Here is a 454,087-nt window from a genome sequence, read left to right on the forward strand (position 1 = left end):
CGGCATGGACCTGGTGGCGGAGTGGCGAGCCGCGGCGGCGCGGTTGTTCGCGGGGCCGTGAGGGCGGTGAGGGCCATGCCGGTTGTGAGCGGTGGGCCGCCGGGGGTGGCGGCCCACCGAACCGGTCAGCCCACCGCCACGGGCGTCTCCGCCGTCGCGCGGGCTGCGGCTTCGCGCTCGGCGCGGCCCCACGTCTCGCGCGTCAGCAGCGCCGACACCAGGCCCAGCGCGGAGTAGGCGAGGAACAGCAGCGCCGGCCCGAGCCAGCCCAGCCACAGGAACAGCAGCGTCGTCACGAACGGCGTGACCCCGGAGATCATCGCCGAGATCTGGTACGCCAGCGACGCCCCCGAAGAGCGCGTCTTCGCCTGGAACAGCTCCGGGAACCACGCGCCCTGGGCCCCGGCGAGCGCGTTCTGGCACACCGCGTACGACACGACCACCGTGACCACGATCGCGATGATCGACGCCGTGTTGACCAGCAGGAACATCGGGATCGCCCACAGCGCGCCGAACAGCGTGACCCACAGGTAGACCGGGCGTCGCCCGATGCGGTCGGTCAGCCCGCCCCACGCGACCGTCGCGCCGATGCCCACCGCCGAGGCGATGCACAACGCCATGATCGTCTCGCCGCTGGAGGCCAGCTCCGCCGACTTCAGGTACGAGATCATGTACGTGATGGCCACCGCGTAACCGGCCGTCTCGGCGATCCGCAGCCCGATGCCGCGCAGCACGTTGCGCCAGTCCTCCCGCAGCACCTGCACGATCGGCGCCTTCACGATGTCGCCGCTGTCGCGCACGTCCTCGAACACCGGCGACTCCGGCACCTTGGCCCGCACGATCAGGCCGACGATCACCAGGATCAGGCTGGCCAGGAACGGCACCCGCCACGCCCAGTCGCCGGAGAGGTTCACCGACACCAGGAACACCAGGTTCGCCAGCAGCAGCCCGATCGGGAACCCGGCCTGCACGATGCCGGTGAACGCGCCCTTGCGGCGCCACGGCGCGTGCTCGTAGGTCATCAGGATCGCGCCGCCCCACTCGGCGCCGTAGGCCACCCCCTGGATGATCCGCACGGTCACCAGCAGCGCCGGGGCGAGCACGCCGGCCGTCTCGTACGTCGGCAGCAGGCCGATCGCGAACGTGGCCAGTCCCATCACGATCAGGGACGCCACCAGCACCGGCTTCCGGCCGATCTTGTCGCCGAGGTGCCCGCCGATGATGCCGCCGATCGGCCGCGCGACGAACCCGACACCGAGCGTGGCGAACGCCGACAGCGTGCCGATCACGGGCGAGGCGTTGGGGAAGAACGCCGGTCCGAAGTAGAGGGCCGCGGCGGTGCCGAAGCCGATGAAGTCGTAGCTCTCGATCACGGCCCCGGCGGTGGAGCCCCAGGCGACGCGGCGCGCATCGGGCGTGCCGTGCACCGGGCCGCGCATGGTGAGCGCTTCGCTGCGCATTGTCGATTGCCTTCCTGTCAGGGGCCACCACGACCCTACGTCGTCGTGCCCGCCTGTTAACAATGCAGGACATCGTGCGTTGCTGAGGCAGGTATGTCAACAGTGCGCTTCGGCATCTACCTGCATGTCACCGGCGAATTCTGCGGAAACCTTGCCTGTTGACACTTCTCTGTTAACATTCCCGCTCATGAAACGAACCGGATGGCCGGGCTGCTCGACGATCAGCTTCCGGCACCTGCCACTGCCGTCGGCGCTGGCGGTCATCGCGGAGTGCGGGTTCGGCGAGATCGACCTCGGCGCGCTGCCGGGGGTCTGCGACCACGTGCCCTACGACCTGACCGACGACGCGGTGCGCGCCGTCGCCGCCGAGGTGGCGGCCTCCGGGCTGCGGGTCCGGTCGGTCAACGGCGACATCGGTGACCTGAACCGGCCGCACGACGAGGCCGAGCGGGCGGCCCACCTGCGCCGCCTGCTCGACCTCACCGCGGCCTGCGGGGCGGACGCGCTCGTGCTGCCCTGCGGCGCCCAGTCCCACGACCCGGTCGCGACCCTGGACGAGGACCTCGACCTGATCGCCGCCCAGCTGCACGGGGCGGCCGAAGCCGCGGCCGGGCACGGCGTCGCCATCTGGGTGGAGGCCCCGCACTTCCACCGCCTGTGCTGGAACACCGGCCTGGCCGGGCTGCTGGCGGACCGGCTCGACCCGGCCGTGGGCCTGGTGCTCGACACCAGCCACATCGTGGCCTCCGGCGGTGACCCCGCCGCCTACGCCGAGCGGTTCGCCGGGCGCATCGCCCACGTGCACCTGCGCGACGCCACCCCGGGCCACATCAACCACAGCATCGGCAACGGGGTGGTCGACTTCGCGGCCACCTTCGCCGCGCTGCGCGCCACGGGCTACCAGGGCGCCAGCTCCCTGGAACTGGAGACCCGGGACGTCACCGACGACGAACGGCCGGCGGCCGCGGTCAAGGCCGCGGCCTACATCGCCGGCCTGTGAACCCCACGCGAGGAGAAACCGACATGCCTGACACGCAGCGCACCGCCGTGATCACCGGGGCCGGCGCGCCCCGCGGGATCGGCAAGGCCACCGCCGCCCGCCTCGCCCGCGACGGCTGGGCCGTGGCCGTGCTGGACCTGGACGAGCCGGCCGCCAAGACGGTCGCCGACGAAATCGCCGCCGAGACCGGCGCGCCGGTGTTCGCCCACCGGGTCGACGTGGCCGACGAGCCGTCCGTGCTCGCCGCCTACCAGGCCGTGCGCGCCGAGGTCGGCGCCGGACGGTTGCCCGCGGTCGGCGCGGTGGTCAACATCGCCGGCATCACCTCGCCGGTGCCGTTCCTGGAGACCACGCTCGAGCTGTGGAACAAGGTGATGGCGGTCAACGCGACCGGCACCTACCTGGTCACCAAGGCGTTCCTGCCGGACCTGATCGAGGCCGGCTGGGGCCGGATCGTGAACATGTCCTCGGTGTCGGCCCAGCAGGGCGGCGGCGTGTTCGGCCGCACCCCGTACAGCTCGGCGAAGGCCGCGATCCTCGGCTTCACCAAGGCGCTGGCCCGCGAGCTGGGTGACGCCGGGGTCACCGTCAACGCGGTCGCCCCGGGCGCGGTGGACACCGACATCCGCGTCGGCACCACCGACGAGCTGGAGGCCGCCATCGTCAAGGGCATCCCGCTCGGCCGTCAGGCCACTGTGGACGATGTCGCCGCGGTGATCGCGTGGCTCACCAGCGAGGACGCCGGTTACCTGCAGGGCACGACCATCGACATCAACGGCGGCTCGTTCCTCCACTGAGGACGGAGAACGCGATGACCTACCTGAGCAACGATCCGGCGAGCTTCGCCGAAGACGCCCTGGCCGGGTTCTGCGAGCTGCACGCCGGCACCGTGCGGCGCGTGCCCGGCGGGGCGGTGCGCCGCGCCCGTCCGGCGCGGCCCAAGGTGGCCGTGCTGCCCGGCGGCGGGTCCGGCCACTACCCGGCCTTCTACGGCATCATCGGGCCCGGCCTGGCCGACGGCGCGGTGAGCGGCAACCTGTTCACCTCGCCGTCGTCCCAGGACGCGATCTCGGTGGCGCGGGCGGCGCACTCCGGCGCCGGTGTCGTCTTCGCCTACGGCAACTACGCCGGGGACGTGATGAACTTCGGCCTGGCCACCGAACGCCTGCGGGCCGAGGGCATCCGGGCGGAGAACGTCGTCGTCACCGACGACATCGCCAGCGCGCAGCGGCCGGGTGAACGCCGCGGCATCGCCGGGGACTTCACCGTCTTCAAGGTGATGGGCGCGGCCGCCGAGGAGGGCCTGGACCTCGGCGAGGTGGTCCGCGTGGGCCGCAAGGCCAACGACGCGACCCGCACGATCGGCACCGCGTTCGCCGGCTGCACGTTCCCCGGCGTGGACGCCCCGCTGTTCACCGTGCCGGACGGGCACATGGGCCTCGGGCTGGGCATCCACGGCGAACCCGGCCTGCGCGACGTGCCGCGGCCGTCCGCGCGGGAGCTGGCCGGGGACTTCGTGCGGCGGATCCTCGCCGAGAAACCGGCCGGGGCGGGGGAGCGGATCGCGGTCCTGCTCAACGGACTCGGCTCGGTCAAGCACGAGGAGCTGTTCGTGCTGTGGACCGACGTGAGCCGGCTGCTGCGCGACTCCGGCCACACGCTGGTGCAGCCCGAGGTCGGCGAGCTCGTCACCAGCCTCGACATGGCCGGGGTGTCGCTGACCGTGACCTGGCTGGACGACGAGCTGGAGCGGCTGTGGACCGCGCCCGCGTGGACACCCGCCTTCCGCCGCGGCGCCATCACCGTGGACACCGGTGAGGAGGCCGTCGCGGAGGTGACCGACGACGCCCCGCGCTTCGCCGAGGCCTCCGCCGAGTCCCGGGAACTGGCCGCGTCCGTGCTCGACGGGCTGCGCGCGGTCCGGAAAGCCCTGCACGAAGCCGAATCCGAGCTGGGCGCCATCGACGCGGTGGCCGGCGACGGTGACCACGGCCGCGGCATGGTCCGCGGCATCGACGCCGCCGTCACCGCCGCGGAGGCCGCCTGGCACGCGGGCGCCGGGGCCGGTGACGTGCTCGCCGCTGCCGGGGACGAGTGGGCCGCCCGCGCGGGAGGCACCTCCGGGGTCCTGTGGGGCGCCGGGCTGCGCGCGGCGGGCGAGGAAATCGGCGGCGGCGCGATCGACGCCCGCGCCGCCGTGACCGCGTTCGCCGAGCGCGTGATGTCCCTCGGCGGCGCCGAACCCGGCGACAAGACCCTGGTCGACGCGCTGGTGCCGTTCCGGGACCGGCTCGAATCCGGCACCTGGGCCCAGGCCGCGGCGGCGGCCGAGGAAGCCGCGCGCGCCACCGCGGACCTGGTGCCGCGCAAGGGACGGGCCCGCCCGCTCGCCGAACGCAGCGTCGGCACCCCCGATCCGGGAGCCGTGTCGCTGGCCCTGATCGCGCGGACAGTTTCGGACTACCTGGCAGGAGGGACGCGGTGAACTACCGCATCGTGGTCGGCTGCGACGACGCCGGCCTGGACTACAAGGAACAGCTCGCCGCGGACCTGCGGGCCGATCCGCGGGTGGCCGAGGTGATCGACCTCGGCGTGCACCGCGGCGCCGACGACGTGCACCGGCCCTACCCGGAGATCGGGCTCGCCGCGGGCGAGGCCATCCGTGACGGCGAGGCCGACCGGGCCGTGCTGGTGTGCGGCACCGGCATCGGCATGGCGCTGTCGGCCAACAAGGTGCCCGGCGTGCGGGCCACCACCGCGCACGACTCGTTCTCCGTCGAACGCTCGATCCTGTCCAACAACTGCCAGGTGCTCACGCTCGGGCAGCGGGTGATCGGGCTGGAGCTGGCGCGGCGCCTCGTGGCAGAGTGGCTGGGATACACCTTCGACGAGCGGTCCGCCAGCGCGGCGAAGGTATCGTTGATCAGCGAGTACGAACGGTGTTGACGACCAGCCCGGGGAGGGCGCGCGTGGTGAAGGAGCCGAACCGCAACCTGCGGCAGATGGCTGTCGACACGCTGCGCCAGGCCATCACGACCGGCGAGTTCCCGCCCGGCAGCCACCTCGGCGAGGTGCAGGTCTCCGAGCAGCTCGGCATCAGCCGCGGCACCCTGCGCGAGGCGTTCCGCCAGCTTCAGCAGGAGGGGCTCGTCGAGTACGGCGAGCGCGGCCGCGTCACCGTCCGCTCGATCAGCGAGAAGGACATCATCAACACCTTCACCGTCCGGGCCGCGCTGGAGGCGCTGGCCGGCGAGACGCTGGCGTCGAGCTACTACCGCGAGGAGCACTGCCGCCGCCTGCGGGCCGCGGTCGACCGGATGGCGCGCGCCACCCGGGTGTCGCTGGAGGCCCAGATCGAGGCCGACCTCGCCTTCCACGAACTGCTGGTCGAGCTCACCGACAACGACGCGCTGGTGCGCTCGTGGAAGCTGCTCGAAGGACCCATCCGCATGTGCATCATGTACCGCGGCCTGGAACGCGCCCTGTCCAACATGAGCCCGGGCCGTCACCTGGAGATCGTCACGGCGATCGAGTCCGGCGACCCGGTCAAGACGCAGAGCGTGATCTCCGAGCACATGGTCGCCACCGCGCAGGCCCTGCTGTTCGGCACCGTGCGCACCCGCCCGCGCATCGAGATCACCGGCGAGAACTGACTCCTCTTCCCGGGCGGTCGTCCCGCCCGCATCACGGAAGCGATCACTCATGACTGCATCGATCGCGCCGTCGGCCACCCGTGCCGAGCGCGTCGCCGCGGCGGCCCACCGCATGCGGCACCACATCCTGAACATGGGCCAGGCCCAGGGGCAGGGCTACGTCGGGCAGGCGCTCGGCGCCGCCGACCTGCTCGCCACCGTCTACACCGATCAGCTGCGGCTGCGGCCGGAGGATCCGGAGTGGCCGGAGCGGGACCGGTTCCTGCTGTCCACCGGGCACTACGCGATCGGACTGTACGCGGCGCTGGCCGAAGCCGGGGTGGTGCCGGTCGAGGAGCTGGAGACCTACGGCTCGGACGACTCGCGCCTGCCCATGTCCGGCATGGCGACCTACACGCCGGGCATGGAGATCTCCGGTGGCTCGCTCGGCCACGGGCTCACCGTCGCCGTCGGCATGGCGCTCGGCCTGCGGTTGCAGGGGTCCGCCGCGCGGGTGTTCAACTTCCTCTCCGACGGCGAGCTGGACGAGGGCTCCACGTGGGAGGCCGCGATGGGCGCCGCGCACCACCGGCTCGGCCTGCTCACCGCGATGGTCGACATCAACGCGCTGCAGGCCGACGGCCCGACCGCCGGGGTGCTGCGCACCGAGCCGGTCGTGGACAAGTGGGCGGCCGCGGGCTGGTTCGTCCGCCGCGTGGACGGCAACGACATCCCCGCCCTGCTCGCCGCCTTCGACGAGATCGCCGAGCGGGCGCGGCCGGACGGGCAGCCGTCGGTGCTGCTGTGCGACACCCGCATCGGCCGGGGCGTGCCGCTGCTGGAGACCCGGGAGAAGGCGCACTTCATGCGCATCGACGAGCACGAGTGGGACATCTGCCGCGGGCAGCTGGACGAAGGAGCGCGGGCGTGACCACCACCAAGCGGCTGACCACGTCGGCGATGATCGCCTCGTTCGCCGACCCCGGCCAGAAGACGACCAGCGCGCCGTTCGGGCACGCACTGGCCGCGCTCGCCGAGCGGGACAGCCGGGTCGTCGGGCTGACCGCCGACCTCGGCAAGTACACCGACATGCACGTCTTCGCCCAGGCCCACCCGGACCGGTTCTTCCAGGTGGGCATGGCCGAGCAGCTGCTGCTCGGCGCCGCCGCCGGGATGGCCGAGGTCGGGCTGGTGCCGTTCGCGTCGACCTACTCGGTGTTCGCGGCGCGGCGGGCCTACGACTTCCTGTGCCTGGACATCGCCGAGCCGAACCTCAACGTCAACGTCGTCGGCGGATTGCCCGGCCTGACCACCGGCTACGGGCCGAGCCACCAGGCCACCGAGGACATCGCGATCTTCCGCGGCATGCCGAACCTGACGATCGTGGACCCGTGCGACTCGGTCGACATCGAGCAGGCCGTGCCGCAGCTGGCCGCGTGCGAAGGCCCGACGTACCTGCGGCTGCTGCGCGGCAAGGTGCCGACGGTGCTGGACGAGTACGACTACCGGTTCGAGCTCGGCAAGGCCGCCGTGCTGCGCGGCGGGAACGACGTCGTGTTCGTCTCCAGTGGACTGATGACGATGCGGGCCCTGCAGGCGGCGGAGAAGCTGGCCGCGCACCGGGTCGACGTGGCGGTCGTGCACGCGCCGACCATCAAGCCGTTCGACTCGGAGACCGTGCTGCGGGAGATCGCCGGGGACCGGCTGGTGGTGACGCTGGAGAACCACACCGTGGTGGGCGGCCTGTTCGAGACGGTCGCCTCGGCGGCGGTGCGGGCCGGGGTGGCCGGCCGGATCGTGCCGGTCGCGCTCCCGGACGAGTTCCTGGCCGCCGGCGCGCTACCGACGCTGCACGACCGGTACGGGCTGGCCACGGACCGCGTGGTGAAGCGGGTGCTGTCCGAGCTGGGCTGAGTCCGCCCCGGTGCGTCGGGTGAGCGGGGCGCGGCCGGTGGGTCGGTTCCGGGGTGGGGTCGGCTCGTCTGGTGGGCTCGGGCGGCGGTCGGGTGTGGGTGTCCACCGTGGCCGGTTCCGGGTCGGGCCCTCCGGCCGGGCTGGGCTGAGTCTGCGCCCCGGTGCGGTGGGGTGGTCGGGGTGCGGCCAGCGGCGTCAGCCCCCGCCGGCCCGGGACATCCCTTGAACGCCGTGCGCTACCCCCGGACGGGGGTAGCGGCCACGCCGGGGAGTCGACTTGCCCTGGTCGCGCGGGTACCGTGGGGCGACCGACGATGGTGTGGTGCGAGGAGGACGGACGCCGATGTCTGACGCCCGCTCGGTGCTGCATGAGGAGTTGGCGGGAGCCGCCCGCGCGGCCGGGTTGCCCGTGGTGTTCGGCGGCGAGGTGATCGACGGGCGGCTGCGGTTGTCCGGCTTCGTCGGGACCCGCACGACCGCGCTGCACAACCTGGACGTCCTGCCGGGCGCCGGACTGGGCGGCCGCGTGCTGATGCAGGGCCACCCGATCTCCGTGAGCGACTACGGCAGCGCCCGCACCATCACCCACGACTACGACCGCCCGGTGCTCGCCGAGGGGCTGGCGTCGATCATCGCCGTGCCCGTGCGCAGCGGTGGCCGCTGCCGCGGCGTGCTGTACGGGGCGGTGCGGCGGCCGGTGACGTTCGGCGACCGCGTCCGGGACGCCCTCATGGAGTCCGGCAGGCGGCTGGCCCGCGAGCTGAGCGAACGCGACGAGCTGACCGCCCGCCTGGACTCGCTGTCCCCGGGAGCCACCCGCGAGGAGCTGCGCTCGGTGCACTCCGAGCTGCGGGCCATCGCCGGGGCCCTGCCCGACCCGGAAGCACGCCGCCGGATCTACGCGGCCGCGCAACGGCTCGTCGACCTCGGCGAGGGCAGGCCCGCCCCGGGACCGAAGGTGCGGTTGTCCACCCGGGAGACCGACGTGCTCGCCCAGGTCGCCCTGGGCTTCACCAACGGCGAGGTCGCCGAGCGGCTGTCGCTGTCGCGGGAGACGGTGAAGGCCTACCTGGGTTCGGTCATGCGCAAGCTGGACGCCCACACCCGGCACGAGGCCGTCGTCAAGGCGCGCCGGCTGATGCTGCTGCCGTGAGCGAGCCGGTGGCGCCACGCGGCGCCACCGGCTTCCTCAGGCCTAGACCGCGGTCGGTTCGCCGGCCTGCTCGGCGGTCATCACGGTGCCGCGGGTCTCCTTGAGCGCCAGCGTGGACACCAGCGAGATCAGCCCGGTCACCGCGAGCATCACGCCGACGGCGATGCTGCCGAAGCTCGCGGTCAGGTTGGGCGCCACCAGCGGCGGGATCGCGCCGCCCAGCACACCCGCCAGGTTGTAGCCCAGCCCCGCGCCGGTGTAGCGGAAGCGGGTCTGGAACAGCTCCGGCAGGAACGAGCCGGCCGGCCCGTACGCCACCGCGAAGATCATCAACGTGCCCACCACGCCGATGCCGAACGCGACCGGGCTGCCGGTGTCCAGCAACGGGAACAGCACCAGCGACCACGCCACGCCCAGCGCCGAGGAGTACACGATGACCCGCCGCCTGCCGAGCCGGTCCGACAGCACCCCGGCCACCACGATGACGATCCCGAACACGACCGCCGCCGCGATGCCGATGCCCAGCACCACCGGACGGGTCAGCCCGGTCTTCGTGCCGTAACTGGTCAGGTACGTCGTGCCCATGTAGAAGAACGCGAACAGCATCGTCAGCGAACCGGCGGACAGCAGGATCTCCCGCGGCTGCTTGCGGATCGCCTCCAGGAACGGCAGCCGCTTCGGCCGGTCCAGGTCGGCGGTGCCACCGGCGGCGACGAAGGCCGGCGTCTCGGCGATGCTCATCCGCACGTAGAAACCGACGGCCACCAGCAGGATGCTGACCAGGAACGGCACCCGCCACCCGTAGTCCAGGAACGCGGCGTCCGCGTCGCCCATCACCAGGTTGGTCACCAGGAACGTGCCGCTGGACAGCGCGAACGCGATCGCCGGGCCGAGCTGCGGGAACACCGCGTACAGGCCCCGTTTGGCCGGCGGCGCGTACTCCGCCGTCAGCAGGGTCGCCCCGGCCCATTCGCCGCCGACCGCGAGCCCCTGCGCGAACCGCAGCACGACCAGGATGATCGGCGCGGCCACCCCGATCGTCGCCGCGCCGGGCAGCAGTCCGATGAGGACCGTGGCGATGCCCATCAGCAGCAGCGTGGAGATCAGCGTGCGCTTGCGGCCGATCCGGTCGCCGTAGTGTCCGAAGAGGATCGCGCCGACCGGCCGGGCGATGAACGCGACGGCGAACGTGGCGAACGAGGCCACGGTCCCGGCCGTGGCGCCCAGCGCGGGGAAGAACACCTTCGGGAACACCAGCGCGGCGGCGGTGCCGTAGATGAAGAAGTCGTAGTACTCGATGGTCGTCCCGACGCAACTGGCCACGGCCACCTTGCGCATCGGGACCGCCGGGGTCTGGCTCGACACGGGTTCTCCTCGTCGTTGAGGTCTGATGGGCAGGAATGGTCCGGTATGGACAAACCGGGCGCTACCCCCATCCGTGGGTATCGCCCCGGCGGGGGCCGGCGGCATGATGTCGGGCAGCCCGAGCGAAAGGACACCAAGCGGTGAACGCGACCGATGCCTACCGTGCGAGCAGGGACCAGTTGGTGGCGCTGCGTACCGACCACGCCCGCGCCGTGGCCGAGTTCCGCTGGCCCGAGCTGGGGGAGCGGTTCAACTGGGCGGTGGACTGGTTCGACGCGATCGCCCGGGACAACGACCGCCCCGCGCTGGTGATCGCCGAGGAGGACGGGTCCACCACGGAACGGTCCTTCGCGGAGATGTCGCGGGCCTCCGACCGGCTGGCCGCCTGGCTGCGGGAGCGGGGCGTGCGCCGCGGCGATCCGGTGCTGCTGATGCTCGGCAACCAGGTCGAGCTGTGGGAGTCGATGCTGGCGATCATGAAGCTGGGCGCGGTGATCCTGCCGACCACCAGCGCCGTCGGCCCCGCCGACCTGACCGACCGGATCGCCCGCAGCGGCGCGAAGTTCGTCATCGCCAACGCCGCCGACACCGGCAAGTTCGCCGACGTGCCCGGCGACTACACCCGGATCAGCGTGGGCGAGGCGGACGGCTGGGCCGATCTGCGCGCCGCCGCGGACCTGCCGCACACCCCGGCCGGGCACCCCGGGACCGCGCCGACCGACCCGCTGCTGCTGTACTTCACCTCGGGCACCACGTCCCGGCCGAAGCTGGTGGAGCACACCCAGGTGTCCTACCCGGTCGGTCATCTGTCCACGATGTACTTCCTCGGGCTGCGGCCGGGCGACGTGCACCTCAACATCTCCTCGCCCGGCTGGGCCAAGCACGCCTGGTCGTGCTTCTTCGCGCCGTGGATCGCCGAGGCGACGATCTTCGTCTACAACTACCGCCGCTTCGACGCGGTCGCGTTGCTGGAGCAGCTGCGGACGCGGCGGGTCAGCTCGTTCTGCGCGCCGCCGACGGTGTGGCGGATGCTGATCAACGCCGACCTCGGCGAGCGACCGGCCGCGCTGCGCGAGGTCATCGGGGCGGGTGAACCGCTCAACCCGGAGGTGATCGGGCAGGTCCAGCGCGCCTGGGGCCTGACGATCCGGGACGGGTTCGGGCAGACCGAGACCACCGCGCAGGTCGGCAACACGCCGGGGTCGGCGGTCAAGGCCGGGTCGATGGGCCGCGCCCTGCCCGGCGTGCCGGTCGTGCTGGTCGACCCGGCGAGCGGGCGGCCGCTGGACGGTCCCGGCGAGGGCGAGATCTGCCTGGACCTGTCACGCGAGCCGGTGAACCTGATGACCGGCTACCGGGGCGACCCCGAGCGCAACGCCGAGGCCATGGCCGGTGGCTTCTACCACACCGGTGACGTGGCCACGATCGACGACGAGGGCTACATCACCTACATCGGGCGCACCGACGACGTGTTCAAGGCCAGCGACTACAAGATCAGCCCGTTCGAGCTGGAGTCGGTCCTGATCGAGCACCCGGCCGTGGCCGAGGCCGCGGTGGTGCCCGCGCCGGACCCGGTGCGGCTGGCCGTGCCGAAGGCCTACATCGCGCTCGCGCCCGGCCACGAGCCGACGAAGGAGACGGCGCTGTCGATCCTGCGGCACGCCCGGGAGAACCTGGCGCCCTGGCAGCGGGTGCGGCGGATCGAGTTCTTCGAGCTGCCGAAGACGATCTCGGGCAAGATCCGGCGCGTCGAGCTGCGGTCCCGGGAGGACGAGCTGGGCACCGGCAGCCCCGCCGAGTGGCGCGACGACCAGTTCCCGGACCTGCGGGCCTGAGGCCCGCCTCCCTCGCGCAGTAGGTTGGAGGTGAGCAACCAGTGAGGGAGGACGAACGTGGGTCTGAAAGTCGGCTACAAGGCCTCGGCGGAGCAGTTCGGTCCGCGGGATCTGGTCGAGTACGCCGTGCGGGCCGAGGAGCTGGGCCTGGACTCGGTGATGGTGTCCGACCACTTCCTGCCGTGGCGGCACGAGGGCGGGCACGCGCCGTTCGCGTTGTCGTGGATGTCGGCGGTGGCGGAGCGGACCAGCCGGGTGCAGATCGGGACGAGCGTGCTGACCCCGACGTTCCGGTACAACCCGGCGGTGATCGCGCAGGCGTTCGCGACGATGTCGTTGCTGTCCGGCGGCCGGGTCGTCCTCGGCGTGGGCACGGGCGAGGCGCTGAACGAGATCGCCGTGTCGGGCCGGGAGTGGCCGGAGTTCAAGGAGCGGTTCGCGCGGCTGCGTGAGGCGATCAAGCTGATGCGCGAGCTGTGGACGAGCGACAACGTGGCGTTCGAGGGCGAGTACTACACGCTGGTCGACGCCAAGATCTACGACCGGCCGGAGCAGCCGGTGCCGGTGTACGTGGCCGCGGGTGGCCCGGTGGTGGCGAAGTACGCGGGCCGCGCCGGGGACGGGTTCATCTGCACGTCGGGCAAGGGCATGGAGCTCTACACCGACAAGCTGATGCCCGCGGTGGCCGAGGGCGCCGCGGCGGCGGAGCGGGACGTCGCGGGCATCGACAAGATGATCGAGATCAAGATGTCCTACGACCGGGATCCGGAGAAGGCGCTGGAGAACACCCGGTTCTGGGCGCCGCTGTCGCTGACCCCGGAGCAGAAGCACTCGGTGTCCTCGGCGGAGGAGATGGAGCGGCTGGCCGACGAGCTGCCGATCGAGCAGGTCGCCAAGCGGTGGATCGTGGCGTCGGACCCGGACGAGGCGGTCGCGCAGATCAAGCCGTACCTGGACGCGGGCCTGAACCACCTCGTGTTCCACGGCCCGGGCCACGACCAGGAGCGGTTCCTGAGCCAGTTCGCGGAGGACGTGCTGCCGCGGCTGCGCGCCCTGGGCTGAGGCGTTCGCCGCTCACGGGCTACGTGTCCGTGAGCGGCGCCGCACTCGGGCGACCGGCCGGTCCTGCCGGGGCGGTTCTTGCCGCGGTTCGCCGCTGAGGCCGCGTGCTCTTGGGCTGGAGGCACCCGCCGCTCGCGGGCTGCCTGCTCGTGAGCGGCGCCGCGCACCCGGGACGCCCGCCTGGGCCATCCGCTGGTTGCCCGCCACCCCGTCGCCCGCGGGCCCCGTGTCCGTGAGCGGCGTCATGGTGCGGGCCCTCCTCCGGCGAGAGTAATTTCGGGAATTAGCGAAATGTCGAAGGACGGTGCGGGTGCTCCCTGAGTGCAAGGCCCTGGCGAACGAGACGCGGCTGCGCATCCTGGAGTGGCTCAAGGACCCGGCGGCGCACTTCCCGGCGGCCGGGGAACCGGCCGGGCCGGGGGTGTGCGTCGGGCTGATCCAGCAGAAGGCCGGGACCTCGGCGTCGACCGTCTCGGTGCACCTGGCCATCCTGCAGCGCGCCGGTTTCCTGCTGGCCACGCGGCAGGGCCAGTGGACGTACTACCGGCGCGACGAGGACCGCATCCGCGCCTTCACCGCGACCTGTGACCCGGAAAAGGTGAGCCCGTCATGTCCCCAGTCCTGTCCGTCCTGGACCTCGCGCCGATCGCGCCCGGCCAGACCGCGCGCGAGAGCTTCGCGGCCAGCGTGGCGCTGGCCCAGGCGGCCGAGCGCAGCGGCTACCGGCGGGTCTGGTACGCCGAGCACCACAACATGGCGTCCATCGCCTCCAGCGCGACCAGCGTGCTGATCGGGCACGTCGCCGAGCACACCTCGACGATCCGCCTCGGCGCGGGCGGCATCATGCTGCCCAACCACTCGCCGCTGGTGATCGCCGAGCAGTTCGGCACCCTGGGGACGCTGTTCCCCGACCGCATCGACCTCGGGCTCGGCCGCGCGCCGGGCAGCGACCAGCAGACGATGGTGGCGCTGCGGCGCGATCCGATGTCGGCCGATTCGTTCCCGCAGGACGTGCTGGAGCTGCAGGCCTACCTGAGCGGCAAGGCCGTGCAGGGCGTGCGGTCGGTGCCGCGGCCCGAGGGCGTCGTGCCGCTCTACATCCTGGGCTCGTCGCTGTTCGGGGCGCAGCTGGCCGCACAACTCGGGTTGCCGTACGCGTTCGCGTCGCACTTCGCGCCGGACTCGCTGCACCAGGCCGTCGCGCTGTACCGCGAGCGGTTCCAGCCGTCGGAGCAGCTGGCCGAGCCGTACGTGATCGCCGGGGCGAACGTGTTCGCGGCGGAGGACCACGACGAGGCCGAGGCCCAGCGGACGGTGGCCTACCGGGCGCGCACCCGCGCGATGCTGTCGCAGGGCCGCGCGGGCGCCAACTTCACCGACGCCGAGATCGACGCGTTCCTGGCCTCGCCGCGCGGCCGCGGCCTGGCGGGGATGACGCGCTACACCGCGGTCGGCACCCCGGCCGAGGTGCGGGCCTACCTGGCGGACTTCGCAACCGACGCCCAGGCCGACGAGCTGATCCTGGCGCACCACGCGCACGACGTCGCGGACCGGGTCCGCTCGATCGAACTGACGGCGAACGCCATGACCGCGGTCGCCTAGCGGCCCGCCCCTCCGGCCGCCGGGTAATATCGGCCGGGTTGTTGAGCAGACAGCGACCGGGTGCGGGCCCGGTGCTGTCATCACTGGTCGCTCGCCCCGTATCCGCAGGTGGTAGGGAAGGACGCGACCAGGATGAGCGACGGTGCGGCAGGCCAGCTCGAGCACCTCGACGAGGTGACCCGTGCTCTCGAGGAACTGGCCGGCACGGTCGGGAACACGGACGACTTCGACGCGCTGCTGCGTGTGGTCTGCGAGCAGGTCGTCCGTGTGGTGCCCGGGGCCGACATGGCTTCGATCACGGTGCTCGACGGGTCCGGCGCGCGGTCGGTCGCCGCGACCGACGACCGCGCCGCGCGGATCGACGAGGCCCAGTACGCCGAGGACGACGGCCCGTGCCTGCGCGCGGCGCGAACCGGCCAGGTGGTCCGGGTCGAGGTGAGCACGGCGCGGCAGTTGTGGCCGCGCTTCTCCGCGGTCGCCGCCGGGGACGGGGTGGCGAGCTACCTGGCTTCGCCGCTGCAGGTGCGCGACGAGGCGATGGGCGCGATCAACCTGTTCGGGTTCGGCGAGCACGGGTTCCGCGACGTCGACCAGAAGTACCTGGAGCTGTACGCGACGGTGGTCGACACGGTGCTGCGCCTGTCCCGGCGCGCGCTGCGCACCCAGGAGCAGGTGCGGCAGCTGCGCACGGCCATGCGCACGCGCGGGGTCATCGAGCAGGCCAAGGGCATCCTGATGGCGGCCAGGCGGATCAGCGCCGACGACGCCTTCCAGCTCCTGGTGGGTCAGTCGCAGCGGGAGAACGTCAAGCTGCACACCATTTCGGCGCGGTTCGTCGCCGAGCACTCCGGCCACGAGGTGGACCCGGACGACAGCCTGCCGAACTGAGCGCTCAGGCCGTCGGGGGAACCGCGCCGGTGATGGTGAAGACCCGGTCCAGGCCGGTCAGTTCCAGCGGCCGCAGCACCCCGCGGTTCGTGGCGACCAGGGTCAGGTCCTGCCCGGCGGCCGCGCACTCGCGGGACACCTCGACCAGCAGCGCGAGCCCGCCCGAGTCGAGGAAGCCGACCTGCTGGAGGTCGAGCACCACGGCGCGCGGCGGGGGCACCGGCGCGCCCGCCCGGGCCGCGTCCAGACCATCACGCAGATGGATGACGGTGCCGGCGTCGATTTCACCCGTCACGGTCACGACGAGGGCGTCCGGGCGGTAGGCCCACTCCACTTTCAGGTTCGTCACGGGACCTCCTGGCAAGCTCGTCGGCTCGCGAAGAACAGGGCGGGACGCGGACGACGCGCACCGCGGGCGGGACATGGCGAGCCACAGCTGCTTGTATAACCGTGACCTGGCCGACCTTACCCCATCGCCCGGCTAGGCTTGCCCGGCGCGGGCGGTGGGCCGCGCGGAGGAGACGAGGTTGTCATGAGCGAAACGGTCCTGTCCGCGCCCGAGGTGCTCTCGATCGCGCAGGAGCTGGCCGAGATCGGCAGGCTCGTCGATGACGACGACGTGAGCGCGACCCTGTCCCGCTACGTCGCCCGGGCCGTCGCGCTGCTGCCCGGCTGTGACCGCGCGACCATCACGGCGCGCACCGACGTGGGCACCGCCGAGGTGCTGGCGGCCGCCGGGAAGCCGTTGCCGGAGCCGCCGACCGACGGGTCCGGGCCGGACCCGGTCACCGAGGCGCTGACCTACCGCGAGCCCCGGCGCCTGGACGACACGGCGACCGACCGGCGCTGGCCCGCCTACGGCGCGCACCTGCGGCGGCACGGGTTCGGCAGCGCGCTGACGCTGCCGCTGCCCGGCACGGAGTCCGGGGCCGCGTTCAGCGTGCTGTCCACCGAGCCCGGCCGCTTCGGCGATGGCTCGCACGACCTCGCGCTGCTGTTCACCCTGCACGCGGGGGTGGCGTTCGACAACAGCGCGCTCTACCACGACAACATCCGCCTGCTGGGGCACGTGCAGACCGCCCTGCGCACCCGGACGGTGATCGCGCAGGCCCAGGGCCTCCTGATGCGCCACGACGACCAGTCCGCGGACGAGGCGCTGGCCGCGTTGAAGCGGATGTCGCAGCAGCGGAACGTGAAGTTGCGCGACGTGGCGGCCGCCCTCGTGGCGGCTCACCACGCCGGCCGGCTGGCCGACGTGCTGCACGCGCGCTGACGGCCCGCCGGCCTCCCTCCTCGTCCCAACACCTTGCGGGAGCCGGCGCCGCGGATCACCGCTCCGCGGCGCGCCCGCGGGCCAGGCCGGTCAGCAGAGCCCCGGCCAGCGTCGTGCCCAGCAGGACCACCGTGCCCGCCGCGGCCAGGAACACGTGCCCGCGGTCGGCGAGCGCGAAGATCCGCGTCGGCAGCGTCTGCCAGTCCGGTGGGTACAGCATCATCGTCGCGCCCAGCTCGCCCAGTGACATCGCCAGCGCCAGGCTCGCCGAGGCCACCATCGACGGCAGCAGCAACGGCAGGCGCACCCGCAGCAGGACCCGGACCGGGCCGGCGCCGAGGCTCTCCGCCACCAGCGCGAGCTGCGGATCCGCCCGGCGGCACGCGGCCGACACCGTGCTGTAGGTGAACGGCAGCACGATCAGCAGGTGCCCGAGCAGCACGATCCACCGCGTCCCGTTGAGCAGCACCGGCGGCCGGCTGAACGCGACCAGCAGCGCCAGCCCGAGCACCACCGACGGCACCGCGATCGGCAGGTGGAACAGCGTGTCGGCCAGCCGCCGCAGCCGGGGCGGCGCGGACGCGGCGGCCAGCGCGGCCCACGTGCCCAGCAGCACCGACCCGGCGGAGGCGATCAGCCCGGTCTGCACGCTCACCGACAGGCTCGCCAGGTTCTCCCCGGACAGCGCCTCGCCGAGGTGCGCCGCGGTGAACGCGCCCGGCAGTACCCCGGTCCACGAGCCCGCGACCGCCGCGAGCACGATCATCACCAGCGGCGCCGCCACCACGACGGTGAACAGCACCGCGAACACCACGCGCACGGCGATCCGGCTACCCCGCGTCCACAGCAGCACGGCGGTCTCCCTTCGACAGCGCCCACCGGTGAGCGCGGTAGAGCAGCAGCGAGAACACCACGTTCACCACCGCCACGACACACGCCGCCGGGTAGTCGAACGTCACGATCCCCTTGGTGTAGACGAGAACGGGCAGCGTGGTCACGTCCTTGGCGCCGATGAACAGCACGATGCCGAACTCGTTCATCGCCAGCAGCATCGTCAGGCACGCGCCGGACGCGAGCCCGGGCAGCGCCCCGGGCAGCACGACCTGCCGCAGCACCCGCCACGGGCCGGCGCCCAGGCTCGCCGCCACGTTCAGCTGCGCCGCCGGGATCTGCCCGAACGCCGCGAGCGCCGGCCGCAGCACGAACGGCGTGTAGAACGTGATCTCGGCCAGCAGCACGCCCCACGGCGAGTACAGGAACCCGGCGCCGGGGAAGATCCCCGCGCTGCCGTAGAGGAACGTCAGCGACAACGCGATGAGGAACGACGGGAACGCCAGCATGGTGTCGGCGAGCCGGGACAGCGCCCGGGCGCCCGGGAACGGCACGAACGCGATCACCAGCGCCAGGAACGTGCCCAGCAGCACGCAGCCGGCCGTGGTGCCCAGCGCGATCGCCACCGTCCGCCACGCGGCGCGGAGGAACTCGGCCGACCCGAGCACCTCCAGCCACACCGCGAACCCGGCACCGCCGTCCTCGGCGGTCAGCGACTGGCGGACCACCAGGGCCAGCGGATAACCGAAGAACGCCACCACCACGAGCAGCGGCGGCACCAGCCAGGCCGCTACCCGAGCGGGACGACCGGGCAACCGTCCGGAATGGACACCCCGACCCGCTGCCCGACGCCGGGCAGCCCGTCCACCGTCGCGACCTCCGCGCGGACCGGACAGGACCCCGACGTCAGCTCCAGGTCGAGATCGAGCCGGAAGCCACTGCCACGCCATTGCACACCCTTCAAGGTCGCGGGGAACAGTTCGCGGCCCGGCGCGTGCACGCCGAGCCGGTGCGGCCGCACCCCGAGCGCGACCGCACCGCCGGGGACACCGGTGACCGGTCCGGCGGGCAGCTCGCGCCCGCCGAGCCGCACGGTGACCAGGTCGTCGCCGTCGTGGCGCACGAGTTCGACCGGGATCAGGTTGGCCGCGCCGAGGAAGCTCGCGGTGAACTCGCGCGACGGCCGGTGGTAGAGCCGGCCCGACGGCCCGGCCTCGACCAGCTTCGCGTCCCGCATCACGGCGATCCGGTCGGCCAGCGCGAGCGCCTCACCCTGGTCGTGCGTGACGTGGATCAGCGTGGTGTCCGGCAGCTCCGCCCGCAGCCGCAGCAGCTCGGCGACCATGTCCTCGCGCAGCGCCGCGTCGAGCGCGGACAGCGGCTCGTCCAGCAGCAGCACCGGCGGCCGGATCGCGAGCGCGCGGGCGATCGCCACCCGCTGCTGCTGGCCGCCGGACAGCTCCCGCGGGTAGCGCCGGGCGTAACCGGCCATGCCGACCAGCTCCAGCGTCTCCCGCACCCGCTCGCGGACCTCGGCGCGGGGCAGGCGCCGCGCCCGCAGTCCGAACGCGACGTTGTCGGCCACCCGCAGGTGCGGGAACAGGGCGTAGTTCTGCACCACGACACCGAGGCCGCGGCGCGACGGGGGCAGATCGGTGATGTCCGCGCCGTCGAGCAGCACCCGGCCCGCGCTCGGCCGGACGAACCCGGCGATCGCCTTCAGCGCGGTGGACTTGCCCGAGCCGGACGGGCCCAGCAACGCCAGCGTCTCGCCCCGCCCGACCGTCAGGTCCACTTCGGACAGCGCGCAGGTGCGTCCGTAGTGGACGGACACCCCGCGCAGCTCGATCGCCGGTGTCACCGCCCGACGGCCTTCCGGTAGGCGTCCAGGTCGGCGTCCAGGCCGGCCAGCACCGCGTTCCAGTCCGGCTGCCAGATCTCCACGCCCTGCAGCACCGCCTTGATCCGGTCGGCCTTGGGCCCGCTCACCGCGACGTCCGCCCGGCCGGGCAGCCCGTAGGCGTCCACGGCGGTCGCCTGCACCTGGGGCGAGAACAGGAAGTCCACCAGCTTGCGCGCGTTGTCCGGGTGCGGCCCGCCCGCGACCTGGCCGGCGTAGTAGGGCAGCGCGAACGTGGACCGGGTGCCGGTCGCGTCGGCCGGGAAGAACACCTCGAACCCGCCGCTCGCCTCGATCTCGGCGAGGTTCATCTGCACGTCGCCGTTGGCCACCAGCAGCTCGCCCTTGGCGACCTTGGGCTGCAGCTTCCCGGTCGACGACGACGGGCCGACGTTGTTGGCCTGCAACCTCGCCAGGTAGTCCAGCGCGCCCTGCTTGCCGAAGACGTGCTGCAGCTGGAGCAGCACCGCGGTGCCGTCGCCCGCCTCGCCGGGGGTGGAGTACTGCAGCTTGCCCCGGTACTTCGGGTCGAGCAGGTCGTCCCAGGTCCGCGGCGCCGGCTGCCCCGTGGTGGCGATGAAGCACAGGTAGTTGTTGATCATCGGCGCGTAGCCGGAGCCGGTCAGCAGGTTCTGCGACGCGGCCCGCTGGATGAACGGCGGCAGCGTCACCAGGACGTCGGCCTGCGGGTTGGCCCGCTCCTTCTCCACGCGCGAGGTGACCTCGCCGGAGCCGGCGGTGACGACCTGGACGGTGATGCCCGTCCGGGCCGTGAACTCGCCGAACCGCTGGGCGTACCAGTCCTCCAGGCCGTCGGCGGTGTAGAGGGTGACGACGTCGGTGCCGTTGCCGCCCGCCGTGCCGCCACAGGCGGACAGCACGGCCATCAGCACGGCGGCGAGCGCGACGCTCAGTTTCCTTCGCACGGGAGCACTCCTAACGCGGTGGGGAGATCGGAGACGGAGTCCAGGACGTGGGTGGCGCCGGCCGCGCGCAGGTCGGCGGCGGTCCCGGCACCGGTCAGCACCCCGGCGGCCACCGGCGCGCCGGAGCGCAGCGCGGTGCGGATGTCGGACGGGGTGTCGCCCGCGACGGCCACCGCGCGCATGTCGGTGACCTCCAGGCGCAGTGCGGCGGTCAGCACGAGATCGGGGAACGGGCGGCCACGCACGCCGGGGCCCGGGGCGAGCGCGAGGTCGGCGAGGTCCTGCCAGCCCAGCGCGTCCAGGATCGCGTGCTGGGTGCCGGCGGCGAACCCGGTGGTGAGCGCGACCTTGACCCCGGCCGCCCGCAGCACGCGGATCGTGTCCGCCGCGCCGGGCAGCGGCACGCAGTGTCCGGTGTGGACGAGTCCTTCGTAGACGCGGCGGAACTCGTCGTTCGCCCGCTGGGCGAGGGTTTCCTCCCCGAGCAGGGCGCGGAACACGGTGATCTTCGACTGGCCCATGGTGCGCCGGACGTGGTCCAGCATCGGCGGGTGCCGGTCCGCGGGCACGCCGACGGCGGTGATCGCCGCGGTGAAGGCCCGCTCGACGAGCCCGTCGTCGGCGACCGTGGTGCCGGCCATGTCCAGCACGACCAGCTCGGGGGTCACAGCCCGGCCTCCTTCGCGGTGTCCTCGGCGATCGCGGGCGCGCACGTCATCCCGCGGCCGCCCGGCCCGGTGACCAGCCAGGCGTTGTCGGCGACGCGGGCGCGGTGGACGACCACCGACGGGTCGGCGGACTGCGCGTAGACACCTGCCCAGCGGCGCACGATCCGGGGGAGCGGCCTGCCCAGCAACGCCCCGGCGACCGCGCTCAGGTGGTCGTAGGGCGCCTCCTCGACGTCGAACGGGAACGGCTCGTCGTAGCCGTGCGTGTCGCCGATGGTGAGCCCGCCGTCGCGGCGCTGCACCATGAGCAGCTGCATCGCGTGCGCCGCGGCGACCTCGTTCTGCGGCTGCTCGCGGTTGAGGGCGGTGAGCGCGTCGCCGCGGTAGGCCGGGTAGTAGCGGAAGCTGTCCCCGTCGGCAACCGACGTGGTGAGCGGCTCACCCAGCGGTTCGGTCTGCGCCATCTGCAACCGCACGCGGCGCACGGGCAGATCCGCGGCCAGCTCGCGGACCAGGCCACCGAGCCGGGCGCCGGTGCACAGCAGGACCAGGTCGCCCTCGTGCCGGTCGCCGTGGTCGTCGAGCACGCCGAGCCGGGTCAGCGCGCGGACCTCGCGGCCGGGCAGCCAGGTGTAGCGGCCGCTGGTCGCGAGCGCGGCGCGCAGCGCGGGCTGTGCCGTGCGCGGTTCGACCGCCGCGTCCTGCGGGCACCACAACGCGCCCAGGAAGTCGCCGCGCAGCGCGGGGTTCAGCGCTCGCGTCTCCGTCGCGTCGAGCAGTTTGAACTCGCGGTCGGCCGGCGCCGCGGCGGCGACGGCGTACTCGGCCTCGGTCCGCAGCACGGTGAGGGAGCCGTTCGCACGGAACCCGAGCCCGGGTGTCCGCGCGCCGACCTCCTCCCACAGCCGGCGCGCCCGCAGCGCCGTCTCCAGCTCCATCCCCGGGGCGCGGCCGCTGACCCACACCAGCCCGAAGTTGCGCACGGACGCGCCCCGCGCCTCGCGTTCCCGTTCGATCTGGACCACGTCGTGGCCGCGCCGGACGGCCTGCCAGGCGTGCAGGGTGCCGAGCACCCCGCCACCCACGATGAGAATTCGCACGACGCAACCTTCGCCGCCGGTCGTGAACGGTCCGTGGCTTCGGAGCCAACGCGCGATGAAGATTGGACTGGATGAGTTATCGTTTCGTGATCTAGCTGTCCGGGCCCAGGCGGGTGACGAAGCTGAGCCGGTCACCGCGGAACAGCGACCGCACCCGCTCGAACGGCGTGCCGTCCGGTTCCCAGGACACGCGGTGCAGCAACAGCATCGGCAGGCCGGGCGGGGTGCCGACCAGCAGCGCCTCCCGCGGGGTGGCGAGCACGGTCTCCACGCGTTCCTCCGCGCCGGCGAAGACGACGCCGAGTTCGTCCCGCAGGCACGCGTACAGCGAGCCGGCCGGCTCGAAGACGTCCAGCAGGTCCGGGAAGCGGGCCGAGACCAGGAACGTGGACTCCAGGCCGACGCGTTCCCCGTCGGCGAGCAGCACCCGTTCCAGGTGGACGACCTCCGCGCCCGGCTCGATGTGCAGCTCGCGGGCCAGGTTCTCGTCCGCGGGCAGGTGTTCCAGCGTGATCAGCGCGCGGCCGGGGTCGACGCCCTGCTGTCGCAGGCCTTCGGTGTAGCTGACCAGGGCGAGGCGTTGCACCAGCTTGGGGCCCGCGACGAAGGTGCCGCTGCCCTGGCGGCGGCGCAACCTGCCGTCCAGCACCAGATCGGCGACGGCCTGCCGCACGCTGGCGCGCGAGACGTCGTACCGTTCGGACAGTTCGCGCTCGGTGGGGAGCGCGGCGCCTTCGCCCAGCTCGGCGATCAGCTCGAGCAGCCGGACCTTGAGCGCGTAGTACCGCGGGACGCGGCCGTGCTCCGGGATGCCCGCACGCACGGGCCGATCGGCGGACGCGGGCTCACCTGACACGGAACGCGAGCATACGGCAGCGTTGTGGCGGGCACCCGTGCCGCGTGCTGCGGCATACCGAGAGGTGCGGCCTGGCCACCCGCCACGACAAGCTTGCCTTCGACCGAGGCGCGCTGGTGATCAGTGCCGCACCAGTAGCCGGCTCATCAGCGGCAGGTGGTCCGACGCCGCCGGGTTCCCGTCGAGCACCCGCGTCACCAGCGGCGACACCGAGCGCGACGCGTAGACGTAGTCGATCCGCCGGTCCGGCGCCTCCGCCGGGTAGGTCGCCCCGCCGCCCTTGCCGGACACCGGCCAGGCGTCGGTGAAAGCCGCGTTCAGCGTGGCGATCTCCGGGGCCTCCGGGAGCGCGTTCAGATCACCCACGAGCACCGCCGGGGCGGTGTCGCCGATCAGGTCCGCGATCTGCCGCGTCTGCTCCAGGCGGTCGGTCTGCGCGCTGGCCGCCAGGTGCGTGTCGTACACGTGCACCGTCACCCCGCGCACGTCCACCACCGCGTGCAGCAGCCCGCGCTGCTCCTGGCCCGGCGAACGGAACAGGTACGTGTTCTCCCACGCGGTGATCGGGTAGCGGGACAGGATCGCGGTGCCGTACTGGATCCGCGGGCTGCCCGCGGCCGGCGGATCGCGGTCGATGTTCGCGCCGAAGACCACGTGGTAGCCGAGCATCCGGGCCAGCTCGCTCGCCTGGTCGGCCCAGTCGCTGCGCGCCGAGTAGTGCCGGTCCACCTCCTGCAGCCCGACCACGTCGGCGCCGCTGTCCCGGATCACCCCGGCCACGCGCGCGAGGTCGAGCACGTCGTCGGTGCCCTGCGCGTGGTGGATGTTGAAACTCAGCACGGACAGCACCCGCTGCCGCGGCTCGCTCGCGTTCGCGGGCAGCGCCGCCGCCAGGACTGCCGTCAGCATCAGCACGATCGTCACGATTCTGCGCACCCGGCGATCTTCGACCGGGCACATGAGGACGCGGTGAACGAGCGGCGAACGTTTCAGCGCTGGCCGGCGTCGGGTGCCGTAGGACTTCCCGAACCGAGCCACCCCGCCGTCCAGCCGGCCGACCTGGTCCTGGCTGTCGCGTTCCCGTCCGAAGTGGACCCGGCCGGGGTCGGTGGTGATCGGGACGACGCTGCGGCTCACCGAAACCCGCGGCTCGCGGAGGTGGCCGTGCCGCGCCCACTCCGCGCGGAAGATCGCGGTCTGCTCGGCCTGCAGCTCGTCGAACGGCACCCCGGTGTCCTCGGTGAGCAGCGTCGAACTCATCAGGTTCAGTCCCTGCCCGGCGGCCAGTTCGCGGGAGGTTCCTGCCGCGGCACGGAACTCCCGCGGCTGAGTACGACTCGCGCGCGTGAACGTGGAACTCGCGCGCGCGAGCGGGGGACTCGCGGCGCAGAGCGGGGGACTCGCGGCGCAGAGCGTGGGACTCGCGGCGCCGAACGTGGGACTCGCGGCGCCGAACGTGGGACTCGCGCCACCGAGCGGGGGACTCGCGCCACGGAGCGGGGGACTCGCGGCGCCGAGTGTGGGACTCGCGTCCCCACCCATCTCCGCCCGGTCCGGCCAGGGCTGATGCAGCCTCCGAAACCCCGGTGTTGACACCTCGCCAAGCGGGTGTCACTATTCCCGGCAGCCCCTTGGAATCGTTTCCACCACGGAGCGTAACGAACTGGAAACGTTTCCAAGGCAACGGACGACGACGGAGCGACAATGACGTCTACACGGGCCACGCTGCTGCAGGTGGCCGAACGAGCCGGGGTGTCCCTGGCCTCGACCTCCCGTGCCCTGCACGGCACCGGCGCGAGCCCGGCCATGATCGAGCGCGTCCGGGCCGCCGCGGAGGAGCTGGGCTACAGCCCGGACGCCATCGGCCGGTCGCTGCGGATGAAGAAGACCTTCCAGATCGCCTTCGCGGTCGCCGACATCGGCAACCCGGTCTACGTCGAGATGATGCGGGCCATCCACGAGGTCCTCGCCCCGCACGGGTACCGCGTCGTGGTCATGACCACCGGCGACACCTCCACCTCGACCACCGACCTGGTCCGCAGCCTGAACAGCGGCTTCGTCGACGGCATGGTCATCAGCCCGCTGCGCACCGACGACCGCCTGATCGAGGCGATCCAGCAGGCCGCCGTCCCGGTCGTGGTCATCGGCCGCGCCCTGGACGCCCACGGCATCAGCTCGGTCTCCACCGACTCCGCGGGCGGCATCGGCCAGGCGGTCCGCCACCTGCAGGACCTGGGCCGCCGCCGGATCGGCTTCCTCAACGGCCCCCTCGACACCACCCCCGGCCAAGCCCGCCAGCGCGGCTTCCAGGAAGCCATCCGGGCCGACAGCCCCACCGAGATCGCCGAGGACTTCACCGTCGCCGCCGGCCTCACCGCCGCGCGCCGCCTCCTCACGAACGCCCCGGAACGCCTCGACGCCATCGTCGCGGCCAACGACCTGCTCGCCATCGGCGCCATCCACGCCATCCGCGAACTCGGGCTGTCCGTTCCCGGCGACATCGCGGTGACCGGCATGGACGACACCGAGATCGGCCGCGTCTTCCACCCGACCCTGACCAGCGTCTCGCTCGGCAGCACCGAGCGCGGCCGCGCCGCCGCGCAGCTCATGCTCCGCCTCGCCGACGACGACGGCCAGGACGCGCAGCAGGTCACGGTCGGCCCGGAGCTGATCGTGCGTGGTTCCACCGTTCCCGCCGCCGGCGGGCTCACCGAGGGAGGCCGGCGATGACCCTGGCCGCGGACACCCGCGCCCCCGCACCAGCCCCGGCGCCCCGCAAGCGCGGCAAGGGCACGATGGCCCGCTCCCGCCGCCGCGAGGCGATCGCGCTGGTGATGCCGTCGCTGATCCCGATCCTCGTGCTCAGCGTCGCGCCCCTGGTGATGGGCCTGGCCCTGGCGTTCACCGACGCCCGCCTGGTGCGCGACCCGGACTACGACTTCACCGGCATCGACAACTTCACCAAGCTCGCCGGCAACGCGTTCTTCTGGGACAGCCTGCGCATCGGTCTCATTTGGACCGTCGGCGTCACCCTGCTGCAGCTGGCCGCGTCGATGGGCCTGGCGCTGCTGCTCAACTCCGGACTGAAACTGCAGGGCCTGACCCGCGTCCTCGCGCTCATCCCGTGGGCCATGCCGCCGGTCGTCGTCGCGATCATGTGGCAGATGATCTACTCGGCCAACGGCGGCCCGCTCAACGCCTTCCTCGGCAGCGTCGGCCTGCCCGCCGACACCAACTGGCTCGGCGACTTCTCCACCGCCCTGCCCGCGGTGATCGTCGTCGGCGTGTGGGTCGGCATGCCGCAGACCACCGTCACGCTGCTGGCCGGCCTGCAGCAGATCCCCCAGGACCTGCACGAGGCCGCGGCGGTGGACGGCGCGGGCGCGTGGCGGCGGTTCACCGCGGTCACCTGGCCCAGCCTGCGGCCGATCGTCACCTCGATCACGTCGCTGAACTTCATCTGGAACTTCAACTCGTTCTCGCTGGTCTACGTCCTCACCGAGGGCGGGCCGGGCGGAAAGACGATGGTGCCGGTGCTCTTCATCTACCTCGAGGCGTTCAAGAACCGCAACATCGGCTACGCGGCGGCGATGGGCCTGGTGCTCGTGATCATCGTCGTGCTGCTGCTGGCGATCTACCTGCGGTCGCAGTTCCGCGACGACCGCGCCGAGCGGGGGCGGTGACGAGATGCGCGTCCTGCTCCGTCCCGCCCAGTACCTGGCGCTGGCGGCCTACATCCTGTTCCTCGGCTTCCCGCTGCTGTGGCTGATCTCGGCGTCGGTGAAGTCCTCCGGCGAGCTCAACTCGCTCTCCGTGAGCCTGCTGCCGCAGCAGTGGCACTGGGACAACTACTCCGACGCCCTGGACCGCCAGGGCCTGGTGCACTCGGCGGGCAACAGCCTGGTCGTGGCGCTGGTGTCCACCGCGCTGGTGATCCTCATCGCGCTGCCGGCGTCCTACGTGCTGGCCCGGCTCAAGGGCAAGATCCGCGCCGCCGGCGTCGGCTGGATCCTGGTGTCCCAGGTGTTCCCGGTGGTGCTGGTGATCCTGCCGCTGTTCCTGATCCTGCGCACCATCGGGCTGGCCGACAGCCTGGCCGGGCTGACGCTCGTGCACACCACCTACACGCTGCCGTTCGCGTTGTGGATGCTGCAGGGCTACGTCGCCGCCATCCCGGTCGACCTGGAGGAGGCCGGCGCGATGGACGGCGCCGGCCGGTGGACCGTGCTGCGCCGGATCGTCTTCCCGCTGCTGATGCCCGGCATCGTCGCCACGGCGATGTTCAGCTTCGTCTCCTCCTGGAACGAGTTCTTCTTCGCGCTGGTGCTGTTGCAGTCGCCGGAGAACTACACCCTGCCGATCACGCTGAACATGTTCATCGGCGGTGAGGGCAAGGTGTCCCTCGGACCGCTCGCCGCGGGCGCCGTGCTCGCCGCGATCCCCAGCATCGTCTTCTTCACCATCCTGCGCCGGAGGCTCACCAGCGGGCTGATGGCGGGGGCGGTGAAGGGATGAACCCTGAGAAAACGAAAGGTCGGTCAATGAAGTCTCGACGTGTGGTGGTGGCCGCGCTCGCGGCAGCCGCGAGCCTGCTGTTCACCGCGTGCTCCAGTGGCGGTGACAGCGCCGGCGGCCCGGTGACGCTGAAGTTCCAGTCCCTGTCCGACCAGCCCGCGGCCATCGCGGCGACGAACAAGATCGTCGACGACTGGAACAAGGCGCACCCCGACGTCAAGGTCGAGGTCGTGCAGGCCGGCTGGGACGGGGTCTACGACAAGCTGATCACCCAGTTCAACGCGGGCAGCGCGCCGGACGTCATCCACTACGAGGCGGCCGGGGTCGTCCCGTTCGCCAGGGACGGCTACCTCGCCGACCTCACGCCCTACCTGTCGGAGCAGAAGAAGACCGACATCCCCAAGGGCGTGCTGGACTCGGTGACCGTGGACAACCAGGTGATCGCCTACCCGACCGAGCTGCAGTCCTACGTGGTCTTCGCCAACCGCGCCCTGCTGCAGAAGGCCGGGGTCACCATCCCCACCGGCGACACGATGACCTGGGACCAGTTGCGCGAAATCGCCAGGGCGACCACCCGCGACGGCGCCTTCGGTCTCGGCTGGGGCCTGTCCAGCCCGACCGCCGCGATGGTCGCGCTCGCGCCCGGGTTCGGCGGCAAGTACTTCGACGGCACCGGCACCGACGCGAAGATCAGCGTCGGCCAGGGTGAGATGGCGCTGCCGCAGCTGGTGGACGCCATGGCCCACCAGGACAACTCGATCCTGCCGGTCACGCTGACCCAGTCCGGTTCCAAGGCGCTGGCGCCGTTCTACGCCGGGCAGACCGCGATGACGATCCAGGGTTCGTTCCAGGCCGCCAACATCGCCAAGGACGCGCCCGCCGGATTCGACTGGATCGTGCTGCCGCCGCTGGCCGGCCCCGCCGGTCCCGCGCAGGCCGCCAACCCGCAGACGCTGTCGGTGAACAAGGACTCCGCGCACGTCAAGGAGGCCGCCGAGTTCATCGAGTTCTTCACCAGCACCGAGAACCTGGCCGCGCTCAACGAGGCCGACGCGCTGATCCCGGCGACCACCTCGGCCCGCGAGGCGCTGACCACCAAGCTCGGCGCGCAGAACGGCTGGAAGGAGATCCTGTCCTCGGGCCAGTACCTCACCTCCGCGCCGTACCTGTTCGTCGACAAGTACGCGCAGTGGAAGGACACCGTCGCGACCCCGGCCTACCAGAAGTTCCTGGCCAAGCAGATCGACGCGGCCGGCCTGTCGAAGGAACTCACCGACGGCTGGAACAGCATCAACCGGTGACCGACCGGTCCTCGACCATCGAGAAGGGAAACGTGAAGCCGGTGACCTGGCTGGAAGACCGAGCGGTGGCGGTGCTCACCGGCGCGGCCGTGGGGGACGCGCTGGGTGGCGCCACCGAGGGGTGGACCCCGGAACAGATCGAGGAACGCCACGGCGGCCGGGTGACCGGCATCGTCGGTCCGTGGTTCCCGAACTGGCGGGACGCGCGCCCGATCGCGCCGTACCACAAGGGGGACGGGCACGTCACCGACGACACCCTGATGACCCGCGCGCTCGTCGAGGTGTACGCGAAGCGCCGCGCGCACCTCGACGCGTACGCGATGGCCGAGGACCTGGTGCCGCTGATGATCGGCGAGCCGCGGTGGGTTCCCGAGCTGGAGTCCACCGCGCTGCTGCTGCAGCGGGTGTTCCTGGCGGAGAAGTGGATCGTCGCCCGGCTCCACTACGGGCACGTCGACCCGCGGGAGGCCGGGGTCGGCAACGTGGTCAACTGCGGCGCGGCGATGTACGTGGCGCCGGTCGGGCTCGCCAACGCCGGGGACCCGCGCGGTGCCTACGCGGAGGCGATCGACCTGACCGGCGCCCACCAGTCCAGCTACGGCCGGGAGGCGGCGGGCGTGTTCGCGGCGATGGTCGCGGCGTCGGTCGCCCCCGGCGCCACGCTGGACGACGTCGTCGCGGCCGCGCTCGACGTGGCGCACGACGGCACCGCCGCCGCGCTGCGGGCGGTGGTGGACGCCTTCGACGGCTGGACTTCCGCGCCGTCGGACGACGAGGAGGAGCGGGAGCTGGCCCGGCTGATCCGGGACACGGTCGCGCCGTACGACTCGGTGGGGCCGGAGTACCGGCAGATGTCGATGGACGCGCGGCGCCCGTCGCGCACCAAGTCGATCGAAGAGCTGCCGGCCGCGCTCGGGTTCGTGCTCGGCCACCGCGGCGACTACCGCGGCGCGGTGCTGGGCGCGGTGAACTACGGCCGGGACGCCGACTCGATCGCCGTGATGGCCGGCGCGGTGTGCGCCGGTCTCGGCGGCACCGCGGCGGTGCCGGCGGAGTGGATCGACGCGATCGGCGAGGCGAGCCGCATGGACCTGCGGGAGACCGGCCGGCTGATGGCCTCGGCCGCGGCGGACATCCTGAAGGCCGACCGGGAACGCGCCCTGGCCCGGCTGTGGGCCCTGGACGAGCTCGACCAGGCGGGAGCCGGGTCGTGAGGCTGACCTGGGCCCAGCCCGAGGACCTGCTCGCGCACGAGCTGGTGCAGTCCGCTGTGGAGGGACGTGACGTCACCGCGATCCGCGACCGCTGGGTCGCGGCCGGTGGCGACCCGGTGCCCGCCGCCAGCGGAGCGGGGCCGAACCCGGCGCCGCCGGAACTGCGGGCCCTGGCGCGGAACCTGCTCGACGAGCTGGCCGCGCTGCCCACGCCACCGGCGCCGCACGAACCGGACGACTGGGACGCGATCGTCGCGGTGCTGCCGCCCGCGCCGGAGCTGCCCGGCGGCAGCGGGCGCGTGCTGGACGCGTGGACCGGCCGCGCCGCTGGCTGCCTGCTCGGCAAGCCGGTCGAGAAGATCCCCCGCGAGGGCATCGAGGAGATCCTGCGCGCCACCGGCCGCTGGCCGCTCGACCGGTGGTTCACCGCGGTGGGCCTGCCGGACGAGGTCGCGCGGCGGTGGCCGTGGAACCGCCGCTCCGCCCCGACCTCGCTGGAGGAGAACATCGACGGGATGCCGGAGGACGACGACCTCAACTACCCGATGCTCGCGCTCACGCTCCTGGAGCAGCGCGGCCGCGGGTTCACCACCGACGACGTCGCCCAGCTGTGGCTGGACAACCTGCCCGCCGGGCGGGTGTTCACGGCCGAGCGGGCCGCCTACCGCAACATCCTCGACGCCCGCCCGGTGCCCGAGATCGCCACGCACCACAACCCGTTCCGCGAGTGGATCGGCGCGCTCATCCGGACCGACGTGTTCGGCTGGGTCTCGCCCGGCGACGTGCGGGCCGCGGCCCGGCTGGCCTGGACCGACGCGCGCCTGAGCCACACCCGCAACGGCGTCTACGGCGCGATGTGGGCCGCCGCGCTCGCGTCGGCGTCGATGGTGTGCGACACCGTCGACGAGGTCCTCGACGCCGCGGAAACCGTGGTTCCGCCGGACAGCCGGCTGGCGCGGGCCGTCCGGTTCGGACGGTCGCTGGCCGGTCTGGGCACCAGCGCGGGACTGGACCGCCTGCACGCCGAATACGGTCACCTGCACTGGGTCCACGTCCTCAACAACGCCGCCGTGATCGCCTTCGCCCTCGCCGGGGGTGGCGGCGAGTTCGGGCCGAGCGTGTCCACCGCCGTCACCGCGGGCTGGGACACCGACTCCGCGGCCGCCACCGTCGGCGGGGTCGTCGGCGCCCTGCACGGCGTGCCCGAGCAGTGGGCGAAACCGCTGGACAACCGCATCGCGACGTCCCTGCCCGGCGGGGAGCGGCGCATCACCGACCTGGCGGCCCGCACGGCCGCCCTGACCGTGGAACGAGGTGCCGCATGACCGGGCAGGTCGTGGTCGTCGGCTCGGCCAACGTCGACCTCGTCGTCGACGTGCCACGCCATCCCGGCGGCGGGGAGACCATCCTCGGCGGCGACCTGCGCCGCACTCCCGGCGGCAAGGGCGCCAACCAGGCCGTCGCCGCCGCGCGCGCCGGGGGAGCGGAGACCACGTTCGCCGGCGCGCTGGGCACCGACGAGTCCGCGGAGCTGCTGCTGACCTCGTTGGAGCGGGCCGGGGTCCGGACCGATCTGGTGTCGCGTGTGGACGCTCCCACCGGCACCGCGCTGATCACCGTTTCGCCTGATGGCGAGAACGCGATCGTCGTCGCGCCGGGTGCCAACGCGCGCCTGGAGCTGACCGCCGCCCAGGTCGAGCGGATCGCGCACGCCGACGTCGTGCTGGCCCAGCTGGAGATCCCGCTCGGCACCGTCCGCGCGGCCGCCGCCGCGCGACGCCCCGGCGCCGTGATGGCCCTCAACGCCGCGCCGTCCCGGGACCTGCCCGCGGACCTCTGGGACGCGCTGGACCTGCTCGTCGTCAACGAGCACGAGGCCGCCGACCTCGCGCACACCGACGGCACCCCGGAGGACCTCGCCAAGGTGCTCCTGGAGCGCGTGCTCGCCGTCGTCATCACCCTCGGCGCCGACGGTTCCCTGGTCGCCGAACGCGACCGGCCCACCGTGCGGGTGCCGGGGATTCGCGTGGAGGCCGTCGACACGACCGGCGCCGGGGACACCTTCTGCGGTGTGCTCGCCGCCGGGCTGGCCCGCGGCCTGGCCCTGCCCGAGGCGGCCCGGCTCGCCGGTGTCGCGGCCGCGCTCGCGGTCACCCGGCCCGGCGCGCAGGACGCCGTCCCCACCGCCGCGGAGGTCGAGGAGAGCTCGCGATGACCTACACCTTCGACCCGCTCGTGCCGCGCCCGATCGACCGGCCCACCGACGTCCCGCTCGGCCCGCTCACCGAGGAGCAGCTGATCGCGCTGGACGAGGCGAAGATCTTCGCCGGCCCGCCGGACCCGGCCGACCGCCCAGCGTGGCGGGAACGGCTGCGCGAGTGGCGCGAGGACGCCCGCCGCCGACACGGCTACACCGGCGCCGCCTACGAGCGGCCGGGCGCGGCGTGGGCGGCGCGGTGCCGCACCGTCGCGCAGGTGTGGCTGTGGGACGAGCTGCTGTACGACTTCGAGCAGGGCCGGTTCACGCCCGAGCGGTTCCTCGCCGACGCGCGGGAGCGGTTCGCCGGGCTGGACGCGGTCGTGCTGTGGCACGCCTACCCGGTGATCGGCCTGGACGACCGCAACCAGTGGGACTTCTACCGCGACGTGCCCGGGCTGACCGATCTCGTGCGGCAGTTCCACGACGCCGGCCTGCACGTGTTCGTCGACTACAACCCGTGGGACGTCGGCACCCGCCGCGGCGGCGACGACCTCACCGAGCTGGCCTCTCTGGTCGCCGACCTCGGCGCGGACGGTGTCTTCCTGGACACCCTGAAGAAGGCCGAACCGGAGTTCGTCGAGGCCCTGGAGCGGGCCAGGCCGGGGATCGTGCTGGAGGGCGAGTCGAAGCTGCCGGTCGAGCGCATCGAGGACCACGCGTCGTCGTGGGCGCAGTTCTTCGCCGACTCGCCGGTGCCCGGTGTGCTGCGCGCGCACTGGTACGAGCGGCGGCACATGCAGCACCACGTCCGCCGCTGGCACCGCGACCACACCGAGGAGCTGCAGTCGGCGTGGCTCAACGGCGTCGGCGTGATGGTGTGGGAGGTCGTCTTCGGCGTGTGGGTCGGCTGGTCGCGCCGGGACGCGGCGACCGTGCGGCGCATGGTCACCGTCCAGCGCGCGGCCGAGGAGCTGCTGCTGCACGGGGAGTGGACGCCGCTGGCGGAACTGGCGCCCGGCGCCGAGGAAGCCGGGGTGTACGGCTCCCGCTGGGACCTCGGTGACCAGACACTGTGGACGGTCGTCAACCGGAGCGACCAGGACTACACCGGACCGGTCGCTCCCGGAATTCCGTTGCTGGGTCCGGGTGTGCCGGCGCGGGGGATCGCGGCGTTCCTGCGTTCGGGGACGGAACCGGCGTGGGTGAAGGACCTGCCGGACGTGCCGCACGACCCCGACGCCCGGTTCCCGCACCGCCTCGCCGTGCGCAAACAGCCGGCTCGCAGCAGCGGCACGCCCGCCCCGGACGCGGTGGTCGTGCCGGCCGGGCCGTACGTGCTGACCGTCCGCTACCGCGCTCGCGAAACCGGGATGTATCAGGGCGCGCCGTACGTCGGCGAGTGGAAGCCGCTGCCGCCCCGGCTGCACGACGCGCGGACCCTGCAACGGGACGGCGTGCTCGCCAACCCGGTGGCCGTCGCCGCGACCGAGGTGACCAACGCCGAGTTCACCGAGTTCCTGGAGCGGACCGGCTACCGGCCCGCGCAGCCGCACCGGTTCCTGGCCTGGAACACCGACCCGGACGCGCCGGTGACCCATGTGGATCTCGACGACGCCCGCGCGTACTGCGCGTGGCGCGGCGGGCGGCTGCCCACCGAGGACGAATGGCAGCTCGCGGGCGAGACCGGCCGGCTGCGCCGCGGCGAACCGGCCGTGTGGAACTGGACCGAGAGCGAGCACTCCGACGGCCGCACCCGGTTCGTGATGCTCAAGGGCGGCTGCGACTACCACGCGGAAGGCTCCGACTGGTACGTCGAAGGCGGCCGCCGCGACCCGGACTACAGCGTGAAGCTGCTCCTGCCCGGGCTCGGCCTGGCGCGCAGCGCGTCGGTCGGGTTCCGGTGCGCGTGGGACCTGCCGGAGGTGACCGCGTGACCGTCTCCCGCGACCCCGCCGCCGGGGCACTCGCTGGGTTGCGCGTCGTCGACGCCGCCACCCTCTTCGCCGGGCCGATGGCCGCCATGCACCTGGGCGACATGGGCGCCGAGGTGATCAAGGTCGAGCACCCGGGGCGACCGGATCCGGCACGCAACCACGGCGTCGCCAAGGACGGCGTCAACCTGTGGTGGAAGACGCTCGGCCGCAACAAGCGCACGATCACCGCCGACCTCGGCAAACCCGGCGGCCGCGAGGTGTTCCTGAAGCTGGCCGAGCGGTCGGACGTGATCATCGAGAACTTCCGGCCCGGCACGCTGGAGCGCTGGGACCTGGGCTACGACGAGCTGTCGGCGCGCAACCCGCGGCTGGTGCTCGCCCGCGTCACCGGGTTCGGGCAGATCGGGCCGTACCGGCGGCGGCCCGGGTTCGGCACGCTCGCCGAGGCGATGAGCGGGTTCGCGGCCGCCACCGGGGAACCGGACGGGCCGCCGACGCTGCCGCCGTTCGGGCTCGCCGACGGCATCGCCTCGCTCGCCACCGCCTACGCGATCATGGTGGCGCTCTCGGCGCGGGAACGGACCGGGCGCGGGCAGGTGGTCGACACCGCGATCGTCGAGCCGATCCTGGCGATGCTCGGGCCGCAGATCACGCGGTGGGACCAGCTGCGTTCGGTGCAGCCGCGCACCGGCAACCGGTCGGTGAACAACGCGCCGCGCAACACCTACCGCACCGGCGACGGGCAGTGGGTCGCGGTGTCCACGTCGGCGCAGTCGATCGCCGAGCGCGTGATGCGGCTGGTGGGACGGCCGGACCTGATCGACGAGCCGTGGTTCGCCAGCGGCGCCGAGCGCGCGAAGCACGCCGACGAGCTGGACGAGGCGGTGGGCGCGTGGATCGGGCGGCACACGCGCGACGAGGTGATCGCCGAGTTCGAGGCGGCGCAGGCCGCGGTGGCGCCGATCTACGACGCCGCGGACATCGTCGAGGACCCGCAGTTCCGCGCGCTGGGCACCATCCACGAGATCGAGGATCCGGAGCTGGGGCCGACGCTGATGCAGGGGCCGATCTTCCGGCTGTCCGGCCACGACGGGGTCGTCGCGCACACCGGGCGGGCGCACGGCGCCGACACCGACGAGGTGCTGGGGGAGCTGGGTTTCCCGGCGGACGAGGTGGCGCGGATGCGTGCGGAGGGGGCGGTATGAGCGCGCCGGCGTTGACCCTGCTGTACGTGCCCGCCGACCGGCCGGACCGGGTGGCGAAGGCGCTGGATTCGGCCGCGGACGTCGTGCTCGTCGACCTGGAGGACGCCGTCGCGCCGTCGCGCAAGGACGAGGCGCGGGCCCACGCCGTGCGGTTGCTGTCGGAGCCGCTCGGGCGGCGGGTGCAGGTGCGGATCAACCACGCGAGCACCCCCTGGCACGCGGCGGACCTGGCGGCACTGGCGGGCCTGCCGGCCGAGGTGGGCGCGCGGATCCCGAAGGTCGAGTCACCGGAGGAGATCCGCGCGCTGGCCGGCGCGTTGCCCGGTCGCGAGCTGCACCCGCTCATCGAATCCGCGCTCGGCGTCGAGCGGGCGCTGGAGATCGCGACGGCGTCGCCGCAGGTCGCCTCGATCGGCCTCGGCGAGGCTGATCTGCGGTCCGACCTGGGCGTGACCGACGAGGCGGGGCTGGCCTGGGCGCGCAGCCGGGTCGTGGTCGCCGCACGGGCGGCGCGCCTGGTCCCACCGGTCATGTCGGCGTACACCAACGTGCGCGACCTCGACGGGCTGGCGGCGTCCTGCCGGGCCGGGCGGGCGCTGGGATTCCGCGGCCGGACGGCCATCCACCCGGCCCAGCTGGACACGATCCGGGCCGCGTTCCTGCCCAGCGCCCAGGAAGTCTCCCGGGCCCGCGAGGTGCTGTCCCGTTTGGACGACGCCACCGCGGCCGGCGTGGGAGCGATCGCCCTGACCGACGGCACGTTCCTGGACGTCGCGATGCTGGAACAGGCCCGCACTGTGCTCGCGCTGGCGGGGGAACGGCCGGACGTCACGGCCTGATCCCCGGGTTTTCCGGGCACGGAGGAGCATCGAGGTCACCTCGACCGGGGCGTATCAGCAACGCATCCAGACGCACCTCCGTGCCTGACGCCATTGGCTCGAGCAGCTGGGACGGCTGTGACCGACCCGGCCACGGCTGCGCTGCCCGGCTGGGCACTGGAGCCGTGGCTGGGGGTGGTCTGCGTGCGCGGCGGTGGCCGCTGGGCTGTTCGCGCCGCGGCCGGGCGGCTGGGCTGGACGCTGGGGCTGGGCCGTCCGCGCGGATGAGCCCGCCCGGCCGTGGCCGGGCGGGCTGAGAAGCCTGCCGCCGAAACCGGCAGCGGCGTCTCGATCGCACCTGCTTCAACGGCCGATCACCTCCGCTCAGCTCTGCCCGGCCCCGCCGCCCTGCGTCGCCGCTTCACGACGGCGCAGGGCGGTTTCGTGGCGTGGCCGTGCCGTCCGCGGCGGTCCCGGGCCGCTTCGTGGCGCGGCCGTGCTCTCCCGCGGCGGTGCTGCGCCGCCCGACGGTGGTGCCGGGCCGCTTGGCTGGGCGGTGGTGGCTTCTCGCTCATACCCGGCCAGCCACCCGCCGCCGGGACACTCGCCGCCAGCAGCCCTGCCGGACTCCCCTCAGGCGCGGCGGCCCAGGAACGCCAGCATCCGCGTCTGCTCGTCCGCGTCCGGCGGTGCCGTCACCTCCGGGCCGAAGAACCCCGGCCGCCGCACCACGTGCTGCCGCGCCCAGTCCGCCGCCAGCGCCACCAGGTCCGCGTCGAGCCGGACGTCCAGCTTCAGCGCGTGCCCGATGTCCCACGTGTGCACCACCGTGTCGGTGATCATCAACGGCACCACCGCGGCCAGCGGCACCTCGCCGATCCCGGTGATCCGCGTGGTCCGCGCCAGCGCCTCCCCGGTCAGCGCGGGCACCGACGCCGCCCGCGCCTCGCGCCACCTCGCCACCGGGTCGTCGCCGGCCAGCGTGCCCGGCGCCGGCGCGCCCGGCGCGCCCGTCCGCTCCGGGTCCGGCTCGCCGGTCGCCCACGCCCGCATCTGCCGCTGACCCCAGATCACGTGCCCGGCGACGTCCCGCACCGTCCACTCCGCACACATCGACGGCGCGTCCCACCGCTCGTCCGGCACCGCCGCCAGCACCGCGTCCAGCCCGTCCTGCGCCCGCCGGTACCGTTCCATCAGCTCCATCGCCGACTCCTTTCCTCGATACCCCGAGGACGAACGGCGGCGGCCGGACTCGACACCCCACGGGCGCGAATTCTGGACCCTCCCGTCGCTGGAGGCCTTAGGTTGGCGGTCATGACGCCCTGCGCCGAGTGCGGAGCACCCGGGAAACCGTGTGCGGAGCTGTTCCACACCGTGCTGGCACTGGACCACTCCCGGCGCCCACCGTGGGGACCGCTGCACGGCGTCACCGTCGCCTGCTTCCTGCTCCAGCACCCCAGCCGGCTGCCGGAGCGGGACCGGGCCCGCGTCTGGCAGGTCCTGCGCACCTACCTCGACGAAGGCGCCACCGGCCTCGCGACGCTCACCGCCCGGGCGCGCCGCGCCAACTCGCACCGGAACCGGCGCGCCGCAGCTCCCGGTGCGCCGCCTCCGCCGCCCGGACCGGCGCCCACGTCGTTCAGCGTCACCATCGCCGATGTCGCCCAGGACGGCACGTTCCCCGCCGCCGGCTTCCCGGAACGCGTCCGCGCCTGGGCGCTGGCCACCGTCACCGCCTGGGGCAACGGCTGACACGCGACTACCGCAGCGCGTCCACCACCCGGGAAGCCGCCTCGGCGAGCAGCTTGTTGTCGTGCTCGGCATCCGGGGTGCCGCGGCTCGACATCAGCGCCAGCACGATCGGCGCGCCCGTCGGCGGCCAGATCACCCCGATGTCGTTGCGCGTGCCGTAGTCACCGGTGCCCGTCTTGTCCGCCACCGGCCACTCCGACGGCACCCCGGCGCGGATCAGCTCCGCCCCGGTCCGGTTCCGGCGCATGATCCCCACCAGCAGGTCGCGCTTGTCGGCGGGCAACGCGTCTCCCAGGAGGAACGCCCGCAGGCTGCCGGCCATCGCGCGCGGGGTGCTCGTGTCCCGGATGTCGCCGGGGATGGCCGAGTTCAGCTCGACCTCGAGCCGGTCCGGATGGGTCGTCGTGTCGCCGATCTCGCGCAGCACCGCCGCCAGGCCCGCCGGGCCGCCGACCTCGGCGAACAGCAGGTTCGCCGCCGTGTTGTCGCTCTGCAGCAGCGCCGCCTCGGCGGCCTCGCACACCGTCACGCTCCGCCGGTCCTTCGTGATCGGCGAGTTCGGCTGGATGTCCGCATCGGTGTAGGTCACCACCTTGTCCAGATCGACGTTGCGCCGCAGCACCGCGCCCGCCAGCAGCGACTTGATCGCCGACGCGTAGTTGAACCGCTCGTCGGCCCGGTGCGCGATCTCCCGCCCGGTCCCGGTGTCGATCGCGTACACCCCGAGGCGCGAGTCGAACCGCGACTCCAGATCGGCGAAGGACACCTGCGGCACCTGCGCCGCGGGCGAAGCGGGGGGTGGCGGCGGTGGCGCGGCAGCACACGCACCCACCAGGCCGAACACGAGCAGAACCACCACGGCACGAAGAGTTCGAACAACCATGGCCCCAGCCTTCCGCGTCCACTCGATACCGTCGAAGACCAAAACGAAGGTTTCCATGCGGATCCGGCATAAGATGCCCGGTGTGGATCTCGTCGGTGCCTGCCGGGCGTTCGTCAGCGTCAGCGAGCGGGGCAGCTTCACCCTCGGCGCGGCCGCCGCCGGCATCCCCCAGCCGGTCGCCAGCCGGCGCATCGCCGCGCTCGAACAGCACCTCGGCGACCGCCTCTTCGACCGCTCCACCCGGCGTGCCGTGCTGACCCCGTTCGGCCGCGACGTGCTCCCCGCCGCCGCGCGGCTGGTCCGCCTCGCCGACGCCTTCGAACACGACGCCCGCCGCGCACGCCGCCGCCCGTTGCGGCTCGCCGTCCCGGACTGGTGCTCCGCCCGCGACCTCGCGCACCTGGACGCCGAGGCCCGTGACCACGACCTCGTCCTCGACTTCCGTCCCGCCCCGCCCGCCGAACGCGCCGGTCTCGTCCGCACCCAGCAGGTCCGCGCCGCCCTCACCGCGGTCCCGGCCGACGAGGCCTGCTGGCAGGTGCCCCTCGGCGTGGCCGCCGCCGTGCCACCCGCCGCGCACACCGTCTACCTGGAAACGCTGCGCGTCGGCCGCGGCGAGGACGGCCCGGCGCGGCGCGTGTGGCTGCAGCCCGAGGACGACGTGCCGCACATCCGGGACCGGCTGCTCCACCTGCGCGACGCGCTCGGCCTGCGGCCCTCGCAGGTCGTCACCGCGGAGTCCCTGGTCACCGCGGTCGCCGACGTCCTCGGTTCCGCCGACCTGCTGCTCTGCTCGGCCGCGCAGGCCGCGGACCTGGACCTGCACTGGCGGCCGCTCGGCGAGCTGCGGCTGGTCCGCGGCTACGCCCTGGCCGTGACGTACAGTGACGACACCGAGCGCCTGCGGCCGCTGTCGCGGTCGATCGGCCGATGCCTGGGGGAGACGTGAGCACCGAAGCGCTGCTGCGCGAGCTGCGGGACCTGCTCGACGACGCGGGGCTGCGCGGCTCGTTCCTGGTGCGGGACCTGCGCGGCGGCGAGGAGATCGCGATCGAGCCGGACGCGCAGTGGCCGTCCGCGTCGCTGGTCAAGATCCCGCTCGCGGTCGCCACGCTGGAACGGATCCGGCTCGGCGAACTCGACGGCGCCGCCACGCTGGACATCGAGCCCGGCCGCATCACCACGCCCGGGCCGACCGGGCTGAGCCGGTTCCGCCACCCGGCGCGCATCGCCGTGGACGACCTCCTCTACCTCAGCACGGCGATCAGCGACGGCGTCGCGGCCGACGCCCTGTTCGGTCTCACCCCGCCGCCGGAGGTGGCGCGGATCCTCAAGGGGTTCGGCATCGAGGGCATCACCGTCCGGCACCCGATGCAGGAGCTGGCCGACACGCCCGCGGAGCGCTTCGACCGCGGCGAGGTGCACCTGGCCTACGCGCTGGCCGTCGACGCGGGCACCGCCGGGCGCGGGCACCGCATCCCGCAGCTGGACGTGACGCGGGCGAGTTCCGGTTCGGCCCGGGCGTTCGCGGACCTGCTGCAGGCGCTGTGGACGCCGTCGGCGATTCCGGCCGGAGTCGCCGCGCGGGTGCGGGAACTGATGCGGCACAACGTGGTCCGGCACCGGCTGGCGCCGGACTTCGTCTCCGACGCGACGGTCTGGTCGTCCAAGACCGGCACGCTGCTGACGCTGCGGCACGAGATCGGGGTGGTCGAACACGCCGACGGGCAGGCGTTCGCGGTGGTGGCACTGACCGAATCCCGCGTGGCGGCCGCGCAGCAGCCCGGCGCGGAGGCGGTGATGGCGCGGGTGGCGCGCCGGCTGCGGGACCAGCTGCGCCTCGGCCACTGACCAGCCACTACGCCAGGTGGATGCGACACGAGTGGCTGAGTGGCTCAGCCACTTGGCCAGTGGTGCCCGAGGTGGCATTGGTCGAGTGGCTTGACCACTGGGCCTGTCGAGTGAAGGAGGAATGGTCCAGTGGTTCAGCCACTTAGCCACTCGGCCACGCATCCAGTCGGCCCTCGGCTTCTGCGAAAGCGGCCGGGTGGTCCAGTGGCTCAGCCACTGGACCACCCGGGTAGCTGGACAGGCGCCCGGTTGCCCCGTCGGGCGGCGAGGCCGGGCGGGCGCTAGCCCAACGCCACGCGTAGCGCCCGTCCCATCGCGGCGGAGTCGTGGTTGGGCTCCACGCCGTCGACGATCAGTACCGTGCCCGGGAGGTGGTCGGCGCGCAACGGCACGATCTCCTGGTACGCGGGCGAGTCGTACCAGGCTCGGGCGTCCTCGACGGTCGGGAAGCCGAGCATCACCAGGTGGCCCGGCCACTCACCCTCGCGGACCTCGACCGGCGCGCCGTGCACCAGGAACCGCCCGCCGAACGGGTCCAGCGTCGCCTGGATGCGCTCCAGGTACTCGGCCACGTCGGGGTGCGGCTCGGCGGGCAGCAGGTGGGCCAGTGCGTAGGCGGTCATCGGATCCGTCCTTTCCGGAAGTGATGACCCCATCCTGCGGCAGCCCGCGCCGGGCGTCGATTACCTCGCAGGTAACGTCAGGACGTCGCGGCGCCTGCTGCGAGCCGCACGTCACGACGTGGCCGGCGCCTGCTGTGGGCCGGACGTCAGGACCTCGCCGGCGCCTGCTGCGCGCCGAACGTCACGATGCCCAGCGCCTCCGCGCCGGACGTCAGGACGTCGCCAGCGCTGCTGGGGAGCCGGACGTCACGACGTGGCCCGCGCCTGCTGCGGGCCGGACGTCGGGACGTCGCCGGCGCCTGCTGCGAGCCGCACGTCAGGACGTCGCCAGTGCCTGTTGCGCGCCCGGGTGCAGCGGCACCGGCTCGGTGCGCGTGGCGTTCTCCCGCGTGATCTCCTTCGCCGACGGGTGCACGCTCTCCAGGTCCGCCCGCTTGTCGAACATCAGCTTCGTGATCGCGCACGCGTCGCTCGCCGGGAAGTCCTCCCGCACCAGCAGCAGGTTCGGCACCACGATCGTCGGGACGTCCGCGGGCTGCCCGTACGTCGCCGCGGGGATCGTGCCCGTGTCGTACACCGTGTTGATCTGCTTGAGCGCCGCCAGCTGCGGGGTGATGTCGATGAACTTCACCTGCCCCTTCATCGTCGTGGTGATGTCGGTGATCTGCGCCGTCGGCAGCCCGCCGGACCACACCAGCCCGTCGATCGTGCCGGACTTGATCCCGTCCGCGGTCTTGGCCAGGTCCAGCCGCTGCGCCTGCACGTCGGTGTCCGGGTTCAGCCCGGCCGACTGCAGCAGCCGGTTCGCGATCACCTCGGTGCCCGACTTCGGCGAACCCGTCGAGATCCGCTTGCCGCGCATGTCGGCGATGCTGTTGATGCCCGAGTCGGTGCGCACCAGCACCTGCGTCGAGTTCGGGTAGAGCCGCGTCAGCGCCTGCACCTTCTGCGGCTTGCCCTCGAAGCTGCCCTTGCCCTGCACCGCGTCGGCCGCGGTGTCGGCCAGCGAGAACGCGATGTCGTAGGTGCCGTCGACCAGCTGCTGGATGTTCTGCACCGACGCGCCGGTCTCCGCCGCGGTCGCCTTCAGCCCGGTGTTGTTGCTGATCAGCTGCGCCAGCCCGCCGCCGAGCACGTAGTACACGCCGCCGCTGTTGCCGGTGGCGATGGTGAGCCTGCCGCTGCCGGCCTCACACGCCTGGCTCCCGCCCGCCGCCGGCTGGTTCGGTTGCTTCCCGCCGCAGCCCGTCGCGACCAGGGCCATCGCCACCAGCGCCGTCAGCAGTCGTTTCATGCCGCCTCCTTCGGATCACGAGATGCGCGGCCGTCGCGGCCACGCCGAAGGCCAGGCCCGCCACGATCGGCCCCGGCTCCAGGTAGAGCAGGCACACCGCGGCGGGCACGAAGAGCGCGCGCACCGCCGGGTGGACCGGGCCGAACAGCCACCCGCCGGTCACCACCCCCAGCGCGGCGACGGCGAGCGCGGACACCGCCAGCACCCACACCACCGTCACGCCATCCGACTGGAGCAGCAGCGCCGCCCCGTTGTCGGTGAGCACGAACGCGATCGGCACCAGGAACGCCGGCAGCGTGTACTTCCAGCACTGCCACATGGTCGCCATGACCCGGCCGCCGGTGATCGCCGCCGCCGCGACCGCCGCCAGCGCCGTCGGCGGGGTGACCTCCGACAGCACCGCGTAGTAGAAGATGAACATCGCGCGCTCGGCCGGGGCCACGCCCAGCGTCTCCAGCGCGGGCGCGATCACCACCCACGCGATGATGAACGACGCCGTCACCGGAACCGCCAGCCCGAGCACGCCGACCGCGACCGCGGACAGCAGCACCGTCAGCGCCAGCACGACCGTGGCGTTGTCGGTGACCGCCCGCGCCACGTCGACCAGCGCGTCGGCGAGTTCCAGGCCCAGCCCCGTCTTGGTGATCGTCGACGTGATCACCCCGGCCGCCGCGCACACCGCGATGACCGGCAGCGCGCCCCGCACACCGCGGGACAGCGCGCCCACCATGTCCACCGCCCAGCCGCGCAGGTCCCGCCGCCGCGCGATCAGGGCGAACAGCGCCGCCACCCCGGTCGCGTACACCACGGCCGCGAACGGCGGGATGTCCAGCGCCAGGAACACCACGATGATCGCCAGCGACAGGAAGTGGTAGCCGCCGCGCAGCAGCAGCCGCCACGGGTCGCCGCGCTCGACGTCCACCGGCTTGGCGTGGAAGCGGCGGGCGTCGGCCTCCATCGCGAACACGATGCCCAGGTAGTACAGCAGCGTCGGCACCGCCGCCCAGATCAGCACCGTCAGGTAGGAGGTCTGCAGGTACTCGGCGATGATGAACGCCGCGGCGCCCAGCGTCGGCGGCGACAGGATCGCCCCGATGCCGGACGCGGCGAGCAGGCCGCCGGCGTTCTCGCGCGGGTAGCCGGCGCGCTGGAGGATCGGCCAGGTGATCGAGCCCAGGCTGACCGCGGTCGCGGTGCCCGAGCCGGACACCGTGCCCAGCAGGAACCCGGACAGCACCGTCGTCCGGCCCGGCGCCGTGCGGGAGCGGCGGAACGCGGCGAAGGAGATGTCGACGAAGAACCGCCCCGCGCCGGAGGCCTCCAGCACCGCGCCGTAGATGGTGAACAGCACGATGTAGCTGGCGGCCACGTCCAGCGGGGTGCCGAAGAAACCGCTCGCGTCGTTGTAGAGGGCGTTGATGATCTGGCTGAAGTCCACGCCGGCGTGCGCGATGCCCCAGTTCGGCGGCAGGTAGCCGCCGTAGTAGGCGTAGGCGAGGAAGAGCAGGCAGACCAGCGGCAGCACCCAGCCGGTGGTGCGGCGGGTCGCCTCGAGGACGAGCAGGAGCAGCAGCGCGCCCGCCACGATGTCGAGCGTGGACAGCTGCCCCTGGCGGTCGAGGAAGTCGTCGTAGCCGATCAGCACCGGGTACAGGCCCACGACCAGCGCCACCACGGCCAGCGCCCAGTCCAGCAGCCACGGGTTGTCCGGGGTGCGCCGCGACCGGGCCAGCGGCCGGTAGCACAGGAACACCAGCGGCAGGGTGCAGCCGAGGAAGATCACCAGGTAGAACTGGTTGCCCTTGCTGTAGGGGAAGAAGACCTGTTTCAGCACGAGCAGGGCCACGCCGAGCGCGGCCAGGTACACCAGCAGGTCGGGCCCCCGCGACAAGCGCCGCGCGGGCCGCTCTTCGTCGTGCTCGGCGACGATGTCGCCGATCTCGTCGCCCTTGACGGCCTTGGTCATCACCGCTCCTTTGCGATGATCACACCTTAGGTCGCGCACCGGTCATACGGAAGGTTTCGCCGGTGCCCGGCCGCCTGCTACGGGACGTGCTCGCCGGTGACGTACCGCTACCGGCGCGCTCGCCGGGCCGGAGTGCTCCAGTGTGGACGGTCGTGGCGTCAGGCGTGGTCGCCGAGGTTCCACTCCCAGCCGTTGAACCCGTCGAGCCCGTACGGGGCCAGCACCAGGCGCCCGGTGGTGTTGCGGGAGTCCAGGACGATGGTGCCGTGGTAGTTCTGGCCCGGCGACAGGGCGAGGGGGAACAGCTTGCCCCGCGACAGGCAGCCGATCGCCGGTGCGCTGCTGAGGCTGCCGCCGGTCTCGGTGACGCCGTCGGGGCCGATGATGGCGAAGTTGTTCGGGTTGAGCACGCTGCCCGCGAAGTCCCCGCCCATGGACGGGGACGTGGTCACCGTCAGGTCGAGGAAGATGAAGCGCCCGTTCTCCGGTTCCTGCGCGTACGGCTCGGTGCAGCGGCCGCCGACGGTGACCTTCGTGAGGGTGAAGACGACCTCCGGCTGACCGGCGCGGCTGCCGTACCCGACGGCCTCGCCGATCTCGACCTCCACGTTCTGCCGCGGGTTGACCGGGACCGTCGGCGTCGGTGACGTCGAGGTCGACGGGCGCGGCCGGGAGGTGCCGGCGGGCGCGGCCTTCGTGGTGCCGCCGTCGCGCGTGACGGCGAGCGTGACCCCGACCGACACCCCGGCGACGACGAGCGCCCCGGCGATCGCGAGCGCGACGATGGCGCCGATGTTGCGCCGCGGCGCGGGCGGCTGCGGCCACTGCGGGTACTGGTAGGGGTCGAAGCCGGGGGGCTGACTGGTCACGAAGATCCTCCTGATCGCTGCCCGGCTTGTCGCGGCGTGGCGGATCTTCGTGACCAGTTCCCGGAATACCGGGTGGTTCGTCCGTTTCGGACGGCCTCGGCGCCGGCTACCGGTCGTCCGGCAGGTGCCGCCAGTGCTCGGCCGCCTGCGTCATGTCGCGGCGCAGGTGCTCGAAGAACCGTCCGGTGTCGCGCAGCCGGTCGCCCGCGGGCGAGGCGCCGAAAACCTCGGCACCGCGCCACGCGTAGTCCGCCCACAGCGCCATCGACCGGACACTGGCCAGCCACGCCTGGTACCAGACGTGCTCGTCGATGACGTACCGCTCGCGGCGGCCGTCGCGTTCGCGCCGGGCCAGTCCCCGCTCCGCGAGCCAGCGCACGGCCGTGGAGACCGACGCGGGGCTGACCCGCAGCCCGGCGACGAGTTCGGCGGCGGTGAGGCTGCCGGTGTCGCTGGTGAACAGGCGGACGAGGACCTTCGCCGCCATCGGCGGCACACCGGTCTGGACCATCATCGCGGCGAAGTCCTGCTCGAACCGCCGCGGGTCGCCGCCGCCCCGGGCCGCGGGCGGCTCCGGCAGCGGGGCCGGGCGGCGGCGGTGGGCACGCCAGGCGGTGGCCTGCTGGGCGCGGTCGGCGCGGTAGCCGTGGGCGCCGCCGTTGCGCGCGACCTCGCGGACGATCGTCGATCCGGGCCGCCCGAGCCTGCGGCCGATCTCGGCGTAGCTCAGCCCCATCGCCAGCCCGGCGGCGATGCGGCGGCGTTCGCCGAACGTCAGCCGGGCGCGGATCGGTGCATTCAGCTCCAGGCTCATTGCATCGATCGTAGTCGGCCTACCTGGAAAATCCTTGCCGCCCGGTTGCTTCGAGTGCGAATCCGCTCCTAGCGTTCGCGACGTGCTGAAGCGACTGACGTACCCCGACGGACACCGCGGGTGGCTCGCGACGAGCCACGAGCTCGTCCGGCAGGTGCTGGCCGATCCCCGGTTCAGCGCCCGCTCCGACCTGCGGCACATGCCGGTGCCCGGCGCGCCCGGCAACCAGGCGCCCGCGCCGCCCGGGATGTTCAACTCGATGGACCCGCCGGAGCACACGCGCTACCGCCGGCTGCTCGCCGGCCAGTTCACCGTCCGCCGCATGCGGCAGCTCGAACAGCGGGTGCGGGAGATCAGCGACGAGCACCTCGACGCGGTGGCGCGGCAGAGCGGCCCGGTGGACCTGGTGCGCGCGTGGGCGCAGCCGATCCCCGCCCAGGTCATCTGCGAACTGCTCGGCGTGCCCTACGCCGACCGCGCCCGGTTCCACGGGCACGCGCTGGACCTGTTCCGCCTGGACCGGACGCCGGAGCAGACCGCGGCGGCGTACTCGGCGGTGCACGAGTTCGTGCGCGACCTGGTGGCGGCCAAGCGCGCCGCGCCTGCCGACGACCTGCTCAGCGGGCTCACCGCCAGCGACCTCACCGACGAGGAGCTGGTCAACATCGGTTTCGCGCTGCTGGGCGCCGGCCTGGACACCACGGCCAACATGCTCGCGCTCGGCGCGTTCACCGCGCTCACCCACCCCGGCGCGTCCGAGGTGCTGCGTGCCGAGCCGGACCGCGCGATCGAGGAGCTGCTGCGCTACCACAGCGTGATCCCGTTCACCGTGCGCGCCGCGCTGGAGGACGTCGAGCTGCACGGTGAGCGGATCACGGCCGGCGAGTGCGTCACCCTGTCGCTGCCCGAGGCCAACCGCGACCCCGCGCACTTCGCCGACCCCGACGTGCTCGACCTGCTCCGCCACGCCGCCGGGCACGTCGCGTTCGGACACGGCGTGCACCAGTGCCTCGGCCAGCAGCTCGCGCGGGTGGAGTTGCGGGTCGCGCTGCCCGCGCTGCTCACCCGGTTCCCGGCGCTGCGGCTCGCGATCCCCGCCGCCGACGTGGTGATGCGCGCGGACAACCTGGTGCGCGGGGTGGTCGAACTACCCGTGGTCTGCGAGGACTGAGCGGTGACGGCTCACCGCGACGGGGGCGCCCCACCCGGCCCGCCACCGGCGGACGGCGTGGTCCGCGTGTCCACGCGCACCGCGAGGCTCACGGTGTAGCCGCTGCCGACGTCACCGGTCACCGTCGCCAGCTGGGACGCGCCGCCGTCGTCGCCGAAGACGTTGTCGCTGGACAGGCTCACTTTCTGCAGGTTGGCGACGGAATCCTCGTACCCGGGCTGCTGGTAGACGGCCTCGCACGCGTCCTGCGGCAGCGCGACCTGCGAGGTGGCGATCGCGTTCGAGGAGTCGGTGATGCTCGCCTGGTCCGGGTAGACCTCGAAGTGGATGTGCGGCCACCGGCCGTCGTAGCAGGCCGGGAAGATGCTGGTGAACGTCACGCGCCCGGCGCCGTCGGCGATCTGCACGCCGCGCAGGAAGTTCTCGTTCTCGATGCCGTCGGAGTACATCGAGTACCCGCCTTCCCGGGTGCAGTGCCACACGTACACCGCCACCCCGGTGAACGTGGCGCCGCCGTTGGCCAGATCGGCGATCGTCAGCTCCAGCGTCATCGGCACGCCCTCGGCCGTGCCGCTGGACTCGCCGAAGCTGGTACGGATGTCGCCGCGCACGATGCCGCTCTGCGTCAGCACGTCCGGGCCGTTGGAGCCGTCGCCGGGGTAGGGGCCGGCGGTCTCGTCCGGGATCTCCCCGGCTGCCGACGCCGGGGATGACGCCGCGGACGACGTCGTGGTCGGCGAGGAGCCGGTGGACCCGGCGCCGCACGCCGTCAGCGCGACGCCGGCCGCGCCGATGCCGAGGAAGCGCAGCGCCCGGCGGCGGTCGAACAGGGTGCCGAGGTCGAAGCCCAGCCCCTGGTCCACGACCTCTTCGTGCGGACGGGGGAGCGGGCGGCCCTGGTAGGCGGGTTCGTCGTGTCGCATGGGCACCATCGTCGGGTCTCGTGCTGTGCGCCGGGTTTGCCTAGTCTGTGAGCCCGCCGTGCGTCGTGGGAACACCGGCGCTCAGATGAGCGGCCGCCAGTGCCCGCGTGCCCTCGATCGCCGGGCCGTTCGGGCAGCGCCACGGGAAAACCCCTGGGACTGATCACCGCACCGGCCAGACTGGCCGGGCACGCCGCACGTCCCGGGGCCGGAACCCGAAAGGTGACACAAGCGTCGATGGTGTTTCGGTTCGGCTTCACGCTCGGCAGCGTGGAGGCCGTCGTCGCCGGGCGGGCGCTGGGCGTGGACGTCCGCGTGTTCCCGCTGCGGATCAGCCACACCACCGTGGACCCGCTGCGCTTCGCCCGGCTCGCGATCCGGGTGCACGACGACCTCGAGGGCCGCGGCCTGTCCACTCGCGGCGAACCATCCGCCAGGCGCCGGGCCAGGACCGGCTGGGGTTCTCCCTCTTCCCGGACGAGGACCTGGTGCCCCGCCTGGCCGGCGCGCTGCCCCCGGCCGGCCCCGCGCCCGGCGGCCCGCTGACGGTGTCCCGCCACGAGGACCGCCCGGACACCGAGGCCGGCCGGTGCCTGGTCCAGACCACCACGGACGCGGCGGGCACCGCCGCCGCGCGGTACGTGCCGGCCACGTTCGCCGGGGTGGCCGACGCCGTCCGGGACGTGATCGCGACCGTCTACTGAGGAAGGCGCGGGGATGACCGAGGACGCGCGCGAGGCCGACCAGGCGGTCGCGCTGAAGCGGCTCGCGTCGAACGGCGGGTTCGCCGTGGACGAGCGGACCGGCGAGAAGATGATCCAGGCGCTGCAGGACATCGTCGACGCGCTGGAGGCCCGCTGGCCGGCGCTGCAGCGGTTCGCCGGGTCGCCGCGGCTGAGCAGCACCGCCACCGCCCGGTGGGTGTCGGCCGTGATGGTGCGGACCGCCGGCGACGACCGCGGCCTGCTCACCCGGCTCCAGCAGGCCAGGGCCGAGCTGCCCACCTACATCGAGGCGATCCGGCTCGCCCAGGAGAACTACCGGCCCGCCGACGGCGACACCGCGGCCACGCTGCACCGCTACCGCGCCTGACCAGGAAAGGGAAACCATGGCGGAGCTGTCCGGCGCCGGAGCCGGCATCCAGGACGTCACCGCGGACCCGGGCTCGCCCTGCTACATCGGCCCCATCGGCCACGACCACACCTCGGGCGACGAGATCCGCGCGCAGGTCACCCGCGAGGTCGACGACGAGGGCGTGGAGATCCGCGACCACGGCGGCGCGCCCAGCTCGGTGTGGGACAACGCCTCGCACGAGGACATGCTGCGCGTCATCAACGACAACGCCGACTCCGCCGCGGTCACCGTCACCTCGCCGAAGTCGGCAAGTGGCTCGGCGCCACGGCCAAGGGTGCCACGCTCACCGGCCGCCAGCAGGAGATCCACTCCCAGGCGCTCAACGAGACCCAGATCACCGACCCGGTCGTCTACGCGCGGCAGGCGCAGCTCGACGAGCAGGCGCTGCGGCAGCAGGCCGCGCGGATCATGACCCAGTACGACGAGACCGTCGGCGCGGCCACCCTCACCCCGGCCTTCCCGGCGCCGCCCTCGCTCACCGGGCTCACCGCGCTGCAGTCGATGTTGCGGCCGGCCACGGCGATCCCGGACACCGCGGTCGGTACGGCGAGCCTGCGGTCGGCCACCGATGCGGCGGGGGCGGGTGCCACCGCGGACCTCGGCGGGACTGGCGCTGTCCCGCCTGCCCGCGGTGCCGGAGCGGTCGACATGCCGGCGGTGTCCGATGTGGACTTTCCCGCGGGCGCCGCCGAGTACCGGGCGAGCGTGCCGGACCTGCCGGACACCACGGTCGCGTCCTCGGCGGTGGATCCGGCCGCCCGGGTGTCGGCCATCGGGTACTCGGGCGGGGTCAACGGTGACAGCATCGCCAGCCGTCTCGGTGGTGTCCCACCGGCCGGGAACCCGTTGCGCGGGCTGGATTCCCTCGGTGGCACCCCTCCCGGTGGCACCGGCGCCAAGGGCAGTGGCGGTGCGGCCGCGCTCAAGGGGCTCGGTGGCGGCGCAGGTGCTGGGGGTCGGCGGAGCGGGCACGAGCGCCGGCCGTCTCGGCGCGGGGCGCGGGTCCGGCGCAGTGGCGATGGCCGGTGAGGAAGCCGCGGCGGCCCGCGGCACGGTGGGCGCCGCGGGCGCGGCCGGCCGCCCGGGCACTCCGGCCGCGGGCGGCATGGCCCCGCACGGCGCGAAGGGCAACGGCGACGACTGGACGAAGAACAAGGACGAGCAGGAGGAGCGGTCACCGGCCGCGCTCGGCCACTGCGGGCGCGGCCGTGGCCGGGCGCAGCCGCACCGCGCGCACGGCGGCGCCGCCGAGCAGCAGGAACACCGCGACCAGCAGGTACACCGCCCCGGGCGTCCAGGACGCGTCGAGCAGCCACCCCGCGACGACCGGCGACAGGATCGCGCCCATCCGGCCGATCCCGATGCCCCAGCCCACCCCGGTGGCGCGCACCGGCGCCGGGTAGATCGACGGGGTCAGCGCGTACAGCCCGGCCATGCACCCGTTGACGAACAGCCCGATCAGCAGGCCCACCCCGAACGCGAGCGCGAGGGTGCCGGTAGCCGGGACGAAGACGCTGAGCAGGACCGCGGTGACCACCGCGTAGCCGGTGAGGACGTGCTTGAGCGGGAACCGGGACGCCAGCAGGCCGAGCAGTGCGGTGCCGAAGATGCCGCCGAGGTTGAGCAGCACCCCGCCGGTGATGCCCTGCGTCGCGGACAGGCCCGCGTCGACCAGCAGTTTCGGTGTCCAGCTCGTCACGAAGTAGAACCCGAACATCACCAGGAAGAAGCTGAGCCAGCTGAGCAGCGTGTTGCGGCGCAGGGCCGGCGACAGCAGCTGCGCCACGCCCGCCGACGGGCGGACCGGCGCGGGCGCGTCGGGCAGGGTGTCCAGCGGCGGCTGCTTCATCGACGCCAGCAGCTTGTTCAGCCGCGCCAGCGCGCCGGGGGAGCGGCGGACGAGCAGGAAGTCCAGCGACTCCGGCAACCGCCACAGCACCGCCCCGATCAGCAGCGCGGTCGCGACCGCGCCGAACAGGAACACCGCCCGCCAGCCCGCCGTGCCCTGCAGGACGGCCGCGACGATCCCGCCCAGCGTGGCGCCCACCGCGTACCCGGTCGAGTTCAGGCTCACCGCCAGCCCGCGCCAGCGCGCGTTGGCGTACTCGGCGGCGATCACGTTGCTGGCGGCGAGGATGCCGCCGATGCCGATGCCGGTCAGCACCCGGGTCAGGCCGAGCTGCACCGCGCTCTGGCTCGCCGCGGACAGGAACATCCCGCCCGAGGACAGGGCGAGGCAGCCGAGGATCAGCGCGCGGCGGCCGAACCGGTCGGCGAGCGGGGCGAGGAACAGCGAGCCCGCCGCCATCCCGGCCAGCCCGGCGGACAGCAGCAGCCCGAGCGCGGCCGAGGACAGCTGCCACTCCCGGGACACGCCGCTCGCGGTGAACGACATGACGAGCACGTCGAAACCGTCGAGAACGTTGAGGAGAACGCAGATTCCGATGGCGGACCACTGGAACGACGACATGGGGCTCGCGTCGAGACGAGCCCGGATCATCTGACCACTCATGCTGGGCCTCACTGCCGGTCGAGTGCGGATTGTCAGCGTGGAGCTTGCGAATCCGGGCACTACGGGCACAACGGCGATCTCATTGAATGAGAACCCGCTGGACCGGCGGAGGCCGTGGTGGATCTCGAACCGGACGCCCCGGCGCCGGCCGTCACCGGGATCAGCAGGCACGGAGCTCACGCAGCGCGCGTCGCCCACGCTGGGGCCGTGGGAGCCGGCGCGACGGCAGGCTGATGCACAACTGGTTCGAGCGGGCGTCCGGGGGCCTGCACCAGCGGCTGACGGCCTGACGCACGCGGGTGCCCCGGAGCCCCGGGGCACCCGCCGCGGTGGTCAGCCCGGGAGCAGCTCGCTCAGCTCCTCGGCCGGGTGGTGCGGCGTGGCCGCCGGGTCCGCGGGCGCCGGCGCGACGGCAGGCTGGCCCACAACTGGGTCGAGCGGGCGTCCGGGGAGCTGCACCAGCGGCTGACGGCCTGACGGACGCGGGTGCCCCGGAGCCCCGGGGCACCCGCCGCGGTGGTCAGCCCGGGAGCAGCTCGCTCAGCTCTTCGGCCGGGTGCTTCGGCGTGGCGGCCGCCGGGTCCGCGGGCGCCTCGACGGTGCGCGGCGCGGGGTTGCGGTTGATCAGCAGGCGGAACACGTCGGGCCGGGAGTAGTGGCCCACCGGGTCCGCGGCGGACTTCGCGATCGCGATCAGCGCGGGGTCGAGATCGGCGTACAGGATGCCCTCCTCGGTCTCCGCGAGCGGCTCGGCCAGCGGCGTGCCCTCGGGGCCGAAGATCCGCGCGAAACCGCCGCCGCGCCGCAGTAGTTGCCGCTTGGCTTCGGTGTCGCAGAAGACTTCGTGCGCGGCCTCGCCGATCACCGAACACGCGGCGAGCACGAACGCCTGGCCCTCGACCGCGTACACCAGGCTGGCGGCGGTGTTGACCTCCGGGCCGAGGGCGGTCGCGGCGCCGCGGTAGACCGAAAAGCTCGGCCACGACGCGACGTGGATCTCCTCGCCCAGGCTGTACATCGTGTACTTGGTGAGCGGCTGGAAGTGCTCCCAGCAGTTCAGCCCGCCGAGCCGGCCCAGCGGGGTGTCGTGCACCTGCAGGTCGCTGCCGTCGCCCTCGCCGTACACCGAGCGCTCCACGTGCGTCGGCTTGAGCTTGCGGCGCACCGAGATCAGCTCCCCGGTGCCGGAGATGAAGGCCTGCGCCATGTAGAGGCTGCCACCGTCGCGTTCGCTGAAGCCGAGCACCACGTGCACGCCGTTGTCGGCGGCGGCCCGGCGGATCCGGCGCATCTCGTCGCCGTCGCGGGTCATCGAGCCGGCGGCGTAGCGGGGCACGAACGCCATGCCCGCGGCGGGGGAGTCGAGCCAGATCCACCACGGGTAGCCGGGCACGAACGTCTCGCCGAACGCCACCAGCTTCGCCCCGCCGCGCGCGGCCTCGCCGATCAACGCGATCGTCTTCTCGACGCTGCCGGCCAGGTCCAGCCACACCGGCTCCGCCTGCACCGCCGCGACCCGCACCGTGCTCTCCATGACGCCTCCTCCGCTCCGGGTTGCTGGAGGGCATTCTGCGGCGGCCGGGCGCCGGGGGAACCGACCGCGTGTGCCGGGGTCACTGACCGCGTGTGCCACCCGGGGTCGTGCCGAACTCGGCGCGGAAGGCGCGGTGGAACCCGGACTCGCTGTCGAAGCCGCAGCGCGCGGCGACGGTGGCGACCGGCCGGTCCGGGTGTTCGAGCAGCAGCGCGCGGGCGTGATCGAGGCGGATCCGGCGAATCTCGGCGGCCACGCTGTCCGGCGCGAAGACCCGGTACAGGGTGCGGCGGGAGACACGGCAGGCCCGCGCGACCCGGTCCACGTCCAGGCGGGGGTCGGCCAGGTTGCGGCGGATGAACGCGACGGCCCGTTCCCGGACGAGGGCGCGCGCCGGATCGGGCCCGGGCTCGGTGCGGGCCGCGAACGAGGCCGCCGCGGACAGCAGGCCGAGGGCGTGCGGCAGGAGCGGGGCGGAGGTGTGCGGGCTGTCCTTGGCGGCGCCGGCCAGGGAGGTGAAGAAGGCGGGAACCACCTGGCCCGGCCCGGGGCCGAGCGCGCGGGCGGTGAGGGCGCGGGTGTCGCGCAGGGCCAGTTCGTGTTTGGGCACCTGGACGACCAGCTGCCGGAAGTCGTCGTCGAAGCGCAGGGTGTAGGGGCGGGTGCTGTCGTAGAAGGCCATGTCGCCGCTGGTCAGTTCCGCGACGCGGCCGTCCTGCTCGACGCGCCCGCGGCCGTGGAGCTGGATGCTGGCGAGCAGGTACTCGTCGGCGCCGCGGGCGATCAGGCTGCGGGTGCGGCGGACCACCTGCCCGCCGGCGACCACAGTGGACAGTTCGAGCGTGCCGACGGGCACGTGCTCGATCCGCCCGGCGAACGCGCCACCGGCCACCGGAGCGGCGCTCAGCTGGACGAACGTCTCGCAGATCATCTCCCGCCAGTAGGCGAACGCCTCCGCCGCGGGCACCTGCGCGGTGCTCAGCTCCACCCGGGACTGCCGGTCCATCCCGGGATTGTCGCCCCGCGCGGGCCGTCTGTCGAGCCCGGCGCGCTTGACGCGAATTAGAACCTGTTCTACCTTCGCCAGGTCGGCGTCTGTAGAGGTGAAGGTGGGCAATGATGCGAACCCGTGCGGCCGCGCTGCTCGAACAGCCGGGCAAGTGGCAGATCGTGGACATCGACCTGGACGAGCCGAAGGAGCACGAGGTCCGGGTCCGTTTCGTGGCGGCCGGGCTGTGCCACTCCGACGACCACGCGACCACCGGCGACATGCCGACCCCGCATCTGCCCCTGATCGGCGGGCACGAGGGCGCGGGTGTGGTCGAGGCGGTCGGCCCCGGGGTGCGCAACCTCGCCGTCGGCGACCACGTCGTCGCGCAGTTCGTGCCCTCCTGCGGGCGCTGCGAGGCCTGCTCGTCCGGCCGCGGCAACCTCTGCGACCTCGGCATGTACGCGCTGAGCGGCTGCATGGCCGACGGCACCTACCGGGCGCACCTGGACGGCGCGGACGTCGCCCAGATGACCATGGTCGGCACGTTCGCCCAGCACGCGATCGTCCCGGAGTTCTCCCTGACGAAGATCGACCCGGAGATCCCGTTCCACGTCGCCGCCCTGCTGTCCTGCGGCGTGCCCACCGGCTGGGGCTCCGCCGAGTACGGCGCGGAGGTCTCCGCCGGTGACACCGTGATCGTGATGGGGGTCGGCGGTGTCGGCATGAACGCGGTGCAGGGTGCCCGCGCCCGGGGAGCCGCGCACGTGCTCGCGGTCGATCCGGTCGCGTTCAAACGCGACAAGGCGCTGGAGTTCGGTGCGACGAAGGCGTTCGCCGGCATCGACGAGGCCGCCGACTTCGCGCGGTCGGTCACCAACGGGCAGGGCGCGCACTCGGCCATCGTCACCGTCGGCGTCACCACCGGCGACCACGTGGCCCAGGCGGTCAACGCGATCGGCAAGTTCGGCACCGTCGTGGTCACCGGCATCGGCGACGTCAAGGACGAGGGCCTGCCGATCAACCTGTGGGCGCTGTCGATGATGCAGAAGCGCATCCAGGGCGTCATCTTCGGCATGGGCACGCCGGCCTTCGAGATCACCCGGCTGGCCCGGATGTACCAGGCGGGCACGCTCAAGCTCGACGAGCTGATCACCACCACGTACCGCCTGGACGAGGTGAACCAGGCCTACGCCGACATGCACGCCGGGCGCAACATCCGCGGCGTCATCCTGCACGAGAGCTGATCAGCCCTTCGGCGGGCGCAGGCACGCGGCGGCGACGACGCCGGCGGTGACGATGCCCGCCAGGGCCAGCAGGCTGAACCACATCCCGTCGGCGAACGCGGCCCGGGCGGCGTCGGCGATCGGCCGGCCCGCCGGGCCGGACTGTCCGGCCACCGCCAGCGCCCCGGCGAGCGAACCGTCCGCGGCCTCCCGCGCCGCCGCGGGCAGGGCCTCGGTCGCCGGGCGCACCGCCGGGGTGTAGGTCGCCGACAGCACGCTCCCGGCGAGCGCGATCCCCAGCGCCGCCCCGATTTCCCGCGTCGCGTCGTTGACCGCCGAGGCCACGCCGTACTTGTCCGGCGGGACGTTGTCCAGGATCGCGCTGGTGGCCGCGGGCGCGGTCAGCCCGAGCCCGCCGCCCAGCACGCACACCGCGACCGCCAGTTCCGGGTAGGAGCTGTCCGGCCCGAGCCGTCCCAGCAGCAGCACGCCGGCGACCACGACGAGCAGCCCGAGGCACGTCAGCGGGCCGAGCCCGAGCCGCCGCGCGATGGCGGCCGAGGCCATCGACAGCGGCAGCAGCGACACCGCGATCGGCCACAGCACCAGGCCCGACTCCAGCGGCCCGTACCCCTGCACCAGCTGCAGGTACTGCGCCAGCACGTACAGCGCGCCGAACGCGGCGGTGAACTGCACGGTCACCGACACCGACCCGGTCGCGAAGGCCCGGTTGCCGAACAACCGCACGTCCAGCAGCGGAGCCGCGTGCCGCGCCTCGACCCACGCGAAGACGCCGGCGAGCACCACCCCGGCGGCCAGCGCCACGATGACCTCGGCGTCGGCCCAGCCCACCTCCGCCGCCCGCAGGATGCCGAACACCAGCGCCCCGATGGACACCGCGCCGAGCACCGCGCCGGCCGTGTCGAACCGGTGGGGCACCCGCTCGCGCGAGGTCGGCACCGTGACGCAGGCCAGCGCCAGCAGCAGGGACAGCGCGGCCGGGCCGAGGAACACCGAATGCCACGAGAAGTGCTCCAGCAGCAGCCCGGCGACGATCAGCCCGCCGAGACCGCCCAGCCCCGCCACGGCCGCCCAGATGCCGATCGCGTGGCCGCGCCGCTCCGGGGGGAAGCTCGCGTTGATGATCGACAGCGTGGCCGGCATGATCATCGCCGCGCCCAGCCCGGTCAGCGCCCGCGCGGTGATCAGCCAGGCCGGCGATTCGGCGAGCAGGGGAGCGGCACAGCTGAGTGCGAACACCACCAGCCCGATGACCAGCACGCCCCGGCGGCCGTGGCGGTCGCCCAGCGCGCCCATCGGCAGCACCAGCGCGGCCAGCACCAGCGTGTAGACGTCCACGATCCAGGTCTGCTGCGCCTGCGTGACCCCGGTGTCGGCGGCCAGCGCGGGCAGGGCGGTGTTGACGATCGTGACCATGGCGATCACCAGGCCGACCGCCGAGCACATCACGGCCACGGTCCAGGCCCGGCGCGCGGCGGACGACGACGAGACCTCGGACCGTGCGACGACGCGCATGCCACCTCGCTCGGCAGGAAACGAAACTGTCGGTATCGTAGCAGTACTGGCAGTTCTGAAACCAGGTCTGGGAGGATCCGGGCGTGACGACGCAGCAGGTGCCGGGCCGGCGTGATCCGCGGCTGGACCGGTCGCGGTCGGCGATCCTGTCCGCGGCCGTCGCCCTGCTGGCCGAGGGCGGCGTCCGCGCGGTGACGATCGAGGCGGTCACCTCGCGCAGCGGCGTCGCGCGATCCACGCTGTACCGGCACTTCCCGAACAACACCGAACTCCTGGCGGCGGCCTTCCAGGAGCTGCTGCCGCCGCTGGACGCGCCCGCCGAGGGCACTCCGCGCGACCGGTTGCTCCGATTGGTGCTGGCTCAGGCCGCGCAGATCGAAGGGGCGCCGGCGATGGCGGCACTGGTCTGGATGGCGGCGATCGGCCTCGGTGGCCCGCCCGACGAGGGGGAACGCGGCCGCCTCGCCGCGCTGCGCGACCACGTCGTGGACACCTACCGCCGCCCGTTCGACGTCGTCCTCGCCGACTGCCTGCCCGGTGACCCCGACGTCGACTTCGCGGCCGCCCGGCTCGTCGGCCCGCTGCTGTTCAACGCCCTGATCCTCCGGCGGCCCAGCGACGAAGCCTTCTGCGCGCGCCTGGTGGACGACTTCCTCGCTCGTCCGTGATCACCGGAGCTGCTACTCTTAAATCACTCAGTTGATTTAAGAGGGGGCTCCGCATGGATTTCGACCCGGCCGCGCTGCGCGCCAAGTACCGCGCCGAACGCGACCGCCGCATCCGGCCCGACGGCGCCGCCCAGTACCGCAGCACCGAGGGCGCCTTCGGGTACTACGCCGACGATCCCTACGCCGACCCCGGATTCACCCGCGAGCCGCTGCACGACACGGTCGAGGCGGTGGTGATCGGCGGCGGCTTCGGCGGCCTGCTCGCCGGTGCCCGGCTGCGTGAGGCCGGGGTGGAGAGCATCCGGGTCGTCGAGAAGGCCGGCGACTTCGGCGGCACGTGGTACTGGAACCGCTATCCGGGCATCCACTGCGACATCGAGTCCTACGTCTACCTCCCGCTGCTGGACGAGCTGGGGTACGTGCCGGAATGGCGGTACGCCCCGGGCGCGGAGATCCTCCGGCACGCGCAGGCGATCGGACGGCACTACGACCTCTACCGCGACGCGTGTTTCCAGACCGGCGTCACGGAGCTGCGGTGGGACGATCCGGAGTGGATCGTGGCCACCGACCGCGGCGACCGGATCCGCGCCCGCTACGTGGTGGTGTCGGGCGGCACCCTGGACCGGCCGAAGCTGCCCGGCATCCCCGGGATCGAGACGTTCACCGGCCACACCTTCCACACCAGCCGGTGGGACTACGGCTACACCGGCGGCGACGCGGACGGTGGCCTGACCGGGCTGGCGGCCAAGCGGGTCGCGCTGATCGGCACGGGCGCGACCGCTCTGCAGGTCGTGCCGCACCTCGGCCGCGACGCCGCACACCTCTACGTCTTCCAGCGCACGCCGTCCTCAGTGGACGTCCGCGCCAACCGGCGGACCGACCCGGAGTGGGCCGCGTCCCTGGAGCCGGGCTGGGCGGCACGCCGCCGGGAGAACTTCCTCCGCGTGATCACCGGATATCCGGTGGCGGAGGACCTGGTGGCCGACTCGTGGACCAGCAGCGCCGGGCTGCTGGGCAACCTCACCCCCACCGCGATGCGCGCGATGACCCCCGAGGAAGAGGAGCTCGCCGACTTCCGCAAGATGACCGAGCTGCGCGCCCGTGTGGACGCGATCGTCGAGGACCCGGCCACGGCCGAAAAGCTCAAGCCCTGGTACCGCTACGCGTGCAAGCGGCCCGGGTTCAGCGACGAGTACCTGCAGACCTTCAACCGTCCCAACGTGACCCTCGTGGACACCGCCGACTTCGGCGGAGTGGAGCGGATCACCGGCAGCGCGCTGGTCGTCGGCGGCGAAGAGTACGAAGTGGACTGCATCATCTTCGCCACCGGGTTCGAGGTCGGCAAATCCGACGTCCTGACCGGGCGGCTGCCGGTCTTCGGCCGGGACGGCCGGTCGCTGCTGGGCAGCTGGCGCACCGGGCCGCGCACGCTGCACGGCTTCTACAGCCACGGGTTCCCGAACCTGTTCCACCTCGGCCCGCTGCACAACGCCAGCTCGGTCAACTTCGTGCACGTCCTGGACGAGCAGGCCACGCACGTCGGCGCGGTGGTCGCCGAGTCCCGCAAGCGCGGCGTGCCGGTCGAACCCACCGCGGCGGCCGAGGAGGCGTGGCTGCGCACGATCGAGCGGACCGCGCCGGACCTGGAGCGGTTCCTCGCCGACTGCACACCCGGTTACTACAACAACGAGGGCAAGCCGCGGAAACGGCAGTCCTTCGGTGAGGGGCCGGTCGCGTTCCACGAGCTGCTGCGCGCGTGGCGCCAGGGGCCGGGCATCGAAGAGGTCCTCGGTGGGTAGCCGGATCGTCCCGCCCGCCCCGATGCGCGGCTCGAACGGGGTCGCGTTCGGGCCGGACGGTCGGCTGTACGTCGCGCAGTTCCTCAGCGGACTGATCAGCGCGGTGGACCTCGCCTCGGGGGAGACCGAGGTGGTGGTGGGCCCCGGCAGCCCGGTGCGCTCGCCGGACGACCTCGCGTTCGGCGCCGACGGGTCGATGTACGTCACCGACCTGGTGCCGGGCCGGGTGTGGCGGCGCGCGCCGGACGGGCGGTACACGCTCGTGTCGGACGACGTGGCGCTGCCCAACGGCATCGCGTGCGCCGGGAACCGGTTGTTCGTCAACGAGATGCGGATGGGCGGCCGGGTGCTGGAGCTGTTCCCCGGCGGCGGGGAGCCGGTGGTGCTCGCGGACGGCCTGGCGATGGGCAACGCGATGCAGCTCGGACCGGACGGGTTCCTGTACTACCCGCACATGGCCACCGGCGAGGTGTTCCGCGTCTCGCCGGACGGCGGGCCGCCGGAGCTGGTGGCCTCCGGCGTGCACGAGCCGGTCGCGGTGCGGTTCGACCGGGGCGGGACCCTGCTGGTGCTGTCGCGGGGCGCGGCCGGGATCGTGACGCGCATCGGGGCGGATCGACGGTCCATTGTGGAGACCGGGATCGCCGGTCTGGACAACGCCGCGTTCGACGACGACAACCGGATGTTCGTGTCCAGCTTCGCCGGCGGCGGAATCGCCGAGGTGCACCCGGACGGCCGCACCCGCCAGATCGTGCCGCCCGGGCTGGCCGGCCCGTTCGGGGTGGCCGTGGATTCGGGCGGCACGGTGTTCACGGGCGACCACTACCGCGTCACGAGCGTGGCCGCGACCGGCGTGACGATGCGGGAGCTGCTGGTGTTCAGCCACGGCATCGTCGCGGACGGGTCACTGCTGCACGTGACGTCGCAGTACGGCGACGTGCGCACCTACGACCCGGCGCTGCGCACGGCGCGGACGCGGGCGGCGGGGCTCGCGCAGCCGATGGGCCTCGCGGCGGCGGACGGAATGCTCGTGGTGGCCGAATCCGCGGCGGGCCGCGTGGTGGCGATCGACGCGGACGACGAGCTGAGCGTGCTCGCCGAGGGCCTGGCACGCCCGGTGGACGTCGCGACGGCCGGCGGCGTGTGGTACGCCAGCGACGAGACGCGGGGCACGGTGGTGCGGCTGCCGGACGCGGTGCCGGTGGCGGAGGGACTCGACGCGCCCCAGGGGATCGCGGTGCGGGATCAGGAGCTGTTCGTGGTCGAGGCCGGCGCGCGACGGCTGACGGCCGTCGGTCTGGGCACGGGGGAGACCCGGGTGGCGGTGGCGGACCTGGCGGTCCTGCCTCCGGCGGGGGAGCCGTTGTTCGCGCACGGGATGCCGGGACTGCCGGGGCGCTTCGCGGGCGTCGCGGTCGCTCCCGATGGCGCGTTGTACGTGGCGGCCAACGGTGAGGGCACCGTCGTGCGGGTGCCGCCCGGTGGGTAGGTTGGGCCCGTGGGGACAGCGGAGGACGAGCCGGACTGGAGCAGGTGGCAGCGGCCCGGGCCGACCGCCCGCCAGCGGCGCCACGACGTCCTGCTGGCCCTGCTGGTCCTGCTGACCTCGGCGGGCATGCTCGTGCTGGTCAACAGTATGGGCGCCTACGTGTTCGAGTCCGCGCCCGCCCTGACCGAACAGCTGCTGTGGACCACGGCGCTCACCCTGCCCCTGGCGCTGCGCCGCCGGTTCCCGCTGGTCGTCCTCGCCGTGGTGGGTGTGGTGTTCATCGCCGCGCAGGTGCGCCGGATCGGCGACGGGTTCATGCCCTCGGTCGCGTTGTTCCTGGCGATCTACAGCGCGGGCGCGTGGTCGCGCAACCGCCGGTGGGCCCGATGGACGCGCATCGGCGTGATCGTCGCGATGTTCACCTGGCTCGCCGTGGGGCTGATCTGGTTCCTCGTCGAGCCCGCGCCGTTCCCCGACGCGCGCGGGCCGCTGGACCCGGTGCTGGCGACCGTGCTCTACCAGGTCGTGTTCAACCTGATGTTCTTCCTGGCGGCCTACTTCTTCGGCGACCTGGCGTGGCGGTCGGCGCGCGGCCGGGCCGAGCTGACCCGCCGCGCGGACCAGCTGCGGGCCTCCCAGGAGGAGAACGCCCGCGGCGCCATCGTCGCCGAACGCATCCGCATCGCCCGCGACCTGCACGACGTCGTGGCCCACCACGTGTCCGTCATGGGCATCCAGGCCTCCGCCGCCCGCCGGGTCCTCGGCACCGACCGGGAGCTGGCCGCCTCGGCCCTGCACACCGTCGAGGAGACCGCGCGCACCGCGATCAGCGAGCTGCGCGGGCTGCTCGGCGTGCTGCGCGCCGATCCCCAGGGCGAACCGGACCCCGCCGCGGACCACGAGGCCTCGCCGGGGCTGGCGGAGCTGCCGCGGCTGGCTGCCGCCACCAGGGCGGCCGGGATCGAGGTGCGCTACGGCGAATACGGGCAGCCGCGCCCGGTCCCGGAGAGCGTCGCGCTCACGGCGTACCGGGTCGTGCAGGAGGCACTGACCAATGTGGTCAAACACGCCCGCGCCCGCAGCGCCGAGGTGCGGGTGCGGTTCCTCGACGCCAGCCTGGAGATCGAGGTCACCGACGACGGGCGGGGCCGCGATGTCACGTCCGAAGGCGGGTTCGGCCTGCTCGGCATGCGGGAGCGGACCGCCGTGCACGGCGGCGAGTTCGAGGCCGGCCCGCGCCGCGACGGCGGGTTCCTGGTCCGCGCGAGCCTGCCCATCCCGGCCGCCGACCGTGAGGAGCTGACGCGACCGTGACCGACACGCTGCGGGTGGTGCTCGCCGACGACCAGGACCTGGTGCGGGCCGGCTTCCGGGTCATCCTCGGGACGGAGCCCGGCATCGAGGTCGTGGGCGAGGCGCGCGACGGCGCCGAGGCCGTCGCGGTCGTCGCGCGCACCGGCCCCGACGTGGTCCTGATGGACGTGCAGATGCCCGGCCTCGACGGGCTGGAAGCCACCCGCCGCATCCTCGGCGACCGGCCCGCCGACGCGGGCGTCAAGGTGGTCATCCTGACCACGTTCGACCGCGAGGACTACCTGTTCGAGGCGCTGCGCGCGGGAGCGAGCGGGTTCCTGCTCAAGAACGCCTCCCCGGAGGACCTCATCGAATCGGTCCGCGTGGTCGCCCGGGGCGACGCCCTGCTCTCCCCGGCCGTGACCCGGCGGGTGATCAGCCGGTTCACCACGCCCGCGCCGGCGACCGGGCACCGCCCGCCCGAGCTGACCGATCGCGAGTTCGAGGTCCTGGTGCTGATGGCGCGCGGCGCGAGCAACGGCGAGATCGCCGCCGAACTGGTCCTCGGCGAGACCACCGTCAAGACGCACGTGTCGCGGATCCTGCGCAAGCTCGGCCTGCGCGACCGCACGTCCGCGGTGGTGTTCGCCTACGAGCACGGCATCGTCGCGCCCGGCACCGCCTGAGCCGGGTCCTCCGCCAGGAGGACCCGCGAATTCGGCCGCCGGCCGGACGACCGGGACGCCGCGCTCGCCTAGCGTTTCCGGACATGTTGACCCTGACGTCCCTGTCCCGGAGCTTCGGCGGGCACCGCGTCCTCGACGACGTGTCCTTCGAGGTCCGCCCCGGGCGCATGACCGGCTTCCTCGGCGCGAACGGCTCGGGCAAGACCACGACCATGCGCATCGTGCTGGGGGTGCTGGCCGCGCACGGCGGCACCGTCGCCTGGTGCGGCCGCCCGATGACCGCCGCGCAGCGCCGGCGGTTCGGGTACATGCCCGAGGAACGCGGGCTCTACCCGAAGATGAAGGTCGCCGAGCAGATCGCCTGGCTCGGCCGCATGCACGGGCTCGGCGACACCGCGGCCCGCAACGCCACCGCCAAGCTGCTGGAGCAGCTGGAACTGGCCGACCGGGCCGGCGACCGGCTCGAGGAGCTGTCCCTGGGCAACCAGCAGCGGGCCCAGGTCGCGGCCGCCCTCGTGCACGAGCCGGACATGCTGATCCTGGACGAGCCGTTCTCCGGGCTGGACCCGCTCGCCGTCGACATCGTGCTGGGCGTGCTGCGGGAGCGGGCCGCCGCCGGGGTGCCGGTGTTGTTCTCCAGCCACCAGCTCGCGCTCGTCGAGCGCCTGTGCGACGACGTGGTGATCATCTCCGGCGGGGCGATCAAGGCGAGCGGAACCCGCGACGAGCTGTACGCCCGGTACGGGACGGCGCGGTTCGAACTCGTCGTCGCCGGGGACGCCGGATGGGTGCGCGACGAGCCGGGCATCGACGTCGTCGAGGTCGACGGCCCGCGGGCGGTGTTCGACCTGACCGGCGACGCCGGTGGGGAGCAGCGGGTGCTCGCCTCGGCGTTGCGGCGCGGGGAAGTGCGCGGTTTCGTGCCGGTCGTGCCCTCGCTCGAGGAGATCTTCAAGGAGGCCGTGTGATGACGTCCGTGACCGACCGCGCCTCGTTCTGGGTGCAGACCCGGCTGGTTGCCGAGCGCGAGATCGCCATGTTCCTGCGGTCCAAGGGGTTCTGGATCGGGCTCGTCGTGACCGTGGCCGGGCTGTTCGCGGCGGCCGTGCTGCCGTCGGTGTTCGCGGGCGGCCCGCCGTCCGTGGCGGCCGTGGGACCGGCCGCGGTGCAGTCGGTGTCCGGTGCCGGCCTGGACGTCCGGGAGGTCGCCGACGTCGCCGCCGCCCGCGACCTGGTGCGCACCGGGGACGTCGATGCCGCGATCCTGACCGACGCCGGCGGGATTCGCGTGCTCGGGCTGTCCAGTCCGCCGGACGACGTGGTGCAGGCGCTGAGCGCCGCGCCACCGGTGGAGCTGCTCGAACCCGGTGCCGTGGGGCAGGGCGCGCAGCAGCTCGTGATCCTGGTGTTCGCGCTGGTGTTCCTCATGATCGGCCTGGGCGGCATGGCGATCGCGCAGAGCACGGTCACCGAGAAGCAAACGCGGATCGTGGAGATCCTCGTGGTGACCGCGCCGGTGCGGGCGCTGCTGGCCGGGAAGGTCCTGGGGCACACCGCGCTCGCGGTGGGACAGCTCGTGGTGCTCGCCGTCGCCGCGCCGGCCGCGATGTCGCTGGGCGGTCAGACGGCGCTGCTCGGGGTCGTCGCGCCCGCGCTGGGCTGGTTCGTGCCGTTCGTGTGCGTGGGTTTCGTGTTGCTGGCGGGGATGTGGGCGGTCGCCGGGGCGGTGGTGAGCAGGCAGGAGGACCTCGGATCCAGCATCGGCCTGGTCATGCTGCTGGTCATGGGGCCCTACTTCATGGTGATGGTGTTCTCGGACAACGCCGCGGTGATGGCGGTCCTGTCCTACGTGCCGTTCTCCGCCGCCGTCGCGATGCCGGTCCGCATGTTCACCGGCGACGCGCACACCTGGCAGGCGCTGCTCTCCCTGGGGGTGCTGTGCGCGTCGGTGGTGCTGGTGGTGCTGCTGGCCGCCCGCCTGTACTCGGGCGCGCTGCTGCAGATGGGCGGCAAGGTGGCGCTGCGCCGGGCGTGGCGCAGCGCCACCTGACTCACTTCGACTGCGGCAGCGTGACCCTGCCCCGGCGGGCGCGGGGCGCCGACGGCGGCGGCACGACCGGGCCGATGTCGCCGTCGGGCGCCTCGTCCAGGTCGACGATCACCGGGGCGTGGTCGCTGGGACCGGTGCCCTTGCGCGCGTGGCGGTCCACCCACGCCGCCGCGACGCGCCCGGCGACCGGGGCCGAGGTCAGCACCAGGTCGATGCGCATGCCGAGGTCCTGGTGGAACATCCCGGCGCGGTAGTCCCAGTAGGTGAAGACCCGCTCGGAGGGCCAGCGGTCGCGGACGACGTCCCGCAGGCCGAGATCGGTCAGCGCGGCCAGCGCGGCGCGCTCGGGCTGCGTGACGTGCGTGTGGCCCTCGTAGGCGGCGGGGTCGAACACGTCGGCGTCGGTGGGGGCGATGTTCATGTCGCCGCAGAGCATGGTGGCGTCCGGGCCGCCCGCGACGACGTCGCGCAGCGCGGCGAGCCAGGCCAGCTTGTACTGGTAGTGGTCGGAGCCCGGGGTGCGGCCGTTGGGCACGTACAGCGAGTGGATCCGCACGCCGCCGCAGGTCGCGGCCACCGCGCGGGCCTCCGGGTGCGGGAAGCCCGGCGCGCCCGCCACGCCGGTGACGACGTCCGCCAGACCGACCTTGGACAGGATCGCCACACCGTTCCAGCGCGGTTCACCGGCCAGGGCGGTCTCGTAGCCGCGGGCGGCGAGCTCGTCGCCGAGCAGGTCGCGGAAGGCGTCGTCGGACAGCTTCGTCTCCTGCAGGCACACCACGTCCGGCTGCCGCTGGTCCAGCCACGGCAGCAGCCTCGGCACCCGCTGCTTCACGGAGTTCACGTTCCAGGTCGCCACACGCACGGTGTCCACGCTAGTGCGGATCGGCCCGCGCCGCGTCCCGCAAGAGAGGACGCGTCAGACGGTTTCCCGGCCGGGGCGGCCCGAGGCGGCCGCCCCGGTTCAGCCGTCCACGAGCAGGCCGCGCAGGGGGCCCTGCAGCCGTTCCGCGCGGCGGGACACCCCGGGGAGCAGCACGAGCCGGTGCGTGCGCGGTTCGCCACGGCGTTCCCGCTCGGCCTGGTCCTCGGCGATCGGGCGCCACAGGGTGTCGACGACGTGCGCCGGGTCGGTGTCCAGCTCCGGCGCGGGGCGTCTCAGGTGCTCGGCCCACAGGCGCAGGCGCGTGGCCCGGATCAGGTCGCGGTCGTCGGTCGCGACGTTGACCTCGGTGTCGTTGAACAGGGAGTGCTCGTTGAGGTTGGCCGAGCCGATCGTCATCCACTCGTCGTCGACGATGCCCAATTTGGCGTGCACGTACACCGGCGCGGCGGAGTCGCCGTCGTGGCTGCTGATCGTGGTGGCCAGCAGGCGGCGGTTGCCGTCGTCGGCGTCCAGCAGCCGGCCGAGCTGGCCGCGGGTGGTGTCCGCGCCGTTGCTCGGTTTGCGCGGCAGCAGCAGGACCACGCGGAAGTCGTCGTCCGGCGGGTGGCACAGCTTGTCGATCAGCACCTCGGCGATCTCCGGTGACCAGAGGAACTGGTTCTCCAGGTACACCAGCCGCCGGGCCGAGCGCAGGGCGCGCAGGTAGGCGTCGAGGATGGTGAACTCGCCCCGCGGGGCGAAGGCGTAGGTCTTGTCCGGCACCGTGCGCAGCAGTTGCACGTTGCTGGTGCCGGCCGGCTCCGGCACCGCGGGACGGGGCAGGTCCTCGCCCGCCACCTCGGTCCACCGCTGCCGGAAGTGCTCGGCCACGTCGGCGACGACCGGTCCGCGCAGGCGGGTCATCAGGTCGTGCCAGCCGATCGGCCGGTCCGGCGGGTGTTCGGGGCTGTCGTGGCGATCGCCCTCCAGCGCGGTGAAGTCCACCCCGCCGACGAAGGCGACCTCGTCGTCGACGACGACGAGTTTCTCGTGGTGGCAGTGCATCGTCCGTTCGCGCCCGTCGAGAACGCACCGGACGGCGGTGTTTTCGGTGAACTTGCGCCGCTCCGCGCGGACGAGCCCGCGGGTGGGCTGGAAGGCGGGCACCGGCGGACCGGCCCACACGAGCAGCCGCACGTCGACGCCGCGCTGGGCGGTCGAGGCGAGCAGGTCGCGCAGGGTCGGCGCGTCCGGTTCGCGGGTGAGGCGGAAGTCCGGGCTGGCGTGCCAGTTGGCGATGTGGACGTGGGACTTCGCGCCGCGGATCGCGGCGGCGATGGCGGGCAACGCTTCTTCCCCGTCGACCAGCACCTCCAGGCGGTTGCCGTGCCGGATGGCGGCGCGCCCGCCGAAGCGGTCCTCGGCGCCGGTGGGTTCGAGGACCTCCCCCAGCCGAGCCGGCGCAGGCGGCGTTCGTGGTGGGAGCAGAGCGCGTGTTCCAACCCGTCGCCGAGCCGTTCGTCCACCTTGTCCAGGAGCGAGCGGAACGTCTTCATTCCTCCCATGTCACTACAGATCGGGCCACTCCGCCGGGCAAGATGGGCGGATGACCGAGTGGCGGCGGCAACGCGAGGCGCTGCGCGGCTGGGAAGGACGGTGGTCCGCGGACTTCGCCGAGCGCGGCCACGCGGTGACGATCGAGGTCGAACCCGGTGCGGAGCCCCCCACCGGCGCGCGGTGGCAGCGCGCGGACACCGGTGCGATCCAGCAGGAGATCCGGTTCGTGCCACCCGGCCCGGCGAGCCCGGTCCTGGGAGCGGGACCGGCGGCAACGGCACTGGCTCTCGGAGGTGGACCTGGCCGACCACGCGATCGCCGTGCTGACCGCCCTTCTCCGTCGACCGCTGGCCTCCTGTCAAGCCCTCCGCGGCGACGAGATGAAGTTCACGCCCCATACCTAGCGCTCGTTCAGTCGCGTTATCGTCGCCCCTACCCAGGGACACCGGAAGGGGCTGACGCAATGGTGCGCACGCGGTTCTGCGACGTCTTCGGGGTCGAGTACCCGATCGTGCAGGGCGGGATGCAGTGGGTGGGCCGCGCGGAGCTGACCTCGGCCGTGGCGAACGCCGGCGGGCTCGGCTTCCTCACCGCGCTGACGCAGCCCACGCCCGAGGATCTGGCGAAGGAGATCGCCCGGTGCCGGGAGATGACCGACAAACCCTTCGGCGTCAACCTGACCATCCTGCCCGCCATCAACCCGCCACCGTACGCCGAGTACCGCGATGTCATCGTCGAGTCCGGGATACCGGTGGTGGAGACCGCGGGCTTCAACCCGGCCGAGCACCTGCCGGCCTTCCGCGCGGGCGGGGTCAAGGTGCTGCACAAGTGCACCAGCGTCCGGCACGCCGTGAAGGCCCAGGAACTCGGCGTGGACGGCATCTCCATCGACGGCTTCGAGTGCGCCGGGCACCCGGGCGAGGACGACATCCCCGGCCTGGTCCTGATCCCGGCCGCCGCGGAGAAGATCACCATCCCGATGATCGCCTCCGGCGGGTTCGGCGACGCCCGCGGGCTGGTCGCCGCGCTGGCGCTGGGCGCGGACGGCATCAACATGGGCACCCGTTTCCTCGCCACGGCCGAAGCCCCGGTGCACGACAACGTCAAGAAGCGGCTCGTCGCCAACAGCGAGCGGGACACCGAGCTGATCTTCCGCCCGCTGCGCAACACCGCCCGCGTCGCCCGCAACTCGATCTCCACCGAGGTCGTCTCGATCCTGAACCGGGGTGGGAAGTTCGAGGGCGTGCGCGATCTGGTCGCCGGCGCCCGCGGCCGCCGCGTGTTCGAAGACGGCGACCTCGAACTGGGCATCTGGTCGGCGGGCATGGTGCAGGGCATCATCGACGACGTGCCCACCGTGGCCGAGCTGATCGAGCGCATCGTCACCGAGGCCCGCGACCTCATCGGACGGCTCGCGAGCGTCCTGAACTGACCGTCGCCACCGGGCGACTGGTCGCGCCGCCGATCATGCCCGGGTGGGACGGGTTCAGCGTCCGGTCCTGGTTGCGCGACCACTACGACGCCCCGGTCTGGGGCGACAACGACGCGAACCTGATGGCGTTCGGCGAGTGGACCAAGGGCGAGCCGCGGGACGGCCGGGACCTGCTGTTCCTCAAGGTGGGCACGGGGGTCGGCGCCGGGCTGATCGTGCGCGGCCGGGTGCTGCGCGGCCGGCAGGGCGCGGCCGGCGACATCGGGCACATCCACGTCACCGACGACCCCGCCGCCGGGTGCCGGTGCGGCCGCACCGGGTGCCTGGAAGCCGTCGCCAGCGGGTGGGCCATCCTCCGCCGGGCCACGGAGCGCGCGGCGGACAGTCCGGTGTTGTCGGCGGTGCTGCGGGAACGCGGCGAGATCAAGGGCGGCGATCTCGGCGAGGCGGTGCGGGCGGGAGATCCGCTGGCGGTCCGGCTGGTCGACGAGGCGTCCGAGGTGATCGCCGGGGTGACCGCGAACCTGCTGAACTTCTGCAACCCCGCCGTGCTCGTGGTGGGCGGCGGCGTGCTGCGCACCGGGACGCGGTTCCTGGACCAGTTGTCGCGCACGGTGCTCCAGCGGTGCACCGATCTGGTGCGGCGTGACCTGACCATCCGGGCCGCGTCACCGGACCACCTCGAAGGCGTCACCGGCGCCGGTCTGCTGGCCGCGGAGAACCTGCTCGCCCCGCCCGCGCTCAGCCGGTGGATCGACCGGGGCACCCCGCTCGGGCAGGCCGCTCTGCTCCAGCGGTTCTCGGCCGACCTGGCCTGACCGCCCGTCCCGGCCCGGCGGCACGAGCGCGCGCCCGGCCTCGCCGAACACCTCGCGCATCCAGCGGTGCTCCGGGTCGTCCTCGTGCATCGGGTGCCACCACAGCGCCTCCACCAGCGGAACCGGTTCGAACGGGCACGGCAGCACCCGCACCCCGTCCACACCGGACAGCCGCGCGGCGAGGTGCCCCTGGATCAGGCCGATCCGCTCCGTGCCGGCGACCAGGTGGGGCAGCGCGAGGAAGCTCTCCACCACGGCGGTCACCCGCGGCTCGATCCCGAGCGCCTGCAGCTGCCGCGCGACCGTGGTGAACGCCGTCGCCGACAGGTAGGTGAACACCCACGGCAGCTTCCGCAGGTCGTCCATCGTCAGGACGTCGCCGACCCGCTCGTTGCCCGTCGCGACGACGCAGCACCACGTGTCGGAGAACAGGTCGGCGTGCGGGGTGCCGTGCAGGAACCCGTGCGGCAACAGCACCGCGTCGGCCCCGCGCAGGCTCTCCGGCGCCTGGTCCACAACGGACGGTGTGGTGGGCTCGAACCGCAACCGCATCCCCGGCGCGCGCTCGTCCAGGATCGCGCCGACCGCGCCGCCCAGGACGGCCATCACGTAGTCCGACGCCAGGATCCGGAACTCCCGTCCGGAGGTGGCCGGGTCGAAGCCCGGGTGACGGCTGAACGCCTGCCGGACCCCGGTCAGCGCGGCCTCGGCGCGCGGGCGCAGCTGCGCGGCCAGCGGAGTCAGCTCGTAGGCGTTGCCGTTGCGGACCAGCAGCTGGTCGCCGAAGTGCCGGCGCAGCCGGGCGAGCGAGGAGCTGAGCGCGGGCTGGCTGAGCCCCAGCCGCCCGGCGGCGCGCGTGACGCTCTTCTCGCGCAGCAGCGCGTCGAGCGGGACGAGGAGGTTCAGGTCCAGGTTCGTGAGGTTCACGGTCTCCCTCTCCGTTCGCCGTTGACTCGGGGACGCGGAGCAGTCTAACCTCAAATCAGAATCATCATGTTAAATTTATTTCTGATCGACCACTGGAGGTCGCCGTGCACTTCTCCGCGTTCCTGACCACCCGGTCCTCCGGTCCCGCCGACGACCGGCCCGTCATCAGGGCGATGGTCGACCACGCGGTGGAGGCCGAGCGGCTCGGTTTCGACGCCGTCTTCCTGCCCGACCACCACTTCACCGGCTACGCGCCGCCGGCCAGCGACCCGATGATGTTCGCGGCCTACCTCGCCGCGAAGCTGCCCCGGTTGCACTTCGGGTTCTCCGTGCAGACCATCCCGCTGCACCACCCGGTGCGCTTCGCCGAACGGCTCAACCTCATCGACCAGCTCACCGACGGCAAGGTCCTCGTCGGCACCGGCAGCGGGACCACGCCCGAGGAGATGATCGGCCTGGGGATCAACTACCGGGACACGGCCGGACTGTCGGTGTCCAATCTGGAGATCGTGGAACGCCTGTGGGCCAAGCAGATCTCCGATCCGCCGGTCGAGTTCGACAACGGGCACTACCGCGGCTCAATCGTCTCCCGGATCGTGCCCGCCCCCTGTTCCCCGGAGGGCCCGCGGCTGATGTCGGTCGCGGCCCGCCCGTCGAGCACGCAGCGCGCCGCGGACAAGGCGCAGCCCGCGTTCATCCTGGCCTTCACCCCGCCGACCATCGACGACGGACGGCCGCTGGAGCACCTGCGCCGCTACTTCCAGGCCTACCGCGAGGCGCTGGAGGCGGCCGGGCACGACGAGGCACGCGTGGCCCGTGCCCTGGACTGGACCACCCACACCTACCAGCACGTGCACGTCGCCGAGACCGACGAGCAGGCCGAGGAGGAGCTGCAGCTGCTCATGGAGCAGTACCAGGAGGCCATCGAGCGCGAGCACGTGGCGAACCTGGCCGCGGAGCGGATCACCGGCGTGACCATGCCTCCGCCGCCGGACGCCCGCAAACCCGGCTATCAGCGCACCTGGTGCCTGTGGGGCAGCCCGGAGACCGTCACCGAGCACCTGCGTGAGATCGCGGGCATCGGCATCGGCAACGTGCTCGGCGGGTTCCTCGGCGGCCCGCTGACCCCGGAGCGGGTCGCCCTCGGCCGCCGGTCGATGGAGCTGTTCGCCACCCGCGTCATGCCGCACTTCCGGACGGCGGCGTGACCGGCGCCCTGGATCCGGCGCGCCGGGCGGCCCTGACGGCGGGGGAGACCGGGTACCGCACCCCGGCCGAGCCCGCCGCCGGGCTGCGGCCGATGTACCTGGTGGACGGTCCGCTCGGCCTGGTCAGCCCCACTTTCGACGAGCGCGAGACGTCGCTGCTGCTGCCGAGCGGGATCGCGCTGGGCGCCACCTGGGACCCGGACGTCGTGCGGTCGGTCGCGGCCGCCGAGGGGGCGGAGGCCCGCCGCCGCGGCTTCGACGCGGTCTACGCCCCCAACCTCAACCTGGCCCGCACCGGGTTGTCCGGGCGGACGTTCGAGATGCTGTCGGAGGACCCGCTGCTCGCCGGGGTGCTGGGCGCGGCGTTCGTCGAGGGCCTGCAGGGGCAGGGCGTCGCCGCGGTGCCGAAGCACCTGGTGTGCAACGACACCGAGACCGAGCGGCAGCGGATGAGCGCCGATGTCGACGACACGGCCCTGCGCGAGGTGTACCTGCGGCCGTTCGAGCTCGCCGTGCGCGCGGGGGCCTGGGCGCTGATGACCGCCTACAACCGTCTCAACGGGACGCCGTGCGCGGCGCACACCGAGCTGCTGGCGATCGTCAAGGGCGAATGGGGGTTCGACGGGCTGGTGATCTCCGACTACTTCGCCCTGCACGAAACCCTCGGGCCCGCGCTCGCCGGGCTCGACCTCGAGATGCCCGGCCCGGCGATCCACTTCGGAGCCCGCTTGGCGGAGGCCGTCGAGCGTGGGGAAGTGCCGCAGGCGCGTGTCGACGACGCCGTGACCCGGTTGCTGCGGCTCGCCGGGCGGGTGGGCGCGCTCGAGGGCAGCGAGCGGCAGGTCAGCGCTCCGGCCGTGCCCGCGGGCCGCGCACATGAGGTGCTGGTGGAGGCGGCCGTGGCGGCGTTCGTCCTGTGCCGCAACGAGGACGTGCTCCCGCTGGACCCGGCGGTCCGGCGGCTCGCGGTGATCGGGCCGAACGCCGACCGGCCGTGCTTCCAGGGCGCGACGTTCGGCCGCATCCGTCCCGGCGGGGGTGTCACCACGCCGGTGGAGGCGGTGCGCAAGCGCTTTCCCGGCGAGGTGGTGCACGAGCGCGGGGTGGACGGGGTGCCACCCGCGCCGCTGGGCGGGTTCGCCGTGTCCACTCCGGACGGACGGCCGGGTGTGCTGCTGGAGCACTTCCGGGGTGGGGAGCTGGTGCTGTCCGAGGTGCGTGCGGACAGCACGTTCATCTGGTTCGGTGACGTGCCGGGCGCCGGGCCGACCACCGAACCGGGGACGCTGCGGCTGACCGCGGTGTTCACGCCTCCCGTCGAGGGGCGGTGGACCTTCGGGGCGGGTGGTTCCGGCGCCACCACGCTGTCGGTCGGCGGGACGGTGCTGGCGTCGCAGCCGGCCCCCGCCCCGGGTGATGTGATGGGGCAGGTCGCGCGCGCGGAGACCACCGGCGCCGGCATCGAGCTGCGGGCCGGGGAACCGGTGACCGTGGTCGCCGAGATGGTCTCGGCGGGCAGCCGGGTGCAGGCGCTGACAGTGTCCTGCACGCCGCCCTCGGCGCCCGGGGCGCTGGAGCGGGCGCGGCGGCTGGCGGCGGAGGCCGACGCGGTGGTCCTCGTGGTCGGGGACGAGCTGGAAACCTCGCGGGAGAGCCGGGATCTGGCCTCCTCGGCGCTGCCTGCCGCGCATCGGGAGCTGATCCGCGAGGTCGGCCGGGTCAACCCGCGGACCGTGGTGGTCGTGAACGCGGGCCGGCCGGTGGACGCGCCGTGGGCCGGGGACGTCGGCGCGGTGCTGCAGGGCTGGTTCGCCGGGCAGGGCTTCGGGGAAGCGCTCGCGCGGGTCCTCGCGGGCGACGACGAGCCCGGCGGGCGGATGCCGGTGACGGTCCCGCTGCGCGACGAGGACCGGTCCACGCACGGGGAGGTGCTGGACGCGGACCTGCGCCGGGACTACACCGCCGCCGAGCCGACGGGCTACCGGCACCTCGCGCGCAGCGGCACGCGGGCGCGGTTCGCGTTCGGCTCCGGGCTCGGTTACACGACGTTCCGCTTCGGTCCCGCGGCGGTGGACCGAGCCGGGGTGCGGGTGCCGGTGACCAACACGGGACCGCGGCGGGGGCGCGAGGTGGTGCAGGTCTACGTCCGGGCACCAGGAGAGGAGGATGCGCGACTGGCGGGATTCACCGGCGTGCGGCTGGACCCGGACGAGACGGCGGAGGTGACGGTCCCCCTGGACGAGCGAACGTGGCACCGCTGGCGCGAGGGCCGGTGGGTGGTGCCGCCCGGGGTGCACGAGGTGCTGGTGGCACGATCCGCAGAGGAGATCACCCAGGTCCTGCACCGCGAGTGGTGACCCGGTGGTGGCGGCGCGAGGGCCGGTGGGTGGTGCCGCCCGGGATGCACGAGGTGCTGGTGGCACGATCCGCAGAGGAGATCACCCAGGTGCTGCACCGCGAGTGGTGACGGTGGGGGGACCCCGCGTCCCCCCACCCACCGGTCAGCCGAAGCTCATCTTCACGTCGCTGACGTACCAGGTCGCGTCCAGTTGCCGCAGCGCGAGGCTGAGCCGGACCGACTCGGCCCCGGTGGCGCCGATCGACTGCAGGTCCCGCAGCGAGTGCCCGTTCACGAGCACGTCCGTGTCCGGCACGAGAGCGGTCGCGCCCTGCGGGGTGACCTCGGCGACCGTGACCTGCGCCGGCAGGGTCACGACGTCCTTCCGCCACGCCTCGCGCAGGCCGTCGAGCGTGGAGCCGGCTTGGGCGCACGTCTCCGGGCTCACCCGCTTCGGGGGCTCCGTGCCCTCGTCGACCATCAGCTCACACGCCGCGTCGTACCGGTTCTCCAGCACCGCGCTCACCCACGCCGCGGTCACCGCCGCCGGCGTCGTGGCAGCGGCGCCGGCCGCCGGGGACGAGGGCGCGGTGGCCGCCGGCGCCTGGCTGCCACAAGCCGTCACGACGAACACCGTCGCGACACCGAGGACCATGCGTACGCCCCGCACGCGGCCGGGGCTGTCATTCCTGGAAATGGGACTTCTCCGCTCGAACTCGGGTTGGGGAAGCGGACGATACTCCGCCCCCGATCGCGTCCTTAGTGGACCAGCGACCGCGCGGCAGGCGGCGTAAGCGGTGCGCCCGAACAGCTCAGCGCGTCAGAGCCCGGCCGCGATCTCGCCGATCGCCCGCAACGACGTCATCGAATCGGTCGTCGGCACGTACTCCAGCCCGAACGGTCCCGCGTAGCCCAGCTCCCGCAGCTCGCGCAGCCGCGCCGCCCAGTCGACCGTCCCGGTGCCCGGTTCGGTGCGATCGGGCAGGTCGGCGATCTGCACGTGCGACACCAGGTCCATCGCACCGGCCACCTCCCGCGCCGGCGTCTCGCCCATCTGCAGCGAGTGGTAGGCGTCGTAGAGCAGGGCGAGCCCGGGCGAGCCGACCTCGCGCACCGCGGCCAGGCACTCGGCCGTCGTGTCGAACAGGGTGCCCGGGTGGTCCACCTTCGTGTTCAGGTTCTCCAGCACGATCGTGACACCGCGCGCGGCGGCGATCTCGGCGCCGGCCTTCAGCGCCTCGACCACGATGCCGTGCTGCACGGCCCGCTTCAGGTACGGCAGGCCGACGCCGGAACCGGTCACGATCCGGGTGCAGCCCAGCCGGTTCGCCACCGCCACGGCCTCGCGCACGTGCGCGAGGAACCCCTCGTGCGTCTTCGCGTCCGCGAGCGTCAGCCGTCCCTCGATCAGCATCGTGTGCAGCGTCGAACCGGTGGACGCGAGGGCCTTTTCGAGGTGGTCGAGGTCCTTGTCGCTGTGCGACCAGATCTCCACGACGTCGAAACCGTGGTCGGCGGCCGCGCGGACGCGGTCCCCGGGGTCGTCCCCGGCTTCGCGGAACAGCAGCTCGATGTTGACGGACAGGGGAAGTGACACGGGATCTCCCAGTTTCAGTTGCGGCCGAACAGACGTTGCGCGTACCAGCCGTTGAGCATCGCGCTGCGGGCCGGGTTGGGCGTCTGCTCGCTTTCGAACACCGCCCAGCCGGACCAGTCGCGCAGCAGCGCGGCCACCGCGGGGAAGTCCACCAGGCCGCCGCGCGTGCCGCATTCGTAGAACCAGCGCTCGATCTCCCGGGCGCCGCCTTCGGACAGCATGCTCGCCTCGGCGTGCGGGGCGAACCGCTCACCGGTCTCGTCGACGTGACGGGTGTCCTTCAGGTGCAGGTGGTCCACGCGGTCGAGGTGGTCGCCGAGCACCCGTACCGGGTCGAGCCCGGCGACCGTCAGCTCGGCGGTGTCCACGGTGAGCCCGACCAGGGCCGGGTCGGTGCCCTCCAGTAGCCCGGCGAGCACCTTCTCGTCGGCCGCCGCGGACAGGCAGTCCACGTGCAGCGACACGCGCACCCCGGACTCCGCCGCCATCGCGCCGACCACGTTCCACCCGTCGGCCGCGTCGGAAAGGCGGCCGTCGGTCAGCGTGCCGTGCGCGGGCAGCGCCCGCACCACCAGCCGGTCGGCGCCGGCGTCGGCGAGGAACTCCGCGAACGGCCGCAGGGACTCCGCGATCGCGGCGTGCTGGGCGTGGTCCAGAATGGACCGTCCGCGGCTCAGCTCCTCGTCCACCGGCTCGCCCGGATCGACGTAGTAGGAGCACACCCGCAGCCCGATGTCCCGCACCAGGGCGAGGAAGGCGGCGGTGGACCCGTAGGTGGCCGCGATCGAGGAGGGCCGGCCGAGCGGGTCCCAGCGGCCGGTGCCCGCCCGCAGCTCGACGCCGGTGAAGCCGCACGCGGCGATCACCTTCAGCGCGCGCCGGTGCTGCTCGGGCCGGGTGAAGTCGTCGAAGTTCGGCTTCCACTGGTTGATGGCGTATCCCAGGCGGACGGTCATGCGGAGATCTCCGAGAGGACGGTGCGGGCGTACCACATGGACAGTGCGGTGGCCTCGGCGTAGTCGCCGCCGATGTTGGCCTTGTCGTGCTCCACGGTGATCCAGCCGGTGTAGCCGGTGTCCCGGATCGCGCGCATCAGCCGCGGGAAGTCGACCAGCCCGCCCTCGGTGCCCATCTCGTGGAACCAGCGGTCGGTCTGCGGAGCCATCAGCTCGGCGTCCGGGCTGTGCCGGTACGCCTGTGTGGTGTCCACCTGGCGGGTGTCCTTGAAGTGGAAGCCGGAGCAGCGCTCGTGCAGGTCGAGGAACAGCGCGACCGGGTCGATGCCGGCGATGCAGTGCTGGGCGGTGTCGCAGAAGAAGCTCACGTACCGCGGGTCGGACCAGTCGTAGAACTTGCGGATGTCGGCCTCGGTGCGGATGGCGCAGAAGAACTCGTGGTGGGCCGTGGTCCGCACCCCGAACTCGGTCAGCGTCATCTCGCCGACGCGGCTCCAGCACTCCGCCGCGGCCTTGATCTTGTCGTCGGTCACCGGCGCGGCCGCGGTGTAGAGGCTCGCCGGCATCACGATCAGGTTCTCGATGTCGAGCGCCTGCCACATCCCCAGCATCCGCCGCGTGCTCTCCACGATCTCGTCGTGCGTCTCGCGCACGTGCGGATCGGCCAGGCGCGGGTCGTACATGATGCCGCGGAACAGGTTGACGATCTTGTCGATGCCGTGGTCGCGCAGGTAGTCCTGGTAGTTCGCGACCGAGCCGAACATGCCGCTCAGCGCGAAGACCTGGAAGTCGAACATGTCCAGGCCCGCGAAGCCGACCGCGCTGATCTGCTTCACGAAGTCGTCCATGTGGCGGCGGGCCGAGTACTGCGTCACCGGGCCACGCGGGCTGTCCACCCGCCAGTGGTCCATGTAGCTCCAGCGGAGCGTGGTCATCGTCGATCAACTCCGAAACGTCGGGTGCACCAGTGAAACATAATTATTATTCTGATTCTAGTCTGCGGTCCGGCAGGGCCAGCGCGTACGCGAACCCGGCCGCGAAGCACATCGCGGCGGTCGCGAACACCGGCGCGTAGGACCCGCCCGCGGCCCGGGCGACCAGGGCGCCGAGCACGGCCGCGCCGACCGTGACCCCGGCCTCCCGCACGAACGCCAGTCCCGCGGTGACCGCCCCGGCCCGCCGGGCCCCGCCCGCGTCCTGCGCCACCACGACGACGATCTGCATGAACAGCCCGGTGCCGAGCCCGAGCAGCGCAAGCAGCGCCGCGACGACCGGCAGGGGCGCCTCGCCGATCGACGCCAGTGCCGCTGCCGCGCCGCCGGACAGCGCGCACCCCGCGACCGGGAAGGGCCGCCACGCGCCCCATCGGCGCACCGCGAACCCGGACGCGTTGACCCCGGCGACGATCCCGGCGGTCACCGGCAGCAGCAGGAGACCGCCGGTGGTCGCCGAGGTCCGGTACACCTCCTGCACCCAGGTCGGCACGTAGGCCAGCACCCCGAACAGGCCGATCCCGCCGGCCAGGGCCAGCAGGCAGCACAGCAGCACCGTGCGGTCCCGCGCCAGCGTCACCGGCAGGACCGGATCGGCAGCCCGGCGCTCCCAGGCCAGCGCGGCCGCGGCGACCACCGCCGTGCCCGCGGCCGCCGTCACCGTGGCCGCGTGCCAGCCGGTTTCGGCGACCGCGGTGGTGACCAGGACGAGCCCGCTGGCCGCTGCGGCGAGCAGTACGGCGCCGGTGGTGTCGAACCGCGCCGGCGCGTCCGGCCGCCGCCCGGCCGGGACCGCGACGAGCACGAGCGCCGCCGCGGCCGCGCCGAGCGGGAGGTTCAGCCAGAAGATCCAGCGCCATGAGGCCAGGTCGGTCAGCCAGCCGCCGAGCAGGGGCCCGGCCACGGTCGCCACGGCGTACACCGCGCCGAGCGGCCCCAGGAACGCGGTCCGCTCCCGGGCCGGCACCGCCCCGGCGACGACCGCCTGCGGGAGCACCAGCAGCCCGGCGCCGCCGAGCCCCTGCGCCAGCCGCGCGGCGGCCAGGAACTCGACGTTCCCGGCGAGCCCGCAGGCGCCGGAGGAGATCACGAAGACGCCGATCGACAGCGCCAGCACCCGGCGGTGCCCGAAGCGGTCGCCCAGCGCCCCGGCGGCCGGCATCGCGGCGGTCAGGGCCAGCGCGTACGCGGTGACGACCCACGAGACGCGCGACGGCGCGCCCAGTTCGGTCACGATCGCCGGCAGGGCGGTGGCGACGATGGTCTGGTCGAGCGCGCCGAGTGCGGTGACGAGGACGAGGCAGGCGAACAGGGCACGGCGCCCGGTGGCGGTCGTGGACACGGGAAGACTCCTGGAACCGACGGCGGCGACCGGGCGCGGGGAGGGGTCGGCTCCCCGGCGGGCGGCTCGGCGGCACACCCCGCCGTCACCGGGAGTATGCACCACGTGCGCACCGGTCCGGCGCGCTCGGCGACGCGTTTCCGCAGGTCAGTCCGGCGGCATCGCTGTCGTGGATAAGCAGAATCCGAACTACGAATTTCCTTTATGCTGTCGGCGTGCCGCATCGTGGTCGGTGTCTTCCCCGGCGCCACGACGGCGCCGTTGTGCGCAAAGGAGCGGCACTGTGGACATCACCAGCGACGTCACCGCCCGGGTGACGCCCGGGCGCGCGGTCCGGCTCGGATGGCGGGAGAAGCTCGGCTACGGAGCCGGCGACCTCGCCTCGAACCTCTCCTGGAACCTCGTCGGCGGGTTCCTGCTCTACTACTACACCGACGTGGCCGTGGTGCCGGTCGCCGCGCTCGGCACCCTGTTCCTGGTCGCCCGCCTGCTGGACGCGATCATCGATCCGGCGATCGGGGTCCTGGTCGACCGCACGCGGTCGCGCTGGGGCAAGGCCCGTCCCTACCTCGTCTTCGCGTCGATCCCGTTCGGCGTCCTCGGCGTGCTCACCTTCACCGTCCCCGACCTCGGCGACGCCGGGAAGCTGATCTACGCGTTCCTCACCTACCTCACGCTGGGCCTGCTGTTCTCGCTGGTCAACGTCCCGTACAGCTCGCTGCTGCCGATGATGACGCGGGATCCGCAGGAGCGGATGCAGATGGGCGGGCTGCGCGCGATCGGCAGCTCGGTCGGGTCGATCATCGTCACCGCGGGCACCACGCCGTTCGTGGCGCTGCTCGGCGGCGGCGACGAGCAGCGCGGCTGGACCATCGCCACGCTCATCTTCAGCGTGCTCAGCGTCGGCTTCTTCGTGTTCACCTTCCTGGTCTGCAAGGAGCGCTACGCCCTGCCGCCGGAGACCGACTCGCTGCGGCCGCGCGACGCGCTGCGCACCCTGTGGGGCAACCGCGTCTGGAAGATCACCTTCGTCTACGGGGTGCTCAACTTCGTGCGGCTGGGCATGGTGCTCGCGGTGACCGTCTACTTCGCACTCGCGGTGCTGCACGCGCCGTGGGCGATCTCGGTGCTGCTGCCGCTGGTGTCCGGCGCGATGATCGTCGGCGGTGTCGTGGCCCCGGCGTACTACCGCCGGTTCGGCAAGCGGCGCGGCAACATCCAGGCGCTGGGCGTCGGGTTCGTCTTCTGGGCCGCGATGATCCCGCTGGAGAGCAGCTTCCCGGCGTTCCTGACCTGCTACATCATCGCCACCCTGGCGATCAACCTGTCGATGGTCTCGATGTTCACCATGGTCGCCGACACCGTCGAGTACCAGCAGTGGCGGTTCGGCACCCGCAACGAGGGGCTGCTGTCCTCGGGCATCAGCTTCGCCACCAAGGTCGGCTCGGCGATCGGCGCGGCCGCCGTCGCCTACGGCCTGGGCGTCGCGGGATACACGCCGGGCGAGGCGAACGGCTCGGCGCTGACCGCGATCCGGGTGATGTTCTACGGCGCCCCGCTGCTGCTGATCGTGCTGCAGGCGCTGACGATGGCGTTCTGGGACCTCGACGGCAAGCACGAACGCATGGCCGAGGAGATCGACCGCGCGACCCGCGCGAAGGAGGAGGGCTGACGTGAACCCCTTCGACGGCGCCGAGTTCCGGCGCGCGTTGAGCCACTACCCGACCGGTGTCTGCGTCATCACCGCCGGCACCGGCGCCGGGATGGTGGTCGGCACGTTCACCTCGGTGTCGCTGGACCCGCCGCTGGTGGGGTTCCTGCCCGACCGGGCCAGCACGTCGTGGCCGCGGATCCGCGAGACCGGCCGCTTCTGCGCCAACGTCCTCGCCGCCGGCAGCGAACAGCTGTGCCGGGACTTCGTGCGCAAGGCGCCGGACCGGTTCGCCGTGCACGGCCTGCCCGGCCCGGCGCTGTTCGGGCCGCGGCTGTCCGGCACGGTCCTGCGGGTCGGCTGCGACATCGAAGCGGTGCGGCCGGCCGGTGACCACGAACTGGTGCTGGGCCGGGTGCGTGAGCTGGAGGTCGAGCCGGACGCGGGGGAGCCGATGGTGTTCCTGCGCGGCCGCTACGCCGCGGCGGCGGTGCCGGCGTGATCCCGGTGTCGCCCGCGGTGACCGCGGTGCCGTACGGTCGGCCCGTGGAGAGCGTCAACGCCCGGGTCCGGGAGCCCAAGCAGGAGCGCAGCCGGCTGTCGTTCGACAAGGCCCTCGACGCGGTGATCGCGTTGCTGGTCGAACGCCGCTCGGACTCCTTCACCCTCGCCGACGTCGCCCAGCGCGCCGGGGTGTCCACCGGATCGATCTACGGCCGGGTGAGCAGCAAGGACGACCTGATCCGCACCGCGCACGCCCGCGAGATGGAACGGATCGGCGACGAGCAGCGCGCGGCGTTCGCCGAGCCGGCCCCGGCGGGCGAGACGTTCGGCGAGGCGGTCGAGCGGGTCATCGGCACGGCGGCCGAGCTGCTGCGCCGCAACGCGCCGGTGCTCGGCCCGTTCATGCTGCTGGCCAACACCGACGCGCAGATCGCCGAGCTGGGCGGGGCCGCGCACGCGGAGCTGCGGGAGGCGTTCGTCGCCGCGCTGGCCGAGCGGGCGGACGAGATCAGCCACCCTGAGCCGCGCCGGGCGCTGGAGTGGAGCTTCACCGTCGTCTACAGCGTGCTCGCCCGCTGGCTCGCCCTGGGCAGCACGCAGCAGGCGTCCGGCGAGGGGGAGTGGTCCGGCATCCTGGCCGACCTCGCCCGGATGGTGCTGGCCTTCCTCACCCAGCCCGCGGCACCGCGGAAGAGCCGCCGGCGCTGACGCTTCCCGCGGGGAGACCCTGGCATTTCCCGGCGCTGGAAATTAGAATCATCATGCTGAATATGAAAGTAGAGGAGAACCCGTGAGCGCCCCTCCCGACCGCCCGCGCCGCGGCGTGAGCCTGTACTCCTTCCAGGAGGAGTACTTCCTGCGCACGATGTCCGTCGAGGACTGCGTGGCCGCCTGCGCGTCCCTGGGCGCACTGGGGATCGAGATCATCCCGGAGCAGTCGATCCCGGGCTACCCGGTGCTGACCGGCGAGTTCGTGGCGCGCTGGCACGACTGGATGGCGACCTACGGGACGACCCCGGTGGCCACCAACGCCTTCCTCGACACCAAGCTCCACGCCGGCCGCTGGCTCACCCTCGACGAGCAGGTGGCCTCGGTGCGGCGCGACATCGACATCGCCGTCCGGCTCGGGGCCGGCATCGTCAAGGCCACCATCAACTTCTCGCCCGAGGTGATGGCCGCCGCCGCGCCCTACGCCGAGGACCGCGGCGTGCGGCTGCTGCTCGAGGTGCACGCGCCGTTCCACTTCACCCACCCGTGGATCCTCGAACACCTCGCAGTGATGCACCGGTGCGGCCCGCACGTGCTCGGGCTGATGCCGGACATGGGCGTGCACGTCCGGCGGTTCCCCCGCGTGGTCAGCGAACGGGCGCTGCGCGACGGCGCCCGGCCGGATCTCGTCGACTACATCGTGCGGACCTACGACGACCACGGCGACACCCACGCGCTGATGGACATCGTCAACTACCGCGGCGGCGGGCCGGTCGAGTTCGGGCTGGCGCGCCAGGCCACCCACTACATCTGGACCGAACCGAAGGACATGCTGGAGCACCTGCCGTTCATCGGGCACGTGCAGGCGAAGTTCTACGAGATGACCGACGAGGGCACCGAGTACAGCATCCCCTACGAGGAGATCGTGCCGGTGCTCGCCGCCGGCGGGTTCACCGGCTACCTGTCCAGTGAGTACGAGGGCAACCGGCACATCCAGGACGCCTTCCCCGTCGACAGCGTCGAGCAGGTGCGCCGCCAGCAGGAGATGCTGGCGCGGCTGCTCGGCGAGACCCCCTGAGGAGATCGCAGTGTTCGACCAGTACATCGTGTGCGGGCTGCGCGCCCGTGGCCGGTCCGGCGGGGAGGTGGAGGTGCGGATGCCCTACTACCGCGGGCTCTTCCTGTCCATGGTGGAGGCTGTCGACCTCGTCCTGGACGGCACCCCGGTGCCGCCGGAGCGCACCACCTTCACCGTGCACGGCAACACCTACACCTTCGCCGAACTGCCCCGGATCACCGACGATCGGTGGGAGATGGGGGAGCGGGCGGTGCTCGGCTTCACCACCGGCGAGCCGCTGGCGCCGGGCGAGCACGACGTGGCCGTCTCCGTGCGGCTGCGGATCTCCTACATGCCGGTGCCCGGTGGCGGGCGCGACCGCAAGCGGCTGGTCCTGGCATGAGGACGTTTCCCTCCACAGTGGACGTGGCGATCGTCGGGAGTGGACCGTGCGGGGCTGCCTACGCGCGGATCCTGTCCGAGACGCGACCGCACCTGCGGCTCGCCACGTTCGAGGCCGGGCCGTTGCTCGCCGATCCGCCGGGCGTGCACGTGAAGAACATCGCCGACCCGGCCGCGCGGGAACGGGCGCAGCGGCGCTCGGAGGGGCCCGGCGGTCCGGGGCGAGGGCGCCCGGGGACCTTCGTGCTCGGGGGCGAGGAGCTGCCCGCCGCGGCCATGTCGAGCAACGTCGGCGGCATGGGCGCGCACTGGACGGCGGCCTGCCCGCGTCCCGGCGGCAGCGAGCGGATCGGGTTCCTGCCGGATCTGGACGACCTGCTCGACGAGGCCGAACGGCTGCTCGCGGTGTCCGCGCACGCCTTCGACGACGCGCCCTTCGCCGCCGAGGTCCGCAAACGGCTGGCCGCGGCCTTCGACCCGGGCCGGAGCGAGGAGCGGCGGGTGCGGCCGATGCCGCTGGCCGTGCGGTGCGCTCCGGACGGCTCGCTGACCTGGTCCGGGGCCGACGTCGTGTTCGGCGAGGCGACCCGGCGCAACGAGCGGCACACGCTGTTCCCGGAAGCACTGGTGACGCGCGTGCTCGTGGCGGACGGGCGGGCCGCCGGTGTGCTCGTCCGCGACCTGCGGGACGGTGGCGAGCACGAGGTCCGCGCCGCGCGGGTCGTGGTGGCCGCGGACGCGCTGCGGACCCCGCAGCTGCTGTGGGCGTCCGGGGTGCGGCCGCCCGCGCTCGGGCGGTACCTCAACGACCAGCCGCAGGTGGTGTTCGCGGTGCGGCTGCGCGATGCCGGATCCCTGGAGACCGATCCCCGGGGCCGGTCCCGGATCGTGCGGCAGAGCGGGGTGAGCTGGGTGCCGTTCACCGACGCCGAACCCTTCCACGGCCAGGTGATGCAGCTCGACGCGTCCCCGGTGCCGCTCGCGCCGGACGACGTGCCCGCGCCCGGATCGATCGTCGGGCTGGGCTGGTTCTGCGCCAAGGACGTGCGGGCCGCGGACCGCGTCGCGTTCGACGACACCGCACGCGACGGCTACGGCATGCCCGCGATGCGCATCCACTACCGGCTCACCTCGCGGGACGAGGCCGCGCTGGAGGCCGCCCGCACCGCCGTGCGCCGGGCCGCGTCCGCGCTCGGCGACCCGCTGGACGAGGAGCCGATCACGCTCCCGCCCGGATCTTCCCTGCACTACCAGGGGACTGTCCGGATGGGACGGTCCGATGACGGGACGTCCGTGTGCGACCCGTCGTCGCGGGTGTGGGGTGTCGACGGCCTGCACGTGGCCGGCAACGGCGTCATCCCCACCGCGACCGCCTGCAACCCGACGCTGACCTCGGTGGCGCTGGCCGTCGCCGGCGCCCGGCACATCGCCCGCACCCTACCGGCAGGAGCCTGACGTGGACATCAGCAAGATCGCGACGGTCGTCCCGGTGACCGACCTGCCCGGCGCGGTGGCCGTGTGGTCGCGGCTGCTGGGCGCGGAACCGGCGTTCGTCGACGGCGACCGGTGGGCCCAGTTCGACGTGGCCGGGGCGCGGGTCGCGCTGTCCGGGACCGACAGCGTGACGTCCCGGCCCGCGTTGCTGCTGCGGGTCCCCGACCTGGCCGCCGCCCGAGCCGAGGCCGCGGCAGCGGGCCTGAAGACCGGCGAGGTCGAGGAAGGCCCGCACGAGCTGCGGTGTCTGGTGTGGACGGCGGAGGGTACCGAGATCGTGCTGCACAGCGCGAAGGCGGGCTGACCCCACCCGTTCGTCGGCATGTGGGTCACCGCCGACGTCCGCGACGGCGTGCTCCACCACGAGCACCTCGTCCTCTGCCGGGAAGGGTGACCCGCTCGCCCGGGTTACCCTGGCCGTATGAAGAGGACGTCGTTCGCGAACTGGCCGTGCTCGATCGCCCGCACCGTCGACCTGCTGGGCGACGCGTGGACGCCCCTGGTGCTGCGCGAGGCCTTCTACGGCGTCCGCCGGTTCGACGACTTCCAGCAGTCGCTGGGCATCGCCCGCAACACGCTCACCGACCGGCTGCGCCGGCTCGTCGAGCAGGGGCTGCTGGAGCGGCGGCCCTACCAGGACGAGCCGCGCCGCCACGAGTACCTGCTCACCGAGAAGGGGCGGGACTTCTTCGGCGTGCTGGCCGCGTTGTCCCGGTGGGGCGACCGGTGGCTCGCCGGTGACGAGGGCGCGCCGATCACCTTCCACCACGAGCCGTGCGGCCACGACACCCACGCCGAGGTCGTCTGTGCGCGGTGCGGCGAGCCGCTGCGCGCCGACGACACCCGGATGCGGCTCGGCCCCGGGTTCCCGGAGCGGCTCCGGAGCAGGCCGGACGTGCGCGACAGGTTCTTGACAGGCTGAGTCTTATTACGCAACTCTAGTGGCCGGACCCCGCGACGAGGAGGACGGCCGCGATGGAGTGGACGGGCGCGCGCTACGCGGACACGCCGACGGTGGAGGTGCGCACCTGGATCGACGCGCCGCCCGAGCGGGTGTGGGCCCTGGTCTCCGACATCGGGCTGATGCCGGAGATGAGCGACGAGTTGCAGTCCGTCGACTGGCTCGACGGCGCCACCGGCCCCGCGCCCGGCGCCCGGTTCGTCGGGCGCAGCAAGCACGAAGCGTTCGGGGAGTGGGTGACCACGTCGGAGATCGTCGAATTCGAGCCGGGCCGGGTGTTCGCCTGGGCGGTCGGGGACCCGGACGAGCCCAGCGCGACCTGGCGGTTCCGGGTGGAACCGCGGGACGGCGGCACGGAGCTGTCGCAGTGGATGCGCCTGGGGCCGGGGCGGTCCGGGTTGTCCGTGGCGATCGACCGGATGCCGGACAAGGAACAGAAGATCGTCTTCGTGCGGCTGCGCGAGTTCGAGCGCAACATGACCGCGACGCTGGAGTGCCTGAAGAAGCGGGCGGAGGCCTGATGCGCACCGCGACGACCGTCGAAGCGTCGAGCGGCTTCGGCGAGGTCGCGGATTTCGTGGTGGAGGCGGAGAAACTCGGCCTCGACATCTGCTGGGTCGCCGAGGCGTGGGGCTCCGACGGCCCGTCCGCGCTCGGCTACTTCGCCGCGCGCACCGAACGGATGCTGCTCGGGTCCGGCGTCATGCAGGTCGGCACCCGGACGCCGGTGGCGGTGGCGCAGACCGCGATCACACTGTCCAATCTGTCCGGTGGACGGTTCGTGCTGGGGCTGGGCGCGTCCGGGCCGCAGGTGATCGAGGGCCTGCACGGGGTGCCGTTCGCGCGGCCGCTGGCCCGGGTGCGGGAGACCGTGGAGATCGTGCGCCGGGTGATCGAGGGCGGCAAGATCTCCTACTCCGGCACGGAGTTCCGGATTCCGCTGCCGGGCGGGGAGGCGGTGCCGATGCGGCTGTCGATGCGCGCCGAGCACGAGATCCCGGTCTACCTGGCGACCCTGTCCCCGGCGATGCTGCGGCTGACCGGCGAGATCGCCGACGGGTGGCTGGGCACCAGTTTCGTGCCCGAGGGTGCGGGTGAGGCGTATTTCGCGCACCTGGACGAGGGGCTGGCGCGGAGCGGGCGCACCCGCGCGGATCTGGACGTGTGCCAGGGCGCGGAGGTGGCGTTCGCGCCGGACGAGGATGCGCTGCGGGCGATGGTGGCCGGCCGGAAGAAGGAGCTGGCGTTCAGCCTGGGCGGGATGGGTTCGGCGTCGGCCAACTTCTACAACCGGGCCTACAGCAGGCAGGGCTGGGCCGAGGTGGCGGCCGAGGTGCGGCAGCGGTGGCAGGCCGGGGACCGCGACGGGGCGGCCGCACTGGTGACCGACGAGATGGTCCTCGCCACGACGCTCATCGGCACCGAACCGATGGTGCGCGACCGGTTGCGTGTCTGGCGGGACGCGGGCGTGGACACGGTGCGCCTGTACCCGGCGGGGGACACCCTGGAGGCGCGCCTGGCAACCCTGGCCCGGGCGATCGAGCTGGTGCGTTCGGTGTGAGGTTTCGCTTGCAGCGAAAGGGCTTTCTCCATCGTCGCCCCGGTGTCTAGGGTGGACGTTGGGGGTGGTCATGGAAACTCTGACCGGAAGTGCCGCTGGGGTCCCGTACACGGCGTTGCCGCCGGCCGTCGACGGTCCCGCGCCGTTGATCGTCACCTGGCACATGCTCGACGCGCCCCGCACGGACGCGGCGTTCGCGGCCGCGCTGCCGATGCGCGGGGTGCCGGCGTGGCGGGTGCACCTGGGCATGCCGATGTGCGGCGCGCGGATGGTCGACGGCCGGGTCGGCGCGGTCGTCGAACTCGCCCGGCGGGATGCGTTGCTGGCGTTCCTGGCGCCGTTCGCCCGGCAGGCGGCCGAGGAGTTCCCGGCCGCGTTGGAGGCGCTGCGCCGTCAGTTGCCGGTCGACGACGGTCCGGTGAGCGTGCTCGGCGCCTCACTGGGTGGGGCGGTGGCGCTGAACGTGCTTGCCACGCAAGCGTTTCCGGTCCGCGCGGCGGCGCTCGTCAACCCCGCGGTGCGGCTGCGATCGGTGGTCCCGCTGACCGACGGGCTCGCCGGACACCCGTACCACTGGACCGAGGAGGCGCACCGGGTGGCGGAGGAGTTCGACTTCGTCGCCCGCGCCGGAGAAATCGCGGCGGAACTGCCACTACTGGTCGTCAGCGGGGAGCTGGACCACCCCGTCCTGCGCGCGGACGCCACCGCGCTGGTCGGGGAGCTGCGCGCCCACTCTGGTGGGGCCGAGCTGGTCACGGTGCCGGAGCTGGCGCACCCGCTGGCCGAGGAACCGGGCCTGGACCCGGCACCGCAGCTACCCACGGCCAAGTCGGTGGACGAGATCCTGACGAGGTGGTTCTCCCGGCAGCTCACGAACTGAAAAGCCGCCCGACGGGATCCCGGCCGAGCAACGCACCACCCATGAAGCACGGTTCCCGCCGGCCCGGAAGGCGCCGGCCCGGAAGACGGTGGTCCGGAAGGCGCCGGCCCCCAGGAGCAACGGCGGGGCCGGCATCCCGCACCTCGGCTGCCCACGTCGTGGGGCCGAAACGGGCGCCCCCGACCGGCGGCGGCAGGTGAGCAGCGCGCGGTTCGGGCCCGCGGCGCGGGCCGCCCGGCAGGCGAGCAGCGTGCGCACCAGCGCTGGCTCGCTCCGGAGCAGCGGTTCCGCACCACCAGCCGCCCGCCAGCGGGCGCCCCAGGCGCACCGTCCGGCGATCACTGCTCCCAGGTCACCAGCAGCCGCTCCGGGCCGCGGGTCGACAGGCCCTCCTTCCAGTCCACTCCGGACTCGCCGTCGGCGAGGCGCAGGTCCGGCAGCCGGCGCAGCAGCGTGTCCAGCGCGACCTGCAGCTCCATCCGCGCCAGTGGCGCGCCCAGGCAATGGTGCACCCCGTGCCCGAAGCCGATGTGCGACGTGTCCTCCCGGCGCAGATCGAGCACGTCCGCATCGGGGAAAGCGCTTTCGTCCCGGTTCGCCGACGCCAGCGCGGGCAGCACGGCCTCCCCGGCGCGCACCAGCACCCCACCCAGCTCGATGTCCTCCGTCGCGTACCGGGCGATGCCCGCGCCGATCCCCAGCGGCACGAACCGCATCAGCTCCTCGACCGCCTTCGGCACCAGGCTCAGGTCCGCGCGCAGCATCGCGAGCTGGTCCGGGTGCGTCAGCAGCGTGTAGACGAAGTTGGGGATCTGCGACGCGGTCGTCTCGTGCCCGGCGATCAGCAGCGCCATCGCGAGCCGGACCAGTTCCTCTTCGGACAGACGATCCTCGTTGTCCCGCGCGGCGACCAGGCCGCTGAGCAGATCGTCGCGCGGCTCGGCGCGGCGCTGGGCGATCAGGCCCTCCAGGTAGGCGTGCATCTTCCCCGCGCAGTCGGCCACCTCCTCCGGCGGGAACCTCGTCGTGGACAGGAACGCGTCCGACCAGTACCGGAAATCCCCGCGGTCCGCGTACGGGACGCCCAGCAGCTCGCAGATCACGGTCACCGGCACGGGCAGCGCGAACGCCTCCACCAGATCGGCGGGCGGGCCGGCGGCCAGCATCCCGTCGACCAGCTCGTCGGCGATCTGCCGCACCCGCGGCCGCAGCTGCTCGATGCGCCGCACCGTGAACGCCTTCGTGACCAGGCGGCGCAGGCGGCTGTGGTCCGGCGGATCCATGCTCAGGATGCTGCCGGGCAGCGAGGGTTGTGGCCGCATCCGCGGCTCGTCGTGCTCCAGGCTCGCCGCGCGGCTGAACCGCGGGTCGCCGAGGACGACCTTCACGTCCTCGTAACGGGTGGCGAGCCAGCCCGGCTCGCCGTAGGGCAGCCGGACCCGGCTCAGCGGCTGGTTCGCACGCAGCTCGGCGAACATCGGCTCCACCTCCAGCCGTTCCGGCGTGCTGAACGGGTAGTTCCGGGGCTCCGCGGTGGTCATCACCAACTCCTCGGCAGTCAACTTCGCCCGAAATATTCCGACATGTGGTGTTTTTCCAACACCTGTTGGAGTCAATGAGACTGATCCGGTGTCCGCGCCGCAAGTACCCGATCGCCGCAGCCGCCGGTCACGCTCCGCGCTCGAGGCCGCGCTGCTGGAGCTGATCGCCGAGCGCGACCTCACCCAGATCTCGGTGTCCGACCTGACCAAACGCGCGGACGTGAACCGTTCCACGTTCTACGAGCACTACGCCGACGTGCACGACCTGGCGGCCGCCGCGTGCACGGACATGTTCGACGAGCTGGTCGCCGCGGCGCACGTGCTGCTGCCGAACGAGGACCCCGCGCCGATCGCGGCGCTGGCGCGGATCTTCGAGCACGTCGCCGCGCACGCCCGGCTGTACGGCGCGTTGCTCGCCGGCAGCGCCCGGGTGATCAACCACCTGCACCACCGCCTCGCCATCGCGATCCACGTGCGCCTGACCGGCACCGGAGCGCCCACCCACGCCGACGACCCGGCGGAGATCCCGCACGACCCGGCCGCGGCGCTGCTGGCGGGCGCGCTGCTGGGGACGGTGATGGACTGGCTGCGCCGGGGCTGCCCCGGCACAGCGGAGGGCATCGCGGCGGAGATCTGGCCGCACCTGGTGGCGGCGGGATCGGCCGGCCGCTGACTAACGGTCCACTGTGGATGCCTGGCGGCGGGGTGTGGCGCCGTGGGCGTTTCGCGGTCATGATGCTCGTTCACCGTTTTCACTGGGGGAGTGTGAAATGGGTGGATACGAGGTAGATCCCGGCGCGCTCGAATCGGGGATCGGCCAGGTCGTCGAACCGGCGATCGGCCTCGCGCGGGAGCTGATCGCGCGGCTGGAGCAGTTCGCCCAGCTCGACCGGAACCACCTGACGGGCCTGGGTGCCCTGTCCGGGCCGGCGCAGGTGCTCGGTGATCCCCACGCTCAGACCGGCCGCCTCCACCTGCTTGCTCACCTGCGCGAAGCCGTCGGCGCATGCGGTCATCAGATCCACGAGGCCGCGCCGCGCCTCTTCGATGATGGTGGAGTAGGCGACGAGCGCCTAGGCGAGCACGAGCAGGCTGTCCCGTTGCCCCTCGGAGTGCTCACCGCGATCACCGGCGCGGTCGTCACGGTGGCTACGGGCGGCGCGGCGCTGCCGGCGTTCGCCACGGCCGTGCTCGCGGCCGGCGACGAGGCCGGCAAACAGGCGGTCGCGCTCGACGGCGTCTCCTACGCTTCCGTGGCCGACACCCGCTCCAGGCGCGCCTGAACGGCTGAGCAACGCCCCGGCGGCACCGGTCGTGGGCCTGCCGCGGCGTGGCGACACCGCGACCGCGGCTAAGGTGGCCGGGTGAGTGCGACCCTCCAGGCGAAGGACCTGACCGCGGCACACGGGCACCGCACCCTTTTCGCCGGCCTCGACCTGGTCGTCGCGCCGGGGGAGGTCGTGGGGCTGGTCGGCGTCAACGGGGCCGGGAAGTCCACGCTGCTGCGGATCCTCGCCGGGGTGGACAAGCCCGAGGCCGGCGAGGTCCGGCTCACCCCGCCGGGCGCGACCGTCGGGTACCTGCCGCAGGAACCGGAACGCAGGCCGGGGGAGTCGGTGCGCGAGTTCCTCGCCCGGCGCACCTCCGTCGCCGCCGCGCAGGCCGAGCTGGACGCGGCGACCGAGGCCCTGACCGCGGGCGCCGACGGGGCCGACGACCGCTACGCCGCCGCGCTCGACCGGTGGCTGGTCCTGGGCGGCGCGGACCTCGACCACCGGGCCGAGGAGGTCGCCGTGGACCTGGGGCTCTCGGTCGGCCTCGACCAGCCGATGACGTCGCTGTCCGGCGGGCAGGCCGCCCGCGCCGGGCTGGCCTCGCTGCTGCTCAGCCGCTACGACGTGTTCCTCCTCGACGAGCCCACCAACGACCTCGACCTGGACGGCCTGGCCCGGCTGGAGCGGTTCGTCACCGGGCTGCGCGCGGCGACCGTGCTGGTCAGCCACGACCGGGAGTTCCTCGCCCGGACCGTCGACCAGGTGCTGGAGCTGGACCTGCCGCAACAGCAGGTGCGGCTCTACGGCGGCGGGTACGAGTCGTACCTGGAGGAGCGCGCCGTGGCGCGGCGGCACGCGCGGGAGAACTACGAGGAGTACGCGGCGACGCGCGCGGCGCTGGAGACGCGGGCGCGCACGCAGCGGGCGTGGATGGAGAAGGGCGTCCGCAACGCGCGGCGCAAGACCGGGGACAACGACAAGGCCGGCCGCAAGTTCCGCGCCGAGTCCACCGAGAAGCAGGCCGCGAAGGCCCGCCAGACCGACCGGATGATCGAGCGGCTGGAGGCCGTCGAGGAGCCGCGCAAGGAGTGGGAGCTGCGGATGGAGATCGCCGCGGCGCCGCGGGCGGGCGCGGTCGTGGCGGCGCTGCGGGGAGCCGTGGTGCGGCGCGGCGGGTTCACGCTCGGGCCGGTCGACCTGCAGATCGACTGGGCCGACCGGGTGGCGATCACCGGGGCGAACGGGGCCGGGAAGTCGACGCTGCTGGCGGCGCTGCTCGGCCGCGTCGAGCTGGACGCCGGGGCGGCGTCGCTGGGGTCCGGGGTGCAGGTCGGCGAGGTCGACCAGGCGCGGCGGCTGTTCCTCGGCGACCTGCCGCTGGCCGAGGCGTTCGCGCGGGAGGTCCCGGAGCTGGCCGACGCCGACGTCCGGACGCTGCTGGCGAAGTTCGGCCTGGCGGCGGCGCACGTGCTCCGGCCCGCGGCGACGCTGTCCCCGGGCGAGCGGACGCGGGCGGCGCTGGCGTTGCTGCAGGCGCGCGGGGTGAACCTGCTGGTGCTCGACGAGCCGACCAACCACCTCGACCTCCCGGCGATCGAGCAGCTGGAGTCCGCATTGGACGGTTACCCGGGCACCCTGCTGCTGGTGACGCACGACCGGCGCATGCTGGAGGCGGTCTCCGTGACCCGGCGGCTGGAGGTCACGGAGGGCAAGGTGACGGAGCTCTGAGCCGGTCGGGCTCGGGCTGAGGACCCGGCGCGCGCCCGGGGCAGGTGCACGTCGGCGGCCGGGTGGAGGGCGAGGCCGCCGAGGTGCCACCTGGTCTCGGTCGCATCTGGCGCGGGCTGGTCCCGCGCGGTTGGCCGTGTGCTCGGGGCAGGTGTGCGCGGCGGGTGGAGGACGGCACGGTCGCCGAGATCCGCGCCGATCGGGCTCGGGCGTGGCGGCCGGGTGCGGGGCTTGCCTGCTCGGGGCAGGTGCAGGCCGGTGACTGGAGGCTGGCCCGGTCGTCGAGGGCTGCGCCCGCTGGGCTCGGGCGTTGCGGCGCCCGCGGCCCGCCGCCTGGTCGGCGCACTGGCCGGCCGGGCCCGGTAGCCGGGCGAGCCCGCCTCACACCCACGGCCCGCCGCGCGCCCGCCGAGCCCGAGGTGCATCGCGGGCTGAAACATCCGCTTCGCGCTCTGTTCATCCGGATGACCGGCCCGCTCCACCGGCGGCGGTTAGACAGTGTCCGTGCCGATCACTCCATCAGGTGACTTCCACCGCCGCCGGTTCCTGGCTTCCGCGTCCGCCGTCGCCGGGGCTGCCGCGCTGTCCCAGCTGCCCGTCGGCCCCGCGGCCGCCGCGCCCCGGCCGGGCGGTGGCGAGTACCCCTTCAAACTGGGCGTCGCCAGCGGGGAACCGGCCCCGACCGGCGCCGTGCTGTGGACGCGGCTGGTGCCGGAGCCGTTCACGCCGGGCGGTGGCATGCCGCCCAAGGCCGCGCCGGTCGACTGGGAGGTCGCCGCCGACGAGCGGTTCACCCGCGTCGCCGCGCGGGGGAGCACCTGGGCGCTGCCGCAGCTGGCCCACTCGGTGCACGTCGAGGCACGCGGCCTCGCGCCCGACCGCGAGTACTTCTACCGGTTCCGCTACCGCCACGACATCTCCCCGGTCGGCCGCACCCGCACCACCCCCGCCCCGGGCTCCCCAGGCGGCACGCTCGGCTTCGCGTTCGCCTCCTGCCAGTCGTGGGACAGCGGCTACTACCCCTCCTACCGCCACATGGCGCAGGAGGACCTCGACCTCGTCCTGCACCTCGGCGACTACGTGTACGAGGGCGGCATCCCGGCCGACGGCGGCTACCGCAAGGTGACCACCCCGGACGTGCTGCGCACCGTGCCGCAGGACCTGGAGCGCTGGCGCATGCAGTACGCGCTCTACAAGAGCGACCCCGACCTGCAGCTCGCGCACGCGCGCTTCCCGTGGCTGGTGGTGTGGGACGACCACGAGGTCAAGAACGACTACGCCAGCACCCGGCAGGAACACGCCGGCGACATCGCCGCCCTGCGCGCCGCCGCCTACCAGGCCTGGTACGAACACCAGCCGGTGCGCCCGCCCGCGAACCCGGCGTCGGCGGGCGGCCCGCGGATCTACCGCCGCCTGCACTGGGGCGGGCTCGCGCAGATCGACATGCTCGACGGCAGGCAGTACCGCGACGTCCCGCCGTGCGGCTGGGGCGAGGCCGACGCGTGCCCGGCCGCCTACGACCCGTCGGTCACCATGCTCGGCGCGACCCAGGAACGGTGGCTCTACGAGGGTTTCGCCGCGTCCCGTGCGCGCTGGAACATCCTGGGCAACAACGTCATGCTCGCCCGCCTCGACCACGACGGCCCAGGCGGCTCCCGGCTGTGGCACGACGCGTGGGACGGCTTCCCCGCCGCCCGCAAGCGCCTGACCGACGCGTGGCAGCAGCACGACGTGCGCAACCCGGTCGTCGTCACGGGCGACTGGCACTCCACGTTCGTCAACGACATCCACGCCGACTTCGACCGTCCCGGCTCGCCGGTGATCGGCACCGAGATCGTCGGCACCTCGATCTCGTCCAATGGGGACGGTGCGGTGTACGGGCCGTACTACGGGCCGATGATCCAGTACAACCCGCACATCAAGTTCTTCGACGGCGACCGCCGCGGCTACGTGCGCTGCCGGGTCGGCAAGAAGGAGTTCCGCAGCGACCTGCGGATGGTCTCCACGGTGAGCCGCGCCGACGCGCCGGAATCCACAGTGGCCTCGTTCGTGGTCGAGGACGGCCGTCCCGGCGCGGTCCGGGTCTGAGGGAAGGAAACCGATGAAACGACTGCTGGTGCTGATCTTCGCCCTGGTGGTGGCCGGTGGCGCGCTGCCGGCCGCGGCGGCGTCGCGGGTGCAGCCGCTCGAGCACGCCCACGCCCACAACGACTACGAGCACGACCGCCCGCTGGCCGACGCCCTCGGCCACGGGTTCACCTCCGTCGAGGCGGACGTGTGGCTGGTGGACGGCGAGCTGCGGGTGGCGCACGACCTGGTCGACGCCCGGCCCGGCCGGACCCTGACCAGCCTGTACCTCGAACCGCTGGCCGAGCGGGTGCGCGCCCACGGCGGCCGGGTGTACCCGCGGTGGCGCGAGTCGTTCCAGCTGCTGATCGACATCAAGAGCGACGGCCCGTCGGCCTACCAGGCGGTGGACGCGGCGCTGCGTGAGTTCCGGTTCATGCTCACCCGGTGGACCGGCGGGCGCGAGCACGACGGCGCCGTCGAAGTGGTCATCAGCGGCAACCGGCCACGCGCGGAAATGCTGGCGCAGCGCACCCGTTTCGCGGGTTACGACGGGCGCTTGGGCGACCTCGGCACCGGGACGCCGGCCACGTTCATGCCGCTGGTGAGCGACAACTGGGCCAACGCCTTCACGTGGCGGGGCGTGGGCCCGATGCCGGCGGCCGAGCGCGCCAAGCTGCAGGGCATCGTCGCGCAGGCGCACGCCGCCGGGTACCGGGTCCGGTTCTGGGCCACCCCCGACACCCCGGGCGCCGCGCGGGAGGCCGTGTGGCGGGAACTGCTGGCCGCCGGGGTGGACCACATCAACACCGACGACCTGGCCGGCCTGCGGGACTTCCTGCTGACCCACGACCCGGCCGAGCGCCGGGCGGCGTGATCGCGCGCCGAGGGGCACGCGGCGGGTAGCGCTCTTGAGCCGCACGCCGGGGATGGCTACTCTCCAGTAGGTAGCCGCTTCCCACGGAGGAAGACCATGCGCGCTCCCGCCTTCCTGCTCGGCGCCGTCCTGCTGGCCGGTCTCCTCACCGGGCCGCCGGCCGCGACCGCGGCGCCCGCGCTGCGGGAGGTCCTGCTCGTCGGCAACAACTGGGAGGGCACGGCCGACGTCCTCGCCGCCACCGGGGACTTCCACCGCATCGGCCGCATCGACGTCATCCCGGACCGGGACGAGCGGCTCCGCGAGATCCACCTCGACCCGGTCCGGCTCGCGTTCTTCCTGGGCATCCGGCACACCGTCGGGGAGGGGCACGACCAGTTCGCCGACGACATGTACGCCACGCCCGACGGCTCGGCGATCGTGGTGTCCCGCCCCAGTTTCGCCGACGTCGTCTCGATCGACGCCGGCACCGGGGCGATCAACTGGCGCTTCCCCGTCTCCGGTTTCCGGGCCGACCACATGGCGGTCTCGCCGGACGGGCTGCGCGTGGCGGTGTCGGCGTCCACCAGCAACCGGGTGCACGTGCTCGACATCCGCACCGGCGCCGAACTCGGGTCGTTCGCCACCGGGGACAAGCCGCACGAAAACGTGTTCTCGGCGGACGGGCGGTACCTGTGGAACATGTCCATCGGGGAGGTCAACAACGACCTCGACGCGCCGATCCTCGACCCGCTGAAGGGCGACCGCCGCATCACCGTGGTCGACGCCGCGACCTTCCGGCAGGTGCGGATCATCGACATGCGGCCGCGGCTGGACGCGTTCGGCCGTGCCGACCACTCGGACGCGGTGCGGCCGGTCGCGTTCAGCCCGGACGAGTCCACTTTGTACTTCCAGGTTTCGTTCTTCAACGGGTTCTTCGAGTACGACGTGCGCGGTGACCGGATCACGCGCATGAAGACGCTGCCGGAGAACCCGGCGACGAGCGACGACCGCACGACCTTCGTCAACGACTCGCGCCACCACGGCCTGTCGATGAACCCCGCGGGCACGAAGCTCTGCGTGGCCGGCACGATGGACGACTACGCGACGATCGTCGACCGCGCGACGCTGCGGGAGGGCCCGCTGGTGACGGCGAGCAAGCCGTACTGGGCCACGGTCAGCGGGGACGGCGCCGCGTGCGTGATCTCGGAGAGCGGGACGGACCAGGTGACCGCGATCGACTTCGCGACCGGGCGGAAGATCACCTCGGTTCCGGTGGGCGATCACCCGCAGCGGGTGCGGCTGGCGCGCCTTCCCGCGAACTGGCCGGGCCGGTGATCGGTGCGGGCGTCTCGCCGCCGGTGACCACCCGCGGCTGGCGCGCCTTCCCGCGGGCTGGTCAGGCCTTCGGCTTGCGGCGTGAGGTCGCCGAGCGCGGCGGTGCCGCGCGCATCCGCTCGCGCACCCCGCTCAGGATGCCGCTCAGGGTGGTGAGGTCGCGCCGCGACAGCCCCTCGAACAGCATCGTCCGCACCACCTCGACGTGCCCGGGCAGGACGCGCGCCACCATGTCCCGGCCGGCGTCGGTGATCGTCACCGTCACGCTGCGCTCGTCGTCCTCGGACGGGCGGCGCGTGACCAGCCCGGCCTTGTCCAGCAGCCCCGCCTGGTAGGTCAGGCCGCTGCGGCTGTAGACCACCCCGTCGGCCAGGTCCGTCATCCGCTGGCCGCCGCCGGGGGAGTTCGCGAGCCGGGCGAGGATCTGGAACTGCACCCAGCTGAGCGGCCCGGCGGCACGCAACTGCTGTTCCACCGCGTGCTGCAGGAGGCTGCTGACCTCCATCAGCGCGAAGTAGGCGTCCAGCTGCTCGGCGTCCAGTGCGTCGTGGCTCACATCCGGATTCTACTTGCTTCGACTTCGAAGCGTGCTACGGTCTACATATGCTTCGAATTCGGAGCAAAAATCGAGGAGAGATCATGCGAGCAGTGCGGTACCACGAGTACGGCGGAGCCGAAGTCCTGCGTCCCGAGGAGGCCGAGCGCCCGGCGCCCGGGCCGGGCCAGGTCCTGGTGCGGGTCGCGGGCACCAGCTTCAACGGCGTCGACGCCCTGATCCGCGCCGGTGTGCTGCGGGAGGTCTTCCCGGTGCGCCTGCCCCACATCTCCGGCGTGGACGTGTCCGGCACCGTCGCGGAGACCGGGGACGGCGTGACCGGCTTCCGGGCCGGCGACCCGGTGATCGGGTTCCTGCCGATCATCGACGGCGGCGCGGCCGCCGAGTACGTCCTCGCCCCGGCCGAGGTGCTCACCGCCGCGCCGGAGTCCGTCCCCGCGGCCGACGCCGCGGCCCTCCCGGTGGTGGGGCTCACCGCCTGGCAGGCCCTGTTCGAGCTGGGCGAGGTGCGGGACGGGCAGCGCGTGCTGGTCAACGGCGCGGGCGGCGCCGTCGGCGGGTACGCGGTGCAGCTGGCCGCCCAGGCCGGGGCGACGGTCGTCGCCACGGCCCGCGAAGCCCATGCCGAGCGGCTGCGGTCCTACGGCGCGGCGCGGGTCGTCGGCCACGGTGACTGGGACGCGGTGCGCGAACCGGTCGACGTGGTGGTGAACCTGGCGCCGGCGACCCCGCCGGAGCTGACCGCGCTGGTGCGCGAGGGCGGCATCGTGGTGAGCAGCGCGACGCCGCCGGAGCCGGACGAGTCCCGCGGGGTGCGAGCCGCCCGCGTCTTCGTCCGCAGCGACGCCGGGCAGCTGCGCCACCTGGTGCGGGAGGTCGACGCCGGACGGCTGCGCATCCACGTCGCCGACCGCCGCCCGCTGCACGAACTGGCCGCGGTCCACGAGGAGGCCGCCGCCGGGAAACTCGCCGGCAAGACGGTGCTGCTGCCCTGACCGGCGCTGGAGGGGTGGCCGTGTCGTGACTCCTGGTCCGGCGCCGGACCAGGAATCACGAGTCCACATCGGACGATCACCGGCGCAGTTCGGCCACCTTGTCCAGCCAGCCCAGCTTGTGCGGGTTGTTGATCCCGTAGATGCGGGTGATCCGGCCGTTTTCGACCACCAGGCTCAGCGCGGCGGCCGAGCCCTCGACGTCGAGCCGGACGCCCGGCATCCCGTTGACCCAGGTGGCGCTCGCGGTGAACCCGGTGCGCTCGGCGGCGTGGGCGAGCAGCGTCGCGACCCGCTCGGCGCCGATGACCGGCTTGCGCGCCGCCGGCACCACGCCACCGCCGTCGGAGATCACCACCACGTCCGGGGCCAGCACGTCCACCAGAGCGCGCACGTCACCGTTGGACACGGCGGCCAGGAAGCGGTCCACGGCCGCCTGCTGCTGCGCCCGGTCCACCTGCATCCGCGGCCGCCGCGCGGCGACGTGCTCCCGGGCGCGGTGCGCGATCTGCCGCACCGCCGCGGTGCTCTTCCCGACCGCCTCGGCGACCTCCGCGTAGGACAGGTCGAACACGTCGTGCAGCACGAACGCCGCCCGCTCGGCCGGGCCGAGCGTCTCCAGCACGGTGAGCATCGCGATCGACACGTTCTCCGCCAGCTCCACGTCCTCGGCCACGTCCGGGGTGGTCAGCAGCGGTTCGGGCAGCCATTCGCCGATGTAGTCCTCGCGCCGCCGGGACACCGACCGCAGCCGGTTCAGCGCCTGCCGCGTCACCACCCGCACCAGGTACGCCCGCGGGTCCCGCACCTCCGCCTGGTCCACCTCGGCCCAGCGCAGCCAGGTCTCCTGCACCACGTCCTCGGCGTCGGCCGCGGAGCCGAGCATCTCGTAGGCCACGGTGAACAGCAGGCTGCGATGGGTGACGAACGGGTCGGTCACGGTTCCTCCTCGGGTCGCTCGGCATGCAGACACCGCCCGGCGCGCGGATGTGACACCCCGGTTCAGATCCGGTTCAGGTAAAGGAACAGCCGCCGCGCGATGGCCTGGTCGGACAGCCCCTCGGCCATCAGGGCGAGCACCGGGTGCTCGCGTTCGGTGAGCCGCTCCAGCCGCCGGTCCGGGCCGGCCAGCAGCTTGCGGGCGTAGAGCTGCTCGACGTGCTGGGAGAGCACCAGAACCGGCAGCCCGGGCACCTCCCGGCGCGCGGCGAGCGCGGCTTTGAGCCCCTCGTCGGACTGGGTGGGCGGCATGCGGACGTCCACGACGGCGGCGTCCGGCCGCCACTTCAGCAGCGCGTCGAGCGTCTCCGGTCCGGTGGCCGCCGTCGCCACCACCTCGTGCCCGTAGGCCTCGAGCAGGCGGACCAGCCCGTCCCGCAGCAGGTAGAGGTCCTCGGCTACCACGATTCGCACGGCACCATCATCCTCACCGTGGTCGGACCGCCCGCGGGGCTGGTGATCGCCAGCGCCCCGTCGAACACCGCGAGGCGGCGGCGCAGCCCGGCGAGACCGCCGCCGTCCGGCTCGCGCACGCCGCCCCGGCCGTCGTCGGAGACCTCGGCGACCAGCCCGGCCCCGTCGTGGGCGAGGCGGACGTGCGCGCCGGTCGCGTGGCCGTGCTTGACCGCGTTGGTCAGCAGCTCGGCGATGCCGAAGTACACCGCCGACTCGACCGGCGGGTCCAGACGCAGCTCGTCGGCCTCGACGGTCACGTCGAGCGGCGTGTCCAGCGTGAGCGCGCGCACCGCGTCGGCGAGGCCGCGCTCGGTCAGCACCGGCGGGCTGATGCCGCGGACCAGGTCGCGCAGTTCGGCCAGGGACGACACGGCCCCGGCGCGGGCTTCGCGCAGCAGCGCCCGAGCTCTGTCCGGATCGGACTCCATCAGTTTCTCCGCGGTGGCCAGCGAAAGCCCGAGCGCGACCAGCCGTGCCTGCGCGCCGTCGTGCAGGTCCCGTTCGATGCGGCGGATCTCCGCGGCCTGCGCGATCGTGGTGTCCGCGCGCTGGGCGGTCAGCTCGCCGACCCGGTCCGCGAGCGCCATCGCCGGGGTGGGGCGCAGGAAGCGGACGGCGACCGGTCCGGCGACGCGCCAGGCGAACGGTGCGGTGGCGAGGGCCACCGCCACCCCGAGAACCACCGCGGGCACCGAGAACCACCGGACCGCGGCGGCGATCCCGGCCGGCGGCACGGCCGCCGCCAGGCCCGCGGTCACCGGGGCGATCGCGGTGAAGCGCAGGTCGCGCCACCGCGCCGGATCCCGCCACCGGAGCCGCCACTGCTGGTCCAGGCGGGCGTCGCGCTCGGTGCGCTCGTAGGAGTGGCCGTTCCACCAGAAGCCGGTGGACAACCGCACCACCGGCGGCATCTCCCGGTAGCCGGCGGGGATGACGGTGCCCGTCCACTTCGCCACGAGCGACCGGAAGATCCGGCACACCGGCCGGGCGAGCAGCAGCGTCGCGACGGCCGCCCACAGCACCGGCGGTATCCACGTCCACGGACCGTCCCACCACAGGGCCAGCGCCACGGCGGCCGCCCACACGGCCGGGACCAGCATGCTGACGACCAGGACCACCACCGCTCGCCAGAATCCCACCACCACGTTTCGCACGGGTCCACTGTGCACCGCGGAACGCCGGGCCGGTACCGGATCGGCGCGGAAGTGGGGCTGGACCCACCCGGCTGGGCGCCCACCCGCACCCCCCGGGGGCGCGGTCACCGGCTCACGCGCCCTCCAGCAGCCGGCCCCCGTCCAGGTGCAGGCGGCGCTCGATGCCGATGCCGGCCAGGAAACGTTCGTCGTGGCTGACGACCACGAACGCGCCCCGGTAGGCGTTCAGCGCGGCCTCCAGCTGGCCGGTGCTCACCAGGTCCAGGTTGTTCGTCGGCTCGTCCAGCAGCAGCAGCTGCGGCGCGGGCTCGGCGAACAGGACGCACGCGAGCGTCGCGCGCAGGCGTTCGCCGCCGGAGAGGGCCCGCGCCGGCAGGTGCACCCGCGCGCCGCGGAACAGGAAGCGCGCCAGCAGGTTCATCCGATCGGCCGGGAGCATGCCGGGCGCGGCCGCGGCCAGGTTCTCCGCCACCGTGCGGTCGTCGTCGAGCAGGTCCAGCCGCTGCGACAGGTACGCGACCCGCCCACCGGCCCGCCGGATCGACCCGTGGTCGGGCTCCAGATCACCGCTGATCAGCCGCAGCAGCGTCGACTTGCCCGACCCGTTGGGCCCGGTCAGCGCGATGCGTTCCGGCCCGCGCACCGCCAGGTCCACGCCCGCGCCGAACAACTCCCGCTTGCGCAGGCCCTCACCGAGGAACAGCGTGCGCCCCGCGGGCACCGCGGTCCGGGGGAGTTCCAGGACGATCTTCTGGTCCTCCCGCAGCGACCGCTCCGCCTGGTCCAGCTTCGCCTTCGCCGCGTTGACCCGCGCGGCGTGCGTGCCGTCGGCCTTGCCCGCCGACTCCTGCGCGTTGCGCTTCAACGTCCCCGCGACGATCTTCGGCAACCCGGCGCTGGCGACGTTCCGCTGGGCGGTGCTCGCCCGCTTCGCGGCCCGCTCCCGGGCCTGCTGCATCTCGCGCTTCTCCCGCTTGACCTCCTGCTCGGCGTTGCGGATGTTCTTCTCGGCGACCTCGCGCGCGGCCTGGACGGCCTGCTCGTACTCGGTGAAGTTCCCGCCGTGGAAGGTGATCCCGCCGGCGTCCAGCTCCGCGATGCGGTCCATCCGGTCGAGCAGCGCCCGGTCGTGGCTCACCACGAGCAGGCAGCCGGGCCAGTCGTCGAGCACGGCGTGGAGGCGGCGGCGGGCGTCCAGGTCGAGGTTGTTGGTGGGCTCGTCGAGCAGCAGCAGGTCGGGCCGCTTGAGCAGCTGGGCGGCGAGCCCGAGCGACACGACCTGGCCGCCGGACAGGGTGTCCAGCCGCCGGTCGAGCGCGACGTGCCCGAGCCCGAGCCGGTCCAGTTGGACGCGCGTGCGTTCCTCGACGTCCCAGTCGGTGCCGATCGTGGTGAAGTGCTCCTCGGCGACGTCCCCGGCCTCGACCGCGGCGAGCGCCCGCAGCACCGGCGCGATGCCGAGCACCTCGGCGACGGTGAGGTCACCGGTCAGCGGCAGGTCCTGGGGCAGGTAGCCGAGCAGCCCGTCCACGGACACGCTGCCCGCCGACGGCCGCAGCTCACCGGCGACGAGCCGGAGCAGGGTGGACTTCCCGGCGCCGTTGGGCGCGACCAGACCGGTGCGCCCGTCCGGGAAGGTGACGGACAACCGGTCGAACACGGGGGTGTCGTCCGGCCAGGAGAAGGACAGGCCGGACACGACGATACGAGCATCGGACATGACGGAGAAACCTCGGAATGCGTGGCGGAACGGGTGGACGACGAGACGGCCACGACGGCAATATCCGCCGGTGGCCAGCTAGCTCCGGGGCTCACCCGGAGATGTCGTCTTCACCTGCCACGACGGGTCTCCTTCGCACGAGTCACTCCACCTTGATCGTAGCAGCTCCGGCGATCACCGCACGGCGTTAACGCGCGGCCCGGACCGCGCGACTCAGTGACATGGACGACGCCGACCTGTGGCGGGCCGTCGACACCCAGCGCGTGGCGATCGCGGACCTGCTGGACGGGCTGACCGGCGACGAATGGGCCCGCCCGTCGCTGTGCGAGGGGTGGACGGTGCGCGACGTCGCGGCCCACCTGGCCACCCAGTACCGGACCAGCCTCCGGGACGCGCTGGCCGCCGCGGTCCGGGCGCGCGGCGACATGAACCGGGCGATCCGCGACTCCGCGTGCACCTACCCCGGCACGGACGGGCTCGCCACGGAGATCCGCGCCCTCGCCGGGTACCGGCGGACCCCGCCGAGCATCGGCGTGCACGAGGTGCTGCTCGACATCCTCGTGCACGGCCTGGACATCGCGCTGCCGTTGGGCAAGCACCTCACCGTGCCGCCGGAAGCCGCCGCGCACGCCGCGCAGCGGCTGTGGGACAAGCCGCGGATGTTCCACGCCGCCGCCGTTTCGGCGGGCACCGCTACCGCACGACCGACAGCGGCTGGGCGGTGGGCGAGGGCCCCGAGGTGAGCGGCCCGGCGTGGGCGATCATGCTGCTGTTCGCGGGCCGCCCCGCCGCGCGGGCGCACCTCACCGGCTTGCGTTAGGCGGCGACGTCGAGCGCGGCGCGAGTTCGAGGGGACGTTCGTAGCTCGGCGAGAAGCGTTGCCCTGGCGGGGAGCCGGACGCGGGGCCGGCTCAGGCGAGTTCGGCCGAAACCACCGCGGGCAGCTCCCGCAGGCGGGCCAGCAGGTGGTCGATCTCCTCGCCCGGCAGCAGGACCGCGCAGACCATGCTGCTCTCCCGGACGCCCTCGCGGATGTCGACCGACAGTTCATGCACCGGGCGGCCCTGCTGCGACAGCGCGCCGATCAGGGCGGGGACCTGCGGGGCCCCGCCGGTGAAGTACGTGGCGATCCGGCGCCGGACGAGCAGAGCCGAACGCGGGGCCGGGGTGTCGAACGTGCTGACGGACATGGCGGATCTCCAGGAAGATCGAAAAGACCGGATGGATCCGGGCCAGGTCCCGAAGAAGAAGAGCGATCGCCGAACTGCGCGCCGGCGACCTGGGTTCAGCCGGCGCGCCGGGTTACGAGTCGCTGGGACGTCAGGCGCTGCACGGCGCAAGATTAACACGACCCCGCACCGATCGCCGAGACCCGTGATCGGGACGGGCCCGAGACCGGCCGGTTCCCGCTGGCCGTGCGCTATCCGGCCACCCGGTACCGCAGGTGTGTCACGCCGTGGCCGTCCAGCCGCCGGATCGGTTCGAGCTCGACCGGGGCGTCCTCGCGCGTGCCGAACAGCCGGCGGCCCGCGCCGAGCAGGACCGGGACGAGGTGGATCTCCATCTCGTCCAGCTCCCCGGCGGCGAGCAGCGCCTGCGCCGCGCCCGCGCCGTGCACCAGGATCGCGCCGTCGCCCGCCGCGGCCCGGGCGTCGGCGGCGCACGCGGCCACGTCGGTGTAGAACCGGGCGCTGCCGGGCGGCTCGTCGCCGGGGTCGACGTGGTGGGTGAGGACGTGGATCGGCACGCCGTCGTGGTGGTCGCCCTGCCACCGCCCGGCGAGCTCGAACGTGCGCCGCCCGGCGATCACGGCCCCGGTGGCCAGGGCCTCGCCGAACACCTGGCCGTCGGGCCCGGGGGAGTCGCGGTGGTCCAGCCAGTCGAACAACCGCCCGCCGCCGCGCCCCAGCTCCTGGCCGGGCCGGTCGTCGGGGCCGGCGATGTAGCCGTCGAGCGACATGGACATGTAGAGCCGGGTGGTCGCCATGGGACCGTCCTTCCGTTCGGGTGTCTCACCACCACGTCGGACGGCGGCGCCGCGGTTCGACAGGTTCCTAGGCCTCGTTTCCGGGGGAGAGGCCGCGCACCGCCTGGAACCCGAGCTGCGGGCCGAGACCGGTGGCGGTGGTGGCGGCGACCGGGCGCAGCAGCAGGCCGACGTGGTCGCCGGTGTCGTGCCGGGACAGGATGTCGCCCGCGAACCAGCCGGCGCAGTCGTCGAGCACCGGGGCGCCGCCCGGGCCGGGATGCCAGGCGCAGCGCGCGAACTTGTCGGTGTCGAACCCGGTGTGGCTGCCGAACAGCTCGGCCAGTTCGTGGGCCGAAGCGTCGAGCCGGTGCACGACGAGCGTGGCGGCGCGGGCGGCGACTTCGAAGGTGTGGTTGTTCTTCGACAGCCACACCATGAACCGCGGCGGGTCGATGCTGCACTGCGCGGCGAACCCGACGAGGCACCCGGCGTGCCGCCGCCCGTCGGTCGTCGTCACGACGAACATCGGGTAGTCCAGCGCGCCGACCACCGTCTCGAATCCGTCACCTGCCACCGCTCAGTTCTACCCCGTCGTGTCACACGGGGAGCGGTCGCGGTGTCTGGTGCGGACGCTCGGCGTGCTGGAGATCCTCGCCGCGATCGGGCTGATCCTGCCCGCGCTGACCGGGATCGCGCCGGTGCTGGTGCCGGTGACCGCGGTGTGCTGGATCGCGCTGATGATCGGCGCGATGGTCACGCACCTCCGCTACGCGGGCGGCGCCAGGTTCGCCCTGCTGAACCTGACCTACCTGGCGATCGCGGCGTTCCTCGCGCTCGGCCGCTTCGGGTTCGAGCCGTTCTGATCAGCGTCCCAGGATCATCTCGATGTTCTCCATGATCCCGGCCGTGTCGCCCAGCCCGCCCAGCACGATGACCTTCATCCGCGCCCGCTCCTCGTCGTAGGCGGTTTCCAGGCGCAGCGGCTGGTCCTCCGAGCTGCGGTTGGCCGTGGCGGCCATCAGCAGCGTCGCCAGGCGGCTCGCCGTCTCGGGGCTGATCGCGTCGATCTCCACGATGCTCGACACGTCCACGTGCCGCGCGCCCGGTTCGCGCGGCGCGGCGGTCGCGGTGCGGCCGGTGAAGGCATCCAGGTCCTTCTGCGCGATGCGGTACTGCTTGCCGATCCGGACCGCGTGCAGGCGCCCGTCGCGGACGTACCCGCGCACGGTCCGGACGTGCAGGCCGAGCATCGAGGCGACCTGGTCCACCGAGTACAGCTTTTCTTCCACAACCGGACCCTACACAGGAGGATGGGGAATGTTAGGGAGCGTCCTCACGGGTCCACGGTCAGCACGAGCTTGCCGAACTGGTCACCCGCCGCCAGTCCGGCCAGTGCGCGTGGGCCGTCGTCCAGGGGGAAGGTGCCGTGGACCACCGGCCGGATCCGGTGTTCGGTCACCAGGGCGAGCATCCGGTCGAACTCCCGCGCGCTGCCCATCGACGTGCCCAGCACGCTGATCTGGCGGAAGAACATCTCGCGCAGCGACAGACCGACCTCCGCGCCCGTCGTCGCCCCGAGCGACACCAGCCGCCCGCCCGGGCGCAGCACCGACAGGCACTTGCCGAACGTGGCCGAGCCGACGCTGTCCACGACGAGATCCACCGGCCCCAGCGCGGCACGCCAGTCCTCGGCGCTGCCGATCGCGTGATCGGCTCCCAGTTCCCGTGCCCGGCGGCACTTCCCCGGACTGCGCGAGGTCACGCTGACCGTCGCGCCGGCGGCCTTGGCCATCGCCAGCGCGAAGGTGGCCACCCCGCTGCCGATGCCGGGCAGCAGCACGTGCTCGCCCGCGCGGAGACCGCCGCGGGTGAAGAGCGCGCGGTAGGCCGTCAGCGCCGCCAGCGGCAGGGTGGCCGCCTCGGCCCAGCCGAGGTGCGCCGGCTTGGGCGCCACGTTCTTCGCCGGCACCACGACCTGCTCGGCGAACGTGCCGTCGGTGGGGACCCCGAGGATGGCGGGGACCTCCGGCACGTCACCGGGCTCGTCCCAGCCCAGCGACGGGTTGACGACGACCTCGGTGCCGGGAGCCACCGCGGCCCCGGGCCCCGCCGCGACGACCACGCCCGCGCCGTCGGAACCCAGCACGACCGGCGCGTCACCCGGACCACGGGCGTCGACGAGGAACAGGTCGCGGTGGTTGAGACCAGCCGCGCGGAGAGCGACCACGACCTCACCCGGCCCCGGCCGCGGCGCGGGCACCTCCGCCACCCGCACACCTTCCAGTCCCGCCGCGTTCCCGTGCACCACCGCCGTCATCGTTGTCACGCCGGCGAAACTAGCAGCGGCCCGGCGCCCGCCTCGACGCATCGCGAAGTGGGTCACAGCAGGGAATTTCCAGATGGTGAAGCGTGCGCGCGATGCCCGCACGGCGGTTCGGACAGTCGCATGCGGACGGTGGCGCCGTCAGACCGGCACGGCCGCCCGGCCCGGGGACAGCACCCCGGCGGCGATCGCGGCCACCGCGGCGGTCACGGCGAACACGACGAACCCGCCGCGGAACCCGGTCAACGTTTCCCCGACCAGGCTCGCCGCCGCGACGCTCGACACCACCGCCGCCCCCAGTGACGCGCCGAACTCGTGGAACGTGCTCACGATGCCCGACGCGATCCCGGCCTCGTGCGGCGCGACCTGTCCCAGCGCCGTCGCCGACGCCACCACGAACAGCACCCCGGTGCCGGCGCCCGCGACCGCGATGCCGATCGCCACGACCGCGGCGTTCATCACCAGCGCCGGGATCGCCAGGCCGATCGCGGCGACCAGCAACCCGGCCACGGCCAGCGGGCGCGCGCCGAAGCGGCCGATGACCCGCCCGGTGAGGTTGGCCGCGGCCATCGTCAGCAGCGCGACCGGCAGGAACAGCAACCCGGTCACCAGCGCGCCGAACCCGCGCTCCTGCTGGAAGTAGAAGGTGCCGAGGAAGAACACCGCGACCGTCAGCGCCGTCGCCATGAGGATGAGGAACGTGCCGGTCGCCACCGGACGACGGGCCAGCAGCCGCACGTCCATCAGCGGCGCCCGCGTCCGCCGCTGCCACGCCGCGAACACCACGTAGCCGACGGCGGCCGCCGGCACCAGCCAGCCCGTCGTCGCCGTCAGCCAGCCCTGGTCACCGGCGTTGATCAAGGCGTACACCAGCGCCCCGGACGAGGCGGTGACGAGCAGCGCGCCCAGCACGTCCAGCCGCCCGCCCGGGGCCGCGGCCGCGCCACGCGGCAGCATCCGCGCCAGGGCGGCGACGATGACGAGCCCGATCGGCACGTTGATCCAGAACACCCACGGCCAGCCCGGCCCGGCGGTGAGCAGCCCGCCCAGCAGCACGCCGAGGGCCGCGCCCCCGCCGCCCAGCGCCGACCACACACCGAGCGCCTTGTTCCGCTCGTCACCGTCGAACAACGTCACGACCAGCGACAACGCCGACGGCGACAACAACGCGGCGCCGACACCCTGCGCGACCCGCCCGCCCAGCAGCACGCCGGAGCTTTCGGCGAGCCCGGTCGTGAGCGAGGCCAGGGTGAAGATCAGCAGGCCGGCGAGCGCGATCCGCTTGGCGCCGGCGAGGTCGGCGAGGCGGCCGCCGAGCAGCATCAGGCCGCCGAAGGTCAGCGTGTACGCGCTGACCACCCAGGTCATCGCCGCGCGGCTCATGCCCAGGTCGGTCTCGATGTGCGGCAGCGCGATCGCCACCACGGTGACGTCGAGGATCAGCATCAGCTGGGCGACGCCGAGGAAGCCGAGGATGCGCCACCGCAACGGGTGCCCGCCAGGTGCCGCGAAGGAATCCGACATGATCAACTCCGAGTTAACTCGTACGACTCAGTACGACTTGCAACCGGAATGCTAACTCGTACATTCCAGTACGAGCTAGACTGTGGTGGTGAGCACTTCCGCACGACCGCGGCGGCGCGCCGACGCCGAACGCAGCATCGCCCGCATCGTCACCGCCGCCCGGGAGGTCCTCGGCCGGGATCCGGACGCGAGCATCGACGACATCGTGAAGGCCGCCGGGGTCGGCCGGATGACGCTGTACGGGCACTTCCCGAACCGGGCGGCGCTGGTCGAAGCCGCCCTCGCCGACGCGCTGCGGGCCGGGGAGGAGGTCCTGTCCACGGTTGACCTCGACGGCGACGCGCGTGACGCGCTGGCCCGGCTGATCGCCCCCAGCTGGGCGCTGGTGGCCGAGTCGACGAAGCTGCTGCAGGCCGCCGAGGGGCTCCTGCCGGCGGCCCGGATCCGCGAGCTGCACGGGGAAGCCGCCGACCGGGTCGAGGACCTGATCCGAAGGGGCAGCGGCAGGGCGTGTTCCGGACCGACCTGCCGATCACGTGGCTGGTCAACGTCGTGCACTACGTCCTCAACGGAGCGGCGGAGGAGACCCGCGCCGGGCGGCTGAGCGCCGACGACGCGCCGGGCGTCGTGGCCGCGACGGTCCGGTCGTTGCTGTCGGACTTGCCTTGACGTGCGCGTCAACCCGCAGAATGGCGCCGGTGTTCACACGAGCAGAACTGGATTACCTCGCCACGCAGCGCATCGGACGGCTCGCCACGGTGTCGCCCGGCGGGCAGGTGCAGAACAACCCGGTGAACTTCTTCGTCGACGACGGCACGATCGTCATCGGCGGGCACGCGCTGGGGGCGTCGAAGAAGTTCCGCAACATCCAGCGGGGCAGCACGGTCGCGTTCGTGGTGGACGACCTGGCGAGCGTGGACCCGTGGGTGCCGCGGGGCATCGAGGTGCGCGGCACGGCGGCGGCGCTGACCGGCCAGGAGCCGCCGGTGCCGTACTTCTCGCGGGAGACCATCCGGATCACCCCGGAGCGGATCATCGCCTGGGGACTGGACGGCCCCAGGGTGAGCCGCAGAGCGTGACCCGGCGCGGCACCTGCTGAGGAACCGAGGGCGATGGAGGGCCGCAACGGGCGCGTGCGCGCGCCGCATGGGGCTTTGTGGCGCTGCTGGGCGAGTGCACGCCGCGCGTGGGCTTTGTGGCGTGGCGCGGATGCGCGCCGCGCGACGCGGCACGGTGCGCGTGCCCGCGGGACCTTGTGGCGCTGCGGCGGCGTGCACATCCGGTGGGTTGCCGCGCGCGTGCGCATCCGGCGGGGCCTGGTGGCCCTGCCGCGCCGCAAGGCCCCGCGCCTTGACGGGCCCCTCGGTGTTCGGCTTCCGCGCCGTCGCGGTGCGTTCCTTACGCGGGTTGGGTTTCCGTGATCAGCTCCTCCAGTTCCAGCCGGGCGCCGGTCTCGTGTTCGGTGGTGTAGGTCTTCTCGCCGAGGGCTGTGCGGGCCGCGTGTTCGATGCGGTCCACGTCGCCGCGTTCGGCGGGGGGCAGGGGGGCTCCGACGGAGCGGCGGGCGGCGTCGGCGGCGCCCAGCAGCCGTGCGGCCAGTGCGTGATCCCCGGCCAGGGCGTGCGCGCCGGCCAGGCCCTCCAGCGCCAGCGCGACCGCCCGCGGGTCCGTGCCGCGCCGGGCGATCTCCAGCGCCCGCCGGTGCCAGGTGAACGCGCCGTCGGCGTCGCCGCGCAGCTCGGCCACGAAACCGAGCTCGTCGCACACCAGCGTGTTGCCCGGCTCGTGTTCGACGAGCCCGTGCCACTCCAGCAGCACCCGCAACTGCCGCTCCGCCTCGTCGAGCGCGCCCTCCCGGCGGGCCCCCAGCGCGAGACCCGTGCGCGCGTACATCTCGCCCGGCGTGAACCCGCTCTCCACCGCCACCCGCCGCGCCCGCTCGTGCAGGCGCCGCGCCTCCGCGAAATCCCCGGCGAGCAGCGCGGTGCGGCCCAGCCACGACAACTGGTAGGACACCTCCGGCCACAGCCCCAGCTGTTCGGCCCGCTCCAGGCTCTCGGTGTGCAACCGCTCCGCGTCGGCGTAACGGCCCTCGAACGACGCCAGCGTGCCCAGCACGAACGACGCCTGCACCTGCCCCCACCGGTCACCGACCTCGGCGAAGATCGCGGCGCTCTCCGCCGCGGCCGCGGACGCCCGGCCCAGCTCGCCGCGCGCGATCAGCTGGCTGGCCGACTCGGCGAGCCCGGCCGCCGTGCCCCAGCGGTCACCCAGCGCGGCGAACCCGTCGAGAGCCGCTCCGGTCAGCTTCGACGCCCCCGCCAGATCCGCGACCGTGCCCAGCACGTACCCGAGGAACCACAGCGCCCGCGACCGCACCGCCACGTCGGGAATCCCCGCGGCCTCCTCGGCCACCGCCGGGTAGACACGCCCGCCGGCCAGCACCTCGAGCCCCGCCAGCCACGCCCGCGCGGCGGCCCGCCGGCCGGGCGCCACCTCACCCGGCACCGCGAGCGCCGCCCGCAACGACCGCAGCGCCTCGCCCAGCCGCCCGCGCAGGAACCAGTACCACGCCAGGCTCGTCACCAGCCGCAACGCCTCGTCCGCAGCGCCCTGCCGGACGAGCGTGTCGAGCGCCGCGCGCAGGTTCGCGGCCTCCGCGTCCAGCCTCTCCAGCCAGTGGCACTGACCGCTGCCGCGCAGCAACGGATCGGCCCGTTCCGCGAGCGCCGCGTAGTACCGCGCGTGCCGCGACCGGACCGGCTCGGCCTCGTCCGCCTCGATCAGCCGCTCCAGGCTGTACGCGCGCACCGACTCCAGCAGCCGGTACCGCGGGCCCAGCTCCCCGTGCTCGGACACCACCAGCGACCGGTCGACCAGCCGCCCCAGCACGTCGACCACCGTGCCCGGCTCGTCCCCGCACACCTCCTCGGCGGCCTCCAGCCCGCACCCCTCGGCGTGCACCGCGAGCCGCCGCAGCACCCCGCGCTCCGAAGTGGACAGCAGCTCCCAGCTCCAGTCGATCATCGCGCGCAGCGTGCGCTGCCGGGCCGGCGCGCCCCGCGCCCCGGTGGCGAGCAACCGGAACCGATCACCCAGGCGCGCGAGCAGCTCGTGCACCCCCAGCGCCCGCACGCGCGTGGCCGCGAGCTCCAGTGCCAGTGGCAGCCCGTCCAGGGTGCGGCAGATCGCGGCGACCGCGTGCACATTGCCTTCGGTGAGCGCGAACCCGGGCGCCGTGGCCGCCGCCCGCGCGACGAACAGCCGCACCGCGCTGAACTCGCGCACCGACGGCAGCACCTCCGCGGCCGGCCGCTCCGGATCGGCGTGGCCCGCGGCGGGAATGCCCAGCGGCGGCACCGTCCACAGTGTCTCGCCGGTGAGGCCGAGCGGTTCCCGGCTGGTGGCGAGGATCCGCAGGTCCGGCGCCGCGGCGAGCAGCCGGGCCGCCAGCGCGGCGACGGGCTCGACGAGGTGCTCACAGTTGTCCAGCACCAGCAGCAGCCGCCGGCCCCGCACCGCGTCCGCCAGCCGCGCCGTCAGATCACCGGCGTCGTCCCGCACCCCGAGCACCGCGGCGACGGCTTCGGCGGGCCGCGCCGGACCGTGCTCGTCGAGCCCCGCGAGCTCCACCAGCCACACCCCGTCGGGCGCGGTCAGCCCCGCCGCGATCTCCAGCGCCAGCCGGGTCTTCCCGACCCCGCCCGGACCGGTCAGCGTCACCAGCCGCGACCGCTCCAGAACCTGCCGGACCTCCCGCACCGCCGTCTCCCGGCCGATCAGATCCGTCAGCGGCACCGGCAGGTTCGACCGCGCGGCCGCGGGCGGCGGGTCCAGGGCCGGGTCCTGCCGCAGGATCGCCTGCTGCAGCTCGCCCAGCTCCGGCCCCGGCTCCAGGCCCAGCTCGTCGGCCAGCCGCTCGCGCAGATCCGTGTAGGACGCGAGCGCCTCACTCTGCCGCCCCGACCGGTACAACGCCCGCATTTGCAGCGCCCGCAACCGCTCGCGCAGCGGGTGCTCCGCCACGAGATCACCCAGCTCGCCCGCCAGCTCCGCGTGCTCGCCGAGCGCCAGCCGCGCTTCGGCCAGCTCCTCGACCGCCGCCAGCCGCTCCTCCTCCAGCCGCTGCGCGTACCCGGCCGCGAACGGTTCCTCCGCGAAATCCGCCAGCGCCGGCCCCCGCCACAGCGCCAGCGCCTCCCGCAGCAACGCGGCCGTGCTCGCCGGATCCCGGCTCGCCTTGGCCCGCCCCACCAGCGCCCGGAACCGGCGGGCGTCCACGGCGTCCTCCGGCACCCGCAACGCGTAGCCCGGCGGCTGCCGCACCACCAGCTCGCGGGCGCCCGGCTCGGCCCGCTCCAGCGTGCGGCGCAGCTGCGAGATCTTCGTCTGCAACGTGTTGGCCGGGTTGCCCGGCAGCCGCTCGCCCCACAGGTCGTCGGCCAGGCGCGCCACCGAGACCGGCCTGCCCTCGTGCACGAGCAGGTCGGCCAGCAGCGCGCGCACCTTGGCCTCCGGCACCGCCACCGCGGCGCCGGAGGCCGCCTGCACGGCGAGCGGACCCAGCACTGAAAACCTCACGGAAGCGACAGTAGCGGGCACCACCGACAGAAAACCGTGCGTGAACCGTGCGAGGCCACCGGCACGGTGATCACATGACCACAGACAAGCCATCCGTCACGGTGCTCGGCCTCGGCGCCATGGGCACCGCACTCGCCGGAGCGCTGCTGTCCGCGGGCCACCCGGTGACCGTGTGGAACCGGACCGCGGCCAAGGCCGACGCCCTCGTCGAACGGGGCGCCGCGCGGGCCGCCAGCCCCGCGGAGGCCGTCGCCGCGAGCCAGATCGTCGTCGCGTGCCTGCTCGACTACGACTCCGTCCGCGAGGTGCTCGGCACCGAGTCCCTGCGCGGCCGCACCCTCGTCAACCTCACCAACGGCACGCCCGGCCAGGCGCGCCGGTTCGCCGAGTGGGCCGCCTGCCAGGGCGCCGACTACCTCGACGGCGGCATCATGGCCGTGCCGCCGATGATCGGCACCCCGGCCGCGTTCGTGCTCTACAGCGGATCGGCCGGCGCGTTCGACCGCGCCCGCCCCGCGCTGGACACCTTCGGCGAAAGCATCTTCCTCGGCGAGGCCGTCGGCCGCGCCGCGCTGACCGACATCGCGCTGCTCACCGGCATGTACGGGATGATCGCCGGCTCCCTGCAGGCCTTCGCGCTCGTCACCGCCGACGGGGTGCCCGCCACCGACTTCGCGCCACTGCTGACCCGCTGGCTGCAGGCCATGAGCGGCTGGGCCGACGGCGCCGCGAAGCAGCTCGACAGCGGCGACTACGCCACCGGCGTCGTCTCCAACCTCGGCATGCAGGCGGCCAGCTTCGACAACCTCCACCGCACCGCCGACGAGCAGGGCGTCCACTCCGGACTGTTCGCGCCGCTCGGCCGGCTCATGCAGCAGCGGGCCGCCGACGGCCACGGCCACGAGGACCTCACCGGAATCATCGAACTCCTCAGGAAGGACGACAACGCATGACCAGCACGACCCTGATCGGCCTGGGCCCGATGGGACAGGCCATGGTGCGGGTGCTGCTCGACCACGGCACCGAAGTCACCGTGTGGAACCGCACGAAGAGCCGCGCCGACGACGTCGTCGCCCGCGGCGCCGTGCTCGCCGCCACCCCCGCCGAGGCGGTGAAGGCGGCCGAGCTGGTGATCCTCAGCCTCACCGACTACCAGGCGATGTACGACGTGCTCGCCGACGCCGGCGAGGCACTGGCCGGACGCGTCGTGGTGAACCTCAGCTCGGACACCCCGCAGCGCACCCGGGAAGCGGCGGCGTGGCTCGCCGAACGCGGTGCGACCCTGGTGGCCGGCGGGATCATGGTCCCGGCGCCGCTCGTCGGAGCGGAGGCCTCCTACGTCTTCTACAGCGGGCCCCGCGACGTTTTCGAGGCGCACGAGCCGGTGCTGCGGCACATCGGCCGGCCGGAGTACCTGGGGGAGGACCACGGCCTGGCGCAGCTGTTCTACCAGGCCGCGCTCACGATCTTCCTCACCTCGCTGTCGTCCTACCTGCAGGCGTTCGCGCTGCTGGAGGCCGAGGGCGCCGAGCCGGAGCGGCTGGTGCCGTTCGCGAAGGAGGCCGCGGGGCTGGGGGCGACGTACCTGGACGAGACCGTGGCGCACCTCCGCGCGCGTACCTACCCCGGCGACCTGAGCACGGCCACCATGATGGGCGCGACCGCGGACCACATCGTGCAGGCCAGCCGGGACGCGGGCGTGGACCTCGCCCTGCCCGAGGCCGTCAAGTCCCACTACGACCGCGCGATCGCGGCGGGCCACGGCCGGGACAACTGGACCAGCCTGTGGGAGGTCGTCGCCAAGCGCCGGTGATCGGTGACGGATTTTTTCCGGCGGGCTGTCGAATCCGGTGGTGCTCGATCGATGCAGTGGTGACAGCACCGCCGGATCCACCGCGGCCGCCTACGAGATCAAGGGCCGCGAGCAGGGCGAGGCCACCGCGATGCTGCTGGGGCGGGTCAGCTACCAGGCGTTCTCCCCGGTCTGGCCGGGCATGACCGAGGAGTTCGCCGGCTACCACGCGATGCCGAAGTACGTCGTGTCGGCGACGCTGCCCGCCAGTCCTGCTCGAACGGGATCCAGAAGCTGGTCTACGACGTGGTCCGGTGATCCCGCCGGGGTTCTCCGGCGGACCGCTGGTGGGCGTGGCGCCCGTAGGGCACGGCGCTCACCAGCGTCACCCGCACCGTCGCGCCGCTGGGGACCGGGTACGTCCGGGACTCGCCCTGGCGGGCGCCGGTCAGGGCGCGGCCCAGCGGGGAGTCGGGGGAGTAGACCTCCAGGTCGTCGCCCGCCCCCTCGCGCACCCCGAGGAGGAAGGTTTCCGTCTCGGGGTCGTCGTCGAACCGGACGGTGAGCACCATGCCGGGTCCGGCGATGCCGTCGTCGGGCGGGGCCTGCCCGACGACGGCGCGGCGCAGCAGGTCCTCCAGCTCGCGGGTGCGCGCTTTCCGCCGCCGCAGCCCGGTTTCCCGGTCCTCCGGGTCGTGGTCGTGTGCGGCGCGCAGCGCGGTCAGCTCGGCACGCAGGCGCGCGTATGCTTCCTCGGTCAGCCACACGGTGTCCATCGGGTTTCCTCGTTCGTTCGGCCGGGCGGCGGTGCGCCGCCGGAGCAGGGTGGCGTTCGCGTCGCCGGCGAAACCGGCCGCGACGCGCAGCAGGATGTCTCGTTCCACGCGCAGCAACGCGTTCTCCGCGCGGAGGAACTCCAGGTCCTCTGTGGATCCCATCGGCCGGCTCACCGCAGCGGGTCGAACGGCCGCAGTGCTTCCGGCTGTTTGCCGGTGACGATGCGCTCGGCGAGCAGCTTCCCGGTGACCGGCCCCTGGGTGAAGCCCCACATGCCGTGCCCGCCCGCGACGAACACGCCCGGCTCGGCGGTGGCGCCGATGACCGGGAGCCCGTCGCTGGTGACCGGTCGCGGGCCCACCCAGGTGTCGCTGCGCTCGTCCCAGCGCACGCCCGCGAAGAACGGGGCCGCCGACCGGACGATCGCCTGCACGCGCCGCTCGTCGGGTGGATCGTCGGGACCGCGGAACTCCATCGTCCCGGCCACCCGCATCGCGTCCCGGTAGGGCGTGCACGCGACGCGGACGGTGGGCAGGTACACCGGCTGCCGCAGCGGTGTCTCCGTCGGGACCGTGAAGGAGTAGCCGCGCCCGGCCCGCACCGGTACGCGGACGCCGAGTTTCCCGGCCAGGCGGCTGATCCAGGCTCCCGTCGCGAGGACGGCGACGTTGGCCGAGAAGCTCACGTTGTCGCGGGAGACGACCGTGACCGCGTGCCGGTGGTGGCGGATCGACCGCACGTCGAACCCGGCGCGGATCGTGCCGCCGCGGTGGCGCACCGAGTCGGCCAGCGCCCGCACGAACCGCGCGGGGTCGACGTGACGCTGGCCGGACAGCTGGATTCCGGCTCCGGCGCGTTCGGACAGCTGCGGCAGGCGCGCGCGGACCTCGCTCGCGGTCAGGCTGGTGTGATCGGCCCGCGCTCCGGCCGCGGTGAAGCGCCGCAGCTCGGCGAGCAGTGTCGCGGCCTCGCCTGCCGAGCCGAACACCGCGGTGACCGGGGCCTCGACGGTCTCGGCCACCACGCCGCCGCGGGTGAGGGTGTCGAAGGCGTCGAGGCAGTCGTCGTTCAGCGCCACGCCGGCGGAGACCACCCGGCGCCACGCGGGCCAGGTGCAGTGGGCGGCGAAGCGCAGCAGGAACGACCACAGCGCCGGGTCGGCGGTCCGCGGCACGTGCAGCGGCGCGTCGCGCTGCAGGAGCGAGGCGAGCCCGGCCCGCCGCACGCCGGGTTCGTTGAGCGGGATCGCGAGCCCCGGCGAGAGCCAGCCGGCGTTGCCACACGACGCGCCCGCGGCGACGCCCTTGCGGTCCAGCACGGTCACCCGCACCCCGTGTTCCTGCAGGAACCAGGCCGTCGACAGCCCGACGATCCCGGCGCCGACCACGACGGCGGAGCGTGGTCCCGCACCTCGAGCGGCCTCGTTCACCGGCAACCTCCCTGACTCGGCGTTCCGACCCGAGCATCGCGCCGCCGAGCCGGGCACAGGGTGTCCCGAACGCACAATTTGCCGGATTCGGTTTGTAGGATCCGCACATGGTCAAGCTCGACCGTCTGATCACGATCCTCGGCACCTACGGCGCCCGCCTGCTCGGGACCGCCGACCGCGAGGTCGAGCTGCGCAGCGTCGCCCTGCACGACCCGGTGCGGCAGGAGTCCGGGGTGGGCGACATCTTCCTCGCCGTCGGCGTGCCCACGGTGTCCGAGGCGATCCGGCTCGCCCGGCAGGCCCGGGCGGTGGTGCTGGTCGTGCGCACCACCGAGGAGCCCGCGCCGGACCCGGACGGGATGGCCGTGCTGGTGGCCGACCCGAGCGTGTCCTGGAGCCAGGTCGCCGGCGTGGTGTACGGGCTGGTGCTGGAGGGGCGCGAGACCGAGTCCGGCCGCGGCCCGGCCGACCTGTCCGCCCTGGCCGACACCATCGCCGCGGCGGTCGGCGGACCGGTCACCATCGAGGACCAGCTGTCCCGCGTGATGGCCTACTCCAGCGAGCAGCGCGAAGCCGATCCGGCGCGGCACGACACCATCCTGGGCCGCCGCGTGCCGGACCGGGTGCGGGCCCTGTTCGAGCGGCAGGGCGTGTTCACGCACCTCGCCCGCTCCGACGAGCCGCTGTTCGTGCCGGCCTCACCCGAGCACGGGCTGCACGGCCGCTCGGTCGTCGCGGTCCGGGCGGGCCGGGAGCTGCTGGGATCGGTGTGGGTGTCGTGCACCGCGCCGCTGGACGCCGCGCGGGCGCGCATCCTCACCGACGGGGCGCGCACGGTGGCGCTGCACCTGCTGCGCTGGCGGGTCAGCGCGGACCTGGAGCGGCAGGTCGAGTCGGAGCTGGTCATCCAGCTCCTCGAAGGCGATCCGGACGCGGACGCGGTGATCCGGAAGCTGGGCCTGCCCGCGTCCGGGCTGCGGGTCGTCGCGGTGCAGGCGCACACCGAGGCCGAGCGCAACGCCGGTCTGCTGCTCGCGTTCGAGCGCGCCACGACCGGCTTCGGGTGGTCGCGCGTCGGGCGCAGCACCCTGTTCGGCAACACCGTCTACACCGTGCTGCCCGCCGCCGATCCCGCCCCGGCGTTCCACTGGGTGCGGCAACTCGTCACCGGCCTGCCCGCGCACCTGCGCGTCACGGCCGGGGTGTCCGGGGAGTGCGAGGTCGCGGAGCTGCCGGCCGGCCGCCGGGAGTCCGACGAGTGCCTGACGTTGCACGACCGCCTCGGCCACACCGAAGCCGTGTGCTACGACGATTCCTGGCACCAGGTGCTCCTGCAGCGCCTGCGTTCCGCCGCGGCGACCGGCCGGATCCCCGCCCGCGGCCCGGTGGCGCGGCTGGCCGGACACGACGCCGCGCACGGCACCGAGCTGCTCCCGACGCTGCGGGCCTGGCTGGAGGCCCAGGGCGACCTGGCCCGCGCCGCCGCCGCGCTGGACGTCCACCAGAACACGGTCCGCAACCGTTTGCGCCGCGTCACGGCGGCGGTCCCCGGCCTGGACCTCACCGACCCCGCCCGGCGGCTGGCGATGCTGATCGCGCTGGCCGTGCACGAGTAGGTCAGCAGCAGTGCTCGCCGCGCCAGGCTTCGCGGCCTTCCTTCACCGCCACCGCGGCGATGACCAGCGCGACGACCGGATCGGCCCAGGACCAGCCGAACAGCGAGTTGAGCAGCAGCCCGATCAGCAGCACGCCGGACAGGTAGGTGCAGAGCAGGGTCTGCTTGGAGTCGGCGACCGCGCTGGCCGAGCCGAGTTCCCGGCCGGCGCGCCGCTGGGCGTTGGACAGGAACGGCATGACCAGCAGCGACACCGCGGCCAGCGCGATCCCCACCGTGGAGTGCTCGGCCGCCTCGGCGCCGAGCAGGCCGCGCACGGACTCGACGGTGACGTAGGCGGCCAGCGCGAAGAACGACACCGCGATCACCTTCAGCGCCACCCGCTCGCGGGCCTCCGGATCGGCGCCGGAGAACTGCCAGGCGACCGCGGCGGCCGAGGCGACCTCGATCACCGAGTCCAGCCCGAACCCGATCAACGCCGTCGACGAGGCGACCGTGCCGGCCGAGATGGCGACCACGGCTTCGATGACGTTGTAGGTGATGGTGGCGGCGACCAGCAACCGGACGCGGCGCTCGAGGGTGGCTCGCCGCCCGGTGGGGGCGGCGGCAGGGGCGCAGCAGTCGTCTTGCGTGGTCGCGGGCGGGTTGCGTGGCTCGGTCATGCGGTCACGCTCGGGGCCGGCTCGTCCAGGCAGGGCTCGCCGGTGTCCACCGCCAGCACGACGTGCACCAGCTCGCTCAGCGCCTTCTCCAGGTGCGGGTCCGCCAGCTCGTACCGCACCTGCCGCCCCTCGTAGGAGGCCACCACCAGGCCGCACCCACGCAGGCAGGCCAGGTGGTTGGACACGTTCGAGCGGGACAGTCCCAGCTCCGCGGCCAGCCGTCCCGGGTAGCGCACGCCGTCCAGCAGCGCGACCAGGATCCGGCATCGCGTCGGGTCGGCGAGCGCGCGGCCCAGCCGGGCCAGCGCGGCGCCCCGCGTCTCACAGGTCAGCACACGGCGAACAGTACAGCGGACGCTGACATGACGGCAAGGGGCACGGGGCCGGCGGTGATCGGCGCGGGCGCGCTACCCGGGCCGCACCCCGGCGTGGGAACGTCACTCTCGTCCGGAAGTGCCGGGGGTCAGCGGCTGAGCGGGATGCGCATGAGGTCGTTGCCGACGATCACCTCGCCGTCGAAGCCCCGGCTCGCCTGAGCGTGCCAGGACGCGTCGGGGATCGCCTTGAGGCCGGGCGCCAGGTGAGACAGAACGAGGGTGCGGACGCCGGCCGGCTGGGCGATCTCGCCGCCGAGGCGGGTGACGTCGGAGTGGCTCTCCCGGTGGTGGCGCAGCTGTTCGGGGGTGAGGCCGCCGAACTGTTCGACGATCCGCAGGTCGATCGCCTCGTGCACGAGGATGTCGGCGCCCCGGGCGAGGGTGACCATGTTCGGGGTGATGGTGGTGTCGCCGCTGATCACGACCGAGCCGTAGGCGGTGTCGAAGCGGAAGGCGAACGACGGGAACACCGGCGGGTGCCGCACGAGGATCGCGCTGACCGACACGTGATCGTCGGCCACGACCGGGAACGGCCGCATCGGCGGGGCCATCTCGCCGAGCGGGCTCGCACCGACGTCGGGCACCGCGATCTCGTGCACCCGGTACAGATCGCGGATGTCGGGCCAGGCCTCGTCGCGCATGCGGAGGTTGACGTCGTAGGCGGTGGCGGCGAGCGAGTTCGCGAAGAAGCCCGCCAGCCCGGGCGTCGGGTTGCCCGGCTCGACGGTGCCGGCCGGCTTGCCGGACGAGGGCTCGGGCAGCGCGCCGGCCGGGCCGGGGCCGTAGAAGTCGATCGGGTGGGTCAGCCCGTTGACACCACCGAACCGCAGCCACAGCAGCGTGTACAGGTCCGCCAGGTGGTCGGAGTGCAGGTGGGTGACGAAGACCTTGCCGAGCGTGCCGATGTCCACACCGGACTGCTGGAGCCGGCCGAACGCGCCGTGCCCGAAGTCGACGAGGTAGGTGCGCCCGTCGACGACGAGCGCGGTGGCGATGCCGGAGCGGCCCGCCATCGGGACCGGGCCGGCGGCGGTGCCGAGCAGTACGAGATGGGCGCCGGTGCGGGGGACCGCGGTCTCGGCGGCGGCCTGCCCGGCGCCCAGGAAGGGGAGGGCGCCGGAGACCGCGGCGGCGGATTTGAGGACGCGGCGGCGGGAGATGATCACGAAGCCGACGATACCCGTGGGTATTGAATACCGGCAAGTATCGAAACTCAGCGGATCAGGCCGCGCAGCGTGGTCGTGAAGACGGCGGCCACGGCGGCCCGGTCGACCTGCTCCGGATCGGTGCCGTGCTCCAGCGCGAGCCCGAGCCGCAGCGACTGCAGCGTCAGCGCGATCTGCTCCGGGGGCACGGCGAGTTCGATGCCGTACTCCTCGCAGGTCCGGGCGACCTGGGCGGCCAGCTCGTCGCGCAGCGCCCGGCGCACCTCCACGTAAACCGCACGCACGGCGGGATCGTGACCGGCCTGCTGGCCGATCTCGACCAGCAGCCGCCCCCAGGTGTCCTGCTCGACGATCCCGCGGGCGACGACCTCCGCGATGTCCTCCACGGCCCGCTCCGGCGCCTTCCCGGCGCGCAGTTCGAGCGCGCTCGCCGCGAACCGGGTGCGCACGTGCTGGTCGATCAGCTCCGCGAGCAGAGCCTGCTTGCTGGCGAAGTTGGAGTACACCGCACCCTTGGTGAACCCGGCGGCGTGCGCGATCTCGTCCAGCCTCGCCGCCTGGTACCCCCGCTCGGCGAACACCTTCGCGGCGGCCTCGAGCAGGCGCCGCCGCACCTCCTCGCGCGGGACGCGGGGAACCGGGCCGCTCATGTCGTCCTCGTCCGGGGCGCTGTGCACATGCGCAGGACGATACTTCCGGTATGCGCGCCGCGGATTCGCCTGGCAGCCGCTACTTCGGGTGCGCACACCGCATCCGGGTGACCACTCTTTACAGTCATGTCCGCTTTGCCGGATACTGGATCGCGAGGGGAGTACTTCCCAAGGTCCTGACCGGTCAGTACGGACACCCGTGTGTCCCCGGCAGGGCGCCCGGTCTCACCGGGTGAAGGAGACCTCGGACGCTGACCGTGTTCGAGGAGGCCCCTCCATGCCGGACCATTCCGCTGTCGCCGCTGCCGCGCCCATGTCGTCGATCGGCACGCCCTGGCTGTGGGGGATCAGCATCGCGGTGCTGCTGGCCCTGCTGGTGACCGACTTCCTGGTCACCCGGCGGCCGCACGAGGTGTCACTGCGCGAGGCCGCTGGGTGGTCGGTGTTCTACCTGACCCTGCCACTGCTGTTCGCCTTCTGGCTGTGGAGCGCGTTCGGCGGGCCCCAGGCGCTGGAGTTCGCCACCGGGTTCGTCGTCGAGAAGTCGCTCTCGGTCGACAACCTCTTCGTCTTCATGCTGCTGCTCGCCGCGTTCGCCGTGCCCGTCGAGGTGCAGCAGCGGGTGCTGCTCTACGGCATCGTCGGCGCGCTCGTGCTGCGCGGCATCTTCATCGCCGCCGGTGCCGCCCTGCTGCAGGCCGGCACGTGGGCCTTCCTGGTGTTCGGTGCGATCCTGTTCGTCTCGGCGATCAAGATCCTGCACGAGGCCCTGCGCGGCCCGGAACTCGAGCGCGACGTGTCGCGGATGCGTTCGGTCCGGCTGCTGCGCAAGCTGATGCCGGTCACCGACGACTACCGCGGCACGCGCCTGGTGGTCCGGGAACGCGGACGCCGCGCCCTGACGCCGCTGACGCTGGTGGTGGTGGCCGTCTTCGCCACCGACGTGGTGTTCGCCGTCGACTCGGTGCCCGCGGTCTACGGCATCACCGAGGACCCCTACCTGGTCTTCACCACCAACGCCTTCGCGCTGCTCGGCCTGCGTGCGCTGTACTTCGTGCTGCACACCGCGCTGGCCAAGCTCGTCCACCTCAACCACGGCCTGGCCATCATCCTGGCCTTCATCGGGGTCAAGCTCGTGCTGCACTGGGCGCACGAGGTGTGGCCCGGGGTGCCGACCATCCCGACCCCCGTTTCGCTGCTGGTCATCGTGCTGATCCTCGCCACGGTCACGGTGACCAGCCTGCGCTCCCGCAACCGCAGCGAGGAACCCGCCACGCGGAGCCGATCATGATCGACACCCTCGTCGACGCCGGCCTCATCGCCCTGCTCGTCGTCGCCACCATCATCACGGCCGCGGTCCTGATCACCGCCCGGCCACCACGCTGACCGGGCGGCGCGATCAGGGTCAGTAGATGTTCGTGTCGGTGAACGAGCTCTCGTGGCTGTTGATCTGCGCCCGCAGCGCGATCTGGTCGAACACGCGGATCTCGCGGGTGATCCGGCCGCCCTGGACCAGGAACTGCGACACCCCGATCAGGTCGACCGGCTGCCCGGTCAGCGGGCCGAACTCCGGCACGCCCCGGTAGGAGCCCTTCATCACCCACAGCACGGCGATGCGCAGCCCCGCGTACCGCTCGGCGTAGTTGGTCTGGATGTCGCGCACCTCGAACCGCGCGTCCGGGAACGGGGCGACCTGGTTGAGCAGGTCGCGCTGGTAGCCGTCCGGGCGGAGGACCGTCCGGTCGCCGATCGTGTGCAGGAACAGGTCGCGCGGCATGAAGTCGGTGACCTTGTGCAGGCGCCGCGCGTTCCACACCTCCTCGATGAACTCCAGCACCATCTCGCACTCGGGCCGGTGGTCGTCCGGGCGCGGCCCGCTGTCGCCCGCGGTCAGCACGTCGGCCGGGGCCGGCTCGGTCATCGAGCCCTCGTACCCGCGGAACCGCAGGCCCCGCGCGACCTCCGCCGGGTCCAGCCCGAGCTGCAGGCAGTCGGCGAGGTCGTCGCGCACGACCCATTCCTCCACCATCCCCCCGCGGCGGTAGAGGCAGTTGGCGATGGTGCGCTTGCGGATCGGCGCCGGTACGCCGTTCACGATGTGCGTGTCGGCGGAGAAGACGAGGTGCGAGCTGAGGAAGGCGTCATCGCCGCGGGCTTCCCACACCACGTCCTCGGCCTGGCCCACGTGTTGCGGCACCTGCGCGATCCGCATCAGGCTGCCTTCGATCACCCCGTCCCGGCCGACGACGGTGCCGAGGCCACCGTGGACGATCGAGTCCGGCTCGTAGTTGTCCACGATGTAGGAGATGTCGCGCTGGACCCAGATCCGGTCGGTGACTTCGCGGATGAAGTCGTCCGGGTCCTCGTAGGGCTGGTAGGCGACCGGATCGAGGGGCATGGCTGGGTCCTTTCCGTGCAGCGGGCCGGGGCACGCTGACTGTATCCGTATGCATGATCGTCGGCAAGAGCGAACTCCCCGCTGTGATCTGCGTCTTGACCGCACCACGTCACACACCTATGTTGCTCTCCATACGTATGCAAACGGCTCAGCCGTTGTGGCACAATGGAGGTGTCATGTCCACCGTCGCGCCGACCACAGCCGCGCCCGCCGACGCGCCCGGACGCCGGAAGGTGATCCGCCGGACCATCGTCGCCGGCAGTATCGGCAACTTCGTCGAGCAGTTCGACTACGGGTTGTACGGCTACATGGCGCCCGTCCTCGCCGCCTCGTTCTTCCCGGCGAGCGACCACACCGCCAGCGTGCTCAGCGCCTACGCGGTGATCGCGATCGCGTGCCTCGTCCGCCCGCTCGGCGGGACCATCCTCGGCCGCTGGGGCGACCGGTTCGGCCGCAAGAAGGTTCTGCTGTGGACGGTCGTGTTCATGGGCATCTCGACGGCCGCGATCGGCGTCCTGCCCACCTACGACCAGATCGGCCTGGCCGCGCCGCTGATCCTGCTGGTGCTGCGGGTCGTGCAGGGCATGGTCGCGGGCGGTGAGTACGTCGGCGCCGTCGCGTTCGTGGTCGAGTGGGCCGAGCCGCGCCGCCGCGGGTTCTACACCTCCTTCGCGTCCAACAGCTGCTTCCTCGGCATCCTCGCCGGGGCCGGGGTGGCCGCGTTGATGAGCGCGGTGTTCACCGACGAGGCGCTGCGCAGCTGGGGCTGGCGGATCCCGTTCCTGGCGGTGCTGCCGCTGTGCCTGGTCGGGGTCTGGCTGCGGCGCCGGATCGAGGAGTCGCCGGAGTTCGTCGCCGCCACCGACCACGGCACCAACGTCGTCGCCGCGCCGTTCCGCGAGGCGCTGCGGTCCCAGTGGCGGCCCATCCTGGTGTTCTGCGGCGCCTCCATCATGCTGGCGATCCTGTCCTACACCTGGGTCACCTTCTACCCGGAGTACCTGTCCGAGACGCTCGGCCTGTCCAAGTCGGCGGCCTGGCTGTCCAACATGATCTCGGTCGCCGTGCTGATCCCGCTGCTGCCGCTGGCCGGCTCGATCTCCGACCGGATCGGGCGCAAGCCGATGCTCGTCATCGGCGCGCTGTGCTGCATCTTCCTGGTGCCGCTGGCGTTCTGGGTCGGCCAGTCGGGCACGTTCGGCGGCGCCGTGGCCAGCCAGCTGATCTACATCATCCCGGAGTTCTTCCTGACCGGCATCGTCACCGTGTGCGCGGCGGAGCTGTTCGCCACCCGCACCCGGTTCAGCGCCAGCTCGATCGCCTACAACAGCTCGTTCTCGATCTTCATGGGCATCACGCCGTTCGTCGCGACGCTGCTGGTGTCCACCTTCGGCACGATCTACGCCGTGTGGGTCTACCTCGCGGTGGCGGCCGTGCTGGCGCTGGTGGTGATCACCTTCTTCATGACGGAGACCTACCGCAGCGAGCTGTCGGCCGACAAGTTCGCCCGCTGAGTTCTCCCTCAGGGCACCGGCGGCTCCTCCCGCGCGGGGAGGGGCCGCCGGTGTTCGAGCATCTCGTTGCGCATCAACAGGTCCACGGCGAGCCGGGCGAGTTCGGCGGTGGCGGGGGAGAGCCTGCTGTGCCGCCGCCGGACGAGCGCGAACGTGTTGTGCAGCGGCGGGTCGAAGGTCGTGGTGTGCAGGCGCAGCCCTTCGGTGCGCAGGAGCCGTTCGGCCACCGCCCGGGACAGGAACGTGTCCCCGAGCCCGCGCGCGACCAGGTGCAGCGCCGCCTGGGCTTGCTCGACCTCGAGGAACGGCTCCAGCCGCACCCCGGCGATCTGCGCCCGCTCGGCCAGCTGCAGCCGGTCCGGGTCCGCCCAGCCCACGTGCGCGTCGTAGAGGACGAGCCGCCGCGCCGCCATGGTCGTGATGTCCACCGGCGTGGCCACGTGCGCCGGGTCCGCCGACACGTAGAGCACCTCGTCCCGCGCCAGCGGCGTGACCTCCAGCCCGGACGGGGTGACCGGCAGGACCACGATGCCCGCTTCCAGGTCCCCGGCCGCGACCGCTTCGGCCACGCGCGCGGCGTTGACCCCGACCAGCCGGACGCGCACGTCCGGGTGCGCGGTGGCGAACCGCTCGGCGAGCTCGGCCAGCAGGTAGAAGTCGGCGTTGCGGAACAGGCCGAACGAGGCCACCCCGCCGGTCAGCCCGCGCACCGCCCGCACCGTGTCCTCGGCGTTCTGCGCCGCGCTCACCGTCTGCTGCGCGTGCGGCAGCAGCTGCGCGCCCGCGGGGGTGAGCGTCAGCTTGCGCCCGCCGCGGTGGAACAGCTGCAGACCGCACTCCTCCTCCAGGCGGCGCACCAGTTCCGAGACCGCCGCCTGCGTGTAGCCGAGCGCGTTCCCGGCCGCGGTGAAGGAACCGAGTTCGGCGGCCGCCACCAGGGCACGCAGCTGTGTCAGTGTCACAAGGAAAGGTTATAGGTGTCCCAACGGAAGACAAGGTGGTCCTGTGGCCGGAGCGGAACTAGCTTTCCGGGCATGTACTTCACCGAAGCCACCCAGCGCCGCTTCGCCGGCCGGTTCACCGTCGTCAAGGAGCCCGCGGCCGGCGGCGCCCCCGCCCAGCGCGACCCGGGCGTCATCGACACCGTGACGCGCATGCTCGGCCGGATCCGCGCCGAGGGACTCGATGCCGTCACCCGCTACGCCGCCGAACTCGACGGCTACGACGGCAGGCCACTGGAGATCTCGCGCGAGGAGATGCGCCGCAGCGGCGAGGCGCTGCCGGACGACCTGCGCGCGGCCATCGAGCTCGGCGCCGCCCGCACCGCGGCGTTCGCCAAGGCGTCCCGGGACGCGCTCAAGGACCTGGAGATCGAACTCGAACCGGGCCTGGTCGCCGGATACCGCTACGTGCCGGTGCAGCGCGTCGGCGCCTACCTCCCGGCCGGCCGGTTCCCGCTGACCGCGAGCGCGTTCATGACCGTCGGCGTCGCCAAGGCCGCCGGGGTGCCGTCGGTGGTGGCGTGCACCCCGCCGCAGCCCGACGGCGGCCCGAACCCCGCCGTGCTCTACGCCGCGTACGTGTCCGGAGTGGACCGGGTCTTCCTGCTCGGCGGGGTGCAGGCGCTCGCGGCGATGGCCTACGGCCTGGTCGGCGACGCCCCGGTGGACATGCTCGTCGGCGCGGGCAACGCGTTCGTGGCCGAGGCCAAGCGGCAGCTGTTCGGCACCGTCGCGATCGACCTGCTCGCCGGACCGTCCGAAGTGGCCGTGATCGCCGACGAGACCGCCGATCCCGAACTCGTCGCCGCCGACCTGCTCGGCCAGGCCGAGCACGGCCCGGACTCGCCCGCGGCGCTCATCACCACCAGCGCCGAGCTGGCGGCGCAGGTGGCCGCGGAGGTCGACCGGCAGCTCGCGACGCTGTCCACGGCACCGATCGCCGGTCCCGCCTGGCGCGACCACGGCTCGATCACGGTGGCGGCCGACCGGGAGACCGCGGCCGCGCTCATGGACGACCTCGCGCCCGAGCACCTGGAGATCCAGACCGCCGACGACGACTGGTACCACACGCACCTGACCGCCTACGGGTCGCTGTTCCTCGGGCCGTGGAGCACCGTCGCCTACTCCGACAAGGGCATGGCCGGGACGAACCACGTGCTGCCCACCGCGGGCGGCGCGCGGCACAGCGCCGGGCTGTCGGTGTCCCGGTTCGTCCGGCCACTGACCTACCAGCGGGTCGCCCGCGAAGCCACGCCCGCCCTCGCCGACGCGGTCGAGGTCATCTCCGCCTCGGAAGGCATGGCGGCCCACCGCGCCACCGCCACCCTGCGCACGCAGCGGCTGGCGCTGCAGGAGGTCTGATGGGACGGCCGCTCACCCTCGCGCTCGCCCAGGTCCCCGCCTGCCGCGACGTCGACGGGTTCGCCGAGCACGTCACCGCCACGCTGCGCCGGTTCCCGGGCACCCGGCTGCTGGCCTACCCCGAGCTGCACGTGACCGGAGAGTCCGATATGGACGCCGAGCCGCTGACCGACGGGCCGCGGCACCGGTGTTTCGCCGAACTCGCCGGGGACCTGGGCGTGTGGCTGTGCCCGGGCACTGTCGCGGAGCTGGGCGCCGACGGCCACGTCTACAACACGGCCGTCGTGTACTCGCCCGGGGGTGAGCAGGCCGCCGCCTACCGGAAGGTCTTCCCCTGGCGCCCGCACGAGCCGTTCCGGCCGGGCCGTGAGTTCGTGGTGTTTCCCATCCCCGGGGTCGGCCGCGTCGGGCTGTCCGTCTGCTACGACGCCTGGTTCCCGGAGGTCACCCGCCACCTGGCGTGGCTGGGGGCCGAGCTGGTGCTCAACGTGGTCCGCACCGACACCGCCGACCGCGCCCAGGAGGTCGTGCTGGCCCGCGCCAACGCGACCGTCAACCAGCTGTTCGTGGCCAGCGTCAACGCGGCAGGCCCGACCGGCGCCGGGCACTCGGTGCTGGCCGGGCCCGAGGGGCAGGTCCTCGCCGAGCTGCCCGGCTCCGGCGCGGGCGTGCTCACGGCGGTGATCGACCTGGACACGGTGACCGCGGTGCGCCGGCACGGCAGCTTCGGCGTCACCCGGGTGTGGGAGCAGATGCGGGAGGACGACGAGCCGATCCCGATGCCGCTCTACGGCGGCGCGCTCACCCCGTGGGCCTGGGCCGCGGCGGAACGGCGGCGCACCGCGCCGTCGTGAGGCTCACCGCGCCGCGTGCGTGCCCCGCGGCACCAGCTCCGGGGCGAACGTGACGCGGCGCGGTGTCTCCTCCGCGCCGCCGGCGAGGCGCTCGACCAGCAGGTCCGCGGCGGCCTGGGCCATGCCGTGCAGGTCGTGGCGGACCGTGGTGAGGTCGAAGGTCTCCCAGGACGCCATCGGCAGGTCGTCGAACCCGATGAGCGTCAGGTCGCCCGGCACGTCGACGCCCAGCCGGCGCGCCGCGTTCATCGCGCCGATCGCGATCACGTCGTTGCCGCAGAACACCGCCGTGGGGCGAGGGTCCTCGGCCATCAGGTCGAGCAGGCCCTGGTAGCCGGTGCCGTAGTCGAACGGCCCGCGCCGCACGCGGTGCCGCGGCAGGCCGACCCCGGCCTCCGACAGGCCCACCCGGAACCCGAGTTCGCGGTCGCGGCCGGTGGTGGTCTCCGCCGGGCCGCCGATCAGGGCCACGTCGGCGTGGCCGAGGCGCACGAGTTCCTCGGCGACGAGCCGGCCGCCGGCCTCGTTGTCCACCACGGCGGCGTCGGCCTTGTCGTTGCCGGTCTCCCGGTTGAGGAACACGAACGGCAGGCCGCGGCGGTGCAGCTCGGCGGGCAGGGCGGACCCGATCACCGCGGTGGTGAGCACGACGCCGTCGATCGAGCGGTCGAGCAGCCGTTCGGTCTCCAGCGCGGTCTCGCTGCGCTCGGTGAACAGCATCATCCGGTACCCGTGCCGCTCGAGTGTGTCGTGCAGGGGGCCGATCAGGTGCGGGTAGAACGGGTTGGTCAGGTCGGTGACGACCACCCCGATGCGGCGGGTCGAGCGCGTGGACAGGCTCCGGCCCGCTTCGCTGGGCACGTACCCGAGCGCCTCGGCCGCCTCGCGCACCCGCGCGCGCGTGGCCTCGGACACCCGGTGGTCCCCGCGCAGCGCCCGGGAGACGGTCGGCTGCGAGACCCCGGCGAGCCGGGCCACGTCATGGCTCGTGATCGACATCGGCGCCCCTTCCCGTGGATCGGCCGTGCATACGCATCCTAGCCGAACTCCGGCCGCCTTGGGCTTGACACACGGGTGTCCCCGATGGTGTTCTGCATACGTATTAACAACGAGCTGCGGAGGGTGTCATGGTCAACGGTGAGGGGTGGGTCCCGGCGGCGGAGCTGGAGCGCCGGACGATCCGGCGGGCCGATTTCGTGTCCTGCAACCAGGCGTTCATCGACTGCCGGACGCCGGGTTCGGACCGCAAGGAGAACTACTCGATGATCGGCCCGGGGGTGACGCAGAACCCGAACCAGGTGGTGAACCTGCGTGAGCCGCACGGGTTCAACATCGGCGCGGCGGCGATGCCGCACGGCATCACCAACAACCTGCACCTGCACTTCACGGCCGAGGTGTTCCTGTGCTTCCGGGGCGAGTTCCTGCTCCGCTGGGGCGCCGACGGCGACGAGGGCGAGCTGGTGCTCCGCGAGGGCGACATCGCCTCGATCCCGACGTGGATCTTCCGCGGGTTCACCAACATCGGCCCGGACGACGGCTGGCTGTTCACCGTGCTCGGCCACGACGACACCGGCGGCATCATCTGGGGCCCGTCGGTGCTGCGCGAGGCCGAGCGGCACGGCCTGTACCTGAGCGCGGACAACCGGCTCATCGACACCGTCGCCGGGGACGAGGTGCCCGATCCGGCCGAGCTGGTCCGCCCGATGGCCGCGGCGGACATCGCCGCCCTGCCCTCCTACGACGTGGCCAAGCTGCGCCGCCGGGTGGCGACCACGGACGACCTCCGGTGGTCGTCGCGGGCTCTGCTGGGCAGCGCCCTGCCCGGCGGGCGCGCCGAGCTGGCCACGGTGATCGGCTTCGGCATGACCGAGGACCGCGACCAGGAACCGCGGATCCACCAGCCGCACGGGCACAACCTGGCCTGGCTGCGCGCCGAGCCGGGCGAGGGCCTGCTGCCGCACCGCCACGACGAGACCCAGGTCCTGATGGTCAAGGACGGCGAGTGGGAGGTCACGCTCAACCGGCACGACGAGGTGAGCGTGCGGCTGGGGCCGTGGGACATGGTGTCCGTGCCGCGCGGGGCGTGGCGCAGCGTCCGCAACGTCTCCGACGACACGGCGACCCTGCTCGTCGTCAACGGCGGTGACGGCCGGGTGCGCCTGGAGTGGGACGAGGAGGTCGTCAAGGCGGCCGCCGACGCCGGGGTGGGCGTGGACCACAACGGCTACCTCGCGCCCTACCACCTGCTGCCGAAGCCGGTCGGGCGATGACCGTGCCGCCGGTGGTGCTGGTCCCCGGGATGCTCTGCGACGCCGATCTGTGGGCCGATGTCGAGCTGCCCGGGCCGGTGGTCCACGCGGAGATCACCGCGCCGTCCATCGGCGGCATGGCCGAGCAGATCCTGGCCGCGGTCGACGGCCCGTTCGTGCTCGCCGGGCTGAGCCTCGGCGCGATCGCGGGCTTCGAGGCCGCCCGGCTGGCGCCCGGGCGGCTGGCCGGGTTCTGCGCGATCTCCACCAACGCCGGTGCGCCGCTGCCGCAGCAGCTCGGCGGCTGGGCCGAGTTCGGCCGCCGCACCGGCGAAGGCGGGTTCGCCGAGGTCGTCGAGCAGATCCTGCCCACCATGTTCGCCGATCCGGATCCCGCGCTGCGGCAACGGTTCCGGGAGATGGCCCACCGGGTGGGGCCGGAGACGTTCCGCGCCCAGCTCGCCGCCCAGGCCACCCGGCGGGACGGCGCCGCCGCCATCGCCGGGTTGTCCTGCCCGGTCCTGGTGCTGTGCGGCGAACGGGACGCGCTGTGCCCGCCCGCGTTCCACCACGCCATCGCCGCCCACGCGGCCGACGCCACCCTCCGGGTGCTCCCGGCGGCCGGTCACCTGCTGACGCTCGAGGAACCCGCCGCCGCGGCCACGGTGCTGCGCGACTGGCTCCAGTCAATCCGATGAAGGAGTTGCCATGCCCAAGGTCCTGAAGTCCGCCGTCCCCGTCGAGCAGGTCGCCGCCCAGCGCACCGACGTCGCCGAGCGGGTGCGCGCGATCATCGCCGACATCCGCGAGCGCGGGGACGCCGCGGTCGCCGAGTACTCGGCCAAGTTCGACTCGTGGTCGCCGGAGTCGTTCCGCCTGTCGCCCGAGCGGATCCAGGAAATCGTCGCCCGGGTGCCGGACCAGGTGCTGGAGGACATCCGGTTCGTGCAGGACCAGGTGCGCACCTTCGCCCGGCACCAGCGCGACTCGCTGCGCGAGTTCGAGGTGGAGACCCTGCCCGGTGTCCACTTGGGACAGAAGCATGTGCCGGTGGCCGCCGCCGGCGCGTACGTCCCCGGCGGGCGGTACCCGCTCACCGCGTCGGCGCACATGACGATCGTGACCGCGAAGGTCGCCGGGGTGCCCCGGGTGGCCGCGTGCACGCCGCCGATCCGCGGCGAGGTGCCCGAGGCCACCGTCGCCGCCATGCACCTGGCCGGTGCCGACGAGATCTACCTCCTCGGCGGGGTGCAGGCGGTGGCCGCCCTCGCCGTCGGCACGGAGACCATCGGGCGGGTCGACCTGATCGCCGGCCCGGGCAACGCCTACGTCGCCGAGGCCAAGCGGCAGCTGTTCGGCGAGGTCGGCATCGACCTGTTCGCCGGGCCGACCGAGGTGCTGATCGTCGCCGACCACACCGCCGACCCGTTCGTCGTCGCGGTGGACCTGTTGTCGCAGGCCGAGCACGGGCCGGACTCGCCCGCGGTGCTGATCACCACCTCCGCGGACCTCGCGCGGGAAGTGCTCGGCCACGTCGAGGCGCTGCTGCCCGGCATGCCGACCCGCGACTTCGCCGAGCCCGCGTGGCGCGACCACGGCGAGATCCACGTGGCCGACACGCTCGACGAGGCGTTCGCGCTGGCGGACACGTTCGCCTCCGAGCACGTCCAGGTGCTCACCGAGCAGCCGCGGCAGGCGCTGGAGAAGATGCGCGACTACGGTGCGCTGTTCCTCGGCCCGGGGACGTGCGTGTCCTTCGGCGACAAGGTGATCGGCACCAACCACGTCCTGCCCACGCGCGGCGCGGCCCGCCACACCGGTGGGCTGTGGGTCGGCAAGTACCTGAAGACCGTGACCTACCAGGAGGTCACCAGCAGCGAGTCGAGCGTGCGGCTGGGCGAGGTCTGCGGGCGCGCGGCGCGCGTGGAGCTGTTCGAGGGGCACGCCCGGTCCGGCGACGTGCGGGCGGCCGGGTTCCGGCGCGGGGAGCTGCCGTGGAACCCGGCGTGAGCGGGCGGACCGCGCTGGTCACCGGCGGCGGCAACGGACTGGGCCGCGCGATCGCCGTCGCGCTGTCGGAAGCCGGTGCGCGGGTCGTGGTGACCGGGCGGCGACGGTCCAGTTTGGACGAAACCGTCGCGGCCCTGCCGGGGCCGGGACGGGCCGCCGTGTGCGACGTGGCCGATCCGGAGTCGGTCGCCGCGCTGGCCGACGAGCTGGCCGGCGAGGAGATCTCGGTGCTCGTCAACAACGCCGGGGTGGCGGGGCCGGTCAAGCCGCTGGTGGAGGTCTCGCCGGAGGAGTGGGACGAGGTGTTCGCGGTCAACGTCCGCGGCGTGTACCTGATGTGCCAGGCGTTCCTGCCGCCGATGGTCGCGCGCGGGGCGGGTGATGTCGTCAACATCGCGTCGGTGAGCGGGAAACGGCCGTTGCTGCGGCGCACGCCGTACTGCGCGTCGAAGATGGCGGTCATCGGGTTGACGGCCACGCTCGCCGGGGAGGTCGGGCCGTACGGGGTGGCGGTGAACTCGCTGTCGCCCGGGCCGGTGGAGGGGCCGCGGATGGCGCGCAACTTCCGGCTGGAGGCCGAGCGCACCGGGGTGAGCTACGACAAGGCGGAACGGGCCTTCGTGGGACGCGCGGCGCTGGGCCGGATGGTGACGGAGTCCGAGGTGGCGGCCGCGGTGCTGGCGATGCTGCGGATGCCGGGGCTGTGCGCCGCGGATATCGACTTGTCGGCGGGAATGGTGGCGCGATGACGACGCTGAAACAGCGGCTCGCGGCGGGGGAGCGGCTGCTCGGTGGTCTGCTGCGGCTGCCGTCGGAGACGCTGGTCGAGATGGCGGGCGTGGCCGGGCTCGACTTCGTGGTGCTCGACTGCGAGCACGGGCCCGCCGATCTGGTGCCGCTGCAGCAGCACGTGGTGGCCGCGCAGGCACACGGCCTCGGGGTGCTGGTCCGGGTCGGGGCGGCCGAGCCCGCGCTCGTGCTGCGGGTGCTCGACCTGGGCGCGGACGGGGTGATCGTGCCGCACGTGGACACCCCGGAGCAGGCCCGCGCGGTCGTCGCGGCCGCGCACTACCCGCCGCTGGGCGAACGGGGTTTCGCGACGTACAGCAGGGCCGGCCGGTTCGGCGCCCGGGGCGTTGCCGAGCACCTCGAACGGTCCGCGGAGACGACGCTGGTCGTGCCGATGATCGAGACCCCGGAGGCGTGCGCCGCGGCGCCGGAGATCCTGGCGGTCCCCGGTGTGGACGCGGTCCTCGTGGGCCCCGCGGACCTGTCCGTCGCGATGGGACTGACCACCGGAGCCGCCGACCCCCGCGTCCGCGAGGCGATGGCCCAGGTCGTCGCCGCTGCCGGGCGCGCGGCCAAGCCGATGGTGAGCATCGTGGGCAGCGTCGAGCAGGCCGGGACCGCCCCGCCGGGCGCGGTGATCTACAACCTGGCCCACGTGCTGCTGCACACGCTGCGCGATCTGGCGTCGGCACGTTAGGTCAGCTTAAGGATCTTGTAAAAACGCTCACTTGTCCTTACGTGGCACCTCCGGCACCGTGGTGGCGGAGGTTCGAGTGAGCACAAGAACAACACGGGTGACCGCCCTCACCGCCGGCCGGCACTCCGACGTGGTGGTGATCGGGTTCGGGCGGGGAACCGCCGACGTCGCTCCGCTGATCGCGACCGCGACCGCGTGGGGAATGACCGGAGCGGTGGGCGAAACGCTCAGGCTGCCCGCGCCGCCGGGGTTCGACGCCGGGTCCGTCCTGCTCGTCGGCCTCGGCGAGCCGGACCCCGACGGCGGATACGGGCCGGACGCACTCCGGCAAGCCGCCGGTGTGGCGGCGCGTGCCCTGGCCGGCGTGCCGAGCGTGGTGCTGGCCCTGCCGGCCGCCACCCCGGAGGCGGTGGAAGCCGTGACGCTGGGCGCGGTGCTCGGCCAGTACTCGTTCGACGCCTACCGCAGCGCGCGACAGCCCGCGGCGACCGAATGGGGCGTGCTCACCGGCCTGGACCACGCGGAGGCCGATGCCGCGGTGCGGCGCGCGGTGGTTCTCGCGCACGAGGTGAACCGCGCGGGATCTGGTCAACACGCCCGCCAACGACCTGTACCCCGAGGTCTTCGCCGCGGAGGTCCAGGCGGTGGGCGCCGAACACGGGCTGGCGGTCGAGGTCCTCGACGAGAAAGCGCTTGCGGCGGCGGGGTTCGGCGGTCTGCTCGGCGTCGGGCAGGGCTCGGTCCGGCCGCCGCGGCTGGTGCGGATCTCCTACGCGCACCCGGACGCGGCGACCGGCATCGCCCTGATCGGCAAGGGCATCACCTACGACTCCGGCGGGCTGTCGCTCAAGCCCGTCGGGTCGAACGAGATCATGAAACGCGACATGGCGGGCGCCGCCGCGGTGTTCGCCGCCGTGGTCGCGGCCGCGCGGCTCGAGGTGCCCGTGCGGGTCAGCGGCTGGCTCGCCCTCGCGGAGAACATGCCGTCCGGTTCGGCCACCCGCCCCGGCGACGTGCTCCGCATGTACGACGGGCGCACGGTCGAGGTGCTCAACACCGACGCCGAGGGGCGGATCGTCCTCGCCGACGCGATCGCCTGCGCCGCGGAGGACGAGCCGGACGTGATCGTCGACGTCGCCACGCTGACGTTCGCGATGCGCATGGCGCTGGGCAACCGGATGTTCGGGGTGATGTCGCCCAGCGAGGAGTTCGGCGGCCGGGTGGCCGCGGCCGCCCGCCGCGCCGGTGAGCAGGCGTGGCCGCTGCCGTTGCCGGCGGATCTGCGCCCCAGCCTGAACTCGACGGTCGCCGACATCGCGAACGTGGGGGAGCGCCTGGGCGGTGCGCTGGTCGCGGGGTTGTTCCTGAAGGAGTTCGTGCCGGACGGCACGCCGTGGGCGCACCTCGACATCGCCGGCCCCGCCTTCCACGAGGGCGAGCCCCACGGCGACACCCCGCGGGGCGGCACCGGCGCGGCGGTGCGGACGCTGGTGCAGCTGATGCGCGAGCTCGCGGAGGCGGGGACATGACGTCCCGGCGCCCGGTGGTGACCCGGTCACTCCGCGCCGACGGTCGTCGCTGACGGCGGGACAGAGTGGCGATCGCCCGGGAGGCCGGCGGAAGTGCCGCCCGGGGACCCTGTTCCGGAGTGCTCACGTGCGGGCACGCGACGATCGTCACGCACGGTCGAGGGGCTGCGTCCGGCCTGGGAGGCGCTGGTGGCGCTGAGCCGCGAGACGGGGTGCAACGGGGGCACGGCGTTTTCGCGCCACGTTCCTCCGGTGAGAGCGGCGCCCCTCCCGCCCGGGGCGGCGGATCACCGCGTGGTCCTCGTGCTGCGGCGCAGCGCTTCCGGTGTGCTGATGACTTCCGCGTGCGCCTTGCGGACCTTCGTCAGCGCGGCCGCCATGACCTGTTTCTCCTCCTCGGTCAGGTACTGGGCGAAGTGCTGTTCGATGCCGCGCAGGTACCGCGGCGCGGTGCCGTGGAAGGCGCTCGCGCCCTCGTCGGTCATGGCCGCCCACACCACCCGGCGGTCCTCCTCGTCGCGGATCTTCGTCACCAGCCCGGCGGCCACCATCTCGTCGACCAGCCGGCTCACCCGGGTCCGGCTGAGCACGACCCGGTCGGCCAGGTCGTTCATGCGCAGCCGCCGCCGCGGGCCGGCGTTCAGCTCCAGCAGCACGTCGTACCAGGTGAGGGGGATGGTGCCGGCCCGGGTCAGGTCCGAGTCGATGGCCCGCAGCGCCGCGTTGTACGCCAGCAGCATCGCGCGCCAGGCCGCCACGCCCGTGTCGTCAGCAGTGTCCACGACTCCTAGGATAACCTATTGTGTGCGTGCGCACGCATCAATAGTGTGAGTGCCAGGGAAACCCGAGAGAAGGGGAAGAACATGACGGGATCAGTGATGCCCACCCGGCGGCTGGGCGACGTGGAGCTGCCGGCCGCCGGCACCTGGAAGATCGACCCGGGGCACGCCGAGGTCGGCTTCGTCGGCAGGCACTTCATGCTGACCAAGGTCCGCGGCCGGTTCACCGGCGTGGACGGCGCGGTGGAGGTCGCGGAGAACCCGGCGGACAGCAAGGTCTCGGTGACCATCGACATGGCGTCGGTGAACAGCGGCGACCAGGCCCGCGACGACCACCTCCGCTCGGCCGACTTCTTCGACGTGGACGGCAACCCCACCGCCGCCTTCACCTCCACCGAGGTGCGGTGGGAGGGCAGCGGCGGCTCGATGACCGGGGATCTGACGATCAAGGGCGTGACCAGGCCGGTCACCCTGAGCATCGACTACCTCGGCTACGCGCAGGACCCGTGGGACAACCACCGCGCGGTCTTCTCGGCCCGGAGCCGGATCAACCGCGAGGACTGGGGCCTGACCTGGAACATGCCGCTGGCCAAGGGCGGCCTGCTCGTGTCCAGGGAGATCGACCTGGAGTTCGAGGTCGAGCTGATCTACGCCGGCTGACCACGACCTGCCCGGCAGGGGCGGCGCGGCCCCCGCCGGGCAACCCCGGCAGCTTCCGGCCACCCGGGGCGACGCGCGCCCCGGAATCCCTACCGTGCAGAGCATGGAAGATCTCGGCCCACTCGTGCAGTCCTACCCGAGCGACAACGGCCGCCGGCTGCGGCAGGCCGTCGCGTGCCTGGTCGCCACCGCCGGCCTGGTCCCGCTCGGCCTGCTCATGGTGAAGCTGGACGAATACCTGTACGGCAACACCCCGGCCGAGACCTCGATGACCGCCCCCGTCTGGGCCGGGAGCGCGTGTTTCGGGCTCAGCGTGCTGTTGCTGCCCTACGGGCTGCGGCGGCTCGTCCAGGGCCTGCGGCACCGCGGCGAACGCATCAACCTGCACGCCGGCGGTTTCGTCCACCACCGCAACGCCGGAGCGCGCACGGAGTTCCGGTGGAATGACATCGCGGTGGTCGACGCGCGCGGGAACTGGCAGCCCGGGAAGCTCGGCCACCGCATCGGCATCGACTGGCGCTGCGTGGTCAAACGCGCCGACGGGCGGAAGGTGGTCGTGAACTCCTTCTTCCCCGGCGCGCGGGACCTGGCCGACCGCATCGCCCGTGCCGCCGCGCCCCGGCCGCACTGAGCGATGCACTGGCGCGACAGGGTCGCGGTCGGGGTCGCGGCGGCCCTGGGGCTGGGTGCCGTCGCCACGGGCGTGGCGATCATCTGGCTGACCGTCGCCGGCGTCGATCTCCTGGCCGCGCTGCACGGCGAGGACGAGCGCGGCGTGCGACGCGGGAACACCGTCTTCGAGTCGGTGTTCCTGATCACCCTCGGCGCGGGGGCCATCCTGTCGGTCCTGGTGCCCCTGGGGAAGATCGTGGCCCGCCGGCACCGGTCCGGGCCGGACGGCTGACCGCCCGGCCCGTCCACTCAGTACACCTCGGCGAGCAGGTCGAGCACCTCCGCCTCGGTGGGGGTGCGCGGGTTGTTGCGCGTCACCGGGTCCTGCACCGCGGCGCGCGCCAGCTCCGGCAGCATCTCCCGCGCCACGCCCAGCTGCCGCAGCGGCTTCCGGATCTCCAGCGGCCCCGACAGCTCCCGCACCGCGGCGATCGTCGCGGCCGTGCCGTCGCCGTCGACGGCACCCAGGGCACGCGCGGCCTGCGCGTGCGCCGCGGCCGCGGCCGGGGCGTTGAACGCGATCACCTCCTCCAGCACGGCGGCCAGCGCGACCCCGTGCGGGGTGCCGGTGTGCGCGGTGATCGCGTGCCCGATCCCGTGCACCAGCCCCAGACCGGAAATGGTCAGCGCCTGCCCGGCCAGATGAGCGCCGAACATGAGCTGGGCCCGGGCCTCCAGATCGCCGCCGTCCCGGTGGGCCACCGGCAGCCAGCGCCCGATCAGCGTCACCGCGTGCTGGGCGAACGCGGCCGACATCGGGTTCGCCCCGCGCGCGGCCAGCGACTCGATCCCGTGCACGAGCGCGTCGACGCCGGTCGCCGCGGTGACCCGCGACGGCAGCCCGAGCGTCAGTTCCGGGTCCAGGACCGCGATCCGCGGCCGCACCGACGGGTGTCCGATGTAGACCTTCCGGCGCGCGCAGGTGTCCTCGATGACGCCGAACCCGTTGGTCTCCGCGCCGGTGCCCGACGTGGTGGGCACCGCGATCACCGGCAGCCCGTCCGCGGCGTCCCACAGCGCGTCCGCGTCGGCCGCGGCGGCGCCCGGGTTCCCGGCCAGCAGCGCGATGCCCTTGGCCGCGTCCAGTGGCGAACCGCCGCCGAGCGCGATCACCACCGCCCGGCCGAACGCGCGGGCACGGGCGGCCCCGCGATCGATCTCGGCGGCCGAGGGGTTGGCGCTGATGTCGTCGTGGATCTCGTGCTCGATCCCGGCGGAGTGCAGGATCTTGCCGGCCCGCGGCGCGATCCCCGCCGCCTGCAGGCCCCGGTCCGTGACCACCAGCGCGCGCTGGTGCCCCAGCTCGGTGACGAACCGGGGGAGGTCCTCGACCGCACCGGCACCGAACTCGACGCGGCAGGTGGGCTCGATCGTCACGCGCCCGGCGGTCACAGCGCACCCGCCGGAGCCAGGCGGAACGGACGGCCGGCCAGCCCCTCGTACAGCCGCACCGGGCTCATCTCGCCGGCCAGGTCGCCGAACTGCGCCTTGGCCCGCCGGTAGATCTGCTCGACGAGCGCGGACACCTCGGTGGACACGCCCAGCTCGCGGCCGAGGTCGACGGCGAGGCCGAGATCCTTGCAGGCCAGCGCCATCGCGAACGAGTCGTCGTAGTCGCCATCGGCCAGCACCGACTCGATGTCGCGTTCGAGGAAGTTCGACGCGGCCGGGCTGGCCAGCAGCGAGGCGCGCAGCACGCCGAGGTCCACACCGGCCTTCACGCCCATCGCCAGCACCTCCGAGGTGGCCACGACGTGGCAGAACCACAGCAGGTTGATCATGAGCTTGGCGGTGTAGCCGGATCCGGCTGCGCCGATGTGCAGGATCCGGCCGGGGTCGCCCATCGCGGTGAACAGCGGCATGGCGCGCTGGAACTGGGTGGCGTCCCCGCCCACGAAGATCTGCAGGGTGCCCGCTTCCGCGCCGCGCGCCATCCCGCTGACCGGCGCGTCCAGCCGGTGCACGTCGCGGGAGTCGAGCACCTCCTGCGCGACGCGCTCGGCGGCCGCCGGGGTGGAGGTGGACATGTCGACCCACAGCGCGCCCGGGTCGAGCGCCGCGGCCGCGCCGCCCCGCAACAGGACGTCCTCGACGATGCGCGGGGTGGGCAGCATGGTGATCAGGACCTCGGCCCCCGCCGCGCACTCGGCGGGGCTGCCGGCCCAGGTCGCGCCCAGGGCCAGGTGCTCGGCCGCCGCCTCGGGGCGGGCGTCGTGCACGGTGACCTGGTGACCGGCGTGGATCAGGTGGCGGGCCATGTGCCTGCCCATGTTGCCCAGTCCGATGAATCCGATTCTCATGGTTGTCCTCGCAATCCGACCCGTCAGGACAGGTCGATCCAGGTGGTCTTGAGCGCGGAGTAGGCCTCCAGCGCGTGCAGGGACTTGTCCCGGCCCGCCCCGGTCGCCTTGAAGCCGCCGAAGGGGGTGATCACGTCGCTGGCGTCGAAGGTGTTGATCCAGACCGTGCCCGCCCGCAGGTGCCGCGCCACGCGGTGCGCGGTGGTCACGTCCCGGGTCCACACCGAGGCGACCAGGCCGAAGTCGGAGTCGTTCGCCAGCCGCGCGCCCTCCTCGGCGTCCCCGTCGAAGGTGATCACCGACAGCACCGGGCCGAACACCTCCTCGCGGGCGATGGTCATGTCGTTCGACACACCGTCCACAATGGTCGGCTCCAGGAAGGTGCCGCCCGTCCCGGTGCGGATCCGCTGCCCGCCGAGCACCGTCGCGGCGCCCTCGGCCCGTGCGATGTCCAGGTAGCCGAGGACGCGCCGCAGCTGGGTCTCGTCCACGATCGGGCCCATCACGGTGGCCGGATCCAGCGGATCGCCCACCCGGAACGTCTCCCGCGTGATCTTGACGATCTCCTCCAGCAGCCGGTCCTTCACCGCGCGGTGCACGATGAGACGGGACCCGGCGTTGCAGGTCTGGCCCGCGTTGTAGAAGATGCCCCACGCCACGGCGGACGCGGCGGCCGGGATGTCGGCGTCCGGCAGCACCAGCTGCGGCGACTTGCCGCCCGCTTCGACGGCGACCTGCTTGCCGTTGGACTCCCCGGCGTACACCTGGAAGCGCCGCGCGACCTCGGCCGAACCGGTGAAGGCGATCTTGTCCACGTCCGGGTGCCTGCCGAGCGCCTGGCCGGCGACTTCACCCCGTCCCGGCACGACGTTGAGCACCCCGGCGGGCAGGCCGGCCTCGTGCCCGAGCCGCGCCAGCAGCAGGGCGGCCAGCGACGTCTGCTCGGCCGGTTTGAGCACCACCGAGTTCCCGGTGGCCAGCGCGGGCCCGAGTTTCCAGGACGCGATCAGCAGGGCGTAGTTCCACGGCACGACCGCGCCGATCACGCCCAGCGGCTCCCGGGTGATGAAGGCCAGGGCGTCGCCGGGCGCGGGGGCGACCTCGCCGTAGGTCTTGTCGATCGTCTCGGCGTACCAGGCGATGGTCTCCGCGGTCTTGGCCACGTCCACCCGCAGCGCCTCGGTCACCGGCTTGCCCATTTCGAGCGTGTCGAGCAGGGCGAGCTCGTCGGCGTGCGCGGTGATGGCGTCCGCCCAGCGCAGCATGATCCGCTTGCGCTCCTTGGGCGGCAGGCCCCGCCACCGGGCGTCGTCGAAGGCGGCCCGCGCCGCGCGCACCGCGCGGTCGATGTCCGCCGCGCCCCCGGCCTGAACTTCGGTGAGCACCCTGCCGTCGCGCGGGGAGGTGGTGGCGAACACCTCGCCGGAGAGCGCGCCGGTGAAGGCGCCGTCGATGAACGGCCGGGTCTCGAAGGTGATCCGCTCGGCGGCGGCCAGCCACGCCGCGTGGTCCCGCTGCACCGTCATCGGATCCGCCACCGCCGCACCGCGTCCTCGTCGAGTTCGACGCCGAGGCCCGGCGCCTGCGGGACCTCCAGCTCACCGGCGGCGTTGATCATCACCGGTTCGGTGAGCATGAAGTCGCGCCGCTCCGGCGTCCAGCCCGGCGGGTCGAACGGGAACTCGAAGTACGGGCCGCCCCCGACCCCGGCGGCGACGTGCAGGTTCGCCAGCACGCCGATGCCGTTGGTCCAGCTGTGCGGCGTGAACTGCCGGTGCTTGAGCTGCGCCACCTCGGCGAGGGTCCGGGCGCGGTGCATGCCCACGGCCAGCACGACGTCCATCTGGTACACGTCCAGCACGTCGTGTTCCAGGTACCGCAGCAGTTCCGGGACCGAGTGGTGCATCTCGCCCGCGGCGATCCGCACGCCCGGGTTGTCCGCCCGCAGCACCCGGAAGCCCTCCAGATCGGCGTAGGGCAACGGTTCCTCGACCCAGAACACGTCCAGCTCGGCCAGCCTGCGCACGATCCGGCGGGTCTTCACCAGGTCCGAGGCGTCCGCGGTGTCCCCGGCCATGCGCCAGGACTGGTTGAGGTCGACCATGATCTCGAAGTCCGGGCCGAGCGCGGTGCGCACCGCCTCCACCGCGGCGATGCCGTCGGCCACCCGGTCCCGGTCGATGCGGATCTTGACCGCCCGGAAGCCGGCCGCACGCGCCTGGAGCGCGGTCTCCACCCGGTCCGCCGGGGATTTGAGTTCGGCGCTGGAGGCGTAGGCGGGCAGGGACCGGGCCGCGTTGCCGAACAGCGCGGCGACCGGCAGGCCCGCCGTCTTGCCGATGATGTCCCAGAGCGCGACCTCCAGCGGCCAGTAGTGGCCGCCGTGGAAGTTGGCGGTCTCGATCGCCTTGACGTGCCGCACGATGTCGAGCGGATCGGCACCCAGGAACAGGTCCCGGAACGCCTCGAACCCGTCCATGGTGTCGCCCGAGCCGATCCCGGTGATCCCCTCGTCGGTGTGCACCCGGACGATCGTGGCGTCGAAGTGCCGCCGCGGCTCGGGATCCCACGCGGCGCGCAGCGGCGGGTCCAGCTCCAGCCGCAGCCGGTCGAGCGTGATGTCGGTGATCTTCATCGGGCGGCCTCCGGCGCGGACTCGGCGAGCACGGCGGCACCCGGCTCGTAGAACGGGTTGGCCGCGCCGGCCCGCGCCGCCGCCTGGACCTCGTCGACGGTCGGCGTGCCCGCCACGGCGGCGCGGATCGCGCCGAACGCGGCCGCCCGCTGGTTGCGGAAGGACTCGTCGAGGTCGGCCACGCCGGGGTTGACCCAGACCGCGGCGATGATCAGCAGGTCGTCCGCCTCGGCGGCCGGGATCAGCCCGTGCTCGACCGCGTCGGCGACGCCGTGGGCCAGCCCGGCCTGGGCCGAGCCCCAGGTGGCCCGCTCGTGCAGGTCGCCGGAGGCGGCCGCCTTGGTGACGAACAACGTCAGCGGCTTGACCGGCACGCTGGGCCGCAGCACGGTCACGAACGGCACGTGCCCGGCGCTCGGGGTGGCCAGCGCGGTCGCCCAGGCGGTTTCCACGGGCCCGCCCTTGCGCCCCACCACGATGTTGGTGTGCGCGGCGTTGACCCCCGTGCCGACGAACGACTCGCCGGCCAGCGCTGCAGGCGCGAAAGTCATGGAAGCTCCAGAAGTGGCGGATGGTGTTGACGCAGCCGAACGGTAAGGAGCCGGGGGAGGGGCGGCAAGGAGTTCCGGGCGATCGCAACGTCGGTTGCGCTGGCGGCAACTCCAGGCGTGACCAGCGCCGTTACCCCTGGTTTACGCTACGGCGGTGAGTTCGGACGGGCAGGGCGCCGGCGCGCGCAACCAGGGCCACGGCCTGCGCCGGGACATCGACCTGCTGGAGGCGCTGGCGTCGGAGGAGGCCCAGCACGCCGGCGGCCTCGGCGTGGTCCGGCTGGCGCAGCTGGTCGGCCGGGAGAAGAGCCAGGTGTCGCGTGCGCTGAAGGCGCTCGCCGGGGAGGGCATCGTCGAGCGCGACCCGGACACCCTGGAGTACCGGCTGGGCTGGCGGTTGTTCTCCCTGGTGGCGCGCACGGTCGAGGACCGGCTGCTGCGGGCCGCGGAACCGGTCATGCGCTCGCTGTCCGGCGAGCTGGAGGAGACCGTCCACCTGTGCGTGCTGCGCGACAACCAGGTGCTCACCCTACTGTCGGTGTCCGGGCACTCCTTCCGCGTGCAGGGCTGGGAAGGCCGGGGCGTGCCCGCGCCCTGCACGTCCGCGGGCCGGGTCCTCCTGCAGGACGCCGCACCGGACGACCTGTACGTCCGGTTCGGACTGCGCGCCGATCTCGGGGCCGGCTGCCCGCGATCGGAGGTGCGCACGCTGCCCGACCTGTGGTCGCGGATCCAGCGGGGCAAACGCGACGGCTACGCCGCCGTCCGCGAGGAGTTCGAACCCGATCTCGTCGGGGTTTCCGCGCCGGTGCGCGACTTCCGCGGGCGCGTGGTCGCCGCGCTGAACGTCTCCGCGCCCAAGGACCGGTTCGGCGCGCGGCTGGACGACGCCGGCCGGGTCACGGCACGGGCCGCCGGGGCGGTCTCGGAACAGCTGGGCTGGCGGATGCGCGCCGTCCCGCCCGCGTCCCGGCGCTTCACCTGAGGCGGTTGTCCTCACCGCAACTCAGGTTGCGAAACACCGGGTTCTCTTGCCGCGCAACACGTGCGGCTCATACGTTGCCTCGCGCCAGGTCAGGGTGTGAGGAGAACAGAATGGACATCGACGCGATCGCGAAGGCCGCGGCGGGGGAGGGCGACCTGTTCGTCGGCGGGCGCTGGCTGCCCGCCGCCGACGGCCGGACCTTCCCGGTCTTCGACCCGGCCACCACCGAGCCGATCCGCGAGGTGTCCGCGGCCTCCGCCGAGGACGCCCGGGCGGCGCTCGATGTGGCGCAGGACGGGTTCGAGCAGTGGCGGGCGGTCGCGCCACGGCGCCGGTCCGAGGTGCTGCACGCCGCCTTCGCCGCGATGCACGAGCACGCGCCGGCCCTGGCCCGGCTGATCACCCTGGAGAACGGCAAGGCCTACCGCGACGCGCTCGCCGAGGTCTCCTACGCCGCGGAGTTCTTCCGCTGGTTCGCCGAGGAGGCCGTCCGCATCGGGTCCGGCTTCGCCGACGCGCCCGGCGGCGGCTACCGGCACGTGGTGCGCAAACAACCGGTCGGGGTCGCGGCGTTCGTCACCCCGTGGAACTTCCCGGCCGCGATGGCCACCCGCAAGATCGCGCCCGCCCTGGCCGCCGGCTGCGCGGTGGTGCTCAAGCCCGCGCCGGAGACGCCGCTGACCGCGCTGGCGATCGCCGGGCTGCTCGCCGAAGCCGGGCTGCCCGCCGGGGTGTGCACCGTGCTGCCCACCGACCGGGCCGCCGAGGTGGGCGGTGTCTGGCTGGGCGACGAGCGGGTGCGGAAGTTCTCCTTCACCGGATCCACCGCCACCGGCCGGGTCCTGCTCCGGCAGGCGGCGGACAACATCGTGAACGTGACCATGGAACTCGGCGGGAACGCCCCGTTCATCGTCTGCGCCGACGCCGATGTGGACGCCGCCGTGCGTGGCGCGATGGACGCCAAGATGCGCGGTGGTGGGGAGGTCTGCATCGCCGCCAACCGGTTCTACGTGCACGCCGGCGTCGCCGACGAGTTCACCGCCAAGCTCGGCGCGGCGATGGCCGCGGTCCCGATCGGACCCGGGTTCGGCGAGGGGGTCGGCCTCGGGCCGATGATCAACCAGGCCGCGGTGGACAAGATCGCCGGTCTGGTCGCCGACGCCGTCGCCCGCGGCGCCACGATCGCCGCCCAGGGGCCCCGGCCCGAGGGACCCGGCTGGTTCCACCCCGCGACCGTGCTGGCCGGGGTGCCGGACGACGCGGAGATCATGCACACCGAGGTGTTCGGCCCGGTCGCGCCGATCACCACCTTCACCGAGGAGGCCGATCTGCTCGCGCGCGCCAACGATTCCGTGCACGGTCTCGCGGCCTACGTTTACTCCGGCGACCTGGGCCGTGCCCTGCGCCTCGCCGACCGCCTGGAGACCGGGATGGCCGGCATCAACCGCGGCCTGATCTCCGACCCGGCCGCGCCGTTCGGCGGCGTGAAGCAGTCCGGGCTCGGCCGCGAGGGCGGCCGCGAAGGGATCGACGCCTTCCTGGAGACCAAGTACCTGGCCGTGGACTGGCCGGCCTAGCCCCGCGTTTCCCCATTCCCCTACGAGAACAGGACGGATCATGGCAGCGTTGCCCGATACCGACACCGGCGGCTCCGCCACCGACGAGCGCGGCCGCCGCCGGCTGCGCACCAAGCTGATGCTCGCCACCCAGGTGGGGCAGGGCATCGACGGCTACATCCTCGGCGGCATCGGCGCCGCGATGCCCGCGATCGTCGCCGACATGCGCATGTCGGACTGGACGGCCGGGCTGATCGGCGCGTCGGCGCTGGTCGGCATCTTCGTCGGCGGGCCGCTGTTCGGCTGGTTCGCCGACCGCTTCGGCAGGCGGATCGTGTTCCTCACCGACATGATGATCTTCCTGGTCGGGTCGATCGCTCAGTTCTTCGTGGACAACGCGTGGCAGCTGTTCGTCATCCGGCTGGTGATGGGCATCGCGATCGGCGGCGAGTACGCCATCGGCGCGCCGCTGCTGTCGGAGTACGCGCCCCGGCACAACCGCGGGCGGCTGCTGGCCAGTCTCGAGGTCAGCTGGTACGTCGGGTTCATGCTGGCGTTCGCGGTGGGCTACGCACTGTCCGATGTGGACGACGGATGGCGCTGGACGCTGGGCAGCAGCACGCTGATCGCGCTGGTGTGCGTGGCGCTGCGCGGCGGCATCCCGGAATCGGCCCGGTGGCTGCTCAGCAAGGGCAGGCGCGCCGAGGCCGAGGAGCTCATCCGCCGCTACGGCATGGACGTCGACGTGGACACCGAGCTGGCCGACGGCGAGCGGCGGAACAGCCTGCGCCTGCTGTTCACCCGCCGCCACCTGCGCAGCACCGTGTTCGCCAGCACGTTCTGGGCGGCGCTCGTGCTGCCGTACTTCGCCATCGGCACGTTCTCCCCGCAGGTGCTGGAGGCCCTCGGACTCGGCGACGCGCTCGCCGGTTCGCTGGCCAGCAACGCGCTCGCGGTGCTCGGGGTGGCCGCGGGCTGCCTGCTCGTCGAGCGCATCGGCCGCCGCAGGCTCTTGATCCCGCCGTTCTGGATCACCGCGGCGGCGCTGGCGCTGATCGGGTTCTGGCCCACCGCGCCGATCGCCGTGGTCGTCGCGTGCTTCCTCGTGTTCGCCTTCCTCAACGCGGCCTCCAGCGCGCTGACCGCGGTCTACCCGCTGGAGGTGTTCCCGACCGCGATCCGCACGACCGGGGTCGGGTTCGCGACGGCGATGAGCCGGGTCGGGGCCGCGATCGGCACCTTCCTGCTCCCGGTGACGCTCACCCACCTCGGCGTCGGACCGACGATGCTGATCGGGGCGGGCGTGCTCGCCGCGGGCGGGCTGCTGTCGCACTTCCTCGCCCCGGAGACCGCCGGACTGGAACTGAGCCACGCCGCACGAGCGGCGACCGAGGGGAGCAACCGGTAGCTCCCGCTTGCGCACGGCCCCGTCCCACGCCGGGACGGGGCCGCTTGCGTTGGCGGAGCGCCGAAACCCAGAGGCGCGGTGCCAGACGTAGGGGTGTCCGGCAAAGCTTTCATCCAGATGGTGACGTCGTGGATGGGGATGGCTGCGTCGTAGACCGCGGCGGGAGTAGGTGTTCGATGGCGTCGCGGTAGATGGGTCGCCGTGCGTCGCGGGAACCGCGGCGGTTCCGGTGTCCTGCTCGGTCGGCCGGCTCGGGGATGACCGCCCGGATTCCCGCCGGCGTACGTGTGCGGATCGCGCCGCCGGCACATCCCGCCAGACGATTCCGCACCGAAACCGGCGATGATGCCCGAGACCGTCGCCCGCGTATCCGGAAACGGCCGGCCAGGCTCGCCCGTGGGCACCGGCAGCACGTCAACGCCGCCACGGCACACTCGGCGGCCACCCACCAGCCGACTGCCACCAACCTGATGGCCAAGTACACCTAGCGCCGGCTCAGGAACTCGCCTCGTCGGTGCGGGCGCCGGCCAGGATGGCGTCCAGCAGGCCCGGGTAGCGCGCGTCCAGGTCGTCGCGGCGCAGGGTCAGCAGGTTCTCCCGGCCCGACGGCTCCTGGATGATCACGCCGCTGTCGCGCAGCACCCGCCAGTGGTGGGTCATCGTCGACTTGGCCGGGATGCCCAGCTCGGTCAGCACGCTGGTGCAGTTGTGCTCGCCGCCGCCGGCCAGCACACGGACGGCGGCCAGCCGCACCGGATGGCCCAGCGCCGACAGCACGCCGTCGATGCGGATCTGCTCACGCTCCGGATGACGGTACCTCACGGTACTACCGTACACGGAAAGTCGAACTATCACCTTGCGCTACGGTTCGACTGTACGTAATTATTCGTACAGTCGTACTCTGCTCTTGGAAGGTGTTCTCTCGCATGTCCGCTGTTCCCCGACAGCCCGCCGCCCGGCGGACGGGCTGGATCCTGGTCCTGCTGGCGCTCGCGCAGCTGATCTACGCCCTGGACCTCAACATCGTGTTCGTCGCCCTCCCCGAGATCGGCGCGGACCTGGGCTTCCCCGGTCAGACCCAGCAGCTGGTGGTCAGCGCCTACGTCGTGTTCGCCGGCGGGTTCCTGCTCTTCGGCGGCCGGGCCGCCGACCTGCTGGGCCGCCGCCGGGTGTTCGTGTTCGCCCTGGCCCTCTACGCGATCTCGTCGCTGGCCGGTGGCCTCGCGCCGAACCCGGCCACGATCATCATCGCTCGTGCGGTGCAGGGGATCGGTGGCGCACTGCTGCTGCCGTCGACCCTGTCGCTGATCAACACGTTGTTCCCGGAGGGACCGCAGCGCAACCGCGCGCTGGCCGTCTGGGGCGGCGCGGGCGCCAGCGGCCTGACCATCGGGGCGCTGCTCGGCGGTGTGCTCACCGAGAACTTCGGGTGGCCCGCCGTCTTCTACGTCAACGTCCCGCTGGCCGGCCTCGTGGCGCTGGCCGCGCTGGCGGTGATCCCGCGCGACCCGGCGGGCGGGCCGCGGCGCCGCTTCGACCTGCCCGGTTCGCTGACCGTCACCGGCGGCGCGACGCTGCTCGTGTTCGCCCTCGTCCAGGGCCCCGAGCAGGGCTGGGGCAGCTCGCTGGTGATCGGCGCGTTCGCGCTGGCCGCCGTGCTGCTGGTGGCGTTCGCGGTGATCGAAGCACGCAGCGCCGACCCGCTCATGCCGTTCCGGCTGTTCGGCAACCGCAGCCTGACCACGGGCATGATCGTCACGTTCATCTACATGGCCACGTTCGGCGTGCTGCCCTACTTCCTGACCGTGCTCATGCAGAGCGTGCACGGCTACAGCGCCCTGCAGACCGGACTCGCGTTCCTGGTGCCCTCGCTGGCGATCGCGACCGGGACCCAGCTCGGCGAGCGGCTGACCACGCGCATCGGCCTGCGCACCACGCTGATCCTCGGCTTCGTGGTCGGCGTCGTGGGCACCGCGGCCATGGCGATCGGGTTCGACGCCGGCGCCGGCTACGGCGTGCTGGTGCCCGGGCTCATCGTCTCCGGCGTCGGCCAGGGTGTGGTGTGGACCGCGATGTGGATCGCCGCCGCCACCGGCACCGCCGCCCACGAGCAGGGTGTCGCCAACGGCATCGCCTCCACGGCGCTGAACATCGGCAACGCGATCGGGCTGGCGGTGTTCACCGCGCTCGCCGACATCGGCACCGAAGGGAAGACGGGCGAGGCGCTGCGCACGGCCACCGCGGACGGCGAATTCCTCGTCGTGCTGCTGACCGCCGCCGGCATGGTCCTCGGGTTGCTGGTCAGCCTCGCCCTGCGGCGCACCCGTGCCGCGGCTCCCGCGGAACCGGTCGCCGCGGCGTGACCGGACCGGGCAGGGCGAGCCCGTCGCCCTGCCCGGTTTCCCGGCGGTTCAGGAACTCGTCCGCGCGTAGTGCCCGGCGATCTCGTCGCTGGTGGTGAGCCAGACGTCGTCGTGGCTCGCGATGTAGGCCAGCGCCTCGTCCAGGTAGCGGGCGCGGAACGGCTGGCCGATGACGAACGGGTGCAGCGGCAGCGCCATGACCCGGCCGCTGGTGGCGGAGTCGGCGTAGAGCTGGTCGAACTGGTCCTTGATGATCTGGAGCACCTCGGGGCCGGTGAACCCCTGGGTGATGAACATCAGCAGGTCGTTGACCTCCAGCGTGTACGGCACGCTCAGCATGCCCGGCACGTTGAGCCGGTAGGGCTGGTCGTCGTTGGTCCAGTCCAGCACGTAGCTCAGGCCGAGTTCGGACAGCAGCCGCGGCGTGTGGAACGTTTCGGTGAGACCGGGGCCCATCCAGCCCTTCGGCCGCTGCCCGGTCGCCTTCTCGATCGTGGTGACCGCGTCGGTGAGGATCGCCCGCTCCTCGTCGATCTCGAGGTTGGCGTGCAGCCGCGAGTTGGTCTGCCCGTGCACGAGCCAGGCCCAGTCCCGGGCCCGGCCCGCCTCGACCACCTGCGGGTAGTGCTCGGCGACCTCGGAGTTGAGCAACGCCGACGCGCGGATGCCGTGCCGGTCCAGGATGTCGATGACCCGCCAGATCCCGACGCGCAGGCCGTAGTCGCGCCAGCCGTAGTTGAGCGCGTCGGGCACCAGCGTGTTCGTGGACGCCCAGATGCTGGTGGACGGCTTGTCGACGTGGAAGTGCTCGATGTTGAGACCGACGTAGAACGCGAGACGGGCCCCGTTCGGCCAGACGACGGGCTCGCGCTCGGTGATCGGCTGGTAGTCGAAGAGTTCCAGACTCATGCGGCCAGCGTGCAACGTTGACACCAGTGTGAAGGTCAAGCGCGACGCCGATCACGACCACGTGATCAGCGCGTCCAGCGCCTCCACCCGGGAACCGGTCACCAGCAGCGGGTTGACCTCCAGCGCGGTCAGCCGCGGGCCCAGCTCCACGGCCAGCTCCCCGATGCGCGCGATCACCTCCGACAGCCGCCCGAGGTCGGCCGGCTCCGCGCCGCGGGCGCCGGTCAGCAGGCCGTACCCGCGCAGCTCGGCCAGCGCCGCACGCACGTCGTCCGGGGTGACCGGCAGCAGCCGCAGCGCGGTGTCCCGCAGCGCCTCCACCCACACCCCGCCCAGGCCGATCGCCATGGCCGGGCCCCACGCCGGATCCCGCACCACCCCCACCAGCAGTTCCACCCCGCCCCGCCGCTGCGGCTGGACCAGGGTGGCCGCGTCCGGGTGGCCGCGGTCGCGCAGCGCGGCGAGCACCTCGCGGTGCGCCGCCCGCACCTCGTCCGGCCCGGTCAGCCCCAGCCGCACGCCCCCGATGTCGCTCTTGTGCCCGAGCCCGTCCGCCGCCGCCTTGAGCACCACCGGGTACCCGAACCGCTCGGCCGCGGCGACCGCTTCCGCCTCGCCCGCGGCCAGTTCCGCGGGCACGACCGGGATGCCGTGCCCGGCGAGCAGCCCCGCCGCCCGGTGCTCGGCCCAGACCTCACCCGGCCCGGCCGCCGGGGGTTCCACAACTGCCGCCGGCGCCACGTCACGCACTTGCCGCACCGCCTCCGACCACCGCACGACGTTGCCGATCGCGGTCATGCCGTGCTCGATGCCGCCCGCCACGTACGGGAAGCCGGTCTGGGCCTGCACGTGGCGGCCGAACTCGGTGATGTCGGTGAGCACGTTGCTGACCACGACGACCGGCACCCGGGACCGGCGGATCCGCTCCGCGGTCGCCCCCGCGATCTGCAACGTCACCGACGGATCGGCGGGCGCGACCCGGGGCAGGTCGTTGAGCAGCAGCACCGCGTCGATCCCCGGGTCCTCGGCCACCACCTCCAGCGCCCGGCCCAGCAGGGTCCGGTCCACCACCACGTACCCGGTGACGTCCAGCGGGTTCTGCACGGTCGCGAACCCGGGCACGATCCCGGTCAGCCGCGCCACCGTGTCCGGCGCGAACGCGGGCAGCTCCAGGCCCTCCTGCTCGGCCCGGTCCGCGATGATCTCCGACGCCCCGCCGGACGGCGTCACCACGCCGAGCCGCCGCCCGTCGATCCGGCCCACCGAAGCCAGCAGCCCGGCGGTGATGATCAGGTCCTCCAGCGAGTGCACGCGCAGGACCCCGAACCGGCGGAACGCGGCGTCGATCACCCGGTCGTCGCCGACCAGCGCGCCGGTGTGCGCCTGCGCGGTGTGCGAGGCCAGCGCGCTGGTGCCGATCTTCAGCGCGACCACGGGTTTCCCGGCGCGGGCGGCGCGCAGGCAGACCCGGGCGAACTCGGCCGGGTGCCGCACCGACTCCAGGAACAACGCGATCACCCTGGTGCCGGGATCGTCCACCAGGTACGACATCACGTCGGTCACCGAGACCATCGCCTCGTTGCCCATCGACGTGAGCAGGCTCAGCCCGACGTTGCGCGCCTGGGCGAAGCTCAGCACCGAACTGGCCAGCGCGCCGCTCTGCAACACGACGCCCACCGGGCCGGGCAGCAGCGGCGCGGGGATGGGCAGGCCGTAGGGCGTGGTCCGGCCCGCGGCGTTGATGTAGCCGTTGCCGTTGGGACCGAGGACGGTCAGCCCGTGCTCGACCGCGAACGCCACGATCTCGTCCTCGAGCCGTTTGCCCGCCGGCCCGGTCTCGCCGAACCCCGCGGTGAGCACGACGTAGTTGCGGATGCCGAGCCCGGCGCCCTCCCGCAGCACGGACAGCACCGCGGTCGTGGGCACCATGACGAACGCCAGGTCGACCGGCTCGCCGATGCCGGACAGGCTGCGGTGGGCCGTCTCGCCGTGCACCACCTCGGTGCGCGGGTTGACCAGGTACACCTTGCCCGCGAACTCGTGGTCCCGCAGGTTCTGGAAGGCCGACAGCGACCACCCGGACTTGTCGGTGGCGCCGACGAGCGCGATGGAGCTGGGCCGGAACAGCTCACGCAGCGATCGCGTCATCCGGTCACTCCCCGATCCCGCCGAGGCGCGCGTGCCCCTTCAGCAGGTTGCGGGCGATGGTGCGGCGCTGGATCTCGTCGGTGCCCTCGAAGATGCGCAGCAGCCGCAGCTCGCGGTACCACCGTTCGATCGGCAGTTCCTTGGTGTAGCCCATGCCGCCGTGGATCTGCAGCACCCGGTCGACCACCTGGTTGGCCATCAGCGCGCCGTGGAGCTTGGCGATCGAGGAGGCGTGGCGGGCGTCCAGGCCGGTCTCGACCCGCCAGGCCGCGTACAGCGTGAGCCACTTGGTGGATTCGATCTCCACCTGGGAGTCCGCGATCTGCCACTGGATGGCCTGGTAGTCGGCGATCGGGCGGCCCATCGAGTGCCGGATCCTGGCGTAGTCGATCGCCATCCGCAGCATCCGCTCGGCCGAGCCGATCGCGCGGGCCGGGATGAGGTAGCGGCCCTGGCCGATCCAGCGCATCGCCAGCTCGAAGCCGCGGCCGACCTCGCCGAGGACGTTCGCGGCCGGGACGCGGACGTCGTCGAACACCAGCGACGCCGGGCCCCACTGCCCCATGGTGGGGATCGGCTCGGACTTCCAGCCCATGTCGCGGTCGGCCAGGAAGCAGGTGACGCCGCCGTTCGCGCCCTTGTCCGGGTCGGTCACGGCGAACACCATCACGAAGTCGGCTTCGTTGCCGCCGGTGATGAACACCTTCTCGCCGTTGATCACCCAGTCGCCGCCGTCGCGCACGGCCCGGGTCCGGATGTTGCGGGCGTCGGACCCGGCGCCGGGTTCGGTGATCGCGAAGCAGGACCGGCGCTCGCCCTCGATCGTCGGGATGAGGTAGCGCTGCTTCTGCTCCTCGTTGGCGAAGTAGAGGATGTTGTCCGCGGTGCCGCCGAAGCTGAACGGGACGAACGTGCGCCCGGTCTCCATGGCGACGATCGCGGCCATCACCGCGCCGAGGTTCATCCCGCCGTACTCCTCGGGCGTGTTGACGCCCCAGAAACCGGCCTTGCGGGCCTTGGCCCGCAGCTCGGTCAGCACCCCGGGGTCCAGCCCGGGACGCCCGGCGCGCTCGTTGCGCAGGACCTCCGGTTCGAGCGGGACGACCTCGCGGTCGACGAATGTCCGTACGGTGTCGCGGATCTGGCGTTCCTCGGTGCTGAGCGAGAAGTCGACCATCGACGCGGTCCTCTCTGCGATGTCCGGCGGCAAATTTCTAGAACCGAACTCTAGGAATATGTTCAGACTGCGTGCCGGACGCGATGCGTGTCAAGACCGTCACCCGATCCTGTCCGGTAACCTGTTCGGCGACAGCGAGGAGGCGGGGATGGCGCGCAAGGCGAGCGGCAACGCCTGGCAGTGGAGCCGGACCGCGGAAACCCGGCGGGTGATGCTCCACGCCGCCCGCGAGGTCTTCTGCGAGCAGGGCTTCGCCGACGCGAGCATCGCCGAGGTGGTGCGCCGCGCCGACTCCAGCGTCGGCAGCCTCTACCACCACTTCGGCGGCAAGACCGAGCTGTTCCTCGCGCTGTGGGAGGACCACCAGTCCGCGCACGAGCACGCGGCGGCGGCCGCGGTGGCCAAGGCGCGCGCGAACGGCGAAGAGGATCCGCTGGAGCTGTTCATCGTGGGCGCCCGCGCCTTCCTCGAGGGCTCGTGGCAGCGCCGCGACCTGTCCCGGCTGTTCATGGACGGCGGCGGCCCGCCCGGGTTCGAGCTGATCCGCCGCACCCGCGGCCGGGAATGGGTCCGGCAGAACGCGGTGCTGCTCGGCGCGGGCACCAGCTCGGTCGACCGGCTCACCGTAGCGGTGCTGACCAGCATCATCGGCGAGGCCGGGCGCGAGATCGCGACGTCGTCGTCCAAGCGCGAGGCCAACCGGATCGCCGAGGCCGCCATCGTGCTCATCCGGCGGCTCAACCCGCTCGACGTCTGAGTCCGGAGTGGACATTCCGGATCCGCCGGGGTGAACCGCCCTGCCGATCAACCCGTTTGCCGGGTGACGCGGCCCGGGGCCGCTGCCTAGTCTCGAATGAGATTCTAGGATTACCTCGGGAGGCGACCCGTGTCCGAGCCGGCCGAACGGGAGCGGCTCCGCTACGCCTGGCGGGCGCTGTCCGTGGTGAGCATGGCGAGCATCGTGACCGCGCTGGGCAGCAGTTCCCTCAACGTGGCGCTGCCCGAGGTGGTGCGGCACTTCCACGCCGGGGCCGCGGCCGCGAGCTGGATGCTGCTGTCGTTCATGCTCGCCAACACCGTGCTGATGGTCGTGTTCGGACGGCTGGCCGACCTGTTCGGGCGCCGGACGCTGTACCTGTGCGGGCTGGCCACCTACACCGGGGCGAGCCTGCTGCTGGGGTTCTCGCCGGGCGCGTGGTGGCTCGTCGGGCTGCGGGTGGTGCAGGCCGCGGGCGGGGCGATGCTGCTGACCAACAGCGCCGCGATCCTCACCGACGCGTTCCCGCGCCGCCACCTCGGCCGCGGCATGGGCGTCTACATCGCGTCGTTCTCCGTCGCCCAGCTGATCGGCCCCACGCTGGGCGGGTTCCTCACCCACCGGTTCGGGTGGCAGTGGGTGTTCTGGTTCAACGTCCCGCTCGGCGTGGCCTGCCTGGCCTGGGGAGCGGTGACGCTGCGCCGCACCGGTGGCGCCGGCCAGGACCGGGGCCTCGACGTGCCCGGCAACCTGCTGGTGCTGGTGTCGCTGGGCGGGCTGCTGTTCGGGCTGTCGCAGGCCGGTGAGCGGGGCTGGGCGGACCCGGTCGTGCTGGCCGGGGTGGTGCTGTTCGCCGTGCTCCTGCCGGTGTTCGCGGTGGTGGAACGGCGCAGCCCGCACCCGGTGGTCGACGTCCGGCTGTTCGCCGATCGCGTGTTCGCCCTGGGCCTGCTCGCCTCGTTCCTCAACACGGTGGCGAGGATGGCGGTGGTGCTGCTGGTCGCGTTGTTCTACCAGGCCGTGCACGGCGAGGACCCGGTGTCGGCCGGGCTGAGGGTGCTGCCGTTGCCGGTGGCGGCGATGATCGCCTCGGCCTGCGCCGGGCCGCTGCACGCGCGGATGAGCGCGCGGGCCGCGGCCGCGCTGGGCACCGTGACCGGCACCGCGGGGCTGGCGGTGCTGCTGGCCGTCGTCTCCGCGGACGGCTCCTACGCGCCGGTCTGCGTCGCGCTGGTCCTCATCGGCGCGGGGTCCGGGATGTTCATGCCCGCCAACACCACCGCCCTGCTGGACGAACTCCCGCCGCACCGCGTCGGCATCGTCAACGCCATGCGGCTGATGGTGCAGAACACCGGCGTGGTGATGAGCACCGCGCTCGCGCTGTCCCTGGTGACCAGCCCGCTCCCGGCGGCGCTGCGGCCGTCGGTCTTCGCGGGCACGCTGTCCCGGCTCCACCCGGCGGAGGTCGGCCTGCTGGTCACCGGCTACCGGCTCGCGCTGGGCGTGATGACCGCGATCTCGGTGGTGGCGGTGCTGACCTCCGCCGGGGGCCGCCGCGCGGAACCAGCCGGCCGCGACCTCGCGCGACCGGCCGGTCTCGGCTGAGCTGGACGAGTAATGCGCAACTCTGTCAGCGTCGAAGGCGGTCAGGGCCAGTGGCGTTGGGGATGTGGACGGCGAGGCCCTTGTTTGGTGCGTGGTGGTCGAGTTCTCGGGAGACGTCGCCCTTGTCGGCGATGATCAGCGCGGGTGCGAGCGGCAGTAGCCGTACTTTGGCCCAGCCGCCCGGTTCCGGGCGCTTCACGGTGGGCAGGGTGCGTCCGCGCGCGACCGAGGCGGTCGATGATCCAGGCGTCGTCGGTCCACAGGTCGGTGAGCTTCGGCGGCTCCGCCCATCCGACGCCGCCCAGGCAGCAGTCGTCGATCTTGAGACAGAGCGCGGTCAGAAGGGTGTTCAAGCCGGCCGTCACAAACCGATCTTGAACACCCTTCGTCCGTCTTCGGCTACCGCCTCGGCTGAGCTAGTTCGCGCTCCGCTCCAGTGGGGCGGCCGGCGCCACCGCGCGGCCCCGGTGCGCCCGCCACGGGCCGTGGAAGGCGAAGGCCGCCGGGATGAACAGCAGCAGGCAGAACGCCGCGATCCCCAGCCAGGTCCGCCAGCTCGCCGCCTCCACGAGGTGCGGGACGACGAACAGCACGATCACCGCCATCACCTTCGACAGCGCCCCGTAGAGACCCCAGGCGCTGCCCTGCAGGCGCGGGTCGACGTCCTCGGCGTCCTCCGAGTAGTTCGCCATCCACGGCCCGTACGCGACGCCGAGCGCCCCGCCGAGCAGGGCCCCGGTGATCATCAGGTGCACGTGGGACACGCCCGGGTCGCCCATGAGCAGGATCAGGTAGCCGGTGACGAGCACGGCCACCACCGAACCGGCGATGCAGATGGGTTTGCGCAGCTGCAACCGGTCCGACACCCGCCCGATCACCACGAGCGTGAGCAGGTTGAGCACCCAGAACGCGGACATGATCCCGGACGCGGTGGAGGCCGACAGGTCGAACGCGGCGGCCAGCATCGTCTGACCGAACAGCGACAGCGTCAGGTACATCACCAGCCACAGCGAGATGCCGACGACGTGCGCCCAGATGTTGCGGTGCCGGAACAGCTCCCTGGCCCGCGGCGGGCCGGCCCGTCCGACGTCGATGGCCTGCCGCTCGCTCTGCTGGATCCGCGCCCGCAGCTCGGGGGACAGGTCGGCGATGTTGAACATGATCACCACCGAGATCACCAGCGAGAACGCGCCCATGATCACGAACTGGGACCGCCAGTCGTCGTCGAACAGCGGCAGCGTCGCGCCGGCGACCGCGGCGGCCAGGAAGTTCGCCCCGACCGGGCCCCAGGTCCAGAACCCGAAGGCCTGCGCGCGGCCCATCCGCGGCGAGAAGTCCCGCACCAGCGGCGCGGTGCCCGCCATCGCCATACCGTCCACAATGGAGAGCACGACGCGGACCAGCAGCAGCTGGGTGGGGGAGTGCACCAGGACCATCAGGAAGCAGCACACCGCGGTGCAGAACATCAGCGGCACCAGCAGGCGCACCCGCCCCAGGTGGTCGGTCAGCCTGCCGCCGACCGCGGAGGCCAGCGCCCCGGCCAGCACTCCCGCCGCCGACACCAGCCCGTAGGTGGCCAGCGACATGTCCAGATCCTCGAGCAGCAGCGGGACGACGGGGGCGATCTGCGCCTCGTACGACCCGACGAGGATCGCGAGCACGGCCATGGTGAGGATCCGCATCCGGCGGGCGCCGGTGGGGTATTCGTCCAGCTCGCGTATCGGCAACAACCTCATGGGCTCGACCCTTCTGTGCGTACCTTGCCCGTCTGGATGCGGCCCGCCGGGGTCGGGTGCGGTGGGTGACGCGGTGGTCCGGCGGCCGTGCCGGTTCCGGCCGGTCCGTCACCGGACCACGCGGCCCGCCTTCGCCGCGGATGAAGACCGCGCTGCGCGAGGTGGCGAGGGTGTCCCCGGAATCCGGCTCCACCGCCCGGGCGTCGCTGACCACGAGCGCGCCGGAGTCGCCGGGGGCCCGCCGTCCGGGTGCCTGCGCGCCGCGGGCGGAGTTCTCCGTCGTGACGGCCGGCTGGTCCAGACCGGCGCCGAGTGGCGTCCGCGCTGCTCCGGCTCTCGTCCACCGGCCCGGGTCCGGCCACGTCGGGGTTGGATGACATGGGCCCGTTCTCCTCGCTGCGGCGACGTTGCCGCGCCGGGGTTGTCGCACGACCAGGTGGACCGGACACGAATACTAGAATTCAGTTCGTCTATTAGAGGCGCGCCCGGCGATCGGTGTCAAGCCCTTGACAAGCGCCTCCGCCGAGGCCGAAGGTCATTCCAGAACCCAGTTCTAAAACCTGGCATCGGAAGGCGGGACGGCATGGGACGCCTGGACGGACGGGTCGCGATCGTCACCGGAGCGGGCCGGGGAATCGGCGCGGCGGTGGCGCGGCTGCTGGCCCGCGAAGGGGCGCGGGTGGTGGTCAACGATCTCGGTACCGGGCTGGACGGGTCGGGCGCGGACACCGCGCTCGCGGCCGCGGTCGCCGAGGAGATCGCCGGCTCCGGCGGCACGGCCGTCGCCGACGCCTCCGACGTCGCCGACCACGCGGCGGCGGAAAAACTGGTCGGCACCGCGATCACCGAGTTCGGCCGGCTGGACGTGCTGGTGAACGTGGCCGGCATCCTGCGCGACCGGATGGTCTTCAACATGACCGAGCGCGAGTGGGACGACGTGATCCGGGTGCACCTCACGGGCACCTTCAACACCACCAAGTTCGCGGCGGCGCACTGGCGCGCGCTGGGGGAGAGCGGCGCGCACAACCGGATCATCAACTTCACCTCCGTCTCCGGGCTGCACGGCGCGCCCGGCCAGCCCAACTACGCCGCGGCCAAGATGGGCGTCGTCGGGCTGACCTATTCCAGCGCCCGCGCGCTGGCCCGCTACGGCGTCACGGTCAACGCGGTCTCGCCCGGCGCCGCCACCCGGATGACCGCCTCCATCCCCGGCGAGCGGCGCCGCGCGCCCGCCGGCGACGAGCATTCGCCGGACAACGTGGCTCCGCTGGTGGCCTACCTGGCCGGCGCCGCATCCGGCTGGATCACCGGGCGGATCCTGCACGCGGCCGGCTACCAGGTCGCGCTCTACAACAACCCGGAACCGGTGAGCCGGATCGCCGGCACCGGACCGTGGGACCCCGACGTCCTGGCCGCGCGGATCGAGCAGGCCTTCGGGCCGCTACTCGGCCGCTGAACCGTCCACAGAGGAGCGACATGCCCGGCCGAAAACCCGTTCCGGTGCCCACCCCGGAAACCCAGCCCTTCTTCGACGCCGCCGCCCGGGGCGAGCTGCGGATCCAGCGCTGCCTCGACTGCGGCGAACCGTTCTTCTACCCGCGCCCGTGCTGCCCGTTCTGCGCCTCGGCGTCGCTCGAGTGGTTCACCACCAGCGGCCGGGCCACGCTGTACTCCTACACCATCACCCACCGGCCGGCGCCCGGCTTCGAGCAGGACGTGCCCTACGCGATCGCGGTGGTGCAGCTGGCGGAGGGGCCGCGGATGATGGCGAACATCGTCGGCATCGACAGCACCCCGGACAACCTGGTGCTCGACATGGACCTGCGGGTCACCTTCGAAACCCGCGGTGACGTCACGATTCCCCAGTTCACCCCGGCCGGGACGGAGGCGCGGTGATGGACGTGGTGATCGCGGGCGCGGCCGAGACCGACGAGATCGGCGTGCTGCCCGGTCATTCCACCATGCGGCTGCACGTGGAGGGCGCGCGCAACGCGGTGGCCGACGCCGGGCTGCGGATGACGGACATCGACGGCATCGCGAGCGTGTCGGCGCCCGGCCCGATCCAGGTGGCGGACGCGCTGGGCGTCCGGCCCCGGTGGATCGACGGCACCGGCGTCGGCGGGACGTCGTTCCTGCTGCACGTGCGGCACGCGGTCGAGGCGATCCGGGCCGGGCACGCCGCGACCGTGCTGGTCACCCACGGCGAGTCGGGCAAGTCCCGGGTCGGGGCGGCGCGCGGCGCGTTCCCCGCGTCGAGCCCGAACGCCCAGTTCGAGGTGCCGTACGGGGTGACCGGGCCGCCGAGCATGTTCACCATCCCGCTGCTGCGGTACATGAAGGAGTTCGGGCTGACCGCCGAACAGCTGGCCTCGGTCGCCGTGGCGCAGCGGAAGTGGGCGGCGCGGAACCCGCGGGCCCGCTACCGCGACCCCATCACCGTCGAGGACGTGCTGGCGTCGCGGATGATCTCCTACCCGCTGCACCTGCTGGAGTGCTGCCTGGTCACCGATGGCGGCGGGGCGCTGGTGATCACCTCCGCCGAGCGGGCGCGGGACCTGCCGCGGCCGCCGGTGCACATCCTCGGCACGGGGGAGACGTTCGAGTCGCCGCTGATCTCGCAGATGGCCGACTTCACCACGTCGGCCGCGTTCCGCCGTTCCAGCGCCGAGGCGTTCGCCGAGGCCGGCATCACCCACGGCGACGTCGACCACCTGATGATCTACGACGCGTTCGCGCACGTCCCGATCTACGGCCTGGAGGACCTGGGTTTCCTCCCGCGCGGCGAGGCGGGCGCGTTCATCGCGGAGGGGCACACCGAGCCGGGCGGACGCCTGCCGATGAACACCAACGGGGGCGGCCTGTCGTACACCCACACGGGGATGTACGGGATGTTCCTGATCCAGGAATCGGTGCGGCAGCTGCGCGGCCAGGCCGCGGCGCAGGTGCCGGGCGCCGAGATCAGCGTGGTGCAGGGCAACGGCGGAATGTTCATGGCGGCGGGCACGCTGGTGCTGAGCAACCGGAGGGCCTGACGCCGCGCACTGGCCGCCGATCCCGCCGCCGCGGCCGAGATCGTCCACACGGCACTGGACGTCGTCGCCGCGTGACGACGGCAGCCGTCCCCACCGGGGGGCCCGGGGGGACGGCTCCGGTCAGCCGACGCGGTCCAGGTCCACGCCCTTCGTTTCGCGGCTGGTCGCCACGGCGACCACGGTGATCGCCATCGTGAGCACGAGGTAGCCGATGACCGTGCCGGCGCCGAAGCTGTCGATGAGCCACACCGCGATCAGCGGCGCCGGCGCCCCGGCGATGATCGAGGAGCCCTGGAACACCAGTGAGGAGCCGGCGTAGCGGTAGCGGGTCGGGAACAGCTCGGTGATCCACGCGGCCTCCGGCCCGGCGAGCATGCCGTGGAACAACGCGCCCACGCAGACACCCAGCCACAGCATCGGCACGCTGGAGGTCTGCACCATCCAGAAGAACACCGGCGCCCACACCACCAGCGCGACGGCGGGCACGAGCATCGCGGTCTTGCGGCCGACGCGGTCGGACCAGTGCCCGCCGCCGATCATGCCCGCGAACTGGCACACCGACGCGAACGTCACGGCCAGGACCACATCCCCGCGCGAGTAGCCGAAGTACCTGGTCGCGTAGGCGATCACGAACACGGTGTAGATGTAGAAGGCGATGTTCTCGCCGAGCCGCATGCCCAGGCCGTGCAGCACGGGACGGGGCCGGGACAGGGCTTCCAGCACGCTCGACTTCTTCTGCCGCGCGACGCGCTGCTCGGCCCCGGCCTGTGCGGCCTGGAACACCGGCGACTCTTCGACGCTGCGGCGGATCCAGAACCCGATCACCAGCAGCGGGACGGCGACCAGGAACGCCACCCGCCAGCCCCACTCGTCGAACGCGTCGCCGGGGAACAGCGCGGCGATCACGGTGACCACGACGGTCGCGAGCACCGTGCCCAGCGGCGCCCCCGCCTGCGGCCAGGACGCCCAGAACCCGCGCCGCTTCGGCTCGCCGTACTCGCTCACCATCAGGACCGCGGCGCCGAACTCGCCGCCGAGGGCGAATCCCTGCGTCATGCGCAGCACGACCAGGAGCACGGTCGCCCAGATGCCGATCTGGTGGTAGGTGGGCAGCACCCCGATGGCCGCGGTGGACGTGCCGAGCAGCAGGAAAGTGGTGACCAGCATGGGTTTGCGGCCGAACTTGTCACCGAGGTGGCCGAACACCACGCCGCCCAGCGGCCGCGCGACGAAACCGAGGCCCTGCGTAGCGAGCGCGAGCAGCAGTTGCACCACTCCGCTGCCGCCGGGGAAGAACAGCGGGCCGAGCACGGTCGCGGCGAGCACGCCGTAGATGGCGAAGTCGTACCACTCCAGCACCGCCCCGGCCATGCTGCCGGCGAGCACGCGCCGGAACCCGGTCGTGGACGGCCGCACGCCGTGGTCCACTGGTGACACCATTGTCAGTTCCTTTCCGAGGTCCGCGAAAGAGAGTCAGAGCCCGAGCGTGATCCGCCCGCCGCGGGCCCGTGAGCAGCAGGCCATCATCTTCGTGTGCGCCGCCCGCTCGGACTTGGTCAGGACCACGTCGCGGTGGTCCACCTCGCCGCCGAGGACCGGCACCTCACAGGTTCCGCAGAGCCCTTCCTCGCAGTCGCTCGGGACGTCGACGCCGGCCGCCCGCAACGCGGCGAGCACGGTCTGGTCCGCGGCGACCCGCACCGTGCGCCCCGAGCCGGCGAGCTCGACGTCGAAGGCGTGTTCGGTGCCCGGGTCCAGAACCCGTTGCGTGGTGGTGAAGTGCTCCACGTGCAGAGCGTCGCCGGGCCAGTGGGCGCTCGCGTCCTCCAGGGCGGCGAGCAGGCGGTCCGGCCCGCAGGCGTAGATCTGCGTGCCTTCGGCGGGTTCGGCGAGCAGCGCGGCGACGTCGAGCCGGGTTCCCTCGGTGCCGCAGTGGACGTGCAGCCGTTCGCCGTGGTCGCGCCGGCACCGGTCGAGCAGCGCCATCGCGGAGGCCCGGCGGCCGCAGTAGTGCAGCTCGTAGCTGCCGCCGGTGGCCTTGACGCGGTCGGCCATCGCGATGATCGGCGTGATGCCGATCCCGCCGGCCACGAAGACGTAGTGGCGCGCCGCCGGGTCGAGCCGGAAGTGGTTGCGCGGCCCGCGCAGCGACAGCGTGCTGCCCGGCCGCAGGTTCTCGTGCACGTACCGGGAACCGCCGCGGCTGTCCGGATCCTTCCGCACGGCGATGCGGTAGGTCGTGCGGTCGGCCGGGTCGCCGCACAGCGAGTACTGCCGGGACACGTCGCCGAGTTCCAGGTCCACGTGCGCGCCGGGGGACCACTTCGGCAGCGGTTTCCCGTCGGCGGCGGCCAGGGTCAGCTCGACGACGTCGTCCGCGGCGCGCTCGGCGGACAGCACGGTGACGCGGTGGCTGACCGTGCGGTTCGGACGGTCGCCGATGCGCACGGGTTGCCGGGCTTCGAGGATCGACGGGTCCGCCCGCTCGGGGTTCGCGGCGGGATCCCACTGCACCCACAGGTGTTCCGGGCCGCGGAAGGAGGTGTTGGGCACGTAGGTGAACTTCTGGCCGGGCACGAGTTCCAGGTGCGGGAGGCGGCGGGTCAGCTCCTCCAGGAACACCTGCAGCTCCATGCGGGCCAGGTTCCGGCCCAGGCACTGGTGGCTGCCGTAGCCGAAGGTCAGGTGGTCGGTGGCGTTGTCCCGGCGGATGTCCACCTCGTCGGTGTCGTCGAAGTGCCGCTCGTCGCGGTTGGCCGAGGAGTTGACGATGAGCAGCTTGGCGCCGCGCGGCACCGGGACGCCGCCGATCGTGGTGTCCCGGGTGACGAGCCGGCGCCAGGCGGCGACCGAACCCGAGTGGCGCAGGCATTCCTCGACGGCGCCGGGAATGAGGCCCGGGTCGGCGCAGATCTCCTCCCACACGACGCGGTTCTCCAGCAGGAGCTTGATCGCGTTGGCGGCGGCGTTGGCCGTCGTCTCGTGGGCGGCGACGATGCCGGCCATCATCATCGAGTGCAGGTAGGAGTCGGTGATGACGTCGGGGTGCTCGCGCTGGGCGCGGATGCTGTAGGGCATCCAGCCGTGCCCGGACGGGTCCTCGCGCAGCTTGTCCAGCACGGTTCCGGCGTACTGCCAGAACCGGCCGACGTTCTCGGCCACCTCGACCTGCTGTTCGGGTGAGGGGCGGCCCCACGTGTTGACCGTGTGGGCGATGGAGAACCGGCGCAGGGTCGCCATGTCCTCCTCGGGGACGCCGAGGAAGTGCAGCGCCACGGTGAGCGGAACCTCCCACAGCAGCTCGTCGACCAGGTCCGCCTTGCCGTTGTCGGCGAACCGGTCGACGTATTCGCGGACCAGGCGGCGCACCATCGGTTCGTGGTGGGCGAGCTGCTCCGGCGCGAACGGCTCCATCAGCAGGCGGCGGCGCGGCATGTGCTCCGGCTCGTCCTCGTTGACCAGCGTCCGGTTCATCGCGTAGCCGTACTTCGCCAGCGTCGCGGTGGCCTCCGCGGAGACCGGGGTGATCTTCTCCAGCGCGATCGACGGCGAGAACGTGACGTTGTCGCGGAACACCGCCTTGACGTCGGAGTAGCGCGTGACCACCCAGTAGCCCAGCGACGGGCTGTAGAACACCGGCTCTTCGTCGCGCGACCAGCGCAGGGAGGCGGGCGGGTCGGCCTGGTAGTCCTCGCCGAACGGATCGAACGCCGCCGCGTTCGCCGACACCGGGCACGTGCTCATGCTGCTACCTCTCGCCCTACCAGGAGTTTTACCAATAACGCACAGTGTGTCGCGTTGAGCGAACTGCGATGAGGGTAAGGGGAGGTGCGGGAGGCGTCAAGGTTCGTCAGGCGGAGAGCAGCTGCTCCAGCTGCCGGGCGGTGCGGAGCACGGCTTGCGCGGCGGTCTCGGTGTCCAGCCCTTCGATGGCGACCACGCCGACCGACCGCTCCACGGTGGTGGCGGTGCCCAGCCGGGCGGGCACGCGGATGCCCGCGGCCACGCCGACCGCGCCGCGTTCGAGTTCCCCGCGGGTGAGGCTGTAGCCGTCGCGCCGGGCGACGCGCACGGCCTCGGGCTCGCCCGGTTCCTCCGGTCGCAGGGCGAGGATCGCGAGGCCGGCCGCGCCCCGGGTGAGGGGATGCCTGCTGCCGACCCGGTAGCCGACGGTCAGCACCTGGTCGTCGGGCTCGGCGACCTGCTCGGCCACGCACGACTGCCCCTCCGCGGCGGAGATGAACGCGGTCGCGTGGGTTTCGTTGGCCAGCGCCTTGAGCAGCGGGCGGGCATCGAGGTGGAACTGCGGCGCGAACCGCGACGCCAGCACGGCCAGCCCGACCGCGAGCCGGACTCGCCCGTCCTCGGTGCGCGCGACGAGCAGGTGCTCCTCGAGCGTCGCGACGATGCGGTAGCAGATGGCCCGGTGGACGTCGAGTTCCTTCGCCAGCTCGGCGACGGAGATCCCGTTCGGCGACTGGGAGATCACCTCGAGCGCACGCAGGCCCCGGTCCAGAGTCTGCAACGTGCTCATGGCCGCCCTTCCGTCACCGTCCTGCGCCCCGAACCTTACTGGCCGGACGACCGCCCGTTCGTGTGGTGTGGCAGGGTGAGACGTGGCACGGATCCTGATCACCGGTTCCGCCGACGGCCTGGGGAACGCCTCACCGCCGTGCGGGCGCTGCTGGACCGGGGCGCCGCGGCGGTGGTGGGGGATCGGGCCGACGTGGAGCAGACGCGGGGCGTCGCCGAGCAGGTGAACGCGCTCGGCACGATGGACGCGGTGATCCACAACGCCGGGCGTGCGCGTCAACGCGGTCGACCCGGGCTGGGTGCCGACGAAGATGGGCGGCCCGGGCGCCCCGGCCGACCTCCGGCTCGGCCACCGCACCCAGGAATGGCTCGCCACCAGCGACGACGCCCGCACCACCGGTGGCTACTGGTACCACCAGCAGCCCCGCGAGCCGCACCCGGCGGCCCGGGACGAACGGTTCCAGGACGAGTTGCTGGCCGAGCTGGCGTCGTTCACCGGCACGCGCCTGTGACGCGCCGACGAGGACGTCACCGCAGGTAGTCGAAGGTGTAGATGCCCCGCCCGCCCACGATCGCCAGCCGGTCGGCGCTCAGCCACTTGCACGTGGCCGCCTCCCCGTCGAGGCGCAGTTCGGTGCGGCACGTGCCGTCCCGGCTGTGCTGGATCCGCACCAGCGCCTGATCGTCCGGCGACACCGTCGCGAGCAGCGAGCCGTCCGGCGACCAGTCCCCGCCCGCGGCGCCGACGATGTCCGGCGCGACCAGTTCGGACTCCTTCGTCCAGGACCGCGTGCTCCAGTAGCTGATCCGGTCCCCGGCAGCCACCACCAGCCAGTCCCCGTGCGAGGGCACCCGCATGCCCTCGGGCTCCTCGTCGAACGAGAGCGTCGCGGTGGACTGCCACGTGCGCGCGTCCACGACGTGGACGGCCGCCCCGACCGCCACCGCGATCCAGGCGGAGTCCGGCGCGATCACGAGCCGCACGAGCGGCGCGGGCGTGGCCAGCCGCCCGATCACCCGGCGGAAGGGGTGAATCCGCCGCCGGTACCGCCGCCGCAGCCGCTGGTCGAGGCGGTTGACCGCCCGCCGGGCCGGCGAGGCGCGGGGAGCACCGAGGTGGACACTCGCTTCGCGGGCGGTCAGCACGACCGGCGGTGCCCAGGTCCTGGTGTCCCACACCAGGATCTGCCCGTCGCCGTCGGTCGCCGCCACGAGCGCACCTCCCGTGGTGACCTCGCTGAGGTAACCGTCCGACGGGGGCCGGAGCGCGCGGCAGCTGCGCCAGTTCCCCGCGTCACGAACCAGGATCGAGTCGACCCGCTCCACGGCGAGCCGGTCGCTGCCGACGGCGGCGAGGCCGAAGACGCTCGATTCGGTCAGCTCGTCGACCACCTCTCCGGACTCGGGGTCGCGGATCGTGAGGGTGTTGCCGCTCGCGACCGCCAGCCACGACCCGTCCGCCGCGAAAGCGCACCGGTCGGCCACGGTCGCCGTGCCGTCGCCCGGACCGGCCGGGGTGCCCGCCGGGTCCCACAGCCGGACGGTGCCGTCGTCCCCGGCCGAGGCCAGGGCGGAGCTGTCCGGCGCGAAGGACAGATCGTTGATTTCGGACGCGTGCGCCTGGATGGCGCCACGGGGCCGGGCGCTCGCCAGGTCCCACAGGACGATCCGGCCGCTCACGCTCCCGGTGGCGAGCGTGCCGCCGTCGGGGGAGAACACGGCTGCCCGCAGCTCGCGGGCGTGACCGAGCAACCGCGGAGGCGCGACGGGGTTTCGCAGGTCGTAGAGCAGCACACCGTCGTCGCCGGTGACGGCGGCCCACCGGCCGTCTCCGCTGACGGCGAGACCGCGCGGGGACAGCGGATCCGTGGGCTGCAGCCGGGTCCGCCCGTCCTGCGTCGCCGGCCAGATCTCCAGCGTGGCCCCGTAGCGCACGAGCAGGTCGCCGCCGGGCAGCCCGACTGCGTCGTCCAGGACCTCCTCGGCCCTGACCAACCGCAGGTGACGTCCGGTGGCGATCTCGGTGACGTGGACGGTCCGGTCGCCGGTCTGGTGGACGATGTTCGTGCCCTCGCCGGAGAAGCACAGCGCGGTGATCTCGCCACCGCGCGCGGGCAGCCGCGCCCGCACTTCCCAGGTACGGGTGTCCCACACGAGGATCTCCGGCTCCGCGCCCGCACCCGCGAGCAGGCCGCCGTCCGGGGACAGGGCGAACGCGCTGCGAAAGCCCAGCTCGCGGTCTTCGATCAACCGGATCAGCTCGCCGGTCTCCGGGTTCCACACGCGAAAACCGTCGCCGGCGGCCGACACCAGCGCGCCGCCGTCGCCGGTGAAAGCGCATTCACGGACCCAGCCGTCGTGTCCGGTGAGGACCCGGATCAACGCGGGGTGGGGCAGGTCCGGCAGGTCGCCCTGGGGAACCAGGCGCGGGCGGCCCTCGACCTCGGCCAGCGTGGCCATCCGGAGTTCCCGCAGCTCGGCCACCGGTGGCAGACGGTGGGCGAGCGCGTTGACCACCGCGTGCTCCGGCTGCCCGGGGATGAGCAGGTGCGCCTGCTGGTCCAGGAACCTGCGCAGGGTCCGGGCCGGCGGCGTGTCCGCGAACGCGAGGTCTTCGGCCACCGCGACGGGCCCGAAGGCGACCAGCTTCCGGATGACCCACCGCGGTGTGGTGACGAGCGCGGTCAGCTCGGCGCTCCGCCCGGCGCCGTCGAGGTGGTAGGCCAGCGAGCGCCACAGGTACTCGGCGCCGGCGGGCAGGTTCCACCACGGGACGGGATCCGCGCCGTCCCGGGCGAGCGCGGCGGCCGCGTCGAGCAAGGCGGTGTGGAGTTTGCCGAGCCGGTCCGGGCCGCACTCGTGGCGCAGGTAGGTGCGGATGACGTCGTGCATCCGCAGCCCGGTCCCGCCGGGGATGATCAGCGACAGTTCGGCCAGCTCGTGGTAGAGCCGGTCGCACTCGGCGGGTGGCAGTCCGGCGGTCTGCTGCCAGTAGCGGACGAGGAGGTCCACCGGGATCTCGGTGTCCTCCGGGAAGATCGCGAGTTCCACGACGCGCTCGCGCTGGTCGCCGAGCACACCGAGCGACGATTCGAGCGTCGCCGCGACGGCGCGGTCGCGGCGGGCCGCGTCGGTCACGTCCAGCGCGGCCGGGCCGCGGTCGCGCAACCGCGCGAGCAGCCGTTCCGCTGTCGCGGTCACGTCTGCGCCGTCCCGCACCGCGCGGCGCAAGGCGCCGTTGGCGAGGCCCAGCGCGAGCGGCCACCGCCCGGTGATGTCGAGCAGCTGGTCGGCGATCGCCTCGGGAAGCCCGCCGACACCGCTGCTCAGCAGGAGCCGCGCCTGCTGCCGGCTCATCTGGTCGACCTCGACGGTTTCCGCGTCGCCGGGCAGCAGGTCGGGGATCCGCGTCGTCACCAGGAGCGTGCAGCCGCGTGCGGCGTTGAGGAACGGGCGGAGCTGCCCGGCCGTCCACACGTCGTCGACGACGAGCAGCGCCCGGCCTTTCTCCCGGAGCAGCTCACCGAGCCGGATGCCGGCCTGTTCCGGGCTGGTCAGGCCGGGCCGCTGCCCGTCGAGGCGCTCACTGATGTCGTTGATCGCGTCGGCGAGCGCGGCGCCCCGCACCTCCTGGCCGACCGTGACCCAGTCGATCCAGTCGAACGCGGCTCGCACGTCCGGCCGGGCGCACACGGCGGCGGCGAGCGTCGTCTTGCCGAAGCCGCCCGCGCCCGCAAGGCCGGTGGTGATCCCGACCTTGCGGCTGCGGCTGGTCAGCAGCGCACGCACGATCGGCCCGGCCAGCTCGGGGCGCGCGACGAAGATTCCCGGCCCAGGCGGCACCGGCGCGCCGGGCGAGCCGTCCTTCCGGCGGCGGGGCACCGCGCGCCAGGCCTCGATCGCGATCCAGCCGGCCGACAGCACCGCGAGCAGCACGAAGACCAGCCAGCTCCAGCCCGAGGTGAGCACGTTGACCGTGATCGCGACCGCGACGTTCAACGCGGTGACCGACATCGCCGCCGCGACCTGCGTGCGCCTCGACCTCAAACCCCGCCCCCACTGCCCCACGACCGACGAGTGACGGTACCTGACTAGCACGCCCAGGGGCGAACGTCAGCCGCTTCGCGGAGAACGCCCTGCCCGTGTCCGAGGCGGACCGGCCGGCAACGGCTGCCGGGATGCGGAAGGCCGGCGTCACGTCCTGCGGTTCAGTGGCGCTGGTTTCGCTCGGCCCAGTCGGGCAGCTCGCAACCGTCGCCGGGTCGCGCGTGCCTCGGCCGGGTTCTCACGGAAACTGTTCGCCGCGGGCCCCTGTCCTCCGGCGTACCTCCGGCACGGCCAGGAACACACCAGCGATCGTGGCGATCACGGCTCCCGAGAAGAACATCCAGGTGGCGTTTCCGGCCCCGGCGAGCCCGCCGACGAACGTGCCGACCCCGATGCCGATGTAGATGCCGGAGGAGTTCAGCGCGATCACGAGCGGTGCTTCGTCCGGCGCGGCGGCGATGAGGCGGTGCTGCTGCGGCGGGGTCTGGCACCAGCTGCTCGCGCCCCAGGTGAAGGCGAGCACGCCGACCAGAATCGGCAGCGTCACGTCTGCCAGCGTCAGCGAGCCGAACGCGACCAGGGTGCACGTCATCACGGCGTACCCGACGATCAGCACCTTGGTGCCGCCGAACTTGTCGGTCAGCCTGCCCGAGGACTGAGCACCCGCAACGGCTCCGGCCCCGTAGAGGAACAGCATCCACTGAGCCGCATCGGGCGAGATTCCGGCGGCATCGAACGCGGGGATCGCGTAGGCGTAGGCCGTGTATGCGGCAGCCATGCCGAGCACGGTCACGGGCAGGATCATCCGCACGCCCGAATTGCGCAGCACCGCCAGCCGCTCGGTCAGCGGCACCCGGTTTCCTCCCGCGAGTTTCGGCAGGAGGATCGCCAGACCAGCCCCGATCAGCAGGCACAGCATCGCGACCAGCCCCAGGGCGCTGCGCCACCCCAGGAAGCGGGAGGCGAGGTTGCCCAGCGGCACGCCGATCGCCGTCGCCACGGTCAGTCCGCTCACCACCAGCGCGAGCGCCCGCCCGCGTCGTTCCGCACTCACGAGCGACGACGCGACCGCGCCCGCGTTCGGGGTGTATGCCGCCGCCCCGAGCGCGGCAAGCACCCGAGAGGCCATGAGGAGCGCGAAGTTCGGGGCGAACGCGGTACCCAGGTTGGCGAGCCCGAGCACCACCAGCGCCGCGACCAGCAGGCGCCGGCGCGGCACCGTCGCGGTGATCGTCGCCAGCAGCGGTGAGAACACCGCGTAGCAGATCGCGAAGACCGTCACCGAGTAGCCCGCCGTCGCTTCGGTCACGCCGAGTTCGCCCGCCATCTCGGGCAGGAACCCGGCCACCACGAACGCGTCGGTGCCGACGGCGAACGTGCCGAGTGCCAAGAGGGAGACCTGGCCGCCCGAGTGCGGCGGGGCGGCCGAGGATCCGTCACGACGAGTTATCGAGATATTCAATGTCCCGATTCTCCTTCCAAGAAAAGCCCGGCACGCCGGGCGGTGCAGGCTCAGGCGGTGCGCTCGATGAAGCGGCGGGTGCGCCGCTCGGCCGTGGCCGGGGTGTTCGCGATGAGGTCGGCGAGCGTCTGGTTCGCCAGTTCGCGCCGCCAGGCCAGTTCGGCCCTGCGCATGGCCGTCGAGATGCCACAGGGGTGCGCGAACTCTTCGGGTGCTCCGGCTCTCCCGGCCCCGCGCTTGCGGATCTCGGTGCACTGGAACGGGTCGGTGCCGCCTTCGATCGCGGTCACGACATCCATGAGGCTGATGGTCTCGGGGGTGCGGTCGAGCCGGTAGCCGCCGCGTGCGCCTGCCTCGGAGCGGAGGATGCCCGCTTTGGCGAGGGGTTGCAGTTGCTTCTTCAGGTACTCGGGAGGCAGGTCGAATGCTTCCGCGAGCCGGCCGACGGGCAGCGGTGCCAGGTCGTCGAGCCAGGCGAGGACGAGGCAACAGTGCAAGCCCCATTCCACGCCTTCGCTCATCCGCATAATGGGGATACTACACATCCCGATTGATGCGCTCCAGCCGGCCTGAAGCCACCGAGCACCCCTGAGCCGGCCGGGTGTGCACCTGCTCGTTGGTGCATGTGCTCCCGGTACTCGCCGACCAGGGTGCGCCGGTCCAGGCCCGTCGTGTCGAACAAGCGGTGGAACGGTCGTTGCTGCCAGCTCGCGCCGGTCGTGCCGGTCAGGCAGCGCTGCTCGACGACGCCCAGCAGCCGGTCGCGTTCACCGGCGTCGACGTCCCACTTGAGCTCCTCGCGGCGGGTGTCGGTGGCCTGCTCGAACAGGGCGATGCGCGTCTCGGCCCACAGGTGCTTGCCGAGGAGGAACGGCGAGTTCGCGCCGACCGCGACCTGTACTCCGGCGATGGCCTGCGCGGCGTTCCAGTAGGCGGGGAACTGCGCGGGACTCACCTGCAGGTGGAACTGGGTGCTCGTGCACGCCGCCTCGGGCACGATCGTGTCGCAGGTGGCCCGCGGGCGTTCGACGCCGTCGATGGCAGCATGCGCGCGAACGCCTCCAGGCACTCGGCCGCGCTGGCATCCGCACGCCCCCGGACAGCACGGTGTCCGTGCGGGTGGCCGTCCACGACGGGTGCGGAGGTATCCCGACGACGAGCTGTTCCGGCTTTTCGACGTCGCCTTCCGCGATACGGCGGCCCGCACCCCGGACCCCTCCGGCGCGACCGGCGCGGGGCTCGGGCTGGCGATCGCCGCCGGTTCGAGGTCCGCCTCCCGCTCGTGGCGCACTGACCGATCAGGCGCGCGACGGCGCGGCGCCGAAGGACGCGATCCCCTCGGCGAACGGGATCTTCGCGGTGGACCCCAGTCCTAGTCCGGCAGCTTGACGGACATGGCGTGGTGGAACACGTCCCGCGGGTCCCAGCGCGCCTTGACCTGCTGGAGCCTCCGGTAGTTGTCCTTGTAGTACAGGGTGTGCCAGGGGACTCCGGACCTGTTCCAGTCCGGATCGGTGGTGTCGATGTCCGGGTAGTTGATGTAGGAGCCGTCGTTCACGCTGTTCGGCACCGGCACACCTCCGGTGTCCTGGTACATCGCGCGGTACCAGCGCCGGATCCAGTCCAGGTTCGCCTGCTCGCCGTCCGGGTCGGTCCAGGTGACTGTGTAGATCGCCTTCATGATGCTGTCCCGCTGCGCCAGCGCGGTCGCGTCCGGCGCGACGGTGTTGACCCGGCCGCCGTAGGGCACCAGCAGCAGCACTGCCCGCTCGTTGTGGTGGTCCGTGCTCGTCAGATAACGATAGGCGGTGCCGATCTGCGCGTCCGTGAACCGCTTGCGCAGGTAGGCGCCTTTCGCCTTGAACATCCCGGATTCGTCGGCCTGGCTGAGCGAGCCGGCCTTCACCGCCGCCAGCCACGGCAGCCGGTGCGGCGGCTCCACCGTGGTCGTGCCCGGGACTCCCGCGGTGATCTCCTGGAGGTAGTCGCGCAGCAGCCGGTCCGCGTCGGGCAGGCTGCCGTCCATTGTGGTCACCATGACGAACCCACCCGGGTCGGCGCCGGTGTTGCGCCGGGTGATCAGCATCGGGCTGAAGAGGCTGGCGTAGGGGGAGCCGGGTGCGCTGTTGAGCTCGTGCCATTCGCCGTAGTTGCGCAGCAGCCGGTGGAACGACTCCTCGGTGGTGTCCTGCCAGCGCCACCCGATCGTCGCGCCGAGTGTCACGGCGGGTGGTTTCGGCAGCAGGCGGGTGGGATCGTCACCGGTCGCGCCGGGCGCGCGCATCCAGTACCGGGTGACGCCGCCGAAGTTCCCGCCGCCGCCTCCGGTGTGCGCCCACCACAGGTCCCGGTTCTCGTCGTCCTGTTCGCGGGTCGCGACCACCGCGCGTGCCCGTCCGGACCGGTCCACCACGACGACTTCCACGGCGTACAGGTAGTCCACCACCGATCCGAGACTCCGGGACAGCGGGCCGTAACCGCCGCCCTGGATGTGGCCACCGGCGGCCACGCCGCCGCACTGGCCGCCGGGGATCGTGACCCCCCAGCCGAGGTAGAGCCGCTCGAACACCTCCCACAGGGTCGCGCCCGGCTCGATCAGGAACGCGTTGCGCTGCCGGTCGAACGTGACCTGCCGCATCGCGGACAGGTCGATGATCACCTCCGCGCCGTCGCCGACGAAGTTCTCGTAGCAGTGCCCGCCACTTCGCACGGTGATCCGTTTCCCCTCGCGCGTCGCGTTCGCCACCGCCCGCACGACCTGCTCGGTGGTGGTGGGCAGGCAGAAGGAACCGGGACGCGGGAAGAACCGCTCGCTCGTGCGGCGCAGCACGAGGTCTTCGTAGCGGGGGTCACCCGGCCTGATCGTGACCGGCGCCTGGCTGAGCGGAACCGCCTCCGCCTTTCCCGGACCCACCAGTGCCGCACCTCCCAGTGCTGCCGTGCCGGCGAGGAATCCACGACGTGTTGGCATTTCCGTTCTCCCCACTGTTTTCCGGTGTGCCGTGGGGAACGTTAGGACCGGCCGGCCCGGTGACACCACAGGTACGGACCAACCGTCCGGCAATCCTCAGCGAACCGTCAGGTTCGCGGCAGTCAGGCGGAACGTGGTGTGATGGGGGACGTGGACAGAATCCTGGTGGTGGACGACGACCCGGGCCTGCGGGAGCTGCTGTTGTCCGCGCTGCGGTTCGCGGGCTTCGAGGTCGAGGCGGCCGGTGACGTGCCGGCCGCGCTGGCCGCGATCGAGGCGCACGCACCGGACGCGATCGTGCTGGACGTGATGCTGCCCGGCACGGACGGGTTCGACCTGCTGCAGCTGCTGCGCGCGCGAGGCGTCGACGTGCCGGTGATGTTCCTGACCGCGCGCGACGAGCTGGACGACCGGGTGCGCGGGCTGCGCATGGGTGGCGACGACTACCTCACGAAGCCGTTCGACGTGGCGGAGGTCGCCGCGCGGCTGGAGGCGCTGCTGCGGCGGGCCCGTCGCGTGCCCTCCGCGGCGCCGGTGGGTGTGTTGGCGTGCGGCGACCTGGTGGTGGACGAACCGAGGCACGTGGTGACCAGGGGCGGGCGCCCGGTCGAGCTGTCGCCCACCGAGTTCCGGCTGCTGCGGTACCTGATGCTCAACTCCGGGCGGGTGGTGTCCAAGGCGCAGATCCTGGACCACGTCTGGCAGTACGACTTCGGCGGCGACGCGGGCGTGGTCGAGCGGTTCGTCTCCAACCTGCGCCGCAAGATCGACTTCGGCGGTCCGTCGCTGATCCGCACCGTGCGGGGCTTCGGGTACCGCCTGTGTCCGGAGCAGCGGTGAACTGGCGTTCGCGGTGGCGGCCCGCCCTCGTCGCGCTGGTCGCCGGCCCCCGTGCCGCCGTGCTCAGCGCCAGGCTGCAGAAGGCGTACGACGCCCAGCAGCGGGCCCAGGACCGGCTGCGCAGTTTCGTCGCGGACGCCGGACACGAACTGCGCACGCCGCTGGCGGCCCTGCACGGCTGGATCGACCTGTACGCCCAGGGCGGTCTGCGCGACCGCGAGCAGCTGGACCACGCCATGGCGCGGATGCAGGCCGAGGTGGGCCGGATGCGGCTGCTGGTCGACGAGCTGGCGCTGCTGGCCCGGCTCGACGCGGCCCAGCCGCTGGACCGCGCGCCGGTGGACGTGGTCACGCTGGCCGGCGAGGTGGTGGACGATGCCAGGATCGTCAGCGCCGACCGGAAGATCACTCTGGACGGGGCGGCGGAAGCGGTCGTCGAGGGTGACGGTCCCCGTATCCAGCAGGTGCTGCGCAACCTCGTCGGCAACGCGGCGCAGCACACCCGGCCCGGCACGCCGGTCACCGTCACGGTCAGCTCCCGCGAGCGGGACGTGCTGGTCGCGGTGCGGGACGAGGGCGAGGGAATCGCGCCGGAGCACCTGCAGCACGTGTTCGAGCGCTTCTACCGAGCCGACGCGAGCCGCGGCCGCGACGGCGGCGGCTCGTCGGGACTGGGCCTGGCCATCGTCGAGGGAATCGTGACCGCCCACGGCGGCACGGTGGACGTGACCTCGACGCTGGGGGAGGGCACCACGGTCCGGGTCACCTTCCCCGTGGGCAGCTCCGCGTGAGTTCCCGCGGCATCGGGGACGGTGGCATTCGGTCGGCGCTCGACTGGTGGGAATCGGGTGGCCGGCCCGGTCCGGACAAGGGGGTGAACCATTGGTCGGGTCTGGTGCAGACGCTATTGACGGAGTTCAGGGCCGAGCTGAACCGGTCGCTGTCCGCTGACCGGCGGTTCCTGGCGGGGGCCGAGTTGGACTGGTACCTCCGCAACCTGGACGGAATCCTCACGTACACGGAAGCGCACCGGCTCGCCGACCCCTTCGAGGTGCTCGTCAGGCGGGTCGCCCTGTCCGGGACGCTCGGCGGCTTCGGCATCGTGCCTGCGCCTGAGTCACCGTTCGGCGCGGACCGGCTGTTCCGGCTGATTTCGGCGGAGATCACCGACGAACGCCTCACCGAGGCGAAGCGGCTGGGGCCGGTGTGGCGCAATGTGGATCGCGTCACGGTGAGCCGATTGTTGCGGCTGAAGCATCTCTTCACGCTGGCCGCCATGGTGCAACCACGGTTGACAAACGACAGTGACGTGGAAAAAGTGGACAGCTGGCGTCCGGTGTACGAACTATTGCCGGTGGCCGGAAGTGAGAATGTCATGCCGGACCACCGATCGGCCTGCCCACCCCGGTCGGGGCCAAGCGAAGAAACGTGTGGCTCCGCGAGCAGGATGGTTTCGACAACTTGGTCAGGTGCGTCCCATGACCGGAGGGTGGGCATGGCTCATCAAGTAAGGCTTTACTGTGCGCTCGGGGAAAATGACGCTGCCGGAGGGCTTGACGCCTTGGTGGCAGCGGCTCGCGAGCAGGGGTCCGACCTTCGCCCGGGTGAACGTGAGTCTGGCGGTTCCTGGGTGTCGGCCATACTCGACCGGGCTGGCGAGCCCGTCGGTGCCAGCGGCTGCCACATCGAGATCCACGCGCAGTCCCCCTTGGCCTCGGCGATGATCGCCGAGGTGGCCGAAGCAGAACCATCCGGCCGAATCAGGTCGGCCAACGCGGTGGTGACTCTCACTTTGACCGGCTCCGACGTGGACTGGTCAGTGGTTCGAGCCGTGTGGAAAGCTGCCAAGTCGCTCTGGAACGCAGTCCCTTACGATGATGGCTCGGGCTTCGACATCGACTTGGATGAATTGTGAATTCCACCTGATACTGAGTCGCCTACTGTCGAGTGAAAGAGCGGCGGTGTCCGGCGATACGGTGGACGGGCCGATGGCGAGCAACGTGTCCGATCTCAAGACGGGAGGTACGGGACGGCCGTGGGGCAACCCGGTGACGTTCCACACGGGCGCACAACATCTACTACGGCCACGATTCACACCTGGTGGATGACAATCTTCCACCTACGCGCCGTGCGGACGCTCCGGGCGGGCGTCGTGCGGACGTTCCGAACCCGCGGCGAGGGTGCCGAATGGCGCCGTCGTGCGAGGCGCGACCAAAGCCGGAAAAGCGCTGAAATACGGGCGGGCTGCGGGGGCGGCCGTCGCGACCGGAGGCCGCGCCGGATCGGCGGCTGCGGCCGCAGCGGATGCCGCAGCCGTCCGCGCCGCCGCCGAGGCCGCCCGCCAGGCCATGGTGCGAGCCCGTGCACTGACTCCCGCGGCGCGGCCACCTCTCTCGCCGCCGCTGTCACCCAAGCGGGAGAGCCGGCCTCGTGGTCGCCATAACCAGCCCGTCATCAACCTGAAGGTGCTCGGCTCAGCCAAGCGCGCACAGGGCCGAGCGGCAGCCGATGTCGGCCAGGGTCAGTCCCGGACAACTTCATCGATCTCTACCGCGGGACGCGGACGACCATTGTGCGCGGAGTATCCGATCCGACGGCAGGGGCTCGCCAAACCGGCCTTCCGTCGCGGCTTCTACACTGTACGTGATCCGGAGCAAGCAGCGGCGCAAGCTTTGAGGGGTCCTGAGAAAAAGACGTGGAATTGCCCAAGTCGCGCATTTCAGGCTCTCTGCATCAGAATGGAGTCCTGGGGTATGCGGCTTTCCCGGCCACGGGGGGACTGTTCCAAGATCGGTGTTTCTGGCCCGACACGCCGGGCTGAGGTCCGGCGGGATGGGCACTGTGAGTGATGACATCGGACCTTGTGAGTCCACGCAAGCGTGACCAGAAGGCGGCGCAGCTGTCGCCGGAGCAGGCTGCCGCGGCGGCGATGGTGGCCGAGGCCAAGGCGCGAGGGTTGGCGTTGACCGGCCCGGACGGCCTGCTCAAGCTGTTCACCAAGAACGTGCTGGAAACGGCACTGAACGAGGAAATGACCGAGCACCTCGGCCATGAGAAGAATCAGGCGGAGGCGGATCGGGAATCGACCAATGTGCGGAACGGGACTCGGTCGAAGACCGTGATTTCGGACGCTGCCGGCGAGATACGGGTCGAGGTTCCGCGGGATCGGGAAAGCACGTTCGAGCCCCAGATCGTAAAGAAGCGGCAGCGTCGGCTCGCCGACGTGGACGAGATCGTGTTGTCGTTATATGCGAAAGGAATGACCACCGGCGAGATCTCCGCGCATTTCGGTGAGATCTATGGGGCGTCGGTGAGTAAGGAGACGATCTTGCGGATCACCGATAAGGTTGTCGCCGAGATGCAGGAATGGGCCAGCCGCCCATTCGACGCGATCTACGCGGCGGTGTTCATCGACGCTATCCACATCAAGGTTCGGGACGGGCAGGTCGCCAACCGGCCGGTCTACGCGGCCATCGGCGTGACCGTGGACGGGCATAAGGACGTCCTGGGCCTGTGGATGGGCGTCGGTGGCGAGGGCGCGAAATTCTGGATGAGCGTCCTGGTCGATCTGAAGAACCGCGGGATCCGCGACGTGTTCTTCCTCGTCTGCGACGGCCTCAAAGGTCTCCCGGAGACCGTCACGAACGTGTGGCCGCAGACCATTGTTCAGACGTGCATCGTTCATTTGATCCGCAATACGTTCCGGTTGGCAGCGCGGCAGCACGTATGCGAAAGGGCTGACGACGGGCGAGATTTCCGCGCATTTCGCGGAGATTTTTGGCGCGCGAGTTGTGCTCGACAAACGCCATTGAGTCCTTGAACGCGCGGTATCGTAAGGCCGTGCGGGCACGAGGTCACTTCCCCACAGAGTAAGCTGCGTTAAAGTGTCTCTACCTGGTCACCCGGTCGCTGGACCCGACCGGGAAGGGGCAGGCAAGGTGGGCGATGCGGTGGAAGCCCGCGTTGAACGCGTTCGCGAACACGTTCGGTGACCGCTGGCCGAGCGCCGAGAAGTACTAACCGCAAACGCCGAAAACACCGATGTCGTTACAGACCCGCAGCTGGCGCTCAGCGGCGTGCTGACGGAAGTGTCTCGGCGCAGGTATGGGTGTGTGGAGATAGCGGACGACAAGCGATAATCGCGCCCGGAAAGTATGACTACCTGTTTGGGGGAGCCGACCCAAGTAACAAGAAGAATTTCGAGCGGTCAAAGCAGAATGAGACCTTGTTTGGCAAGATCGGTATTTACGACACCCCCGTGAGCCGCGCCATGCTCAGAGATCACTTTAATGAGGTTGTGCAGAACGACGACAACATCTTGAGGCTGAAGGAGAACGAGTATGGCGTCACTCAAGTGCGCGAATCGCTCTTCATGGGACCGGGAGGTATCATCAAGTTGAAGTCGGCGTGGCTTGTGGCCAACGAGGGGCTGATGTTGACGACGGTGATCCCGAAGGGCAAGCAGTGATGGCAATTGGCGAGTTTGTGGTACCCGAAGAGCGAGACTTTCTCGACGTACTGAGGGTGGTTCCTGAGCCGGTCCCTGATGAGGTTGACACGTGGGGCTTGCGCTACTCCTGTGAGACGGGTGAAGATCTAGAGTTGTCGTACGACTATCTTGGCCGCTCGATATTTCTACGTATCTCTGCAGGTGGATGCGTGACATATGAGTGTTTCAGGGAAGGGGTGACTCGTTTGATGGTGGAATCCCGACCTGACTCCAGGAATATTGTTGCCGAATTTGCTTCAACTGGCATGTCGGGAACGCTGGACATTTCGGTATATCCGGCGGTGCAGATCGTGGACAAACTGTTCTATTCCTGATGATCATTATGTGAAAGCGCAGCATGGCGCTGCGGGATGCCTGAAGTCGTTTCCGCCACCGGACAGTTGGACGTGTTCGGCACTGCTGCTGTGGACGGTTTGAGCAGGCGCGCCACGCCGAAGGTTGCCACGGGGATGGTCGGAGCGCACTAGTACTCCAGCCGCACTTCGTGATCTTGCTCTGATAGGTTCTGGGTCTTGTGTGGGTGGATGAGGCCATCTCGGCGTGGGCGGCGGGCTTGGAGGAGTTGTTCGGGCGGGTCGCGGGCCGGTTCTTCCGGGCCGAGCCTCGCCGACGTGCCCGCGCCTACGTGCGAGGCTTGTTAGCGCCGTTGGCGGACAAGAACGGCTGGACCCTGGCCGAGGTTGCCGGAGAGACTACCCCGGATGGCATGCAGCGGCTGCTCAACGCCGCCGCCTGGGATGCTGACGGTGTCCGCGACGACGTGCGGGCCTTTGCCGTGGAACACCTCGGCGACCCGGACGGTGTCCTGGTCGTGGACGAGACCGGATTCCTCAAGAAAGGCACCAAATCCGCTGGGGTGCAGCGGCAGTACTCCGGGACCGCGGGCCGGATCGAGAACTGCCAACTCGGCGTGTTCCTCGCCTACACCACAACGAAAGGACGCACTCTCGTCGATCGCGAGCTGTATCTGCCGAAATCCTGGATCGCCGACCGTGAGCGTTGTCGCGACGCGGCGGTGCCGGACGAGGTCGAGTTCGCGACGAAGACCACCCTGGCCAAAGCGATGCTCGCCCGCTCGTTCGCGGCCGGTGTCCCCGCACGATGGGTGACCGCTGACGAAGCCTACGGCCAAGACAACAAGTTCCGATCCTGGCTGGAACAGCACAACATCGGCTACGTCGTCGCCGTCCCTCGCAGTCAGCCCTTACCCGCCGGCGGGTTCGCCACAGCACGAGCGGATCACCTCGTCGCCCAAGCGCCACCCGAGATCTGGAAACGCCGCTCAGCAGGTGACGGCGCCAAAGGACCACGGCTCTACGACTGGGCCACCGCCACCATCCCCACCATCGGCAAGCACACCCCCGACGGGTGGACTCGACGCCTACTCGTCCGTCGCCAGATCACCCCCACCCGAGTCGAACCCGAACTCGCCTACTATCTGTGCTGCGCCCCCGCGACGACGCCGGACGAGGAGCTCATCCGGGTCGCGGGTGCCCGCTGGGCCATCGAGGAATGCTTCCAGACCGCCAAGAACGAAGTCGGCCTTGACCACTACCAAGTCCGGCGTTACGACGCCTGGTATCGCCACATCACCCTGGCCATGCTCGCGCACACCTATCTCGCGGTCACGGCAGCGGTGTCCCCAAAAGTCCTGGCCGCGGCCTCATCCCGCTCACCCTCAGCGAAATCCGCCGTCTCCTGGCACATCTGATCCACACCAGGTCCCCGTGGCTCCGGACCAAGGCCTGGTCACGCTGGCGACGCCGGCACCAGCACCGCGCCAAGACCAGCCACCACCAGCGAAGACAGCACAAGCATCACGAAATGCGGCTGGAGTACTAGGGGTGCCGTTTTGGCATCCGGGAACCGAGGACCTCAGCGGCCTTGCGGTCGGCGGCGGCCACCCACGCGGCGTAGACGCGCAGGGTCGTGGCGCCGCCGCCGTGGCCGAGGCGGCCGACGACGGTTCGGAGGTCGACTCCGGCGGTGAGCAGTTCGGTGGCGGAGTAGTGCCGCAGTGCGTGGATGTGGGTGTCGATGCCGAGGCGGGTTGCCATCTTCTTGTAGCGGCTGGAGACGGCGTCGGGGGAGTAGGGCTCGTTCAGGTCGGCTCCGCGGGTGCTGGTGAAGACGAACGAGTTCTCCGACCACTTGGCGCCGAGTTCGTGGCAGCGTTGCTGCATGCGGGCCTTGTGCTCGCGCAGGAGCACGATCGTCTCGGTGTCCAGGGCGACGCGGCGCATCTGGTGGGTCTTGGTGTCCTTCTCCTGGCCCACGCCGCGGAGCTTTGTGTAGCTGCGGCGGATCTCGATGATTCCTTCGTCGAGGTCGACGCGGGACCATGACGAGCCAGACGAGGGTTCCCCAGTCTTCGTCGAGCGCGAACGCCTTCTCGACGAGGCGGGCGGCTTCGGCGGGTGAAGGCGGGTCGGGCTGTGGAGCTGTCTGGCGCGGGCGCTGGGCGATCTGGGCCGGGTTCGTGCTGATCCACTCCCAGCGGACGGCGGCGTTGAGGACGCCGCTGATGATCGAGTGGATCTGACGCACGCTGGAGTTGGCCATGCCGCTGCACTTGTGCGGCGTGCACTTGGCGACCTTGCAGTCATGGTCACCCTCGCGCTTGTGTTCGATGTAAGGGCGGCCGTCGCAGCGGACGCGGCATCGGCGGAGTTCGGCGTAGAAGGTTTCGAGGGCGCGGGCCGTGATTTTGTTGACCGCGATCTCGCCGAGGGCGGGGTTGATCGTGCGGTTGATGTAGCCCACGTACCCGTGCCGGGTGGTGGCCTCGATGTCCGCGGTCTTGAGCCACTCGTCGATCGCGTAGGACAGCGTGACCGAGGAGTCGGGGCGGCGCTGGCGGTCGACCTGAGCCTGCAAGCGCGTCATGACCTTCTGCGCGTGGTGGTGTGCGGCCTTGTCGGTGCCCTTGACCGTCTCGGTGAGGTAGCTCTGCCGCCCGGTCACCGGGTCGATGCCGGCGTAGACGCGGAGCTGAAGGGACTTGCCGCGCTGGCGGATGTTGCCGCGCTTGCGGTTGTCGCCCTTGGTTGTCGGCTCGCTCATGAACGCAAGCGTGGGTCGGAGTCGCGGAACGCGTCAATGGACAGAGTCATGGACAAGACGCAGCAAGATGATCAAGCAACGAGACATAACGCCTGGTCAGAACCGGTGGGCCGGGCGGGGCTCGAACCCGCGGCCAAGGGATTATGAGTCCCCTGCTCTAACCAGCTGAGCTACCGGCCCCAGGCGGGCACGCCACGTCCGCGCCCGCACCCCGTCAGGGGTGAACGACAACATATCGCACCTCCGGCGACCACCACCGCGGTGGGCGGCTCACTCGAACGGCCCAGTGGTGGTGCAGCTGCGGTGTCGAAACGGTCAATTGACCCGCCGCAGCGCCTAGGATGGACCCATGGCGGGCGGCGCGGTGCTCTGGTGGGGGTGCGGCGCCGGCCGGGCCCTCGTGCACGTGCACGCCCGGAGGTAACGACGCCGGGAGGGTACGTGAGAGGTCGGTTCGCGGAGCAGCTGTCCGAGCGGGTTCTGGTGTTCGACGGGGCCATGGGCACCGTCCTGCACGTGGCCGGCAATTCGCTCGATCGGGCCCTACCCGAACTCAACCTCTCGAATCCCGAGCTGGTCAGCACGATCCACGAGAGCTACGTCGCGGCGGGGGCGGACGTCCTGCTCACCAACACCTTCGGCGCGAACCGGCTGCGGCTGGCCGAGCACGGGTGCTCGGTGAGCCCCCGGGACATCAACCTCGCCGCCGTCCGCCTGGCGCGGCAGGCCCGGCGCGGCGTGCACCGGACGATCTTCGTCGCCGGGGCGGTGTCGCCCGCGATCTCCTCCAGCCACCGGGCCGGGGTGCGCGCCGACGAGCGGGCCGAGGTCGTGCGCGAGCAGGTCCAGGCCCTCGTCGACGGCGGGGTCGACCTGCTGGTGCTGGAGACGTTCGGCTACCTCGACGAGCTGGTCGAGGCCATCACGGTGACCACCGAGGTCACCGACCTGCCGATCGTCGCCCAGGCGACCTTCACCAGCGGCGGTCTCACGCCGGGCGGCGAAACCCCGCGCGAGGTGGTCAAGGCGCTCGCCGCCCTGCCGGTCACCGCGGTCGGCGCCAACTGCACCGTCGGCCCCCAGCACATGCTCGCGATCCTCGGCGAACTCAAGGACGCCACCGACCTGCCGGTGGGCGTGCACCCGAACGCGGGCATGCCCCGGCGCACCGGGCGCCGCTTCAGCTACCCGGTCACCCGCGCGCACTTCGGCCGCTACGCCCGCCGCTACGCCGAGCACGGCGCCGCGATGATCGGTGGATGCTGCGGCACCACGCCCAGCCACATCCGCGAGGTCGTCGCGCGCCTGGCCGACCTGCGTCCCCGCCAGGCCAACCCCGTGACGGCGGTGCCCAAGCCGCGTCCGGCGCCGCCCCAGAGCCCGCTCGCCCGGCGGCTGGCGCGACCCGGGTTCGTCCTCGCCGCGCAGGTCACCCCGCACGGCGAGCCGGAGGACGTCGAGCGCGTCCGCGGCGCCGATCTCGCGCTGGTGCGCGGCAACTTCGGCGAGGCCCTCCGCCTGGAGCGCGAGGCGGGCGTGGACACCATCACCACGGTCACCGCCTGGGACCGGTCGCTCGCCGCGCTGCAGGCGGACCTGCTGGGCGCGCACGCGTTCGGCCTGCGCACGGTGGTGTGCGAGACCGGCACGCCCGCGCCGCTGGGCGACTACCCGGGCGCCGACGGCGTGTGGGAGGTCGACTCGGTGGGCCTGATCGGGCTGCTCGCCGGCCTCAACGCCGGCCGCGACCACACCGGTCTCACCCTGGCGACCCGCACCGCGTTCCACATCGGCGCGCGCGTCAACCCCGGCGCGGAGGACGCGGACGCCGAGCTGGCCCGCACCAAGGCGAAGATCGCCGCGGGCGCGCAGTTCCTCATCACACGGCCGGTCTACGAGCTGGAAGGCCTGTCCCGGATCGCGACCGAACTGTCCGGTGTGGACATCCCGGTGCTGGTGGCGATCGCGCCGCTGACCGGGTTCGCCGAGGCCGAGTACCTCGCCTACGAGGTCCCGGACGTGATGATCCCGCCGCGCGCGCTGTCCGAGCTGGAGGCGGCGGGGGAGCGGGAGGCCGAGGTCGGGCTGGCGCTGGCCGCGGAACTGCTCGACGGGGCGCGCGAGCTGGTCCGGGGTGCCGTGGTGGTCGCGGACGAACACCCCGGGAACGTCGCCTCGCTGCTGCGCCAGGAGAACCCGGCGATCCGGCTCTGAGCGTCCGGGTCAGACCAGTGCGAGGTCGTGCGCGACCACGCGCCCGGCGTGGATCACCGTGCGGTGTGGCAGCCGGTCCTGCACCGCGGCCGCGGGCGCCTCGCCGTCGAGCAGCACCAGGTCGGCCGGGTCGCCCACCGCGACGCCGGGGCGGTCGGCCACACCCCGCAGCGGCGGCAGCGACGGGTCGATCACCGTCGCGCCGCCCCAGGTGCCGACGGCCAGCGCGTGCTCCACCAGGTCGTCGTTGCGGAACCCGTTGGTGAACGCCAGCTGCCAGGTGCGGTCGAGCAGGTCCGCGTTGCCGTAGGGGACCAGTAGTCGCGCTGCCCGTCGTCGCCCAGGCCGACCCGGATCCCGGCTTCGGTGAGCCGCCGCAGCGGCAGCGTGTTGCGGCCCGGTGGCGCGACGGTGGCGACCGAGATGTCCAGCTCGGCCATCTCGGCCAGCACCTCGTCCAGCCGCGGCGACGGGGTGTGGGCGAGCGTGAAGGCGTGCGAGATCGTGACCCTGCCACGCAGGTCCAGCGCCCGCGTCCGCTCGATGATCAGCTCCAGGCTGAACAGGCCCAGCTCGCCGGGTTCGTGCAGGTGGACGTCCACGGCGGCCCCGAACCGCTCGGCCAGGCCGAACACGATGTCCAGGTGCCGCACCGGATCCCGGTCCAGGCCGCACGGGTCGATGCCGCCCACCACGTCGGCGCCGTTGCGCAGCGCGGCCTCCATCAGCTCCGGCACGCCGGGTTCGCGCAGCAGCCCGGCCTGGGGGAAGGCGATGATCTCGACGTCGGCGCGCTCGGCGTGGGTTTCGCGGGCGGCGACGACGGCTTCGAGGCGGTCCAGCTTGCAGTCGGCGTCGACCTGCGCGTAGCCGCGCACCCGGGTGACGCCGTGCGCGATGAGCCGGCCGAGCATGTGGGTGGAGCGCTCGGTCATCGGCGCCTCGGCCTCGCGCCAGTGCGCCCGGTCGTGCAGCATGTTCGCCCATACGCCGCCGGGGGAGTCGTTGGGGCGCCACGGCAGCCCCAGCCGCGTGGAGTCCAGGTGGACGTGCACGTCGGAGAACGACGGCACGAGCAGCCGCCCCTCGCCGTCGAGACGGGTCACCCCCGCGGGCGCGGCGGCACCGGCCGCGGTCACCGCCGCGATGCGGCCGTCGCGGATCTCCACATCGGACAGGGGACCGCCCCACGGGCGCACGCCGGTCACGTACAGGTCGTTCACCGGTCCAGGATCGCACGACGTGCGCCGGTGCCCCGCTTGATCCATCCTGGGCGGGTGGCGGTGGACACCGAGGAGGCCCGGCGGACGGCCGGTGTTCCGGCGCGGCGGTGGCTGGTGATCGCGGGCGTGGCGGCCGCGGTGGCGGTGGCGGTCTACCTGCTCGCCGTGTGCACGGCGACCGGGCAGGCGCTGGAGAACGCCGCGCTGCGGGGAGCGGACCAGGCGGACGCGGCCGAGTCCGCGCAGGCGTGGCGGGCCCTGGACGAGATCACGGTCTACTCGCTGGCCGCGGCGACGCTGGTCATCGCCCTGACCGGGGCGCTGCGCCGCCGCTGGGACCTGGCGGTCGCGGCGGTCGGGGTGATCGTGCTCGGCCAGGTGGTCGTGCAGGTGCTGAAGCGGTTCGTGCTGGTCCGGCCCGCGCTGGTGCCGGTGACGGGCGACTTCGCCGGCAACAGCCTGCCCAGCGGCCACACCACGGTCGCCATGACCGTGCTGTTCGCCGCGGTGATCGTCGCGCCGTACCGGTGGCGCGGGGCGGTGATGCTGGTCGTGCTGCCGTGGGCGGTGGGGATCGGGCAGTACACGCTCACCGCGAAGTGGCACCGGCTGTCCGACACCCTCGCCGCCGACGCGATCGCCCTCGCGCTGGCGGCGCTCGCGTCGTGGTGGCTGGCGCGGCGGGGCGCGGTGCGCCCGTACGAGGGAAAGCGGCGGGTCGGCCGGGTGGTGATCGGCTCCCTCGCCGTGGTCGCCGCCCTGGCCGGCCTGACCCTCGGCGGCATCCTCTGGGGAGTCCCGCTGGCGCGCGAGGGCCTGCCCGGGGCGGACGAGTGGGTGATCCACCTGGGTGCCGGATCGTTCGCCTCCGCCGGGTCGATCGTCGCGGCGCTGGTGTTCCTGCTGTCCTGGCGGCGGCTGGCGACCTAGTGCTTGCCGTGCGGGTCGGCGGCGTTGAGGGTCGCCACGACCTGCTCGTAGTCGCCGCGGGCCTCGCCGTAGCGGAGAAACTTCACGCGCTCCACCTGGATCTCCTTCGCGTCCGGCTGGGACTCGAACAGCTTGATCACCTCGTCGGCGAACTCGTCCAGCGGCATCGCGAAGCCGCTGTCCTCCTGGCCGGGCAGCAGCGCCGTCCGCACCGACGGCGGCTCCAGCTCGCCCACCCGCACGGTCGTGTCCGCCAGCTGCAGCCGCAGCGACTCGCTGAGCATGTGGATGGCCGCCTTGCTCGCGTTGTAGCTCGGCGTGGCCGCCAGCGGCGCGAATGCCAGGCCCGAGGACACCGTCACGATCGTCGCGTCCGGCCGGGCCCGCAGGTGCTCGATGAACGCGGCGATCAGCCGGATCGGGCCGAGCAGGTTCGTGGTCACGGTCTCCTCGGCCGAGGCCAGGAACCCGTCCGGGTGGTGCCAGTCCTCCACACGCATGATGCCGGCCATCGCGACGACCACGTTGAGGTCCGGGTGCCTGGTGATCACCTCGTTGGCCGCGGCGCGGATGCTCCCGGCGTCGGCGGTGTCGATCCGCACGGTGTCGAACCCGTCGGCGGCGAGCTCGTCGAGCAGTTCGGTGCGGCGGCCGCCGATGATGACCGTGTTGCCCTTGGCCCGCAGCCGCCGCGCGAGCGCGAGGCCGATACCGCTGGTCGATCCGGGGATGAAGACGGTGTTTCCGCTGATGTCCATGCCCCGAGTCTGTCCAGCCGGGCGGACGCGAAGAAGAGATCGCTCATCGGGGGATCGGCGATCCCTGGTTCGCGCCGGGCGGGTGCGGATACTGGGGGCATGGATCGTGTGGAGCTGGCGGCGTTCCTGCGCCGACGCCGGGAGCAGCTGCGGCCCGAGGACGTCGGGCTGCCCGCCGGGCCCCGCCGCCGCGCGACCGGCCTGCGGCGGGAGGAGGTGGCGGCGCTGGCGGCGATGTCGACGGACTACTACACCCGGCTGGAGCAGCAGCGTGGCCCGCAGCCGAGCGAGCAGATGCTGGCCGCACTCGCCCGCGCGTTGCGTCTGACCGGCACCGAGCGCGACTACCTGTTCCGGATCGCCGGCCGCAACGCCCCCACCCCGGTGGCCGCGGCCGCCCACGTGGCGCCCGCGTTGCAGCGGGTGCTGGACCGGCTGTCGGACACGCCCGCGCTGATCCTGTCCAACCTCGGCGAGGTGCTCGTGCAGAACAGCATGGCCGACGCCCTCTACGGCGACCGGTCCCACCTCACGGGGTGGGCACGCAGCGAGATCTACCGCTGGTTCACCGACCCGGCCGAGCGCCTGATCTACCCCGAGCACGACCGCGCCCGCCAGGGCCGCGCGCTGGTGGCCGGCCTGCGTGCCGCCCTCGGGTCGATGGGCCCGCGGTCCCGCGCCGGGGAGCTGGTGCGCGTGCTGTCGAAGGCCAGCCCGGAGTTCGCGGACCTGTGGGAACGCCACGAGGTCGCCAAACGCTTCGTGGACCACAAGGTCCTCGTGCACCCGCAGCTGGGCGAGATCGAGGTGGACTGCCAGGTGCTGTTCACCGAGGACCAGTCGCAGATGCTGCTGGTGCTCACGGCCCCGCCGCGCACCGAGGCGGCGGAGAAGCTGAAGCTGCTCGGCGTGGTGGGCACCGAGCGGTTCGACGCGGTCCGGTAGACGAGTGAGTCCGACCTTGGTCAGTGGTCGTTGGTGATCAGGGTTCGGGTGGTGGGTTGACTGGTCGCGGGGGTTGTGCCGGACCGCGGTGGTGAGGTAGGTGTCCGGTTCGCGGGAGGCGTAGCTCTTGTCGGCCAGGGTCAGCAGTTCAGCATCCGACAGCCGGGATGGCCTGCCGACACGAGCGGGCTTACCGAGGTGGTCATCGATCTCGACCTGCAGTGCGGTCACAAGGGTGTTCAGGTCGGTCGTCACAAACCGATCTCGAACACCCTTCACCCCTCTCCCGACACTGCCCAGACCCAGGACTCACTCATCTAGATCAGGCGAAGCGCTCCCGCACCTCCTCGGCCGTCAGGCCGAACTCCGCCAGCGTGTAGCGGTGCGAGGGGCGCGCCGCGCCGGTCGTGCTCTCCGCGTACACCGCCCGCATCGCCGACTCCGCCTCGGCCGTGAACGGCAGTCCGAAGTGGTCGTACACCGACGCGACGACCCGCAGCGGGTCGGCCACGAAGTCGGCGTAGTCGACGTCGTGGAACTGCGCCGGGTCGTGCTTGGCCCGCTCCCGCCTGAACGTCGCCGCGCCGCGGGACCACAGCTCCAGCTGCGCACGGCCCACCACCGGCCCGGAGAACACCGTCGACCAGCCCGCCGACGCCTGCTGGTTGAGGCTGCACACCGACGCGATGATCGTCTCCGGGGCGCGGTGGGTCTGGATCACCAGCGCGTCCGGGTAGACCGCGAGCAGCGCGTCCAGCGCGAACAGGTGCGACGGGTTCTTCAGCACCCACCGCTTGTCCGCGTCCGGCAGCCCGATCAGCTGCAGGTTGCGCCGGTGCCGCGCGTAGGCGTCCGTCCAGTCCTGCGCCGCCAGCCACTGCGAGTACGTCGGCACGTGGGCCAGGCACTCGTAGGACACCGACTTCGCCGACTGCCGCAGCAGTTGCCAGCACTCCTCGACCTGCTCGGCCGAGCTGTGGTGCACGCCGAGGAACTCCGGGTGCTCGACGTGGTGCTTTTCGTACCCTGCCTGGATGCCCTGGAACACCGGGTCGTCCGCCCACGTCTCGCGCGGGGGCCGGGGCTGCGGCACCTCGGTCAGCCACACCTCCAGGCCCTGGTGCGCCGGGTCCGCGGTGAGCAGCCGGTGCAGCGCGGTGGTGCCGGTGCGGGGCAGCCCGGTGACGAAGATCGGCCGCTCGATCCGCACGTCCGCGTGCGCCGGGTTCCGCTTCCACGCCTGTTCGCTGAGCAGCCGCGCCACCAGCGCCTGCCGAAGGAACGCGCGCTTGATCTTGTTGCCGAACGGCGTCAGCCCGGCGTCGCGGGCGTAGGACTCCAGCAGCACGGCCAGGCCCTCGCGGTACTCGTCGCCCCCGAAATCGGACAAGCCGCAGAACCGGGTGGCCGATTCGTGCAGGTCCTCGACCGTGCCGACGCTGTCGCGCCCGATGCTCACCGGATGCCTCCTCAGTGGTGGTACTCGCCGCAGTTGACGTCCAGGCACTGCCCGGTGATCGCCCGCGCCATCGGTGAGGCCAGGAAGATCACGGCGTCGGCGATCTCGTCGGGTTCGGGCAGGCGGCGCAGGTCGATGCCCGACGCGGTCTCGGCGTAGACCTCGTCGCGGGTGATGCCGCGCTGCTCGGCGAGGTAGCCGAAGTACCACTTCAGCGTGTCCGCCCAGATGTAGCCGGGCGCGACCGAGTTGACCCGGATGCCGCGTGGCCCCAGCTCGGTCGCCAGGCTCTGCGCCAGCGCGAGCAGGCTCGCCTTCGCCATCTTGTACGGCCCGTACGGCTGCCGGGAATGCCGCAGCACCGCCGAGTTGATCATCACCACCGAGCCGCCCGCCGTCTCCAGCGCGGGCAGGAACAACCGGGTCAGCCGCAGCGCGGCGATCGAGCCGGCCTCGAACCCGGCGCGCACCCCGTCCAGCTCCACCTTCGCCAGATCGGTCATCGGCGGGATCGCGAACGCGTTGTGCACCAGGGCGTCCACCCGGCCGAAAGCGTCCACAGTGGCCTCGACGAGCCGTCGCGCGTCCGCCTCGCTGGTGACGTCCGCAGGCACCGAGATCGCGCGGCGGCCCAGCTCGTCGATCTCCTTGGCGATGTCGGTCAGCCGGGATTCGGTGCGTGCCGCGAGCACCACGTCGGCGCCGGCCTTCGCGCTCGCCACCGCGATCGACCGGCCGAGCCCGGGCCCGACGCCGGAGACCACGACCACCTTGTCGCGCAACAACATCAGCCCAGCATCCTCGCGGCCGTGGCGGCCTGCCGGGCCGCGATCCGGGCGGACCACTCCGCGGGGGTCACCTTCGCCTGCTCGTAGAAGGCCAGCTTCCCGGGCAGTTCGCGCACCGGCACGATCTCGACCTCCGGCCCGTCCTCCGGTTTGAGATCCCGGGACAGCCGCTGCCACCGGATCTGCACGTACCCGCGGCGGTGGCCGGTGCGCTCCAGCCAGTTCGCCACCCCGGGGTCGCGCTCGCTGATGACGAACCGCATCTTGCCGTCCGGATCGACGCGCGCCTGGTCCGCGGTGAGGCTCGTCTGGTGGTGGGCGTAGTCCAGCGAGACGTACCACATGCTGCCCAGCTGGATGCCCTGGTAGGGCGCGTCCGCGCAGCGCGGCACGGTCACGACCATCGCCTGGTCGTCGTCGAGGTCGTAGTGCCCGGCCGAGGAGAACTGCGTGCTCAGCCCGCCCGGGGTGGCGCGCGGCTCGGTCATCGTGTTGACCGGCAGGTCGAGGTAGAACCACCGGGGGAAGGCCAGGAACGTCCGCAGCCGCGACAGCAGGATCTTGCCCGCCACGCCGTAGCGCTTGGTCAGCGTGTCCCGGGACAGCGGCGGGGGAGCGGCCCCTTCGGCGCCGGCGCGCCGGATGCGGATCATGCCGGGGCGTTCGCGTTCCCAGTCGCTGAACACCTCCCGCACGATCAGCATCGCCGAGCCCGGCCCGAGCGGAAAGCGGTTGCGGCCGCTGAGCCCCGGCCCGAACCGGATCTCGAACCGGCCGTCGTCGCCGATGTCGAACGCCCGGTCGTCGAACGCGGTGAGGCTGTCCGGCACCTCCACCGGCGAGTAGTTGCCGTTGAGCACCTGGAAACTCAGGTCGGCGGTGGTGCCGCGCTGCCCGGTGACCACGTATTCGGCGTCGTCGCGCAGGTAGGAGTGGAAGTACAGGGTGTCCGGGTTGTCCAGGCCCATCTTCGTGTACGGGCCGGTGGAGCGGACGAAGAACGGGAAGTCCTTTTCGTAGGCCCAGGCCATCTGCAGCGAGGCGCGGATGCTGCCGGCGAGGTAGTCCAGGCCCTCGACCAGGTCTTGTTCACTGTCGACGTGCGGGGCCTCGCGGATGATCTTCTCGGCCTCGGCGAGGGCTTCGGCGAACGGCTGCGTGAGCACCGGCGACTCCTAGAACGGGTTCTATGCGGACGGGACGGCCCACCGGTTCGCGGTGAGCCGGAAGCTCTTCAGGTCCGCCAGCGACAGCATCGCCTCGTAGGTGCGGACGTAGCCGGTGTGCGCGATCCGCCAGACGCCGTCGGCCTCTCGCCGGTAGCGGTCCTCGTAGAACGCGGCGCCGATGATCGCGACGTCGTGCTCGGTGGCGATCACCTGGTCCTGGAACGCCCACGTGCCGGTCGCGGTGTCGCCGTCCACGTCGATCTCCGGCTGCGTGGCCAGGTGCACCGTGATGATCTCCGGGCCCAGGCGGGTCCGCAGGAAGTCCACGATCGCGGCGCGGCCGGACAGCCGGATCGGGTCGCCGTAGGTGGGGGTGCCGTAGTCGGCCGTGGCGTCTTCGGTGAAGGTTCCGCCGATCTCGTCCCAGCGTTTGAGGTCGACGCAGCGCAGGTACGCGTGCTTGGTCCGGCGGATCGCCTCGATCGCGGCAAGGTCCATGCGCACCAGCATGCTCGCCCGGTTGACCGCTGGCAAGAACGTGTTCTAATTTTTCCCGGTGACCACGCTCTACGAGCTGTCCCACCTCGAACTGCTCGAGGCGGAGTCGGTGCACGTCTTCCGCGAGGTGGCGGCCACCTTCGAGCACCCGGTGCTGCTGTTCTCCGGCGGCAAGGACTCCGTGGTCATGCTCGCGCTGGCGGCGAAGGCGTTCTGGCCGGCGCCGCTGCCGTTTCCGGTGCTGCACGTCGACACCGGCCACAACTTCGACGAGGTGATCGCCTTCCGCGACCGGGTGGTGGACCGGATGGGCCTGCGGCTGCACGTCGCGCGCGTGCAGGACGACATCGACGCCGGCCGCGTCACCGAGGACACCGGCCCGCGCGCGTCCCGGAACCGCCTGCAGACCGTCACGCTGCTGCGGGCGATCCGCGAGGGCGGGTTCGACGCGGTGTTCGGCGGCGCCCGCCGCGACGAGGAGAAGGCCCGCGCCAAGGAGCGTGTGTTCAGCTTCCGCGACGAGTTCGGCCAGTGGGACCCGCGCAACCAGCGGCCGGAGCTGTGGAACCTCTACAACGGGCGGCACCGCCGGGGCGAGCACATCCGCGTGTTCCCGCTGTCGAACTGGACCGAGCTGGACATCTGGTCCTACATCGCGGCCGAGCGCATCGAGCTGCCGCCGATCTACTACGCGCACCGCCGCCCGGTGGTGCAGCGCGACGGGATGCTGCTGGCGCACACCGGGTTCCTCCGGTTGCTGGACGGCGAGGAGCCCTATGAGGCGACCGTGCGGTTCCGCACCGTCGGGGACGCCACCTGCACCGGCTGCGTGGAAAGCACGGCGAGCACTCCCGCGGAGGTCGTCGCCGAGGTGGCCGCCACGCGGGTGACCGAGCGCGGCGCGACCCGCGCCGACGACCGGATCTCCGAGGCCGGCATGGAGGACCGCAAGAAGGAGGGCTACTTCTGATGCCCCAGCTCCTGCGCCTGGCCACGGCCGGCAGCGTGGACGACGGCAAGTCCACGCTCATCGGGCGGCTGCTGTTCGACTCCAAGTCGCTGTTCACCGACCAGCTCGCCGCCGTCGAGCGGGCGAGCAGGCAGCGCGGCGAGGACTACCCGAACCTGGCGCTGCTCACCGACGGCCTGCGCGCCGAACGCGAGCAGGGCATCACGATCGACGTCGCCTACCGCTACTTCGCCACGCCGCGGCGGAAGTTCGTCATCGCCGACACCCCGGGCCACATCCAGTACACGCGCAACATGGTCACCGGAGCGTCCACAGCGGACCTCGCGCTGATCCTGGTGGACGCGCGCAAGGGGGTGCTCCAGCAGTCGCGACGGCACGCGTTCCTGGCTTCGCTGCTGGGAATCCCGCACCTGGTGCTGTGCGTGAACAAGATGGACCTGGTGGGCTGGTCGCGGGAGCGGTTCTCCGAGATCCGCGAGGACTTCCGCCGGTTCGCGATGAAGCTGGACGTGGCGGACCTGTCGTTCATCCCGCTGTCCGCGCTGCACGGCGACAACGTGGTGCACCGGTCGGCGAGCATGCCCTGGTACGAGGGCACGTCGCTGCTGCACCACCTGGAGGAGGTGCACGTCGCCTCCGACCGGAACCTGATCGACGCGCGGCTGCCGGTGCAGTACGTGATCCGCCAGGCGGGGCGGGATTTCCGCGGCTACGCCGGCACGGTGGCGGGCGGGGTGTTCAAGCCGGGGGACGAGGTGGTGGTGCTGCCGTCCGGGCTGTCCAGCCGGGTGGCCGCGATCTGGGGGCCGGGCGGGATGCCGGTCACCGAGGCGTTCCCGCCGCAGGCGGTGACGGTGCAGCTGACCGGGGAGCTGGACGTCGGCCGCGGCGACCTGATCTGCCGCCCGGCGAACCGGCCGCACACCGGGCCGGACCTGGACGCGATGGTGTGCTGGCTCGCCGAATCCGGTTCGCTGGCACCGGGCGCGACGTACACGATCCGGCACACCACGGCGGAGACGACCGCGGCGGTGCAGAAGCTGGACTACCGGCTGGACGTGGACACGTTGCACCGCGAGGAGTCGGCGACGTCGCTGGCGCTGAACGAGATCGGGCGGGTGCAGCTGCGGACCCGGAAGCCGTTGCTGTTCGACGCCTACCGGCGCAACCGGGCCACCGGCAGCTTCATCCTGGTCGACGACACGACGGGGAACACGGTGGCGGCGGGGATGATCACCGGACCGGCGCTGCCCGCGTCCCGGGTGGTGTGGCACGCGGCGGCGGTCGGCCGGGAGGAGCGGGCGACGCGGGGGCTGACGGTGTGGCTGACCGGGTTGTCGGCGTCGGGGAAGTCGACGATCGCGGTGGAGCTGGAGCGGCGCCTGGTGGCGGCGGGGCGGCCGGCGTACCTGCTGGACGGGGACAACCTGCGGCACGGGCTGAACGCCGACCTCGGGTTCGGCGCCGCGGACCGGGCGGAGAACGTGCGGCGGGTCGGGGAGGTGGCGCGCCTGTTCGCCGACGCCGGGGTGGTGGCGGTGGCGTCGCTGATCAGCCCGTACCGCGCGGACCGGGCGCAGGTGCGGGAGGTACACGAGCGGGCCGGGTTGCCGTTCCTGGAGGTGTTCGTGGACACGCCGCTGGAGGTGTGCGAGGCGCGCGACCCGAAGGGGATGTACGCGAAGGCGCGGGCGGGGGAGATCCGCGGGTTCACCGGCATCGACGATCCGTACGAGGCGCCGGTGGCGCCGGATCTGGTGGTGCGGCCGGGCGATCCCGATCCGGTGGCGCGGATCCTGACCCTGGTGAACGGGAGTGTGCTGTGGGCGTGAACCAGCGGGCCGGGATCCGCATGACTCCGGAGGAGATCGCGGCGTTCGTGGCGGGCAGCCGGACGGCGACGATCGCGACGGTGGGGCCCGACGGCACGCCGCACCTGGTGGCGATGTGGTTCGCCGTGCTGGACGGGGCGATCTGGCTGGAGACGAAGGCGAAGTCGCAGAAGGCGGTGAACCTGCGCCGCGACCCGCGCATCACGGTGCTGCTGGAGGACGGCCAGACGTACGACGCGCTGCGGGGCGTGTCGATCGAGGGGCACGGGGTGATCAGCGAGGACCCGGACGAGGTGTGGGCCGTCGGGGTGAACGTGTTCGAGCGGTACTACGGGCCGTACAGCGAGGAGCTGCGCCCGGCGGTGGAGATGATGCTGCGGAAGCGGGTGGTGGTGCGGGTGGACCCGGTGCGGGTGCGCTCGTGGGACCACCGCAAACTCGGCCTGGACCCGATGCCACTGGGCGGAACGACCGCCGGAGGGGTGGCGCGGTAGCGACTGGGGCCGCCGCCGTGGCGCGAGCCCGCACCGCTGCGCTGGGCGAGTGCCGCGCCACTGCGCTGGGGCGCGCCACTGCCTTGCAGGGTGTCTGCGCACGCCGTGCGCTCCGGTGGGATGCGCCCTGCGCCCCTCAGTCCTCGCGCAGCTTGCTTCGCAGCGCGGCCGCGTCCGCCTCGCCGAAGTTGTGCGCCTCCAGCCATCGCAGCACGCCGCCGTAGCGGTTGCCGACCTCGGTCAGGAACAGCTCCATCGTCTTCGGCTTGGGGCGGTGGTCCTCGTCGTCCGGGCGTTTGTCCAGGTCCGGCGCGTATGTGGGCGAGGCGCGCAGCCGGTCCAGGATCGCGCGGATCCGCTCACCGCTCGCGGCGTAATCGGCGATCACCGCTTCCCGCCGCACACCCGCGACCGTCAGCGCGAACGCCGTCACCACCCCGGTGCGATCCTTGCCCGCCGCGCAGTGCACCAGCGCCGCCCCCGGCGCCGCGGCGATCGTGCGCAGCGCGCCCACGATGCTGTCCGGCCGGTCCTCCAGGTACCCCAGGTACAGCGCGGTCATCACGTCGTCCGGAAAGCGCTCCAGCGTCCGCTGCCTGCGGCTCGCGTAGAGCGCGTCCCCCACGTCCTCGGCGGCGGCGTCGGTCGCCGTGCCGCTCTCCGGCAGCACCGAGAAGTGGTGGTGCCGCACCGACTCGACGCTCCGCAGCGGCCCGGGGCCCTCCTGCGTCACCTCGGGCGTGCCCCGCAGGTCGACCACCGTCGTCAGGCCCAGGTCCTCCACCAGCACCTTGACGTCCCGGGGCGTGAGCCCCTGCAGGTTGTCCGACCGCAGCAGCCGCCGCGGCGCGATCGTGCCGCCGTCCTCGGTCGGCAGGCCACCGACGTCGCGGGCGTTGGCCGCCCCCTCCAGTTCCAGCCAGTGCATGCCCCCATCGTTCACCGCGCCGCCGATCCCGCCAAGGGCCGCGCCCGGTCACCGCGCCCGGCGGGCGACGGGAACGCGGGCCGCCACAACCACCGCCACCAGCCCGGCATCCCGCGGCGCGCGGCGATCCGGGCGCGTCTATGAGGTAGATCACCACGCTTCGAGCGCGGGCAGCCGGGTCAGTCCGCCGGCGGCCCGTCCAGCAGCAGCCCGACCTGTTCCACGAGCAGCGGAGCCTCGGCGGCGGCCTCGAAGCCGCCGCCCGCGGTCCGGCCGGCGAACCCGTCGATGAGCAGCATGATCCAGACGGCGAGCCGGTCGGCGGGAAGGTCGGTCCGCACCTCGCCCGCGTGCTGAGCCTCCGCGACGACCTCCCGGAGCGCGGCGCGGAGGGTGTCTTCGTCGGCCCGGAGCGCGGCCGCGATGTCCGGGTGGGACGTCAGCCCGCCGACGACCGTGATGAAGCCCGCTGCCCGGGGGTCGGCCAGGTCGGCGACCGCGTGGCCGACGTAGCCGAGGATGACCTGCCGCGCCGGGGTCCCGGGTTCGCGCGCGGCGAAGAACCGGCGCGTCTCCTCGGTGCCCTCCTCGAGGATCGCCACCAGCAGCGAGTCCTTCGTCGGGAAGTGGTGGAAGAACGTGCCCGACCCGATTCCGGCGATCCGGCAGATTTCCGCGGTCGTGGCACCGGCGTACCCGTGCAAGGCGAACGCGGTGAGCGCCGCGTCGATGATCTGCAGCCGCCGGGCTCGCCGTCGCACCGGATCGATGGGGCGTGGCATGACCCCATCCTAGTTAGTGGAGTAGCTACTCTGTTAATGTCTCCCCGTCGGCGGAAAGGGGAGCACGATGCCGGAGTCAGGGCGCGTTCTGCGCGTCTCCCGGGCCCTGGTCGCGGGGATCGCGCTGGCCGGGCTGCCGCTCGGCGCCGGCGCGGCGCTCCTGGTGCGGCCGGTCACCGGCTGGGTGATCGGCCTGTTCGGCGCGGCTCCGGGGCCGTTGCGCCTGCTGGCCCGCGTGCCGGTGCCCTGGCTGGTGGCCGGTGGTGCCGCCGCCGGCCTGGTCGCCACGGCGTTGCTCGCCGCGCGGGTCCTGGCGGAGACCACCGCGGTGGAGATCACGGGGCGGGGCGTGACCGTCGAGCGGGACGGCTCCCGCGTGTTCGTCGCGCGTGAGCGGATCGCGGCGGTCTACACCGACCCGCGGGATCTCGTGCTGCGCGGCGCGGACGGGCGGGAGCTGTTGCGCCGCGAGGCCGACATCGGCGCCCGTCGTCTCGCGGCGGCCTTCGCGGCCGCCGGCTATCCCTGGCGCGGCACCCGGGACCCGGACGAGGACCGGTTCCGGCCCTGGGTGGACGGCACGCCGGACCTGCCGGCCGAGGTGCACGACCTGCTCCGGCGACGCGAACGGGCGCTGCGCGACGGCGAGGCCGGCACCGCGGTGGCGCTCCGCGACCAGATCCAGGACCTCGGCGTCGTGGTGCGTGAGCGACGAGCGCACCACGACCAGCAGTGGCGTCCGGCCGCGGCGAAAACGCGGTGACCACCGCCCGGGTGGCCGGTTAGCGTCCGGGCATGCGCACAGCCTTCGGAGCCGATTTCGACGTCCCCACCGGGTACCTGAACACCCCGAGCATCGGGATCCCGCCCGCGGCGGTGGCCGACGCGGTGGCGGCGTCCGTCGAAGCCTGGCGCACCGGCGGCAACCAGCCGGGCGACTTCGAGCCGCTCGTCGCGCGGGCGCGGGAGTCGTTCGCGCGTCTCGTCGGCGTGCCGTCCGGCCGGATCGCGATCGGCTCGACCGTGTCCCAGCTGCTCGCGAGCGTCGCGGCCGGGCTGCCCGAAGGCGCCCGGGTGCTCACCGCGGCCGGGGAGTTCACCAGCACCACGTTCCCGTTCGCCGCCCGGGGCGCGCGGATCACCGAGGTGCGCCTCGCCGAGCTGCCCGGCGCCGTGCGCGGGCACGACCTGGTGACCGTCAGCGTCGCGCAGTCCGCGGACGGGGCGCTGGTGGACCTCGGCGCGCTGCGCGCCGAAGCCGAAGCCGCGGGCGTCCCGGTCGTCCTCGACGCGACCCAGGCCGCCGGCTGGATGCCCCTGGACCTGGAGTGGGCCGACTGGGTGGTGGCCGCCGGGTACAAGTGGCTGATGTCCCCGCGCGGCTGCGCCTGGCTGGCGGTGCACCCGCGCGTCGCCGAGCGGACGGTGCCGGTTTCGGCCAACTGGTACGCGGGCGAGGACCCGTGGCAGACCACCTACGGCATGCCGCTGCGCCTGGCCGGGGGTGCGCGCCGCGTTGACCTGTCCCCGGTGTGGTTCGCGCACGCCGGCGCCGCGGTGGCCCTGCCGTACCTGGCGTCGCTGGACCTGGCGGCGGTGCGCGCGCACAACGTCGAGCTGGCCGACGCCCTGCTGACCCGGCTCGGCCTGCCCGGACGCGGCAGCGCGATCGTGGCGCTGGCGGCCGACCCGGCCGCGCTCACCCGGGCAGGGGTCACGGCCAGCGTCCGCGCGGGCAAGGCGCGGGTCGGCTTCCACCTCTACAACACCGAAGACGACGTCGAACGGGTTCTGGACGCGTTGCGGTGAGTCACCCGGAGGAGTGAGCTACGGTGTCCCTCCGTGGTTGGTGCGCAGTTCCCTCCCGGTCGCGGTGACACCGCGCCGCTGCCCCGCATCCCGGCCGAACCGTCGCCGCCCCGGCGCGCCCCGGTGCTGAAGATCGCCGGGCTGGTGGCCGTCGCGGTCGTGGCGGGGCTGGTGTGGTGGCTGGTGCGTGGCGGCTCCGCCGAGGAGGCCCCGCCGGCGGCGCAGGCCCCGGCCAAGGAGTTCCAGTTCACCGTCACCGAGGGCCCGGTGGCCGCGACCGACTGCGCCGCGAACTCGTATTCGCAGGTCAAGCAGTTCTTCGCGGAGCACCCGTGCCAGCGGCTGTCGCGCGCCCTGTACACGACCGCCAGCGGCGCCTCGCGCGCGCTGGTGTCGGTCGCGGTGGTCACCATGGCCACCCCGGAGGAGGCGCAGCAGCTCAAGAAGCTCGCCGACACCGACGGCACCGGCAACGTCAACGACCTCGTGCGGGACGGCACCGCGAAGATCCCCGGCGCGCCGAAACTCGCCGGCGGCGACTACCTGTCCCGGGTGACGGGCAGCTCGGTGACCATCGTGCTGTCCGCGTTCTTCGACGGCCACTCCGACGAGGCCACGCTGCAGCGCATCAGCAAGGAGGCCCTCGACCTGGCGCCGGGGGCCTAGCTGTATCCGGCCGTTAGGTTGGTAGCCGGCTGATGGGCGGTCGTCCTCCGAGTGCGCTGTGGCGGCGTTCAGTGTTGTAGTGCTCGATCCAGGCTGCAAGTGCTGCTGCTCGTGCCTCGTTGCTGGTGAAGGCGTGCCGGTAGGCCCACTCGGCCTGGAGGGTGCGGTTGAGGCGCTCGACTTTCCCGTTCTGCCAGGGGCAGTGGGGCCGGATGAACTTGTGTGTTGCGCCGAGTGCTGCGACCGCGGCGGCCATGTCGCGTGATCGTCGGTAGCTGAGGTGGTTGTCGGTGATCACGCGCTCGATACGGGAGATCCCGTGATCGGCGAAGTAGGCGGCGGCACGCAGTAGGAACGCCGCGCAGGTCGAGCCCTTCTCGTCGGGCAGGATCTCGGAGTAGGCCAGGCGGGAGTGGTCGTCGACGAGTGAGTGGACGTAGTCGTAGCCGATGCCGCGAGCACGGACCTGTTCACTGCGGCCGTGGACACGCCAGCCACCGCCGTCGGGGATCTTGCCGAGCTTCTTGACGTCCATGTGGACCAGCTCGCCCGGTCGTTCGCGTTCGTAACGGACGCCGGTTGCGCGGGAGGCGCGAATGACGTCGCCGGTGATCGGGTCGCACTCGGCCAGGTAGGGCACCTCGTGGCGGCGCAGGATCCGCGACACGGTGCGGGGCGGGAGTCCGAGCTCGAGGCCGATCCAGTCCTGTCCGCGGCGTTCGCGGTGACGTAGGTCTAACACCCGCTGCTCGACCTCGTCGGGCGTGCGGTTGGGGCTCGTGTGTGGGCGTGAGGAGCGGGTGACCAGGCCAGACTCGCCTTCGGCGGCGTAGCGGTCGATCCAGGTCTTCACACACTTGCGGGACACGCCCATCGCTTCGGCGATGTGGGCCTGTTTCCAGCCGGCCTGGTGGCGTTGAACGATCAGTCGCCGACCGTGAACCGTCAGCCGGGCACTACCGTGGAACACGAGAACCTCCGGATCGGAGTGGGCCTTAGACAAGCCACATCCCAACCGGAGGTTCTCCTTTACTCAGCCAGACACGCCGCTACCAACGTCCTGACCGGATACACCTAGTGTCCTGAGTCGTTAATTCGAGTTCAGCTGTAGGGTGCGGCATGCCGAATCCGAAGCTGCCTGAGTTGGCCTTGTCCGTTGATGAGGCACAGACGTTGCGGAACTGGGTGCAGCGGCGGAAGACGGCTCAGGCGTTGGCGTTGCGGTCGCGGATCGTGCTGCGGTGCGCCGAGGGCGGCTCGAACAGCGAGATCGCCGCGGAGTTGGGCGTCGGGCGCGCGATGGTCGCGAAATGGCGTTCCCGGTTCGTGGCCCAACGACTGGACGGCCTGGTCGACGAGCCACGTCCGGGGCGCCCGCGCACGATCACCGACGAGCAGGTCGAGGCGGTGATCACCAAGACGCTGGAGTCCACGCCGGCGAATGCGACGCACTGGTCGACCCGGTCGATGGCTGCGGAGTCCGGGTTGACCCAGACCGCGGTGACCCGGATCTGGAATGCGTTCGGTCTGCAGCCGCATCGCCGTGAGGCGTGGAAGTTGTCCAAGGATCCGTTGTTCGTGGACAAGGTCAAGGACGTGGTCGGGCTTTACCTCGCGCCGCCGGAGCGGGCGGTGGTGCTGTGCGTGGACGAGAAGTCCCAGATCCAGGCGCTCAACCGCACCGCCCCGATCCTGCCGATGATGCCGGGAACGCCGCAGCGTGCCACGCACGACTACACCCGCCACGGCACCTCCAGTCTGTATGCCGCACTGGACATCGCCACCGGCAAGGTCATCGGCCGGCTGCACGCGCGGCATCGTGCGATCGAGTTCAAGAAGTTCTTGATCGCCATCGACAACGAAGTACCCGCGGACCTGGCAGTGCATCTGGTTATGGACAACGTCTCGACCCACAAGACCCCGGTGATCAAACGCTGGCTGGCAGCTCACCCGCGGTTCACCGTGCACTTCACTCCGACCTCGAGTTCCTGGCTCAACCTCGTCGAACGCTGGTTTTCCGAGCTGACGACCAAAAAACTCCAACACGGCAGCCACACCAGCGTCCACGCGCTCAATCGCGACATCCGCGCATGGATCGAGACCTGGAACAACGAACCACGGCCCTACGTCTGGACCAAGACCGCCGACCAGATCCTTGACTCCATCGCACGCTACTGCACGCGAATTAATAACTCAGGACACTAGCTCGCGTTGCGCAGGTAGGCCACCAGGGCGTCGATGAGCAGGAACGGTGGCTTGCCCAGGGCCGGGATCTCCGGGGACGGCGGGAGCTGCTCGCCCGCGACGACGAGCTCCTTCGAGCTCTGCAGGAACACCGGCTGGTGCGCCTCGTCCAGCACGAACATCACCGCGGTGTGGTCGACCAGCCGCGCGATCGTCGTTCCGGTGATGCCGGGCCGCGAGCCGGTGAACCGGGCGCCGGTGCCGAGGTAGACGCCGCGGCGGGCCGGGTCGGTGCCGCGCCAGCCCTGGTCGGCGCCGGGCACCAGGCGCGGGTCGCCGTGGACGGCCTGCAGCTCGCTCAGCGCCCGGCCCTGCACCTGCGCCAGCGGCTCGTCCACCAGCGGCTGCGCGACCTCGTAGAGCGCGTAGCGGGTGCCGCCGGGCTCGGGCGGCATCAGGAACAGGTGCAGCACGACGAACTCGCCGGGCCGCCCGTGCGGCATCCGGATCAGCTGGCGCAACAGCAGGCCGCGCAGGCGGGCGGCCCCGTCCTCGGTGAGGCCGGCCAGGGTGCGGGTCAGGGTCAGCAAGGGGCGTCCTCGGGCGTCGAACGTGTCCCGGGAAGGTTATGTCGTCACGCGCCGTGGCGCGCCCCCAGTCAGCTCTGCGCCGAACCGGGCAGCACGATCGCCGTCGGTTGCTCGCCCGCCGCCTCGCGCCAGCGGGTGCCGCGCCGGGCGGACGCGAGCAGCGCCTTCAGGGCGACCTCCCGCAACGCGGCGTCGTCGGTCTGCTCCAGCACGCCCCGCCAGGCGGTGGCGGCGTCCGCCTCCGCGGTGGCGACCACGCTCTTGGCCGAGGTGGCGTCGGTGACCGGCTGTGGCGTGAGGTAGGCCGGTTCGGCCACGCCGGGCTCCACCCCCACCGCGGTCAGCATCCGCACGCACGCGTCGCGCCGGTCCTGGTGCTCGGACGTGCCCTCGGCGACACCCGCGCTGTAGGTGCCCGGCAGGAACGCGCTGACCAGCCCGTAGATCCACAGCGCGGCGTGCTCGGCGGACAGGGCCTGCTGCACCGGGCCGACCGACTCCGGCGGGATCGCCGACGCGGTCGCGGCCACCGCGCCCGGTGCGGCGCCCGGCCCCAGCCGGTTCCCGACCTGCTGCAGCCCGGCGCAGCCCCCGGCGACCGCGGCGACCAGCCCGGCCCGGTACCGGGGCAGCCCGCCGACCAGGCCCTCGGCCTGCTGCCGGGCGGTGGCCAGCCGCTGCTTGAGCCCGGCCATGCCCTGCTCGGACGGCACGACCACGGCCGGCTGCGACTTCGGCCGGTTCAGCCGGTCCACTTCGGACTGCAGCGCCTGGGCGTGCGCGGCGCGCGCGGCCGAGTACTGGCGCGCCACCTCCGCGTCGGCCGACGAGGAGGCGGCCACGGCGTCGGCCGCCGCGGCGTCGGCCCGGGCCTGTTCGGCCAGCAGGGCCAGCGGATCCGGTTCGTCGGAGTAGCCGGTTGCGCACGCGGCGAGGGGGACGGCCAGCGCCGCCAGCGCGCTCGCCCGCAGGACGTCACGACGGGTACGGGGTCTCACGTGCGCCCATCCTGCCAGGGGACCGGTGACCACGGGCGGTGACCGGGGCCAACAAGATAAGCTTGTCCCTCACTGACCGACAGCAGACCAAACAGGAGAGCGCCAAGGTGCCTGGAGAACTCGCCGCCCGGCTCGAGCCGATCGTGGCCGAAGCCGTGTCCGGCGCGGGTTTCGACCTCGACGCGCTCGACGTCCAGCAGGCGGGCCGCCGCAAGCTCGTCAAGGTCGTCGTCGATTCCGACGACGGCGTGGGACTCGACGAGGTCGCCGACATCAGCCGTGCCGTCTCGGCCGCGCTGGACGAGAACGAGCAGCTGATCGCGGGCGCCTACACGCTCGAAGTCACCTCGCCCGGCGTCGACCGCCCGCTGACCCGGCCGCGCCACTGGCGCCGCTCGCGGTTCCGCCTGGTGCGGATCACGCCGCGGGAGGGCGCCGAGTACGTGGGCCGCGTCGGGCACGCGGGCGAGGAGTCGGTGCGGGTGCTGGTGGCCGGTGAGATCCGGGACGTGCCCTACGCCGACGTGGCCAAGGCCGTGATCGAGATCGAGTTCAGGCAGCCACCGGCCGAGGAGCTGAAGCTGCTCGACCAGGACGCCTCGGAGCACAACGCAGGCGAGCCGGAGGAGGATCCGAAGTGAACGTGGACATCGCGGCCCTGCGCGCGATCGAGCGGGACAAGGACATCCCCTTCGAGACGGTCCTCGAGGCCATCGAGACCGCGCTGCTGACGGCCTACAAGCACACCGAGGGGCACCAGCCGCACGCCCGCATCGACATCGACCGCAAGACCGGCGTGGTGCGCGTCCTCGCGCACACGCTGGACGAGAACGGCGACATCGACGAGGAGTGGGACGACACGCCCGAGGGCTTCGGCCGGATCGCGGCGACCACCGCGCGGCAGGTCATCCTGCAGCGGCTGCGCGACGCCGAGCACGAGAAGACCTACGGCGAGTTCTCCACCCGCGAGGGCGAGATCGTCGCCGGCGTGATCCAGCGCGACGCGCGGGCCAACGCGCGCGGCATGGTGATCGTCCAGATCGGCGACACCGAGGGCGTGATCCCGCCGGGCGAGCAGGTGGCCGGCGAGCGGTACGAGCACGGCGAGCGGATCAAGGCGTACGTGGTGACCGTGTCGCGCAGCGCCCGCGGCCCGTCGATCACGCTCTCGCGCACCCACCCCCACCTGGTGCGCAAGCTGTTCGCGCTGGAGGTCCCGGAGATCGCCGACGGCACCGTCGAGATCGCCGCGGTCGCCCGGGAGTCCGGCCACCGCACCAAGATCGCCGTGCGGTCCACCGTCCCCGGGGTCAACGCCAAGGGCGCGTGCATCGGCCCGATGGGCCAGCGGGTGCGCAACGTGATGAGCGAGCTCGGGGGTGAGAAGATCGACATCGTCGACTACTCCGAGGATCCGGCTCGCTTCGTCGGGAATGCGCTGAGCCCCGCGAAGGTTGTTTCGGTACGGGTGGTGGACGAGCGTGCGAAGACGGCCCGCGTGGTGGTGCCCGACTTCCAGCTGTCCCTGGCCATCGGCAAGGAAGGCCAGAACGCCCGCCTGGCCGCCCGGCTCACCGGGTGGCGGATCGACATCCGCAGCGACGCCGCGGCCGGCTCCGAGGAGGACGCCACGCCCGCGGCGACAACCGGTTCGGCTGAGTGAGGGGCCAGGAGTTAAACTCGAAGATGGTGCGTAGCTCGCATTCGGCTACCGCACGCTCCGAGCACCGGGGGAAGACCCCGGTGCGCACGTGCGTGGGGTGCAAGAAGCGGGCTGCCGCCGGTGAACTACTGCGAGTGGTCGCGCAGGACGGGCGACTGGTCGCCGACATCCGTCGGCGGCTGCCCGGGCGGGGTGCCTGGTTGCACCCCGAGCCGGAGTGCCTGGCCAAAGCCGAGCGGCGGCGGGCGTTCCCCAGGGCGCTGAAGGTGCCCGGGGTGCTCGACGCGGCGGGCGTGCGGCAGCATCTCGAGAAGATCACCGTCGGCATGGCGGACCGGGGAACGGCCCCGGTCCGGATGGATTCAAGGAAGCAGGTCGACCCGTCATGAGTCAGCCGTGAAGCTGAAGCCATGAACGCGCGACGATAGGACGAGGTCGAGCGGGTTTTGCCGCCCGGCCTCACCAGTTGAGGAGAGCAGTGGCAGGCAAGGCCCGTGTGCACGAGCTCGCGAAGGAGCTCGGGGTTACGAGCAAGGAAGTTCTCGCCAAGCTGAAGGAGCAGGGCGAGTTCGTGAAGTCGGCGTCGTCGACCGTCGAGGCACCCGTTGCCCGGCGGCTGCGCGACGCCTTCGTCGCCAAGGACAACAAATCCGCCGGCCGGTCCGGCGGCGCCCGGCCGGGACCGTCGGCCGGGAACGGCGCGGCCCCCAAACCCGCCGCGCCGCGTCAGCAGCAGCCGCAGGCCCGACCGGTCCCGGGCGCCAAGCCCGGCCCGCGTCCCGCCCCGCAGCAGCAGGCCCCGGCCCCGCAGGCGCCCGCGCCCCAGGCGCCGGCCCCGCAGCAGCGTCCGGAGCCCCAGCAGCCGGCGCCGCAGCAGCAGGCCCCGGCCGCGAAGGCGCAGCCCCAGGCACCCAAGCCCCCGGCACCGCGTCCCGGTGCGGGCGGCTCCGGCCAGTCCGGCTCCGTGGTGCCGCCCAAGCCGCAGGGCCCCAAGCCCGGGCCGAAGCCCGGTCCGCGCGCCCCGCGGCCCGGCAACAACCCGTTCGGTGTCGGCCAGGGCGCTCCGGCGCCGCGTCCGCCGGCACGTCCCGGCGGCCAGGGCGGCGAGCGCCCGGCCGAGCGGTCCGGCGGCGGTGACCGTCCGGCTCCGCGTCCCGGTGGCGGCACCCGCCCGAGCCCGGGCAACATGCCGCCGCGCCCGAACCCGGGCATGATGCCCGGCCGCGTGCAGCGGCCCGGCGGTGGTCCCGGCGGTGCCGGCCGTGGTGGTCCCGGTGGCGGCCGCGGTGGCGCGGGCGCGGGCCGCGGCGGACCGGGTGGTCCCCGTGGCGGCGGCGCTCCGCGTGGTGGTCCCGGTGGCGGCGGTGGCGGCGGCGGTTTCCGCCCCGGTGGCGGCGGCGGCGCTCCCGCCGGTGGCGGCTTCCGCGGTGGCGGCGGCGGTCGTGGCGGCGGCGGTGGCCGCGGTGGCACGGCCGGTGCCTTCGGCCGTCCGGGTGGACCCTCGCGCAAGGGCCGCAAGTCGAAGCGGCAGAAGCGCCAGGAGTACATGGAGAACATGCAGGCGCCTTCGGTCGGTGGCGTCCGGCTGCCCAAGGGCGGCGGGGAGACCATCCGGCTCCCGCGGGGCGCCTCGCTGACCGACTTCGCGGAGAAGATCGACGCGAACCCGGCCTCGCTGGTGCAGGTGCTGTTCCACCTGGGTGAGATGGTCACCGCGACGCAGTCCGTCTCGGACGAGGTGCTGGAGCTCCTCGGCTCGGAGATGAACTACAACGTCCAGGTGGTCAGCCCGGAGGAGGAGGACCGCGAGCTGCTGGAGACCTTCGACATCACCTACGGTGAGGACGAGGGTGGCGAGGAGGACCTGCAGGTCCGCCCGCCGGTGGTGACCGTCATGGGTCACGTCGACCACGGTAAGACCCGCCTGCTCGACACCATCCGCAAGACGCGGGTGCACGAGCGGGAGGCCGGCGGCATCACCCAGCACATCGGTGCCTACCAGGTCGAGACCGAGCTCGACGGCAACGAGCGCCTGATCACCTTCATCGACACCCCGGGTCACGAGGCGTTCACCGCCATGCGTGCCCGTGGTGCGAACTCCACCGACATCGCGGTGATCGTGGTCGCCGCGGACGACGGCGTCATGCCGCAGACGGTGGAGGCGATCAACCACGCCCAGGCGGCCAAGGCGCCGATCGTGGTCGCGGTCAACAAGATCGACAAGGAAGGCGCGAACCCGGACAAGATCCGGCAGCAGCTCACCGAGTACAACCTCGTGGCCGAGGAGTACGGCGGCGACACCATGTTCGTCGACATCTCGGCTCGCGAGAACATCAACATCGACGGGCTGCTCGAGGCGATCCTGCTGACCGCGGACGCCACCCTGGACCTGCGGGCCAACCCGGACATGCCGGCCCAGGGCGTCGCGATCGAGGCGCACCTGGACCGCGGCCGCGGCCCGGTGGCCACCGTGCTGGTCCAGCGCGGCACCCTGCGGGTCGGCGACTCGGTCGTCGCCGGCGACGCGTACGGCCGCGTGCGGCGGATGGTCGACGAGTACAACGAGGACGTCACCGAGGCGCTGCCCTCGCGTCCGGTCCAGGTCATCGGCTTCACGTCGGTGCCGGGCGCGGGCGACACGTTCCTCGTCGTCGAGGAGGACCGGGTGGCCCGGCAGATCGCCGAGCGCCGCCAGGCCCGCATCCGCAACGCGCAGAACGCCGCGAAGCGGAAGCGCGTCAGCCTGGAGGACCTGGACTCCGCGCTGAAGGAGACCAACAGCCTCAACCTGATCATCAAGGGTGACAACTCCGGTACGGTCGAGGCCCTGGAAGCGTCGCTCATGCAGCTCGACGTCGGCGAAGAGGTCGAGCTGAACGTGGTCCACCGCGGCGTCGGTGGTGTCACGGAGAGCGACATCGACCTGGCGACGGCCTCCGACGCGATCGTCCTGGGCTTCAACGTCCGGGCCGAGGGCAAGGCGACCGAGCGGGCCAACCGCGAGGGCGTCGACGTCCGGTACTACACGGTGATCTACCAGGCGATCGACGAGATCGAGCAGGCCCTCAAGGGCATGCTCAAGCCGGAGTACGAAGAGGTCGAGCTGGGCCGCGCCGAGGTCCGGGAGGTCTTCAAGTCCTCCAAGTTCGGCACCATCGCCGGTTGCCTCGTGCAGTCCGGGGAGATCCGCCGCAACGCGAAGGCGCGTCTCCTGCGGGACAACGTGGTCGTCGCCGAGAACCTGCCGGTCAGCTCGCTGCGGCGGTTCAAGGACGATGTGGTCGAGGTCCGCGAGGGCTACGAGTGCGGTCTGACGCTCGGGTCCTACAGCGACATCAAGGTCGACGACATCATCGAGACCTACGAGCAGCGCGAGAAGCCGCGCGTCTGAGTCGGGTAGTGGTGCGCGGGGCCGGTCTGGTGACCGGCCCCGCGTCCTCACCTGGGACAGGGAACCCATGTACGTAGGTGCGCTCGAACTCGACGTCCTGTTCGGCGACGTCCATTCGCTGAAGCAGAAGCGGTCGCTGGTGCGGCCGCTGATCGCCGAGGTGCGCCGCAGGTTCGAGGTGTCGGTCGCCGAGGCCGGCCACCTGGACCTGCATCGCCGCGCCCTGATCGGGGTGGCGGTGGTGGCGGCCGACGGTGAACATGTTCGTGACGTGCTCGACGGCTGTGAACGGCTGGTGGCGCAGCGCCCCGAGTTGGAGCTGCTCTCCGCCCACCGCCGCCTGCTCGGGCCAGAAGACTAAGGGGAGTGCGTGATGGCCGATCCGGCTCGCGCCCGCAAGCTGTCCAAGCGGATCTCGCAGATCGTGGCGTCGGCGATCGAGCACGAGATCAAGGACCCGCGGTTGAAGAACGTGACGATCACCGACGCGAAGATCACCGCGGACCTGCACGACGCGACCGTGTACTACACGGTGCTGGGGGAGACGCTGGAGTCCAAGCCGGACTTCCCGGGCGCGGCCGCCGCCCTGGAGTCGGCGCGCGGGGTGCTGCGCAGCCGGGTCGGGCAGGGCACGGGGGTGCGGTTCACGCCGACGCTGACGTTCGTCGCGGACACCATCCCGGAGGACGCCCGGCACATCGAGGACCTGCTGGCGAAGGCCCGCGAGGCCGACGCCGAGCTGGCCCGCCGCGCGGCCGCTGCCCAGCACGCCGGTGACCCGGACCCGTACAAGCAGCCACGCGAGGCCGACGAGGACGACTCCGACGAGGAGTAGTCCCACCCGGTTTCGGTCGGCGGTGGTCGGGTTGCCGCTGCGCCGCGATGCCGGCGAGAGCGATGCCGGCGAGGAGTTGCCGCGCCCGGTCTTGACCCGCGGTGCTTGGATTGCCGCAGCACTGCCGCTGCGACGCGATCTGAGGGGGTCCGCGTGGGGTCGATGGGATGGCTGTACCCGTTCCGTTCCCGGCCGTGGGCCGAGATCGCCGCGGAGTTCCACCGGCTCGCCGACGCGCGGCCGGCCTACCGGCCCATGGCCGAGATCGTCGACAGCGTGCTCGGCTCGGGCACCGTCCTGCTCGGCACGACATCGCTGGGTGATCTGATCGTGGTCGATCGCCCCGTGCCGCGCGCGCCGTGGGGTGCCGTCGTGGTGTCCGGGCCGTGGTCCCGGCGCGCCGCGGTCGCGCCCGGCCGGGTGCGGGTGGAGCACGTGGGCGCCGACGGTGAGTCCGACGAACGTCCCGTCGCCGAGGCCGTGCCGCTGTTCTGGTGCTTCGTGACCCGCAAGTTCGGCGTGATGCCGGCCGCTCAGGTGTCCTGAGGCCGGAGCCCGTCGAGCAGGAACGTCAGGTGCCGGCGCCAGTCGCCGAGCGGAGCGGCCTGGGTGGTGGCGGCGATGGCGAAGGCCAGGTCGTCGAGCCCGAAGTCCGGGCGCAGCACCCCGGCGTCGTGGGCCCGTGCCAGCACTTTCTCGAACACCTCGCCGACCCGCTCCCGGGCCGCCCGCAGCCCCGGCGCGTCGGGGAGCGCGCTCGTGCACAGTTCGGTCATGCCGCGGTCCACCGTCTGCAGCTCGCAGGTCCGCACGATCAGCTCGACCAGCCCGTCCCACGGGTCGTCGGCCCCGAGTGCCTGCTCGGCCTCGCTCGCCCAGTGGTCGAGCATGCCGCCGAACGCCGCCGCTACCAGGTCCATCCGCGTGGGGAACCGGTTGTAGAGCGTCCCGATTGCGACCCCGGCGCGTCGCGCGATCTCCTCCAGCGGCGCGTCCAGGCCCTTCTCGCCGAACACTTCGCGCGCGGCGGCGATCAGCAGCTCGCGGTTGCGCTGCGCGTCGCGGCGAAGGGGACGGGTCACGGCATCCAGTATAAGAAACTTGAGGATTGCCTCATATTGAGATAGAACTTGAGGGGTCACTCAACTTATCTGGAGGCGAATCGAGATGCAGACACTCGCGATCTTCGGCGCCGGTCCGGGGATGGGCCTGGCCACCGCCCGCCGGTTCGGCAAGGAGGGCTACCAGGTCGCGCTGGTGGCGCGCCGCGCGGACCGGCTCTCGTCCTTTGTGGAGACACTGGCCGCGGAAGGCGTTGCGGCGCGGGCGTTCCCGGCGGACCTCAACGACCTCGACGGCCACGCGCGGCTGCTGGCGGACATCGGGCCGGTGGACGTCGCGGTGATCAACGGCTCGCTGGATCTCGCGCTGCTGAAGCCGGTGCGCGACCTGGACGTCGAGACCCTGCGGGCGGCCGTGGAGAGCGTGGTCCTGGCGCCGCTGTCGCTGACCCGGCTGCTGCTGCCGGGGATGCTGGAGCGCGGTTCGGGCACGCTGCTCTACGGGTTCGGCTCGTCGGCGAAGAACCCCGAGCCGATGCTGGCCGGCGCCGGTGCGGCCCAGGCCGCGCTGCGCAACTACGTGCTCGCGCTGCACGCCGACCTGGCCGGCACGGGCGTGTCCGCCGCCGCGATCACCATCGGCTCGCTCATCCGCGACAGCGACGCGGAAAAACTGTTCGACGCCTCGGCCGAGGCCCGCCGCGGCTTCGAACCGGACCGCGTCGACCCGGCCGGCCTCGCCGAGATGCTCCTGCGCATGACCCAGCACCGCGGGCCGGCCGAGCAGATGGTCGGTGAGCTGGCCGGCTAGATGTCAGGGCGTTCGGTGTCCGTCATGTTCGCCATCGGTAGTCACGGGATCCGCTCTGGACCGACCCGGCGGAAGGCCCGGTAGAGGGCCCGGACCCGTTTCAGAATCATCGAGATCGTCAACAGCATCTGAACCGCGATGGCGACCAGGACCGCGCTGATCGGTGTTGGTAGTGGCTGGCTGGTGTCCGTGAAAAGTGCCAGCCAGCCCAACAAGGCGGTGAGGACAAGTCCGAGCAAGACCGCGTACGAGATGTTCGCCCGAAGTTCATCGGTGAGCCTGTTCATCAAATTCTGATACGCGGGGTCGGTCTTGTCTGTCGCGCGCATGGTCAGGTCGAAGAGAAGAACGAAGACGTTGAAGATCAGACCTGTCAGGATCGCGACAGCTGCGAGTACTTCTGGCACATGGCTCGCCTGCGAGCCTTGGATCCACACGACGGCGGCCAGGCCCACTGGAACGCCGAGGAACATCAAGTAGTCCCGTACGCGCGGTCTGCCGGACTCCGCGTCCCGCAGAGTGCCGTAATGATCCTTGATAAGTGCGAGTGTGGAGAACTTGCTGCTGCCCTTACTCGATCGCCCCCTCACTTGGCCCCTCCTGCTTTGGTAGCTCCACCACAGTCCTCAGGCTCTCTTCGGACCAGGAGCCAGTCTGCCAGGTGGTACCGACAATCTGAGCGCCGAAGGCCTGCGCGACTTCTGCCACCATCCCGCTCACTTCGCGGTAAAAGGCCTGGTCATCAGGCCTGTCGCGGCCCTGAATCTGGTACACGAACGACGGCATCCGGTCCGCGGAGATTGACAACGTGGTACTCCGGTCTCCCACTTCCATCCGTACGTTGAGCTCATCGAAGTCGAGCGAACCGACCGACAGCAGCCGTCGCCGGGCGCTGTCGTCGCGGCGAAACTTCTCGGTCAAGCCGCGGGTGAACTCCGGGATGCGTCCCTTGCTGATCTTCATCTCCAGCCGGCCCAAGTGCGCCTGGTTGTCCCGAACTTCGAGTTGATCGGCGATGTCTGGTGGAAGGCCCGATCGCTTCAGAGTCACGGCGCCGATGCGCGCTTGATCCAAGAACGCCTGCAGGGCGTTCTCGTGAACCACGGCGTCAAAGTCGATCACCATCCTCGTGTGCGCGCGAAAGCCCCGCTTCAGCAGCGGGACGATCTGCGTCGTTCCGGTCGAGCCTGATACGGACTCCAACGCCAGGAGGCCGACGGTGGACTTGGTGCCGGCGACGATCAAGCCGCGCCGCCGGTTGCTCTCGATGTGGTGCTCCGCACGAGTGAAGACCGGATGACTGCCGCTTGCTGCCGGATCGATGAACGTGGAGTTGACCCCGCTGGTGCCAAGATCAGCTATGAAGCGGACTGACCGTCCTGCGGGGGTCACTCCTTGAACAGTCAGGTGCTTGGTCTTCTCGTCCACGCGGCGGCCTAGCAGGCCGTTGAGCAGGCCGTAGAGGGTCACGATCGCGTCGGAACGAGATCGTGGGATCCCATGCGCATCGGCGCCTTCACCGCACAGTTCGCCGAGCGGAAGGCGGGTTGCGGCATCGCCATGCCTATGCACGCTGAAGGTGTAGAACCGGTAACCGTATTTGCCCACGTAGCCGATCTCCTTGTTCAGGTGATCGACTATTGTAAACAGCGTCCAAGCGACGACTTTGAGGCGTCGTCAAACGGCTTTCAGGCGGGTTTGCGCGCGACGATCAGGTCCCGCAGGATCGCCTGGTCGACCCGGTGCGCGAACTCCTCCCACGGCCCGCCGGCGCGAACCTCCAGCCCGGCGCGGTCGAGGATCGACGCGATCTCCTCGCGCTTGGCGACGTGCGTGTTCCAGCTCAGGCCCAGCGCGCCGCCCGGCTTGAGCACCCGCGCCCACACCGGCACGGCGGCCGCCAGCAGGTCGCGCGGGCTCCGCGTGAGCTCGTCGGGCTGGTGGCTGCCGTGCTGGACGCCGTAGGGTGCGTCGGCGACCACGACGTCGGCCGAGCCGGCCTTGAGCAGCTCGTCGGTGGTCAGGGTGTCGGCGTTGAAGAACGTGACGTGCCGCGCGTCGCCGGCCTTCCAGCGTTCCTTCTCCAGCGCGTAGGAGATCTCCAGGCGCTGGCCGAGCCGGTGCTTGTGCCGCCGCAGCGGGCCGGAGTCGGCGTTGTGCTTGACGCGCTTCTGCCGCAGCCAGGTCTTGATGAACCGTTCGTAGGCCTCGAAATCCTTCTTGTCGACGTCCAGCCCGGTCGCGTCCAGGCCGTACATCATCGCCTGGTTCAGCGTGGTGCCGCGGCCGCACAACGGGTCCACCACGTGCAGCGGGCGGTCCAGGAACTCGGCGGGCCGGGACCGGGACAGCAGCGTGACGTTGAGCAGCAGCTTGGTGAACAGCTCGTTGGTCTTGCCCGGGTACTTCTGGATCGTGAGCAGGTCCGAGTCGAACCGGTCCAGCGGCGTGATCTCCAGCGGGCGCAGCAGGTCGCCGCTGAACTCGAACAGCGCGTACAGCGACGAGAGGTTCGACAGCAGCGCGATGTCCTCTTCGGACAGCGGCTCCGCGGTGGCGAACGTGACGTAGGTGACGCCGCCGATCCGGCGCTCGCCGATCTCGGCCGGCGGTGTGCGCAGGGCCTCGCCGAACACGGTCAGTTCGGCCCGCAGCAGACCGGCGGAGGCGTCGGCGTAGACGCGGTTGGCGCCGGGGTAGAGGAGGATCCCGTAGTCGAACATCGGGAAAAAGCGTAGCTTGCCCGCATGAGCACCTCCGCCCCGCTCGACTTCCCGCGCGCCGCAGGGCTGCTGCGGCAAGCGAACGACGTCACCCTGCTGGCCCACGTCCGCCCGGACGCCGACGCGCTCGGCAGCGCGCTGGCCCTCGGCCGGGCGCTCTACCTGCGGGGCGCGACGGTCCGCGTGTCCTTCGCCGAGCCCGCCGAGGTGCCGGAGAGCCTGCGCGGCCTCGACGCCGACAACCTGGTCGTGCCGGCCGCCGAGGTGCCGCCGTCGGCCGGGCTGCTGGTGTGCCTGGACACGCCGAGCCCGGCGCGGCTGGGTTCGCTGGCCGGCCGGGTGGACGCGACGCGCGCGGCCGGCGGCGAGGTGCTCGTGGTCGACCACCACGCGTCGAACCTGCGTTACGGCTCGGTGCACCTGGTCGACGACACGGCCGAGGCGACCGCGGTGCTGGTGCTGGCGCTGCTGGACGAGATGGGGGTGGCGCTGGACGAGCCGATCGCGCGCTGCCTGTACGCGGGGCTGGTGACCGACACCGGCGGCTTCCGGCGGGCCCGGCCGTCGACCCACCACGCGGCGGCCCGGTTGCTGGAGGCCGGGGTCGACCCGGACCGGCTCGCGCGCGAAATCATCGACGACCACCCGTTCGCGTGGCTGCCGATGCTGTCCGCCGTGCTGGCGACCGCGCGGCTGGAACCGGAGGCGGCGCAGGGCTTCGGGCTCGTGCACGCGGTGGTGACCGCGGACGTGGCCGCTACGGTGCGGCTGGAGGAGGTCGAGGGCGTGGTGGACGTGATCCGCTCGACGCGCGAGGCCGAGGTCGCGGTGGTGCTGAAGGAGCAGGCGCCGGGGGAGTGGTCGGTGTCGTTCCGGGCGATCGGGAAGATCGACGTGTCCCAGGCGGCGCGCAGCCTGGGCGGCGGCGGGCACCGGCTGGCGGCCGGCTGCACGATCCACGGCACGGCGGAGGAGGGACTGGCACTGGTGCGGCGCGCGCTGGCGGAGGCACCGCTGCTGAGCTGACCGGTTGCCGGGGCCTCGCAGCCGTGGTGGCTGTGAGATGCGCGTTGCGCTGGGACTGGGTTGGTGGCCTGGCGTGGTCCCGGCGGGGTGCCGCGTGTGGTGCCTGGCGGGCGCCGCGCCGGGGGCTGTCGGGGCTGTCCGGCGCAGACCCCGAGGGAATTCTGCCGGCGCACGCCACGCTGGAGCCCGCGCCGGAGCGCTCGCCGCCGCCGGGGAGCTGATCTTGTCGGACCCCCCGGTTAACCTGCGAGCGTGTCCGAAACCGTGGAGTCCGCCGGCGAGAAGGTGCCGGCCCGGCGTGTCCTGGGGCTGGCCGTCCCGGCGCTCGGGGTGCTCGCCGCCGAGCCGTTGTACGTTCTCGTCGACACGGCCGTCGTCGGGCATCTGGGGGCGCTTCCGCTCGCCGGGCTCGCCGTCGGCGGCGTCGTGCTCGCCCAGGTTTCCACCCAGCTGACGTTCCTGTCCTACGGCACCACCTCCCGCACCGCCCGCCTGCACGGCGCCGGCCGCCGGGCGGAGGCGGTCAGCGAGGGCGTCCAGGCCACCTGGCTCGCGATCATCGTCGGGCTCGTCGTGCTCGCCGCGGGGCAGCTGCTCGCCGGGCCGGTCGCGCGTGTGCTGTCCGGCAGTGACGAGGTCGCCGCGGCGGCGGTGTCCTGGCTGCGCATCGCGTTGTTCGGGGCGCCCCTGATCCTGATCACCATGGCCGGCAACGGCTGGATGCGCGGAGTCCAGGACGCGGCCCGCCCGCTGCGGTACGTCCTGGCCGGCAACGGGATCTCCGCGGTCCTCTGCCCGCTGCTCGTCTACGTCGCGGACTGGGGACTGGAAGGCTCGGCCGTCGCCAACGTCGTCGCCCAGGTGATCAGCGCCGGGCTGTTCCTGCGGGCCCTCGCCGCCGAGAAGGTGCCGCTCCGGCCGCATCCGAAGGTGATGCGCGCGCAGCTCGGCCTCGGGCGGGACCTCGTGCTGCGCAGCCTCGCCTTCCAGGCGTGCTTCGTCTCCGCCGCCGCGGTCGCCGCCCGCACCTCGACCGCGGCCGTGGGCGCGCACCAGATCGTGCTGCAGCTGTGGACGTTCCTGTCCCTGGTCCTGGACTCGGTCGCGATCGCGGCGCAGTCGCTCGTCGGGGCGGCGCTGGGGGCGGGCTCGGCGCGGCAGGCGCGCGGGGTGGCCGGGCAGATCACGCGCTACGGGCTGATCATGGGCTGCGTGCTCGGCGTGGTGTTCGCCGCGGTGTCGCAGGTCCTGCCGCACGCGTTCACCTCCGACGCCGGCGTGCTGGGCGAGGTGCCGCACGCGTGGTGGTTCTTCGTGGCGCTGCAGCCGATCGCCGGGGTGGTGTTCGCGCTGGACGGAGTGCTCCTCGGCGCGGGCGACGCGGCGTTCCTGCGCACCGCGACGCTCGTCAGCGCGGCGCTCGGGTTCCTGCCGCTGATCTGGGCCTCGCTCGGCTTCGGCTGGGGGCTGACCGGCATCTGGACCGGGCTGTCGCTGTTCATGGTGCTGCGCCTGGCCGCGGTGGTGGCCCGCTGGCGCTCCGACCGGTGGACGGTCGTCGGCGCCGTCCGCTGACGCCCTCCGCGCGGCGTGGGTGCCATGCGATCGGGCGGATTCGATGCCCGGCTCGAAACCGCTGCCGCCAGATAGGAGCCCCGTCTGCCGAACGGGTGGACCCCGCTCGGCCATGTGGCTGAAAACACTTCGGTAACAGGTAAGTTTCAGCCTTGCATAGGCGATACAACTATCGGGACGGCGATGCGGGCGTCCCCGTGCCGAATCGTCGCCTATCCATTCCGGGAGGAATCCTTCGTGCCGCCGCAGCAGGCACCCGTGACCGGCAGGGCCAGCCGCCGGTCGTGGCTCATCTGGTTCACCGCCGCCATCGTCTACCTCCTCTCCGTCTTCCACCGCACCTCGTTCGGGGTCGCCGGGCTGGAAGCCGCCGACCGGTTCGGGGTCGGCGCCGCCGCGCTCTCCACGTTCACCGTCCTGCAGGTCGGCGTCTACGCCGCCATGCAGATCCCCACCGGCGTCCTCGTCGACCGCTTCGGGCCGCGCAAGGTGCTCACCGCCGCGCTGCTCTTCCTCGGCCTGGGCCAGATCCTCGTCGCCGTCGCGGACACCTACGCGCTGGGCCTGCTCGCGCGCGGGGTGCTCGGCTTCGGTGACGCGCTCACGTTCGTCAGCGTGCTGCGCCTGATCGCCGCGCACTTCCCGGGCCGCCAGTACGCCGTCGTCACCAGCTTCACCACCGCGATCGGCTTCCTCGGCAACCTCGCCGCGACCGTCCCGCTCACCCTGCTGCTCGCCGGACCCGGCTGGACCCCGACGTTCCTCGCCGCCGGCCTGGTCACCGCGATCTACTCCGCCGTCGTCGCCGGCCGCGTCCGCGACACCCCGGCCGGCGCCACCCCCAAGGCCGGCCCGGTCCACGCCCGCGAGCTGGCCCGCCAGGTCCGCACGGCCTGGCGCGTCCCGGGCACCCGCCTCGGATTCTGGGTGCACTTCTCCACGATGTTCGCCCCGAACGTGCTGACCCTGCTGTGGGGCGTGCCGTTCCTGGTGCAGGGCCAGGGCCGCCCGGCCGCGACCGCCAGCGCCCTGCTGACCGTGTTCGTGTTCGGCTCGATGATCGGCGGCCCGCTGGTCGGCAGCATCATTTCCGCCCGCCCCGGCGCGCGGATGCCGCTGGTGCTCGGCTACCTCGCCGGCGCCGCGGTGGTGTGGGCCGTGCTGCTGAGCTGGCCCGGCCAGATCCCGGTCGGCGTGCTGGTGCCCGCGTTCGCCTTCCTGTCGCTGGGCGGCCCGGCCTCGATGATCGGGTTCGCGCTGGCCCGCGACTACAACCCGCTGTCCCGCGTGGGCACCGCGACCGGCGTGGTCAACGTCGGCGGGTTCGTCGCCACGACGGTCACCGCGCTGGTGGTCGGCGTGCTGTTGCAGCTGACCGGCGGCCAGTTCCGGGTCGCGCTGCTGGCCGTCGTCGCGCTGCTGGCGCTGGGCACGTTCCGCATGCTGGTGTGGTGGCTGCGTGCCCGCGCCGAGCTGTTCGCCGCGCAGGAGCGGGGCGAGCACGTGCCGGTGCAGGTGCGCCGCCACGTGTGGGACGCCCCGGCGAGGAAGGTCCCGCAACCCGCATAACGGCGCCCCGTAAGGTGTCCAGCCGTGTCCCAGCCGAAGACTCGACGCCCCGCGCCCCCGCCCGGCCTGCTCGTGGTGGACAAATCGCCGGGCATGACGTCCCACGACGTGGTGGCGCGGGTGCGCCGGATCATGGGCACCCGCAAGGTCGGGCACGCCGGCACGCTCGACCCGATGGCGACCGGCGTGCTGGTGCTGGGCATCGAACGGGCGACCAAGCTGCTGGGCCACCTCGCGCTGGACCGCAAGACCTACCTCGCCACGCTGGCCCTCGGCGTGTCGACCACCACCGACGACGCCGAGGGCGAGCACCTCTCCACGGCCGATCCGGACGCGCTGGCCGCCGTCACCGACGCGGCGATCGCGTCCGGGATCGCCGCGCTGACCGGGGAGATCCAGCAGGTCCCGAGCGCGGTGAGCGCCGTGAAGATCGCCGGCAAGCGGGCGTACGCGCGCGTGCGGGCCGGTGAGGAGGTCGCGCTGAAGCCGCGGCCGGTCACCGTCTACCGCTTCGACCTGCTCGCCACCCGCCGCGTGGCCGATCGCATCGAGCTGGACGCGGTCGTCGAGTGCTCGTCGGGCACCTACGTGCGGGCGCTGGCCCGCGACCTCGGGGAGGCGCTCGGGGTGGGCGGTCACCTCGCCGCGCTGCGCCGCACCACGGTCGGCCCGTTCGGCATCGCCGCCGCGCGCACATTGGAGCAGCTGGAGGAGAAGCCGGAGCTGTCGTTCGACCTGGACCAAGCCGTGGCCGCGGCGTTCCCCCGCTACGAGGTCGACGCGGCGACCGCCCGGGCCGTCCGATATGGACAGCAGGTGCGCGCCTCCGGGATCGAGGGCACCTACGGGGTGTTCGACCCGGACGGCCACGCGCTCGCTCTCGCCGTCGATGCCGGCGGCGTGGCCCGCTCGGTGGTCGTCCTGGCTCCGGCTTAGAGGCCAGCCGCTTCCCCACCACCACCCTCAACGGTCGCGCTTCGCGCGGCAGTACCCTTCAGGCGTGCAGAGGTGGCGAGGGCTTGCTGATCTCCCCGGGGGCTGGGGACGGTGTGTGGTCACGATCGGCGTGTTCGACGGGGTGCACCGCGGGCACCAGGCGCTGATCGCCCGGACGGTCGAGGTGGCCAAGACCCGCAACCTGCCCAGCGTGATGCTGACGTTCGACCCGCACCCGTCCGAGGTCATCCGGCCCGGGAGCCATCCCGCCCAGCTGACCACGCTGCGCCGCAAGGCGGAGCTGGTCGAGCAGCTCGGCATCGACGTGCTGTGCGTGCTGCCGTTCACCGCGGAGCTGTCCCGGCTGACCGCGCACGAGTTCGTGCACGAGGTGCTGGTCGACCGGCTGCACGCGGCCGCCGTCGTGGTGGGGGAGAACTTCACGTTCGGGCACAAGGCCGCCGGTGACGTGGCCCTGCTCAAGGAGCTGGGCCGCCGGTTCGGGTTCGCCACCTACGGCGCCGAGCTGCAGGGCGGCAGCATGCCCGACGGCGAGTACGCGGAGATCACCTTCTCCTCGACCTACGTCCGGTCGTGCATCGACGCCGGTGACGTGGTCGCCGCCGCCGACGCGCTCGGCCGGCCGCACCGGCTGGAGGGCATCGTGGTGCGCGGCGACGGCCGGGGCCACGACCTGGGCTACCCGACGGCCAACCTGTCCACGCCGCGGTACGCCGCGGTGCCCGCCGACGGCGTCTACGCCTGCTGGTTCGTCCGCGACAACCAGCCCGGCCGGCTGCTGCCCGCGGCCGTGTCGGTCGGCACCAACCCGACGTTCTCCGGCCGTGAGCGCACGGTGGAGGCGTTCGTCCTGGACGTGGACGAGGACTTCTACGGCCAGCACGTGGCGCTGGACTTCGTCGGCCGCCTGCGCGACATGGTGAAGTTCGCCAGCGTCGACGACCTCGTCGAGCAGATCGGCGACGACGTGCGCCGCACCCGGGCGATCCTCGGCCTGGACGGCTGACCGCGACGAGTGCGAATGCGAATCGTCGGGTGATTCCGCCCCGCGCGCCCGATCCCACCTGGCAAGATGGGCTCGGCGCGGGCCAGGGCTGTTTGGGGAGAGCAGGGAGCACAGCACGTGGATGACCACAAGATCGTCCAGCGGAACATCGCCCTCCAGCGGGAGTGGTACGGCGAGCCGCTGGGGGACCGGGTGCGCCGTCTCGTGGTCGCCTTCGACGTCTCGCAGGCCTACCTGGCCGAGGTGCTGGGCATCAGCGCTCCGATGCTGAGCCAGGTGATGAGCGGCCGCCGCGCCAAGATCGGCAACCCGGTGGTGCTCGCGCGGATGATCATGCTCGAACGCAAGTGTCTCATCCCCGAGGTCGCCGCCGGCCACAAGGAAGCCCTGATGGCCGCGCTGGAGGACGTGCGCGACGCGCGGCCCACGGTCGGCCGCGACACCTTCCCGGTCAACGCGCTGTCCGAGGAGCGGGCGGTGCTGTCCGCGCTGCGGGACATCGCCGAGGACGAGGACCTGATCGAGGCGGCCAAGCGGCTCGACGACGAGTTCCCGGCGCTGGCCGACCTGCTCCGCCGCGCCGGGCAGCAGGGCTGAGCCGTGGTGCTGTTCTCGGCGGTCCTGCCGCCCGCCGACGTGGTGGCGACCCTGACCGCCGAGATCGGTGGCCTGCCGGAGCTGGACGGGGTGCGCTGGAGCTCGCCGGACAACTGGCACGTCACCCTGGGTTTCTACGGCGAGGAGGACCCCGCGGAGCGGGCCGGGTGGCTGCGCCCGCGGCTGGCGGGAATGCCGGCGCCGCGGATCTGGTTGGAAGGTGCGGGCACGTTCACCCGGGTCCTCTACCTCGGGGTGTACGGCGAGGGGATCACCGAACTCGGCCTCGCCGCCGGAGCCGGTGACGAGGGCCGCCCCTACCTGCCGCACCTGACGCTGGCGCGCACGCGCGAGCGGGTGCCGCCGGAGCTGGCGCGGCGGCTGTCCGGCTACCGCAGCCGGATGTGGACGGCCGCGGAGGCGGTGCTCATGCGGTCGCAGCGGACCGCCGGGGGTGTCCGGTATGCGGTGGTCGAGCGGTTCCCGCTGTCCCAGCAGGCCAGGTAGGGCACACCCTGATACGCTGAACCACCGGGTCCGGCTGCAGTCCGTGGCGGCCGCGACCGACTACCCGCGTTCAGCGGGCCTCACGGCACAGAACAACACAGAGGAGAGAACTCAGTGGCGCTGTCCACCGACGAGAAGAAGTCGATTCTGACCGAGTACGGTCTGCACGAGTCCGACACCGGGTCCCCGGAGGCCCAGGTCGCGCTGCTCACCAAGCGGATCATCGGTCTCACCGAGCATCTCAAGGTGCACAAGCACGACCACCACTCCCGTCGCGGCCTGTTGCTGCTGGTCGGCCGTCGTCGCCGGCTGCTCAACTACGTGATGAAGGTGGACATCGAACGCTACCGGTCGCTGATCCAGCGACTCGGCTTGCGCCGATGACGTGATCGACAGGGGGAGTGACCACGGTCGCTCCCCCTCGGTCCATAACGAGGAAAGAAAGAGGAAGGGCAGGCGCTCGAGGGCAAGGACGCCGGTCCTCGGTAGTGGCTTACGGGAGAGTCCCGTTGGCTTCGATCGAAGACCGGCTCGTTCCTCGGACGACGCCCCGCACGGGCGGGGCGCACTGCTGCCCGAACGAACGAGGAGTCAATTACACATGACCGAAGCAAGCGGACCCGTCGTGCACGAGGCCGAGGCCGTCATCGACAACGGCAGGTTCGGAACTCGCACGATCCGCTTCGAGACGGGCAGGCTCGCCCGGCAGGCCGCCGGCGCCGTCGTGGCCTACCTGGACGAAGAGACCATGCTGCTGTCGGCGACCACCGCCTCCAAGCAGCCGAAGGAGCACTTCGACTTCTTCCCGCTGACGGTGGACGTCGAGGAGCGGATGTACGCCGCGGGCCGGATCCCGGGCGCGTTCTTCCGCCGCGAGGGCCGTCCCTCCACCGACGCGATCCTGACCTGCCGCCTGATCGACCGGCCGCTGCGCCCGTCGTTCGCCGACGGCCTGCGCAACGAGATCCAGATCGTCGTCACGGTGCAGAGCCTGCACCCCGAGGACCCCTACGACGTGCTGGCGATCAACGCCGCGTCGGCCTCGACCCAGATCGGCGGCCTGCCGTTCTCCGGCCCGATCGGCGGCGTGCGCGTCGCCCTGATCGAGGGCCAGTGGGTGGCGTTCCCGACCTGGACGCAGCTGGAGCAGGCGACCTTCAACATGGTCGTCGCCGGCCGTGTCGTGGGTGACGACGTCGCGATCATGATGGTCGAGGCCGAGGGCACCGAGAACACGCTCGACCTGATCGCGGGGGGCGCCCCGGCGCCGACCGAGCAGGCCGTGGCCGAGGGCCTGGCCGCCGCCAAGCCGTTCATCCGGGTGCTGTGCGAGGCGCAGCAGAAGCTCGCCGACGCGGCCGCCAAGCCGACCGGTGACTTCCCGGTGTTCCCCGCCTACCAGCCCGACGCCTACGACGCGGTCGCCGCGATCGCGACGGAGGACCTGGCCAAGGCGCTGACCATCGCCGGCAAGCAGGAGCGCGAGAACGCCACCGACGAGGTCAAGGCCGCGGTGCTGGCCAAGGTCGGCCTCGGCGAGGGCGAGGCGTTCGAGGGCCGTGACAAGGAGATCGGCGCCGCGTTCCGCTCGCTGACCAAGAAGCTGATCCGTCAGCGCATCCTGCGCGACGAGGTCCGCATCGACGGTCGCGGCCTGACCGACATCCGCCAGCTGGCGGCCGAGGTCGCGATCATCCCGCGGGCGCACGGTTCGGCGCTGTTCGAGCGCGGCGAGACCCAGATCCTGGGTGTCACCACGCTGAACATGCTGCGCATGGAGCAGCAGATCGACTCGCTGTCGCCGGAGACGACGAAGCGGTACCTGCACCACTACAACTTCCCGCCGTTCTCCACCGGCGAGACCGGCCGCGTGGGCTCGCCCAAGCGGCGCGAGATCGGCCACGGCATGCTGGCCGAGCGCGCGCTGGTGCCGGTGCTGCCGAAGCGGGACGAGTTCCCCTACGCCATCCGGCAGGTGTCGGAGGCGCTGGGCTCCAACGGGTCCACCTCGATGGGCTCGGTCTGCGCGTCCACGATGTCGCTGCTCAACGCCGGCGTGCCGCTCAAGGCGCCGGTCGCGGGCATCGCGATGGGCCTGGTGTCCGACGAGGTCGACGGCGAGACGCGGTACGTCGCGCTGACCGACATCCTCGGCGCCGAGGACGCCTTCGGTGACATGGACTTCAAGGTCGCCGGCACCCGGGACTTCATCACCGCGCTGCAGCTGGACACCAAGCTCGACGGCATCCCCTCCGACGTCCTGGCTGGCGCGCTGAACCAGGCCAAGGACGCCCGGCTGACCATCCTCGAGGTGCTGGCCGAGGCCATCGACACCCCGGACGAGATGAGCCCGTACGCCCCGCGCGTCACGAGCGTGAAGATCCCGGTCGACAAGATCGGCGAGGTCATCGGGCCGAAGGGCAAGATGATCAACTCGATCACCGAGGAGACCGGCGCCGACATCTCGATCGAGGACGACGGCACGATCTACGTGGGTGCGGCCGACGGCCCGTCCGCGGAGGCCGCGATCAGCAAGATCAACGCCATCGCGAACCCGCAGCTGCCGAAGGTGGGCGAGCGCTTCCTGGGCACCGTGGTGAAGACGGCCGCGTTCGGCGCGTTCGTCTCGCTGCTGCCGGGCAAGGACGGCCTGATCCACATCTCGAAGCTGGGCAACGGCAAGCGCATCGCCAAGGTCGAGGACGTGGTCAACGTGGGCGACAAGCTCCGCGTCGAGATCGCCGACATCGACAACCGCGGCAAGATCAGCCTGGTTCTCGTCAAGGACGAGGAAGAGGGCGAGAAGAAGGCCGAGGACGCTCCCGCCGAGGGCGCCGAGGCCGACGCCAAGTAGGACTGGAGCGGTAGCCGGGAAACGGCCCGTCCCCGGGCGGGGCGGGCCGTTTTCCGTGTTCCCGCCACGGATGTTGGGATTCCATGGCGCGACAGATTGCTGGGCACGAGCAGGCCGCGGGCACCACCCGCACGCTCGAGACCGGGGCGAACGGCCAGGTCGTCAAACGCACGGTGCTGCCGGGCGGGCTGCGGGTGGTCACCGAGCACGTGCCGGGGGTGCGGTCGGCGACGGTGGGACTGTGGGTCGGGGTCGGCTCGCGGGACGAGCCGCCGAAGGTCGCCGGCGCGGCGCACTACCTGGAGCACCTGCTGTTCAAGGGCACCACCAACCGGTCGGCGAAGCAGATCGCCGAGGAGATCGACGCGGTCGGCGGTGAGCTGAACGCGTTCACCGCCAAGGAGCACACCTGCTACTACGCGCAGGTGCTCGACGAGGACCTGCCGCTGGCGATGGACCTGGTCACCGACGTGGTGTTCGAGGCGCTCTGCGCGGAGTCCGATGTGGACACCGAACGCAGCGTGGTGCTCGAGGAGATCGCCATGCGCGACGACGATCCCGAGGACCTGCTGCACGACACGTTCGTCACCACCGTGCTGGGCTCGCACCCGCTGGGGCGACCGGTGCTGGGCACGACGGAGTCGATCACCGGGATGTCGGCGAGCGGGCTGCGCGGGTTCTACCGGCGCCGCTACACGCTGCCGAAGATGGTGCTCGCGGTGGCGGGCAACGTCGAGCACGCGCAGGTGCTCCGCCTGGCGCGCAAGGCGTTGCGCGGCCGTCTGTCCGGTTCGGACACACCGGTGCCGCCGCGGACGGGCCGGGCGCGGGTGGCCGCGGACCGGCGGCTGGTGCTGCACAGCGACGACACCGAGCAGGCGCACGTCATGCTCGGCATGAAGGCCCTGTCGCGGCACGACGAGCGCCGGTACGCGCTGTCGGTGCTCAACGCCGCGCTCGGCGGCGGGATGAGCTCACGGCTGTTCCAGGAGGTGCGCGAGCAGCGCGGCCTGGCCTACCAGGTGTACTCGTCGGTGGCGACCTACGCCGACACCGGCCATTTCTCCGTCTACGCCGGGTGCCAGCCGGAGCGGCTGGGCGAGGTGTCGGCGGTGCTGCGGGACGTGCTCGGGCAGGTCGGCAAGGACGGGTTCACCGACGCCGAGGTGGCGCGCGCCAAGGGCCAGCTGCGCGGCGGGATCGTGCTGGGCCTGGAGGACACCGCGTCGCGGATGTCGCGCATCGGCAAGCAGGAGCTCAACTACGGCGTGCACCTCACGGTCGACGAGTCGGTGGCGCGCATCGCCGCGGTGACCACCGAGGAGGTGTGTGAGCTGGCCCGCACCCTGTTCGGGACGCCGGGAGGGGTCACCGCCGCCGCGGTGGTCGGGCCGTACGCTGCCGAGCAGGACCTACCGGAAGATCTGCACGAGGTGATCGCGAAATGAACCCCCGCGGCGAGGACAACCCGATCCGGGTCGGCGTGCTGGGCGCCCAGGGACGGATGGGGGCGCAGGTGGTCAAGGCCGTCGGCGGCGCACCCGACATGACGGTCGTGGCGACCGTGGACGCGGGCGACGACCTGAGCGCGCTGACCGAGGCCGGCGCGGAGGTGGTCGTCGACTTCACCCACCCGGACGCGGTGATGGGCAACCTGGAGTTCGCCGTCGCCCACGGGCTGCACGCCGTGGTGGGCACCACCGGGTTCACCGAGGAGCGGCTGGAGTCGGTCCGGTCGTGGCTGGCGGGCAAGCCGGAGGTCGGGGTGCTGATCGCGCCGAACTTCGCGCTCGGCGCGGTGCTCGCGATGCGGTTCGCGCAGCAGGCGGCCCGGTTCTACGAATCGGTCGAGGTCATCGAGCTGCACCACAACCGCAAGGCCGACGCCCCGTCCGGCACGGCGGCGCACACCGCGCGGCTGATCTCGCAGGCCCGCCGCGAGGCCGGGCTGAAGCCGGGCGCGGACGCGACGACGAGCGAGCTGGACGGCGCCCGCGGCGCGCGGGTGGAGGACGTGCACGTGCACTCGGTGCGGCTGCCCGGGCTGGTCGCGCACGAGGAGATCCTGTTCGGCCAGGAGGGTGAGACGCTCACCATCCGGCACGACTCGATGGACCGGACCTCGTTCATGCCGGGCGTGCTGCTCGGGGTGCGGGAGGTGCTGGGCCGTCCGGGCCTGACCGTCGGCCTCGAGAACGTGCTCGACCTGTGAGGATCCGCAACGTCGCCCTGGTGCTGACCGCCGCGCTGGTGGTCTACCTGGTGCTGCTCGGGGCGCGGGGCGTGGAGTTGATCGCGACCGGCACCGGGGTGGGGATCGCGCTCGGTGTGGGTGTGCTGGTGCTGCCGCTGCTCGGGCTGTGGATGGTGATCGCGACCTGGCGGTCCGGGACGCGGATCCAGCGCCTGGCGCGGCGGCTGGAGTCCGAGGGCGGGCTGCCGGACGTGGCGGACCTGCCGCGCCGCCCGTCGGGCCGGGTGGACCGCGCCGCGGCGGACGCGTGGTTCGAGGAGCGCCGGGCGGAGCTGGAGCAGCACCCCGAGGACTGGCGGTACTGGTACCGGCTGGCGCACGCGTACGACATCGCGGGCGACCGGCGCCGCGCCCGCGCCACCATGCGCAAGGCACTGGACCTGGAGGCGCGCGAGTCCGCCCGATGAGCACGCGGATTGCCCGATGGATGCGGAAGAGCAGCCGCCACGACCACCGGGCGGCAGCCGACCCCGGCGACGGCCACCGTGCCGTGGTCGACGATCGCAGGTGTCGGCCTCGTCCAGGTGGTGCGTCGTCCGGAGCACCGTGCCGCCCTCGCGGAATTCCGCGGTCCACCAGGTCCGCACCCACTGGGCGACGACGTCCACGGTGTGCATCGTGCCGGCCACCCCGGGCTGCGACACTGCTCGGGTGGATGAGGAACTCCTGGTCGCGGGTTATCTGTCCGTTCCGCGCGCCGCGCGGGAGGGGTGGCCCTCGGCGTGGCTGCCGGAGCCGTTCATCAGCGTGAGCGAGTGCCTCACCGGTGCCCGGCAGGACCCGGCTCCTGCCGCACGAGCAGCGCCCCGGGGTCCGCGTCTGCCGGTCCCATCCCGAAGCCGGTCCGGGCCTCCTCGACGAGCGCCGCGGCGTCGGGGCGGCTGAAGCCGAGCGCTATCAGGTGCCCGTCGAACTTCGCAGCCGCGCCGAGGCCTCCTCGGTGCTGGCGTGGATCCTGGGCCTGCCACCGGACGAGGCGCCGAAGCCGGCGCACTGGACCGTGGCCGCCATCGCCGAACTGGGTCACTCCCGCCGCTGACGGCCTGTCACCTCGCCGAGGGCGTCCGCCGACCGGCTGACGAACTCCGCGAACGGTCCCGGCTCGAACGGGGCCGCGGCCTCCAGCCGCGCGACCGCCTCCGGTGGCAGCGTCACGTCCAGCGCGGCCACGCTCTCCGCGACCCGGTCCGCCGTCCGGAACCCGATCAGCGGGTGCACCACGGCCGACCGCGCCCGCGACCACGCGATCGCCACCTGGGCCGGCGTCACCCCCAGCTCGTCCGCCACCGCGCGCACCGCCGCGGCCACCCGCTGCTGGCTCGCCGACGGCGAAGCGACCCGGCCCGAACCCGTCAGCGCGCCGTGCTCCAGCACGCCCCACGCGGCAACGCTCAGCCCCAGCTGCTCGGCCATCGGCAGCACATCCCGTTCGATGTCGCGGTTCAGCAGGCTGTAGGGCACCTGCACGCCCGCGAACGGCGTCCACCCGCGCCACTCCGCCAGCACGTCCGCCCGGCTGACGACCCACGCCGGCGTGTCGGACACCCCGAGGTAGCGGACCTTCCCGGCCCGGACCAGGTCGTCGAGCGCGCGCAGCGTCTCGGCCACCGGCGTGTGCGGGTCCCACGTGTGCACCCACAGGATGTCGACGTAGTCCGTGCGCAGGCGCCGCAGGCTGCGCTCCAGCGAAGCGATCAGGTTCTTGCGGTGGCTGCCCCCGGAGTTCGGGTCGTGCGGGTCGCGCGGGAGCGTGTACTTGGTCGCCAGCACGAAGCGGTCCCGGTCGGTGAGCACCTCGCCGAGGACGCTCTCGCTCTCCGCGTACGCCGACGCCGTGTCGATCACGTTGCCCCCGGCCGCGGCGTAGGCCTTGATCACGCGCCGCGCCTCGTCCGGCTCCTGCAGCGCCATCGCGCCGAGGAACATCTCCGCGACCCGCAGGCCGGTGCGCCCGAACAACCGGTATCTCATGGTGCCTGCCCTGCTCAGTGGTGGAACCAGCCGGCGAACACGGCCGGGCACGCGGCCAGCGCGCTGTACCGGATGAACCGCCCGGCCAGGCCGGCCGTGAGGAACGTCGACATCCGCATGTCGGCCAGACCGGCCAGCACCGTCGTCGCCATGAAGGGCGGCAGGCCGATCAGCGAACTGACCCCGTAGGTGCCCGTCATCCAGTGCGGGTGCCGGTGGCAGCGCTCGCGCAGCGCCTCGACCTTGCCGCGCAGCCACTTGGTCCGCCGGTGCCACCGGTCGCGGCGGCGGCTGGGCGGGCGCACCCGGTGCAGGCGGTCGTGCAGGAACCGCGGCAGCCTGATCGACCCGCGCGCGGCCAGGTAGTAGAACAGCTTGCCGGCGATCTGGCCGATCGAGACGGCCGCGCCGATCAGCAGCCAGTGCAGCCCCGGCTCGCTGGCCACGAGCCCCAGCACGAACACCTCGACGCTGATCACGGGCACGATCGCCGACCCGAAGGCAACGCCGAGCGTCACCCAGAACCAGGCGAACATCCGCGCCTCCTGACGGGGCTTCGGGGCGGGCGAGGCCTCCGCGGAGAGCGGAGGATCACACGGACGGGGTCACAAGAAGATATCAGCCCGGAGTGTGATCTCCGTGGGGTCGGGGACACTTTCCGCCGCTTTCCGACTACCGGCTGCTCACCTTCCCGTCACCCGGTTCTGCCACCGTGGCGCCGTGCCACAGGACATCCGGGTGACGCGCTCGCCCGTGGAAAGGTTCGCCTCGCTCTGCGCGACGGTCGTCCGCTACCTCCCGCTGGGGCTGAACACGCTGGTCCCGCCCAGTTTCGTGGGTTTCGCGCTGATCAACGGGTTCACCTTCGGCGTCGACCTGCTGCTGCTCACCCTGGGTCACGGCGTGGCCGGGCTGCCGCTGCCGGTCGCGATCACGGTCGCCTACGTGTGCGCCTTCGCCCTGAGCTTCGTGCTCAACCGCGTGTTCAACTTCCGCTCGCACGCCCCGGTCGGGCGCCAGGCCGTGCGCTACGCCGTCGCGGTGGCGGTCAACTACTTCGCGTTCATCCTCGGCGCCGGGGCCGGCCTGGCCGCGCTGGGCGTGCAGTACCACCTGGCGCGCCTCGTCGCCGGCGCGTGCGAGGCGGTGTTCCTCTACAGCGTCCTTCGCTGGATCGTGTTCATCGACCGCCGCCGCGGTTAGCACAAGGGGGACCCGCTCGTAACATCGATCACGCCGACAACGAAGATAGGCGCTGCGGCGTCTGTTCCGTGAGATCACGCGTGGCCGGGACTGGGAGAACGAGTGAAAGCTGTCATCGACACGATGAGGTACGGCAGTACCGCCGAGCGGGTACGCCTGGGCTTGGAACTCCTGCTGGCCGTGGGCCTGTTCGCCGCGCTCGCCTACTACGCGCAGGGCATCCGGAAGTGGCCCACCGACGTCGACATCTACCGGCTGGGCGCGGACACGTTCCTCAAGGGCCACTCGATCTACACGGAACTGCCGGTCTCGAGCATCGGCGGCGCGCTGCCCTACACCTACCCGCCGTTCTCCGCGGTGCTGTTCACCCCGCTGGCGATCATCCCGCCGCCGATCGGCTACCCGCTGCTGACCGGCGCGACCTGCCTGGCGCTGTTCCCGATCATCCTGGCCTACCGCAACTCCTCGCCGGAGCTGCGCGGGCTGCTGAACAAGACGTGGATGGTCGTGGCGGCCGCGATCGTGATGGTGGTCGCGCACCCGGTCGCGAACACGATCTTCTGGGGCCAGATCAACGTCCTGCTGATGATGCTCGTCGCGGTCGACATCCTGTGGCCGAACCCGCGCTGGCCACGGGGCGCGCTGATCGGCATCGCGGCGGCGGTCAAGCTCACCCCGGCCGGGTTCTGCCTGATCTTCCTGCTGCGCAAGGACTTCCGCGCGGTGGTCACCGCGTTCGTCAGCTTCCTGGTGATGACGGCGATCGCGTTCGTGCTGATGCCCGGCGACTCGTGGACGTACTGGACTGACCGCGTCTTCCACGCCACCGGCATGAACATCGGCCCGATCCACGCGAACGAGTCGATCACCGCGACGTTCGAGAAGTTCCACCTGACCGGCACCACGCTGTCGGTGGTCGGCGGGCTCGGGGTGCTCGCGGTCGTCGTGATGACGTTCCTGGGCACCGCCCGCGCGTTGCGGGACGACAACCTCGCGCTGGCGCTGGGCGTCAACGCCGCCGGTGTGCTGCTGATCTCGCCGATCTCCTGGTCGCACCACTGGATCCTGGCCCTGCCGACCGCGGCGCTGGTGCTCGTGATGGGCGTGCAGCGGAACAACAAGTGGCTCATCGTGTCCGGCTGGGGCGCCGTGGTGATCATGTGGCTCGCGCCGCACTACTGGGTGCCGCTGGAGTGGGAGAACTGGAGCTTCGCGCAGCAGGTCGCGGGCAGCAGCTACCAGATCGTGGCCGTGGTGTTCCTGGTCGTGATGTCGGTGCTGTGGTTCCGCGGGCGGGGCAAGCCCGCGCCGTCCACGGACCTGGACTTCGAGCTGAGCCGGGAGCTGACGAAGCCGGCGTTCACGCCGGCCCGCGCCGGCGACGAGGCCTGAGCGTCCGAGATTCCGCAGCGTCGGCGACAGCATCCGCTGGGACACGCCCGGGATGCGCTGCTGCAGCTCGGTGAAGCGCGTCCCGGATCCGCACGTCGCAGTGAAGATCGCCTGCTGGATCGCGGCCGCGCCGCTGGGTGTTCGCGGGCGGGACGAAGATCGCGCAGAGCCGGAGCAGCTGGCGCCGATGACGGGCTGGGCCGGCACCGTCCCGATCTGGGTGGTGCGGGCATCGGCGCGGTGGAGATCCTCGGCGTGCTCGGGCTGGTCCGGCCGCCGCTGACCGGGGTGGCGCCGGCCGGCCGGCGTCGCCGCGTGGCCGGCGACGGTCTGGTGACCTACTCGACGAGCTGGATGTCCAGCGCTCCGGTGAGGCGGAGTTCGCGCAGGCGGCGCTCGCCGGTGTCGAGGGTGCGGACGGTGCCGTCGGGGTGCCAGCCGGCGCGGCGGTAGAAGCCGAGGGTGGCGGCGTCGGACTCCGCGGCCCAGGTGATGCCGCGGCCCGCGCCCAGCTCGCGCAGCCCGGCGGCGGCCGCGGCCAGCAGGCGGCCGCCGTGGCCGCGCCGGGACCAGCGCGGCTCCACCAGCAGCGTCCCGATCAAGCCGGTGCGGTCGGCGTCGGCGGGCACGTTCCCCGCGGCGTCGGCCACGTCCTCGCGCGGCGCGGGGCCGGCGACGCAGAACCCGACCGTGAACCCGCCTTCGACGGCGAGGTGGATCCGCGAGCCGGGGTGGCCGATCGCCTCCGCCCAGCGCGCCTCGATGCCGGGGGAGCCGAGCTCGGCGAGGGCCTGCTCGCTGAGGACGCCCTGGTAGGCCGTCCGCCAGGTGACGCGCTGGATCCGGGCGATCTCCGCGGCGTCGGCTTCGACGGCTTCGCGGACCGACACGGTGCTCATGCCGGGAACCTACCGGTTTTGTCGGTGGGTGCTGGCACCATGAGCACCACGATGGAGACGATGAGTGTGGCGGCCGCCCGGCGGGCGGCGCTGGCGGCCCAGGGCTTCGCCGACCCGCGGCCCGGTACCGAGCCGACCCGGCGGCACCTGAGGCGCGTGCTGTCGCGGTTGCAGCTGATCCAGCTGGACTCGGTGAATGTCGCGGTGCGGGCGCACTACGCGCCCCTGTTCGCGCGGCTGGGCGCCTACGACCCGGCGCTGATCGACGACGCCGCCTGGACGCACAGCAGCCGCAAGCCGCGGATGCTGGTCGAGACGTGGGCGCACGAGGCCAGCCTCATTCCGGTCGAGGACTGGCCGCTGCTGCGGTCCGGGGCCAAGCGGCCCGGGTGGTGGCGCCACTACCAGCGCCTCGCCGACCGGTCGCCGTCGCTGGTGGAGGACGTGCTGGCGGTGGTGAAGGAGCTCGGCCCGATCGGGGCGGGCGGTATCGAGCGCGAGCTGGAGGGCGAGTCGACGCGCCGGCCCGGGTCGTGGTGGGAGCGGTCCGAGGTCAAGAAGATCTGCGAGCTGCTGTTCGGGCTGGGCCAGCTGACCACCGGCACGCGGCGCGGGTTCGAGCGGCTGTACGACCTGACCGAGCGCGTGGTGCCGGCCGAGATCCTGGCGCGGCGGGTCTCGCCCGAGCAGGGGGCGCGCGAGCTGATCTCCCGCGCGGCGACGGCGCTGGGGGTGGCGACGGAGCCGGACCTGCGGGACTACTACCGGCTGGGCCCGGAGACGAGCCGCCAGGCGGTGGCCGAGCTGGTCGGGGAGGGGGTGCTGGAGCAGGTCGAGGTGCGCGGCTGGCGCGGGCCGACCTACCGGCTGGCCGGGGCGCGGATGCCGCGGAAGGTGGTGGGCCGGGCGCTGCTGTGCCCGTTCGACCCGCTGATCTGGGAGCGGGCCCGCACCGAGCGGCTGTTCGGGTTCCGGTACCGCATCGAGATCTACGTGCCCGAGCCCAAGCGGGTGTACGGCTACTACGTCTTCCCGTTCCTGCTCGACGGCGAGCTGGTCGCGCGGGTCGATCTGAAGGCCGATCGGGAGGCCGGGGTGCTGCGGGTGCCGGGCGCGTTCGCCGAGCCGGGAGCCGACGTGCCGCGGGTGGCGGCCGAGCTGGCGGAGGAGCTGCGGCTGATGGCGTCGTGGCTGGGGCTGGACGGTTTCGTGGTGGGGGAGCGGGGTGATCTGGCGCCGGTGTTGCGGCGGGCGTGAGAGGGGATCGAGCAGCAGCATGACGAGATCACCCCGGCCATCCGCCGGCTTCGCCGAGGTGATCGGTGCTGCACGCCCTGGACCCGTCACCCGCTCAGTCCACACGCAAACGGGGTGGTGTGACACGCCCCCATGCCACACCACCCCTCCACCCCCACGGCGGCCCGCGGGCCGCCTTCTCCGGTGGTCTACTGCGCCGCGCGGGTGATCATCGCCGTGCCGGAGCCGGTGCGTGCCCGCACGTTCAGCGGGATCTCGCCGTCGGGCCGGTTCAGCGCCACGTCCAGCTCGCTGGACACCTTGCCCGCGCTCGCGGTGAGGTCGACCTCCGCGGCGACCCCCGGGCGGACGCCGATGCGGATGTCGCCGGAGCCGGTCACCAGCTCCAGGTTCCCGCTCGCCGCCTCGGCGACCGACAGGTCACCGCTGCCGCTGCGGGCCAGCACCGAGCCGGACACGGTGCCCAGCCACACGTCGGCGGTGCCGGTGGCCAGCGTCGCCGACCCGGACAGCGACGCCACCTCCACGTCGCCGCTGCCGGTGCGCAGGTGCAGCCCCGCCAGCGTCGGCCCCAGCCGGATCGCGCCGGAGCCGCTGCGCACCGTCGCCGCGCCCTCGGACCGGTCCAGCCTGATCTCACCCGCCCCGGTGGACACGTCCACCCGCCCGGCGGATCCGCTCACCGTCACGTTCGCCGAGCCGGCCCGCACCTCCACCGCCGAGCCGGCCGGCGCGATCACCGTGACCGCGAGCGGGATGTTCCGCAGCGGCAACGCCTTCGGTGCGTGCACGGTCAGCCGGTTGCCGGTCTGCTCCAGCCGCGTCTGCTGCACGGCGTCCGCGGGGGTGCCGTTGAGGTCGGTGCCCAGCTGGTCGCCGAACCGCTCGCTCACCCAGCTCAGCAGGCTGGAAATCCCTTGCGTCCACGGCTGTTCCGCGTCCGGGTTGTGCCGGATCTCCACCGTCGCCTCGGGTTCCTCGGCGTCCAGCTTCACCTCGACCCTGCCCAGCGTGACGGCGATGTCCAGCTCCAGCGGCCCCGGCAGGGGGAACGTCTGCGTGCGCACGAGCTCCGGATCGGTCATGACTATCCCTTCACCCAGCCGTGCAGGTGCGACTCGGACTGCGAGCCGGCCTGCTTCTCGGCGTGGAACGCCTGCGAACCGTGCAGCGCGCCCTGCACGGCCTGCGAGATGAACGTGTTCAGCGAGACGCCCTGCGACGAGGCGGCGTGCTCGGCCTGTTCCTTGAGCTTCTCCACCAGGCGCAACGTCATCCGGGAGATGTCGCCGCCCTCCACCAGCGGCGGCGGCGGAGGTGGGGGCGGGGGTCCGGGCCGCTCGGGGCGTTCCCGCTCGCCGGCGGTGCCGGTGACCACCACCCGCACGTCCCGGCCGTCCAGCCGCACCTCGACGACGTGGTCCGGCAGCTGCGCGGTCGCCTCGGCGGCGAGGTCGGCCAGCGCGTTCATCAGCGCCAGCCGGGCCGCGGGTTCGAGCGCGCCGGACAGCAGCGCCGCCGCCCGGCGGATCTGCTCGTCCCCGGCCGAGGCCGTCGCGGTGAGGTCCTCGCGGAGGCTGGTGATGTACGGGGTCAAGTCCATGACACCACTATGACGTCACTAGTGGTGTCAGTCAAGGCGGTGATGACACCACGTGGTGTCGCGGGGAAGTTGTCGGACCCGGCGGTTACGCTGCCGGGGAGTCGTTGAGGGGAAGGAGTGCGACCGTGGCCGAGACCGTGTCGCCGAAGGTTCAGCTGATCGCGAAGACGGAGTTCTTCCCGCCGGAGGACGTGCCGTGGTCGACCGACGCGGAGGGCGGTGAGGCGCTCGCCGAGTTCGCGGGCCGCGCCTGCTACCAGTCGTGGAAGAAGCCGAACCCGAAGACGGCCACCAACGCCGGCTACATCGACCACATCATCGAGGTCGGTCACCTGTCGGTGCTGGAGCACGGTTCGGTGAGCTTCTACATCAGCGGGGTGTCGCGCTCGCTGACGCACGAGCTGATCCGGCACCGCCACTTCTCCTACTCGCAGCTGTCGCAGCGGTACGTGCCCGAGCGCGACGCGGCGTTCGTCGAGCCGGACGTCATCGCGAACGACCCGGAGCTGCACGAGAAGTTCCTCAAGGCCGCGCAGGCGAGTGCCGACGCCTACAACGAGCTGCTGGCCGGGCTGGAGCACAAGTTCGCCGACGCGCCGAGCGCCACGCTGCGCCGCAAGCAGGCGCGCCAGGCCGCGCGGTCGGTGCTGCCCAACGCCACCGAGACCCGCATCGTGGTGACCGGCAACTACCGCGCCTGGCGGCACTTCATCGCCATGCGCGCCACCGAGAACGCCGACGTGGAGATCCGCGGCCTGGCCGTGGAGTGCTTGCGGCAGCTGCAGAAGGCCGCGCCGAACGTCTTCGCCGACTTCACGATCTCGACGCTGCCCGACGGCACCGAGGTCGCCTCCAGCCCGAAGGTCCTGGAAGGGTGAAACGGCTCGCGATCGACGTCCAGCCGGGCGAGTACGCGGTGGCGCGGCTGGAGCCGGGCGCTCCGGTGCCCGGCCTGGACGCGCCGGACGGGTTGGTCTCGATCACCCGCACGCCCGCGGAGACGTCGGTGATCTGCCCGGCCGGCCTGGTGCCGGAGGGCGCCCGGGTCGAGTCCGGGTGGCGGCTGCTGACCGTGCGGGGCCCGCTGGCGTTCACCCTGACCGGGATCATCGCCGCCCTGGCGAGCGAACTGGCCTCGGCCGGGGTCGCGCTGTTCACGCTGTCGACCTTCGACACCGACCACGTGCTGGTCAAGGACGCCGAACTGACGCGCGCGGTGGCGGCGCTGCGCGCGGCCGGACACGAGGTCGCCGGCGCCGACTGAGGCCCGCGGGGCCGTGCTGGGGGCGGCTGGGCGCGTGGCGGCGGGCGCCGACTGGCGTCGGCGGGCGCCGACTGGCGTCGGCGGGGGCCGTGCTGGGGGCGGCTGGGCGCGTGGCGGCGGGCGCCGACTGGCGTCGGCGGGGGCGGCGCTGGGGGCTGGGCGCGTGGTGGCGGGCCTCGGCTGGGCCGGTAGTCCGAGTGCCTGGTGGCCGGCCTCGCCTGAAGCCGAGTTCGGGTTGCGGTGCAGGCACTGCGCGCGCCCGGGCGCGAGGTGGCGGCGCAAGCCGCGGTGGCGGGGGCGCATCCTGGATGCCTCGTCGACGCGCGGCGCAGCCGCTGCGCACGGGCCGACCGTGCCGGCTGCGGGGCGTAGCGCCGGTGTCGTCCGGGGTGTGGGGTTGCAGTGCCGGTGCCCGCCCCGGCGCGTGGCGCTAGCGCCGGTGGCCGCGCCGGGCGTGTGACCCAGCGCCGGTGCCCGCCCCGGCGCGTGGCGCTAGGTGTATCCGGTCAGGACGTTGGTAGCGGCGTGTCTGGCTGAGTAAAGGAGAACCTCCGGTTGGGATGTGGCTTGTCTAAGGCCCACTCCGATCCGGAGGTTTTCGTGTTCCACGGTAGTGCCCGGCTGACGGTTCACGGTCGGCGACTGATCGTTCAACGCCACCAGGCCGGCTGGAAACAGGCCCACATCGCCGAAGCGATGGGCGTGTCCCGCAAGTGTGTGAAGACCTGGATCGACCGCTACGCCGCCGAAGGCGAGTCTGGCCTGGTCACCCGCTCCTCACGCCCACACACGAGCCCCAACCGCACGCCCGACGAGGTCGAGCAGCGGGTGTTAGACCTACGTCACCGCGAACGCCGCGGACAGGACTGGATCGGCCTCGAGCTCGGACTCCCGCCCCGCACCGTGTCGCGGATCCTGCGCCGCCACGAGGTGCCCTACCTGGCCGAGTGCGACCCGATCACCGGCGACGTCATTCGCGCCTCCCGCGCAACCGGCGTCCGTTACGAACGCGAACGACCGGGCGAGCTGGTCCACATGGACGTCAAGAAGCTCGGCAAGATCCCCGACGGCGGTGGCTGGCGTGTCCACGGCCGCAGTGAACAGGTCCGTGCTCGCGGCATCGGCTACGACTACGTCCACTCACTCGTCGACGACCACTCCCGCCTGGCCTACTCCGAGATCCTGCCCGACGAGAAGGGCTCGACCTGCGCGGCGTTCCTACTGCGTGCCGCCGCCTACTTCGCCGATCACGGGATCTCCCGTATCGAGCGCGTGATCACCGACAACCACCTCAGCTACCGACGATCACGCGACATGGCCGCCGCGGTCGCAGCACTCGGCGCAACACACAAGTTCATCCGGCCCCACTGCCCCTGGCAGAACGGGAAAGTCGAGCGCCTCAACCGCACCCTCCAGGCCGAGTGGGCCTACCGGCACGCCTTCACCAGCAACGAGGCACGAGCAGCAGCACTTGCAGCCTGGATCGAGCACTACAACACTGAACGCCGCCACAGCGCACTCGGAGGACGACCGCCCATCAGCCGGCTACCAACCTAACGGCCGGATACAGCTAGCGCGGGTGGTCGCGCCGGGCGTGTGCCGCTAGCGCCGGTGGTCGCGCAGGGCGCCTTCTACTCCAGTCGCTCCGTGACGGCGCGCATCGCGCGGCCGATGGTCTTCAGGTCCTCCGCCGGGATCACGTCGAAGAAGTGCTTCCGGACCGTCCGCAGGTTGTCCGGCGCCGCTCGGCTCAGCGCCTCGTACCCGGCGTCGGTCAGGCGGGCGACCACCCCGCGCCGGTCGTCGTCGCTCGGGGTGCGGTGGACCAGGCCGCGTGCCTCCAGGCCCTTGATCCGGTGCGAAAGCCGGCTCCGGGAGTAGTACGCCGACGCCGCGAGGTCGGCCATCCGCATCGACCGTCCGTCCGCTTCGGACAGCCGCACCAGGAGTTCGAACTCCGCCAGGGCCAGGCCGTGCCGGTCCTGCAGGTTGCGGTCGAGCAGGTCGATGAACCGGATCGATCCCTCGATGAACGCCCGCCAGTCGCGTTGCTGATCCGCGTCGAGCCACTCGGTCACCGCCCCACCCTAGCAGTTGACGTCTTCAACCACTCACGGCTATGGTAGTTGAAGACTTCAACTACCAAGGAGGCGACGATGACCGGCGCATGGGTGGTCCAGGCGGACGAGGCGGAAACCGTGGCGCGGCCCGCGTTGCAGCTGCTGGCCGACGCGAGCCACACCGGCGGGCTGCTCGGCGCGAACCGGCTGCACCTCGAGCCCGGGGAACCCGGCACGAAGCCGCACTACCACGCGCGCTCCGCGGAGGCGTTCTACGTGCTCGCCGGAACCCTGCGGATGCTGATCGGCGCCGAGGTGATCACTGTCCGGCAGGGCGGCTACGCGGTGGTGCCGGCGGGTGTCCGGCACGCGTTCGCCGCTCCGCCGGACAGCCCCGCGGACGTCCTCATCACGCTGGTCCCGGGCGTCGAACGGTTCGGCTACTTCCGGCGGCTGCCGGAAATCCTGCGCGGCGACCTCGCCGAGGAGGAGGTCACGCGGATCCACGAACAGTACGACGTGCACTTCGTCGACGGCCCGGACTGGGACGCGGCCGGAGCCGGGCAGGCCCGCGACTAACTTTCGGCTCTGCCGGGTAGTCAGGCGGCGACGCAGGCCACATTTCGCCGCTCTGTACGCCGAAGTTCGGCTTGCCTAAAATCGTGGTTCGGCACGGTGACGGGAGGGCGCATGGCGCTGACGGATCAGCTCGGACCACGGCTCAAGCGGGTGCGCTCCGGCTCCCTGCTCCTCGGCCCGGCGTTCGTCGCCGCGATCGCCTACGTCGATCCGGGCAACGTCGCCTCCAACATCAGCGCCGGCGCCCAGTTCGGCTACCTGCTGGTGTGGGTGATCGTGGCCGCGAACCTGATGGCCGGGCTGGTCCAGTACCTGTCGGCGAAGCTGGGCCTGGTCACCGGGCTGTCCCTGCCGGAGAACCTGCGCGAGCGGATGCCGCGGACGGTCCGCCTGGGCTACTGGGCGCAGGCCGAGATGGTCGCGATCGCGACCGACCTGGCCGAGGTCGTCGGCGGCGCGATCGCCCTGAACCTGCTGTTCGACCTGCCGTTGCTGGTCGGCGGCGTGATCACCGGCGTGGTGTCGATGGCGCTGCTGCTGGTGCAGGACCGGCGCGGCCAGCGGCCGTTCGAGCGGGTCATCACCGGCCTGCTCGGCGTCATCGCGGTCGGCTTCCTGGCCAGCGTCTTCGTGGAGCCACCGTCGGCCGCCGACGCGGCCGCCGGCCTGGTGCCGAAGTTCGCGGGCACCGAGAGCGTGCTGATCGCCGCCGCGATGCTCGGCGCCACCGTCATGCCGCACGCCGTCTACCTGCACTCCGGCCTCGCCCGCGACCGGCACGGCAAGGTCGAGCGCGCCCGGCAGTTCCGCCTGCTGCGCATCACCCGGTTCGACGTGGGCCTGGCGATGCTGCTGGCCGGCGCGGTGAACCTGTCGATGGTGCTGCTGGCCGCGACGAACCTGCAGGGCCAGGAGGGCGTCGACTCGATCGCGGGCGCCCACGCCGCCGTCGGGGACACCCTCGGCCCGGCCGTGGCACTGCTGTTCGCGATCGGGCTGCTGGCCTCGGGCCTGGCGTCGACGTCGGTGGGCGCCTACGCCGGCGCGATGATCATGCAGGGCCTGCTGCGCAAGCGGATCCCGCTGCTGGTGCGGCGGCTGATCACGCTGCTGCCCGCGATCGTGGTGCTCGCGATCGGCGTGGACCCCAGCCGCGCGCTGGTGGTCTCCCAGGTGGTGCTGTCCTTCGGCATCCCGTTCGCCCTGGTCCCGCTGGTGCGGCTGACCAGCGACCGCGGCCTGATGGGCCCGGCCGCCAACCACCGCGTCACCACGACGCTGGCGTGGGTCATCGCGGCCGTGATCATCACCCTGAACGTGGCCCTGATCTACCTCACCTTCGCGGGCTGAACCCGGAACCGTTCGGCGCCGGCGACGGTCGGACTAGCATCCCGCTGTCCGAACAGTCACGATCACCGGAGCCACGTTGACCGAAGAGCAGACCCAGCAGACCACCCCGCGCCCGGCCGGACCGCGGGTCGTGGCCGGCCGCTACGCGCTCCTCGGCGAGCTGGGCCGGGGCGGGCACGGCGTCGTGTGGCGGGCGCAGGACCAGGTGATCGGCCGCCAGGTCGCGATCAAGGAACTGCGCCTCGCCGACGGCGCCGAGGAGACCGTGTTCACCGAGCGCGTGCTGCGCGAGGTGCGCACCGCCGGACGGCTCAACGACCCGGCGATCGTCACGGTCTTCGACGTGGTCGCCGAGGGCGGCGCGACCTACATCGTGATGGAGCTGGTCGAGGCGCCCACGCTGGGCGACCTGGTGCGCCAGCACGGCGCGCTGCCGCCGCAGCAGGTGGCCTCGATCGGGCAGCAGGTGCTCTCCGCGCTGCAGGCCGCGCACGAGGCCGGCATCGTGCACCGCGATGTCAAGCCCGGCAACATCATGGTGGGCCCGAACGGGCGGGTGAAGCTCACCGACTTCGGCATCGCCACCGCGATCGACGACCCGCGGCTGACCTCGAGCGGGACGATCGTGGGCTCGCCGGCGTTCATGGCCCCGGAGCGGCTCGACGGCCGGGAGGCGCTGCCCGCCTCCGATCTGTGGTCCCTGGGCGCGACGCTGTTCCTGGCCGTGGAGGGCAAGTCGGCGTTCGACCGCCCGACCACCGCGGCGACGATGAACGCGATCCTCACCGAGGTGCCGTACCTGACCCGGGCGCAGGGCCCGCTCGCCTCGGCGATCATGGGCCTGCTGGTGGCCAACCCGGACGGCCGGATCTCCGCCGCCCAGGCCGGGCACCTGCTCGGCATCGCCGCGCACAACACCCCGCCCGGCGGGATGGGCACCGCGGTCCACACCGGACCGCCGCCGACCCGGTTCGCCCCGGTGCCGCCACGCAAGAGCCGCCGCGGGCTGTGGGTCACCGCGGGCGCGGTGCTGGGCGTGCTGCTGCTCGCCGGCGGTTTCCTGGCCGGCCAGTGGTGGGCGGGAGAGCGCGCGGACGACGCGATGCTGCCGACCATGATCTACGGGACCGGCGGCGACCTGGACTTCGACCCGGGCAGCTCGTACCGGTGCTACAACGGCCGCCTCGACCCCGGTTACCGGATCAACTCCGACAACCAGGTCAGCTGCGACAAGCCGCACGAGCTGGAGGTCTACGACGAGCAGGACAGCCTCGGCAACTCCAGCGCCGGGGACGACGAGGCCGGGTTCGTGGCCTATCCGGGCGCCGACGCGCTGCGCCGCTACGCCGAGTCCTTCTGCGCGCTGAGCTTCCACTCCGCAACCCTCGACGCGGACGCCCGCGCCACGCTCACCTACCGCGCGCTCGTGCCGGCGCGGGCCGAGTGGGAGGCCGCCCCCGAGGAGTCCTACGACGACCCGGTCCGCGGCATCTACTGCCTGGTCGCGAAGAAGGGCGGCGGGCAGCTCACCGAGGCGGTCACCCGCAAGGTCCGCTGACGCGAAAGGTTACGGCGGGAGATCACCTGGTCCAGCGATTCTCCGGCGGAGGGTGGCCCGTTCCTGCGGATCATGCCGTTTTGGCAGGTCGGCACGAATATTCACAGCGAGAAGAGGTACCGTCAGAGCATGTCCAACCCACCTTCGGCAGCGCCCGGGAGGCCCTTCGGGCGCGTGCTCACCGCGATGGTCACCCCCTTCGACGCGGACGGCGCAGTCGACCTGAAGCGGGCGCAGGAGCTCGCCGAGCACCTCGTGGAGCTGGGCAACGACGGTCTGGTCGTCAACGGCACCACCGGCGAGAGCCCGACCACGACCGACGCCGAGAAGGCGGACGTGGTCCGCGCCGTCGCCGAGGCGGTGGGCGACCGCGCCACCGTGATCGCGGGCGCCGGGACCTACAACACCGCGCACAGCGTCGAGCTGGTGCAGCAGGCCGAGAAGGCCGGCGCCCACGGCGTCCTGCTGGTCACCCCCTACTACTCGCGTCCGTCGCAGGCCGGCCTGTACGCGCACTTCACCACGGTCGCCGACGCCACCGGCCTGCCCGTGATGCTCTACGACATCCCGCCGCGCTCGATCGTGCCGATCGAGGTCGACACGCTGCGCCGCCTGGCCGAGCACCCGCGCATCCTGGCCGTCAAGGACGCCAAGGGCGACCTGCTGGCCGGCAGCGAGGTCATCGCCAACACCCACCTGGCCTACTACTCCGGCGACGACGCGCTGAACCTGCCGTGGCTGTCGGTCGGCGCGGCCGGGGTGGTGAGCGTGATCGGTCACGTGGTGGCCGGCCGGATCCGGGCCATGATCGAGGCCTACGAGGACGGCGACACCTCGACCGCCCGCACCAACCACCGCGGCATGCTGCCCGTCTTCCGCGCCATGTCGCGCGTCGGCGGTGTCGTGTTCGCCAAGACCGCGCTCGCCCTGCGCGGCCACCCGGTCGGCGGCCCGCGGCTGCCGATCGTGCCCGCGACCCCGGAGCAGGTCGAGGCGATCGCCACCGACCTCGCCCAGGCAGGGGTCCCCCTGGCGGAGTCGCCGTCACCGGACTGGCACTCTTCCCGGGTGGCGCAGGCCGACTCCGCGGCGGCCTACGTCGCACCCACCACTCACACCAGCGTTGGGACCATTCACAGGTGATCTCGGCAGGACCCGGACCGACCAACACCCCACCCGCACTGCCCGAAGGCGGCCTGCGCACGGTCGCCCTCGGCGGCATCGGCGAGGTCGGCCGCAACATGACCGTCTTCGAGTACGACAACCGCCTGCTGATCGTCGACTGCGGCGTGCTCTTCCCCGAGGACGAGCAGCCCGGCGTCGACCTGATCCTGCCCGACTTCCGGGCGATCGAGGACCGGCTGTCCGACATCGAGGCCCTCGTGCTCACCCACGGCCACGAGGACCACATCGGCGCCGTGCCGTTCCTGCTGCGCCTGCGGCCGGACCTGCCGGTCTACGGCTCGCGGTTCACGCTCGCGCTGCTGGAGGCCAAGTGCCGGGAGCACCGGCAGCGGCCGAAGCTGATCGAGGTGACCGAGTCGGAGCGGCGCACGGTGGGACCGTTCGAGCTGGAGTTCTTCGCGGTCAACCACTCGATCCCGGACGCGCTGGCGGTGGCGCTGCGCACCCCGGCCGGGGTCGTGCTGCACACCGGTGACATCAAGCTCGACCAGCTGCCGCTGGACAACCGCCTGACCGACCTGGCCGGGTTCTCCCGCCTCGGCGACGAGGGCGTGGACCTGCTGTGCATCGACTCGACCAACGCCGAGGTGCCCGGGTTCGTCACCCCGGAGCGCGACATCGGCCCGGTGCTCGACGATGTCATCGGCAAGGTCACGCAACGGGTGATCGTGGCCTGTTTCGCCAGCCACGTGCACCGCGTGCAGCAGGTGCTCGACGCGGCGGTCCGGCACGGCCGCCGGGTGGCGTTCGTGGGGCGGTCGATGGTCCGCAACATGGGCATCGCGGCGGACCTGGGCCTGCTGAACATCCCCGAGGGCCTGCTGATCAACCTCGAGGAGGCCGTCAACCTGCCGGAGAGCCGGGTGCTGTTCGTCTCCACCGGGTCGCAGGGCGAACCGCTGTCGGCGCTGTCCCGGATGGCGCGCGGCGAGCACCGGCAGATCTCGATCCGCGCCGGGGACACGGTCGTGCTGGCCAGCTCGCTCATCCCGGGCAACGAGACCGCCGTGTTCGGCGTGGTCAACGGCCTGGTCCGGCTCGGCGCGAACGTGGTGCACCAGGGCAACGCGAAGGTGCACGTGTCCGGGCACGCCTCGGCGGGGGAGCTGCTGTTCCTCTACAACGCGATCCGGCCGAGCAACGTCATGCCGGTGCACGGCGAGTGGCGGCACCTGCGGGCCAACGGCGCGCTCGCGATCCGCACCGGGGTGGCGCCGGAGAACGTGGTGCTGGCCGAGAACGGCGTGGTGGTCGATTTGGTGGACGGCCGGGCGCGCACGGCCGGGCGGGTCGAGGTCGGGCACGTCTACGTCGACGGCCTGTCGGTCGGCGACGTCGGCGAGTCGACTCTGTCCGACCGGCTGGTGCTCGGCGAGGGCGGGTTCATCGCGATCAACGTCGCGATCGACTCGACCACCGGCCGCGCGGTGAGCACCCCCACGGTGTCCGGGCGCGGGTTCTCCGACGACCCGAAGGCACTCGATGCGGTGGTTCCGCTCGTGGAGATGGAGCTGTCCCGCACCGAGGTCGAGGGCATCACCGACAGCCACCGGATCGCCCAGGCCGTGCGCCGTGTGGTGGGCCGATGGGTCGCCGAGACCTACCGGCGCCGCCCGATGATCGTGCCGACCGTCATCCCGGTGACGTACGGACAGGCCGATCCGACAGCGTAGGTAATCTCCGTCACTGCGCCTAACCTGGATCGCATCCTGGCGAGCGAGGCAGCGGAGGCGGTGCGAGGTGGGCCGACATTCGTCTCCCGCCCGGCGGCGGCCGCGGCGGGCGTGGGCGGTCGCCGGTGTCCTCGTCGTGCTCGGCGGAGCCGGCTGGATCGCCACCAGCGTGGTGCGTGACCAGGGCGGATGTGAGCGGCCGGTGGTCGTGCGCGTCGCCGCCGCGCCCGCGGTGGCGCCGGCGGTCGCGCAGGTCGCCCGCCGGGTGGCGCAGACCGGGTGCGCCGCGTTCGAGGTCAACGCGGTCGGCTCGGCCGCGGTCGCGCAGTCGCTGGCCCTGCCCGGCGGCGCGGTCCGGCCGGACGTGTGGATCCCGGAGTCGACGCTGCAGCTGCGGCGCGCCAAGGGCGTCGGCGCGAGCGGGATCGCGGGCGGCACCAGCATCGCCAGCTCACCGGTGGTGTTCGCGGTGACCGAGGAGGTGGCGGCGGGCCTGGGCTGGCCCGGCCGCGTGCCGTCCTGGGCCGACGTGCTCGGCGCGCCCGGCCTCGCGCTCGGGCTGCCCGATCCGGGCCGGGACCCGGCGGGCCTGTCCGCGCTGATCGGCATCCGCGCCGCGGTGCCGGCCGCCGACGCCTACGCCGCCACGCTGCGCCGGTTGTCCCCGAACGCGGTCCCGGCGACCGACGACTTGTTCACGCGGCTCGCCGATCGCACGCTCGCCGGGTTCCCCGTGTCGGAGAACGCGCTGCTGCGCCACAACGTGCGCACCGGCGTCGCCGGCACCCAGAGCGGGCTGGTGGCGAGCTACCAGGCCGAGGCGCCCGCGCTCGATTACCCGTTCGCCGTGCTCGGCGGGGCGGGGGAGTCCCAGCGCGCGGCCGCGGCGGCGCTGCTGTCCGCGCTGCTCGGCCTGGAGGGGACGAACGCACTGGCCGACGCCGGGTTCCGCACCCCGGACGGCCGGTACCTGCGCGACGGCGCGGGGCTGAACATCAGCGACCGGACCCTGCCGTCGCCCGCGGTGCCGACCGACGCCGACGTGGACGCGCTGCTCGGGCAGTGGGCGCGGATCAACTCCAGCTCGCGGGCGCGGGTGCTGATCGACGTGTCCGGGTCGATGGACGTCGAGGTGCCCGGCACCGGCCGGACGCGGATGCAGCTGACCACCGACGCGGCGGCGCGGGCGCTGTCGCTGTTCAAGCCGACGTCGGAGACCGGTGTGTGGGAGTTCGCCACGCGCCTGGACGGCGACCGCGACTACCGCGAGGTGCTGCCGATGCGGCCGGTGAGCGATCAGCTGGCGTCGGGGGCGGCGGAGCGGTTGCGCGCGATCCAGGCCACGCCCGACGGCGACACCGGGTTGTACGACACGGTGCTGGCCGCGTACCGGCTGGCGTCCGCGGAGTGGCAGCCCGGGCGGCTCAACCTGGTGATCGTCCTGACCGACGGCCGCAACGACGACGACCACGGCATCAGCCGGGACGCGCTGCTGGCGGAGCTGACCCGGCTGTCCGACCCGGCCCGCCCGGTGGCGATCATCGGCATCGGGATCGGCCCGGACGTGGACGTGGTCGAACTGGCGGCGATCACCGCGCCCACCGGGGGCCAGGCGTTCGCGGCGCCGGATCCGGCTCGGATCGCGGAGGTGTTCTACGGTGCGCTGGCAGGGCTGAGCGGGGCCTGAAACGCCTGGATCACCAGCGCGCCGGGAGGCCCGGACGCGCGCCGCCGCCGAGGTGGCGTGCAGGCCGCGGTGCGCTATGAGCACCAGGTCGTCCAGGACGGAGTCCGCCCGGGCGTTCTCCCGCATCGGCACGTCCAGCCCCCGGTGGCGAACAGCGCGCGGGCCGCGTCCAGGATGCGGACGCGGTTGTCCAGGGCGGACGGGGGCGTTCGTTAGCGTCGGCGGACGTGAAAGCAGTGGTGATCGAGGAGTTCGGCGGGGTGGACGCGGTGGCGCTCGGGAGTTCCGGTGTGGTGGCGCATTTCGGCCTGGCCCGCGCGGGGTTCGCGCCCGGCGGGTCGGTGCTGGTGCGGGGTGCGGCCGGCAGCATCGGCATCACGGCGGTCCAGCTCGCGGCCCGGGGCCGTCGCGGTCACCACGTCGCCGGCCGAGCGTGGTGACCGCCTGCGGGAACTGGGCGCCACCGACGTGCCGGACCGGTCCGGACCTGCCCGCGTTCCTCGGCGAGTTCAACCCCGACGGCCGGATCGTGCTGACGCCGGCCGGCTAGCCCTCCGGGTAGAAGAGGAACAGCGTGCACCCCGTGGTGGTGGCCGGCACGTGCCAGGTTCCCGCGGGGGCGTGCAGGAAGGTGCCGGCCGGGTAGTCGCGCGCGCCGTCGTTGAACGTGCCCGCCACCACGTAGACCTCCTCGGTGCCGGGTTCGTGGACGTCGCGGTGGGGCCAGGACGTGCCGGGGTCCATCTCCAGCAGATCGGCGTGCGCCCCGGTGGACCCGGTCCACAACGGACGGTGCCGGATCCCGGGGAAGATCTCCCGAGCCGGGGCGTCGTGGACGGAGACCGCGGTGTAGCCCTCCTGGGCGAGAATTTCGTCGTGCATGTCCCCAAGATGACGCGCGCGGGCGACGGCCGGACAGTGTCCGGAAAGACACCATGGGGTACTTTTTTGCCATGCATCGCGTGATCGCCCTCGTGCGGCCGGTGCAGTCGACGTTCGAGCTCGGCTGCGCCGCGGAGGTCTTCGGCACGGTGCGGGACGGCGTGCCGCAGTACTACGAGTTCGACGTGTGCACCGAGACGCCCGGCCCGGTGCCGACGACCGCGGGGTACGCCATGTCGGTGCCGCGGGGCCTGTCGGCGCTCGCCTCCGCGGACACCGTGATCATCCCGGGCTGGCGGCCCCTGGACGCGCCGTTGTCCCCGCGCGTGCGCCGGGCGCTGCTGCGCGCGCACGCCCGCGGGGCCCGGCTGGTCACGATCTGCTCGGGCGTGTTCGCGCTGGCGCAGACCGGCTTGCTGGACGGCCGCTCGGCCACCACGCACTGGGCGGGCGCCGACCGGCTTCAGCGCGCGTTCCCGCGGGTGCGCGTGGAGCCGGACCGGCTCTACGTGGACCACGGCGACGTCGCCACGAGCGCCGGTGCGGGCGCCGGGATCGACCTGTGCCTGCACCTCGTGCGGCGGGACCACGGGGCCGCGCACGCCGCACTCCTCGCGCGGCACATGGTGATGCCCCCGCACCGCGACGGTGGTCAGAACCAGTTCGTGCCGCCGGCGCCGCCCGCGGAGGCGCTGGACGGCCTGCTCGACTGGGCCGGTGAGCGGCTCGGCACCCCGCTGTCGGTGACCGATCTGGCCGCGCGGCTCAACGTCTCGCCCCGCACGCTGGCGCGGCGCTTCCAGGAGCAGCTCGGCATGAGCCCGGGCGCGTGGCTGCTGTCCCGCCGGGTGGCGGAGGCGCGCCGGCTGCTGGAGGACACCGATCTGCCGGTGGAGGCGATCGCGGCGCGCGTCGGGCTCACCTCGGCGGTCAACCTGCGCCGCCGCTTCCGCGATCAGGTGGGTACGACGCCGGGGGCGTACCGGCGGGCGTTCCGATCTCCGGAACCTGCGGGCGCGGCGAGTTGAGCTGCACGATCAGCGCGCCGCCCAGCAGGACGACCGCGCCGGCGAGCTGGGGCCAGGCGAGGGTTTCGTGCAGCAGTGCCCACGCGGTGGCGGTGGCGATGACGGGTTCGAGCAGGCCGATGACGCTGGCGACCGAGGCCGGGAGGTGGCGCAGCGCGGTGAGGCCGATGGCGTAGGCCAGCACGGTGGAGAACAGCGCGACGGCGACCAGCAGCAGCCACACCGGCGGGCGCCACGGGCCGAACTCGCCGGGCGCGGTGAGGATCTCGGCGGGCAGGGTCCACGGCGGCGCGACCGCGCACACCGCGACCGCGCCGATGATCATGCCCCAGGTGACCATGCCGAGCGGGTGGCGGGTGCTGACGCCGTGCTCGCCGAGCAGGAAGTAGGCCGCCGAGCACACCGCGGCGCCGAGCCCGGCGAGCAGGCCGGCCGCGTCCAGGCTCAGCCCCTGCCACACCTGCGCGACGCCGGCGAGCCCGGCCATGGCGAGCGCGATCCCGGCCCACATGCGCCCGGGCAGCCGCACGCCGCGCACGAACCGCGTCCACAGCGCGATCAGCACCGGGGAGGTGAACTCGAGCAGGATCGCGATGCCGACGGGCAGCCGCCCCGCGGCGACGAAGTAGCACAGCTGCACGCCCGCGACGCCGAGCAGGCCGTAGCCGAGCAGCAGGGGCCATTCCGCGCGGCGCACGCGCAGCAGCGACGGTTTCACCAGGGCCACCACGGCGGCCAGCACGAGCGCGGCGAGACCGATCCGCGCCGCGGCGACCTGTTCGGCGGACAGCCCGGCGAGCATCGCGGGTTTCGCGATGGTGCCGGAGCTGCCGAAACAGACCGAGGAGACCAGGATCAGCGTCGTGCCACGCCCGCGGTGCGGGACGAACGCACGCGCGGGTGCGGGAGCTTCGGTGACCACCCGATCCACCCTAGGCAGCCGGGCGGTACGGCGGTACCGGAATTCCGTCACGCCGCGGCTAACCGGTCACACTCGCACGCCGGTTAGCAGGCGAGAGGGGTGGAATGCGGCGGGGCCGCGCCGGGGGAGCGGTTGCCCGGCCTGGCCGGCCGGCGCAACAGCCACGCCGGTCAGGAGCCCCGGCCCACCCGGACGTACCCGGCGATCGTGGCGAGGCGGGTGCCCTGGATGCGCAGCGCCTCGAGCGACTCCTTGTCCGGCTCGGCCGCCTTGCGCGACACGAACGAGCCGCCGTAGGGGTTGCCCGACTCCAGCAGGTGCGGCTGCCCGTAACCGAGCGGCAGCACGATCGCGCCCCAGTGGTAGAAGATGTTGTTCATCGCCAGCACCGTCGCCTCCAGCCCGCCGTGCGCGGTGGACGCCGTGGTGAACGACGTGGCGACCTTGTCGGCCAGCTTCCCCTTGGCCCACAGGCCACCCGTGCTGTCCAGATAGGACTTCAGCTGGCTCGCCGGCCCGCCGAACCGCGTCGGGCTGCCGAGCGCGAGCCCGTCGGCCCACTCCAGGTCGCCCAGGGTGGCCAGGTCGTCGTGCGGCCCGGAGTCCACCCACGCCCGCCAGCGCGGGTTGGTCGCGATCGCCTCGGGCGGGGCGGTTTCGGGCACCGTGCGCACCCGCATCTCGGCCCCCGCGTCGGCGGCCCCCTCGGCCAGCGCGGCGGCCAGCTTCGCGGTGTTACCGGTGGCGCTGTAGTACACGACGAGAATCCGGGTGCTCACGATCACCACCCTAGGGGAGCGGCACACCGGTTCCAGCATCTGAGAGATCACCCGCGGCCGCGCGGAGATCCTTACCGTGCCTGGACGTGACGACCACGGCCGAGTCCCCGCCCCGCACCACGCCCCGCAGCGCCGCGATCGGCAGCATGATCGGCACCACGATCGAGTGGTACGACTTCTGCCTCTACGCCACCGCGACCGCGCTGGTGTGCAAACCGCTGTTCTTCCCCAGCGTCTCCTCGACCGCGGGCACGCTCGCGGCGTTCGGCACCTACGCGGTCGGCTTCGGCGCGCGGCCGCTCGGCGCGGTGATCTCCGGTCACCTCGGCGACCGGGTGGGTCGCAAGGCGGTGCTGGTCGGCGCGTTGCTGCTGATGGGCATCGCCACCACGGCGATCGGGGTGCTGCCCACCTACGCGCAGGCCGGGATCGCCGCCCCCGCGCTGCTCGTGGTGCTGCGGCTGGTGCAGGGCCTGGCGGTCGGCGCGGAGTGGGGCGGCGCCGCGCTGCTGTCGGTCGAGCACGCCGCACCCGGCCGGCGCGGGCTGTTCGGCAGCTTCACGCAACTCGGCTCGTCGGCCGGGATGCTGCTGGCCACCGGCGTCTACTACCTCGTGCGCACGCTCGCCGGCGATGACGTGTTCCTGTCCTGGGCGTGGCGGGTGCCGTTCCTGCTCAGCCTGGTGCTCGTGGTGGTCGGCCTGGTGATCCGGCTGCGGCTGACCGACGCGCCGGTGTTCGCCGAGCTGCGCGCCTGCGGGGAAACCGCCCGGCTGCCGGTGGTGGAGGTGCTGCGGACCCAGCCCCGCAACGTCGCGCTGACCACCGGGCTGCGGCTGTCGCAGATCGCGTTGTTCGTGCTGCTCACCACCTACTCGCTGACCTACCTGCAGACCACGTTCGGCAAGGACAGTTCGGTGGGGCTGGTCGCGGTGATGGTCGCCTCCGCGGCCGGGCTGGTCAGCACCCCGCTGTGGGGGTACCTGTCCGACCGCTTCGGGCGCCGCCCGCCGTACCTGTTCGGGTCGGTGACCGGGATCGTGGCGCTGGCGATCGTGTTCGGCGTGAACGTGGTGCACGACGCGATGTACGGGCCGCAGGCCGCCTGGTTCGGTGAGCTGTTCGGCACCCGCGTGCGCTACAGCGGCGCGTCGCTGGGCTACCAGATCGGCGCGGCGCTCTCCGGCGGGTTCGCGCCGCTGATCGCCGCCGCGCTGACCTGTCCTTCTGGCTGGCCCTGGCGCGCACGCTGGAGGACGGCGGGTTCGACGCGTTGTTCCTCGCCGACGTGCTGGGCGTGTACGACGTCTACGGCGGGTCGAAGGACGCCGCGGTCGCCGACGCCGCGCAGATCCCGGTGAACGAGCCGACTGTGCTGCTGCCCGCGCTGGCGGCGGTGACCTCGCACCTCGGGTTCGGGGTCACCGTGTCCACGACGTACGAGCAGCCGTACTCGCTGGCCCGCCGCCTGTCCACACTGGACCACCTGACGCGGGGGCGGGTCGCGTGGAACATCGTGACGTCCTATCTGGACAGTGCGGCCCGCAACCTCGGTCTGGGCGCCCAGGTGCCGCACGACGAGCGGTACGAGATCGCCGAGGAGTACCTCGAGGTCTGCTACCGGCTGTGGGAGGGCTCGTGGGAGGACGACGCCGTCGTGCGCTCCGGCGGGGTGTACGCGGATCCGGCGAAGGTGCACGACATCGGGCACCAGGGGAAGTACTTCTCGGTACCCGGGCCGCACCTGTCGGAGCCGTCGCCGCAGCGCACGCCGGTGCTGTTCCAGGCGGGCGCGTCGCCGCGGGGCGTGCGGTTCGCGGCACGGCACGCGGAGGCGGTGTTCGTGTCCGGGCCGACGCCGCGGGCGGTGCGCCGTTCGGTGGACGCGATCCGCGCGGGCGTGGCCGAGCAGGGCCGGGACCCGCGGGCGGTGAAGATCTTCACGATGCTCACGCCCGTGGTGGCCGAGACGTCCGAGGAGGCCGCGGCGAAGCTGCGGGAGTACCGGTCGCTGGTCTCGGTTCCCGTCGCGTTCGCCCGGTTCGGCGGCTGGACGGGCGTCGACCTGGCCGAACTGCCGGTGGACGAGCCGCTGACCTACCGCGACGGGGACGCGAACCGGTCGGCGCTGGCGGCGTTCACGACGGCCGAGCGGGCGTGGACGCCGCGGGAGCTGGCCGGGTTCATCGGGCTCGGCGGCCGCGGGCCGGTCGTGGCGGGTTCCGGCCCGGAGGTCGCGGACGAGCTGGAGCGGTGGGTGGCGGAGGCCGACGTGGACGGCTTCAACCTGGCGTACGTCACGACGCCGGGCACGTTCGCGGACTTCACGCGCTGGGTGGTGCCCGAGCTGCGCCGCCGGGGCCGGGTGCCGGCGCGGCCGGCGGAGGGCACGCTACGGGAACGCCTCGGCGGCGAGGGCCCCCGCCTGGCGGCGGACCACCCCGGGGCCGCCTACCGCCGCTGATCGCTCCCGAGCCGGGCGTGCTCGCTCAGTTCCAGGTCGATGAAGGCGCCGATCATCGCCCGCCACACCGGCTCGGCGACCTCGGGCGCCAGTCCCGCAGCCTCCGCCCGGTCGCGGACCGACGCGATCACCTGCTCCACCCGGCCCGGCGCGCGCACCGCCTGCTCGTCGGTCTTGACCGCGGCCGCTGCCCGCACCAGGGACTGGCGGGCGGCCAGCAGGCGGATCAACTCGGTGTCGAGAGCGTCGATGCGGGCGCGGATCTCCGCCAGCGACTCCGGATCGGTCACCGGGGCCGCCAGGGGCTGATCGTGTCGGTGGGCCGCGTCGGGTCGTGGAACTTCGGCTCGTCCGGCTCGTCGCGGCGCAGCGGGACCAGCCCGGCGGTGATCGCGCGCATGATCTTCGCGTGCGCGCGCACCCCGGCGCCCGGGCGGTCCGGCTCGATGTCGCCCAGGTCGACCGGTTCGCCGAAGTGCACCCGGTACGTCGGGCGCCGCAGCGGGGCCGTCAGCCCGGACCGGGCCAGCGGCAGCAGGTCCGCGGGCCCCTCGACGCGCTCGGTGCCCCAGTACACGGCCTCGTGCGCGCCCCACTGGCTGATCGGCACCACCGGCACCCCGGCGGCGATCGCGAGCCGCGCGGCGCCCGTCTTGCCGCGCTCCGGCCACAGGCCCGGGTCGTGGCTGATCCGGCCCTCCGGGTAGACGATGACCGGGCTCGGGGTGGTCCGCATCTCCTGCACGGCCTGCGCGAACTGCTCCAGCGCGCTGGCCTTGCCGCGGTCGATGCGCAGGTGCCCGCTGACCTTCAGCGCGGGCCCGATCACCGGCGCGTCCAGGATCCCGCCGGCCAGCATGAACCGCGGCGAGATGCCGATCTTCCGGCAGGCCGCGATCAGCACGAACGGGTCGAACACGCCGATGTGGTTGGCGGCCATCAGGAACGGCCGTCCCCGCAGCTCCGGCGCGATCCGGCCGGTGATCCGCAGGCGCCCGGTCAGCGCGACGAGCCCCTGGTCCAGACGCGTCATGGTCCGCCAGACCGCCGGTGGCCTGCGGCGGGTCTGCCCGGTGTCGTCGGAGTGCAGCGCGAACATGGTCGCCAGCATGGCAGATCACCGAAATGGCGGATCAAGGTCCGCCGGTGACGGGGAAGTTCGCGCTGTGCCGAGTGTGGCACCTGGGGTTGCTGGGGCCAGGCGGTTACCGTAGAGGACATGGCGAGCGGGGCGGCGACGAGGAGCAGCGGCACGAAACGGACCGGCGGCAAGGGCGGCACCGCGCGCAGGACGACGCGCGGCGCGGCCAAGTCGCGGCCCGCGGCCTCGCGCGCCCGCAAGCCCGCACCGAAGAAGAAGGCCGGCACGTTCAGCAAGGCCGTCCGCGGTGGCTGGAACCTGCTGGCCAAGGGGCTGGGCAGCCTGGTGCGCACCGTCGGCCGCGGCCGCGAGCTGGAGCCGGAGCACCGCCGCGACGGGCTCGCGCTGGGGTTCATCGCCCTGGCCGTGATCATCGCCGCCGGGGTGTGGTGGCGCGCGGCCGGACCGGTCGGCGGCTACGTCGAGCTGGGCACCCGCACGATCTTCGGCGCCGGCGCGGTCACCCTGCCGCTCGTGCTCGTGGTCACCGCCGTGACGCTGATGCGCAGCGAGCCGCAACCGGAGATCCGCCCGCGCATGGTCATCGGCACCGTGCTGGGCGTGTTCGCGCTGCTGGGCCTGCTGCACCTGTTCAACGGCCGCCCGCACGACACCGAGAACCAGCGCTACGCCGGTGGTGTCCTCGGCTTCCTCTCCGGCGACCTGCTCGCCCAGGGGCTGACGGCGTGGGTCGCGGTGCCGCTGCTGTTCCTCGCGCTGGCGTTCGGCCTGCTCGTGTTCACCGGCACCCGCATCCGCGACATCCCGCACCTGGTCCGCACCTGGGGCCTGGACCCCGAGGAGCTGGCCGAGGAGGAGGCGCAGCGCGAGGCGCGCGCCGAGAAGCGCGACGAGGTCACCGACGCCGACCCGAAGGCCGTCCGGCTGCGCAAGCCCTCCCGCCGCCGCCAGGCGACCGGCGCCGATCCGGACCAGCTGGACATCGAGTCCGCGCTGGCCGAGGCGCCCACCCCGGCGCGGCCGCCGAAGCCGGTGCCGGCCGAGGTGCCGGAGAAGAAGCCCAAGAAGCCCGAGCCGGTCATGTCGGTCACCCGCACCGTCGAGGGCGACTACGAGCTGCCGCCCGCCGATCTGCTGCAGCTGGGCGACGCGCCGAAGACCCGCAGCAAGGCCAACGACGCCATGATCGAGGCGATCACCGGCGTGCTGGAGCAGTTCAACGTCGACGCGCAGGTCACCGGCTTCACCCGCGGCCCGACGGTGACCCGCTACGAGGTCGAGCTGGGTCCGGGCGTGAAGGTCGAGAAGATCACCGCGCTGACCAAGAACATCGCCTACGCGGTGGCCACCGACAACGTCCGCCTGCTCGCGCCGATCCCCGGCAAGTCGGCGGTCGGCATCGAGGTGCCCAACTCCGACCGCGAGATGGTGCGCCTCGGTGACGTGCTGCGCTCCTCGACGGCGGCCAAGGACAACCACCCGATGGTCATCGGGCTGGGCAAGGACATCGAGGGCCACTTCGTCACCGCGAACCTGACGAAGATGCCGCACCTGCTGGTCGCCGGTTCCACCGGTTCCGGTAAGTCGAGCTTCGTCAACTCGATGCTGGTGTCGCTGCTGTCCCGGGCCACGCCGGACGAGGTCCGGATGATCCTGATCGACCCGAAGATGGTCGAGCTGACGCCGTACGAGGGCATCCCGCACCTGATCACGCCCATCATCACCCAGCCGAAGAAGGCCGCCGCGGCGCTGGCCTGGCTGGTGGAGGAGATGGAGCAGCGCTACCAGGACATGCAGGCCAACCGGGTGCGTCACATCGACGACTTCAACCGCAAGGTCTCCTCGGGGGAGATCACGGCGCCGCCGGGCAGCGAGCGCGTCTACCGCCCGTACCCGTACATCATGGCGATCGTCGACGAGCTGGCCGACCTGATGATGACCGCGCCACGCGACGTCGAGGACGCGATCGTGCGGATCACACAGAAGGCCCGCGCCGCCGGGATCCACCTGGTGCTGGCCACGCAGCGGCCGTCGGTGGACGTGGTGACCGGCCTGATCAAGACGAACGTGCCGTCGCGGCTGGCGTTCGCGACGTCGTCGCTGACCGACTCGCGGGTCATCCTGGACCAGCCGGGCGCGGAGAAGCTGATCGGCATGGGCGACGGCCTGTACCTGCCGATGGGCGCGGGCAAGCCGGTCCGCATCCAGGGCGCCTACGTCGGCGACGACGAGATTTCCGCGATCGTCAACTTCACCAAGGAGCAGGCGCAGCCGGAGTACCAGGAGGGCGTCACCGCCGCGAAGGCCGGTGAGAAGAAGGAGATCGACCCGGACATCGGCGACGACCTGGACGTCCTGCTGCAGGCGGCGGAGCTGATCATCACCTCGCAGTTCGGGTCGACGTCGATGCTGCAGCGCAAGCTGCGGGTGGGGTTCGCCAAGGCCGGGCGGCTGATGGACCTGCTGGAGACGCGCGGCGTGGTGGGCCCGTCGGAGGGCTCGAAGGCGCGCGACGTGCTCGTCAAGCCCGAGGACCTGGAAGGCACGCTGATGCTCATCCGCGGCGGCTCGGCGCCCGACGACGGCGACGCGGACTAGGAGCCGCCGAACTTCCGGACGGCCTGGTAGTAGGTCCAGGCCGTGCCGTTGCAGCGCCAGTCGCCGTGGCAGATGACCTTCAGGTCGGCGTAGAAGTTGTCGTCGATCTTCTTCCGGTTGGCGCTGGTGAACCGGTCCTGCCGCTTGTAGTTGCGGTACCCGAAGTCGTGGCGGTGGCAGGCGGGGGAGAAGTCGAACCCGAGCGGCTTGTCCGGCGACCACGAGCAGGTGTCCGACGACCAGTCCAGCTTCGCCGCGTACGGCCGGTCCGCGCGGATCTCCTCGAACCGGCTCAGCGACGTGCCGAACAGGTACTTGTCGGTCACCGCCCCGATGTCGGCGGCCTGCGCGGTGCCGGTTCCGGCGACCAGGGCGGTGGCCAGTGCGGCCGTGGACAGCAGACGGCGGGCGGCGACGCGCATCGGGGCTCCTCGCTGATCAAGGGACGGCCATGATCAGCTTCCGGCCGCCCGGTGACGGCCACCAGCCCCGAAAGGTGGATACCGGGCGAACTTCACCCGGCGGGCGCAGCGCCCGCCGACAAGGAGGCAGAACTCGCGCTCACGAGCGTGGAACTCGCGAGCAGGAGGGTGGGACTCGCGAGCAGGAGGGTGGGACTCGCGAGCAGGAGGGTGGGACTCGCGGGCGGGGGCGCAGAACTCGCGCGAGTCCCACGCTCACGTGGGCGAGTTCTGCATTCGGGCGCGCGAGTCCCGCGCTACAGCTCCAGGAGCATGCGTGTGTTGCCGAGCGTGTTCGGCTTCGCGTAGGGGAGTTCGAGGAACTCGGCCACACCCGGGTCCACCGAGCGGCGCATCTCTTCGTACACCGAGCTCGGCACCGGCGTGCCGTCGATCTCGGTGAACCCGTGCCGCGCGAAGAAGCTCGTCTCGAAGGTGAGCACGAAGATCCGACGCAGCCCCAGTTCCCGCGCCAGCGTGATCAGCTGCGCGACCAGCCGGTGCCCGATCCCCTGCCCGCGCATCCGCTTGTCGACCGCGACCGTGCGGATCTCGGCCAGGTCCTCCCACAGCACGTGCAGCGCGCCGCAGCCGACGATGTCACCGTTCTCGCCGCCGATGTCCGCGACCCAGAACTCCTGCATGTCCTCGTACAGCGTGACGAGCGACTTCTCCAGGAGCACGCGCCCCGCGTCCGCGTCCACCAACGCCTTGATCTTGCGGACATCCGAGATCCGGGCCCGCCGGATCTCGACGGAACTGGAAGGATCACCGTGCACCGATCGACCGTATCGGGGCGCGGGCGGGCCTGTCGCGGTGGGTTCGGCCACGCCCGCGCGCGCCAGCTACCCTGAGTGTCGTGTCTTCTGCCGCCACCGAGTCCTCCGGCCGTCGTGTCTCCCTGCTGACCCTGGGCTGCGCCCGCAACGAGGTGGACTCCGAGGAGCTGGCCGGCCGGCTCGCCGAAGGGGGCTGGGAGCTGGCCGACGAACCCGAGGGCAGCGACGTCATCGTCGTCAACACCTGCGGCTTCGTGGAGTCGGCGAAGAAGGACTCGGTGGACACGCTGCTGGCCGCCGCGGACACCGGCGCGAAGGTCGTCGCGGTCGGCTGCATGGCCGAGCGCTACGGCGCCGAGCTGGCCGAGAGCCTGCCGGAGGCTCATGCGGTCCTCGGCTTCGACCACTACCACGACCTCGCCGCCCGCCTGGACGACGTCGCCGCCGGGCGCACCATCGCCTCGCACACTCCGGCCGACCGCCGCAAGCTGCTCCCGATCACCCCGGTCGAGCGCGCCGCGGCCACCGAGGACGTGTCGATCCCCGGCCACGGCTGGGGGCCCCGCGTGCTGCGCAGCCGGCTGTCCGACTCGCCGGTGGCGGCGCTGAAGATCGCCTCGGGCTGCGACCGCCGCTGCTCGTTCTGCGCGATCCCGTCGTTCCGCGGCTCGTTCGTCTCCCGCCACCCGGACGAGATCCTCGCCGAGGCCGCGTGGCTGGCCGGCCAGGGCGTCAAGGAGCTGTTCCTGGTCAGCGAGAACTCCACCTCGTACGGCAAGGACCTCGGCCGCGCCCTGGGCGGCACCCGCGCCCTGGAGCTGCTGCTGCCGAAGCTGGCCGGCATCGAGGGCATCGAGCGGGTGCGGGTGTCCTACCTGCAGCCGGCCGAGACGCGCCCGGACCTGGTCCGCGCGATCGCGACCACCCCGGGCGTGGCGCCCTACTTCGACATGTCCTTCCAGCACTCCAGCGAGACCGTGCTGCGCCGGATGCGCCGGTTCGGCTCCACCAAGTCGTTCCTCGCGCTGATCGAGCAGATCCGCGAGTACGCGCCGGAGGCGGGCATCCGCAGCAACGTGATCGTCGGCTTCCCCGGGGAGACCGAGGACGACGTCGCCGAGCTGGAGCACTTCCTCACCGAGGCCGGCCTGGACGCGGTCGGCGTGTTCGGCTACTCCGACGAGGACGGCACCGAGGCCGAGACCTACGACGGCAAGATCGATCCCGAGGTGGTCGCCGAGCGCGTCGTGCGGGTGTCCGCGCTGGTCGAGGAACTGACCGCGCAGCGCGCCGAGGACCGCGTCGGCGAGATCGTCGACGTGCTGGTCGAGGAGGCCGACGCCGAGGAGGTGTCCGGCCGCGCCGCGCACCAGGCTCCGGAGGTCGACGGCGCGTGCGTCGTGCTCGACGGCGAGGGGCTCGCGGTCGGCCAGATGGTCCGCTGCCGGGTCGTCGGCTCCGAGGGCGTCGACCTGCTCGTCGAGCCGGACGCCGGCAGATGAGCGCCGCGGCGGAGGAGTCGGCCCAGGCTGGCGGGGAGGCCCGCCCGCCGCGTCGCGAGCCCGAGCCGACCCCGGTGCCGACGCTCAACGTCGCGAACCTGCTCACGCTGTCCCGGCTCGTGCTGGTCCCGCTGTTCGTGCTGGCGCTGTTCGCCGGCGGCGGCGAGGACACCGGCTGGCGGATCGGCGCGACCGTGCTGTTCGCGATCGCGTCGCTGACCGACCAGGTGGACGGCTGGGTCGCGCGCCGCTACGGCCTGATCACCGACTTCGGCAAGATCGCCGACCCGATCGCGGACAAGGCGCTGATCGGCGCCGCGCTGGTGGGCCTGAGCCTGCTCGGCGAGCTGCCCTGGTGGGTGACCATCGTGATCGCGGTCCGCGAGATCGGCGTGACCCTGCTGCGGTTCTGGGTCATCCGGCACGGCGTCATCCCGGCCAGCCGCGGCGGCAAGGCCAAGACGATGACCCAGATCCTGGCGATCGTGACCTACCTGCTGCCGCTGCCGGACGGCGCGCTGCCGGTCCAGTGGGCGCTGATGGGCCTGGCGGTGCTGCTCACCGTCGTCACCGGCGCGGACTACGTGGTGCGCGCGGTGCGGCTGCGCGCGGCGGCCCGGGCATGACCTCGGCGCGCCCGGTGGTGGCCGCGTTGCTGCGCCTGCGGCAGACGGTGGCCGCGGCGGAGTCGCTGACGGCCGGCCTGGTCACCGCGAGCCTGACCGAGGTGCCCGGGTCCAGCGCGGTGGTGCGCGGCGGGCTCGTGGTCTACGCCACCGACCTCAAGGCGAAGCTCGCGGGCGTGGATCCGGCGCTGCTGGCCGCGCACGGCGCGGTGCACCCGGAGGTCGCCGCGCAGCTCGCGGAGGGCGCGCGGGACCGCTGCGGGGCCGACTGGGGGCTGGGCCTGACCGGGGTGGCCGGGCCGGACCCGCAGGACGGCGTCGCCCCCGGCACCGTGCACATCGGCCTGGCCGGGCCGGGTGGCCGGGACGTGCGGACGCACTGGTTCGAGGGCGACCGCGCGGCCGTGCGGCGGGCCTCGGTGACGGCCGCGCTGGACCTGCTGGGGGAACATCTCACGTGATCGGGGCGTTCGCCCTGGGCGTATCCCCGTGTCAATCGCTGCGAGGAGGCGCTCGAACTGGGTAACGTGGTCGGTATCAGGAAGGGAGGCGCGCGATGACCGTGCTCCTGCGCGAGGCGATCGGCGACCGGCTCCGGCATGCCCGCACCAACAAGCGTCGCACGCTGCGCGACATCTCCCGCGCCGCCAAGGTCAGCCTCGGCTACCTGTCCGAGGTGGAGCGCGGGCAGAAGGAGGCGTCCAGTGAGCTGCTGGCGTCCATCTGCCAGGCGCTCGAGCTGCCGCTCGCCGAGCTGCTGAGCAACGTCGCCGCCGACATCTCGGCGCTGGAGAGCGTGGACGTGCCGACGATGGCCGAGACCGCCGAGGGCGAGGGCCGCGCGCGCAAGACGGGCGAGTCGCCCACCGCGACCGGCCGGCTCGAAGGTGGCCGCCTCATCGACGGCATGATCGGCAACGACCTGCCGGACCTGCGGGTTTCCGGTCAGCGGGTCGGGCCGTCGCTGCGCACCACCATCCGCGCGCCGAAGATGGTCGCCGCCTGATCGCCAGCTGAGCGGACGAACCGCACGAAGGCCACCGTCCGGGCGTTCCGCGCCCCGGCGGTGGCCTTCGTGCGTCCGGCCCGGGGAAGGCCGGTCAGGGTAGTCCCGGAAATCCCCCGGGGTCGCCTGGAACACACGGGCGCGACCTGACACGATGGAACCCACTCCGGGGTCGCGGCGTTGCTCAAGACAGGGGAGAGTGGCGCCGGGCGACCATCGGCGACACCCAGGCAGGGATCTAGAAGGCAGGCGGAGGAGATGGCCAACCCTTTCGTGAAGTTCTGGAAGTACCTCATGGCGTCGTTCTCGTCGAAGATCGACGAGCACGCCGACCCGAAGGTGCAGATCCAGCAGGCCATCGAGGAGGCGCAGCGCAACCACCAGGCGCTCTCCCAGCAGGCCGCCGCGGTGATCGGTAACCAGCGGCAGCTGGAGATGAAGCTCAACCGCCAGCTCGCCGAGGTCGAGAAGCTGCAGGCGTCGGCGCGCCAGGCGCTGGTGCTGGCGGACGAGGCGCGGGGCAAGGGGGACGAGCAGAAGGCCCAGCAGTACGAGGTGGCCGCGGAGTCGTTCGCCACCCAGCTGGTCACGGCCGAGCAGAGCATCGAGGACCTCAAGACGCTGCACGACCAGGCCCTGCAGGCCGCCGCGCAGGCGAAGCAGGCCGTCGAGCGCAACTCGGCGATGCTGCAGCAGAAGCTGGCCGAGCGCACCAAGCTGCTCTCGCAGCTGGAGCAGGCCAAGATGCAGGAGCAGGTGTCGGCCTCGCTCAACCAGATGTCGCAGCTCGCCGCGCCGGGCAACACCCCGTCGCTGGAAGAGGTGCGGGACAAGATCGAGAAGCGGTACACCACCGCGCTGGGCCAGGCCGAGCTGGCGCAGAACTCGGTGCAGGGCCGCATGCTCGAGGTGCAGCAGGCCACCACGCAGATGGCGGGCAGCTCGCGGCTGGAGCAGATCCGGGCGTCCATGCGGGGCGACTCGGTGGCGCAGGTGACGTCCGGCTCCGGTGAGAAGGCGGCGCCCCCGGCGGCGGACATCCAGCGCGAGATCGAGTCGCGCGTCCAGGCCGAGCAGCAGAAGAACCAGGCCTGAGCGGGTAGGCGATGGCGTCGGGCAGGCGGGACTTCTCGCAGTTCCAGGCGAAGCTGGAAAAGCACATCGAGCGCCTGCCCGACTACGCGCAGCGCGCTCAGCGGAAGCTGCAGCGGTACATGCCCGAGCAGGGCTCGTCCGGTGCGGTGACGCGGCCGAAGGTCGTCTCGCAGGCGATGCCGGTGCTCAACGAGGCCCGCGCGAAGTGGGTCGCGTGGAACTCGCCCGAGGCGAAGCTGGCGCGGCGCAAGCAGCGGACGTCGCGGGCGCTGACGCTGTGGATCATGGCGGCGGTGCTGTTCGTGCTGTACGCCGTGGTCGGCTGGCTCGGGCTCGCCGGGGCCGGCGGGCTGGCCGAGGCGGTGCCGGGGATCTTCGGGGCGGTCGTGTTCACGACCTTGTCGGTGCGCTCGGCGCTGCGGCTGCGGCAGCTGAACCGGATCGTGCTGCCGGTCAGCACGACCCCGCCGCCGCTGCCGCCGTCCGGGTCCGCGGCGCGTGCCCCGATGCAACGGCTCGCCGAGTGCGAGTCGACGCTGGCCGACCTGCTGCGGCAGCTGTCGGAGCCCTCGGCGCTGGGCACGGCGCCGGTGCCGGAGTACTCGGTGGCCGACGCGCGGTCGACGGCCGCGGAGGCCGCCGCCGCGCTGCGGGCGCTGGCCCTGCGGATCCAGTCCATCGAGCGAGCGCGTGACGCGGCCCCGGCCGGCGAGCGGGCCGCGCTGGACTCGGCGATCGCGACGCTGCGCGAGCAGCTGGACGACGGGGTGGAGAGCTTCGGCGCCCTGGTGGCCGCGGCGGGCCGCGCGGTCGCCGCGAGCAGCCACGGCCTGGCCGATTCACGCCTGTTCCTGACCGACGCGACCGACCGCCTGGCCGGACTCGCACTGGCCCTGCGCGAACTGTCCTGACCCGCGAGCCGCCACACAGGCAGCCGCGAGCCCCACACCCGGCCCGGCGAGCCCCACACTGGGGCCAGCGAGCCCCACACTGGGGCCAGCGAGTCCCACGTCCGGTGGCGCGAGTCCCACGTTCAGGGCGGCGAGTCCCACGTTCGGCCCGGCGAGTCCCACACTCGGCCCGGCGAGTTCCACGTTCAGGGCGGTGAGTTCCACGCTCGGCCCGGCGAGTTCCACGTTCGGCCCGGCGAGTTCCACGGCTCGGTAACGCGAGTTCCACGCTCGGGCCGGTGAGTTCCGCGTTGCGGCGGTGAGTTCCGCGTGCGCGGTGTGAGGGTCCGTCGGCGGGCGTGACTCTTGCACTTGCCGCGCGCTCCGCGTTCAAGCGCTGTGTTCCGCGCTTGGTGGCGCGAGTCCCACGTTCAGAGCGGTGAGTTCCGCATTCGGTGGCGTGAGTTCCGCGCTCGCCGGGGCGAGGTGCCCACCGGCGGGCGCCTCCCGCGCGGAGGCGTGCGCGGCGGTGGGCACTGTGGACGGTCCCAGTCAGGCCGTCCGGGAACCGCCTTCCTCGTCCCGGCGTGCACCGGCCAGGGCGCGGTTGATGTTGCGCACCAAGCCGGGTCCGTGCAGGGCGAATCCGGTGTAGAGCTGGATCAGGCTCGCCCCCGCGTCGAGCATCCGGCGGGCGTCGTCGCCGGTGGAGATTCCGCCCACGCCGATGATCGGCACCGTGCCCTCGGTGTGCCGGTGCACGAACCGCACCACCTCCCGCGCCCGCTCGGTCAGCGGCCGCCCGGACAGCCCGCCGGTCTCCGCGCCCACCGCGGCCTCATCGGCGGTCAGGCCGTCCCGGCCCAGCGTCGTGTTGGTCGCGATGATCCCGGAGACCCCCTGCTCGTCGCACACCTCGAGCAGCTCGGCGAGCGCGTCGTCGGTCAGGTCGGGCGCCACCTTGACCAGCAGCGGCGTCGCCGGCTTCCCGGCCTCCGCGGCCAGCTCCTCACCGGTCCGGCCCAGCTCGGCGAGCAGCTCGGCCAGCGCCTCCCGGTCCTGCAGCGCCCGCAGCCCCGGCGTGTTGGGCGAGCTGACGTTGATCGCGAAGTAGTCCGCCCACGGGTACAGCGCCCGCAGCGACTCCTGGTAGTCGGCGACCGCCTCCGCCAGCGGGGTCACCTTGGACTTGCCGATCGACACGCCCAGCGGGATGCCCGGCTTCCCCTTGGCGGCCAGCCGCTGGGCGAGCGCGGCCGCGCCGGAGTTGTTGAACCCCATGCGGTTGATCACCGCGTCGCTGTGCGGCAGCGTGAACAGCCGCGGCTTCGGGTTGCCCGGCTGCGCCAGCCGCGTGACGGTGCCCACCTCGACGAAGCCGAACCCGAGCGCGGGCCACGCGGCCAGCGCGCGCCCGTCCTTGTCCATCCCGGCGGCGAGGCCGACCCGGTTGGCGAACCGCAGCCCGAACAGCGTCACCGGGTCGGAGACGGCGAACCGGCGCCGCAGCGCGGCCAGCGCGGGCGGGACGTCGGACAGCCGCGCCAGGACGCCCAGGGTGCGTTCGTGCACCTTCTCGGGGTCGTTGTCGTTGAGCCGGTAGAGCGTGGGACGGATCAGCCTGTCGAAGAGCACGGTCCCATCTTCGCTCAGCGCCGTTTCCACTCCGACGACAGCATGGCGTAGACGAGCTCGTCGGTCCATTCGCCCTTGACCAGCTCGTTCTCCCGCAGGTGCGCCTCGCGCCGCATGCCCAGTCCCTCCATCAGGGACGCCGAGGCCACGTTGCGGCTGTCGCAGCGGCCGTAGATGCGGTGCAGGCCCAGCTCGTCGAAGCCCAGCCGGAACAGCTCACCGGCCGCCTCGGCGGCGTAGCCCTTGCCGTGGTGCCGGGGGTGGAACACCACCCCGATCTCGCCGCTCGCGTGGTCGCGGCTGGTCCACCACAGGGTGAGGTCGCCGATCAGCTCACCGGTGTCGATCAGCTCGACGGCGATGGCGAGGTACTCGCCGGGCTCGGTCAGCGTCGAGCGGGCGATCTTGTCCTCGAGGACGGCGGCGGTCTCGGCCCGCGTGCGCGGTTCCCAGTAGAGGTACCGCGTGACGTCCGGCCGGGACTGGAAGGAGTGCAGCGCGTTCAGGTCCGCCTTGGTGAATGGGCGGAGGATCAGCCGTGCGGTCTTCATCGGGTACGCGGGCTGCAGCACCGGCGAAGAATAGCGCGCCCCGGACGATCTCCGGGGATTTTCCGCCGGATTAGGGGATTGGGGGGGGGAACCCCCGGCGCGACTCCCGACCGTCGTCAGCCGTTCGGGCCCGAGCCGGACCAGTGCTCGGAAACGCCGGGGGGCGGTGGCTGTCTGGTATTCACCAGCAGTCCAGGGTGTGGCATCCGCTAGCGGACAGCCACCTCACGAGTCCCGTTGCTACACAACTTCGGACCACCTCCTTTCCCGTGTACCAGCAACGCTAGGCGCGCCGGTGCCCCTGCGGCAACTGCATTTCCGGGCCGTCCGGCGTGGCCGTTCTCACCCGCCGGACCGGGCGCCGCCGGGAACTTCCGCGCCGTCTGCTGGATCGATCCACGCCGGGGCGCCGGGTTTCGACCTCCTTGCGCAGGTGTACCCGATCGGGTGACCGGGGGGCTGGTTCGCAGCAACGGGAGAGTGTGCGATGTCCACGTCCGTGGTCATTCTGATCGTCGTCGTCGCCCTGGTGGTGATAGCCGGGGCAGCCCTGCTGGTCCGCGCCGGGATGCGGCGCAAGCGCCTGCGGGAGCGGTTCGGGCCCGAGTACGACCGGGCCGTCGAGGGCGGCAAGAGCAAACGGGCCGCCGAACGCGATCTGGCCGAGCGGGAGAAGCGGCACAGCGAGCTGGACATCCGGCCGCTGCCGGATACGGCCCGCCAGCGCTACCGCCAGGAGTGGTCGCTGGTGCAGCAGCAGTTCGTCGACCGGCCCGGCGCGGCCATCCTGGAGGCCGACCGCCTGCTCACTTCGCTGATGGGCGAGCGCGGCTACCCGACCGAGGGGTACGAGCAGCAGCACCGGGACCTGTCGGTCGAGCACGCGAACACGCTGGAGCACTACCGGCGCGCGCACGAGATCACCGAGGGCCACCAGAAGACCGAGGCGTCCACCGAGGACCTGCGTAAGGCGATGGTCCACTACCGGCAGGTGTTCGAGGACCTGCTCGGCGACGCCGACGTCCGGCCGGAGCAGGAGGGAGGCCGGCACCATGCGCGCTGAGGACCGCACCGCCGACGGCCCGTCCACCGACGACCTCGTCGCACCCCGCCGGGACGAGCAGCCCGCGCGGCCGATGACCGAACAGCCCGCCGGTCGCACCATGCCCGCCGAAGCCGCGGCGACCCAGGGCGTGCCCGAGGAGTCCGTGCCCGGGCAGGCCCCGCCGGCCGAGGGCGAGGAACGGGTCGAGCTGTTCCGCCCGGAGCAGGTCAGCGAGTTCCGGGACCGCTGGCGCGACGTGCAGACCTCGTTCGTCGACGATCCACAAGCGACACTGCGGGACGCCGACCAGCTGGTGGCCGAGGTGATGCAGGCGCTCGCGTCGACCTTCGCCGACCACAAGCACGAGCTGGAGGCCCAGTGGCAGCGCGGTGAGGCCGCCACCGAGGACCTGCGGCTGGCGCTGCGGCGCTACCGCACGTTCTTCAACGAGCTGCTGCGCGGCTGAGGCGCGGGCCCGTGCTGGCAGCGCGGGCAGAACCAGGTGGGGCGCGCCTGGACGTCGCCGGGGTCCCGGCCCTGGTTCTCGACCCGGAGCCGGCTGCCGCACCGGAAGCAGCCCTGCCTGGTTCGTTCGTACACCCAGTTCCGGCGGCCGCGGGCGAGGTCGCCGGTGGTGCTCTGCTCGTGCCGCCAGGCGTTGGCCAGCAACAGCTTCCGCGCCAGCCGCACCACCTGACGACCGTCCACTTCGGAGACCGGGGTCCACGGCGTGACACCGAGCAGGAAGCAGATCTCGCACTTGTAGAGGTTGCCCACGCCCGCCATCACGCGCTGGTCGAGCAGCGCGAGCCCGAGTTCCCGGCCGGGCTCGCGCTCCAGTGCCGCCACCGCGCGCGCCTCGTGCTCGTCGCTCCACTGTGGATCGAGCAGGTCCGGCCCGAGGTGGCCGACCAGGCGGGACTCCTCCGCGGTGGGCAGCAGTTCCAGGTCGTGCACGCGGAAGCCGACGACCTGCACGCCCCCGGCCTCGAGCACGACGCGCGCGTGGTGCGCCGGGTGCCGCCAGCGGGAGCCGGGCCGGGTGATCTCCCACGAGCCGTCCATCTTGAGGTGGCTGTGCAGGCTCAGGTCCGGCGAGAAGCGGAAGAACAGGTGCTTGCCCACCGTCCGCACACCGAGCACCGTGGCGCCGGTCAGGTCGGTCGTGGCCAGCGCGGGGTGCCGGAAGTCGGTGCGTGTCAGCACCCGGCCGGCGAGCGCCTTCTCGACCTTCCGGCCGGCCAGGAAGACGGTGTCACCTTCGGGCATCGTCCGCGATCCGGGGGACCGGGCCGGTGCTCTCGGCCGGGGTCTCGGCGGCCTCCCGGTCGATGCGGTGCCGTCCGGCGCGGTTGGAGCGCAGGATCTTGGCGAGCACCATGTTGAAGGTCAGCGCGACCTCCTGGGCGCCGGGGGAGTGCCACTCGTGGATCGGGCTGCACGCGCCCTGCGCCTGCTGCACCGCGAGCCGGTCCGGGATCGCGGTCGGCATCACCAGGCCGCCGAAGGACTCGCGCAGCTCGGCGATGCGGAACTGGTGCTCGTGCGAGCGCGGCCGCAGCCGGTTCACCAGCACCCCGGCCGGCTTGAGGCCGGGGTTGTGCTCGTCGCGGATCCGCTCGATCGCCTCCAGCGCGCGCTGGGCGCCGCTGACCGCGTACATCGTCGGCTCGGTCACCAGGATCGCGCTGTCGGCGGCCACCAGGGCCGACTTCGTCAGCCGCCCGAGCGAGGGCGGGCAGTCCAGGATCGCCAGCTCGTACGGGCGGCCGCGCAGCGGGCGCTCGTGCAGCTCGTCCAGCGCCAGGGAGAGATTGCCGACCTGGTCGTCGTCCGGGCCCGGCTCGTTGAGCAGCTCCAGCTCCTCCGCCCCGACCAGCACGTCGACCTCGGGGCTCCACGCGCTCGGCGCGACCGCCTGCCGCAGGACGTCGCGGGCCGGGGTGGCGAGCACGTCGGCCAGCGTGGCGTCGGTGTAGGGCGGATCGAGGGTGGCGGTGGCGTTGCCCTGCGGGTCCAGATCGGCCACCAGCGTGCGCGCCCCCCTACGGAGCGCAGCCGAAGCGATGCCGAGCGCGACCGTGGTTTTGCCGACACCACCCTTGAGGCTCAGTACGGCGACCGTGTGCACGGGGTCGAGCGTAGCCGGAGTGCCACGGCGAGCGCCCGGACCGGGCTCACTACGCTGTCCGCCATGCGAACGGACACCGGGACAGCACGCGGCTCCGGCACGGTCTGGCGGGCACTGCGGGCCGAGCTCGACCGGGCGCGGGAACGAGGCACGGCGGAGCCCGCCGTCGTCGACGTCGGCGGCGGCAGCGGGGTGTGGGCGGTGCCGCTGGCCGCCGAGGGCTGCCGGGTGACGGTGGTCGAGCCGAGCCCGAACGCGCTGGCGACCCTGCGGCGGCGCGCCGAGGAGGCCGGCGTCGGCGGGGCGATCACGGTCGTGGCCGACGACACCGACGCGCTCGCCGCGCGGATCCCGGCCGGTTCGGCCGATCTGGTGCTGGCGCACGGCCTGCTCGAGGTGGTCGACGACCCGGCCGCGGTGGCCGGGGCGCTGGCCGGGATCGTGGCGCCGGGCGGCGCGGTGTCGGTGCTGGTCGCCAACCGGCACGCGGCCGCGTTGCACCGCGCGCTGGGCGGCCGGGTGCGGGAGGCCCACGCCTTGCTGACCAGCTCCGACGGGGTGCTCGCGGACGACGGGGAGACGCTGCTGCGCCGCTTCGACGCCGACGGCCTGCGCGGCCTGCTGGCCGGTGCGGGGCTGCGGGTGGAGCTGATCCAGGGCGACGGGGTCGTCTCGGACGTGCTGGGCGAGGTCGAGTCGGAGCAGTACACCGCCGACGACCTCGCCGACTTCGAGGCCGCCGCGGGCGCGATCCCGCCGCTGCGCGACCTCGCCAGCCGCCTGCACGTGCTCGCCCGCCTCTGACGAAAACTGTCGGACCCCCTGCGTAGGCTCGTCCGCGATGGGTAGGAATGCGGCCCTGCCGGCCGGGTACGAGCGGTTCCGGGTGAGCGCGGGGCACACACCGGACGACACCGGCTGCGGTCTGCTGCACGTCGACATGGACGCGTTCTTCGCGGCCGTGGAGCTGCGCACGCGGCCGGAGCTGGTGGACAAGCCGGTGATCGTCGCGGGCGCCGGCCCGCGCTCGGTGGTGACGTCGGCGAACTACCCGGCGCGCGAGTACGGCGTGCGGGCGGCGATGCCGGTCGCGGTGGCGCGCCGGCTGTGCCCGCACGGGGTGTTCCTGCCGCCGACGCACGGGCTCTACGGCGAGGTGTCGAAGGGCGTGATGGCGATCTTCCGCGAGCTGACGCCGCTCGTGGAGCCGTTGAGCCTGGACGAGGCGTTCCTGGACGTCAGCGGCGCGCTGCGGCGGCTGGGGGAGACGCCGGCGGGCATTGCGGAGCTGATCCGCCGCCGGGTCCGGGCCGAGCACGGCATCACCTGCTCGGTCGGAGTGGCGCCGGTGAAGTTCGTGGCGAAGCTGGCCTCGGGCATGGCGAAACCGGACGGGGTGGTCGTGGTGCCCGCCGGGCGGATCCTGGAGTTCCTGCACCCGCTGCCGCTGTCCGCGCTGTGGGGCGTGGGGAAGAAGACCGAGGAGAACCTGCACCGGCTCGGGCTGTCCACTATCGCCGACATCGCGGCGGCGCCGCTGCCGCGGTTGCGCAAGGCGGTCGGCAACGCCGCGGCCGAGCACCTGCACGCGCTGGCGCACGGCCGGGACGAGCGCGGCGTGGTGGTCGATTCGCCGGAGAAGTCGCTGGGCGCCGAGCACACCTTCGACACCGACCAGCGTGAACCGCGGGTGCTCGAGCGCGAGCTGCTGCGGTTGTCCGAGCGCGTCGCGGAGAGCCTGCGGCGCCGGGGGCTGCGCGGGCGCACGGTGTCGATCAAGGTGCGGTTCGCCGACTTCCGCACGATCAGCCGGTCGCGGACCCTGCCCGCGGCCACCGACGTGGCGCGGGTGATCCACTCGACGGCCGTGGCGCTGCTCGCGGAGGCGGTCGCCGGGGCCGACGTCCGCCTCCTCGGGGTGCGCGTGGAGGGGCTGACCGGGGAGGCCGAGCCGGAGCAGCTGAGCTTCGACCAGCCCGCGCCGCGGTGGCGCGACGCGGAGGTGGCGGCGGACGTGGCGCGGTCGAAGTTCGGCGCCGCGGCGGTCCGGCCGGCGTCACTGATCGTGTCCGGCCCCGACCCGTCTCGGGGGGAACCCTGAGGCCGGTGAAACGTTGACACAAGGGGCGGCGACACCCCCAGCAAGACACCAGCGCCCAGGACGGCGGGGAGATTTGAGCCAAACGGGGCACAGGTTGGAGTGGGATCGGGTAGTCCTGATCGCGAAGGACTCGTATCCTGGAGAGTGACACCACTAGGGGTGTCTGTTGGGTCCAGGACGTTGCGCGGCCCGGCGCCCGCGACAGCTGTGCCGGAGGAGGAAAGATGCCACTCTCCGAGCATGAGCAGCGGCTGCTCGACCAGATCGAGCGCGAGCTCTATGCCGAGGACCCCAAGTTCGCGTCTACGGTGCGCGGTGCCCGGTTCCGCCGGCCCGCCCGCCGCCGCCGAATCCAGGGGATCGCGCTGTTCGTCGTCGGTGTCGCCCTGCTCGTACTGGGTGTGATGGTGCGGGCCCTGTGGGTCGCCGACGTGCCGTTGATGAGCGTGTTCGGTTTCGTCGTGATGTTCGCGGGCGCGATGCTCGCGCTGTTCTCCGGCCGTGGCGGGGGCGACGGCAAGTCCAGCGGCGGTGGCAAGCCCGTCAAGGCGAAGAGTTCGTTCACGCAGCGGATGGAAGAGCGTTTCCGCCAGCGCTTCGAAGAGCAGTAGTTCTTCTCCGCGAAGTGCCTACGCCCACTGCGGCGTAGGCACTTTCGCATGCGCGGTCAGCGGAACGCGGCCGCCGTGGCGAGCAGCAGGCAACCGGTCAGCAGGGCCGCCAGTGGCACGGCGCTGCCGGTGCCGAACAGTCCCACCGCGGGGGCGACCGCCCCGCCGAGCAGGAACTGCCCGCCGCCGAGCAGGGCGGACGTGGCGCCCGGCGCGTCCCGGCCGGCCTCCTGCGCGGCGGCCGTGACGGCGGGGAAGTACAGCCCGAACGCGGTGACGACCAGGAACAGGCCGGCCCAGAGCACGGCGAGGTGGGCGCCGGTGACGGCCAGCAGGGTGAGCATCACGGCGGAGGCGGCGCAGGCGGTCGTGATCCCCGCCCGCAGCAGCGCGCCGGTCCCGAAGCGGGTGACGAGGCGGCCGCACAGCAGGCTGCCCGCCAGCGAGCCGAGGGCGTTGACGCCGTAGACCACGCTGACGAGGCCGGGCGAGGCGCCGGCGACGTCGGCGAAGACGAACGTGGATCCGGCGAGGTAGAGGAAGATCGCCGCCCCGCCGAAGCAGAGGCTGAGGACGCGACCGGCGAGCGCGGGCCGGCGGCACAGGCGGGCCATCGCGCGCAGGGCCGCCACGGGCCGGGCGGGTGTTCGTCGTCCGGCCGGCAGGGATTCCGGCACCCACAGCAGGACGCCGGCCACCTGCAGCACCCCGGCGACGGCGAGGGCGGCGAAGACGGCCCGCCAGGACGCGACGCTCAGGATCGCGCCGCCGAGCACCGGCGCGAGGACCGGGGCGGCCGAGGTGATCGCGGCCAGCGCTGAGAACTTCCGCGCGGCCGCGGCGCCCGCGAACAGGTCGGTGATCACGGCCCGCGACACGACGATGCCCGCCGCGCCGGTGATGCCCTGGCACAGCCGGGCGGCGTTGAACACCTCGATCGACGGGGCGAGCGCGCACGCCAGCGAGGACACGGCGAACAGGGCGGACCCGGCGAGCAGGACGCGCCGCCGCCCGGTGCCGTCGCTGACCGGGCCCAGGACGAGCTGCCCGGCGACGACACCCACGAGGAACGCGGTCATGGACAACTGCGCGACGGACGGCGAGGTGCCGAGGGTGCGGGAGAGGTCCGGCAGGCCCGGCACGTACATGTCGGTGGCCAGCGGAGCGATCCCGGTGAGCAACGCGAGAACGGCGATGACGGCGGAGGGGACGGTGCGAGTGGTCATCGTGGCGGCGCCAGGTGGGTTGGTCCTTCTCGGGCGGTGAGTGGCGAAGGCTCGTGGACGGGCGGCGGCGGGCGTCGCGGCGGTGCTGGGCCGGCGGGGTGGTGTGGCGGGTGGGCCGTGGTGCGTGGCGGGCGATGGGTGGGCTGTGGCGTTCGGTGGGGTGCTGGGTGGGCCCTGGCGTGCGGCGAGCGCCGGGTGGGCCGTGGTGCTCGGTGGGGTGGCCGGTGGCGCGTGGCGTGTGGGGGGCGCCGGGTGAGCTGTGGCGTGCGGCGGGCGCCGGGTGGGCTGTGGTGCTCGGTGGGGTGCCGGGTGGGTCGTGGTGTGCGGCGAGCCGTGCTCGTGGGGTGCCGGGTGCGTAGGTGGCGGGCTTCTCGCGGGCACGGGATCGGTACGCCGTGGTCCGTTGGGGTCATTGCGGCGCCGCCGCGCCGGGGAGGGAGGACCCTGGCTTTCCCTCGCCCGCGAGGCGTGTCATCAGGTCCGCCGCGATGCGCAGCACGTCGCGTTCGGCGGGGGTCAGCTCCGTGCGCAGCGCCTCGGCCAGCCAGGCGTTGCCGTCGCGCACGTGGTCGTCCAGGGCGGCCCGCCCCTGGGCGGTGAGCCTGATCGTCTGCTGGCGGCGGTCCCGGTCGTCGCGCGATCGTTCGACCAGTCCGGCCTCGTCGAGGGCGTTGATCGTCCGGGTGAGCGACTGCGGCTGCAGCCCCTCGACGTCCGCCAGCGCGGTCGGCGTCAGCGGGCCGCCGTGCCGCAGGTTCGCCAGCACCGACGTCTCCAGCCGCGTCAGCCCGGTCCGCCCGGTCTCGGCACGCAGCCGCTGCGCCAGACGGGACACGGCCCACCGCACGGCTCCCGCGGTCTCCCAGCAAGCATCGTTCACAGGTGCCACGCTAAAGCTTAATAAACACCCAGTCAAGCCAACGCAGCACCCCGAAAATAACAAGCTTATGCTTACTGTCTGGTGCTGGTGCGGACGACCACCGACCACGGGGCCTCACCCGGGGCGTCGGCCCCCAGGGCGATCAGCGCGCAGCTCCGGCCCTGCTCGCACAGGGACTGCGCAACCGTGGTGAGCCCCTCCCGCTCCGCGTCCGGATCGTCGTCCCACCCGGCGACCGCCACGTCCGCCGGCACGCGCAGCCCCCGGCGGCGGGCGGCGTCCAGGACGGCGAACGCGAGCTGATCGCTCATCGCCACCACCGCGTCGGCCCCGGTGTCCAGCAGCGCGTCGGCCAGGGGTGCGGCTTCGGCCCGGTCGTTGCGCGCCACCACGGCCACCGGCATCGCCCCGGCGTCGAAGCCCGCGTCCCGGCAGTGACCGGCGATGCCGCGCAGCCGCTCGCGCGTCACCGGGAACTCCACGCTCTCCGGATCCGGCCCGGTCTCCAGACGCGCCCTGCGGTCCCGCCCGAACGGGAAGCTCAGCACGGCCGGCCGGGCCGCACCGGCGAACACGCGCGCCGCCAGTTCGCGAGCCGAGGCCCGGTTGTCGATCGTGACCACCCGGGCGCCGGGCACGGCCGGGCCGCCGTGCACCGCGACCGGCTTGCCCAGCCCGGTCACCACGGGCAGCACCGGATCGGTGTCGGCGGTGGTCCACACGATGTAGCCGTCCACCGATGCCGACGTCACCCGCTCGACGTCGGTGTCCTCCCCGGTGGTCGGAATCAGGTTCAGCCCGGTCCCGCGCTCCCGGCAGACCTCGGCGACCCCGGTGAGGAACCTCCGGGCCTGCGGGTCCTCGAAGGCGTAGGCGAGGTGCTCGCCGAGCACGACCCCGATCGTGCCGGTGCGGCGGCGGCGCAGCGACCGCGCGGTCGGGTCCGGCCCCCGGTAGCCCAGCTCGGCGGCGACCGCGCGGACCCGGCGCAACGTCTCCGGCGCGACCCGGTCCGGCTGGTTGTAGCAGTACGACACCGTCATCGGCGAGACACCGCTGCGGCGCGCCACCTCGGCCATCGTGACGCGCGGCGATCCCGGGCTGGACATGCCCCCACCCTATCTGTGTATCGTTACACAATGCGCATCCAGAGGACGGGTGTCGCGCTCGGAGCGCTCAGCGCCGCCTGCTTCGTGTCCGTGACGTCGGAGAACCTGCCGGTCGCCCTGCTGCCGCAGTTCGCGGCCGGGTTCGGCGTCTCCGGCTCGGCCATCGGGCTGCTGATGACCGGGTACGCGATCGTGGTCGCGGTCTCGGTGGTGCCGCTGGTCGCGCTGACGGCCCGCTGGGACCGCCGCACGGCCGCGCTCGTCACGGTCGCGGCCATCGCGGTGTCGAACCTGCTGCTGGCGCTCGCACCCGGGTACGCCGTCGCGGTGGTCGCCCGGCTGGTCGCGGCGGCCGGGCACGGCGTGTTCTGGTCGGTGGTCGCGCCGATGGCCGCCCGGCTGCTCGGACCGGACCGGTCCGGCCGCGCCACCGCGGTCGTCTTCGCCGGCAACTCGCTGGCGTTCCTCTTCGGGCTGCCGCTGAGCTCGTGGCTCGGGGAGACGATCGGCTGGCGGCCCACGGTCCTCGCGGTGGCCGGCGCCGCCGCGCTGGCGGCGGTGGTGGTCCGCGCGACGGTCGAGCCCACCCCCGCCGGACCGCCGGCGCCACGCCGCGGCGCGCTCGGCCGGGCCCTGCTGCCGGTCAACCTCGCCACGCTGGTCGTGGTGACCGGGCACTTCGCCGCGTTCACCTACATCACCGCGATCATCGCCGACTCGGTCCACCTCACCGGGGCGGCGACGTCGGCCCTGTTGTTCGCGCACGGCGCGGCCGGCCTGCTCGGCCTGGTCCTGATCGGGCGGCGGGTGGACAGCCGTCCGCGAGCCACCGCCCTGGTCGTCACCGGCGGCCTGGCGGTGTGCATGGTCGTGCTGCTGATCCCGGGTTCCGGCGTGGTCGCGGGCGCCGCGGTCGTGCTGTGGGCCGTGCCGGCCGGCGGGATGGCCGTGGTGCTGCAGGCCGCGGTCCTGCGGGTGGCCGCCCAGCCGGACCTGGCGTCCGCGGTCTACATCGTCGCCTTCCAGGTCGGCATCGCCACCGGCGCCGCGGTCGGCGGCGCCGCCCTCGACCACGGCGCCCTGCCCGCCGCGGTGGCGCTGGCGGCGGGCTGCGGGCTGGCCGCCACGCTGATCGTCCGGCGGTCCGCCGCGTTCCGGGGCACGCCATGAGGCCGTGGTGGCAGGACGCCGTGATCTACCAGGTCTACCCGCGCAGCTTCGCCGACAGCGACGGCGACGGCGTCGGTGACCTGCCGGGCATCCTCGAACGACTGCCGTACCTGCGGTGGCTCGGCGTGGACGCCCTGTGGATCTCACCGTTCTTCCGGTCGCCGATGCTCGACTTCGGCTACGACATCAGCGACCACACCGCCGTCGACCCGGTCTTCGGCACCGGCGCGGACGCCGACGCCCTGATCGCCGCCGCGCACGCGCACGGCCTGCGGGTGATCCTCGACATCGTGCTGGGCCACACCAGCGACCGGCACCCGTGGTTCACCACGCGCCCGGACTTCTACGTGTGGCGGGACGGGTCCGCGCCGCCGAACAACTGGCTCGCCGGGTTCCCGCCGGGCAGCCCCGCCTGGACGTGGCACCCCGGGGCGGGGCGGTGGTACCTGCACTCGCACCTGCCGCAGCAACCGGACTTGGACTGGGCCAATCCGGCGGTGCGGGCCGCGCAGCTGGACGTGCTGCGGTTCTGGCTGGACCGGGGCGTGGACGGGGTGCGGCTCGACTCGATCAACCGCCTCGGCAAGGACCCGGCGTTGCGCGACAACGTGCCCGGCGAGCCGTCGCGGCACCAGGACTGGCCGACGCTGCACGACTACCTGCGGGAGGTGCGCGCGGTCGCCGACGGCTACCCGGACGTGGCGGTGATCGGGGAGGTCTGGGAGTTCGACCAGCGCCGGATCCTGCCCTACCTCGCGCCCGGCGAGCTGCACCTGGCGCACAACTTCGTGTTCGCCCGGGTGCCGTGCGACGCCACGGGAATCCGGCGCACCGTGGAGGAGTTCCTGGATCTGGCCGGGCCGGACGTGTGGCCCGCGTGGTTCCTGAACAACCACGACGAGCCCCGGATCGCGAGCCGCTGGTCCCCGGGCGGGGCGCGGCTGGCGGCGATGCTGCTGCTGACCCTGCGGGGACGCCGTTCCTGTACCAGGGCGAGGAACTGGGCCTGCCGGACACCGCGTTGCCACCCGGGACCGGCACCGACCGCAACGGCCGCGACCCGCAGCGCACGCCGATGCCGTGGGCGCCGCCGTCCGAGGCCGGCCCCGGCGCCGGGTTCACCACCGGTGATCCGTGGCTGCCGGTGGGGGACACGGCCGAGCACCTCAACGTGGCCGTCGAGCGTCGGGACCCGGCGTCGATGCTGTCGCTGTACCGCGCGCTGCTGGCGCTGCGGCGCGCCCGGCCCTCACTGCGTCACGGCAGCCAGGTGTTCCTGGACGCGCCGCCCGGCGTGCTCGCCTACCTGCGGGTGGCGGGCCGCGAACGCACCCTGGTGGCGCTGAACTTCGGCGACACGCCCCACGCGCCCGGCTTCGGCGGCCGCCCGCTGCTGGCGACTGGGGACGTGCTGGCCCCGGGCGCCGGCGCCGTGTTCGACGCCGGTTAGCGCTTGCGGAACACCGAGCGCGGGAACAGCCGCCCGCGCCAGGACATCGGGGCGTTGCGCTGCAGGCTCCGGCGCAGCCCCTCGAACGCGGTGGCGAGATCGGCGTCCGTGGACTGGCTGGGGGAGTACCACGAGCGCTCCACCTCGGTGACCACGGTGCGCAGGTCGGTCTTCCCGGCGTCGTCCAGGTTGTGCTGCACCGCCATCTTCTGCGCCGCCGCCCGCACCGTGTCGCTCGGCGGGATCGGGATGCCGCGGTCGGCGCACTCGTCCATCAGCTCCGCCCACGCCGCGTCCGCCGCGCCCGGACGGCGCGCCGTGATCGCGGTGAGGCGCCGCCGCCGCTGGATCTCCCGCAGCACCGCCGGGGCCATCCCGGCCACCGCGACCAGCAACAGCACCAGGGCCAGCACCCAGTGCACCAGCCACGCGGTGAGCACCACGGCGACCAGCCACGCCCCGGCCGCGGCCAGCGGCAGCCAGGACGCCGTCCGCCCGCGGAACTTGCGGATCGCGAAAAACGCGCCCGCGGTCAGGGCCAGCGCGATCAGCACCAGCACCAGCGCGGTCCACCCGGTCCAGCCCGGCGCCGAACCGGCCGGCGCGGCCTGCGTGCCACCCGGGTTGGCGGCGCTGCCCTGCGTCTCGGGGACACCGGTGGGCGCGACCCGCGTGGTGGACACGCTCGGCACGTCCTGCTCCTCCGAGTCCGAGGACCCGCTGGAGGTGGCGCCGGACTGCAGGTAGGGCGGGACATAGCCGCGGCCGTCGGAGCGCGGGGTCGGGTCGAAGCTGACCCAGCCCAGGTCGTGGAAGTACACCTCGACCCACGCGTGCGCGTCCTGCGAGGTGATCATGCGCGAGTCGCCGTCGGCGTAGCCGGAGGTGAACCCGACCGCCACCCGCGACGGGATGTTCAGCACCCGCAGCATCACGGCCATCGCGGAGGCGAACTGCTCGCAGAAGCCGCGCTTGCCGTTGAGGAGGAAGTCGGCCAGCGCGTCGCTGTCGGTCGCGGCGGCCGTCTCGGTGTCGTAGGTGAACCCGTTCTCGGCGCTGAAGTACCGCCAGATCGCGCTCGCCCGGTCGAAGTCGGTGGCCGCGCCCGCCGCGAGGTCCTGGGCGAGGCTGACCACGCGCGGGTCGACGCCGGTGATCTGGCTGTAGCTCGCCGGGATGTCGCCGCCGCGCGTGCTGGCCGACTCCAGCTCCTCCTTCGTCGGCTCGGCCAGGGACGCGGTCTCCACGTAGGCGGGGATGCGCTGCTTGCGCTCGCTGAAGACCGCGCCGCTGGTCGGGTCGTAGTACCAGCCCTGCGACACACCCTGCAGGCCGCGCAGCTGCCCGTACACCGGCATCCACACGTCGACCCAGTTCAGCGGCTCGATCTGGATCTGGCGCGCCTCGCCGGAGCCGTCGTCACCGGGCGCGGCCGGCAGCGGCTGGTTGGCCGGGAAACCGGCCGGCATCGGGCCGTCCGGGAGGCTCCATCCGCGGTTGGGCCGGTAGGTGTCCAGCGTGAACGCGCGCAGCAGGCGCTTGTCGTTGCCCAGGCCGCGGACGCGGAAGAGGTCGACCGTGCTGCCCTGGTCGAGCATGCCGCGCAGCGAGGTGAACGGGTTGACGCCCAGCCCGCCGGACCCGGCGCCCGCGCCGCTGCGGCCGCTGCCGGGCAGGCGCCCGACGGTGCCGACCGCGGTGATCGCGGTGCCCGCGACCAGTCCCAGGACCACGGCGACCGCGACCACGGCCACCGGTGCGGACGCGGCGGCCGGCGCATTGCCGAGGCCGGAGTCGCGGTTGCGCCAGCGGCGGTGCCGGTGGTTGCCGTCGACGGCGAGCAGGCCCGCGAAGGCCGCCGCGCCGAGCAGGAACGTCCACCACGGGAGCATGTCGTCGGCCAGCGAGGCGGGCACCGCGTAGACGCACAGCAGCACCAGGCCGGTGGCGGCGGGCGCGGACGCGGCGACCGCGAGGGTGTCCACGAGCACCGCGACCAGGCCGATCGCGATGGTCACCAGGCACAGGATCGGCGGGGTCGCCTCGACCGGCGGCAGGCCCGTGCGGATCTGCTCGAACGCCGCGGTGAGGACACCGTTGATCTCGCTGAACGCGGCCGGGCCGGGGATCACGCCGAGGATGCCGCTGCCGGTGAACACGCCGGTGATCAGCAGCAACAGCACGACGAGCTGGGCCAGCCCGACCACGGCGGTCGGCGTGCGGATGGTCCGCAGCGCGAGCCCGGTGGCGGCGACGAGCACGACGGCCACCGTGACGTACCCGAGCCAGCCGGCCTCGCCCACGACGCCGGTCAGCGAGGTGGAGGCGCACAGGGTGGCCAGGCCGGCGGCGATCGGCGCGAGGACCGAGCCCCGCCACTGCGGCGGCGGCTCCACGACGCGCTGCGTCGGCCGGTGCAGCTCCGGCCGCCCCGGCGGCGGGGCGTCGGGCTGCTGCCCGGGACGCGGCGGACGGCCGGCCAGCGTGGTCACTGCGTTCCCCCGGAGTTCAGGTGGCCGGGTGCCCGGCCGGTGGTCGGCGACGGCGCCACGCTCACAGCGCACCCCCGATCAGGGTGCCCCGCCCCGCGGCCGTGCGGCACAGATCGCCCCAGACCTGGGGCATCGGGGAGGTCGGGCCGGCCACCACGACGCCCCAGCCGGACGCGCGCAGCAGGGCCGCCGACTCCTCGGTCGCCGCCGCGCGGTGCTCGGGCGCGCTCACGCCCCCGGACCACGCCGGGGTGTCCAGCAGCACCGCCAGGCTGCGGATGCCCCGCGGCCGGAACCGCGCCAGCTCCGTCACCGCCTGGTTCGACACCGTCCCCAGGATCGCGATCAGCTCCTGCCCCTCGGCCGGATCATGACCCGTCGTCAGGTCCCGCTGGTGCGCCGGCTGCAGCGCGGCCAGCGCGTCCAGCAGCACGTTGTCGTAGCCCTCGCCGCCGTCGCCGGGCACGTCGGCCAGCGGCTTGCCGTGCTCGGTGACCAGGCGGACGCGGTGCCCGGCCCGCCGCACGTGCACGCACACGCTCGCGGCGAACGAGATCGCCCACTCCAGGCTCGCGGCCGGGCCGGTCCCGTGGTGCGCCGCGGCCCGGTGGTCGAGCAGGACGGTCGTCCCCCCGCGCCACGGCCGCTCCTCGACCCGCACCATGATCTCGTCGCGCCGCGCGGTCGAGCGCCAGTGCACCTTGCGCAGGTCGTCGCCCTGGCGGTACTGCCGCACGATCACGTCGGTCTCGCCCTGGCCGGCGTGCAGCCGCACGCTGCCGTCGTCGCCCGCGCCGATCCCGGCGCCGCTGGGCAGCCCCCACAGCGACACCACCTTCGGCACCACGACCAGCCGCGAGTGCGCGATCAGCTCGCGGTCGAACTCGCACAGCCCGAACGGGTCGGTCAGCGTCGCGCGCAGCGGCCCGACCTGCTGGATCCCGCGCATCATCGGCTGGATCGGGTACCGCAGCGCGATGACCCGCCCGTGCGGCAGCCGCTCCACGACGAACCGCGGCCGCGACCCCAGCGCGTAGGGCACCCCGTCCTCGAGCAGCACCTCACCGGCGGGCAGCTTGCCGTTGCGCCACAGCGCCAGCTCCACCTCGCCCGCCGAACCGGCCGAGACCCGATCGGGCAGCAGCGTGCGGGACGCGCCGATGCGCACCCGCGACGCCGCGATGAACAGGGCGATCAGCAGCGGCAGCGCCACCACGAACACCGCGACCCGCAGCAGGTCGCGCTCGTTGAGCACCACCGCGCACACGGCGGCCGCCACGCCGGCGGCGAGCAGGCACCGCCCCCGCGTGGTCAGCCCGGACAGCGAGCGGAACACGGCCGGCTACCGGCGGCCGGCGGTCTGCGGGTGACCGCCCTGGGGCACCGGCACCCGGTGCAGCACCGCGCGGACCACGTCGGTGGCGGAGCGGCGGGCCGCGTGCGCCTCGGTGGTCAGCACCAGCCGGTGCGCGAGCACCGGGACGGCGACGGCGTGCAGGTCGTCCGGGACGACGAAGTCGCGGCCGGACAGCGCGGCCTGGGCGCGCGCCGAGCGGACCAGCTGCAGCGTGGCCCGCGGTGAGGCGCCCAGCCGGATCTCCGGCACCTGGCGCGTCGCGGCGACCAGGTCGACCGCGTACTTGCGCACCTCCGGCGCCATGTGCACCGCGCGGACCTGCTGGATCAGCCGGTTGAGGGTGGCCGCGTCGGACACCGGCTGCAGATCGGCCAGCGGGTCGTGGCCGGCGTGCTCGTCGACCATGGCCAGCTCGGCCTGCTGGTCGGGGTAGCCGATCGACACGCGCGCGGTGAACCGGTCGCGCTGCGCCTCGGGCAGCGCGTAGGTGCCCTCCATCTCGATCGGGTTCTGGGTGGCGATGACCATGAAGGGGTCGTCCAGGCGGTAGGTCGTGGTGTCGACCGTGACCTGCTTCTCCTCCATGCACTCCAGCAGCGCCGACTGGGTCTTCGGCGACGCGCGGTTGATCTCGTCGCCCACCACGATGTTGGCGAACACCGGGCCGGGCCGGAACTCGAACCCGCCGGTCTGCCGGTTGTAGATGGACACGCCGGTGACGTCGCTGGGCAGCAGGTCGGGCGTGAACTGGATGCGGCTGACCGTGCAGTCGATCGACCGGGCCAGCGCCTTCGCCAGCGACGTCTTGCCGACGCCCGGCACGTCCTCGACCAGCAGGTGGCCCTCGGCCAGGAGCGTCACCAGCGCGACGCGCACCACCTCGGGCTTGCCGACGAGCACCCGCTCGACGTTGCCCGCGATGCGGCGCATGGTCTCGTGCAGCTCACCGTGGCCGTTGTGGCTGATCGGCAGGCCGTGTGCCGGGCTCGCACCGGACGGGTGGTACGGCGCTTGCCCGGGCGCCTGCTCGCCGGTGAACTCCCCGGACGATGCAGGCTGTGTCCTCGACGTCACTCGACCTCCTGGTGCCGAAGCCCATTTTTCAAAACCGGAACACGGGTGCGGCCCGCCTGAACCGCGCCGCGGCGCGGAAGGATCTCACAGCCGGGGACGGGCGACGCGCGCGGTGGCCCGCCCCGGCACCCAGCCTGGCATCCAGTGTGTCAAACCCCGGCCAAGTCGGTCGAAGAACCCTGAATTCGATTCGGACGCTATGCTGCGTTGCGGAACCGGTCGGCTACCGAGAGGTGCGAACAGAACCGATGACCGACACGCACAGTGGCCTGAACGTGAACGCGGGGGCGTTCGCGGTCTCGCCCGAGCTGGCGGCCGGGGCCTATCAGCAGATCAGTCAGCTGCAGGACGTCGTCGGCGAGATGGTGCGGGAGGCCCGCGTGCTGGGCCGCACCGTGCCGCTGGGCGGCGGGTACGCCGGTGAGGTCGGCGAGTTCATGGCCCGCTACGGCCTGGGCGGCCCCGGTTCGGCCGCCGATTCGCTGATCCGGTTCGGCCAGGAGCTGGAGACGCTGAAGACGAACATCCGCCGCGCGCTGAAGCGGTACTCCGACAGCGACGACGACGCCGCCGAGGGCGTCGACTGCAGCGGTGGCTGAGCGGATGCGCGGTGCGGTCCTGGTGCTCGCCGCCGGCGCGCTGCTCGCCGCGTGCGGGCAGCCGGTTCCGCCGCCGCCCGCGGCGCCCGTCCTGTCCAGCTCCGCCCCGGCGCCGAGCGCGCCGCCGTCACCGGCCGGGCTGGCCGCGCTGAAGCCGTGCGAGCTGCTGTCCGCGACCGACCGCTCCACCGCCGGGCTGACCTCGCTGGGCGAGGAGAAGACCATCGGCACCGCCCGGGCCTGCGACTGGACCGAACCGGGCACCTTCGGTGTCACCGTCACGCTCGCCGAGGACGCGCCGCTGGCGTCGCTGGAGATCGACAAGGGCACCGGCAAGCGCGTGACCGTCGGCGCGCACCGGGGTTTCCGGGTGTCCGACCGCCGCGCCGGGGACGGCACGTGCGCGGTCCTGCTCGGCGTCGGCCAGGAGGCCAGCGTGCAGGTGGACGTGACCAACACGGGCTTCGCGGACACCCCGCTCGCGTGCGAGCGGGCCGACACCGTGGCCCGGCTGATCGAGCCGAAACTGCCCTGAGGAGCCGGCGTGAACCAGGTGCCCGAGCCGACGACGCGGTACGAGTCCTACAGCCACGAGGCGATGGCGGCCGAGGTCGCCGACGGCAACGACCCGGCCACCGCGGGCCGGATCGGTGAGCAGTGGGCGGGGCTGGCCGCGCGGCTGCGCGAGTCGGCGCAGGCGCTGGGCACGATCGCCGAGCGGGCGGGCGAGGCGTTCCAGGGCCCGGCGGGGGAGGCGCTGCGCAAGACGCTGGCGAAGGCCGAGAGCTGGTCCGGGCACGCCACCGAGCTGTCGATGACGCTGTCCGACGCGGTCGGCCGCCAGGCCGGGATCGCCGCGCGGGCGCGGGACGAGATGCCGCCGCCGGTGCCCTACGACCCGGCCGCGATGATCCGGGAGGCCGCGGCGAGCGGGAACTTCCTGGCGCTGGCCGGGCTGTCGGACGCGATGGAACAGCGGCGGGCGGCCGCCGAGGAGGCCCGGCAGAAGGCGATCGACGTGCTCAACGCGCGCGACGCGGCCCTGCGCGAGTCGGTGCCGGGCCGGTTCTTCGACGAGCCGCCGGAGCTGGGGCAGCCGTGATCCGGGTGTCGGCGTCCGCGTTCGACGTCCTGTGGCACGACCTCGGGCACGCCCGGGTGCCGGCGCCGCTGGAGGTGCGCAGTGTCGGCGCGACCGAGGCCGAGCGCGCCGAGATCCGCCGCGCGGTGCACGCGAACCTGGCCGAGCGGGGGTTGCGCGACGCAGACCGGCTGGACCCCGCGCTGGAGTCCCGGCTGGCGACGCTGGCGACCGCGGAGGTCTACGTCGAGTGCGAGGCCCTGGCCGACGTGCAGGCGGAGGTGCCGTTCCGGGCGGTGGCCGCGGCCGGCGGCAGGCGGGGCGTGCTGGCGGCGCAGCCGAGCCGGACGATCGGGCTGTCCGGGATCCGCGACACGGAGGTCTGCACCGCGGTGGTCGACCTGCTGCCCCCGCTGGAGCCCGGGCCGGGCTACGGAGTCAGCCTCCCGGCCGACGCCCTGTCCGGCGGTGGTGCTTCGCGGGCGGCCGCGCGGCAGGTGGACGAGGTGCGCGCGATCCAGTCCCGGCCGGTGCTCGGGGCGGGGCAGTTCACGGTGCGCGTCCGCGAGGGCGGACGGCTGCGCCGGGTGGGCGGCGTGAGCTGGTTCCGCACCGACCAGGGCGCGTACCTGGGCACGGTGGAACCGGGGCGCGGGGGAGCGCCGTGGGTGAACGTGGTGCCCGCCGGCTCGGCCAAGGTGGCGGCCCGGCTCGCGGAGCTGCTCGACTGAGCCGCCGCTCGCGGCTCGCACTGTTCGGCGCTGCGGCTCGCGGCACCCACCACTACCCCCGCGGCCTGAGCGCGGAACTCGCCGGCCTGAGCGCAGAACTCGCCGGCCTGAGCGTGGGACTCGCGGGCCTGAGCGTGGAACTCGCGGGCCTGAGCGTGGAACTCGCGGGCCTGAGCGTGGGACTCGCCGCTCCGCGAGTTCCGCTCGCGAGTTCTGCGTTCCCGCTCGCGAGTTCTGCGTTCCGGCGCGCGAGTTCCGCGTTCGCGAGGGAGGTGGGTTTCCTGGCGGGCGACCTCGGGCCGGCGGCGAGCGTCCCGCTGTGCGGGGTGGCCGGCGCGCGCACCGGCTCCCCACCTTCCACCACCGCCGCCCCCACTTCCACCCACCGCCCGCCCCACCGGCCCCCACCAGGCCCCGGAACGGGCCTCACGGGCCCTCCCAGCTACCCGGCGTGGGGGAGGCCCGGCGCGGCTCCCCACGATCTCCCCACTTCGCCCCCCTCGCGCTGACCTGCGTAAATACCGCGAGGATCGCCCGGTCGGGCAGCTTCGCGGCGTTGACTGTGGGGAAAAGTGGGGTACGGTGGTGCGCAGTGGGGCAGTAGGGAGGCCCCAGGGGCCGCATCCGGTGGAGCACCGGGGGCGGTGGGGAGGTGAGTGCCGGTGTTCCTCGGCACGCACACCCCCAAGCTGGACGACAAGGGGCGGCTCACGCTGCCCGCGAAGTTCCGCGACGCGCTGGCAGGTGGGCTGATGGTCACCAAGGGGCAAGATCACTGCCTCTTCGTCTTCCCGCGCGCCGAGTTCGAGCAGCTGGCCCGCAAGGTCGCGGAGGCGCCCTTCACCAACGAGGCGGTGCGGGCCTACCAGCGGTACCTGTTCGCGGGCACCGACGAGCAGCGTCCGGACGGCCAGGGGCGCATCGCGATCGCGCCCGAGCTCCGGCGCTACGCCGGGCTCAACAAGGAGTGCGTGGTGATCGGGGCGATCACGCGCCTGGAGATCTGGGACGCCCAGCGCTGGGAGTCCTACCTGGAGGAACACGAGGACAGCTACGCGCAGGCCCAGGAAGAGGTCCTGCCGGGAGTCTTCTAGGTGACCCGCGCCGTCGGGGGGCGCGGGTGGCGACAGCAAGTGGGGGCGGGATCCGGCGACGGATGTCGTGAGGCCTCTGTCCGCTCAGTGGCCCTGGTGCACCTTCCCCGGCACCAGGTTCGCAGCGGGCGGGCGGGGACCTGACGGCATCCGCGCGACGGCTTAAGGGGGTGGGAGAAGTGGCAGCCGAAGCCGCGCACGTGCCGGTGATGACCGAGCGCGTGCTGGAGCTGTTCGCTCCCGCGCTCGAGGGCCGCCCGGCCGTCGTGGTCGACGCGACCACCGGCCTGGGCGGGCACTCCGAGGCACTGCTCACCAGATTCCCCCAGCTGAAGCTCATCGGGCTGGACCGGGACCCGCACGCGCTGGAGCGCGCCGGCGCGCGGCTGGCGAAGTTCGGCGACCGGGCCGAGCTGGTGCACGCCGTCTACGACACCCTGCCGGACGTCCTCGACCGGCTCGGACTGTCCCGTGTGGACGGTGTGATGTTCGACCTCGGCGTCTCCTCGATGCAGCTCGACGAGGAAGAGCGCGGCTTCGCCTACGCCCGGGACGCCCCGCTGGACATGCGGATGGACCCCACCACGGGACAGACCGCCGCGGACGTCCTCAACACCTACGAGCCGGGCGAGCTGGTCCGGATCCTGCGCGAGTACGGCGAAGAGCGGTTCGCCCAGCGGATCGTCAAGGCGATCGTCGCGGAGCGGGCGCGGCAGCCGTTCGACCGCAGCGAGCGCCTGGTGCGGCTGCTCTACGACGCGGTGCCGGCCGCGAGCCGCCGCACCGGCGGGCACCCGGCCAAGCGCACGTTCCAGGCCCTGCGCATCGAGGTCAACGGCGAGCTGGAGGTGCTGCGCCGGGCGATCCCCGCGGCGCTGTCCGCGCTGGCGGTGGGCGGCCGGATCGTCGTGGAGTCCTACCACTCGCTGGAGGACCGGATCGTCAAGCAGGCCTTCGCGGAGCTGGCGAAGTCGCGGACCCCGCCCGGCCTGCCCGTCGAACTCCCCGGCCACGGGCCGGAACTGAAGCTGATCACGCGCGGCGCCGAGAAGGCGAGCGAAGACGAGATCGAACAGAACCCGAGGGCCGCGTCGGTGCGCCTGCGGGTCGCCGAACGGATCAAGGAGGCGGACGCATGATCGACAATCGCGCAGCCCCGGTCATGCGGCCAGCCCGGGTGCGTGGCCCGGGTGCGGGTGTCCCGCAACAGCACCGTCGCAAGACACAGGAGGCGGACGCATGACAGCGCCTACGCGGGCACGCAGGCAGGCCGGTGCCGAGCCGCGGCGGCGTCCGCGCCGTTCGGACGCGCCCGCCGAGGAGGGCCTGGGCACACCGGTACCGGCCAGGCGCCGCCCCCGGCGGCAGCCCACCCGGCAGGCTCAGCGCACCACCGCCGCCGAGCGCGCCTACGCCCGGCGGGCCCAGCGCGCCGAGGGCCTGAAGCGCGCGCCCGAGCCCGAGCGCCAGAAGATCCGGCTGAAGCTGCGGCTGCCGCGTTCGCGCGCCACGTTCGTGATGCTGGTGATGGTGCTGCTCGCCGCGGGTGTGGTGGCGACGCTGCTGCTGTCCACCCAGGCGATCGCCGACTCCTACCGGCTCGAGCAGCTGCGCGACGACAACGCCGCCCTGGCCGAGCGGGTCGAGCAGCTGCAGCAGGACGTCAGCGGCGCGGAGTCGCCGTCGTCGCTGGCCGAGCGGGCCAAGGCGCTGGGCATGGTGCCCGCCAAGGACCCGGCGCACCTGGTGCTCAACCCGGACGGGTCGGTGACCGTGGTCGGCGAGCCGAAGAAGGCCGAGGGCGCCCCGGTCACGCAGGAGCCGGCGACGCCGGTGGTGCCGCAGGGCACGCCGGTCGGCGGCCGCCCGATCGAGGGTGACGTGCCGCAGGGCGACAGCCAGGTCGTCCAGCCGCAGGACCAGGCGCAGGTGCCGCCGTCCGGCGGGCAGACCCAGGCGCCGGGACAGCAGACCACGGGAGGGCAGTGATGGCGCGGCCGGGACGCCGCAGCTACGGCGCCCGCATGCGCCAGGTGGCCGGCCAGCCCAACGCCGCCACCGGCAAGGGGCGCTACGTCGGCGTGCGCGTGGTGCTCGTCGCGGTGCTGGTGCTGGCCGGGCTCAAGCTCGTGCAGGTCCAGGGCTTCCAGGCGGCGGCCCTGTCGGCGAAGGCGGAGAGCCAGCGCAGCACCACGATCCCGATCCCGGCCAAGCGTGGGTCCATTGTGGACCGCAACAACGTCAAGCTGGCGTTCACCGTGGAAACCCGCGCGCTGTCGGTGAACCTGCGCGCGATGCGCAAGGCGTGGGACGAGGTGGCGGCCAAGAACCCGGCGGGGGGCCAGAGCTTCGAGACCCGCGCGGCGGACGCGGCGCGGTTCATCGCCGCCAAGCTGCCCGGCCGGGTCACCGAGGCCGAGCTGCTCGCCGACTTCCGCAAGACCACGTCGTTCACCTACCTGGTCGACGGGGTCGAGCCGTCGATCGCCGAGGAGATCACCACCGCGTTCCCGGAGATCGGCGCCGAGGTGCGGGCCGCCCGCGAGTACCCGGGCGTCACGCTGGCCTCCAACGTCGTCGGCCTGGCGAACTGGCGCATGGACGACCCGGACGTGTCCAAGCACAGCCTGCAGGGCCTGGCCGGGCTGGAGTACACGCTCAACGCCGACCTGGCCGGCCGGCCGGGCCGCTACGTCGCCGACACCAAGCAGGGCAACGACAACGTGATCATCCCGGGCACCGAGCGGGACGTGCAGCCCGCCACCCCGGGCAACGATGTCGTGCTCACGCTCGACTCGGACACCCAGTACTTCCTGCAGAACGCGCTGGCCGACTACGTGCGGCAGTCGCGCGCCAAGGGCGCCAGCGCGGTCGTGATGGACGCGAAGACCGGCGAGATCTACGCGATCGCCGACGACTCCACGTTCGACCCCTACGACAACAAGACCTACACGCAGTCGCTGATGGACCTGCAGGCGGTGTCCACGCCGTTCGAGCCGGGCTCGGTGAACAAGATCGTGACCGCCACCGCGGCCATCGACCAGGGCCTGGTGACGCCCGAGTCGGTGCTGCAGGTGCCCGGCGCGCTGAAGGTCGCCGACCACACCGTGCACGACGCGTGGGTGCACGGCACGCAGAACTTCTCGGTCACCGGCATCTTCGCGAAGTCCTCCAACGTCGGCACGCTGCTGCTGGCCCAGCAGCTGGGCCCGGACAAGTACCTGGACTACCTCAAGCGCTTCGGCGTCGGGCAGAGCGCCGGGCTGGGCCTGTCCGGGGAGAGCCGTGGGTTCGTGCCGCCCCGCAACACCTGGACCGGCACCACGTTCGGCAACCTGCCGATCGGGCAGGGCCTGTCGATGACCGTGGTGCAGATGACCGCGATGTACCAGGCGATCGCGAACAACGGTCTGCGCGTGCAGCCGAGCATCGTCAAGGAGGAGATCCGCCCGGACGGCACCGTGGTGCCCAAGGCGGCGCCGCAGACCACGCAGGTGGTCAGCCCGGAGACCGCGACGACGGTGCGGAACATGATGCGCGCGGTCACCCAGACCGGGAAGAACGGCAACAGCGGCACGGCGCCCACGGCGGCGCTGGAGGGCTACCAGATCTCCGGCAAGACCGGCACCGGCCAGCAGGTCAACCCGGCGACCGGCGCGTACAGCGACACCCTGTACAACATCACCTTCGCCGGGATCCTGCCCGCGGACAGCCCGCGGTTCGTGGTGGGCATCCGGCTGGACGCCCCGGACACGACGCTGCCCGCCGGCCACTCCGCGGCGCCGCTGTTCCACGACATCGCCTCGTACCTGACGCAGCGGTTCCAGCTCCCGCTGTCCGAGGGCGCCGCGCCGTACGTGCCGCTCGTGCTGCCGTGACGGTCGCTGTCCAATCGAGACACAAGCGCTAGGAGTACCGGGCCGCAAGAGGGGAATCCCGGCTCGGTAACCTTCCGTGCTGTGTCGGTGGAAGCGTCTGGAAGCAGCACCATGTCGCAGGAAGCGAAGGGGCGGGTACCGGACAGCCCGGTGAAGGCGGCGGTGGCGCCGCCACGGCCGGCCCGCATCGAGCCGGTCCCGCTCACCACGCTGGTCGCGCGCGCGGCCGCGCGCCTGGTCGGCGAGCCGCGCTGGCCCGGCGACACGGTCGTCACGGGGGCCACCCTGCGGGCCCAGCACGTCCTGCCCGGCGACCTGTTCGCCGCGCTGCCGGGCGCGCGGGCGCACGGGGCCGACTTCGCCGGGCAGGCCATCGCGGCCGGGGCTGCGGCGGTGCTCACCGACGAGGCCGGAGCGGACCGGCCGGCGCTGCGTGAGGCGGGCGTCCCGGTGCTGGTGCACCCGGACCCGCGCGGGGTGCTCGGCTCGATGGCCGCCTGGATCTACGGCGAGCCGTCGCTGGAGCTGGCCGTGCTGGGCATCACCGGCACGTCGGGCAAGACCACCACCACCTACCTGGTCGAGTCGGGCCTGCGCGCCGCCGGGCACGTCACCGGCCTGATCGGCACCATCGAGACCCGCATCGCGGGGGAGCGGCTGGCCAGCGCGTTCACCACGCCGGAGGCGCCCGACCTGCAGGCGCTGCTCGCGGTCATGGTCGAGCAGGGTGTCACGCACGTGCCGATGGAGGTCTCCAGCCACGCGCTCGCGCTGGGCCGGGTCAACGGCACCCGGTTCGCGGTCGGCGCGTTCACCAACCTCTCCCAGGACCACCTGGACTTCCACCGCGACATGGAGGAGTACTTCGCGGCCAAGGCGCTGCTGTTCGACGGCCGCTCCACCACCGAGGTGGTGTGCATCGACACCGCCTGGGGACAGGCGCTGGTCACGCCGCACACGATCACCGTGACCACCGAGCCGGGCGTGGACGCGAGCTGGACCGCCACCGACTTCGCCACCACGGCCACCGGCGAGCAGAGCTTCACGCTGCTCTCGCCGTCCGGGCGCACCGCGCGGGCCACGCTGCCGCTGCCGGGCACGTTCAACATCGCCAACGCGCTGCTCGCCGCGGCGATCCTGGAGACGTGCGGCGTCAGCCTGGAGGAGACCGTCACCGGCCTGGCGCACGTCGAGGTGCCGGGCCGGATGGAGCGGGTGTACCTGGGCCAGGACTTCACCGCCGTCGTGGACTACGCCCACAAGCCGGCCGCGGTGGCGCAGGCGCTGGACGCGCTGCGCGCCCGCACCGAGGGCCGGATCATCACGGTCCTGGGCTGCGGCGGCGACCGGGACACCGCGAAGCGCCCGATGATGGGCGAGGCCGCCGCCAGACGCAGCGACGTCCTCATCGTCACCGACGACAACCCGCGGTCGGAGGACCCGGCCGCGATCCGCGCCGCGATGCTGACCGGCGCCCGCGCGGCCGGTCCCGGCTCCGGCGAGGTGCTGGAGATCGGCGACCGGCGTGAGGCGATCGTCCGGGCGGTCGGGCTGGCCCGCGCCGGGGACGTCGTGCTGATCGCGGGGAAGGGCCACGAGACCGGCCAGGAGGCCGCGGGCGTCGTGCACCCCTTCTCCGACCGCGACGAGCTGGCGGCGGCGATCCGGCACCGGCTCGAAGAGAACCAGGAGACCCGTTGATCCCGCTGACCCTGGAGCAGATCGCCGCCGTCACCGGCGGCCGGCTGCACCGCACCGACGGACGCGAGACGGTCACCGGCAGCGTCGAGTTCGACTCGCGCCGCCTCACCCCGGGCGGGCTGTTCGTGGCCCTGCCGGGGGAGAAGGTCGACGGGCACGCCTTCGCCGCCAAGGCGGTGGAGAGCGGCGCCGCCGGGGTGCTGGCCGCCCGCGAGGTGGACGCGCCCGCGGTGATCGTGCCGCCGCTGCCACCCGGCCAGGCGCACGAGCGCGCGCTCGCGCTGGCCGGCGACAAGGACGGCTCCGGCGCCGCCGTGCTGGCCGCCCTGGCGAAACTGGCCCGGCACGTGGTGATCGAGCTGTCCCGCGGCGGGCTCACCGTGGTCGGCGTGACCGGCTCGTCCGGCAAGACCTCCACCAAGGACCTGATCGCGCAGCTGCTCGAGCCGATGGGCCCGACGGTCGCGCCGCCCGGATCGTTCAACAACGAGCTGGGCCACCCGTGGACGGCCCTGCGCGCCGACGCGACCACGCGCCACCTGGTGCTGGAGATGTCCGCCCGCGGACCGGGCCACATCGCCCACCTCGCGGAGATCGCCCCGCCGCGCATCGGTGCCGTGCTCAACGTCGGCAGCGCCCACGTCGGCGAGTTCGGCTCGCGCGAGGGCATCGCCAAGACCAAGGGCGAGCTGGTCGAGGCGCTGCCGTCGGCGGAGCAGGGCGGGGTCGCGGTGCTCAACCTGGACGACCCGCTGGTCGCCGCGATGGCGAGCCGGACCACGGCGCGGATCGTCGGCGTCGGCGAGCACCCGGACGCGCAGGTGCGCGCCGAGGACATCACCCTCGACGAGCAGGCCCGCGCCTCCTTCCGGCTGATCACCCCGGCCGGACAGGCGCCGGTGAAGCTGTCGCTCTACGGCGAGCACCACGTGGGCAACGCGCTGTCGGCCGCCGCCATCGCGCTGGAGCTGGGCGCGAGCGTCGAAGAGGTCGCGCAGCGCCTGTCGGCCGCCCAGCGCCGCTCCGCGCGCCGCATGGAGGTCACCACCAGGGCCGACGGCGTCGTGGTGATGAACGACTCCTACAACGCCAACCCCGAGTCGATGCGCGCCGCGCTCAAGACCCTGGCCTCGGCCAGCCGCGGGAAGCGGTCCTGGGCGGTCCTCGGTGTGATGGGCGAACTCGGTGCCGATAGCGTGTCCGCGCACGACGAGATCGGCCGCCTCGCGGTCCGGCTCAACATCAGCAGGCTCGTGGTGGTCGGGGACGAGGCGGCCGCGATGCACCAGGGCGCCAGCCACGAGGGTTCGTGGGGCGAGGAGTCCGTGCTGGTGCCCGACGCCGACGCCGCGATCGCCCTCCTGCGCGAGCAGCTGGAACCCGGTGACGTCGTGCTGGTGAAGGCTTCGAAGGTCGCCGAGCTCTGGCTCGTCGCTGACGCACTGCTCAAGGAAGGTGTTGCGTGATCAGCATTCTGATCGCGGCCGCGATCGGTCTCCTGGTCTCCATCCTGCTCACGCCCTACCTGATCCGGGTCTTCTCCCGGCAGGGCTTCGGCCAGGAGATCCGCGAGGAGGGCCCGCAGGGCCACAAGTCCAAGCGCGGCACGCCCACGATGGGCGGGGTCGCGATCATCATCGCGATGGTGGTCGGCTACTTCGCCGCGCACCTGATGAACTGGATCGGCTCGGGCAGCTCCGCCGACGACGGCCCGTCGGCGTCCGGCCTGCTCGTGCTGTTCCTCGCGGTGGGCCTGGGCGTGGTCGGGTTCCTCGACGACTTCATCAAGATCCGCAAGCAGCGCAACCTGGGCCTGAACAAGACCGCGAAGCTGGTCGGCCAGCTGGTGGTCGCGGTGGCGTTCGGCATCCTGGCGCTGCAGTTCGCCGACCGCTACGGCCTCACCCCGGCCTCGCGCAACCTCAGCTACGTGCGCGACCTCGCGCTGATCACCTTCCCCGCGGTGATCTTCGTGATCTTCTGCTACGTGGTCATCTCCGGCTGGTCGAACGCGGTGAACTTCACCGACGGCCTGGACGGCCTGGCCGGCGGCACCTCGGCGATGGTACTGGCCACCTACGTGGTGATCGCGTTCTGGCAGGCCCGGCTGTCCTGCGTGGTGACCCCGCAGGCGGCCTGCTACGACGTGCGCGACCCGCTGGACCTCGCGGTGGTCGCGGCCGCCGCGGCCGGCGCGTGCGTCGGGTTCCTGTGGTGGAACGCCGCGCCGGCGAAGATCTTCATGGGCGACACCGGCTCGCTCGCGCTGGGCGGCCTGGTGGCCGGCCTGTCCATCACCACCCGCACCGAGCTGCTCGCCATTGTCATCGGCGGCCTGTTCATGGTCGAGATGATCTCGGTGGTGCTGCAGATCGCGGTGTTCCGCACGACGCGGCGGCGCCTGTTCCGGATGGCCCCGTTCCACCACCACTTCGAGCTGGCGGGCTGGGCCGAGACGACGGTGATCATCCGGTTCTGGCTGCTCGCCGCCATCTGCTGCATGTTCGGCCTCGGCCTCTTCTACTCCGAACAGCTGGGCGCGGGAGGCTGACAATGGTCGGAAGCGGTCTGCGTAGCGGTGCGGGTGGCGGAACCTCAGAAACCCCCTCGCTCCGGGATCGCCTCCTCATGAATGCCAATTCACCACGTCGGCGCTGTCCTCGCGAGGGGGCTCCTGAGAACCCGCGGCGGTGCCGGCTGACGGCCCACCCCGCGCGGCTCCGCCGCGCAGAAAGCGAGTGATGGTGTTCGCCGGACGCAACGTGCTCGTCGCCGGCGCCGGGGTCACCGGGCGCTCGGCGGTGCGGGCCCTGACCGAGCGCGGCGCCCGGGTGACGGTGACCGACGGCAACGCCGAGCGGCTGGCCGAGCTGGACGGCCTGGGCGCCGAGCTGGTGCCCGGCCTGGCCGAACCCCCGGCCGGGACCGACCTGGTGGTCACCAGCCCCGGCTGGCGGCCGACCGCGCCGCTGCTGGTCGCCTCGGCCGCCGCCGGGATCGAGGTGATCGGCGACGTCGAGCTGGCCTGGCGCGCCTCCCGGGACCTCCCGAACCCGGCCACCTGGCTCGCGGTCACCGGCACCAACGGCAAGACCACCACGGTCGGCATGCTGGAGTCGATGCTGCGCGCGGGCGGGGCGCACGCGCTGGCCTGCGGCAACATCGGCCTGCCCGTGCTGGACGCGGTGTTCTCCGGCTACGAGGTGCTGGCGGTGGAGCTGTCCAGCTTCCAGCTGCACTGGTCCTCGACGCTGGCGCCGCACGCCTCGGTGGTGCTCAACCTCGCCGAGGACCACCTGGACTGGCACGGCTCGATGGAGTCCTACGCGGCCGCCAAGGGCACCATCCACGCGCACTCCTCGGTGGTCGTGCACAACGCCGACGACCCGTGGTCGGTGCGGCTGGCCGGCGAGTACGCGCCCGCCGGGGCCAAGCGGGTCGGGTTCCGCCTGGACACCCCGCGCCCCGGTGAGCTGGGCCTGGTCGAGGACCTGCTGATCGACCGCGCCTACGGCCCGGACCCGCAGCACTCCGCCGACGAGCTGATCTCGGTGAGCGAGGTGCGCCCGGCCGGCCCGCACAACCTCGCCAACGCCCTGGCCGCGGCCGCGCTGGCCCGCGCGTACGGCATCGACCCCGCTGGGGTCGCCAAGGGCCTGCGCGAGTTCCAGCCGGGCGCGCACCGCGCGGTCGAGGTGGGCGAGTTCGGCGGCGTCCGCTACGTCGACGACTCCAAGGCCACCAACCCGCACGCCGCCGCCGGGTCGCTGCTCGCGCACTCCAGCGTGGTGTGGATCGCCGGCGGGCAGCTCAAGGGCGCCGCGGTCGACGAGCTGGTCGAGGTGGTCGCCGGACGCCTGCGCGGCGCGGTGCTGATGGGCGCCGACGCCCCGGTGATCGCCGCCGCTCTCGCGCGACACGCGCCCGATGTCCCCGTCCATCGGGTCGCTTCGGGTGACGATGAGGCCATGAACGAGGCGGTCTCGGTGGCCAGCGACCTGGCCCGGCCCGGTGACGTGGTGCTGCTGGCGCCCGCCGGGGCGTCCCTGGACATGTTCCGCAACTACGCCCATCGGGGCGACGCCTTCGCCGACGCGGTCCTGGCCCGTGCGACGGGGTCTGCCGATGACGGTCGTTGAGGAGCCGGACCAGAAGCAGGACCGCGAGCCGCGCAGGCGGGACCGGGGCGACCGGCAGAGCCCGGCGCGCGCCACGTTCACCGCGCTGACCGCGTGGCTGTCGCGCCCGCTCGCCGACTTCCACCTGGTGCTGGCCCTGACCGGCCTGCTCACCTCGATCGGCATCGTGATGGTGCTGTCGGCGTCCTCGGTCGCCTCGGTCGACCCGGACACCGGCTCCGGCGTGTACGCGCTGTTCAAGAAGCACCTGATCTTCGTGCTCACCGGGTCGGTGGTGTTCTGGGTGGCGCTGCGGATGCCGCTGAAGCGGACCCGCGCGCTGTCCTCGATGGCCGTGCTGGTGTGCCTGGTGATGCTGGCGCTGGTGCTGACGCCGCTCGGGTCGGCGGGCGGTGGCGCCCAGCGGTGGTTCGCCCTCGGTGGCTTCTCGGTGCAGCCGGTCGAGTTCACCAAGGTCGCCTTCGCGTTGTGGGGCGCGCACGTGCTGGTCACCAAGTACCACGTGCTGCACCAGTGGCGGCACCTGATGGTGCCGGTGGTGCCGGTCGCGCTGCTGATGTTCGCGCTGGTCATGGCCCAGCCGAACCTGTCCGGCACGATCACGCTCGGCGTGGTGCTGATGTCGCTGCTGTGGTTCGCCGGCGCGCCGAAACGGCTGTTCGCGGTGATCCTCGCCGGTGGCATCGCCGGGGCCGTGGTGCTGGCGCTGACCGCGTCCTACCGCATGTCGCGGGTGATGTCGTTCCTCTCGCCCGGCTCGGACACCAGCGGCGCCGCCTACCAGGCCACGCAGGCCAAGTACGCGCTGGCCGACGGCGGGCTGTTCGGCAAGGGGCTCGGGCAGGGCCCGTCGAAGTGGTCCTACCTGCCGAACGTGCAGAACGACTTCATCTTCGCGGTGATCGGCGAGGAGCTGGGCTTCATCGGCTGCATCGTGGTGATCGGCCTGTTCGTCGGGCTCGCCATCGTGGGCCTGCGCATCGCCATGCGTAACCTGGACCCGTGGATCCGGATCACCTCCGGCACGCTCACGGTGTTCACGGTGTCCCAGGCCGGGATCAACATCGGGTACGTCGTCGGGCTGCTGCCGGTCACCGGCGTGACGCTGCCGCTGATCTCGGCGGGCGGCACGTCGATCTGGGTCACCATGTTCCTGATGGGCCTGCTGGCCAACGCCGCCCGGCACGAGCCGGAGTCGGTGGCGGCGCTGCGGTCGCAGGGACCGGGTAAGTTCGGCCGTCTCCTGCGCCTGCCGGCGCCCGAGGTGTACCGGCCGCCGACGCGGCGGCGGGGCAGCGGCCGTGCGGCACCCCGCGGGGACCGGCCCTCGGCCCGCGGGGCACGATCGGCGCAGGCGCCCGAGCGCCGGCGCGCGGCGCCGGGCAGACGGGGAAGTTCAGTGCGGAGAGGGACGTAGGATCAAGTGAGCAAGGCGGTTACCGGCGTGGCTCCCACCGTGGTGGTGGCGGGCGGCGGCACGGCCGGACACATCGAACCCGCGCTGGCGCTGGCCGACGCCGTGCGGCGGCTGCGGCCGGACGCCACGGTGGTCGCGCTGGGCACGTCCCGGGGGCTGGAGAACAAGCTGGTCCCGGCGCGCGGCTACCCGCTGGAGCTGATCCCGCCGGTGCCGCTGCCGCGCAAGCCGACCACCGACCTGCTGCGGCTGCCGCTGAAGATCCGGGACTCGGTCAAGCAGACCCGCGAGATCCTGGACCGGGTCGGCGCGGACGTCGTGGTCGGGTTCGGCGGGTACGTGTCGCTGCCGGCCTACTTCGCCGCGCGCGGCCGCGTGCCGATCGTGGTGCACGAGGCCAACCAGTCGCCGGGCCTGGCCAACCGCGTCGGGGCGCGCTTCGCGAAGCGGGTCGCGGTCGCGGTGCCCGGCACGCCCCTGCCGGGCGCGGAGGTCGTCGGCATCCCGCTGCGGCGCTCGATCACCTCGCTGGACCGGGCGGCGCTGCGGGCGGAGGCCCGGGCGCACTTCGGGCTCGACCCGGACGCGCCGACGCTGCTGGTGTTCGGCGGTTCGCAGGGTGCCCAGTCGATCAACAACGCGGTGTCCGGCGCGGCCAAGGAGCTGGCCGACGCCGGGATCGGCGTGCTGCACGCGCACGGGCCGAAGAACAGCCTGGTGGTGCAGGAGTTCCCGGGCCGCCCGGCGTACGTGCCGGTGCCCTACCTGGAGCGGATGGACCTGGCCTACGCGGCGGCCGACGTGGTGCTGTGCCGGTCGGGCGCGATGACCGTGGCCGAGGTGTCCGCGGTCGGGCTGCCCGCGGTGTTCGTGCCGCTGCCGCACGGCAACGGCGAGCAGGCGATCAACGCCCGGCCCGCGGTCGACGCCGGCGCGGCGCTGATGGTCCAGGACGCGGACCTGAGCCCGGCCAAGGTCGCCGAGCTGGTGATCCCGCTGGTCACCGACCCCGCCCGGGTTACGAAGATGGGGGCCGCGGCGGTCGGGCTGGGCCACCGCGAGGCCGACGAGGTGCTGGCGCGCATCGTCCTGGAGGTGTGCGGCAAATGAGCGAAGTCCCCGCCGAGCTGGGCCGGGCCCACCTGATCGGGATCGGCGGTGCCGGCATGAGCGGCATCGCGCGGATCCTGCTGGCGCGCGGCGCCCGGGTGTCGGGTTCGGACGCCAAGGACTCCCGCGCGTTCCTGACGCTGCGCGCGCAGGGCGCCGAGATCGGCATCGGGCAGCGCCCGGAGAACCTGGACGCGCTGCCCGGCGGCCCGTCCGCGGTGGTGGTGTCGACCGCGATCAAGGAGAGCAACCCGGAGCTGGTGGCCGCCCGCGAGCGCGGCATCCCGGTGCTGCACCGGGCGCAGGCGCTCGCGCTGCTGATGGCCGGGCACCGGGTGGCCTGCATCGCCGGCACCCACGGCAAGACCTCGACCACGTCGATGCTCACGGTCGCGCTGCAGCACTGCCGGCTGGACCCGTCGTTCGCGATCGGTGGTGACCTCAACGAGTCCGGCGCGAACGCGCACCACGGCGAGGGCGGGGTGTTCGTCGCCGAGGCCGACGAGAGCGACGGCTCGTTCCTGAGCTACTCGCCGTCGGTGGCGGTGGTGACCAACGTCGAGCCGGACCACCTGGACCACCACGGCACCGCCGAGGCCTACACCGCGGTGTTCACGCAGTTCACCCGCCGGATCGAGCCGGGCGGCCTGCTGATCGTGTGCGCCGACGACGAGGCCGCGAACGCGCTGGGCGACCACGCCGCGGCCGAGGGCGTGCGGGTGCGCCGCTACGGCCGCTCGGTGACCGGCGCCGGGGACGCGAAGGTGCTGGACTACCGGCCCGCCGACGGCGGCGGGGTCATCCGGATCGCGCTGGACGGCGCCGAGACCGACGTGCGGGTCGCGGTGCCGGGCGAGCACATGGCCTTCAACGCCGTCGCCGCGGTGCTGGCCGGCCTGGAGCTGGGCGCGCCGCTGGGCGGGCTGGCCGAGGGGCTGGCCGCGTTCGGCGGGGTGCGGCGGCGGTTCGAGTTCAAGGGCCGCGCCGCCGACGTGCGGGTCTACGACGACTACGCCCACCACCCGACGGAGGTCGCCGCGCAGCTGCGGGCGGTGCGGCACGCGGCGGGCGGGGGCCGGGTGGTCGTGGTGTTCCAGCCGCACCTGTACTCGCGCACGAAGCTGTTCGCCGCGGAGTTCGCCGACGCGCTCGGGCTGGCCGACGAGGTCGTGCTGCTGGACGTGTACGGCGCGCGGGAGGAGCCGGAGCCGGGCGTCAGCGGCGCGCTGATCGCGGAGCGGATCACCGGGGCGGGGGTGCACTACGAGCCGGCGTTCGACCGGGCCGTGACGCTGGCCGCCGACCTGGTCAAGCCCGGGGACCTGCTGGTCACCATGGGCGCGGGCGACGTGACCCAGCTGGGGCCGGAGATCCTGGCGGAGCTGGACCGGCGGGCCGGGGGCTAGGTGGCGACGCGAGCGCGGAGCGACGAGCGCAGCCGGCCGTCCACGCGGCGGTCGTCGTCGGCGGTGCGCAGCCGCCGGGGACGGCGCCCGCTGACCGCCCGGCGGCGCACCGGCACGGGCGTCTCGCGGCGCCGCGCGTTGCGGCGCCGGTGGGTGGCGACGCTGAGCGTGCTGACGGTGCTCGGGCTCGGGTACGTCGTGATGTTCACGTCGCTGCTGGGGGTACGTTCGGTGGAGGTGCACGGCGCGCACAGCGTGCCGGGGGACCAGATCCTGGCCGCGGCGGCGGTGCCCGATCTGAAACCGATGCTGCTGCTGGACACCGACGAGATCGCCGCCCGCGTCACGGCGATCCCCGGAGTGGCCACTGTGGACGTCTCCCGGTCGTGGCCCTCCACTGTGGACATCACGGTGACGGAGCGGTCGCCGATCGGGTTCGTGGCCGGCCGGGACGGCTTCCACCTGGTCGATTCCGGCGGCCTGGACTACAAGACGGTGCAGAACAAGCCGGAGCGCCTGCCGGAGCTGCAGGTGGCGGTGGTGTCGCCGGAGGACGCGGTGACGCGGTCGGTGGTCGCGGTGCTCGCGACGGTGCCGGAGCCGCTGAAGGGCCAGATCGCCGTGGTGCGGGCCGGCACCCCGGGCGGCGTGGAGTTCACGCTGACCACGGGCAAGACGGTCCGCTGGGGCGACGCGTCGAACGCCGAGCGCAAGGCCAGGGTGCTGGGCGTCCTCCTGACACGCGAGGGCCGGATCTACGACGTGGCGAGCCCCGAGCTGCCGACGGTCTCCTGAGGACGGAGACACCGGCGGGGACGCTGTGCGAAGCTGTGCGCATGATCAGGACGGAACCGCCCTTCGACGGCGGCGAGCGCGAGCAGCTGACCGCCTTCCTGGACTTCCTGCGCGAGGCCGTCGTGCTCAAGTGCGCGGGCCTGACCGACGAACAGGCCCGCCGCAGCCTGGTCCCGAGCGAGCTGACCACGATCGCCGGCCTGGTCGGCCACCTGACCTACGTGGAGCACTACTGGTTCGAGGCGGTGCTCGCCGGCCGTCCCAACCGGTGGGCGGAGAAGCTGGCGGACGACCGCGACGCCGACTTCCGCGAGGCGCTCACGGTCCCGCTCGCGGACCTGGTGGCCGCCTACCGCGCGCAGTGCGCCACCAGCCGCGAGATCGCGGCGGAGCTGGCGCCGGACACCCTGGTGTCCTTCAAGGACGGTTCGGTCAACCTCCGCTACGTGCTGATCCACATGGTGGAGGAGACCGGGCGGCACGCCGGGCACCTGGATCTGCTGCGTGAGCTGACCGACGGCCGGACCGGCGAATGAGGCGTCCGGCGCGGTGATTTTGCAACGCCACGGACGACACGCGGCGTGGCTACTGGATTCCGCTTCGCCGGATCCCTACCTTCGGCGGACGGAGCGGGGAGTTGACATAACTCTGAACCTTGAGTTTAGGTTGAGGGTTTTTCGCTCCCGGCGAGCGGTACGAGGAATCACGATAGGAAGGCGGACCCGATGACGCCCCCGCACAACTACCTCGCGGTGATCAAGGTCGTCGGCATCGGCGGTGGTGGCGTGAACGCCGTCAACCGCATGATCGAGGTCGGCCTCAAGGGTGTCGAGTTCATCGCGATCAACACGGACGCGCAGGCGCTGCTGATGTCCGACGCGGATGTCAAGCTCGACATCGGCCGCGAGCTGACCCGCGGCCTGGGCGCCGGCGCGAACCCCGAGGTGGGGCACAAGGCCGCCGAGGACCACCGCGAGGAGATCGAGGAGGTGCTCAAGGGCGCCGACATGGTCTTCGTGACCGCGGGGGAGGGCGGCGGCACCGGCACCGGCGGCGCGCCGGTGGTCGCCTCGATCGCGCGCAAGCTCGGCGCGCTCACGATCGGCGTGGTGACCCGGCCGTTCACCTTCGAGGGCAAGCGCCGCGGCAAGCAGGCCGAGGACGGCATCCAGGCGCTGCGCAACGAGTGCGACACCCTCATCGTCATCCCCAACGACCGGCTGCTGCAGCTCGGCGACATCGGCGTCAGCCTGATGGACGCGTTCCGCTCCGCCGACGAGGTCCTGCTCTCCGGTGTCCAGGGCATCACCGACCTGATCACCACGCCGGGTCTGATCAACCTGGACTTCGCCGACGTGAAGAGCGTGATGTCCGGCGCGGGCAGCGCGCTGATGGGCATCGGCTCCGCGCGCGGCGAGGGCCGGGCGGTGCAGGCCGCGGAGAAGGCGATCAACTCGCCGCTGCTGGAGGCTTCGATGGAGGGCGCGCACGGCGCGCTGCTGTCCATCGCGGGCGGCTCCGATCTCGGCCTGTTCGAGATCAACGAGGCCGCCTCGCTGGTGCAGGAGGCCGCGCACCCCGAGGCGAACATCATCTTCGGGACGATCATCGACGACTCCCTCGGCGACGAGGTGCGCGTGACGGTGATCGCGGCCGGGTTCGACTCCGGCTCGCCCACCCACAAGAAGCTCGAGCCGCCCGCCGTGGGCACCCGCTCGACGACGGCGTCCGCCGAGGCCGGGCAGGTCCGCCAGCCGGCGCCCCCGGCAGCGACGCCGCCCGCCCCGCCCGCCGGTGGGGGCTTCCCGGTCACGCCGCCGCGGACGCCGCCGTCGGGCACCAGCTACGGCACGCCGCCCAGCGGGCTGCCGCAGCCCGGTGGCGGCAGCCGCAGCTACCCGGCGCCGCGCACGAGCACCAGCCAGGGCAGCCTGCCCAGCCGGGCCGTCCCGGTCACCGACGACCCGTCCGACGACGACGTGGACGTCCCGCCCTTCATGCGGCGCTGACCCCGCGCCGGGCCTGACCCGCGGTCAGGCCCGGTGGTGCTGTTCGAGTTCGTCGATGGCGCGGGACAGCGTCCAGCGTTCGTCCTCGGACAGCTCCCACGGCAGGTGGTCCCGCAGCGCGGCGTCGAGCCGCTCGGCGACCACGACCTCCAGGATGTCCGGCACCCCGGCGCCCATCAGCAGCTCGGCCAGCGGCACCGACCAGTGGGGGTGCGGGAACCGCGCCGCGTGGCGGCTGGCGCGCGCCTCCTGCCAGATCCGCCGCGTCGCCTCGGGCCCGTCGAACCGCACGGCGTCCTGCAACAACCGGCACCAGCCGAGGTCGGCCATGTCCATCGCCCCGCTGAACTCGCCCCAGAGGTCGGCCTCGCCGACCTCGCGGAACAACACCAGCGCTCCGGCTCGGTCGCCCGCCGCGTAGCGCGCGTCCGCCTCGTCCAGCTTGGCCTTGAGGCGCTGGCCCGCGGTCGCGCCGTGCTTCGCGAGGTACTCCTCGCGGTCGCGGGCGAGATGGGCGACCTCCGGCACCCGGCGGGTGACCTCCCACAGGTCCTCCGCCTCCTCGTCCGGGACGCCGTGCTCCAGCGCCCTCTCGAGCAGGGCGATCGCGCGGTCGTTGTGCTCGGCCATCTCCCCGGAGGAGAGGAATCCGATGTCGTCCAGGTGGCCGTAGGCGCCGGCGAGCGCGAACGCGCCCCGCACCGCCGGGTCCACCTCGTCCAGGCGCTCGTCCACGGCTTCGGCGATGCGGGTCCACTTCTCCTGGCCGGGCGGGGTGAACAGCGCGGCCAGCTCCGGCGGCAGCTTCCCGGAGGTGGCCAGCGCGCGGACGCTCGGGGCACGGGTGGCAGATCCATGGCGGTGAGACCGGCCGAGCACGGTGTCCGGTTCCCAGTAGGCTCAGGGCAAACCAGGCGAGTGGAGGTAGTGGGACTTGCGCATCCGTCGGGTGGTCACGACCAGGGCGGGTGGCGTTTCGGCGCCGCCGTACGACACGTTCAACCTCGGTGACCACGTCGGTGACGATCCGGCCGCCGTCGCGGCCAACCGCAAGCGGCTGGGTACCGAGCTGGGTGTCGAGCGGGTCGCCTGGATGGAGCAGGTGCACGGCCGCACGGTCACCGTCGTCGACGGCAGCGAGACCGCGCCCGCCGAGGCCACCGACGCGCTCGTGACGAAGACCCCCGGCCTGCCCGTCGCCGTGCTCGTCGCCGACTGCGTGCCGGTCCTGCTCGGCGACCCGGAGAGCGGGGTCGTGGCCGCGGTGCACGCCGGCCGCGTCGGCGCCCGCGTCGGGGTGCTGCCCGCCGCGCTGGAGGCGATGGTCGCGGCCGGCGCCGAGATGGGCCGCATCGAAGTCCTGCTCGGCCCGGCGATCTGCGGCGAGTGCTACGAGGTGCCCGCCGGGATGGCCGCCGACGTCGACCAGCACCTGCCCGGCAGCGCGACCCGCACCCGCACCGGCAAGCCCGGTCTGGACCTGCGCGCCGGCCTGTGGCGCCAGCTCGCCGAGGCCGGGGTCGGCAAGGTCGGCGTCGACCCGCGCTGCACCGCCGAGGACCCCACGCTGTTCAGCTACCGGCGCGACGGCACCACCGGCCGCATCGCCGCGCTGACCTGGGCCGAGCCGGAATGAGCGACGAGCAGCGACGGGAGGGGATCGCCAAGGCGCTCGAAGCCGTCGAGGCGCGCGTCGCGCAGGCGTGCGCGGCGGCCGGGCGGCCACGGGCGCAGGTGCGTCTGCTCGCCGTCACCAAGACCTTCCCCGCCACCGACGCGGCCCTGCTCACCGACCTCGGCCAGACCGACCTCGCGGAGAACCGCGACCAGGAGGCCGGCGCCAAGGCGGCCGAGGTGCGCGTGCTGCGGCCGGAGGCGCGGCCGCGCTGGCACATGATCGGGCGGCTGCAGCGCAACAAGGCGCGCTCGGTGGTGCGGTGGGCCGACGAGGTCCAGTCGGTCGACTCGATCCGGCTCGCCGACGCGCTCGCCAAGGCGCTGCGCAACGCGCACGAAGCGGGGGAGCGGTCCGGGCCGCTGGACGTCCTGATCCAGGCCAGCCTCGACGACGATCCGTCACGAGGCGGCTGTCCGCTCCCTCGGCTGGGTGAGCTGGCCGATCACATCGCCGGGCTGGACGGGCTGCGGCTGCGCGGCCTGATGGCGGTCGCGCCGCTCGGCGCGGACCCCGCGCCGGCCTTCGCGCGCCTGGCCGGAGCGGCCGATGACCTCCGCCGGAACCACCCGGAGGCGGTCGAGCTGTCCGCCGGGATGAGTGGTGATCTGGAACCCGCCATCGCGCACGGTTCGACATGTGTGCGTGTCGGAACCGCGTTGCTCGGCGCCCGCGGTTTAGCCTCGCCGTAGCGAGATCACCCGGAAGTGAGCGATCGCGTCCGGGTAGTCAGGTGAGGGAGCGGCTAGGGAGAGGCATGAGCGCGCTGCAGAAGCTGAAGGCCTACTTCGGCATGATCCCGGCCGACAGTGACGGTTACGACGGCTACGACTCCTACGAGGCCGCCGACCGGTACGACGACGACTACCGGCGCGACTACGCCGACGAAGCCTACGACGGCTTCGACGAGGAGCCGCCGCCGCGTGCCCGCCGACGGTACCGCGACGGGTCCGGCTACGACGAGGAGGGCCCGCTCCGCGCGCGGCCACGGGCGCCGGAGCCGCCGGTGCACGGCGCGCTGGCGGTCGAGCGGCAGCCGGAGCCGGTGGCGCGGCTGCGGCCGGTACCGGAGCCGGCCCGGGCGTCCGCGCGGGACGCGCTGGGGCGGATCACCACGCTGCACCCCACGAGCTACGTCGAGGCGCGGGGGATCGGCGAGGCGTACCGCGAGGGCATCCCGGTGATCATCAACCTGACCCAGATGGAGAACGCGGACGCCAAGCGTCTCGTGGACTTCGCGGCCGGGCTGGCGTTCGCGCTGCGCGGCTCGATGGACAAGATCACCAGCAAGGTGTTCCTCCTCTCGCCGCCGGACGTGGAGGTGACCGCGGAGGAACGCCGCCGGATCGCCGAGGGCGGGCTGTTCCTCCGTCACTGAGGGCGACCACCCGGTCCGGAAAATGACCCGGAACAGGGTGATGGCCCAACTACTATTCGTAGCAATTTAGGCCGAACGGGTGAAACCGTTGGCTAAATCACAGTTCGATTACGTGACCCGGACAGACCGGGTGTTCCGGGTGCTCCCGGGGTCACGGTGATGTGGCAGAGTGGTGTTCGTGGATGCGGTCCGGCTAGTCCTCTACTACGTGCTGTTCGTCTTTTGGCTGCTGCTCACAGCACGTGTCGTGGTGGAGCTCGTGCGTGCCTTCGCACGGGATTGGCGCCCCGCCGGTGGGGTTGCGGTGACGCTGGAGACCATCTACACAGTGACCGATCCTCCGGTCCGCGTGGTGCGGAGGATCATTCCGATGGTTCGCATTGGCGGCGTCGGACTGGACTTATCGATTATGGTGCTGCTGTTGGTTGTGTTCATACTGATGCAACTGGCGCTTCCTGGGTGACTTCGGGGGAACCCAGGTGTCGGAGCAGGCCATGGAGTGCGTGAGGTGATCTGATGTCGTTGACCCCCGCTGACGTGCATAACGTCGCGTTCAGCAAGCCACCCATCGGCAAGCGGGGCTACAACGAGGACGAGGTGGACGCGTTCCTCGACCTGGTGGAGACCGAGCTCGCGCGGCTCATCGAGGACAACAACGAGCTGCGCCAGCAGGTCGAGCAGCTCGACGCCGAGCTCGAAGGCACCCGTGCCGACCTCGAGGCCGCCCGCGCCGGAGCCGGACCGCAGGAGCGCCGCCTGGCGCCCGTGCCGCCGCCCTCGGCCGCCGAGCAGACCCAGGCCCACCCGATGTCGGACGGCGGCGAGCCGAACGTCCAGGCGGCGAAGGTCCTCGGCCTGGCCCAGGAGATGGCCGACCGGCTGACCGCCGAGGCCAAGACCGAGTCCGACGGCATGCTGGCCGAGGCTCGCGCGAAGTCCGAGCAGCTGCTCTCCGACGCCCGCACCAAGGCCGACTCGATGGTCAACGAGGCGCGCACGCGAGCGGAGAACATGCTCAACGACGCCCGCACCCGCGCCGAGACGCTGGAGCGGCAGGCGCGCGACAAGGCGACGACCATGGAGCGCGAGGCGCAGCGCAAGTACACCGAGACCATGAACACGATGAACAGCGAGAAGACCGCGCTGGGCAAGAAGATCGAGGAACTGCGCACCATCGAGCGCGAATACCGCACGCGGCTGCGCGGGTTCCTGGAGTCCCAGCTGCGCGAGCTCGACGATCGTGGTTCCGCCGCGCCCGCGTCGGCGTCCTCGAACTCGGGACAGGCGAGCGCGGGATCGGGCAGCGGCCAGGGCTACTCGTTCGGTCCCCGCGCCGAGGCCGGCTGAGCTTCCCGGTGACGGTTCCGGCACTCCGCGTGGGAGGGTCGGAACCGTTCCGGGCGTGGTTCGTGTTGTAATTCACCGTGCTCTTCATCGTTCTGATCCTGGTTCTGGCCGCGCTGGGGCTGCTGATCGCGGCGTTGGTCACGGCGAACTCGCTGTGGGCGTGGATCTCGATCGGCCTGTCGGTCGCCGCCGGGCTGCTGCTGGTGGCCGACTTCGTGCGGCGCCGGGTGGCCCGTCGCCGCGCGGCCGCCGCGCTGGTGGCGGAACCGGATGAGGAGCCCGCGGCGGAGTCGTCGGCCGCCGCGGTGGACGAGGAGCCGTCGGCCGCCGAGGTCGCGGAGGACGCGGAGAAGCCGGCCGGGGAGCCGTCGACGGCGGACGCCGCGGTGGACGAGGCGCCGGTGGACCAGACCGCGCTGCTGCCGACCGCCGGTGAGCTGGTCGGCACTGCCGAGGAGGGCGAGCCGGGCGAGGAGCCCACGGCCCCGGCGGACGCGGAGATCGTGGACGAGCTGGACGCCGAGGTCGTGGTCGTGGACGAGCACCCGCGCTACCACCTGACGGACTGCGGCTGGCTCGCCGACCGCGACACGATCCCGATCTCCGTGAAGGAGGCCCGGGACCTCGGGTTCACGCCGTGCGCCCGCTGCACCCCCGACGCCCACCTGGCCGAGGCCCACCGCGCCAAGGCCTGAGGGAGGCTCACCGCGCGAAGGCCTGAGGCGCCTCCGGCCGAGGCCCACCGCGCGAAGGCCTGACGCTCACGCCATCCGCACGCCGAGGAGATCGGCGAGCGCGGTGGTGCCCGTGCTGGGTCAGCCGTGCCCGGGCCGGTGCCGCGTCACCCAGCCCTGCTTCAGGAACACGCGCCGCGAGCGCGGCGTCCAGTGCGCCCGCTGCACCCCCGACGCCCACCTGGCCGAGGCCCACCGCGCGAAGGCCTGACGCACCTCCGGCCGAGCCGCCCCCGAAACCAGGATCCGAGCCCACGCGGCCCGATTTCCCCGAGGCGCTGCCGCGGCTTCAGCCGGCGACACGCACTCCCAGCCGTCCGGCGAGTGCGTCCGCTCCCGTGTCGGTCAGCCGGAGTGCCCGGTGCCCGGGCCGGTGCCGCGTCACCCAGCCCTGCTCCAGGAACCGCGCCGCGAGCGCCGCGCCCAGTCCGCCCGCCAGGTGGTGCCGCTGCTCGGACCAGTCCAGGCAGAACTTCAGCAACGGCCGCCGCCCGCGGGCGGCGTCCACGGCGTCCACGTCCAGCCCGAGCAGCGCCAGCACCTCCGGCGCCTCCGGCCCCAGGGCGTAGGGGTGCTCGGCCAGCGGCTGGGACAGCGCGTCGCCCGGGCGGCGGCTCGTGCCGGGGACACCGTCCGTCGTGACCAGCGCCCCGCGCTCCACCAGCGCCGCCGTCACCGAGACGCCCAGCCGCCCGGCGACGTGGTCGTAACAGGTCCGGGCGAACCGCAGCGCCCGCGCCCGCGTCCCCGATCGCAGCGAGGTGACCGGCCGGGCGGGGGAGAAGCGGGCGAGCGTTTCGAGGATCTCGACGGCGTCCGGCCGCAGCCGGTAGAAGCGGTGCCGCCCGGACCGCTCCGCCTCGACGAGCCCCGCCTCCCGCAGCTTCGCCAAATGCGCACTGACCCCCGGCGCGGACAACCCGGCCTCGGCCGCGAGCACGGACGCCGCGAGAGCCCGCCCGTCGGCCAGTGCCGTGAGCACCCGCACCCGGGCCGGATCCGCGAACAGTGCCGCGGTGCGCGCGATGTCGGCGTCCCCTCCACTCATGGCTCCAGCATGCCGCGCCGACACTTCCACCGGCGCCGAAGCGTCCCGGCACACTTCCACCCACCCGGAAACGAATCCGGGGTCTCCTGGACCCATGCCCGACAAGCGTTCCGCCGTCCTGCTCACCCAGTGCGCCGGCATGTTCCTGGTCCAGCTCGACGTCACCGTGGTCAACGTCGCCCTGCCGAGCATCGGCGCCCGCTTCCACGCCGGCGTTCCCGCGCTCCAGTGGATCGTCGACGGCTACACCGTCGTGCTCGCCGCGCTGCTGCTGTCCGGCGGGGCACTCGGCGACGTGCTCGGCCACCGCCGGGTCGTGCTCGCCGGCCTGGGGATCTTCGGCCTCGCCTCCGCCGGGTGCGCCCTGGCGCCGGACAGCGCGACCCTGATCGCCGCCCGCGTGGCCCAAGGCGCCGGGGCCGCGCTGCTGCTGCCCGGGACGCTGGCGGTGATCACCCGCACCTTCCCCGGCCGCCACGAACAGGCCCGCGCGCTCGGCGTCTGGGCCGGCGTCTCCGCGCTGGCACTGGCCGCCGGCCCGCTGCTGGGCGGGCTGCTGGTCACGGCCACCGGCTGGCGCTCGCTGTTCTGGATCAACGTGCCGCTGACCGCGCTGGCCGCCGCCGGCACCCTGCTCGTCCCGGCGGATCCGCCCACCACCGGCCGCGTGGACGTCAAGGGCGTCCTCACCGGCGCCACCGCCCTCGCCGCCCTGGTCTACGCGGTCATCGAGTCCAGCATCCCGGCCGCCGTCCTCGGTGTCGCCGCCGCCGCGGCGTTCCTCGCCGCCGAACGCACCGGCCCGGCGCCGATGCTGCCGCTGACCCTGCTGCGGTCACGCACCTTCGCCGCGGCCAACGTCGTCGCCGGCGCGATGAACTTCGCCGGCCTCGGCACGATCCTGCTCGCCACCCTCTACCTGCAGGGCGTCCACCACGCCGGCCCGCTGACCGCCGCGCTGGCGATGCTGCCCGGATTCCTGCCGCTGTCGCTGCTCGCCCCGGTCACCGGGCGGCTCACCGCGCGGTTCGGCCCGCGGCCGGTCATGATCGCCGGGCTGCTCACCGGCGCGACCGGCCTGCTCGGCCTGCTGCGCGTCACCGGGCACAGCACGATCGCCGGCTCGTTCCTGCCCGCGTTCGCCCTGTTCGGCGTGGGACTGGGCCTGCTGACCGCGGCCGTCGTCGCCGCGGCGGTCGGCGGCGTCCCGGCCGGCCGGGCCGGCATCGCCAGCGGCGTCAACAACACCGCGCGCCAGGCCTGCGGCGCGCTCGGCATCGCCACGTTCGGCGCCATCGCGGGCAGCCCGGCCCAGCCCGCGGCGTTCCTGCACGGGCTGCACGCCGCCGCGGTGCTGGGCGCCGGGATGTGGCTGGCCGCGGCCGTCCTCACCGCCGTCGCCGTCGGCCGACCCTGAGCGAAACCGGCTTGCGGGAGGCGGCTAACCTGGACGGACACGGCGTCGATCCGGCCATCACCGGGGAGCCTCCGGAAGAACGGGACCGGGTGGTCCTCAGTAGAACCGGACGGGTACGGCCCGTCACAGCCGTCAACGAAGAGGCCTGCTCGGTGAGCGGGCAAACGGGGTGGTACCGCGGAAGCGCGCTCAGGTGGCGCCTTTTCGTCCCCGTGCTGGATCCGCCGAGGATCCGCCACGAGAGCGACGAGCACCCGCGAGGAGCGCACCGATGTACCCGAAGGCTCAGCTCGGCGACGGCCCGGCCGGCCAGGTCCCGTCCCAGCCGTCCTTCCCGGCGCTGGAGAACAGCGTGCTGGCCTACTGGGAGTCCGACCGGACCTTCCAGGCCACCATCGACGCGCGCGAACCGGGGACGAACGGCAGCAACGAGTACGTCTTCTACGACGGCCCGCCGTTCGCCAACGGCCTGCCGCACTACGGCCACCTCCTGACCGGTTACGTCAAGGACATCGTGCCGCGGTACCAGACCATGCGCGGCCGCCGCGTCGAGCGCCGCTTCGGCTGGGACACCCACGGCCTGCCCGCCGAGCTGGAGGCCGAGCGGCAGCTCGGGATCACCGACAAGTCGCAGATCGACGAGATGGGCATCGCCGCGTTCAACGACGCGTGCCGCGAATCCGTCCTGCGCTACACGAACGAGTGGCGCGACTACGTCACCCGCCAGGCCCGCTGGGTCGACTTCGAGCACGACTACAAGACGCTCGACATCACCTTCATGGAATCGGTGATCTGGGCGTTCAAGCAGCTGTGGGACAAGGGCCTGGTCTACGAGGGCTACCGCGTGCTGCCCTACTGCTGGCGCGACGAGACCCCGCTGTCCAACCACGAGCTGCGGATGGACGAGGACGTCTACGCCAGCCGCCAGGACCCGGCCGTGACGGTCGGGTTCCGCGCCGAGGGCAACGGCACCGAGCTGGACGGCACGTACCTGGTGATCTGGACCACCACGCCGTGGACCCTGCCGTCGAACCAGGCGGTCGCGGTGCACCCGGACGTGGACTACGCCGTGGTCGAGCGCGACGGGAAGCGCTTCCTGCTCGCCGAGTCGCGGCTTCCCGCCTACGCCAGGGAACTCGGCGAGGAGCCGGTCGTGGTGGCGCGCCACCGGGGCGCCGAGCTGGCGGGCGTGAAGTACGCGCCGCCGTTCCCGTACTTCGTCGGCGCCGAGAACTCGCACCAGGTGCTGCTGGCCGACTTCGTCACCACCGACGACGGCACCGGCATCGTCCACATGGCCCCGGCCTACGGCGAGGACGACAAGGCCGCCGGCGACGCCGCCGGCATCACTCCGGTCACCCCGGTGGACGCGCGCGGCCGCTTCGACGCGACCGTGCCGGACTACGAGGGCCAGCAGGTGTTCGACGCCAACGCCGACATCATCAAGGACCTCAAGTACGGCACCGGTTCGGCCGCCCGGCAGGGTGCGGTCCTGCTGCGGCACGAGACCTACGAGCACTCCTACCCGCACTGCTGGCGCTGCCGGAACCCGCTGATCTACCGCGCGGTGTCGTCGTGGTTCGTCAAGGTGACCGCGTTCCGGGACCGCATGGTCGAGCTGAACCAGCAGATCACCTGGTACCCCGAGCACGTCAGGGACGGCCAGTTCGGCAAGTGGCTGGAGAACGCGCGCGACTGGTCGATCTCGCGCAACCGCTACTGGGGCACGCCGATCCCGGTGTGGATGTCGGACGACCCCGCGTACCCGCGCGTGGACGTGTACGGCTCGCTCGACGAGCTGGAGCGCGACTTCGGCGTGCGGCCGACCGATCTGCACCGCCCGCACATCGACCAGCTCACCCGGCCGAACCCGGACGACCCGACCGGGAAGTCCACCATGCGGCGGGTGCCCGAGGTGCTGGACGTGTGGTTCGACTCCGGCTCGATGCCCTACGCCCAGGTGCACTACCCGTTCGAGAACGCGGAGTGGTTCGAGCACCACTACCCGGGTGACTTCATCGTCGAGTACATCGGGCAGACGCGCGGCTGGTTCTACACGCTGCACGTGCTGGCGACGGCGCTGTTCGACCGGCCGTCGTTCCTCACCTGCGTCGCGCACGGCATCGTGCTCGGCTCCGACGGGCAGAAGATGTCGAAGTCGCTGCGCAACTACCCGGACGTCAACGAGGTGTTCGCCCGGGACGGCTCGGACGCGATGCGCTGGTACCTGATGTCCAGCCCGATCCTGCGCGGCGGCAACCTGATCGTCACCGAGAAGGGCATCCGCGACGCGGTGCGCCAGGCCGTGCTGCCGCTGTGGAACTCCTACTACTTCCTCGCGCTGTACGCCAACGCCGAGGGCGTGGAAGGTCAGTGGCGCACCGATTCCCCGCACGTGCTGGACCGCTACATCCTCGCCAAGACCGGTGAGCTGGTCACCGACGTGCAGTCCGCTTTGGACACCTGCGACATCGCGGGCGCGTGCGCGACCACCCGGGACTTCCTCGAGGTGCTCACGAACTGGTACGTGCGCCGCTCGCGTGAGCGGTTCTGGGCCGGCGAGAAGGACGCGATCGACACGCTGCACACGGTGCTGGAGGTGGTGTCGCGGACGATGGCGCCGCTGCTGCCGCTGACCACCGAGGTGGTGTGGCGCGGGCTGACCGGTGGCCGGTCGGTGCACCTGCAGGACTGGCCGCTGGTGGACGAGCTGCCCGCGGACGCGGCGCTGGTGACGGCGATGGACCGGGTGCGCCAGGTGTGCTCGTCGGCGCTGTCGCTGCGCAAGGCGAACAAGCTGCGGGTGCGGCTGCCGCTGGCGAAGCTGGTCATCGCGGCCGGTGACGCGGACGCGCTGGCGGACTTCACCGACATCATCGCCGACGAGGTCAACGTCAAGGCGGTCGAGCTGAGCACCGACGTCGCCGCGCACGGCCGGTTCGAGGTCGCGGTCAACGCCCGTGCCGCCGGGCCGCGCCTGGGCCGCGACGTGCAGAAGGTGATCAAGGCCGTCAAGGCGGGCGACTGGACCACCTCGCCGTCCGGCGCGGTGGTGGCGGCCGGCATCGAACTCGCCGAGGGCGAGTACGAGCGGCGCCTGGTCGCCAAGGAGGAGGGCGCGGCCGCGGAGCTGCCCGGCGGCTCCGGCCTGGTGCAGCTGGACACCGCGGTGACCCCGGAGCTGGCCGCCGAGGGCGTGGCGCGCGACCTGGTCCGCGTCGTGCAGCAGGCGCGCCGGGACGCCGGGCTCGACGTGGCCGACCGCATCGCGCTGACCGTGGACGCGCCGGAGGACGTGGTGGCCGCCGCGACGCTCCACCAGGAGTTCATCGCGGGCGAGACGCTCGCCGGCGAGGTGGCGTTCGCGCACGTCGACGGCGGGTTCTCGGGTGCGGTCGGCGACGGGGAGAAGATCACCGTGGCGGTAACGAAGGCACCCTGATGCCCGACAGACCGGGAAACACCAACAGGGGGTATCGCCGGTGACGTGGCGCAGGTGGGTGCTGGCGGGTGGCGCGGCCGCGGTCGTCGCGATCGTCGTGGCGGCCGTGGTCGTGGTGTGGGGTGGCTCCTCGCCGGAGAAGCCCCGGGCCAGCGGCTCGGGCGCGGAGGATCCGGGCACCGTCGCGTCGAAGTTCCTGCGCGCCTTCGCCGAGGGCGACGCCGACGCGGCCGCGGCGCTGACCGACGACCCGCGCGCGGCGAGCGTGCTGCTGGCCGACGCCCGCCGCGGCCTGGCCCCGGTGTCGGTCGCGGCGCGGCTGGGCCAGGTCACGCCGGGCGCCACCCGGGCCACCGCGGCGTTCCAGCTCGGCTGGACGATCGCGGCCGGGCAGGTGTGGTCCTACGACAACACCCTCGACCTGGTCTCCGCCGACGGCCGCTGGCTCGTGCACTGGAGCCCGGCGGTGGTGCACCCGAAGCTGCGCACCGGGCAGCAGCTGGCGGTGCGCACGCGCGCGGGCAAGCTCGCGGTGGTGGACCGCAACGGCCGCCCGGTCCTGGCCTGGCAGTCGTCGGGCACGCGGGCGGCCGAGCCGGGCGTGGCGCCGCTGCTGGTGCCGGCGATGCAGCGGACGGTGTCCGAGCGGTCGCAGGACGGCTGGTCGGTGGTGAGCACCGACCTCGACGGCGCGGTGCAGGAGACGCTGTTCGGCCAGGGCGAGGTCGAGGTGGCGCCGCTGACCACGACGCTGAGCCTGCCCACGCAGGCGGCGGCGCAGCGGGCGGTCGACTCGGCGGCGGGCCCGGCGATGCTGGTGGCGATCCAGCCCTCCACCGGTGACCTGCTCGCGGTGGCGCAGAACGCGGCGGCCGGGGCCGAGCCGAAGGCGCTGAACGGCCTGTACGCGCCGGGGTCGACGTTCAAGATCGCCACGGCGGCGGCGCTGCTGGAGTCCGGCACGGCCACCGCGGACACGATCGCCGACTGCCCGGCGACCGCGCGCATCGGGCAGCGCACGATTCCCAACGACGACCAGTTCTCCTTCCCGCCGCTGCCGCTGCACTCGGCGTTCGCGCACTCGTGCAACACCACGTTCGCCCAGCTCGCCTCGACGTTGCCGGCCGACGCGCTGGCCGACGCGGCGAGCGGGTTCGGCCTCAACGCCGACTTCACCATCCCCGGCATCACCACCGAGGCCGGCAAGGTCGTGCCCAGCACGAGCGGGGCGGAGCAGGTCGAGTCGGCGATCGGGCAGGGCACGGTGCAGGCCAGCCCGTTCGGCCTGGCGCTGATGGCGGCGACCGTCGCGCGCGGCGACGAGGTGACGCCGCGGCTGTGGCAGGAGCTGGAGACCACGGTGAACACCGGCTACCGGGCGCCGTCCCGGGACGTGATCGCCGCGCTGCGGACGATGATGCGTGAGGTGGTCACCGGCGGCACCGCGACCGGGCTGCGGGGCAACGGCGCCGTGTACGGCAAGACGGGCACGGCGCAGTTCGGCGACGGCAGCCGGTCCAACGGGTGGTTCGCCGGGTACCGCGACGACGTGGCGTTCGCGGTGCTGCTGCTCGGGTCGGATTCGTCGAAGCCGGCGGTGACCGTGTCGTCGGTGTTCCTGGGCGCGCTGGGCTGACGTTTCGGCCCGGGCCGATGCGTCCGGTGGCTACGGTGGCCGGTGTGGAGACGATCGCGCTGGCCGAGGTGGCCGCGGTGCTCGCCGACCCGAGCCGGGCGGCGATGTGCCTGGCGCTGCTCGACGGCCGCGCGTGGACGGTCGGTGAGCTGGCCCGCGCGGCGGGGATCGCCCCGTCGACGGCGAGCGAGCACGTCAGCCGCCTGCGGGAGGCCGGGTTCGTCGCGGGCGTGAAGCAGGGGCGGCACTCCTACGTGCGGATCGCCGACCCGCGGGTGGCCGAGCTGATCGAGCACCTGGCGCAGCACGCCGAGCACCGGTCCACCTCGGGCCTGCGCGGGTCCCTGCGCGCCCGGCGGCTGGCGTTCGCGCGCACCTGCTACGACCACCTGGCCGGGGCCGCCGGGGTGGCCCTGCGGGACGGCATGATCGGGACCGGGCTGATCACGGAGCGTGCCGGGCTGGCGCTGACCGCGCGCGGCCGCGAGGTGCTCGGTGAGCTGGGGGTGCGGATCCCCACGGGGCGGCGCCCGCTGCTGCGAGCGTGCCTGGACTGGACCGAACGCCGCGACCACCTGGGCGGCGCGCTCCCGGCGGCGCTGTTCACGCACGGAGTCGAGCAGGGCTGGTTCGAGCGGCGCCCGGACCGCGCGGTGCGGGTGACGCCCGCCGCGGCGGAGCCCCTGGCGCGCCTGGGGGTGGAATTACCGGCCGAGCGCCCGGGGACTGGGTGAGGTGTGGCTTGTCGGCGGCCCGGCCCTCGCCTCGCGTGGCCTTCGCTGGGAGCCGAGTCTGGGAGTCGCGGCCGGGTACTCCTCGTGACCGGCTGCGCACCTGCCGTCGGCGGCGCGGCGGACGGTGCTCGCCCCGGTACTCCGCGTGCGTGTCCGTGATCTCGTTGCCCGGCAAGGGGAACGGCAGCGTGACGAGCTCGTCGCGCTGCCGGGGGACCCACCGGGCGCGGCAGAGCGCCTGGCCTCCCTATTCTGAGAGCCGGAGAAACCGGGCAGGGGAGGTGCGGGTGGGCGAGCTGCCGGTCGTGCTGGGGCTGGGCTCGGCCGTCCTGCTGGCCGCCGTCCTCGCGGTCCGCTTCTCCACCCGCCTGGGCCTGCCGTCGCTGCTGCTGTACCTCGCGATCGGCGTGCTGCTCGGCGAAGCCGGGTTCGGCATCCAGTTCTCCGACCCGTTCCTCACCCAGGCGCTGGGCCTGGCCGCCCTGGTCATGATCCTCACCGAGGGTGGCCTGACCACCCGCTGGTCGGCGGTGAAACCCGCGCTGGGCCAGGGAGTGGCACTGTCCACAGTGGCGGTCGGGCTGAGCATCGCGATCACCGGGCCCGCCCTGCACTGGCTGCTCGGCCTGGACTGGCGGACCGCCCTGCTGTGGGGCGCGGTGCTGGCCCCCACCGACTCGGCCGCGGTGTTCTCCGTGCTGCGCAGCGCGGGCCTGCCGAAACGACTGGTGGGCGCCCTCGAACTGGAATCCGGCATCAACGACGCGCCGGCCTACATCGCGGTCGTCGTGCTGGCCCAGGGCACCCTGGTGGACTGGTCGCTGCCGCTGCTGGTGGTCTACGAACTGGGCGCGGGCCTGGCGCTCGGCCTGGTGCTCGGCTTCGCCGGGGCCTGGGCCCTGCGGCGCGCGGCGCTGCCCGCCACCGGTCTCTATCCACTCGCGACGGTCGCGGTGTGCGTGGTGGCCTACTCGTCCGGGCAGCTGCTGCACGCGTCCGGGCTGCTGGCCACCTACGTCGCCGCGGTGGTGCTCGGCAACGCCCGGCTGCCGCACCGGTCCGACACGGTGTCCTTCGCGGAGGGTCTCGGCTGGCTCGCCCAGATCGGGCTGTTCGTGCTGCTGGGCCTGTTCGCCTCACCCGGGCGGCTGCTGGAGTCGATCGTGCCCGGCCTGATCGCCGCCGCGGTCCTGCTGCTGCTCGCGCGCCCGGTGTCGGTGCTCGTCACGCAGCTGCCGTTCCGCGTTCCGCTGCGCGAGCAGGTGTTCCTGTCCTGGGCGGGGCTGCGCGGCGCGGTGCCGATCGTGCTGGCGATGATCCCGCTGTCCGAGCAGATGGCCGGTGCGCAACGGCTCGTCGACGCCGTGTTCGTGCTCGTGATCGTGCTCACCCTCGTCCAGGGGCTGACGCTGGGCCGCCTCGCGCGGATCCTCCGGCTGCCCGGGGACGCGGAGCCGAAGGAGGTCCAGGTCGACGCCGCGCCGCTGGACGAGCTGCAGGCCGAGCTGCTCCAGGTCAAGATCCAGCCCGGCTCCCGCCTGCACGGCGTGTACCTGTCCGAGCTGCGGCTGCCGTCCGGGGCGTCGCTGAGCCTGATCGTCCGCGACGGCCGCAGCTTCACCCCGCAGCGCACCGACCGGCTGCAGCGCGGGGACCAGATCCTGATCGTGAGCACCGAGTCCGCGCGGGAGGCGGCCGAGCGGCGCATCCGCGCGGTGGACCGGGCCGGGCCGCTGGCGCGCTGGAAGGGCGAGTCCGGCACGTGAGACCCGCTGGCGCGCCGCGGGGACGATCGGTTACTGTGTCGGCGTAGGTCATGAGTGCCAGCGCCAAGCCCCGGCTCGCTGGCCGGCAACCCTCCTTCCGCGGTGGGGTGCCCCGGGTGAGGACCTGGCTCGTCGCGAGGTGCGGCGGGCAAGCGCGGACCCCGGTGCGGGTCCCCGGACCCGAGGAGCCGTTCCGATGACTCTCGCTCTCGATCGCGTCACCACCCCCGCCGTCACCGCAGCCGCGGCCGTTCCGCTGGTCACCGGCGGGGAGCTGGACTACGCCAACCTCGACCACGCGGCCAGCGCCCCGTGCCTGGAGTCCGTGCGGCGCGCGGTGGACGAGTTCCTGCCCCACTACGCCAGCGTGCACCGCGGCGCGGGGTTCGCCTCGCAGGTGTCCACAAAGGTCTACGAGCGGACCCGTGACGTGCTGCGCCGGTTCGTCGGCGCGCGGTCCTCGGACGCGGTCGTGTTCACCCGCAACACCACGGACGCGCTGAACCTGCTGGCCCGCAGCCTGCCCCGGCACACGTCGGTGGTGCTGTTCGACACCGAGCACCACGCGGCGCTGCTGCCGTGGCGCGGCCCGAACGTGCGCCGGATCCCGCTGCCGAACACGCGCCTGGCCGCGGTGTCCGCTGTGGACAGTGCGCTGGCGGAGTGCCCGGAGGGGCCGCGGCTGGTGGTCGTGACCGGCGCGTCGAACGTGACCGGCGAGCTGCTGCCGGTGGCCGAGATCGCGGCGGTGGCCCGGCGGCACGGCGCGCGCGTCGCCCTGGACGGCGCGCAGCTGGCTCCGCACCGGCCGATCTCGGTGCGGGAGCTGGACGTGGACTACGTCGTGCTGTCCGGGCACAAGCTGTACGCGCCGTTCGGGGCGGGCGCGCTGATCGGGCGGGGCGACTGGCTGCGCGCGGCGGACCCGTACCTGGCCGGCGGCGGGGCGACGAAGTCCGTGCGCCGCGACGGCGACGGTCTCGGGGTGGCGTGGCAGAGCGGGGTCGAGCGGCACGAGGCCGGTTCGCCCAACACCGTGGGCGTGTACGCGCTCGGTGTGGCGTGCGAGGAGCTGGCCGGGTCGTGGGACGCGGTGGTGGCGCACGAGCGGGAGCTGCTGGAGCGGCTGACGCGGGGGCTGGCGGCGGTGCCGGACCTGGCGGAGCTGCGGCTGTTCGACGGCGCGGCCGAGCGGGTCGGCACGGTGAGTTTCGTGCTCGACGGGTTCGAGCCGGGCTGGGTGGCGGCGGTCCTGTCGGCCGAGTACGGCATCGGCGTGCGCGACGGCGCGTTCTGCGCGCACATCGCGGTGCGGCGGCTGGTGGAGCGCACCGGCGGGGAGGGGCAGCAGGCGCTGCGGGTGAGCCTCGGGCTGGGCACCACGGCCGAGCACATCGACCGGCTGGTGACCGCGCTTCGGCAGATCGTCGCCCGCGGCGCCCGGTGGACCTACGGGGTGGTGGAGGGCCGGTGGGCGCCGTGCCCGGATCCGCGGCCGTTGCCGGGGTTTCTGGCCTGAGCGGTGTGGGCGGTTCCGGGCGTTTCCCGGCCTGCGCCGGGGGCCCTCCCGGCAGGCGTGGACAATGGCGGGGTGAGCAGTGACCCCCAGCCCTCCCCGGACCCGGACACCGTGCCGGACGAGCAGCCGGCGCCCCCGCCCCGGCGGCGCGCCCTGCTGCTGGCCGTGATCGCGATCGTCGTGTTCGCGGTGGACGTCGTGACCAAGTCGGTCGTCGTGGCGACCCTGGAGGGGCACGAGCCGGTCCGGGTGCTCGGCGGGCTCGTCTACCTGCAGCTCATCCGCAACCCCTTCGCCGCCTTCGGCCTGGGCGTCACCGGCATGACCTGGGTGTTCGCGATCGTCGCGTTCGGGGTGGTCGTCGCGCTGATCTGGTTCGCCAAGCGGCTGCGCTCGGCCGGCTGGGCGATCGGCCTCGGGCTCATCCTGGCCGGCGCGCTCGGCAACCTCGTCGACCGCGTGTTCCGCGCGCCCGGTGTCCTGCGCGGTCACGTCGTGGACTTCGTGTCGCTGTTCGCGCCCGACGGTGACGTGTGGCCGGTCTTCAACGTGGCCGACTCGGCGATCTGCGTCGGCGGCGTGCTGATCGTGCTGCTGTCCCTGCTCGGCCGCGACTACGACGGCTCCGTCAAGAAAGCCAAGCGTTGAGCGCCCGGATGCTGCCCGTCCCGGACGGGCTCGACGGCATGCGCGTGGACGCGGGCCTGGCGAAACTCCTCGGCCTGTCCCGCACGGTCGTCGCGGAGCTGGCCGAGTCCGGCGACGTCCTGCTCGACGGTCGTCCCGCCGGCAAGTCCGACCGCCTCTCGGCCGGGGTGCTGCTCGAGGTGACCCTGCCCGACCCGGACAACCCGGTCGAGGTGATCGCCGAACCGGTCGAGGGCCTGCGCATCCTCCACGACGACGACGACATCGTGGTCGTGGCCAAACCGGTCGGCGTCGCCGCGCACCCCAGCCCCGGCTGGACCGGGCCCACCGTCGTCGGCGGGCTCGCCGCGGCCGGGCTGCGCGTCTCCACCTCCGGCGCGGCCGAGCGCCAGGGTGTGGTGCACCGCCTCGACGCCGGCACCACCGGCGTGATGGTCGTGGCCAAGAGCGAGCACGCCTACACCGTGCTCAAGCGCGCGTTCAAGGAACGCACCGTCGACAAGGGCTACCACGCCGTCGTGCAGGGCCACCCGGACCCGACGCGCGGCACGATCGACGCCCCGATCGACCGGCACCCCCGGCACGACTACAAGTTCGCCGTCGTCGCCGGGGGCCGCCCGTCGGTCACCCACTACGAGGTGATCGAGGCGTTCCGCGCGGCGTCCCTGGTGGACGTCAAGCTGGAGACCGGCCGCACGCACCAGATCCGGGTGCACTTCTCGGCGCTGCGGCACCCGTGCGCCGGCGACCTGACCTACGGCGCGGACCCGGTGCTGGCCCGCAAGCTCGGCCTGACCCGGCAGTGGCTGCACGCGCGCACCCTCGGCTTCGCCCACCCCGCCGACGGCCGCTGGGTCCAGTTCGAGGCGCCCTACCCGGAGGACCTGTCGCACGCCCTGGACGTGCTGCGGGCGGAAAGCTAGGCGGCCCGCCCGTTACGGGTCACCCGGTAGCGCGGTTCCGGGCCCAGGACGGCAGCCAGGCCGGGCCGGTCAGCGGTGGCAGACTCGCGAAGTGCTCGATGACCGCCCGCAGGCCCGGGTGCGGGTTCGTCCGGGGGAGCAGCAGCGAGAGCGGGTAGACCAGCGCCGGGTTCACGATCGGGATGCGGCGCAGGTCGTGCTGAGCCGGCCACAGGTAGCGGTCGCGCGCGCCGACGAGGGTCGCCAGGTCCGCCGACTCGGCGAGGGCGTCCGCGAGCACCTCGTTGCCGAAGTTCGGGCCCGCCGCGTCGATGCGCAGGTCGAACTCCGTGGCGAGCTGGTCGTAGAACACACCCCATTCGCTCCGCGGCGCGATGCCGGGCACCCGGATCGGCAGGCCGCGCAACCGGTCCGGCGTCACCGCGCGTTCGGCGGCGAGCGGGTGCCTGGGGCCGACGAGCAGCTCCAGCGGCGAGTCGAACGCGTGGATCATCCGCACCTCGCCGGGCAGCGTGGCCGGATCGGTGACGCCGCGGAACGCGGCGTCCACCTCGCCGGCCTGCACGGCGGCGGCCACCACGTGCGGGTCGTCGACCCGGAGGGTCACCACATCGAGTTCGGTCCCGGGACGGGACCGCCAGTACTCGTGCAGGACGACGGCCTGGGCGGTGCGCAGGCCGAGCACGTCGATCCGCAGCGCCCGCGAGCCCGGCCGGATCGCGGTGACGGCCCGGTCCACCCCGGCGACGATGCCCCGTGCGTGCGGGAGGAACGCCTGCCCGTCGAGCGTCGGTTCGACGCCGCGGGCGGTGCGGACGAACAGGCGGACCCCGAGTTCGCGCTCCAGGCCGGCGATCCGCTTCGACACCGCCTGCTGCGTCACGCCCAGCTCGTCCGCCGCGTGCTGCATCTGCCGCAGCTCGGCGGCCAGCACGAACGATCGCAGTGCCTCGGTGTCCACCGGGCCAGCTTAAGCAGGCTCAACCACCGGTTGTGGCTCCCCGGGCGGCGGTTGTGCCAGATGAGTTCGAGATCGAGTTGGCCTTTGGGGGTGTTGCTGACCGGTTCGGTCAGTTGCCGGGCCGGCTCGAGCAGGTGCTGGGCGGGGGTGTGGGGTTCGGTTGCGGTAGGACGGTCGCAGCAGCCGCACCCCGCGGTCGGTGCGGGAGGTGTCCGGGTCGCGGGAGGCGTAGCTCTTGCCGGCCAGGGTCAGTAGTCCTGGCCCCGGACTGGCCGGGCCGGTAAGGCAACGCGTCGGGGCAGGTGGCGGGCACACACCGCAACCATCGGGCCTGCGAGCGCGCTCCCGGCAGCACCTGCGCTACCGCCAGCGTCATAGGACTCACTCGTCTAGTCCTCCAGCGACCAGGTGAGGGTGCGGTCGTCCGGTTCCGGGCGGGGGCTCCAGCGCACCGCCACCACCCGGGTGGACTCGGGAGCACGTAGACCGTGTGCCCGCCCGCCGTCTCGCCGGGCTGGACCCCGATCTTGTGCGGCGGCCGGGACGTCAGCGACACCGGCGCCTTCCCCACCGGCGTGCCGTCCTCGGTGAGCAGCTCCAGGTAGTTGTCCGGCAGCGACACGAACGGGATCGGCCCCTTGTTGGTGACCTCGGTGTGCACCACGACCGCCCGCTCACCCGGTTCGAGCCGGTACCCGGCCGCGCCGAACAGGTAGTCCGCCGGGTCCTGCACCTCCAGCAGCTGCACGGTGAGCTGCTCGCCGTCGAGACCCTGCCCGGCCAGGCTGTCACCGATCTTCCCGGTGCGCGGGCCCGCCGGTGGCGCGGGCCGCTGGTCGCCGCGGGCCCAGGACGCCGTCTGCGGCGGGCCCCACGTGCTGATCACCGGGTCCAGCGGCGCCGGATACGGCCCGGACGCGACACCGGCGACCTGGTACGGCCCCGAGCCCCCGGCGGGCGGCGCCGGGACCGGGTACGGCCCGGACGGCACACCACCGGGCGGGACACCGCGGCCGGGGCCGTTCTGCCCAGCGAAACCCGCGGCGGGCCTGGCGGGCGGCGGGTAGCCGGGCGCGGGGGGCGCGCCCGGCGGGGCGAACCCGGCCGGCACCGGTCCGGACTGGGGGTGGGACGGCGCGTTCGGGTACCCGGCCGGCACGGCACCGGACGGCGGTGGGTAGCCGGCGGGCGGAACCGGGTAGGGCGCCGGTTGCGGCGTCTGCGGCTGCGCCGCCGGGAACGCCCCGGCGAGCGCCGCGCGCAGGCCCTGCGGGTCGCTCTCCACACCGACCAGCAGCGGCAGCCCGCTGCCGGAGAGGGCGACCAGCCGGTAGGCGGCCTCCCGCGGGTCCATGCCCACGCGGGCGGCGAGTTCGTGCACGGCCACCTTGCCCAGCTCGGCCAGCGCGGCGAGCAGGCGGGCGTCGGCGGGATCGGTCACGGCCACAGCAGGAAACGCTACCCGCTGGCCTCGGTCACCCCGGCCCGGCCCTCCGAGGTTCTAGGCTGGCGGGACGCGCACCCCGACGACACTGGGACGGATGGATGACCGAGGTCGTGAAGCTCGCCGACGAGTTCGTGGAAGCCCTCTTCGACGCGGAGCCGCTGTGGCCCGCGGTGCTGGGGCTGGAGTCCGCCCGGACCGGGCTCGGTGAGCTCAGTGCCGAGGCCGAGGCCGCCCACCGCGGCCGGCTCGAGGAGTTCGTCCGGCGCGCCGAGGCGATCGAGGCGTCCACGCTGAGCGCCGAGGACCGGGTGACCCGGGACGTGCTGCTCACCCAGGCCCGCGGCAACCTGGACCGGCTGGACACCCACCTGGTCGAGTTCACGATCAGCGACATCTTCGTCGCCCCCGCGGTCGGCCTGCTGACCATCCTGCCGATGATCGGCGTGCCCGACGACGAGCAGGGCCGCCGCCACCTCGACCGGCTCGCCGCGATCCCGCGGTACCTGGAGCAGGCCGCCGACCGGCACCGCGCGGGCGTCGCCGCCGGGCGGGTCCCGGTCGAGCACCTGGTGCGCGCCGCGGTCGCGCACCTGGACCGCTACCTGGCCGCGCCGGACGCCGACCCGCTGCTGCGCCAGCCCGCGCCGAGCGAGGAGTTCGCCGCCGAGCGTGAGCGGGTGCTGGCCGAGGTCGTGCGGCCCGCGTTCGCGGCCTACCGGGACGCGCTGGCGACGGACATCGCTCCGCACGGGCGCCCGCCGGAGAAGCCCGGCGTGTGCTGGCTGCCCGGCGGTGAGCGTATCTACGCCGCCCTGGCGCGCACGCACACCACCACCGACCGCACTCCGGACGAGCTGCACGAAACCGGGCTGCGCCTCATCGGCGAGCTGGCCCGCGAGTACCGCGAGATCGGCTCCCGCGTGTTCGGCACCGACGACCTGGCCGAGATCTTCCGGCGCCTGCGGACCGATCCGGGGTTGCGCTGGCGCAGCGCGGAGGAACTGCTCGGCACCGCGCGGTCGGCGATCAGCCGCGCCGAGGAGGCCGCGCCGCGCTGGTTCGGCCGGATCCCGCCGCACCCGTGGGTCGTGGAGCCGGTGCCCGCGGCCGAAGCGCCCGGCGGGCCGGCGGCGTTCTACCTGCAGCCCGCCGTCGACGGCTCGCGGCCGGGAATCTACTTCGCCAACACCCACGAGGTGACCGAACGGTTCCGGCACGCCGCCGAGGTGATGGCGTTCCACGAGGCGATCCCCGGCCACCACTTCCAGCTCTCCACCGCGCTGACGCTGACCGACCTGCCGCTGCTGCGCCGGATCGGCGACTTCAACGCCTACGCCGAGGGCTGGGGCCTCTACAGCGAACGGCTGGCCGCGGAGATGGGCCTGTACTCCGACGACATCGCGCTGCTCGGCATGCTCACCATGGACTCGATGCGCGCCGGGCGGCTGGTCGTCGACACCGGCCTGCACGCCCAGGGCTGGAGCCGGCAGCAGGCGGTGGACTACCTGCGCGAGCACACCCCGATGCCGCAGGTGGAGATCGAGTCCGAAGTGGACCGCTACATCGCCTACCCGGGCCAGGCGCTGTCGTACATGGTGGGGCGGCTGGAGATCCAGCGCGTGCGGGCGCGGGCCGAGCAGGCGCTGGGGGAGCGGTTCGACATCCGCGCCTTCCACGACCTGGTCCTCGGCGGCGGCGCGCTGCCGCTGTCGGTGCTGGCGGCCGTCGTCGACGAGTGGATCGAGCGGGCATGAGCGAGGTGGACGCGCTCGCCGAGGAGCTCACCGGCCGGATGTTCGAGGCCGATCCGCTGCGCCCGTCGGTGCTCGGCCTGCCCGGCGACCACGACCGGTTGCCCGACCTCACCGCCGAAGCGGAGGTGCGGCACCGGGCGGCCTACCTGGACATCGCCGCCCGGGCCGAAGCGGCCACCCCGCCGGGGCCGGAGGAATCGCTGACCCGCGACGTCGTGGTCCAGCAGGCCCGGGCCGCCGTCGACCTGCTCGACGCGCGGCTGCCCGAGTTCGCCGTCAGCGACGCCTTCACCGCCCCGGTGCAGCTGCTGCTGATGACCCTGCCGATGATCGACGTGACCGGCGAGGCCCGGGCACGGGGCTTCCTCGCCGGCTCGCCGCGTTCCCGTCCTTCGTGGACCAGGTGGTGGAACGGCAGTCCGGCGACGTGGTCCCGCCGGACTTCCTGGTCGATGCGGCGATCGGCTACTTCGACCGGATGCTCGCCGCGCCGGAGCTGCCGTCGCTGCGACTCGACGTGGGGTCGGAGACGCCGGCCGCCGAGCGGGACGCGCTGCTGGCCGGCGTCGTGCGGCCCGCGCTGACCCGCTACCGCGAGTTCCTCGCCGGGGAGCTGCGGCCGCGGGCCCGGCCGGCGGCGGAGGCCGGGCTGTGCTGGCAGCCGGGCGGCCTGCCGCGCTACGCCGGGCTGATCCGCGCGCACACCACCACCGAGCGCACCGCGCAGGAGCTGCACGACATCGGGCTGGCGCTGATGGCCGACCTGACCGGGGAGTTCCGCACGATCGGCCGCCGGGTGTTCGGGACGGCCGAGACGGCCGAGATCTTCGGCCGCCTGCGCACCGATCCCGCGTTGCGGTGGGGCAGCGGCGAGGAACTGCTGGCCGCCGCGCGCGCCGCGATCGAGCGGGCGGAGGCCGAGGCGCCGCGGTGGTTCAAGACGATCCCGTCCGCGCGGTGCGAGGTGCGCCCGGTGCCCGAAAGCGACGCCGACGCGGGCACCATCGCCTACTACGTCGAACCGGCGCTGGACGGCTCCCGGCCGGGCATCTACTACGCCAACACCTTCCACGCCGGGGAGCGGTTGCGGCACGTCAGCGAGGCGATCGCCTACCACGAGGGGGTTCCCGGGCACCACTTCCAGCTGTCGCTGGCGCTCGGGCTGGACCTGCCGTTGCTGCGCCGCGTCGCCGGCGTCAACGCCTACACCGAGGGCTGGGGCCTCTACGCCGAGCGGCTGGCCGAGGAGATGGGCCTCTACACCGGGGACGTGGCCCGGCTCGGGATGCTCACCCAGGACGCGATGCGCGCCGCGCGGCTGGTGGTGGACACCGGCCTGCACGCCCTGGGCTGGTCCCGGCAGCAGGCGGTGGACTACCTGCGCGAGAACACGCCCATGGCGGCGGTGGAGATCGAGGAGGAGACCGACCGCTACGCCGGCTGCCCGGGCCAGGCCCTGTCCTACATGACGGGACGGCTGGAGATCGACCGGATCCGCGCGGGCGCGGAGCGGGCGCTGGGGGAGCGGTTCGACATCCGCGAGTTCCACGACGTCGTGCTGGGACACGGCATCCTCCCGCTGCCGGTCCTCGACCGGGTGGTTTCGGACTGGATTACCAGCCGGTAGGGTGGCTCGCACGACAGGTAAGCGCACGCTTAGGACAGAAGGTGGCATCGATGCGGATCGGCACCCAGATCTCGTACTCCGGCGGGTTCGCCGAGAGCGTCCGCGACGTCGTCGAGCTGGAGAAGGCCGGCCTCGACGTCGTCACCATCCCCGAGGCCTACTCGTTCGACGCGGTCAGCCAGCTCGGCTACGTCGCGGCGAAGACCGAGCGCGTCCAGCTCGCGTCGGGCATCCTGCAGATCTACACGCGCACGCCGACGCTGACCGCGATGACGGCGGCCGGCCTGGACTTCGTGTCCGATGGCCGGTTCATCCTCGGCATCGGCGCGTCCGGGCCGCAGGTCGTGGAGGGCTTCCACGGCGTGCGCTACGACGCGCCGCTGGGCCGGACCCGCGAGATCGTGGAGATCTGCCGCCAGGTGTGGCGGCGCGAGCGCGTGGTGCACGACGGCAAGCACTACCAGATCCCGCTGCCCGCGGACCAGGGCACCGGCCTGGGCAAGCCGCTGAAGATCATCAACCACCCGGTGCGGGAGCGGATCCCGGTGCAGATCGCGGCCATCGGGCCGAAGAACGTGGCGCTGACCGCGGAGATCGCCGAGGGCTGGCAGCCGATCTTCTTCCACCCGGAGCGCGCCGCCGAGGTGTGGGGCGAGGCGCTGGCCGAGGGCCGGGCCAAGCGGGACCCGTCGCTGGGTGAGCTGGACGTCGCGGTCGGGGTGCCGGTGGCGATCGGCGAGGACGTGGGCCACATGCTCGACTGGGTCCGCCCGGTCGTCGCTCTCTACGTCGGCGGCATGGGCGCCCGCGGCAAGAACTTCTACAACGAGCTGGCCTGCCGCTACGGCTACGAGGCCGAGGCCAAGCTGATCCAGGACCTCTACCTGGACGGCAAGAAGGAGGAGGCCGCCGCCGCGATTCCGGCCGAGCTGCTGGAGGCGATCTCCCTGGTCGGCCCGAAGGGGCTGGTCAAGGAGCGGCTGGCCGCCCTGCGCGCGGCCGGGGTCACCACCCTGCAGGTCACGTTCCTCGAACCCGACCCGGCCCGGCGCGTCGGCGTGGTGAGCGAGCTGCGCGAACTGCTCAGCTGACCCGGTCCAGGAACAGGAAGTCGGTCACCCCGACGACCGACAGGATCTGGCGCACGCCGGGCGGCATGCTGGTGCGCTGCTCGTCGTGCACGACGCGGGGCCGGGTCGTCCGGACGGACCGGCCCCGCGTCTCGATCTCGCAGCCGCCCGCGGCGAGGATGTTGCGGACCCAGTCGGTGTCCGGCCCGTAGGTCAGCGCCAGGACGTAGCCGCCGTCGGCGCGGAAGACGTTCACCGGCGTCCGGTAGGTCGTCCCGGACTTGCGGCCCCGGTGGACGATCGTCCCGAACCCGGGCAGCCTCTTGGTCAGCGGGCCCAGGACGCGGTTGGTCGCGACGCGGTTGAACCGGGCGATCCTCTTCGGCAGCACCATGCGAACAGCATGCCCGTGCGGCCACCGAAAATCAACACGTGATGAATTGACGTTTGGCTGCGTGGGCGCGGTGGAACGCTGCGGCATGCCCGAGCTGCCGGACGTCGAAGGCTTCCGCCGCACGCTCGCCGCGCACGGGGTGGGCAAGCGGATCACCGGCGTGACCACGCTGGATGCGGGGGTGCTGCGCGGGGTGAGCGCGCGCCGGTTGCGGGAGGCGTTGCGGGGCCGGCGGTTCGGCGAGCCCCGGCGGCTGGGGAAGTGGCTGGTCGTGCCGGTGGACGGCGGCCCGGAGACGGTGGTGCTGCACTTCGGCATGACCGGGTCGCTGGAGTGGTCCGATTCGGACGACCGGCAGCGGCACGACCGGGTGATCTTCGCCTTCGACGACGGGGAGCTGCGGTACCGCGACATGCGCAAGCTGCAGGGCCTGCGCCTGCTCGCCGACGACGCGGAGCTGGACCGGCTGCTGGCCGGCACCGGGCCGGACGCGCTGGAGGTGCCGCGGGAGCGGTTCCGGGACCTGCTCGGCCGCCGCCGGGGGCTCAAGCCGCTGCTGACCGACCAGGCGGTGCTGGCCGGGCTGGGCAACCTGCTGGCCGACGAGATCCTGTGGCGGGCCCGGATCGCCCCGCGGGCGCGGGCCGCGGACCTGGACCGCGCGGCGGCCGACCGGCTGCACCGGGAGATGCGGAAGGTGCTGCGCGAGGCGGTGCAGGCCGGGCGGGTGCCGCCGCGCAAGACGTGGCTGACCGGACGGCGGGACGAGCCGTCGGGGTCGTGCCCGCGGTGCGGTCGTGCGCTGGCCCGTGGCCGGGTCGGCGGGCGGGGCACCGTGTGGTGCCCGCGGTGCCAGCCCGGTTGACAGCGCGGTTGACAGTGCGGGGAAATGGGGTAAGCCGGTGCCATGAACGACAAGGACGACGAGAAGAAGCCGGTCAGCCCGGAGCCGCCGCTGTCCCCGGACTTCCCGGAGGTGCGGCACCCCGATCTGGACCTCGGGCCCACCGACGACGTGGAGAAGCCGCCGAACTCGGAAAAGATCGAGGTCGAGGAAGGAGTGCCCGAGCCACCGGACTGAGCCCGGGCGGCGGGCACCGGGCGGAGCCCGGCCCGCGCTGGGAAGCAGCAGCCATCCGGCGCCGGCGGCGCTGGGCGCGGGGCCTGATGGCCGTCCGGCCGTGCCGGTACCGGCGGCGCTGGGCGGGGGCTGGCGGCCATGTGGCCGTTGCCCGGCGCCCATCGCGTCGAGCGTGGGGCCCGACGGCCACCCGGCGGCGGGGCCCGGGGTCCCGCGGGAAGGGCGGCCTCGGTGGGACCCCGGCTGCCGCGGTCGGCGTGCCGATCTCAGCGGCGGGGAGTCCCGGCGGCTGGTTCCGGTACGAGTGGCATCACGGCGCCCGCGAAATCAGCGCGAAGCGGCGATGTTCCGCCGCACCTGGGCGGGGTCCCGGTGGGCCGGCTCGCGGCCCACCGGCTGGTGCGGCGCCGGGCCGGGGTCGATCGGCGGGATCGGCTTCGTCGTCGGCGTCCCGGTCACCGACATCGGCTCGCCGTGGTGCCGGATCTCCACCTCCTTGCCGGACAGCAGCCGGTACGTCGCGTCGTCCCGGTGGATCTCCACCGCGAACCGGCTGCCGCGGAAGCACATGCGGAACTGGATGCGGTCCAGCGCGGGCGGCAGCCGCGGCGCGAAGCTCAGCTTGCCGTCGTGGTCGCGCATCCCGCCGAAACCCGCGACCACCCCCATCCACGCCCCGGCCAGCGACGCCATGTGCAGTCCGTTCCGGACGTTGTTGTGCACGTCGTGCAGATCGGTCAGCGCCGCCTCGCCCAGGTAGTCGTAGGCGAGGTCCAGGTGGCCCACCTCGGCCGCGATCACCGACTGCGTGCCTGCCGACAGCGACGAGTCCCGCACGGTCCTGGCCTCGTAGTAGGCGAAGTTGCGCTGCTTCTGCTCCGGCGTGAACGCATCCCCCCGGAAATGCAGCGCCAGCACCAGATCCGCCTGCTTGACCACCTGCTTGCGGTACAGGTCGAAGTACGGGTAGTTCAGCAGCAGCGGGTAGTTCTCCAGTGGCGTGCCCGCGAAGTCCCAGTCCAGGTGCTCGGTGAACCCCTCCGACTGCGGGTGCACCCCCAGCTCTTCGTTGTACGGCACGAACATCCGCTCGGCCGCCTGCCGCCAGGCCGCCAGCTCGGCTTCGTCCACACCGTACAGTGCCGCGACCTCCGGCACCCGCTCGCAGGACGCCGCCGCCTCGCGGAGGTTCCGTTGCGCCATCAGGTTCGTGTAGACGTTGTTGTCCGCGACCGCCGAGTACTCGTCCGGCCCGGTCACGCCGTCGATGCGGAAGCGGCCGTGCCGGTCGAAGTGGCCCAGTGACATCCACAGCCGCGCCGTCTCCAGCAGCAGCTCGGTGCCACACTGGCGCTCGAACTCCGCGTCACCGGTGGCCCAGTAGTAGCGGGCGACCGCGTCGGAGATGTCGGCGCTGACGTGGAACGCCGCGGTGCCCGCCGGCCAGTACGCCGAGCACTCCGCGCCGTTGATCGACCGCCACGGGAACGCCGCGCCGCGCAACCCCAGCTGCCGCGCCCGTTCCCGCGCCTTGGGCAGCGTGGAGTGCCGCCACCGCAAGGCATCCCGTGCCGCCTCCGGCACGCTGTAGGTCAGCACCGGCAGCACGAACGACTCGGTGTCCCAGAAGGCGTGGCCGTCGTAGCCCGGCCCGGTCAGCCCCTTGCCCGGGATCGCGCGGCTCTCCCCGCGGGCCCCGGCCTGCAGGATGTGGAACAACGCGAACCGGGTCGCCTGCTGCAGCTCCGGGTCGCCGTCGATCTCGATGTCGGCGGTCTCCCAGAAGTCGTCCAGGAAGGCGCGCTGCTCGGCCAGCAGCCCGTCCCAGCCGGTCTGCAACGCCCCGGCCAGCGCGGCGTCCACCTGCGCCCGCAGCGCCGGCACCGAACGCTGCGCCGACCACCCGTACCCGACGAACTTCGTCAGCCGCAGCACCTTGCCCTGCGGCACGTCCACCGCGATGCTCAGCCGCGCCAGGTCCTCCTCGGCGAGGATGTCGGTGCGCAGCCCGTCCGGCGACTCGATCTGGTGGTCCATCGCCGCGGCCACCCGCAGCCCGGACCGCCGCGTCTGGTGCACCAGCACCGCGCGGTAGCCCTCGGCGAGGAAGAACTCCGACTGGAGCGGCGACTGCAGCGCCGCGGCCACCCGCGGGTCCTTGCTGTCCGACTCGATCGGCTCGTTGGCCAGCAGGTCCGACTGCAGCACCAGCTGCATCTTCCCGTCCAGCGGCTCGACCTCGTACCGGATCGCCACCACCGCCCGCTGGGTGAACGACACCAGCCGCTGGGTCCGCACCCGCACGCACCGGCCGGTCGGCGACGACCACTCGGTGGTCCGGCTCAGCGTGCCCGTCCGGAAGTCCAGCACCCGCTCGTGCGCGGCCGCGGTGCCGTAGCGCATGTCGAACGGCTCGTCCTCCACCAGCAGGCGGATGATCTTGCCGTCGGTCACGTTCACGATCGTCTGCCCGGCCTCCGGGTAGCCGTAGCCGGCCTCCGCGTAGGGCAGCTCGTGTTCCTCGTAGAAGCCGTTCAGGTAGGTGCCGGGCAGACCGCGCGGCTCGCCCTCCTCGAGCGTGCCGCGCAGGCCGATGTGCCCGTTCGACAACGCGAACGTCGATTCGGTGCGCTGCAACTGGTCCACCGCCAGCCCGCGCCACCGCAGTTCCCACGGCGCGCATTCGTAGCCGCGCGTCACCAGGCTCATGCCTTGTCCCCCAGCAGTTCCGCGAGATCGTCCACCACCACGTCGGCGCCGTGCTCCCGCAGCGCCTCCGCCTGGTCCGCCCGGTTCACGCCGACGACGAACCCGAAGTTCCCCGCCCGGCCCGCTTCGACACCGGCCAGCGCGTCCTCGAACACCGCGGCCCGCTCCGGGCCGACGCCCAGCGCCTCGGCCCCGGCGAGGAACGAGTCGGGCGCCGGTTTGCCGCGCAGCCCGTCGCGGGTGATGACCAGCCCGTCGATGCGCGCCTGCACGAACGGGGTGAACCCGGCGGCGTCCAGGACCGCCTGCGCGTTCGCCGACGACGTCACCACCGCGATCGCCAGTCCCGCGTCCCGGGCGGCCTCCAGGTACCGGCGGGAGCCCTCGTAGGGATTCGGGCCGCGCTCGGCGATGATCCGCAGCACGAGATCGTTCTTGCGGTTGCCCAGCCCGTGCACGGTGTGCTCGGTGGGCGCGTCGCCCGGATCGCCCTCGGGCAGGTCGATCCCGCGCGAGGCGAGGAACGTGCGCACCCCGTCCAGCCGCGGCCGCCCGTCCACGAAGCGGGCGTAGTCGGCGTCGGTGAACGGGTGGAAACCGCTTCCGTCCCGTTCGCGCAGGAACTGGTCGAACGTCTGCTTCCAGGCCTCCCGGTGCAGCGCGGCGGTGCCGGTGAGGACACCGTCCAGGTCGAACAGGCACGCGGTGATGCCGTCGGGCAACCCGATCATGCCTGCACGGTACCTGCGAACCGGCGCGCTCGCCGCGCTCCGCTGCGTATAACGACCTATACCGGGCGGCGCTAGTGATCCGGGTGCGGGCGGACGTGGTGGATCAGCTCGTGGACGGTCGCGTCCGCGAGCCGGTACCGCACGATCCGGCCGGTTCGCCGCGCGGTGACCAGGCCGTGCGCGCGCAACAGCCGCAGCGCCTGGGAGACCGCGGTGTCCGTCATGCCGGCCGCCACCGCCAGGTCGGAGACGCAGATCTCCCGCGCGTAGTGGATGCACACGAGCAACGTCAGGCGCGACGGGTCGGCCAGGACGGAGAACCGCTCGGCCCACTCGCGCACCACGTCCCGCTCGCCGAGCCCGGCCAGCGCCGCCTCGACGGCCGGGCCGTCGATCACCCGGCGATCCGCCCCGTTCGTCACCCCGGCATCGTCTCATCCGCCCGCGGCCCGCGTTGCTGGCAGGATCGACGCGTGACCGACATTCCCTTCCGCACCGCACGGGAACTGCGCGCCGCGCTCGGGGCGCGCGAGCTGTCCGCCCGCGAGGTCGTCCAGGCGCACCTCGACCAGATCGACCGCGTCAACCCGCGGGTCAACGCCGTCGTCACGGTCGTCGCCGAGCGGGCGCTGGCCGAGGCGGCCTCGGCTGACGAGCGCGCCGCCCGCGGCGCGGACCTGCCGCCCCTGCACGGCATCCCGGTCGCGCACAAGGACACCCACGAGACGGCCGGCATCCGCACCACGTTCGGCTCGCCGCTGCACGCGGACCACGTGCCCGAACGCGACGAGCTGGTGATCGAGCGCATGCGGGCCGCCGGGGTGATCAGCCTCGGCAAGACCAACGTGCCGGAGTTCGCCGCCGGCTCGCACACCTTCAACCCGGTCTTCGGCGCCACCCGGAACCCCTACGACCCCGGCCGGTCCGCGGGCGGGAGCAGCGGTGGCGCCGCGGCCGCCCTGGCCACCGGGATGCACCCGCTCGCCGACGGCAGCGACCTCGGCGGGTCGCTGCGCAACCCGGCGTCGTTCTGCAACGTCGTCGGATTCCGGCCGTCGATCGGACGGGTGCCGTCGTGGCCGGCGCCGCTGGGCTGGTCCGGGCTGGCGACGGTGGGCCCGATGGCCCGCACCGTCGCCGACGCGGCGCTGCTGCTGTCGGTGCTCGCCGGGCCGGACCCGCGGTCGCCGATCGCGCTGGACGAGCCGGGGGAGGTCTTCGCCCGTCCGCTGGACCGCGACGTGCGCGGCCTGCGGATCGCGTGGTCGCCCGATCTGGGCGGGAGCGTGCCGGTGGAACCGGAGGTCGCGGACGTGGTCGAGGCGTCGGCGAAGGCGTTCGCGGACATGGGGTGCGTGGTGGAGCGCGACTGCCCGGACTTCACCGGCGCGGACGAGGCGTTCCGCATCCTGCGGGCGTGGCAGTTCGCGGTGAAGTTCGGGCCGCTGCTGGCGTCCGCGCGGGACCGGCTCAAGGACAGCATCGTGTGGAACACCGAGGAGGGGCTGCGGCTGTCGGCGACCGACGTGGGACGCGCCGAGGTCCTGCGCACCGAGCTGTTCCACCGCTTCCGCGAGTTCTTCACCCGCTACGACTTCCTGGTGCTGCCGGTGAGCCAGGTGCCGCCGTTCGACGGGGAGCTGGAGTACCCGGTGCGGGTCGCGGGCCAGGACATGGAGACCTACCTGGACTGGATGCGCTCGGCCTACTTCGTCACGGTCAGCGGTTCGCCCGCGTTGTCGGTGCCGGCCGGGTTCACGCCGGGTGGCCTGCCGGTGGGGGTGCAGATCGTGGGGCCGCACCGCGCGGACTTCGCCGTGCTGCAGCTGGGGCACGCGTTCGAGCAGGCCACCCAGGTGGGCCGGCAGCGCCCGGCGGTGGCGCGATGAGGGCGCGGGAGCTGTGGGTGGTGCTGGAGACGCTGCACGACGTCACCTACTTCGCCCCGCAGGCGAAGGCGGCGCACGAGGCCGCGGGGCTTCGCGGGTTCTGGCGCGGGTACGTCGGGACGCGGGCGGCGCCGCTGGGGGCTGCTGGGCTCGGGGTGGTGACGGCGGTGTTCTACAACTTCGCGCCGTCGTTCCTGGCGCGGTCGGTGCCCGCGATCTGGGACGTGGTGTCCCCGGCGGACGCGCTGGCGGCCCGGAGCGCGGGTGCGGTGGCGGCGCTGCGGGAGAGCGTGCCGGAGGTGCCGGGGCCGGTGCTGTCGGTGTTGCGGCGGATCGTGGAGGCGGCCGGCTGGGCGGGGCGGCCGCTGGGGGCGGCGAACGCCGCGTTGCCGTGGCCGGACGAGCCGCTCGCCGCGCTCTGGCAGGCGGCGACGACGTTGCGCGAGCACCGCGGCGACGGCCACGTGGCGGTGCTCGCCGCGGAGGGGATCGACGGCCTGGAGGCCCACGCCCTGCGCGACGCGGCGGACGGCAGCCGGAGCGTGGTGGCACCCCACCGCGGCTGGACGGACGAGGAGTGGACGGCGGCACGCGAGCGCCTCACCGCGCGGGGACTCGTGCGTGCGGACGGACTGACCGACGAGGGCGCCCGGCTGAGGGACCACATCGAGCGGCGGACGGACGAGCTGGCGGCGGCGCCGTACGCGGTGGCGGACGCGGACGAGCTGGCCACGCTGGATGGCTGGCTGAGGCCGATCGCGCGGGGGCTGGTGCCGGCGCCGGTGCCACACCCGAACCCGGTGGGGGCGCCCGCGCCCTGAGCCGCTGCGCGGGGCTGACCGCCGGGAGCCGCTGCGCGGCGCTGCCGCGGCGCGGTGGAGGGTGAAGGCAGCGGATGGCGGAGCCGGAGGGTGGTCAGGCCGGGTGGCGGGGATCGGCCGGGAAGCCGCTGCGCGGCGCTGCCGTGCCGGTCCGCTGCTGGCGCCGGGGCGTCGCACGCCGGCTTGGGTTCAGAACTGCAGCCAGCCCACCGCCGACGCCACCAGCAGCGCCGCCACCAGCACTGCCAGCACCACCGAGATCACGATCGTCGCGACGGGGAGGGCTCGTGGGGGTTTCTGCTGGTGGTGTGACAGGCCGGAGGTCTGCCCCGAGTCCGGCGGCGTGTCACCGGGGGCGACGCCTCCGCCGGGCTCCAGCCCCGGCGTCCGGGCCGGGTCGGGGTCGGGCGGGGTGTCGCCCGGCCGCGGATCGGGACCGCTCATCGCACACTCACCTTCCCACCGACGCCGACACGTCGAACGACAAGCCCTTGTCCCCGCCGGCCACGCGCACCCGCGCGCCCGGGGACAGCTCGCCGCGCAGCATCATCCTCGACAACGGGTTGTCGACCTCGCGCTGGATCGTGCGGCGCATCGGGCGCGCGCCGAACTCGGGCTGGTACCCGGCCCGCGCCAGCCACGACACCGCCTCCGGCGTGAACTCCAGCGTGATGCCCTGCGCGTGCGCCCGCCGTTTCGTCTGCTCCAGCATCAGCTCGGTGATCTGCTCCAGCTGCCGGACCGCCAGCTTGCGGAACACGATGATCTCGTCGATCCGGTTGAGGAACTCCGGCCGGAACGACTCCCGCAGCCGCCGCATCAGCCGGTCCCGCAGCGGCCCCTCGGCGTCGCCGCGGTCGGTGCCGAACCCGAGCGCGCCCTGCGTGCTGCTGGAGATGATCTCCGACCCGATGTTGCTGGTCATGATGAGCACGGTGTTGGTGAAGTTCACCGTGCGCCCGCGCCCGTCGGTGAGCCGGCCGTCGTCGAGGACCTGCAGCAGCACGTTGAAGATCTCCGGGTGCGCCTTCTCGATCTCGTCGAACAGCACCACCGAGTAGGGCCGCCGCCGCACCGCCTCGGTCAGCTGGCCGGCCTCCTCGTACCCGACGTAGCCCGGGGGAGCGCCGATCAGCCTGCTGACCGTGTGCCGCTCGCCGTACTCGGACATGTCCAGCCGGATCATCCGCTCCTCGTCGCCGAACAGCGCCGCCGCCAGCGCCCGCGCCAGCTCGGTCTTGCCGACCCCGGTCGGGCCGAGGAACAGGAAACTGCCGTAGGGCCGGCCCGGCGGGGCGAACCCGGCCCGCGACCGGCGCACCGCCTCGGCGACCGCGTCGACCGCCTCCTCCTGCCCGATGACCCGTTCGTGCAGGTGCTCCTCCAGCCGCAGCAGCCGGTCGCGCTCGTCCTCGGTCAGCTGGTTCACCGGCACCCCGGTCAGCCGCGAGATCACCTCGGCGATGTCCTCGCGCGTCACCTCCTGCGCCCCGCCGGGCCGCCCCTCGCTGTCCGCGGCGCGCAGCTGCTCACGCAGGCCGGCGATCTCGTCGCGCAGGGCCGAGGCGCGCTCGAAGTTCTCCTCCGCGACGGCCTGGTCCTTGTCCCGGGACAGCTCCTCCAGCCGGGCCTGCATCTCACGCACGTCGTGGGGACGGCGGCCGGCGCGCAGCCGCACCCGCGCGCCCGCCTGGTCGATCAGGTCGATCGCCTTGTCCGGCAGGAACCGGTCGGTCAGGTAGCGGTCGGACAGGTCGGCGGCCGCGGCCAGCGCCTCGTCGGTGAACCGGACCTGGTGGTGCGCCTCGTACCGGTCGCGCAGGCCGTGCAGGATCGCGACGGTGTCGGCCACCGACGGCTCGGGCACCAGGATCGGCTGGAACCGCCGCTCCAGCGCCGGGTCGTTCTCGATGTGCTGCCGGTACTCCTCCAGCGTGGTCGCGCCGACGATGTGCAGCTCGCCGCGGGCCAGCGCGGGCTTGAGCATGTTGCCCGCGCCCATCGAGCCCTCCGACGCGCCCGCGCCGACCACGGTGTGCAGCTCGTCGATGAACACGATCAGCTGGTCGCGGTGCGCGCGGATCTCGTCGAGGAGGTTGGTCATGCGCTCCTCGAAGTCGCCGCGGTAGCGGGTCCCGGCGACCATCGCGGTCAGGTCGAGCCGCACCACCTGGCGCCGGGCGAGCAGGTCGGGCACGTCGCCGTCGCAGATGCGCTGCGCCAGGCCCTCGACGATCGCCGTCTTGCCCACGCCCGGTTCGCCGATCAGCACCGGGTTGTTCTTGGTGCGCCGCGACAGCACCTCGATGGTCTGCTCGATCTCCTCGTCGCGCCCGACGACCGGGTCGATGTTGCCCTCGGCCGCCTCGGCGGTGAGATCGCGGCCGTACTGGTCCAGTGTCGGCGTGCCGGTGCGGGCCGGCCGCTGCTCGGGCCGGGCGCCCTGCGGTGACGGCCCCTGGAAGGCCTCCGGGGTGACGCCCGCCCGCGCGAGAATGCGGCCGGCCGCGGAGTCCGGGTTGGCCACGAGCGCGAGCAGCAGGTGCTGGGGCCCGATGTAGGTGGAGCCGAGGGTGCGGGCGATGCCGTGCGCGTCCAGCAGCGTGCGCTTGGCGCCCGGCGCGAGCATGGCCGGCGTGCTGCGCTGACCGGCGCCGTTGCCGTGCCGGTCGATCTCACGCGCGATGTCGTCGGGGTCGGCGCCCGCGCTCTCCAGCAGCCGGCGCGTCGGCGAGGCCTGGGTGGCCGCCCACAGCAGCTGTTCGGTGTCGACGTCGGTGCGGCCCTGCTCGGCGGCCTTCTCGGCGGCGTGCGCGACGAGTTCCCGCGCCTGGTCGGACATGAGGCGGGTGATGTCGACCGCGTTCGGCCGCCTGCTGGGCACGGCGTTGCCGAAGAACTGGGCCAGGAACTGGTCGAACGGACTGCCGGGCCCGCCCGCGAAGAAGCCGGTCATGTGCGCGGAACACTCCTTAGCCGTGGGGGTGCGCGCCCGGCGCTCCACATCGGACGGAACGGGCCCGGGCGATCCACCGCCGTCGGCTACCCGGGGCCGGGCGGGGTGAAACCGCGAGGTCAGGGCTCTTCGGTGAGCTTCTCGCGCAGGTGCTGCAGGGTCTGCGCGAGCAGCCGCGACACGTGCATCTGGGAGATGCCCACGCGCTTGGCGATCTGGGTCTGCGTCATGTTGCCGAAGAACCGCAGCATGAGGATGGTGCGCTCGCGCGGGGCCAGGTCGCGCAGCAGCGGCTGCAGTGCCTCGTGGTTCTCCACCGTCTCGATGCCGTAGTCCTCTTCCCCGAGGGTGTCGGCCAGCGACGCGGCGTCGTCGTCCTCACCGGCGGGTTTGTCGACCGACACGGCGTAGTAGGCGTTGCCGGCCTGCAGGCCCTCGCTCACCTCGTCGGGCGTGAGGTCCAGCTCGCGGGCGATCTCGGTCGGGGTCGGCGCGCGGCCCAGGCGCTGGCCCAGCTCGCCGCTGGCCTGCCCGATCTGCAGGTGGAGTTCCTTGAGCCGGCGCGGCACCCGCACCGACCAGCTGGCGTCGCGGAAGTGCCGCCGCACCTCGCCCATGATCGTGGGCACCGCGAAGGACAGGAAGTCGGTGCCGCGTTCCGGCTCGAACCGGTCGACGGCGTTGATCAGCCCGACCCGCGCGACCTGCAGCAGGTCCTCGTACGCCTCGCCGCGCCCGCTGAACCGGCGCGCGATGTGCTCGGCCACCGACAGGTACTGGGTGACCAGCGCGGTGCGGAGCCGCTCGCGGCGCGGATCCTCCGGCGGGGTGGCCGCCAGATCCGTGAAGGTGGGGGTGTCGTCCACCGAGGAATCGTTGTCCTCGACGGTGCCCGCGAGGCGCGTCTCAGCCAACGTTCCGCTTCCCCCCGCTGCTTCGTCCCGGCCTGGTCATGGCCCGGGCTACCCCGTCCCGCCGTTCGCCACACCTGGTTGCGGCCGCCCGCCGCGGGGAACCCCGGGCGGACGAGCCGGAACGAAGGAGGTCTTTCCATGGCTGCACACACCACGGGGCGGGCGCCGGTGGCCCAGGGTTTCGCGCTACTGGTCGGCGTGGTGTTCCTGGCACTGGGGATCGGCGGGTTCGCCACGTCCGGCGAACTCCTCGGGTTCCACACGGGAACGCTGCTGAACCTGACGCGCACCGCGGTCGGCCTGCTCGCGCTGGTGGCGGCCTGGAAGGGACCGTCCGCGCGGATCCTCGGCCTGGTGGTCTTCTTCGGACTGCTGGGCATCACCGTGTGGGGCCTGCTGTCGGCGGGCACCGGCGGCCCGGGTGACGTCCGCCGCCTGTTCGACCCGGCCTGGACCGACAACGCCCTGCACGGCGTGGTCGCGGTGCTGGGACTGGTCGTCTTCCTGCTGCCCACCCGGACGAGGAACACCGAACGCGTGTGACGACTACGGAGAGTAGCAGTGCTGCGTAGCGTGTTTAGTTCCTCTGCCAGGGTGAAAGAACTCCTCCATGAGACGGGGAGAGGACGATCCGCTGCGAATCCTGGTGTGGCACGTGCACGGGTCGTGGACCAGTTCGTTCGTGCGCGGGCGGCACGAGTACCTCCTTCCGCTGTTGCCGGAGGGCGGTCCCTGGGGCCGGGGGCGTTGTGACCGAGCGTGGCCGTCGGCGCGGGAAGTGAGCCCGGCCCAGCTGCGCGACGCCGACATCGACGTGGTCGTCCTCCAGCGCCCGGAGGAGATCGAGCTGGCCGAGCGCTGGACCGGGCGGAAGCCCGGCCGGGACGTGCCGGCGGTGTTCGTCGAGCACAACACCCCGACCGGCGACGTGCCGCGCACGCGGCACCCGCTGGCCGGCCAGGACGAGATCCCGCTGGTGCACGTCACCCACTTCAACCACCTGATCTGGGACTCCGGCCGGGCGCCCGCCACGGTCATCGAGCACGGGGTGGTCGACCCGGGTGAGCTCTACACCGGCGAGGAGGCCTCGATCGGCCTCGTGATGAACGAGCCGGTGCGGCGGGGCCGGGCGGTGGGCACCGACCTGCTGCCCGCCTTCGCCGAGGTCGCGCCGCTGGACGTGTGGGGCATCGGCGTGGAGAAGCTCGAGGAGCACTTCGGCTTGGGCGAGCGCCTGCGCACGCGGGGTGATCTCGGGCAGGACGCCCTGCACGCGGGACTGGCGCGGTGCCGGCTGTACCTGCACACGCCACGCTGGACGTCGCTGGGCCTGTCGCTGATCGAGGCGATGCACCTGGGGATGCCGGTGGTGGCGGTGGCCGGCACGGAGGCGTCCCGGGCAGTGCCGCCGGAGGCGGGTTTCGTCTCGGCGGACGTGAACGAACTGGTGCGGGCGGCCGCCGAGCTCATGGCGGACCCGGAACTGGCGCACCGGATGGGCAAGCAAGCGCGCGAGCACGCGCTGGCCAGCTACGGCCTGGACGCCTTCCTGCGCAACTGGGACGTCCAGCTCGGCCGGGTGACGAGTGGAGGTAGCGCATGAAGATCTCGATGGTGTCGGAGCACGCCAACCCCCTGGCCGTGCTGGGCGAGGTGGACGCGGGCGGGCAGAACCTGCACGTGGCGGAGCTGTCCGCGGCGTTGTGCCGCCAGGGCCACGACGTCACCGTCTACACCCGGCGCGACGACCGCGCGCAGCCGGAGCAGGTCCGGGCCCCCGCGGGCTACCGGGTCGTGCACGTCCCGGCCGGCCCCGCGGAGCGCCTGCCCAAGGACGAGCTGCTGCCGCACATGACCGAGTTCGGGCGCTACCTGGCGAAGTCGTGGCAGCGGGACACCCCGGACGTGGTGCACGCGCACTTCTGGATGTCCGGGCTGGCGTCGCTGCTGGCCACCCGCGGCACCGACGTGCCGGTGGTCCAGACCTTCCACGCCCTCGGTGTGGTGAAGAAGCGCTACCAGGGCACCGCCGACACCAGCCCGCCCGAGCGGGTGCAGCTGGAGCGGCTGATCGGCAAGAACGCCGCCCGCGTCGCCGCGACCTGCTCCGACGAGGTCTTCGAGCTGGCCCGGATGGGCCTGCCGCGCGCACGCATGTCGGTCGCCCCGTGCGGGGTGGACCTGGAGCGCTTCACGCCGGACGGGCCGGCCGCCCCGCGCGGCACCCTGCACCGGATCGTCAGCGTCGGCCGGCTGGTGCCGCGCAAGGGGTTCGCGACGGCGATCGCCGCGCTGCCCGCCGTGCCCGGCGCCGAGCTGGTGATCGCCGGTGGCCCCGAGCAGGGACGGCTCGCCGACGACCCGGAGGCCAATCGCCTGCTGGAGCTGGCCCGGCGGCTCGGTGTCGCCGACCGGGTGCGGCTGCTGGGCCAGGTGACGCGCGATGAGATGCCGTCGCTGCTGCGGTCGGCGGACCTGGTCGTGTGCACGCCGTGGTACGAGCCGTTCGGCATCGTGCCGCTGGAGGCCATGGCCTGCGGGGTCCCGGTGGTGGCGGCCGCGGTCGGCGGGCTGATCGACACCGTGGTGGACGGCGTGACCGGTGAGCTGGTGCCGCCGAAGCGGCCGGAGGCGCTCGCCGCGACCCTGCGGCGGCTGCTGGGCGACCCGGCGCAGCGCGAGGCGTACGGGATCGCCGGGTGCGACCGGGCCCGGTCGCGGTACTCGTGGGACCGCATCGCGGTCGACGTCCTGCGCATCTACGAGAAGGCGCTGGGGGACAAGGTCCCGGCCGGTGCGGTGGTGCCCGCGGACGCCGCGGCGAGCCCGGTCTGACGCGAGCGAGCGGAAAGCCCCCTCGGGAGTGGTTCCCGAGGGGGCTCTTTCCGTCAGGTCAGCTTGTTGACCGCGGACTGGGCCTTGCCCTTGACCGTGCCCATCGCGTCCTGCGTGGGCGAGTAGGTCGCGTAGAGCTGTGGGTCGGGTTTGGGGCGCTGCCGGGGCCGCCGAGGGGTTTGGGGTCCATGAGGTAGTCGATGCGGTCCTCTCCGGTGGACCAGGAGCCTTTGTTGCCGTCGGGGCCGTCGGAGAGGTGCCAGATGGTGTTGTTGTGGGTCTGGTCTTCTTCGTCGAGCAGGGCGTTGGGGGCGATGTCGCTTTCCAGGCCGTCGGCTTGGAGTTCTTCGATGGCGCGCAGCCACTGCTTCTGGTGCACGGTGTCGCGGGCCAGGTTGAACTTCAGCATTTCCTTCACGCCCGGGTCGTCGGTCATGTTGTACAGCCGCGCGGTCTGCAACCGGCCCTGCGCCTCGGCGGCGGCGTTGGCCCGGAAGTCGGCCAGCAGGTTGCCGGAGGCCACGATGTACTTGCCGTTCCACGGCGTGCCGTTGGAATCCGCCGGCATGGCGCCGCCGCCGGCGACGATGGCCTGCTGCGGGTCCATCCCGCCCAGCACCGCGGCCATCACCGGGTCTTTGGCGGCTTCGGCGGTGGCGGTGGCGGGGGCGCCTTCCAGCAGGCGGGCGACCATGGTGGCCAGCATCTCCACGTGACCGATCTCCTCGGTCGCGGTGTCCATGATCAGGTCCTTGTACTTGCCCTCGATGCGGCAGTTCCAGCCCTGGAACAGGTACTGCATCGTCACCGTCATCTCACCGTAGGCACCACCGATCAGCTCCTGCAGCTTCCGGGCGTAATACGGGTCCGGACGCTCCGGCTTCGCCTCGAACTGCAGCAGTTTCGTGTGTCGGAACACAGAGATCTCCTTGGGAAACGAAGGAAAGTTGCATTTCGGTACGCGTACGCAGACGGAGGGCTTCCCCCGCACGCGCCGGTTATTCGTGTTCACGCCGCCGACTTGCGGATCCCACCCCGATGAACTATGCATGAGTCATGCATGATGAGCGGCTGGCGAATCTCCTCGGCGCGCTCGCGCTGACGGTGAACGACCTCGCCCTCACCGACGCGACCGCCGCCGCTGGCACCAGCGTGAGCGGTTCGGCGGCGCTGGTGGTGCTGTCCACCGCGCCCGGGCTGTCGGTGACGGAGCTGGGGCGGAGGGTGGGGCTGAGCCAGCCCGCCGCGGCGCGGATGGTGGACGTGCTGGAGCGGCGGGGCCTGGTGGAGCGGCGGCCCACGCTCGCCAGGGCGGTCGCCGTGCACCTGACGCCGATGGGCGCCGAGGCGGCCGCGCGGATCCTCGGCGAGCGCGGCGGACGGCTCGGCTCGCTGGCGGCCGCGCTCGACGAACGGGAGCGGGAGGTGTTCGCGGAGCTGGCCGGAAAGCTGCTGACGGCGGCCTACGAGCAACTCCCCGAGGCCGACCGCCTGTGCCGCCTGTGCGACCGCGCGGCCTGCACCGCCGAGGGCGAGACCTGCCCGGTGGGCGCGGCCTGCCGGGCGCGGGAGGCGGGGGAATGAGGGGTGAGGTGGTGCCGGCGGGGTGGCGGCCCGACCCAGCGGTGCTGGGTCGGGGCGGGTGGCCTCGGTTCCGCTGGCCCGGTGGGCGCGGCCTGCCGGGCGCGGGAGGCGGGGGAATGAGGGGTGACTTCGGGTGCCGGTGGCGCGCCGCGCCGCGGCGAGGTGGCCGGGGTGCGAGCGGCGGCGGCCGGGGGCCGCATGCCGGTGCCGCGCGGCGGCCGGTGCGCATCAGTGGCGGCCGGGGCGCGTCCGTGGACGGCCCGCGCCCGCGTGCCGCTGCGGCGCGGCCGCGTGCGACGGTGGTGGCCACTTCGCCGGGTGCGGGAGGCCGCCGATGACCGGTGAGCTTCTGGCGCTCGCCTCCGCTGGGTGCTTCGGCGTCACGCACTTCGTCAACGGGGTGATCGCTCGCCGGGCGCCCGGCCTCACCGTTTCGCTGTACGCGCAGCTCGGTGGCACCCTCGTCACGCTCGTCGTCGCGGTCGTCTGGTCCCCGCCCGGCCTCACGGGGCTCCTGTGGGGCGCGCTGTCCGGCGTCGGCACCGGCATCGGCGTCGCGTTCCTCTACCGCGCCATGAGCCGGGACGCGTTGAGCGTCGTGGTGCCCGTCAGCGACGTCGGGGCCGTCGTGCTGCCCGTCGTCGCCGGGCTCGCCTTCCTCGGGGAACGGCCCTCGCCCGCGGCGATCGCCGGCATCGTGCTCGCCCTGCCCGCCATCTGGCTCGTCTCCGGCGGCGGGCGGCCCACCGGCCCCGGCATCCGCTACGCGCTCATCGCCGGAGCGGGCTTCGCCGTCCAGTTCCTCGCCATGAAACCCGTGCCCCTGGACGCCGGGCTGTGGCCGATCGTGGTCAGCCGCGCCGCCTCCGTGGCCGCCATCCTGCCGCTCGTGCTCACCACGCGGACCCCGCTCACGCTGCGTCCCCGCCTCGCCTGGCCGGCCGCCGCCGCGGGCGCCCTGGGCAGCGTCGCGATCGTGCTCTACTGGGTCGCCACCCACCAGCAGCTGCTGGCCGTCGCGACCGTCCTGGCCGCCCTCTACCCGGCCATCCCCGTGGTGCTCGCACTGCTCTTCCTGGGTGAACGCCTCAGCCGGAAGCAGACTCTCGGTGTCTGCGGGGCCGCCGCCGCGCTGGCGCTGTTAGCCCTGGCGTAGGAGAAGTACCTCCGTAGCGTTTTGAAGTGACTCCGCCGGGTAGGAGAAGCGCATGCGCGGGCATGCGGTGGTCACGGGCGGAGCGGGTTTCGTCGGCTCCCACCTGTGCGACCGCCTGCTCGCCCGCGGCATGCGCGTCACCTGCGTGGACAACCTGTGCACCGGCACCACCGGCAACATCGCGCACCTCACCGGGAAGGACTTCCACTTCGTGGAGGCCGACGTCTCCCGCGGGCTGGACGTCGGCGGCCCGGTCGACCTGGTGATGCACCTGGCCAGCCCCGCCTCGCCCCGCGACTACGACCGCCTGCCGGTGGAAACGCTGCAGACCGGCGCCGCGGGCACCAACCACGCCCTCGACCTCGCCGAGGTCACCGGCGCCCGGTTCGTGCTCGCCTCCACCAGCGAGGTCTACGGCGACCCGCGCGAGCACCCGCAGCGCGAAAGCTACTGGGGCAACGTCAACCCGGTCGGCCCGCGCAGCGTCTACGACGAGGCGAAACGCTACGCCGAAGCGCTCACCGCCGCCTACCGCCGCACCCGCGGCGTGAACACCGGCATCGCGCGCATCTTCAACACCTACGGCCCGCGCATGCGCCCCGGCGACGGGCGGGCGATCCCCACGTTCATCAAGCAGATCCTCACCGGCGAACCGGTCACCGTCGCCGGTGCGGGCACCCAGACCCGTTCCCTGTGCTATGTGGACGACACCGTGGACGGCCTGCTGGCACTGGCGGACAGCGATTTCCCGGGCCCGGTCAACCTCGGCAACCCGCACGAACTCCAGATCCGCCACCTGGTGGGGGAGATCCAGCGGCTGGCCGGCACGACCGTGCCGGTGCGCAGCATCCCCGCCCCGGTGGACGATCCGCAACGACGGTGCCCGGACATCGCCGTCGCGCAACGGGAACTGGGCTGGCAGCCGCGCGTGGAGCTGCACGAGGGCCTGCGCCGGACCCTGGAGTGGTTCGCCGCCCACCTCAGTCTCGTTTAGACGCGGAGTAGCAGGGGTAGCGCTAAGTAGCAGTAGTGACGGGATGTGGAGGTAACGAGCTTGCGGGTCCTCGGGATCAACGCGGTGTTCCACGATCCGGCCGCCGCCCTCGTGGTGGACGGCCGGGTGGTCGCCGCCGCCGAGGAAGAGCGGTTCAGCCGCCGCAAACACGGCAAACGCCCGGTTCCCTTCTCCACCTGGGAACTCCCCGAGCAGGCGGCCCGCTGGTGCCTGGCGCAGGCCGGGATCGAACCCCGCGACCTGGACGCGGTGGGCTATTCCTACGACCCCGATCTGGTCGACCACGACCTCGACGGCGTCGACCCGGGCTGGGAGGAGCTGCGCACCACGTTCGCGCGGCGCGCCCCGAACTTCCTGAAGACGGCACTGCCCGGCCTGAACCCGGGCAAGGTGCGGTTCGTCCGCCACCACGTCGCGCACGCCGCGTCCAGTGGCCTGGCCGCTCCGTTCGGTGACGCCGCCGTGCTGGTCGCGGACGGGCGCGGTGAGGCGACCTCCTACCTGGCCGGGGAGTACCGCGACGGCAAGCTGGTCGAGCTGGCCGCGCAGCGGCTCCCGCACTCGCTCGGGCTGCGCTACGAGGACCTCACCGAGCACCTCGGGTTCGCGCGCTCCAGCGACGAGTACAAGGTGATGGCCCTGGCCTCGTACGGGAAACCGCGGTTCGCCGACGCGCTGCGCGCGGAGATCGCCGCGCTCGGTGACGGCGGTTTCCGCGCCGCGCCGGTGGATCTGTCCCGGTTCGCGCCCCGCCGCGAGCCCGGCGCGGACTTCCGGCCCGCGCACGCCGACCTCGCCGCGAGCATGCAGCAGCGGATCGAGGAGGTCCTGCTCGACCTCGCCCGGTGGCTGCACCTGCAGACCGGGCAACGGAACCTGACGATGGCCGGCGGCATCGCCCTCAACTGCGTGGCCAACACCCGGCTGCTCGCCGAGGGCCCGTTCGACGACATCTGGGTGCAACCGGCCGCCGGGGACGCGGGCACCGCGCTCGGCGCCGCCCTGCACCTGGCCGCGGAACTGGGCGAACCCGCCGCGCCGATGCCGGGCGCCGACCTCGGCCGCGGGTTCACCGACGCCGAGATCCAGCACGCGCTCGACGTCGCCCGGCTGCCCTACGAACGGCCGGACGACCTCGCGGCCACCGTGGCGCAGGCGCTCGCCGACGACGAGGTCGTGGCGTGGTTCCAGGGCCGCGCCGAGTTCGGCCCGCGCGCGCTGGGCCACCGCTCGCTGCTCGCGCACCCCGGCCACCAGCGCAACCTGGAACGCCTCAACGACGTCAAGGGCCGCGAGCAGTTCCGCCCCGTCGCGCCGATGGTGCTCGCCGACCGCGCGCGGGAGCTGTTCGAACGCGGCCCGGTGCCCAGTCCCTACATGCTGTTCGTGCACGACGTCCGTCCGGAGTGGAGGGACCGCATCCCGGCCGTGACGCACGTGGACGGCACGGCGCGGATCCAGACGGTGGACCCGGCCACCGAGCCGCTGGTCGCGCGCATGCTCGGCGAATTCGCCGCCCGCACCGGGATTCCCGTCGTGGTCAACACGAGCCTGAACACCGCGGGCCGCCCGATGGTCGACTCGCCGCGTGACGCGCTGGAGTGCTTCGGATCGAGCCCGGTCGACCTGCTGGCGATCGGCCCGTTCGTGGTGCGGAGGCCGGCATGACCGCCTACACCGTGGTTGTCCCGACGACCGGCCGGGACAGCCTCCGGGCCCTGCTGTCCGCGCTGGACCACGGGATCGGGCCGGCCCCGGCCGAGGTCGTCCTCGTCGACGACCGCCCCGAACCGGGCGAGCTGCCGCTGCCCGACACGACCCTGAAGGTGCGCGTGCTGCGCTCGGGCGGCCGGGGCCCGGCCGCGGCGCGCAACGTGGGCTGGCGCGCGGCGGACACCGAGTGGATCGCCTTCCTCGACGACGACGTGCGCCCGACCGCCGACTGGCCGTCCCGCCTGGTGACCGACCTGGAGTCGCTGGCCTCCGACGTGGCGGCCTCGCAGGGCCGGATCATCGTGCCCGGCCCGACCGGCGGCCGCCGGCCCACCGACGAGGAACGCGACACGGCCGGGCTCGCCACCGCGGAGTGGATCACCGCGGACATGGCCTACCGGCGCGCGGTCCTCGCCGCCGTCGGCGGGTTCGACGAGCGGTTCCCGCGGGCCTTCCGCGAGGACGCCGACCTCGCGCTGCGCGTGCGGCAGGCCGGGTGGCGGCTGGAGCGCGGCACGCGCCGGACGTTGCACCCGGCGCGCCGCGGCGGGTTCTTCGCCAGCCTGCGCGCCCAGCGCGGCAACGCCGACAACGCCCTGATGCGCCGCAAGTTCGGTCCACAGTGGAGGGAGTTGTGCGCGGCCGGGCCGGGCCGTCTGGGCCGTCACGCGCTCACCACCCTCAGCGGCGCGGCCGCGCTCGCGTTCGCCGCCGCCCGCCGGCCCACCCCCGCCGCCTTCGCCGGTATCGCCTGGCTCGGCCTCACCGCCGAGTTCGCGCTCCGCCGCATCCTGCCCGGGCCGAAAACTCCGGAGGAACTGGCGAAGATGGCGGTCACGAGCGTGCTGATCCCGCCCGCCGCGCTGGGCCACCGGCTCGCCGGGGAGGTGCGCGTCCGCCGCCCGCGCCCGGCGGCCAGGGCGATCCTGTTCGACCGCGACGACACCCTCATCCACGACGAGCCCTACAACAACGACCCGGAGCTGGTCCGCCCCGTGCCCGGAGCCGAGGACGTGCTGCGCCGCCTGCGCGCCGCCGGTGTCCCGGTCGGGGTGGTCAGCAACCAGTCCGGCGTGGCCCGCGGGCTGATCACGCCGGCGGAGCTGGCCGCGGTCAACGCGCGGGTCGAGGAGCTGCTCGGGCCGTTCGGCACCTGGCAGGTGTGCGTGCACGCCGACGGCGACGGCTGCTGCTGCCGCAAGCCGAAGCCGGGCCTGGTGACCCGTGCCGCGCTGGCGCTCGGGGTGCGTCCCGAGGACTGCGTGCTGATCGGGGACATCGGCGCCGACATCGAGGCCGCGCGCGCCGCGGGCGCGCGCGGTGTCCTCGTGCCGACTCCCCGCACGCGGGCCGCGGAGATCGAAGCCGCGCGGCGGGACGCGCTGGTGGCGGGTGACCTGGCCGAGGCGGTCGGGCTGGCGATGGGGGACCGGGCGTGGTGAGGTCACGGGTTCTGGTGGCGCGGCTGGACAACGCGGGTGACGTCCTGCTGTCCGGGCCGCTGGTGCGCGCCGTCGCCGCGCGGGCGGAGTCGGTCACGTTCCTGGCCGGGCCGCACGGGCGGGCGGCCGCCGAGCTGCTGCCCGGCGTCGACGAGGTCGTCGAGTGGTGCGCGCCGTGGATCGACCCGCAGCCGCCCGCGGTGACCCCCGCCCACCTGGCCGAGCTGCGCGCGCACATCCGCGCGGCGCAACCGGACGCGGCCCTGATCGTGACGTCGTTCCACCAGTCGCCGCTGCCGCTCGCCCTGATCCTGCGGGAGTGCGGGGTGCCGTGGATCGGCGCGATCTGCGAGGACTACCCGGGCTCGCTGCTGGACCTGCGGCACCGCGTCGAGGGCGACCCGCCGGAGGCCGAACGCGCCCTGTCGCTGGCGCGCGCCGCCGGGTTCGAGCTGCCGCCCGGCGACGACGGGCGCCTGGCCGTGCGCGAGCCGCTGCCGGACGTCTCCGGCCTGGTCGGCGAACCCGGCTACGTCGTGGTGCACCCGGCCGCGTCGGTGCCCGCCCGCCAGTACCCCGCCGAGCACAACGCGGAGGTCGTCCGGCTGCTCGCCGAATCCGGATACCGGGTCGTCGTCACCGGCGGCCCGGCCGAACGCGACCTGACCGCCCGGGTCGCCGGTGACCACGGCCTGGACCTGGCGGGCAAGACCGATCTGCACGGCCTCGCCGCCGTGCTCGCCGGGGCGCGCGTGACCGTCGCCCCCAACACCGGGCCGGCGCACCTCGCCGCGGCCGTCGGCACCCCCGTCGTGTCGCTGTTCGCGCCCGTGGTGCCGGCCGCGCGGTGGGCGCCCTACGGGGTGCCGCTCGTCCTGCTCGGCGATCAGGACGCGCCCTGCCGTGACACCCGGGCCCGGAGCTGTCCGGTGCCCGGGCACCCGTGCCTGGACCGGGTTCCGCCCGAGGAGGTCCTGCGGGCCGTGGAGAAACTAGGAGGTGCAGCGTGATCGAAGAGCGGTTCGCGGCGTTGGCCGCGACCATGCGGGATCTGACCGCGCTGGCACCGAGGATCGAGGCGTGGGGTCGTCACCTCGCCGAGGTGCTCGGGGCCGGTGGACGGCTGCTCGCCTGCGGCAACGGCGGCAGCGCCGCCGAGGCCCAGCACCTGACCGGCGAGCTGGTCGGCCGGTTCGTCAGCGACCGGCAGCCGCTGTCCGCGATCGCCCTGCACGCCGACACCTCGGCGGCCACCGCGATCGTCAACGACTACGGCGACCACGAGGTGTTCGCCCGCCAGGTCCGCGCGCACGGCCGCCCCGGTGACGTGCTGGTGGCGCTGTCCACCAGCGGCCGCAGCCAGAACGTGTGCGCGGCGGCGAAGACCGCGCACGAGCTGGGCCTGACCACGTGGGCGCTGACCGGGCCGGGCCCGAACGCGCTGGCGTCGGTCAGCGACGACGCGGTGATGATCGACGCCCCGAGCACCGGCACGGTGCAGGAGGCGCACCTCGCGGTGATCCACGGCCTGTGCGCGGCGCTGGACGAGGCGCTGGGAGTGCCCTCGTGAGCGGCCCCCTGGTGGTGGTCGGCGACACGCTGCTCGACATCGACGTCGACGGCAACGCGGACCGGCTGTGCCCCGAGGCGCCCGTCCCGGTGGTCGACGTCGGACGTGAATGGCACCGGCCCGGCGGCGCGGGCCTGGCCGCGCGCCTGGCCGCCCGGTCCGCGGCCGACGTCGTGCTGGTCACCGCGCTCGGCGGGGACGAGGGCGGGGCGCGGCTGGCCCGGCTGCTGGCCGGCGAGGTCGAGCTGTGCGCGCTGCCGCTGGAGGGTGAGACCGTCCGCAAGACCCGCATCCGCGCGGCCGGGCAGTCGGTCGTGCGGCTGGACCACGGCGACGGCCGGGCCGCGCACGAGCCGCTGGACGCGCGCACGGTGTCCGTGCTGCGCGGCGCGTCCGCGATCCTCGTCGCCGACTACGGGCGCGGCGTCGCGAGCCACCCGCAGATCCGGCAGCTGCTGGCCGAGACGGACGCGCCGGTGGTGTGGGACCCGCACCCGCGCGGCGGCCCGCCGGTGCCCGGCGCCGCCCTGGTCACGCCCAACGACAGCGAGGCCGCCAAGTTCACCGGCGAGCCCGGCACCCCGGAGGAGCTGGCCGCGCGGCTGCGCGTGGAGTGGGCGGCCGAGGCGGTCGCGGTGACCGTCGGCTCGCGGGGCGCCGTCCTCGCCGACGGCACCGGCACGCGCGCGGTCCCGGTGCCCCACGCGGCACGCGTCCCCGCCAGCGTCCGGCCGGACACCTGCGGCGCGGGCGACCGGTTCGCCAGCGCCGTCGCCGCGGCCCTGCACGACGGTGCCGCGCTGCCCGACGCGGTCGCCGCGGCGGTCGAGTCGGCGGCCCGGTTCGTCGCCGCCGGCGCGGCCACCGCCCTGTCCGAGCCCGCCGAGCCGATCCGCCCGCCCGAGGGCCTGTCCGGCTTCGAGCTGGCCGAGCGGGTGCGGCGCCGCGGCGGGCGGGTCGTCGCGACCGGCGGCTGCTTCGACATCCTGCACCCCGGGCACGTGACCCTGCTGCGGCGCGCCCGCGAGCTGGGCGACGTGCTCATCGTGTGCGTGAACTCCGACGAGTCGGTGCGCCGGCTGAAGGGACCGGGCCGCCCGGTCGTGACCGCCGCCGACCGGGTGCGCGTGCTCAGCGCGCTGGAGTCCGTCGACGCCGTGGTGGTGTTCGAGGAGTCCTCCCCGGTCGAGGTGCTGCGCACGCTGCGGCCGGACGTGTGGGTCAAGGGCGGCGACTACGCGGGCGCCGACCTGCCCGAGGCGGAGGTGATCCGCGAGGGCGGCGGCAAGGTCGTGCTCGTGCCGACCGTCGAGGGCTACTCCACCACGCGGCTCATCGAGACCGTGTCCAACGGATAGAAAGGCAGAGATGGCTGCATCGCCAGGCAAGGTACTGATCACCGGGGGCGCGTCCGGGCTGGGCGCGGCGACCGTCAAGGCGGTCGCCGACGCCGGCGGGACCCCGCTGGTGCTCGACCGCAAACCCCCGGCCGCCGGCGTGCCCTACGTGCCCGTCGACCTCACCGACACCGCCGAGACCGAACGCGCCGTCGCCGAGCTGGCCGAGCAGGCCGGCGGGCTGGACGCGGTGTTCACCGCCGCGGGCATCGACTTCCCCGGCAAGCTGACCGACTTGTCCACATCGGACTGGGAGCGCGTGGTTCAGGTCAACCTCTTCGGCACCGCCGCCGTGGTCCGGGCCGCGCTGCCGTACCTGGAGCGCTCGCACGGCAAGGTCGTCACCGTCGCGTCCACGCTGGGCATCAAGGCGGTCAGCGACGCCACCGCCTACTGCGCCTCGAAGTGGGGTGTCGTCGGGTTCACCCGGGCACTGGCCGCGGAGACCGCGGGCCGGATCGGCGTCACCATGCTGGTGCCGGGCGGCATGCACACCGCCTTCTTCGACGCGCGCGACGAGCAGTACAAGCCGCCCGCCGACGCGAAGCTGAACAACCCGGAGAACGTCGCGCGGACGGTGCTGTTCGCGCTGTCCCAGCCGGCCGGGTGCGAGGTGCGGGAACTGGTCGTGGCGCACTCGGAGGAGGGCTCCTGGCCGTGACCGGCGACGTCCTGGTGCTGCGGGCGCTCGGGGTCGGTGACCTCCTGGTCACCGTCCCGGCGCTGCGTGGCCTGCGGGCCGCGTTCCCGGACGCGCGGATCACCCTGGCCGCGCCCGCGGCACTGGACGAGCTGGCCGCGCTCACCGGCGCGGTCGACCGCGTGCTGCCCACTCCCGGCCTGGGCGCGCTGCGGTGGACCGGCGCGCCGCCCGCCGTGGCGGTCAACCTGCACGGCAGCGGCCCGGAGAGCGTGACGGACCTGCTGGGCACGCGGCCGGGGCGGCTGCTGTCGCACCGGCACCCGGACTTCCCGGACCTGGACGGCCCGGAGTGGCGCGAGGACCAGCACGAGGTGCTGCGCTGGTGCCGGATGCTCGCCTGCCACGGCATCGCGGCCGACCGGCACGACCTCGCGCTGGCCCGGCCGGACGTGCCCAGCCCGGCGGGAGACGCGATCGTCGTGCACCCCGGGGCGGCGTTCGGGTCCCGGCGCTGGCCGCCCGGACGCTTCGCCGAGGTGGCCCGCGAGTTCGCCCGCGCCGGGTCCCGGGTCGTGGTGACCGGTAGCGCCGCGGAACGGGACCTCGCGGGACGGGTCGCGGCCGCGGCCGGGCTGGGCGAGGACGCCGTGCTGGCCGGCCGCACGAGCCTGACCGAGCTGGCCGCGCTCGTGTCCGGGGCACGGCTGGTGATCAGCGGCGACACCGGCGTCGCCCACCTCGCCACCGCCTACCGCACCCCGTCGGTGCTGCTGTTCGGCCCGACCCCGCCGTGGCGGTGGGGGCCGCCGCCGGGCACCGGAGACCGGCACGTCGTGCTGTGGGCGGGGGAGGCCGGCGATCCGTTCGCGGACGCCCCGGCTCCCGGGCTGCTGCGGATCACCGTCGACGAGGTCGTCGCCGCGGGCCGGTCGGCGCTGCGGCCGGTGGTGGGGGCCTGACGTGGCGGCGGTCGGGGTCGCCGGGGCCGGCTACGTCGGCCTGACCACCGCCGCCTGCCTCGCCGCGCTGGGCCACGACGTGGTGTGCACCGAGGTCGACGAGTCCAAGGTGGCGCGGCTGTCCCGGGGCGAGGTCGAGCTGGGCGAGCCGGAGCTGGCCCCGCTGGTGCGCGACGGGCTGGCCGCCGGGCGGCTGCGGTTCACCGCGGACGTGAGCGCACTGGACGGGCGGGAGTTCGTGTTCGCCTGCGTGCCCACGCCGACCGGTCCGGACGGCAGCGCCGATCTCAGCGCCGTCGAAGCCGTGCTCGCGGCGTTGCGCCCGGCGCCGCACACCGTGCTGGTGGTCAAGTCGACCGTGCCGGTGGGCACCTGCGCCCGCATCGCCGGGACCGCCGGGATCGCCGTGGTGAGCAACCCGGAGTTCCTGCGCGAGGGCCACGCGGTGCACGACTTCCGGCACCCGGACCGGATCGTGCTCGGTGGTGACCCGCCGGTGGTGGAGCGGGTCGCCACGCTGTACGCGGGGCTGGACGCGCCGGTGGTGCGCACCGGCCACGCGAGCGCCGAGCTGGGCAAGTACGCGAGCAACGCGTTCCTGGCGCTGAAGCTGTCCTACGTGAACCTGCTGGCGCGGCTGTGCGAGCGCACCGGCGCCGACATCGACGCCGTCACCCGGACGATGAGCCTGGACGAGCGGATCGGGCCGCACTTCCTGCACCCCGGCCCCGGCTGGGGCGGATCGTGCCTGCCGAAGGACACCCGCGCGCTGGTGGCCTCGGCCGCCGCGGCGGGGGTGGACCTGACGGTGCTGCGCTCGGCGATCGAGGCGAACGACCGGCAGTACGACCACGTGGTCGCGCGGGTGCGGGAGGCCGCGGGCGGGCGCCTGGCGGGAGTGCGGATCGGGGTGTTCGGGCTGGCGTTCAAGGCGGGCACCTCCGACCTGCGGGACTCACCGGCACTGGCCGTCGCCGGCCGCCTGGCGGATGCGGGCGCGGTGCTGACCGGCTACGACCCCGGCGTCGGCGGCGGTGACCAGGCCGGGCCCGTCCAGCGGGTGGACGACCCGGTGCTGGCCGCCAAGGGCGCCCGGGTGCTGGTGGTGCTGACGGAGTGGCCCGAGTTCACCCGCCTCGACTGGAGCCAACTGGCCGCCGTCGCCGAGGGCGACGTCGTGGTCGACACACGCGGCGTGCTGGACCCCGCGGCACTGCGCGGCAGCGGGTTGCGCTGCGTGCGCCTCGGGCACCCGGCCTGAGTCAGCCGGCCACCTGAGCGGCTTCCGCGAGGTGGCGGGCCGCCACGGTGACGCTCGGGTACAGGGGCAGCTGCTCGTGCAGGCCGGTGACCTCCAGCGGGCGGATGACCACCCGGTGGCTGCCCGCCAGCGCCCACCGCACGTTGCGCTCGGCGGCGGCGTCGTCGGTGTCGACCAGGGCCTGCAGGCCCGCCGAGCCGAGGAAGGTGATCGCCTCGAGGTCCAGGATGAAGGTCCGGCCGTCGTCGAGGCAGCGGGTCAGCAAGTCGCGCAGCGCGGGTGCGGCGACGAGGTCGAGTTCACCGGTGAGACGGGCCAGCCGGATGCCGTCGGCGCGGTCGGTGACATCGATGCGGAGTTCGTGAGCTTCGGACACGGGTGGTCTCCCCGGGTTGTGGTGAGCACAGCGGGGACGGTCACACACGCGTCCAAGATCCGAAAAGTCGCACCATTCGAAAGCTCGAGGCCGGGTGTGTCCGTTCCCGGCACGGCTGGTCACTCAACCGCTCGTCACCGACGGTACGGACCGGCTACTGCCGTTGGCAACCCGGGTCATCCGGTTAGCGACGATCGTGCCGGGTATCCGGTCCCGGTCGGCGCGGCACGGCTTCCGTTCGCGGTGGCCGCCCGGGCCGGTCGTGGTGGGTGCACCGGCGGTGCGGGACAGCGGTGGTCCCGCACCGCCGGCCGCCGCTCACCGCACGGTCGCCCACACCGTCTTGCCGCCGGAGGGCTCCCGGCGGCAGCCCCACTGCTCCGACGTCTGCGCCACCAGCAGCAGCCCCAGCCCCGGCGGGCGACCGCTTTCCCGGATGACCGGCTGGCGCGGGTCCTCATCGGTGACCTCGACCGTCAGCCCGTCCCGGTGCAGCTCCAGGCAGAGCCGGGGCGCCGCGCCCGTGTGCCGCAGCGTGTTCTCCACCAGCTCCGTGACGATCACGGCCGCGTCCGGCGCCAGCCCGGGCACCCGCCACTTCGCGCACATCTCGGTGGTGAACCGGCGTGCCCGCCGCGCCGCGTCCAGTGTCCGCGGCAGCCTGAGCTCGGTACTGCGGCGCATCGCCCCGATCGCTCCCAACGTCGGCGAACGGAACGGGAGATACCCGGCGGCCCGGGCGCGAAACGCCCGCCGTTTGCCCCGGTGGGGCCCGGGTACCCGGCGGGGCATGGACGAGCAGTCGTTGCTGCGCACGCTGACCAAGGTGGTCACCACGCTCACGGCTCGGGACATCCCGTTCACGGTGGCCGGCGGCTGCGCGGTCTACGCCAGGGGCGGTCCGCCGTCCGACCACGACGTGGACGTGTTCCTCAAGGAGGAGGACGTGCCCGCGGCCAGGGCCGCCCTGGTCGCCGAGGGCATGCGGCCGGAGGACCCGCCGGAGGACTGGCTGAGCAAGGTCTGGGACGGCGACGTGCTGGTCGACCTGATCTTCCGGCCCAACTACCGCGCGGTCACCGACGAGACGCTGAGCCGCTCCGACGTGATGCGCGTCGGCCCGACCATGGCGCCGGTCCTGGGCGGCACCGACATCATGATCGACAAGCTGCTCGTCCTCGACGCGCACCGCTGCGATTTCGCCCCGCTCCTGCACATCGCCCGCGACCTGCGGGAGCAGGTGGACTGGGAGCGCGTGGCGAAGGAGACCGGCGAGTCCCCGTACGCGCAGGCGTTCCTGACGCTGCTGGACTCGCTGGACGTCGTCGAGGTCGAAGGAACCCCGTGATGACCCCGAGCACGAGACACACGAGCACGAGACACCCCAGCACGAGACACCCCAGCACGAGACACCCCAGTACCGCGCGGCCCATCTGCGCCGCGCGCTGGCCGAGGACCCCCGGACGGCCGAGATGGGCGTCCGGGTCAACGTCCGCGGCGACGACGACGTGCACCTGTCCGGGGAGGTGACCTGCGAGGAGCGGCGCACCGAGCTGGAGACCGTGCTGCACGAGGTCGCGCCCGGGGTGCGGGTGCACAACGACGTGCGGGTGGCCGACACCCGCGAACCGGCCCGGAGGGAGGACCTGCGGTGATCCGCGTGGCGGCGGTCGGGGACGTGCACCTCGGCGAGGACGCGCGGGGCCTGCTGCGCCCCGCCTTGGAGCACCTGGCCGACCTGGCCGACGTGCTGCTGCTGGCCGGCGACCTGACCCGGCACGGCGCGCTGGAGGAGGCCGAGGTCGTCGCCGACGAGTTCAGCGGCCTGGACCGGCCGGTGGTGGCCGTGCTGGGCAACCACGACTACCACAGCGACCGGCAGGACGACATCACCAAGCTGCTGGAAGACCGAGGCATCCGGGTGCTGGAGGGCGCCTCGGCGCGGCTGGAGGTCGGCGGGCAGACCCTCGGCGTGGCCGGCGTGAAGGGCTTCGGCGGCGGGTTCGCCGGCAAGTGCGCCAGCGCGTTCGGCGAGCGGGAGATGAAGGCGTTCGTCGAGCACAGCATCGAACGGTCGGAGGCGCTGCGCGCCGCGATGATGGAGCTCGACGACGTCGACCACCGCATCGCGCTGACCCACTATTCACCCATTCCGGAGACCCTGCGCGGGGAGCCGCCGGAGATCTACCCGTTCCTCGGGTCCTACCAGCTCGGTGAGGTGATCGACGAATGCGGCGCCGACCTGGCGATCCACGGCCATGCGCACTTCGGCTGCGAACAGGGGGTGACGCCGGGCGGGGTGCGGGTGCGCAACGTCGCCCAGCCGGTCATCCGCAGCGCGTATGCCACTTATGGGCTCGGGGCTTGATTCACCGGTGTGATCGGGAGCACCCTGGGTTCGTCCACTCGGCACCCGGGGAGGGCGCATGACGGAGCTGAAGGCACGCCCCATCGTCCTGGGCAACCGGTACGAGCTGCCGGCCAGGCACCGCAAGGGCAGCCTGCTCGTGAAGATGGCGAAGACGACCGATCACAAGCTGATCGGGCTGATGTACCTGTACACGTCGCTGGCCTTCTTCGTCATCGGCGGCGCGCTCGCGCTGCTCATGCGCGGCGAGCTGGCGCAGCCGGGGATGCAGTTCCTCTCGCAAGAGCAGTACAACCAGCTGTTCACCATGCACGGCACGATCATGCTGCTGCTCTACGCGACGCCGAACGTGTTCGCCTTCGCCAACCTGATCCTGCCGCTGCAGATCGGCTCGCCGGACGTGGCGTTCCCGCGGCTGAACGCCTTCTCCTACTGGCTGTTCCTGTTCGGCGGCACGATCGTGTTGTCCTCGTTCCTCACCCCGGGCGGCGCCGCGGACTTCGGCTGGACCGCCTACACGCCGCTGTCGGACGCGGCCCACTCGCCGGGCATCGGCGGGAACCTGTGGATCACCGGCCTCATCGTGTCCGGTCTGGGCACGATCCTCGGCGGGGTCAACATGCTCACCACGATCGTGTGCCTGCGGTGCCCGGGCATGACGATGTGGCGGATGCCGATCTTCACCTGGAACATCCTGTTCACCAGCGTGCTCGTGCTGGCGGTGTTCCCGATCCTGACCGCGGCGCTGTTCGGGCTGCTGGCCGACCGGCTGATCGGGGCGCACGTGTTCGACCCGGCCACCGGCGGGCCGATCCTGTGGCAGCACCTGTTCTGGTTCTTCGGCCATCCCGAGGTCTACATCATCGCGCTGCCCTACTTCGGGATCATCACCGAGATCATCCCGGTGTTCAGCCGGAAACCGCTGTTCGGCTACCGGCTGATGGTGTTCGCGACGATGGGCATCACCGCGCTGTCGTTCGCGGTGTGGGCGCACCACATGTTCGCCACCGGCGCGGTGCTGCTGCCGTTCTTCTCGTTCATGACGTTCCTCATCGCGGTGCCGACCGGGATCAAGTTCTTCAACTGGATCGGCACCATGTGGAAGGGGCGGCTCACCTTCGAGACCCCCATGCTGTGGTCGGTGGGGTTCCTGGTGACGTTCCTGCTCGGCGGGCTGACCGGCATCATCCTGGCCTCGCCGCCGCTGGACTTCCACATCACCGACAGCTACTTCGTGGTGGCGCACTTCCACTACGTGCTGTTCGGCACGATCGTGTTCGCGACCTTCGCCGGGGTGTACTTCTGGTACCCGAAGATGACCGGGCGGATGCTCGACGAGCGGCTCGGCAAGCTGCACTTCTGGACCACGTTCGTCGGGTTCCACACGACGTTCCTGGTGCAGCACTGGCTCGGTGACGAGGGCATGCCGCGCCGCTACGCCGACTACCTGGAAAGCGACGGGTTCACCGTCCTGAACACGATCTCCACGATCGGGGCGTTCATCCTGGGCGCGTCGATGCTGCCGTTCATCTACAACGTGGTGCGCAGCTACCGGTTCGGCGATCCGGTCGAAGTGGACGATCCGTGGGGCTACGGCAACTCGCTGGAGTGGGCCACCACGTGCCCGCCGCCGCGGCACAACTTCCTGGAGCTGCCGCGGATCCGGTCCGAGCGGCCGGCGTTCGAGCTGCACTACCCGCACCTGGTGGAGCGGCTGCACGACGAAGGGCACATCACGCTCACCGGCCGGACCATCCCGCATTCGGAGGCGACGAAGACGCCGTCGGAGAAGGCCACCGAGGAGATCACCGAGGGCGGCTCGCCCACCGCGCACGATTAGCGCTCTCCGCCCGGGGGTAGCCGGACTACGAGCTACCCCAAGGGAGGCGAGGCATGACTGAGAGCACGGGCCGCGGGTCCACCGCGGTCGACGACCGGTCGATCGGGCAGCTCGTCCAGGACATGTCGCAGCAGGTCCAGCGGCTGGTCCGGGACGAGATGCGGCTGGCGGCCGAGGAGCTGCGGCAGAAGGGCAAGCGCGCCGGCACGGGCGCGGGCCTGGCCGGCGCGGCCGGGGTCCTCGCGGTGTTCGGGGCGGCGACGCTGATCGCCGCCGCGGTGCTGGGGCTGGCCCTGGTGGTGCCGGCGTGGGCCGCGGCGCTGATCATCGGCGGTGCGCTGCTGGTGATCGGCGGCCTGGCCGGGCTGATCGGCAAGAAGCAGCTGTCGGCGGCGGTGCCGCCGGTGCCGCAGGAGGCGGTGTCCGGGGTGCCCAAGGACGTGGCGGCCGTGCGGGAGGGGCTGCGCCGATGACGACGAAGAAGGACACCTTCCCGCACGACGCCGAGCAGGCGCGGCTGGATCTGGAGCTGACCCGCCAGGAGCTGGGCGAGACCGCCGAGGCCCTGGCCGGGAAGGTCAAGGAGACCGCGCACACGACCCAGCGGATCGCGCTCGGCGCCGGTGCCGGGTTCGGGATCCTGGTGCTGGTGTTCGTGATCGTGCGAAGGCTGACCGCCCGGAGGTGACACGAATGGCGACGCGGTCGCATGTGGACGAAGCACTGTGGGACGAGTTCCACCGCGTGGTGAACATGACCTCGCGTGAGCTGGGGGACTGGCTGCGGGTCCGCTCGGCCGGGACGGAGAGCGAGGAGCTGCCGGACCAGGCGGGCACGAAGACCGGGCAGCACGTCCTGGAGATCCTCGGCAAGCGCCGGACGGACCTCACCGAGGACGACGAGCGCGTCATGCGCAAGGTGGTGGAGAAGGTGCACGCCGAACGGCGGGACGACCTCGAGCCGACGGCCGGCCAGGAGAACTGGCGCCACCGCCTGATGACGATCGGGCACGACCCGCTGAAAGGGGCCGGCTGATGGAACGCGGCAGTGAGAAGCACAGCCCCCGCGAGGACGACGCGCTGAAGGCCGAACTGCGCGGCACGTTGCAGGGCAACCGCTCCAGCCGCGCCGAGGAGTGGCGCGACCCGGAGCCCCCGGCGGACGACGACCCGGACGTCCCCTGGCCGGCGGCCGCCCCGAGGGTCAGTAAGGGAAGCGAGCGGCCCGTGGTGCCGACCGAGAGGGGGCACCACGGGCCGTCACGCGCCCGGGGCCGCACGACGGCGACCTCTGCACCGCGGGTGCCGGGCACTCCGCCCGCAGTAGCGATCCGGGCGAACCCGGCGCCGGAGCCACCCGCTCAGGCGTAGAGCTTCTTCTCGTACTCCTGGCCGTAATAGCGCTCCAGCTCCGCCAGCGACGCGTCCTTCCGCTCCAGCGTCTTGGCGATCACCGCGCGCGGCGCCATCTCCCCGGGCGCCCACGTCTCCGCCTGCCACAGCTTCGACCGCAGGAACGCCTTCGAGCAGTGGTGGAACACCTCTTCGATCTCCACCAGGATCGCCAGCCGCGGCCGGTGGCCCCGCACGACCATGTCGTCGAAGAACGGCGCATCCCGCACCAGCCGGGCGCGGCCGTTGATCCGCAGCGTGTCCCCGCGGCCCGGGATGAAGTAGAGCAGCCCGACGTGCGGGTTGGCGAGGATGTTGCGGAACCCGTCGGCCCGCCGGTTGCCCGGCCGCTCCGGCACGGCGATCGTCCGGTCGTCGAGCACCAGCGTGAACCCGGCGGGGTCGCCCTTGGGGGAGACGTCGCAGCGGCCGTCCGCGCCGGCCGTGGCGATCAGGCAGAACGGCGACAGCGCCAGCCACTGCCGGTCCAGTTCGTGCAGCGCGTCCCGCTGCTTGTGCACCGCCTGCGGCAGCGGGTGCCCGATCAGCTCACGCAGCTCGTCCTCGTCCGACACCTCGGTCACCCCGGTGAGATCCATGCCCGCAGGCTAGCGCTCACCCCGGGAACCGTTCGAGCGCCACGTCCAGCAGCGTCTCCACGATCCGGCTCTCCGGCACCGTGGTCACCACCTCGCCCTTGACGAAGATCTGCCCCTTCCCGTTGCCGGAGGACACGCCGATGTCGGCTTCCCGCGCCTCGCCCGGCCCGTTCACCACGCACCCCATCACCGCGACGCGCAGCGGCACCGGGAACCCCTCGAACGCGGCGGTGACCCGCTCGGCGAGCCGGTAGACGTCCACCTGCGCCCGGCCGCACGACGGGCACGACACGATCTCCAGCCGCCGCGGCCGCAGCCCCAGCGACTCCAGGATCTGCGTGCCGACCTTGACCTCCTCCACCGGCGGCGCGGACAGCGACACGCGGATCGTGTCGCCGATGCCCTCGTGCAGCAGCACCCCGAACGCGACCGCGGACTTGACCGTGCCCTGCAGCGCCGGCCCGGCCTCGGTGACGCCCAGGTGCAGCGGGTAGTCGCAGCGCCGCGCGAGCTGCCGGTAGGCCTCGATCATCACCAGCGGGTCGTGGTGCTTGACCGAGATCTTCAGATCGGTGAACCCGTGTTCCTCGAACAGCGAGCACTCCCACAGCGCGGACTCGACCAGCGCCTCCGGCGTCGCCTTGCCGTGCTTGTCCAGCAGCCGCGGGTCCAGGGAGCCGGCGTTGACGCCGATGCGGATCGGGGTGCCGTGGTCCTGCGCCGCCCGGGCGATCTCGCCGACCTTGTCGTCGAACTTCCGGATGTTGCCCGGGTTGACGCGCACCGCCGCGCACCCGGCGTCGATCGCGGCGAAGACGTACTTCGGCTGGAAGTGGATGTCCGCCACGACCGGGATGGCCGATTTCGCCGCGATCCGGGGCAGCGCCGCGGCGTCGTCGGAGCTGGGCACCGCGACCCGGACGATCTGGCAGCCGGCCGCGGTCAGCTCGGCGATCTGGCGCAGGGTGGCGTCGACGTCGGCGGTGACGGTGGTGGTCATCGACTGCACCGACACCGGCGCCCCGCCGCCCACCGGCACGTCACCGACCAGCACCTGCCGGGATTTCCGGCGCCGCGCGGGCATCCCCGGCAGGCCCAGCGCCACCGCGGTCACGACTTCCTCCGCACGGCCGCGGGGAGGGTGAAGTGGATCGTCTCGCGGGTGGTCTCCCGTTCGCCCACGGTGAGCGGGCCGAGACCGCCGAGCGTGGCGACCACCGAGTCGACCAGCCGCGGCGGCGCCGACGCGCCCGCGGTGAGCCCGATCCGGTCCACTCCGGACAGCCACTCCGGACGGATGTCGCGGGCGTCGTCGATCAGGTGCGCGGGGGTGCCGGCCCGTTCGGCCAGTTCGGCCAGGCGCAGCGAGTTCGACGAGTTCCGGGACCCGACCACCAGCACCACGTCGGTGTCCCGGGCGACGGAGCGCAGCGCGTCCTGCCGGTTGGTGGTGGCGTAGCAGATGTCGTCGGAGGCCGGGCCGCGCAGCGCGGGGAAGCGGTTGCGCAGTTCGGTGACGACCTCGGCGGTCTCGTCCACGCTGAGGGTGGTCTGGGTCAGGTAGGTGACGCGGCCCGGGTCGGGCACGCGCACCCGGCGGGCCTCCTCGACCGACTGCACCAGGATGGTCCGCCCGGGCGCCTCGCCGAGGGTGCCCTCGACCTCCTCGTGCCCGGCGTGGCCGATGAGCAGGACGGTGTCGCCCTGCCCGGCGAAGCGCCGCGCCTCGGCGTGCACCTTGGTGACCAGGGGACAGGTGGCGTCGACGACCTTGAGCCGCCGCCGGTCCGCCTCGGCGCGCACGGCGGGGGAGACGCCGTGCGCGGAGAACACGACGGTCGCTCCCCGCGGCACGGCGTCCAGTTCGTCGACGAAGACCGCGCCCCGCGCGCGGAGGCCGTCGACGACGTGCCGGTTGTGGACGATCTCCTTGCGGACGTAGATCGGGCCGCCGCGCTGGGCGAGCAGGCGTTCGACGATCTCGATGGCCCGTTCGACGCCGGCGCAGAACGACCGCGGCGCGGCGAGCAGCACCGAACGCGGCCGCCCCGCGACGGCGAGCACGGCGGCCATCGCGGCACTCACGGCGGCCGTGGTGGGGGAGGACGCCTGCCCGGTGGCCGCGACCCCGAGACCGGCCGGCCCCCGGGCGGCGGGCAGGACGGCCCGCAGGGCGACCGCGGCGGCGTGATCGGTGTCGACGTAGAGGGGCCCGCGGGCGGTGGCGATCCCGCGGCGCCGCAGCTCGCCCTCGAGCAGCCCCGCGCCGGGACACCGGATCGACGGGCGGTCCGCCCAGAGCAACTCATCGGCCACGAGAACCTCCCCGGGCCCCGGCCGCCCGGGCCGGTGCGCGGCGAGGATGCTCTGCGCTGCGGTGAAGGACATGCGTTTCTCCGTTCCAGGTGGGGTGCGTTCCAGGGGTGCTGGGGTGACGTTTGCGGTGACCCGGCACCGGTGCTCTCCGGAGGTGGGCGCGGTTGCCGGGCCACCGCCCGCCCGGCCGCGCGCGGGCCACTGGCCGTCGCCGCCGAGTTGTCCGTCCCGCCCCGGCCATCGCTGCCTGCTCAGTGGTCCCGGTCGGTGAGCAGCACCGCCAGTGCCTCCAGCTCCGCGGCGCCCCGTGCGTCCGGCAACGCCGCGTGCAGGTGCGCCAGCGCCCGCTCCAGCAGCGCCGCCGCCTCGGCGCGGGTCCACTCGCGGCCGCCGGCCTGGTCGACCAGCCGCGCGGCCCGCACCAGGTCCGCCCCGGCCAGCTCGCCGGGCGCCGCGTACAGCGACGCCAGCTCCCGGCCCGCCGCGGTGCCCGACGTCAGCGCCGCCACCACCGGCAGCGACTTCTTGCGGTTGCGCAGGTCCGAGAACACCGGCTTCCCGGTCACCGCCGGGTCGCCCCAGATGCCGAGCAGGTCGTCGGCCATCTGGAACGCCAGCCCGGCCGCCTCCCCGAACCGGCGCAGGTGCGCGACCTGCTCGCGCGAACCCCCGCCGAGCAACGCGCCCAGCGCGCACGCGCACCCGAGCAGCGCCCCGGTCTTGCCCTCGGCCATCGTCCGGCACTCGGCCAGCCCGACGTCGCCGCGCTGCTCGAACGCCAGGTCCGCGCCCTGGCCCTCGATCAGGTCCTGCACCGCCGCGCCCAGGATCCGCAACGCCTCCCGCGCCGCCGGGTGCCCGCTCGCCGCCAGCGCCTCCGACGCCGCGGCCAGCAGGCTGTCCCCGGCCAGGATCGCCGCCCCCGTGCCGAACAGCTTCCACACCGTCGGCCGGTGCCGCCGCGTCTCGTCGCCGTCCATCACGTCGTCGTGCAGCAGCGAGAAGTTGTGCACCAGCTCGACCGCCACCGCCCCGGGCAGCGCCGGCCCCCACTCGCCGACCGCCCGCGCCGACAACAGCACCAGCGCCGGCCGCACCGCCTTGCCGCTGCCCGCCGAGACCGGCGCCCCCGTCTCGTCCGCCCACCCGAAGTGGTAGGCGGCCAGCGGGCGCATCGACTCCGGCAGCTGGGCCACCGCCGCGCGCAGCGCCGGATCCACGCATCCCCGGCTCCACGCCAGGACATCCCGCGCCGTCCGCGCCCCGGCCACCGTCTCCGTCACCGCCCGACCTCCACGTGTTCCAGCACTCCCAGGGCATCGGGGACCAGCACCGCGACCGAGAAGTACGCCGTGACGAGGTAGGACACGATCGCGCGCGCGTCGATCCCCATGAACCGCACGGTCACCCCCGGCTCGGCCTCGTCCGGCAGGCCGGTCTGGCGCAGGCCGATCACGCCCTGGCTGTCCAGCCCGGTCCGCATCGCCAGGATCGACGTCGTCCCGGCCGGCGACACCGGGATCTTGTCGCTCGGGAAGATCGGCACCCCCCGCCAGGTGGTGACGACGTGACCGTCCACTTCGGTGCTCTCCGGCGCGAGCCCGCGCGCCGAGCACTGCCGCCCGAACGCCGCGATCGCCTTCGGGTGCGCCAGGAACAGTTTCGTCTTGCGGCGGCGGCACAGCAGCTCGTCCAGGTCGTCCGGGGTGGGCGGCCCGGTGCGGGTGTGCAGGCGCTGGCTCAGGTCGGCGTTGTGCAGCAGGCCGAACTCGGCGTTGTTCAGCAGCTCGGACTCCTGCCGTTCGCGCAGCGCCTCCAGCGTCACCCGCAGCTGCTGCTGCGTCTGGTCCATCGGCTGGTTGTAGAGGTCGGCCACGCGGGTGTGCACCCGCAGGATCGTCTGCGCCACCCCGAGTTCGTACTCGCGGGGATGCAGGTCGTAGTCGACGAACGTGGCGGGCAGCGCGGGTTCCCCGGTGTGCCCGGAGGCCAGCTCGATGCTGGCCTCCCCGTGCTTGTTCTGCGCCAGCTGGGAACTCCGCCGCAGTTCGTCCACATGGGACCGCAGCTCCGGTGAAGTGTCCAACAGGGACGACACGTCCCGCAGCGACAGGGCGAGCACGGTCACCGGCGTCTCGGCGCGCACGCTGTAGGCCCACGGCTGCGGCGCCTCGGCGAGCACCTGCTGCCCGAGGTAGTCGCCGTCGGCGAGCATCCCGAGCGTGACCGGGTCGCCGTAGTCGCCGCGGCCGAGCTTGCGCACCTTGCCGTGGGCGACGAGCAGCGCCTCCTCGGTCGGCGTGCCCGCGGTGACGATCGTCTCCCCGGCCCGGTACTCGCGCTGCTCCAGCCGGTCGGCCAGCGCGGTGAGCACGAGGTGGTCGTCGAAGCCGCGGAACAACGGCAGTTCGGTGAGGCTGGCCGGCACCACCCGGACCCGGCCGGCCTCGACGGTGAACGCCACCCGGCCCTGCCCGGTGACGCACGTCAGGCGCCGGTTGACCCGGTAGGTGCCGGCCTCGGTCTCCTCCCACGGCAGCAGGCTCAGCAGCCACCGGCTGGTGACCGCCTGGTTCTGCGGCACGGACTTGGTGGTGGTGGCCAGCTTGCGGGCCGCCGCCGTGCCCAGGCTCAGCCGGGTCTCGGTGTGCTGGAAGGTCTGCAGGGTTACGGTCAACGGACCCAACCACCCCTCGTTCGGTAGCGGATTCGGGCGTCAGCTCTCGCGGCCGATCTCCACCTTCTCCAGCACGGCCAGCGCGTCCGGCACCAGCACGGCCGCCGAGAAGTACGCCGACACGAGGTAGGAGATGATCGCCTTCTCGTTGATGCCCATGAACCGCACCGACAGCCCGGGCTCGACCTCGTCCGGCAGCCCGGTCTGGTGCAGCCCGATCACGCCCTGGTTCTGCTCGCCCACGCGCATCAGCAGGATCGAGCTGGTGCGGGTCTCCGACACCGGGATCTTGTTGGACGGCAGGATCGGCACGCCACGCCAGGACGGCACGTGGTGGCCGTTGAACTCCACCCCGGCCGGGTAGAGGCCGCGGGTGTTGCACTCCCGCCCGAACGCCGCGATCGCCTTGGGGTGGGCCAGGAAGAACGCCGGCTCCTTCCACACGGCGCCGAGCAGCTCGTCCATGTCGTCCGGGGTGGGCGGGCCGGTGCGGGTGTGCAGGCGCTGCTTGACGTCGGCGTTGTGCAGCAGCCCGAACTCGGCGTTGTTCAGCAGCTCCGACTCCTGCCGCTCGCGCAGCGCCTCGATGGTCAGCCGCAGCTGCTGCTCGGTCTGGTTCATCGGCTTGTTGTAGAGGTCGGCGACCCGGCTGTGCACGCGCAGCACGGTCTGGGCGACGCTCAGCTCGTACTCGCGCGGGGACAGCTCGTAGTCGACGAACGTGCCGGGCAGCTCCGGCTCGCCGCTGTGGCCGGAGGACAGTTCGATGTTGGCCTCGCCGTGCTCGTTGCCGTTGGCCAGTTTCCGGGCGCGGAAGAGCTCGATCTGCTCGCGCAGCGCCGCGGACTGCTCCACCAGCTCGTCGAAGCCGCGCTGTTCGAGCACCAGCACGGTGCAGGACGTGACGGCCTTGACGGTGTACTCCCAGATGCTCTGACCGTCCACAAGGGACTCGTCGCCGAAGTGGTCACCGTTGGCGAGCACCCCGAGGTTGGTGAAGTCCCCGTACTCGCCGGGGCCGACCTTGCTGACCTTGCCGTGGGCGATGAGGTAGGCCTGGTCCGAGGCGCTGCCGAACTCGACGATCACGTCCCCGGGCTCGTACTCGCGCTGCTCGAACCGGCTCGCGAGCGCGGCGAGCACCTCCTGGTCGTCGAAGCCGCGCAGGATCGGCAGCTCGCCGAGCTCGGCGGGGATGACCTCGATGGTCCCGGCGGTCGTCACGAAGGTCACGCGGCCGTCGCCGACGGCGTAGGACAGCCGGCGGTTGACCCGGTAGGCACCACCGGAGGCCTCCACCCACGGCAGCAGGCGCAGCAGCCAGCGCGAGGTGATGGCCTGCATCTGCGGGACGGACTTGGTCGTGGTCGCCAGGTTCCGCGCGGCCTGGGTGCTCAGGCTCTGCTGGGGGCTGCCGTTGTCCAGGTCGGGCACGGCGGGGTCGGTCACAGTCACGGCAAATACCACCAATCGTCGAAAAGCCGATTCGCGAATTGGGAATGATGATCCGGCGAACTGGCGCCTGGTTTTTCTCGGCCGGCGGGAGCGACGTTAGCACCGGGTTCGCGGAGCCGTACAGTCACTCGTCCGTGGCGCGCCGCGATCGCAATTCGGGGAAAACTACACGTTCGGCGGTTCCGGCAAACTCACGGTAGAACGGGTCGCACGGTGATCACCCGGGCCGCCCAGTGCGGCCGGTCCCGACGGTGTGAACCGCTCGTCAGCCCGCTTCCGGCATTTCCGCGCACTGCTCCGAACGGGCCCAATATCACCGGCAACCGGGACATCATGGCGTTGCGTGTCAAGGAAAAACCCGGCTGGTCCCGGGTGGAGTGACGACCGGTGACCGGACCTCGCCCGGTCGGCCCAGTCCGCCGCCCGGCCGCGCGTTGGCCTCCCGGCAACAGGGCCGCGATTTCCGGGAAATGCGCCCCGGCTGCTCCGAACAAGTGACCGGAACAATCCGTCCTATTCCGTCGGGCTGAAAGAACGGGGCCGATCTTGCCGCCCGGATCGGGCGGCGCCTAGCGTGGGCGCACGTTCTTTTCCCGTTCGGGAGGCACAACCGATGAATGTCTACGTGGCCGGTTCGCTGTGGGTGGTGGGCGCCGTCGGGCTCGGCGCGCTCATCGCCTACCTGGTGCGCCGTTACGGTCTGGACGAGGGCAGACCGGACAACAACGACGCGGCCGGCCAGGCGTTCACGATCGTCGGCGGCCTGCACGCCGCGGTGATCGCGTTCGTGCTGATCTCGCTGTTCGACGCGGCGAGCACCGTGCGGGACGGGTCCTACGCCGAGGCGCAGAGCCTGGTCGCCGCGTCGTGGGCGGCCGACGCGCTGCCCGAGCCGGCGCGCACCGAGATCCGCGAGCTGGCCGCGGGCTACGCGGACACCGTGGTGAACCGGGAGTGGCCACGCATGCGCGACGGCGGCGGCCCGCTGCCCGAGGAGGGCTGGGACCAGCTGGACCGGATGCGGGCGGCGGTCGACGGTGCCGACGTCCCCGGCGACGACGACTGGCTGACCAGCCGCAAGACCGAGGTCGCGGACTCGCTGGTGGACGTGTTCAAGGAGCGGCAGGCCCGGCTCAACGCCGTGCGGGACAACAACGTCGGCATGGTGGTGTGGTTCGTGCTGATCGGCGGCAGCGTCATCTTCGTGCTGCTGCCCAACCTCTTCGGCGGCACGAAGTCGCTGACCCACATCGTGATCGTGTCCACCCTCGCCGCGGCGGCGACCCTGCTGCTGTTCGCGATCTTCCAGATGCAGAACCCGTTCGCGGGCGGGTCGAAGGTGGGACCGGACGCGTTCAGCCAGGCGATCGAGCGGCTGCGGTGAGGGTCCGGCGGACGGGCCGGGTGCTGGCGGCCGCGGCCGTCCTCGCGGTGTCGCTGCCGGGGACACCGGCCGCCGCGGCCCCGGCTCCCGCCTGCACGGTCCTGCGGGTCGTCAGCACCTCGCCGGCCGGACCCTCCACAGTGGAACTGGTGCGGCTGCCGTCCGGCGCGGTGGAGAGCCGGATCCCGCTCGGCGTCGAGGTCAACGCGCTCGGCTACGCGCGGAGCCAGGACAAGGTCTACGGCCTCACCCGCGACGGCGCCGCGGTGACCGTGGGCCGGGACGGTGAGCTGACCCGGCTCGGCCCGGTCCGCACGACGGACCGCCGCGGCCTGGACCGGGCCACCGCGGGTGCCGTGTTCGGGAATCGTTGGTACGTCCAGCGGGGCGACGACCTGTACGTGATCGACATCGACCCGGGCAGCGACGGGTACCTGTCGGCGGTGCGCGGTGCCGACCTGTGGCCGGCGCCGTTCACCTCCGGGATCGACGACTTCGACTTCGCCGGGGGCCGGCTCTACGGGGTGACGAGCACGTGGCCGTTCAGCGGGCGGGTCGTGCGGATCGACCCGGTGTCGGGGTTCACGCACCCGGTGCCCGGGCCGGTGCTGCCCCCGGCGACGGCCTACGGATCGGTCGTGGCGGCGGGGGAGACCCTGTACGTGACGGCGAACCGCAGCGGTGGCCGCAGCCGCACGTTCCGGGTGGAGCTGCACGGCCCGGTCGTGCAGGTGTCCGCCGGGGCGGCACTGTCCGGATCGGACGCCGCGGGGTGCCTGCGGGCCCCGCCACCGCCATCCCCGCCGCCACCACCACCGGCGCCCGCCCCGGTGCCACCGCCGCCCCCGCCCCCGGCTCCGGCCGTGCCCGTGCCGCCACCCCCGGCCCCAGCGCCCCCGTCACCACCCGTGCCCCCGGCACCACCCGTGCCTCCGCCACCGCCGGTGCCGAGCCCGCCGCCCCGGCCGGTGACGACACCGAAGCCCCCGCCGAAGGTCACCCCGCCGCCGCCGTCCACCACGAAACCCCGGCGTCCGGTGACCACGAAGAAACCGGCGGAGCAGGTGTCCACCCGGGAGCGGACCGAGGAGAAACGCGGGTGGTCGTTCACCGTGCTGGTGCTGATCCTCGGCGCGGGGATCGCGGTGCGGCGGCTGAGCCGGTGAGTCAGAGCAGGCGTCGTTGCACGGCGTCGGCGAGGACGGTCTCCACGACCTGGCCGAGCACCACGGGGTCCGGGCGGTTCGCGCGGTCGGCGAAGAGCAGGTGCCCGGAGCCGATCAGCGACAGCGCGAGCGAGTCCACGTCGGCGTCGGCGGCGATGCGGCCCAGCGCGCGCTCCTCGGCGAGGTAGCCGGCGAACATGGCGGCGGCTTCGGCGAGGACCGGGATGCCCTGGCCGCGCCCGAGCCGGGCGCGCAGCTCGTCGCGGAAGATCACCAGGCCGACGATCGCGACCGCCACCGGGTCGAACAGCTCGGTCAGGGCCGTGGTCAGGGTGTCCGTCACGGTGCCGGTGCCCGCCGACGCGCGCAGCGCCGCGCTCTGGTCCGTCATCCGGTTGATGCGGTCCTGCACGAGTTCGGCGAGGAAGGCGTCGAAGTCGGCGAAGTGCCGGTGCAGCACACCCTTGGCCACACCCGCCTCGGCGGTGACCGCACGGCTGGTGAGCGCGCTCGCCCCGTCGCGGAGCAGGACGCGTTCGGCGGCGTCGAACAGCTGCTGGCGCGCGTCACGGATGTGCACCCCGGTTGGCATGACGACCATTGTCCCCGTTGCCGTAGTGGGCATCTGCCCACTACGGTGGGCGCATGCCCACTTCACATGCAGCCCGCGAGATGGCGGAGTCCTTCGGTGCCGATGCCGGACGCTACGACCGCGCCCGGCCGTCGTATCCCGCCGCGTTGATCGACCGCGTCGTCGCCGCCAGCCCGGGCCCCGCGGTGCTCGACGTGGGGTGCGGCACCGGCATCGAGGCCCGGCAGTTCCAGGCAGCCGGGTGCCGCGTGCTCGGCGTCGACCCGGACGCGCGGATGGCGGAGTTCGCGCGGCGCACCGGCGTCGAGGTCGAGGTGGCCACGTTCGAGGCGTGGGACCCGGCGGGCCGCGTGTTCGACGCGGTCGTGGCCGGCCAGGCGTGGCACTGGGTGGACCCGGACGCCGGCGCGGCCAAGGCGGGGGAGGTGCTGCGCCCCGGCGGGCTGCTGGCGGTGTTCGCGCACGTCTTCGAATCGCCGCCCGCGGTGGCGGAGGTCTTCGCCGAGGTCTTCCGCCGCGTGGTACCCGATTCGCCGTTCGCCGGGCAGCCGGCGGGCAACGCGGTGGAGATGCACCGGGCCGGTTTCGAACGGGTCGCCGCGAGCATCCGCGAGACGGGCGCGTTCGCCGAACCGGAGCACTGGCGGTTCGACCGGGAGCGGACCTGCACCCGGGACGAGTGGCTGGACCTGCTGCCCACCACCGGCGGCCTGACCCGCCTCCCGGCCACCGCGCAGGCGGAGATCCTGACCGCGGTCGGCGCCGCGATCGACGAGCTCGGCGGCGCCTTCACGAAGACGTTCACCACGCTGGCGGTGGCCACGGTGCGGACCTAGGCGGTGGCGCCCGCGGGGTTGTCGTCGTCGCCCAGGTAGGTGCCGTGTCCCTCGCGGACCAGCGCGCCCTCGAAGCGCAGCACCTCGTTGACCAGGCCACCCTTCTGGTTGCGGTAGTTGATGACCAGGGTGTCCACACCGGAGTAGACGCCGATCACCTCGAACCGCAGATCGGGGATCCGCCGCAGTCCTTCGCTCCAGTACGCGCGCAGCGCGTCCTTGCCGCGGATCACCGCGGAGCCGGTCAGCTGGGCCGCCACCGGCGAGGTGAACACCACGTCCTCGGTGAAGTGTGCCAGCAGGGCGTCCAGGTCGTGGGCGTTCCAGGCGGTGACCCAGTGTTCGGTGAACTCGCGCGCATCCATGATCGGAGATCCTATCCGGTCCGCCCGGCGCGTTGACTTCATGGATCAATGATTCGAGGATTGCTCCGTGAGCAGGAGTCAGGCCGGGCCGCTCGGGCGGCACCGCACCCTCCACGGCCAGGTCGTCGAATGGCTGGGGCGGCGCATCGTGTCGGGCGAACTCGGCCACGGTAGCCAGCTGCCCAACGAGGCCGACCTGGCCGCCCAGCTGAACGTGAGCCGCGGCGGGGTGCGCGAGGCGGTCAAGGCGCTGGCCGCCAAGGGGCTCGTCGAACCGCGGCCCCGGCTGGGCACCCGGGTGCTGCCGCGCGAGCAGTGGAACCTGATGGACCGCGAGGTGATCAGCTGGCACGGTCAGCTCTCCGACGCGGCGTTCCTGCGCGACCTGCTCGAGCTGCGGCTGATGGTCGAGCCCGGCGCGGCGCGGCTGGCCGCCGAGCGCGCGACCGGCGAGCAGCTCGCGGTCCTGGAGGACGCCTGCGCCCGGATGGCCGGGGAAGCGGGCCGGGACGACGCGGACGCCGACGCGTTCGTCGAGGCCGACCTCGCCTTCCACCTGACCCTGCTGCGCGCGAGCGGCAACCAGCTCGTCGAGCAGCTGGGCCGCCTGCTGGAGGCGAGCCTGCACCACGGACTGGCCGCCAGCTCGCACGCGCCGGGCGGGGTGGCCGCGACGCTGCCCCTGCACCAGGCGGTGCTGGTCGCGGTCCGCGGCCGCCGTCCCACGGCGGCCGCGCGGGCGATGCGGCGGCTGATCGAGACCACCACCGACGCGGTGGGGCGGATGCGGACCGAGGGGGACTGACCCGTGGTGTCCACTGTGGACCAGGCGACCGGGCCGGTGGCCGCGCACGGCGAAGGGCCGGTGTGGGCGCCGGAGTGGCCGGGCGTGCGGTGGGTGGACATGCTCGCCGGGGACGTGCTGGAACTGGACGGTGGCGAGGTCCGCCGCCACCACGTGGGCGCGGTCGCGGCGGCGCTGCGGCCGGGTACCGGCGGCGGGGTGGTTCTGGCGCTGGAGCGCGGGTTCGCCCTCGCCGACGGCGCGCTCACCGCGGTGCGGCCGCTGCCGGAGGTGTGGACCGATCCGGGCGTGCGGATGAACGACGGCGGCTGCGATCCGGACGGCCGGTTCTACTGCGGTTCGATGGCCTACGACGGCACCCCGGGCGCCGGTGCCCTGCACCGGCTGGACCCGGACGGCTCGGTCACCACGGTGCTCACCGGCGTCACCGTCTCCAATGGCCTCGCGTGGAGCCCGGACGGCGGCACCGCCTACTACGTCGACACCCCCACCGGACGGATCGACGCCTTCGACTACACCGCCGCGGCGGGGCTCACGCACCGGCGCACGGTGGTCACGATCCCGGCGGAGGTGGGCTCGCCGGACGGCCTCACCGTCGACGCCGAGGGCAACCTCTGGGTCGCGCTGTGGGGCGGCGGGGCCGTCCACTGCTACACCCCGGACGGCGAGCAGGTGGCCCGCGCCGGGTTCCCGGTCACGCAGGTCACCGCGTGCGCCTTCGGCGGCCCGGACCTGGACGAGCTGTACGTGACGACGTCCCGGCAGGGCGTCGAGGAGGGCACCCAGCCCGAGGCCGGGTCCCTGTTCCGGCTGCGGCCCGGCGTGCGCGGGCTGCCGGCCCACCGCTTTTCCGGCTGCTGACATCTCGGTACCGGACTACGTACTTTCCCGGTGCCCCGGTTCCGGCACGACCCGGCAAGGTCATCGTGTCGTGGTGTGCGCGCCGGAGGAGAGACATGCGAGCGGTGAAGGCGGTGGAGCTGGGCCTGGCGGCCGGGCTCGCGCTGACCCGGACCGCGCTGCGTGCCGCGACCGGGGGACCGGCCGGCCCGGCGGCCGTCCCGCTCACCTGCGCCCGCGGCGAAGCCCGGACGGTCGTCGCCGACGACGGCGTCGCCCTGCACGCCGAGGTCTTCGGCGATCCGCACGCCCCGGTCACCGTCGTGCTGTGCCACGGCTACGCCCTCTCCGGCGCGAGCTGGTGCTTCCAGGTCCCCGAGCTCGCCCGCCACGCCCGGGTCGTGACCTGGGACCAGCGCGGGCACGGACGCTCCCGGCGCGGCCCGGCCGCGCACGCGACCGTCGACCAGCTCGGCCGCGACCTGCGCGCGGTGCTCGACCAGACCACGCCCCGCGGGCCCGTCGTCCTCGCCGGGCACTCGATGGGCGGCATGACGATCATGGCGCTGGCCGAGCAGGAGCCGGAGCTGTTCGGCACCCGCGTCGCCGCCACCGCGCTGCTCGCCACCAGCGCCGAACCGGTGCTCGGCGACCTCGGCCTGCCCCGCCCCGGGATGCGCGCGCTGCACTGGGTCATCCCGTGGGCACTCGCGCTGCTGCCGCGGGCCCGCGTCCTGTCCGGACCGGTGCGCGAGCTGACCGGCGCGCTGGTGCCCCGGCACGCGTTCGCCTCCGAGGTCCCGCCGCCCGTGGCCGAGTTCCTGGTGGAGCAGATCGGGCAGACGCCGCTGGAGGTCCTGGCCGACTTCTTCCCCCAGTTCCGGGTGCACGACAAGACCGCCGCGCTGGCCGCGCTGGAGCGCGTCGACTGCCTCGTCCTGGCCGGTTCGGACGACGTCGTCACGCCGCCGGGGAACAGCGAGGCGATCGCGCGGGCGGTCCCCGGCGCCGATCTGGTGATCCTGCCCGACGCCGGGCACGCCTTCCCGCTGGAGCACCCGGCGCAGGTCAACGCGCACCTGGTGGCCCTGCTGCGGCGCCACGGCCGCCGTCGCACCGCCTGATCAGCGCGGAACCGGGCATAGAATCGGCTGATGCCCGACGTGTCGCGGGGCGCCGGCAACCTTCCCAGCGAGCTGACCAGTTTCGTGGGACGGCGCCGCGAGCTCGCCGAAACCCGCCGCCTGCTGGCCTCGGCCCGGCTGGTGACCCTGACCGGGGTCGGTGGGGTCGGCAAGACCCGGCTCGCCCTGCGCGCGGCCGCCGACCTGCGGCGGGCGTTCCCCGACGGCGTGTGGTTCGTGCCGCTGGCCGAGCTGCGTGATCCCGCCCTGCTGGCCCACACGATCGCCACCACCCTGGGCCTGACCGATGAGGCGGGCGCGCAGGTGGGCGGGCTCGCCGAGTACCTCGAGGACCAGCGCGTGCTGCTGGTGCTGGACAACTGCGAGCACGTGCTGGACGCGTGCGCGGTGCTGGTCGCCAAGCTGCTGTCGGCCACCTCCTCGGTGCGGGTGCTGGCCACCAGCCGCCAGCTGCTGCGCGCCGACGGTGAGCAGGTGCTCGTCGTGCCGCCGCTGCCGGTCCCGTCGGAGGGGGAGCCCTCGGTCGAGGCGGTGACGTTGTTCGCCGAGCGCGCCGCCGCCGTGGTGCCCGGGTTCGCCGTGGACGCGTCCAACCGCGACACGGTGGTCCGCGTCTGCCGCCGCCTCGACGGCATCCCGCTGGCGCTGGAGCTGGCCGCGGTGCGGCTGCGGGTGCTCTCGCTCGAGCAGCTGCTGCAGCGCCTGGACGACCGGTTCCGGCTGCTCACCGACGGCAGCCGCACCGCGCCGGACCGCCAGCAGACGCTGGAGGCGGCGATCGCGTGGAGCTACGACCTGTGCAGCCGCGCCGAGCAGGCGGTGTGGTCGGCGCTGTCGGTGTTCGCCGGCGGCTTCGACCTGGAGGCCGCCGAGGCGGTGTGCGGCGCGGTCGGCATCGGCTCGGACGAGGTGCTCGACCTGATCGCCGGCATGGTGGACAAGTCGATCCTGGCCCGGCGGAACGGCACCTTCGGGCGGGCGGCGTGGTACGGGATGCTGGAGACGGTCCGCGAGTACGGGCACGTCAAGCTCGTGCTGTCCGGCCGCGAGGACGCCGTGCGCGCCCGCCAGGTGGACCACTGCACCCGGCTGGCCCGCCGCTACCGGGACGAGAACTTCGGCCCGCACCAGCTGGACTGGGTCGAGCGGATGCGCCGCGAGCAGCCGAACATCCGCGTCGCGCTGGAACACTGCCTGGACGGCGGCCCGGAGGGCACCTGCCGCGCCGCGGAGATCACCGGGCCGCTGTGGGACTACTGGTTCGCCGGCGGCTACGTGCGCGAGGGCTACCGCTGGCTGCTGGCGTCGCTGGCCCAGGACACCGCCCGCGACACCCCCGCCCACGCCCGCGCGCTGCAGGGCGCGGCGTTCGTGGCGATCCAGATCGGTGACGAGGAGCGGGCCCGCGCGCTGCTCGGCGAGCTGCGCGAACTGGCCGAGGCCCTGGACGACGACAACCTGCGGGCCGGCTGGGCCCAGTGCGCGGGGATGGGCTCGATGTTCCTGGGCGACCTGGCGCGCGGCCGCGAGCTGCTGGAGCAGGCCCTGGACGGGTTCCGGCGCACCGGCGACGAACTGCAGGCGTGCAACACGCGGATCCTGCTGGCCGCGGCGTTGTTCTTCCTGGACGCCCCCGAGGGCCTGACGGTGGCCGAGGCGGCGCTCGCGCAGTGCGAGCGGCACCAGGCCGACTGGACCAAGGCGTACGCACTGTGGGCGGTGGCGATCAACACCTGGCGGCGGGGCGATCACCGCCGCGCGTCGGCGCTGCTGCGCGAGGCCATCGCGATGCGCCAGACCGACCGCACCCAGCTGGCCTTCACGCTGACGGCGCTGGCCTGGTGCGCGGGCGCGGCGGGGGAGCACGAACGGGCCGCCGGGCTGCTCGGCGCGTCCCGCGCGGTCTGGCGGATCAGCGGCGCCGGGGTCGCCGAGACCGGGCCGTACCGGCAGTTCGACGAGGAGTGCGAGGGGCGGGCCCGCGCGGCGCTCGGCGACGCCGGCTACACCGCCGCGTTCGGCGCGACCAGCGGGTTCGGCGTCGACGAGGCGATCGCGTACGCCCTGGCGGAGAAGCCGGGCGGGCCGCGCGCGCCCCGGCGGGGCCGGGAGAGCCTGCCCGGCGGGCTGACCCGGCGTGAGCGCGAGATCGCCGAACTGGTCGCCGAGGGGCTGAGCAACAAGCAGATCGCCGCCCGGCTGGTGATCGCGCAGCGCACCGCGGAGACGCACGTGGAGAACATCCTGACCAAGCTGGGCTTCACCTCGCGCGCCCAGATCGCGGCCTGGCTGACCGAGCAGCGCGCCGGCTCCGCGGACGGTACGTAGCCCGGTCTACGTACCCAGATGCGTAGGACTCCCGGTTCCCCGGCCCCTCGTTCGAGGCACTCTGGTATTCGCGACCGGAGCCGAGAACACCGGAAGGGGTGGTCATGAAGGTCGATTCGCCGCCGCAGCCCTGTCCGCGGTGCCACCGCCAGGTGGTGCTCGCCGGGTACAGCTGGGGACGGCAGTGGGTGCACCTGGGCACCTGGCGGCCGCAGTGCGGTCCGCCGTCCTGGGCGCTCGCCCGCACGGTCGGGACCACCGCGACGGCTTCCTGACCCCAGTCCCGCACGACACGGCACAGCACCACTGCCCAGCACCACGGCAGAGTCCGGCTGGACGTCGCACCCCAGCAGGACGTGACAGCCCAGCAGGACGTCACAGCTCAGCTCGGCGTCGCAGTCCCGCGCCACCGCACTGCCCAGTACCACCTCACCGCCCAGCACCACCTCACAATCCAGCCGTCCGGCGCCGCCCTCCCCCTCGCGTGCCGGCCGGTCGAGCGCGGCGGGTCGTGCCCAGCCTGCCCGCGAACTCCGGCACCCCGCCGCGCTCACTCCAATGCCACGCGAAAGCCGCCCCGCAGCCCGGGGCGGCTTTCGCCGTGACGAGAAGTTCATCGGCCGCGGCCCGGATTTCACAGCAAACTGTCAGATTTCTCGTGGATCCTGGTGTTAGCTGGATCGAGTGAAAATCCGAGGGGGAACCGGGGTGCTGCGCAGACGGGGAGTGACCGCCGCGCCTGCGCGGGGTCACCGCTGGCGCCCGGTGGCGTACACCGCGGTCGGGCTGGCGTCGCTGCTCGTGCTCGGCGGCACCGGGTACGCCTGGACCCAGCTGTCCCGCCTGGACACCGGGCTGGCCACCGCGGACGTGATCGCGCCGTCCGCCCAGGTGCCCAGCGGCCGGGCGAGCCTGTCGGTGGACCAGAACATCCTGCTGGTCGGCCTCGACTCGCGCACCGACGTGCGGGGCAACCCGCTGCCGCAGGACGTGCTCGACCAGCTGCACGCCGGGGACGCCGCGGACGGCGGCGACACCACCGACACGATGATCGTGGTGCACATCCCGGCCGGCGGCGGTTCCGCGACGGCCATCTCGATCCCGCGCGACTCCTACGTCCAGATCGCCGGCGGCCACGGCAAGCACAAGATCAACTCGGCGTACACCTACGGCAAGCAGGAGGCGCTGGACACGCTGCGCGAGCAGGGCCTGACCGGGGCGGAGCTGGAGCGCGCGGCGTCGGCGGCGGGGGCGCGGACGGCGATCGAGACGGTCGAGGACTTCACCGGCCTGACGATCAACCACTACGCGGCGGTGAACCTGGCCGGGTTCTTCGCGCTGAGCAACGCCGTCGGCGGGGTGCCGGTGTGCCTGAAGGAGCCGGTGCACGACAGCTATTCGGGCGCGAACTTCCCGGCGGGGGAGCAGACCCTGTCCGGGGCGCAGGCGCTGGCGTTCGTGCGGCAGCGGCACGGCGTGCCGGGCAGCGACCTGGGCCGGATCGCGCGGCAGCAGGCGTTCCTGTCGGGGATGGCGCAGGTGGTGCTCGGCGCCGGGACGCTCGCCAACCCGGTCAGGCTGTCCGCGCTCATCGACGCGGTGCAGCAGTCGGTGATCATCGACCAGGGCTGGGACGTGCTGACCTTCGCCGAGCAGATGCACAACCTGACCGCGGGGGCGATCACGTTCGCCACGATCCCGGTGCAGAGCCTGAGCCTGCCGACCCCCTACGACGGCGACGCGGTCAAGGTCGACCCGGTGCAGGTGCGCGACTTCATCGACGCCCTGCTCGGTCGCTCGACGCCGGCCACCAGCACGTCGTCGACACCGACGAGCGTGGCGAAGCAGGCCGCGGAGACGGCGGGCGCCCCCACGACGACGCCGTCGGCCACGGTGCAGCAGACGCCCACCACGGACCTGTCGGGCTGCGTGAGCTGACGAGCGACGGCGGCGTGAACTGATGAGCGCCGGCGGCGTGAGCTGATGAGCGACCCGCGGAGTGAGCTGACGAGCGCCGGCGGCGTGAGCCGATGAGCGACCCGCGGAGTGAGCTGACGAGCGACCCGCACATCCACGTGGAGCGGGCCGTCGCGCACGCCGGCCCCGCGCTGCGCGGCCTGATCACCTCGACGTTCGGCCTCACGGCCGACGCCCCAGCGGAGGTCCCCACCGGCTGCGGCGCGCGTGCCCTACGCGATGACCTCCACGCGCCCGGAAAGCGTCACCTGCCTGCTCTGCCGGGAGCACGCCAGCCGCGAGCACCAGCGCCTCGCCGACCAGATCGAGCACCTCGGCGCCACGGCCGGCGCACCGCTCTCCGCCGAGGACGCCACCCAGGCCGCACGGCGGCTCCGCGCCCTGGCGAGGCGGTACGCCGGCTAGCCAGCCGCCCGGCTGTCCGGAATCCTCCCCCTGCCAGCTGGGCTCGCCACCCGCCCGGGTGGTCTGGTGGCTGAGCCACTCGGCACGAGCCGCTCCGCCAGGATGCCCGGATGCCAAGTGGCTGAGCCACTGATCCACTTCCCGTGCTTTCTCAGCAGTCGGGCGGTCGAGTGGCTGAGCCAATCGACCACCACCGCTTGCCCGATGTCCCGGCCGGCCGAGTGGCTGAACCACTCAGCCACTGCCCACTGGTCCACCCGCCCGGCTGGCTCAATGGTCGAGCCACTCAGCCACTCCCCGAACCGCCCCGATGGTCCAGCCACTCGTCGATCGGACGGGCCCGGCCGGGGGAGAAAATCCCCAACCCTACTTCCGGCGGGTGTGGAGGTGTCCGGACGGGCAGCAGACTGCGCGTGTCCCCTCCGGTAGCGAAGGAAGGCACCTCATGACGCGATCACCCCTCGTCCGGACGCTCGGCCTCACCGCGCTGGCCGTCGGCTCCGTGCTCGCCGGCACGGTCAACGCCGCCGCGGCCGCGCCCGCCTCGCCGCTGCTCGGGGCGATGCAGCGCGACCTCGGGCTCACCGCCGAGCAGGCCGGCACCCGCCTGACCCAGGAGGCCACCGCCGCGAGCATCGCCCCCGCCGCCGAGGCCGCGGCCGGCCCGGCGTTCGGCGGCGCCTGGTACGACGCCGCCTCCGGCAAGCTGGTCGTCGGCATCACCGACGCCGCCCGCGCGGACGCCGTCGAGGCCACCGGCGCGGACAGCACCCTGGTCGCCCACACCGAGTCGGCGCTGGACGCCGCCAAGGCGAGCCTCGACACGCTCACCGCGCCGCGCGAGGTGACCGGTTGGTACGTCGACGAGCGGGCCAACCGTGTGGTGGTGACCGTGGTGCGCGGCGCCCAGAGCCCCGAGGCACGGGCCTTCCTCGACCGGGCCCGCGCCGCCGGCCCCATGCAGGTGGAGGAGACCACCACCGTGCCGCGGCTGTTCGCCGGGGACGTCGTCGGCGGCGATGCCTACTACATCAACGGTTCCGCCCGCTGCTCCATCGGATTCTCGGTGCGGGGCGGGTTCGTCTCGGCGGGGCACTGCGGCAGCGCGGGCGACTCGGTGAGCGCGCCGGACGGGTCGGCGATGGGCACGTTCCAGGGCTCGTCGTTCCCCGGCAACGACTACAGCTACGTCCGCACCACCTCGTCCTGGACGCCTTCGCCCACTGTGGACGGTTACGGCAACGGGGACGTGACGGTCACCGGGCACACCGCGGCCCCGGTCGGCTCGTCGGTGTGCCGCTCCGGGTCGACGACCGGCTGGCACTGCGGCACCATCCAGGCCACCAACCAGACCGTCAACTACGCGGAGGGTTCGGTGTCCGGGCTGACCAGGACCAGCGCGTGCGCCGAGCCGGGCGACTCGGGCGGCTCGTGGGTCAGCGGCAGCCAGGCGCAGGGCGTGACCTCCGGCGGGTCCGGCGACTGCACCCGCGGCGGGACGACCTACTTCCAGCCGGTGAACGAGATCCTGTCCGCCTACGGGCTCACCCTCGTCACGGCCTGACCGGCACGACCAGCGGCCCCCGTCCGTCCGGGCGGGGGCCGCTCGTCGTGTCCGGGGTCAGGTGGTCGCGGGCGCCCAGGCGCGCTCGAGGGCCGCGGCGCGGGCACGGCGCTTGAGGCCGGCGAGGCTGTGCTTGGCCGGCACCAGCAGGGCGGTCAGCCAGGTGCGCCGGTACTCCTCCAGTGCCAGTGCCACGGGGCGATGCATGACGCAGTGCACCAGACCCGGCGTGCCGAGCCGGTGCCTTCCGGTGTGCTTGCTCCGCGGCATCGTTCCTCCGTGTGGGCGACCTTTCCCGCCGCGCACCGTACGCAACGAGAGGCCCGAAGCGTAGTAGCGCCGCGGCGTGTCACCCATCTCGTTCCGATTACAGACCGATCAGGGAGTAAAGACCACCCGATCGTGGCGTCTGGTCTAATGCGAACCATGCTGCGGGTGGGGTTGTCCGGAGGAATCGGGGCGGGGAAGTCGACCGTCGCGGCGCGGCTCGTGGAGCACGGCGCGGTGCACATCGACGCGGACGCGATCGCGCGCGAGGTGGTCGAACCGGGCACCGAGGGGCTCGCGAAGGTGGTCGAGGCCTTCGGGGCGGACGTCCTGGGCGACGACGGCGGGCTGAACCGGCCGGCGCTGGCGGCGAAGGCGTTCGCGGACGAGGACTCCCGCCGCCGGCTGAACGGGATCCTGCACCCGTTGATCGGCGCCCGCACCGCGGAGCGGATGGCGCGGGTGCCTGCGGACGGGATCGTGCTGCACGACGTGCCGCTGCTGGTCGAGGGCGGGTACGCGCCGAGCTACCACCTGGTGCTGATCGTGGACGCGCCGGTGGAGACGCGGGTGCGGCGGCTGACGGAGCTGCGCGGGATGTCCGAGGAGGACGCCCGCGCCCGGATCAAGGCGCAGGCCAGTGACGAGCAGCGGCGCGCGGTCGCGGACGTCTGGCTGGACAACTCCGGCCCGGCGGGGGCCGTGTTGTCCGAGGTGGACCGGTTGTGGCGCGAGCGGCTGGTGCCGTTCGAGGAGAACGTGCGCCTGCGCCGGCCGCGCCCGCCGATGCCGCCGGAGCTGGTGCCCTACGACGAGACGTGGCCGGCGCAGGCGGCCCGCGCGCTGGCCCGTTTGCGGCTGCTGACCGCGGGGCGGGCGTTGCGGGTGGACCACATCGGGTCGACGTCGGTGCCCGGGCTGCCCGCGAAGGACGTGCTGGACCTGCAGGTGACCGTCTCGACGCTCGCACAGGCCGACGAGTTCGCCGACACGCTGTCCGACGCCGGTTTCGTCCGCGCCGAGGGCGAGTGGTGGGACGACGGCGGCGGCGAGCGGTGGGCGAAGCGCTTCCACTACGGCGCGGACCCGGGCCGGCCGGTGAACGTGCACGTGCGCAGTACGGCCACCCCGGCCTGGCGGCTGGCGCTGTTGTTCGCCGCGTGGCTGCGAGCGAACCCCCCTGAGCGCGACGCGTACGCCACGGTGAAGGCCAAGCTGGCCGAGACCCACGCGACGGACCCTTCGGTGGAGGCCTACACGGAGGAGAAACAGCACTGGGTGAACGCGGCCTTCCAGAGGGCAGAGCAGTGGGCGGAGCGCACAGGCTGGTCCGCCTGACGGCGGGGCGCATTGCCGGCTTGCCCGGGCCGGCAAGGGTTCCCGCCTCGGGCAGCCGAGCTGGGCCTGCCGGGGCTGGAGTGCGTTGGTCGGCTGTGCTGGCTTGCTCGGGCCAGTCGGCCTGACGGCGGGGCGCATTGCCGGCTTGCCCGGGCCGGCAAGGGTTCCCGCCTCGGCGAGCCGAGCTGGGCCTGTCGGGGCTGGAGTGCGTTGGTCGGCTGTGCTGGCCTGCTCGGGCCAGTCCGCCTGACGGCGCGCGCATAGCCGGCTCGCCTGGGCCGGCAGGGGCTCTCGCCTCGGCGAGCCGAGCTGGGCCTGCCGGGGCTGGAGTGCGTTGGTCGGCTGTGCTGGCCTGCTCGGGCCAGTCCGCCTGACGGCGGGGCGCATAGTCGGCTCGCCTGGGCCGGCAGGGGTTCCCGCCTCGGCGAGCCGAGCTGGGCCTGCCGGGGCTGGAGTGCGTTGGTCGGCTGTGCTGGCCTGCTCGGGCCAGTCCGCCTGACGGCGGGGCGCATAGTCGGCTCGCCCGGGCCGGCAAGGGTTCCCGCCTCGGCGAGCCGAGCTGGGCCTGCCGGGGCTGGTGTGCTTTGGTCGGCTGTGCTGGCCTGCTCGGGCCAGTCCGCCTGACGGCGGCGCGTCCCCTGACCGGTTCGGCTGGGGCGGCCTGCTTTGGTCGGCCGGGCCTGGCTGCCCGGGCCGGTTCACCTGGCGGCGGCGCCCACCCTGACCACCCTCATGGCGGCGGCGCCCGCCAGGCCGACCCGCTCCGCTGCGGCGCGCGCGTCTGGGCCGGTGGCTTCGGTGATGGCGCCGCCACCCTGGCCGGTTCGCTCGGCGGCGGTGGCCGCCTGGGCCGGCCGCTTCGCGGCGGCGCCAGCCTTGGCCGGTTCGTCTGCGGGTGGTGGCCACCTGGGCCGGGCTCGGTCAATGGCGCCGCCACCTGACCGGCCCGCTTCGCGGCGGCAGCCGCTGGGCCGGCCCTTCGGCATCAGCGCTCACCCCACTCGGCCCAACTGCCCCTGCCCGGCACCCCCAAACCACCCCAACCCACCCACGCAACACCCGGATCCCGCTTATCCGCCCCCCAGATCCGCCGACAGCCAGCGCTCCGGCCGCATCCTCACCACGACGTGTTCCCCGAGCCGCGTTCGCTCGTAGGCCAGGAACTCCTCCACCTGGGCCGCCGGCAGATAGTGCTCCGCCATCTCCCGGGCGCGCTCCGCGCTGTCCGGCTCGATCGCCGTCACCGGGCCGGCCACCGACACGTACCGCACCGTCGGCTCGGTCCGCTGCGCCATCAGGCCGAACCGGCCCGCCGCCTCGATCGCCCGCGCCTTCCGCGAACCGGGCGGCGTGCGCACCCACAGCTCACCGCCCGGCGTGTACCGGTACCAGATCGGCACCGTCAACGGCGCGCGGTCGGCCGCCTCGACGACCGACAGCGCGCCGACGTGCGGCTCGGCCAGGAATCGTTCACGTTCTTCCACCGACAACACCATGCGCCCGAGGCTAGGCGGGGGGTACGACAAAAATCCGCGCGCAGCACCTGGCGGCGGTGCCCACCCCGGCCGGCCAGTGGGGCAGCCTGACGCGGCCTGTCAGAACCGTGACAGCCCGGTGTCAGACCCGGCGGCGAAAGTGATCACAACGAAACCGGACAAGGAGCCCCCGATGACCACCTTCGCCACCCCCGCCCCCATCACCGCCGGCCTGATCACCGCCGGCGCCCGCATCCGGATCACCGCCAGCGAGCGGCCGCACACGGTGGTGCGCGTCGAGCCCGTCGACCGCACCAACAAGGCCCACCTCAAGGTCGCCGAGCGCACCGAGGTCGCCTTCGCCGGCGGCGAGCTGTCCGTCAAGACCCGCAAGCCCGGCGACAAGGACGGGTCGGTCGCCATCACCATCGAGCTGCCGGCCGGCTCCCGCCTGGTCCTGCACACCACCTGGACCGACGTGCGCACCGAGGGCCGGTTCGGCGACTGCGAGCTGAACCTGGGCTCCGGACACGTCCAGCTCGACCACATCGCCGCCCTGCGCGGCAACCTCGCCGCCGGTTCGGTCGCCGTCGGGCACATCGCCGGACCCGCCGACATCGACGGCGGCGCGGCCGCCCTGCGCATCGGCGAGGCCGGGGGCGCCGTCCGCTACCAGGGGTCGACCGGGACGGTCTGGATCGGCCACGCCCGCTCCGGCGTCGACCTCGGCAGCGCCCGGGGCAGCTTCGACATCGACCGCGCCGAGGGCAGCGTCACCGCGAAGGCGGGCGACTGTCCGATCCGGATCGGCCGGCTGACGCGCGGCGTCGCGGAGCTGGTGAACGCCTCCGGGGGCATCGAGGTCGGCATCGGCGAACGCACCGCCGCCTCGGTGGACGCCCGGAGCACCAAGGGCACGGTGCGCAGCTCCCTGCCGCAGCCGGACGACTTCGACGACCACGTCAGCGTGCACGCCCGCACCCGGCTCGACGACATCGTCATCCACCGCGCGGCCGCGTGAGATCCCCGGCGGCGGGGGCTCAGTCGAGGTCGATGAGCCCCCGCCGCAGCGCCAGCGCCACCGCGGCGGCCCGGTCCTTCACCCCGAGCTTCGCGTAGGCGTGCAGCAGGTGCGTCTTCACCGTCGCCTCGCTGATGAACAGCTTCGCGGCCGCGTCCTTGTTCGTGCCGCCGCGGGCCACGAGCGTGAGCACCTCGATCTCGCGCTGGCTCAGCTCCTCCCGCGCCGGCGCCCGCATCTGCCCCATCAGCCGGGTCGCCACGGCGGGGGAGAGCACCGCCTCGCCGCGCGCCGCCGCCCGCACCGCCCGGAACAGCTCCTCCCGCGGCGCGTCCTTGAGCAGGTAGCCCGTCGCACCGGCCTCGATCGCCGGCAGCACGTCGGAATCCGTGTCGTAGGTGGTCAGCACGAGCACCCGCGCCGGGTTGCCGAGCCGCGCCAGCTCGCCGATCGCGTGCACCCCGTCGGTGCCCGGCATCCGCAGGTCCATCAGCACGACGTCCGGCCGCACGCGTTCGGCGAGCGCCACCGCCTCCGCGCCGTCCCCGGCCTCGCCGAGCACCTCGAACCCGTGCTCGGCGGTGAAGATCCCGCGCAGCCCGTCCCGCACCACCGGGTGGTCGTCGGCGAGCACCAGGGTGATCATGCCGCCCCAATCGCGGGCAGGCTGGCGGAGATGGCCGTCCCGCCACCGGGTTCGGACTCCACCGCGAGCGTCCCGGCGAGCCGCTGCACCCGCTGCAGCATCCCGGGCAGCCCGAACCCGTCTCCGCGCCGCGATGGGTCGAAGCCGGCCCCGTCGTCCCGCACGTCGAGCGTCACCTGATCCTCCATGTAGGACAACGTGAGGCCGACCCGCCGCGCCCCGGCATGCCTGGCCACATTGGACAGTGCCTCCTGGGCGACGCGCAGCAGCGTCGCCTCGATCTCCGGGTGCATCGGGCGCGCGGTGCCGGTCGCGGTGAACTCGACCGCCACCTCGGACCGCTGTGACCACCGCTCCGCCACCGCCTGCAGGGCCTCGGGCAGCCGGGCCTCGTCGAGCGGACCCGGCCGCAGCGCGTTCACCGACCGGCGCGCCTCGGCGAGGTTCTCCCGCGCCAGCGCGGTGGCCGTGGCCACCCGCCGCCGCCACTGGTCCGGATCCTGCTCGGCGGCCTCCAGTTGGGTGATGATGCCGGTGAAGCCCTGCGCGAGCGTGTCGTGGATCTCCAGGCTGAGTCGCTGCCGCTCCTCCAGCGCCCCGGCCTCGCGCGCCTGGGACAACAGCTGCCGGTGCAGGCCCGCGTTCTCCGCCAGCGCCGCCTCCAGCTCGGTCACCGCCGCGCGCCGCGCCTCGTTCTGCTCGCTGAGCTTGCGGCTGACCACGGTGCCGCCGCAGATCGCCCCGGTCTGCACGACCACGATGGTCAGCCACAGCACCGGCTCGTCGGCCAGCGCCCGCAGCGGCCCGCCGGAGCCGATCGTGTTGATCATCAGCGAGGTCGCGGCCAGCGCCAGCACGCCCAGCGGCACCGGCTTCAGCTTCAGCGCGCTGAAGAAACAGCTGATCATGAACACCAGGAACAGGATCTCGCGGAACATCAGCAGCGAGGCCAGCGTCAGCGTCCCGGCGAACGAGACCGCCAGCACGATCCCGTGCGACCGCCACCGCCGGGGCACCGCGTACCTGGTCAGCAGCAGCCAGGCCAGGGTCGCGCCGGCCAGCGGCAGGACGTCGGCCCGGTGACTGACCAGGGTCGCCAGTCCCAGCAGCACGTAGGCCAGGCGGTTCTCCGCCCAGCGGTCCCACGCCTGCGGCAACGGACCGCCGGGCCCGATGGCGAAGTCGAGCGAGGAGGACCAGAAGCGGCGGTTCACGGGAGGCATTATCCGGCGCTCCGCCCGGCCCGGGGAGACGATGGTGGCTGGTCGGCATACCCCCAAGCAGAATGCCGACCAGCCACCGGGATCAGCCCGTCGCCGTGGACACGAACGCGAGCGAGCTTCGCCTCTCTGACGCGGCCCGCGCCGGATCGGTTGCCCACCGACGCCGACTTCTTCAGTTCCACCGGAACACGCGGGCCGCCACCCCGGCGCAGACCAGCGCGAACACCGCCATCGAGATCAGCTGCAGCGGCTGCGGCCAGCCGCCGGTCCAGGCCGCGCGCAGGGCGTTGAGCGTCGCGCCCAGCGGCAGCACGTCGGCCACGTCCTGCAGCACCGCGGGCAGGTCCTCCTTCGGCACCCACACCCCGCCGAGCGCGAGCATCGGGAAGAACAGGGCCGCGCCGACCCCGCTCGCGGTCCGCCCGGTCGGGGCGAGCGCGGCGATCAGCAGGCCGACGCCGAACAGGGCGAGCACGCCCAGCGCCAGCGTCAGCACGAACCCGCCGGCGTTGGCGGGCAGGGCGAACCCGAGTGCCAGGTGCCCGCCGACCACGATGACCAGCACGACCACCAGCGCGGCCCCGAGGTTGACCAGCAACTGCGCCACGAGCAGCCGGGACGGCGGCACCGGGCTGGCCGCCAGGCGGCGCAGCACCCCCTTCTCGCGGTGCGTCGCCATCACGACCGGGAACAGGGTCAGCCCCAGCATCCCGATCAGGATCGCGACCGACAGCGGCGCGATGAACGCCGACAGCGGGACCTGCCCGCCGAAGTCCTCGCTGGGCTGGTTCATGCCCGGCATCAGCCCGAACACCAGCAGCAACGCGACCGGGATGCCGAGCACCGTCACCGGTGCGGCCGGATCGCGCAGGAACAGCTTCGCCTCCACGGCGGTGAGCCTGGACAGCATGGTCATTCTCCCGTCTCCATCGTGCGGCCGGTCAGCGCGACGAACGCGTCGTCCAGCCCGGCCTGCTCCACCCGCAGCTCCAGCGCGACGACCTGCGCCCGCGCCAGCACCGAGGTCACCGCCTGCAGCACGTTGCCGTCCCCGGTGATCACGATCCGGTCCCCGTGCCGGTCCACGCGCCGCACCTCGGGCAGCGCGGTGAACACCTCGTCGGCCACCGGGGTCGACGGGCGGAACCGCACGCGCTGCTCGTCGGTCACCCGCGCGACGAGCCCGGCCGGCGTGTCGACCGCGACCACCCGGCCGCGGTCGATCACCGCGATCCGGTCGCACAGCCGTTCCGCCTCCTCCATGAAGTGGGTGACCAGCAGGATCGTCACCCCGCGCGCCCGCACCCCCTCGATGAGCTCCCAGGTGTCGCGCCGCGCCTGCGGGTCCAGCCCGGTGGTCAGCTCGTCGAGCACCGCCACCTCGGGCTTGCCGATCAGCGCGAGCGCGATCGAGACGCGCTGCTTCTGCCCGCCGGAGAGCTTCCGGTACGCCGAATCGCGCACCTCGGTCAGGCCCAGCTCCGCCATCAGGGCGCCGGGATCGGCCGGGTCCGGGTAGAACGACGCGTACAGCTCGAGCGCCTCACCGACCCGCAGCCGGTCGGGCAGCTCGGTCTCCTGCAACTGCACGCCCAGCCGCTTGCGCAGTTCCGCGGTCTCGTGCCGCGGGTCCAGCCCGAGCACGCGGACTGTGCCGCCGTCCGGCCGCCGCAGCCCTTCCAGGCACTCCACCGTCGTGGTCTTCCCGGCGCCGTTCGGCCCGAGAATCCCGAAGATCTCGCCCTTCTCGACGGTGAAGGACACGTCCTGCACCGCCACCTTCGCGCCGTAGCGCTTGTGGAGGTTTTCCACCTCGATGATCCCCATGGCACCAGCATTCGCCGGAACCGGGCGGAGCGGATCGACCCGGCGGCGGGACCCGGCGTCAGCCGCCCGATGCCCGGGCATCCACCGATCGGTGGATGGTCAGCGGCGGCGCCAGGTCAGGTGGATGTCGTGGGTGGCCAGCCAGCGGCCGACGCGGTAGCCGTGCGCGGCGAGGCCGTTCACCGCGTCGAAGGTGATCTCCAGGGCGCGTTCGGCCTCGCCCGCGGTGAGCAGCCCGGCGCGGGCCGCGGCGAGCAGCTCGTCGGTGTCGAGCACGTCGACCCGCTCGCCTTCGCGCACCACCAGGTCCAGGTACCAGTCGGTGGTGCGCCAGGTGGCGCCGTCCCGCTCGACCGACACCACGTCGAGGTAGAAGTCCTGGTCGCGTTCGTGGCCGGGGCGGAACCAGTAGTCGGTCAGCCGCAGGCCGAGCCCGGGCAGCACCCAGGACTCGAGGTAGTGGAACTGCGCGCGGCCGGGAGTGGGCCGGGCGAGGTAGAGGCCGAACGGCTCGACGCGGTACTCCTCGACCGCGCGCGCGATGCCCTTGGGATCGGTGTTGGTCCGGTTCGCGACGTCGAAGGTCTCGATCTTCGGGGGATGGATCGTCCCGGCGTGCGCGGTCATGGCTCCATTCTGCTGGTTTACACGGAGTTGGGAACTGTCACGACGGTAGGGTGATCACGTGGCGGACGAGGCAGACACGTTGGAGGCCGTGGCGCGGGTGGCCGCCGCGCTCGCCGAACGGGCGAGCGAGCTCACCGTGAAGCTGGTCGAGATGTACGCCCGCGAGCTGCCGCACCTGGTCAACGACGACGAGAGCGTCGTCAGCCTGATGTCGGCGAGCGTCTACCAGAACCTGGACACCGCGCTGCGAATCTTCCAGCACGGCATCGACCCGCGACGGGTGGAGGCCCCGGCCGCCGCGATGGAGTACGCGCGGCGGCTCGCCCAGCGCGGCACCCCGGTCGTCGACCTGATCCGCGCCTACTACCTGGGCCAGACCGCGCTGCTCGATTATTCCCTGCGCGAGGCCGTCAAGTTCGTGTCCGATCCGGACCTGCTCGGCCGCCTGATGGGGCACGCGCTGACCGGCGCGTTCGCCTTCATCGACCGGGTCACGCAGCAGGCCGTGTCGGCCTACCAGGAGGAACGCGACCGCTGGCTGGTCAACCGCAGTGCGGTGCGCGCCGCCCGGGTGCGGACCCTGCTGGAGGGCGGGGCCACCGACACCAGCGAGACCAGCCTGGGCTACCGGCTGCGCGGCACCCACCTCGCGATGATCGTGTGGCAGGCCCCGGTTCCGGCCGCCGGGCACGTGCTGAGCGGGCTGGAAGCGGTCGCGACCGAGCTTGCCGGCGGGCTGCCCAGCACGGGCGCGCCGCTGTTCGTGCCCAACGACGAGGTCTGCGCGTGGGTGTGGTTCCCGCTGGAGCGCCCGGCGATGCCGGACGAGGAGCGGGTCCGGAAGGTGCTGGACAAGGCCGATCCGGGCATCCGCTTCGTGCTGGGCGATCCGGGGGAGGGGCTGGACGGGTTCCGGCGCAGCCACCGGCAGGCGCAGCGGGTGTACAACCTGGCCTTCGCCGCGGGCGAGCACTGCGACCGGGTCCTGACCTTCCGCGAGGTAGGGGCGATGGCCCTGATGGCGGGCGACCTGCCGGCCGCCCGCGGGTGGGTCGCGGACACGCTGCGGGACCTGGCCACCGACGACGAGCAGCACGCCCGGCTGCGCGAGACGCTGCGGGTGTTCCTGGCCGCGGGCGGCAGCTACACCGCGGCGGCCACGCAGCTGACGATGCACAAGAACTCGGTGCAGTACCGGGTGCGCAAGGCGGAGGAGATGCTGGGCCGCCCGGTGTCGGAGAACCGCCTCGACGTCGAACTCGCGCTGCGGCTGTGCCACCGGCTCGGGGCGGCCGTGCTGACGGCGTCGTAGACCGGTCCCGTGCTCCCGCCCGCTCGGCGAGCTCGGGCTGGAGCGACGGCCCCAGGCGTAGCGGCACGGCTTCCGCTTTGTCTCTTTTGAGTGTTTCCCCGCCGCCTGCGTCACCCCGCGGTCCTGCGCTTTCGTCCTTCAGGACCAGTTCTGGCCCCCAGGATTGGGCCGACGGCACGAAGATTCCACGATTATTCCGGTTTACGCTTCACCCATGGGGAACGTCGTCCACGCCGAGCCGACCGGAGTGATGGCCCTCGTGCGCCTGCGCCGGGGCGTCGCGGGTGAACGCGACCGGGTGTGTCACCTCGTCCCCATCCCCGAGACCGGCCCCATCCCCGAGGTGCTCGTCGCCCGGTGCGGCGCGCCGATCGCCTGCGGGAGCGCCGAGCTGCTGGAGCGGATCTGCGGCATGCCGTGCGAGGCCTGCCTGGCCCGTGCCGCCCGCGACCGGCGTCTGGCCTGCTAGAACACCACCTCGCGGGAAACTGTCGGTGGGTCGGCCTACTCTGGTTTCCGTGGCTTTCGCAACCGAACACCCCGTGCTCGCCCAGTCCGAGTTCCGGCCCGTCTCCGAGATCCCGCGCGCGGGCGGCCGGTTCGAGGTCGTCAGCGAGTACCAGCCCGCCGGTGACCAGCCGGCGGCCATCGACGAGCTCGCCAAGCGGCTCGAGCGGGGCGAGAAGGACGTCGTGCTGCTGGGCGCCACCGGCACCGGCAAGTCGGCGACCACGGCCTGGCTGATCGAGCGGGTGCAGCGGCCCACGCTGGTCATGGCGCCCAACAAGACACTGGCCGCGCAGCTGGCCAACGAGCTGCGCGAGCTGTTCCCGCACAACGCGGTCGAATACTTCGTCAGCTACTACGATTATTACCAGCCGGAAGCCTACGTCCCGCAGACCGACACCTACATCGAGAAGGACTCGTCGATCAACGACGACGTGGAGCGGCTCCGGCACTCGGCGACGATGAACCTGCTGTCGCGGCGCGACGTCATCGTGGTCGCGTCCGTGTCCTGCATCTACGGCCTGGGCACGCCGCAGTCCTACCTCGACCGGTCCTCCAAGCTGGAGGTCGGCATGGAGGTCGAGCGCGACACGTTCCTGCGCGCCCTGGTCGACGTCCAGTACACCCGCAACGACCTCGCGTTCTCCCGCGGCACGTTCCGGGTGCGCGGCGACACGGTCGAGATCATCCCGGCGTACGAGGAGCTGGCCGTGCGGGTCGAGTTCTTCGGCGACGAGGTCGACAAGCTGTACTACCTGCACCCGCTGACCGGTGAGATCGTGCGCGAGGTCGACGAGGTGCGCATCTTCCCGGCCACCCACTACGTGGCCGGGCCGGAGCGCATGGAGAAGGCGATCCGCGGCATCGAGGCGGAGCTGGCCGAGCAGCTGGAGCGGCTGGAGAAGCAGGGCAAGCTGCTGGAGGCGCAGCGGCTGCGGATGCGCACCAGCTACGACATCGAGATGATGCGGCAGGTCGGGTTCTGCTCCGGCATCGAGAACTACTCGCGGCACATCGACGACCGCCCGGCCGGTTCCGCGCCGGCGACCCTGATCGACTATTTTCCGGAGGATTTCCTCCTGGTCATCGACGAGTCGCACGTGACGGTGCCGCAGATCGGCGGCATGTACGAGGGTGACGCGTCGCGGAAGCGGACCCTGGTCGAGCACGGGTTCCGGCTGCCCAGCGCGCTGGACAACCGGCCGCTGACGTGGGAGGAGTTCACCGACCGCATCGGCCAGACGGTGTACCTGTCGGCGACGCCGGGCCCGTACGAGCTGGGTCAGACCGGTGGTGAGTTCGTCGAGCAGGTCATCCGCCCGACCGGCCTGATCGACCCGCAGGTGGTGGTGAAGCCGACCGAGGGCCAGATCGACGACCTGGTGCACGAGATCCGGCTGCGCGCCGAGCGGGACGAGCGGGTCCTGGTGACCACGCTGACCAAGAAGATGGCCGAGGACCTCACCGACTACCTGCTGGAGCTGGGCATCCGGGTGCGGTACCTGCACTCCGAAGTGGACACCCTGCGCCGGGTGGAGCTGCTGCGGCAGCTGCGGTCGGGTGATTTCGACGTGCTGGTCGGCATCAACCTGCTGCGCGAGGGCCTGGACCTGCCGGAGGTGTCGCTGGTGGCGATCCTAGACGCGGACAAGGAGGGCTTCCTGCGCAGCGGCACGTCGCTGATCCAGACGATCGGCCGCGCGGCGCGGAACGTCTCCGGTGAGGTCCACATGTACGCGGACAAGATCACCGACTCGATGCGCTACGCGATCGACGAGACCAACCGCCGCCGCGAGAAGCAGATGGCCTACAACAAGGAGCGGGGCATCGACCCGCAGCCGCTGCGCAAGAAGATCGCGGACATCCTGGACCGGGTCTACAGCGAGGCGGAGGACTCCGAGCAGGCGGTGCAGGTGGGCGGCTCCGGCCGCAACGCCTCGCGCGGCAAGAAGCCCGAGCAGGGCGGCCGCAGCTCCGGGGTCCTGGTGGACCGCGACGTGGCGGGCATGCCACGCGCCGAGCTGGCCGACCTGATCCAGCAGATGACCGACCAGATGATGCAAGCCGCGCGCGACCTGCAGTTCGAGCTGGCGGCCCGCCTCCGCGACGAGATCGCGGAGCTGAAGAAGGAACTACGAGGAATGGACGCGGCCGGCCTGAAGTAGGGCGCTCGCCCGAGGGGCCGGTTGGGCGGCTGGTGTCCGGGCAGGCGGGCAGCTGGCCCGTCGGGCCGCTGGCTGGCGGAACCGCGGACTACTAGGCCGCTGGGCGGACGGGCGGCCGGGCCGCCCAGCGGCTGGACGGCCCGGCCGAAGGGCTTGGGCTGCCTTGGCCGCGGGCAGCCGGGCTGCCCGCGGCCGCCGGGTTGGGCGGGACCACCGCTGCCCGGCCGGGGGAAGCCCGCTGTCGCGGCTCCGCGCGGCCGGGGCGCCGGACCCGGCAGCCTGCGGAACGCAGGACCGCCTCGAACCATCACCCTGGAGCCGCGCCGGCCCGGCTGCCCGCCGCCGCAGGGGGAAGCCCTACCCGCCCAGGGTGGTGCGCACGTACTCCTCGATCGCGGCCAGTGACGAGGGCGCCGACCACACCCGCTCGACGTGCGCGTCGTCTCCGGCGCGTTGCTCGCCGATCCGCTCGTCGAACGGCCGGTGGATCTGCGCCTTCGTGTGCCGGAACGCCTCCGCCGGCACCGCCGCCAGCCGCGTCGCCACCTCGATCGCCCTCGGCAGCACCTCCTCCGGCGCGGCCAGCTCGTCCACCAGGCCCCGGCCCAGCGCCTCCGGTCCGGCGTAGGTCTCGCCCAGGAACGTCAGCCCCGGCAACCGCTCCGTCCCGTACGCGCACCGCAGGATCTCCAGCGCCACCAACGGGAACGGCACCCCGACGAGCAGCTCGGTGACCCCGACCCGGCCCCGCTGCGCGTTCAGGATCCGCCGGTCGCACGCCGCCGCCAGCACCGCCCCGCCCGCGATCGCGTGCCCGGTCACCGCCGCGACGACCGGCCCGGGCCACCCGAACAGCGCCAGGAACGCGTCCGACAGCGTGGGCAGGAACTCCCGGACGTAGGGCGCCCCGCCGGCCGAGACCCGCTTGAGGTCCACCCCGGCGGAGAACATCCCGTCCCGCCCGGTCAGCACCACGGCCTTCGCCCCGCCGAGCTCGGCCTCCTCCAGCCGCGCCACCAGCTCCCGGCACAACTCGGTGTCCAGCGCGTTCGCCTTGCCGTGGGCCAGTTTCAGCACGGCCACGTCGCCGGCCTTGTCCACCTCGATCGTCGTCATCGCCCCACCGTAGTGGGAAATCAGCTCGTGATGTCCTTCGTGGCGAACCGGCGCGCGGCCAGCAGCGCGAACACGGTCGCGTAGATCACCGCGGACAGCACCCCGGCGGCCATGTTCGTCCAGTCGATGTCGGTGGCGATGAGGTCCATCCACCCGTAGGAGTAGTGCGTCGGCAGGTAGTTGCGCAGCGTGCCCAGCGCGGTGATCTGGTCGAGGATCTGCGACAGGATCGCCGCCAGCACCGCCCCGCCGACCGCGCCCAGCGGCGCGTCGGTGAGCACGGACAGCAGCAGCGCCAGCCCCGCCACCCACGCCAGCTGGATCACCACGTACACCGCGGACAGCCCGATCGCGATCAGGCTCTGCCCGAAGGGGATCGCGTCCCCGGTCGGGCTCACCGCGTCCCCGGCGCCGTAGAAGATCAGCCCGGCCACCAGCGCCACCAGCGGCAGCAGCACCAGCGCCACCACCGACAGCAGCCCGGACGCGATCGCCTTCTGCCGCAGCAGCCGGTGCCGCGGCACCGGGATCGCCAGCAGGTACTTCAGGCTCGACCAGGACGCCTCGCTGGCGATCGTGTCGCCGAAGAACAACGCCACGATCGTGGGCAGCAGGAACGTCCCGGACACGAACAGCGCCAGCACCACGAAGTTCGGCGCGCTCGCCGTCGCCAGGTCGACGAACCCGCCGGAGCGCCGGTTCGGGCTGGACTCGCCGATCTCGAACGCCAGCACCAGGATGAACGGCAGCAGCACGACGAACCCGAGCACCAGCTGGGTGCGCCGCCGCCGCAGCTGGCGCCGCAGTTCGACGCCCAGCCGCAGCGTGCGCCCCGGCCGGTAGCCCTCGACCGCGCCGTCCGCGCCCACCCCGGAGTGGGTGTGCTCGGCGGCGTCGGTCAGCTCGTCCAGGGCCGCGGGATCGGTGTGGACCCCGTTCTCGCTCATGACGTTTCCTCTCCCACGAGCTGGAGGAACGCGTCCTCCAGCCGTCGTCGCGGCCCGGCCTGCTCGACCGCGACCCCGGCCCGGACCAGCGCCGCGACCGCGTCGGCACGCGGCATGCCGTCCAGGTCGGCGTGCACCAGGCTGCCTTCGACGTCCACACCGGACACCCCGGGCACCCCGCGCAGGGCGTCGGCCGCCGCCTCGGGCCGGTCGACCCGGAAGGTGGCCTCGCCGCCGGCGGCCACGATGTCGCCGACCTCGCCCGCGGCCACCAGCCGGCCGCGGTGCATCACCACGACGTGCGTGCAGGTCTGCTCGACCTCGGCCAGCAGGTGGCTGGAGACCACCACGGTCCGGCCGGTCGCGGCGTAGCGCTGCAGCACCTCGCGCATCTGGTGGATCTGCGGCGGGTCGAGCCCGTTGGTCGGTTCGTCGAGCACGAGCAGCTCCGGCAGCCCGAGCATGGCCTGCGCGATCGCCAGCCGCTGCCGCATGCCCTGGCTGTAGGTGCGGACCTTGCGGTGCACGGCGCTGCCGAGCCCGGCGATCTCCAGCGCCTGCTCCAGGTGCGCCTGCTCGATCGGGCGCCCGGTGGTGTCCCAGTACAGGCGCAGGTTCGCCGTGCCGGACAGGTGCGGCAGGAACCCGGAGCCCTCGACGAACGACCCGATCCGGGACAGCACCGGCGCCCCCGGTGTGACGCGGTGGCCGAACACCCTGATCTCCCCGGCGGTGGGGGTGATCAGGCCCATCAGCATGCGCAGGGTCGTGGTCTTGCCGGCGCCGTTCGGCCCGAGCAGGCCGAGCACCTGGCCCGGTTCGACGCGGAAGGACAGGTCGTCGACCGCGGTCAGCCCGCCCGGGTAGGCCTTGGTCAGCCCGTCGATCACCAGCGGCACCTGCGCCAGCTCCGGATCGGCCTGGTGCGACCGCCGCCGGCGCACCGCGGCCAGCGCCGCGACCGCCGCGGCGATCGCGAGCGTGACGGCGATGCCGATCAGCGTGCCGACCGGCCACCCGCCGCCGACCGCGTTGCCCGGCACGACCGGCACCGACACCGCCGGGTCGGCCAGCGCCACCCGGTACGCCGCCGGGGCCACCGGGGTCGCGTACGCCTGGTCGGTGGTCGTGACCACCAGCTGCAGCGCGTGCCCGGCCTCGACCGGCCGCACGATCCCGGGCAGCGTCACGGTCACCTCGGCGGTGCCCGACGCCGGGATCGCGACCCGGATCGGCGCGATCGCGTTCGCCGGCAGCGTGCGGGTGCCGTCCGGGTTGAGGTCGTAGAGCTTGACGAACAGCACCGCCTCGCCGGTGCCCGACACCCGCAGCCGGACCGTCGACGAGCCGGTGATCAGCAGCTGCGAATCGACGGGCGCGGAGGTGAAGCGCGCGGACTGGCCGGGCGGGTCGATGCTGAACAGCCCGGACAGCCGCGACGAGCCGCTGACCAGGCCGTTCAGGCCGGGGATCCCGCTGACCGCGGCGGGCGTGCCGCCGGGCGGGTTGACGATCGTCTGCTCGTCGCCGGTGAGCGGCAGCGTGCGCCGCGGCGCCTGCGCCGGGTACTCGCCGGCGTCGACCGTGCGCACCGACGGCGAGCCGGACGCGCGCAGCGAGCCCTGCACGTCGTAGGAGAACCCGCTGAACGGGTTGCCGCCCTCGCCGGTGAGCTGGAACCACAGCCAGTCGCCGATCTTGGCGCGCAGCTGCGGGCCGGGACGGCCGCCGTCGTGCCCGCCGGTGTACCAGACCTGCTGCACCTGCCCGCCCGCCGCGGTGATCTGCCGGGCGGTGGCGTCGGACTGGTCGAGCCCGAACAGCGTGTCGGCCTCGCCCTGGACCAGCAGGGCCGGGGCGGTGATGTTCCCGGTGACGGCCGCGGGGGACAGGCGCTGCAGCAGGGCCGCGACCCGCGGGCTCACCGTGCCGGTCGTGGCCAGGTCGGCGTAGGCGCGGCAGATCTCGGCGGTGAAGCGGCCGCACGTCGTCGCGCCGAGCTGCCCCGGCGCCTGCTGGGGGAGCTGCGCCGCGGCCGCCGAGCCGCCCCCGCCGGTGGTCCCGGCGGTCTGGGTGTCGTCGGTCTCCTGGCCGGGCTCGGGCGCCTCGGCCCCCAGGCCGCCGGTGCCGGAGGACGACGTGCCCGCCGAGAAGAGCAGCCCGGCCCAGGACTTCTTGAACACCCCACCGGGTGAAAACGCGCCCGCCGCGGGCGTTCCGGCGGCGGGCGGGGCCGCCGCGGCCGCGTTGGGCGTCAGCCCCTGGGCCAGGTCGTTGTAGGTGATCATCGGCGTGATCGCGTCGACCCGCTTGTCCCGCCCGGCCAGCTGCAGCGCGAGCGCCCCGCCGTAGGAGGCGCCCAGGACGCCGACCCGCGGGTCGCCGGGACCGTCGAGGCGGACCTCCGGGCGGGTGGCGAGCCAGTCGACCAGCCGGGCGGCGTCGGCGACCTCGAAGTCCGGGTCGTTCAGCCCGATCTCGCCGGTGCTGCGGCCGAAGCCGCGCGCCGAGTAGGTGAGCACCACGAACCCGCGCCGCGCCAGCTCCTGGGCGTCCCCGGCGACGCTGTTCTTGTCGCCGCCGAACCCGTGCGGCAGCAGGACCGCCGGGGCGGGCGTGCGTTCCGGCAGGTAGAGCGTGGTGTCCAGGCTGACCGTCGCGGTGGCGCCGGGCGCGGCGGGCACGTCGAGGACGGCCTCCTGCGCCGGCACCGCCGGGGGCTCGCTCGACGAGCGGGTCCAGACGAGCACAGCGGCGGCCACCAGCAGGACGACCACCGCGAGGGTGACGGTCCGGGACCGGCGCGTGTGCGGGAGCGGGATTCGGGGCACACCGAAACCGTATGGGAGCTTTCCTGAGAACGTCCCGGCGCGGGTCGTGATCAAGGGAGCCGGGTGATGAGGGTTACCTAAGGTGGTGTTCGTCCCGTTGATCAGGAAAGATGGATACGACGTGGAGGGGAGTATTCCTTCGCGGCGGTGTCGTCAGCACGGTGGTCCTTCGGGGCACCCGGCACCGCCGGCCGGATCCACCGGCGGAAGAGACCTCCGGCTAGCTGCTGCTGCGCGCTAACCGGAGGTAATGCGTAGATGAATGTCCCCGTGTGGCTGTGGATCGCCACGGTCGCAGGCCTGCTCGTGCTGATCGCGATCGACCTGGTGATCGTCGACCGGAAGCCACATGAAGTCACCACCAAGGAAGCGGCCAAGTGGGTCGTCTTCTACGTCAGCTGCGCCGTGCTGTTCGGCATCGGCGTCTGGGTCCTCGCCGGCCACGACTACGGCGTCGAGTTCTTCACCGGGTACATCACCGAGTACTCGCTCTCGGTGGACAACCTGTTCATCTTCATGGTCATCATGGCCTCGTTCAAGGTGCCGGCGATCCACCAGCACCGCGTGCTGCTGATCGGCATCCTGCTCGCGCTCGCCATGCGCAGCGTGTTCATCGCCGTCGGCGCCGCGCTCATCGCCCAGTTCGTGTGGGTGTTCTTCCTGTTCGGCGCGGTCCTGGTGTGGACAGCCATCAGCATGGTGCGCGGCAACGACCACGACGAGGAGTACCACGAGAACGCGGTGGTGCGGTGGGTGCGCAAGGTCTACCCGGTCACCGAGGACTTCCACGGGCACAAGATGAGCATCAAGCGCGACGGCAAGCGCTGGCTCACCCCGATGTTCGTGGTGATCGTGGCCATCGGCAGCGCCGACCTGCTGTTCGCGGTCGACTCGATCCCGGCGATCTTCGGCATCACCCAGGAGGCCTTCCTGGTGTTCACCGCCAACGCGTTCGCGCTGATGGGCCTGCGGCAGCTGTACTTCCTGCTCGGCGGCCTGGTGAACAAGCTGGTCTACCTGTCCTACGGGCTGGCGGTCATCCTCGGCTTCATCGGCGCCAAGCTGATCCTGCACGCGCTGCACGAGTACCACGCGGTGCCGGACTGGCTGGACATCAACAACTGGGTTTCGCTGGGTGTGATCGTGGCCGTCCTGACCGTCACCACGCTGCTCAGCCTGGCCAAGGCCAAGAAGGACGAGAAGAAGTCCGCGTCGCAGGCTCTTAGCGAGGCTAACGAAATCCGGTAGGTTCGGGGGCATGCGTCCCTCGGATCTCGAACTCCTCGCCGTGCCCGGCACTCCCGCGCTGCACGGCACCCTGCTGCTGACCGCGGTCACCACCCCCGACCTCGGCGGCAACACCTATCGCGGTTCGCTGTGGCGGGCCGCCCCGGACGGCGGGGCGGCCCGGCAGTGGACCCACGGCGAGCGGGACACCGATCCCGCGATCTCCCCGGACGGCCGCTGGGTGGCCTTCCTGCGCGCGAACGGCGGCAAGCCGCAGCTGCACGTGATGCCCGCCGACGGCGGTGACGCCCGGCGCCTCACCGAGCTGCCGCTCGGCGCCGGCGTCCCGGTGTGGGCGCCGGACTCCCGCCGCATCGCCTTCACCGCGCGCCTGCCCGAAGCGGGCCGCTACGGCGCGCCGGACGAGGACGGTGAGGTCCTCGAACCGGACGCGGAGGCGCCGCGCCGGATCACCCGGTACGACTACCGGCTCGACGACGTCGGCTTCCTGCGGGACCGGCCGCGGCGGCTGTTCGTCATCGACACCACCGACACCACCGATCCGGGGGAGCCGGAGCCGCTGACCGACGACCGGGCCGACGTGTCCGACCCCGCGTGGCTGCCGGACGGCTCGGCCCTGCTGGTCGTCGCGCCCCGCGAGTGGGGCGGCGCCGACACCGAGGAGAGCGACCTCTATCTGGTGCCAGCCGGCGGCGGCGAGCCGGTGCTGGCGGTGCGGACCGCGGGCAGCGCCGCCAAGCCCGCCGTGTTCCCCGACGGCACCGTGTGCTTCTACGGCCCGGAGTTCACCTGGCCGCACGTCGTGGCGCGCAACGTCGGCCTGTGGTCGGCGGAGCTGCCCGCCGACGGTGAGCCGGCCAAGCCGCGGCGCCTGACCGACGCGGAATCGGTGTGCTGCACGACCGACGTGCCGCCGGCGCCGTTCCGCGACCAAATCCTGGTGACCGTGCTCAACCGCGGCGCCGTCGAGCTGCGGGCGGTGCCCCGCGACGCCGACCGGGCGCCGCTGGACGGCCTGGACCGGCTGCTGGGTGGGCGGAGCGCGGTGCGGTCGTTCGCGGTGCACGAGGAGCGGATCGCGGCGGTCGTGGCGCGGCCGGACAGCTCCGGTGAGGTCGTGCTGCTGGACGGGCGGTCCGAGCGGGTGCTCACGGACTTCTCGAAGCCGGTGCGGGAGTCGGGGCTCCGCCCGGTCGAGGAGCTGACCACCACCGCGCCCGACGGGTACCCGGTGCACGGCTGGCTGGTGCGGCCCGAGGGCGAGGGCCCGCACCCGGTGCTGCTCGTGGTGCACGGCGGCCCGTTCGCCGCCTACGACTGGGGCCTGTTCGACGAGGCGCAGGTGTACGCGTCGGCCGGGTACGCCGTGGTGATGGGCAACCCGCGCGGGTCGGCCGGCTACGGCGAGAGCCACGGGCAGGCGATCGTGCACGGCCTGGGCACGGTGGACGTCGACGACGTGCTGGCGCTGCTGGACGCGGCCCTGGCGCGGGACGACCTGGACTCCTCGCGGGTCGGCGTGATGGGCGGCTCGTACGGCGGGTTCATGACGACGTGGCTGGCGGCCCACCACGGCTCGCGGTTCCGCGCCGCGTGGAGCGAGCGGGCCGTCAACGCGTGGGACTCGTTCACCGGCAGCTCGGACATCGGCTGGTTCTTCACGGAGGCGTACGTCGGCGCGGACCCGGTGGTGCAGCGCGAGCGGAGCCCGCTCACGTACGCGTCGCAGATCCGCATCCCGTTCGCGGTGGTGCACTCCGAGCACGACTGGCGCTGCCCGGTCGAACAGGCGCAGCGGCTGTTCGTGGAGCTCAAGCGGACCGGCACGGAGGTGGAGATGCTGCTCTTCCCGGGCGAGGGCCACGAGCTGAGCCGCTCGGGCAAGCCGCGCCACCGGGTGCAACGCTTCGACGCGATCCTGGAGTGGTGGTCGCGCCACCTGTGACGAGGCGATGGGCGACGTGGCGGGCGCCGGTCACCGAGGCGGAGACGCTGGCCCGGATCAACTCGAGTGCTGGCGCTCCGCCTACCGCGGGATCGTCCCCGACGCGCACCTGGACGGCTTGCGGGCCGAGGACCGGGTCGAGCGCTTCCGCGCCCGGCTCGGCCTCCCCGGCCCTGGAGCCACCTGGGTCGCGGTGACCGAGAGCGGGACCATCGCCGCCTACGCGACGGTGGTCCCGGCGCGTGACGACCGGGACCCGGTGCCCGGCATGCTCACCGGCGAGTTGGCGTCGTTGTACGCCGCACCGGAGTTCCACGGCTCCGGTGCGGGTTCCGCCGTGCAGCAGGCGGGCCTGGCGCATCTGGCCGCGGAGGGGTTCCGCCACGCCGTGGTCTGGGTGTTCCGGGACAACCCCGGTGCCCGCCGGTTCTACGAGCGCACCGGCTGGGCCTGCGACGAGGTGACCAAGGACGCCCACATCGGCGGCGCGCCGACCCCGGAAATCCGCTACTCCCGTGCCCTTCAGTTCAGCAGCACGTAGTTCAGCTCCTCGCAGACCCGGCCCAGCGGCACGTCCAGCCCGGGGTGGTCCAGCGGCAGCAGCACGTCCGGCGCCAGCGGCAGCGCCTCGCCCGCCGGGGGGTCCCACAGGCACAGCGCGGGGTGCCCGCCGTCCATCGACGAGCGGTACCACAGCCCGTCCAGCTCGGGGAACGCCGCGCGGATCGCCCGCGCCCAGGCCTGCGTGATCTTCTTCGGCCCGCTCGAGATCTCCTGCGACGCCCCGACCCGCGTCGGCCACAGGCCGGTCAGGTCGAGCAGCCTCAGCGGCCGCGTCGGGCGCACCACGACCAGCCGCGGCACGCGCGTCTTGCGGTCGACCAGCGACGTCGTCTGGAACACCTCGGCCACGCTGGTCCGCACGGTCAGCCCGAAGTACAGCACCCCCTGCCCCGGATCGGTGACCGCGCCCCCGTCCCGGCCGGGCGGCTGCGGGTCGAACCGGCCGTGCGGCAGCGGCCCGGTGTAGCGGAACGTGTTCCACCGCTGCGGGTGGTTGCCGCCGGCGCTGAAGATCCGGACCAGCCGCTGCGCCGGCGGCACGCGCACGATGTCGGTTTCCGGGCGCAGGGCAGCGAGGAGTTCGGCCCGCGACGGCGGGAGTGGCAGACGTGCCATGAGAGGTGATGCGACCTCAGAACGGGGTGCCGAGGGTGGCGGCGAGCGCGGCGACCGGCGCCGGGTCGCCCCCGGCCAGCAGCCACTGCCGGGGGGTGACGGGGCGTCCGCCGATCTCCAGGTCGGCCTGCGCGGTGTTCATGAACGCGGCCACGACCAGCGCGGGCTGGTCGTCCGGCACGGCGGCCAGCACGACCTCGAGCCCGGGCAGGGCGCCCCGTTCGCTGAACTGCCACGCAGGCAACCGCCAGCCGCCCTGGTCCTTCCAGCCGGTCAGGCGGCGCTCGCCCAGCTTGTGCCGGATCCGGCTCGGATCGACGCCCAGCAGCCGCGCGGCCTCGGCGACCGTGAGGGCGGATTCGGCCAGCACCGCGTGCGCGGCGACCGACGGCGCGCGGCTGTCCGGCTCGTCGTCACGCCGGGGCGACAGATCGAGCCCGGCCTCGGCGAGCGCGGCCCGCTGCCCTGCCGAGAAGAAGGACGACGGGTCCGGGTTCGGCGGGGCGAGGCGGCGCGCGGCGTCCTCGACCAGCGTGAGGAAGTCCGCGGCGTCGATGCGGAGGCCCGCCTTGGCGAGGACGTTCTCCAGCGCGACCGTCATGGGCATCAGCATAGCCGTCGGCGTGCGGGTTCGTGCGCCCTGGGGGAAACTGTCCGCAGAGGACACATTCCGGTCCACTCTTGACATGTGCCGCAGGTCACTCTAGGTTCGGCCAAGTAATCGATTTCTCGCAGCGTGGCGAGGGGGCCAGATGGACGCGGACCCGCGGTCGCCCCTGGTCGAGCTGGCCGGGGTGAGCAAGTCCTACGGCGGGGTCCACGCGGTGCGTGACGTCGATTTCACTGTCCGTGCCGGGGAAGTGCACGCGTTGCTCGGGGAAAACGGCGCGGGCAAGTCGACTCTGATGAAGGTTCTCTCCGGTGAGGTCGGCGGCTATCGCGGGGAAATCCGCATCGACGGCGTGCCCGTGAAGTTCGCCCGGCCCGCCGACGCGCAGCGCGCCGGGGTGGCGATGATCCACCAGGAACTCGACCTCGTCCCGGCCCTGCCGGTCGCCGAGAACGTGTTCCTGGGCCGCGAGCCGCGCACCCGCCTGGGCACGATCGACCGCCGCCGGATGGTGCGCGAAACCGCGCGGCTGCTGGACCGGATCGGCATCGCCCTCGACCCGCGCCGCCCGGTGGAGCAGCTGCGCACCGGGGAGCAGCAGCTCGTCACGATCGCCAAGGCGTTGTCGCTGGACGCGCGGATCATCGTGATGGACGAGCCGACGTCCGCGTTGTCCGCACCGGAAATCGACCGGTTGTTCGCCGTCATCGCCGAACTGCGCCGCGGCGGCGCCGGCGTCGTCTACATCTCGCACCGGATGGACGAGATCGGCCGCGTGGCCGACCGGGCGACCGTGCTGCGCAACGGCGAAGTCGTGGCGGAGTTCGACGCGCGGGCGATGACCGCGCAGCAGGCGTCCGAGGCGATGGTCGGCAGGCCGGTCGAATCGATGTTCCGCACCGGTGACGGCGCGGCGGCGGGGGAGGAGCTGCTGCGCGTCGAAGACCTGGTCGTGACGTCGCGCCGGCCCGGGCGGCGCGATCCGGCCGGGATCAGCCTGACCGTGGGGCGCGGCGAGATCGTCGGCGTGGCCGGGCTGCTCGGCGCCGGCCGCACGGAGCTGCTCGAGACCATCTACGGCGTCGGGGGACGCTGGTCCGGGCGGATTCTGTTGCGCGGCGAGGAGATCCGCCCGCGCGGCCCGCGCGCCGCCCTGCGGCTGGGGATCGCGTTCGTGCCGGAGGACCGGCGCATCGCCGGGCTGGCGCTGGAGCACTCCGTGCTCGCCAACACGGTGCTGTCCATTGTGGACCGCATCGCGCGGGCGGGTGTGGTGCCCCGTCGGCGGGAACGCGGCGCGGCGAAGGAGATGGTCGACCGCCTCGGCGTCAAACTCTCCTCGCTGCGCGATCCGGTGGGGTCGCTGTCCGGCGGCAACCAGCAGAAGGTCGTGCTGGGGCGCGGCCTGCTCACCGATCCGGCGCTGCTGCTGCTGGACGAGCCGACGCGCGGGGTGGACGTCGGGGCGAAGGCCGAGATCTACCGGCTGCTCGGCGAGGCGGCGAGCAGGGGCGTGGGGGTCCTGCTCGCGTCGTCGGAACCGGCCGAGCTGATCGGCGTCTGCCACCGCGTGGTCGTGCTGCGGGACGGGCGTGCCGTGCGGGAACTGGACACGGCGAGCGCGGGAGAAGCGGAGCTGCTGGCGTTCTCGATGGGCGAGGGGGCCGTCGAGGACCTGGTGGCGGAAGGGACGTCATGACCAAGGTGGAGGCGCTGCCGGACCTGGCCCACCCCGGCGGCGGCCTGCTGGCGACGCTGTTCCGGTTCCAGAGCCTGTTCGGCCTGGTGCTGGTGTTCATCGCGGCGGTGGTGTACTCGCCGAGCAAGAACGGCGAGCTGGTGTTCCTGGACTCGGGCAACCTGTTCAACGTCGTGCGTTCGATGTCGGAGATCGGGATCCTCGCCGTCGGGATGACGCTGGTGATCCTCATCGGCGGCATCGACCTGTCCGTCGGGTCGGTGCTCGGCCTGGCCAGCGTCGGCTCGGCGGTGCTGCTCACCGAGAACGACCTCGGCCTGGTGCCCGCGGTGCTCACGGTGCTCGCGATCGGGCTCGGGTTCGGCCTGCTGCAGGGGTTCGCGATCACCTCGTTCGGCATCCAGGCGTTCATCGTGACCCTGGCCGGCATGCAGATCGCGCGCGGGCTGGCGCGGATCTGGTCCGGCGGGCAGGGCGTGTCGATCACCTACGGCGACGGGCCGGGCCAGGCGCCCGAGACGTTCTCGCTGCTGGGGGAGCGCACGTTCAACGGGCTGGTGCCGATCCCCGCGCTGATCTTCCTGGTGGTCGCCGCGCTGGCGGTGGTGCTGCTGCGGGTCAGCGCGTTCTCCCGGCACGTCTACGCCATCGGCGGGAACGAGAAGGCCGCGCGCCTGTCCGGGGTGCCGGTCAAGCGGGTCAAGATCGTCGTGTTCGGCCTGTGCGGGCTGCTGGCCGCGCTGGCCGGGATCGTGCACGCCGGGCAGCTCAACTTCGGCGGCCCCAACGACGGCGCGATGTACGAACTGGACGCGATCGCCGCCGTGGTCATCGGCGGCACCAGCCTGATGGGCGGGCGCGGTTCGGTGGTCGGCACGGTGGCCGGCGCGCTGCTGGTGGGCGTGCTGCGCAACATCCTGGGCCTGAACAACGTGGACTCCAACGTCCAGCTGCTCGTGATCGGCCTGGTCATCGTGCTCGCCGCGGGGCTGCAACGGCTGCGCCCGGCATCGGTTTCCTGACGAGAGGGGAAGAATCATGCGGAAGTCCCGTGGCCTGGCGGCGGTGGGCGCGTGCCTGCTGCTCGCGGCGTGCGGCACCACGAACGAGAACTCCGGCAGCGGCACCGGTGCGCAGGGCGCGCCGGAGCGGTGCGGCGCCGACGGGCAGTACACGATCGGGATGAGCCAGGCGAACGTCGCCGAACCGTACCGGCAGCGGATGGACGACGACATCCGCGCGGCGGCCGCGTCGGTGCCGCAGTTCACCGTCAACTTCGCCGACGCCGCGCAGGACAACTCCAAGCAGGTCGAGCAGGTCGACAACTTCCTCACCCAGCAGATCGACCTGCTCATCATCAGCCCCAACGAGGCGACGCCGCTCACTGCGCCGGTGAAACGCGCCTACGACAAGGGGATTCCGGTGCTGGTGCTGGACCGCAAGGTCGACGGGGACGCCTACACGTCGTTCATCGGCGCGGACAACGTCGACATCGGACGGCAGGCCGGCGAGTACTTCAAGAACGTGCTGCTGCCCGGTGGCGGCAAGATCGGCGAGCTGCGCGGGCTGGCCGGGTCGACCCCGGCGCGGGAGCGGCACGACGGGTTCGTGCAGGGCATCCAGGGTTCGCGGATCGAGATCGTGGCCGCGCAGGACGGCGACTGGCTGCGGGACAAGGGCCAGCAGCAGGCCGACGCGATCCTCAAGGCCAATCCCGACATCCAGGCGATCTACTCGCACAACGACCCGATGGGCGAGGGCGCGCGGATCGCCGCCGCGAACGCCGGACGGCCCGACCTGCCGATCACCGGGATCGACGGCCTGCCGATCGAATCGGGCGGCCTGAAGGCGGTCGAGGCGGGCCGTCTGTCGGCGACGTTCCTCTACCCGACGGGCGGCAAGGAGGCGATCGCGGCGGCGAAGACCATCCTGGTGGACTGCGGTCAGGTGCCGAAGACGCAGACCCTGCCGACCAAGCTGGTGACGAAGGAGAACGCGGCCGCCACGTACGCGGAGTTGAACGGCGGTTCCTGAAGCGCGGGTCGCCGCCCGGCTCGGGGTGGGGCGGCGGCTACGGCTCGCGGCGCCGGGATGGCCGATCCGGCGCCGCGTTGCCCCGCCAAGACTCCCCCGGAAAGAACCGCCCTCACCCGCGGTGGCTGCTGCCCCGCTCGATGAGCCGCGCCTCCAGCGTCGTCGCGGTCGGGGGGAGCGAGCCGTCGGCGATGCGGGCCAGCAGCAGCCTCGCGGCCTCCGCCCCGATCTCGTACGCCGGCTGCGCCACCACCGTCAGCGGCGGGTCGATGAGCGTCGCCCACGGGACGTCGTCGAAGGCCACCACCCCGACGTCCCGCCCCAGCCGCAGGCCCTCCGCCCGCAGCGTCTCCAGCACGCCGATCGCCATCGCGCTGTTGGCGACCAGCAACGCGTCCGGCGGCTCCGCGGCGGCCAGCAGTTCCCGCGTCGCCGCCTCGCCGCCGGCCGCCCGGTACTCCGCCCGCCGCTCGCGCCGCCTGCGCCGCCCCAGCGCGTCCCGGTACCCGGCGAGCCGGTCGTCCGCCGTGCGCACCCCCTTCGGCCCGGTCACGCACCCGATCCGCCGGTAACCCGCCGCCAGCAGGTGCTCGGTCGCCGCCCGCGCCGCCGCTCGGCTGTCGACCAGCACCTGGTCGCCGGTTCCCGCCCGCAGCGGCCGGTCCACCGCGACCACCGGCGTGCCGCGCCCCAGCAGCATCTCCACCCCGGCCCACTCGTCGGTCGGCGAGATGACCACCCCGGCCACCCGCTCCTGCAGCGCCACGTCGATGTAGCGGCGCTCCTTCTCGGCGCTCTCGTCGGAGTTGCACAGCACCACGGAGTAACCGGCCGTCTGCGCCACGTCCTCGACGCCCCGCGCGATCGCGGTGAAGAACGGGTTCTCCACATCGGAGATGATGAGCGCGAGGACCGCGGTCTCCTGGCGGCGCAGGTTCCGGGCGAGCCCGTTGGGCTGGTAGCCCAGCTCCTCGGCGGCCGCGCGCACCCGGACGACCAGCGCCGGATCCACTGTGGACACGCCGTTCAGCGCCCGCGACACGGTGGCCGTGGACACCCCGGCGCGCCGCGCCACATCGCTGATGGTCGCCACCGCGACCTCCCGTCTCCCGTGCCGCTCACGCGGTGGACCCGTGGTGGTATTGACACCGTCCGGGCTCCAGAATAGCGTCTTGAGTAATCGATTACCCGCCCTAGGAGGCAGCGTGGCCCGCATCGGTGTGATCAGCATTTCCGACGGGCGTGACCATGTGCACGCGCGCAACGCCCGGTTCCTCCAGTCCAAACAGGACGCGCTCGTGCGGTCGCTCGCCTCGGCCGGGCACGAGGTGGTCGCGGGCAGTGACCTGGTCGCCACCAACACGCTGGCCACGTCGGTGGCGCGCGAGGTCGCCGCCGCCGGGGTGGACGTCACGATCTTCTACTACGCGGTGTGGAGCTTCCCGCACTTCACGATGCTCGCCGCGGACGCCACCCGCAGCCCGCTGATCCTGGTCGCGAGCACCGATCCCACCGAACCGGGCCTGGTCGGCATGCTCGCCGCGGGCGGGGCGCTGGACCAGATCGGCCGCGCCCACACCCGGCTGTGGGGCGCGCCGGACGACGCGGACCTGGCCGCGCGGGTGGGCGCGCACGCGCGGGCCGCGGCGGCGGTCGCGTCGCTGCGCGGGTCGACCTTCGGCCGCTTCGGCGGGCGCCCGATGGGCATGAACACCGCGGTCGCCAACACCGACCAGTGGATGCGCCAGTTCGGCGTCGACGTCGAGGAGATCGACCAGTACGAGCTGGTGCTGCGCGCGGAGAAGGCCGACGTGGGCGAGGCGGCCAAGGCGCGCCGGTGGATCGAGGAGCACGCGGGCGGCGTCCACTACGACGGGCGGAAGCTCACGCCCGAGCTGCTGGAGCGGCAGATCCGGTCGTACCTGGCGATCCGGGACATCATCGACGAGCGCAAGCTGGACTTCTCCGGTATCAAGGGCCAGCCCGAGCTGACCGAGCACTTCGCCACGATGGACGTCACCGAGGCCTTCCTCAACGACCCCTACGATTGGAACGGCCCCAAGCCGGTGCACGTCACCGCCACCGAGGCGGACATGGACGGCGCGCTGACCATGCAGCTCATGCACGAGATCTCCGGCGACCCGGTGCTGTTCGCCGACGTGCGCCACTACCACGCCGATCGCGACATCTGGGACCTGTGCAATTCCGGCCAGCACGCCACCTGGTACGCCGCGCGCAGCGACGACCCGGCGGAGAACCTGCGCAAGGTCCACTTCTACCCGGAGGTCTTCTTCTTCCCGGCAGGCGGGGCGTCCGTGCAGCACATCGCCGCGCCCGGGCAGATGACACTGGGGCGGCTCACCCGGCGGGCGGGGGAGTACCGTCTGCAGCTGATGCTGGGCGAGTTCGAGAACTACGACGACGAGACCAACGACGCGCTGATGCGCCAGTCCACCCCCGAGTGGCCGCACGCCTGGGCCCGGCTGGACGCGCCCGCCGAGACGTTCCTGTCCGAGTTCGGGGCCAACCACATCCACGCGATCCCCGGCGACCACCGCGCCGAGCTGCGCGCCGCGGCCGGCCTGCTCGGCGTCGAAGTGCACGAGTGGTCCCGTGGCTGACCTGCTGCTCGGCATCGACATCGGGACGTCCAGCTCGAAGGGCGTCCTGGTCACCCGCGACGGGGAGATCGTCGCCCGCGCGTCCCGGGCGCACGAGACCTCCCACCCGCACCCCGGCTGGGTCGAGCACGACGCGGAAACGGTGTGGTGGCAGGACTTCCTCGCGCTGACCCGTGAGCTGGTCGCCGCCGCGGGCGACCGGAAGCTCGCCGCGCTGGCGGTGAGCGGTATCGGCCCGGTGCTGCTGCCCGCCGACTCCGGCGGAGCGCCGCTGCGGCCGGCCATCCTGTACGGCGTGGACACCCGCGCCTCGCGGGAGATCGAGGAGCTGACCGCGGAACTCGGCGCGGAGTCCATTGTGGAACGCGCCGGGACGGCGTTGTCGTCGCAGGCGGTCGGCCCGAAGTGGCGCTGGCTCGCGCGGCACGAGCCGGAGGTGTTCCGGCGGACCCGGCTGTTCCTGATGTGCAGTTCCTACCTGGTGCACCGGCTGACCGGCGAGTACGTCCTGGACCACCACTCGGCCAGCCAGTGCGACCCGATGTACGACCTGCGCGCCGGGGACTGGGCCGCGGACTGGGCGGCCCTGTGCGCGCCCGGGGTCGAGATGCCGCGGCTGGTGTGGCCGACCGAGGTGGCCGCCACCGTGAGCGCGGCCGCGGCGGCGGAAACCGGCCTGCCGCAGGGGCTTCCGGTCACCGCGGGCACGGTCGACGCGTGGGCCGAGGCCGCCAGCGTCGGCGTGAGCGAGCCCGGCGACACCATGGTCATGTACGGCACCACGATGTTCCTGATCCAGGTGCTCGCCGACCCGCGCCCGCACACCGGCCTGTGGACCACGTGCGGAGCGTTCCCCGGCACGTACTCGCTCGCCGCCGGGATGGCCACCTCCGGCGCGATCACCGACTGGCTGCGCCGTCTCGTCGGCGGCGACTTCGCCACGCTCGTCGACGAGGCCGCGAAGGTGTCGCCGGGCAGCCGCGGACTGCTGATGCTGCCGTACTTCGCGGGGGAACGCACGCCGCTGTTCGACCCGGACGCGCGCGGGGTGCTGGCCGGGCTGACCACCTCGCACGGCATCGGCGAGATCTACCGGGCGGCGCTGGAGGGCATCGCCTACGGGGTGCGGCACAACCTGGAGGCGATGCGCGACTCGGGCGGTGTGGCGCGGCGCCTGGTCGCGGTCGGCGGCGGCACGCAGGGCGGGCTGTGGACGCAGATCGTCAGCGACGTGACCGGCGCCGACCAGCAGGTGCCCGCCGAGACGATCGGCGCGGCGTTCGGCGACGCGTTCCTGGCGGCCGTCGCGATCGGCGCGGAACCGGACATCGCGCGCTGGAACCCGGTGGCGAGCACGGTGCGCCCGGATCCTGCCGCGGTGGACGTCTATGACCGGTTCTACCCGCGCTACCGTGAACTCTATCCCTCCACAAAGGACATAACGCACTTTCTGGCCGAGCGTCAGCGGGAGAGCGGGCACTAGCCTGGCCGGGTGTTGTCCGAACCCTCGGGCCAGGGCTGGCAGCAGGTCGGCGAACTCGTGCTCGCGCTGGTGCTGTGCTCGCTGATCGGCCTGGAACGCGAACTGAAGCAGAAGAGCGCCGGGCTGCGCACGCACACCCTGGTCGGGGTGGGGGCGGCGCTGTTCCTCCTGGTGAGCAAGTACGGGTTCACCGACGTGCTCGCGCCGGGGCGGATCGTGCTGGACCCGTCGCGGGTGGCGGCGCAGATCGTGTCCGGGATCGGGTTCATCGGCGGCGGGCTGATCTTCGTGCGCCGCGACGTGGTGCGCGGCCTGACCACCGCCGCGGTGGTGTGGATGAGCGTCGCGGTCGGATGCGCCTGCGCGGCCGGGCTGCCGCTGCTCGCGCTGGTCGTCACGGCGGCGCACTTCGTGGTGGTCTACGGCTACCCGCCGCTGGTGCGGCTGCTGACGCGGCGGAGCCCGGCGACGACGACGGTGCGGCTGGCCTACCGCGACGGCGAGGGGGTCCTGCGACGGATCCTCGAGCTGGCGACCCGCGCGGGCTATTCGGTGGAGCAGGCGCTGTCCGCCCGCCGCGACACCGGCCGGGTGATCGACCTGCGGATGCGCCTGCTCGGGCCGCGGCGCGTCGACGACCTGCTCGCCACACTGGCCGAGCAGCCCGGGATCGTGGCGGTCGAAACCGGCGGTGTGGACGATACGAGCGAGTAGAAGCCGCAGGTCAGCGGTTCGCGCTACCCCAAGCGGGTGAAAAGCGGATGGTCAGGTTCCCGGAAGGTAACGATTGACGCTCGGCTTGCGAGGAATGGTTGACGCGCTCGGTGGAAGCGCGGTGAGCCGAGAGAAGACGACGCCATGGGTGTTGTTCCCACCGCGGGCCCAGGCCCGGGACCGCGGCGGCCGCTGGCCAGTTCGATGGCGGTGTTCGCCGCGCTCGGAGTGGTCCTGACGGTCGGCCTCACCTCGCTGCTCGTCGCCGGGCACCGGTCCGCCGACCCGTCGGTGGGTTCGCTGAGCGGGGCCAGTGCGCCGGTGGTGGCGCCGGTCGCGCCGGTGCCGCAGGTGTCCTACGCCGTGACGTACGAGCTGGCCGGTGGCGCGGGCGCGCTGAACGTGACGTACGTGGCGCAGGGGTCGGGCATCGCGCAGGTCCTGGAGACGGACACGCCGTGGTCGGTGTCGCTGCAGCGGACCGGGGCGCAGGGGGCGGAGCAGTACGTCAGCCTGACGGCGCAGAACGCCGGCGGCGGCACCCTGACGTGCCGGATCATCGTGGACGGCGTCGTCGTCAGCGAGCGATCCGTGTCCACGCCGCAGGGCATGGTGCGCTGCTCGAAGTCGCTGCCCTGACGTCGCCGCCCTGACTTCACCTGATCCGCCGTCGTCCCGCCGGGGGTGGCGGCGGCACCGCCGGGGCCGGGGCGAGCGGCGCCCGCGCTGCTCTCGGGGCTGCCGAGCATTCGACCGTTCCGTGCCGTTTGGTGCTCTCCCTCGTCCGTAGGCGGTTGGGCTGCGGTCGCATTGCGGCCGCGGGCGCCGTGCCTGCCCTGCGGTGGCTCAGTCCCGCTGGGGCCTGGGGCGAGCCGGCCCGCGCTGTTGTCGGGGCCGGTGAGCCTTCGACCGTTCCGGACGCGTGATCTCGCTCATCCATGGGCGGTGGGGCTGCGCCGCATTCCGGCCCGCGCCGCACCTGCCCTGCGGTGCCCCAGCGCCGCCAAGGCCCAGCGCGAGCCGGGCCCTGGCGCAGTCGGGGCCACCGGGGCACTCACAGCGCCTTGGATCAGTGTGGCTTGGCGCTCTCGCTCATCCATGGGCAGCAGGGCTGTGGCCGCACTCCGGCCCTCGCCGCGCCGGCTCTGCGGTGACTCAGCGCCACCAGGCCCCAGCGCGAGCCGCCCCCTCCCCGGAGCCGCCGAGACGCTAGCTGTATGAGGCCGTGACATTGGTGACGCCGGTGTGGAGCCGGGTCGCGGGTGGCTGATCTCCGGCAGCAGTGTGTGGTCGATGGTAGTTGTAGTGGATGTTCCAGATCGCTAACGCCTCGGTGCGTTCCTGCTCGCTGGTCCAGACCCGGGCGTAGAGGAACTCTTCGGCCAGGATCCGGTTGTAGCGCTCGACCTTGCCGTTGTGGCGTGGGGTGTAGGGCGTGATCCGCTGGTGGCGGGCGCCGCGTAGGACGGTGGCGAAGTCGCGGGCGCGGTAACAGGAGCCGTTGTCGGTGACCAGGCGGTGGATGTGGGTGAAGCCGTGGCGGGCGAAGAACGCCCGCGCGCGGTGGACGAACCCGATCGCCGTGCGGGCCTTCTCGTCGGGCAGGGCTTCGGTGTAGGCCAGGCGGGAGTAGCCGTCGATGGCGGAGTGCAGGTAGGTGTAGCGGGCCCGCTGACCGCGGGTCTTGCCGCGGGCGACCAGACGGTCCTGGTCGCTGCCCTTGCCGTGGACGCGCCAGCCGCCGCCGTCGGGGATCTGGCCGGTCTTCTTCACATCCAGGTGGACCATGTGCCCGGGCCAGCGGGCGATGATCCGCTGGGGCGCCCGGTTGGTGGCGCCGGTGGGATCGAGGAACCGGCGCCGGTTGAGACCCAGCTGCAGCAGGTGGCGGCCGACGGTGCGAACCGAGATGGTCACGCCTTCGGCGGCCAGCTCGGTGGCGATGCGACGGGCGGACCATTTCCGCTGTCGCCGTAGCTGCTCGATCCGGGCCACGACCTCGGCTGGGGTGGCGGTGGGATGGCGGTGCGGCACGCTCGGGCGGTCGAGCAGACCGGTCTCACCGTAGCGGCGCCAGCGGTTGACCCACTTGGAGGCGCATTGCCGCGAGATGCCCATCTCGGCGGCGACATGGGCGATCGGGCGGGTCTGGCAACGCTGCACGAGCCGGCGACGGCCCTCGACGGACAGCGGGGCATTACGGTGGTGCATGGACGGGTCTTTCTCTCGGCGGATGAGTGGGTCGCACTTCTCATCCTGCCGCCGAAAGACCCGTCCCCTCGTCTCAAGCCCCCGCAGCCGACACCAACGTCATGACCCGCAACAGCTAGCTGGCCCGGAGTGCTGCAGTCCCGGCCCGCGTCGCCGTGACCCAGCGCCCGCCCGGAAGCCACCCCCGCACGTGCGCCGCGATTCCGATCCCGTCCCTCATCCGGCGGCCACTGCCCGCCGTGCGGCACGATCAACCTCGTGAGCGGAGCGACCCTGCAGGCCGGCCCGATGCTGGCCGTCGTCCTCGCCGTGCTCGTCGCGGCCGGCGCGCTCGCCGTGTGGCTCGGGCGGCTCGGGCCCGGGTGGGCGGTCGTGACCGCGGCCGGCCGCGCGGTCGCCCAGCTGGCCGCGGTGTCGCTGCTGATCACCGCCGTGCTCCGGTCGGGGTGGTGGACCGGCCTGTTCGTGCTGCTCATGTTCACCGTCGCCGCGGTCACCTCGGCCCGGCGCGTCGGGCTACCGCTGGGCCGCCTGCCGTGGATCGCCGTCGCCCTGGCCGGTGGTGTCCTGCCGGTGCTCGCGCTCGTGCTCGGGTCCGGCGTGGTGCCCCTGGAGCCGATCGCGGTCGTGCCGATCGCCGGGATCGTCATCGGCGGCACGATGAGCGCGACCTCCCAGGCCGCTCGCCGCGCCCTCGACGAGCTGTCCACCCGGCACGGCGAGTACGAAGCCGCCCTCGCCCTCGGCTTCCTGCCGCGCGCCGCCGCGCTGGAGATCTGCCGCCCCACCGCCGGCCAGGCGCTCATCCCCGCGCTCGACCAGACCCGCACGGTCGGCCTGGTGACCCTGCCCGGCGCCTACGTCGGTGTGCTGCTCGGCGGGGCCAGCCCGGTGCAGGCCGGGGTGACGCAGGTGCTGGTCCTGATCGGGTTGCTGGCGGCCGAGGCGATCGCGGTGCTCGTGACGGTCCAGCTCGTCGCGGCGGGACTCGTCGATCGCGGTTAGCGTGGGGGCATGACTGTTGCGGACTTGGTGATCGACGGGTTCGACCGCGTCCAGGAGGTCGTGCACGAGGCCGTCGACGGGCTGACCGAGGACCAGCTCGCGCAGCGTCTCGACGAGGGCGCCAACTCGATCGCGTGGCTGGTCTGGCATCTCACGCGCGTGCAGGACGACCACATCGCGGACCTGGCCGGCACGCCGCAGGTGTGGACCGAGGAGGGCTGGCACGAGCGGTTCGGCCTGCCGTTCGGACCGGGGGCGACGGGCTACGGCCACCGCTCGAAGGACGTGGCCGCCGTGCGCGCGGAGGCCAAACTGCTCGCCGGCTACCACGACGCCGTGCACGACTCGACGGTCTCGTGGCTGGGCGGCCTGCGCGAGTCGCAGCTGGACCAGGTGGTCGACGAGGCGTGGGACCCGCCGGTGACCCTCGGGGTCCGGCTGGTGAGCATCCTGTCCGACGACCTGCAGCACGCCGGCCAGGCCGCGTTCATCCGCGGCATCCTCGAGCGCCGCTAGGGAGGCGGGAACTCGGCGGCGACCTCGGCCGCGTCGTCCATCGTCGCGGGGTCCGGGTGTCCGCCGCCGGGCGCGGCCTCGGCGATGACGACGAGCGAGCCGCTGCGCCGCGAGCCGTAGTACTGCCCGGTGAACTCCACGCCGGCGAGGCCGAGCGCGCCGGCCGCGAGGGGCTCGACGTTGCCCGTGCCGTCGGTGTCGGCCAGCTCCTTGAGGTCGGCCGCGGTGCCCGCGCTGGGCATCCGCACCCACGCGATCGACACCACGACGGTGTTGCCGTGCGCGTCGCCGATCGCGAGGAGGAGCCGGTCCAGCTTGCGGCACGGGTGCTTCCGGAAGAACTGCCGCACCTGACCGTAGGAGTGTGCGCCGCAGGTCAGTTCGGCGCGGGCGACCTGTTTCAGCTGGCGCAGGCCCAGGCGGGTCCAGGCCTGATCGCGCTGTCCCTTGCGGGCGGCGTCCTTGCCGGCCGGCTTGCCGTGCGCCGAGGTCGCGGTGCCGCCCGCGGTACCGCCGCCGGTCGTCAGGCCCGCGCCGCCCGCCACGGCGGCGCCCAGCGCCACCGCCGCGATAGCCGCGCCGCCCTTCTTCTTGTAGCCCGGTCTGCGCTTCCCCTGCGAATCGGTCCACCAGTAGTCGGGTTCCACGGCTGGAAATATTTGTCACATCACTCCATTGGTGTTCTCGTTTCGCGTGAAATCGCTCGAACGGCCCAGTCCCGCCGCCTCCCGGATTTCGAAGTCTCCCGGAATCTTCGGACAATCCCCTGGTCGTCACTAATGAAACTGAGACTGTCCGAAGAGGACATCAAGGCAACTGAGGGTGTTCTGCCCGCGTCATCCGAACAGGGCCTGGGATCGCTCACCTGGCTGTTGCCGCCGCCGGCCCGGGAATGACACTGTCGAAGGCATGCAGGCCTTCACTCTGCCCGAGTTCTACGTCCCCTATCCGGCCAGGCTCAACCCGAACCTGGAGGGCACCCGCGCGCACAGCATGGACTGGGCGCGCCGCATGGGCATGCTCGACGCGCCCAAACCCGGCGGGGGTGTGGTGTGGACGGAGTCCGCGCTGGCCGAGATGGACTACGCCCTCATGTGCGCCTACACGCATCCGGACTGTGCGGGGCCGGCACTCGATCTGATCACCGACTGGTACGTCTGGGTGTTCTTCTTCGACGACCACTTCCTCGAGCAGTTCAAGTACTCGCGCGACATGGTGGGCGCGAAGGAGTACCTGGACCGGCTCGAGCTGTTCATGACCGCGCCCGGCCAGGAGCCGCCGGAGCCGGAGAACCCCGCCGAGGCCGGGCTGAAGGACCTGTGGGAGCGCACGATCCCGGCGATGTCGGAGGGGTGGCGGCGCCGGTTCACGCTGAGCACCCGCAACCTGATGGTCGAGTCGATGTGGGAGCTGGCGAACATCGACCTGGGCCGCGTCGCCAACCCCATCGAGTACATCCAGATGCGGCGGCGGGTCGGCGGGGCGCCGTGGTCGGCGAACCTGGTCGAGTACGCCGTGCGGGCCGAGGTGCCGGACCGGCTGGCGGGGACGCGGCCGATCGAGGTCCTGTCCGACACGTTCGCCGACGCCGTGCACCTGCGCAACGACCTGTTCTCCTACCAGCGCGAGGTGCAGGAGGAGGGCGAGAACTCCAACGCCGTGCTGGTGCTCGAACGGTTCCTCGGCTGCTCCACCCAGGAGGCCGCCGAATTGGTGAACGAGCTGCTGACCTCGCGGCTGCAGCAGTTCGAGGACACGGCCCTGGTCGACGTGCCCGCCCTGCTCGCCGAACACGCCGCACTGCCGCACGAGCAGATCGCCGTCGGCGCCTACGTGAAGGGTTTGCAGGACTGGCAGTCCGGCGGGCACGAGTGGCACGCGCGGTCCAGCCGGTACATGAACGAGGGCGCGGCCGGCGGCGGCCCCAGCCGGCTCACGCCCGGGCCGGTCCTGCGCACCCGGACGCGGCAACGCGACCACGTGCCGTTCACCAAGGTCGGGCACCTGCCGCTGCCCGAGATCTACATGCCCTACGCCTTCCGGATGAGCCCGCACCTGGAGGAGGCGCGGGAGCACAACGTGCACTGGTGCCGGGAGATGGGTTTCTACGACTCGGTGCCGGGCGTGGAGGCCGGGGGAGTGTGGGACGAGGAGCGGTTGCGCGGGATCGACCTGGCGCACTGCGCGTCGATGATCCACGCCGACGCCGATCCGGAGCAGCTGCACCTGTCCACGGCGTGGCTGGCGTGGGGCACCTACGGCGACGACTACTTCCCGGCGGTGTTCGGGGCGGGCCGCAACGTGCCCGCGGCGAAAGCGTCCAACGACCGGTTGTCGCTGTTCATGCCGCTGGACGCGGGGGAGACGCCGGAGCCGTTGACTCCGCTGGAGCGCGGTCTGCAGGACCTGTGGCGCCGCACGGCGACCCCGCTGGGCGTCGACGCGCGGCGGGTGTTCCGGAAGGCCGTGGAGGACATGACCGCGAGCTGGGTGTGGGAGCTGGCGAACCAGGCGCAGAACCGCATCCCGGACCCGATCGACTACGTCGAGATGCGGCGGCGGACGTTCGGGTCGGACATGACCATGAGCCTGTCCCGGATCACCCATCTCACGGCGGTGCCGCCGGAGCTGTTCGGCACGCGGACGTTGCGCGAGCTGGAGACCGCGGCGCAGGACTACGCGTGCTTCGTGAACGACCTGTTCTCCTACCAGAAGGAGATCGAGTTCGAGGGCGAGCTGCACAACATGGTGCTGGTGGTGGAACACTTCCTGGGCCTGGACCGGCTCGCCGCGCGGGACGTGGTGAACGACCTGATGACGGCGCGGATGCGGCAGTTCGAGCACATCCTGGCCGCGGACCTGCCCCAGCTCTTCGAGGATGCCGAACTGGACCCCCCAGCCCGCGACGCGCTCATCCGGCACGCAGACGAGCTGAAGGACTGGATGTCCGGCATCCTCGAGTGGCACCGCCAGTGCGTCCGCTACACCGAGCCGGAGCTGAAGCGCCTGACGAGCCCACCGGCGCCCGCCTTCCCCGCCGAGCTGGGCATGTCGGCCCTCCGGCTGGCGGACCGCTTCCGGGCAGCCTCAGCCTGAGGCACTCGGCCAGGCGCGGCCGGCCAGGGCTCGCCCGGCCTCCGGCCAGGCGCGGTCGGCCAGGGCTCGCCCGGCCTTGGTCTCCTGCCGAGGAGGGCGCAAGCCTGCCGGGCTTTCGCCTCGGGCACGGCCTGGCCTGGCCTGCCGGGTGTCGTCTCGGCCTCCTGCCGAGGAGGGCGCTGGCCTGCGAGGTTTCGCTTCGGCCTTCGGCCTGGCCTGCCGGGTCTCGGCCTCGGCCTCCTCCTGAGGTGAGAGCGCGCCTGCCGGGGTTTCGCCTCGGCCGCGAGCTGGCCCGCTCCGCTTGCGGCCTCGGGCCGCATCCGGTCAGCCTCCTTGGCCGCCCCTCGCCTCTGCGCACCCTTGGCGCGCCTCCGGCCGCCCTCGGCCCATCGGCTTCGCGGCGCCGTAGGCCTCTGGCCCGGCCGGCGCTGACCGCCTCCACCCTCTGCGGCCTTCTCCGACCCTCCGGCGGCCTGCGCCTGTGGCCTCCACCCCCGGCGTGCGGCCTCCACCTCCGGCCCTCCGGCGGCCTGCGGCCTGCGGCGGCCTGCGGCCTGCGGCCTGCGGCGGCCTGCGGCCTGCGGCGGCCTGCGGCGGCCTGCGGCCTGCGGCGGCCTGCGGCCTGCGGCCTGCGGCGGCCTGCGGCCTGCGGCCTGCGGCGGCCTGCGGCCTGCGGCGGCCTGCGGCCTGCGGCGGCCTGCGGCGGCCTGCGGCCTGCGGCCTGCGGCCTGCGGCCTGCGGCCTGCGGCCTGCGGCCTGCGGCCTGCGGCCTGCGGCCTGCGGCCTGCGGCCTGCGGCCTGCGGCCTGCGGCCTGCGGCCTGCGGCCTGCGGCCTGCGGCGGCCTGCGGCCTGCGGCGGCCTCCCGCCTGCGGCGGCCTCCCGCCTCCCACCTCCCGCCTCCGGCCTCCGGCCCGGCCCCTACCCTCACCCGCGCCGTGCGGCTTCCTTCGCGCCCTTCACCGCCAGCCGGTCCGCTCGTTCGTTCTCCGGGTGCCCCGCGTGGCCCTTCACCCAGTGCCATTGCACCTCGTGCGCGCCGATCGCCGCGTCGAGGCGTTGCCACAGGTCGGCGTTCTTCACGGGTTCGCGGCTCGCGGTCTGCCAGCCGTTCGTCTTCCAGCGGGGCATCCACTGCGTGACGCCGTTGCGGACGTAACTGGAGTCCGTGTACACCCGCACCACCGAGGGCCGCGTCAGGGCTTCCAGTGCGCGGATCGGCGCCATCAGTTCCATGCGGTTGTTGGTCGTGGTGCCGGGCTCGCCGCCGTAGAGTTCCTTCTCGTGCCGGCCGTAGCGCAGCACGGCGCCCCACCCGCCGGGCCCGGGGTTCCCGCTGCACGCCCCGTCGGTGTAGATGTCGACGACCGGCCCGTCCTCCTGCACGCGCGGAAGCGTAGCAGCGGCAACGAAACACGGATCAAGTAACTTCTGCGCCCCGGCTGCGACTCCAGGGCGAGGCCCTCCGGACTCACCCGCGGGAGTGATCATGCGTTATCGCCCCATCGGCAGCGATCCCCTGGACGGGCGGCTCGGCCGCTACATCCCGGACGACTGGCGCCACCTGGAGACCTACCCGATTTCGGCGCTGCCGGAGGTGGACCGTCCCAGCGCCGTGCCCGTGGTGATCGGGGTGAACTGGTACGCGGCGTTCGACGAGCCGGAGCGCGACGAGCGGTCCGGGGAGATCTTCATCGGCCACCGGGGCGATCTCGGCCCGATCCGGGGCGGGCACTGCGTCTGCCTGGAGCCGGGCGGCGAGCCGGACACCGACGACTGGTACCGCTTCTACGACCAGGGCCGCGAGGGCGCGTGCGTCGGTTTCGGCTGGTCGCGCTGCATGACCCTGCTGAACAAGGGCCTCTACGCCGCGCGCTGGCTGTGGGACCGCGCGAAGGAACGCGACGAGTGGCCGCAGACCAACCCCGGCGACGACGACGGCACCTCCGTCCGCGCCGCCGCCGAGGTGCTCGTCTCGGCCGGCCACGTCGACTGGGACCCGGTGTTCGGTGACGACGACTCGGGTGAACGCGCCGGCTACGAGCCGGACGTGTCGGACGGCATCCTCGCGTTCCGCTGGGCCACCTCGGCCGCCGAGGTGCACCAGGTGCTGGCCAACCCGCGCGCCGACGAGCTGAACGCCGTGCCGATCCTCAACTCGTGGGGCGAGAACTACCCGCACCGGGTGTGGATGCCGGACGCGGTCCTCGACCGGCTCATCGGCGAGGACGGCGAAGTCGCGATTCCGACGGACCGCTGACATGGCGTCCTATCCGGACCGCGACGCGGTCGAGAAGCGTGTGCACGAGCGCGAGGACGATCGGCAGCGCAAGATCGCCATCCTGGCCGAGCCGTTCGGGCTCGCGCGAGCCGACGAGCCGGGCCGGGTCGCCACCCGCATCGACCGGCTGAGCCGGTCCCGCCCGGACGTCCGCCCGGTCAACCCCGGGGCGATCGCGCGCGGCGAGGAGGACGCGCTGCGCGACGCGGGCACCGTGCTGGAGCGGATCATCCGCACCGACGACCTGCTCGGCGTCGGCTACCTGGAGGGCGGGGTGCGCGCGGCGAAGGCGGTCGGCCGCATCTCCATCCGCGACGACCGCGGCCGGCTGCGCGGCTACGGCACCGGGTCGCTGGTGTCGCCGGAGCTGTTGCTGACCAACCACCACGTGCTCGGCGACGCCGCGACCGCCGCGTGCAGCGTCGTGGAGTTCGACTACCAGGACGGCCCGGACGGCCTGCCGCTGCCGGTGAAGCTGTTCGCCCTCGATCCACGGCGGTTCTTCGCCGCCGACCAGGGCCTCGACTTCGCGCTCGTCGCGGTCCGGGCCGCCGTCGCGGCGCTGGCGCCGTTCGGCTTCAACCGGCTCGTCGAGGCCGAGGGCAAGGCGATCATCGGCGATTACGTGACGATCGTGCAGCACCCGAACGGGGAGCGGAAGCAGATCGCGTTGCGGGAGAACCGGATCGTCGACGTGCTGGAGCGTTTCCTGCACTACGAGACCGACACCGAGCCCGGTTCGTCGGGCTCGCCGGTCTTCAACGACCAGTGGGAGGTCGTGGCGCTGCACCACGCGAGCGTCCGCGCGCCGCGGCACGGCGAGCTGGGCGGCGTGGTCAACGAGGGTGTCCGCGTCAGCCGCCTGCTGGCCGCCCTGCGCGCCCGCGCCTTCCCGCCCGAGCAGCAGGCGCTGCTGGCCGGGGTGTTCGGCGAGCCGTCCCCGGTGGTCGTCGCCCCGGTCACCGAGGCGATCCGCATCGACCCGGACTACGCCAACCGGGGCGGCTACGACCCGGATTTCCTGGCCGGGCACCGGATTCCGCTGCCCGCGTTGTCGCCGGACCTCGTGCCGCTGGCGGCGGTGAACCGGCAGGCCACGAGCGAGCCCAGGTACGTGCTGCCCTACCACCACTTCAGCGTGGTGCTGAACAAGCAGCGCCGGCTCGCGTTCTTCACGGCCGTCAACATCGACGGCACCACGAGCGTGCGGCTGCGCCGGGAGAAGGACAAGTGGTCGCTCGACCCGCGGGTGGCGGAGGAGGAGCAGACCGGCGAGCGGGTCTACGAGGACAACCCGCTCGACCGCGGTCACCTCGTCCGCAGGCTCGACCCGGCGTGGGGCCCGTCGCGTGAGGCGGCGAAGGCGGCCAACGATGACACGTTCCACTTCACCAACTGCACGCCCCAGCACGAGGACTTCAACCAGAACCGGAGCACGTGGGCGGGGCTGGAGGACTACGTCCTGGAGAACGCCGACAACCGGGACCTGCGGGTCAGCGTCGTCACCGGCCCGGTCCTGGCCGCCGACGACGACCAGTACCGGGGCGTCCGGCTGCCGCGGCAGTACTTCAAGGTGGTGGCGATGGTCCGGCAGGACGGCAGCCTGTCGGCCACCGGCTACCTGCTCAGCCAGGAGCAGCTGCTGGAGGGGCTGGAGGCGGCGCCAGCGGAGTTCTCCTACGGCGCCTACCGCACGTTCCAGGTGCCGGTCCGGCGCATCGAGAGCCTGACCGGTCTGTCGTTCGGCATCCTCACCGACGCCGACCCGCTGGCCCAGCGGGAATCGGCGACGACCGCGAAGGAGGTCGGCGGGCCGGCGGACCTGGTCCTCTAGATGAGCGAGTCCAAGTCTGGGCAGTGTCCGGGGATGGGGGGAGGGTGGTCAAGATCAGTTTGTGACGCCGGCCCGAACACCCTTCTGGCCGCACTGTAGGTCGAGATCGGTGACCACCTCGGTAAGCCCGCTCGTGTCGGCAGGCCACCCCGGCTGCCGGATGCTGAACTGCTGGCGCCGGCGGTCGCGCGGGTGCTGCTGGGTTGTGCGCTCGGAGGCCCGATGGTTGCGGTGTGTGCCCCGCCACCTGCCCGACGCGTTCCCTTACCTGCCCGGCAGGGCCGGTTACGGCTACCGCCGCCACTCCCGCTTCTTCTGGGCCTGCGCCTGATCTGCACCCCGGCCCGGCTGCTGCAACCGTCCTACCGCAACCGAACCCCGCACCTGCTCAAGCCGGTCCGGCAACTGATCGAATCGGTCAACGACACCCTCAACGGCCAACTCGATCTCGAATCACACCGTGGCCGTGTCGCACAACGACCGCTCGCCCTCACCGCCGCGATCCGGCACGACCCCGCCACCGGCCAACGCAGCACCCGATCCCTGATCGCCTACGACCACTGATCAAGCTCAGACTCACTCATCCAGGCAGTGCCCGGCGCCCGGTCCGCCAGCACCGGACCGAGCGGCGCGCGAGCGTCAGGCCGTGAAGCCGTCACCAGGGTGCGCGCCCGACGTGCTGCTCCGTGACGTGCCGCAGCACGATGTCCTCGGCGGGCTCGTCTGCGGCCGGCAGGCTGTGCAGCATCCCCGCCGCGCGCAGCGCGCGTTCGACCGGGCGGGCGCCCGTGCCGGTGATCCGCAGGGCGGCGCCGCGGCGGGCGGCGGCCTGCTGGGTTTCCACGAGCACGGTCAGCCCGGCGGTGCCGAGGAAGGTGACCTCGGACAGGTCGAGCACGAGCAGCGTCACCGGTCCGCGGAAGCGGTGGCCGATCACCCGGGACAGCTCGGGCGCGGTGCCCAGGTCGACGTCGCCGCCGACGGTGACGAGCAGGGTGTGCCGCGCGGGCTGGGCGACGTCGACCGTGAACGCGCCGGCGTCGGCGGCCGGTGTGGACCGCGGGGCGGGGATGCCCCGCTGCGTGACCGGTGCGGGGCGGGTTTCCGGAGGTGCCATCAGCAGGGCCTCCACACTGCAGCGGTGAGCGCATGTCGGGTACGTCTGCCGGCTACCTGCTCAACCGTGGCCACAGCCTACCTGCACTTCTCGGTTCCGGCGACCGCGCTGGTCAGCGGCCGGTGAGCTGCCCGGCCGCGGCGTGCAGGCCGGTCAGCGCCGCGTCCTCGTCCAGGCGGCCGGGGACGAACAGCACGCAGGCGCTGGCCACCCGCCCGGCCCGCAGGGAGACGGGCACCGCGAGCGAGGCGATGCCGGGCAGTACCTCGCCGGTGGTGCGCACGTGGCCCAGGTCGCGGGCCAGCGTGACCTCAGGCCGCTCGTTCGGCCGCGGCGGCAGCGCGGCGAGGATGGCCAGCCCGGGCGCGCCGCGGGTGAGCGGGTGGCGCACCCCGGGCCGGTAGGACACCGGGCCGGCGGCGGCCGGTGGTTCGACGGTCACCAGCGTGAGCGCCTCCTCGCCGTGCGGAACCGCGAGGAACGCGACCGTCCCGGCCGCCTCGGCGACCGGCGCGAGCACGGACTGCGCGAGCGACTGCAGGTCGGAGCGCACGGCGGAGGCGACGGTGAGCACGGCCAGGCCCACCTCGTAGCGTCCGGCCGCGTCGCGCTGCAGGTAGCCGTGCGCCTCCAGGGTGCACAGCACGCGGTAGGCGATCGACCGGTGCAGGCCGGTGACCTCGGCGATCGTGGCGGTCGTGCATGGCGCGTGCGCGGCGACGGCCTCCAGCACGGCCAGACCCCGTTCGAGTGTTTGCAGGCCCGCGCCGCCGACGACCTTGCCTTCCGCCATGCGCTCCTCGTACTGTTCTCTCAGAAATAGAACTCGCTGCTCGATAATAGAGTAAGGACAGCGTCGTGACCACGGTCGGCATCGTCGGAGCGGGGATAGCCGGGCTGCACCTCGGCCTCGCGCTGCGTGCCGCCGGCATCCCGGTCACGCTGTACGCCGAGCGGCCGTTCGACGACCTGGCCGCCGGGCCGCTGCTCAACACGGTCGCGCACCACCACCCGCTGCTGGAGCGCGAGCGGGCGCTGGGGGTGCACCACTGGCCGGCGGCGGAGTTCGGCTACGCGGCTCACCACCACTGGATCGGGGGAGTCCGCTTCACCGGCCGGTTCACCCACCCGTCGTGCGCCGTCGACCACCGCCTCTACCTGCCGCGGCTGGCCGAGGACCTCGCCGGCCGCGGCGGGCGCGTCGAAGTGCGCGCGGTCGGCCCGCGCGACCTCGGTGAGCTGGCCGCGCGGCACGACCTGCTCGTCGTCGCGACCGGGCGGGGCGCGCTGAGCGGCCTGTTCCCGCGCCGTCCGGGGCACAGCCCGCACGACGCGCCCCGGCGGCTGGTGTGCGCGGGCCTGTACACCGGCATCGCACCGGCCGAACCGGCCGCGGTCACCATCGGGGTCGCGCCCGGGCAGGGCGAGCTGCTGGAGATCCCGTTGCTGTCGCGGCATGGACGCGTCACGGCGCTGCTGTTCGAGAACGTGCCCGGCGGCGACCTCGCGGTGCTGAACGAGCTGTCCCCGGCGCAGGATCCCGCGCTGTTCCGCAAGACCGTCCTGGAGAAGCTGCGCGAGCACCACCCGGCGACCGCCGAGCGTGTGCTCGACGACTTCGCCCTCACCGATCCGCGCGATCTGCTGCAGGGCGCGGTCACGCCCGCGGTGCGGGAGGACTTCCTGCCGCTGGGGGACGACAAGTTCGCCCTCGCGCTGGGCGACGCGCACGTGGTGGTCGATCCGGTGATGGGGCAGGGCGCGAACATCGCCTCCTACAGCGCGGCCGTGGCAGCCGCGGAGATCGCCGCCGACACCGTCTACGACGAGGTGTTCTGCCGCCGCGTCGCGCGGGCGCGCGAGGAGGTGCTGCTCGGGGCGTCGGCGTGGACGAACCTGGTGCTGGACCCGCCGCCGTGGCTCGGCGAGCTGTGGCAGGGGCTGGCCGGCGATCCGCGCCGCGCGGACGAGTTCACCGACAACTTCGACCACCCGGACCGGCAGTGGCGCGTGCTCGCCACCCGGCGCCGGGTGCGGGCGTTCCTCGACGGAAGCTGACCGGGAGAGCGGAGGACAACGTGGTCCACACAGCGACGAAGATCCTGAGCACGCGTGCGGTGCCCGGCGGCGAGAGCGTCGACTACTGGCGGCACGTCATCTCCGACGCGTTCGTGCCGCTGGAGGCAGCCGCGCCGGAGCCGTCGTTCCGCGGCGAGGTGCGGATCGACCGCCTCGGCTCGACGCTGGTGTCCCGGGTGGACGCCGGCCCGCACCGCGTGCGCCGGACCAAGGCGATGATCGGCGCGAGCGAGCGTGGCTACTACAAGCTGGGCCTGCAGGTGCGGGGCAGCTGCCTGCTCGTGCAGGACGGGCGCGAGGCGCTGCTCGGGCCCGGCGACTTCGCGCTGTACGACACCGACCGGCCCTACACGCTGGCCTTCGCCGAGCCGACCGCCATGGCGGTGTTCATGTTCCCCCGGGAGCGGCTGCGCCTGACCGCCGCGGGAGCGCGGCAGATCCTGGGACAGCCCCTCCGCGGCGACGACGAACCCGGTTCGCTGCTGGCACCGCTGTTCCGCCGCCTGGTGGGCCTGCTGGGCAGCGCCACCTCACCGATGCCGCTGGCCGACGCGGTGCTCGACCTGCTGTCCGCGCTGCTGTCCGAACAGACCGGCGCCACCCCCGATTCCCTGGTGCTGCGGGCCCAGTCCTACATCGACAGCCATCTGTCCGATCCGGACCTGTGCCCGGACTCGGTGGCCGCCGCGCTGCACATCTCGACGCGGTACCTGCAGAAGCTGTTCGCGGAGCAGGGCACGGGCGTGGCGGGCTGGATCCGGAACCGGCGGCTGGAGCAGTGCCGCCGCGACCTGTCCCGGCCCGGGCTGACCCGCCCGGTCAGCGCCGTGGGCGCCGCGTGGGGCCTGCCGGACGCGGCGCACTTCAGCCGCTCCTTCAAGGCCGCGTACGGCCTGAGCCCGCGGGAGTTCCGCGCCCGGGCCCTGTCCTGACGGTTCGCGGATCGTCAAGAAGCGTTCGCCTGAGGGAAAGACCGGCGCGGCCGCGGCGGGCAGGATGGTGCCATCGACCCGGCCGGACCCACGCGTCCGGCCGATGTGGACAGTGCCTTCGCCGCCACCACCGAAAGGAGCGCCCATGCCCAACATCGGCATCATCGGCGCCGGGATCGCCGGCCTGCAGCTGGGTTTGCTGCTGCGCCGGCACGACGTCCCGGTCACCGTCTTCACCGACAAGACCGCGGCCCAGCTGGCGAACGGCCGCCTGCTGAACAGCGTCGCCCACCACGCGCCGACGCTGAAGCGCGAGCGGGAGCTGGGCATCGACTTCTGGCCGGTGGCGGAGTACGGCTACTCCTGCCACCACCACTACGTCGGCGGCCCCGAGCCGATGTCCTGGCGCGGCGACTTCGACGAGTGGTCCAGCGCCATCGACTACCGCCTCTACCTGCCCAAGCTGACCGAGACGTTCGAGGAACGCGGCGGGCGGCTGGAGATCCGCACGCTGCAGGCCGAGGACATCGAACCGATCGCCGACCGGCACGACCTGCTCGTCGTCGCCGCCGGCCGGGGCGCGTTCGCCGGGTTGTTCCCGCGCCGCCCCGAGCTGAGCCCGTACGACGGGCCGCAGCGGATCCTGTCCGTCGGCCTCTACCACGGCATCACCTACTCCGAGCCGAAGGGCGTCACGATCAGCGTCTCGCCCGGGCACGGCGAGCTGCTGGAAATCCCGATGTACGGCCGGGACGGGTTCACCACCGCGCTGCTGTTCGAGAACGTGCCGGGCGGTGACCTGGAGATCCTCGGCCGCCAGTCCTACGAGGCGGACCCGAAGGCGTACGAGCGGCTCGTGCTGGACAAGCTCGCCAAGCACCACCCGCGGACGTTCGAGCGCGTCGACCCGGCTCGCTTCGCGCTCACCGGGCCGCTGGACATCCTGCAGGGCGCGCTGACGCCGACCGTGCGGCAGGACTACGCGAAGCTGCCCAACGGCAAGTTCGCGCTCGCGATCGGCGACGTGCACACCGTGGTCGACCCGGTCGTCGGGCAGGGCGCGAACTCGGCGTCGCACTCGGCGTGGGTCACCGGGCAGGCGATCCTGGCCGACTACGGCTTCGACGAGCTGTTCTGCCAGGACGTGGCGGCGCGCCGGGCCGACGTCGTGCTGGGCGCGGCGAACTGGACGAACCTGATGATCGGCCCGCCGCCGGAGCACCTGCTGCGGCTGTTCGGCGCGATGTACGCGGACAAGGCGATCGCCGACGAGTTCACCAACAACTTCGACTACCCCGACCGGCAGTGGCGGATCCTCGCCACCGCCGAGCGCACCGGCGAGTTCCTGGCCCGCCGGGCGAAGGCCTGAGGAAGGGAATTGCCCATGTACCGCCTGACTGTGTTGTACCCGCCGCCGGCCGATCCGGAGCACTTCAAGCAGTACTACGTGAGCACGCACCTGCCGCTGGCGGCGAAGCTGCCGGGCCTGCGGGCGATGCGGTACGGCTTCGACGTGGCCGCGATGGACGGGGAGAGCCCGTACTTCGCGATCTGGGAGGGCGAGTTCGACTCGGCCGACGCGATGGCCGCGGCGATGTCGTCGGAGCAGGGCCGGGCCGTCGCCGCGGACGTACCGAACTACGCGACGGGCGGCGCGCGGATCCTGCACTACGCGCCCGTCGAAGGCCCGTGACGGCGGGCGTGGCGACCGACCCGCGCCGGTTCCGCACGGCGATGGGCCGGTTCGCCACCGGAGTCACGGTGATCACCACCCGCACCGCGGAGGGCCGGGTCCACGGCATGACGGCGAACGGTTTCCTGTCGGTGTCGCTGGAGCCGCCGCTGATCCTGGTGTCGCTGGGCGCGTGCACGATGGCGCGGCACCTGTCCGAGGGCGACCGGTACGCGGTGACGGTGCTGTCGGCCGACCAGGAGGACGTGTCCCGCCACTTCGGCGGCCGCCCCTGCGTCGACGTCGGTTTCGACACCCAGGGTGGGTTCGACTTCATCCCGGGCGGCCTGGCGGCCATCGGCTGCCGGATCGTCGACCGCCACCCGGCGGGTGACCACACGCTGTTCCTGGGCGAGGTGGAACACCTGACCTACCGGGACGGCGCCCCGCTGCTCTTCTACACCGGCTCGTACCGCACGCTGCACGCCGGCCTGACGGAGGACGTGTTCTTCTACTGAGCGTCGTACTGGATGAGCGGTTCCGATTGTCGCTCATTCGGTGGCCGCTGATAGGGAGGAGGTGCCGGGAGCACCTCCTCCCGTTCGAGATCGTCCGCGGTGATGAGCGGCCCGGCCAGGATTCGCTCCAGAAGGTCGCGCTGAGCAGGTTCGAGCTCGACACAGCCCTCCAGGACCTCGAGCAAGTCGAGCAGGTCGTCGTCGAATTCCGCAGTCCAGCGGCTGGGGTTGATGTCGTCCAGCGGCGAGGTGCGCCTTCGCCGGCGCGGATCCGGATGCCGGTAGCTGAACCATTTGCGGACGATCTGGAGATTACCGACGTGGTACTCCCACACCTCCTTGCGGACGGGGTGAACTCGTCCGGCTCGCTCGAAGAGCGTGTCCTCCCCCAGGACGAGTGTTTGTGTCTCCTCCTCATACCTCACCGACGTCGGAAGCTGGTCGTCCCCGGAGGGCACCGGCTCGATGTATCCGGCTCGTCTGACGCGACCGAGGCTTCTCGGACGTTTCTGCGCGGGGTTGATCATGCGCTCGCCATACGTGTGCAACCACAGGATCCGCCGGCCCAGTTCGACTCCTTCCCGCCACAACTCCGGATCCAGGGTGAGCGGCACGCGAATTCCCGGAGTCTTCAGTTGTCGCTGGAAACGCTGTGTGAACCCCGGATGTGCCACCACGCCGGCAACATAGGCGAGAACATCTTCCGCCTTGATCCGGTGCCCGAGGAACCTGGCGAGCACTCTGGTCAGTTTCGGCGGAAGGTTCGCCACGCAGCCTTCGGCGTCGCGGAAGAGGGGAAGTACCCGGCCACCGCGGCCATCGAAGCAATGGACGTTCGGAACCAGGGAGGTGAACACCACGGCGGGCCCGCCCGATATGGCGTGAGCGTGCTGCTCGCACATGTAAATCTGCTTGGTTCCGTAGCTCCACCACAGTTCGGGTCGCGGACGGTCAATGGCCCGGCGGTCGTAGATCAGTCGTTGACGATCGAAGCTGCGGAAAGCCATGGGCACGGTTTCGACCTTCGTGCGCTTGTCGTCGAGTATCGGTACGATCGGACCTTGCTGCCCAGGCATCAAAGAGTACTGTTGGTCGATTTTGCGATCTCCTGTCTCCTTGAACAGGATCGGCTTCTCGGCAGGTGTGGCGTGCACCAGCCGCGCCCACCGTTTCTGCAGGGTCTCGGCGTCCGGTGCCCACACCCAGTTGCGGTTGGAGTTGACGCCAGGTTGCTGCCAGGGGAACAGGTCTCCGAGCGCCGGAAAGGTTTCCCAGTCGGAGTCGCCGGGCCGGAATGCGGCCTGCCAGTCTGCCGGGCAGTCCTCCCAGCCCGGGGCTTGCGTCGACAACGTGCTCAGCGCGTCGAACTTCTGTCGCTGAGTACCGGCCAGCGCGATGTAATGAATCCTGGCGGGGGTCTTCGGATCGGGGTTCCCGGTGCGCATGAAGATGCCGATGCAGATCTTGTGCTGGGTCTCCGGGAAGATCCGGGTCCTGATGTCCGGCCGGTGTTCTTCCGGCGACAGATCGATGATCCAGCCTTCGTCAGCGGTCTTTCTCAGGTACTGACGCATACCCGCGTAGGACCTGGAAGTGAGGTAAGCGCTCGGGGTGATGAGGGCGACCACCCCCACCGGGTCGTTGGACTCGAATGCCTTCCATGCGGACCACCGCCAGAAGTAGGTCCACATGTTGTTGAGGTTGAAGGCGAACTTCCCCAGGCCGGGAGTCCGGAATTCGTCCAGCGAGGGACGTTTGCTCACGTCCACGGGCCGTCGGGGATCCCGTCGCTCCTCCAGCCACTTGGCCGCGCCACGTGCTCGTTCCCGCCAGGGTGGGTTGCCGATGACGACCATCACCGGGGCGTCGATCTTGACCTGGTTCGCGCGCTTACGTGACTTCTTCAACTCGTTGTACACCTGTCCGTAATCGAACGGCATGGCGTACGGGTCATCCAGAGTGTCGGTCAGGAAACGGGGCTCCTCAGCGGGGAGCTCCACCCCGTAAATGGTGCGGAGCGTCGCATGCAGGCGTAGCTCCGCAACCGCGAAGGGCGCCGCCTGTAGCTCGAAACCGACCAGTCGCTTGGCGAACAGCTCACGGATGTGGGCTGCGGGGACGGCCTTGGAGCCTCGTTCTGCCCGCAACGTGCCGGCCGCGCTTTCCAGCACCTCCGCGAGGAAGGTTCCGGCGCCCATGGCGGGGTCCAAGGCCACGACGTCGGGTGAGGCGAAACCACGCCGTTTGCCCAAGCGCAGTTTGAGGATCTCGTCGACGAACGAGACCATGGCCCGTGCGACGGGTGCCGGCGTGTAGTACGTACCGCTGCGTCGGCGCAGCGCTGGGTCGTAGCTGTCCAGGAAAGTCTCGTACAGCTTCGCGTAGGTGTCCGCGTCGCCCATGTCGACCAGGGACCAGTCGATGTTGCCGATGATTCGAACGAGGGTGTCGACGACGTTGAGGTGCCCGACCCATCTCGGGTGCGCGAGGATGAGCAACGCTTCCCCGAGGAGCGAATGCTGTTTGGCGAGCTGTTCGGCGATGCCGGCCGGTGAGCGACCTTCGAAGGGCACTCCGTCGACGCGTGCCAGGAGCAGCCCGAACGTGACGGCTTGTGCATAGGAATCCGCGAAGTTCTGATCGGCTTCGTCCTTCTTGTCGCCCGCTGCCGGGAACAGGATGCTGCGCCACTCCAGGGCCAGGATCGTGAAGGGCTGCTCCGGGGACGTTCTCTCCAGTGTCAGAGTCTCCAGAACCTGCTCCCGGAGCAGGCGGCACAGTGGCGCGACCTCGTTGACCACTGCACGCAGGGACCGCGGCTGTTCGGGTCGCCACTCGAGGAAATCCTTGAGTAGTCGTTCGAGTGACGCGTCCGCCGGCTTGAGGCGCCCTCCCGCGCGGGCCAGGTCCCCGTCAAGGGTGCCGACCCTGCCGACCAGGTTTCCTTTCCGATACAGCGCCCAGGAGGTCCCGTCGGTGTAAATCAGGTTGGGCAGCGATTTCAGGTTTTCCCATTGCCGCCGGTCGTGCTGGTTCGGGCGCCAGGTTTCGGGTGTTCCCTTTCCGGGTGCTTTGAGTTCCAGGTAGCCGATGCGCCCGCTCGGGGCATCCACGGCCATGTCGGGGCGTGAATCGAGTTCAGTCAGCACCACTTCGTCGTGAACGACGAGGCTGATGCCGTAGGTGTCGCCGAGGCGCTGGATGAGCCCCGCGACGGGGGTCCGGAGGCGATCCTCGCTCCGTCCGTCACCCCGCATCCTCGGTGCGAGCTCCCTGCCGAACTGGCTGATGATGTCGAGGAAACGGCCCTCGCTCCGTGATAACCGTCGTGACCCGGCGCGGGGGACCGTCATTACGCCTCCCAGTTCCCTGTGCGAACCTCTTTCGAGATTCGTCGTGGACTGGGTGGCGCGTCAAGTAGTGCGCCAATTCGGATCGCGGCTCAGCAGAATGGCGTAGTGGAATCCGGCTGATTACGCTTTCCGGCGTAATGCCTGCTCCAATTGCTCGGGGAGAAGAGAGCTCATTTCATCGGGTGCTCATTCGGACGGCCTAGTTGACCGCCGTGCCGCGGTTGCCTTGTGTGACGACGTGCCATCGGTGAGCTCGGCGCAGGGTCGATCTGCGGAGCGGACGGGCTGTCCGTCACGTCGACAGCAGCCCGTCCGGCACGTCACCAGCCCCGCTCGCGCCACTCCGGGAGCTTCGGGCGCTCCGCGCCCAGCGTCGAGTCGTCGCCGTGGCCCGGGTAGAACCACGTCTCGTCCGGGAGCCGGTCGAACACCCGCGTCTCGACATCGCCCAGGAGCGACTGGAAGTCCTCCGGCGAGGTCGTCTTCCCGACGCCGCCCGGGAAGAGCGAATCGCCCGTGAAGAGGTGTGTGCTGCCGTCCGCGTCGCGGTACAACAACGCGATCGAGCCCGGAGTGTGCCCCCTCAGGTGAATCACCTCCAGGGTGCAGTCACCCACCGTGAGCGTGTCGCCGTCCTCGACCAGGAAGTCCGGCGGGACCGGCAGCACCGAAGCGTCCAACGGGTGAGCCGCCGTGTTCGCTCCGTACGCGCCGGCCACCGCGCCCAGCGCCTGCCAGTGGTCGGCGTGCTGGTGGGTGGTCACGATCGTGCGCAGCGCCGGGCGGTCCGGCCCGTGGCCGATGAGATCCGAGATCCGCTCCGGGTCGGCCGCGGCGTCGATCAGCAGCGCCTCGTTCTGCCGACGGCAAACCAGCAGGTAGGCGTTGTTGTCCATCGGGCCGACCGACAGCTTGGTGATGGTCAGCCGGTCCAGCACGCGCCGGGCCGCGTCCCCGCCCGGCTCGACGTGGCCGGTGTAGTCCTCTACGACGTTCACGCCGCCAACCGTAGCCGCCGCGCCACGCACCGTTCCACCCGTTCAGGTTGATCTCAGATCGGTAACGTAGGCTCCGCTGCGTCCCCGACCCGATCTTGTGAGACGCCCCGAGACAGTGCCGAGCTTCCTCCCCGAAACCCCCCGCACCAGCACCCGGCGGATCAGCTGGGACGCCGTGCGCGTCCTGGCGGTCCTGTCCGTGATGCTCGGTCACATCACCCACCAGGGCCCGCTCGCCCACACCGAGCTGGACGACTACCCGGTCAAGGTCACCGCCCAGTTCGGCGCCGCGATCCTGATGGTCGTCTCGGCGTTCTTCGTCTGCCAGACGATCCGGCGCGGCGACCCCCGCCGGTGGATGTGGAAGAAGGCGGCCCGGCTCGTCCCGCCGTACCTGGTCGCGGTGCTGCTCACCTACTTCGTGATGCGCTGCGCGGACGCCTCGTTCAACGGCCAGGAGTTCGGCGGCCACTGGTGGGACAAGCTGTTCGGCCCGACCACCGACGGCCTCGCCTGGGTCAGCAGCTGGTACGTGCCCGTCGGCTGGGACCTCCTGGTCAACCTGACCATGATCCAGGGCTGGCACCAGGGGTTCATCTGGCTCGACGGCTCCTACTGGACGCTGCCCGTCCAGCTGATGGTCTTCGCCGGCGCCGCGCTGCTGTGGTCGCGCACCCGCTGGTTCCGCTCGCCGCACGCGGCCCGGCACGCGAAGGTGCTGACGTGGGCGATGATCGTCGTCCCGCTCGTCCTGCGGTTCTGGGTGTTCGGCGTCACCAACCCCGCCCCCTGGGCGTTCGCGGTGGTGTTCGGGTTCGGGCTGCACCGGCTGCACGCGTTCGCGGCCGGTATCGCGGTCTGGCTGTGGTCGCGGAACCGGCTGTCCACCCCGCACCTGGCGCTGCTGCTCGTCGCCGTGGTCGCCGCCCAGGACCTGCACCTCTACCCGTTCCACGTGGCGTTGCCCACCGACCCCGCGCGGGTGCCCTCCGACGTCGGGTTCGCGCTCGTGCTGGTTCTCGTGTGCGCGGCGGCCAAGGGCCCGGACTGGACGTTCCTGCGCCCGCTGACCCCGGTGATCACCTGGTTCGCCGGAATTTCCTACGGCGTGTACCTGTTGCACCAGGAGCTGGGCTACATCCTGGCCAAGGCGCTGCAGCTCGCGGGACTGCCGGGCTGGGCGCGGCTGCCGCTGGTGCTGGGGGCGGCGATCGGCGCCGGGTGGCTGCTCACGAAACTCGTCGAACGGCCGGCCCACCGCTGGCTGACCACGCCGCGCGGTGCCACCGCACCGCCACCCCGGACGGCTCCGGACGACCTCGTCCGCGAGGAGCCGACCGGTCCGGCTCCGGTTTCTGTCGGTGGGTCGTCCTAGCATGGATGCGGCTGGCTGATCCGGCCGTCACATTCCAGGGAAGGGACCTCATCCGTGGCTGATCGCCTCGTTGTTCGCGGTGCGCGCGAGCACAACCTCCGCGGCGTCGACCTCGACCTGCCCCGGGACAGCCTGATCGTGTTCACCGGCCTGTCCGGGTCGGGCAAGTCGAGCCTGGCCTTCGACACGATCTTCGCCGAGGGGCAGCGGCGGTACGTGGAGTCGCTGTCGGCCTACGCCCGGCAGTTCCTGGGGCAGATGGACAAGCCGGACGTCGACTTCATCGAGGGCCTCTCGCCCGCGGTGTCGATCGACCAGAAGTCCACCTCGCGCAACCCGCGCTCCACCGTGGGCACCATCACCGAGGTCTACGACTACCTCCGGCTGCTCTACGCGCGCGCCGGCAAGGCGCACTGCCCGCAGTGCGGTGAGCCGATCAGCAAGCAGACCCCGCAGCAGATCGTCGACCAGGTGCTGGCCATGGAGCAGGGCACCCGGTTCCAGGTGCTCGCGCCGGTCGTGCGCGGCCGCAAGGGCGAGTACCTCGACCTGTTCAGCAACCTCCAGCAGCAGGGTTACTCGCGGGCGCGCATCGACGGGCAGGTGTACCAGCTCACCGACCCGCCGAAGCTGAAGAAGCAGGAGAAGCACCACATCGGGGTCGTGGTCGACCGGCTCACCGTCAAGGCCTCGGCGAAGCAGCGCCTGACCGACTCGGTGGAGACCGCGCTGCGCCTGGCCGACGGCCTGGTCGAGCTGGAGTTCGTCGACCTGCCGGAGGGTGACCCGCACCGCATCCGCGGGTTCTCCGAGAACCTGGCCTGCCCGAACGGCCACCCGCTGGCGATCGAGGACCTCGAACCGCGCTCGTTCTCGTTCAACTCGCCCTACGGCGCGTGCCCGGAGTGCACCGGCATCGGCATCCGCAAGGAGGTCGACCCGGAGCTGGTGGTGCCCGACGACGAGCTGTCGCTGGCCGAGGGCGCGATCGCGCCGTGGTCGGGCGGGCAGAGCGCCGAGTACTTCCAGCGGCTGCTGGAGTCGCTGTCGGAGACCATCGGGTTCCGCATGGACACGCCGTGGCGCAAGCTGCCGGCCAAGGCGCAGAAGGCGGTCCTGCACGGCGTCGACGAGCAGGTCCACGTCCGCTACCGCAACCGGTACGGCCGCCAGCGCAGCTACTACGCGAGCTTCGAGGGCGTCATCCCGTTCCTGGAGCGGCGGCTGGACCAGACCGAGTCCGAGTACATGCGCGAGCGGTACGAGGGCTACATGCGCGAGGTGCCGTGCCCCGCGTGCCAGGGCAGCCGGCTCAAGCCGGAGATCCTCGCGGTCACCCTCGAGCACGCCGAGCGCGGCGAGCGGTCCATCGCCGAGGTGTGCGCCCTGTCCATCGAGGAGGCCTCGGAGTTCCTCGACGGCCTCAAGCTGGGGCAGCGCGAGGCGATGATCGCCGGCGCGGTGCTCAAGGAGATCCAGGCGCGGCTGCGCTTCCTGCTCGACGTGGGCCTGAACTACCTGTCGCTGGACCGGGCCTCGGCCACGCTGTCCGGCGGCGAGGCCCAGCGCATCCGGCTGGCCACCCAGATCGGGTCCGGCCTGGTGGGCGTGCTCTACGTGCTGGACGAGCCGTCGATCGGCCTGCACCAGCGGGACAACCGCCGCCTGATCGACACGCTGACCCGGCTGCGTGACCTGGGCAACACGCTGATCGTCGTCGAGCACGACGAGGACACCATCCGCGCCAGCGACTGGGTGGTCGACATCGGGCCGGGCGCGGGCGAGCACGGCGGGCACATCGTCCACAGCGGACCGTTCACGAAGCTGCTGAAGAACAAGAAGTCGCTGACCGGCGCGTACCTGTCCGGGCAGGAGGTCATCCCGGTGCCGGCGATCCGGCGCCCGGTGAACAAGAAGCGGCAGCTGACCGTGGTGGGCGCGCGGGAGCACAACCTGCGCGGCGTGGACGTGTCGTTCCCGCTGGGCTGCCTGGTGTCGGTCACCGGCGTGTCCGGTTCGGGCAAGTCGACGCTGGTCAACGACATCCTCGCGACCGTGCTGGCGAACAAGCTCAACGGCGCCCGCCAGGTGCCCGGACGGCACACCCGCGTCCGCGGCCTCGACCAGGTGGACAAGCTGGTACGGGTCGACCAGTCGCCGATCGGCCGCACCCCGCGGTCCAACCCGGCCACCTACACCGGCGTGTGGGACCACGTGCGCAAGCTGTTCGCGGCCACCACCGAGGCGAAGGTGCGCGGCTACCAGCCGGGCCGGTTCTCGTTCAACGTCAAGGGCGGCCGCTGCGAGGCGTGCGCCGGCGACGGCACGATCAAGATCGAGATGAACTTCCTGCCCGACGTGTACGTGCCCTGCGAGGTCTGCAAGGGCGCCCGGTACAACCGGGAGACGCTCGAGGTGCACTACAAGGGCAAGACGGTCTCCGACGTCCTCGACATGCCGATCGAGGAGGCCGCCGAGTTCTTCGAGCCGATCAAGGCGATCCACCGGCACCTGCAGACGCTGGTGGACGTGGGCCTGGGCTACGTCCGGCTGGGCCAGCCCGCGCCGACGCTGTCCGGTGGTGAGGCGCAGCGCGTGAAGCTCGCCAGCGAGCTGCAGAAGCGTTCGACCGGCAAGACGGTGTACATCCTCGACGAGCCGACCACCGGCCTGCACTTCGAGGACATCCGCAAGCTGCTCGGCGTCATCAACGGGCTGGTCGACAAGGGCAACACGGTGATCGTGATCGAGCACAACCTCGACGTGATCAAGACCTCGGACTGGGTCGTCGACCTCGGCCCCGAGGGCGGTTCCGGCGGCGGCACGATCGTCGCCGAGGGCACGCCCGAAGACGTCGCCAAGGTCGGCGAGAGCTACACGGGCAAGTTCCTGCGGGACCTGCTCAACTGAGACGAGCCCGGCGGAGGGCCGTCGCAAGTCCCGCGGCGGCCTCCCGCACGGGTACGTCCGTGAGCCACTGCCTGCGTGCAAGATCAGCGGCGGGCGCCGTTTCTTCGCATACTTGGTCCATGCGGGTCAACGCCTATCACTTCCGGGACACCTGGCTGCTGTCCTCACCCGCGCGCACCGTCTTCGACGCGGTCACCGATGTCGCCGGGTATCCGCGCTGGTGGCCGGACGTGCGCGAGGTGACCCGGGTCGACGACAACACGGCCCAGCTCGTCTGCCGCGCGGTTCTGCCGTACGCGCTCGTCATCCGGATGCGGCGCGCCGAGGAGGACCGCGACACCGGCCGCATGCGGGTCCACCTCACCGGCGACCTGGAGGGTTCGCTGGCCGCCACCGCGCTCCAGCTCCCCGGCGGCACCCGCCTGGAGATCACGCAACGGGTCATCGCCACGAAACCGTTGCTGCGCACGCTCTCGCCGCTGGCCCGGCCGGTGTTCCGCGCCAACCACGCCCTCATGATGCGGCGCGGCCGGCGCGGACTGGAATCCCACCTCAGCGCGGCGGGGGCGCGCTGACGAACCCCGCGCGGCCCAGCTCGCCGGTCAGTCCGGAGTGGACGGCGGCCCGCGCCCCGGCGCAGGACAGAACCGGTGGATCCGGCCGGTCGGGCCGGACCCACCGGTAGCTGCGCGTGAGCCCGCCCCGAGGTGACGGCGCGGGGTCACGCTCTGCCCCGCCGGCACGGGTGACCGCAGCCGGCGGAGGGCACGGGGAAGCCGGTGATCCCGGCGGCTGGTGATCGCGATCACCAGCCGCGCGCGTCAGACGCCGGCCTTCACGGGCTCCCGTTCCGGTTCGGCGGCCGGATGGTCGTCCACCAGCGTGGTCTCGTTGAACGGGTCCTGCCCGGACAGCACCCGCTGGGCCCGCGACCGGTCGAATTCCCTGGTCCACGACCCGATGACGACGGTAGCCACCGCGTTGCCGGCGAAGTTGGTCACCGCGCGCGCCTCGGACATGAACCGGTCGATGCCGAGGATGAACCCGACGCCGCCGACCAGGTCCGGCCGGTGCGACTGCAGACCGCCGGCCAGGGTCGCCAGGCCCGCGCCGCTCACGCCGGCCGCGCCCTTCGACGCGATGATCATGAACACCAGCAGGGAGATCTGCTCACCGACCGACAGCGGGCTGCCCTGCGCGGTGGCGATGAACAACGTCGCCATCGTCAGGTAGATCGCGGTGCCGTCCAGGTTGAACGAGTACCCGGTGGGCACCGTGATGCCGACCACCGGCTTGGACACGCCCAGGTGCTCCATCTTCGCGATCAGCCGCGGCAGCGCCGACTCCGACGAGGACGTCGACACGATCAGGATGAACTCGCGGGCCAGGTAACGCAGCAGGCTGAAGATGCTGATCCGCGCGCCGAGCCACAGGATCGCGCCGAGCACGATCGCCACGAACAACGCGCACGTCACGTAGAACCCGACCATCACGACCGCGAGGCTCTTCAACGCGTTCCACCCGGTCGCGCCGACGACGGCGGCGATCGCGCCGAACGCGCCCACCGGCGCGGCCCACATGATCATCGCCAGGATCCGGAACACGAGCTTCTGGATGTGCTCGATGCCGCGCAGGATCGGCTTGCCCGCGTCGCCCATCTTCTGCAGCGCGAACCCGGCGAGCAGCGCGACCAGCAGGGTCTGCAGCACCGAGCCCTCGGTGAACGACGACACCAGCGAGGTCGGGATGATGCCGAGCACGAAGTCCGTGGTGCCCTCGCTGCCCTTGCTGGCCTGTTCCTGCGCCTTCGCGATCGACGACGGGTCCAGGTGCAGGCCGCTGCCCGGGTGCAGCAGGTTGCCCACGATCAGCCCGATCGCCAGGGCGAACGTGGACATCACCAGGAAGTAGCCGATGGCCATCAGGCCGACCTTGCCGACCTTGGCCGCCTTGGCGACCGACCCGATGCCGAGCACGATCGTGCAGAAGATGATCGGCGAGATCATCATCTTGATCAGGTTGACGAACCCGGTGCCGAGCCAGGCCAGGCTCTTGCCGAAGTCGGGGAAGAGGATCCCGACCGCGACACCGAGCACGACCGCGGCGACGACCGCGAGGTAGAGGTAGTGCATCCGGTCGCGGCGCGGTTTCGCGCCGGCCGGTTGTGCCGTAGGCAACGTTGCCTCCTGTGGGGACGAGGCGCGCCCTGTCCGGCGCAGCTTGCGAGTGACTATCAGTCACCGCTATGACCGCGGTCACCGTTGTGTTCATAGAGTTCGCGCGTCCGGCCGCACGTTCCGTGTGCTGGGATGGCGGGATGCGGTTCACGAGCAGGCGCTGGAGCCTCGCGCGGCAGCTGCTCCTGCTGCAGGTGGCGGGAGTGGCCGTGCTGGTCGCGGTGGGCGCGCTGCTGGCCTACTTCGACGCCGCCCGCGCGGTGGAGGCCCGCGCCCGGGACAAGGTCGTCGCCATCGCGAGCACCCTCGCCGATTCGCCGACGGTGCTGTCCGCGGTGCGGCTGCCCGCGCCCGGCACCGAGCTGCAACCCTTCGCCGAGCAGGTGCGGCGCGACACCGGGGTCGACTTCATCACGATCATGGACCCCGGCGGCATCCGCTACACCCACCCCAATCCCGAGCTGATCGGCCAGCGGTTCCTCGGCACGATCGACGTCGCCCGGCAGGGCCGGATCTACACCGAGACCTACACCGGCACGCTCGGCCCGTCGATGCGCGCGGTGGTACCGGTGTTCGACGGCGAGCGCCGGGTGGTCGCGCTGGTCTCGGTCGGCATCAAGGTCGACGCGATCTCGGCGGCGCTGGCGCAGCGGATCTGGACGCTCGCCGCGGTGGCCGGCGCCGCGCTGGCGGTCGGGATCGCGGGCAGCTACCTGGTGAGCAGCCGCCTGCGCCGGCAGACCCGCGGTCTCGCCCCGGCCGAGCTGAGCAGCGTCTTCGCCTACTACGAGGCGACCCTGCACGCGGTGCGCGAGGGGCTGGTGCTGGTCGGCGCGGACGAGCGGGTGGTGCTGTGCAACGACGCCGCCCGCGAGCTGCTCGGGCTGGACACCGATCCCACCGGCGCCCCGGTCACCGGGCTCGGCCTGCCGCCGAGCCTGGTCGAGGCGCTGCGCGGGCAGGAGCCGCGGCGCGACGAGATCCACCTGACCGACGTGCGGGTGCTGGTCGTGAGCACCGCGCCGGTGCGGTCCCGCGCCCGCGCCAACGACCACGGCACGGTCGTCACCCTGCGCGATCACACCGACCTGCAGCTGCTCACCGGCGAGCTGACCACCGCCCGCGGGCTGGCCGAGTCGCTGCGGTCGCAGGCGCACGAGGCGGCCAACCGCCTGCACACGGTGGTGTCCCTGGTGGAGATGGGCCGCACGCAGGAGGCGATCGAGTTCGCCACCGCCGAGCTGGAGATCGCGCAGCGGCTCACCGACCGGGTGGTGGGCGCGGTGTCCGAACCGGTGCTGACGGCGCTGCTGCTCGGCAAGACCGCCGAGGCCAGCGAGCGCGGCGCGGAGCTGGTGCTGACCGAGGACACCGCGATCGAGGACACCGACACCGGCATCGAGCCCCGCGACCTGATCACCGTGCTGGGCAACCTGATCGACAACGCGATCGACGCGGCCATCGAAACCGCGGGGGAGCGCCCCGGGCGGCCGCGGGTCACGGTGACCGCGAAGATCGAGGGGCCGGAGTTGCTGCTGCGCGTCGCCGACACCGGCCGGGGTGTGCCGGACGAGGTGCGGCGGCGCGTGTTCGAGCGGGGCTGGACGACCAAACCGGACGGTCACGGCCTGGGGCTGGCGCTGGTCGGGCAGGTGGTCCGGCGCAACGGCGGGAGTGTGGACGTGACGACTGGGGAAGGCGCGGTGTTCACCGTGCGGCTGCCGGTGCGGCAGGAGGTGCCGCGGTGATCCGGGTGCTCGTGGTCGAGGACGATCCGGTCGCCGCCGAGGCGCACCGCACCTACGTGGAGCGGGTCGCCGGGTTCACGGTCGCCGCGGTCGTCCACTCCGGGGCGGAGGCGTTGCGGTTCTTCGAGCGTGACACCGCCGACCTGGTGCTGCTCGACTTCTACCTGCCCGACACGCACGGCCTCGCGGTGTGCCGGGCGCTGCGGGCCGCCGGCAACCCGGTGGACGTGATCGCGGTGACCTCCGCCCGGGACCTGGCGGTGGTCAAGGCCGCGGTGTCGGTGGGCATCGTGCAGTACCTGATCAAGCCGTTCACGTTCGCCTCGCTGCGGGACAAGCTCGACCGGTACGCGAAGTTCCGGGACAGCTTCGGGGAAACCGGCGAGGTGGGGCAGTCCGAGGTGGACCGGGCGTTCGCCGCGTTGCGCTCACCGGTGGCGACGGCCCTGCCGAAGGGGATGAGCGGCCAGACCCTGGACGCGGTGGTCTCGGCGTTGCGGGAGGAACCGGACGGGCTGTCCGCGGGCGCGGCCGCCACCGCGACCGGCGTGTCCCGGGTGACCGCGCGGCGCTATCTGGAATACCTGGCCGACAACGGACTCGCGCGACGAGAGCCGCGATACGGACAGGTCGGGCGCCCCGAGGTTTGGTACCGGGCCGTCACGTGACGGGCGCTACGATCCGCGGCATGAGCCAGCCTTACCAGCAGCAGCCGCGGTTTCCGATCCTGCTGTCCACCATGAACGATTTGCCGGGCTACCGGGTCGTGCGCGTGTACGGCGAGGTGTTCGGGCTGACCGTGCGCAGCCGCAACATGTTCTCCAACCTGGGCGCCGGGTTCAAGGCGATGGCGGGTGGTGAGCTGAAGGGCCTGTCTAAGCTGCTGTCCGACTCCCGGTACGAGGCGCTGGGGCGGCTCTGCCAGGAGGCGATGTCCTTCGGCGCGAACGCGGTGCTGAGCATGCGCTTCGACTGCAACGAGATCGCCCAGACCGCGAGCGAGATCGCCGCCTACGGCACCGCGGTGTACGTGGTGCCCGACGGCGTCGACCCCAACGCCCAGCAGGCCGCGCAGCAGCAGTACCAGCAGCAGCCGCAGGGCCAGTTCCCGCAGCAGTGACGGACGCGGGCTCGCCGCCCCGGGGCGGCGAGCCCGCGGTCTACACGACGGCCATGAGGATCGCGGCCATGGCGAACCCGGACACGGACAGGATGGTTTCCAGCACCGTCCAGGTCTTGAGCGTCTCGCCGACGGTCAGGCCGAAGTACCGCGACACGATCCAGAACCCGCCGTCGTTGACGTGCGAGGCGATGATCGACCCGGCGGCGATCGCGACCACGATCAGCGCCAGCTGCGCCTGCGAGTACCCGAGTCCGGCCACGGTCGGCGCGACGATGCCACCGGTGGTCACGATCGCCACCGTCGCCGAGCCCTGCGCGAGCCGCAGCCCGCAGCTGATCACGTAGGCGGCCGCGATCACCGGCAGGCCACCGGCCTGCAGCGAGTCGGCGACCGCCTTGCCGATCCCGGTCGCCGACAGCACCGCGCCGAAGAACGCGCCCGCGCCGACCACCAGCAGCAGCATCGCCACCGGACGCAGCGCGGCCGCGGACAGCGCCGACAGCTCCTTGCCGGTCATCCCGCGGCGCGCGCCCAGCAGCCAGGACGCCAGCAGCACGGCGATCGTGAGCGCCACCGCGGGCGTGCCGACGAAGGCCGCCACACCCGCGGGCGCCGAGTTCTTCGGCAGCCAGATGCTGCCGAACGTGCCGGCCAGGATCAGCACCAGCGGCACCGCGATGATCGCCGACACCAGCGCCAGCGACGGCCCGGGGCCCTCGTCGCCGTCCTCCTCGACGATCATCTCGGCCGGCACCTCGATGTGCATCCGCTTGCCGATCCACGACGGGAACACCACCCCGGCGAGGAACCACGCCGGCAGACCGCAGACCGCGCCCATCAGGATGATCCAGCCGAGGTCGACGTGCAGCAGGCCGGCCGCCGCCACCGGTCCCGGGTGCGGCGGGATGAACGCGTGCGTCATCGACAGCCCGGCCAGCAGCGGCAGGCAGTACAGCAGCAGCGACCGGCCGCCCTGCCGCGCGGCGACGTAGACCAGCGGCGCGAGCACGAAGATGCCGATGTCGAAGAACACCGGAACCCCGAAGATCAACCCGGCCAGGCCCATCGCCAGCGGCGCCCGCTTCTCGCCGAACGCACGCAGCAGCGCGCCGGTCAGCACCCGCGCCCCGCCCGACTTCTCCAGGATCGCGCCGAGCAGCGTGCCCAGCCCGATGATCGCGGCGATGTGCCCGAGGATGCCGCCGAAACCCTTCTCCAGCAACGAGTCCGACGTCTTCTGCGCGGTGCCGACGATCGTGCCCACCGGCAGCCCGGCGGCCAGCGCGGTGAGCAGCCCGACGATGATCAGGGCGATGAACGGTTCGGTCTTGAACCGGATGATCATGACCAGCAGGACGGCGATCGACACCGCCGCGAGCGTGAGCAGCCCTGGAGTCGAGTGCTGCAGCCAGTCGATCAAGCGGACCTCCTGAGGGAGTGACCGGCGAGCGCGCCGGTGGGCCTGCCGTCGTCGATGGCCGCGACGCCGTTGACGAAGACGTAGGGGATGCCCGCGGCCTGCTGCCGCGGGTCGTCGAAGGTGGCCGTGTCGGCGACCGTGTCCGGGTCGAACAGCACGAGGTCGGCCGCGTACCCCGGCTTGACCAGCCCGCGATCGGCCAGCCGCAGCCGCCGGGCGGCACGACCGGTCAGGTGCGCGACGCACTCGGCCAGGTCCAGCACGCCCAGTTCCCGCACGTACCGGGCGAGGTAGCGGGGGAAGGTGCCCCAGGCGCGCGGGTGCGGGCGGTCGCCCACCAGCAGCCCGTCGCTGCCGCCGGTGTGCGTGCGGTGCCGCATGATCGCCCGCACGTTCTCCTCGTGCCCGACGTGCATCAGGCACGACGTGCCGAGCCGCTCGGAGAGCAGCACGTCGAAGTACAGCTGCGCGGCGGGCACCCCGGCGCGCCGCGCGGACTCGGCCACCGAATGCCCGACGAGATGGGCGTTTTCGGACCTGCGGACGCCGTTGATCTCGATGCACTCCCAGTCGATCGGTACCCCGTGGGCGCCGTCGGAGCCGGTTTCCTCGATCTCGGCCCGGATCCGCTCGCGCGTGCCCGGATCGGCCAGGCGCTCCAGGGTCGCGGCGATCCCGCCCTCGGCCGCCCAGCTCGGCAGCAGCGCGGCCAGGTAGGTCGCGCCGGGCAGGTACGGGTAGGTGTCGAGGGTGATGTCCACGCCGTCGTCGAGCGCGGCGTCCAGCAGCCGCAGCAGATCCGGTGCCTTCCCCTTGTTGACGGAGAAGTTCATCGTGGCGTGGGCCAGGTGCAGCGGGCACTTCGCGCGGCGGCACACCTCGACCATCTCCGCGAACGCCTCCAGCGCGCCGGCGCCGTAGCTGCGGTGGTGCGGGCTGTAGTAGCCGCCGCGCGCGCCGACCACCTCGCACAACGCGACCAGTTCGTCGTCGTCGGCGTACATGCCCGGGGTGTAGGTCAGGCCCGAGGACATGCCGACCGCGCCTTCGTCGAGACCGGTCGCGACCAGCTCGCGCATCCGGTCCAGTTCGGACTCCGACGGCGGCCGGTCGCCGAACCCGACGGCGAGCATCCGGACGGTGCCCTGCGGGACCAGGTAGGCGGCGTTGACGGCGATGCCGCGGTCGAGCCGGTCCAGGTACTCGCCGACCGAGCGCCAGTTCCAGTCGAACCCGGGCGGGTCGTCGTTCCAGCCGGCGAGCTGTTCACGCAGCGCCGCCAGGGTGGTGTCGTCGACCGGGGCGTAGGACAGGCCGTCCTGGCCGAGCACCTCGGTGGTCACGCCCTGGGAGACCTTCGCCAGGTGGTCCGGCGCGGCGAGCAGCTGCAGGTCGGAGTGCGAGTGCATGTCGACGAACCCGGGCGCGAGCACGAGCCCGTCCGCGTCGATCACCCGCCTGCCCGTCAGGCCCGGGCCGATCTCCGCGATCCGGCCGCGCGCGACGCCGACGTCGGCCCGGAACAGGGCAGCGCCGGTGCCGTCGGCGATCCGCGCGCCCCGCAGGACGAGGTCCATTCCGGCCTCCTAGAAGTAGGTGCGGACGAAGTCCACGACGGTGTCGCCGTCGACCACGGGCAGCAGCGGCCACTTGTCGAACACCGTGCACGGGTGGGACAGGCCCAGCCCGACCCAGTCGCCCACCCGCAGCGGCGAATCCGGGGGCAGCGCGACGAAGGCGTGCTGGTCGTTGAGCGCGGTGACGGTGTGGCCGGTCAGCTGCGCGGGTGGTTCGCCGGGACGCCGGTGCCACTGCGGTTCGGGCAGGCCCTCGTCGAAGGAGGCGTCCCGCTTGCCGAGCGTCAGCAGGGCGAGGTCGCCGGTGGGGCGCGAGGTGACCTGCGCCCAGGCGCGCAGCGCGGAGCGGAACCGCGGGGTCCCGGCGATGCGCGGCTGCTCGCCGAGCGGGGAGATGCCCCGGTAGAAGCCGTCGTCGTGGGTCAGGTAGGCGCCGCTGCGCAGGACCGGCACGACCGGCAGGCCGTCCCAGTCCCCGGCGAGCGCGGCGGCGGCCTGGTCGAAGTAGGCGCTGCCGCCCGCGGTGACGATCACCTGGTCCAGGCCCGCGAACAGGCCGCGCCGGGCGATCGCGACGGTGAGGTCACGCAGGCGCGCCAGGTAGCCGTCGACCGTCTGCCGGGACGCCGGGCTCGGGTCGTGGGCCAGCGCGCCCTCGTAGCCGCCGGTGCCGGCCAGGCGCAGGGCCGGGCTGGCGTGCGCGGCCTCGGCGATCTTCAGCGCCGTGTCGAGGCCGCGTGCGCCGGTGCGCCCGCCGTCGCCGCCGAGTTCGACCAGCACGTCGACCTGGCGGCGCGTGCCACGCAGCGCCCCGGTCATCAGCTCGACCGAGGCGACCGAGTCGACCCAGCAGCTGAACTCGAACTCCGGGTGCGCGTCGAGTTCGGCGCCGAGCCAGCGCAGGGCCGCGGGGTCGACGAGCTGGTTGGCCAGCAGGATCCGGGACACGCCGAAGGCGCGGTAGACCCGCAGCTGGCTCGCGTTGGCCGCGGTGATGCCCCACGCGCCGTGCTCGGCCTGCCGCGCGAACAGCTGTGGCGCCATGGTGGTCTTGCCGTGCGGCGCGAGCCGCACGCCGGCGCGGGCGCACCAGTCCGCCATGGTCCGCAGGTTGTGCTCCAGCGCGTCCGCCTCCAGCACCACGACCGGCCCGACGAATCCGCCGGTGAACAGGCCGGGCCGCCGTGCGGCGGCTTCGGCGAGCGTGGCGCCCCACAGGTCGGCGGGCACGGACTTGAACCGCCAGTCGAGCCGTTCGCCGGCGATCGCCGCCAGCGCGTCCGGATCGAGGGTGCAGTCGGAGGAAGCCATTCGAGCTCCGTTGCGTGTTGTGCAACGTACGTTGCGCAGAATGAATGCGATAGGTGTAGCATCCGGTTCGTGGCGGGTCAATGGAGTGAGCGTGAGCCAGAGTCTTGATCGCGGGCTGAGCCTGCTGACCGCGCTCGCCGGCGGCGCGAGCACGCTCGACGAGCTGGCCGGTGAGCTCGGGGTGCACAAGTCGACGGTGTTGCGGCTGCTGCGCACCCTGGAGACGCAGCACTTCGTGCGGCGCGAGGGGGCGCGGCACTACCGGCTCGGCAGCGCCCTGTTCGACCTGGCCAGCCGGGCGCTGGAGGGCCGCGACGTGCGGCGCGAGTCCGCGCCCGCGCTGGCCGCGCTCAACGAGCGCACCGGGCACACCGTGCACCTGGCCACCTACGAGGACGGCGAGGTCGTCTACGTCGACAAGTACGAGGGCCGGCACAGCGTGCGGATGTACTCCCGCGTGGGCAAACGCGCGCCGCTGCACTGCACGGCGGTCGGCAAGGTCCTGGTCGCCGCGCTGCCGCCGGCGCAGCGGGAGAAGATCGCGCGCGGGCTGGACTACCCGCGGCTGACCGCGAACACGATCACCACGGCGGAGGCGTACCTGGCCGAGCTGGCTGCGGTCGCCGAGCGCGGGTACGCGGTGGACGACGCCGAGCACGAGGACTTCATCCACTGCATCGCCGCGCCGGTGCGCGGACCGGGTGGTGCGGTGCTGGCGGCGGTGTCGCTGTCGGTGCCGAAGGTGTTGCTGGACCGCGACGGCCTGCTGGCGCTGCTGCCGGACCTGCGGGCCGCCGCCGAGGACGCGTCCATCCACAATGGATGGAGCAGGTGAGGAAGGAACCCCTACATGGCGAAGGTCGCGATCAGCACGGAGAACGCCCCGAAACCGGCGGCGAACTACTCGCCGGCGGTGCGCAAGGGCAACATCCTCCAGCTGGCCGGGCAGGTCGCGTTCGACCCGAAGACCGGTGAGGTGGTGGGCGCCTCCGTGGGCGAGCAGACGCGCCAGGTGTTCAAGAACCTGGAGGCGGTGCTCACCGAGGCGGGCGCGGGCTGGGAGGACGTCGTGATGGTGCGCGCGTACCTGACGGCCACCGGCCACTTCGCCGAGTTCAACGAGGTCTACAACCAGCTGATCCCCGAGCCGTACCCCGCCCGCACCACGGTGTACGTCGGGCTGCCGAAGGGCCTGCTGGTGGAGATCGACCTGCTGGCGGTCGTGGACTGACCCGGCGCGCCCGGCGGGTGGAGTGGAGCCGGGGCTCGGCCGAGCCCGCCCGCCGGAGCCCAGCCGGGCCGGCGGAGCCCAGCCGGGCCGGCGGAGCCCAGCCGGGCCGGCCGGCCCAGCGCGGCTCGCCCGGCCGGGCCTGTCGTGGCCGGCCGAGCCTGCCGTCTGGCTGAGAGCGCCTGCGCGCTGGCTCAGAGTGCCTGCGCGGCTGGCCGTCGCAGCACGGCTCGTCGGCCGGCCGACACAGCGCAGCTGGACCGGGCTGGGCCTGTCGTGGTTCGTCGGGCCTGCCTACCTGGCACTAGCGGGCCCCGCCGCGCACTTGAACGCCCGGCAGGGCACCCCCGCGCGGGGCGTTCCTCCCGAACTCATCCGCCCCCGGCCGGCCCGCTGACCGGGGATCCTCAGATCACCGGCCCGGTGTACTTCTCGCCGGGCCCCTGCCCGGGCGCGTCCGGCACCGCCGAGGCCTCCCGGAACGCCTTCTGCAGTGACTGCAGCCCGTCACGCAGCGGAGCGGCGTGCACACCGAGGTACTCGGCGGAGGCGGTGACCAGCCCGGCCAGCGCGGTGATCAGCCGCCGGGCCTCGTCGAGGTCGCGGTGCGGGCTGGTGTCCGGGTCCTCGTCGGCGAGCCCGAGCCGCTCGGCCGCCGCGGACAGCAGCATCACCGCGGCCCGGCTGATGACCTCGACGCTGGGGATGTCCTGCAGGTCGCGGACGGGCGGGGAAATATCGCCCGGGTCGGGCGCGTTGGAACCATCGTCAAGCACGTCTGGTACCCTTCCACGTGCGACCAGTCCCCGAGGAATCGGGGGCGGCAAGTGGAGCCCCGCTCCCACCCGAGTCGCCGCACGAGGCGGCCGGGTCCGGTCCCGTCACCGGCGTTGGCCGATGGCGGCGGAACGTTCGGCATTCGTTGCCGGATGTGATCGGAAAAGCTGGGCCCCGCATCCCGGGCAGGTACGCCAGGGACGGGGCCCGTGGTATGTGGGCACCAGGTCGAGCAGGCTAGACAACACACCTCGGACCAAGGAGGCCACATCAGCTCCGAGACACGCATCAACGAACGCATCCGCGTTCCCGAGGTCCGGCTCGTCGGACCGAACGGGGAACAGGTCGGCATCGTCCGCATCGAGGATGCGCTCAGGCTCGCCCAGGAAGCGGATCTCGACCTCGTCGAGGTCGCCCCGCAGGCGCGCCCGCCGGTCTGCAAGCTCATGGACTTCGGCAAGTTCAAGTACGAGAGCGCGCAGAAGGCCCGCGAGTCACGCCGTAACCAGCAGCTCACCGTCATCAAAGAGCAGAAGCTGCGCCCGAAGATCGACCAGCACGACTACGAGACGAAGAAGGGGCACGTGTCCCGCTTCCTCGCCGCGGGGAACAAGGTCAAGGTGACCATCATGTTCCGCGGTCGTGAGCAGTCGAGGCCGGAGCTGGGTTTCCGGCTGCTGCAGAAGCTCTCCGAAGACGTGGCCGAGCTCGGTTACGTGGAGGCGTCCCCGAAGCAGGACGGCCGCAACATGATCATGGTGCTGGCGCCGCACAAGAACGCCAAGCCCAAGCAGAAGGCCGCCAAGGAACCCGTCGACTCCTGACGGGCGCCGCGACCGACGCAGTTCGCAGCACACCGGAACTCCGGTGTGCTGCACCATGAAAGAGAGCACTCAATGCCGAAGATGAAGACGCACAGCGGGACCTCGAAGCGGATTCGGGTCACCGGCTCCGGCAAGCTTCGCCGCCAGAAGGCCGGCCGCCGCCACCTGATGGAGAAGAAGTCCAGCCGGGTCACCCGTCGCCTGGAGGGCACCGGCGAGGTCGCCAAGAACGACGTCGGCCGGATCAAGCGGCTGCTCGGCCGCTGAAGCTCTCCTCTTCCGCCGTAAACCCCCGGGGCGCCGATCGCGCCCCCTGAGATCGACAGGACGGACCCGTGGCACGCGTCAAGCGGGCGGTCAACGCCCAGAAGAAGCGTCGCGCAACTCTCGAACTGGCCAGCGGTTACCGCGGCCAGCGCTCGCGGCTGTACCGCAAGGCGAAGGAGCAGATGCTCCACTCGCTCAACTACGCCTACCGGGACCGCCGTGCCCGCAAGGGTGACTTCCGCCAGCTGTGGATCACCCGCATCAACGCGGCCGCGCGGCAGAACGGCGTGACCTACAACCGCTTCATCCAGGGCCTCAAGGCCGCTGGTGTCGAGGTCGACCGCAAGATCCTCGCCGACCTCGCCGTCAACGACCCCGCGGCGTTCACCGCGCTGGCCGAGCTGGCCAAGCAGAACGTGACGACCGGGCCGAGCGACGAGAAGAAGTCGGCCTGAGCAAGCACGCTGATCTGACCCGGCCCGGGGCGGCTCCGTTCACCGAACGGACCCCCCGGGTCGTTGCTGCGCGGCGCCTCACCCGCCGCGCCGAGCGCGACAAGACCGGCCGGTTCCTCGCCGAGGGCGCCAACGCCGTCGGCGCGGCCCTGGCCCGCGATCCCGGCGCCGTGCACGAGCTGTTCGTCACCGAACGCGCCGCGCAGGCCCACCCGGAGCTGGTCGCCGCGGCCGGTGAGGCGGGCGTGCGCGTCTCACCGATCACCGACCGCGCCGCCGCCGGGCTGTCGGAAACCGTGACCCCGCAGGGCATCGTCGCGGTCTGCTCGCTGCTCGACCGGCCCCTGGAGGGCCTGCTCGACGGCACCGCCCGGCTGGTGGCGGTGCTCGACGGCGTGGCCGACCCCGGCAACGCCGGCACCGTCATCCGGGTCGCCGACGCGGCCGGCGCCGACGCGGTCATCCTCACCGGTGACAGCGTCGACCCGCACAACGGCAAATGCGTCCGCGCCTCCGCGGGCAGCGTCTTCCACCTCCCTCTCACGCGCGTGCGGGACACCGCCGCCGCGCTCGCCGCCTGCCGCGCGGCCGGGCTGCGCCTGCTCGGCGCCCACGGCTACGCCGAGACCGAGCTGGGCTCGATCGACGCCGCCGCCCCGGCCGCCTGGGTCTTCGGCAACGAGGCCCACGGGCTCTCGGCCGAGGTCCTCGCCGCGGTGGACCTGCCGGTGCGGATTCCGCTCTACGGCGCGGCGGAGAGCCTCAACCTGGCCACGGCGGCCGCCGTGTGCCTCTACACCAGCGCGATGGCGGCCCGTCGTCCGGCCGGGTGACGCGCCGGCGCCGGATCGCGATCGCCTAGAATCCACCGGTAATCGTCACGTGTGCACCTCGCACGGCGGATCCCGTCCAGCGGACACCGAGGAGTTATGTCCGGAGCCACCGAGAAGCAGGACCTGACCCCGGCCGAGGCCACCTCGCCCGAGACCCTGGGGGCGGCGGTGAAGCACGCCGAGGCCGAGTTCCAGGCCGCCGGCGACCTGGACGCCCTGGCCGCGGTGAAGCCGGCCCACCTGGGTGACCACTCGCCGCTGATGCTCGCCCGCCGCGCCATCGGCTCCCTGTCCAAGCAGGAGAAGGCCGAGGTCGGCAAGCGGGTCAACGAGGCGCGCCAGTCCATCCAGGCCGCCTTCGACGCCCGGCGGGCCACGCTGCTGGCCGAGCGCGACGAGCGCGTCCTGCGCGAGGAGGCCGTCGACGTCACGCTGCCGTGGGACCGGATCCCGCGTGGCGCGCGGCACCCGCTCACCACGGTGAGCGAGCGGATCGCCGACGTCTTCGTCGCCATGGGCTGGGAGGTCGCCGAGGGCCCCGAGCTGGAAGCCGAGTGGTTCAACTTCGACGCGCTCAACTTCGCCAAGGACCACCCGGCGCGGCAGATGCAGGACACCTTCTACGCCGGCGAGCCCGGCTCCGGACTGGTGCTGCGCACGCACACCTCGCCGGTGCAGGCCCGCACGCTGCTGCATCGCGACGTGCCGGTGTACGTCGTCTGCCCCGGCCGCACCTACCGCACCGACGAGCTGGACGCCACCCACACCCCGGTGTTCTCCCAGGTCGAGGGGCTCGCGGTGGACAAGGGTCTCACCATGGCCCACCTCAAGGGCACCCTGGACGCGTTCGCCCGCGCCATGTTCGGTGAGAAGTCCCGGACACGGCTGCGCCCGCACTTCTTCCCCTTCACCGAACCCTCGGCCGAGGTCGACGTGTGGTTCGAGGAGAAGGCCGGCGGCCCGGGCTGGGTCGAATGGGGCGGGTGCGGCATGGTGCACCCGAACGTGCTGCGCGCGTGCGGCGTCGACCCGGACGTCCACTCCGGCTTCGCGTTCGGCATGGGCATCGAGCGGACCCTGCAGTTCCGCAACGGCATCCCGGACATGCGCGACATCGTCGAGGGCGATGTGCGCTTCACCCTTCCCTTCGGAACGGAGGCCTAAGTGCGAGTCCCCGTCAGCTGGCTGCTCGAGCATCTGGATGCCGGCGAGGTCGGACCGCAGGAGCTGGCCGAGGCCTTCGTCCGCATCGGCATCGAGGTCGACGAGGTCCGCCCGCTCGACCAGGTCACCGGGCCGCTCGTGGTCGGCCGCGTCGCCGAGATCGAGGAGCTGACCGGCTTCAAGAAGCCGATCCGGTTCTGCCGCGTCGACGTCGGTGAGGAGGCGTCCGAGGACGAGCCCGCGGACAACGAGGGCCCGTCCGGCATCCGCACCCGCGGCATCGTCTGCGGGGCCACGAACTTCGTCGAGGGCGACCTGGTCGTCGTGGCGCTGCCGGGCACCGTGCTGCCCGGGCCGTTCGAGATCTCCTCGCGCACGACTTACGGCCGCGTCAGCGACGGCATGATCTGCTCGGCCCGCGAGCTGGGCCTGGGCGAGGACCACAGCGGCATCCTGGTGCTGCCGCCGTCCACGGCGAGCCCCGGCGACTCCGGCCACGAGGTCCTCGGCCTCGCCGACACCGTGCTGGAGGTGACGCCGACCCCCGACCGCGGCTACGCCCTGTCGGTGCGCGGGCTGGCGCGTGAGCTGGCCGCCGCGCTCGACGTGCCCTTCGGCGACCCGGCCGCGCTCGACCTGCCCGCCGCCGAGGGCGAGGCGTGGCCGGTCGAGATCGAGGACCCCACCGGCTGCGACCGGTTCGTCGTGCGCCGGGTGACCGGTCTCGACGCCGGCGCCCCGACCCCGTGGTGGATGCGCCGCCGCCTGCTGCTGGCCGGGATCCGGTCGATCTCGCTGGCCGTGGACGTCACCAACTACGTGATGCTCGAGCTCGGCCAGCCGCTGCACGCGTGGGACACCGCGTCCCTGCAGGGCGGCCTGGTCGTCCGGCGCGCGAAGCCGGGGGAGAAGCTCACCACGCTCGACGACGTGGAGCGCACGCTCGACGCCGACGACGTCGTGATCGCCGACGAGCGCGGCCCGGTGTCGCTGGCCGGCACCATGGGCGGCGCGAGCACCGAGATCAGCATCGAGAGCACCGACGTCCTGATCGAGGGCGCCCACTGGGACCCGCCGTCGATCAGCCGCACGGCGCGGCGGCACAAGCTGTTCTCCGAGGCCGCCAAGCGGTTCGAGCGGTTCACCGACCCGCAGGTCTGCGCGGCGGCGGTGGAGCGGGCCTCCCGGCTGCTGCGCACCTACGGCGACGGCAGCATCCAGCCCGGCCGCACCGACGTCGGCTCCGTCGAGCCGCTGTCGCCCATCACCATGCCGATCAGCCTGCCCGACCGGATCGCCGGCGTGCGCTACGACCGTGGGGTGACCGTCCGGCGGCTGAACCAGGTCGGGTGCAAGGTCACGGTCGGCGCCGGGGACGACGGCGTCGCGACGGTGACCGCGACCCCGCCGAGCTGGCGTGCCGACCTGAAGCAGCCCGCCGACCTCGTCGAGGAGGTGCTGCGGCTCGAGGGCTACGACAGCATCCCGTCGGTGCTGCCCACCGCCCCGGCCGGGACCGGCCTGACCGCCGCGCAGCGCCGCCG

The 454,087-nt window shown here is 72.8% G+C and carries 422 protein-coding genes, 1 tRNA gene, 17 pseudogenes and 1 riboswitch (2 of these 441 only partly in view); of the genes and pseudogenes, 275 read left to right on the forward strand and 165 right to left on the reverse strand.

The features are described from left to right. Positions 1-61, forward strand: partial view of a TetR/AcrR family transcriptional regulator gene (locus L1857_RS13940; protein WP_116109588.1) — the 3' end only. It extends 548 nt beyond the left edge of the window; only the last 61 of its 609 coding nucleotides appear in the window; the start codon falls outside the window, past its left edge; its stop codon occupies positions 59-61. Positions 62-125: 64 nt separating this feature from the next. Here L1857_RS13940 and L1857_RS13945 read toward each other — a convergent pair whose 3' ends face one another. Then, positions 126-1,460, reverse strand: a complete 1,335-nt coding sequence (locus L1857_RS13945) for an MFS transporter (RefSeq protein WP_094005174.1) — start codon at positions 1,458-1,460, stop codon at positions 126-128. A 187-nt stretch (positions 1,461-1,647) separates the two neighbouring features. Here L1857_RS13945 and L1857_RS13950 point away from each other — a divergent pair, with 187 nt between their 5' ends. The 8 genes from L1857_RS13950 (at position 1,648) to L1857_RS13985 (ending at position 9,159) form a co-directional block, all read left to right on the forward strand. Then, the gene (locus L1857_RS13950; protein WP_094005173.1) at positions 1,648-2,460 is read left to right on the forward strand and encodes a sugar phosphate isomerase/epimerase family protein; all 813 of its coding nucleotides are present in this window, start codon (positions 1,648-1,650) and stop codon (positions 2,458-2,460) included. A 23-nt stretch (positions 2,461-2,483) separates the two neighbouring features. Then, positions 2,484-3,257 carry an SDR family NAD(P)-dependent oxidoreductase gene (locus L1857_RS13955; RefSeq protein WP_094005172.1) on the forward strand — a complete coding sequence of 258 codons (774 nt, stop codon included), beginning with the start codon at positions 2,484-2,486 and terminating at the stop codon, positions 3,255-3,257. 14 nt (positions 3,258-3,271) lie between these two features. Continuing rightward, entirely contained in the window at positions 3,272-4,945 is a 1,674-nt protein-coding gene (locus tag L1857_RS13960) for a dihydroxyacetone kinase family protein (protein ID WP_249465263.1), read from the forward strand. Further along, the gene (locus tag L1857_RS13965) at positions 4,942-5,406 is read left to right on the forward strand and encodes a ribose-5-phosphate isomerase (protein WP_094005170.1); all 465 of its coding nucleotides are present in this window, start codon (positions 4,942-4,944) and stop codon (positions 5,404-5,406) included. Before L1857_RS13960 ends, L1857_RS13965 begins: the two co-directional genes overlap by 4 nt. A gap of 56 nt (positions 5,407-5,462) precedes the next feature. Beyond that, entirely contained in the window at positions 5,463-6,113 is a 651-nt protein-coding gene (locus L1857_RS13970) for a GntR family transcriptional regulator (RefSeq protein WP_240323063.1), read from the forward strand. A gap of 49 nt (positions 6,114-6,162) precedes the next feature. Next, positions 6,163-7,023 (forward strand): transketolase, encoded by an 861-nt coding sequence (locus L1857_RS13975; protein ID WP_116109586.1) that lies wholly within the window; start codon positions 6,163-6,165, stop codon positions 7,021-7,023. Further along, positions 7,020-8,006: a transketolase family protein gene (locus L1857_RS13980; protein WP_094005167.1), complete on the forward strand. Its 987-nt coding sequence runs from the start codon at positions 7,020-7,022 to the stop codon at positions 8,004-8,006. The genes L1857_RS13975 and L1857_RS13980 overlap by 4 nt, the downstream gene beginning before the upstream one ends. 343 nt (positions 8,007-8,349) lie before the next feature. Further along, entirely contained in the window at positions 8,350-9,159 is an 810-nt protein-coding gene (locus L1857_RS13985; protein WP_094005166.1) for a LuxR C-terminal-related transcriptional regulator, read from the forward strand. A gap of 42 nt (positions 9,160-9,201) precedes the next feature. Here L1857_RS13985 and L1857_RS13990 read toward each other — a convergent pair whose 3' ends face one another. Continuing rightward, a complete protein-coding gene (locus L1857_RS13990; protein ID WP_094005165.1) occupies positions 9,202-10,524 on the reverse strand; it encodes an MFS transporter in 1,323 nt (440 codons plus the stop codon). A gap of 140 nt (positions 10,525-10,664) precedes the next feature. Between L1857_RS13990 and L1857_RS13995 the strand changes: the two genes are divergently transcribed. The 4 genes from L1857_RS13995 (at position 10,665) to L1857_RS14015 (ending at position 15,911) form a co-directional block, all read left to right on the forward strand. Beyond that, a complete protein-coding gene (locus L1857_RS13995) occupies positions 10,665-12,359 on the forward strand; it encodes an AMP-binding protein (protein WP_249465265.1) in 1,695 nt (564 codons plus the stop codon). Between the two features lie 57 nt (positions 12,360-12,416). Next, positions 12,417-13,421: a glucose-6-phosphate dehydrogenase (coenzyme-F420) gene (gene fgd / locus L1857_RS14000; RefSeq protein ID WP_094005163.1), complete on the forward strand. Its 1,005-nt coding sequence runs from the start codon at positions 12,417-12,419 to the stop codon at positions 13,419-13,421. Between the two features lie 609 nt (positions 13,422-14,030). Then, positions 14,031-15,023, forward strand: a complete 993-nt coding sequence (locus L1857_RS14010) for an LLM class flavin-dependent oxidoreductase (protein WP_249465267.1) — start codon at positions 14,031-14,033, stop codon at positions 15,021-15,023. 132 nt (positions 15,024-15,155) lie between these two features. Next, positions 15,156-15,911: a GAF and ANTAR domain-containing protein gene (locus tag L1857_RS14015; RefSeq protein WP_094005160.1), complete on the forward strand. Its 756-nt coding sequence runs from the start codon at positions 15,156-15,158 to the stop codon at positions 15,909-15,911. A 4-nt stretch (positions 15,912-15,915) separates the two neighbouring features. On the opposite strand, the gene L1857_RS14020 is transcribed toward L1857_RS14015, so the two are convergent. Then, entirely contained in the window at positions 15,916-16,260 is a 345-nt protein-coding gene (locus tag L1857_RS14020; protein ID WP_094005159.1) for an STAS domain-containing protein, read from the reverse strand. Between the two features lie 183 nt (positions 16,261-16,443). Between L1857_RS14020 and L1857_RS14025 the strand changes: the two genes are divergently transcribed. After that, positions 16,444-17,184 (forward strand): GAF and ANTAR domain-containing protein, encoded by a 741-nt coding sequence (locus L1857_RS14025; protein WP_116109582.1) that lies wholly within the window; start codon positions 16,444-16,446, stop codon positions 17,182-17,184. Between the two features lie 55 nt (positions 17,185-17,239). Here the strand turns inward: L1857_RS14025 and L1857_RS14030 are convergent, their stop codons facing one another. The 8 genes from L1857_RS14030 to L1857_RS14065 form a co-directional block, all read right to left on the reverse strand. Continuing rightward, the gene (locus tag L1857_RS14030) at positions 17,240-18,037 is read right to left on the reverse strand and encodes an ABC transporter permease (RefSeq protein ID WP_116109581.1); all 798 of its coding nucleotides are present in this window, start codon (positions 18,035-18,037) and stop codon (positions 17,240-17,242) included. Next, the gene (locus tag L1857_RS14035) at positions 18,015-18,794 is read right to left on the reverse strand and encodes a 2-aminoethylphosphonate ABC transporter permease subunit (RefSeq protein WP_429727759.1); all 780 of its coding nucleotides are present in this window, start codon (positions 18,792-18,794) and stop codon (positions 18,015-18,017) included. Before L1857_RS14035 ends, L1857_RS14030 begins: the two co-directional genes overlap by 23 nt. Before the next feature lie 11 nt (positions 18,795-18,805). After that, entirely contained in the window at positions 18,806-19,876 is a 1,071-nt protein-coding gene (locus tag L1857_RS14040; RefSeq protein WP_249465271.1) for an ABC transporter ATP-binding protein, read from the reverse strand. Then, positions 19,873-20,841 (reverse strand): 2-aminoethylphosphonate ABC transporter substrate-binding protein, encoded by a 969-nt coding sequence (locus tag L1857_RS14045; RefSeq protein ID WP_249465273.1) that lies wholly within the window; start codon positions 20,839-20,841, stop codon positions 19,873-19,875. Before L1857_RS14045 ends, L1857_RS14040 begins: the two co-directional genes overlap by 4 nt. Further along, positions 20,826-21,509 carry a phosphonatase-like hydrolase gene (locus tag L1857_RS14050; protein WP_094005154.1) on the reverse strand — a complete coding sequence of 228 codons (684 nt, stop codon included), beginning with the start codon at positions 21,507-21,509 and terminating at the stop codon, positions 20,826-20,828. Before L1857_RS14050 ends, L1857_RS14045 begins: the two co-directional genes overlap by 16 nt. Beyond that, the gene (locus L1857_RS14055; RefSeq protein WP_249465276.1) at positions 21,506-22,609 is read right to left on the reverse strand and encodes a TIGR03364 family FAD-dependent oxidoreductase; all 1,104 of its coding nucleotides are present in this window, start codon (positions 22,607-22,609) and stop codon (positions 21,506-21,508) included. The genes L1857_RS14050 and L1857_RS14055 overlap by 4 nt, the downstream gene beginning before the upstream one ends. 91 nt (positions 22,610-22,700) lie before the next feature. After that, positions 22,701-23,465, reverse strand: a complete 765-nt coding sequence (locus tag L1857_RS14060; RefSeq protein ID WP_094005152.1) for a GntR family transcriptional regulator — start codon at positions 23,463-23,465, stop codon at positions 22,701-22,703. Between the two features lie 120 nt (positions 23,466-23,585). Beyond that, on the reverse strand, positions 23,586-24,725 hold the full coding sequence (locus L1857_RS14065) for an endonuclease/exonuclease/phosphatase family protein (RefSeq protein ID WP_240323060.1): 1,140 nt from the start codon (positions 24,723-24,725) through the stop codon (positions 23,586-23,588). A 444-nt stretch (positions 24,726-25,169) separates the two neighbouring features. Between L1857_RS14065 and L1857_RS14070 the strand changes: the two genes are divergently transcribed. From L1857_RS14070 to L1857_RS14120, 11 genes are all read left to right on the forward strand, one after another. Next, positions 25,170-26,195 carry a LacI family DNA-binding transcriptional regulator gene (locus L1857_RS14070; protein ID WP_094005150.1) on the forward strand — a complete coding sequence of 342 codons (1,026 nt, stop codon included), beginning with the start codon at positions 25,170-25,172 and terminating at the stop codon, positions 26,193-26,195. Further along, entirely contained in the window at positions 26,192-27,148 is a 957-nt protein-coding gene (locus L1857_RS14075; protein ID WP_094005149.1) for a carbohydrate ABC transporter permease, read from the forward strand. The genes L1857_RS14070 and L1857_RS14075 overlap by 4 nt, the downstream gene beginning before the upstream one ends. Positions 27,149-27,152: 4 nt before the next feature. Further along, positions 27,153-27,980 (forward strand): carbohydrate ABC transporter permease, encoded by an 828-nt coding sequence (locus tag L1857_RS14080; protein ID WP_094005148.1) that lies wholly within the window; start codon positions 27,153-27,155, stop codon positions 27,978-27,980. Positions 27,981-28,006: 26 nt separating this feature from the next. After that, a complete protein-coding gene (locus L1857_RS14085; protein WP_167481446.1) occupies positions 28,007-29,281 on the forward strand; it encodes an ABC transporter substrate-binding protein in 1,275 nt (424 codons plus the stop codon). Then, entirely contained in the window at positions 29,278-30,495 is a 1,218-nt protein-coding gene (locus L1857_RS14090) for an ADP-ribosylglycohydrolase family protein (RefSeq protein ID WP_240323059.1), read from the forward strand. Before L1857_RS14085 ends, L1857_RS14090 begins: the two co-directional genes overlap by 4 nt. After that, complete coding sequence (locus L1857_RS14095) at positions 30,492-31,820, forward strand: ADP-ribosylglycohydrolase family protein (RefSeq protein ID WP_249465278.1); 1,329 nt, start codon at positions 30,492-30,494, stop codon at positions 31,818-31,820. Before L1857_RS14090 ends, L1857_RS14095 begins: the two co-directional genes overlap by 4 nt. Then, a complete protein-coding gene (locus L1857_RS14100) occupies positions 31,817-32,710 on the forward strand; it encodes a ribokinase (protein WP_116109576.1) in 894 nt (297 codons plus the stop codon). The genes L1857_RS14095 and L1857_RS14100 overlap by 4 nt, the downstream gene beginning before the upstream one ends. Further along, positions 32,707-34,629, forward strand: a complete 1,923-nt coding sequence (locus tag L1857_RS14105; protein ID WP_094005144.1) for an SUMF1/EgtB/PvdO family nonheme iron enzyme — start codon at positions 32,707-32,709, stop codon at positions 34,627-34,629. The genes L1857_RS14100 and L1857_RS14105 overlap by 4 nt, the downstream gene beginning before the upstream one ends. Then, positions 34,626-35,834 (forward strand): CaiB/BaiF CoA transferase family protein, encoded by a 1,209-nt coding sequence (locus L1857_RS14110; RefSeq protein ID WP_116109574.1) that lies wholly within the window; start codon positions 34,626-34,628, stop codon positions 35,832-35,834. The genes L1857_RS14105 and L1857_RS14110 overlap by 4 nt, the downstream gene beginning before the upstream one ends. After that, positions 35,831-36,673: an HpcH/HpaI aldolase/citrate lyase family protein gene (locus L1857_RS14115; protein WP_116109573.1), complete on the forward strand. Its 843-nt coding sequence runs from the start codon at positions 35,831-35,833 to the stop codon at positions 36,671-36,673. Before L1857_RS14110 ends, L1857_RS14115 begins: the two co-directional genes overlap by 4 nt. Positions 36,674-36,790: 117 nt before the next feature. Then, entirely contained in the window at positions 36,791-36,940 is a 150-nt protein-coding gene (locus L1857_RS14120) for a hypothetical protein (protein ID WP_162830962.1), read from the forward strand. 345 nt (positions 36,941-37,285) lie between these two features. Here L1857_RS14120 and L1857_RS14125 read toward each other — a convergent pair whose 3' ends face one another. After that, complete coding sequence (locus L1857_RS14125; RefSeq protein WP_094005141.1) at positions 37,286-37,855, reverse strand: TIGR03086 family metal-binding protein; 570 nt, start codon at positions 37,853-37,855, stop codon at positions 37,286-37,288. A gap of 111 nt (positions 37,856-37,966) precedes the next feature. Here L1857_RS14125 and L1857_RS14130 point away from each other — a divergent pair, with 111 nt between their 5' ends. Beyond that, a complete protein-coding gene (locus tag L1857_RS14130; RefSeq protein WP_116109572.1) occupies positions 37,967-38,404 on the forward strand; it encodes a DUF5946 family protein in 438 nt (145 codons plus the stop codon). A gap of 7 nt (positions 38,405-38,411) precedes the next feature. Here the strand turns inward: L1857_RS14130 and bla are convergent, their stop codons facing one another. Then, on the reverse strand, positions 38,412-39,287 hold the full coding sequence (gene bla, locus L1857_RS14135) for a class A beta-lactamase (protein ID WP_094005203.1): 876 nt from the start codon (positions 39,285-39,287) through the stop codon (positions 38,412-38,414). Between the two features lie 73 nt (positions 39,288-39,360). On the opposite strand from bla, the gene L1857_RS14140 reads away from it, so the two are divergent. After that, positions 39,361-40,236 carry a LysR family transcriptional regulator gene (locus tag L1857_RS14140; protein ID WP_116109571.1) on the forward strand — a complete coding sequence of 292 codons (876 nt, stop codon included), beginning with the start codon at positions 39,361-39,363 and terminating at the stop codon, positions 40,234-40,236. Then, positions 40,233-41,138: a serine hydrolase gene (locus L1857_RS14145; protein WP_116109570.1), complete on the forward strand. Its 906-nt coding sequence runs from the start codon at positions 40,233-40,235 to the stop codon at positions 41,136-41,138. Before L1857_RS14140 ends, L1857_RS14145 begins: the two co-directional genes overlap by 4 nt. Before the next feature lie 281 nt (positions 41,139-41,419). On the opposite strand, the gene L1857_RS14150 is transcribed toward L1857_RS14145, so the two are convergent. The 5 genes from L1857_RS14150 to L1857_RS14170 all read right to left on the reverse strand — a co-directional run bounded on the left by L1857_RS14150 (position 41,420) and on the right by L1857_RS14170 (position 46,704). After that, positions 41,420-41,761 (reverse strand): DUF1330 domain-containing protein, encoded by a 342-nt coding sequence (locus L1857_RS14150; RefSeq protein ID WP_116109569.1) that lies wholly within the window; start codon positions 41,759-41,761, stop codon positions 41,420-41,422. A gap of 316 nt (positions 41,762-42,077) precedes the next feature. Continuing rightward, positions 42,078-43,055 carry a TAXI family TRAP transporter solute-binding subunit gene (locus L1857_RS14155; RefSeq protein ID WP_094005136.1) on the reverse strand — a complete coding sequence of 326 codons (978 nt, stop codon included), beginning with the start codon at positions 43,053-43,055 and terminating at the stop codon, positions 42,078-42,080. Further along, positions 42,952-45,021 (reverse strand): TRAP transporter permease, encoded by a 2,070-nt coding sequence (locus L1857_RS14160; protein WP_116109568.1) that lies wholly within the window; start codon positions 45,019-45,021, stop codon positions 42,952-42,954. The genes L1857_RS14155 and L1857_RS14160 overlap by 104 nt, the downstream gene beginning before the upstream one ends. A 158-nt stretch (positions 45,022-45,179) precedes the next feature. After that, positions 45,180-45,890 (reverse strand): hypothetical protein, encoded by a 711-nt coding sequence (locus L1857_RS14165; protein WP_116109567.1) that lies wholly within the window; start codon positions 45,888-45,890, stop codon positions 45,180-45,182. A gap of 106 nt (positions 45,891-45,996) precedes the next feature. Continuing rightward, on the reverse strand, positions 45,997-46,704 hold the full coding sequence (locus tag L1857_RS14170) for a helix-turn-helix domain-containing protein (protein WP_116109566.1): 708 nt from the start codon (positions 46,702-46,704) through the stop codon (positions 45,997-45,999). A gap of 82 nt (positions 46,705-46,786) precedes the next feature. Here L1857_RS14170 and L1857_RS14175 point away from each other — a divergent pair, with 82 nt between their 5' ends. After that, the gene (locus tag L1857_RS14175; protein ID WP_346009471.1) at positions 46,787-47,875 is read left to right on the forward strand and encodes a cytochrome P450; all 1,089 of its coding nucleotides are present in this window, start codon (positions 46,787-46,789) and stop codon (positions 47,873-47,875) included. Between the two features lie 11 nt (positions 47,876-47,886). Here L1857_RS14175 and L1857_RS14180 read toward each other — a convergent pair whose 3' ends face one another. Beyond that, positions 47,887-48,798, reverse strand: a complete 912-nt coding sequence (locus L1857_RS14180; protein ID WP_249465280.1) for an intradiol ring-cleavage dioxygenase — start codon at positions 48,796-48,798, stop codon at positions 47,887-47,889. 237 nt (positions 48,799-49,035) lie between these two features. On the opposite strand from L1857_RS14180, the gene L1857_RS14185 reads away from it, so the two are divergent. From L1857_RS14185 to L1857_RS14200, 4 genes are all read left to right on the forward strand, one after another. Continuing rightward, positions 49,036-49,344 carry a hypothetical protein gene (locus L1857_RS14185; protein ID WP_240323056.1) on the forward strand — a complete coding sequence of 103 codons (309 nt, stop codon included), beginning with the start codon at positions 49,036-49,038 and terminating at the stop codon, positions 49,342-49,344. A 2-nt stretch (positions 49,345-49,346) separates the two neighbouring features. Beyond that, complete coding sequence (locus L1857_RS14190; protein ID WP_240323055.1) at positions 49,347-49,502, forward strand: hypothetical protein; 156 nt, start codon at positions 49,347-49,349, stop codon at positions 49,500-49,502. Positions 49,503-49,515: 13 nt separating this feature from the next. After that, on the forward strand, positions 49,516-49,890 hold the full coding sequence (locus L1857_RS14195; RefSeq protein ID WP_116109563.1) for a hypothetical protein: 375 nt from the start codon (positions 49,516-49,518) through the stop codon (positions 49,888-49,890). 201 nt (positions 49,891-50,091) lie between these two features. Continuing rightward, positions 50,092-50,961: a hypothetical protein gene (locus L1857_RS14200; protein WP_162830961.1), complete on the forward strand. Its 870-nt coding sequence runs from the start codon at positions 50,092-50,094 to the stop codon at positions 50,959-50,961. Between the two features lie 145 nt (positions 50,962-51,106). Here the strand turns inward: L1857_RS14200 and L1857_RS14205 are convergent, their stop codons facing one another. The 3 genes from L1857_RS14205 to L1857_RS14215 form a co-directional block, all read right to left on the reverse strand. Continuing rightward, positions 51,107-52,444, reverse strand: coding sequence for an MFS transporter (locus tag L1857_RS14205; RefSeq protein WP_249465282.1), 1,338 nt, complete (start codon positions 52,442-52,444; stop codon positions 51,107-51,109). Positions 52,445-52,964: 520 nt separating this feature from the next. Continuing rightward, positions 52,965-53,978 (reverse strand): carbon-nitrogen hydrolase family protein, encoded by a 1,014-nt coding sequence (locus L1857_RS14210; protein ID WP_116109559.1) that lies wholly within the window; start codon positions 53,976-53,978, stop codon positions 52,965-52,967. Between the two features lie 79 nt (positions 53,979-54,057). Further along, positions 54,058-54,984: an AraC-like ligand-binding domain-containing protein gene (locus L1857_RS14215; RefSeq protein WP_249465285.1), complete on the reverse strand. Its 927-nt coding sequence runs from the start codon at positions 54,982-54,984 to the stop codon at positions 54,058-54,060. A gap of 110 nt (positions 54,985-55,094) precedes the next feature. Here L1857_RS14215 and L1857_RS14220 point away from each other — a divergent pair, with 110 nt between their 5' ends. Then, positions 55,095-56,213: an NDMA-dependent alcohol dehydrogenase gene (locus L1857_RS14220; protein WP_094005124.1), complete on the forward strand. Its 1,119-nt coding sequence runs from the start codon at positions 55,095-55,097 to the stop codon at positions 56,211-56,213. Here L1857_RS14220 and L1857_RS14225 read toward each other — a convergent pair whose 3' ends face one another. After that, complete coding sequence (locus L1857_RS14225; RefSeq protein ID WP_116109557.1) at positions 56,214-57,728, reverse strand: MFS transporter; 1,515 nt, start codon at positions 57,726-57,728, stop codon at positions 56,214-56,216. Positions 57,729-57,811: 83 nt separating this feature from the next. Here L1857_RS14225 and L1857_RS14230 point away from each other — a divergent pair, with 83 nt between their 5' ends. The 7 genes from L1857_RS14230 (at position 57,812) to L1857_RS14260 (ending at position 65,713) form a co-directional block, all read left to right on the forward strand. Further along, positions 57,812-58,396, forward strand: a complete 585-nt coding sequence (locus L1857_RS14230) for a TetR/AcrR family transcriptional regulator (RefSeq protein ID WP_094005122.1) — start codon at positions 57,812-57,814, stop codon at positions 58,394-58,396. A gap of 53 nt (positions 58,397-58,449) precedes the next feature. Beyond that, on the forward strand, positions 58,450-60,195 hold the full coding sequence (locus tag L1857_RS14235; RefSeq protein ID WP_116109555.1) for a flavin-containing monooxygenase: 1,746 nt from the start codon (positions 58,450-58,452) through the stop codon (positions 60,193-60,195). Next, complete coding sequence (locus tag L1857_RS14240; RefSeq protein ID WP_249465287.1) at positions 60,188-61,684, forward strand: NHL repeat-containing protein; 1,497 nt, start codon at positions 60,188-60,190, stop codon at positions 61,682-61,684. The genes L1857_RS14235 and L1857_RS14240 overlap by 8 nt, the downstream gene beginning before the upstream one ends. A gap of 9 nt (positions 61,685-61,693) precedes the next feature. Further along, positions 61,694-62,998, forward strand: a complete 1,305-nt coding sequence (locus tag L1857_RS14245) for a sensor histidine kinase (RefSeq protein WP_233157218.1) — start codon at positions 61,694-61,696, stop codon at positions 62,996-62,998. Next, positions 62,995-63,663, forward strand: a complete 669-nt coding sequence (locus L1857_RS14250) for a response regulator (RefSeq protein WP_094005119.1) — start codon at positions 62,995-62,997, stop codon at positions 63,661-63,663. Before L1857_RS14245 ends, L1857_RS14250 begins: the two co-directional genes overlap by 4 nt. A gap of 83 nt (positions 63,664-63,746) precedes the next feature. Then, positions 63,747-64,631 (forward strand): ABC transporter ATP-binding protein, encoded by an 885-nt coding sequence (locus L1857_RS14255; protein ID WP_116109553.1) that lies wholly within the window; start codon positions 63,747-63,749, stop codon positions 64,629-64,631. Beyond that, positions 64,631-65,713: an ABC transporter permease gene (locus L1857_RS14260; protein ID WP_249465289.1), complete on the forward strand. Its 1,083-nt coding sequence runs from the start codon at positions 64,631-64,633 to the stop codon at positions 65,711-65,713. The genes L1857_RS14255 and L1857_RS14260 overlap by 1 nt, the downstream gene beginning before the upstream one ends. A 1-nt stretch (position 65,714) precedes the next feature. Here L1857_RS14260 and L1857_RS14265 read toward each other — a convergent pair whose 3' ends face one another. Both L1857_RS14265 and L1857_RS14270 read right to left on the reverse strand, forming a co-directional pair. Further along, a complete protein-coding gene (locus tag L1857_RS14265; protein ID WP_116109551.1) occupies positions 65,715-66,587 on the reverse strand; it encodes an exodeoxyribonuclease III in 873 nt (290 codons plus the stop codon). A 90-nt stretch (positions 66,588-66,677) separates the two neighbouring features. Continuing rightward, on the reverse strand, positions 66,678-67,949 hold the full coding sequence (locus L1857_RS14270) for a phospholipase D-like domain-containing protein (RefSeq protein WP_249465293.1): 1,272 nt from the start codon (positions 67,947-67,949) through the stop codon (positions 66,678-66,680). Positions 67,950-68,598: 649 nt separating this feature from the next. Between L1857_RS14270 and L1857_RS14275 the strand changes: the two genes are divergently transcribed. Both L1857_RS14275 and L1857_RS14280 read left to right on the forward strand, forming a co-directional pair. Then, positions 68,599-69,567: an NAD(P)H-dependent flavin oxidoreductase gene (locus tag L1857_RS14275; RefSeq protein ID WP_249465295.1), complete on the forward strand. Its 969-nt coding sequence runs from the start codon at positions 68,599-68,601 to the stop codon at positions 69,565-69,567. 35 nt (positions 69,568-69,602) lie between these two features. Then, a pseudogene (locus L1857_RS14280) lies at positions 69,603-70,226 on the forward strand (ROK family protein); the annotation flags it as partial. Between the two features lie 9 nt (positions 70,227-70,235). On the opposite strand, the gene L1857_RS14285 reads toward L1857_RS14280, so the two are convergent. Beyond that, positions 70,236-71,312, reverse strand: a complete 1,077-nt coding sequence (locus L1857_RS14285; RefSeq protein WP_249465297.1) for a LysR family transcriptional regulator — start codon at positions 71,310-71,312, stop codon at positions 70,236-70,238. A 104-nt stretch (positions 71,313-71,416) separates the two neighbouring features. Between L1857_RS14285 and L1857_RS14290 the strand changes: the two genes are divergently transcribed. Beyond that, a complete protein-coding gene (locus L1857_RS14290) occupies positions 71,417-72,520 on the forward strand; it encodes an LLM class flavin-dependent oxidoreductase (RefSeq protein WP_116109547.1) in 1,104 nt (367 codons plus the stop codon). Then, a complete protein-coding gene (locus L1857_RS14295) occupies positions 72,517-74,877 on the forward strand; it encodes a beta-glucosidase (protein ID WP_249465301.1) in 2,361 nt (786 codons plus the stop codon). Before L1857_RS14290 ends, L1857_RS14295 begins: the two co-directional genes overlap by 4 nt. A 144-nt stretch (positions 74,878-75,021) precedes the next feature. Here the strand turns inward: L1857_RS14295 and L1857_RS14300 are convergent, their stop codons facing one another. From L1857_RS14300 to L1857_RS14320, 5 genes are all read right to left on the reverse strand, one after another. Further along, positions 75,022-75,513 (reverse strand): hypothetical protein, encoded by a 492-nt coding sequence (locus L1857_RS14300; protein ID WP_094005110.1) that lies wholly within the window; start codon positions 75,511-75,513, stop codon positions 75,022-75,024. A 165-nt stretch (positions 75,514-75,678) separates the two neighbouring features. Continuing rightward, a complete protein-coding gene (locus L1857_RS14305; protein WP_198958199.1) occupies positions 75,679-76,455 on the reverse strand; it encodes a TIM barrel protein in 777 nt (258 codons plus the stop codon). A gap of 14 nt (positions 76,456-76,469) precedes the next feature. Continuing rightward, positions 76,470-77,411, reverse strand: a complete 942-nt coding sequence (locus tag L1857_RS14310) for a sugar phosphate isomerase/epimerase family protein (RefSeq protein ID WP_116109545.1) — start codon at positions 77,409-77,411, stop codon at positions 76,470-76,472. Beyond that, positions 77,408-78,346 carry a sugar phosphate isomerase/epimerase family protein gene (locus L1857_RS14315; RefSeq protein ID WP_116109544.1) on the reverse strand — a complete coding sequence of 313 codons (939 nt, stop codon included), beginning with the start codon at positions 78,344-78,346 and terminating at the stop codon, positions 77,408-77,410. Before L1857_RS14315 ends, L1857_RS14310 begins: the two co-directional genes overlap by 4 nt. A gap of 46 nt (positions 78,347-78,392) precedes the next feature. Further along, positions 78,393-79,745: an MFS transporter gene (locus L1857_RS14320; protein ID WP_249465303.1), complete on the reverse strand. Its 1,353-nt coding sequence runs from the start codon at positions 79,743-79,745 to the stop codon at positions 78,393-78,395. Positions 79,746-80,028: 283 nt separating this feature from the next. Here L1857_RS14320 and L1857_RS14325 point away from each other — a divergent pair, with 283 nt between their 5' ends. From L1857_RS14325 to L1857_RS14375, 11 genes are all read left to right on the forward strand, one after another. Then, complete coding sequence (locus L1857_RS14325; protein ID WP_158224419.1) at positions 80,029-81,417, forward strand: glycoside-pentoside-hexuronide (GPH):cation symporter; 1,389 nt, start codon at positions 80,029-80,031, stop codon at positions 81,415-81,417. Position 81,418: 1 nt separating this feature from the next. Then, positions 81,419-81,898, forward strand: coding sequence for a flavin reductase family protein (locus L1857_RS14330; RefSeq protein ID WP_116109542.1), 480 nt, complete (start codon positions 81,419-81,421; stop codon positions 81,896-81,898). A 44-nt stretch (positions 81,899-81,942) separates the two neighbouring features. After that, positions 81,943-82,608, forward strand: coding sequence for a TetR/AcrR family transcriptional regulator (locus L1857_RS14335; protein WP_240323052.1), 666 nt, complete (start codon positions 81,943-81,945; stop codon positions 82,606-82,608). Positions 82,609-82,690: 82 nt separating this feature from the next. Beyond that, positions 82,691-83,686, forward strand: coding sequence for a sugar phosphate isomerase/epimerase family protein (locus tag L1857_RS14340; protein ID WP_116109541.1), 996 nt, complete (start codon positions 82,691-82,693; stop codon positions 83,684-83,686). 10 nt (positions 83,687-83,696) lie between these two features. Beyond that, the gene (locus L1857_RS14345) at positions 83,697-84,068 is read left to right on the forward strand and encodes a C-glycoside deglycosidase beta subunit domain-containing protein (protein ID WP_094005102.1); all 372 of its coding nucleotides are present in this window, start codon (positions 83,697-83,699) and stop codon (positions 84,066-84,068) included. After that, the gene (locus L1857_RS14350; protein WP_249465305.1) at positions 84,065-85,522 is read left to right on the forward strand and encodes a GMC oxidoreductase; all 1,458 of its coding nucleotides are present in this window, start codon (positions 84,065-84,067) and stop codon (positions 85,520-85,522) included. The genes L1857_RS14345 and L1857_RS14350 overlap by 4 nt, the downstream gene beginning before the upstream one ends. A gap of 1 nt (position 85,523) precedes the next feature. Beyond that, positions 85,524-85,865, forward strand: coding sequence for a VOC family protein (locus L1857_RS14355; protein ID WP_094005100.1), 342 nt, complete (start codon positions 85,524-85,526; stop codon positions 85,863-85,865). A 117-nt stretch (positions 85,866-85,982) separates the two neighbouring features. Next, positions 85,983-86,483 (forward strand): winged helix-turn-helix transcriptional regulator, encoded by a 501-nt coding sequence (locus tag L1857_RS14360; RefSeq protein WP_094005099.1) that lies wholly within the window; start codon positions 85,983-85,985, stop codon positions 86,481-86,483. A gap of 53 nt (positions 86,484-86,536) precedes the next feature. Continuing rightward, entirely contained in the window at positions 86,537-87,043 is a 507-nt protein-coding gene (locus tag L1857_RS14365) for an SRPBCC family protein (RefSeq protein WP_094005098.1), read from the forward strand. After that, positions 87,043-88,083: an LLM class flavin-dependent oxidoreductase gene (locus tag L1857_RS14370; protein WP_249465307.1), complete on the forward strand. Its 1,041-nt coding sequence runs from the start codon at positions 87,043-87,045 to the stop codon at positions 88,081-88,083. The genes L1857_RS14365 and L1857_RS14370 overlap by 1 nt, the downstream gene beginning before the upstream one ends. A 70-nt stretch (positions 88,084-88,153) precedes the next feature. Further along, positions 88,154-88,963 (forward strand): alpha/beta hydrolase family protein, encoded by an 810-nt coding sequence (locus L1857_RS14375; RefSeq protein ID WP_116109537.1) that lies wholly within the window; start codon positions 88,154-88,156, stop codon positions 88,961-88,963. Positions 88,964-89,301: 338 nt separating this feature from the next. Here L1857_RS14375 and L1857_RS14380 read toward each other — a convergent pair whose 3' ends face one another. Next, the gene (locus L1857_RS14380) at positions 89,302-90,504 is read right to left on the reverse strand and encodes a cytochrome P450 (RefSeq protein ID WP_249465309.1); all 1,203 of its coding nucleotides are present in this window, start codon (positions 90,502-90,504) and stop codon (positions 89,302-89,304) included. Between the two features lie 88 nt (positions 90,505-90,592). Between L1857_RS14380 and L1857_RS14385 the strand changes: the two genes are divergently transcribed. The 6 genes from L1857_RS14385 to L1857_RS14410 all read left to right on the forward strand — a co-directional run bounded on the left by L1857_RS14385 (position 90,593) and on the right by L1857_RS14410 (position 97,767). Continuing rightward, the gene (locus tag L1857_RS14385) at positions 90,593-91,177 is read left to right on the forward strand and encodes a TetR/AcrR family transcriptional regulator (protein WP_116109535.1); all 585 of its coding nucleotides are present in this window, start codon (positions 90,593-90,595) and stop codon (positions 91,175-91,177) included. Positions 91,178-91,274: 97 nt separating this feature from the next. Beyond that, the gene (locus L1857_RS14390) at positions 91,275-91,787 is read left to right on the forward strand and encodes a hypothetical protein (RefSeq protein ID WP_205413170.1); all 513 of its coding nucleotides are present in this window, start codon (positions 91,275-91,277) and stop codon (positions 91,785-91,787) included. 81 nt (positions 91,788-91,868) lie between these two features. Next, complete coding sequence (locus L1857_RS14395; RefSeq protein ID WP_249465311.1) at positions 91,869-93,506, forward strand: ABC-F family ATP-binding cassette domain-containing protein; 1,638 nt, start codon at positions 91,869-91,871, stop codon at positions 93,504-93,506. Between the two features lie 498 nt (positions 93,507-94,004). Continuing rightward, a complete protein-coding gene (locus L1857_RS14400) occupies positions 94,005-95,594 on the forward strand; it encodes an alkaline phosphatase D family protein (protein WP_249465313.1) in 1,590 nt (529 codons plus the stop codon). A 13-nt stretch (positions 95,595-95,607) separates the two neighbouring features. Next, the gene (locus tag L1857_RS14405; protein WP_094005089.1) at positions 95,608-96,450 is read left to right on the forward strand and encodes a phosphatidylinositol-specific phospholipase C/glycerophosphodiester phosphodiesterase family protein; all 843 of its coding nucleotides are present in this window, start codon (positions 95,608-95,610) and stop codon (positions 96,448-96,450) included. Positions 96,451-96,546: 96 nt separating this feature from the next. Beyond that, the gene (locus L1857_RS14410; protein WP_094005088.1) at positions 96,547-97,767 is read left to right on the forward strand and encodes a YncE family protein; all 1,221 of its coding nucleotides are present in this window, start codon (positions 96,547-96,549) and stop codon (positions 97,765-97,767) included. A 61-nt stretch (positions 97,768-97,828) separates the two neighbouring features. Here the strand turns inward: L1857_RS14410 and L1857_RS14415 are convergent, their stop codons facing one another. After that, positions 97,829-98,323 (reverse strand): MarR family winged helix-turn-helix transcriptional regulator, encoded by a 495-nt coding sequence (locus L1857_RS14415; protein WP_425266772.1) that lies wholly within the window; start codon positions 98,321-98,323, stop codon positions 97,829-97,831. Positions 98,324-98,406: 83 nt separating this feature from the next. Here L1857_RS14415 and L1857_RS14420 point away from each other — a divergent pair, with 83 nt between their 5' ends. After that, complete coding sequence (locus tag L1857_RS14420; RefSeq protein WP_205413169.1) at positions 98,407-99,318, forward strand: NADP-dependent oxidoreductase; 912 nt, start codon at positions 98,407-98,409, stop codon at positions 99,316-99,318. Between the two features lie 76 nt (positions 99,319-99,394). Here L1857_RS14420 and L1857_RS14425 read toward each other — a convergent pair whose 3' ends face one another. The 4 genes and pseudogenes from L1857_RS14425 to L1857_RS14440 form a co-directional block, all read right to left on the reverse strand. Next, complete coding sequence (locus L1857_RS14425) at positions 99,395-100,255, reverse strand: RNA polymerase sigma-70 factor (protein ID WP_116109531.1); 861 nt, start codon at positions 100,253-100,255, stop codon at positions 99,395-99,397. An 80-nt stretch (positions 100,256-100,335) separates the two neighbouring features. Then, a pseudogene (locus tag L1857_RS14430) lies at positions 100,336-100,728 on the reverse strand (response regulator); the annotation flags it as partial. Next, positions 100,713-101,924, reverse strand: coding sequence for a sensor histidine kinase (locus tag L1857_RS14435; RefSeq protein ID WP_249465316.1), 1,212 nt, complete (start codon positions 101,922-101,924; stop codon positions 100,713-100,715). The pseudogene L1857_RS14430 and the gene L1857_RS14435, both read right to left, overlap by 16 nt. Before the next feature lie 112 nt (positions 101,925-102,036). After that, positions 102,037-103,644 carry an ABC-F family ATP-binding cassette domain-containing protein gene (locus L1857_RS14440; protein ID WP_249465319.1) on the reverse strand — a complete coding sequence of 536 codons (1,608 nt, stop codon included), beginning with the start codon at positions 103,642-103,644 and terminating at the stop codon, positions 102,037-102,039. A 221-nt stretch (positions 103,645-103,865) separates the two neighbouring features. Here L1857_RS14440 and L1857_RS14445 point away from each other — a divergent pair, with 221 nt between their 5' ends. Further along, the gene (locus L1857_RS14445) at positions 103,866-104,387 is read left to right on the forward strand and encodes a maleylpyruvate isomerase family mycothiol-dependent enzyme (RefSeq protein ID WP_240323050.1); all 522 of its coding nucleotides are present in this window, start codon (positions 103,866-103,868) and stop codon (positions 104,385-104,387) included. Positions 104,388-104,555: 168 nt separating this feature from the next. Here L1857_RS14445 and L1857_RS14450 read toward each other — a convergent pair whose 3' ends face one another. From L1857_RS14450 to L1857_RS14460, 3 genes are all read right to left on the reverse strand, one after another. Then, positions 104,556-104,834 carry a hypothetical protein gene (locus L1857_RS14450; protein WP_094005082.1) on the reverse strand — a complete coding sequence of 93 codons (279 nt, stop codon included), beginning with the start codon at positions 104,832-104,834 and terminating at the stop codon, positions 104,556-104,558. Positions 104,835-105,064: 230 nt separating this feature from the next. Then, positions 105,065-105,631, reverse strand: a complete 567-nt coding sequence (locus L1857_RS14455) for a dihydrofolate reductase family protein (protein WP_094005081.1) — start codon at positions 105,629-105,631, stop codon at positions 105,065-105,067. Between the two features lie 67 nt (positions 105,632-105,698). Further along, positions 105,699-106,187, reverse strand: a complete 489-nt coding sequence (locus L1857_RS14460; protein ID WP_198958197.1) for a flavin reductase family protein — start codon at positions 106,185-106,187, stop codon at positions 105,699-105,701. Between the two features lie 49 nt (positions 106,188-106,236). On the opposite strand from L1857_RS14460, the gene L1857_RS14465 reads away from it, so the two are divergent. Further along, positions 106,237-106,476, forward strand: coding sequence for a DoxX family protein (locus tag L1857_RS14465; RefSeq protein ID WP_249465321.1), 240 nt, complete (start codon positions 106,237-106,239; stop codon positions 106,474-106,476). Here the strand turns inward: L1857_RS14465 and L1857_RS14470 are convergent, their stop codons facing one another. The 3 genes from L1857_RS14470 to L1857_RS14480 form a co-directional block, all read right to left on the reverse strand. Continuing rightward, positions 106,477-106,902 (reverse strand): helix-turn-helix domain-containing protein, encoded by a 426-nt coding sequence (locus L1857_RS14470; RefSeq protein WP_094005079.1) that lies wholly within the window; start codon positions 106,900-106,902, stop codon positions 106,477-106,479. A gap of 44 nt (positions 106,903-106,946) precedes the next feature. Further along, on the reverse strand, positions 106,947-107,930 hold the full coding sequence (locus L1857_RS14475) for a zinc-binding dehydrogenase (RefSeq protein WP_116109526.1): 984 nt from the start codon (positions 107,928-107,930) through the stop codon (positions 106,947-106,949). Positions 107,931-108,077: 147 nt separating this feature from the next. Then, positions 108,078-109,460, reverse strand: a complete 1,383-nt coding sequence (locus L1857_RS14480) for an MFS transporter (protein ID WP_233157215.1) — start codon at positions 109,458-109,460, stop codon at positions 108,078-108,080. Positions 109,461-109,548: 88 nt separating this feature from the next. On the opposite strand from L1857_RS14480, the gene L1857_RS14485 reads away from it, so the two are divergent. Together L1857_RS14485 and L1857_RS14490 are read left to right on the forward strand one after the other, a co-directional pair. Beyond that, a complete protein-coding gene (locus L1857_RS14485; protein ID WP_249465323.1) occupies positions 109,549-110,064 on the forward strand; it encodes a TetR/AcrR family transcriptional regulator in 516 nt (171 codons plus the stop codon). An 85-nt stretch (positions 110,065-110,149) separates the two neighbouring features. Continuing rightward, positions 110,150-110,539 (forward strand): PPOX class F420-dependent oxidoreductase, encoded by a 390-nt coding sequence (locus L1857_RS14490; RefSeq protein ID WP_369806794.1) that lies wholly within the window; start codon positions 110,150-110,152, stop codon positions 110,537-110,539. Positions 110,540-110,858: 319 nt separating this feature from the next. Here L1857_RS14490 and L1857_RS14495 read toward each other — a convergent pair whose 3' ends face one another. Then, positions 110,859-114,041, reverse strand: coding sequence for an AfsR/SARP family transcriptional regulator (locus L1857_RS14495; protein WP_249465326.1), 3,183 nt, complete (start codon positions 114,039-114,041; stop codon positions 110,859-110,861). Between the two features lie 74 nt (positions 114,042-114,115). On the opposite strand from L1857_RS14495, the gene L1857_RS14500 reads away from it, so the two are divergent. From L1857_RS14500 to L1857_RS14510, 3 genes and pseudogenes are all read left to right on the forward strand, one after another. Next, entirely contained in the window at positions 114,116-114,994 is an 879-nt protein-coding gene (locus tag L1857_RS14500) for an NAD(P)-dependent oxidoreductase (RefSeq protein WP_094005075.1), read from the forward strand. Continuing rightward, on the forward strand, positions 114,991-115,854 hold the full coding sequence (locus tag L1857_RS14505) for an NAD(P)-dependent oxidoreductase (protein ID WP_094005074.1): 864 nt from the start codon (positions 114,991-114,993) through the stop codon (positions 115,852-115,854). Before L1857_RS14500 ends, L1857_RS14505 begins: the two co-directional genes overlap by 4 nt. Before the next feature lie 85 nt (positions 115,855-115,939). Beyond that, positions 115,940-116,096, forward strand: a pseudogene (locus L1857_RS14510) (dihydrofolate reductase family protein); the annotation flags it as partial. Between the two features lie 36 nt (positions 116,097-116,132). Here L1857_RS14510 and L1857_RS14515 read toward each other — a convergent pair. Beyond that, a complete protein-coding gene (locus L1857_RS14515; RefSeq protein ID WP_116109613.1) occupies positions 116,133-116,771 on the reverse strand; it encodes a GreA/GreB family elongation factor in 639 nt (212 codons plus the stop codon). Between the two features lie 8 nt (positions 116,772-116,779). Next, positions 116,780-118,039: an NAD(P)/FAD-dependent oxidoreductase gene (locus L1857_RS14520; RefSeq protein ID WP_249465328.1), complete on the reverse strand. Its 1,260-nt coding sequence runs from the start codon at positions 118,037-118,039 to the stop codon at positions 116,780-116,782. A 107-nt stretch (positions 118,040-118,146) separates the two neighbouring features. On the opposite strand from L1857_RS14520, the gene L1857_RS14525 reads away from it, so the two are divergent. Beyond that, on the forward strand, positions 118,147-119,655 hold the full coding sequence (locus L1857_RS14525; RefSeq protein ID WP_094005072.1) for a PucR family transcriptional regulator: 1,509 nt from the start codon (positions 118,147-118,149) through the stop codon (positions 119,653-119,655). 1 nt (position 119,656) lies between these two features. Here the strand turns inward: L1857_RS14525 and L1857_RS14530 are convergent, their stop codons facing one another. The 4 genes from L1857_RS14530 to L1857_RS14545 form a co-directional block, all read right to left on the reverse strand. Next, positions 119,657-120,316 (reverse strand): cation efflux transmembrane domain-containing protein, encoded by a 660-nt coding sequence (locus tag L1857_RS14530; RefSeq protein ID WP_240323046.1) that lies wholly within the window; start codon positions 120,314-120,316, stop codon positions 119,657-119,659. Further along, the gene (cmtR, locus tag L1857_RS14535) at positions 120,313-120,651 is read right to left on the reverse strand and encodes a Cd(II)/Pb(II)-sensing metalloregulatory transcriptional regulator CmtR (RefSeq protein ID WP_094005070.1); all 339 of its coding nucleotides are present in this window, start codon (positions 120,649-120,651) and stop codon (positions 120,313-120,315) included. The genes L1857_RS14530 and cmtR overlap by 4 nt, the downstream gene beginning before the upstream one ends. A gap of 128 nt (positions 120,652-120,779) precedes the next feature. Beyond that, positions 120,780-121,859: an MBL fold metallo-hydrolase gene (locus L1857_RS14540; RefSeq protein ID WP_094005069.1), complete on the reverse strand. Its 1,080-nt coding sequence runs from the start codon at positions 121,857-121,859 to the stop codon at positions 120,780-120,782. A gap of 47 nt (positions 121,860-121,906) precedes the next feature. Next, on the reverse strand, positions 121,907-122,509 hold the full coding sequence (locus tag L1857_RS14545) for a TetR/AcrR family transcriptional regulator (RefSeq protein ID WP_094005193.1): 603 nt from the start codon (positions 122,507-122,509) through the stop codon (positions 121,907-121,909). 277 nt (positions 122,510-122,786) lie between these two features. On the opposite strand from L1857_RS14545, the gene L1857_RS14550 reads away from it, so the two are divergent. Then, the gene (locus L1857_RS14550) at positions 122,787-123,800 is read left to right on the forward strand and encodes a TerC/Alx family metal homeostasis membrane protein (RefSeq protein WP_094005068.1); all 1,014 of its coding nucleotides are present in this window, start codon (positions 122,787-122,789) and stop codon (positions 123,798-123,800) included. A 114-nt stretch (positions 123,801-123,914) separates the two neighbouring features. Here the strand turns inward: L1857_RS14550 and L1857_RS14555 are convergent, their stop codons facing one another. Further along, positions 123,915-124,907, reverse strand: coding sequence for a nuclear transport factor 2 family protein (locus tag L1857_RS14555; protein WP_116109518.1), 993 nt, complete (start codon positions 124,905-124,907; stop codon positions 123,915-123,917). A 176-nt stretch (positions 124,908-125,083) separates the two neighbouring features. Here L1857_RS14555 and L1857_RS14560 point away from each other — a divergent pair, with 176 nt between their 5' ends. Next, positions 125,084-126,421, forward strand: coding sequence for an MFS transporter (locus tag L1857_RS14560; protein WP_116109517.1), 1,338 nt, complete (start codon positions 125,084-125,086; stop codon positions 126,419-126,421). An 8-nt stretch (positions 126,422-126,429) separates the two neighbouring features. Here L1857_RS14560 and L1857_RS14565 read toward each other — a convergent pair whose 3' ends face one another. Further along, on the reverse strand, positions 126,430-127,383 hold the full coding sequence (locus tag L1857_RS14565; RefSeq protein ID WP_116109516.1) for a LysR family transcriptional regulator: 954 nt from the start codon (positions 127,381-127,383) through the stop codon (positions 126,430-126,432). Positions 127,384-127,455: 72 nt separating this feature from the next. Here L1857_RS14565 and hisD (L1857_RS14570) point away from each other — a divergent pair, with 72 nt between their 5' ends. Both hisD (L1857_RS14570) and L1857_RS14575 read left to right on the forward strand, forming a co-directional pair. Then, positions 127,456-128,784 (forward strand): histidinol dehydrogenase, encoded by a 1,329-nt coding sequence (hisD, locus tag L1857_RS14570; protein WP_094005065.1) that lies wholly within the window; start codon positions 127,456-127,458, stop codon positions 128,782-128,784. Beyond that, on the forward strand, positions 128,784-129,638 hold the full coding sequence (locus tag L1857_RS14575) for a carbon-nitrogen hydrolase family protein (RefSeq protein WP_249465331.1): 855 nt from the start codon (positions 128,784-128,786) through the stop codon (positions 129,636-129,638). The genes hisD (L1857_RS14570) and L1857_RS14575 overlap by 1 nt, the downstream gene beginning before the upstream one ends. 3 nt (positions 129,639-129,641) lie before the next feature. On the opposite strand, the gene L1857_RS14580 is transcribed toward L1857_RS14575, so the two are convergent. Continuing rightward, positions 129,642-130,637: a LacI family DNA-binding transcriptional regulator gene (locus L1857_RS14580; RefSeq protein ID WP_249465333.1), complete on the reverse strand. Its 996-nt coding sequence runs from the start codon at positions 130,635-130,637 to the stop codon at positions 129,642-129,644. A 128-nt stretch (positions 130,638-130,765) separates the two neighbouring features. On the opposite strand from L1857_RS14580, the gene L1857_RS14585 reads away from it, so the two are divergent. The 7 genes and pseudogenes from L1857_RS14585 (at position 130,766) to L1857_RS14615 (ending at position 136,912) form a co-directional block, all read left to right on the forward strand. Then, positions 130,766-131,908 carry a cupin domain-containing protein gene (locus L1857_RS14585; protein ID WP_094005062.1) on the forward strand — a complete coding sequence of 381 codons (1,143 nt, stop codon included), beginning with the start codon at positions 130,766-130,768 and terminating at the stop codon, positions 131,906-131,908. Next, a complete protein-coding gene (locus L1857_RS14590) occupies positions 131,905-132,585 on the forward strand; it encodes an alpha/beta fold hydrolase (RefSeq protein ID WP_116109512.1) in 681 nt (226 codons plus the stop codon). The genes L1857_RS14585 and L1857_RS14590 overlap by 4 nt, the downstream gene beginning before the upstream one ends. A gap of 10 nt (positions 132,586-132,595) precedes the next feature. Continuing rightward, positions 132,596-133,897 carry a histidinol dehydrogenase gene (hisD, locus tag L1857_RS14595; protein ID WP_116109511.1) on the forward strand — a complete coding sequence of 434 codons (1,302 nt, stop codon included), beginning with the start codon at positions 132,596-132,598 and terminating at the stop codon, positions 133,895-133,897. Next, a complete protein-coding gene (locus tag L1857_RS14600; RefSeq protein WP_116109510.1) occupies positions 133,882-134,646 on the forward strand; it encodes an SDR family NAD(P)-dependent oxidoreductase in 765 nt (254 codons plus the stop codon). Before hisD (L1857_RS14595) ends, L1857_RS14600 begins: the two co-directional genes overlap by 16 nt. Further along, positions 134,643-135,383, forward strand: a complete 741-nt coding sequence (locus L1857_RS14605) for an HpcH/HpaI aldolase family protein (RefSeq protein ID WP_116109509.1) — start codon at positions 134,643-134,645, stop codon at positions 135,381-135,383. The genes L1857_RS14600 and L1857_RS14605 overlap by 4 nt, the downstream gene beginning before the upstream one ends. 202 nt (positions 135,384-135,585) lie before the next feature. Beyond that, positions 135,586-135,795, forward strand: a pseudogene (locus L1857_RS14610) (M17 family peptidase N-terminal domain-containing protein); the annotation flags it as partial. A gap of 196 nt (positions 135,796-135,991) precedes the next feature. Then, positions 135,992-136,912: a leucyl aminopeptidase gene (locus tag L1857_RS14615; RefSeq protein WP_249467420.1), complete on the forward strand. Its 921-nt coding sequence runs from the start codon at positions 135,992-135,994 to the stop codon at positions 136,910-136,912. Between the two features lie 287 nt (positions 136,913-137,199). Here L1857_RS14615 and L1857_RS14620 read toward each other — a convergent pair whose 3' ends face one another. Continuing rightward, positions 137,200-137,694, reverse strand: coding sequence for a MarR family winged helix-turn-helix transcriptional regulator (locus L1857_RS14620; RefSeq protein WP_198958196.1), 495 nt, complete (start codon positions 137,692-137,694; stop codon positions 137,200-137,202). 81 nt (positions 137,695-137,775) lie between these two features. Between L1857_RS14620 and L1857_RS14625 the strand changes: the two genes are divergently transcribed. The 3 genes from L1857_RS14625 to L1857_RS14635 all read left to right on the forward strand — a co-directional run bounded on the left by L1857_RS14625 (position 137,776) and on the right by L1857_RS14635 (position 139,255). Beyond that, positions 137,776-138,351, forward strand: a complete 576-nt coding sequence (locus L1857_RS14625; RefSeq protein ID WP_116109508.1) for a YceI family protein — start codon at positions 137,776-137,778, stop codon at positions 138,349-138,351. A 103-nt stretch (positions 138,352-138,454) separates the two neighbouring features. Next, the gene (locus L1857_RS14630; protein WP_249465335.1) at positions 138,455-138,982 is read left to right on the forward strand and encodes a hypothetical protein; all 528 of its coding nucleotides are present in this window, start codon (positions 138,455-138,457) and stop codon (positions 138,980-138,982) included. 3 nt (positions 138,983-138,985) lie between these two features. Beyond that, positions 138,986-139,255, forward strand: a complete 270-nt coding sequence (locus L1857_RS14635) for a hypothetical protein (protein WP_116109506.1) — start codon at positions 138,986-138,988, stop codon at positions 139,253-139,255. A 17-nt stretch (positions 139,256-139,272) separates the two neighbouring features. Here L1857_RS14635 and L1857_RS14640 read toward each other — a convergent pair whose 3' ends face one another. The 5 genes from L1857_RS14640 to fae are packed head-to-tail and all read right to left on the reverse strand — an operon-like array spanning position 139,273 to position 144,509. Further along, complete coding sequence (locus tag L1857_RS14640) at positions 139,273-140,400, reverse strand: iron-containing alcohol dehydrogenase family protein (protein ID WP_240323045.1); 1,128 nt, start codon at positions 140,398-140,400, stop codon at positions 139,273-139,275. An 11-nt stretch (positions 140,401-140,411) separates the two neighbouring features. Then, entirely contained in the window at positions 140,412-141,323 is a 912-nt protein-coding gene (locus L1857_RS14645) for an NAD(P)-dependent oxidoreductase (protein WP_116109504.1), read from the reverse strand. Positions 141,324-141,346: 23 nt separating this feature from the next. Continuing rightward, positions 141,347-142,861: an aldehyde dehydrogenase gene (locus L1857_RS14650; RefSeq protein WP_249465337.1), complete on the reverse strand. Its 1,515-nt coding sequence runs from the start codon at positions 142,859-142,861 to the stop codon at positions 141,347-141,349. Beyond that, positions 142,846-143,958, reverse strand: coding sequence for a mandelate racemase/muconate lactonizing enzyme family protein (locus L1857_RS14655; protein WP_094005052.1), 1,113 nt, complete (start codon positions 143,956-143,958; stop codon positions 142,846-142,848). Before L1857_RS14655 ends, L1857_RS14650 begins: the two co-directional genes overlap by 16 nt. Further along, positions 143,955-144,509, reverse strand: coding sequence for a formaldehyde-activating enzyme (fae, locus tag L1857_RS14660; protein ID WP_094005051.1), 555 nt, complete (start codon positions 144,507-144,509; stop codon positions 143,955-143,957). The genes L1857_RS14655 and fae overlap by 4 nt, the downstream gene beginning before the upstream one ends. Positions 144,510-144,663: 154 nt before the next feature. Here fae and L1857_RS14665 point away from each other — a divergent pair, with 154 nt between their 5' ends. From L1857_RS14665 to L1857_RS14675, 3 genes are all read left to right on the forward strand, one after another. Further along, the gene (locus L1857_RS14665) at positions 144,664-145,494 is read left to right on the forward strand and encodes an IclR family transcriptional regulator (RefSeq protein WP_094005050.1); all 831 of its coding nucleotides are present in this window, start codon (positions 144,664-144,666) and stop codon (positions 145,492-145,494) included. A 110-nt stretch (positions 145,495-145,604) separates the two neighbouring features. Continuing rightward, the gene (locus tag L1857_RS14670) at positions 145,605-147,071 is read left to right on the forward strand and encodes an NAD-dependent succinate-semialdehyde dehydrogenase (protein ID WP_094005049.1); all 1,467 of its coding nucleotides are present in this window, start codon (positions 145,605-145,607) and stop codon (positions 147,069-147,071) included. 40 nt (positions 147,072-147,111) lie between these two features. Beyond that, a complete protein-coding gene (locus L1857_RS14675) occupies positions 147,112-148,458 on the forward strand; it encodes an MFS transporter (protein WP_249465340.1) in 1,347 nt (448 codons plus the stop codon). Between the two features lie 495 nt (positions 148,459-148,953). On the opposite strand, the gene L1857_RS14680 is transcribed toward L1857_RS14675, so the two are convergent. Further along, entirely contained in the window at positions 148,954-149,280 is a 327-nt protein-coding gene (locus L1857_RS14680) for an ArsR/SmtB family transcription factor (protein WP_094005048.1), read from the reverse strand. 104 nt (positions 149,281-149,384) lie between these two features. On the opposite strand from L1857_RS14680, the gene L1857_RS14685 reads away from it, so the two are divergent. Then, positions 149,385-150,821 carry an MFS transporter gene (locus L1857_RS14685; RefSeq protein ID WP_249465343.1) on the forward strand — a complete coding sequence of 479 codons (1,437 nt, stop codon included), beginning with the start codon at positions 149,385-149,387 and terminating at the stop codon, positions 150,819-150,821. A gap of 48 nt (positions 150,822-150,869) precedes the next feature. Here the strand turns inward: L1857_RS14685 and L1857_RS14690 are convergent, their stop codons facing one another. Genes L1857_RS14690 through L1857_RS14700 form a run of 3 tightly spaced genes read right to left on the reverse strand, consistent with a single transcriptional unit; the run spans position 150,870 to position 155,055 of the window. Further along, a complete protein-coding gene (locus tag L1857_RS14690; protein WP_094005047.1) occupies positions 150,870-151,730 on the reverse strand; it encodes a polysaccharide deacetylase family protein in 861 nt (286 codons plus the stop codon). Positions 151,731-151,781: 51 nt separating this feature from the next. Then, positions 151,782-153,878, reverse strand: coding sequence for an acetate--CoA ligase family protein (locus L1857_RS14695; protein WP_249465346.1), 2,097 nt, complete (start codon positions 153,876-153,878; stop codon positions 151,782-151,784). A 4-nt stretch (positions 153,879-153,882) separates the two neighbouring features. Continuing rightward, on the reverse strand, positions 153,883-155,055 hold the full coding sequence (locus tag L1857_RS14700) for an acyl-CoA dehydrogenase family protein (protein WP_094005045.1): 1,173 nt from the start codon (positions 155,053-155,055) through the stop codon (positions 153,883-153,885). A 148-nt stretch (positions 155,056-155,203) separates the two neighbouring features. Between L1857_RS14700 and L1857_RS14705 the strand changes: the two genes are divergently transcribed. Both L1857_RS14705 and L1857_RS14710 read left to right on the forward strand, forming a co-directional pair. Continuing rightward, on the forward strand, positions 155,204-155,812 hold the full coding sequence (locus tag L1857_RS14705; protein WP_094005044.1) for a TetR/AcrR family transcriptional regulator: 609 nt from the start codon (positions 155,204-155,206) through the stop codon (positions 155,810-155,812). Positions 155,813-155,941: 129 nt separating this feature from the next. Further along, complete coding sequence (locus L1857_RS14710; RefSeq protein ID WP_205413400.1) at positions 155,942-157,417, forward strand: MFS transporter; 1,476 nt, start codon at positions 155,942-155,944, stop codon at positions 157,415-157,417. Positions 157,418-157,442: 25 nt separating this feature from the next. On the opposite strand, the gene L1857_RS14715 is transcribed toward L1857_RS14710, so the two are convergent. Further along, positions 157,443-157,616 (reverse strand): hypothetical protein, encoded by a 174-nt coding sequence (locus L1857_RS14715; RefSeq protein ID WP_158224418.1) that lies wholly within the window; start codon positions 157,614-157,616, stop codon positions 157,443-157,445. A gap of 217 nt (positions 157,617-157,833) precedes the next feature. Next, a complete protein-coding gene (locus L1857_RS14720) occupies positions 157,834-159,153 on the reverse strand; it encodes an MFS transporter (protein ID WP_094005043.1) in 1,320 nt (439 codons plus the stop codon). A gap of 583 nt (positions 159,154-159,736) precedes the next feature. Here L1857_RS14720 and L1857_RS14725 point away from each other — a divergent pair. From L1857_RS14725 to L1857_RS14735, 3 genes are read left to right on the forward strand one after another with little or no spacing between them, the layout of a single operon-like run. Next, positions 159,737-160,609, forward strand: coding sequence for an SDR family NAD(P)-dependent oxidoreductase (locus L1857_RS14725; protein ID WP_249465351.1), 873 nt, complete (start codon positions 159,737-159,739; stop codon positions 160,607-160,609). Between the two features lie 20 nt (positions 160,610-160,629). Continuing rightward, positions 160,630-161,049, forward strand: coding sequence for a Zn-ribbon domain-containing OB-fold protein (locus L1857_RS14730; protein ID WP_116114514.1), 420 nt, complete (start codon positions 160,630-160,632; stop codon positions 161,047-161,049). After that, positions 161,049-162,185, forward strand: coding sequence for an acetyl-CoA acetyltransferase (locus L1857_RS14735; protein ID WP_094005040.1), 1,137 nt, complete (start codon positions 161,049-161,051; stop codon positions 162,183-162,185). Before L1857_RS14730 ends, L1857_RS14735 begins: the two co-directional genes overlap by 1 nt. Positions 162,186-162,305: 120 nt before the next feature. Here L1857_RS14735 and L1857_RS14740 read toward each other — a convergent pair whose 3' ends face one another. The 3 genes from L1857_RS14740 to L1857_RS14750 all read right to left on the reverse strand — a co-directional run bounded on the left by L1857_RS14740 (position 162,306) and on the right by L1857_RS14750 (position 166,719). Then, complete coding sequence (locus tag L1857_RS14740) at positions 162,306-163,625, reverse strand: MFS transporter (protein ID WP_116114516.1); 1,320 nt, start codon at positions 163,623-163,625, stop codon at positions 162,306-162,308. Positions 163,626-163,658: 33 nt separating this feature from the next. Continuing rightward, positions 163,659-165,929, reverse strand: coding sequence for a cytochrome P450/oxidoreductase (locus L1857_RS14745; RefSeq protein ID WP_249465354.1), 2,271 nt, complete (start codon positions 165,927-165,929; stop codon positions 163,659-163,661). Positions 165,930-166,035: 106 nt separating this feature from the next. Further along, complete coding sequence (locus L1857_RS14750; RefSeq protein WP_116114520.1) at positions 166,036-166,719, reverse strand: IclR family transcriptional regulator; 684 nt, start codon at positions 166,717-166,719, stop codon at positions 166,036-166,038. Positions 166,720-166,987: 268 nt separating this feature from the next. On the opposite strand from L1857_RS14750, the gene L1857_RS14755 reads away from it, so the two are divergent. Then, entirely contained in the window at positions 166,988-167,230 is a 243-nt protein-coding gene (locus L1857_RS14755) for a Rossmann-fold NAD(P)-binding domain-containing protein (protein ID WP_240323424.1), read from the forward strand. Positions 167,231-167,246: 16 nt separating this feature from the next. Here L1857_RS14755 and L1857_RS14760 read toward each other — a convergent pair whose 3' ends face one another. The 5 genes and pseudogenes from L1857_RS14760 to L1857_RS14785 all read right to left on the reverse strand — a co-directional run bounded on the left by L1857_RS14760 (position 167,247) and on the right by L1857_RS14785 (position 175,198). Then, positions 167,247-170,765 (reverse strand): NB-ARC domain-containing protein, encoded by a 3,519-nt coding sequence (locus L1857_RS14760; RefSeq protein ID WP_249465357.1) that lies wholly within the window; start codon positions 170,763-170,765, stop codon positions 167,247-167,249. 238 nt (positions 170,766-171,003) lie between these two features. Next, complete coding sequence (locus L1857_RS14765) at positions 171,004-172,155, reverse strand: MFS transporter (RefSeq protein WP_240323425.1); 1,152 nt, start codon at positions 172,153-172,155, stop codon at positions 171,004-171,006. A gap of 122 nt (positions 172,156-172,277) precedes the next feature. Further along, positions 172,278-172,754, reverse strand: a complete 477-nt coding sequence (locus L1857_RS14770; RefSeq protein ID WP_116114524.1) for an RrF2 family transcriptional regulator — start codon at positions 172,752-172,754, stop codon at positions 172,278-172,280. Between the two features lie 260 nt (positions 172,755-173,014). Beyond that, positions 173,015-173,227, reverse strand: a pseudogene (locus L1857_RS14775) (glutamate-cysteine ligase family protein); the annotation flags it as partial. Between the two features lie 372 nt (positions 173,228-173,599). Further along, positions 173,600-175,198: an FAD-binding oxidoreductase gene (locus L1857_RS14785; protein ID WP_116114526.1), complete on the reverse strand. Its 1,599-nt coding sequence runs from the start codon at positions 175,196-175,198 to the stop codon at positions 173,600-173,602. A 141-nt stretch (positions 175,199-175,339) separates the two neighbouring features. Here L1857_RS14785 and L1857_RS14790 point away from each other — a divergent pair, with 141 nt between their 5' ends. The 7 genes and pseudogenes from L1857_RS14790 (at position 175,340) to L1857_RS14820 (ending at position 182,259) form a co-directional block, all read left to right on the forward strand. Continuing rightward, positions 175,340-176,038: a response regulator transcription factor gene (locus L1857_RS14790; protein ID WP_094005031.1), complete on the forward strand. Its 699-nt coding sequence runs from the start codon at positions 175,340-175,342 to the stop codon at positions 176,036-176,038. Continuing rightward, on the forward strand, positions 176,035-176,829 hold the full coding sequence (locus L1857_RS14795) for a sensor histidine kinase (RefSeq protein ID WP_116114530.1): 795 nt from the start codon (positions 176,035-176,037) through the stop codon (positions 176,827-176,829). The genes L1857_RS14790 and L1857_RS14795 overlap by 4 nt, the downstream gene beginning before the upstream one ends. Then, positions 176,826-177,953, forward strand: a complete 1,128-nt coding sequence (locus L1857_RS14800; RefSeq protein WP_162831242.1) for a hypothetical protein — start codon at positions 176,826-176,828, stop codon at positions 177,951-177,953. The genes L1857_RS14795 and L1857_RS14800 overlap by 4 nt, the downstream gene beginning before the upstream one ends. Positions 177,954-178,886: 933 nt before the next feature. After that, a pseudogene (locus L1857_RS14805) lies at positions 178,887-180,058 on the forward strand (IS256 family transposase). A gap of 205 nt (positions 180,059-180,263) precedes the next feature. Beyond that, positions 180,264-180,506: a hypothetical protein gene (locus L1857_RS14810; RefSeq protein ID WP_116114892.1), complete on the forward strand. Its 243-nt coding sequence runs from the start codon at positions 180,264-180,266 to the stop codon at positions 180,504-180,506. Continuing rightward, complete coding sequence (locus tag L1857_RS14815; protein ID WP_162831259.1) at positions 180,506-180,862, forward strand: hypothetical protein; 357 nt, start codon at positions 180,506-180,508, stop codon at positions 180,860-180,862. The genes L1857_RS14810 and L1857_RS14815 overlap by 1 nt, the downstream gene beginning before the upstream one ends. Before the next feature lie 206 nt (positions 180,863-181,068). Further along, positions 181,069-182,259, forward strand: coding sequence for an IS701 family transposase (locus L1857_RS14820; RefSeq protein ID WP_429727760.1), 1,191 nt, complete (start codon positions 181,069-181,071; stop codon positions 182,257-182,259). Positions 182,260-182,386: 127 nt separating this feature from the next. Here L1857_RS14820 and L1857_RS14825 read toward each other — a convergent pair whose 3' ends face one another. The 3 genes and pseudogenes from L1857_RS14825 to L1857_RS14835 all read right to left on the reverse strand — a co-directional run bounded on the left by L1857_RS14825 (position 182,387) and on the right by L1857_RS14835 (position 183,791). Beyond that, on the reverse strand, positions 182,387-183,154 hold the full coding sequence (locus L1857_RS14825; protein ID WP_240323439.1) for a tyrosine-type recombinase/integrase: 768 nt from the start codon (positions 183,152-183,154) through the stop codon (positions 182,387-182,389). A 121-nt stretch (positions 183,155-183,275) separates the two neighbouring features. After that, positions 183,276-183,611 (reverse strand): annotated as a pseudogene (locus L1857_RS35570) (site-specific integrase); the annotation flags it as partial. Positions 183,612-183,717: 106 nt separating this feature from the next. After that, positions 183,718-183,791 (reverse strand) — tRNA-Ile (locus tag L1857_RS14835). A gap of 261 nt (positions 183,792-184,052) precedes the next feature. Here L1857_RS14835 and L1857_RS14840 point away from each other — a divergent pair. Then, the gene (locus L1857_RS14840; RefSeq protein ID WP_116114890.1) at positions 184,053-185,825 is read left to right on the forward strand and encodes a bifunctional homocysteine S-methyltransferase/methylenetetrahydrofolate reductase; all 1,773 of its coding nucleotides are present in this window, start codon (positions 184,053-184,055) and stop codon (positions 185,823-185,825) included. Positions 185,826-185,834: 9 nt separating this feature from the next. On the opposite strand, the gene L1857_RS14845 is transcribed toward L1857_RS14840, so the two are convergent. Further along, entirely contained in the window at positions 185,835-186,062 is a 228-nt protein-coding gene (locus tag L1857_RS14845; RefSeq protein WP_249465359.1) for a hypothetical protein, read from the reverse strand. Beyond that, positions 186,017-187,048, reverse strand: a complete 1,032-nt coding sequence (locus tag L1857_RS14850; RefSeq protein WP_249465362.1) for an amidohydrolase family protein — start codon at positions 187,046-187,048, stop codon at positions 186,017-186,019. The genes L1857_RS14845 and L1857_RS14850 overlap by 46 nt, the downstream gene beginning before the upstream one ends. A 54-nt stretch (positions 187,049-187,102) precedes the next feature. Between L1857_RS14850 and L1857_RS14855 the strand changes: the two genes are divergently transcribed. After that, on the forward strand, positions 187,103-187,978 hold the full coding sequence (locus tag L1857_RS14855) for a phosphatase PAP2 family protein (protein WP_249465368.1): 876 nt from the start codon (positions 187,103-187,105) through the stop codon (positions 187,976-187,978). Here L1857_RS14855 and L1857_RS14860 read toward each other — a convergent pair. Continuing rightward, a complete protein-coding gene (locus tag L1857_RS14860; RefSeq protein WP_116114887.1) occupies positions 187,975-188,736 on the reverse strand; it encodes an SDR family oxidoreductase in 762 nt (253 codons plus the stop codon). The genes L1857_RS14855 and L1857_RS14860 overlap by 4 nt on opposite strands. A gap of 99 nt (positions 188,737-188,835) precedes the next feature. Here L1857_RS14860 and L1857_RS14865 point away from each other — a divergent pair, with 99 nt between their 5' ends. Further along, a complete protein-coding gene (locus tag L1857_RS14865) occupies positions 188,836-189,681 on the forward strand; it encodes a helix-turn-helix transcriptional regulator (RefSeq protein ID WP_249465371.1) in 846 nt (281 codons plus the stop codon). A gap of 132 nt (positions 189,682-189,813) precedes the next feature. Here L1857_RS14865 and L1857_RS35685 read toward each other — a convergent pair. The 5 genes and pseudogenes from L1857_RS35685 to L1857_RS14885 all read right to left on the reverse strand — a co-directional run. Next, a pseudogene (locus tag L1857_RS35685) lies at positions 189,814-189,936 on the reverse strand (IS982 family transposase); the annotation flags it as partial. A 67-nt stretch (positions 189,937-190,003) separates the two neighbouring features. Continuing rightward, positions 190,004-191,140, reverse strand: coding sequence for a sulfotransferase family protein (locus L1857_RS14870; RefSeq protein WP_094005831.1), 1,137 nt, complete (start codon positions 191,138-191,140; stop codon positions 190,004-190,006). A gap of 11 nt (positions 191,141-191,151) precedes the next feature. Beyond that, positions 191,152-191,928, reverse strand: a complete 777-nt coding sequence (locus L1857_RS14875) for an SDR family oxidoreductase (RefSeq protein ID WP_094005832.1) — start codon at positions 191,926-191,928, stop codon at positions 191,152-191,154. Beyond that, positions 191,928-193,094 carry a hypothetical protein gene (locus L1857_RS14880; RefSeq protein ID WP_094005833.1) on the reverse strand — a complete coding sequence of 389 codons (1,167 nt, stop codon included), beginning with the start codon at positions 193,092-193,094 and terminating at the stop codon, positions 191,928-191,930. The genes L1857_RS14875 and L1857_RS14880 overlap by 1 nt, the downstream gene beginning before the upstream one ends. A 21-nt stretch (positions 193,095-193,115) precedes the next feature. Further along, entirely contained in the window at positions 193,116-193,595 is a 480-nt protein-coding gene (locus L1857_RS14885; RefSeq protein ID WP_094005893.1) for a nuclear transport factor 2 family protein, read from the reverse strand. A gap of 58 nt (positions 193,596-193,653) precedes the next feature. Here L1857_RS14885 and cysD point away from each other — a divergent pair, with 58 nt between their 5' ends. Genes cysD through L1857_RS14900 form a run of 3 tightly spaced genes read left to right on the forward strand, consistent with a single transcriptional unit; the run spans position 193,654 to position 196,891 of the window. Continuing rightward, complete coding sequence (gene cysD / locus L1857_RS14890; RefSeq protein WP_094005834.1) at positions 193,654-194,565, forward strand: sulfate adenylyltransferase subunit CysD; 912 nt, start codon at positions 193,654-193,656, stop codon at positions 194,563-194,565. Further along, positions 194,565-196,397, forward strand: a complete 1,833-nt coding sequence (gene cysC, locus L1857_RS14895; RefSeq protein ID WP_094005835.1) for an adenylyl-sulfate kinase — start codon at positions 194,565-194,567, stop codon at positions 196,395-196,397. The genes cysD and cysC overlap by 1 nt, the downstream gene beginning before the upstream one ends. Continuing rightward, the gene (locus L1857_RS14900; protein WP_233157292.1) at positions 196,394-196,891 is read left to right on the forward strand and encodes a pyridoxamine 5'-phosphate oxidase family protein; all 498 of its coding nucleotides are present in this window, start codon (positions 196,394-196,396) and stop codon (positions 196,889-196,891) included. The genes cysC and L1857_RS14900 overlap by 4 nt, the downstream gene beginning before the upstream one ends. Before the next feature lie 136 nt (positions 196,892-197,027). Here the strand turns inward: L1857_RS14900 and L1857_RS14905 are convergent, their stop codons facing one another. Together L1857_RS14905 and L1857_RS14910 are read right to left on the reverse strand one after the other, a co-directional pair. Beyond that, positions 197,028-197,819: a tyrosine-protein phosphatase gene (locus tag L1857_RS14905; RefSeq protein WP_094005837.1), complete on the reverse strand. Its 792-nt coding sequence runs from the start codon at positions 197,817-197,819 to the stop codon at positions 197,028-197,030. Positions 197,820-197,998: 179 nt separating this feature from the next. Next, positions 197,999-198,601 (reverse strand): TetR/AcrR family transcriptional regulator, encoded by a 603-nt coding sequence (locus L1857_RS14910; protein WP_094005838.1) that lies wholly within the window; start codon positions 198,599-198,601, stop codon positions 197,999-198,001. Between the two features lie 67 nt (positions 198,602-198,668). Between L1857_RS14910 and L1857_RS14915 the strand changes: the two genes are divergently transcribed. The 3 genes from L1857_RS14915 to L1857_RS14925 are packed head-to-tail and all read left to right on the forward strand — an operon-like array spanning position 198,669 to position 201,076. After that, the gene (locus L1857_RS14915) at positions 198,669-199,364 is read left to right on the forward strand and encodes a YqeB family protein (protein WP_094005839.1); all 696 of its coding nucleotides are present in this window, start codon (positions 198,669-198,671) and stop codon (positions 199,362-199,364) included. Positions 199,365-199,396: 32 nt separating this feature from the next. Continuing rightward, entirely contained in the window at positions 199,397-200,410 is a 1,014-nt protein-coding gene (locus L1857_RS14920) for an aminotransferase class V-fold PLP-dependent enzyme (RefSeq protein ID WP_094005840.1), read from the forward strand. Between the two features lie 33 nt (positions 200,411-200,443). Further along, entirely contained in the window at positions 200,444-201,076 is a 633-nt protein-coding gene (locus tag L1857_RS14925) for a hypothetical protein (RefSeq protein ID WP_094005841.1), read from the forward strand. Between the two features lie 13 nt (positions 201,077-201,089). Here the strand turns inward: L1857_RS14925 and L1857_RS14930 are convergent, their stop codons facing one another. Beyond that, positions 201,090-202,046: an IS481 family transposase gene (locus tag L1857_RS14930; protein WP_094009241.1), complete on the reverse strand. Its 957-nt coding sequence runs from the start codon at positions 202,044-202,046 to the stop codon at positions 201,090-201,092. 149 nt (positions 202,047-202,195) lie between these two features. On the opposite strand from L1857_RS14930, the gene L1857_RS14935 reads away from it, so the two are divergent. Further along, complete coding sequence (locus tag L1857_RS14935; protein WP_094009240.1) at positions 202,196-203,281, forward strand: IS630 family transposase; 1,086 nt, start codon at positions 202,196-202,198, stop codon at positions 203,279-203,281. Here L1857_RS14935 and L1857_RS14940 read toward each other — a convergent pair. Both L1857_RS14940 and L1857_RS14945 read right to left on the reverse strand, forming a co-directional pair. After that, on the reverse strand, positions 203,278-203,850 hold the full coding sequence (locus tag L1857_RS14940) for a hypothetical protein (RefSeq protein WP_116115509.1): 573 nt from the start codon (positions 203,848-203,850) through the stop codon (positions 203,278-203,280). The two genes, L1857_RS14935 and L1857_RS14940, sit on opposite strands and share 4 nt — an antisense overlap. 68 nt (positions 203,851-203,918) lie before the next feature. Next, positions 203,919-204,848, reverse strand: a complete 930-nt coding sequence (locus L1857_RS14945) for a ferritin-like domain-containing protein (RefSeq protein ID WP_249465375.1) — start codon at positions 204,846-204,848, stop codon at positions 203,919-203,921. 107 nt (positions 204,849-204,955) lie between these two features. On the opposite strand from L1857_RS14945, the gene rimP reads away from it, so the two are divergent. From rimP to L1857_RS14980, 7 genes are all read left to right on the forward strand, one after another. Further along, the gene (gene rimP, locus L1857_RS14950) at positions 204,956-205,489 is read left to right on the forward strand and encodes a ribosome maturation factor RimP (RefSeq protein ID WP_094005844.1); all 534 of its coding nucleotides are present in this window, start codon (positions 204,956-204,958) and stop codon (positions 205,487-205,489) included. Beyond that, on the forward strand, positions 205,486-206,511 hold the full coding sequence (nusA, locus tag L1857_RS14955) for a transcription termination factor NusA (protein WP_094005845.1): 1,026 nt from the start codon (positions 205,486-205,488) through the stop codon (positions 206,509-206,511). Before rimP ends, nusA begins: the two co-directional genes overlap by 4 nt. Before the next feature lie 134 nt (positions 206,512-206,645). After that, positions 206,646-206,900, forward strand: a complete 255-nt coding sequence (locus L1857_RS14960) for a YlxR family protein (RefSeq protein WP_369806800.1) — start codon at positions 206,646-206,648, stop codon at positions 206,898-206,900. Positions 206,901-206,989: 89 nt separating this feature from the next. After that, the gene (gene infB / locus L1857_RS14965; protein WP_094005846.1) at positions 206,990-209,902 is read left to right on the forward strand and encodes a translation initiation factor IF-2; all 2,913 of its coding nucleotides are present in this window, start codon (positions 206,990-206,992) and stop codon (positions 209,900-209,902) included. 67 nt (positions 209,903-209,969) lie between these two features. Next, on the forward strand, positions 209,970-210,263 hold the full coding sequence (locus L1857_RS14970) for a DUF503 domain-containing protein (RefSeq protein ID WP_094005847.1): 294 nt from the start codon (positions 209,970-209,972) through the stop codon (positions 210,261-210,263). A gap of 12 nt (positions 210,264-210,275) precedes the next feature. Continuing rightward, positions 210,276-210,737 carry a 30S ribosome-binding factor RbfA gene (rbfA, locus tag L1857_RS14975; RefSeq protein ID WP_094005848.1) on the forward strand — a complete coding sequence of 154 codons (462 nt, stop codon included), beginning with the start codon at positions 210,276-210,278 and terminating at the stop codon, positions 210,735-210,737. 162 nt (positions 210,738-210,899) lie between these two features. Then, positions 210,900-211,283: a hypothetical protein gene (locus L1857_RS14980; protein WP_116114367.1), complete on the forward strand. Its 384-nt coding sequence runs from the start codon at positions 210,900-210,902 to the stop codon at positions 211,281-211,283. On the opposite strand, the gene L1857_RS14985 is transcribed toward L1857_RS14980, so the two are convergent. Then, positions 211,271-211,819 (reverse strand): TetR/AcrR family transcriptional regulator, encoded by a 549-nt coding sequence (locus L1857_RS14985; RefSeq protein ID WP_094005849.1) that lies wholly within the window; start codon positions 211,817-211,819, stop codon positions 211,271-211,273. The genes L1857_RS14980 and L1857_RS14985 overlap by 13 nt on opposite strands. An 85-nt stretch (positions 211,820-211,904) precedes the next feature. Here L1857_RS14985 and L1857_RS14990 point away from each other — a divergent pair, with 85 nt between their 5' ends. Continuing rightward, positions 211,905-212,609: an SDR family NAD(P)-dependent oxidoreductase gene (locus L1857_RS14990; RefSeq protein WP_116114369.1), complete on the forward strand. Its 705-nt coding sequence runs from the start codon at positions 211,905-211,907 to the stop codon at positions 212,607-212,609. A 41-nt stretch (positions 212,610-212,650) separates the two neighbouring features. On the opposite strand, the gene L1857_RS14995 is transcribed toward L1857_RS14990, so the two are convergent. The 3 genes from L1857_RS14995 to L1857_RS15005 all read right to left on the reverse strand — a co-directional run bounded on the left by L1857_RS14995 (position 212,651) and on the right by L1857_RS15005 (position 215,332). Beyond that, complete coding sequence (locus tag L1857_RS14995) at positions 212,651-213,082, reverse strand: hypothetical protein (protein WP_162831235.1); 432 nt, start codon at positions 213,080-213,082, stop codon at positions 212,651-212,653. Positions 213,083-213,179: 97 nt separating this feature from the next. After that, positions 213,180-214,217 carry a hypothetical protein gene (locus L1857_RS15000; protein ID WP_162831236.1) on the reverse strand — a complete coding sequence of 346 codons (1,038 nt, stop codon included), beginning with the start codon at positions 214,215-214,217 and terminating at the stop codon, positions 213,180-213,182. Between the two features lie 80 nt (positions 214,218-214,297). Next, entirely contained in the window at positions 214,298-215,332 is a 1,035-nt protein-coding gene (locus tag L1857_RS15005; RefSeq protein ID WP_116114375.1) for a TRM11 family SAM-dependent methyltransferase, read from the reverse strand. Between the two features lie 24 nt (positions 215,333-215,356). Here L1857_RS15005 and L1857_RS15010 point away from each other — a divergent pair, with 24 nt between their 5' ends. The 13 genes from L1857_RS15010 (at position 215,357) to L1857_RS15070 (ending at position 228,716) form a co-directional block, all read left to right on the forward strand. After that, on the forward strand, positions 215,357-216,358 hold the full coding sequence (locus L1857_RS15010) for a DHH family phosphoesterase (RefSeq protein WP_094005854.1): 1,002 nt from the start codon (positions 215,357-215,359) through the stop codon (positions 216,356-216,358). A 252-nt stretch (positions 216,359-216,610) separates the two neighbouring features. Next, positions 216,611-217,933 (forward strand): MATE family efflux transporter, encoded by a 1,323-nt coding sequence (locus L1857_RS15015; RefSeq protein WP_162831237.1) that lies wholly within the window; start codon positions 216,611-216,613, stop codon positions 217,931-217,933. Positions 217,934-218,191: 258 nt separating this feature from the next. Beyond that, positions 218,192-219,502 carry an MFS transporter gene (locus L1857_RS15020; protein ID WP_249465378.1) on the forward strand — a complete coding sequence of 437 codons (1,311 nt, stop codon included), beginning with the start codon at positions 218,192-218,194 and terminating at the stop codon, positions 219,500-219,502. Between the two features lie 24 nt (positions 219,503-219,526). After that, the gene (gene truB, locus L1857_RS15025) at positions 219,527-220,438 is read left to right on the forward strand and encodes a tRNA pseudouridine(55) synthase TruB (RefSeq protein ID WP_283258015.1); all 912 of its coding nucleotides are present in this window, start codon (positions 219,527-219,529) and stop codon (positions 220,436-220,438) included. Between the two features lie 64 nt (positions 220,439-220,502). Continuing rightward, positions 220,503-221,465 carry a bifunctional riboflavin kinase/FAD synthetase gene (locus L1857_RS15030; protein WP_116114381.1) on the forward strand — a complete coding sequence of 321 codons (963 nt, stop codon included), beginning with the start codon at positions 220,503-220,505 and terminating at the stop codon, positions 221,463-221,465. 117 nt (positions 221,466-221,582) lie between these two features. Further along, entirely contained in the window at positions 221,583-222,062 is a 480-nt protein-coding gene (locus tag L1857_RS15035; protein WP_116114383.1) for a helix-turn-helix domain-containing protein, read from the forward strand. Between the two features lie 3 nt (positions 222,063-222,065). Then, entirely contained in the window at positions 222,066-222,569 is a 504-nt protein-coding gene (gene thpR / locus L1857_RS15040) for an RNA 2',3'-cyclic phosphodiesterase (protein WP_116114385.1), read from the forward strand. A 114-nt stretch (positions 222,570-222,683) separates the two neighbouring features. Then, a complete protein-coding gene (gene rpsO / locus L1857_RS15045) occupies positions 222,684-222,953 on the forward strand; it encodes a 30S ribosomal protein S15 (protein ID WP_017981770.1) in 270 nt (89 codons plus the stop codon). A 217-nt stretch (positions 222,954-223,170) separates the two neighbouring features. Further along, the gene (locus L1857_RS15050; RefSeq protein WP_094005860.1) at positions 223,171-225,423 is read left to right on the forward strand and encodes a polyribonucleotide nucleotidyltransferase; all 2,253 of its coding nucleotides are present in this window, start codon (positions 223,171-223,173) and stop codon (positions 225,421-225,423) included. Between the two features lie 83 nt (positions 225,424-225,506). After that, positions 225,507-226,871: a M16 family metallopeptidase gene (locus L1857_RS15055; protein WP_094005861.1), complete on the forward strand. Its 1,365-nt coding sequence runs from the start codon at positions 225,507-225,509 to the stop codon at positions 226,869-226,871. Further along, on the forward strand, positions 226,868-227,635 hold the full coding sequence (dapB, locus tag L1857_RS15060; RefSeq protein ID WP_094005862.1) for a 4-hydroxy-tetrahydrodipicolinate reductase: 768 nt from the start codon (positions 226,868-226,870) through the stop codon (positions 227,633-227,635). The genes L1857_RS15055 and dapB overlap by 4 nt, the downstream gene beginning before the upstream one ends. Further along, the gene (locus tag L1857_RS15065) at positions 227,632-228,084 is read left to right on the forward strand and encodes a tetratricopeptide repeat protein (RefSeq protein ID WP_116114389.1); all 453 of its coding nucleotides are present in this window, start codon (positions 227,632-227,634) and stop codon (positions 228,082-228,084) included. The genes dapB and L1857_RS15065 overlap by 4 nt, the downstream gene beginning before the upstream one ends. A gap of 359 nt (positions 228,085-228,443) precedes the next feature. Then, positions 228,444-228,716: a hypothetical protein gene (locus L1857_RS15070; RefSeq protein ID WP_158224437.1), complete on the forward strand. Its 273-nt coding sequence runs from the start codon at positions 228,444-228,446 to the stop codon at positions 228,714-228,716. Here L1857_RS15070 and L1857_RS15075 read toward each other — a convergent pair. Beyond that, a complete protein-coding gene (locus L1857_RS15075; RefSeq protein ID WP_094005865.1) occupies positions 228,701-229,648 on the reverse strand; it encodes an aldo/keto reductase in 948 nt (315 codons plus the stop codon). The two genes, L1857_RS15070 and L1857_RS15075, sit on opposite strands and share 16 nt — an antisense overlap. Positions 229,649-229,662: 14 nt before the next feature. Continuing rightward, positions 229,663-230,184 carry a YqaA family protein gene (locus L1857_RS15080; protein WP_094005866.1) on the reverse strand — a complete coding sequence of 174 codons (522 nt, stop codon included), beginning with the start codon at positions 230,182-230,184 and terminating at the stop codon, positions 229,663-229,665. A 184-nt stretch (positions 230,185-230,368) separates the two neighbouring features. Between L1857_RS15080 and L1857_RS15085 the strand changes: the two genes are divergently transcribed. After that, positions 230,369-230,851, forward strand: a complete 483-nt coding sequence (locus L1857_RS15085; protein ID WP_233157293.1) for a GtrA family protein — start codon at positions 230,369-230,371, stop codon at positions 230,849-230,851. A 123-nt stretch (positions 230,852-230,974) separates the two neighbouring features. Beyond that, on the forward strand, positions 230,975-232,243 hold the full coding sequence (locus L1857_RS15090; protein ID WP_233157294.1) for a glycosyltransferase family 87 protein: 1,269 nt from the start codon (positions 230,975-230,977) through the stop codon (positions 232,241-232,243). A 33-nt stretch (positions 232,244-232,276) separates the two neighbouring features. Here L1857_RS15090 and L1857_RS35690 read toward each other — a convergent pair. Both L1857_RS35690 and L1857_RS15100 read right to left on the reverse strand, forming a co-directional pair. After that, a pseudogene (locus L1857_RS35690) lies at positions 232,277-232,450 on the reverse strand (hypothetical protein); the annotation flags it as partial. Between the two features lie 131 nt (positions 232,451-232,581). After that, positions 232,582-233,142 (reverse strand): GNAT family N-acetyltransferase, encoded by a 561-nt coding sequence (locus L1857_RS15100; RefSeq protein WP_116114393.1) that lies wholly within the window; start codon positions 233,140-233,142, stop codon positions 232,582-232,584. A 39-nt stretch (positions 233,143-233,181) separates the two neighbouring features. Between L1857_RS15100 and L1857_RS15105 the strand changes: the two genes are divergently transcribed. Continuing rightward, positions 233,182-234,399, forward strand: a complete 1,218-nt coding sequence (locus L1857_RS15105) for a winged helix-turn-helix domain-containing protein (RefSeq protein ID WP_249465381.1) — start codon at positions 233,182-233,184, stop codon at positions 234,397-234,399. 188 nt (positions 234,400-234,587) lie between these two features. Here L1857_RS15105 and L1857_RS15110 read toward each other — a convergent pair whose 3' ends face one another. Next, a complete protein-coding gene (locus L1857_RS15110) occupies positions 234,588-235,484 on the reverse strand; it encodes a DUF4097 family beta strand repeat-containing protein (protein ID WP_116114397.1) in 897 nt (298 codons plus the stop codon). Positions 235,485-235,486: 2 nt separating this feature from the next. Beyond that, complete coding sequence (locus tag L1857_RS15115; protein WP_094005871.1) at positions 235,487-236,002, reverse strand: toxin-antitoxin system HicB family antitoxin; 516 nt, start codon at positions 236,000-236,002, stop codon at positions 235,487-235,489. A gap of 125 nt (positions 236,003-236,127) precedes the next feature. Between L1857_RS15115 and thyX the strand changes: the two genes are divergently transcribed. The 3 genes from thyX (at position 236,128) to L1857_RS15130 (ending at position 238,823) form a co-directional block, all read left to right on the forward strand. Next, a complete protein-coding gene (thyX, locus tag L1857_RS15120) occupies positions 236,128-236,880 on the forward strand; it encodes an FAD-dependent thymidylate synthase (protein ID WP_094005872.1) in 753 nt (250 codons plus the stop codon). Next, positions 236,877-237,266, forward strand: a complete 390-nt coding sequence (locus L1857_RS15125; RefSeq protein ID WP_094005873.1) for an ACT domain-containing protein — start codon at positions 236,877-236,879, stop codon at positions 237,264-237,266. Before thyX ends, L1857_RS15125 begins: the two co-directional genes overlap by 4 nt. A gap of 600 nt (positions 237,267-237,866) precedes the next feature. After that, the gene (locus L1857_RS15130) at positions 237,867-238,823 is read left to right on the forward strand and encodes an IS481 family transposase (protein ID WP_094009241.1); all 957 of its coding nucleotides are present in this window, start codon (positions 237,867-237,869) and stop codon (positions 238,821-238,823) included. 74 nt (positions 238,824-238,897) lie between these two features. Here the strand turns inward: L1857_RS15130 and L1857_RS15135 are convergent, their stop codons facing one another. Further along, positions 238,898-239,344, reverse strand: a complete 447-nt coding sequence (locus L1857_RS15135; RefSeq protein WP_116115028.1) for a MarR family winged helix-turn-helix transcriptional regulator — start codon at positions 239,342-239,344, stop codon at positions 238,898-238,900. Positions 239,345-239,422: 78 nt separating this feature from the next. Between L1857_RS15135 and L1857_RS15140 the strand changes: the two genes are divergently transcribed. From L1857_RS15140 to L1857_RS15170, 7 genes and pseudogenes are all read left to right on the forward strand, one after another. Beyond that, positions 239,423-239,905 (forward strand): cupin domain-containing protein, encoded by a 483-nt coding sequence (locus tag L1857_RS15140; RefSeq protein WP_116115026.1) that lies wholly within the window; start codon positions 239,423-239,425, stop codon positions 239,903-239,905. Positions 239,906-240,016: 111 nt separating this feature from the next. Next, the gene (locus L1857_RS15145; RefSeq protein ID WP_162831264.1) at positions 240,017-241,255 is read left to right on the forward strand and encodes an Nramp family divalent metal transporter; all 1,239 of its coding nucleotides are present in this window, start codon (positions 240,017-240,019) and stop codon (positions 241,253-241,255) included. Positions 241,256-241,331: 76 nt separating this feature from the next. Next, a complete protein-coding gene (locus L1857_RS15150) occupies positions 241,332-242,813 on the forward strand; it encodes a serine/threonine-protein kinase (RefSeq protein WP_116115024.1) in 1,482 nt (493 codons plus the stop codon). A gap of 129 nt (positions 242,814-242,942) precedes the next feature. Continuing rightward, positions 242,943-243,956, forward strand: a complete 1,014-nt coding sequence (dapA, locus tag L1857_RS15155) for a 4-hydroxy-tetrahydrodipicolinate synthase (protein WP_094005877.1) — start codon at positions 242,943-242,945, stop codon at positions 243,954-243,956. Next, entirely contained in the window at positions 243,956-245,671 is a 1,716-nt protein-coding gene (locus L1857_RS15160; RefSeq protein WP_429728378.1) for a ribonuclease J, read from the forward strand. The genes dapA and L1857_RS15160 overlap by 1 nt, the downstream gene beginning before the upstream one ends. Positions 245,672-245,738: 67 nt before the next feature. Continuing rightward, positions 245,739-247,358, forward strand: coding sequence for a substrate-binding domain-containing protein (locus L1857_RS15165; RefSeq protein ID WP_116115018.1), 1,620 nt, complete (start codon positions 245,739-245,741; stop codon positions 247,356-247,358). A 263-nt stretch (positions 247,359-247,621) separates the two neighbouring features. After that, positions 247,622-247,844: pseudogene (locus tag L1857_RS15170) on the forward strand (NADPH:quinone reductase); the annotation flags it as partial. 60 nt (positions 247,845-247,904) lie between these two features. Here the strand turns inward: L1857_RS15170 and L1857_RS15175 are convergent. Then, entirely contained in the window at positions 247,905-248,240 is a 336-nt protein-coding gene (locus L1857_RS15175; protein WP_116115016.1) for a cupin domain-containing protein, read from the reverse strand. Positions 248,241-248,311: 71 nt separating this feature from the next. Between L1857_RS15175 and L1857_RS15180 the strand changes: the two genes are divergently transcribed. Further along, complete coding sequence (locus L1857_RS15180; RefSeq protein WP_116115014.1) at positions 248,312-249,268, forward strand: GlxA family transcriptional regulator; 957 nt, start codon at positions 248,312-248,314, stop codon at positions 249,266-249,268. On the opposite strand, the gene L1857_RS15185 is transcribed toward L1857_RS15180, so the two are convergent. Beyond that, the gene (locus L1857_RS15185; RefSeq protein ID WP_094005900.1) at positions 249,171-250,190 is read right to left on the reverse strand and encodes an EamA family transporter; all 1,020 of its coding nucleotides are present in this window, start codon (positions 250,188-250,190) and stop codon (positions 249,171-249,173) included. The two genes, L1857_RS15180 and L1857_RS15185, sit on opposite strands and share 98 nt — an antisense overlap. Positions 250,191-250,360: 170 nt before the next feature. After that, positions 250,361-250,969 carry an NAD(P)H:quinone oxidoreductase gene (gene wrbA / locus L1857_RS15190; protein WP_116115030.1) on the reverse strand — a complete coding sequence of 203 codons (609 nt, stop codon included), beginning with the start codon at positions 250,967-250,969 and terminating at the stop codon, positions 250,361-250,363. Between the two features lie 146 nt (positions 250,970-251,115). Between wrbA and L1857_RS15195 the strand changes: the two are divergent. Next, positions 251,116-251,988: pseudogene (locus L1857_RS15195) on the forward strand (MFS transporter); the annotation flags it as partial. A 212-nt stretch (positions 251,989-252,200) separates the two neighbouring features. Then, complete coding sequence (locus tag L1857_RS15200; RefSeq protein WP_249467422.1) at positions 252,201-253,433, forward strand: LLM class flavin-dependent oxidoreductase; 1,233 nt, start codon at positions 252,201-252,203, stop codon at positions 253,431-253,433. Here the strand turns inward: L1857_RS15200 and L1857_RS15205 are convergent. Next, complete coding sequence (locus L1857_RS15205) at positions 253,421-253,723, reverse strand: chorismate mutase (protein ID WP_233157295.1); 303 nt, start codon at positions 253,721-253,723, stop codon at positions 253,421-253,423. The genes L1857_RS15200 and L1857_RS15205 overlap by 13 nt on opposite strands. After that, a complete protein-coding gene (locus L1857_RS15210) occupies positions 253,720-254,544 on the reverse strand; it encodes a lysophospholipid acyltransferase family protein (RefSeq protein ID WP_249465384.1) in 825 nt (274 codons plus the stop codon). Before L1857_RS15210 ends, L1857_RS15205 begins: the two co-directional genes overlap by 4 nt. Before the next feature lie 108 nt (positions 254,545-254,652). Here L1857_RS15210 and L1857_RS15215 point away from each other — a divergent pair, with 108 nt between their 5' ends. After that, positions 254,653-257,133: an FtsK/SpoIIIE family DNA translocase gene (locus tag L1857_RS15215; RefSeq protein ID WP_249465387.1), complete on the forward strand. Its 2,481-nt coding sequence runs from the start codon at positions 254,653-254,655 to the stop codon at positions 257,131-257,133. Here L1857_RS15215 and L1857_RS15220 read toward each other — a convergent pair. Both L1857_RS15220 and L1857_RS15225 read right to left on the reverse strand, forming a co-directional pair. Beyond that, entirely contained in the window at positions 257,130-257,555 is a 426-nt protein-coding gene (locus L1857_RS15220; protein WP_116115006.1) for a phospholipase, read from the reverse strand. The genes L1857_RS15215 and L1857_RS15220 overlap by 4 nt on opposite strands. Before the next feature lie 296 nt (positions 257,556-257,851). Continuing rightward, complete coding sequence (locus L1857_RS15225; RefSeq protein ID WP_094005884.1) at positions 257,852-258,373, reverse strand: amino-acid N-acetyltransferase; 522 nt, start codon at positions 258,371-258,373, stop codon at positions 257,852-257,854. Between the two features lie 80 nt (positions 258,374-258,453). Here L1857_RS15225 and rimO point away from each other — a divergent pair, with 80 nt between their 5' ends. The 6 genes from rimO (at position 258,454) to pspM (ending at position 263,513) form a co-directional block, all read left to right on the forward strand. Continuing rightward, positions 258,454-259,875, forward strand: coding sequence for a 30S ribosomal protein S12 methylthiotransferase RimO (rimO, locus tag L1857_RS15230; protein ID WP_249465389.1), 1,422 nt, complete (start codon positions 258,454-258,456; stop codon positions 259,873-259,875). Continuing rightward, complete coding sequence (gene pgsA, locus L1857_RS15235; protein ID WP_094005886.1) at positions 259,872-260,501, forward strand: CDP-diacylglycerol--glycerol-3-phosphate 3-phosphatidyltransferase; 630 nt, start codon at positions 259,872-259,874, stop codon at positions 260,499-260,501. The genes rimO and pgsA overlap by 4 nt, the downstream gene beginning before the upstream one ends. Further along, the gene (locus L1857_RS15240) at positions 260,498-260,962 is read left to right on the forward strand and encodes a CinA family protein (protein ID WP_094005887.1); all 465 of its coding nucleotides are present in this window, start codon (positions 260,498-260,500) and stop codon (positions 260,960-260,962) included. The genes pgsA and L1857_RS15240 overlap by 4 nt, the downstream gene beginning before the upstream one ends. 95 nt (positions 260,963-261,057) lie before the next feature. Beyond that, complete coding sequence (locus L1857_RS15245) at positions 261,058-261,507, forward strand: helix-turn-helix domain-containing protein (protein WP_116115217.1); 450 nt, start codon at positions 261,058-261,060, stop codon at positions 261,505-261,507. A 258-nt stretch (positions 261,508-261,765) separates the two neighbouring features. Further along, a complete protein-coding gene (locus tag L1857_RS15250; RefSeq protein WP_094005889.1) occupies positions 261,766-262,602 on the forward strand; it encodes a PspA/IM30 family protein in 837 nt (278 codons plus the stop codon). 11 nt (positions 262,603-262,613) lie between these two features. Then, on the forward strand, positions 262,614-263,513 hold the full coding sequence (gene pspM / locus L1857_RS15255; RefSeq protein ID WP_094005890.1) for a phage shock envelope stress response protein PspM: 900 nt from the start codon (positions 262,614-262,616) through the stop codon (positions 263,511-263,513). A 531-nt stretch (positions 263,514-264,044) separates the two neighbouring features. Here the strand turns inward: pspM and L1857_RS15260 are convergent. Beyond that, positions 264,045-265,127, reverse strand: a complete 1,083-nt coding sequence (locus L1857_RS15260) for a quinone-dependent dihydroorotate dehydrogenase (RefSeq protein WP_205413436.1) — start codon at positions 265,125-265,127, stop codon at positions 264,045-264,047. A 14-nt stretch (positions 265,128-265,141) separates the two neighbouring features. After that, the gene (locus L1857_RS15265; protein ID WP_094005904.1) at positions 265,142-265,699 is read right to left on the reverse strand and encodes a GNAT family N-acetyltransferase; all 558 of its coding nucleotides are present in this window, start codon (positions 265,697-265,699) and stop codon (positions 265,142-265,144) included. Between the two features lie 466 nt (positions 265,700-266,165). On the opposite strand from L1857_RS15265, the gene L1857_RS15270 reads away from it, so the two are divergent. Both L1857_RS15270 and L1857_RS15275 read left to right on the forward strand, forming a co-directional pair. Then, positions 266,166-266,741, forward strand: coding sequence for a hypothetical protein (locus L1857_RS15270; protein ID WP_094005905.1), 576 nt, complete (start codon positions 266,166-266,168; stop codon positions 266,739-266,741). Beyond that, positions 266,731-267,189 (forward strand): hypothetical protein, encoded by a 459-nt coding sequence (locus tag L1857_RS15275; RefSeq protein ID WP_205413435.1) that lies wholly within the window; start codon positions 266,731-266,733, stop codon positions 267,187-267,189. Before L1857_RS15270 ends, L1857_RS15275 begins: the two co-directional genes overlap by 11 nt. Here the strand turns inward: L1857_RS15275 and L1857_RS15280 are convergent. Together L1857_RS15280 and L1857_RS15285 are read right to left on the reverse strand one after the other, a co-directional pair. Then, the gene (locus L1857_RS15280) at positions 267,153-267,992 is read right to left on the reverse strand and encodes a DNA-formamidopyrimidine glycosylase family protein (protein WP_249465392.1); all 840 of its coding nucleotides are present in this window, start codon (positions 267,990-267,992) and stop codon (positions 267,153-267,155) included. The two genes, L1857_RS15275 and L1857_RS15280, sit on opposite strands and share 37 nt — an antisense overlap. Beyond that, positions 267,979-268,854: a ParA family protein gene (locus L1857_RS15285; RefSeq protein ID WP_116115209.1), complete on the reverse strand. Its 876-nt coding sequence runs from the start codon at positions 268,852-268,854 to the stop codon at positions 267,979-267,981. The genes L1857_RS15280 and L1857_RS15285 overlap by 14 nt, the downstream gene beginning before the upstream one ends. Before the next feature lie 63 nt (positions 268,855-268,917). Between L1857_RS15285 and L1857_RS15290 the strand changes: the two genes are divergently transcribed. The 3 genes from L1857_RS15290 to L1857_RS15300 all read left to right on the forward strand — a co-directional run bounded on the left by L1857_RS15290 (position 268,918) and on the right by L1857_RS15300 (position 271,566). Then, complete coding sequence (locus L1857_RS15290) at positions 268,918-269,658, forward strand: class I SAM-dependent methyltransferase (protein WP_094005908.1); 741 nt, start codon at positions 268,918-268,920, stop codon at positions 269,656-269,658. A 37-nt stretch (positions 269,659-269,695) separates the two neighbouring features. Next, on the forward strand, positions 269,696-270,955 hold the full coding sequence (gene dinB / locus L1857_RS15295) for a DNA polymerase IV (protein ID WP_249465396.1): 1,260 nt from the start codon (positions 269,696-269,698) through the stop codon (positions 270,953-270,955). 224 nt (positions 270,956-271,179) lie between these two features. Then, the gene (locus L1857_RS15300) at positions 271,180-271,566 is read left to right on the forward strand and encodes a DUF3040 domain-containing protein (protein WP_116115208.1); all 387 of its coding nucleotides are present in this window, start codon (positions 271,180-271,182) and stop codon (positions 271,564-271,566) included. A 56-nt stretch (positions 271,567-271,622) separates the two neighbouring features. Here the strand turns inward: L1857_RS15300 and L1857_RS15305 are convergent, their stop codons facing one another. From L1857_RS15305 to L1857_RS15315, 3 genes are all read right to left on the reverse strand, one after another. After that, positions 271,623-272,792: a multidrug effflux MFS transporter gene (locus L1857_RS15305; protein WP_116115206.1), complete on the reverse strand. Its 1,170-nt coding sequence runs from the start codon at positions 272,790-272,792 to the stop codon at positions 271,623-271,625. A 409-nt stretch (positions 272,793-273,201) separates the two neighbouring features. Then, a complete protein-coding gene (locus L1857_RS15310; protein ID WP_233157299.1) occupies positions 273,202-273,672 on the reverse strand; it encodes a MarR family winged helix-turn-helix transcriptional regulator in 471 nt (156 codons plus the stop codon). A 71-nt stretch (positions 273,673-273,743) separates the two neighbouring features. Next, positions 273,744-274,781 (reverse strand): LacI family DNA-binding transcriptional regulator, encoded by a 1,038-nt coding sequence (locus L1857_RS15315; RefSeq protein ID WP_233157300.1) that lies wholly within the window; start codon positions 274,779-274,781, stop codon positions 273,744-273,746. Between the two features lie 30 nt (positions 274,782-274,811). Here L1857_RS15315 and L1857_RS15320 point away from each other — a divergent pair, with 30 nt between their 5' ends. Together L1857_RS15320 and L1857_RS15325 are read left to right on the forward strand one after the other, a co-directional pair. Further along, positions 274,812-275,951, forward strand: coding sequence for an MFS transporter (locus L1857_RS15320; RefSeq protein ID WP_116115303.1), 1,140 nt, complete (start codon positions 274,812-274,814; stop codon positions 275,949-275,951). Further along, a pseudogene (locus L1857_RS15325) lies at positions 275,948-277,155 on the forward strand (alpha-amylase family glycosyl hydrolase); the annotation flags it as partial. The gene L1857_RS15320 and the pseudogene L1857_RS15325, both read left to right, overlap by 4 nt. Before the next feature lie 242 nt (positions 277,156-277,397). Here L1857_RS15325 and L1857_RS15335 read toward each other — a convergent pair. The 3 genes from L1857_RS15335 to L1857_RS15345 all read right to left on the reverse strand — a co-directional run bounded on the left by L1857_RS15335 (position 277,398) and on the right by L1857_RS15345 (position 282,324). Further along, on the reverse strand, positions 277,398-279,893 hold the full coding sequence (locus L1857_RS15335; protein ID WP_116115299.1) for a transglutaminase TgpA family protein: 2,496 nt from the start codon (positions 279,891-279,893) through the stop codon (positions 277,398-277,400). 61 nt (positions 279,894-279,954) lie between these two features. Next, positions 279,955-281,229, reverse strand: a complete 1,275-nt coding sequence (locus L1857_RS15340; RefSeq protein ID WP_094005916.1) for a DUF58 domain-containing protein — start codon at positions 281,227-281,229, stop codon at positions 279,955-279,957. 6 nt (positions 281,230-281,235) lie between these two features. Then, entirely contained in the window at positions 281,236-282,324 is a 1,089-nt protein-coding gene (locus L1857_RS15345; RefSeq protein ID WP_162830725.1) for an AAA family ATPase, read from the reverse strand. 248 nt (positions 282,325-282,572) lie between these two features. On the opposite strand from L1857_RS15345, the gene L1857_RS15350 reads away from it, so the two are divergent. From L1857_RS15350 to ftsZ, 18 genes are all read left to right on the forward strand, one after another. Continuing rightward, a complete protein-coding gene (locus tag L1857_RS15350; RefSeq protein ID WP_094005917.1) occupies positions 282,573-282,923 on the forward strand; it encodes a hypothetical protein in 351 nt (116 codons plus the stop codon). A 4-nt stretch (positions 282,924-282,927) separates the two neighbouring features. Continuing rightward, a complete protein-coding gene (locus L1857_RS15355) occupies positions 282,928-283,458 on the forward strand; it encodes a DUF3558 family protein (RefSeq protein WP_094005918.1) in 531 nt (176 codons plus the stop codon). Between the two features lie 9 nt (positions 283,459-283,467). Continuing rightward, on the forward strand, positions 283,468-284,025 hold the full coding sequence (locus tag L1857_RS15360) for a PE-PGRS family protein (RefSeq protein WP_094005919.1): 558 nt from the start codon (positions 283,468-283,470) through the stop codon (positions 284,023-284,025). After that, positions 284,022-284,735, forward strand: a complete 714-nt coding sequence (locus tag L1857_RS15365) for an ESX secretion-associated protein EspG (RefSeq protein WP_116115293.1) — start codon at positions 284,022-284,024, stop codon at positions 284,733-284,735. The genes L1857_RS15360 and L1857_RS15365 overlap by 4 nt, the downstream gene beginning before the upstream one ends. A gap of 662 nt (positions 284,736-285,397) precedes the next feature. After that, the gene (gene mraZ / locus L1857_RS15370; RefSeq protein ID WP_026153053.1) at positions 285,398-285,829 is read left to right on the forward strand and encodes a division/cell wall cluster transcriptional repressor MraZ; all 432 of its coding nucleotides are present in this window, start codon (positions 285,398-285,400) and stop codon (positions 285,827-285,829) included. A 179-nt stretch (positions 285,830-286,008) separates the two neighbouring features. Further along, positions 286,009-286,968, forward strand: a complete 960-nt coding sequence (gene rsmH / locus L1857_RS15375) for a 16S rRNA (cytosine(1402)-N(4))-methyltransferase RsmH (protein WP_094005921.1) — start codon at positions 286,009-286,011, stop codon at positions 286,966-286,968. A 100-nt stretch (positions 286,969-287,068) separates the two neighbouring features. Further along, positions 287,069-287,818, forward strand: a complete 750-nt coding sequence (gene ftsL, locus L1857_RS15380; RefSeq protein WP_116111866.1) for a cell division protein FtsL — start codon at positions 287,069-287,071, stop codon at positions 287,816-287,818. Continuing rightward, positions 287,818-289,707 (forward strand): peptidoglycan D,D-transpeptidase FtsI family protein, encoded by a 1,890-nt coding sequence (locus L1857_RS15385; protein WP_094005923.1) that lies wholly within the window; start codon positions 287,818-287,820, stop codon positions 289,705-289,707. The genes ftsL and L1857_RS15385 overlap by 1 nt, the downstream gene beginning before the upstream one ends. A 111-nt stretch (positions 289,708-289,818) precedes the next feature. Next, positions 289,819-291,408 carry a UDP-N-acetylmuramoyl-L-alanyl-D-glutamate--2,6-diaminopimelate ligase gene (locus L1857_RS15390; RefSeq protein WP_249465406.1) on the forward strand — a complete coding sequence of 530 codons (1,590 nt, stop codon included), beginning with the start codon at positions 289,819-289,821 and terminating at the stop codon, positions 291,406-291,408. Next, a complete protein-coding gene (locus tag L1857_RS15395) occupies positions 291,405-292,874 on the forward strand; it encodes a UDP-N-acetylmuramoyl-tripeptide--D-alanyl-D-alanine ligase (protein ID WP_094005924.1) in 1,470 nt (489 codons plus the stop codon). Before L1857_RS15390 ends, L1857_RS15395 begins: the two co-directional genes overlap by 4 nt. Beyond that, entirely contained in the window at positions 292,871-293,959 is a 1,089-nt protein-coding gene (gene mraY / locus L1857_RS15400) for a phospho-N-acetylmuramoyl-pentapeptide-transferase (RefSeq protein WP_094005925.1), read from the forward strand. The genes L1857_RS15395 and mraY overlap by 4 nt, the downstream gene beginning before the upstream one ends. Before the next feature lie 190 nt (positions 293,960-294,149). Then, on the forward strand, positions 294,150-295,547 hold the full coding sequence (gene murD, locus L1857_RS15405; protein ID WP_162830601.1) for a UDP-N-acetylmuramoyl-L-alanine--D-glutamate ligase: 1,398 nt from the start codon (positions 294,150-294,152) through the stop codon (positions 295,545-295,547). Further along, positions 295,534-296,964: a putative lipid II flippase FtsW gene (gene ftsW, locus L1857_RS15410; protein ID WP_094005926.1), complete on the forward strand. Its 1,431-nt coding sequence runs from the start codon at positions 295,534-295,536 to the stop codon at positions 296,962-296,964. The genes murD and ftsW overlap by 14 nt, the downstream gene beginning before the upstream one ends. A gap of 6 nt (positions 296,965-296,970) precedes the next feature. Beyond that, positions 296,971-298,074 (forward strand): undecaprenyldiphospho-muramoylpentapeptide beta-N-acetylglucosaminyltransferase, encoded by a 1,104-nt coding sequence (murG, locus tag L1857_RS15415; RefSeq protein WP_094005927.1) that lies wholly within the window; start codon positions 296,971-296,973, stop codon positions 298,072-298,074. After that, positions 298,071-299,480 (forward strand): UDP-N-acetylmuramate--L-alanine ligase, encoded by a 1,410-nt coding sequence (murC, locus tag L1857_RS15420; protein ID WP_094005928.1) that lies wholly within the window; start codon positions 298,071-298,073, stop codon positions 299,478-299,480. Before murG ends, murC begins: the two co-directional genes overlap by 4 nt. Further along, positions 299,481-300,275 (forward strand): cell division protein FtsQ/DivIB, encoded by a 795-nt coding sequence (locus tag L1857_RS15425; protein ID WP_094005929.1) that lies wholly within the window; start codon positions 299,481-299,483, stop codon positions 300,273-300,275. 41 nt (positions 300,276-300,316) lie between these two features. Next, entirely contained in the window at positions 300,317-300,811 is a 495-nt protein-coding gene (locus tag L1857_RS15430; RefSeq protein ID WP_094005930.1) for a DinB family protein, read from the forward strand. Between the two features lie 189 nt (positions 300,812-301,000). Next, on the forward strand, positions 301,001-302,284 hold the full coding sequence (gene ftsZ / locus L1857_RS15435; protein WP_094005931.1) for a cell division protein FtsZ: 1,284 nt from the start codon (positions 301,001-301,003) through the stop codon (positions 302,282-302,284). 24 nt (positions 302,285-302,308) lie between these two features. Here ftsZ and L1857_RS15440 read toward each other — a convergent pair whose 3' ends face one another. Beyond that, on the reverse strand, positions 302,309-303,163 hold the full coding sequence (locus L1857_RS15440) for a hypothetical protein (protein ID WP_249465408.1): 855 nt from the start codon (positions 303,161-303,163) through the stop codon (positions 302,309-302,311). A gap of 55 nt (positions 303,164-303,218) precedes the next feature. On the opposite strand from L1857_RS15440, the gene pgeF reads away from it, so the two are divergent. The 6 genes from pgeF (at position 303,219) to L1857_RS15470 (ending at position 307,379) form a co-directional block, all read left to right on the forward strand. Continuing rightward, positions 303,219-303,920 (forward strand): peptidoglycan editing factor PgeF, encoded by a 702-nt coding sequence (gene pgeF / locus L1857_RS15445; protein ID WP_094005933.1) that lies wholly within the window; start codon positions 303,219-303,221, stop codon positions 303,918-303,920. Then, a complete protein-coding gene (locus L1857_RS15450) occupies positions 303,917-304,651 on the forward strand; it encodes a YggS family pyridoxal phosphate-dependent enzyme (protein WP_094005934.1) in 735 nt (244 codons plus the stop codon). The genes pgeF and L1857_RS15450 overlap by 4 nt, the downstream gene beginning before the upstream one ends. Before the next feature lie 65 nt (positions 304,652-304,716). Beyond that, complete coding sequence (locus tag L1857_RS15455) at positions 304,717-305,337, forward strand: cell division protein SepF (protein WP_094005935.1); 621 nt, start codon at positions 304,717-304,719, stop codon at positions 305,335-305,337. A 178-nt stretch (positions 305,338-305,515) separates the two neighbouring features. After that, positions 305,516-305,800 carry a YggT family protein gene (locus L1857_RS15460; protein WP_026153057.1) on the forward strand — a complete coding sequence of 95 codons (285 nt, stop codon included), beginning with the start codon at positions 305,516-305,518 and terminating at the stop codon, positions 305,798-305,800. 53 nt (positions 305,801-305,853) lie between these two features. Beyond that, positions 305,854-306,684: a DivIVA-like cell division protein Wag31 gene (gene wag31 / locus L1857_RS15465; RefSeq protein WP_094005936.1), complete on the forward strand. Its 831-nt coding sequence runs from the start codon at positions 305,854-305,856 to the stop codon at positions 306,682-306,684. A gap of 77 nt (positions 306,685-306,761) precedes the next feature. Continuing rightward, positions 306,762-307,379, forward strand: coding sequence for a hypothetical protein (locus L1857_RS15470; RefSeq protein ID WP_116111860.1), 618 nt, complete (start codon positions 306,762-306,764; stop codon positions 307,377-307,379). Between the two features lie 328 nt (positions 307,380-307,707). On the opposite strand, the gene L1857_RS15475 is transcribed toward L1857_RS15470, so the two are convergent. Beyond that, complete coding sequence (locus tag L1857_RS15475) at positions 307,708-308,466, reverse strand: ArsR/SmtB family transcription factor (RefSeq protein WP_116111857.1); 759 nt, start codon at positions 308,464-308,466, stop codon at positions 307,708-307,710. Between the two features lie 94 nt (positions 308,467-308,560). On the opposite strand from L1857_RS15475, the gene L1857_RS15480 reads away from it, so the two are divergent. The 8 genes from L1857_RS15480 to L1857_RS15515 all read left to right on the forward strand — a co-directional run bounded on the left by L1857_RS15480 (position 308,561) and on the right by L1857_RS15515 (position 320,551). After that, positions 308,561-309,883 carry an MFS transporter gene (locus L1857_RS15480; RefSeq protein ID WP_094005939.1) on the forward strand — a complete coding sequence of 441 codons (1,323 nt, stop codon included), beginning with the start codon at positions 308,561-308,563 and terminating at the stop codon, positions 309,881-309,883. Positions 309,884-310,154: 271 nt separating this feature from the next. Continuing rightward, positions 310,155-313,325: an isoleucine--tRNA ligase gene (gene ileS / locus L1857_RS15485; protein WP_249465411.1), complete on the forward strand. Its 3,171-nt coding sequence runs from the start codon at positions 310,155-310,157 to the stop codon at positions 313,323-313,325. Between the two features lie 58 nt (positions 313,326-313,383). Beyond that, positions 313,384-314,961: a penicillin-binding transpeptidase domain-containing protein gene (locus tag L1857_RS15490; RefSeq protein ID WP_249467425.1), complete on the forward strand. Its 1,578-nt coding sequence runs from the start codon at positions 313,384-313,386 to the stop codon at positions 314,959-314,961. 44 nt (positions 314,962-315,005) lie between these two features. Continuing rightward, positions 315,006-315,695: an ArsR/SmtB family transcription factor gene (locus tag L1857_RS15495; protein WP_094005942.1), complete on the forward strand. Its 690-nt coding sequence runs from the start codon at positions 315,006-315,008 to the stop codon at positions 315,693-315,695. Between the two features lie 287 nt (positions 315,696-315,982). Further along, positions 315,983-317,461, forward strand: a complete 1,479-nt coding sequence (locus L1857_RS15500) for a potassium/proton antiporter (protein ID WP_094005967.1) — start codon at positions 315,983-315,985, stop codon at positions 317,459-317,461. Between the two features lie 46 nt (positions 317,462-317,507). Beyond that, positions 317,508-317,622: riboswitch (SAM riboswitch) on the forward strand. A 35-nt stretch (positions 317,623-317,657) separates the two neighbouring features. Next, positions 317,658-318,980: an aminotransferase class V-fold PLP-dependent enzyme gene (locus tag L1857_RS15505; protein ID WP_116111847.1), complete on the forward strand. Its 1,323-nt coding sequence runs from the start codon at positions 317,658-317,660 to the stop codon at positions 318,978-318,980. A 72-nt stretch (positions 318,981-319,052) separates the two neighbouring features. After that, entirely contained in the window at positions 319,053-319,628 is a 576-nt protein-coding gene (lspA, locus tag L1857_RS15510) for a signal peptidase II (RefSeq protein ID WP_116111844.1), read from the forward strand. Continuing rightward, positions 319,625-320,551, forward strand: a complete 927-nt coding sequence (locus L1857_RS15515) for an RluA family pseudouridine synthase (RefSeq protein WP_094005945.1) — start codon at positions 319,625-319,627, stop codon at positions 320,549-320,551. The genes lspA and L1857_RS15515 overlap by 4 nt, the downstream gene beginning before the upstream one ends. 19 nt (positions 320,552-320,570) lie before the next feature. Here L1857_RS15515 and L1857_RS15520 read toward each other — a convergent pair whose 3' ends face one another. The 3 genes and pseudogenes from L1857_RS15520 to L1857_RS15525 form a co-directional block, all read right to left on the reverse strand. Further along, complete coding sequence (locus L1857_RS15520; protein WP_249465414.1) at positions 320,571-321,512, reverse strand: LysR family transcriptional regulator; 942 nt, start codon at positions 321,510-321,512, stop codon at positions 320,571-320,573. A 38-nt stretch (positions 321,513-321,550) separates the two neighbouring features. Then, a pseudogene (locus tag L1857_RS35695) lies at positions 321,551-321,773 on the reverse strand (IS982 family transposase); the annotation flags it as partial. A 128-nt stretch (positions 321,774-321,901) separates the two neighbouring features. Next, positions 321,902-322,959, reverse strand: a pseudogene (locus tag L1857_RS15525) (AsnC family protein). 98 nt (positions 322,960-323,057) lie between these two features. On the opposite strand from L1857_RS15525, the gene L1857_RS15530 reads away from it, so the two are divergent. From L1857_RS15530 to L1857_RS15540, 3 genes and pseudogenes are all read left to right on the forward strand, one after another. Further along, positions 323,058-324,713 carry a DUF885 domain-containing protein gene (locus tag L1857_RS15530; protein WP_249465417.1) on the forward strand — a complete coding sequence of 552 codons (1,656 nt, stop codon included), beginning with the start codon at positions 323,058-323,060 and terminating at the stop codon, positions 324,711-324,713. Continuing rightward, positions 324,710-326,340 (forward strand): annotated as a pseudogene (locus L1857_RS15535) (DUF885 domain-containing protein). The gene L1857_RS15530 and the pseudogene L1857_RS15535 overlap by 4 nt, the downstream one beginning before the upstream one ends. 50 nt (positions 326,341-326,390) lie before the next feature. Beyond that, positions 326,391-327,431, forward strand: coding sequence for an LLM class F420-dependent oxidoreductase (locus L1857_RS15540; RefSeq protein WP_094005950.1), 1,041 nt, complete (start codon positions 326,391-326,393; stop codon positions 327,429-327,431). Here the strand turns inward: L1857_RS15540 and L1857_RS15545 are convergent. After that, positions 327,424-327,804, reverse strand: coding sequence for a nitroreductase family deazaflavin-dependent oxidoreductase (locus L1857_RS15545; RefSeq protein WP_094005951.1), 381 nt, complete (start codon positions 327,802-327,804; stop codon positions 327,424-327,426). The two genes, L1857_RS15540 and L1857_RS15545, sit on opposite strands and share 8 nt — an antisense overlap. Positions 327,805-327,865: 61 nt before the next feature. Between L1857_RS15545 and L1857_RS15550 the strand changes: the two genes are divergently transcribed. Both L1857_RS15550 and L1857_RS15555 read left to right on the forward strand, forming a co-directional pair. Then, positions 327,866-328,669, forward strand: a complete 804-nt coding sequence (locus L1857_RS15550) for an Fpg/Nei family DNA glycosylase (protein ID WP_240323296.1) — start codon at positions 327,866-327,868, stop codon at positions 328,667-328,669. A gap of 42 nt (positions 328,670-328,711) precedes the next feature. Continuing rightward, positions 328,712-328,885 carry a hypothetical protein gene (locus L1857_RS15555; RefSeq protein ID WP_167481517.1) on the forward strand — a complete coding sequence of 58 codons (174 nt, stop codon included), beginning with the start codon at positions 328,712-328,714 and terminating at the stop codon, positions 328,883-328,885. A gap of 327 nt (positions 328,886-329,212) precedes the next feature. Here the strand turns inward: L1857_RS15555 and L1857_RS15560 are convergent, their stop codons facing one another. The 3 genes from L1857_RS15560 to L1857_RS15570 all read right to left on the reverse strand — a co-directional run bounded on the left by L1857_RS15560 (position 329,213) and on the right by L1857_RS15570 (position 332,747). Further along, positions 329,213-331,594, reverse strand: coding sequence for a glycoside hydrolase family 65 protein (locus L1857_RS15560; protein WP_116111837.1), 2,382 nt, complete (start codon positions 331,592-331,594; stop codon positions 329,213-329,215). After that, on the reverse strand, positions 331,591-332,325 hold the full coding sequence (locus L1857_RS15565) for an HAD family hydrolase (RefSeq protein ID WP_094005954.1): 735 nt from the start codon (positions 332,323-332,325) through the stop codon (positions 331,591-331,593). The genes L1857_RS15560 and L1857_RS15565 overlap by 4 nt, the downstream gene beginning before the upstream one ends. 71 nt (positions 332,326-332,396) lie before the next feature. Further along, positions 332,397-332,747, reverse strand: coding sequence for an ArsR/SmtB family transcription factor (locus L1857_RS15570; RefSeq protein ID WP_094005955.1), 351 nt, complete (start codon positions 332,745-332,747; stop codon positions 332,397-332,399). A gap of 51 nt (positions 332,748-332,798) precedes the next feature. Between L1857_RS15570 and L1857_RS15575 the strand changes: the two genes are divergently transcribed. Further along, complete coding sequence (locus L1857_RS15575; RefSeq protein ID WP_116111835.1) at positions 332,799-334,214, forward strand: amidase; 1,416 nt, start codon at positions 332,799-332,801, stop codon at positions 334,212-334,214. Continuing rightward, positions 334,211-335,035: an SCO6745 family protein gene (locus L1857_RS15580; protein ID WP_116111833.1), complete on the forward strand. Its 825-nt coding sequence runs from the start codon at positions 334,211-334,213 to the stop codon at positions 335,033-335,035. The genes L1857_RS15575 and L1857_RS15580 overlap by 4 nt, the downstream gene beginning before the upstream one ends. 189 nt (positions 335,036-335,224) lie before the next feature. On the opposite strand, the gene L1857_RS15585 is transcribed toward L1857_RS15580, so the two are convergent. The 3 genes from L1857_RS15585 to L1857_RS15595 all read right to left on the reverse strand — a co-directional run bounded on the left by L1857_RS15585 (position 335,225) and on the right by L1857_RS15595 (position 338,905). Beyond that, entirely contained in the window at positions 335,225-335,479 is a 255-nt protein-coding gene (locus tag L1857_RS15585) for a DUF6480 family protein (protein WP_094005957.1), read from the reverse strand. A 7-nt stretch (positions 335,480-335,486) separates the two neighbouring features. Next, positions 335,487-337,991: an ATP-dependent Clp protease ATP-binding subunit gene (locus L1857_RS15590; protein ID WP_116111831.1), complete on the reverse strand. Its 2,505-nt coding sequence runs from the start codon at positions 337,989-337,991 to the stop codon at positions 335,487-335,489. 119 nt (positions 337,992-338,110) lie between these two features. Continuing rightward, on the reverse strand, positions 338,111-338,905 hold the full coding sequence (locus L1857_RS15595; RefSeq protein WP_094005959.1) for a SigB/SigF/SigG family RNA polymerase sigma factor: 795 nt from the start codon (positions 338,903-338,905) through the stop codon (positions 338,111-338,113). Positions 338,906-339,043: 138 nt separating this feature from the next. On the opposite strand from L1857_RS15595, the gene L1857_RS15600 reads away from it, so the two are divergent. The 3 genes from L1857_RS15600 (at position 339,044) to L1857_RS15610 (ending at position 341,740) form a co-directional block, all read left to right on the forward strand. Then, on the forward strand, positions 339,044-339,448 hold the full coding sequence (locus L1857_RS15600; RefSeq protein ID WP_116111828.1) for a DUF4383 domain-containing protein: 405 nt from the start codon (positions 339,044-339,046) through the stop codon (positions 339,446-339,448). A 235-nt stretch (positions 339,449-339,683) separates the two neighbouring features. Next, positions 339,684-340,508 (forward strand): glycosyltransferase, encoded by an 825-nt coding sequence (locus L1857_RS15605; RefSeq protein ID WP_116111826.1) that lies wholly within the window; start codon positions 339,684-339,686, stop codon positions 340,506-340,508. Continuing rightward, positions 340,505-341,740, forward strand: coding sequence for a glycosyltransferase (locus tag L1857_RS15610; RefSeq protein ID WP_249465423.1), 1,236 nt, complete (start codon positions 340,505-340,507; stop codon positions 341,738-341,740). Before L1857_RS15605 ends, L1857_RS15610 begins: the two co-directional genes overlap by 4 nt. Positions 341,741-341,793: 53 nt before the next feature. Here L1857_RS15610 and L1857_RS15615 read toward each other — a convergent pair. Next, positions 341,794-342,659, reverse strand: a pseudogene (locus L1857_RS15615) (manganese catalase). A 137-nt stretch (positions 342,660-342,796) separates the two neighbouring features. Here L1857_RS15615 and L1857_RS15620 point away from each other — a divergent pair. The 11 genes from L1857_RS15620 to L1857_RS15670 all read left to right on the forward strand — a co-directional run bounded on the left by L1857_RS15620 (position 342,797) and on the right by L1857_RS15670 (position 354,480). Then, entirely contained in the window at positions 342,797-343,324 is a 528-nt protein-coding gene (locus tag L1857_RS15620) for a MarR family winged helix-turn-helix transcriptional regulator (protein WP_249465429.1), read from the forward strand. A 334-nt stretch (positions 343,325-343,658) separates the two neighbouring features. Then, positions 343,659-344,480 (forward strand): DMT family transporter, encoded by an 822-nt coding sequence (locus L1857_RS15625; RefSeq protein ID WP_116115484.1) that lies wholly within the window; start codon positions 343,659-343,661, stop codon positions 344,478-344,480. Positions 344,481-344,532: 52 nt separating this feature from the next. Continuing rightward, on the forward strand, positions 344,533-345,474 hold the full coding sequence (locus L1857_RS15630) for an NAD-dependent epimerase/dehydratase family protein (protein ID WP_249465432.1): 942 nt from the start codon (positions 344,533-344,535) through the stop codon (positions 345,472-345,474). A gap of 60 nt (positions 345,475-345,534) precedes the next feature. Then, the gene (locus L1857_RS15635; RefSeq protein ID WP_249465435.1) at positions 345,535-347,163 is read left to right on the forward strand and encodes a carbamoyltransferase family protein; all 1,629 of its coding nucleotides are present in this window, start codon (positions 345,535-345,537) and stop codon (positions 347,161-347,163) included. Further along, positions 347,160-348,650 carry an HAD-IIIA family hydrolase gene (locus tag L1857_RS15640; RefSeq protein ID WP_249465437.1) on the forward strand — a complete coding sequence of 497 codons (1,491 nt, stop codon included), beginning with the start codon at positions 347,160-347,162 and terminating at the stop codon, positions 348,648-348,650. Before L1857_RS15635 ends, L1857_RS15640 begins: the two co-directional genes overlap by 4 nt. Next, complete coding sequence (locus L1857_RS15645) at positions 348,647-349,660, forward strand: glycosyltransferase family 9 protein (RefSeq protein WP_198958251.1); 1,014 nt, start codon at positions 348,647-348,649, stop codon at positions 349,658-349,660. The genes L1857_RS15640 and L1857_RS15645 overlap by 4 nt, the downstream gene beginning before the upstream one ends. Continuing rightward, entirely contained in the window at positions 349,657-350,220 is a 564-nt protein-coding gene (locus L1857_RS15650) for a D-sedoheptulose-7-phosphate isomerase (RefSeq protein WP_162830732.1), read from the forward strand. The genes L1857_RS15645 and L1857_RS15650 overlap by 4 nt, the downstream gene beginning before the upstream one ends. Then, on the forward strand, positions 350,217-351,578 hold the full coding sequence (gene rfaE2 / locus L1857_RS15655) for a D-glycero-beta-D-manno-heptose 1-phosphate adenylyltransferase (protein ID WP_094005974.1): 1,362 nt from the start codon (positions 350,217-350,219) through the stop codon (positions 351,576-351,578). Before L1857_RS15650 ends, rfaE2 begins: the two co-directional genes overlap by 4 nt. A 10-nt stretch (positions 351,579-351,588) precedes the next feature. Continuing rightward, the gene (locus tag L1857_RS15660; RefSeq protein WP_116114877.1) at positions 351,589-352,278 is read left to right on the forward strand and encodes an SDR family oxidoreductase; all 690 of its coding nucleotides are present in this window, start codon (positions 351,589-351,591) and stop codon (positions 352,276-352,278) included. Further along, complete coding sequence (locus L1857_RS15665) at positions 352,275-353,219, forward strand: glycosyltransferase family 9 protein (protein ID WP_116114875.1); 945 nt, start codon at positions 352,275-352,277, stop codon at positions 353,217-353,219. The genes L1857_RS15660 and L1857_RS15665 overlap by 4 nt, the downstream gene beginning before the upstream one ends. Position 353,220: 1 nt before the next feature. After that, positions 353,221-354,480 carry a UDP-glucose dehydrogenase family protein gene (locus tag L1857_RS15670; protein WP_094005977.1) on the forward strand — a complete coding sequence of 420 codons (1,260 nt, stop codon included), beginning with the start codon at positions 353,221-353,223 and terminating at the stop codon, positions 354,478-354,480. Position 354,481: 1 nt separating this feature from the next. On the opposite strand, the gene L1857_RS15675 is transcribed toward L1857_RS15670, so the two are convergent. After that, the gene (locus tag L1857_RS15675) at positions 354,482-354,856 is read right to left on the reverse strand and encodes an STAS domain-containing protein (RefSeq protein WP_116114873.1); all 375 of its coding nucleotides are present in this window, start codon (positions 354,854-354,856) and stop codon (positions 354,482-354,484) included. A 318-nt stretch (positions 354,857-355,174) separates the two neighbouring features. Then, positions 355,175-355,540 carry an ATP-binding protein gene (locus L1857_RS15680; RefSeq protein ID WP_094005979.1) on the reverse strand — a complete coding sequence of 122 codons (366 nt, stop codon included), beginning with the start codon at positions 355,538-355,540 and terminating at the stop codon, positions 355,175-355,177. 106 nt (positions 355,541-355,646) lie between these two features. Between L1857_RS15680 and L1857_RS15685 the strand changes: the two genes are divergently transcribed. The 8 genes from L1857_RS15685 to L1857_RS15720 all read left to right on the forward strand — a co-directional run bounded on the left by L1857_RS15685 (position 355,647) and on the right by L1857_RS15720 (position 360,434). Next, on the forward strand, positions 355,647-356,204 hold the full coding sequence (locus L1857_RS15685; protein WP_094005980.1) for a nucleotidyltransferase family protein: 558 nt from the start codon (positions 355,647-355,649) through the stop codon (positions 356,202-356,204). Between the two features lie 124 nt (positions 356,205-356,328). After that, the gene (locus tag L1857_RS15690) at positions 356,329-356,511 is read left to right on the forward strand and encodes a BON domain-containing protein (protein WP_346731872.1); all 183 of its coding nucleotides are present in this window, start codon (positions 356,329-356,331) and stop codon (positions 356,509-356,511) included. Next, positions 356,508-357,224, forward strand: coding sequence for a metallophosphoesterase family protein (locus L1857_RS15695; RefSeq protein ID WP_094005982.1), 717 nt, complete (start codon positions 356,508-356,510; stop codon positions 357,222-357,224). Before L1857_RS15690 ends, L1857_RS15695 begins: the two co-directional genes overlap by 4 nt. Positions 357,225-357,282: 58 nt before the next feature. After that, positions 357,283-359,064, forward strand: coding sequence for an aa3-type cytochrome oxidase subunit I (gene ctaD, locus L1857_RS15700; RefSeq protein ID WP_094005983.1), 1,782 nt, complete (start codon positions 357,283-357,285; stop codon positions 359,062-359,064). 53 nt (positions 359,065-359,117) lie between these two features. Next, a complete protein-coding gene (locus tag L1857_RS15705; RefSeq protein WP_094005984.1) occupies positions 359,118-359,537 on the forward strand; it encodes a phage holin family protein in 420 nt (139 codons plus the stop codon). Next, positions 359,534-359,752: a DUF3618 domain-containing protein gene (locus L1857_RS15710; RefSeq protein ID WP_094005985.1), complete on the forward strand. Its 219-nt coding sequence runs from the start codon at positions 359,534-359,536 to the stop codon at positions 359,750-359,752. The genes L1857_RS15705 and L1857_RS15710 overlap by 4 nt, the downstream gene beginning before the upstream one ends. A 5-nt stretch (positions 359,753-359,757) precedes the next feature. Continuing rightward, positions 359,758-360,099, forward strand: coding sequence for a DUF3140 domain-containing protein (locus L1857_RS15715; RefSeq protein WP_094005986.1), 342 nt, complete (start codon positions 359,758-359,760; stop codon positions 360,097-360,099). Beyond that, positions 360,099-360,434 (forward strand): hypothetical protein, encoded by a 336-nt coding sequence (locus L1857_RS15720; RefSeq protein ID WP_249467548.1) that lies wholly within the window; start codon positions 360,099-360,101, stop codon positions 360,432-360,434. Before L1857_RS15715 ends, L1857_RS15720 begins: the two co-directional genes overlap by 1 nt. On the opposite strand, the gene L1857_RS15725 is transcribed toward L1857_RS15720, so the two are convergent. The 6 genes from L1857_RS15725 to L1857_RS15750 form a co-directional block, all read right to left on the reverse strand. Next, positions 360,425-361,054: a pyridoxamine 5'-phosphate oxidase family protein gene (locus L1857_RS15725; RefSeq protein ID WP_249465440.1), complete on the reverse strand. Its 630-nt coding sequence runs from the start codon at positions 361,052-361,054 to the stop codon at positions 360,425-360,427. The genes L1857_RS15720 and L1857_RS15725 overlap by 10 nt on opposite strands. A 16-nt stretch (positions 361,055-361,070) precedes the next feature. After that, on the reverse strand, positions 361,071-362,138 hold the full coding sequence (gene ispG, locus L1857_RS15730) for a flavodoxin-dependent (E)-4-hydroxy-3-methylbut-2-enyl-diphosphate synthase (RefSeq protein WP_249467431.1): 1,068 nt from the start codon (positions 362,136-362,138) through the stop codon (positions 361,071-361,073). A gap of 26 nt (positions 362,139-362,164) precedes the next feature. Beyond that, positions 362,165-363,442 carry a 4-hydroxy-3-methylbut-2-enyl diphosphate reductase gene (locus L1857_RS15735; RefSeq protein ID WP_249465443.1) on the reverse strand — a complete coding sequence of 426 codons (1,278 nt, stop codon included), beginning with the start codon at positions 363,440-363,442 and terminating at the stop codon, positions 362,165-362,167. A 179-nt stretch (positions 363,443-363,621) separates the two neighbouring features. Then, the gene (locus L1857_RS15740) at positions 363,622-364,653 is read right to left on the reverse strand and encodes a family 2 encapsulin nanocompartment cargo protein polyprenyl transferase (RefSeq protein WP_249465444.1); all 1,032 of its coding nucleotides are present in this window, start codon (positions 364,651-364,653) and stop codon (positions 363,622-363,624) included. Continuing rightward, positions 364,650-366,047 carry a family 2B encapsulin nanocompartment shell protein gene (locus L1857_RS15745; protein ID WP_429727761.1) on the reverse strand — a complete coding sequence of 466 codons (1,398 nt, stop codon included), beginning with the start codon at positions 366,045-366,047 and terminating at the stop codon, positions 364,650-364,652. Before L1857_RS15745 ends, L1857_RS15740 begins: the two co-directional genes overlap by 4 nt. Before the next feature lie 39 nt (positions 366,048-366,086). Further along, complete coding sequence (locus tag L1857_RS15750; RefSeq protein ID WP_116114857.1) at positions 366,087-367,502, reverse strand: family 2B encapsulin nanocompartment shell protein; 1,416 nt, start codon at positions 367,500-367,502, stop codon at positions 366,087-366,089. Between the two features lie 613 nt (positions 367,503-368,115). Here L1857_RS15750 and L1857_RS15755 point away from each other — a divergent pair. After that, positions 368,116-368,886, forward strand: coding sequence for a bestrophin-like domain (locus tag L1857_RS15755; RefSeq protein ID WP_116114855.1), 771 nt, complete (start codon positions 368,116-368,118; stop codon positions 368,884-368,886). Then, on the forward strand, positions 368,883-370,052 hold the full coding sequence (locus tag L1857_RS15760) for a DUF6923 family protein (protein WP_249465447.1): 1,170 nt from the start codon (positions 368,883-368,885) through the stop codon (positions 370,050-370,052). Before L1857_RS15755 ends, L1857_RS15760 begins: the two co-directional genes overlap by 4 nt. A 1-nt stretch (position 370,053) precedes the next feature. Here L1857_RS15760 and L1857_RS15765 read toward each other — a convergent pair whose 3' ends face one another. After that, complete coding sequence (locus L1857_RS15765) at positions 370,054-370,644, reverse strand: TetR/AcrR family transcriptional regulator (RefSeq protein WP_116115274.1); 591 nt, start codon at positions 370,642-370,644, stop codon at positions 370,054-370,056. 80 nt (positions 370,645-370,724) lie between these two features. Here L1857_RS15765 and L1857_RS15770 point away from each other — a divergent pair, with 80 nt between their 5' ends. After that, the gene (locus tag L1857_RS15770; RefSeq protein ID WP_116115267.1) at positions 370,725-371,480 is read left to right on the forward strand and encodes a class I SAM-dependent methyltransferase; all 756 of its coding nucleotides are present in this window, start codon (positions 370,725-370,727) and stop codon (positions 371,478-371,480) included. On the opposite strand, the gene L1857_RS15775 is transcribed toward L1857_RS15770, so the two are convergent. Further along, the gene (locus L1857_RS15775; protein WP_094005995.1) at positions 371,477-371,845 is read right to left on the reverse strand and encodes a nuclear transport factor 2 family protein; all 369 of its coding nucleotides are present in this window, start codon (positions 371,843-371,845) and stop codon (positions 371,477-371,479) included. The genes L1857_RS15770 and L1857_RS15775 overlap by 4 nt on opposite strands. A gap of 67 nt (positions 371,846-371,912) precedes the next feature. Between L1857_RS15775 and L1857_RS15780 the strand changes: the two genes are divergently transcribed. The 8 genes from L1857_RS15780 (at position 371,913) to L1857_RS15815 (ending at position 380,909) form a co-directional block, all read left to right on the forward strand. Further along, entirely contained in the window at positions 371,913-372,650 is a 738-nt protein-coding gene (locus L1857_RS15780) for a FadR/GntR family transcriptional regulator (RefSeq protein WP_094005996.1), read from the forward strand. A 15-nt stretch (positions 372,651-372,665) separates the two neighbouring features. After that, complete coding sequence (locus tag L1857_RS15785; RefSeq protein WP_116115275.1) at positions 372,666-373,511, forward strand: SMP-30/gluconolactonase/LRE family protein; 846 nt, start codon at positions 372,666-372,668, stop codon at positions 373,509-373,511. Between the two features lie 95 nt (positions 373,512-373,606). After that, complete coding sequence (locus L1857_RS15790) at positions 373,607-374,614, forward strand: alpha/beta fold hydrolase (RefSeq protein ID WP_249465449.1); 1,008 nt, start codon at positions 373,607-373,609, stop codon at positions 374,612-374,614. 30 nt (positions 374,615-374,644) lie between these two features. After that, positions 374,645-376,963, forward strand: coding sequence for an ATP-binding protein (locus tag L1857_RS15795; RefSeq protein WP_249465452.1), 2,319 nt, complete (start codon positions 374,645-374,647; stop codon positions 376,961-376,963). A 104-nt stretch (positions 376,964-377,067) separates the two neighbouring features. Beyond that, positions 377,068-377,238, forward strand: coding sequence for a hypothetical protein (locus tag L1857_RS15800; protein WP_162831272.1), 171 nt, complete (start codon positions 377,068-377,070; stop codon positions 377,236-377,238). Positions 377,239-377,689: 451 nt separating this feature from the next. After that, positions 377,690-378,901, forward strand: a complete 1,212-nt coding sequence (locus L1857_RS15805) for an LCP family protein (protein WP_094006000.1) — start codon at positions 377,690-377,692, stop codon at positions 378,899-378,901. Between the two features lie 258 nt (positions 378,902-379,159). After that, positions 379,160-379,345 (forward strand): hypothetical protein, encoded by a 186-nt coding sequence (locus tag L1857_RS15810; protein WP_233157303.1) that lies wholly within the window; start codon positions 379,160-379,162, stop codon positions 379,343-379,345. Between the two features lie 445 nt (positions 379,346-379,790). Then, complete coding sequence (locus L1857_RS15815) at positions 379,791-380,909, forward strand: S1 family peptidase (protein WP_249465455.1); 1,119 nt, start codon at positions 379,791-379,793, stop codon at positions 380,907-380,909. A 57-nt stretch (positions 380,910-380,966) separates the two neighbouring features. On the opposite strand, the gene L1857_RS15820 is transcribed toward L1857_RS15815, so the two are convergent. Then, positions 380,967-381,179: a hypothetical protein gene (locus tag L1857_RS15820; protein WP_094006002.1), complete on the reverse strand. Its 213-nt coding sequence runs from the start codon at positions 381,177-381,179 to the stop codon at positions 380,967-380,969. Positions 381,180-381,335: 156 nt separating this feature from the next. Here L1857_RS15820 and coaE point away from each other — a divergent pair, with 156 nt between their 5' ends. Further along, positions 381,336-382,514, forward strand: a complete 1,179-nt coding sequence (gene coaE, locus L1857_RS15825) for a dephospho-CoA kinase (RefSeq protein ID WP_116115277.1) — start codon at positions 381,336-381,338, stop codon at positions 382,512-382,514. A gap of 1,070 nt (positions 382,515-383,584) precedes the next feature. Here coaE and L1857_RS15830 read toward each other — a convergent pair. Next, a complete protein-coding gene (locus tag L1857_RS15830) occupies positions 383,585-383,998 on the reverse strand; it encodes a pyridoxamine 5'-phosphate oxidase family protein (protein ID WP_425266791.1) in 414 nt (137 codons plus the stop codon). Between the two features lie 184 nt (positions 383,999-384,182). Here L1857_RS15830 and L1857_RS15835 point away from each other — a divergent pair, with 184 nt between their 5' ends. After that, complete coding sequence (locus L1857_RS15835) at positions 384,183-385,010, forward strand: DUF4097 family beta strand repeat-containing protein (protein ID WP_094006004.1); 828 nt, start codon at positions 384,183-384,185, stop codon at positions 385,008-385,010. Between the two features lie 19 nt (positions 385,011-385,029). On the opposite strand, the gene L1857_RS15840 is transcribed toward L1857_RS15835, so the two are convergent. The 5 genes from L1857_RS15840 to L1857_RS15860 form a co-directional block, all read right to left on the reverse strand. Further along, positions 385,030-385,656, reverse strand: coding sequence for a response regulator (locus L1857_RS15840; RefSeq protein ID WP_094006005.1), 627 nt, complete (start codon positions 385,654-385,656; stop codon positions 385,030-385,032). After that, positions 385,653-386,879: a sensor histidine kinase gene (locus L1857_RS15845; protein ID WP_094006006.1), complete on the reverse strand. Its 1,227-nt coding sequence runs from the start codon at positions 386,877-386,879 to the stop codon at positions 385,653-385,655. The genes L1857_RS15840 and L1857_RS15845 overlap by 4 nt, the downstream gene beginning before the upstream one ends. Before the next feature lie 172 nt (positions 386,880-387,051). Continuing rightward, entirely contained in the window at positions 387,052-387,795 is a 744-nt protein-coding gene (locus L1857_RS15850) for an ABC transporter permease (protein WP_429727762.1), read from the reverse strand. Next, positions 387,792-388,706: an ABC transporter ATP-binding protein gene (locus L1857_RS15855; RefSeq protein ID WP_116114256.1), complete on the reverse strand. Its 915-nt coding sequence runs from the start codon at positions 388,704-388,706 to the stop codon at positions 387,792-387,794. Before L1857_RS15855 ends, L1857_RS15850 begins: the two co-directional genes overlap by 4 nt. A 99-nt stretch (positions 388,707-388,805) precedes the next feature. After that, positions 388,806-389,333 carry a ribonuclease FAU-1 family protein gene (locus L1857_RS15860; RefSeq protein WP_094006008.1) on the reverse strand — a complete coding sequence of 176 codons (528 nt, stop codon included), beginning with the start codon at positions 389,331-389,333 and terminating at the stop codon, positions 388,806-388,808. Positions 389,334-389,391: 58 nt separating this feature from the next. On the opposite strand from L1857_RS15860, the gene L1857_RS15865 reads away from it, so the two are divergent. From L1857_RS15865 to uvrB, 3 genes are all read left to right on the forward strand, one after another. Then, entirely contained in the window at positions 389,392-390,645 is a 1,254-nt protein-coding gene (locus L1857_RS15865) for a PucR family transcriptional regulator (RefSeq protein WP_116114258.1), read from the forward strand. Between the two features lie 214 nt (positions 390,646-390,859). Further along, positions 390,860-391,114, forward strand: a complete 255-nt coding sequence (locus L1857_RS15870; RefSeq protein ID WP_094006010.1) for a hypothetical protein — start codon at positions 390,860-390,862, stop codon at positions 391,112-391,114. 49 nt (positions 391,115-391,163) lie between these two features. After that, positions 391,164-393,317, forward strand: coding sequence for an excinuclease ABC subunit UvrB (gene uvrB / locus L1857_RS15875; RefSeq protein ID WP_094006011.1), 2,154 nt, complete (start codon positions 391,164-391,166; stop codon positions 393,315-393,317). A gap of 357 nt (positions 393,318-393,674) precedes the next feature. Here the strand turns inward: uvrB and L1857_RS15880 are convergent, their stop codons facing one another. From L1857_RS15880 to L1857_RS15890, 3 genes are read right to left on the reverse strand one after another with little or no spacing between them, the layout of a single operon-like run. Then, positions 393,675-394,433 (reverse strand): enoyl-CoA hydratase/isomerase family protein, encoded by a 759-nt coding sequence (locus L1857_RS15880; RefSeq protein WP_116114260.1) that lies wholly within the window; start codon positions 394,431-394,433, stop codon positions 393,675-393,677. Between the two features lie 20 nt (positions 394,434-394,453). Beyond that, positions 394,454-395,380 (reverse strand): ABC transporter permease, encoded by a 927-nt coding sequence (locus L1857_RS15885; RefSeq protein ID WP_094006013.1) that lies wholly within the window; start codon positions 395,378-395,380, stop codon positions 394,454-394,456. Further along, entirely contained in the window at positions 395,377-398,211 is a 2,835-nt protein-coding gene (locus L1857_RS15890) for an alpha/beta fold hydrolase (RefSeq protein ID WP_249465458.1), read from the reverse strand. The genes L1857_RS15885 and L1857_RS15890 overlap by 4 nt, the downstream gene beginning before the upstream one ends. 258 nt (positions 398,212-398,469) lie before the next feature. Here L1857_RS15890 and L1857_RS15895 point away from each other — a divergent pair, with 258 nt between their 5' ends. The 3 genes from L1857_RS15895 to L1857_RS15905 are packed head-to-tail and all read left to right on the forward strand — an operon-like array spanning position 398,470 to position 401,945. Beyond that, on the forward strand, positions 398,470-399,459 hold the full coding sequence (locus tag L1857_RS15895; RefSeq protein ID WP_094006015.1) for a TerC family protein: 990 nt from the start codon (positions 398,470-398,472) through the stop codon (positions 399,457-399,459). A 10-nt stretch (positions 399,460-399,469) separates the two neighbouring features. Then, a complete protein-coding gene (locus tag L1857_RS15900) occupies positions 399,470-401,404 on the forward strand; it encodes a S9 family peptidase (RefSeq protein WP_249465460.1) in 1,935 nt (644 codons plus the stop codon). A 7-nt stretch (positions 401,405-401,411) separates the two neighbouring features. Beyond that, positions 401,412-401,945: a GNAT family N-acetyltransferase gene (locus L1857_RS15905; protein ID WP_116114268.1), complete on the forward strand. Its 534-nt coding sequence runs from the start codon at positions 401,412-401,414 to the stop codon at positions 401,943-401,945. Here L1857_RS15905 and L1857_RS15910 read toward each other — a convergent pair. Continuing rightward, positions 401,927-402,583: an RES family NAD+ phosphorylase gene (locus L1857_RS15910; RefSeq protein WP_094006017.1), complete on the reverse strand. Its 657-nt coding sequence runs from the start codon at positions 402,581-402,583 to the stop codon at positions 401,927-401,929. The genes L1857_RS15905 and L1857_RS15910 overlap by 19 nt on opposite strands. A 16-nt stretch (positions 402,584-402,599) precedes the next feature. Beyond that, positions 402,600-403,184 carry a helix-turn-helix domain-containing protein gene (locus L1857_RS15915; RefSeq protein ID WP_094006033.1) on the reverse strand — a complete coding sequence of 195 codons (585 nt, stop codon included), beginning with the start codon at positions 403,182-403,184 and terminating at the stop codon, positions 402,600-402,602. Positions 403,185-403,335: 151 nt separating this feature from the next. On the opposite strand from L1857_RS15915, the gene L1857_RS15920 reads away from it, so the two are divergent. The 3 genes from L1857_RS15920 to L1857_RS15930 are packed head-to-tail and all read left to right on the forward strand — an operon-like array spanning position 403,336 to position 406,926. Continuing rightward, a complete protein-coding gene (locus tag L1857_RS15920) occupies positions 403,336-404,892 on the forward strand; it encodes a sugar ABC transporter ATP-binding protein (protein ID WP_116114272.1) in 1,557 nt (518 codons plus the stop codon). Next, positions 404,889-405,914, forward strand: coding sequence for an ABC transporter permease (locus tag L1857_RS15925; RefSeq protein WP_116114274.1), 1,026 nt, complete (start codon positions 404,889-404,891; stop codon positions 405,912-405,914). Before L1857_RS15920 ends, L1857_RS15925 begins: the two co-directional genes overlap by 4 nt. Positions 405,915-405,930: 16 nt before the next feature. Then, on the forward strand, positions 405,931-406,926 hold the full coding sequence (locus tag L1857_RS15930; protein ID WP_116114276.1) for a substrate-binding domain-containing protein: 996 nt from the start codon (positions 405,931-405,933) through the stop codon (positions 406,924-406,926). A 112-nt stretch (positions 406,927-407,038) separates the two neighbouring features. Here L1857_RS15930 and L1857_RS15935 read toward each other — a convergent pair whose 3' ends face one another. Further along, positions 407,039-408,019 (reverse strand): LacI family DNA-binding transcriptional regulator, encoded by a 981-nt coding sequence (locus tag L1857_RS15935; protein WP_094006021.1) that lies wholly within the window; start codon positions 408,017-408,019, stop codon positions 407,039-407,041. Between the two features lie 112 nt (positions 408,020-408,131). Here L1857_RS15935 and L1857_RS15940 point away from each other — a divergent pair, with 112 nt between their 5' ends. The 4 genes from L1857_RS15940 (at position 408,132) to L1857_RS15955 (ending at position 412,383) form a co-directional block, all read left to right on the forward strand. Then, complete coding sequence (locus L1857_RS15940; RefSeq protein ID WP_249465463.1) at positions 408,132-409,547, forward strand: L-fucose/L-arabinose isomerase family protein; 1,416 nt, start codon at positions 408,132-408,134, stop codon at positions 409,545-409,547. Next, positions 409,540-411,030, forward strand: a complete 1,491-nt coding sequence (locus L1857_RS15945) for an FGGY-family carbohydrate kinase (RefSeq protein ID WP_116114279.1) — start codon at positions 409,540-409,542, stop codon at positions 411,028-411,030. Before L1857_RS15940 ends, L1857_RS15945 begins: the two co-directional genes overlap by 8 nt. Before the next feature lie 9 nt (positions 411,031-411,039). Further along, complete coding sequence (locus L1857_RS15950; RefSeq protein WP_094006024.1) at positions 411,040-411,744, forward strand: MgtC/SapB family protein; 705 nt, start codon at positions 411,040-411,042, stop codon at positions 411,742-411,744. Positions 411,745-411,888: 144 nt separating this feature from the next. Further along, positions 411,889-412,383 (forward strand): MmpS family transport accessory protein, encoded by a 495-nt coding sequence (locus L1857_RS15955; protein WP_240323408.1) that lies wholly within the window; start codon positions 411,889-411,891, stop codon positions 412,381-412,383. Positions 412,384-412,953: 570 nt separating this feature from the next. Here L1857_RS15955 and L1857_RS15960 read toward each other — a convergent pair. Beyond that, the gene (locus L1857_RS15960; RefSeq protein ID WP_115945108.1) at positions 412,954-413,955 is read right to left on the reverse strand and encodes an IS481 family transposase; all 1,002 of its coding nucleotides are present in this window, start codon (positions 413,953-413,955) and stop codon (positions 412,954-412,956) included. A 288-nt stretch (positions 413,956-414,243) separates the two neighbouring features. Here L1857_RS15960 and L1857_RS15965 point away from each other — a divergent pair, with 288 nt between their 5' ends. Next, complete coding sequence (locus L1857_RS15965) at positions 414,244-414,960, forward strand: ABC transporter permease (protein ID WP_094006034.1); 717 nt, start codon at positions 414,244-414,246, stop codon at positions 414,958-414,960. A 9-nt stretch (positions 414,961-414,969) separates the two neighbouring features. Next, positions 414,970-415,476: a mycothiol transferase gene (locus L1857_RS15970; RefSeq protein ID WP_198958250.1), complete on the forward strand. Its 507-nt coding sequence runs from the start codon at positions 414,970-414,972 to the stop codon at positions 415,474-415,476. Here the strand turns inward: L1857_RS15970 and L1857_RS15975 are convergent. Then, on the reverse strand, positions 415,473-416,123 hold the full coding sequence (locus L1857_RS15975) for a hypothetical protein (RefSeq protein WP_249465466.1): 651 nt from the start codon (positions 416,121-416,123) through the stop codon (positions 415,473-415,475). The two genes, L1857_RS15970 and L1857_RS15975, sit on opposite strands and share 4 nt — an antisense overlap. A gap of 262 nt (positions 416,124-416,385) precedes the next feature. Here L1857_RS15975 and L1857_RS15980 point away from each other — a divergent pair, with 262 nt between their 5' ends. Beyond that, positions 416,386-418,572, forward strand: coding sequence for a terpene synthase family protein (locus L1857_RS15980; protein WP_116115480.1), 2,187 nt, complete (start codon positions 416,386-416,388; stop codon positions 418,570-418,572). A gap of 925 nt (positions 418,573-419,497) precedes the next feature. On the opposite strand, the gene rnhA is transcribed toward L1857_RS15980, so the two are convergent. Continuing rightward, positions 419,498-419,956, reverse strand: coding sequence for a ribonuclease HI (gene rnhA / locus L1857_RS15985; protein ID WP_094006035.1), 459 nt, complete (start codon positions 419,954-419,956; stop codon positions 419,498-419,500). A 103-nt stretch (positions 419,957-420,059) separates the two neighbouring features. Between rnhA and L1857_RS15990 the strand changes: the two genes are divergently transcribed. The 3 genes and pseudogenes from L1857_RS15990 (at position 420,060) to L1857_RS16000 (ending at position 423,249) form a co-directional block, all read left to right on the forward strand. Further along, positions 420,060-420,830 (forward strand): hypothetical protein, encoded by a 771-nt coding sequence (locus tag L1857_RS15990; RefSeq protein ID WP_094006045.1) that lies wholly within the window; start codon positions 420,060-420,062, stop codon positions 420,828-420,830. 1 nt (position 420,831) lies between these two features. After that, a complete protein-coding gene (locus L1857_RS15995) occupies positions 420,832-422,685 on the forward strand; it encodes a DNA/RNA non-specific endonuclease (protein ID WP_094006036.1) in 1,854 nt (617 codons plus the stop codon). Between the two features lie 105 nt (positions 422,686-422,790). Continuing rightward, positions 422,791-423,249, forward strand: a pseudogene (locus tag L1857_RS16000) (hypothetical protein). A 91-nt stretch (positions 423,250-423,340) separates the two neighbouring features. On the opposite strand, the gene L1857_RS16005 reads toward L1857_RS16000, so the two are convergent. Continuing rightward, a complete protein-coding gene (locus L1857_RS16005; RefSeq protein ID WP_233157305.1) occupies positions 423,341-423,802 on the reverse strand; it encodes an STAS domain-containing protein in 462 nt (153 codons plus the stop codon). A gap of 112 nt (positions 423,803-423,914) precedes the next feature. Then, positions 423,915-424,595, reverse strand: a complete 681-nt coding sequence (locus L1857_RS16010) for an IclR family transcriptional regulator (protein ID WP_094006038.1) — start codon at positions 424,593-424,595, stop codon at positions 423,915-423,917. A gap of 65 nt (positions 424,596-424,660) precedes the next feature. Between L1857_RS16010 and L1857_RS16015 the strand changes: the two genes are divergently transcribed. From L1857_RS16015 to L1857_RS16035, 5 genes are all read left to right on the forward strand, one after another. Next, positions 424,661-425,860: a styrene monooxygenase/indole monooxygenase family protein gene (locus L1857_RS16015; protein ID WP_094006039.1), complete on the forward strand. Its 1,200-nt coding sequence runs from the start codon at positions 424,661-424,663 to the stop codon at positions 425,858-425,860. 20 nt (positions 425,861-425,880) lie between these two features. Further along, positions 425,881-426,813 carry an AraC-like ligand-binding domain-containing protein gene (locus L1857_RS16020; RefSeq protein WP_116112653.1) on the forward strand — a complete coding sequence of 311 codons (933 nt, stop codon included), beginning with the start codon at positions 425,881-425,883 and terminating at the stop codon, positions 426,811-426,813. A gap of 145 nt (positions 426,814-426,958) precedes the next feature. Then, on the forward strand, positions 426,959-428,182 hold the full coding sequence (locus tag L1857_RS16025; protein ID WP_116112650.1) for a styrene monooxygenase/indole monooxygenase family protein: 1,224 nt from the start codon (positions 426,959-426,961) through the stop codon (positions 428,180-428,182). Between the two features lie 15 nt (positions 428,183-428,197). Further along, entirely contained in the window at positions 428,198-428,506 is a 309-nt protein-coding gene (locus L1857_RS16030) for an EthD family reductase (RefSeq protein ID WP_094006042.1), read from the forward strand. Next, a complete protein-coding gene (locus tag L1857_RS16035; protein ID WP_094006043.1) occupies positions 428,503-429,003 on the forward strand; it encodes a flavin reductase family protein in 501 nt (166 codons plus the stop codon). Before L1857_RS16030 ends, L1857_RS16035 begins: the two co-directional genes overlap by 4 nt. On the opposite strand, the gene L1857_RS16040 is transcribed toward L1857_RS16035, so the two are convergent. Next, complete coding sequence (locus L1857_RS16040; RefSeq protein WP_116112647.1) at positions 428,997-432,356, reverse strand: type ISP restriction/modification enzyme; 3,360 nt, start codon at positions 432,354-432,356, stop codon at positions 428,997-428,999. The two genes, L1857_RS16035 and L1857_RS16040, sit on opposite strands and share 7 nt — an antisense overlap. 320 nt (positions 432,357-432,676) lie before the next feature. Next, positions 432,677-433,354, reverse strand: coding sequence for an MBL fold metallo-hydrolase (locus tag L1857_RS16045; protein WP_094009129.1), 678 nt, complete (start codon positions 433,352-433,354; stop codon positions 432,677-432,679). A 115-nt stretch (positions 433,355-433,469) separates the two neighbouring features. On the opposite strand from L1857_RS16045, the gene L1857_RS16050 reads away from it, so the two are divergent. From L1857_RS16050 to L1857_RS16060, 3 genes are all read left to right on the forward strand, one after another. Beyond that, positions 433,470-434,729, forward strand: coding sequence for an acyltransferase family protein (locus L1857_RS16050; protein WP_094009128.1), 1,260 nt, complete (start codon positions 433,470-433,472; stop codon positions 434,727-434,729). A gap of 54 nt (positions 434,730-434,783) precedes the next feature. After that, entirely contained in the window at positions 434,784-437,639 is a 2,856-nt protein-coding gene (gene uvrA / locus L1857_RS16055) for an excinuclease ABC subunit UvrA (RefSeq protein ID WP_094009127.1), read from the forward strand. Positions 437,640-437,758: 119 nt separating this feature from the next. Next, positions 437,759-438,214 carry an SRPBCC family protein gene (locus L1857_RS16060; protein WP_094009126.1) on the forward strand — a complete coding sequence of 152 codons (456 nt, stop codon included), beginning with the start codon at positions 437,759-437,761 and terminating at the stop codon, positions 438,212-438,214. Positions 438,215-438,460: 246 nt separating this feature from the next. Here the strand turns inward: L1857_RS16060 and L1857_RS16065 are convergent, their stop codons facing one another. Beyond that, a complete protein-coding gene (locus L1857_RS16065; RefSeq protein ID WP_094009125.1) occupies positions 438,461-439,771 on the reverse strand; it encodes a cation:dicarboxylate symporter family transporter in 1,311 nt (436 codons plus the stop codon). 185 nt (positions 439,772-439,956) lie between these two features. Here L1857_RS16065 and L1857_RS16070 point away from each other — a divergent pair, with 185 nt between their 5' ends. From L1857_RS16070 to L1857_RS16080, 3 genes are read left to right on the forward strand one after another with little or no spacing between them, the layout of a single operon-like run. Continuing rightward, positions 439,957-441,564 (forward strand): ATP-binding protein, encoded by a 1,608-nt coding sequence (locus tag L1857_RS16070; RefSeq protein WP_116112642.1) that lies wholly within the window; start codon positions 439,957-439,959, stop codon positions 441,562-441,564. Beyond that, the gene (locus L1857_RS16075) at positions 441,561-442,232 is read left to right on the forward strand and encodes a response regulator (RefSeq protein WP_249465469.1); all 672 of its coding nucleotides are present in this window, start codon (positions 441,561-441,563) and stop codon (positions 442,230-442,232) included. The genes L1857_RS16070 and L1857_RS16075 overlap by 4 nt, the downstream gene beginning before the upstream one ends. Before the next feature lie 20 nt (positions 442,233-442,252). Then, positions 442,253-442,684, forward strand: a complete 432-nt coding sequence (locus L1857_RS16080) for a YbjQ family protein (protein WP_116112636.1) — start codon at positions 442,253-442,255, stop codon at positions 442,682-442,684. A gap of 40 nt (positions 442,685-442,724) precedes the next feature. On the opposite strand, the gene L1857_RS16085 is transcribed toward L1857_RS16080, so the two are convergent. The 3 genes from L1857_RS16085 to L1857_RS16095 are packed head-to-tail and all read right to left on the reverse strand — an operon-like array spanning position 442,725 to position 446,995. Next, complete coding sequence (locus L1857_RS16085) at positions 442,725-444,107, reverse strand: GntP family permease (RefSeq protein ID WP_249465472.1); 1,383 nt, start codon at positions 444,105-444,107, stop codon at positions 442,725-442,727. Continuing rightward, positions 444,104-445,684, reverse strand: a complete 1,581-nt coding sequence (locus tag L1857_RS16090; protein WP_116112631.1) for an N-acyl-D-amino-acid deacylase family protein — start codon at positions 445,682-445,684, stop codon at positions 444,104-444,106. The genes L1857_RS16085 and L1857_RS16090 overlap by 4 nt, the downstream gene beginning before the upstream one ends. Positions 445,685-445,693: 9 nt before the next feature. Further along, positions 445,694-446,995 (reverse strand): amino acid deaminase, encoded by a 1,302-nt coding sequence (locus L1857_RS16095; RefSeq protein WP_249465474.1) that lies wholly within the window; start codon positions 446,993-446,995, stop codon positions 445,694-445,696. A 91-nt stretch (positions 446,996-447,086) separates the two neighbouring features. On the opposite strand from L1857_RS16095, the gene L1857_RS16100 reads away from it, so the two are divergent. Together L1857_RS16100 and L1857_RS16105 are read left to right on the forward strand one after the other, a co-directional pair. Further along, entirely contained in the window at positions 447,087-447,830 is a 744-nt protein-coding gene (locus L1857_RS16100; RefSeq protein ID WP_094009118.1) for an IclR family transcriptional regulator, read from the forward strand. Positions 447,831-447,845: 15 nt separating this feature from the next. After that, a complete protein-coding gene (locus tag L1857_RS16105) occupies positions 447,846-448,226 on the forward strand; it encodes a RidA family protein (protein WP_094009117.1) in 381 nt (126 codons plus the stop codon). Positions 448,227-448,630: 404 nt separating this feature from the next. On the opposite strand, the gene L1857_RS16110 is transcribed toward L1857_RS16105, so the two are convergent. Continuing rightward, a complete protein-coding gene (locus tag L1857_RS16110; RefSeq protein ID WP_094009116.1) occupies positions 448,631-448,999 on the reverse strand; it encodes a DUF1844 domain-containing protein in 369 nt (122 codons plus the stop codon). Between the two features lie 210 nt (positions 449,000-449,209). On the opposite strand from L1857_RS16110, the gene infC reads away from it, so the two are divergent. From infC to pheT, 6 genes are all read left to right on the forward strand, one after another. Next, positions 449,210-449,824 (forward strand): translation initiation factor IF-3, encoded by a 615-nt coding sequence (gene infC, locus L1857_RS16115; protein WP_094009115.1) that lies wholly within the window; start codon positions 449,210-449,212, stop codon positions 449,822-449,824. Between the two features lie 72 nt (positions 449,825-449,896). After that, positions 449,897-450,091 (forward strand): 50S ribosomal protein L35, encoded by a 195-nt coding sequence (gene rpmI, locus L1857_RS16120; protein ID WP_116112626.1) that lies wholly within the window; start codon positions 449,897-449,899, stop codon positions 450,089-450,091. Between the two features lie 68 nt (positions 450,092-450,159). Then, positions 450,160-450,546 (forward strand): 50S ribosomal protein L20, encoded by a 387-nt coding sequence (gene rplT / locus L1857_RS16125; protein ID WP_017981981.1) that lies wholly within the window; start codon positions 450,160-450,162, stop codon positions 450,544-450,546. Positions 450,547-450,560: 14 nt separating this feature from the next. After that, on the forward strand, positions 450,561-451,379 hold the full coding sequence (locus L1857_RS16130; protein ID WP_094009130.1) for a TrmH family RNA methyltransferase: 819 nt from the start codon (positions 450,561-450,563) through the stop codon (positions 451,377-451,379). 96 nt (positions 451,380-451,475) lie between these two features. Further along, positions 451,476-452,543 (forward strand): phenylalanine--tRNA ligase subunit alpha, encoded by a 1,068-nt coding sequence (gene pheS, locus L1857_RS16135; protein WP_094009114.1) that lies wholly within the window; start codon positions 451,476-451,478, stop codon positions 452,541-452,543. Next, positions 452,544-454,087: the 5' portion of a phenylalanine--tRNA ligase subunit beta gene (gene pheT / locus L1857_RS16140; protein WP_249465477.1), read on the forward strand. It continues 976 nt past the right edge of the window; the window shows 1,544 of its 2,520 coding nt (coding positions 1-1,544); the start codon lies at positions 452,544-452,546; its stop codon lies off the right edge, out of view.

This window comes from Amycolatopsis thermalba (genome assembly GCF_023376025.1).
In the GTDB taxonomy this organism is placed as follows: Bacteria; Actinomycetota; Actinomycetes; order Mycobacteriales; family Pseudonocardiaceae; genus Amycolatopsis_E; species Amycolatopsis_E thermalba.

Excerpts from the sequence above, each read along its gene's own strand:
- L1857_RS13945 (WP_094005174.1), bottom strand. The coding sequence starts at position 1,460 with ATGCGCAGCGAAGCGCTCACCATGCGCGGCCCGGTGCACGGCACGCCC.
- L1857_RS13950 (WP_094005173.1), top strand. The coding sequence starts at position 1,648 with ATGAAACGAACCGGATGGCCGGGCTGCTCGACGATCAGCTTCCGGCAC.
- L1857_RS13955 (WP_094005172.1), top strand. The coding sequence starts at position 2,484 with ATGCCTGACACGCAGCGCACCGCCGTGATCACCGGGGCCGGCGCGCCC.
- L1857_RS13960 (WP_249465263.1), top strand. The coding sequence starts at position 3,272 with ATGACCTACCTGAGCAACGATCCGGCGAGCTTCGCCGAAGACGCCCTG.
- L1857_RS13970 (WP_240323063.1), top strand. The coding sequence starts at position 5,463 with ATGGCTGTCGACACGCTGCGCCAGGCCATCACGACCGGCGAGTTCCCG.
- L1857_RS13975 (WP_116109586.1), top strand. The coding sequence starts at position 6,163 with ATGACTGCATCGATCGCGCCGTCGGCCACCCGTGCCGAGCGCGTCGCC.
- L1857_RS13985 (WP_094005166.1), top strand. The coding sequence starts at position 8,350 with ATGTCTGACGCCCGCTCGGTGCTGCATGAGGAGTTGGCGGGAGCCGCC.
- L1857_RS14010 (WP_249465267.1), top strand. The coding sequence starts at position 14,031 with ATGTCCCCAGTCCTGTCCGTCCTGGACCTCGCGCCGATCGCGCCCGGC.
- L1857_RS14015 (WP_094005160.1), top strand. The coding sequence starts at position 15,156 with ATGAGCGACGGTGCGGCAGGCCAGCTCGAGCACCTCGACGAGGTGACC.
- L1857_RS14025 (WP_116109582.1), top strand. The coding sequence starts at position 16,444 with ATGAGCGAAACGGTCCTGTCCGCGCCCGAGGTGCTCTCGATCGCGCAG.
- L1857_RS14065 (WP_240323060.1), bottom strand. The coding sequence starts at position 24,725 with ATGAGTTCGACGCTGCTCACCGAGGACACCGGGGTGCCGTTCGACGAG.
- L1857_RS14070 (WP_094005150.1), top strand. The coding sequence starts at position 25,170 with ATGACGTCTACACGGGCCACGCTGCTGCAGGTGGCCGAACGAGCCGGG.
- L1857_RS14075 (WP_094005149.1), top strand. The coding sequence starts at position 26,192 with ATGACCCTGGCCGCGGACACCCGCGCCCCCGCACCAGCCCCGGCGCCC.
- L1857_RS14080 (WP_094005148.1), top strand. The coding sequence starts at position 27,153 with ATGCGCGTCCTGCTCCGTCCCGCCCAGTACCTGGCGCTGGCGGCCTAC.
- L1857_RS14085 (WP_167481446.1), top strand. The coding sequence starts at position 28,007 with ATGAAGTCTCGACGTGTGGTGGTGGCCGCGCTCGCGGCAGCCGCGAGC.
- L1857_RS14100 (WP_116109576.1), top strand. The coding sequence starts at position 31,817 with ATGACCGGGCAGGTCGTGGTCGTCGGCTCGGCCAACGTCGACCTCGTC.
- L1857_RS14105 (WP_094005144.1), top strand. The coding sequence starts at position 32,707 with ATGACCTACACCTTCGACCCGCTCGTGCCGCGCCCGATCGACCGGCCC.
- L1857_RS14115 (WP_116109573.1), top strand. The coding sequence starts at position 35,831 with ATGAGCGCGCCGGCGTTGACCCTGCTGTACGTGCCCGCCGACCGGCCG.
- L1857_RS14125 (WP_094005141.1), bottom strand. The coding sequence starts at position 37,855 with ATGGAGCTGATGGAACGGTACCGGCGGGCGCAGGACGGGCTGGACGCG.
- L1857_RS14130 (WP_116109572.1), top strand. The coding sequence starts at position 37,967 with ATGACGCCCTGCGCCGAGTGCGGAGCACCCGGGAAACCGTGTGCGGAG.
- bla (WP_094005203.1), bottom strand. The coding sequence starts at position 39,287 with ATGGTTGTTCGAACTCTTCGTGCCGTGGTGGTTCTGCTCGTGTTCGGC.
- L1857_RS14140 (WP_116109571.1), top strand. The coding sequence starts at position 39,361 with ATGCCCGGTGTGGATCTCGTCGGTGCCTGCCGGGCGTTCGTCAGCGTC.
- L1857_RS14150 (WP_116109569.1), bottom strand. The coding sequence starts at position 41,761 with ATGACCGCCTACGCACTGGCCCACCTGCTGCCCGCCGAGCCGCACCCC.
- L1857_RS14155 (WP_094005136.1), bottom strand. The coding sequence starts at position 43,055 with ATGAAACGACTGCTGACGGCGCTGGTGGCGATGGCCCTGGTCGCGACG.
- L1857_RS14160 (WP_116109568.1), bottom strand. The coding sequence starts at position 45,021 with ATGACCAAGGCCGTCAAGGGCGACGAGATCGGCGACATCGTCGCCGAG.
- L1857_RS14170 (WP_116109566.1), bottom strand. The coding sequence starts at position 46,704 with ATGAGCCTGGAGCTGAATGCACCGATCCGCGCCCGGCTGACGTTCGGC.
- L1857_RS14180 (WP_249465280.1), bottom strand. The coding sequence starts at position 48,798 with ATGCGACACGACGAACCCGCCTACCAGGGCCGCCCGCTCCCCCGTCCG.
- L1857_RS14185 (WP_240323056.1), top strand. The coding sequence starts at position 49,036 with ATGGTGTTTCGGTTCGGCTTCACGCTCGGCAGCGTGGAGGCCGTCGTC.
- L1857_RS14195 (WP_116109563.1), top strand. The coding sequence starts at position 49,516 with ATGACCGAGGACGCGCGCGAGGCCGACCAGGCGGTCGCGCTGAAGCGG.
- L1857_RS14205 (WP_249465282.1), bottom strand. The coding sequence starts at position 52,444 with ATGAGTGGTCAGATGATCCGGGCTCGTCTCGACGCGAGCCCCATGTCG.
- L1857_RS14210 (WP_116109559.1), bottom strand. The coding sequence starts at position 53,978 with ATGGAGAGCACGGTGCGGGTCGCGGCGGTGCAGGCGGAGCCGGTGTGG.
- L1857_RS14215 (WP_249465285.1), bottom strand. The coding sequence starts at position 54,984 with ATGGACCGGCAGTCCCGGGTGGAGCTGAGCACCGCGCAGGTGCCCGCG.
- L1857_RS14220 (WP_094005124.1), top strand. The coding sequence starts at position 55,095 with ATGATGCGAACCCGTGCGGCCGCGCTGCTCGAACAGCCGGGCAAGTGG.
- L1857_RS14225 (WP_116109557.1), bottom strand. The coding sequence starts at position 57,728 with ATGCGCGTCGTCGCACGGTCCGAGGTCTCGTCGTCGTCCGCCGCGCGC.
- L1857_RS14235 (WP_116109555.1), top strand. The coding sequence starts at position 58,450 with ATGGATTTCGACCCGGCCGCGCTGCGCGCCAAGTACCGCGCCGAACGC.
- L1857_RS14255 (WP_116109553.1), top strand. The coding sequence starts at position 63,747 with ATGTTGACCCTGACGTCCCTGTCCCGGAGCTTCGGCGGGCACCGCGTC.
- L1857_RS14260 (WP_249465289.1), top strand. The coding sequence starts at position 64,631 with ATGACGTCCGTGACCGACCGCGCCTCGTTCTGGGTGCAGACCCGGCTG.
- L1857_RS14275 (WP_249465295.1), top strand. The coding sequence starts at position 68,599 with ATGGTGCGCACGCGGTTCTGCGACGTCTTCGGGGTCGAGTACCCGATC.
- L1857_RS14300 (WP_094005110.1), bottom strand. The coding sequence starts at position 75,513 with ATGGTCCTCGGTGTCGCGACGGTGTTCGTCGTGACGGCTTGTGGCAGC.
- L1857_RS14310 (WP_116109545.1), bottom strand. The coding sequence starts at position 77,411 with ATGACCGTCCGCCTGGGATACGCCATCAACCAGTGGAAGCCGAACTTC.
- L1857_RS14315 (WP_116109544.1), bottom strand. The coding sequence starts at position 78,346 with ATGACCACGCTCCGCTGGAGCTACATGGACCACTGGCGGGTGGACAGC.
- L1857_RS14350 (WP_249465305.1), top strand. The coding sequence starts at position 84,065 with ATGAGGACGTTTCCCTCCACAGTGGACGTGGCGATCGTCGGGAGTGGA.
- L1857_RS14360 (WP_094005099.1), top strand. The coding sequence starts at position 85,983 with ATGAAGAGGACGTCGTTCGCGAACTGGCCGTGCTCGATCGCCCGCACC.
- L1857_RS14365 (WP_094005098.1), top strand. The coding sequence starts at position 86,537 with ATGGAGTGGACGGGCGCGCGCTACGCGGACACGCCGACGGTGGAGGTG.
- L1857_RS14370 (WP_249465307.1), top strand. The coding sequence starts at position 87,043 with ATGCGCACCGCGACGACCGTCGAAGCGTCGAGCGGCTTCGGCGAGGTC.
- L1857_RS14375 (WP_116109537.1), top strand. The coding sequence starts at position 88,154 with ATGGAAACTCTGACCGGAAGTGCCGCTGGGGTCCCGTACACGGCGTTG.
- L1857_RS14380 (WP_249465309.1), bottom strand. The coding sequence starts at position 90,504 with ATGACCACCGCGGAGCCCCGGAACTACCCGTTCAGCACGCCGGAACGG.
- L1857_RS14390 (WP_205413170.1), top strand. The coding sequence starts at position 91,275 with ATGGGTGGATACGAGGTAGATCCCGGCGCGCTCGAATCGGGGATCGGC.
- L1857_RS14405 (WP_094005089.1), top strand. The coding sequence starts at position 95,608 with ATGAAACGACTGCTGGTGCTGATCTTCGCCCTGGTGGTGGCCGGTGGC.
- L1857_RS14410 (WP_094005088.1), top strand. The coding sequence starts at position 96,547 with ATGCGCGCTCCCGCCTTCCTGCTCGGCGCCGTCCTGCTGGCCGGTCTC.
- L1857_RS14420 (WP_205413169.1), top strand. The coding sequence starts at position 98,407 with ATGCGAGCAGTGCGGTACCACGAGTACGGCGGAGCCGAAGTCCTGCGT.
- L1857_RS14440 (WP_249465319.1), bottom strand. The coding sequence starts at position 103,644 with ATGTCCGATGCTCGTATCGTCGTGTCCGGCCTGTCCTTCTCCTGGCCG.
- L1857_RS14445 (WP_240323050.1), top strand. The coding sequence starts at position 103,866 with ATGGACGACGCCGACCTGTGGCGGGCCGTCGACACCCAGCGCGTGGCG.
- L1857_RS14450 (WP_094005082.1), bottom strand. The coding sequence starts at position 104,834 with ATGTCCGTCAGCACGTTCGACACCCCGGCCCCGCGTTCGGCTCTGCTC.
- L1857_RS14455 (WP_094005081.1), bottom strand. The coding sequence starts at position 105,631 with ATGGCGACCACCCGGCTCTACATGTCCATGTCGCTCGACGGCTACATC.
- L1857_RS14475 (WP_116109526.1), bottom strand. The coding sequence starts at position 107,930 with ATGACGGCGGTGGTGCACGGGAACGCGGCGGGACTGGAAGGTGTGCGG.
- L1857_RS14480 (WP_233157215.1), bottom strand. The coding sequence starts at position 109,460 with ATGTCGGATTCCTTCGCGGCACCTGGCGGGCACCCGTTGCGGTGGCGC.
- L1857_RS14490 (WP_369806794.1), top strand. The coding sequence starts at position 110,150 with ATGGCGCCGGTGTTCACACGAGCAGAACTGGATTACCTCGCCACGCAG.
- L1857_RS14500 (WP_094005075.1), top strand. The coding sequence starts at position 114,116 with ATGACCACAGACAAGCCATCCGTCACGGTGCTCGGCCTCGGCGCCATG.
- L1857_RS14505 (WP_094005074.1), top strand. The coding sequence starts at position 114,991 with ATGACCAGCACGACCCTGATCGGCCTGGGCCCGATGGGACAGGCCATG.
- L1857_RS14515 (WP_116109613.1), bottom strand. The coding sequence starts at position 116,771 with ATGGGATCCACAGAGGACCTGGAGTTCCTCCGCGCGGAGAACGCGTTG.
- L1857_RS14525 (WP_094005072.1), top strand. The coding sequence starts at position 118,147 with ATGGTCAAGCTCGACCGTCTGATCACGATCCTCGGCACCTACGGCGCC.
- L1857_RS14530 (WP_240323046.1), bottom strand. The coding sequence starts at position 120,316 with ATGACCGAGCCACGCAACCCGCCCGCGACCACGCAAGACGACTGCTGC.
- L1857_RS14545 (WP_094005193.1), bottom strand. The coding sequence starts at position 122,509 with ATGAGCGGCCCGGTTCCCCGCGTCCCGCGCGAGGAGGTGCGGCGGCGC.
- L1857_RS14550 (WP_094005068.1), top strand. The coding sequence starts at position 122,787 with ATGCCGGACCATTCCGCTGTCGCCGCTGCCGCGCCCATGTCGTCGATC.
- L1857_RS14555 (WP_116109518.1), bottom strand. The coding sequence starts at position 124,907 with ATGCCCCTCGATCCGGTCGCCTACCAGCCCTACGAGGACCCGGACGAC.
- L1857_RS14560 (WP_116109517.1), top strand. The coding sequence starts at position 125,084 with ATGTCCACCGTCGCGCCGACCACAGCCGCGCCCGCCGACGCGCCCGGA.
- hisD (WP_094005065.1), top strand. The coding sequence starts at position 127,456 with ATGTACTTCACCGAAGCCACCCAGCGCCGCTTCGCCGGCCGGTTCACC.
- L1857_RS14575 (WP_249465331.1), top strand. The coding sequence starts at position 128,784 with ATGGGACGGCCGCTCACCCTCGCGCTCGCCCAGGTCCCCGCCTGCCGC.
- L1857_RS14580 (WP_249465333.1), bottom strand. The coding sequence starts at position 130,637 with ATGTCGATCACGAGCCATGACGTGGCCCGGCTCGCCGGGGTCTCGCAG.
- L1857_RS14585 (WP_094005062.1), top strand. The coding sequence starts at position 130,766 with ATGGTCAACGGTGAGGGGTGGGTCCCGGCGGCGGAGCTGGAGCGCCGG.
- L1857_RS14590 (WP_116109512.1), top strand. The coding sequence starts at position 131,905 with ATGACCGTGCCGCCGGTGGTGCTGGTCCCCGGGATGCTCTGCGACGCC.
- hisD (WP_116109511.1), top strand. The coding sequence starts at position 132,596 with ATGCCCAAGGTCCTGAAGTCCGCCGTCCCCGTCGAGCAGGTCGCCGCC.
- L1857_RS14605 (WP_116109509.1), top strand. The coding sequence starts at position 134,643 with ATGACGACGCTGAAACAGCGGCTCGCGGCGGGGGAGCGGCTGCTCGGT.
- L1857_RS14625 (WP_116109508.1), top strand. The coding sequence starts at position 137,776 with ATGACGGGATCAGTGATGCCCACCCGGCGGCTGGGCGACGTGGAGCTG.
- L1857_RS14630 (WP_249465335.1), top strand. The coding sequence starts at position 138,455 with ATGGAAGATCTCGGCCCACTCGTGCAGTCCTACCCGAGCGACAACGGC.
- L1857_RS14635 (WP_116109506.1), top strand. The coding sequence starts at position 138,986 with ATGCACTGGCGCGACAGGGTCGCGGTCGGGGTCGCGGCGGCCCTGGGG.
- L1857_RS14645 (WP_116109504.1), bottom strand. The coding sequence starts at position 141,323 with ATGAGAATCGGATTCATCGGACTGGGCAACATGGGCAGGCACATGGCC.
- L1857_RS14655 (WP_094005052.1), bottom strand. The coding sequence starts at position 143,958 with ATGAAGATCACCGACATCACGCTCGACCGGCTGCGGCTGGAGCTGGAC.
- fae (WP_094005051.1), bottom strand. The coding sequence starts at position 144,509 with ATGACTTTCGCGCCTGCAGCGCTGGCCGGCGAGTCGTTCGTCGGCACG.
- L1857_RS14670 (WP_094005049.1), top strand. The coding sequence starts at position 145,605 with ATGGACATCGACGCGATCGCGAAGGCCGCGGCGGGGGAGGGCGACCTG.
- L1857_RS14675 (WP_249465340.1), top strand. The coding sequence starts at position 147,112 with ATGGCAGCGTTGCCCGATACCGACACCGGCGGCTCCGCCACCGACGAG.
- L1857_RS14685 (WP_249465343.1), top strand. The coding sequence starts at position 149,385 with ATGTCCGCTGTTCCCCGACAGCCCGCCGCCCGGCGGACGGGCTGGATC.
- L1857_RS14690 (WP_094005047.1), bottom strand. The coding sequence starts at position 151,730 with ATGAGTCTGGAACTCTTCGACTACCAGCCGATCACCGAGCGCGAGCCC.
- L1857_RS14695 (WP_249465346.1), bottom strand. The coding sequence starts at position 153,878 with ATGACGCGATCGCTGCGTGAGCTGTTCCGGCCCAGCTCCATCGCGCTC.
- L1857_RS14700 (WP_094005045.1), bottom strand. The coding sequence starts at position 155,055 with ATGGTCGACTTCTCGCTCAGCACCGAGGAACGCCAGATCCGCGACACC.
- L1857_RS14705 (WP_094005044.1), top strand. The coding sequence starts at position 155,204 with ATGGCGCGCAAGGCGAGCGGCAACGCCTGGCAGTGGAGCCGGACCGCG.
- L1857_RS14720 (WP_094005043.1), bottom strand. The coding sequence starts at position 159,153 with ATGAGGTTGTTGCCGATACGCGAGCTGGACGAATACCCCACCGGCGCC.
- L1857_RS14725 (WP_249465351.1), top strand. The coding sequence starts at position 159,737 with ATGGGACGCCTGGACGGACGGGTCGCGATCGTCACCGGAGCGGGCCGG.
- L1857_RS14730 (WP_116114514.1), top strand. The coding sequence starts at position 160,630 with ATGCCCGGCCGAAAACCCGTTCCGGTGCCCACCCCGGAAACCCAGCCC.
- L1857_RS14735 (WP_094005040.1), top strand. The coding sequence starts at position 161,049 with ATGGACGTGGTGATCGCGGGCGCGGCCGAGACCGACGAGATCGGCGTG.
- L1857_RS14740 (WP_116114516.1), bottom strand. The coding sequence starts at position 163,625 with ATGGTGTCACCAGTGGACCACGGCGTGCGGCCGTCCACGACCGGGTTC.
- L1857_RS14745 (WP_249465354.1), bottom strand. The coding sequence starts at position 165,929 with ATGAGCACGTGCCCGGTGTCGGCGAACGCGGCGGCGTTCGATCCGTTC.
- L1857_RS14750 (WP_116114520.1), bottom strand. The coding sequence starts at position 166,719 with ATGAGCACGTTGCAGACTCTGGACCGGGGCCTGCGTGCGCTCGAGGTG.
- L1857_RS14770 (WP_116114524.1), bottom strand. The coding sequence starts at position 172,754 with ATGCGGATGAGCGAAGGCGTGGAATGGGGCTTGCACTGTTGCCTCGTC.
- L1857_RS14785 (WP_116114526.1), bottom strand. The coding sequence starts at position 175,198 with ATGCCAACACGTCGTGGATTCCTCGCCGGCACGGCAGCACTGGGAGGT.
- L1857_RS14790 (WP_094005031.1), top strand. The coding sequence starts at position 175,340 with ATGGGGGACGTGGACAGAATCCTGGTGGTGGACGACGACCCGGGCCTG.
- L1857_RS14815 (WP_162831259.1), top strand. The coding sequence starts at position 180,506 with ATGGCAATTGGCGAGTTTGTGGTACCCGAAGAGCGAGACTTTCTCGAC.
- L1857_RS14825 (WP_240323439.1), bottom strand. The coding sequence starts at position 183,154 with ATGACTGCAAGGTCGCCAAGTGCACGCCGCACAAGTGCAGCGGCATGG.
- L1857_RS14860 (WP_116114887.1), bottom strand. The coding sequence starts at position 188,736 with ATGGACATCAGCGGAAACACCGTCTTCATCCCCGGATCGACCAGCGGT.
- L1857_RS14865 (WP_249465371.1), top strand. The coding sequence starts at position 188,836 with ATGGATCGTGTGGAGCTGGCGGCGTTCCTGCGCCGACGCCGGGAGCAG.
- L1857_RS14875 (WP_094005832.1), bottom strand. The coding sequence starts at position 191,928 with ATGTTGTTGCGCGACAAGGTGGTCGTGGTCTCCGGCGTCGGGCCCGGG.
- L1857_RS14885 (WP_094005893.1), bottom strand. The coding sequence starts at position 193,595 with ATGGACCTTGCCGCGATCGAGGCGATCCGCCGGACCAAGCACGCGTAC.
- cysC (WP_094005835.1), top strand. The coding sequence starts at position 194,565 with ATGCCCCAGCTCCTGCGCCTGGCCACGGCCGGCAGCGTGGACGACGGC.
- L1857_RS14905 (WP_094005837.1), bottom strand. The coding sequence starts at position 197,819 with ATGCACTGGCTGGAACTGGAGGGGGCGGCCAACGCCCGCGACGTCGGT.
- L1857_RS14910 (WP_094005838.1), bottom strand. The coding sequence starts at position 198,601 with ATGCCACGCCCCATCGATCCGGTGCGACGGCGAGCCCGGCGGCTGCAG.
- L1857_RS14915 (WP_094005839.1), top strand. The coding sequence starts at position 198,669 with ATGCCGGAGTCAGGGCGCGTTCTGCGCGTCTCCCGGGCCCTGGTCGCG.
- L1857_RS14920 (WP_094005840.1), top strand. The coding sequence starts at position 199,397 with ATGCGCACAGCCTTCGGAGCCGATTTCGACGTCCCCACCGGGTACCTG.
- L1857_RS14935 (WP_094009240.1), top strand. The coding sequence starts at position 202,196 with ATGCCGAATCCGAAGCTGCCTGAGTTGGCCTTGTCCGTTGATGAGGCA.
- L1857_RS14970 (WP_094005847.1), top strand. The coding sequence starts at position 209,970 with ATGTACGTAGGTGCGCTCGAACTCGACGTCCTGTTCGGCGACGTCCAT.
- rbfA (WP_094005848.1), top strand. The coding sequence starts at position 210,276 with ATGGCCGATCCGGCTCGCGCCCGCAAGCTGTCCAAGCGGATCTCGCAG.
- L1857_RS14980 (WP_116114367.1), top strand. The coding sequence starts at position 210,900 with ATGGGATGGCTGTACCCGTTCCGTTCCCGGCCGTGGGCCGAGATCGCC.
- L1857_RS14990 (WP_116114369.1), top strand. The coding sequence starts at position 211,905 with ATGCAGACACTCGCGATCTTCGGCGCCGGTCCGGGGATGGGCCTGGCC.
- L1857_RS14995 (WP_162831235.1), bottom strand. The coding sequence starts at position 213,082 with ATGTTCCTCGGCGTTCCAGTGGGCCTGGCCGCCGTCGTGTGGATCCAA.
- L1857_RS15005 (WP_116114375.1), bottom strand. The coding sequence starts at position 215,332 with ATGTTCGACTACGGGATCCTCCTCTACCCCGGCGCCAACCGCGTCTAC.
- L1857_RS15010 (WP_094005854.1), top strand. The coding sequence starts at position 215,357 with ATGAGCACCTCCGCCCCGCTCGACTTCCCGCGCGCCGCAGGGCTGCTG.
- L1857_RS15050 (WP_094005860.1), top strand. The coding sequence starts at position 223,171 with ATGACCGAAGCAAGCGGACCCGTCGTGCACGAGGCCGAGGCCGTCATC.
- L1857_RS15055 (WP_094005861.1), top strand. The coding sequence starts at position 225,507 with ATGGCGCGACAGATTGCTGGGCACGAGCAGGCCGCGGGCACCACCCGC.
- dapB (WP_094005862.1), top strand. The coding sequence starts at position 226,868 with ATGAACCCCCGCGGCGAGGACAACCCGATCCGGGTCGGCGTGCTGGGC.
- L1857_RS15075 (WP_094005865.1), bottom strand. The coding sequence starts at position 229,648 with ATGAGATACCGGTTGTTCGGGCGCACCGGCCTGCGGGTCGCGGAGATG.
- L1857_RS15080 (WP_094005866.1), bottom strand. The coding sequence starts at position 230,184 with ATGTTCGCCTGGTTCTGGGTGACGCTCGGCGTTGCCTTCGGGTCGGCG.
- L1857_RS15090 (WP_233157294.1), top strand. The coding sequence starts at position 230,975 with ATGAGGTACGGCAGTACCGCCGAGCGGGTACGCCTGGGCTTGGAACTC.
- L1857_RS15100 (WP_116114393.1), bottom strand. The coding sequence starts at position 233,142 with ATGAGCACCGTGTCGGTCCGCGAAGCCGTCGAAGCCGACGCCGCGGAG.
- L1857_RS15105 (WP_249465381.1), top strand. The coding sequence starts at position 233,182 with ATGAGCACCACGATGGAGACGATGAGTGTGGCGGCCGCCCGGCGGGCG.
- L1857_RS15110 (WP_116114397.1), bottom strand. The coding sequence starts at position 235,484 with ATGACCGATCCGGAGCTCGTGCGCACGCAGACGTTCCCCCTGCCGGGG.
- L1857_RS15115 (WP_094005871.1), bottom strand. The coding sequence starts at position 236,002 with ATGGACTTGACCCCGTACATCACCAGCCTCCGCGAGGACCTCACCGCG.
- L1857_RS15140 (WP_116115026.1), top strand. The coding sequence starts at position 239,423 with ATGACCGGCGCATGGGTGGTCCAGGCGGACGAGGCGGAAACCGTGGCG.
- L1857_RS15145 (WP_162831264.1), top strand. The coding sequence starts at position 240,017 with ATGGCGCTGACGGATCAGCTCGGACCACGGCTCAAGCGGGTGCGCTCC.
- dapA (WP_094005877.1), top strand. The coding sequence starts at position 242,943 with ATGTCCAACCCACCTTCGGCAGCGCCCGGGAGGCCCTTCGGGCGCGTG.
- L1857_RS15175 (WP_116115016.1), bottom strand. The coding sequence starts at position 248,240 with ATGCACGACGAAATTCTCGCCCAGGAGGGCTACACCGCGGTCTCCGTC.
- L1857_RS15180 (WP_116115014.1), top strand. The coding sequence starts at position 248,312 with ATGCATCGCGTGATCGCCCTCGTGCGGCCGGTGCAGTCGACGTTCGAG.
- L1857_RS15210 (WP_249465384.1), bottom strand. The coding sequence starts at position 254,544 with ATGCTGGCGACCATGTTCGCGCTGCACTCCGACGACACCGGGCAGACC.
- L1857_RS15215 (WP_249465387.1), top strand. The coding sequence starts at position 254,653 with ATGGCGAGCGGGGCGGCGACGAGGAGCAGCGGCACGAAACGGACCGGC.
- L1857_RS15220 (WP_116115006.1), bottom strand. The coding sequence starts at position 257,555 with ATGCGCGTCGCCGCCCGCCGTCTGCTGTCCACGGCCGCACTGGCCACC.
- pgsA (WP_094005886.1), top strand. The coding sequence starts at position 259,872 with ATGAGCGCCGCGGCGGAGGAGTCGGCCCAGGCTGGCGGGGAGGCCCGC.
- L1857_RS15240 (WP_094005887.1), top strand. The coding sequence starts at position 260,498 with ATGACCTCGGCGCGCCCGGTGGTGGCCGCGTTGCTGCGCCTGCGGCAG.
- L1857_RS15245 (WP_116115217.1), top strand. The coding sequence starts at position 261,058 with ATGACCGTGCTCCTGCGCGAGGCGATCGGCGACCGGCTCCGGCATGCC.
- L1857_RS15250 (WP_094005889.1), top strand. The coding sequence starts at position 261,766 with ATGGCCAACCCTTTCGTGAAGTTCTGGAAGTACCTCATGGCGTCGTTC.
- pspM (WP_094005890.1), top strand. The coding sequence starts at position 262,614 with ATGGCGTCGGGCAGGCGGGACTTCTCGCAGTTCCAGGCGAAGCTGGAA.
- L1857_RS15270 (WP_094005905.1), top strand. The coding sequence starts at position 266,166 with ATGTCCACGTCCGTGGTCATTCTGATCGTCGTCGTCGCCCTGGTGGTG.
- L1857_RS15275 (WP_205413435.1), top strand. The coding sequence starts at position 266,731 with ATGCGCGCTGAGGACCGCACCGCCGACGGCCCGTCCACCGACGACCTC.
- L1857_RS15280 (WP_249465392.1), bottom strand. The coding sequence starts at position 267,992 with ATGCCCGAAGGTGACACCGTCTTCCTGGCCGGCCGGAAGGTCGAGAAG.
- L1857_RS15290 (WP_094005908.1), top strand. The coding sequence starts at position 268,918 with ATGCGAACGGACACCGGGACAGCACGCGGCTCCGGCACGGTCTGGCGG.
- dinB (WP_249465396.1), top strand. The coding sequence starts at position 269,696 with ATGGGTAGGAATGCGGCCCTGCCGGCCGGGTACGAGCGGTTCCGGGTG.
- L1857_RS15300 (WP_116115208.1), top strand. The coding sequence starts at position 271,180 with ATGCCACTCTCCGAGCATGAGCAGCGGCTGCTCGACCAGATCGAGCGC.
- L1857_RS15305 (WP_116115206.1), bottom strand. The coding sequence starts at position 272,792 with ATGACCACTCGCACCGTCCCCTCCGCCGTCATCGCCGTTCTCGCGTTG.
- L1857_RS15315 (WP_233157300.1), bottom strand. The coding sequence starts at position 274,781 with ATGTCCAGCCCGGGATCGCCGCGCGTCACGATGGCCGAGGTGGCGCGC.
- L1857_RS15320 (WP_116115303.1), top strand. The coding sequence starts at position 274,812 with ATGCGCATCCAGAGGACGGGTGTCGCGCTCGGAGCGCTCAGCGCCGCC.
- L1857_RS15350 (WP_094005917.1), top strand. The coding sequence starts at position 282,573 with ATGACCGACACGCACAGTGGCCTGAACGTGAACGCGGGGGCGTTCGCG.
- L1857_RS15355 (WP_094005918.1), top strand. The coding sequence starts at position 282,928 with ATGCGCGGTGCGGTCCTGGTGCTCGCCGCCGGCGCGCTGCTCGCCGCG.
- ftsL (WP_116111866.1), top strand. The coding sequence starts at position 287,069 with ATGACAGCGCCTACGCGGGCACGCAGGCAGGCCGGTGCCGAGCCGCGG.
- L1857_RS15385 (WP_094005923.1), top strand. The coding sequence starts at position 287,818 with ATGGCGCGGCCGGGACGCCGCAGCTACGGCGCCCGCATGCGCCAGGTG.
- L1857_RS15390 (WP_249465406.1), top strand. The coding sequence starts at position 289,819 with ATGTCGCAGGAAGCGAAGGGGCGGGTACCGGACAGCCCGGTGAAGGCG.
- murD (WP_162830601.1), top strand. The coding sequence starts at position 294,150 with ATGGTGTTCGCCGGACGCAACGTGCTCGTCGCCGGCGCCGGGGTCACC.
- ftsW (WP_094005926.1), top strand. The coding sequence starts at position 295,534 with ATGACGGTCGTTGAGGAGCCGGACCAGAAGCAGGACCGCGAGCCGCGC.
- murC (WP_094005928.1), top strand. The coding sequence starts at position 298,071 with ATGAGCGAAGTCCCCGCCGAGCTGGGCCGGGCCCACCTGATCGGGATC.
- L1857_RS15430 (WP_094005930.1), top strand. The coding sequence starts at position 300,317 with ATGATCAGGACGGAACCGCCCTTCGACGGCGGCGAGCGCGAGCAGCTG.
- ftsZ (WP_094005931.1), top strand. The coding sequence starts at position 301,001 with ATGACGCCCCCGCACAACTACCTCGCGGTGATCAAGGTCGTCGGCATC.
- L1857_RS15450 (WP_094005934.1), top strand. The coding sequence starts at position 303,917 with ATGAGCGACGAGCAGCGACGGGAGGGGATCGCCAAGGCGCTCGAAGCC.
- L1857_RS15455 (WP_094005935.1), top strand. The coding sequence starts at position 304,717 with ATGAGCGCGCTGCAGAAGCTGAAGGCCTACTTCGGCATGATCCCGGCC.
- wag31 (WP_094005936.1), top strand. The coding sequence starts at position 305,854 with ATGTCGTTGACCCCCGCTGACGTGCATAACGTCGCGTTCAGCAAGCCA.
- L1857_RS15475 (WP_116111857.1), bottom strand. The coding sequence starts at position 308,466 with ATGAGTGGAGGGGACGCCGACATCGCGCGCACCGCGGCACTGTTCGCG.
- L1857_RS15480 (WP_094005939.1), top strand. The coding sequence starts at position 308,561 with ATGCCCGACAAGCGTTCCGCCGTCCTGCTCACCCAGTGCGCCGGCATG.
- ileS (WP_249465411.1), top strand. The coding sequence starts at position 310,155 with ATGTACCCGAAGGCTCAGCTCGGCGACGGCCCGGCCGGCCAGGTCCCG.
- L1857_RS15505 (WP_116111847.1), top strand. The coding sequence starts at position 317,658 with ATGACTCTCGCTCTCGATCGCGTCACCACCCCCGCCGTCACCGCAGCC.
- L1857_RS15530 (WP_249465417.1), top strand. The coding sequence starts at position 323,058 with ATGACCGAGGTCGTGAAGCTCGCCGACGAGTTCGTGGAAGCCCTCTTC.
- L1857_RS15540 (WP_094005950.1), top strand. The coding sequence starts at position 326,391 with ATGCGGATCGGCACCCAGATCTCGTACTCCGGCGGGTTCGCCGAGAGC.
- L1857_RS15545 (WP_094005951.1), bottom strand. The coding sequence starts at position 327,804 with ATGGTGCTGCCGAAGAGGATCGCCCGGTTCAACCGCGTCGCGACCAAC.
- L1857_RS15555 (WP_167481517.1), top strand. The coding sequence starts at position 328,712 with ATGAACGACAAGGACGACGAGAAGAAGCCGGTCAGCCCGGAGCCGCCG.
- L1857_RS15560 (WP_116111837.1), bottom strand. The coding sequence starts at position 331,594 with ATGAGCCTGGTGACGCGCGGCTACGAATGCGCGCCGTGGGAACTGCGG.
- L1857_RS15565 (WP_094005954.1), bottom strand. The coding sequence starts at position 332,325 with ATGATCGGGTTGCCCGACGGCATCACCGCGTGCCTGTTCGACCTGGAC.
- L1857_RS15580 (WP_116111833.1), top strand. The coding sequence starts at position 334,211 with ATGAGGGCGCGGGAGCTGTGGGTGGTGCTGGAGACGCTGCACGACGTC.
- L1857_RS15585 (WP_094005957.1), bottom strand. The coding sequence starts at position 335,479 with ATGAGCGGTCCCGATCCGCGGCCGGGCGACACCCCGCCCGACCCCGAC.
- L1857_RS15590 (WP_116111831.1), bottom strand. The coding sequence starts at position 337,991 with ATGACCGGCTTCTTCGCGGGCGGGCCCGGCAGTCCGTTCGACCAGTTC.
- L1857_RS15600 (WP_116111828.1), top strand. The coding sequence starts at position 339,044 with ATGGCTGCACACACCACGGGGCGGGCGCCGGTGGCCCAGGGTTTCGCG.
- L1857_RS15610 (WP_249465423.1), top strand. The coding sequence starts at position 340,505 with ATGAAGATCTCGATGGTGTCGGAGCACGCCAACCCCCTGGCCGTGCTG.
- L1857_RS15620 (WP_249465429.1), top strand. The coding sequence starts at position 342,797 with ATGCATGATGAGCGGCTGGCGAATCTCCTCGGCGCGCTCGCGCTGACG.
- L1857_RS15625 (WP_116115484.1), top strand. The coding sequence starts at position 343,659 with ATGACCGGTGAGCTTCTGGCGCTCGCCTCCGCTGGGTGCTTCGGCGTC.
- L1857_RS15630 (WP_249465432.1), top strand. The coding sequence starts at position 344,533 with ATGCGCGGGCATGCGGTGGTCACGGGCGGAGCGGGTTTCGTCGGCTCC.
- L1857_RS15640 (WP_249465437.1), top strand. The coding sequence starts at position 347,160 with ATGACCGCCTACACCGTGGTTGTCCCGACGACCGGCCGGGACAGCCTC.
- L1857_RS15660 (WP_116114877.1), top strand. The coding sequence starts at position 351,589 with ATGGCTGCATCGCCAGGCAAGGTACTGATCACCGGGGGCGCGTCCGGG.
- L1857_RS15680 (WP_094005979.1), bottom strand. The coding sequence starts at position 355,540 with ATGCGCCGCAGTACCGAGCTCAGGCTGCCGCGGACACTGGACGCGGCG.
- L1857_RS15685 (WP_094005980.1), top strand. The coding sequence starts at position 355,647 with ATGGACGAGCAGTCGTTGCTGCGCACGCTGACCAAGGTGGTCACCACG.
- L1857_RS15690 (WP_346731872.1), top strand. The coding sequence starts at position 356,329 with ATGGGCGTCCGGGTCAACGTCCGCGGCGACGACGACGTGCACCTGTCC.
- ctaD (WP_094005983.1), top strand. The coding sequence starts at position 357,283 with ATGACGGAGCTGAAGGCACGCCCCATCGTCCTGGGCAACCGGTACGAG.
- L1857_RS15705 (WP_094005984.1), top strand. The coding sequence starts at position 359,118 with ATGACTGAGAGCACGGGCCGCGGGTCCACCGCGGTCGACGACCGGTCG.
- L1857_RS15710 (WP_094005985.1), top strand. The coding sequence starts at position 359,534 with ATGACGACGAAGAAGGACACCTTCCCGCACGACGCCGAGCAGGCGCGG.
- L1857_RS15715 (WP_094005986.1), top strand. The coding sequence starts at position 359,758 with ATGGCGACGCGGTCGCATGTGGACGAAGCACTGTGGGACGAGTTCCAC.
- L1857_RS15720 (WP_249467548.1), top strand. The coding sequence starts at position 360,099 with ATGGAACGCGGCAGTGAGAAGCACAGCCCCCGCGAGGACGACGCGCTG.
- L1857_RS15725 (WP_249465440.1), bottom strand. The coding sequence starts at position 361,054 with ATGGATCTCACCGGGGTGACCGAGGTGTCGGACGAGGACGAGCTGCGT.
- ispG (WP_249467431.1), bottom strand. The coding sequence starts at position 362,138 with ATGCCCGCGCGGCGCCGGAAATCCCGGCAGGTGCTGGTCGGTGACGTG.
- L1857_RS15735 (WP_249465443.1), bottom strand. The coding sequence starts at position 363,442 with ATGTCCTTCACCGCAGCGCAGAGCATCCTCGCCGCGCACCGGCCCGGG.
- L1857_RS15755 (WP_116114855.1), top strand. The coding sequence starts at position 368,116 with ATGAATGTCTACGTGGCCGGTTCGCTGTGGGTGGTGGGCGCCGTCGGG.
- L1857_RS15765 (WP_116115274.1), bottom strand. The coding sequence starts at position 370,644 with ATGCCAACCGGGGTGCACATCCGTGACGCGCGCCAGCAGCTGTTCGAC.
- L1857_RS15770 (WP_116115267.1), top strand. The coding sequence starts at position 370,725 with ATGGCGGAGTCCTTCGGTGCCGATGCCGGACGCTACGACCGCGCCCGG.
- L1857_RS15775 (WP_094005995.1), bottom strand. The coding sequence starts at position 371,845 with ATGGATGCGCGCGAGTTCACCGAACACTGGGTCACCGCCTGGAACGCC.
- L1857_RS15790 (WP_249465449.1), top strand. The coding sequence starts at position 373,607 with ATGCGAGCGGTGAAGGCGGTGGAGCTGGGCCTGGCGGCCGGGCTCGCG.
- L1857_RS15795 (WP_249465452.1), top strand. The coding sequence starts at position 374,645 with ATGCCCGACGTGTCGCGGGGCGCCGGCAACCTTCCCAGCGAGCTGACC.
- L1857_RS15800 (WP_162831272.1), top strand. The coding sequence starts at position 377,068 with ATGAAGGTCGATTCGCCGCCGCAGCCCTGTCCGCGGTGCCACCGCCAG.
- L1857_RS15810 (WP_233157303.1), top strand. The coding sequence starts at position 379,160 with ATGACCTCCACGCGCCCGGAAAGCGTCACCTGCCTGCTCTGCCGGGAG.
- L1857_RS15815 (WP_249465455.1), top strand. The coding sequence starts at position 379,791 with ATGACGCGATCACCCCTCGTCCGGACGCTCGGCCTCACCGCGCTGGCC.
- L1857_RS15820 (WP_094006002.1), bottom strand. The coding sequence starts at position 381,179 with ATGCCGCGGAGCAAGCACACCGGAAGGCACCGGCTCGGCACGCCGGGT.
- coaE (WP_116115277.1), top strand. The coding sequence starts at position 381,336 with ATGCTGCGGGTGGGGTTGTCCGGAGGAATCGGGGCGGGGAAGTCGACC.
- L1857_RS15835 (WP_094006004.1), top strand. The coding sequence starts at position 384,183 with ATGACCACCTTCGCCACCCCCGCCCCCATCACCGCCGGCCTGATCACC.
- L1857_RS15840 (WP_094006005.1), bottom strand. The coding sequence starts at position 385,656 with ATGATCACCCTGGTGCTCGCCGACGACCACCCGGTGGTGCGGGACGGG.
- L1857_RS15845 (WP_094006006.1), bottom strand. The coding sequence starts at position 386,879 with ATGCCTCCCGTGAACCGCCGCTTCTGGTCCTCCTCGCTCGACTTCGCC.
- L1857_RS15850 (WP_429727762.1), bottom strand. The coding sequence starts at position 387,795 with ATGACCATGCTGTCCAGGCTCACCGCCGTGGAGGCGAAGCTGTTCCTG.
- L1857_RS15855 (WP_116114256.1), bottom strand. The coding sequence starts at position 388,706 with ATGGGGATCATCGAGGTGGAAAACCTCCACAAGCGCTACGGCGCGAAG.
- L1857_RS15860 (WP_094006008.1), bottom strand. The coding sequence starts at position 389,333 with ATGACCGCGCACGCCGGGACGATCCATCCCCCGAAGATCGAGACCTTC.
- L1857_RS15870 (WP_094006010.1), top strand. The coding sequence starts at position 390,860 with ATGGGGAACGTCGTCCACGCCGAGCCGACCGGAGTGATGGCCCTCGTG.
- L1857_RS15880 (WP_116114260.1), bottom strand. The coding sequence starts at position 394,433 with ATGACGACGATCGAGGTGGACAAGGCCGGCGACGTGGCCGTGCTGAAA.
- L1857_RS15885 (WP_094006013.1), bottom strand. The coding sequence starts at position 395,380 with ATGAGCGAGAACGGGGTCCACACCGATCCCGCGGCCCTGGACGAGCTG.
- L1857_RS15895 (WP_094006015.1), top strand. The coding sequence starts at position 398,470 with ATGAATGTCCCCGTGTGGCTGTGGATCGCCACGGTCGCAGGCCTGCTC.
- L1857_RS15900 (WP_249465460.1), top strand. The coding sequence starts at position 399,470 with ATGCGTCCCTCGGATCTCGAACTCCTCGCCGTGCCCGGCACTCCCGCG.
- L1857_RS15905 (WP_116114268.1), top strand. The coding sequence starts at position 401,412 with ATGGGCGACGTGGCGGGCGCCGGTCACCGAGGCGGAGACGCTGGCCCG.
- L1857_RS15910 (WP_094006017.1), bottom strand. The coding sequence starts at position 402,583 with ATGGCACGTCTGCCACTCCCGCCGTCGCGGGCCGAACTCCTCGCTGCC.
- L1857_RS15915 (WP_094006033.1), bottom strand. The coding sequence starts at position 403,184 with ATGACGGTCGCGCTGGAGAACGTCCTCGCCAAGGCGGGCCTCCGCATC.
- L1857_RS15920 (WP_116114272.1), top strand. The coding sequence starts at position 403,336 with ATGGACGCGGACCCGCGGTCGCCCCTGGTCGAGCTGGCCGGGGTGAGC.
- L1857_RS15925 (WP_116114274.1), top strand. The coding sequence starts at position 404,889 with ATGACCAAGGTGGAGGCGCTGCCGGACCTGGCCCACCCCGGCGGCGGC.
- L1857_RS15930 (WP_116114276.1), top strand. The coding sequence starts at position 405,931 with ATGCGGAAGTCCCGTGGCCTGGCGGCGGTGGGCGCGTGCCTGCTGCTC.
- L1857_RS15955 (WP_240323408.1), top strand. The coding sequence starts at position 411,889 with ATGGGTGTTGTTCCCACCGCGGGCCCAGGCCCGGGACCGCGGCGGCCG.
- L1857_RS15960 (WP_115945108.1), bottom strand. The coding sequence starts at position 413,955 with ATGCACCACCGTAATGCCCCGCTGTCCGTCGAGGGCCGTCGCCGGCTC.
- L1857_RS15965 (WP_094006034.1), top strand. The coding sequence starts at position 414,244 with ATGCTGGCCGTCGTCCTCGCCGTGCTCGTCGCGGCCGGCGCGCTCGCC.
- L1857_RS15970 (WP_198958250.1), top strand. The coding sequence starts at position 414,970 with ATGACTGTTGCGGACTTGGTGATCGACGGGTTCGACCGCGTCCAGGAG.
- L1857_RS15980 (WP_116115480.1), top strand. The coding sequence starts at position 416,386 with ATGCAGGCCTTCACTCTGCCCGAGTTCTACGTCCCCTATCCGGCCAGG.
- L1857_RS15990 (WP_094006045.1), top strand. The coding sequence starts at position 420,060 with ATGCGTTATCGCCCCATCGGCAGCGATCCCCTGGACGGGCGGCTCGGC.
- L1857_RS15995 (WP_094006036.1), top strand. The coding sequence starts at position 420,832 with ATGGCGTCCTATCCGGACCGCGACGCGGTCGAGAAGCGTGTGCACGAG.
- L1857_RS16005 (WP_233157305.1), bottom strand. The coding sequence starts at position 423,802 with ATGGCACCTCCGGAAACCCGCCCCGCACCGGTCACGCAGCGGGGCATC.
- L1857_RS16010 (WP_094006038.1), bottom strand. The coding sequence starts at position 424,595 with ATGGCGGAAGGCAAGGTCGTCGGCGGCGCGGGCCTGCAAACACTCGAA.
- L1857_RS16025 (WP_116112650.1), top strand. The coding sequence starts at position 426,959 with ATGCCCAACATCGGCATCATCGGCGCCGGGATCGCCGGCCTGCAGCTG.
- L1857_RS16030 (WP_094006042.1), top strand. The coding sequence starts at position 428,198 with ATGTACCGCCTGACTGTGTTGTACCCGCCGCCGGCCGATCCGGAGCAC.
- L1857_RS16040 (WP_116112647.1), bottom strand. The coding sequence starts at position 432,356 with ATGACGGTCCCCCGCGCCGGGTCACGACGGTTATCACGGAGCGAGGGC.
- L1857_RS16060 (WP_094009126.1), top strand. The coding sequence starts at position 437,759 with ATGCGGGTCAACGCCTATCACTTCCGGGACACCTGGCTGCTGTCCTCA.
- L1857_RS16065 (WP_094009125.1), bottom strand. The coding sequence starts at position 439,771 with ATGCACTACCTCTACCTCGCGGTCGTCGCCGCGGTCGTGCTCGGTGTC.
- L1857_RS16070 (WP_116112642.1), top strand. The coding sequence starts at position 439,957 with ATGCGGTTCACGAGCAGGCGCTGGAGCCTCGCGCGGCAGCTGCTCCTG.
- L1857_RS16080 (WP_116112636.1), top strand. The coding sequence starts at position 442,253 with ATGAGCCAGCCTTACCAGCAGCAGCCGCGGTTTCCGATCCTGCTGTCC.
- L1857_RS16090 (WP_116112631.1), bottom strand. The coding sequence starts at position 445,684 with ATGGACCTCGTCCTGCGGGGCGCGCGGATCGCCGACGGCACCGGCGCT.
- L1857_RS16095 (WP_249465474.1), bottom strand. The coding sequence starts at position 446,995 with ATGGCTTCCTCCGACTGCACCCTCGATCCGGACGCGCTGGCGGCGATC.
- L1857_RS16105 (WP_094009117.1), top strand. The coding sequence starts at position 447,846 with ATGGCGAAGGTCGCGATCAGCACGGAGAACGCCCCGAAACCGGCGGCG.
- rpmI (WP_116112626.1), top strand. The coding sequence starts at position 449,897 with ATGCCGAAGATGAAGACGCACAGCGGGACCTCGAAGCGGATTCGGGTC.
- pheS (WP_094009114.1), top strand. The coding sequence starts at position 451,476 with ATGTCCGGAGCCACCGAGAAGCAGGACCTGACCCCGGCCGAGGCCACC.